Source organism: Bradyrhizobium sp. Pha-3 (genome assembly GCF_042258325.1).
In the GTDB taxonomy this organism is placed as follows: Bacteria; Pseudomonadota; Alphaproteobacteria; order Rhizobiales; family Xanthobacteraceae; genus Bradyrhizobium; species Bradyrhizobium elkanii.
Genome location: NZ_CP170151.1, coordinates 2,093,763 through 2,555,135 on the forward strand (window position 1 = coordinate 2,093,763; position 461,373 = coordinate 2,555,135).

At 59.4% G+C, this 461,373-nt stretch carries 354 protein-coding genes, 38 pseudogenes and 1 riboswitch (2 of these 393 running past the window's edge); of the genes and pseudogenes, 196 read left to right on the plus strand and 196 right to left on the minus strand.

What is annotated here, in order from left to right; translation table 11 throughout:
- Positions 1-273: the 5' portion of a hypothetical protein gene (locus tag ACE10X_RS09975; RefSeq protein WP_129964851.1), read on the minus strand. 33 nt of this gene lie to the left of the window's left edge; the window shows 273 of its 306 coding nt (coding positions 1-273); its start codon is at positions 271-273; the stop codon falls past the left edge of the window.
- A 538-nt stretch (positions 274-811) separates the two neighbouring features.
- Between ACE10X_RS09975 and ACE10X_RS09980 the strand changes: the two genes are divergently transcribed.
- Positions 812-1,941, plus strand: a protein-coding gene (locus tag ACE10X_RS09980; RefSeq protein ID WP_109866565.1) for an IS3-like element ISRj2 family transposase whose coding sequence is annotated in 2 segments (ribosomal slippage) — positions 812-1,064 and positions 1,064-1,941 — 1,131 coding nt in all. Because the reading frame shifts where the segments join, the coding sequence is not laid out codon by codon here.
- 524 nt (positions 1,942-2,465) lie between these two features.
- Here ACE10X_RS09980 and ACE10X_RS09985 read toward each other — a convergent pair.
- The 6 genes and pseudogenes from ACE10X_RS09985 to ACE10X_RS10010 all read right to left on the minus strand — a co-directional run bounded on the left by ACE10X_RS09985 (position 2,466) and on the right by ACE10X_RS10010 (position 8,117).
- Positions 2,466-3,050 (minus strand): UPF0149 family protein, encoded by a 585-nt coding sequence (locus tag ACE10X_RS09985; RefSeq protein ID WP_028344409.1) that lies wholly within the window; start codon positions 3,048-3,050, stop codon positions 2,466-2,468.
- A gap of 29 nt (positions 3,051-3,079) precedes the next feature.
- Positions 3,080-3,232, minus strand: a pseudogene (locus tag ACE10X_RS09990) (transposase domain-containing protein); the annotation flags it as partial.
- A gap of 114 nt (positions 3,233-3,346) precedes the next feature.
- Positions 3,347-4,348, minus strand: a complete 1,002-nt coding sequence (locus ACE10X_RS09995) for a tyrosine-type recombinase/integrase (RefSeq protein WP_018269999.1) — start codon at positions 4,346-4,348, stop codon at positions 3,347-3,349.
- A complete protein-coding gene (locus ACE10X_RS10000) occupies positions 4,345-5,271 on the minus strand; it encodes a tyrosine-type recombinase/integrase (protein ID WP_209943998.1) in 927 nt (308 codons plus the stop codon). Before ACE10X_RS10000 ends, ACE10X_RS09995 begins: the two co-directional genes overlap by 4 nt.
- Complete coding sequence (locus ACE10X_RS10005; RefSeq protein WP_253592551.1) at positions 5,268-6,302, minus strand: site-specific integrase; 1,035 nt, start codon at positions 6,300-6,302, stop codon at positions 5,268-5,270. Before ACE10X_RS10005 ends, ACE10X_RS10000 begins: the two co-directional genes overlap by 4 nt.
- Before the next feature lie 1,380 nt (positions 6,303-7,682).
- Positions 7,683-8,117, minus strand: coding sequence for a Fic family protein (locus ACE10X_RS10010; protein WP_253594817.1), 435 nt, complete (start codon positions 8,115-8,117; stop codon positions 7,683-7,685).
- A gap of 73 nt (positions 8,118-8,190) precedes the next feature.
- Between ACE10X_RS10010 and ACE10X_RS10015 the strand changes: the two genes are divergently transcribed.
- The 14 genes from ACE10X_RS10015 (at position 8,191) to ACE10X_RS10080 (ending at position 23,429) form a co-directional block, all read left to right on the plus strand.
- Entirely contained in the window at positions 8,191-8,457 is a 267-nt protein-coding gene (locus ACE10X_RS10015) for a hypothetical protein (RefSeq protein ID WP_253592550.1), read from the plus strand.
- A 316-nt stretch (positions 8,458-8,773) separates the two neighbouring features.
- Positions 8,774-8,959: a hypothetical protein gene (locus tag ACE10X_RS10020; protein WP_038380113.1), complete on the plus strand. Its 186-nt coding sequence runs from the start codon at positions 8,774-8,776 to the stop codon at positions 8,957-8,959.
- Positions 8,960-9,180: 221 nt separating this feature from the next.
- Positions 9,181-9,744 (plus strand): GNAT family N-acetyltransferase, encoded by a 564-nt coding sequence (locus ACE10X_RS10025; protein WP_244436099.1) that lies wholly within the window; start codon positions 9,181-9,183, stop codon positions 9,742-9,744.
- A 1,374-nt stretch (positions 9,745-11,118) separates the two neighbouring features.
- Positions 11,119-11,286: a hypothetical protein gene (locus ACE10X_RS10030; RefSeq protein ID WP_155258783.1), complete on the plus strand. Its 168-nt coding sequence runs from the start codon at positions 11,119-11,121 to the stop codon at positions 11,284-11,286.
- A gap of 591 nt (positions 11,287-11,877) precedes the next feature.
- A complete protein-coding gene (locus tag ACE10X_RS10035) occupies positions 11,878-13,218 on the plus strand; it encodes an NtaA/DmoA family FMN-dependent monooxygenase (protein WP_016846346.1) in 1,341 nt (446 codons plus the stop codon).
- 100 nt (positions 13,219-13,318) lie between these two features.
- Positions 13,319-14,935, plus strand: coding sequence for an ABC transporter substrate-binding protein (locus tag ACE10X_RS10040; RefSeq protein WP_245163868.1), 1,617 nt, complete (start codon positions 13,319-13,321; stop codon positions 14,933-14,935).
- The gene (locus tag ACE10X_RS10045) at positions 14,907-15,896 is read left to right on the plus strand and encodes an ABC transporter permease (RefSeq protein ID WP_245163867.1); all 990 of its coding nucleotides are present in this window, start codon (positions 14,907-14,909) and stop codon (positions 15,894-15,896) included. The genes ACE10X_RS10040 and ACE10X_RS10045 overlap by 29 nt, the downstream gene beginning before the upstream one ends.
- Complete coding sequence (locus tag ACE10X_RS10050; RefSeq protein ID WP_016846349.1) at positions 15,893-16,756, plus strand: ABC transporter permease; 864 nt, start codon at positions 15,893-15,895, stop codon at positions 16,754-16,756. Before ACE10X_RS10045 ends, ACE10X_RS10050 begins: the two co-directional genes overlap by 4 nt.
- Positions 16,757-18,469: an ABC transporter ATP-binding protein gene (locus ACE10X_RS10055; protein WP_209943992.1), complete on the plus strand. Its 1,713-nt coding sequence runs from the start codon at positions 16,757-16,759 to the stop codon at positions 18,467-18,469.
- Positions 18,470-19,325: 856 nt separating this feature from the next.
- The gene (locus ACE10X_RS10060; protein ID WP_245163866.1) at positions 19,326-20,504 is read left to right on the plus strand and encodes a pentapeptide repeat-containing protein; all 1,179 of its coding nucleotides are present in this window, start codon (positions 19,326-19,328) and stop codon (positions 20,502-20,504) included.
- 76 nt (positions 20,505-20,580) lie between these two features.
- On the plus strand, positions 20,581-21,669 hold the full coding sequence (locus ACE10X_RS10065; protein WP_026192311.1) for an IS5 family transposase: 1,089 nt from the start codon (positions 20,581-20,583) through the stop codon (positions 21,667-21,669).
- Entirely contained in the window at positions 21,669-22,013 is a 345-nt protein-coding gene (locus ACE10X_RS10070; protein ID WP_016848197.1) for a hypothetical protein, read from the plus strand. Before ACE10X_RS10065 ends, ACE10X_RS10070 begins: the two co-directional genes overlap by 1 nt.
- 43 nt (positions 22,014-22,056) lie before the next feature.
- On the plus strand, positions 22,057-22,335 hold the full coding sequence (locus ACE10X_RS10075) for a pentapeptide repeat-containing protein (RefSeq protein ID WP_245164075.1): 279 nt from the start codon (positions 22,057-22,059) through the stop codon (positions 22,333-22,335).
- Between the two features lie 212 nt (positions 22,336-22,547).
- Complete coding sequence (locus ACE10X_RS10080; protein ID WP_209943990.1) at positions 22,548-23,429, plus strand: pantoate--beta-alanine ligase; 882 nt, start codon at positions 22,548-22,550, stop codon at positions 23,427-23,429.
- A gap of 328 nt (positions 23,430-23,757) precedes the next feature.
- On the opposite strand, the gene ACE10X_RS10085 is transcribed toward ACE10X_RS10080, so the two are convergent.
- Both ACE10X_RS10085 and ACE10X_RS10090 read right to left on the minus strand, forming a co-directional pair.
- Positions 23,758-23,967: a hypothetical protein gene (locus ACE10X_RS10085; protein ID WP_097671449.1), complete on the minus strand. Its 210-nt coding sequence runs from the start codon at positions 23,965-23,967 to the stop codon at positions 23,758-23,760.
- A 213-nt stretch (positions 23,968-24,180) separates the two neighbouring features.
- Positions 24,181-24,372: a phospholipase effector Tle1 domain-containing protein gene (locus ACE10X_RS10090; protein WP_240537164.1), complete on the minus strand. Its 192-nt coding sequence runs from the start codon at positions 24,370-24,372 to the stop codon at positions 24,181-24,183.
- Between the two features lie 249 nt (positions 24,373-24,621).
- Between ACE10X_RS10090 and ACE10X_RS10095 the strand changes: the two are divergent.
- The 11 genes and pseudogenes from ACE10X_RS10095 to ACE10X_RS10145 form a co-directional block, all read left to right on the plus strand.
- A pseudogene (locus ACE10X_RS10095) lies at positions 24,622-24,767 on the plus strand (cytochrome); the annotation flags it as partial.
- A 90-nt stretch (positions 24,768-24,857) separates the two neighbouring features.
- Positions 24,858-26,147, plus strand: a complete 1,290-nt coding sequence (locus ACE10X_RS10100) for a cytochrome P450 (RefSeq protein WP_209946082.1) — start codon at positions 24,858-24,860, stop codon at positions 26,145-26,147.
- Between the two features lies 1 nt (position 26,148).
- A pseudogene (locus tag ACE10X_RS10105) lies at positions 26,149-26,437 on the plus strand (ferredoxin); the annotation flags it as partial.
- A 7-nt stretch (positions 26,438-26,444) separates the two neighbouring features.
- A complete protein-coding gene (locus tag ACE10X_RS10110) occupies positions 26,445-27,266 on the plus strand; it encodes an SDR family oxidoreductase (RefSeq protein ID WP_026192342.1) in 822 nt (273 codons plus the stop codon).
- Positions 27,266-28,609, plus strand: a complete 1,344-nt coding sequence (locus ACE10X_RS10115; RefSeq protein WP_209946080.1) for a cytochrome P450 — start codon at positions 27,266-27,268, stop codon at positions 28,607-28,609. The genes ACE10X_RS10110 and ACE10X_RS10115 overlap by 1 nt, the downstream gene beginning before the upstream one ends.
- 132 nt (positions 28,610-28,741) lie before the next feature.
- Entirely contained in the window at positions 28,742-29,740 is a 999-nt protein-coding gene (locus ACE10X_RS10120; RefSeq protein WP_209946078.1) for a polyprenyl synthetase family protein, read from the plus strand.
- A 261-nt stretch (positions 29,741-30,001) separates the two neighbouring features.
- Entirely contained in the window at positions 30,002-31,552 is a 1,551-nt protein-coding gene (locus tag ACE10X_RS10125) for a hypothetical protein (RefSeq protein WP_209946076.1), read from the plus strand.
- Positions 31,549-32,436: a hypothetical protein gene (locus ACE10X_RS10130; RefSeq protein ID WP_253592547.1), complete on the plus strand. Its 888-nt coding sequence runs from the start codon at positions 31,549-31,551 to the stop codon at positions 32,434-32,436. Before ACE10X_RS10125 ends, ACE10X_RS10130 begins: the two co-directional genes overlap by 4 nt.
- A gap of 14 nt (positions 32,437-32,450) precedes the next feature.
- Positions 32,451-32,642: pseudogene (locus ACE10X_RS10135) on the plus strand (transposase); the annotation flags it as partial.
- 397 nt (positions 32,643-33,039) lie between these two features.
- Positions 33,040-37,548, plus strand: coding sequence for a Ulp1 family isopeptidase (locus ACE10X_RS10140; RefSeq protein ID WP_245164072.1), 4,509 nt, complete (start codon positions 33,040-33,042; stop codon positions 37,546-37,548).
- Between the two features lie 65 nt (positions 37,549-37,613).
- Positions 37,614-37,826 (plus strand): hypothetical protein, encoded by a 213-nt coding sequence (locus ACE10X_RS10145; RefSeq protein WP_157183419.1) that lies wholly within the window; start codon positions 37,614-37,616, stop codon positions 37,824-37,826.
- Here ACE10X_RS10145 and ACE10X_RS10150 read toward each other — a convergent pair.
- Both ACE10X_RS10150 and ACE10X_RS10155 read right to left on the minus strand, forming a co-directional pair.
- Positions 37,793-37,959 (minus strand): annotated as a pseudogene (locus ACE10X_RS10150) (IS630 family transposase); the annotation flags it as partial. The gene ACE10X_RS10145 and the pseudogene ACE10X_RS10150 sit on opposite strands and share 34 nt — an antisense overlap.
- 188 nt (positions 37,960-38,147) lie before the next feature.
- A complete protein-coding gene (locus ACE10X_RS10155; RefSeq protein ID WP_028344434.1) occupies positions 38,148-39,341 on the minus strand; it encodes an amino acid aminotransferase in 1,194 nt (397 codons plus the stop codon).
- A gap of 1,716 nt (positions 39,342-41,057) precedes the next feature.
- Here ACE10X_RS10155 and istA (ACE10X_RS10160) point away from each other — a divergent pair.
- Entirely contained in the window at positions 41,058-42,791 is a 1,734-nt protein-coding gene (gene istA / locus ACE10X_RS10160; protein ID WP_209946074.1) for an IS21 family transposase, read from the plus strand.
- Positions 42,769-43,536: an IS21-like element IS1631 family helper ATPase IstB gene (gene istB, locus ACE10X_RS10165; protein ID WP_209946072.1), complete on the plus strand. Its 768-nt coding sequence runs from the start codon at positions 42,769-42,771 to the stop codon at positions 43,534-43,536. The genes istA (ACE10X_RS10160) and istB (ACE10X_RS10165) overlap by 23 nt, the downstream gene beginning before the upstream one ends.
- Positions 43,537-43,771: 235 nt before the next feature.
- Here istB (ACE10X_RS10165) and ACE10X_RS10170 read toward each other — a convergent pair whose 3' ends face one another.
- The 3 genes from ACE10X_RS10170 to ACE10X_RS10180 form a co-directional block, all read right to left on the minus strand.
- Positions 43,772-44,068 (minus strand): hypothetical protein, encoded by a 297-nt coding sequence (locus ACE10X_RS10170; protein WP_209946070.1) that lies wholly within the window; start codon positions 44,066-44,068, stop codon positions 43,772-43,774.
- 345 nt (positions 44,069-44,413) lie between these two features.
- A complete protein-coding gene (locus ACE10X_RS10175) occupies positions 44,414-44,638 on the minus strand; it encodes a hypothetical protein (protein ID WP_026192343.1) in 225 nt (74 codons plus the stop codon).
- Between the two features lie 217 nt (positions 44,639-44,855).
- Entirely contained in the window at positions 44,856-45,275 is a 420-nt protein-coding gene (locus ACE10X_RS10180) for a phasin family protein (RefSeq protein ID WP_240536945.1), read from the minus strand.
- Between the two features lie 438 nt (positions 45,276-45,713).
- Here ACE10X_RS10180 and ACE10X_RS10185 point away from each other — a divergent pair, with 438 nt between their 5' ends.
- A complete protein-coding gene (locus ACE10X_RS10185; RefSeq protein ID WP_018270227.1) occupies positions 45,714-46,151 on the plus strand; it encodes a hypothetical protein in 438 nt (145 codons plus the stop codon).
- Here ACE10X_RS10185 and ACE10X_RS10190 read toward each other — a convergent pair whose 3' ends face one another.
- The 5 genes from ACE10X_RS10190 to ACE10X_RS10210 all read right to left on the minus strand — a co-directional run bounded on the left by ACE10X_RS10190 (position 46,152) and on the right by ACE10X_RS10210 (position 50,849).
- Positions 46,152-47,735, minus strand: a complete 1,584-nt coding sequence (locus ACE10X_RS10190) for an IS66 family transposase (protein WP_018270228.1) — start codon at positions 47,733-47,735, stop codon at positions 46,152-46,154.
- Positions 47,736-47,834: 99 nt separating this feature from the next.
- On the minus strand, positions 47,835-48,185 hold the full coding sequence (tnpB, locus tag ACE10X_RS10195) for an IS66 family insertion sequence element accessory protein TnpB (RefSeq protein WP_026192390.1): 351 nt from the start codon (positions 48,183-48,185) through the stop codon (positions 47,835-47,837).
- Positions 48,182-48,562 (minus strand): transposase, encoded by a 381-nt coding sequence (locus tag ACE10X_RS10200; RefSeq protein WP_157183433.1) that lies wholly within the window; start codon positions 48,560-48,562, stop codon positions 48,182-48,184. The genes tnpB (ACE10X_RS10195) and ACE10X_RS10200 overlap by 4 nt, the downstream gene beginning before the upstream one ends.
- A 262-nt stretch (positions 48,563-48,824) precedes the next feature.
- The gene (gene groL / locus ACE10X_RS10205; protein WP_209946068.1) at positions 48,825-50,465 is read right to left on the minus strand and encodes a chaperonin GroEL; all 1,641 of its coding nucleotides are present in this window, start codon (positions 50,463-50,465) and stop codon (positions 48,825-48,827) included.
- 69 nt (positions 50,466-50,534) lie between these two features.
- Positions 50,535-50,849 (minus strand): co-chaperone GroES, encoded by a 315-nt coding sequence (locus ACE10X_RS10210; protein ID WP_209946066.1) that lies wholly within the window; start codon positions 50,847-50,849, stop codon positions 50,535-50,537.
- A gap of 291 nt (positions 50,850-51,140) precedes the next feature.
- Between ACE10X_RS10210 and ACE10X_RS10215 the strand changes: the two genes are divergently transcribed.
- On the plus strand, positions 51,141-51,437 hold the full coding sequence (locus ACE10X_RS10215; RefSeq protein ID WP_018270022.1) for a hypothetical protein: 297 nt from the start codon (positions 51,141-51,143) through the stop codon (positions 51,435-51,437).
- A 466-nt stretch (positions 51,438-51,903) separates the two neighbouring features.
- Here ACE10X_RS10215 and ACE10X_RS10220 read toward each other — a convergent pair whose 3' ends face one another.
- From ACE10X_RS10220 to ACE10X_RS10270, 11 genes and pseudogenes are all read right to left on the minus strand, one after another.
- The gene (locus tag ACE10X_RS10220; protein ID WP_018270023.1) at positions 51,904-52,854 is read right to left on the minus strand and encodes an oxygenase MpaB family protein; all 951 of its coding nucleotides are present in this window, start codon (positions 52,852-52,854) and stop codon (positions 51,904-51,906) included.
- A 201-nt stretch (positions 52,855-53,055) separates the two neighbouring features.
- The gene (gene istB / locus ACE10X_RS10225) at positions 53,056-53,865 is read right to left on the minus strand and encodes an IS21-like element ISBj11 family helper ATPase IstB (protein ID WP_016842034.1); all 810 of its coding nucleotides are present in this window, start codon (positions 53,863-53,865) and stop codon (positions 53,056-53,058) included.
- A pseudogene (locus ACE10X_RS10230) lies at positions 53,862-54,344 on the minus strand (IS21 family transposase); the annotation flags it as partial. The gene istB (ACE10X_RS10225) and the pseudogene ACE10X_RS10230, both read right to left, overlap by 4 nt.
- Positions 54,345-54,488: 144 nt before the next feature.
- Complete coding sequence (locus ACE10X_RS10235; RefSeq protein WP_011084703.1) at positions 54,489-56,000, minus strand: ISNCY-like element ISBj12 family transposase; 1,512 nt, start codon at positions 55,998-56,000, stop codon at positions 54,489-54,491.
- Between the two features lie 88 nt (positions 56,001-56,088).
- A pseudogene (gene istA, locus ACE10X_RS10240) lies at positions 56,089-57,159 on the minus strand (IS21-like element ISBj11 family transposase); the annotation flags it as partial.
- 429 nt (positions 57,160-57,588) lie between these two features.
- Positions 57,589-57,713: pseudogene (locus tag ACE10X_RS10245) on the minus strand (DUF932 domain-containing protein); the annotation flags it as partial.
- A 449-nt stretch (positions 57,714-58,162) separates the two neighbouring features.
- Positions 58,163-58,390 (minus strand): hypothetical protein, encoded by a 228-nt coding sequence (locus tag ACE10X_RS10250; RefSeq protein ID WP_018270024.1) that lies wholly within the window; start codon positions 58,388-58,390, stop codon positions 58,163-58,165.
- Positions 58,391-58,447: 57 nt separating this feature from the next.
- Complete coding sequence (locus ACE10X_RS10255; RefSeq protein WP_141382003.1) at positions 58,448-58,735, minus strand: hypothetical protein; 288 nt, start codon at positions 58,733-58,735, stop codon at positions 58,448-58,450.
- 148 nt (positions 58,736-58,883) lie between these two features.
- The gene (locus ACE10X_RS10260; protein WP_080586168.1) at positions 58,884-59,507 is read right to left on the minus strand and encodes a protein kinase; all 624 of its coding nucleotides are present in this window, start codon (positions 59,505-59,507) and stop codon (positions 58,884-58,886) included.
- Positions 59,467-60,240 (minus strand): hypothetical protein, encoded by a 774-nt coding sequence (locus ACE10X_RS10265; protein ID WP_375764172.1) that lies wholly within the window; start codon positions 60,238-60,240, stop codon positions 59,467-59,469. The genes ACE10X_RS10260 and ACE10X_RS10265 overlap by 41 nt, the downstream gene beginning before the upstream one ends.
- 59 nt (positions 60,241-60,299) lie before the next feature.
- Positions 60,300-61,454 (minus strand): type IV toxin-antitoxin system AbiEi family antitoxin, encoded by a 1,155-nt coding sequence (locus tag ACE10X_RS10270; RefSeq protein WP_245164070.1) that lies wholly within the window; start codon positions 61,452-61,454, stop codon positions 60,300-60,302.
- 279 nt (positions 61,455-61,733) lie between these two features.
- On the opposite strand from ACE10X_RS10270, the gene ACE10X_RS10275 reads away from it, so the two are divergent.
- Positions 61,734-62,093 (plus strand): hypothetical protein, encoded by a 360-nt coding sequence (locus ACE10X_RS10275; protein WP_209946064.1) that lies wholly within the window; start codon positions 61,734-61,736, stop codon positions 62,091-62,093.
- 49 nt (positions 62,094-62,142) lie between these two features.
- On the opposite strand, the gene ACE10X_RS10280 is transcribed toward ACE10X_RS10275, so the two are convergent.
- Genes ACE10X_RS10280 through ACE10X_RS10290 form a run of 3 tightly spaced genes read right to left on the minus strand, consistent with a single transcriptional unit; the run spans position 62,143 to position 64,190 of the window.
- Positions 62,143-63,456: a DUF2130 domain-containing protein gene (locus ACE10X_RS10280; RefSeq protein ID WP_018270029.1), complete on the minus strand. Its 1,314-nt coding sequence runs from the start codon at positions 63,454-63,456 to the stop codon at positions 62,143-62,145.
- 24 nt (positions 63,457-63,480) lie between these two features.
- Positions 63,481-63,822, minus strand: a complete 342-nt coding sequence (locus ACE10X_RS10285) for a helix-turn-helix transcriptional regulator (RefSeq protein ID WP_018270030.1) — start codon at positions 63,820-63,822, stop codon at positions 63,481-63,483.
- Complete coding sequence (locus ACE10X_RS10290) at positions 63,819-64,190, minus strand: type II toxin-antitoxin system RelE/ParE family toxin (RefSeq protein ID WP_209946062.1); 372 nt, start codon at positions 64,188-64,190, stop codon at positions 63,819-63,821. Before ACE10X_RS10290 ends, ACE10X_RS10285 begins: the two co-directional genes overlap by 4 nt.
- A 311-nt stretch (positions 64,191-64,501) precedes the next feature.
- Here ACE10X_RS10290 and ACE10X_RS10295 point away from each other — a divergent pair, with 311 nt between their 5' ends.
- Positions 64,502-64,717 (plus strand): hypothetical protein, encoded by a 216-nt coding sequence (locus tag ACE10X_RS10295; protein WP_038379230.1) that lies wholly within the window; start codon positions 64,502-64,504, stop codon positions 64,715-64,717.
- Between the two features lie 568 nt (positions 64,718-65,285).
- Here ACE10X_RS10295 and ACE10X_RS10300 read toward each other — a convergent pair.
- The 4 genes from ACE10X_RS10300 to ACE10X_RS10315 are packed head-to-tail and all read right to left on the minus strand — an operon-like array spanning position 65,286 to position 73,512.
- Positions 65,286-66,548, minus strand: a complete 1,263-nt coding sequence (locus tag ACE10X_RS10300; RefSeq protein WP_038379231.1) for a TIGR02679 family protein — start codon at positions 66,546-66,548, stop codon at positions 65,286-65,288.
- Positions 66,545-70,669 (minus strand): TIGR02680 family protein, encoded by a 4,125-nt coding sequence (locus tag ACE10X_RS10305; RefSeq protein WP_375764173.1) that lies wholly within the window; start codon positions 70,667-70,669, stop codon positions 66,545-66,547. The genes ACE10X_RS10300 and ACE10X_RS10305 overlap by 4 nt, the downstream gene beginning before the upstream one ends.
- Positions 70,659-72,005, minus strand: coding sequence for a TIGR02678 family protein (locus tag ACE10X_RS10310; protein ID WP_209946058.1), 1,347 nt, complete (start codon positions 72,003-72,005; stop codon positions 70,659-70,661). Before ACE10X_RS10310 ends, ACE10X_RS10305 begins: the two co-directional genes overlap by 11 nt.
- On the minus strand, positions 71,998-73,512 hold the full coding sequence (locus ACE10X_RS10315) for a TIGR02677 family protein (RefSeq protein WP_304498900.1): 1,515 nt from the start codon (positions 73,510-73,512) through the stop codon (positions 71,998-72,000). The genes ACE10X_RS10310 and ACE10X_RS10315 overlap by 8 nt, the downstream gene beginning before the upstream one ends.
- Before the next feature lie 311 nt (positions 73,513-73,823).
- On the opposite strand from ACE10X_RS10315, the gene ACE10X_RS10320 reads away from it, so the two are divergent.
- Positions 73,824-74,186: a hypothetical protein gene (locus ACE10X_RS10320; RefSeq protein ID WP_369525560.1), complete on the plus strand. Its 363-nt coding sequence runs from the start codon at positions 73,824-73,826 to the stop codon at positions 74,184-74,186.
- 43 nt (positions 74,187-74,229) lie between these two features.
- On the opposite strand, the pseudogene ACE10X_RS10325 reads toward ACE10X_RS10320, so the two are convergent.
- A pseudogene (locus tag ACE10X_RS10325) lies at positions 74,230-74,439 on the minus strand (hypothetical protein); the annotation flags it as partial.
- A gap of 234 nt (positions 74,440-74,673) precedes the next feature.
- On the opposite strand from ACE10X_RS10325, the gene ACE10X_RS10330 reads away from it, so the two are divergent.
- Entirely contained in the window at positions 74,674-74,862 is a 189-nt protein-coding gene (locus ACE10X_RS10330) for a hypothetical protein (RefSeq protein WP_304498901.1), read from the plus strand.
- Positions 74,863-75,344: 482 nt separating this feature from the next.
- On the opposite strand, the gene ACE10X_RS10335 is transcribed toward ACE10X_RS10330, so the two are convergent.
- The 3 genes from ACE10X_RS10335 to ACE10X_RS10345 all read right to left on the minus strand — a co-directional run bounded on the left by ACE10X_RS10335 (position 75,345) and on the right by ACE10X_RS10345 (position 77,793).
- Entirely contained in the window at positions 75,345-75,929 is a 585-nt protein-coding gene (locus ACE10X_RS10335; protein WP_375764174.1) for an anthranilate synthase component II, read from the minus strand.
- A complete protein-coding gene (pabB, locus tag ACE10X_RS10340) occupies positions 75,926-77,320 on the minus strand; it encodes an aminodeoxychorismate synthase component I (RefSeq protein WP_375764175.1) in 1,395 nt (464 codons plus the stop codon). The genes ACE10X_RS10335 and pabB overlap by 4 nt, the downstream gene beginning before the upstream one ends.
- 113 nt (positions 77,321-77,433) lie before the next feature.
- A complete protein-coding gene (locus tag ACE10X_RS10345) occupies positions 77,434-77,793 on the minus strand; it encodes a Dabb family protein (protein ID WP_209946049.1) in 360 nt (119 codons plus the stop codon).
- A 781-nt stretch (positions 77,794-78,574) separates the two neighbouring features.
- Here ACE10X_RS10345 and ACE10X_RS10350 point away from each other — a divergent pair.
- Positions 78,575-79,216, plus strand: a complete 642-nt coding sequence (locus ACE10X_RS10350) for a dethiobiotin synthase (protein ID WP_209946047.1) — start codon at positions 78,575-78,577, stop codon at positions 79,214-79,216.
- Positions 79,217-80,235: 1,019 nt separating this feature from the next.
- On the opposite strand, the gene ACE10X_RS10355 is transcribed toward ACE10X_RS10350, so the two are convergent.
- Entirely contained in the window at positions 80,236-81,183 is a 948-nt protein-coding gene (locus tag ACE10X_RS10355) for a S1/P1 nuclease (RefSeq protein ID WP_304498904.1), read from the minus strand.
- Positions 81,184-81,849: 666 nt separating this feature from the next.
- On the opposite strand from ACE10X_RS10355, the gene ACE10X_RS10360 reads away from it, so the two are divergent.
- Positions 81,850-83,463, plus strand: coding sequence for a tryptophan halogenase family protein (locus ACE10X_RS10360; protein ID WP_304498905.1), 1,614 nt, complete (start codon positions 81,850-81,852; stop codon positions 83,461-83,463).
- A gap of 172 nt (positions 83,464-83,635) precedes the next feature.
- On the opposite strand, the pseudogene ACE10X_RS10365 reads toward ACE10X_RS10360, so the two are convergent.
- Positions 83,636-83,770: pseudogene (locus ACE10X_RS10365) on the minus strand (IS630 family transposase); the annotation flags it as partial.
- A 138-nt stretch (positions 83,771-83,908) separates the two neighbouring features.
- Between ACE10X_RS10365 and ACE10X_RS10370 the strand changes: the two are divergent.
- The gene (locus ACE10X_RS10370; protein WP_018268855.1) at positions 83,909-84,346 is read left to right on the plus strand and encodes a hypothetical protein; all 438 of its coding nucleotides are present in this window, start codon (positions 83,909-83,911) and stop codon (positions 84,344-84,346) included.
- Here ACE10X_RS10370 and ACE10X_RS10375 read toward each other — a convergent pair whose 3' ends face one another.
- The 10 genes and pseudogenes from ACE10X_RS10375 to ACE10X_RS10420 all read right to left on the minus strand — a co-directional run bounded on the left by ACE10X_RS10375 (position 84,347) and on the right by ACE10X_RS10420 (position 99,059).
- Entirely contained in the window at positions 84,347-85,930 is a 1,584-nt protein-coding gene (locus ACE10X_RS10375) for an IS66 family transposase (protein ID WP_018268856.1), read from the minus strand. It abuts the gene before it with no gap.
- A gap of 99 nt (positions 85,931-86,029) precedes the next feature.
- Entirely contained in the window at positions 86,030-86,380 is a 351-nt protein-coding gene (gene tnpB, locus ACE10X_RS10380; RefSeq protein WP_026191835.1) for an IS66 family insertion sequence element accessory protein TnpB, read from the minus strand.
- Positions 86,377-86,544, minus strand: coding sequence for a hypothetical protein (locus tag ACE10X_RS10385; RefSeq protein WP_244436053.1), 168 nt, complete (start codon positions 86,542-86,544; stop codon positions 86,377-86,379). The genes tnpB (ACE10X_RS10380) and ACE10X_RS10385 overlap by 4 nt, the downstream gene beginning before the upstream one ends.
- 93 nt (positions 86,545-86,637) lie before the next feature.
- Positions 86,638-86,841: pseudogene (locus tag ACE10X_RS10390) on the minus strand (hypothetical protein); the annotation flags it as partial.
- A 64-nt stretch (positions 86,842-86,905) separates the two neighbouring features.
- Positions 86,906-87,723: pseudogene (locus tag ACE10X_RS10395) on the minus strand (IS630 family transposase); the annotation flags it as partial.
- Positions 87,724-87,814: 91 nt separating this feature from the next.
- Complete coding sequence (locus ACE10X_RS10400; RefSeq protein ID WP_375764176.1) at positions 87,815-89,182, minus strand: hypothetical protein; 1,368 nt, start codon at positions 89,180-89,182, stop codon at positions 87,815-87,817.
- Positions 89,179-95,448 (minus strand): AAA domain-containing protein, encoded by a 6,270-nt coding sequence (locus ACE10X_RS10405; protein WP_304498908.1) that lies wholly within the window; start codon positions 95,446-95,448, stop codon positions 89,179-89,181. The genes ACE10X_RS10400 and ACE10X_RS10405 overlap by 4 nt, the downstream gene beginning before the upstream one ends.
- Before the next feature lie 6 nt (positions 95,449-95,454).
- On the minus strand, positions 95,455-96,108 hold the full coding sequence (locus ACE10X_RS10410) for a 4Fe-4S single cluster domain-containing protein (protein ID WP_209910139.1): 654 nt from the start codon (positions 96,106-96,108) through the stop codon (positions 95,455-95,457).
- A complete protein-coding gene (locus ACE10X_RS10415) occupies positions 96,105-97,976 on the minus strand; it encodes an AAA family ATPase (RefSeq protein WP_304498909.1) in 1,872 nt (623 codons plus the stop codon). The genes ACE10X_RS10410 and ACE10X_RS10415 overlap by 4 nt, the downstream gene beginning before the upstream one ends.
- Positions 97,977-98,756: 780 nt before the next feature.
- Positions 98,757-99,059, minus strand: coding sequence for a hypothetical protein (locus ACE10X_RS10420; RefSeq protein ID WP_168857689.1), 303 nt, complete (start codon positions 99,057-99,059; stop codon positions 98,757-98,759).
- A gap of 88 nt (positions 99,060-99,147) precedes the next feature.
- Here ACE10X_RS10420 and ACE10X_RS10425 point away from each other — a divergent pair, with 88 nt between their 5' ends.
- The 12 genes from ACE10X_RS10425 (at position 99,148) to ACE10X_RS10480 (ending at position 117,571) form a co-directional block, all read left to right on the plus strand.
- Positions 99,148-99,372, plus strand: coding sequence for a hypothetical protein (locus ACE10X_RS10425; RefSeq protein WP_253592525.1), 225 nt, complete (start codon positions 99,148-99,150; stop codon positions 99,370-99,372).
- 402 nt (positions 99,373-99,774) lie between these two features.
- Complete coding sequence (locus ACE10X_RS10430) at positions 99,775-101,556, plus strand: hypothetical protein (RefSeq protein WP_168857687.1); 1,782 nt, start codon at positions 99,775-99,777, stop codon at positions 101,554-101,556.
- Between the two features lie 459 nt (positions 101,557-102,015).
- Complete coding sequence (locus ACE10X_RS10435) at positions 102,016-103,329, plus strand: Fic family protein (RefSeq protein WP_168857686.1); 1,314 nt, start codon at positions 102,016-102,018, stop codon at positions 103,327-103,329.
- A 547-nt stretch (positions 103,330-103,876) separates the two neighbouring features.
- On the plus strand, positions 103,877-105,418 hold the full coding sequence (locus tag ACE10X_RS10440; RefSeq protein ID WP_304498910.1) for a reverse transcriptase domain-containing protein: 1,542 nt from the start codon (positions 103,877-103,879) through the stop codon (positions 105,416-105,418).
- A 255-nt stretch (positions 105,419-105,673) separates the two neighbouring features.
- Positions 105,674-105,847 carry a hypothetical protein gene (locus tag ACE10X_RS10445; protein ID WP_304498911.1) on the plus strand — a complete coding sequence of 58 codons (174 nt, stop codon included), beginning with the start codon at positions 105,674-105,676 and terminating at the stop codon, positions 105,845-105,847.
- A 791-nt stretch (positions 105,848-106,638) separates the two neighbouring features.
- Positions 106,639-108,183, plus strand: a complete 1,545-nt coding sequence (locus ACE10X_RS10450; RefSeq protein WP_375764177.1) for an FAD-dependent oxidoreductase — start codon at positions 106,639-106,641, stop codon at positions 108,181-108,183.
- The gene (locus tag ACE10X_RS10455) at positions 108,173-108,973 is read left to right on the plus strand and encodes a hypothetical protein (RefSeq protein WP_168857684.1); all 801 of its coding nucleotides are present in this window, start codon (positions 108,173-108,175) and stop codon (positions 108,971-108,973) included. Before ACE10X_RS10450 ends, ACE10X_RS10455 begins: the two co-directional genes overlap by 11 nt.
- A gap of 1,585 nt (positions 108,974-110,558) precedes the next feature.
- A complete protein-coding gene (locus ACE10X_RS10460; RefSeq protein ID WP_304498914.1) occupies positions 110,559-112,832 on the plus strand; it encodes a hypothetical protein in 2,274 nt (757 codons plus the stop codon).
- Between the two features lie 109 nt (positions 112,833-112,941).
- Positions 112,942-114,312 (plus strand): hypothetical protein, encoded by a 1,371-nt coding sequence (locus ACE10X_RS10465; RefSeq protein ID WP_304498915.1) that lies wholly within the window; start codon positions 112,942-112,944, stop codon positions 114,310-114,312.
- Between the two features lie 179 nt (positions 114,313-114,491).
- Positions 114,492-114,761, plus strand: a complete 270-nt coding sequence (locus ACE10X_RS10470) for a hypothetical protein (RefSeq protein ID WP_304498916.1) — start codon at positions 114,492-114,494, stop codon at positions 114,759-114,761.
- A 71-nt stretch (positions 114,762-114,832) separates the two neighbouring features.
- Positions 114,833-115,672: an IS5 family transposase gene (locus ACE10X_RS10475; RefSeq protein ID WP_168859419.1), complete on the plus strand. Its 840-nt coding sequence runs from the start codon at positions 114,833-114,835 to the stop codon at positions 115,670-115,672.
- Between the two features lie 3 nt (positions 115,673-115,675).
- Entirely contained in the window at positions 115,676-117,571 is a 1,896-nt protein-coding gene (locus tag ACE10X_RS10480) for a di-heme-cytochrome C peroxidase (protein ID WP_375764178.1), read from the plus strand.
- Positions 117,572-118,708: 1,137 nt separating this feature from the next.
- On the opposite strand, the gene ACE10X_RS10485 is transcribed toward ACE10X_RS10480, so the two are convergent.
- Both ACE10X_RS10485 and ACE10X_RS10490 read right to left on the minus strand, forming a co-directional pair.
- A complete protein-coding gene (locus ACE10X_RS10485) occupies positions 118,709-118,909 on the minus strand; it encodes a hypothetical protein (protein ID WP_304498918.1) in 201 nt (66 codons plus the stop codon).
- A 224-nt stretch (positions 118,910-119,133) separates the two neighbouring features.
- A pseudogene (locus ACE10X_RS10490) lies at positions 119,134-120,631 on the minus strand (ISNCY family transposase).
- 1,054 nt (positions 120,632-121,685) lie between these two features.
- On the opposite strand from ACE10X_RS10490, the gene ACE10X_RS10495 reads away from it, so the two are divergent.
- The 3 genes from ACE10X_RS10495 to ACE10X_RS10505 are packed head-to-tail and all read left to right on the plus strand — an operon-like array spanning position 121,686 to position 124,137.
- The gene (locus tag ACE10X_RS10495; RefSeq protein WP_375764179.1) at positions 121,686-122,159 is read left to right on the plus strand and encodes a transposase; all 474 of its coding nucleotides are present in this window, start codon (positions 121,686-121,688) and stop codon (positions 122,157-122,159) included.
- On the plus strand, positions 122,156-122,509 hold the full coding sequence (gene tnpB / locus ACE10X_RS10500; RefSeq protein WP_304498919.1) for an IS66 family insertion sequence element accessory protein TnpB: 354 nt from the start codon (positions 122,156-122,158) through the stop codon (positions 122,507-122,509). The genes ACE10X_RS10495 and tnpB (ACE10X_RS10500) overlap by 4 nt, the downstream gene beginning before the upstream one ends.
- A 50-nt stretch (positions 122,510-122,559) precedes the next feature.
- Positions 122,560-124,137, plus strand: coding sequence for an IS66 family transposase (locus ACE10X_RS10505; protein WP_375764180.1), 1,578 nt, complete (start codon positions 122,560-122,562; stop codon positions 124,135-124,137).
- A gap of 29 nt (positions 124,138-124,166) precedes the next feature.
- On the opposite strand, the gene ACE10X_RS10510 is transcribed toward ACE10X_RS10505, so the two are convergent.
- Positions 124,167-124,430: a hypothetical protein gene (locus ACE10X_RS10510; RefSeq protein ID WP_304500465.1), complete on the minus strand. Its 264-nt coding sequence runs from the start codon at positions 124,428-124,430 to the stop codon at positions 124,167-124,169.
- Between ACE10X_RS10510 and ACE10X_RS10515 the strand changes: the two genes are divergently transcribed.
- The 4 genes and pseudogenes from ACE10X_RS10515 to ACE10X_RS10530 form a co-directional block, all read left to right on the plus strand.
- Positions 124,408-124,767: a UPF0149 family protein gene (locus tag ACE10X_RS10515; protein ID WP_369525581.1), complete on the plus strand. Its 360-nt coding sequence runs from the start codon at positions 124,408-124,410 to the stop codon at positions 124,765-124,767. The genes ACE10X_RS10510 and ACE10X_RS10515 overlap by 23 nt on opposite strands.
- A gap of 391 nt (positions 124,768-125,158) precedes the next feature.
- Entirely contained in the window at positions 125,159-125,371 is a 213-nt protein-coding gene (locus ACE10X_RS10520) for a hypothetical protein (RefSeq protein WP_304498920.1), read from the plus strand.
- A gap of 163 nt (positions 125,372-125,534) precedes the next feature.
- Entirely contained in the window at positions 125,535-126,422 is an 888-nt protein-coding gene (locus ACE10X_RS10525; protein WP_304498921.1) for a TauD/TfdA family dioxygenase, read from the plus strand.
- 603 nt (positions 126,423-127,025) lie between these two features.
- Positions 127,026-127,340, plus strand: a pseudogene (locus ACE10X_RS10530) (lysine 2,3-aminomutase); the annotation flags it as partial.
- A gap of 159 nt (positions 127,341-127,499) precedes the next feature.
- Here ACE10X_RS10530 and ACE10X_RS10535 read toward each other — a convergent pair.
- Entirely contained in the window at positions 127,500-128,339 is an 840-nt protein-coding gene (locus ACE10X_RS10535) for an IS5 family transposase (protein WP_168859419.1), read from the minus strand.
- 396 nt (positions 128,340-128,735) lie between these two features.
- Here ACE10X_RS10535 and istA (ACE10X_RS10540) point away from each other — a divergent pair, with 396 nt between their 5' ends.
- The 3 genes and pseudogenes from istA (ACE10X_RS10540) to ACE10X_RS10550 all read left to right on the plus strand — a co-directional run.
- Positions 128,736-130,505, plus strand: coding sequence for an IS21 family transposase (istA, locus tag ACE10X_RS10540; protein WP_375764576.1), 1,770 nt, complete (start codon positions 128,736-128,738; stop codon positions 130,503-130,505).
- Entirely contained in the window at positions 130,483-131,250 is a 768-nt protein-coding gene (gene istB / locus ACE10X_RS10545) for an IS21-like element helper ATPase IstB (RefSeq protein WP_038379283.1), read from the plus strand. Before istA (ACE10X_RS10540) ends, istB (ACE10X_RS10545) begins: the two co-directional genes overlap by 23 nt.
- Before the next feature lie 626 nt (positions 131,251-131,876).
- Positions 131,877-131,960, plus strand: a pseudogene (locus ACE10X_RS10550) (ATP-binding protein); the annotation flags it as partial.
- Positions 131,961-133,091: 1,131 nt separating this feature from the next.
- Here ACE10X_RS10550 and ACE10X_RS10555 read toward each other — a convergent pair.
- The 6 genes and pseudogenes from ACE10X_RS10555 to ACE10X_RS10580 form a co-directional block, all read right to left on the minus strand.
- On the minus strand, positions 133,092-133,562 hold the full coding sequence (locus ACE10X_RS10555) for an IS3 family transposase (protein ID WP_304498922.1): 471 nt from the start codon (positions 133,560-133,562) through the stop codon (positions 133,092-133,094).
- Positions 133,563-133,671: 109 nt separating this feature from the next.
- Positions 133,672-135,201: a group II intron reverse transcriptase/maturase gene (gene ltrA / locus ACE10X_RS10560; RefSeq protein ID WP_369525562.1), complete on the minus strand. Its 1,530-nt coding sequence runs from the start codon at positions 135,199-135,201 to the stop codon at positions 133,672-133,674.
- Between the two features lie 539 nt (positions 135,202-135,740).
- Entirely contained in the window at positions 135,741-136,247 is a 507-nt protein-coding gene (locus ACE10X_RS10565; protein ID WP_304498929.1) for an IS3 family transposase, read from the minus strand.
- Positions 136,244-136,651: a leucine zipper domain-containing protein gene (locus ACE10X_RS10570; protein WP_304498928.1), complete on the minus strand. Its 408-nt coding sequence runs from the start codon at positions 136,649-136,651 to the stop codon at positions 136,244-136,246. Before ACE10X_RS10570 ends, ACE10X_RS10565 begins: the two co-directional genes overlap by 4 nt.
- A 39-nt stretch (positions 136,652-136,690) precedes the next feature.
- A complete protein-coding gene (locus ACE10X_RS10575) occupies positions 136,691-136,939 on the minus strand; it encodes a S1/P1 nuclease (RefSeq protein ID WP_304498927.1) in 249 nt (82 codons plus the stop codon).
- 125 nt (positions 136,940-137,064) lie between these two features.
- Positions 137,065-137,187: pseudogene (locus tag ACE10X_RS10580) on the minus strand (hypothetical protein); the annotation flags it as partial.
- Between ACE10X_RS10580 and ACE10X_RS10585 the strand changes: the two are divergent.
- The 8 genes and pseudogenes from ACE10X_RS10585 to ACE10X_RS10620 all read left to right on the plus strand — a co-directional run bounded on the left by ACE10X_RS10585 (position 137,131) and on the right by ACE10X_RS10620 (position 145,212).
- Positions 137,131-137,307, plus strand: a complete 177-nt coding sequence (locus tag ACE10X_RS10585) for a hypothetical protein (protein WP_304498926.1) — start codon at positions 137,131-137,133, stop codon at positions 137,305-137,307. The pseudogene ACE10X_RS10580 and the gene ACE10X_RS10585 sit on opposite strands and share 57 nt — an antisense overlap.
- Positions 137,308-138,617: 1,310 nt before the next feature.
- Complete coding sequence (locus tag ACE10X_RS10590; RefSeq protein WP_375764577.1) at positions 138,618-138,767, plus strand: hypothetical protein; 150 nt, start codon at positions 138,618-138,620, stop codon at positions 138,765-138,767.
- A gap of 27 nt (positions 138,768-138,794) precedes the next feature.
- The gene (locus tag ACE10X_RS10595; protein WP_304498925.1) at positions 138,795-139,109 is read left to right on the plus strand and encodes a transposase; all 315 of its coding nucleotides are present in this window, start codon (positions 138,795-138,797) and stop codon (positions 139,107-139,109) included.
- 200 nt (positions 139,110-139,309) lie between these two features.
- Positions 139,310-140,677 carry an IS110 family transposase gene (locus ACE10X_RS10600; protein ID WP_018273530.1) on the plus strand — a complete coding sequence of 456 codons (1,368 nt, stop codon included), beginning with the start codon at positions 139,310-139,312 and terminating at the stop codon, positions 140,675-140,677.
- A 33-nt stretch (positions 140,678-140,710) separates the two neighbouring features.
- On the plus strand, positions 140,711-141,238 hold the full coding sequence (locus ACE10X_RS10605; protein WP_304498924.1) for an IS3 family transposase: 528 nt from the start codon (positions 140,711-140,713) through the stop codon (positions 141,236-141,238).
- A 539-nt stretch (positions 141,239-141,777) separates the two neighbouring features.
- Positions 141,778-143,306, plus strand: a pseudogene (ltrA, locus tag ACE10X_RS10610) (group II intron reverse transcriptase/maturase).
- A gap of 64 nt (positions 143,307-143,370) precedes the next feature.
- A pseudogene (locus ACE10X_RS10615) lies at positions 143,371-143,838 on the plus strand (transposase); the annotation flags it as partial.
- 882 nt (positions 143,839-144,720) lie between these two features.
- Positions 144,721-145,212 (plus strand): hypothetical protein, encoded by a 492-nt coding sequence (locus ACE10X_RS10620; RefSeq protein ID WP_375764181.1) that lies wholly within the window; start codon positions 144,721-144,723, stop codon positions 145,210-145,212.
- A gap of 370 nt (positions 145,213-145,582) precedes the next feature.
- Here ACE10X_RS10620 and ACE10X_RS10625 read toward each other — a convergent pair whose 3' ends face one another.
- The 4 genes and pseudogenes from ACE10X_RS10625 to ACE10X_RS10640 form a co-directional block, all read right to left on the minus strand.
- Positions 145,583-147,100 carry a DUF2235 domain-containing protein gene (locus tag ACE10X_RS10625; protein WP_304498932.1) on the minus strand — a complete coding sequence of 506 codons (1,518 nt, stop codon included), beginning with the start codon at positions 147,098-147,100 and terminating at the stop codon, positions 145,583-145,585.
- A 480-nt stretch (positions 147,101-147,580) separates the two neighbouring features.
- Positions 147,581-147,848: pseudogene (locus ACE10X_RS10630) on the minus strand (phosphocholine cytidylyltransferase family protein); the annotation flags it as partial.
- A 69-nt stretch (positions 147,849-147,917) separates the two neighbouring features.
- Positions 147,918-149,108 (minus strand): pyridoxal phosphate-dependent aminotransferase, encoded by a 1,191-nt coding sequence (locus ACE10X_RS10635; RefSeq protein ID WP_304498933.1) that lies wholly within the window; start codon positions 149,106-149,108, stop codon positions 147,918-147,920.
- 228 nt (positions 149,109-149,336) lie between these two features.
- Positions 149,337-150,236: pseudogene (locus ACE10X_RS10640) on the minus strand (isocitrate lyase/phosphoenolpyruvate mutase family protein).
- Between the two features lie 609 nt (positions 150,237-150,845).
- Between ACE10X_RS10640 and ACE10X_RS10645 the strand changes: the two are divergent.
- Together ACE10X_RS10645 and ACE10X_RS10650 are read left to right on the plus strand one after the other, a co-directional pair.
- On the plus strand, positions 150,846-150,983 hold the full coding sequence (locus ACE10X_RS10645; RefSeq protein WP_369525563.1) for a hypothetical protein: 138 nt from the start codon (positions 150,846-150,848) through the stop codon (positions 150,981-150,983).
- A gap of 737 nt (positions 150,984-151,720) precedes the next feature.
- Positions 151,721-151,795 (plus strand): annotated as a pseudogene (locus ACE10X_RS10650) (cytochrome P450); the annotation flags it as partial.
- A gap of 889 nt (positions 151,796-152,684) precedes the next feature.
- Here the strand turns inward: ACE10X_RS10650 and ACE10X_RS10655 are convergent.
- The 3 genes from ACE10X_RS10655 to ACE10X_RS10665 form a co-directional block, all read right to left on the minus strand.
- Positions 152,685-153,449 carry an amidohydrolase gene (locus ACE10X_RS10655; RefSeq protein ID WP_304498935.1) on the minus strand — a complete coding sequence of 255 codons (765 nt, stop codon included), beginning with the start codon at positions 153,447-153,449 and terminating at the stop codon, positions 152,685-152,687.
- A gap of 620 nt (positions 153,450-154,069) precedes the next feature.
- Positions 154,070-154,363 (minus strand): helix-turn-helix domain-containing protein, encoded by a 294-nt coding sequence (locus ACE10X_RS10660; protein ID WP_304498936.1) that lies wholly within the window; start codon positions 154,361-154,363, stop codon positions 154,070-154,072.
- 58 nt (positions 154,364-154,421) lie between these two features.
- Positions 154,422-154,883: a hypothetical protein gene (locus ACE10X_RS10665; protein ID WP_304498937.1), complete on the minus strand. Its 462-nt coding sequence runs from the start codon at positions 154,881-154,883 to the stop codon at positions 154,422-154,424.
- 140 nt (positions 154,884-155,023) lie between these two features.
- Here ACE10X_RS10665 and ACE10X_RS10670 point away from each other — a divergent pair, with 140 nt between their 5' ends.
- Positions 155,024-155,395 carry a DNA -binding domain-containing protein gene (locus ACE10X_RS10670; RefSeq protein WP_375764182.1) on the plus strand — a complete coding sequence of 124 codons (372 nt, stop codon included), beginning with the start codon at positions 155,024-155,026 and terminating at the stop codon, positions 155,393-155,395.
- Positions 155,396-155,785: 390 nt separating this feature from the next.
- Here ACE10X_RS10670 and ACE10X_RS10675 read toward each other — a convergent pair whose 3' ends face one another.
- The 3 genes from ACE10X_RS10675 to ACE10X_RS10685 form a co-directional block, all read right to left on the minus strand.
- Positions 155,786-156,067 (minus strand): helix-turn-helix domain-containing protein, encoded by a 282-nt coding sequence (locus ACE10X_RS10675; RefSeq protein WP_038388629.1) that lies wholly within the window; start codon positions 156,065-156,067, stop codon positions 155,786-155,788.
- Between the two features lie 331 nt (positions 156,068-156,398).
- Positions 156,399-157,310, minus strand: a complete 912-nt coding sequence (locus ACE10X_RS10680; RefSeq protein WP_304498938.1) for a LysR family transcriptional regulator — start codon at positions 157,308-157,310, stop codon at positions 156,399-156,401.
- 388 nt (positions 157,311-157,698) lie between these two features.
- Positions 157,699-158,541: an isocitrate lyase/phosphoenolpyruvate mutase family protein gene (locus ACE10X_RS10685; protein WP_304498939.1), complete on the minus strand. Its 843-nt coding sequence runs from the start codon at positions 158,539-158,541 to the stop codon at positions 157,699-157,701.
- A 1,446-nt stretch (positions 158,542-159,987) separates the two neighbouring features.
- Here ACE10X_RS10685 and ACE10X_RS10690 point away from each other — a divergent pair.
- The 7 genes from ACE10X_RS10690 to ACE10X_RS10720 all read left to right on the plus strand — a co-directional run bounded on the left by ACE10X_RS10690 (position 159,988) and on the right by ACE10X_RS10720 (position 167,567).
- The gene (locus ACE10X_RS10690) at positions 159,988-161,163 is read left to right on the plus strand and encodes an ABC transporter ATP-binding protein (RefSeq protein WP_304498940.1); all 1,176 of its coding nucleotides are present in this window, start codon (positions 159,988-159,990) and stop codon (positions 161,161-161,163) included.
- The gene (locus ACE10X_RS10695) at positions 161,163-162,125 is read left to right on the plus strand and encodes a carbohydrate ABC transporter permease (RefSeq protein WP_304498941.1); all 963 of its coding nucleotides are present in this window, start codon (positions 161,163-161,165) and stop codon (positions 162,123-162,125) included. The genes ACE10X_RS10690 and ACE10X_RS10695 overlap by 1 nt, the downstream gene beginning before the upstream one ends.
- A gap of 209 nt (positions 162,126-162,334) precedes the next feature.
- Positions 162,335-163,600: an extracellular solute-binding protein gene (locus ACE10X_RS10700; RefSeq protein ID WP_304498942.1), complete on the plus strand. Its 1,266-nt coding sequence runs from the start codon at positions 162,335-162,337 to the stop codon at positions 163,598-163,600.
- A gap of 257 nt (positions 163,601-163,857) precedes the next feature.
- On the plus strand, positions 163,858-164,550 hold the full coding sequence (locus tag ACE10X_RS10705) for a cyclase family protein (RefSeq protein ID WP_375764183.1): 693 nt from the start codon (positions 163,858-163,860) through the stop codon (positions 164,548-164,550).
- 321 nt (positions 164,551-164,871) lie between these two features.
- A complete protein-coding gene (locus ACE10X_RS10710; protein WP_038388754.1) occupies positions 164,872-165,075 on the plus strand; it encodes a hypothetical protein in 204 nt (67 codons plus the stop codon).
- Complete coding sequence (locus tag ACE10X_RS10715; protein WP_304498944.1) at positions 165,072-166,481, plus strand: amidase; 1,410 nt, start codon at positions 165,072-165,074, stop codon at positions 166,479-166,481. The genes ACE10X_RS10710 and ACE10X_RS10715 overlap by 4 nt, the downstream gene beginning before the upstream one ends.
- A gap of 6 nt (positions 166,482-166,487) precedes the next feature.
- The gene (locus tag ACE10X_RS10720; protein ID WP_304498945.1) at positions 166,488-167,567 is read left to right on the plus strand and encodes a hypothetical protein; all 1,080 of its coding nucleotides are present in this window, start codon (positions 166,488-166,490) and stop codon (positions 167,565-167,567) included.
- 554 nt (positions 167,568-168,121) lie between these two features.
- Here the strand turns inward: ACE10X_RS10720 and ACE10X_RS10725 are convergent.
- The 5 genes from ACE10X_RS10725 to ACE10X_RS10745 form a co-directional block, all read right to left on the minus strand.
- The gene (locus ACE10X_RS10725; RefSeq protein WP_304498946.1) at positions 168,122-169,762 is read right to left on the minus strand and encodes an AAA family ATPase; all 1,641 of its coding nucleotides are present in this window, start codon (positions 169,760-169,762) and stop codon (positions 168,122-168,124) included.
- Complete coding sequence (locus ACE10X_RS10730; RefSeq protein WP_304498947.1) at positions 169,759-178,869, minus strand: RNaseH domain-containing protein; 9,111 nt, start codon at positions 178,867-178,869, stop codon at positions 169,759-169,761. The genes ACE10X_RS10725 and ACE10X_RS10730 overlap by 4 nt, the downstream gene beginning before the upstream one ends.
- Entirely contained in the window at positions 178,866-182,261 is a 3,396-nt protein-coding gene (locus ACE10X_RS10735; protein ID WP_304498948.1) for a hypothetical protein, read from the minus strand. The genes ACE10X_RS10730 and ACE10X_RS10735 overlap by 4 nt, the downstream gene beginning before the upstream one ends.
- The gene (locus ACE10X_RS10740; RefSeq protein WP_264623350.1) at positions 182,258-182,653 is read right to left on the minus strand and encodes a hypothetical protein; all 396 of its coding nucleotides are present in this window, start codon (positions 182,651-182,653) and stop codon (positions 182,258-182,260) included. Before ACE10X_RS10740 ends, ACE10X_RS10735 begins: the two co-directional genes overlap by 4 nt.
- Before the next feature lie 273 nt (positions 182,654-182,926).
- Positions 182,927-183,355, minus strand: a complete 429-nt coding sequence (locus ACE10X_RS10745) for a hypothetical protein (RefSeq protein WP_369525564.1) — start codon at positions 183,353-183,355, stop codon at positions 182,927-182,929.
- A 927-nt stretch (positions 183,356-184,282) separates the two neighbouring features.
- On the opposite strand from ACE10X_RS10745, the gene ACE10X_RS10750 reads away from it, so the two are divergent.
- The 6 genes from ACE10X_RS10750 (at position 184,283) to ACE10X_RS10775 (ending at position 192,621) form a co-directional block, all read left to right on the plus strand.
- The gene (locus ACE10X_RS10750) at positions 184,283-185,128 is read left to right on the plus strand and encodes a carbohydrate ABC transporter permease (RefSeq protein ID WP_129964964.1); all 846 of its coding nucleotides are present in this window, start codon (positions 184,283-184,285) and stop codon (positions 185,126-185,128) included.
- Between the two features lie 17 nt (positions 185,129-185,145).
- Positions 185,146-186,411: an extracellular solute-binding protein gene (locus ACE10X_RS10755; protein ID WP_375764184.1), complete on the plus strand. Its 1,266-nt coding sequence runs from the start codon at positions 185,146-185,148 to the stop codon at positions 186,409-186,411.
- An 87-nt stretch (positions 186,412-186,498) separates the two neighbouring features.
- On the plus strand, positions 186,499-189,213 hold the full coding sequence (locus ACE10X_RS10760; protein WP_304498952.1) for a CehA/McbA family metallohydrolase: 2,715 nt from the start codon (positions 186,499-186,501) through the stop codon (positions 189,211-189,213).
- Positions 189,214-189,294: 81 nt separating this feature from the next.
- Entirely contained in the window at positions 189,295-190,404 is a 1,110-nt protein-coding gene (locus ACE10X_RS10765; protein ID WP_304498953.1) for a hypothetical protein, read from the plus strand.
- A gap of 86 nt (positions 190,405-190,490) precedes the next feature.
- Complete coding sequence (locus tag ACE10X_RS10770; RefSeq protein WP_304498954.1) at positions 190,491-191,606, plus strand: aminotransferase class I/II-fold pyridoxal phosphate-dependent enzyme; 1,116 nt, start codon at positions 190,491-190,493, stop codon at positions 191,604-191,606.
- A gap of 334 nt (positions 191,607-191,940) precedes the next feature.
- On the plus strand, positions 191,941-192,621 hold the full coding sequence (locus ACE10X_RS10775; protein ID WP_304498955.1) for a hypothetical protein: 681 nt from the start codon (positions 191,941-191,943) through the stop codon (positions 192,619-192,621).
- Here ACE10X_RS10775 and ACE10X_RS10780 read toward each other — a convergent pair.
- Positions 192,593-195,001: a ThiF family adenylyltransferase gene (locus ACE10X_RS10780; RefSeq protein WP_304498956.1), complete on the minus strand. Its 2,409-nt coding sequence runs from the start codon at positions 194,999-195,001 to the stop codon at positions 192,593-192,595. The two genes, ACE10X_RS10775 and ACE10X_RS10780, sit on opposite strands and share 29 nt — an antisense overlap.
- Positions 194,994-196,136: an MBL fold metallo-hydrolase gene (locus tag ACE10X_RS10785; protein ID WP_304498957.1), complete on the minus strand. Its 1,143-nt coding sequence runs from the start codon at positions 196,134-196,136 to the stop codon at positions 194,994-194,996. The genes ACE10X_RS10780 and ACE10X_RS10785 overlap by 8 nt, the downstream gene beginning before the upstream one ends.
- 277 nt (positions 196,137-196,413) lie before the next feature.
- Between ACE10X_RS10785 and ACE10X_RS10790 the strand changes: the two genes are divergently transcribed.
- The 3 genes from ACE10X_RS10790 (at position 196,414) to ACE10X_RS10800 (ending at position 197,939) form a co-directional block, all read left to right on the plus strand.
- Positions 196,414-196,623, plus strand: coding sequence for a phospholipase effector Tle1 domain-containing protein (locus ACE10X_RS10790; RefSeq protein ID WP_369525565.1), 210 nt, complete (start codon positions 196,414-196,416; stop codon positions 196,621-196,623).
- 27 nt (positions 196,624-196,650) lie between these two features.
- On the plus strand, positions 196,651-197,502 hold the full coding sequence (locus ACE10X_RS10795; protein ID WP_375764185.1) for a hypothetical protein: 852 nt from the start codon (positions 196,651-196,653) through the stop codon (positions 197,500-197,502).
- Between the two features lie 257 nt (positions 197,503-197,759).
- Positions 197,760-197,939, plus strand: coding sequence for a hypothetical protein (locus ACE10X_RS10800; RefSeq protein WP_304498959.1), 180 nt, complete (start codon positions 197,760-197,762; stop codon positions 197,937-197,939).
- Between the two features lie 15 nt (positions 197,940-197,954).
- Here ACE10X_RS10800 and ACE10X_RS10805 read toward each other — a convergent pair.
- Positions 197,955-198,630: pseudogene (locus ACE10X_RS10805) on the minus strand (glycine betaine ABC transporter substrate-binding protein); the annotation flags it as partial.
- Positions 198,631-199,138: 508 nt separating this feature from the next.
- Here ACE10X_RS10805 and ACE10X_RS10810 point away from each other — a divergent pair.
- Genes ACE10X_RS10810 through ACE10X_RS10820 form a run of 3 tightly spaced genes read left to right on the plus strand, consistent with a single transcriptional unit; the run spans position 199,139 to position 201,613 of the window.
- Positions 199,139-199,480, plus strand: a complete 342-nt coding sequence (locus ACE10X_RS10810) for a hypothetical protein (RefSeq protein ID WP_375764186.1) — start codon at positions 199,139-199,141, stop codon at positions 199,478-199,480.
- A gap of 49 nt (positions 199,481-199,529) precedes the next feature.
- On the plus strand, positions 199,530-200,036 hold the full coding sequence (locus tag ACE10X_RS10815; RefSeq protein WP_304498961.1) for a DUF2971 domain-containing protein: 507 nt from the start codon (positions 199,530-199,532) through the stop codon (positions 200,034-200,036).
- Between the two features lie 56 nt (positions 200,037-200,092).
- Positions 200,093-201,613 carry an NERD domain-containing protein gene (locus tag ACE10X_RS10820; RefSeq protein ID WP_304498962.1) on the plus strand — a complete coding sequence of 507 codons (1,521 nt, stop codon included), beginning with the start codon at positions 200,093-200,095 and terminating at the stop codon, positions 201,611-201,613.
- A gap of 12 nt (positions 201,614-201,625) precedes the next feature.
- Here ACE10X_RS10820 and ACE10X_RS10825 read toward each other — a convergent pair whose 3' ends face one another.
- Both ACE10X_RS10825 and ACE10X_RS10830 read right to left on the minus strand, forming a co-directional pair.
- Entirely contained in the window at positions 201,626-202,507 is an 882-nt protein-coding gene (locus ACE10X_RS10825) for a hypothetical protein (protein WP_304498963.1), read from the minus strand.
- A 75-nt stretch (positions 202,508-202,582) separates the two neighbouring features.
- Positions 202,583-202,843, minus strand: a complete 261-nt coding sequence (locus ACE10X_RS10830; RefSeq protein ID WP_304498964.1) for a hypothetical protein — start codon at positions 202,841-202,843, stop codon at positions 202,583-202,585.
- A gap of 212 nt (positions 202,844-203,055) precedes the next feature.
- On the opposite strand from ACE10X_RS10830, the gene ACE10X_RS10835 reads away from it, so the two are divergent.
- Together ACE10X_RS10835 and ACE10X_RS10840 are read left to right on the plus strand one after the other, a co-directional pair.
- A protein-coding gene (locus tag ACE10X_RS10835; protein ID WP_304498906.1) for an IS630 family transposase occupies positions 203,056-204,002 on the plus strand; the annotation gives its coding sequence in 2 pieces (ribosomal slippage) (positions 203,056-203,395 and positions 203,395-204,002; 948 coding nt in all).
- 482 nt (positions 204,003-204,484) lie between these two features.
- On the plus strand, positions 204,485-204,838 hold the full coding sequence (locus ACE10X_RS10840; RefSeq protein ID WP_304498966.1) for a hypothetical protein: 354 nt from the start codon (positions 204,485-204,487) through the stop codon (positions 204,836-204,838).
- A gap of 40 nt (positions 204,839-204,878) precedes the next feature.
- Here ACE10X_RS10840 and ACE10X_RS10845 read toward each other — a convergent pair whose 3' ends face one another.
- On the minus strand, positions 204,879-205,163 hold the full coding sequence (locus tag ACE10X_RS10845) for a hypothetical protein (protein ID WP_304498967.1): 285 nt from the start codon (positions 205,161-205,163) through the stop codon (positions 204,879-204,881).
- 93 nt (positions 205,164-205,256) lie between these two features.
- On the opposite strand from ACE10X_RS10845, the gene ACE10X_RS10850 reads away from it, so the two are divergent.
- The 3 genes from ACE10X_RS10850 (at position 205,257) to ACE10X_RS10860 (ending at position 206,370) form a co-directional block, all read left to right on the plus strand.
- Complete coding sequence (locus ACE10X_RS10850; RefSeq protein WP_304498968.1) at positions 205,257-205,538, plus strand: type II toxin-antitoxin system RelE/ParE family toxin; 282 nt, start codon at positions 205,257-205,259, stop codon at positions 205,536-205,538.
- Between the two features lie 19 nt (positions 205,539-205,557).
- Positions 205,558-205,860, plus strand: a complete 303-nt coding sequence (locus ACE10X_RS10855) for a HigA family addiction module antitoxin (RefSeq protein ID WP_304498969.1) — start codon at positions 205,558-205,560, stop codon at positions 205,858-205,860.
- 216 nt (positions 205,861-206,076) lie between these two features.
- Complete coding sequence (locus ACE10X_RS10860; RefSeq protein ID WP_304498970.1) at positions 206,077-206,370, plus strand: hypothetical protein; 294 nt, start codon at positions 206,077-206,079, stop codon at positions 206,368-206,370.
- Between the two features lie 163 nt (positions 206,371-206,533).
- Here ACE10X_RS10860 and ACE10X_RS10865 read toward each other — a convergent pair whose 3' ends face one another.
- Entirely contained in the window at positions 206,534-206,797 is a 264-nt protein-coding gene (locus ACE10X_RS10865) for a DUF6362 family protein (protein ID WP_304498971.1), read from the minus strand.
- 432 nt (positions 206,798-207,229) lie between these two features.
- Here ACE10X_RS10865 and ACE10X_RS10870 point away from each other — a divergent pair, with 432 nt between their 5' ends.
- Complete coding sequence (locus tag ACE10X_RS10870; RefSeq protein ID WP_304498972.1) at positions 207,230-207,394, plus strand: hypothetical protein; 165 nt, start codon at positions 207,230-207,232, stop codon at positions 207,392-207,394.
- Between the two features lie 541 nt (positions 207,395-207,935).
- Here the strand turns inward: ACE10X_RS10870 and ACE10X_RS10875 are convergent.
- Together ACE10X_RS10875 and ACE10X_RS10880 are read right to left on the minus strand one after the other, a co-directional pair.
- Positions 207,936-208,681, minus strand: a pseudogene (locus tag ACE10X_RS10875) (DNA ligase); the annotation flags it as partial.
- A gap of 206 nt (positions 208,682-208,887) precedes the next feature.
- Entirely contained in the window at positions 208,888-210,432 is a 1,545-nt protein-coding gene (locus tag ACE10X_RS10880; protein WP_375764187.1) for a carbohydrate porin, read from the minus strand.
- A gap of 1,213 nt (positions 210,433-211,645) precedes the next feature.
- On the opposite strand from ACE10X_RS10880, the gene ACE10X_RS10885 reads away from it, so the two are divergent.
- Positions 211,646-213,343 carry a carbamoyltransferase N-terminal domain-containing protein gene (locus ACE10X_RS10885; RefSeq protein ID WP_304498974.1) on the plus strand — a complete coding sequence of 566 codons (1,698 nt, stop codon included), beginning with the start codon at positions 211,646-211,648 and terminating at the stop codon, positions 213,341-213,343.
- Between the two features lie 189 nt (positions 213,344-213,532).
- Here the strand turns inward: ACE10X_RS10885 and ACE10X_RS10890 are convergent, their stop codons facing one another.
- On the minus strand, positions 213,533-214,339 hold the full coding sequence (locus ACE10X_RS10890) for a class I SAM-dependent methyltransferase (RefSeq protein WP_281489693.1): 807 nt from the start codon (positions 214,337-214,339) through the stop codon (positions 213,533-213,535).
- Positions 214,340-215,182: 843 nt separating this feature from the next.
- On the opposite strand from ACE10X_RS10890, the gene ACE10X_RS10895 reads away from it, so the two are divergent.
- Entirely contained in the window at positions 215,183-216,541 is a 1,359-nt protein-coding gene (locus ACE10X_RS10895) for an LLM class flavin-dependent oxidoreductase (RefSeq protein WP_038388470.1), read from the plus strand.
- A 65-nt stretch (positions 216,542-216,606) separates the two neighbouring features.
- Here ACE10X_RS10895 and ACE10X_RS10900 read toward each other — a convergent pair whose 3' ends face one another.
- From ACE10X_RS10900 to aepX, 5 genes and pseudogenes are all read right to left on the minus strand, one after another.
- A complete protein-coding gene (locus tag ACE10X_RS10900; protein WP_018270123.1) occupies positions 216,607-217,395 on the minus strand; it encodes a class I SAM-dependent methyltransferase in 789 nt (262 codons plus the stop codon).
- A gap of 131 nt (positions 217,396-217,526) precedes the next feature.
- On the minus strand, positions 217,527-218,663 hold the full coding sequence (locus tag ACE10X_RS10905; RefSeq protein WP_157788177.1) for a PLP-dependent aminotransferase family protein: 1,137 nt from the start codon (positions 218,661-218,663) through the stop codon (positions 217,527-217,529).
- A 30-nt stretch (positions 218,664-218,693) separates the two neighbouring features.
- On the minus strand, positions 218,694-219,308 hold the full coding sequence (locus ACE10X_RS10910) for a CDP-alcohol phosphatidyltransferase family protein (RefSeq protein ID WP_018270125.1): 615 nt from the start codon (positions 219,306-219,308) through the stop codon (positions 218,694-218,696).
- An 18-nt stretch (positions 219,309-219,326) separates the two neighbouring features.
- Positions 219,327-220,126: pseudogene (locus tag ACE10X_RS10915) on the minus strand (phosphocholine cytidylyltransferase family protein).
- 346 nt (positions 220,127-220,472) lie between these two features.
- Positions 220,473-221,384, minus strand: coding sequence for a phosphoenolpyruvate mutase (aepX, locus tag ACE10X_RS10920; protein ID WP_018270127.1), 912 nt, complete (start codon positions 221,382-221,384; stop codon positions 220,473-220,475).
- 513 nt (positions 221,385-221,897) lie between these two features.
- Here aepX and ACE10X_RS10925 point away from each other — a divergent pair.
- The 4 genes from ACE10X_RS10925 (at position 221,898) to ACE10X_RS10940 (ending at position 226,034) form a co-directional block, all read left to right on the plus strand.
- Positions 221,898-222,113, plus strand: coding sequence for a hypothetical protein (locus tag ACE10X_RS10925; protein WP_018270128.1), 216 nt, complete (start codon positions 221,898-221,900; stop codon positions 222,111-222,113).
- 1,266 nt (positions 222,114-223,379) lie between these two features.
- Complete coding sequence (locus tag ACE10X_RS10930; RefSeq protein WP_038379271.1) at positions 223,380-223,568, plus strand: transcriptional regulator domain-containing protein; 189 nt, start codon at positions 223,380-223,382, stop codon at positions 223,566-223,568.
- A gap of 58 nt (positions 223,569-223,626) precedes the next feature.
- A complete protein-coding gene (locus ACE10X_RS10935) occupies positions 223,627-224,160 on the plus strand; it encodes a DUF2285 domain-containing protein (RefSeq protein WP_244436062.1) in 534 nt (177 codons plus the stop codon).
- A gap of 644 nt (positions 224,161-224,804) precedes the next feature.
- Positions 224,805-226,034, plus strand: coding sequence for a glycoside hydrolase family 18 protein (locus ACE10X_RS10940; RefSeq protein WP_080583616.1), 1,230 nt, complete (start codon positions 224,805-224,807; stop codon positions 226,032-226,034).
- Between the two features lie 71 nt (positions 226,035-226,105).
- Here the strand turns inward: ACE10X_RS10940 and ACE10X_RS10945 are convergent, their stop codons facing one another.
- Positions 226,106-226,309, minus strand: coding sequence for a hypothetical protein (locus ACE10X_RS10945; RefSeq protein WP_018270132.1), 204 nt, complete (start codon positions 226,307-226,309; stop codon positions 226,106-226,108).
- Positions 226,310-226,733: 424 nt separating this feature from the next.
- On the opposite strand from ACE10X_RS10945, the gene ACE10X_RS10950 reads away from it, so the two are divergent.
- The 7 genes from ACE10X_RS10950 to ACE10X_RS10980 all read left to right on the plus strand — a co-directional run bounded on the left by ACE10X_RS10950 (position 226,734) and on the right by ACE10X_RS10980 (position 232,650).
- The gene (locus tag ACE10X_RS10950) at positions 226,734-227,537 is read left to right on the plus strand and encodes a glycosyl transferase family 28 (RefSeq protein WP_041482739.1); all 804 of its coding nucleotides are present in this window, start codon (positions 226,734-226,736) and stop codon (positions 227,535-227,537) included.
- A gap of 181 nt (positions 227,538-227,718) precedes the next feature.
- Positions 227,719-228,288 (plus strand): hypothetical protein, encoded by a 570-nt coding sequence (locus tag ACE10X_RS10955; protein ID WP_038388479.1) that lies wholly within the window; start codon positions 227,719-227,721, stop codon positions 228,286-228,288.
- On the plus strand, positions 228,285-228,989 hold the full coding sequence (locus tag ACE10X_RS10960) for a hypothetical protein (RefSeq protein ID WP_038388475.1): 705 nt from the start codon (positions 228,285-228,287) through the stop codon (positions 228,987-228,989). Before ACE10X_RS10955 ends, ACE10X_RS10960 begins: the two co-directional genes overlap by 4 nt.
- A gap of 1 nt (position 228,990) precedes the next feature.
- Complete coding sequence (locus tag ACE10X_RS10965) at positions 228,991-229,422, plus strand: hypothetical protein (protein ID WP_051003347.1); 432 nt, start codon at positions 228,991-228,993, stop codon at positions 229,420-229,422.
- Positions 229,423-229,745: 323 nt separating this feature from the next.
- On the plus strand, positions 229,746-230,639 hold the full coding sequence (locus ACE10X_RS10970; protein ID WP_038388476.1) for a hypothetical protein: 894 nt from the start codon (positions 229,746-229,748) through the stop codon (positions 230,637-230,639).
- Positions 230,640-230,872: 233 nt separating this feature from the next.
- Entirely contained in the window at positions 230,873-231,712 is an 840-nt protein-coding gene (locus ACE10X_RS10975; RefSeq protein WP_259245116.1) for an IS5 family transposase, read from the plus strand.
- 98 nt (positions 231,713-231,810) lie between these two features.
- Positions 231,811-232,650 (plus strand): IS5 family transposase, encoded by an 840-nt coding sequence (locus ACE10X_RS10980; protein ID WP_259245116.1) that lies wholly within the window; start codon positions 231,811-231,813, stop codon positions 232,648-232,650.
- Here ACE10X_RS10980 and ACE10X_RS10985 read toward each other — a convergent pair.
- Both ACE10X_RS10985 and ACE10X_RS10990 read right to left on the minus strand, forming a co-directional pair.
- The gene (locus tag ACE10X_RS10985; protein WP_244436094.1) at positions 232,645-233,013 is read right to left on the minus strand and encodes a nucleotidyl transferase AbiEii/AbiGii toxin family protein; all 369 of its coding nucleotides are present in this window, start codon (positions 233,011-233,013) and stop codon (positions 232,645-232,647) included. The genes ACE10X_RS10980 and ACE10X_RS10985 overlap by 6 nt on opposite strands.
- Before the next feature lie 8 nt (positions 233,014-233,021).
- The gene (locus ACE10X_RS10990; RefSeq protein ID WP_028344355.1) at positions 233,022-233,843 is read right to left on the minus strand and encodes a type IV toxin-antitoxin system AbiEi family antitoxin; all 822 of its coding nucleotides are present in this window, start codon (positions 233,841-233,843) and stop codon (positions 233,022-233,024) included.
- A gap of 696 nt (positions 233,844-234,539) precedes the next feature.
- Between ACE10X_RS10990 and ACE10X_RS10995 the strand changes: the two genes are divergently transcribed.
- From ACE10X_RS10995 to ACE10X_RS11015, 5 genes are all read left to right on the plus strand, one after another.
- Positions 234,540-237,008: an NEL-type E3 ubiquitin ligase domain-containing protein gene (locus ACE10X_RS10995; protein WP_028344356.1), complete on the plus strand. Its 2,469-nt coding sequence runs from the start codon at positions 234,540-234,542 to the stop codon at positions 237,006-237,008.
- Complete coding sequence (locus ACE10X_RS11000; protein ID WP_202948954.1) at positions 237,005-237,949, plus strand: hypothetical protein; 945 nt, start codon at positions 237,005-237,007, stop codon at positions 237,947-237,949. The genes ACE10X_RS10995 and ACE10X_RS11000 overlap by 4 nt, the downstream gene beginning before the upstream one ends.
- Before the next feature lie 11 nt (positions 237,950-237,960).
- Positions 237,961-238,050 (plus strand): hypothetical protein, encoded by a 90-nt coding sequence (locus ACE10X_RS11005; protein ID WP_304498977.1) that lies wholly within the window; start codon positions 237,961-237,963, stop codon positions 238,048-238,050.
- A 167-nt stretch (positions 238,051-238,217) separates the two neighbouring features.
- Positions 238,218-239,564: an IS5 family transposase gene (locus tag ACE10X_RS11010; RefSeq protein WP_026191834.1), complete on the plus strand. Its 1,347-nt coding sequence runs from the start codon at positions 238,218-238,220 to the stop codon at positions 239,562-239,564.
- Positions 239,565-239,594: 30 nt separating this feature from the next.
- A complete protein-coding gene (locus tag ACE10X_RS11015) occupies positions 239,595-239,756 on the plus strand; it encodes a hypothetical protein (protein ID WP_304498978.1) in 162 nt (53 codons plus the stop codon).
- A gap of 27 nt (positions 239,757-239,783) precedes the next feature.
- Here ACE10X_RS11015 and ACE10X_RS11020 read toward each other — a convergent pair whose 3' ends face one another.
- Genes ACE10X_RS11020 through ACE10X_RS11030 form a run of 3 tightly spaced genes read right to left on the minus strand, consistent with a single transcriptional unit; the run spans position 239,784 to position 242,127 of the window.
- Entirely contained in the window at positions 239,784-240,695 is a 912-nt protein-coding gene (locus tag ACE10X_RS11020; protein ID WP_028344357.1) for a nucleotidyl transferase AbiEii/AbiGii toxin family protein, read from the minus strand.
- Positions 240,685-241,524: a type IV toxin-antitoxin system AbiEi family antitoxin domain-containing protein gene (locus ACE10X_RS11025; RefSeq protein WP_028344358.1), complete on the minus strand. Its 840-nt coding sequence runs from the start codon at positions 241,522-241,524 to the stop codon at positions 240,685-240,687. Before ACE10X_RS11025 ends, ACE10X_RS11020 begins: the two co-directional genes overlap by 11 nt.
- A gap of 54 nt (positions 241,525-241,578) precedes the next feature.
- Positions 241,579-242,127 carry a hypothetical protein gene (locus ACE10X_RS11030; RefSeq protein WP_016840790.1) on the minus strand — a complete coding sequence of 183 codons (549 nt, stop codon included), beginning with the start codon at positions 242,125-242,127 and terminating at the stop codon, positions 241,579-241,581.
- Between the two features lie 362 nt (positions 242,128-242,489).
- Here ACE10X_RS11030 and ACE10X_RS11035 point away from each other — a divergent pair, with 362 nt between their 5' ends.
- Positions 242,490-242,810 (plus strand): helix-turn-helix domain-containing protein, encoded by a 321-nt coding sequence (locus ACE10X_RS11035; protein ID WP_016840789.1) that lies wholly within the window; start codon positions 242,490-242,492, stop codon positions 242,808-242,810.
- Positions 242,785-244,062, plus strand: coding sequence for a type II toxin-antitoxin system HipA family toxin (locus ACE10X_RS11040; protein ID WP_051003393.1), 1,278 nt, complete (start codon positions 242,785-242,787; stop codon positions 244,060-244,062). Before ACE10X_RS11035 ends, ACE10X_RS11040 begins: the two co-directional genes overlap by 26 nt.
- Before the next feature lie 829 nt (positions 244,063-244,891).
- Here the strand turns inward: ACE10X_RS11040 and ACE10X_RS11045 are convergent.
- A complete protein-coding gene (locus tag ACE10X_RS11045) occupies positions 244,892-245,179 on the minus strand; it encodes a hypothetical protein (RefSeq protein WP_125459405.1) in 288 nt (95 codons plus the stop codon).
- Positions 245,180-245,440: 261 nt separating this feature from the next.
- Between ACE10X_RS11045 and ACE10X_RS11050 the strand changes: the two genes are divergently transcribed.
- Positions 245,441-246,280 carry an IS5 family transposase gene (locus ACE10X_RS11050; protein ID WP_375764188.1) on the plus strand — a complete coding sequence of 280 codons (840 nt, stop codon included), beginning with the start codon at positions 245,441-245,443 and terminating at the stop codon, positions 246,278-246,280.
- A 99-nt stretch (positions 246,281-246,379) separates the two neighbouring features.
- A pseudogene (locus ACE10X_RS11055) lies at positions 246,380-247,123 on the plus strand (IS5 family transposase); the annotation flags it as partial.
- 31 nt (positions 247,124-247,154) lie between these two features.
- Here the strand turns inward: ACE10X_RS11055 and ACE10X_RS11060 are convergent.
- Both ACE10X_RS11060 and ACE10X_RS11065 read right to left on the minus strand, forming a co-directional pair.
- Complete coding sequence (locus ACE10X_RS11060) at positions 247,155-247,745, minus strand: UPF0149 family protein (protein WP_035633732.1); 591 nt, start codon at positions 247,743-247,745, stop codon at positions 247,155-247,157.
- A 29-nt stretch (positions 247,746-247,774) separates the two neighbouring features.
- Positions 247,775-248,041, minus strand: a pseudogene (locus tag ACE10X_RS11065) (transposase domain-containing protein); the annotation flags it as partial.
- A gap of 510 nt (positions 248,042-248,551) precedes the next feature.
- Here ACE10X_RS11065 and ltrA (ACE10X_RS11070) point away from each other — a divergent pair.
- Entirely contained in the window at positions 248,552-249,880 is a 1,329-nt protein-coding gene (gene ltrA / locus ACE10X_RS11070) for a group II intron reverse transcriptase/maturase (protein ID WP_028344467.1), read from the plus strand.
- On the opposite strand, the gene ACE10X_RS11075 is transcribed toward ltrA (ACE10X_RS11070), so the two are convergent.
- Genes ACE10X_RS11075 through ACE10X_RS11085 form a run of 3 tightly spaced genes read right to left on the minus strand, consistent with a single transcriptional unit; the run spans position 249,808 to position 252,196 of the window.
- Positions 249,808-251,334, minus strand: a complete 1,527-nt coding sequence (locus ACE10X_RS11075) for an IS66 family transposase (protein ID WP_245288927.1) — start codon at positions 251,332-251,334, stop codon at positions 249,808-249,810. The genes ltrA (ACE10X_RS11070) and ACE10X_RS11075 overlap by 73 nt on opposite strands.
- Positions 251,335-251,384: 50 nt before the next feature.
- On the minus strand, positions 251,385-251,738 hold the full coding sequence (tnpB, locus tag ACE10X_RS11080; protein ID WP_038388484.1) for an IS66 family insertion sequence element accessory protein TnpB: 354 nt from the start codon (positions 251,736-251,738) through the stop codon (positions 251,385-251,387).
- The gene (locus ACE10X_RS11085) at positions 251,735-252,196 is read right to left on the minus strand and encodes a transposase (protein WP_063607131.1); all 462 of its coding nucleotides are present in this window, start codon (positions 252,194-252,196) and stop codon (positions 251,735-251,737) included. The genes tnpB (ACE10X_RS11080) and ACE10X_RS11085 overlap by 4 nt, the downstream gene beginning before the upstream one ends.
- A gap of 85 nt (positions 252,197-252,281) precedes the next feature.
- Here ACE10X_RS11085 and ACE10X_RS11090 point away from each other — a divergent pair.
- A pseudogene (locus ACE10X_RS11090) lies at positions 252,282-252,386 on the plus strand (IS5/IS1182 family transposase); the annotation flags it as partial.
- Positions 252,387-252,419: 33 nt separating this feature from the next.
- Here the strand turns inward: ACE10X_RS11090 and ACE10X_RS11095 are convergent.
- Both ACE10X_RS11095 and ACE10X_RS11100 read right to left on the minus strand, forming a co-directional pair.
- Positions 252,420-253,529, minus strand: a complete 1,110-nt coding sequence (locus tag ACE10X_RS11095; protein WP_016840785.1) for a Fic family protein — start codon at positions 253,527-253,529, stop codon at positions 252,420-252,422.
- A gap of 645 nt (positions 253,530-254,174) precedes the next feature.
- Positions 254,175-254,384 (minus strand): hypothetical protein, encoded by a 210-nt coding sequence (locus tag ACE10X_RS11100; RefSeq protein WP_075969274.1) that lies wholly within the window; start codon positions 254,382-254,384, stop codon positions 254,175-254,177.
- Positions 254,385-254,545: 161 nt separating this feature from the next.
- Here ACE10X_RS11100 and ACE10X_RS11105 point away from each other — a divergent pair.
- Positions 254,546-254,892 (plus strand): annotated as a pseudogene (locus ACE10X_RS11105) (HipA domain-containing protein); the annotation flags it as partial.
- Between the two features lie 243 nt (positions 254,893-255,135).
- Positions 255,136-255,405 (plus strand): hypothetical protein, encoded by a 270-nt coding sequence (locus ACE10X_RS11110; protein WP_145972842.1) that lies wholly within the window; start codon positions 255,136-255,138, stop codon positions 255,403-255,405.
- A 220-nt stretch (positions 255,406-255,625) separates the two neighbouring features.
- On the opposite strand, the gene ACE10X_RS11115 is transcribed toward ACE10X_RS11110, so the two are convergent.
- The 4 genes from ACE10X_RS11115 to ACE10X_RS11130 all read right to left on the minus strand — a co-directional run bounded on the left by ACE10X_RS11115 (position 255,626) and on the right by ACE10X_RS11130 (position 260,872).
- Positions 255,626-256,639: a hypothetical protein gene (locus ACE10X_RS11115; RefSeq protein WP_075968327.1), complete on the minus strand. Its 1,014-nt coding sequence runs from the start codon at positions 256,637-256,639 to the stop codon at positions 255,626-255,628.
- A 1,328-nt stretch (positions 256,640-257,967) separates the two neighbouring features.
- Positions 257,968-258,816 (minus strand): glycosyl hydrolase, encoded by an 849-nt coding sequence (locus tag ACE10X_RS11120; RefSeq protein WP_334369633.1) that lies wholly within the window; start codon positions 258,814-258,816, stop codon positions 257,968-257,970.
- Between the two features lie 243 nt (positions 258,817-259,059).
- Complete coding sequence (locus ACE10X_RS11125; protein ID WP_155258791.1) at positions 259,060-259,413, minus strand: hypothetical protein; 354 nt, start codon at positions 259,411-259,413, stop codon at positions 259,060-259,062.
- Between the two features lie 901 nt (positions 259,414-260,314).
- Positions 260,315-260,872, minus strand: a complete 558-nt coding sequence (locus tag ACE10X_RS11130; protein ID WP_233475510.1) for a calcium-binding protein — start codon at positions 260,870-260,872, stop codon at positions 260,315-260,317.
- 1,097 nt (positions 260,873-261,969) lie between these two features.
- Between ACE10X_RS11130 and ACE10X_RS11135 the strand changes: the two genes are divergently transcribed.
- A complete protein-coding gene (locus ACE10X_RS11135; RefSeq protein ID WP_028344337.1) occupies positions 261,970-262,878 on the plus strand; it encodes a hypothetical protein in 909 nt (302 codons plus the stop codon).
- 859 nt (positions 262,879-263,737) lie between these two features.
- Here the strand turns inward: ACE10X_RS11135 and ACE10X_RS11140 are convergent.
- The 4 genes from ACE10X_RS11140 to ACE10X_RS11155 all read right to left on the minus strand — a co-directional run bounded on the left by ACE10X_RS11140 (position 263,738) and on the right by ACE10X_RS11155 (position 267,711).
- Positions 263,738-264,061, minus strand: a complete 324-nt coding sequence (locus ACE10X_RS11140) for a hypothetical protein (RefSeq protein WP_155258790.1) — start codon at positions 264,059-264,061, stop codon at positions 263,738-263,740.
- A 240-nt stretch (positions 264,062-264,301) separates the two neighbouring features.
- Entirely contained in the window at positions 264,302-264,535 is a 234-nt protein-coding gene (locus tag ACE10X_RS11145) for a hypothetical protein (RefSeq protein WP_155258794.1), read from the minus strand.
- Between the two features lie 1,942 nt (positions 264,536-266,477).
- Complete coding sequence (locus tag ACE10X_RS11150) at positions 266,478-266,636, minus strand: DUF2478 domain-containing protein (RefSeq protein WP_157788180.1); 159 nt, start codon at positions 266,634-266,636, stop codon at positions 266,478-266,480.
- 157 nt (positions 266,637-266,793) lie between these two features.
- Positions 266,794-267,711 carry an NAD(P)-binding domain-containing protein gene (locus tag ACE10X_RS11155; protein WP_051448149.1) on the minus strand — a complete coding sequence of 306 codons (918 nt, stop codon included), beginning with the start codon at positions 267,709-267,711 and terminating at the stop codon, positions 266,794-266,796.
- A 506-nt stretch (positions 267,712-268,217) separates the two neighbouring features.
- On the opposite strand from ACE10X_RS11155, the gene ACE10X_RS11160 reads away from it, so the two are divergent.
- The 4 genes from ACE10X_RS11160 (at position 268,218) to nolL (ending at position 275,631) form a co-directional block, all read left to right on the plus strand.
- The gene (locus ACE10X_RS11160) at positions 268,218-269,516 is read left to right on the plus strand and encodes a glycoside hydrolase family 28 protein (RefSeq protein ID WP_028344361.1); all 1,299 of its coding nucleotides are present in this window, start codon (positions 268,218-268,220) and stop codon (positions 269,514-269,516) included.
- 230 nt (positions 269,517-269,746) lie between these two features.
- On the plus strand, positions 269,747-270,739 hold the full coding sequence (locus ACE10X_RS11165) for a pectinesterase family protein (protein ID WP_051003352.1): 993 nt from the start codon (positions 269,747-269,749) through the stop codon (positions 270,737-270,739).
- A 440-nt stretch (positions 270,740-271,179) separates the two neighbouring features.
- Entirely contained in the window at positions 271,180-273,441 is a 2,262-nt protein-coding gene (locus ACE10X_RS11170; protein ID WP_244436065.1) for a hypothetical protein, read from the plus strand.
- A gap of 1,083 nt (positions 273,442-274,524) precedes the next feature.
- Positions 274,525-275,631, plus strand: coding sequence for a nodulation factor fucose acetyltransferase NolL (nolL, locus tag ACE10X_RS11175; RefSeq protein ID WP_050994061.1), 1,107 nt, complete (start codon positions 274,525-274,527; stop codon positions 275,629-275,631).
- A 163-nt stretch (positions 275,632-275,794) separates the two neighbouring features.
- Here the strand turns inward: nolL and ACE10X_RS11180 are convergent, their stop codons facing one another.
- On the minus strand, positions 275,795-277,162 hold the full coding sequence (locus ACE10X_RS11180; protein WP_018270180.1) for a carbohydrate porin: 1,368 nt from the start codon (positions 277,160-277,162) through the stop codon (positions 275,795-275,797).
- A gap of 909 nt (positions 277,163-278,071) precedes the next feature.
- Entirely contained in the window at positions 278,072-279,136 is a 1,065-nt protein-coding gene (locus ACE10X_RS11185; RefSeq protein WP_038380919.1) for an IS630 family transposase, read from the minus strand.
- Between the two features lie 575 nt (positions 279,137-279,711).
- Here ACE10X_RS11185 and ACE10X_RS11190 point away from each other — a divergent pair.
- Positions 279,712-280,233, plus strand: coding sequence for a hypothetical protein (locus tag ACE10X_RS11190; RefSeq protein WP_233475513.1), 522 nt, complete (start codon positions 279,712-279,714; stop codon positions 280,231-280,233).
- A gap of 101 nt (positions 280,234-280,334) precedes the next feature.
- Here ACE10X_RS11190 and ACE10X_RS11195 read toward each other — a convergent pair whose 3' ends face one another.
- On the minus strand, positions 280,335-280,523 hold the full coding sequence (locus ACE10X_RS11195; RefSeq protein ID WP_028343889.1) for a hypothetical protein: 189 nt from the start codon (positions 280,521-280,523) through the stop codon (positions 280,335-280,337).
- 66 nt (positions 280,524-280,589) lie between these two features.
- On the opposite strand from ACE10X_RS11195, the pseudogene ACE10X_RS11200 reads away from it, so the two are divergent.
- Positions 280,590-281,925: pseudogene (locus ACE10X_RS11200) on the plus strand (IS5 family transposase).
- A 94-nt stretch (positions 281,926-282,019) separates the two neighbouring features.
- On the opposite strand, the gene hemN (ACE10X_RS11205) reads toward ACE10X_RS11200, so the two are convergent.
- Complete coding sequence (hemN, locus tag ACE10X_RS11205) at positions 282,020-283,354, minus strand: oxygen-independent coproporphyrinogen III oxidase (RefSeq protein ID WP_375764189.1); 1,335 nt, start codon at positions 283,352-283,354, stop codon at positions 282,020-282,022.
- Positions 283,355-284,162: 808 nt separating this feature from the next.
- Positions 284,163-284,879: a sulfite exporter TauE/SafE family protein gene (locus tag ACE10X_RS11210; protein ID WP_016840024.1), complete on the minus strand. Its 717-nt coding sequence runs from the start codon at positions 284,877-284,879 to the stop codon at positions 284,163-284,165.
- 823 nt (positions 284,880-285,702) lie between these two features.
- Here ACE10X_RS11210 and ACE10X_RS11215 point away from each other — a divergent pair.
- Together ACE10X_RS11215 and ACE10X_RS11220 are read left to right on the plus strand one after the other, a co-directional pair.
- On the plus strand, positions 285,703-285,888 hold the full coding sequence (locus ACE10X_RS11215) for a hypothetical protein (protein WP_016840023.1): 186 nt from the start codon (positions 285,703-285,705) through the stop codon (positions 285,886-285,888).
- Between the two features lie 577 nt (positions 285,889-286,465).
- Positions 286,466-287,191, plus strand: coding sequence for a LuxR family transcriptional regulator (locus tag ACE10X_RS11220; protein WP_016840022.1), 726 nt, complete (start codon positions 286,466-286,468; stop codon positions 287,189-287,191).
- A 271-nt stretch (positions 287,192-287,462) separates the two neighbouring features.
- Here ACE10X_RS11220 and ACE10X_RS11225 read toward each other — a convergent pair whose 3' ends face one another.
- The 11 genes and pseudogenes from ACE10X_RS11225 to nodD1 all read right to left on the minus strand — a co-directional run bounded on the left by ACE10X_RS11225 (position 287,463) and on the right by nodD1 (position 299,419).
- Complete coding sequence (locus tag ACE10X_RS11225; RefSeq protein ID WP_016840021.1) at positions 287,463-288,185, minus strand: outer membrane protein; 723 nt, start codon at positions 288,183-288,185, stop codon at positions 287,463-287,465.
- Positions 288,186-288,803: 618 nt separating this feature from the next.
- The gene (locus tag ACE10X_RS11230; RefSeq protein ID WP_075968984.1) at positions 288,804-289,076 is read right to left on the minus strand and encodes a hypothetical protein; all 273 of its coding nucleotides are present in this window, start codon (positions 289,074-289,076) and stop codon (positions 288,804-288,806) included.
- A gap of 1,048 nt (positions 289,077-290,124) precedes the next feature.
- Positions 290,125-290,499 carry a hypothetical protein gene (locus ACE10X_RS11235; RefSeq protein ID WP_016840019.1) on the minus strand — a complete coding sequence of 125 codons (375 nt, stop codon included), beginning with the start codon at positions 290,497-290,499 and terminating at the stop codon, positions 290,125-290,127.
- A gap of 945 nt (positions 290,500-291,444) precedes the next feature.
- A complete protein-coding gene (locus tag ACE10X_RS11240; RefSeq protein ID WP_026192371.1) occupies positions 291,445-292,470 on the minus strand; it encodes an LLM class flavin-dependent oxidoreductase in 1,026 nt (341 codons plus the stop codon).
- Between the two features lie 169 nt (positions 292,471-292,639).
- Positions 292,640-292,897: pseudogene (locus ACE10X_RS11245) on the minus strand (transposase); the annotation flags it as partial.
- Between the two features lie 60 nt (positions 292,898-292,957).
- A complete protein-coding gene (locus ACE10X_RS11250; RefSeq protein ID WP_225164195.1) occupies positions 292,958-293,167 on the minus strand; it encodes a hypothetical protein in 210 nt (69 codons plus the stop codon).
- 679 nt (positions 293,168-293,846) lie between these two features.
- On the minus strand, positions 293,847-294,959 hold the full coding sequence (locus ACE10X_RS11255; RefSeq protein ID WP_018270189.1) for a branched-chain amino acid ABC transporter substrate-binding protein: 1,113 nt from the start codon (positions 294,957-294,959) through the stop codon (positions 293,847-293,849).
- A gap of 240 nt (positions 294,960-295,199) precedes the next feature.
- On the minus strand, positions 295,200-295,913 hold the full coding sequence (locus ACE10X_RS11260) for a MerR family transcriptional regulator (protein ID WP_026192373.1): 714 nt from the start codon (positions 295,911-295,913) through the stop codon (positions 295,200-295,202).
- A gap of 122 nt (positions 295,914-296,035) precedes the next feature.
- Entirely contained in the window at positions 296,036-296,245 is a 210-nt protein-coding gene (locus ACE10X_RS11265; RefSeq protein WP_075968983.1) for a hypothetical protein, read from the minus strand.
- A 593-nt stretch (positions 296,246-296,838) separates the two neighbouring features.
- Positions 296,839-297,834 (minus strand): transcriptional regulator NodD2, encoded by a 996-nt coding sequence (gene nodD2, locus ACE10X_RS11270; protein WP_016848463.1) that lies wholly within the window; start codon positions 297,832-297,834, stop codon positions 296,839-296,841.
- A 640-nt stretch (positions 297,835-298,474) separates the two neighbouring features.
- Entirely contained in the window at positions 298,475-299,419 is a 945-nt protein-coding gene (gene nodD1, locus ACE10X_RS11275) for a transcriptional regulator NodD1 (RefSeq protein ID WP_016848464.1), read from the minus strand.
- 850 nt (positions 299,420-300,269) lie between these two features.
- Between nodD1 and ACE10X_RS11280 the strand changes: the two genes are divergently transcribed.
- The 13 genes and pseudogenes from ACE10X_RS11280 to ACE10X_RS11340 all read left to right on the plus strand — a co-directional run bounded on the left by ACE10X_RS11280 (position 300,270) and on the right by ACE10X_RS11340 (position 314,929).
- Positions 300,270-300,902: a NodA family N-acyltransferase gene (locus ACE10X_RS11280; protein ID WP_026192374.1), complete on the plus strand. Its 633-nt coding sequence runs from the start codon at positions 300,270-300,272 to the stop codon at positions 300,900-300,902.
- Positions 300,899-301,558: a chitooligosaccharide deacetylase NodB gene (nodB, locus tag ACE10X_RS11285; protein WP_016848466.1), complete on the plus strand. Its 660-nt coding sequence runs from the start codon at positions 300,899-300,901 to the stop codon at positions 301,556-301,558. Before ACE10X_RS11280 ends, nodB begins: the two co-directional genes overlap by 4 nt.
- 16 nt (positions 301,559-301,574) lie before the next feature.
- Positions 301,575-302,948, plus strand: a complete 1,374-nt coding sequence (gene nodC / locus ACE10X_RS11290; protein ID WP_018270192.1) for a chitooligosaccharide synthase NodC — start codon at positions 301,575-301,577, stop codon at positions 302,946-302,948.
- A pseudogene (gene nodS, locus ACE10X_RS11295) lies at positions 302,911-303,590 on the plus strand (nodulation methyltransferase NodS). The gene nodC and the pseudogene nodS overlap by 38 nt, the downstream one beginning before the upstream one ends.
- A 14-nt stretch (positions 303,591-303,604) precedes the next feature.
- The gene (gene nodU, locus ACE10X_RS11300) at positions 303,605-305,314 is read left to right on the plus strand and encodes a nodulation protein NodU (RefSeq protein WP_018270194.1); all 1,710 of its coding nucleotides are present in this window, start codon (positions 303,605-303,607) and stop codon (positions 305,312-305,314) included.
- 1 nt (position 305,315) lies between these two features.
- Positions 305,316-306,236: a nodulation factor ABC transporter ATP-binding protein NodI gene (gene nodI / locus ACE10X_RS11305; protein WP_018270195.1), complete on the plus strand. Its 921-nt coding sequence runs from the start codon at positions 305,316-305,318 to the stop codon at positions 306,234-306,236.
- 3 nt (positions 306,237-306,239) lie between these two features.
- Positions 306,240-307,031, plus strand: coding sequence for an ABC transporter permease (locus ACE10X_RS11310; RefSeq protein WP_016842047.1), 792 nt, complete (start codon positions 306,240-306,242; stop codon positions 307,029-307,031).
- Positions 307,032-307,307: 276 nt separating this feature from the next.
- A complete protein-coding gene (locus ACE10X_RS11315; protein WP_026192376.1) occupies positions 307,308-309,335 on the plus strand; it encodes a carbamoyltransferase in 2,028 nt (675 codons plus the stop codon).
- A gap of 170 nt (positions 309,336-309,505) precedes the next feature.
- Positions 309,506-310,618, plus strand: a complete 1,113-nt coding sequence (locus tag ACE10X_RS11320; protein WP_077231073.1) for a nodulation protein NodZ — start codon at positions 309,506-309,508, stop codon at positions 310,616-310,618.
- A complete protein-coding gene (locus ACE10X_RS11325) occupies positions 310,615-310,821 on the plus strand; it encodes a hypothetical protein (protein ID WP_125459275.1) in 207 nt (68 codons plus the stop codon). Before ACE10X_RS11320 ends, ACE10X_RS11325 begins: the two co-directional genes overlap by 4 nt.
- Before the next feature lie 614 nt (positions 310,822-311,435).
- On the plus strand, positions 311,436-312,272 hold the full coding sequence (locus ACE10X_RS11330; RefSeq protein ID WP_026192378.1) for an SDR family NAD(P)-dependent oxidoreductase: 837 nt from the start codon (positions 311,436-311,438) through the stop codon (positions 312,270-312,272).
- A gap of 254 nt (positions 312,273-312,526) precedes the next feature.
- The gene (gene nifA, locus ACE10X_RS11335) at positions 312,527-314,281 is read left to right on the plus strand and encodes a nif-specific transcriptional activator NifA (RefSeq protein WP_016842042.1); all 1,755 of its coding nucleotides are present in this window, start codon (positions 312,527-312,529) and stop codon (positions 314,279-314,281) included.
- Positions 314,282-314,731: 450 nt separating this feature from the next.
- Positions 314,732-314,929 carry a helix-turn-helix domain-containing protein gene (locus ACE10X_RS11340; RefSeq protein WP_157183431.1) on the plus strand — a complete coding sequence of 66 codons (198 nt, stop codon included), beginning with the start codon at positions 314,732-314,734 and terminating at the stop codon, positions 314,927-314,929.
- 247 nt (positions 314,930-315,176) lie between these two features.
- Here the strand turns inward: ACE10X_RS11340 and ACE10X_RS11345 are convergent, their stop codons facing one another.
- The 3 genes from ACE10X_RS11345 to ACE10X_RS11355 all read right to left on the minus strand — a co-directional run bounded on the left by ACE10X_RS11345 (position 315,177) and on the right by ACE10X_RS11355 (position 321,883).
- Positions 315,177-315,548: a helix-turn-helix domain-containing protein gene (locus tag ACE10X_RS11345; RefSeq protein WP_016842040.1), complete on the minus strand. Its 372-nt coding sequence runs from the start codon at positions 315,546-315,548 to the stop codon at positions 315,177-315,179.
- Between the two features lie 31 nt (positions 315,549-315,579).
- Positions 315,580-316,926, minus strand: a complete 1,347-nt coding sequence (locus ACE10X_RS11350) for an IS5 family transposase (protein ID WP_026191834.1) — start codon at positions 316,924-316,926, stop codon at positions 315,580-315,582.
- 3,046 nt (positions 316,927-319,972) lie between these two features.
- Complete coding sequence (locus tag ACE10X_RS11355; protein ID WP_018270203.1) at positions 319,973-321,883, minus strand: NEL-type E3 ubiquitin ligase domain-containing protein; 1,911 nt, start codon at positions 321,881-321,883, stop codon at positions 319,973-319,975.
- Between the two features lie 1,233 nt (positions 321,884-323,116).
- On the opposite strand from ACE10X_RS11355, the gene ACE10X_RS11360 reads away from it, so the two are divergent.
- Both ACE10X_RS11360 and ACE10X_RS11365 read left to right on the plus strand, forming a co-directional pair.
- Entirely contained in the window at positions 323,117-323,278 is a 162-nt protein-coding gene (locus ACE10X_RS11360; protein ID WP_016842032.1) for a hypothetical protein, read from the plus strand.
- A gap of 150 nt (positions 323,279-323,428) precedes the next feature.
- Positions 323,429-323,674: a hypothetical protein gene (locus ACE10X_RS11365; RefSeq protein WP_129964890.1), complete on the plus strand. Its 246-nt coding sequence runs from the start codon at positions 323,429-323,431 to the stop codon at positions 323,672-323,674.
- Positions 323,675-323,722: 48 nt separating this feature from the next.
- Here ACE10X_RS11365 and ACE10X_RS11370 read toward each other — a convergent pair whose 3' ends face one another.
- The 3 genes and pseudogenes from ACE10X_RS11370 to ACE10X_RS11380 all read right to left on the minus strand — a co-directional run bounded on the left by ACE10X_RS11370 (position 323,723) and on the right by ACE10X_RS11380 (position 324,595).
- Positions 323,723-323,851, minus strand: coding sequence for a hypothetical protein (locus tag ACE10X_RS11370; RefSeq protein WP_256438835.1), 129 nt, complete (start codon positions 323,849-323,851; stop codon positions 323,723-323,725).
- 259 nt (positions 323,852-324,110) lie between these two features.
- Positions 324,111-324,218 (minus strand): annotated as a pseudogene (locus tag ACE10X_RS11375) (IS481 family transposase); the annotation flags it as partial.
- Entirely contained in the window at positions 324,206-324,595 is a 390-nt protein-coding gene (locus ACE10X_RS11380; RefSeq protein ID WP_225163822.1) for a hypothetical protein, read from the minus strand. The pseudogene ACE10X_RS11375 and the gene ACE10X_RS11380, both read right to left, overlap by 13 nt.
- A 254-nt stretch (positions 324,596-324,849) precedes the next feature.
- Here ACE10X_RS11380 and ACE10X_RS11385 point away from each other — a divergent pair, with 254 nt between their 5' ends.
- From ACE10X_RS11385 to ACE10X_RS11395, 3 genes are all read left to right on the plus strand, one after another.
- Positions 324,850-325,128 (plus strand): type II toxin-antitoxin system ParD family antitoxin, encoded by a 279-nt coding sequence (locus ACE10X_RS11385; protein ID WP_075968511.1) that lies wholly within the window; start codon positions 324,850-324,852, stop codon positions 325,126-325,128.
- Positions 325,118-325,294, plus strand: a complete 177-nt coding sequence (locus tag ACE10X_RS11390; protein WP_016842027.1) for a type II toxin-antitoxin system RelE/ParE family toxin — start codon at positions 325,118-325,120, stop codon at positions 325,292-325,294. The genes ACE10X_RS11385 and ACE10X_RS11390 overlap by 11 nt, the downstream gene beginning before the upstream one ends.
- 749 nt (positions 325,295-326,043) lie before the next feature.
- On the plus strand, positions 326,044-326,886 hold the full coding sequence (locus ACE10X_RS11395) for an electron transfer flavoprotein subunit beta/FixA family protein (RefSeq protein WP_026192380.1): 843 nt from the start codon (positions 326,044-326,046) through the stop codon (positions 326,884-326,886).
- Positions 326,887-327,131: 245 nt separating this feature from the next.
- Here the strand turns inward: ACE10X_RS11395 and ACE10X_RS11400 are convergent, their stop codons facing one another.
- Both ACE10X_RS11400 and ACE10X_RS11405 read right to left on the minus strand, forming a co-directional pair.
- The gene (locus ACE10X_RS11400) at positions 327,132-328,448 is read right to left on the minus strand and encodes a DUF3422 domain-containing protein (protein WP_026192381.1); all 1,317 of its coding nucleotides are present in this window, start codon (positions 328,446-328,448) and stop codon (positions 327,132-327,134) included.
- A gap of 1,760 nt (positions 328,449-330,208) precedes the next feature.
- On the minus strand, positions 330,209-331,561 hold the full coding sequence (locus ACE10X_RS11405) for an MFS transporter (protein ID WP_016842022.1): 1,353 nt from the start codon (positions 331,559-331,561) through the stop codon (positions 330,209-330,211).
- Between the two features lie 796 nt (positions 331,562-332,357).
- Here ACE10X_RS11405 and ACE10X_RS11410 point away from each other — a divergent pair.
- Positions 332,358-333,827: a GFA family protein gene (locus ACE10X_RS11410; protein WP_233475859.1), complete on the plus strand. Its 1,470-nt coding sequence runs from the start codon at positions 332,358-332,360 to the stop codon at positions 333,825-333,827.
- Positions 333,828-333,850: 23 nt separating this feature from the next.
- Positions 333,851-334,528, plus strand: a complete 678-nt coding sequence (locus ACE10X_RS11415; RefSeq protein ID WP_016842020.1) for a 2OG-Fe(II) oxygenase — start codon at positions 333,851-333,853, stop codon at positions 334,526-334,528.
- 206 nt (positions 334,529-334,734) lie between these two features.
- Here ACE10X_RS11415 and ACE10X_RS11420 read toward each other — a convergent pair whose 3' ends face one another.
- From ACE10X_RS11420 to ACE10X_RS11430, 3 genes and pseudogenes are all read right to left on the minus strand, one after another.
- Complete coding sequence (locus tag ACE10X_RS11420; protein ID WP_240536980.1) at positions 334,735-336,036, minus strand: peptide ligase PGM1-related protein; 1,302 nt, start codon at positions 336,034-336,036, stop codon at positions 334,735-334,737.
- 184 nt (positions 336,037-336,220) lie between these two features.
- Entirely contained in the window at positions 336,221-337,756 is a 1,536-nt protein-coding gene (locus ACE10X_RS11425) for a class I adenylate-forming enzyme family protein (protein ID WP_026192383.1), read from the minus strand.
- A 1,388-nt stretch (positions 337,757-339,144) separates the two neighbouring features.
- Positions 339,145-339,921: pseudogene (locus tag ACE10X_RS11430) on the minus strand (M20/M25/M40 family metallo-hydrolase); the annotation flags it as partial.
- Positions 339,922-340,067: 146 nt separating this feature from the next.
- Here ACE10X_RS11430 and istA (ACE10X_RS11435) point away from each other — a divergent pair.
- On the plus strand, positions 340,068-341,801 hold the full coding sequence (istA, locus tag ACE10X_RS11435) for an IS21 family transposase (protein WP_209946074.1): 1,734 nt from the start codon (positions 340,068-340,070) through the stop codon (positions 341,799-341,801).
- Positions 341,779-342,546: an IS21-like element IS1631 family helper ATPase IstB gene (gene istB / locus ACE10X_RS11440; RefSeq protein ID WP_209946072.1), complete on the plus strand. Its 768-nt coding sequence runs from the start codon at positions 341,779-341,781 to the stop codon at positions 342,544-342,546. The genes istA (ACE10X_RS11435) and istB (ACE10X_RS11440) overlap by 23 nt, the downstream gene beginning before the upstream one ends.
- Positions 342,547-342,623: 77 nt before the next feature.
- Here the strand turns inward: istB (ACE10X_RS11440) and ACE10X_RS11445 are convergent.
- From ACE10X_RS11445 to ACE10X_RS11480, 8 genes and pseudogenes are all read right to left on the minus strand, one after another.
- Positions 342,624-342,977 (minus strand): annotated as a pseudogene (locus ACE10X_RS11445) (M20 family peptidase); the annotation flags it as partial.
- A gap of 743 nt (positions 342,978-343,720) precedes the next feature.
- Positions 343,721-344,245: a flavin reductase family protein gene (locus tag ACE10X_RS11450; protein WP_085964790.1), complete on the minus strand. Its 525-nt coding sequence runs from the start codon at positions 344,243-344,245 to the stop codon at positions 343,721-343,723.
- Between the two features lie 264 nt (positions 344,246-344,509).
- Positions 344,510-344,692 (minus strand): hypothetical protein, encoded by a 183-nt coding sequence (locus tag ACE10X_RS11455; protein ID WP_075968510.1) that lies wholly within the window; start codon positions 344,690-344,692, stop codon positions 344,510-344,512.
- A gap of 263 nt (positions 344,693-344,955) precedes the next feature.
- Positions 344,956-345,957: an anthranilate phosphoribosyltransferase gene (gene trpD, locus ACE10X_RS11460; RefSeq protein ID WP_016842012.1), complete on the minus strand. Its 1,002-nt coding sequence runs from the start codon at positions 345,955-345,957 to the stop codon at positions 344,956-344,958.
- Between the two features lie 311 nt (positions 345,958-346,268).
- Positions 346,269-346,496, minus strand: coding sequence for a hypothetical protein (locus ACE10X_RS11465; protein ID WP_125459188.1), 228 nt, complete (start codon positions 346,494-346,496; stop codon positions 346,269-346,271).
- Between the two features lie 40 nt (positions 346,497-346,536).
- The gene (locus ACE10X_RS11470) at positions 346,537-348,144 is read right to left on the minus strand and encodes an acyl-CoA carboxylase subunit beta (RefSeq protein ID WP_026192385.1); all 1,608 of its coding nucleotides are present in this window, start codon (positions 348,142-348,144) and stop codon (positions 346,537-346,539) included.
- 1 nt (position 348,145) lies between these two features.
- Entirely contained in the window at positions 348,146-348,709 is a 564-nt protein-coding gene (locus ACE10X_RS11475) for a biotin/lipoyl-containing protein (RefSeq protein ID WP_155258714.1), read from the minus strand.
- Entirely contained in the window at positions 348,651-350,120 is a 1,470-nt protein-coding gene (locus ACE10X_RS11480; RefSeq protein ID WP_016842008.1) for an acetyl/propionyl/methylcrotonyl-CoA carboxylase subunit alpha, read from the minus strand. Before ACE10X_RS11480 ends, ACE10X_RS11475 begins: the two co-directional genes overlap by 59 nt.
- 846 nt (positions 350,121-350,966) lie before the next feature.
- On the opposite strand from ACE10X_RS11480, the gene ACE10X_RS11485 reads away from it, so the two are divergent.
- Positions 350,967-351,185 carry a hypothetical protein gene (locus ACE10X_RS11485; RefSeq protein ID WP_016842006.1) on the plus strand — a complete coding sequence of 73 codons (219 nt, stop codon included), beginning with the start codon at positions 350,967-350,969 and terminating at the stop codon, positions 351,183-351,185.
- 1,646 nt (positions 351,186-352,831) lie between these two features.
- Here ACE10X_RS11485 and ACE10X_RS11490 read toward each other — a convergent pair.
- Positions 352,832-353,002, minus strand: a complete 171-nt coding sequence (locus tag ACE10X_RS11490; protein ID WP_233475768.1) for a hypothetical protein — start codon at positions 353,000-353,002, stop codon at positions 352,832-352,834.
- A gap of 155 nt (positions 353,003-353,157) precedes the next feature.
- Here ACE10X_RS11490 and ACE10X_RS11495 point away from each other — a divergent pair, with 155 nt between their 5' ends.
- From ACE10X_RS11495 to ACE10X_RS11545, 11 genes are all read left to right on the plus strand, one after another.
- The gene (locus ACE10X_RS11495) at positions 353,158-353,328 is read left to right on the plus strand and encodes a hypothetical protein (protein WP_016842003.1); all 171 of its coding nucleotides are present in this window, start codon (positions 353,158-353,160) and stop codon (positions 353,326-353,328) included.
- Positions 353,329-354,578: 1,250 nt separating this feature from the next.
- Entirely contained in the window at positions 354,579-355,115 is a 537-nt protein-coding gene (locus tag ACE10X_RS11500; RefSeq protein WP_233475764.1) for a YopT-type cysteine protease domain-containing protein, read from the plus strand.
- A gap of 1,452 nt (positions 355,116-356,567) precedes the next feature.
- Positions 356,568-356,759: a hypothetical protein gene (locus ACE10X_RS11505; protein ID WP_016841051.1), complete on the plus strand. Its 192-nt coding sequence runs from the start codon at positions 356,568-356,570 to the stop codon at positions 356,757-356,759.
- A gap of 1,656 nt (positions 356,760-358,415) precedes the next feature.
- Entirely contained in the window at positions 358,416-360,074 is a 1,659-nt protein-coding gene (locus tag ACE10X_RS11510; RefSeq protein WP_077231022.1) for a class I tRNA ligase family protein, read from the plus strand.
- Positions 360,071-361,285 carry an MFS transporter gene (locus tag ACE10X_RS11515; RefSeq protein ID WP_240536982.1) on the plus strand — a complete coding sequence of 405 codons (1,215 nt, stop codon included), beginning with the start codon at positions 360,071-360,073 and terminating at the stop codon, positions 361,283-361,285. Before ACE10X_RS11510 ends, ACE10X_RS11515 begins: the two co-directional genes overlap by 4 nt.
- Positions 361,286-361,309: 24 nt before the next feature.
- On the plus strand, positions 361,310-362,620 hold the full coding sequence (locus ACE10X_RS11520) for a lysine N(6)-hydroxylase/L-ornithine N(5)-oxygenase family protein (RefSeq protein ID WP_016841049.1): 1,311 nt from the start codon (positions 361,310-361,312) through the stop codon (positions 362,618-362,620).
- Between the two features lie 46 nt (positions 362,621-362,666).
- Complete coding sequence (locus ACE10X_RS11525) at positions 362,667-363,008, plus strand: cupin domain-containing protein (RefSeq protein WP_016841048.1); 342 nt, start codon at positions 362,667-362,669, stop codon at positions 363,006-363,008.
- The gene (locus tag ACE10X_RS11530) at positions 363,005-364,069 is read left to right on the plus strand and encodes an NAD(P)/FAD-dependent oxidoreductase (RefSeq protein ID WP_375764190.1); all 1,065 of its coding nucleotides are present in this window, start codon (positions 363,005-363,007) and stop codon (positions 364,067-364,069) included. The genes ACE10X_RS11525 and ACE10X_RS11530 overlap by 4 nt, the downstream gene beginning before the upstream one ends.
- Positions 364,070-364,172: 103 nt before the next feature.
- A complete protein-coding gene (gene alr / locus ACE10X_RS11535; RefSeq protein WP_063607118.1) occupies positions 364,173-365,267 on the plus strand; it encodes an alanine racemase in 1,095 nt (364 codons plus the stop codon).
- A 68-nt stretch (positions 365,268-365,335) separates the two neighbouring features.
- On the plus strand, positions 365,336-366,019 hold the full coding sequence (locus ACE10X_RS11540; protein WP_028343553.1) for a hypothetical protein: 684 nt from the start codon (positions 365,336-365,338) through the stop codon (positions 366,017-366,019).
- Positions 366,020-366,333: 314 nt separating this feature from the next.
- Entirely contained in the window at positions 366,334-366,534 is a 201-nt protein-coding gene (locus ACE10X_RS11545; RefSeq protein WP_075968505.1) for a hypothetical protein, read from the plus strand.
- Positions 366,535-366,645: 111 nt separating this feature from the next.
- On the opposite strand, the gene ACE10X_RS11550 is transcribed toward ACE10X_RS11545, so the two are convergent.
- The 8 genes and pseudogenes from ACE10X_RS11550 to groES all read right to left on the minus strand — a co-directional run bounded on the left by ACE10X_RS11550 (position 366,646) and on the right by groES (position 375,778).
- On the minus strand, positions 366,646-367,992 hold the full coding sequence (locus ACE10X_RS11550; protein ID WP_375764191.1) for an IS5 family transposase: 1,347 nt from the start codon (positions 367,990-367,992) through the stop codon (positions 366,646-366,648).
- Positions 367,993-368,160: 168 nt separating this feature from the next.
- Positions 368,161-368,970, minus strand: coding sequence for an IS21-like element ISBj11 family helper ATPase IstB (gene istB, locus ACE10X_RS11555; RefSeq protein WP_016842034.1), 810 nt, complete (start codon positions 368,968-368,970; stop codon positions 368,161-368,163).
- Positions 368,967-370,517, minus strand: coding sequence for an IS21-like element ISBj11 family transposase (gene istA / locus ACE10X_RS11560; RefSeq protein ID WP_080586188.1), 1,551 nt, complete (start codon positions 370,515-370,517; stop codon positions 368,967-368,969). Before istA (ACE10X_RS11560) ends, istB (ACE10X_RS11555) begins: the two co-directional genes overlap by 4 nt.
- A 422-nt stretch (positions 370,518-370,939) precedes the next feature.
- Positions 370,940-372,532, minus strand: coding sequence for an IS66 family transposase (locus ACE10X_RS11565; RefSeq protein ID WP_209945864.1), 1,593 nt, complete (start codon positions 372,530-372,532; stop codon positions 370,940-370,942).
- A 74-nt stretch (positions 372,533-372,606) separates the two neighbouring features.
- The gene (tnpB, locus tag ACE10X_RS11570; RefSeq protein ID WP_016844268.1) at positions 372,607-372,951 is read right to left on the minus strand and encodes an IS66 family insertion sequence element accessory protein TnpB; all 345 of its coding nucleotides are present in this window, start codon (positions 372,949-372,951) and stop codon (positions 372,607-372,609) included.
- Between the two features lie 170 nt (positions 372,952-373,121).
- Positions 373,122-373,295 (minus strand): annotated as a pseudogene (locus tag ACE10X_RS11575) (transposase); the annotation flags it as partial.
- Between the two features lie 439 nt (positions 373,296-373,734).
- On the minus strand, positions 373,735-375,375 hold the full coding sequence (gene groL, locus ACE10X_RS11580; RefSeq protein WP_168858704.1) for a chaperonin GroEL: 1,641 nt from the start codon (positions 375,373-375,375) through the stop codon (positions 373,735-373,737).
- Between the two features lie 88 nt (positions 375,376-375,463).
- Positions 375,464-375,778: a co-chaperone GroES gene (gene groES / locus ACE10X_RS11585; RefSeq protein WP_016845959.1), complete on the minus strand. Its 315-nt coding sequence runs from the start codon at positions 375,776-375,778 to the stop codon at positions 375,464-375,466.
- A 571-nt stretch (positions 375,779-376,349) separates the two neighbouring features.
- On the opposite strand from groES, the gene ACE10X_RS11590 reads away from it, so the two are divergent.
- The gene (locus ACE10X_RS11590) at positions 376,350-376,997 is read left to right on the plus strand and encodes an FkbM family methyltransferase (protein ID WP_016845960.1); all 648 of its coding nucleotides are present in this window, start codon (positions 376,350-376,352) and stop codon (positions 376,995-376,997) included.
- 469 nt (positions 376,998-377,466) lie between these two features.
- Here ACE10X_RS11590 and ACE10X_RS11595 read toward each other — a convergent pair whose 3' ends face one another.
- The 9 genes from ACE10X_RS11595 to ACE10X_RS11635 form a co-directional block, all read right to left on the minus strand.
- Entirely contained in the window at positions 377,467-377,652 is a 186-nt protein-coding gene (locus ACE10X_RS11595) for a hypothetical protein (RefSeq protein ID WP_016845961.1), read from the minus strand.
- A gap of 380 nt (positions 377,653-378,032) precedes the next feature.
- Entirely contained in the window at positions 378,033-379,394 is a 1,362-nt protein-coding gene (locus ACE10X_RS11600; protein WP_233475763.1) for a condensation domain-containing protein, read from the minus strand.
- Between the two features lie 17 nt (positions 379,395-379,411).
- Complete coding sequence (locus ACE10X_RS11605; protein WP_240536984.1) at positions 379,412-380,653, minus strand: MFS transporter; 1,242 nt, start codon at positions 380,651-380,653, stop codon at positions 379,412-379,414.
- Positions 380,650-381,591, minus strand: a complete 942-nt coding sequence (locus ACE10X_RS11610) for a sulfotransferase (RefSeq protein WP_253592503.1) — start codon at positions 381,589-381,591, stop codon at positions 380,650-380,652. The genes ACE10X_RS11605 and ACE10X_RS11610 overlap by 4 nt, the downstream gene beginning before the upstream one ends.
- Before the next feature lie 29 nt (positions 381,592-381,620).
- The gene (locus ACE10X_RS11615; protein WP_196238238.1) at positions 381,621-382,931 is read right to left on the minus strand and encodes an aminotransferase class III-fold pyridoxal phosphate-dependent enzyme; all 1,311 of its coding nucleotides are present in this window, start codon (positions 382,929-382,931) and stop codon (positions 381,621-381,623) included.
- Between the two features lie 28 nt (positions 382,932-382,959).
- Positions 382,960-384,474, minus strand: coding sequence for an FAD-dependent oxidoreductase (locus tag ACE10X_RS11620; RefSeq protein WP_080583617.1), 1,515 nt, complete (start codon positions 384,472-384,474; stop codon positions 382,960-382,962).
- A 1,246-nt stretch (positions 384,475-385,720) separates the two neighbouring features.
- Positions 385,721-385,885, minus strand: a complete 165-nt coding sequence (locus tag ACE10X_RS11625; RefSeq protein ID WP_253592502.1) for a hypothetical protein — start codon at positions 385,883-385,885, stop codon at positions 385,721-385,723.
- 1,147 nt (positions 385,886-387,032) lie between these two features.
- Positions 387,033-388,151: a branched-chain amino acid ABC transporter substrate-binding protein gene (locus ACE10X_RS11630; protein WP_026192388.1), complete on the minus strand. Its 1,119-nt coding sequence runs from the start codon at positions 388,149-388,151 to the stop codon at positions 387,033-387,035.
- 301 nt (positions 388,152-388,452) lie between these two features.
- The gene (locus tag ACE10X_RS11635; RefSeq protein ID WP_038380919.1) at positions 388,453-389,517 is read right to left on the minus strand and encodes an IS630 family transposase; all 1,065 of its coding nucleotides are present in this window, start codon (positions 389,515-389,517) and stop codon (positions 388,453-388,455) included.
- 1,165 nt (positions 389,518-390,682) lie between these two features.
- Between ACE10X_RS11635 and ACE10X_RS11640 the strand changes: the two genes are divergently transcribed.
- Positions 390,683-391,747, plus strand: a complete 1,065-nt coding sequence (locus ACE10X_RS11640; protein ID WP_038380919.1) for an IS630 family transposase — start codon at positions 390,683-390,685, stop codon at positions 391,745-391,747.
- A gap of 10 nt (positions 391,748-391,757) precedes the next feature.
- Here the strand turns inward: ACE10X_RS11640 and ACE10X_RS11645 are convergent.
- Positions 391,758-393,287: pseudogene (locus ACE10X_RS11645) on the minus strand (MFS transporter); the annotation flags it as partial.
- 977 nt (positions 393,288-394,264) lie between these two features.
- On the opposite strand from ACE10X_RS11645, the gene ACE10X_RS11650 reads away from it, so the two are divergent.
- Together ACE10X_RS11650 and ACE10X_RS11655 are read left to right on the plus strand one after the other, a co-directional pair.
- The gene (locus ACE10X_RS11650; protein WP_016842074.1) at positions 394,265-394,528 is read left to right on the plus strand and encodes a Flp family type IVb pilin; all 264 of its coding nucleotides are present in this window, start codon (positions 394,265-394,267) and stop codon (positions 394,526-394,528) included.
- Positions 394,529-394,695: 167 nt separating this feature from the next.
- Entirely contained in the window at positions 394,696-395,277 is a 582-nt protein-coding gene (locus ACE10X_RS11655) for an NYN domain-containing protein (RefSeq protein WP_016842073.1), read from the plus strand.
- 700 nt (positions 395,278-395,977) lie between these two features.
- Here ACE10X_RS11655 and ACE10X_RS11660 read toward each other — a convergent pair.
- Together ACE10X_RS11660 and ACE10X_RS11665 are read right to left on the minus strand one after the other, a co-directional pair.
- Positions 395,978-396,331, minus strand: a complete 354-nt coding sequence (locus ACE10X_RS11660) for a hypothetical protein (protein WP_016842072.1) — start codon at positions 396,329-396,331, stop codon at positions 395,978-395,980.
- Positions 396,332-396,837: 506 nt separating this feature from the next.
- Positions 396,838-396,999, minus strand: a complete 162-nt coding sequence (locus tag ACE10X_RS11665; RefSeq protein ID WP_016842070.1) for a Dabb family protein — start codon at positions 396,997-396,999, stop codon at positions 396,838-396,840.
- A gap of 579 nt (positions 397,000-397,578) precedes the next feature.
- On the opposite strand from ACE10X_RS11665, the gene ACE10X_RS11670 reads away from it, so the two are divergent.
- On the plus strand, positions 397,579-398,721 hold the full coding sequence (locus tag ACE10X_RS11670) for an 8-amino-7-oxononanoate synthase (protein ID WP_016842069.1): 1,143 nt from the start codon (positions 397,579-397,581) through the stop codon (positions 398,719-398,721).
- An 841-nt stretch (positions 398,722-399,562) separates the two neighbouring features.
- On the opposite strand, the gene ACE10X_RS11675 is transcribed toward ACE10X_RS11670, so the two are convergent.
- The 3 genes and pseudogenes from ACE10X_RS11675 to ACE10X_RS11685 all read right to left on the minus strand — a co-directional run bounded on the left by ACE10X_RS11675 (position 399,563) and on the right by ACE10X_RS11685 (position 402,365).
- Positions 399,563-400,312 carry a carbonic anhydrase gene (locus tag ACE10X_RS11675; RefSeq protein ID WP_233475711.1) on the minus strand — a complete coding sequence of 250 codons (750 nt, stop codon included), beginning with the start codon at positions 400,310-400,312 and terminating at the stop codon, positions 399,563-399,565.
- Between the two features lie 8 nt (positions 400,313-400,320).
- Positions 400,321-401,040: a thermonuclease family protein gene (locus ACE10X_RS11680; RefSeq protein ID WP_018270226.1), complete on the minus strand. Its 720-nt coding sequence runs from the start codon at positions 401,038-401,040 to the stop codon at positions 400,321-400,323.
- A 431-nt stretch (positions 401,041-401,471) separates the two neighbouring features.
- A pseudogene (locus ACE10X_RS11685) lies at positions 401,472-402,365 on the minus strand (IS630 family transposase).
- Positions 402,366-402,406: 41 nt separating this feature from the next.
- On the opposite strand from ACE10X_RS11685, the gene ACE10X_RS11690 reads away from it, so the two are divergent.
- Both ACE10X_RS11690 and ACE10X_RS11695 read left to right on the plus strand, forming a co-directional pair.
- Positions 402,407-403,408, plus strand: a complete 1,002-nt coding sequence (locus ACE10X_RS11690) for an effector protein NopP (protein WP_276325455.1) — start codon at positions 402,407-402,409, stop codon at positions 403,406-403,408.
- Positions 403,409-403,553: 145 nt separating this feature from the next.
- Entirely contained in the window at positions 403,554-403,991 is a 438-nt protein-coding gene (locus ACE10X_RS11695) for a hypothetical protein (protein ID WP_018270227.1), read from the plus strand.
- Here ACE10X_RS11695 and ACE10X_RS11700 read toward each other — a convergent pair whose 3' ends face one another.
- From ACE10X_RS11700 to ACE10X_RS11725, 6 genes are all read right to left on the minus strand, one after another.
- Positions 403,992-405,575, minus strand: coding sequence for an IS66 family transposase (locus ACE10X_RS11700; RefSeq protein WP_018270228.1), 1,584 nt, complete (start codon positions 405,573-405,575; stop codon positions 403,992-403,994).
- Between the two features lie 99 nt (positions 405,576-405,674).
- The gene (gene tnpB, locus ACE10X_RS11705) at positions 405,675-406,025 is read right to left on the minus strand and encodes an IS66 family insertion sequence element accessory protein TnpB (RefSeq protein WP_026192390.1); all 351 of its coding nucleotides are present in this window, start codon (positions 406,023-406,025) and stop codon (positions 405,675-405,677) included.
- Positions 406,022-406,402, minus strand: a complete 381-nt coding sequence (locus ACE10X_RS11710) for a transposase (protein ID WP_157183433.1) — start codon at positions 406,400-406,402, stop codon at positions 406,022-406,024. The genes tnpB (ACE10X_RS11705) and ACE10X_RS11710 overlap by 4 nt, the downstream gene beginning before the upstream one ends.
- Before the next feature lie 1,112 nt (positions 406,403-407,514).
- On the minus strand, positions 407,515-407,916 hold the full coding sequence (locus tag ACE10X_RS11715; protein ID WP_016841992.1) for a type II toxin-antitoxin system VapC family toxin: 402 nt from the start codon (positions 407,914-407,916) through the stop codon (positions 407,515-407,517).
- A 44-nt stretch (positions 407,917-407,960) separates the two neighbouring features.
- Positions 407,961-408,155 carry a type II toxin-antitoxin system VapB family antitoxin gene (locus ACE10X_RS11720; RefSeq protein WP_016841991.1) on the minus strand — a complete coding sequence of 65 codons (195 nt, stop codon included), beginning with the start codon at positions 408,153-408,155 and terminating at the stop codon, positions 407,961-407,963.
- Positions 408,156-409,302: 1,147 nt separating this feature from the next.
- On the minus strand, positions 409,303-410,151 hold the full coding sequence (locus tag ACE10X_RS11725) for a hypothetical protein (protein WP_016841977.1): 849 nt from the start codon (positions 410,149-410,151) through the stop codon (positions 409,303-409,305).
- 1,348 nt (positions 410,152-411,499) lie between these two features.
- A riboswitch (cobalamin riboswitch) is annotated at positions 411,500-411,703 on the plus strand.
- A 101-nt stretch (positions 411,704-411,804) separates the two neighbouring features.
- Here ACE10X_RS11725 and metE point away from each other — a divergent pair.
- Complete coding sequence (gene metE / locus ACE10X_RS11730) at positions 411,805-414,150, plus strand: 5-methyltetrahydropteroyltriglutamate--homocysteine S-methyltransferase (protein ID WP_018270234.1); 2,346 nt, start codon at positions 411,805-411,807, stop codon at positions 414,148-414,150.
- A gap of 712 nt (positions 414,151-414,862) precedes the next feature.
- Here metE and hemN (ACE10X_RS11735) read toward each other — a convergent pair.
- From hemN (ACE10X_RS11735) to ACE10X_RS11775, 9 genes are all read right to left on the minus strand, one after another.
- Positions 414,863-416,215, minus strand: a complete 1,353-nt coding sequence (hemN, locus tag ACE10X_RS11735) for an oxygen-independent coproporphyrinogen III oxidase (RefSeq protein WP_026192392.1) — start codon at positions 416,213-416,215, stop codon at positions 414,863-414,865.
- A gap of 485 nt (positions 416,216-416,700) precedes the next feature.
- On the minus strand, positions 416,701-417,327 hold the full coding sequence (locus ACE10X_RS11740; RefSeq protein WP_035632897.1) for a hemerythrin domain-containing protein: 627 nt from the start codon (positions 417,325-417,327) through the stop codon (positions 416,701-416,703).
- A 151-nt stretch (positions 417,328-417,478) separates the two neighbouring features.
- Positions 417,479-418,162 (minus strand): helix-turn-helix domain-containing protein, encoded by a 684-nt coding sequence (locus ACE10X_RS11745; RefSeq protein ID WP_233475709.1) that lies wholly within the window; start codon positions 418,160-418,162, stop codon positions 417,479-417,481.
- Positions 418,163-418,654: 492 nt separating this feature from the next.
- Positions 418,655-419,488, minus strand: coding sequence for a universal stress protein (locus ACE10X_RS11750; RefSeq protein WP_016841970.1), 834 nt, complete (start codon positions 419,486-419,488; stop codon positions 418,655-418,657).
- A gap of 653 nt (positions 419,489-420,141) precedes the next feature.
- Positions 420,142-420,747, minus strand: coding sequence for a response regulator FixJ (gene fixJ / locus ACE10X_RS11755; RefSeq protein WP_016841969.1), 606 nt, complete (start codon positions 420,745-420,747; stop codon positions 420,142-420,144).
- Entirely contained in the window at positions 420,744-422,174 is a 1,431-nt protein-coding gene (locus ACE10X_RS11760; protein WP_016841968.1) for a PAS domain S-box protein, read from the minus strand. Before ACE10X_RS11760 ends, fixJ begins: the two co-directional genes overlap by 4 nt.
- 114 nt (positions 422,175-422,288) lie before the next feature.
- Positions 422,289-422,522, minus strand: a complete 234-nt coding sequence (locus ACE10X_RS11765; protein ID WP_311990172.1) for a hypothetical protein — start codon at positions 422,520-422,522, stop codon at positions 422,289-422,291.
- Between the two features lie 52 nt (positions 422,523-422,574).
- Positions 422,575-422,775 carry a hypothetical protein gene (locus ACE10X_RS11770; RefSeq protein WP_018270235.1) on the minus strand — a complete coding sequence of 67 codons (201 nt, stop codon included), beginning with the start codon at positions 422,773-422,775 and terminating at the stop codon, positions 422,575-422,577.
- A gap of 481 nt (positions 422,776-423,256) precedes the next feature.
- The gene (locus tag ACE10X_RS11775; RefSeq protein ID WP_125459131.1) at positions 423,257-423,547 is read right to left on the minus strand and encodes a hypothetical protein; all 291 of its coding nucleotides are present in this window, start codon (positions 423,545-423,547) and stop codon (positions 423,257-423,259) included.
- Between the two features lie 248 nt (positions 423,548-423,795).
- Here ACE10X_RS11775 and ACE10X_RS11780 point away from each other — a divergent pair, with 248 nt between their 5' ends.
- The 10 genes from ACE10X_RS11780 (at position 423,796) to ccoS (ending at position 432,747) form a co-directional block, all read left to right on the plus strand.
- Positions 423,796-424,023 carry a hypothetical protein gene (locus ACE10X_RS11780; protein WP_075968369.1) on the plus strand — a complete coding sequence of 76 codons (228 nt, stop codon included), beginning with the start codon at positions 423,796-423,798 and terminating at the stop codon, positions 424,021-424,023.
- A gap of 386 nt (positions 424,024-424,409) precedes the next feature.
- The gene (locus tag ACE10X_RS11785; protein ID WP_125459132.1) at positions 424,410-424,742 is read left to right on the plus strand and encodes a hypothetical protein; all 333 of its coding nucleotides are present in this window, start codon (positions 424,410-424,412) and stop codon (positions 424,740-424,742) included.
- 67 nt (positions 424,743-424,809) lie between these two features.
- Complete coding sequence (ccoN, locus tag ACE10X_RS11790) at positions 424,810-426,462, plus strand: cytochrome-c oxidase, cbb3-type subunit I (RefSeq protein WP_026192393.1); 1,653 nt, start codon at positions 424,810-424,812, stop codon at positions 426,460-426,462.
- Positions 426,463-426,470: 8 nt separating this feature from the next.
- Complete coding sequence (ccoO, locus tag ACE10X_RS11795) at positions 426,471-427,205, plus strand: cytochrome-c oxidase, cbb3-type subunit II (RefSeq protein WP_018270237.1); 735 nt, start codon at positions 426,471-426,473, stop codon at positions 427,203-427,205.
- A gap of 11 nt (positions 427,206-427,216) precedes the next feature.
- Positions 427,217-427,381, plus strand: coding sequence for a cbb3-type cytochrome c oxidase subunit 3 (locus ACE10X_RS11800; RefSeq protein ID WP_016841961.1), 165 nt, complete (start codon positions 427,217-427,219; stop codon positions 427,379-427,381).
- 6 nt (positions 427,382-427,387) lie between these two features.
- Complete coding sequence (ccoP, locus tag ACE10X_RS11805; RefSeq protein WP_018270238.1) at positions 427,388-428,260, plus strand: cytochrome-c oxidase, cbb3-type subunit III; 873 nt, start codon at positions 427,388-427,390, stop codon at positions 428,258-428,260.
- A gap of 77 nt (positions 428,261-428,337) precedes the next feature.
- Entirely contained in the window at positions 428,338-429,807 is a 1,470-nt protein-coding gene (ccoG, locus tag ACE10X_RS11810; protein ID WP_026192394.1) for a cytochrome c oxidase accessory protein CcoG, read from the plus strand.
- Positions 429,808-429,829: 22 nt separating this feature from the next.
- Positions 429,830-430,330: a FixH family protein gene (locus tag ACE10X_RS11815; protein ID WP_016841957.1), complete on the plus strand. Its 501-nt coding sequence runs from the start codon at positions 429,830-429,832 to the stop codon at positions 430,328-430,330.
- 12 nt (positions 430,331-430,342) lie between these two features.
- Positions 430,343-432,529, plus strand: a complete 2,187-nt coding sequence (locus tag ACE10X_RS11820; RefSeq protein WP_016841956.1) for a heavy metal translocating P-type ATPase — start codon at positions 430,343-430,345, stop codon at positions 432,527-432,529.
- Complete coding sequence (gene ccoS, locus ACE10X_RS11825) at positions 432,529-432,747, plus strand: cbb3-type cytochrome oxidase assembly protein CcoS (RefSeq protein ID WP_018270241.1); 219 nt, start codon at positions 432,529-432,531, stop codon at positions 432,745-432,747. Before ACE10X_RS11820 ends, ccoS begins: the two co-directional genes overlap by 1 nt.
- A 1,863-nt stretch (positions 432,748-434,610) precedes the next feature.
- On the opposite strand, the gene ACE10X_RS11830 is transcribed toward ccoS, so the two are convergent.
- A complete protein-coding gene (locus ACE10X_RS11830; RefSeq protein WP_018270242.1) occupies positions 434,611-435,162 on the minus strand; it encodes a MarR family winged helix-turn-helix transcriptional regulator in 552 nt (183 codons plus the stop codon).
- 919 nt (positions 435,163-436,081) lie between these two features.
- Between ACE10X_RS11830 and ACE10X_RS11835 the strand changes: the two genes are divergently transcribed.
- The 10 genes and pseudogenes from ACE10X_RS11835 (at position 436,082) to ACE10X_RS11880 (ending at position 450,225) form a co-directional block, all read left to right on the plus strand.
- A complete protein-coding gene (locus tag ACE10X_RS11835) occupies positions 436,082-436,273 on the plus strand; it encodes a sulfotransferase (protein ID WP_259239969.1) in 192 nt (63 codons plus the stop codon).
- Between the two features lie 13 nt (positions 436,274-436,286).
- Complete coding sequence (locus ACE10X_RS11840; protein ID WP_253592501.1) at positions 436,287-437,405, plus strand: sulfotransferase; 1,119 nt, start codon at positions 436,287-436,289, stop codon at positions 437,403-437,405.
- A gap of 271 nt (positions 437,406-437,676) precedes the next feature.
- Complete coding sequence (gene cysD / locus ACE10X_RS11845; protein WP_035632909.1) at positions 437,677-438,576, plus strand: sulfate adenylyltransferase subunit CysD; 900 nt, start codon at positions 437,677-437,679, stop codon at positions 438,574-438,576.
- A pseudogene (gene cysN, locus ACE10X_RS11850) lies at positions 438,576-440,460 on the plus strand (sulfate adenylyltransferase subunit CysN). Before cysD ends, cysN begins: the two are co-directional and overlap by 1 nt.
- A 1,799-nt stretch (positions 440,461-442,259) precedes the next feature.
- Positions 442,260-444,671 (plus strand): 2-aminoethylphosphonate--pyruvate transaminase, encoded by a 2,412-nt coding sequence (locus ACE10X_RS11855; RefSeq protein ID WP_016841945.1) that lies wholly within the window; start codon positions 442,260-442,262, stop codon positions 444,669-444,671.
- Positions 444,672-444,702: 31 nt separating this feature from the next.
- Positions 444,703-445,761 (plus strand): dhydrorhizobitoxine desaturase, encoded by a 1,059-nt coding sequence (gene rtxC, locus ACE10X_RS11860; RefSeq protein WP_016841944.1) that lies wholly within the window; start codon positions 444,703-444,705, stop codon positions 445,759-445,761.
- Positions 445,758-446,576 carry a gamma-glutamyl-gamma-aminobutyrate hydrolase family protein gene (locus ACE10X_RS11865; protein WP_016841943.1) on the plus strand — a complete coding sequence of 273 codons (819 nt, stop codon included), beginning with the start codon at positions 445,758-445,760 and terminating at the stop codon, positions 446,574-446,576. Before rtxC ends, ACE10X_RS11865 begins: the two co-directional genes overlap by 4 nt.
- 129 nt (positions 446,577-446,705) lie before the next feature.
- Complete coding sequence (locus ACE10X_RS11870) at positions 446,706-447,608, plus strand: EamA family transporter (protein ID WP_375764192.1); 903 nt, start codon at positions 446,706-446,708, stop codon at positions 447,606-447,608.
- Complete coding sequence (locus ACE10X_RS11875) at positions 447,605-448,894, plus strand: hypothetical protein (protein WP_016841941.1); 1,290 nt, start codon at positions 447,605-447,607, stop codon at positions 448,892-448,894. Before ACE10X_RS11870 ends, ACE10X_RS11875 begins: the two co-directional genes overlap by 4 nt.
- Positions 448,891-450,225: a glutamine synthetase family protein gene (locus ACE10X_RS11880; RefSeq protein WP_016841940.1), complete on the plus strand. Its 1,335-nt coding sequence runs from the start codon at positions 448,891-448,893 to the stop codon at positions 450,223-450,225. Before ACE10X_RS11875 ends, ACE10X_RS11880 begins: the two co-directional genes overlap by 4 nt.
- Before the next feature lie 379 nt (positions 450,226-450,604).
- Here ACE10X_RS11880 and ACE10X_RS11885 read toward each other — a convergent pair whose 3' ends face one another.
- A complete protein-coding gene (locus ACE10X_RS11885) occupies positions 450,605-450,778 on the minus strand; it encodes a hypothetical protein (protein WP_018270245.1) in 174 nt (57 codons plus the stop codon).
- Between the two features lie 309 nt (positions 450,779-451,087).
- On the opposite strand from ACE10X_RS11885, the gene ACE10X_RS11890 reads away from it, so the two are divergent.
- The 3 genes from ACE10X_RS11890 (at position 451,088) to istB (ACE10X_RS11900) (ending at position 454,220) form a co-directional block, all read left to right on the plus strand.
- Entirely contained in the window at positions 451,088-451,249 is a 162-nt protein-coding gene (locus ACE10X_RS11890; RefSeq protein WP_018270246.1) for a sigma factor-like helix-turn-helix DNA-binding protein, read from the plus strand.
- A 614-nt stretch (positions 451,250-451,863) separates the two neighbouring features.
- Positions 451,864-453,414 carry an IS21-like element ISBj11 family transposase gene (gene istA / locus ACE10X_RS11895; protein ID WP_080586188.1) on the plus strand — a complete coding sequence of 517 codons (1,551 nt, stop codon included), beginning with the start codon at positions 451,864-451,866 and terminating at the stop codon, positions 453,412-453,414.
- Positions 453,411-454,220 carry an IS21-like element ISBj11 family helper ATPase IstB gene (gene istB, locus ACE10X_RS11900; RefSeq protein ID WP_016842034.1) on the plus strand — a complete coding sequence of 270 codons (810 nt, stop codon included), beginning with the start codon at positions 453,411-453,413 and terminating at the stop codon, positions 454,218-454,220. The genes istA (ACE10X_RS11895) and istB (ACE10X_RS11900) overlap by 4 nt, the downstream gene beginning before the upstream one ends.
- 17 nt (positions 454,221-454,237) lie before the next feature.
- Here istB (ACE10X_RS11900) and ACE10X_RS11905 read toward each other — a convergent pair whose 3' ends face one another.
- From ACE10X_RS11905 to istA (ACE10X_RS11920), 4 genes are all read right to left on the minus strand, one after another.
- The gene (locus tag ACE10X_RS11905) at positions 454,238-454,498 is read right to left on the minus strand and encodes a hypothetical protein (RefSeq protein WP_035633761.1); all 261 of its coding nucleotides are present in this window, start codon (positions 454,496-454,498) and stop codon (positions 454,238-454,240) included.
- 2,014 nt (positions 454,499-456,512) lie between these two features.
- The gene (locus tag ACE10X_RS11910; protein ID WP_307724583.1) at positions 456,513-456,716 is read right to left on the minus strand and encodes a hypothetical protein; all 204 of its coding nucleotides are present in this window, start codon (positions 456,714-456,716) and stop codon (positions 456,513-456,515) included.
- 116 nt (positions 456,717-456,832) lie between these two features.
- Positions 456,833-457,600 (minus strand): IS21-like element IS1631 family helper ATPase IstB, encoded by a 768-nt coding sequence (gene istB, locus ACE10X_RS11915; protein WP_209946072.1) that lies wholly within the window; start codon positions 457,598-457,600, stop codon positions 456,833-456,835.
- Positions 457,578-459,311 carry an IS21 family transposase gene (gene istA / locus ACE10X_RS11920; protein ID WP_209946074.1) on the minus strand — a complete coding sequence of 578 codons (1,734 nt, stop codon included), beginning with the start codon at positions 459,309-459,311 and terminating at the stop codon, positions 457,578-457,580. The genes istB (ACE10X_RS11915) and istA (ACE10X_RS11920) overlap by 23 nt, the downstream gene beginning before the upstream one ends.
- Positions 459,312-459,615: 304 nt before the next feature.
- Here istA (ACE10X_RS11920) and ACE10X_RS11925 point away from each other — a divergent pair, with 304 nt between their 5' ends.
- Positions 459,616-460,071: a TspO/MBR family protein gene (locus ACE10X_RS11925; RefSeq protein ID WP_050999403.1), complete on the plus strand. Its 456-nt coding sequence runs from the start codon at positions 459,616-459,618 to the stop codon at positions 460,069-460,071.
- 637 nt (positions 460,072-460,708) lie between these two features.
- Here the strand turns inward: ACE10X_RS11925 and ACE10X_RS11930 are convergent.
- Positions 460,709-461,373, minus strand: partial view of a sensor histidine kinase gene (locus ACE10X_RS11930; protein ID WP_016846830.1) — the 3' portion only. It continues 295 nt past the right edge of the window; only the last 665 of its 960 coding nucleotides appear in the window; its start codon lies off the right edge, out of view; the stop codon is at positions 460,709-460,711.

The window sequence follows — 461,373 nt, forward strand, 5'->3', positions numbered from 1 at the left end:
CGATGCTCCGTAGTCGACAATGATCCATTTGTTCATCGTTACGGTCCGTCCCATCTCCCTTTCGGTGGCGGCGCGAGTTGCTTCCAATGCTGCTTTCGCCGCCTCGATATTCGCGAAGGTGCCTTCAAGAGTGGTGTTCGGTAGGCGATACCAGATGTTGTTGGTGGCGAGTATCCAAAGTTTCCAATTGTGGGCCGCGGCTTGCTTGAGAAACGTGGAATGTGGATCTGGGCTAGTTTCTTTTATATCGTAAGATGCCAGGTATGTTGGCACGCAATGCCCCCTTAGTTAGCTAGCGGTCCGTGTCTAAAATGAAAATTCGTTATCATCGGTGGATGTGCACTGATAGATTAGCAGGTGGCGGAATGGCGGAATCCGCGCCCACGGCTTCGCCCCAATAGCATTTGGAACAGGAGCGCAGCTCTATATCAACTCACATGTTCCGTGCCGCGATTCAATTCACGATTGATGCGATCCTTGACCCGACGAACCGCAAGAAGCTCCAACCTCGTTCGGGTTCGGCCACTGATCGTCTTGCCATCGAGTTGGAAACTGTAGCGCCACTCGCCCGGCAATACTTCTCGAATGCTGAATTGCACACCTCTATGCTGCATAAATAGTTTCAATCCCGATACACCATGGCCCCCCAGCGCCGTCGTCGTCGAGCTCCAGATTGATCTATGATTCCGTCAATGCTGAAAGCGTTGACCCGATACCGAAGTGAGAGCTGGCCCCGCAAATTCGGACAGTAGCTTGAGTGGATTTTCTGCCTGACAGCGGCGAGGATTCTTGCTGCGAATCAGGAGCGAAGATGACGAAGAAGAGCCGCCGGACGCATTCTCCGGCATTCAAGGCGAAGGTTGCTTTGGCTGCGGTCAAAGGAGACAAGACACTGGCGGAGCTGGCGCAACTGTTTGATGTTCATCCGAACCAGATCACGATCTGGAAAAACCAGCTCCTGGAAGGCGCCGCCGGCGTGTTTGGGCATGACAAGACATCGGCCGAGACGCCGGTCGATTTGAAGGCGTTGCATGCCAAGATCGGCGAGCTGGCGTTGGAAAACGATTTTTTGTCCGGCGCGCTCACCAAGGCGGGCCTGCTGAGCGCAAAGCGATGATCGACCGCGGTCATGATCTTTCTATCGTGCGCCAGGCGAAGGTCCTGAAGCTGGCTCGCAGCACGGTCTACTATGAACCTCGGCCAGTTTCGGCCGAGGACCTTGCCTTGATGCGTCGGCTCGATGAGCTGCATCTCGATTATCCCTTCGCGGGAGCGCGTATGCTGCGATCGTTGCTGCGGCGGGAGGGGGTATACGCCGGTCGCCGCCACATCGCGACGCTGATGAAGCGCATGGGGATCGAGGCGGTCTATCGTCGCCCGAACACGAGCAAGCCGGCTCCGGGTCACAAGATCTACCCGTACCTGTTGCGCGGATTGAAGATCGAGCGGCCCGACCATGCGTGGGCAATGGACATCACCTACATTCCGATGCGGCGTGGCTTCGTCTATCTCGCGGCGGTCGTCGATGTGTTCAGCCGACGGGTCCTGGCCCATCGCGTCTCGATCACAATGGAGGCGGCCTTCTGCGTCGAAGCGGTCCAGGAGGCGTTGGCGAAGCACGGCAGGCCCGCGATTTTCAACACGGACCAGGGCAGCCAGTTCACCAGCCTCGAGTTCACCGATGTGCTGCTGGACGCGAAGATCGCCATCAGCATGGATGGCAAGGGCGCCTGGCGCGACAACGTGTTTGTCGAGCGGCTCTGGCGCACGGTCAAATACGAAGAAGTTTATCTCCGCGCCTACGACAGCGTGTCCGAGGCGCGAGCGTCAATTGCCAAGTATCTGGCCTTCTACAATCAGGGACGCCCTCACTCGAGCCTTGACGGGCGCACGCCCGACGAGGCTTACTTCGGCACGCAAGCTATGGTGATGGCCGCATGACCGTCGCCGACGATTTTGTCGTCGCTCTGGTCGGGCTACGCCCTCCCGACGCAACGACAAAATCGTAAAGCCCCGCGTTCAGCATAACCCGGCAGGAATCCACTTAAATCCAGCGGGGCGCTGTCCAAACAACCGGGGCCAGCTCTGTGAGCCGCCGATCCATAGGACCGGCGGCCAAGTCAAGGGAGGAAACGCCCGTTAGGGCAGCGGTAGGAGAGTATACCGCTTAGGCACCGCCAATCTCCTGGCGGATCTCGCAAAACAAATTTGCAATTTGGCTAAAAGATGATCCTGATTCACCGAATGCAGGTGATGCGAAGAGGTCTACGCGTGCTGGCTTCAAGTAATTCAATTCAGCCTGTAGCAAAAGAAAAAGTTGCGTACGTGGCGTACCAACTGAGCTCTTTCCGCTCTTCGGTTACATCTTCAACAAGTCGAAGCTGTTTCGTCGTTTTACAGGGCTAGATTCGAAAGGCGCGCAGCCTGCCATTCGTAACCGGTATGAGCTCCCACGTCGGCGGTGATTAGCGTGCGTAGCGGATCGGCATCCAGTATTGGCGCATGGCCTCGACGGCTGCGGGAATATCGAGGTGGGCGTTGCGCAGAGAGTCTCGGGTCTCGCGGCCGGTCCGTGGCGGTCCGAGCAGCGGACCGGCCTGATCGTCGCGACAGTGAAGCAGAATAGGCAGCAGCAGGCGGTGATTGACGTTGCTGGCGTCCAGCAATGGCGCCCACGCCGACAGCCTGAGCCGCATCGCGGCGTAGAATCCCTGGCACCATGGTCGCGGATCGACGACGCCGTTGGGTTGACGCCGGTGCATCGGGGCGAACTGGTTAGGCGTGGTGGAAAGGATCTGGCTGATCTCGTTATGACGCAGCGCGACGGCGGAGATCGCAGCGAACTCCGGGGTGCCGCCGTGGTTGAAGGCATCGGCATCGATGGCAAGCAGTGGGCATATCCAATCGAGCGGGCTCATCGACACCGGTCCGGCCACGATCGCGGCGACGTAGCCGTCGAGCATGGGGAGACCGGTGGCGGCAGGATGCTGATCGACGCGAGCCTGGAGCCATTGCTCGAGCTCCGCAAGCGGCATGGCGGCGGCCGCCATCGACGATGAAGCTTTAGGGCGACGTGGGCTCATGCTGCAGCCTGTGCGATGCGCTCACGGGCCGCCTTCCAGTTCCAGACGAGCAGCTCGTGGAGCTGGTGGCTCTTGGTTCGCCCGGAGACAATCCGCTCCAGCACGTCCGTCAGATAGATCTGAGGATCGAGTTCATGGAGTTTTGCCGTTTATGCCGACCGCCGAACTATGCCGAATGGTTTTGGGAAGAGCCCGTCGTTCGCGCGGATTTGCCGCTGGTCGAGCGATCGTCGTCCTGCTTCCATTCGGCATAGTCTGGCATCTTACAGCGCCTCAAGGAAGGCGAGCAGGCGGTCGCTCGGCTGGAAGCGGGTTCGCTTGCGGTGTGCGTACGGCTTGAGCTTAGCGAGGGCCGCTTCTTTGAGTGCGAGATGGGCATGCAGGTAGGTCTGCGTCGTTTCGATCGACTCATGACCGAGCCACAGCGCAATTACCGAGCAATCGACGCCCGCTTCCAGCAGCTCCATCGCAGCGCTGTGCCTGAGCACGTGCGGCGATACCCGCTTGGACGCCAGTGACGGACAGCTCTCGCTGGCGACACGCACATGCTTGGCCAGGAGCGATTGGACGCTGTCGGCGCTGAGCCGACCACCGTGCATGTTGGGGAACAGCGCGTTTGCGCCGTGGCGCGCCGGTTCCTTGAGCCATGCCTGGAGGGCGCCGCGCGCGTGCGCGGTTAGTGGCGTGCATCGCTCCTTTCGACCCTTTCCGACGCATCGCACATGCGCGCCGGTGCCGAGGTGGACGGCACCCCTGTCGAGGCTGATCAGCTCGGACGGGCGCAAGCCGGTCTGGGCCGCAAGCAGCAGCAAGGTATAATCGCGACGTCCGAGCCAAGTCGTGCGATTAGGAGCGGCAAGAATCGCCTTGATCTCGGACCGTGCCAGGAAATGCACCTGGCGCTTGTCGTGACGCTTGCTTGGAATCGCCAAGATGCGCTGGATCAGGGCGCTGTGAGCCGGCTCCTCGAAAGACACGAACCGGAAAAAGGAGCGAATCGCTGTCAGACGCAGGTTGCGCGTCCTGACGCTGGCGTCCCGCTTCGTCTCGAGATCAGCGAGAAACGCGCTGATAAAGGGCATGTTTAGATCGTCGAGGGCCAAGGCCGACGGCGGCTTGCGGAGCTGCGCCTGTGCGAACGTGAACAGCAGCCGGAACGTGTCTCGATAGGATGCGATCGTGTTGGCGCTGACATTGCGCTCGTGCATGAGCCGCACGGTGAAGTAACGCTCGATGAGCGCGGCGAGGTTGCTGCTTGGCTTCATGGCTTGACCTCCCAGCGCCGGTCGAGACGGCGGGCGGCCCCTTCCATCAGCTCCGGACAGGCCGAAAGATACCAATAGGTGTCGCGCACGCAGGTGTGGCCGAGATAGGTGGAAAGCGCCGGAAGCTGCTGCTCGACATCGGTCCCGTCGCGATACCAGCCGAGAAGTGTGCGGACGGCGAAGCGATGCCGGAAATCGTGTATGCGTGGCCCGCTATGGTCGCCCGGGCGCCGTAGGCCGATCTCGCGGGACAAGCACAAGAAAACACGGTGAACATACTGGTGCCGCAATCGGCCACCGCGCTCGGCCAAGAAGAAGTGCGTACCGCAGCACGACCCGAGGTGAGCATCTCGCCGTTTGGCGTAGCTGCGGAGAGCTGCACGGGTCGTCGGATGCAAGGGCACGAGGCGTGATTTGCCGAACTTGCTCTCTCGAACTGTGAGCAAGCCTTCCTTGAGATCGACATCGGCACGCTCAAGCCCGATCGCCTCGGACAGACGTATGCCCGTCACTGCGATCAGCCCGAACAGGTAATGATAAGTCCAGCGCCGCAGTCCGTTTGCGGGAGGCAGGGCACGTGCCGCCTTCAATAACGCCTCGATCTCCGCATCGCTGTAGACGTAGGGCTTGGCACGCTTCAGGGGTGGCAAGATCCCGGCGCGTGGCACCTCCGTCCCGGGATCGATGTTCGCGACATGGCGCGCGAAACCGCGTACATCGATCAATCGCAAGACCCAGGATGCGTGACGATCGGGTGGCAGAGTCGCCCAGGCGACGGCGAGCTTCGTGGTGATGGTCACGGCCTTGCGCTCCTCCATGAAGGAGACGAAATTGGCGAGCCGCCGGGCCTGCTGCTGATACTTGTATCCAAGCCCTTGGCGCATGCTCACATATTGCTCGAGTGCGGATCGCAGAGTGGTCATTGCGCGCCTCCCGGCCACGGCAGGCTCAATGTGCGGAGTCTCTGGATATCCACCTTCGCATAGATGCGCGTGGTGTCATGGCTCTCGTGTCGCAGCAACTGGCCGATCTCTGACAAGGTGGCGCCGGATCGGAGAAGCTCGGTAGCAAGGCTGTGTCGGAAGATGTGGGCGCCGTGGTGGGCGTAGCCACGGACGCCGGCGCGCTCCAGGGCGGTCTTGGCGATCACCGTAATCGCGCAACCGGATGCAAAGCCGACGTGAGGCGCCGGCGTGCGCAGAAACAGCCGGCGACACGACGACGTCGAACGGCGATCCCGCAGGTAGGCAACGATGGCCGCACCGACGTCTGGAGGCATCGGCATTCGCGCTCGCTGCCGACCCTTGGCGCGAATCAGCATCTCGCCGGATCGCCAGTCGATATCATCCAGGGTGAGGGTCGCGACCTCGCCAGCCCGTAAACCGAGCTTCGCCAGCAGCATCAGGATGGCATAATCCCGCCGTCCCATCGTGGTGGCCCGATCGCAACCATCGAGGACCTTCTGGACCTGCGCGGCGGACAGATAGGTCGGCAGGCTTGCGAGCTTCCATTGCCTGACCGACGGTACGCAATCCGCCAGTGCAAGCCGAGTCACCCCCTTATGATGGAAGTATCGGAGAAATGCGCGCAGCGACCAGCACATCCGCTTCCCGGATTCCGCGCTCCCATCCCGGGCGTGGCGCTCGATGTAGCGGGTGACGCCCTCCCGGCTGATGTTGCCGAGATCGCGGGCACCAGCAGGGCATACCTCACGCAGGAAGCGGCGAATGGATGGCAGGTGGCAGATGATGGACCTCGGCGCCAGCCCGCGTTCCTGTCGCAGATAATCACTAAACCCCTCGAATATCTGGTGCTCCGGGGTGGTCGGCGGCAGTGGCGCAGGTGCAATCATGCCCGCCTCGCGCAACACCGATAGCAACCGCTTCAGCGCCGCCCGGTCGCCCGCCTGGATGCACAGCTTCCGCGCTCGGTACTTAAGGTACCGTTCGGTCACACGCTCATCGAGATCAGTCAGCTTCAGACCTGACCGGCAGCGCCGTGTTGGGCGCAACGATCGGCAATATACTCGAATTCTACGACTCGGGACTTATAGCTTTTTCGCTATCCAGATCGGTCCACTCGCCGCACGTCCATCTTGATGCGGCCGGTCTGCGCGCCGGTTTTTCACATTGACATGAAGCATGCACGATGAGCCTCATGACAACGTGTGCAATAAAAATGCCCGCCTCTTGCAGCCCCATTCAGGCATTGAACTGATCGCGGCAATCGTCAGCGAAAGATAGAGAAAGACGCCCAATGCGGCAGCGGGGGCGGACGGTCGTTGCACCTTCGCGTGCAATGTCGCGCTTGTGGCAACATCGGCGGGGGCGGAACAAGTTGCGCCTTCTTTCACACAGAAGTGCCGCCGCGCGGGCGGCTTTGTTTTTTATTCGACCTTATCGCGTCTCGGGCTTTCTGCGCCGTGACCATGTTAGCGAACGCCTGTTAATTGGCTACGCTGGCGTCTGGCTTCTGACAACTGCTGTTGGTCAAGGCTTCGCAATCTGCATGCGATTTGTCGTCAGGAGCACTATCAAATGAAGGTATTGTAGATCGCCTTTCTGAAAGCCGCGATGATGCGAGTGTTCGGACACTGGGTTAGGCGAAGCCCTTCAACTCGCCTGATAGTCGTTTTGCCCTGCATTCCTTGATCGCAGTGGCGAACGCATCTGCTGGCGCTTGCAGTGGGTTGGCTTATGCGGGGATGGCTTGTCGATCGGGTTGCGGCCCGGGTCTCACTGCGACAGGCGGCGGCGCGGCCGCGACGTTGCTGGCCCATCAGTAGAGCAGCACAGTGGGCCGGTGATAACGGGGCAGAATTCTCTTGGATCAAGATGTCCACGAAGCTATCGGGGAAGACAAGCTATCTGCCTGCGAACCAGTTTCGCGAAGCGCTCCGCACGGAGACAGCGTACCGTGATGCATATAGATTGCACCCGAAGCCAACTTCGCGACGACGCCCGGCGTCTTTATGTTGTCCCGCTGATCGCTTGCCCCGCAGGATGCTGTCGAACTCCCACATCAGCGATCAATGATCCCGCGCTCAGCGGCCATCCGGCGAGCGCCAGCTTCCAGATACAGACGCGCGGCGCGAATGCGCTTGGTCCTGTCCGGATCACTCTTGCTGAGCAGTCGCTCTAGCCGCACTCTCCGCCACGCTTCGACGCGGCGCAGTCGAAGCACCGTTGATGGCGGCTCAATGTGCCGGCCTACTGTCCTTGCGGCAACGTCTCACTCCCTCATTGGTTGTAAGGCTAGCCAAATTCATGCGCTCCGCCTAGCCGGTCACGATACGGTCTACGTCTCGCGACTGCCACTTCCAGACGTCCGCTTTTCAAGCACGGCCGCGAGAATGGTTTCTGCCCCCTGAAGGCGCGTTCAGGGTGGCCCAGGAACCCTCAAGCCACGGCGTGACGTCCGAGGTCGGTGGTCTCCAGCACGTTGTAGTCGGTCTTTCCCTCACGTCATATCTGAACGGACATGCTGTAGAAGCGCTGCGGAATTCCTTCCGGAGCCGCAAGCGACATGTCGGCAATGGCGCGCGCGATACGTTATTGCCGTCTTCACAGGGATGGATCGTCACGAACCACAGACGCGCGATTGCGGCCTTGATGAGCGGATCGATTTTCCCTTCGGTGTTGTACCAATCGAGAAAGGCAGTTATGTCGGTGTCGATCTTTTCAGCGATCGATGCTTCGTAGTGACGAGTTCTCGCCCGTGGTCGCCGTAGACGACCTGCATCGGTCCTGCTGAGGCATCGCGCGCACACCGCCGAAGGTCGTGAATGTGCTCTCGAGACCGGCAAACCAATGCTCCTGCCTCACGGCCCGGAACGCACGCACATGAAGCCGTCGCGAGTGGCCGAGCGTTGCCACGAACACGAATGCCTTGACTTTCGCCCCTCCGATATCGGCCAGGCGCTCCCCGAAGTCGATCTGCAGCTGTCGGCCCGGCGGGGTCTCAAACCGCGTCGTCGCCAGCACCTCCGCCTTCAGCACCTGGCGATAGGGTTGCACGGCGCGTTGCAGCGTTCGCCGGCTAACTGCCGCGCCTTTCTCGACCAAGAGGTCCTGGCGCACCACGTCGGCATTGCCGCGATGAACGAATGAGCCTCTCGCGCAGCCAACCCTCAAGACCGTCGAGACGCTTCGGCCGCTCAGGCGGCTTGAACGGCTTCACCCCGCCCCCCGCCACGTAGTCCTTCACCGTGTGATGGCTGCAGCCCAGCTGCCGCGCAATCCGCTTCAGACCCCCCCGCACGCTCTCAGGCGCAACATCTCCGCCACGTCATCCGGCGTCTTCATCACTTGCCCCCGTGGATCACTCCACGGCGAGCCTTCAGTGATTCGTTCCTGCTTCATTCACTCTCTCCTCAGCTATCCGAGGAGGGGGCAATTCCTCGTGACGCTGAGGGGGCAGTTTTCCATGGCGCGCGACAACGATGGCGCTGCGGCGCAGTCCGTAGTGCTGATGGATCAGGGCTTGTGGACGCTGGAAGATCTTGCCGCCACGACTTGCCGAAGGAGAGAAATCCATTGTCTTTCTTCTGGCCGGGAGGAGCAAAGCCGAGAGATCCTTTTCCTCAAGTATCATCAAGCGTTTCGTACTTGATCAATTGCCGCCACTTACCTCCGTACCGCGCTTCATACTTGTAGTCTTTCCGGACGAGTCAACGACTCCCGCCGTAACGCGAGCGGGAAACGGTATCTGAACCGGATCACGATTCGGGAGCCGAGCGGCGTGTTGTCCTGCGACGATGGCAGCGATATTCTTCGCTGCGCCCATGGTAGCGACCGAATCGATTGGACGAATGAGAGGGGATGAGGATAGACGTGAGCAAGCCTCGTTGGCGTCCGGCCAGCACGACCGACATTGCTGCGATCATCGCGATCGCAGAGCGCATCCATCCCGATCTTTTTGAGCGGCCTGACGTGTTTGCGGAGAAGATGCGGCTTTGTCCCGACGGCTGCCGCGTGCTCGTCGGGGATGAAGGGATAGTCGGCTACGGCCTTGCCCACCCCTGGAAGCAGTATCAGATTCCGCCGCTCGATTGCTTCCTAGCAAGCTTGCCCGACGATGCGGACTGCCTCTACGTGCACGACGTGGCCGTGTTGCCCTTCGCCCGCGGTGGTGTAGCGGCGGCCTATATCCGGACGCTCGAACAACTCGCACGCTCGTCGGGTGCAGTTCTAGCGTTGGTCTCGGTCTATGCCACGCGGCCGCTATGGGAACAGTTCGGCTTTCGGTCAGTCACGACGAATGCGGAATTGCGCGCAAAGTTAGCGTGCTACGGCGAGGCTGCGACCTATATGCTCTGGGATCTCGCTGCAGCGCAGTCTTCTCGCCCTCCCACGCCAATGACGCCATCAGAATCAGCTGATCAGGCACAGACCTAATCGTGTCGCGAGCAATCGCTTCGCGGACGGATTGTTCGAGTCTTCGAGGGTGGAAGATTTGTTCCTGTATTATGGCAGATAATCTTACGTTGTAAGCGTGCTGAGAAAGCCGCAACGCGTATGTGGGCCCACAAGGTAGAGTTGAATAACTTCGACCGCTGGCTCCAGGAAATCGACAGGATCACCGATAAGCAACGCGTTCTCTACGTTCACACGAAGTAGATAATATCCGACCCGCTGGGCCTGAACCTGGTCATCAGTGTACTGGCTCGGCAAAATTTTTCCGATGCGTCTGCCATCACCAAGGATTAAAGCATTATGGTGATCCAGGCAACGATACCTTGGCGGGCAGTGACCGCGGCGATTTGTGAGATTGTTTTGGCCCTACGCATTTCGTGAGTCCCTGTCGTTCAAGGACAATCAAGCAGCCGCCGCGGCCCTTCTTCGCAAATACCTGATCGAAGGCCGAAGCCAACGAAGCTACCGGGATTGGGGATCCCCGCGGCCGGGAATTCGTGGCAGACCCACTCGGTCGCGGAGGCGTGCATCCATCTTCGAGCCGTCCATCAGGATGAACTGGGTAAACTGGCCACGGCCGGCCAGCTTCAGAACGTCTCTACAGCCGCCATTAGGTTCGCGACGACGTCCAGCGCCTGCTCGCCGTCTTTGTCGTCGGCGACTCCGAAGGTCCACCTCCATTATCCTGTTGAGCGTCAGCAAGGCGTCGGCTTCGTCGCGGTCAGGGCCGCTTGTCCGCCAAGTAAACGATTTGCATGTGCCCTTCGTCCCACCATGCCGGCGGGGATGCTGCGATGCGAACGGGTGGACGCCCGGCCGGGAGCCGAGGCGAAAATGGGAGAAATACCGCTCGTTGTCTGATGGCGATGTCCAATCGCGAATTGCGCCCAGTGCGGCGCGTGCGCATCAAGTTCGATATGCGGGTTAACTGGCATCCCTGATCCCAAGACGGCAGAGATTGAGCCGCGCAGCCGACAGAAGCATCCACGGCAATATCAACTCTGACTTTCTGCACGGCGATGCAGCTCGCGATTAATGCTATCGTTGACCCGACGGACTGCACGAAGCTGCAATCTCGTTCGGGCTTTGCCGCTGGACGTCTTGCCGCCCATCTCAAACTGTAGCGCCATTCGCCTGCCGACGCTTCGTGCTGAATTGCAACGCCTCTGTGTTGCATAATTTCTTTCGACCTCACCACCGGCGTTTGCGCCGGTTCAGCACCGCGTCGGCCGAGTGCAGATTGAGGCTGATTCCTGAGGCAGCTGATCCAGCCCGCCAAGGAATGCGGCCTTCGGGGCGCGCGTGACCAAGTAGCAATCTCAGCTGCCAGGATTGTGTCACCGAGGAATCGAGAATTTGGAATATTTCATCGCATTATTGAATGATGGGCTCGGCTTCACCTCATTGGCTGGCCTTAACTTTCAAACGCGGCAGAAGCGGTTGATCAAAACTGTCGCGCCAAATGTCTTATGTGTCGTCGAACGCATCGATTTATTAGCTGCGAGCCGGGCGGTTGCCGCTTGAAGTCGCGGTAATCATGCATTGACGTTTCGGTGAACATGACCAGAGAGCAGTCTGGTTTAGCGATGGGAAGATCGACATCGAATAGAAGAGGATGCCAACCGAGGATGTAAGATTGAAATACTCAACTATTGCGTTTGGCTGCTCTCGACCTCTAGAGATCGAATAGCTTGAGCTCGCTCGGTCGGTCCAAGCGTTACGATCGCGAATGGGCGCGTCGACAGCACCGTCCTGAGAACGAAGCGAGCCTTTTGATGAATAGTGGAGAGCCGGTGTGAGTGCACTCGTGTGGAATCAAATCGGGAATGCAAACGAGCTGCACATAGTTGGGCGTCATTTGGCAACTATCGTGGTCGTAGGTCTTCTGGGGCGCGCCGGCTCGGAGAACATCGCAGGGCCTAGCCAAGGCCTCTTTGGTGATACCCGCCTGGCATCAATCGGCGCCCTATTATCAGCGCTCTCAAATAGGTTGCTCGGGGGCATTCAGGGCGGCCCTGCGCGAAAGGGCTGGGTGGCCGCCGAAATCGCAGGCGGAGATCGGCTTGTTTACAAAACCCTGCGAGCGGCTCAGAGGCCGTCGCATTCGGAGGTGTGATGTCTTCGGTCAACTCCATGCTTCACCTGGGTTTGAATCTTCATGGCGCTGGTGGGCACTCTGCCGCGTGGCGCTGGCCGGGCACAGATCCAGGCGCCTTTTTCGATATCGAGCACTACGTCCGGGCCGCGAAGCTTGCGGAGCACGGTCTGCTGGATGCCGTATTCCTCGCCGACACGCCCGCGATAAGTTCCGACATTACGCACGAGCCGCCGCTGAACGGGCTCGAGCCTACGTTGGTTCTCTCTGTGATTGCCCGCGAAACGGAGCGGATTGGGCTGATCGCGACCGCGTCGACAACCTACAATGAGCCATACAATCTCGCCCGGCGTTTTCAATCTCTCGATGTCATCAGCGGCGGCCGCGTCGCCTGGAACGCCGTCACGACCTCGAACTCGGCGACGGCTGCGAACTTTGGCGGTCATGAGATCGCACGAGCGGATCGGTACAGACGCGCCGAGGACTTCGTTGAAACCGTCCGTGCTCTCTGGCTGAGCTGGGGCGACGAGATGATCATCGCCGATCAGGCTGCGGGAGTTTACGCAGATCAAAGGCAATTCCGGCTACTCGACCCGGCTACGAATAGCTTCGGTATCCGAGGTCCACTTACGCATCCCGCTTCGTCGCAAGGTCATCCCGTCATCGTTCAGGCAGGCGGTTCGGAGCCCGGATTACGGCTTGGTGCCCGCAGTGCAGATGTCGTGTTTGCGGCAGCCGGGGACTTGGCAACGGCGCTGCAGGAGGCCGCGCGCCTGCGCGCGCTCTCTCGGCAATTCGGACGCTCCGCGGCTCCGCTCATCCTGCCAGGCCTGGTCACCTGCATCGGCGGAACCGAGGAAGAGGCGGCTCGTCGCAAAGAGCAGCTGGACGAGTTGCTCGATCTAGAGCGCGCCGTGGCCGCTCTTGCACGAAGCATGGGCGTGGCAGTCGAGAAGCTTAGCCTCGAAAGGACCATCCCGCAGGAGATTTTGCCCGATGCAGATAAGGTTCCGTTTTCTGTCGGCCACCATCGCACGATTGAAGTCCTCGCACGTCAAGGCCGGACGGTTCGCGAGATCATCAGTGCCGTTCAAGCGTTTGGGCATCGCCTGATCGTGGGCGCACCCGAGCAGATCGCGGATTCGATTGAGGCATGGTTCCGCGCCGGTGCGGTCGATGGTTTCAATATCATTCCGGACGTGCTGACGGATGGCACTCCGGCCTTTGTCGACAATGTGGTGCCCATCCTGCAGAAGCGCGGACTGTTTCGCAGAGAATATCGGGGGCAGACACTGCGGGAGCATTTCGGGATTTCGATTCCTTTCGAGCCGGCAAGAGCCACAGCTGGCTCACCGCTGTGACATTTCCTCAACACCAATGCTCCGGAGCCTGGATATGCTTTTACCGACTGCGCGACCCACGAGGCGCTTCACTGGCCAGTCGAGCCATCTAGCAAGAAAGATGGCGGTTACCCTTGCCATGCTCTCAGGCCTGTCTCAATGGGCACCCAGCGTTCGTGCTCAAGAAGGGGTAGCCGTGAAGCGGGGAGGCGTTATCCGTTATGGGCATTTTCAAGAGCCTGCCTGCCTGTTCGGCGGGTGGGTGCAGCAATGGTACCTGCAACGCCAATACAGCGACAATCTGGTTGCTCGCAGCGACGACGGCAAGATTGCGCCATGGTTGGCCGAGTCCTGGACCATCTCCGACGACAAAAAGGTGTACACATTCGAGATAAAGCCGAATGTGAAGTTCACGGACGGGACTGCTCTCGATGCGCAGGCCATCGCTGACAATATCAACGGGTGGCTCAGCAATGACCCCGATCTTCGCAATCCCACTGCTGCTCCCTATCTTAGCGACAGCTTCGAATCGGCAAAGGCAATCGCTCCTCAGAGGCTGCAGGTAACCTTGAAGACGCCGTTCCAGCCCTTGCTCAATGTGTTCGCCCAATCCTCACAAGGCATTCTGTCGCCATCCGCGCTCAAACGTGCACTTGCGGTGAATTGCGAGAATCCGGTCGGCTCGGGTCCTTTCATCGTCGACAAGTGGCGCCATGGGCGGGAAGTCACCTTCCGCCGCAATCCTGACTACAATTCGGCGCCGGCCACCGCGAAACACCAGGGCCCGGCTTACGTTGACGGAATAAGCTGGAAGTTTCTGCCAGATCAGACTGTCCGATACGGCTCGCTGATCACAGGCGAGACCGATGCCATATACGATATCCCGGCCATTGCATGGAAAGACGCTAATTCCCGCTTTGGAATATTGCGGCATATTACCGGCGGCACTCCTCTACGCCTTGCGTTGTATGCGGCCAGGCCTCCTTTTGACGACGTGCTCGTCCGCAAGGCTTTCGCTTATTCTACTGATCGAAAGGCCGCGGTTGACACATCCTTTCTTGGCTCTTTGCCATTTGAAGGCAACGGTGCGCTAAGTCAAAGCTCGCCGGAATACCTGCACGAGCTCGGGCGGGCGTATACGTACGATATTCGGCAAGCCAATCAGCTGCTTGATCGGGCGGGTTGGACTGAGCGCAACCGTAACGGCATCCGTGTCAAGAACGGCAATTCACTGACGGTGCGCATTTCCTATTCGAACGCTTTTCTGAAGCCCGATGGCGAGCAAGCCTTGCAAGTAATCCAGCAGCAGGCAAGGGTGGCCGGTTTTGACGTACGTCTTCAACCCACTAATCCCGCTGATTTCTTTGCCGGACGAAATCTCGGCCCCGACGATTATGAAATCGTGCTGCTCTATTGGGTTGCACCCGGCGCCGAGATCTTCCGGATTTCATGGAAGCCGGACCAGAATGGTGAACCCAATCGATTCAATCCGTCGCGCTTCCAGGATTCGGCGCTTTGGGAGGTGATCCAAAGGGCGGAGCAGGATTTTAGCAGCGCTGAACGTGCCGGTCTTTATCAGCAGGCGGAACGGAAGATCGTGGATGAGGCTCCTGTGATTGGCTTCACGGTGCTGGACGTGACTTTGGCCACCAGCCCCAATCTGAAAGACGTATGGCTGGACCACGGGTCGGTGGGCGAGCCCGTCTTCTATGACGCTCATTTTGATGAAAGGAAATGAGGCTGTGAAGCTCGTAGCCAAAAATCCGCTTGTTTGGTTCGCGCGCCGCATACTCTCCGGCGTGGTTGTCGTGTGGGCTGCAGCAACGTTTGCGTTCCTCATGCAGTGTTTGCTGCCAGGCGATCGCGCGCAGATCATCATCAATGTACGGAGTGGTAACGTTGGGCCGGCGCCTCCGGCAGAGCTCGCAGCTGTCAATGCGCAATATGGATTTGATCAACCGCTCGTGGTTCAGTATGCGAAATACATATGGCTAATCCTGCACGGAGATCTTGGTGAATCATACCAGCAGCATCGACCCGTCGTAGGAATCATCGCAGAGCAGATTGGTCCGACTATTGTTCTGGCGATCGCCGCGCTGCTGACGGCATGGGCTATTGCCATCTTGGCCACCCTGTTGATCGCCGGCAGAGACAACATATGGTCGAAGCTGCTCAGCGGCGCGCAAATCTTCCTGGCAACCGTACCGCCTTACTGGCTAGCTACAATTCTGCTCGTCGTCTTTGCGGTGAACTTGCGGATCTTTCCCGTTGTTGGGGAAAGTACTGCCATGGGACTCGTTCTCCCAACCCTTGCGCTGGCTCTCGAACTGTCGGGCTTTTTCGGACAAGTCGTTCTGAACGAGTTCACGCGCGTGCTCGAGCAGCCCTTCGTTACGTCCGCGCGAGCTCGAGGTATGAGTGATTTCGGCGTCAGACTTCACCATGTCCTGCGTCATGCCGCATTGCCCGGCATTACGTTGTCAGGTTGGGCTCTTGGCAAGCTTCTGTCGGGGGCGATCTTGATAGAGATCGTTTTCGCCCGCCAAGGCCTGGGTGGAGTTCTCGTCGCAGCGACGTCCTCGCGGGACGTTCCGATTGTCTCGGGAGCTGTTTTGATCTCGGCGGGCCTATTCGTTCTTCTTAGTGTGATTGTCGATCTAGCTTACCGGATGCTCGATCCGAGGATGAAGCTGACATGAGCAGGTTCGCGGAAGTCACGGTGTCTCAGCCGCTCAGAGAAGTCTTGGAATTCATCTGCAATGTTCCCTTCCGGGTTGCTGCCTCGCTTGCCATCATTGGCTTCTTTGTCCTCGCGGCCATCGCGCCAAAGGTGCTGCAGACGCACGACCCACTCGCTATCGATTTGAGCTCGTCATTGCAGTCGCCTTCGACCGTCCATTGGTTGGGTACAGATCAATTGGGCCGGGATCTCTACTCCCGTGTGCTGGAGGGGGCTGGCCAATCGCTTGCCATCGGACTTGGTGCGACCGCGCTGAGCATATCCGTTGCACTCATTCTCGGCGTCGCAGCCGCACTTTTCGCTGGCGTGGTCGACAGCATTCTCACCCGGATTTTCGACGTGCTCTTCGCAATTCCCACGCTCTTGCTCGCCCTGGTGTTCGTCACCGTCTTTGGGCCGTCGGTGCTGACTGAGGTCATAGCCGTCGGAATCGCCACGGCGCCAGGCTATGCGCGCATGATCAGGGGCCAGATGCTTTCTATCAAGGGTACCGGGTACGTGGAGGCAGCCAAGGCGCTCGGACATCCGTTTCCCCGTATCGCCTGGAGGCATATTCTTCCGAACACGATGAACCCCCTGACAGCTATGATGACAATCGGCGTCGGTCAGGCGATTATCTGGGCGTCGGGGCTAGCCTTTCTAGGTCTTGGCGTTGCTCCCCCGGCCCCTGAATGGGGCGCGCTGCTCAATGCCGGGCGCAACTATGTGATCTATTCCTGGTGGCTTGAGGTCATACCCGGACTGGCCGTGACGATCTTTGCCCTTAGCCTCACCATTGTCGGAGGCCACCTGCAGGACCGTCTGGAAGGAAAGGCTTGAATGTTGCAGGCTCCTCCCAGGCCGGTCTCGCAGCAGGCAGACCTCCTCACGGTCGATTCGCTTCGTGTCTCCTTCGGGCGCGACATCGCCACGAAAGTGGTCGTGCGCAATGTATCTTTCTCCTTACAACCGGGGCGGTGCCTTGCGATCGTCGGTGAGTCCGGCTCAGGAAAGAGCGTGACCGCGCGGGCTCTCATAGGCCTAGCCGGTCGCCACGCCAGGGTCCATGCACGCCAACTGAGCTTCGATGGGACGGACCTGATCGGCCTTAACGATCGTGGCTGGCGGCGCATTCGCGGCAGCGGGATTGGCTTCGTACTACAGGATGCACTCGTTTCGTTGGACCCGCTTCGCCGGATCGGCAAAGAGATTGGCGAGGGCTTACGCCTGCATGGTGCCGTATCATCACGCCAGGAACTCGCACAGCGCGTGATTGCTCTCCTCAAGCTCGTCGGCATCCCTGAGCCCGAGATCAAGGCTCAGCAACTGCCGCATCAATTGTCCGGCGGTCAGCGCCAACGGGCTCTCATCGCTGGAGCACTTGCGCTCGAGCCACGCGTCCTCATCGCCGATGAGCCGACCACCGCTCTAGACGTGACAGCGCAAGCTCAGGTGCTGGCACTGCTCGAGGAAACCAAAACCCGGGGTAAAGCTCTGATCCTGATCAGTCATGATCTGGCGGTGGTCTCCCGCGTGGCGGATGAGGTCCTCGTTATGCGTCAAGGCGAGGTCGTCGAACGCGGTACCGCCGCTCAGATATTTGCAGATCCACGACATTCCTATACTCGTCAGCTGCTGGATGCCGTGCCATCAGGCCGGCCGCGCGGCTCACGCCTCTCACCATCGACCATTGGCGGACGAACGCACCCACCCGTGCAATTGCTGCCGAGATCTCGTCCCATCGTGCTCGAAGCCACAAGCCTCGTGAAGCGGTTCAGCGGCCCGGATGGCGCTTTACGGGCGGCCGTCGACGGTGTCTCCTTCGAATTGCGATCCGGCGAGACATTGGGCATCGTGGGTGAGTCCGGGTCGGGAAAGTCCACGATGGCGCGCATGGTCCTGGCCCTCGAGGAACCCGACGAGGGCGCCGTTCAGTTTGAAGGAAAGGCTTGGACCAAGCTTGCCGAACGTGAACGGCGGGCTCGCCGACGGTCGATATCGATCATTTACCAGGATCCGCTTGGCTCGTTTGATCCACGTTGGACGGTCGGCGGCATCTTATCCGATAGCCTTTCGAGCAACGTCGAGACGTCGACCAAGCGTCAGGAGCGCGTCATCGAGCTGCTCGATCTAGTCGGATTATCCCAGAGCCTGCTCGACCGGCGACCGATCGAGCTCTCGGGCGGTCAGCGCCAGCGCGTCGCGATCGCCCGCGCGATTGCACCAAATCCTGCCGTGATCGTCTGCGATGAGCCGGTTTCGGCGCTAGACGTCTCGATCCAGGCCCAAGTCCTGGACTTGCTCGGCGATCTGAAGGCTCACCTCGGCATGAGTCATCTCTTCATCTCCCATGATCTCGGCGTTGTTCGTCATATCAGCGATCGCGTCATCGTGATGCGCCATGGGAGAATTGTCGACTGTGGCGATACTGAAGAGATATTTCTCAATCCACTATCTGAATATACTAGGAGCCTTATCGCCGCCATGCCCCGTCTTGTGCGCGGTCCTGAGATAAGTCGTTCGTCAACGATTCTCGAAAGAGGCATCGCGTGAATGCTGCCGAATTCGACCTTCTGGATCATAAATAGCCGATCTTCGATCGCCGAAGTATTACCATTTTGCGCGCCAGTTTGGTCACGATTGCGCGCTCGTTCATCGCTCCGCCGGCACAGTGTGTGGTACGCGGTGGGTCGGCCGGCGCACGGAGCTGGCCAGTCGCGCTCGTACACTCCCTGTTCGCGAATCGACGGTTGGAACGTGCCGAATCCCTTGACTATGTGCCCCTTCTCGGCCATCGCGCGTCTCGCGAGCGAGCTCGGAACTTGGTTTTTTCGATATCCTTGCGAACCTGGTGCGATCCCCGACAAGAGACGGCTTTTGTCGGGTTCAAAACACTTGGCGTCGATTCGATGATCTCGATTTCATCGCATTTATTCAGCCCCTTATTACAGCTGATCGGCTGGCACGGTCATTGCTCAGGTAATTCCGAGTACGGCGCTACATAAGCGATCACTTTCGGCCCCAAGCCGTGGCTTCATTTTGAGAAAGAAGCAAGAACGAGAACTTCGCGCATTCGGTTGACGGATGCATTTGCCGGGAGAGAGCCGTATCAAGCCAAATCGCGTCTTTGGGCATATTTGCATAGTCGTTGAGCTTGCGTCGTTGACGTTGGCGGGCCCGGTGAATCATCGCAACAAGCAGTGGTGGAGGGGCCATGGCACATTCTGTCGACGCGCGCACCACCGCGGCTGCGAAGGCCCGCCGCACAATTGCTGCGTCATCGACCCATCGATTCGCGGTTTGGCAGACCCCGGTGTGACAATCGCTTAAGCTTACCCGCACTTGCCGAGTGACAAGAGCTTCACAACGAGAAGCCGACTCGCAATCCGGGCAATATGGAATCGTCGACATGTCGCAAACGATCGACGCTAACATCGAGTGCAGCGCAAATGAAGAATCAGAGAACTGGGCCGGGCCGATAAAAAACGTTTCATCCGATGGAGAATTTGTTCGATACTGGAGCCGAGCTTCTGATCGGCCGCGCGCAGTGGCGGCCGTTGCGAGGCGAACTGAGGAGGCTATCAGAAGAACGGGGATTGGCCTGCAGCTATCCTCCGAGAACTTCAGTGGTCTCGACCTATCCGATTTCCCGTTGCGGCGCTGCACCCTCAATCGCGCGCAACTCTACGGAGCAACGTTAGATCGGGCAGACCTTTCAGGGGCGAACCTTATCTGTCCCGGGCTAGAGAGAGCAAGCTTCCGTGGCGCCAAGCTCGATTGTGCGTATATGCACGCGATTGCAGCACAAGTCTGCAACTTCGATGATGCCAGTCTGCGCAATGTAGTTGATGCGACCGGCAGTCTGTTTCACGGTTGCAGCATGAAAAGAACGCGTTTTGATAACGCGATGCTCAGTGGACTTCTCGCCTATCAATGCGACGCGAGTTACGCTGTATTCGATGGGGCGGAACTGCAAGGCTCGACTATTAATGAGTGCTTCCTTTCTTCCGCTTCTTTTCGCTTTGCCAAATTGAGCCAGGTCACGATCACGAAGACGTATCTTGCGGCTTGCTCGTTTTTTCAGTCAAAGGGTGACTGCTTATCGATCGTGCGTCCCACGTCGGTCGACGGCCTTGTCCTGGAAGGCGCTCATCTTCCGTATCTGAGACTCTCAAAGGTGAGCGGCCGGATTACGGCGAGAGCACTGAGCGCCCCATTTGCTGATCTGCATCTGTCAAATCTTTCCAGGATGGAGCTTGAACAGGCAGAATTGACCGATGCACGGCTCCTGTCCGTAAACTTGTCCGACGCGAACCTCGTCGGTGCCGTGTTGAACGGTGCATCTATTCGTTCCTGCCAGCTCGATGGAGCGGACCTGTCCCGGGCATCAGGCGAAAGCATTTCGATAATAGAAAGCACCATGCGAGCCGCCAAGTTTGTGGGCTTTCGTGGCCGCTGTGCGTTTATGCGCGACTGCGATCTTGAGAATGCAGACCTATCTCAGGCTTACCTCTACAGGTCGATACTTACCGGTGACCCCCGCAATCAATGGCATTGGATCGCGCAAATCTCGAAGGATCCAATCTAGCAGGCTGTTGAAAAAGGTACTCGCCGCCAACCGGCGAGCGTGATTCATTGGCTCCGACGAGATTCGGAGACGGGGCGTGCGCGGTGGCGATAATCGAACGGGCGAGTTGTTCAGCTACGTCGACCTGGAGGCACGGGTACGGCGTGATCATCCGCTGCGAGCGATCCGGAGGATTGTGAACGAGGCGCTGTCAGAGCTGGAGCGCGAGTTTGCCGCGCTCTATTCGCCGATTGGGAGGCCGTCGATCCCGCCGGAGAAGCTGCTGCGGGCGATGCTGTTGCAGGCGTTTTATTCGATCCGCTCGGAGCGGCTTCTGATGGAGCGGCTGGAATACGACCTGCTGTTCCGCTGGTTCGTCGGCATCGGCGTCGATGACGCAGCCTGGGACCATTCGGTGTTCTCGAAGAACCGCGACCGGCTGCTGGAAGGCGACATCGCGGCGAAGTTCCTGGCGGCGGTGCTGGCGCAGCCCAGGGTGAAGAAGCTGCTGTCGAGTGATCACTTCTCGGTCGATGGCACGCTGATCGAGGCCTGGGCCTCGATGAAGAGTGTCAAGCCGAAGGACGGCTCCGGCGAGCCGCCGGCGCAAGGCGGCCGCAATGCTGATGCGGACTTCCACGGCCAGAAACGCTCGAATGACACCCATGCTTCGACCACCGATCCAGACGCCAGGCTGTATCGCAAGGGCAAAGGCAAGGAGACGAAGCTGTGCTTCATCGGGCACGGGCTGATGGAGAACCGCCACGGTCTGCTGGTCGATGCCTGCCTGACGCAGGCCGATGGGCATGCCGAGCGGGTGGCCGCGCTGCACATGATCGAGCCTCGTGCTGACCGGCCGACAGCGATCACGCTTGGCGCCGACAAAGCCTACGACGTGGAAGACTTCGTCAACGAACTGCGCTCGATGAACGTGACGCCGCATGTGACACAGAACACCAGCGGCCGCCGCTCTACGATTGACGGGCGAACAACCCGGCACGGCGGCTATGCGGTCAGCCAGCGCATCCGCAAGCGGATCGAGGAGGCATTCGGCTGGATCAAGACGATCGCGGGGCAAGAGAAGACCCGCTTCCGTGGCCGTGATCGGGTCGCATGGGCCTTTACCTTCGCTGCCACCGCCTACAATCTGGTGCGGCTGCCCAAGCTGATCGCGGAGACCGGCTGATGGCCAAGGTGCCCGGTCTCGCCAAGGCCTTTGCAGGCCGCTGGCGCATCGTCGAGATGGACGTCTGGGATAGCGACTTCCTCGATCTTGTCGAGGAGGCGCATCTCACCTTCCAGGGCAAGTCCGATGGCGAAATCGCCTTTGGGGCTCTCAAGGGGTTCCTGGACGTGCGCTACGGCACCCGCGACGGATCGGCGTGCGCGGAGTTCTCATGGGAAGGGCACGATGAGAACGATCCGTCCTGCGGTCGCGGATGGGCTATGGTCGGCACTGCAGACAGGCTCGTCGGCCACTTCTACATCCACAACGGCGACGATTCAGCCTTCGTTTGCGAACGCGGCTGAGTTCTTCAACAGCCTGCTAGTGCAGGCATATCTCGCGGCGGGAATGACCGGCAGTAACCTCGAGGCTGCGCGCTTGGCATACATTCGCATGAATCAATCTTCCTTGCGCGACGCGAACTTGAGTGGAATATCCCCCTTTCAGGCAAGCTTCGTAAAGGTCGATTTTTCGGGCGCAACGATAACCACATTCGAGCCGCCGTTCTTTGCAGATAGATGTCCGGGACTACAGGCCGCTCTGAAGGATGGTCCGCCGCGCGAGCCGGAAACCTATCTGGCTGAGTTGTCGTCGTTGATGAGACGTGGTCGAGCTGGATCGACCTGATTGTTTCAGAGGGCGCGAAATGAAGACCTGGGAAATACAATGTCAGGCAGACTAGGTCGATTGGGACCGAGCCCCTTTGTGAGGTGAGACATGAAACTCTCGTCGATGTTAGCTGACCGTGCGCGGTCGATGCGGCGCTCAGGCCAAGTCTTCCGTAGTCTGAGCGATGGGACAAGGCCGTCCTTGTGTTCAGAAGAACTGGATCAAGACACATGCATCTAGATTCCCTTTCAGCAGGCAGGGCCTTCCTCCGGGAGGTCGCGAGAACAGGCCAGACGATTGGCACGGTGCACACTTTGGGCGCTCTGCACCGCGGCCATGCAGAACTCATCAGAAGGGCGGTAATTGAGAATGACGTTGCAATCGTCACGGTCTACCCGAACAAGAGCCAATTTGAGCCCGGTGTTAGCTACGAGTTCAATCTGGACGACGACATTGGGCTTGCGCTACGCGCGGGAGCAACCGCCGTGCTTTCGTCCAGCGATGCCGAGATGTTTCCGGCGGGCTATCGAACGTTTCTAACGCAAGACGACTATGATCTGCGTCTGGACGGGCCCGAGGAACACTTGAAGGAAGCTGTTACCGGTTCCATCCGCTGGATCTGCTATGCACGCCCCACTCGCAGCTATTTTGGCTTGAAAGATATCGGTCAGGCGATCTTGGTAAAGCGCGCCGTCGCAGACCTGCTTCTTGACTGCGAAATACGATTTGTGCCGACGGTGAGATATAGGAACGGAGTGCCGATTTCGTCGCGGCTACGACGCTTTAGCCGCTCTGAGCTCGATGAGCTTTCGTGCCTCTTCATGGCACTGAACCATTTGAGGAAAGAGATCGCTAAAGGGACGTCCTGCATCAAGGATCTGATAGCATCAGCCGAATCTCTGATCACATTCCGACAGTTTAAACTCGATTTCGTTCGGATCGTAGACGCTGATAGCTTCGAAGATCTGGAGCAGGTCAAGCTCCCTTTCATAATCATTGGTGCGGCAATGGCTCATGGCCTCAGGGTCTTTGATAGCATCTACGTTCCCGATCAGGATACGCTCCTGGAAGGTCCCGCGGATATTTGGATTGATTTGCCTGAGGAGCCGTAGCCGAACGCATCCTGCGTGGAAGCAGCATGCGTCGCCATCGGCGCGTTGCAAATCGACTCAATCGAGGTGATCGAGCCGAATCCGTTCGCTCTCTCCTCTCGGATCCTGGTCATGAACGCGCCGCGACCCACTCGAGCCATGCTGGAGCGCAGGGGGCTGTGTTATGAGTGCGCATCCTGGCTTCGTCGGCGAATTGGCGCCACCAGATGGTGAAAGACGCGCGCTTGAAGTACCACTCGGGTGGAGTAAACGCCTCGTTCTTGGCATTCTAATCGAGTCCGGGTTTCCTTGTATTCGGCCTCGAACACGTCGGATGGCTTGTGAGGGCCTATTGCGGCGAGGTCCCCGAAAAGGTCTCCAGGTTCTTGTATTCACCAGCTAGCCGCACGGCCGTCGGCAGATGCTCATCCAGCTTCAACGCCGCGTAAACCGCCGGCACGATGCCGGCGACCAGCGCCGTGGTGGCCGTGAGGTATTCGTACTTGTTGTCGCCTTTTAAGATTTCCCAACTTGCAAGCGCGCCAAAGATGATCGGCATTACAAGGAACACAATGCGCGTAGCGCCAGCGCGCGCTAGACCATGAGGGTGTTTGGCGTATAGGCACCCTATTCCTAGTGTTTGCTGCACGCCCCACTTCGCGGCGAAGCGCTCAAGTGCCGCCGGACGAAGGACAGCCTAGCTCTGCACTTGACGGAACCCTTCCGTCCACTTGACTTGCCCCCGCAAGCGACCGGGTTCGCACTCGTCGTGCTACGGACCAAGCGGATCCGGATCCAGCGTCAGGAATCTATCGTCGACCTCGATGCCGAAGCCGTCGGGCGTCTTGCCGTCGGTAAAGTTCTCGGCCGCATGCGCCATCCAACCCAACGAGATGTCAAAGAGGCGGGCTTCGTTTTCCGGATAGCTACCGCTGACATCGGAGTGGTTTCCGGCGAACCACACCTGCTGCAGCCAATCCGGATGCTTGAAATGTCGCGCAAGGGCTGCCCCGCACATTCAGTGCGAGAGCGGGCCTTTGTCGGCACTTGCTGCGCCGATTGTCGGTATTGAGACTCAACGCCAGAAACCTGACACTACGCGCCGCTACGGAGTGCCTGCTGGGCCTGCGAATTCACTTCGGCACGCGATTTGCTCTGTTCACGCATCATCACCAATCGCAGTGCGATGGTCTTCGGGACGGACACGGCGCTGGCGCTGGTCAAGCTGGAGCTCAAGGCGGTGTTCGGTTCGATATTCCAGCGCTTTTCCGCGCTCCGTCTGACCGTGGCGCCTGAAGAACTGAAGTTGCGCAAGGAGATCATCCTGGCGGATTCGAGGAGTTGCCGGTGCTCTGGTGATGTGGTGGACGCCCCCGGGAATCGCGATCTTCTCCGCAATTTGCCGGCGCGCATGGCGCGCGCCGATCAGCCAGCCAACAGGTAACCAGGATGGACGTGCAAGAAACCACGGCAACATGCGGGGACGCATTCGCTGAACTAGCGTCGCCAGCGTGCATGCACGACCCGTATCCGTTCATGCGCCGGTTGCGCGAGCACGATCCGGTGCATCGCGCGGCGTCGGGCCTCTTTCTGTTGAGCCGCCACGCCGACATCTATTGGGCGCTCAAGGCCACGGGCGATGCGTTTCGGGCTCCGGCGCCGGACGAACTGGCGCGCTATTTCCCGCGTGCGGCGACCAGCCTGTCGCTCAATCTGCTGGCGTCCTCGCTGGCGATGAAGGACCCACCGACGCATACGCGTCTGCGCCGGCTGATCTCGCGCGATTTCACCATGGGCCAGATCGACAACCTGCGGCCAGGCATCGCGCGCATCGTCGCCGCGCGCCTGGACGGCATGGCGCCCGCGCTGGAGCGCGGGGAGGCGGTGGACCTGCATCGGGAATTCGCACTGGCGTTGCCCATGCTGGTCTTCGCCGAACTGTTTGGCATGCCCCATGACGACATGTTCGGGCTCGCCGCCGGCATCGGCGCCATTCTGGAAGGCCTGCGCCCGCATGCCAGCGATCCCCAGCTCACCGCGGCGGACGCGGCCAGCGCCAGGGTGCAGACCTACTTCGGCTGCCTCATACAGCGTAAGCGCACCGACCCGCGCCACGACATCGTGTCGATGCTGGTCGGCGCACATGACGATGATGCCGACATGCTGTCGGATGCGGAGTTGATCAGCATGCTGTGGGGCATGCTGCTGGGCAGCTTCGCCACCACTGCTGCGACCATCGACCATGCGGTCCTGGCGATGCTCGCGTATCCCGAACAGCGGCACTGGCTACACAAAGACGCCGTGGGGGTGAAGGCATTCGTCGAAGAAGTCCTGCGCTGCGACGCGCCCGTCATGTTCAGCTCCATTCCGCGTATCGCCCAGCGCGACATCGAACTGGGCGGCATGGTGATCCCGAAGAGCGCGGACGTGCGCATGCTGATCGCGGCCGGCAATCGCGACCCCGACGCCTTCGCCGATCCCGACCGCTTCGATCCCGCGCGGTTCTACGGTACCAGTCCTGGCATGTCGACCGACGGGAAGATCATGCTGAGCTTCGGCCACGGCATTCACTTCTGCCTCGGTGCGCAACTGGTCCGGGTGCAGTTAGCCGAGAGCCTGCCGCGAATCCAGGCGCGCTTCCCCACGCTGGCCTTGGCCGAGCAGCCGACCCGGGAGCCCTCCGCGTTCCTTCGGACGTTCCGCGCGCTGCCGGTGCGGCTGCATGCGCGGGGGAGCTGAGATGCGCGTCGTGGTCGACCAGGACCTGTGCGGAACCAGCGGGCAGTGCGTGCTGACGCTGCCGGGCACCTTTCGCCAGCGCGAACCAGACGGCGTGGCCGAAGTGTGCGTGGCGACGGTCCCGCAGGCGCTGCACGCCGCCGTGAGGCTCGCGGCGAGCCAGTGCCCGGTCGCCGCCATTCGGGTCATCGAAAGCGACGCTGGCGATGGCGAGCGCGCCGGTGCCGACCCTGCGCCTTCTCCAGCGGAGGGCCGAGCGCCATGCCGCGAGAGACCAATGCCATCCAGGAGGACACGATGGGACGGTTTGCAGACAAGGTGGCCGTGGTGACCGGCGCAGGCATCGGCAAGGCATGCGCCGTCGCTATCGCGCGCGAGGGAGGCAGAGTGGTGGTCGCCGACATTGATGGCTCGGCGGCCATCGCCTGCACTGCGCAAATTGCATCCGAAGCGGACCGCGCGCTGGCCTCGGCCACAGACATCGCCGATGCGCACGCGGTGGCAGCGCTGTTCGAAACGGCGGAGCGCCACTTCGGTGGGGTCGACCTGCTGGTGCATCTGACTCCGCGCGACCGCGGGATCCTCGACCTGGACCTGGCGGTCTGGGATCAGACAATGGCGACCAATCTGCGCGGCACGTTGCTCTGCTGCCGGCAGGCCATCCCACGGATGATCGGCCGCGGTGGTGGCGCGATCGTCAACACGTCGTCGTGCCAGGGGCTCAGCGGTGACACCGCGCAGACGTCCTACGCCGCGTCGAAGGCGGCGATGAACATGCTGTCCGCCTCGCTCGCCACCCAGTACGGTCATGCGCAGATCCGCTGCAACGCGGTTGCACCGGGTCTCATCATGACCGATCGTCTCCTCGCCAAGTTGGACGAGTGCACGCAACGGCATCTGCGGCGGCACCAGCTCCTGCCGCGCGTCGGCCGCCCCGACGATGTGGCTGCGCTGGTGGCGTTCCTGCTCTCCGACGATGCTGCGTTCATCACCGGCCAGGTCGTGTGCATCGACGGCGGCATGCTGGCGCATGTGCCGACGTACGCCGACGGTGGCAACAGCCGCGCCGCGCGGCCTTCCGGCGAGACCGCCGAAGCGGACACGTCGCCGCGCTGCTGATGGACATGATGCTCAACCCGCTGAACCGTCGGCATCGGCTACGGCACGACATCCCGGTCGTGCCCGGCGCTTTCCCCTTGGTCGGTCATCTTCCCGCCGTCGTCTGCGACCTGCCGCGCCTGCTGCGGCGCGCGGAACGGAGGCTGGGCAGCCACTTCTGGCTGGATTTCGGCCCTGCCGGACACCTGATGACCAGTCTGGATCCGGATGCTCTCGCACTGCTCCGGCACAAGGACGTATCCTCGGCGCTGATCGAAGACATCGCGCCCGAATTGTTTGGCGGAACGTTGGTTACCCAGGACGGCATCGCGCACCGGCAGGCGCGCGATGCGATCCAGGCGGCGCTTCTGCCCAAGGGGCTGACCCAGGCCGGCATCGGCGAGCTGTTCGCGCCCGTCATCCGGGCGCGCGTGCAGAGGTGGCGCGACCGCGGCGACGTAACCATCTTGCGCGAAACCGGCGATCTGATGCTTAAGCTGATCTTCAGTCTCATGGGAATCCCCGCGCAGGACCTGCCGGGATGGCGCCGCAAGTACCAGCAACTGCTGCAGTTGATCGTCGCGCCCCCGGTCGACCTGCCCGGACTGCCCTTGCGGCGCGGCCGCGCCGCCCGTGACTGGATCGATGCGCGGTTGCGCGAGTTCGTCCGCGCCGCGCGCGAACATGCCTCGCGCACCGGGTTGATCAACGACATGGTGAGCGCCTTCGATCGCAGCGACGATGCGCTTTCCGATGACGTCCTGGTCGCCAATATCCGCTTGCTGCTGCTTGGTGGTCACGACACCACCGCCTCGACGATGGCCTGGATGGTGATCGAGCTGGCGCGGCAGCCTGGGCTGTGGGACGCCCTGGTCGAGGAGGCGCAACGCGTGGGCACGGTGCCGACTCGGCACGCGGACCTGGCGCAGTGTCCGGTCGCCGAGGCGATGTTCCGCGAGACGCTGCGCGTGTATCCGGCGACGCCGCTCCTAGTGCGTCGCGCACTGCGTGAATTGAGACTCGGCCAACGGCGCATTCCCGCGGGCACCGATCTGTGCATCCCACTGCTGCATTTCTCCACCTCGGCGCTGCTGCACGAGGCGCCTGATCAGTTTCGGCTGGCGCGGTGGCTGCAACGCACCGAGCCGATCCGGCCGGTGGACATGCTGCAGTTCGGTACCGGCCCACACGTCTGCATGGGCTACCACCTGGCATGGCTGGAACTGGTGCAGTTCTGTATCGCCTTGGCGCTGACCATGCACGAGGCCGGGGTGCGGCCGCGGTTGCTAAGCGGCGTCGAAAAAGGCCGGCGCTATTACCCGACCGCACATCCGTCCATGACGATCCGCATCGGATTCTCATGAGCTGGCATCGCATGCCCCTGTGGCGAGCCAACGGCGCCGGCGACGCGCAGCATTGCTGCACTCGGTGCGACGCCGACAACACCCTGGCGGCGGGGCTCGCCGTGGCGGTCTTCTGTCAAGGACAAAAACAACATGCAGACCGGTTCCATGCCACAGGACGACAGAACTGATGATTCCGCGCCCGGCGGATCGGGCACGCAGGCGCGCGGCGCATCCGGCTTGCTGCTCCCCGAGATCTGGATGCAGGACGGCGCAAAGCGGGTCGAACTGGAGCTGGCGCGTCTTCTCTGCGCCGAACATGACGGTGAGACCGAGCTGATGGCGGCGATGCGCTACGCCACCTTGCATGGCGGGAAACGTACCCGCGCCTTGCTCTGTCTGGCTGCCGGCGCATTGGCCGACACACCGGCGCACATGCTCGAAAACGTCGCCGCCGCCATCGAGATGATGCACGCCTGTACCCTGGTTCACGACGATCTGCCCGCGATGGACGACGACGTGCTTCGCCGCGGCCGTCCGACCGTGCACGTCAAGTTCGGCGAAGCGACTGCGATCCTGGTCGGCGATGCGCTGCAGGCGCACGCCTTCCTGACCCTGGCGAGCCTGGATGCGCCGGGCGACAACCGTATCGCGCTCGTGCGCGAATTGGCGCAGGCGGTGTCCGCCGAGGGTGCCGCAGGCGGGCAGGCCATGGATCTGTCGCTGGTTGGAAAGCACGTCGAGCTGGACAGGATCGTGGCGATGCACCGGATGAAGAGCGGAGCGCTAGTGCGCGCGTCCGTTCGCATGGGCGCGCTATGCGCAGTCGCGGATGATGCCGCGCACGCTGCGCTGTACTGTGCGCTCGATCATTACAGCGCTTGTTTCGGCCTGGCGCTGCAGGTGATCGACGACATTCTCGACGTGACAGCGGATACCGCGGCGCTGGGCAAGACCCCCGGCAAGGACGAGGCGGCGCAGAAGCCGACCTGCGCGTCGTTCATGGGGCTGCAGGCAGCACGCCAGTTCGCGCTGGATCTGTTGCGCGATAGCGGGGAGGCTATCGCGCCGCTGGGGCCGCGTACGGAGCGGTTGGCGCAAATCCTACAGCGGACCAACGCGTATCTGTTCAAGCACGCGCCATCCGCATGAGCGCGCCCGTCCGCATGGAGGCGCCCCCGTGGCGTTGCGATCGGCCGGCGGCAGCGGTGCATGCTGCACTGTGTCCCCGAGTTCGCGCCGCTGATCGCAGCGGTTGGCCAGCATTGCCGCGGCGCACGTGGCGCGCGGCGCGCAAGCCTATGCGGCCGTCCGGCGCTGCTGAGGCGCCGGACCGCGACGGGCCTGCGGCGACGTGCGCGGCGTCTGCCCGATTCTGGTTCCCGTCAATCGTTTGCAGAAGGAACATCCCGCGTGAATGCGCTGTCCGAACAGATTCTTTCCGAATTGCGCCGCCTGCTGAGCGAGATGAGCGATGGTGGCCGCGTCGGTCCGTCCGTCTACGATACGGCGCGAGCGCTGTGGTTCCACGGCAACGTCACCGGTCGGCAGGACGCATACGCGTGGCTCCTCGCGCAGCAACAGGCCGACGGCGGTTGGGGAAGCGCGGACTTCTCGCGGTTCCGCCATGCGCCCACGTGGGCGGCGTTGCTGGCATTGCCGCGCGCCGATTCTCTTCCCGGCGTTCCAGACGCAGTCCAGGCTGCAACCCAGTTCCTCCAGCGCCAGCCCGATCCCTACGCGCATGCGGTGCCGGAAGATGCGCCCATCGGCGCGGAGCTGATCCTGCCGCAGCTTTGCGGCGAGGCCGCATCCTTGCTGGGCGACGTGGCGTTTCCGCGCCACCCGGCGCTGTTGCCGTTGCGGCAAGCGTGCATGGTCAAGCTGGGGACTGTGGCAACGTTGCCGAGCGGCCATCCATTGCTGCACTCCTGGGAAGCCTGGGGGACGTCGCCGACCACCGCATTCCCGGATGACGACGGCAGCATCGGCATCAGTCCGGCGGCCACCGCCGCGTGGCGTGCGTACGCCGTGACACAGGCGAGCACGCCGCAGCTCGGGCGCGCCGATGAGTATTTGCAGATGGCATCGCGGGCGACGCGCAGCGGCATCGAAGGTGTCATTCCCAATGTCTGGCCGATCAATGTGTTCGAGCCATGCTGGTCGCTGTACACCCTGCATCTGGCCGGGCTGTTCGCGCATCCCGCGCTCGCCGAGGCGGTGCGCGTGATCGTCGCGCAGCTCGACGCCCGCCTGGGCGTGCGCGGTCTGGGCCCGGCCTTGCACTTTGCGGCCGATGCGGACGACACCGCCGTTGCGTTGTGCGTCCTGCGCCTTGCAGGCCGCGACCCGGCGGTCGATGCGTTGCGCCAATTCGAAATCGGCGAACTGTTCGTCACCTTCCCCGGCGAGCGCAATGCCTCGGTGTCGACCAACATCCATGCCCTGCATGCGCTGCGACTGTTGGAAAAGCCCGCCGCGGGCATCAGCGCCTACGTCGAGGCCAATCGCAACCCGAACGGTCTGTGGGACAACGAAAAATGGCACGTTTCGTGGCTGTATCCCACCGCGCATGCGGTCGCTGCGCTGGCGCAAGGCAAGGCGCAGTGGCGCGATGAGCGCGCGCTGGCGGCGCTGCTGCTGGCGCAGCGCGAGGACGGCGGCTGGGGCGCGGGTCGCGCGTCAACGTTCGAGGAAACCGCCTATGCGCTGTTCGCGTTGCACGTGATGAACGGGAGCGAAGAGCCGACAGGGCGCCGGCGCATCGCGCAAGCAGTAGCGCGTGCGCTGGAGTGGATGCTCGCCCGCCATGCGGCGCACGCGTTGCCGCAGACGCCGCTGTGGATCGGCAAGGAACTGTATTGTCCAACTCGGGTTGTGCGCGTCGCCGAACTCGCCGGGTTGTGGCTGGCGCTTCGTTGGGGACGGCGCAACCCGGCCGAGGAAGCAGGAGCGACGCCATGATCCAGACCGAACGCGCGCTGCAGCAGGTGCTGGAGTGGGGGCATTCCTTGACCGGGTTCGGCGAGGAGCATGCCGTGGAAGCGGTGAGGGGTGGCCAGTACATCCTGCAGAGCATCCGCCTGAGCCTGCGCGACATCAGCGCCCGCACCGGCCGCGATCCGCAGGACGAAACGCTGATCGTGGCATTCTATCGCGAACTGGCGCTGCTGTTCTGGCTCGACGATTGCAACGATCTTGGCTTGATCGCGCCGGAGCAGCTCGCCGCGGTAGAGCAGGCGCTGGGGCAGGGCGTGCCGTGCGCGCTTCCCGGATTCGAGGGCTGCGCTGTGCTGCGCGCTTCGCTGGCCGCGCTCGCCTACGATCGTCGCGACTATGCTCAGCTTCTCGACGATACCCGGTGCTACTGCGCAGCGCTGCGCGCCGGGCACGCGCAAGCGGCGGGGGCGGAACGCTGGTCTTACACCGAGTACTTGCACAACGGCATCGATTCGATCGCCTACGCGAACGTGCTCTGTTGCCTGTCGTTGCTGTGGGGGCTGGACATGGCGACCTTGCGCGCGCGTCCGGCGTTTCGCCAGGTCCTGCGGCTCATCTCCGCGATAGGGCGCCTGCAGAACGACCTGCATGGACGCGACAAGGACAGGTCGGCCGGCGAGGCCTGCAACGCGGCGATTCTCCTGCTGCAGCGCTATCCGGCTATGCCTGTGGTGGAGTTCCTCAACGACGAGCTGGCCGGCCTTACGCGCATGCTGGACCGGGTGATGGCGAAAGAACGCTTTCCCGCGCCCTGGGGAGCGTTGATCGAGGCCATGGCGGCCATCCGCGCGCAGTACTACCAGACCTCGACCAGCCGCTACCGCAGCGACGCTGCGGGGGGAGGCTAGCGTGCGCCGGCTTCGTCAACGGCGAGATCAAGCGGCGGACCGAAGTGGTCGGCATCTTTCCCAATGAGGACGCCATCACCCGTCTGGTCGGCGCAATCCTGTTCGAGCAGAATGACGGGCGGGGCGTCGAGCGTCGACGCTACATGACACTGGGAACCATCGCCCCGTTGGGCGATGATCCCGCCGTGAGCCTTCCGGCTATCGCCACTGACCGATCCAGGCCCATGCCGGCACCCGCACTCAGCTACACCACGCTGCGGGGCACGATCATACAAGAAGGCTCAAGAACGCCCACAGAACCGTTCTTCGGGAGGTTCCTTATCGATTTCCGGCCATGGGGGCAGTCTGCGTGTCCGCTGCAGGAAGTCGGCGGCTCCGCGTCAGGTTCTCGACAGATATCGCACATAGAGCAGGGTTTCCAGAGGCGATCATAGCTGGCGATCGCTGCAAGAATACTGGAGCGCCCGGTCGGAGTGCTTCGACGCGGCATTTTGGGCGTTCACGATAGTTTTCTGCTGGGTTCGATGCTGCCGAGTCGATTCCGTGGCAAATCACAACCGACCTCAGGCTTCAAATTGGCCTATAGTCCGAAAGTGAGAACGAATGAAGTTCGAATCCACCAACTGGGTGCGTCAACAATCGGGCACTGCGGGCCCGCAAGAGAGCTCACCGGCTCCGTCCACAGATGCGGCGGCCTTTGAGCAGCAGCTGAGCGAGATCGCTGTCCCGTCTGCTCCCGTGCTCATGCAGGTCCGCGCCCATCAAGCGGAGGCATCGCGATCTGAGGCGAATGCCGGAACGGATGAGGCGGTGCTGGGCGCCGCAGCGCTCCAGACCGCTCAGTCAAATTGGGTCTTGGTAGGTCGCAGCAAGGAGCCGCTTTATGCTAAGGATGCGCGCCTTGTTTCCGGCCTTAAGCAGGCGCTCCTGGGAGCTGCCGAGAGCACCGCCACGAGCTACGTCGGTTATCTGCTCAGCTTGAGCCGCTGGCTCTTTGCAAAGGACAAGCCGGGCATTGCTGATCGGCTTCATGACGAGTCGATGGACAAGGATGTCGAGGAGTTCATAACCAAAGGTGGGACGGCGAACGTCCGTTGGGCACTAGCTCGTCTGCGGACCTCTCAATTGACGGGGGGAGTCGTACCGATCGCAGGCCGCCCTGACCTCACTCCTTATCCCAGGGATGGACTTCTCATCAAAGAATACAGACAGCAAGCGGTGGCGGCCGGAACTTCAAGTACCGCCAAAACCTATGCATCCATTCTCACGGATTTCAGCCACTACCTTCGTGCAAACAACAAGCCTGGCATTGCTGCTCGGCTTCAGGACGAGAAATGGAACGAGGACGAACCGCTCAATGAAGAGATCAAGCGCTACAAGGACGCCGGGGGTAACAAAAGTATCGGCGCGGCACTTGATCATCTGCGTAATGGAGCGAGAAAACTCAACGGTCCGCCTTTTCATCCCGAAGACGCGCCCTTGATTTCCGGACTTCAAGAAGCACTCGTTAAGGCTGGGTACGAGGAGATCACCGTTAAGACGAATTATGTTCGTCCTCTTCGCAGATTCAGCCAGTGGCTCTTTGCAAAAAACGAGCCGGGAGTGGCTGCTCGGCTTAACGACGAATCGCTCAGCAGCGACGCTGCGATCTTCGATCAAGGTCGCAGGCACCTCGTTCTTACCGCACTAGATCGTCTCCGCGCCTCTCAGTCGCCGGGCGGAGTCGCGTCAATCATTGCCCGGGCAGGGGGCATTGAGGCCGCGGCTAAGCAGGGCGCGTCGCAGCCCGCCTTCAGTTGGCCAGCGGCACTCGCTGAGGGGGATGATCGAGATTTATTCTATGGGACGGTCGACGAGGCCGGTGCATCGTCGTGTCTTCAGCCACCGCGGCATGGCCCGGCATTGAATCCTACAGAGTCCCCTCATCCCGTGAACTGGCGCCATCAGGACGACGAGCTAACGGATGAGCGTTACCGCAACATCCTCATGCCAGGCGAGCAGATTCCCATCATGCGGTCGAGCGGGCACCCATCTACGCCGCCTCCGCACAGTCAAGGCGGTGGAACGATGCTGAATGCCTCGGCGCTACCGCCCGGCCATGCAAAATTGGTTTTCGCAGGTAGCAGCCTAGATCCTGTTTATTGCGAAGATGCCTCTCTTATTGAGGGGCTGAGGCCGGCACTCATCAAAGCTGGGGCCTCCGAGAGCACGGTCGGTCGCAATCTACGTGGTCTTTTCAGCTTGGGGCATTGGCTCGTGAAGAACGACAAGCCGGGCATTGCTTCCCGGCTTTACGACAAGTCGCTGGACAAGGATGCCCAGGAGTTCGCCGAGAAGGAGGAGCAGGCCATCGCTGCCCCACTGGATTATCTTCGAGCCTCCCAATCGCCGGGCGGCATCACGCCGTTTGCAAGCCGGGTAGAGCAGAATCCCTATCCCCAGGATGCGGATCTCATCAAAAGGTACAAGGAAGAAGCACCCCCGAGCACCGCCAACACCGCCAGGAGCTATGCAACTCTTCTTATCGATTTCAGTGATTACCTCCGTGAAAACGATAAGCCCGGCATTGCTGCTCGGCTTGGCCACGGCTCGCTGGATAAAGATGTCAATCGGTATAAGGAGGTGGACCCCCATAGCCGCAGTAAAGCCGGAGCCGCACTGGCTCATCTCCTGAAGTCGCCGGCGGGTGCTACAGCGATCGAACTCCTGCGTCATATTCGCCCCCTGCCTGATCTCGAAGACGCGGTTCGCGCCGAGATGAAGCCGACCCTCTCCGCGGCTGCGCAGCACAGCGGGTCGAACGGAGCTGTCAGCTGGCCGAAGATTCTGCCTGCGAACCAGCAGGATCTGCCTTTAGAGACGATGGACGGACCCAGCCCCTCGCCGCCTCCGCAGGGCGACGCGGTTGAGCGGCCGCTGATGCAGATCCCATCCCATCAACTGGCGACGTCACCAGCGCAGAGACAAGCTCCGGCGTCGTCGCCGGACGAGCTGATCGGCGAGCAGCTTCCGGCCGAAGACGCGGAACTCTTGACGAGGTTTCGCGTGCACGCCGAGAGGCGCAAGCTTACCCCAGGGGCCATCAACAACAATGTTTCCGGACTTGGGACTTTTGTCCGCTGGGTTAACGCAAGTCATCGGGGCCCTGTAGCTTCTCGGCTGCGAGACGGTTCATCGCTCGATGAGGAAATAGCGAAGTACAGGAGCTTGGGCCGTGACCCCCAGAACCGCATTAGGTCGGCTGTGGACGTTCTCCGGCGGCTGCTGCGTGGGGGGGAAGAAGTCGAAGCACCCGAACCCCGCGTCCTCGGTGCCCCCCGTCGCCTAGTTCCTCATCCAGAAGATGCGCCCCTCATCGAGGGCGCGCTGAGCCAAGCTCTGAAAGATCTTAAAACTCCGACTGCGAAGCTGAGGCAGTCCGCGCAACAGCGGGCGAGGCGTCTTCGTGCGCTGAGTGCGTGGCTGAGAGGAAATGGCAAAGGGAGCATCATCGGGCGGCTAAACGGCTCCAGCAGGCAGCAGGTATCCCTCGACAATGACGTAGTAGCATTCCAATGGACTGGAGGCAGAGTACACGGTCCCGATCTGTCGCATCTTCGCAGCTACTTGAAACTCGTCGAGGCGAACCGAGAGCTGGGGCTGCCAGGCCCTGAGCAGCCGAGCTCGCCGGCCGCGCAGGGCGATCGGTTTTCCGGCTCTTCGCGGGATCTTCCCTCAGCGCCGGCCAGCCTAAGCGCTGGAGCTTGGGTTTGGTTGAGTGAACAGCTGCAAGAACCAGGATCACCATCCAGGCCCGCGTCAAATGCTAAGGGCAGGCTTGAGCCATTTGTTGATCTGAATGCGCCACCGCCGTCCGAGTTGCGCGAGGATGCTCAGTTTGCGCCAGCCGATCCTTCCAGGGTTCGCTCAGACACCTACGCTGGTCTTGAGCCATTTGTTGATCTGAATGCGCCAACGCCCTCCGACTTGCGGGACGATGCTCAGTTTGCGCCAGCCGATCCTTCCAGGGTTTGCTCAGACACCTACGCTGGTCTTGAGCCATTTGTTGATCTGAATGCGCCAACGCCGTCCGAGTTGCGGGACGATGCTCACTTTGCGCCAGCTGATCCTGCCAGGGTTCGCTCAGACACCTACGCTGGTCTTGAGCCATTTGTTGATCTGAATGCGCCAACGCCGTCCGAGTTGCGGGACGATGCTCACTTTGCGCCAGCTGATCCTGCCAAGGTTCGCTCAGACACCTACGCTGGTCTTGAGCCATTTGTTGATCTGAATGCGCCAACGCCGTCCGAGTTGCGCGACGATGCTCACTTTGCGCCAGCTGATCCTGCCAGGGTTCGCTCAGACACCTACGCTGGTTCTGTATCATTTGTTGGTCGGGATGCGCCCAGACCGCAGGTGATTGATCTAAATCCGCCCACGCTGCCGGAGCTGCGTGATGATGCTCGTTCTGCGCCTTTCCCGCGCACATCCGCCGATGCTCAAATCGGGGCTATGGATCCGACAGCCTCCTCCTACGGCCGCAGTAGACTAGAGCTCGGTGCCAAGGAATGGCTGGGCGACAAGCATATCAACAGGGATTACGAGCTCCTAGCGGAGGAGTTGCGGCGGAGCCGTCCGGAACTCGCCGCCCTGACGCAGTTCGTGGACCCCCTGATAGCTCACTATCGACTGCGCTTCGGCGCCGAGCCCGACATGCTCCGCGCGTTGAAGCGCATCGGCTACGATCCAAATGGTAATGGTCCCGACTTCCTGTTCCTGCCAGTGAACGACGCTATGGATCCTAATCGCCCCGGCACGCATTGGTCGCTGCTGCTCCTTGATTGCCACACGCAAGGAGAGCCGGTTGCCTATCACTACGACTCCGTCCGGGGACACAACCACGAGGCGGCAGCGCAGCTCGCACGACGGCTGCGTGCCCGCCTGGAGTCACCCAGCATGGCCCAGCAGCGGAACAGCTATGATTGCGGCGTCTTTGTGGTGGACGGCACGCGGGCGCTGGTTCGACGATTGGCCCAAGGAGAGCGGCCAGCGCACGAGCCGCTGCACCTTGACAACCTCGTCGCCAATCGGCGGTCCCTCCAGATTCGACTGGCTCATCCCGGCTTGGGCTAATGGAGCTGGCTGGAGTGGCTCTCCCGGACACTACACCGGGGGGCTCGCCCAAGCGAGCCGCCTGTTTGGCCGCGGAAGCCGAAGCCCAGGGGGCCTTGCTGATCGAGAAGCTCAAACTCACGATCAAGAAGCTCCGCCACGAGCAGTTCGGACAGTCCTCCGAGCGACGCGCATTGCTGGAGCAGCTCGAGCTAAAGCTCGCCAAGGTGGAGGAGACCGCGGCGCAAGCTAGAGCATTCGCCGATCATGTTGCAGCGTATCCTGCGGCGATGAAGTAGTTGCGGCATTCGGTTGCTGTGAAGCGATCAATGATGCCACCTTCGCGGTCCAGAGGCCTTCGACGGTTCGTTTTGCGCCCTGACGCAAGAGCGCTTTGAGCTTGGCGAAGGCATTCTCGATCGGATTGAAGTCAGACGTACGCATCCGGCGACGGCCCTGGTCAGGTCGCTTTGGGCGGATCGCCGATTGCGATTAGGCGGCGTGAGCGATGCGCGGAGGGCGCCAGTTCCAAGGCAGGAGTTCGTGGATATGCCTGGAGGGATGATCTGGCAGGCGGGCCAGTAGGGAATCGAACCTTTGACGGCGGTCTGAGGCCTCTATCAAGGTCCATCTCCCCGTGCGGAACTCACAGCCGCCTTGATCGCGCTTGCGACACGCGCCACATCGGTGCGCTTCAAGCCGGCGACGTTGATGCGGCCAGATGTCGGCATGTAGATGCCGTGCTTTTCCCTTAGTTTCAGCACCTCGGTCTGTGAGAGGGGCAGAATGGAAAACATGCCCTCTTGCGAGCCGATGGCGACGGCATTCGACCATCTTCCTCCCAATGCGTCGACGAAAGATTTTCGCAACGCGAGGAGGCGATGACGCATCGATTCCAACTCTTCACGCCAGTCCCGGCATAGTTCGGGGGAGCTGAGGATGGTCTTCACGATTGCGGCGCCGTGATCGGGCGGCATTGAGTAGCTGGCGCGGGCGATAGCAACAAGATTGGACCGAGCAGTCTCTGAAGCTGATTGCAAAGACGCGACCGCAAACACCGCACCCGTACGCTCGCGATATAGTCCAAATGATTTCGAGCAGGACACCGCGACAAGCGCCTCTGGAACGGCAGAAATTGTCGAACGAAGCGCGGCGACGTCTCCGTCGAGCCCGGCACCGAAACCCTGATAGGCAAGATCAATCAACGGCGTAAGTCCGCGCGCAGCGATCATCGCGGTGATCCGACGCCAGTCGTCCGCCGTCAGCACAGCGCCGCTCGGGTTGTGACAACAAGCATGGAGCAAAACTGCGTCGCCGGGCTCGGCCTGGTGTAGTGCATTCATCATGCTGTCAACTAGAATGGTCTGCGAGGCAACATCAAAGAATGGATAAGTCTCGACCGAGAGACCGGCACCCGAGAAAATTCCTGCATGATTTGGCCAACTCGGTTGACCTAGCCAGATCTTACCCTGTCCGGTCCCGCGAATCAGATCGGCAGCGAGCCGCAAAGCACCCGAGCCACCGGGTGTCTGCACACCAGAGGCGTGGATGGTTGCCGTATGCCCGCCAACCAACGACCACAGCAAATCAAGGAATGTTTGATCACCCTCCGGCGCCACGTACGCCTTAGTGTTCTGGGTCTCGCAAATCAGGTGCTCCGCAGCCTTTACGGCACGAAAGATCGGCGAATGACCGGCCTCGTCGCGATAGACGCCGACCCCAAGGTCGATCTTGTCTGGTCGGGGATCTGCGTCAAAGAGCCCAATCAGCGCAAGCAGGGGATCGTTGGGTTTACGGCTTAATGTTTCAAACATTGTCGGCTTTCTTGATCGAGCGGAAACCGGCCGCATTTGACCGGATGGTTGGCTGCGTTCAGAAGTCAGAGAGTCGCGGCGCAAAGTCACGCGTCATAGTCGCGCGTACTCCTTGGCGCGACGTCCGTTTTGCAGGACGAAGTTTTCGAGTTCTGGCCGCCCAGCGCCCGCGCACGACAACGGTCCCGGCTTGCGACGGGCTGGGTCGCGATGGCCCACCACGCATCAGTTCGGGTTCAAGGTGTTGCCAAATCGAATCGCTGCCGAAATCGGAAGCTTCCGCAGCTCGGGATGGCTCTGCCCGCGATGGCGCGGGTGCGATCTCCTGCCAAATCCGATCCTGGTCGTAATCGGGGGCTTCGGCCAGCGCCTGCAATGCGCTCGGCTCATGCTCAAAGCCCGCTGAATCGGAGGACCGTGGTGCGTCGGGCCGTGGGCTCGTGTTCGCTGGGTCTGTTGGGTTGAAATCCATGCTGTCTATCCTCTCAAATGACTGAGCCGCGCGAGCCCTCGTTCGACGAAGGTCGTTCGCGTTGCGACCTGCGGAAAACTATTTCAAAGGCTCGCGTTGAGCGCCGGCCTCCGAGTTACGGCCAAATGGTGCCAAGCACGCTTCCGGTCGAGCATCGAGTACCCCGAAAGGTGCACGTCCACTGCGTTCACTGGACGGCATCGCCGTCTAGGCATCCGCGCTTTCATGGTGTGGCGCTCAGCTTTCCAGAAGCTGACGGGCAGATGGATTTAGGCCGATAGGACAAGACTGATTTTCGTCGTAAACTGCGCAGTGCCACGGTGAGTAGGCCGGGGAACTCTTGCCACCGGCACCGGGTCACCGGAGGCGGTCGTCCCGCCCCCGGTTTCCAGAACGTGGCGTATGGATTTACCGTACCGACGCTCTTCGACAGTTGGGTCACAGCACTGCAAGCGCCTGCAGCTCCCCACAAGGGAGGCGTAGCCTTCCGCCACTGGCATGCACGGCGCCGATATCAGTATGTTGCACTCGATCGATTGTAAGAATCGATTTGTTGCACACTTCAATCCCTGATCGCCGCGTAACTAGCCTCGGCATCCTAGAAGAGGTGCCGTTCGCGTTTTAGATTTCATTTCGCGGAGGTTGCGCCTCCTCGTAATCACCGATCTTGCGTAGCCCAGAGTGCCTTCCAAAAGCAAAGCCGGAGTGTCAAACGCCATCCGAAACTGCTCCCTCATATTGCCTTAGATGAGAATGTTACCGAAGCGCACCCTGGTGTCTTCTGGATCGCGTGACGCGAGTCGGAGCAAGCCGCTCGCGAAGCGCGCCCTCCAGATCGCCCGGAGCGAGCGGCTTGCGGTGATTCGGCGAAAGAACCTGTCGGCATTAGATAGTAAGAGACGAAGCTTGGACCGATAGTTTGATCTCTGTGCTGCTGATGAGCTGTCGAGCGGAATTTGATCGCCAGTTCTTCACCAATCGCTGCACCGTACGCCGCTGATGGCGGCCGAACCGACCGGGCGCATGCGCTTGCAGGCGGGTGAGAAGATCGACCGCGGACAAGTGCGGAGCCGCGGTGAGCCATTCCTCAATGATGGCCCCGTGGGTCGGTCAAAATCCCCCGGGTATGGTCACTTGAAACTCCCCCACCTGATGATCGCCGTCAGCGCCGCTGAACAGCGGTAGCGGTCAGGCAGGACGTTTATTTTCGGTCCCTTTAGTCTAGCCAGCAAGGGACCGGGGAGTTGAACGTCTTGAAGCCACACCTGCAAAGCACGGTATTTACGCTACTCGATCGCAACGCCAGCCAGCGCGAGATCCACAGGTTGACGGGGGTCGATCGCAAGACGATCCGGCGTTACCGGGCGCTGCGGGCTGGTGCGGAGGCAAATTCCCCCGGGGAAGTGACCACCGGCCCGGTGAGCGAGGACGGCCAAATTCCTCCACCCCGACCACCGGCTTTTGGGGCATCGGAAGCGACGGTCAGCAGCAGCCTGGCCCGCTCGGCCTGCGAACCGCATCGGACGTGGATCGAAGGACAGGTCCGCCTGAAGCGGAATGCGCAGGCGATTTACCAGGACCTGGTCGATCAATTTGGCTTTCCGTCCAGCTACCAGAGCGTCAAGCGGTTTGTCCGCACGTTGCGCCACAGCGATCCCGAGCAGTTTGATCGACTTGAGTTCCTCCCCGGCGAGGAGGCTCAAGTCGACTATGGCGAGGGCGCTCTGACGATCGATCCCAGGAGCGGCCGGTACCGCCGCCCCCGCCTGTTCGTGATGACGCTGCGCTACTCGCGGCGCAGCTTCCGGCGAGTGGTCTGGCAATCCAGCCAGCAAGTCTGGGCGCAGCTTCACGAAGAAGCGTTCCGGTATTTTGGCGGCGTTGTCAGATATGTCGTGCTCGACAATCTGAAGGAAGGTGTCCTCAAGCCCGATCTGTACGAGCCCGAGCTCAACCCGATTTACAGCGCGATGCTGGCTCATTACGCCGTGGTCGCCGATCCCGCGCGGGTGGCCGACCCCAATCGGAAAGGATGCGTCGAGAATGCGATTCAACATACCCAGGGCACCGCGCTGGCTGGACGGCGCTTCGAGACACTGGAAGCGCAGAACGAGTTCTTGCGGCATTGGGAGGAGAACTGGGCTTCCAGGCGCATCCACGGCAGCACGCGCCGTCAGGTCGAGGCCATGTTCCAGGAGGAGAAGCCGCACCTGCGGCCGCTGCCTGTCGCGCCCCTCCGCATCTTCACCGAGGTCGTTCGGACCGTCTGCGACGACACCACCGTACGCGTCGACAACAGCTATTACGCCGCGCGACCCGCGCCCATCGGCAGCCAGGTCGTTGTGCGGATCTACGCCTCCATGATCGAGATCCGTGATCGCCACACCCGTGCGCTGCTGCGTGTTCATTCCAGGATGACGCACCCCGGTTCTGTCGTCCTGCCAACCAACGAACGGCCGTTCAATCCGTCGCGGCAAACCGCCGTGTTGCTGGCGAGCGCCGAGCGCATCGGGCCGCAGACCAAGGCGTTGTGCCAGCAGGTGTTCGACACCGAGGGACGTCCCGGACAGCGCGCGATGTGGGGCATTGTCGGGCTGAGCCGGAAGTATCCGGCGCGGCTGGTCGAGCAAGCCTGCGCGCACGCCATCGACAACCGCATCTACCGCTACAAGCACGTGCGTGCGACCGTCGAGCGGTTGTTCGAACAGGCGATCGAGCAGGTTGGAGCGACGCCACAACCGGCATCGCCGCTCACCCAGGATCATCCGCTGATCCGTGCCCCGGCCGAATACGGCGATCTCTTCAGCCGTGCCGTGCGGCACGATGCCGGCGACAATGGCCGGCAGGCCGAGGCTCACGACAGCCACGCTCGTGTCGCCTGCGCAACCCCGGCCAGCTCCGGCGCCACGAGCGCTCCCGCTGCATCTTCTCACCTCAAACTGGAGACCCAGCCACATGATGACCATGCCGGAAATTGAGCGTTGCCTGCGACAGCTGCGCCTGTCGGGCGTCCGCGACACGCTGCAGACGCGCGTGCTGCAGGCGCAGGGCGCCAACCAGCCATTCCTCGAGACCTTCTCCCTGATCCTGCAGGACGAACTCGACCGTCGTCAGTCCCGCCTCATCGAGCGCCGCTACCAGCAATCCGGGCTCGACGAAAAGCTGACGCTCGCCGAGTTCGACTGGTCCTTCAATCCCAAATTGCCGCGCCAAACCTGCTTCCAGCTCCACACCCTGGCGTTCATTGCCGCTGGCGAGAACGCGCTGCTTGTCGGCAAACCTGGCACCGGGAAGTCCTACATCGCCAAGGCGATTGCCTATCAGGCAATCCTGCAAAGCCACAAGATCCAGTATCTTGAGACCGACGACTTCTTCCACCGCTACGCCATGAACTCCCCGGCACAACGCGAGGTCCGGCTGCGAACCATCATCGACTGCGATCTCCTCGTGCTGGACGATCTGTTCCTCGCACGCGCCATCCCTGACGACGCCGGCGCATTGCTGCAGACCCTGATCCATCAGCGCTACAAACTGCGCCGCAGCGTCATCGTCACCTCCAATCGCGTCGTGCAAGACTGGGGGACATACCTGGGGGACAACACCATGAGCACGACGATCCTCGATCGCCTGATGCATCATTGCCATCTGCTTGAGTTCGACGGACGCAGCTATCGGCTCAAAGAGGCCGCTGAAGCCCTTGCCCGGGAGACAATGTCAAACTAACAATCACCATGTCCTGCCTCGCGGGTGGAGGAATTTGACTGACCTCACCCGGAGGAATTTGAAGTGACCCGCGGGGATGGGAATGTAGGGGTCGAGCATCGATGGCCGACGTGGCACAGGTTTGCGCCGCACGTAGCGGCGCCGATGAATACCCCGCTGCTCACCCTGTTTCCAACATCGCCGAGCTCGCGGGCAAAGCCCGCCAAGTCGCTTTGCACCGGCGCGACAGCCATCGTTAGCTTTCCAGCCCGTTGATCAACGCGCTTGCGCAGCTCATTTTGAGCATCCCGCGTCTGTGCCAGCAATGCCACCGGATCAGGCGTGCGGTAAATTTCCCGCAGCCGACGTTTGAGTGCCTCATCGAGCCGCGGGTGGACCAATGCTCCCTATGGGAGTCGAATCGGTTGATGTTGGATGACGTCGCCTCTTCAAGACCTCTTACAAATAGAATATCAAAGGCCTTCTCGAATTGCTCTTCTTGCCCGGTGGCTTGCTCGTCATACTGAATGTGAGGTGCGGGTACTTCTTTCATCTTCGCATCATCCGCTTGAAAAGATCGGCCGCGAGACGTCGGAAGATGCTAGATATGCACGAAATACCTCGCGCGAACACGACTTGTATGATGGCTATCAGATCCTGCAGTATCATCTCAAGCAAATGCGGTACAGATCGTACGTAGATCCATCTGGCTCAACGGGACCGAGTCTTCTCTGAGAAGCTCCAACGATACGCCTGCGCTATCAAGATCGACCTTTGAGCTGTCGATTCCGCGTATATTTATTTCTTGCAGGCTAAGTGGACTTCGCAGTGCCATTGCCCTCGGCGCTGCTGCCTTGGCGGCGGCCCTGTCGTGCTCTCTACACAGCAGGCCGCTCGCCTACTCGACGCCGATGCTGAAGGGGCAGATTGGCGGGAAGTTGCGCGCGTTGTTCGCCGCGAGCCTCACAGCGGTGCGCAGCGCCCGCAGGACCGTCGCCACGCACCACTTCGGCCACGTCGTCCGGTTCGCGCTGGCGAAATTCTTCGCGATCACCACGCCACCCAATTCGATGTCGCGCTGGCGATACGCGGAATGGAGCTGAACATCGCGGGCGCGTCGCACGGCTTTTTTGCCGCTGTCGCGCCTGGACGGACTCAAAGAAAACGGCCCCGGCGGGGCGGGCCAGGGCCGTCAACTTGGAAGGTGCGTCAGCCAAGTGGGGTCAAGGAAGACGCGAAAACAGTTGTAGCGATCAACCGACCTCATGTTCAACTATATCAAGGTTTAGAGCTGGTGTAGAGCCGTAAGCCTCCTGTGCCGGCCGGCCTGCCGTCCTTCCTCAGGCGGCGTGATGGAGAGCCCTGTCGACGTGCTTCTTGACTTGCCCGCGCATGTCTGTCGTAACCCTCTGGCCGAGCTCCCACAATTCCTTGTTCTGGTCGAAGGCCTTGCGGGCTCGCTCGGTGGACAAGGTCAAGACCTCGGACGCCGATCCGCTGCCAAGCAGATGGGCGAACAAATCGAACGCGAAGGCGGTATTGGCGTGAGAGATTTCGAGCACCTTGAGCCCGTAATCGGTCGCGACGCCCGCGTTGCGCGAGTACGTTTCGCTCAACGCCTCGGTCATCTGTTCAGAGGCTGTGCGCGCTCGAGCAAAGCTCTCCACAGCTAGATCGCCGACCACTCCGGGCAATGCGATCTTCGAGAAACCCAACAACGGCATTCCGAAGATGTTCGTGCCGTTCACCGTGACTTTCATTTCACTTTCACTCAAGGCGCAGTCCCCTTCTCGCGCGAAAGCATCGCTCGCAACGCTTGCATGCGTCACGACAGCGCTGACGCTCCGTGTTAGATTCTGAGTTTTGGGTGAGCTTCGATCCCGCCCCGACACTATTCTGCGGGACGAAGGCGCCACTGTCGGTTCGGTTTGCGACTCTCGCGGAGAATTTCTTGAAATTGTCAAATCAAGCCAACGTATATTTATGGAGAGTGTTGTGCATAACGTGCGTGCTGTGAGCAGCGGAAGGCTCCTGTATCGGCGTGAGGTTGTGCGAAGTATCGTGAGCGTCACGAGAGGAGCACTGGTGCCCGGGCTTGACTTGCGCGGAATGCTCTGGATAGCCCGGTCGGGATGATTGACGCTGCCGGCGCGCGGTGATGGGGTGATCCCGGTTTGGAGCGGGTAACGGGGATCAGAATGACCAGCGAGTCGCAGCTGCGCGAGAAGCTTCGGAAGATCGAGGCGTTGTTCGCGGGTGCAGGAACTGCTGGTGAGCGCTTGGCAGCGGAAGCCGCGCTGCAGCGGGTGCGTGCCCGGGTCGAGGAGCTCGCTCGCCACGATCCACCGATCGAGCAACAATTATCACTTCCTGACCAATGGTCGCGGCAGCTGTTTCTGGCACTTTGCCGCCGATACGGGCTGCGGCCGTTTCGTTACCGCCGCCAGCGACGCAACACGGTGATGATCCGCGCGTCACGGGGCTTCGTTGACAAGGTTCTGCTGCCGGAGTTCACCGAGCTGGAGAGGGCGCTGCAAGTCTATCTGCACGAGGTGACGCTGCGCGTGATCCGCGAAGAGATTTATGACGACACCAGCGACGCGCAGGAAGTTCCCGACGCCCTCCCGTCAAATTGATCAGGCAGCGAGCTTTGTCTCCAGAGCATCGCGCTCGGCCTTCCATGTCCACGGCAGCAATGTGTGCAGCTGATTGATCTTGGTGCGTCCGGAGACGATGCGCTCGAGAACGTCGGTCAGATAATGCCGTGGGTCGATATCTTGCAGCTTTGCCGAGTTGATGAGCGACGCGAGAATGGCCCATGTCTCGGCGCCGCCTTCGCTGCCCGCGAACAAATGGTTCTTCTTTCCAAGCCCTATCGGCTTGATGGTGCGCTCGACCGTATTGTTGTCTATTTCAATGCGTCCGTCATCGATGAAGCGCGTCAGGCCTTCCCAATGGTTTAGGGTGTAGCGGATGGCCTTGCCAAGGCCAGACTTCTTCGAGACTTCCAGCAGCCGCGCCTCGAGCCAGGGCTTGAAGTCCTCGATCAGCGGTCTGGTGTCAGTTTGCCGAACCGCAGCCCGCTGCGCCGCCGGCAGACCACGGATGCGGTCTTCGACGGCATAGAACATCGCAATCCGTTGCAGCGCTTCCGCGGCAATCGGCGACTTCGTCGCGACGTGAACGTCCCAGAACTTCCGCCGCGCATGCGCAAAGCAGAATGCCAGTTGCACCAGATGGCCGCCGTTCTTGATCAGACCCTTGTAGGCGGCATAGCCGTCAACCTGCAGAATGCCCCGGTAGTCTCCGAACAGCTGTTTGGCGCGGATCGCCTTGCGATCCTCGGCGAACACGTAGACCACCGCCGGCGGTGCCGGGCCGCCCCACGGCCGGTCATCGGTGGCGATCGCCCAGAACTGGCAGATCCTGGTCCTGCCACGGCCGGGATCAAGAACCGGCAGCGGTGTCTCATCGGCAAACAGCCGCGGGAAGGAGATCACCGTGTCGCGCAACAGCGCGTGAAGCGGCCTCAGCCACCAGGCGACGCGGCCCATCCACGAAGCCAGCGTCTGACGGTCGAGCGCGATGCCCTGCGCGGCAAACATCTGTTCCTGGCGATATAACGGCAGCTGGTAACCGTATTTCATCACCGCGATGTGAGCCAGCAAGGCTTCCGTCACCATCCCGCCCTCGACCGCCTGGGCCGGCGCGGCCGCCTGCAGCACACCCTGGCGGCACCCCCGGCAGCCATAGCGTGGGCGCATGATGCGCTTGACCCGGTACTGCATCGGAACGACATCGAAGGCTTCCTTGACGGTCTCCCCGATCCTGTGCAGCCGTTCGCCACAACAAGGACAGATGTCAGTCTCGACGTCGATCACGACATCAATGCGCGGCAGATGCTCCGGAAGCCTCCCCCGGTTGCGTCGCGCCGGTTGCTTTCCACGAGCCTCGGATCTGTCGGGCAGCTTGGCCCCGGGCGCATCATCATTGCCGGCCGCAGAAGCCGCCTGCGCCGCAATGGTGAAGAGAGACTGCTGTCCGGAATCCAGTGTCTCGGAGCGGGGACCGAAGATCGTGCGCTTGTACTGCGACAGGATCACCAGGAGCTTGTCGTTCTCCTGGATCGCAGCATCGCGCTGGGCGATCGCCGCATCACGTTCGGTCGCCAGCGTGCTACATTCCGCCGACAACACCGCAAGCCGTGACGACAACGCCATCACGGTTTGCTGGAGCAATGCTGGATCAGAAGGCAAATCAATCATGCAGCGTGTTTCTACTACAGCTCTGCATGAATGACGAACTACTCTTGACGATGATCAACCAGCTCGTGTTGGTTGATCCACAACCCGCATCGGCACACGCTTCCAATCCGAACCGTCAAGCAGTACCGAGAGCTGAGCATGAGATAGCGGCATGACGCCTTCCTTGATCGGCGGCCAGGTGAACTGCCCCTCGATTCTCTTGTAGTAAAGGACAAGGCCGCTTCCGTCCCAGGTCAGAATCTTCACGCGATCTCGGCGCTTGGAGCGAAACACCCACAGCCCGCCGTCGAACGGATCGGCTCCAAACGCCTCGCTCACCAGCAGCGCCAGCGAGTCCATGCCGCGACGGAAATCGACCGGCTGCGTCGCGATCCAGATCGACAACCCAGGTCGGAGCCCGATCATCGGCCAACCGTCCCGACTGCCGCCAGCACCTCGCAGAGTGCCCGCCGGTCGACCGTTCCCACGACACGGATGCGAACCGCGCCGACCTCGATCTCAATCGCCCCCTGCTCCTCGCATACCGGCAATTTGCCGCCGCAGCCAGTAATCGTGACCGGCACAAAGCCTGGTGCCACGCCTCCATCCCTGCGCGCCGCGACCTTTGCCCGCGTTGCCTGACGACGCCAAAGAAATAACAGGCCCGGGCTGATGTCGTACCGCCGCGCCACCCCGGAAGCGCTTGCACCCGGCGCGAAACTCTCCGCAACAATCGCCGCTTTCGCATCCGTCGACCAGCGCCGTCGGCGGCCAGTCCCCGTGATGATCTCGATGCGCTGCAACGTGTTAGAGCCGTCCTCAAGGATAGCCGTATGCCTATCCTTAGCGCCATCCTTACAACTATCCTTTGACATGGTGACCTCGTGAAAAACCAATCCACGAGGTCTTCCTAGCCGACCAGATCAGCCCTCAGGGCGTGGTCACCGGATGACGCTCACGAAGTATCATCGGCATTGGCTGCGCTACCAGGCAGTTTGCGCGCAAACAAAAACCCTGGCATCGCTGCCGGGGTTTTGCATTTCTTGGATCGCTTGAGCGCGGACTTTAGAAGTCCATGCCGCCCATACCGCCGCCCGGAGGCATCGCGGGGCCGCCGGCGTTCTTCTTCGGCAGTTCGGCAACCATCGCTTCCGTGGTGATCAGGAGCGCGGCAACCGAGGCGGCGTTCTGGATCGCGGTGCGTACGACCTTGGTCGGATCGATGATGCCCTTGCTGACGAGATTGACGTACTCGCCGGTCTGACTGTCGAAGCCGAACGCGTACTGATCCTTCTCCAAGATCTTGCCGACGATGACGGAACCATCCTCGCCCGCGTTGATCGCGATTTGGCGGGCCGGAGCCGACAGCGCCTTGCGCACGATCTCGACGCCGGTCTTCTGGTCGTCGTTCTTGGTGCGGATGCCCTTGAGGTGCTCGGAGGCCCGGAGCAGGGCGACCCCACCGCCCGGCAGGATGCCTTCCTCGACGGCCGCGCGGGTCGCGTGCATCGCGTCATCAACGCGATCCTTGCGCTCCTTCACCTCGACCTCGGTCGCGCCGCCGACGCGGATCACCGCGACACCGCCTGCGAGCTTGGCGAGACGCTCCTGCAGCTTCTCACGGTCATAGTCCGAGGTGGTCTCCTCGATCTGCGCCTTGATCTGGGCAATGCGGGCGTCGATGTCGGCCTTCTTGCCACTTCCGTTGACGATCGTGGTGTTCTCCTTGTCGATCATCACCTTCTTGGCGCGACCGAGCATCTGCAGCGTGACGTTCTCGAGCTTGATGCCGAGGTCTTCCGAGATCGCCTGGCCGCCGGTCAGGATCGCGATGTCCTGCAGCATGGCCTTGCGGCGATCGCCGAAGCCCGGAGCCTTGACGGCTGCGACCTTCAGACCACCGCGGAGACGGTTCACGACCAGCGTGGCCAAAGCCTCGCCTTCGACGTCTTCAGCGACGATGACGAGAGGCTTGCCAGTCTGCACCACGGCCTCGAGCAGCGGCAGCAGCTCGTTCAGCGAGGAGAGCTTCTTCTCGTATACCAAGATGTAGGCGTCGTCCATCTCAGCGCGCATCTTGTCGGCGTTGGTGACGAAGTAGGGCGAGATGTAGCCGCGGTCGAACTGCATGCCCTCGACGACGTCGAGCTCGGTCTCGAGCGACTTGGCTTCCTCGACCGTGATCACCCCCTCGTTGCCGACCTTCTTCATGGCGTCAGCGAGGAACTTGCCGATCTCGGCATCGCCGTTGGCGGAAATGGTCCCGACCTGGGCGATTTCCTCGTTCGAGGTCACCTTCTTGGAGTTTTTTTCTAGATCCGAGACGACGGCCTCGACTGCGAGATCGATACCGCGCTTCAGGTCCATCGGGTTCATGCCGGCGGCAACCGATTTAGCGCCTTCACGGACGATCGCCGCAGCCAGCACGGTCGCCGTGGTGGTGCCGTCGCCGGCAGCATCCGCCGCCTTCGACGCCACCTCCCGCACCATCTGGGCGCCCATGTTCTCGAACTTGTCCTCGAGCTCGATCTCCTTGGCGACCGCAACGCCGTCCTTGGTGATGCGGGGCGCGCCGAACGACTTCTCGAGCACCACGTTGCGGCCCTTCGGACCGAGGGTGACCTTCACCGCATTGGCAAGGATGTCCACGCCACGCAGCATGCGATCGCGGGCATCGACGCCCAGTTTGACCTCTTTAGCTGACATATTTTCCTCCTTGAATTGAGATTCGTCTCTCACCTGCGAGGCAGGGATGAGCGTTTGCGGCGGTCAGCGTTAGGCCGCCTTCTTGGAGCCGGCGACGCCGGTGAGAACGCCCATGATGTCGCTCTCCTTCATGATCAGAAGCTCCTGGCCGTCGATCTTGACCTCGGTGCCCGACCACTTGCCGAACAGGACCCGCTCGCCGACCTTGACGTCGATGGGGATCAGCTTGCCGGCTTCATCGCGGCCGCCCGGGCCAACGGCGATGACTTCGCCCTGCGAGGGCTTTTCCTTGGCACTGTCCGGAATGATGATGCCGCCAGCAGTCTTCTCTTCGGCGTCGATACGCTTGACCACGACGCGGTCGTGAAGCGGACGGAATTTCATGCGATCCTCCTTGGCTTTTGTGATTATTGTTGGATTGGCAGTCGCAATAAGCGAGTGCTCACCGCTTCTCACATAAGTCTGTGACACTCCGGCGCAAGAGCTTGGACCATGTCGCCTGTTCGCCCTTGGTGTCTGAACCGTGCCCCTCACTTTGCCGGGGCTGTTTTGGGCAGGATCGGACGTGGCTGCGGGCATACTAAATCGACGCACCAACGCGGAAGTAGGTCCTAGCCCAGCATAGGCCCAATATGCTTTGATGCGCCGGTTGGGACTGAGACGCATGGGTGGCTGATGTACATCTTCATTCGAACGTACACCAAGGTTCGTTCGGTTGCGGATGCTGCTCGCCGCGCCAAAAGCGGGATCGGTCAGATCCTAAGGGAATCGCACGGATTCAGATCTTATTACGTATTGGATGGGGGCGATGGCGTCGGTGTCGCTGTGATGATATTCGAGGACCGCGAAAGCGCCAATGCTGCGAACGATAAAGTGCTGGATTTCGTTCAAGCAAGCCTGCATGACCTTAATCTTGGAGACCCCGAAATCATCGCCGGGGAAGTTTTGGTGAAGATAGAATCTGATGCGTAAGTCTTTCGCGTTTCGGTTGTCGCGAGAGGACCGGACTTCTCCGTGTGCGGTCCTCTACCGCCGCTCGTGACCCGAGGCGACAGCCGGGAGGCCGATTCATTGGTGCAAACGACGCATTCTTTGAAGCGACGCTCCTCGGTCGTAGGGGAGGCCTAAGAGGCGGCGGGAGTTCACAAACTTGTCGATCGACCGGAGCAAGTGGTCGGCAGGGACGTGTCTTTCGACCAAGAACTCATAAAACAATGCAGCCTGTTCCTCCGTCCCGTCGACGTAAAAGTTGACCCTGAAACGGCGACGTCGACCGGCATGGCCGGTTCTGTTGCGGAAGGTGACAACATAGGCAGGTGGGGCAGCGTCGGCCCGTCCAGCCGCGTTCCGCCGAACTCGAGTTCCTGGTCCGGTCGTGCAGGACCGCGAGCGCGGTATAAAGGGATCGCCGCTACGTCCGCGGTTGTCCCGGACTGCGTCACCTGTTCCAGCGCTCTTCCAACCTAGGGCGTCCTATCCATGCCCTGTTCAGACACCGGGTTGTCCAGCCCAGCTGCGGCGTTCCCTGCAGTCGTGCTCGAGCTTCCTGGTAGGGGCCGACGTAGCGAAGCTGGGTCGGTATTTTGGGATAGATGCGACGTATTCGTGCAACGGCACGCTCTGCGGCCTTCCTGTCGCGCTCGTCACAGGCAAATCCAAAGCCGGTGCGCAACCGGTCCGGTAGCAGCTCGGCACTCAGGGTTTGATACCAGCGCGGCGGCCGCAACCATGGTCGCCCGCCGGCGAAGATCTGTCGGGCCACCTCGCGCGCGGCGGTGCTGACGGACAATGTATCCGATTGCATTATCGCCGCGGTGTAGGCGGCGAACGCGTCCCAATCCGCCGGCAAGTCGCTCGACGTCAGCCCGAACAATGCCCCAAACAGCCGGCTCTCGGCCCAATAGCGCTCGCGCTCTTCGACCGTGAACGGAGGCAGGATCAGGTCATGGACGGCCAGAGCGGTGTCGACGAGGGTCGCGTGAACCCAGCGCAACGCTGCGGCCTCGTTGGCGCGGTAGGGCGAGCCGCTCTCGAACGGACCGATTGCTTCGGGCAGGCGGCCGACGATCATGGTATGGCGGTGGTGCAGGTGCCGGGCTGCGGTAAGGGCCGCATCGAGCGAGCCGAATACCATCGTAAACACTACGTCAAAGGTTCGATGGAAGCGACCGATCGGATCCGCGAAGGTTCGCGAGTGCTCGGCCACGGCGGCGGCGACCCAGGGATGCGCCAGCTGAAGCAGCAAGGCACGACCGGCGCCCAAAAAGGTGATGGCTTCTCGGTCGATCCGCCAGGTCATCGACCCTGGACCAAAAATGCCCTCGACCGGTCCGGCGGCCCGAGCCCGGACGAAATCAAGAGCGAGCTCAAGGTCGCTTTCGGAGACCAAATGCGCACCTTCCGAAGCAGACAGGGGGCATTCCAGCGGTCCGTGCAGTCTATCGCAATTCAGCAAGCCTATAGCGCGACGATCTGGGTCGGAAGAGCGCGGCGATCAGGATGGCGAGTCAGTGTCGCGGCGCGATGATGATCGCCGCGATGATTGTCGCGCGCAAGAGTTTTGTTTGCTTTGATTGTCGCGGAGCGTCAATCAAGCGAGCGTTTTTTGTGTCGCGTGCTCCGGTGGCCGCCCTGGACCACGCTTTCGCTCGAGGGCAGTCCGCCTGCGATAGCTCTCGACGTTCATCTCGACGATGGTGGCGTGGTGAACAAGGCGATCGATCGCCGCGAGGGTCATAGCTGGGTCCGGAAAGACCTTGTTCCATTCTCCAAAGGGCTGATTGGCGGTGATCAGCAAAGAGCGTCGCTCGTAGCGTGCGCTGATGAGCTCGAACAGCACACTGGTCTCGGCCTGGTCCTTGGTGACATAGGCAAGATCGTCAAGGATAACGAGATCGAAGCGATCGAGGCGGTTGATGGCACCCTCGAGGTTGAGTTCGCGGCGCGCCACCTGGAGCTTCTGCACGAGATCGGTGGTGCGGGTGAAGAGGACGCGCCATCCGTTCTCGATGAGAGCCAAGCCGATTGCTGCTGCCAAGTGACTCTTGCCGCCACCGGGCGGACCAAACAGCAGCAGATTGGCGCCCTTGTTCAACCAGCCGTCGCCGGCGGCGAGCGCGGTCATTTGCGCCTTGGAGATCATCGGTACGGCTTCGAAGTCGAAGCTGTCAAAGGTCTTTCCGGTGGGCAGCCGCGCCTCGACGAGATGGCGCTCGATGCGGCGACGGCTGCGTTCAGCGATCTCGTGCTCTGCAATGGTGGCGAGGAAGCGCGCCGCCGGCCAGCCTTCCTTATCGGACTGCTCGGCAAATTGCGGCCACAGCACCTTGATGGCGGGCAGCCGCAGCTCGTTGAGCAACAGATTGAGGCGCGCGGTGTCGACTACGTTGGTTGTGCTCATGCGGCACCTCCGATCTCGGCAGTACCGATGAGGCATTCATAGGTGGCGAGCGGTGCGAGGCGCACCACGACGTTCGGCATCTGGGCGGGATCCGGGGCGAAGTGAGTACGTAGCCGGTTGAGGTCGGGCAGCCGGCCGTCGTTCAGGTCGGCCGTGAGCTGATCGGCGAGTTCGGCCTCGCAACCGCGCTCATGGGCGAGTGCGAGGAGATCGACCATGATCCGGCAGGCCTTCTTGTCCGGTAAGCGTTTGCGCAAGACGTCGAAGGCTCGGCGGTAAGCTTCCCGGGGGAACAGCTGGTCGCGGTAGACCAGGTTGAGGAGCGCCATCGGCTTGCGCCGCAAGGAATGGATCACGTGCCGATAATCGACGACCTGATCGTGCTTGCCATTGGGATGCGGCCGCCCGCGCGGCAAGGTGAGGAGATGCGTGCCGCCGACAAACACGTCGAGGTGATCGTCATACAGGCGCACCCGCAGCCCGTATTGCCTCACATATCGATGCTCCCGGGCGCGATCAGTTGCCTCATTTATTTTGCTCCTGGCCTGAGTTGAGGAGGAGGCCGGGTGCGGAGATGGCCGGGGTTTCGGAGCGCCCGGCCTCCTCCGCTGGCACCTCGCACGTCATTGGGGTGTTGTGACCTCATGCCCTGGCGGCATTTTTTCTGAAGCAAACAGCAGCGCATTCGCTTGCTCGCTGCGCCAGGATTTCAACCGACGTTGAAGGGTTCGAAGAAGCTTGTTCGGATAGTCTCCAGGATATTCCACCTGCAGGCGCGAGAGCAGTTCGCTGCCGGTCCGCCAAGGCTCGGCTTCAAACCATTTTCTCAAATCTGACGTTGCCCGGATAAGCGGATCGGGACGACGCCGGCCCCTTTTAGCCTTCACGATTGGCCGATCCGTCGGGCGCGTGGCGCCGTCCTTCCAGGCCGTTCGCAGGCTTGCCAGGAAGCGATCAATCGATTGTGATGCCGCAGCAGGATGGGCGGATGGTTGGATATCCGCGAGCGCCGCGAGGCGCTCCTGCACGTCGCGGATGTCGCGCAACAACGTGACCGGATCGAGAGCGGTATAGATTTCCTGGAGATGGTGGCGGACCGCATCAGGCGTGCGGGCGTCCGCTGACAGGCGCTGGTGGGGTGTTGCCGGCGCGCTGTATGTCTTACGTACACGAGCACCGTCGCGCTGCTTGGCTAACAGTTTGAACGAAGGTTGGAAGAAGTTTACGAACAGCCGCGCTGACCGATAGAGTTCCGCCAGTAGCTTGGCCGCCTCCAGGCCTTCGAACCTACGATAGCCGACCATCCTGCGCACGACGGCGCCGTTCTTTTGCTCGACGAACGCCTGGTCATTCTTCCGGTAGGGACGGCAACGCGTGAAGACAATGTTGGCCGCCTCGCAGTAGGCCTTCAACGTCTCATTCATGAACACGGTGTCATTGTCCGTGTCGAAGCCGAGCAGCGCAAAAGGCAATTGCTTGCGCAATTCCGTCAGCACCGTGCTCACCAGCGTCTGTTCGCGCACGATCAGAGGTGCGCACTCTGTCCAGCCGGTAGCAATGTCGGTGAGCACGAGGGTCTGGATGAAGCTGCCGCGCGCAGATGGACCGCTATGCGCTACAAGGTCGGCCTCGACGAATCCCGGCGCCGGATCATTCCAATCTGCCGAAGTCCGTATTGGAATACTGCGACGCAGGGAATGCCCCGCGTGCCGCCGGCGCTTGCGACCCAATTTTTCTCGAACCCGCACCAAGGCGCGGTCGATCGTCGCAGCGCTCATCGCCAAAAGTTTGGTGCGAATCTCAGGGGCAAGGTCGAGGTGCCCGTACCGTTCCATCGCCTCAATCAGCGCGGGCATTAATGCTTTCAGTCGCTTCCCGCAGATGCGGTCTGACGCCTCCCAAAGCAGCACGAGTGCGGTGTGTTCTGCTTCATTATATATCCGACGTCGCGCCCGTCGGCCCGGATGTACGCCTTCCTGGTTTCGAAGTAGACGCATCGCATGCTTCCGATGGAATCCGGTGATGTCGACGAACTCGTCCAATATCCGCGCCTTCTTCGCGCGATCCGACCGCCGATAGCGCACGCCTGCCGCCGCCGTCAGTTCCTTCCGCGTTGCCATGCTTAGCCACCCCATCTCCGCCCCTCGCTCGTTCCCGGTCCAGGGGAGCAATTTACGTGAGGCAACGGCTTAGGATCCGGTAACAATTAAGGCGAGGCAATGCGAGCCGATGGCCGATCAAGCGCGACGGCACCGTGTAGAACACCTTGCGCAAGGTGAAGCCGCCGGACGATGTCACGTGGACGATCACCTCTTCATAGTCCGACGTGCGGCGGTCCGGCAGATCCTGAAGTGCGGTACGTTCGCTGTCGATCCGCTTGGCGTTGCGGGCATTGCGGCGGCTGACGATCTCATCGATGAAGCCACGATAGGCAGCGAGATCGTCGAAGTCGGCGGTGCCACGCAGCAACAGCGCGTCGCCGACCGCCCGCTTGAGATGGCCATGCGAACTCTCGATCGCCCCGTTCTCGTGGGCGATGCCACGATTGTTGCGGGAGGGGCGCATGCCGTAATGGGCACAGAGGTCTTCGTATCGCCGCGTCAGATCGTCTTTGGCGTCGCGGTCGAGATTGCAAAAGGCGGCCGACAGGCTGTCGGTGCGATGCTCCCGTGGCGCTCCACCGAGTGACCACAAGGCATTCTGCAGGCCTTCGGCCAGAGCGATGAAGCTCTCACCGCCGAGCACGACATGGGCGTGCTCAAACCCGGAATAGGCCAGCCGGAAGTGATAGAGACGATGGTCGAGCGGCACGCCCGCGATCGTGACACCCAATTCGCCCATGTCGGTGAAGTCGGACAGGCCGCGCTGACCGGGTTCGTGGGTCTGCCGGAAGATGACCTCCTGCTCCTCGCCGTGGATCGCCCGCCAGGCCCGGATCCGGCGCTCCAGCGTGCGACGGATGCCGGCGCCGAGCTCAGGATGGCGTCGGAGCAACTCCTCGAAGATCGTGACCGGCCGCACACCGGGGGCGGCCTTCAGCATCGGCACGATCTCTGTCTCAAATACGCGGGCCAAGGGATCTGGCCGGCGACGGCCGCGAGGAGCCTTCTTCTGCGACGGAAGGCGTCGATCCTGCTCGATCCGGTAAGCGGTCGAGGTGCTGAACGACGCCTTGGCGGCGGCCACGGGCGGGCTATCGGTCTGACGGTACTTCATGTAGAGCCTCATTTGGTGATCGGTAATGTGTCGGCCTGGCACGCGAGTGATTCCTCTTGGCGGAAGAACCACTTGCATAACCAGCCGGCCGCGATCACCAGTCGGCGCGGTCCGCTGTGGATCGCGCCGACGCCGGGCTCGTAACTCCGGTCGGGCTACGCCCTCCCTGCGTCACGAGCCCGGCGTAGCCCTCTCATCATGGTCGACGCTCCACTTCCATCCTGTTCGCCGCGCGGCAGCAAGCCATAGCTCTCTCAACGTTGTCGCATGATGTCCACCCGCGCGGAATACGGGGGCCTGACATTTGGTCGAACCCCATGCGGGTAAGACTGAGCCGGATGCAGCGGCTGCTACGGCTCGTTTGCTGAAGAAACTGCCCCGCCGCCGCCGTCTTTCATACTTCCTCTCGAAAGCGTATTGTTTCGATCGAACGAGCTCACTTGGCAGCGCTGTCGTTCAGAGTATCTTATTCTTACGGGGCGCTCGAGAGCGTTTTTGATCTGCTCGGCGATTGGTCGTCAGGCCATATTGCAGGTTGATGCCTGCGCGTGCTGCGCAGGAAGCTGCCGCAGGTAAGCGGCCGGCGTGCTAACCTGGCTTGCAAGCTGGCCGAAGCTCCAGTGGGGCGGCGCGCTGGCGTGTCCGATAGGTCCCAGGAACGAGCTTTCGTTGTGGACGTAGACCAGCCAGAACATCCGATGCCCTCGTCGATAAAAGGCCTCGCGTGCGTTGCGTTCGTCCTCGCTGATCGAGGTGTGCTGCAGTTCCAGAATAGCGGCCATAGTGGTGCCGCTACCGACTAGTACGTCGGCGCGATGAAGCTCTCCGGTCATCGCATCGCGCAAAGCGATCTCGCGACACGATATATCGAAAAGTTCTTTCCAGCCGAGATGCCAAAGTCCTTCCGGCTCACTCCAGGGGTCACAGTCGCCCGCCTTGTGCCGCCAGTGGGGGTGTTCTCGACCGGCATGACGGCGGTGAGCAGACCGCCGCGGTCGCGGCACGTCGTGCGCTCTCCCTTCGTGATGGGTGCGCGTTTCTGGTCGCCGACCCAGGCATAAAGCATGGCTATCGCTCCCCGTTACGCATCGGCTGCTTGAACCCGAACCGCTTCGAAGCCGCCGTCACAGAAGTCTTCGTTGCCAGCTAAGGCTCGATAGAGCTTGGTGAGCCAGTAGTTCGGACCAGACACTTCCTCGAAGTCTTCTGCTCCCTCGATCAGCTTTTCCGCGACGCGCTCCGCATCTTCACCCGTGCCGTAGGCGCGGCGAAGCGCCGGATATTGGCCTCCCAAATGCTCGAGGCCCACCGGCGCGATCGAAGTCTCGCGATCTCATTTGCGGCATTGGGTGATGCCCACGGAGCATCACCCCGAGCGCGCTTTGTTCGAAATCGTGCTGCCGTTGAACCGCTGACCATTTGCTCCGCCGGTGCATTCGGAATGCGCCTTTTTGACCGTAAAACAGCCATTTCCCTGCATTCTCAAACAAAAATCATACGAGACGCGACGCGCGACAAGGCCAAAACTGCTTGCCGCTGGAGCATCACGGGTGCTTCCTGCAAACCGACCCGATCGGAACGAAGGGGCCGTATCAATCTCTATGCGTATGCTGGGAATGATCCCGTAAATGGCGTCGATCCATTGGGGCTTCATGCGATCTCCCCTGAGAGAATGTCTCATATCAAAGACGGGCACGGGGCCAATACGCCAATCTCAGCGGAACGTCGCCGCAGCCTTTGTGACAAAAAAAGGCAACCTGACCTCCGACGGAGTGTGGACCTATACTGATCCGGCTAACGCCCTAGACATCCCGCTTTCCCATTGGCCGGCCTTGTCGAGGGGGACTGGTCGCGTCGACCTCAGTACGCTGCACAGCGCAAAGGGAATCTGCGACCCAAATCGCGTGCCCCTCGCCTGGAAAGAGGATGTTCTCCGGCCTGACGTCGCGGTGGATGATGCAGGCCGCGGGAGCGGCCTGAAGGCCACGGGCGATCTGGATGGCGACCGTCAGCACGTCGTCGAGCCTGCCCCGGTAGCGGTCCACGGCTTTGGTAACCTTGCCGCCCTTGGCGCGCGGCATGACAAGGTTTTGCTGCGCGTCGTCACCGGGAACGGCATCGAGCGCGGAGTGATCGAGCAGCGGCACGATGTTAGGGTGCGAGAGTATCTTGATCGCGTCGACCTTGTCGCGGAAGCGCTCATGGCGCTCGGCGTTGAACACGCGCTTGAGGGCACAGGGCCCTTGGTATTGTCCCATAAGATCTTCGACGAGAATAACCTGGGTCTGGCCACCCTGATCGAGCGTGTCGCCGCTGTTCCATCGGCCGCCAAGGGCCCTTTGTTTTTCCCATGGGCTTGTTCCCGCTAGACCAGCCCCAAGGCCTTCAGCCAGGCCTGCACCTGTCCGAAAGCGTCCTGTTGCCATTGATCGGGGGACGGTCTCCGAGGAGATTCGTTTCCTCGACGAACTTCCGCACCGACGTTGGGCCGTAGGCATCTTCCTTGACAAACTTTCCGGCGATGTGGGCGTAGCCTTGTTTGCCTTCCGCCAACTCGAGCAGCGGCTTGCAATCCGCGGCGAGCGCCTGCAGCCCGCCGGGGTAATTGCGGATGCAGTAATAGATATCGTAGGCGTCCTTCTGCTTATGCCGGTTTTGGATGGCATAGCCCTTCATGGCCAGAAGAGCCGAGATCGAGGCGATCGCGATCTCGACGCGGTTCTTGCCGCCCGAGGGCATCGAGCCGTCGATCGCCACCATCTGATAAAACTGGAGCGCAAGATCGGCGCCGTCTGCGCGCTGAACGGCCAAATTCTCAATGAGGGCCGGCTTGTTCTTGGTGAGCTCGACATGGCGCGGCATCAGGAAATCGACGATCACGTCGATGGGCGGGCTGCCGTCGTTGGGGACGACCTGTCGCACGAGCTGAAACTTCTTGAGCTCGGTGCGCTGGTCGTAGCCGTTCTCCATTAGGTTTTCGATGAGCGCCTTGTATTCGGCGTCGTCCTTGAGGGCTGCGGCATCGAGCGCGATGTCGATATCGAGCGTGCCGACATGGGCCATGTCCTCGTTCTCAAGCAGGAGCCAGGGCACAGCGCCGCCGATGACCGCGAACTTGCCCTTGAAGCTGCCGAGGATCTGGCCCATTTCGACCAGCACGGATTTCACGGCCGCCGTGGTGCGCTCGTCGTAGTCGGCAGCGGACTGCGGCTCGGGCTTCACTTCTTTTGCCATTGGAGCTTTTCCTCGCGGAGATGCTCGGCGGCTTCCCTTCCGCGCTCTCCGGCTACGTAGAGGTCAAGGTAGGTCTGGACGGGGCTCGTGCACCGGACATACGGCGCGGGCTCGATGGAATCCCGAAAGAGTCCCTCGTCCTCGACTTGCAGGACGCTAACATTCTCACCGCGTGCCGGGGAGGACAAATCAAGGCGCTCTTTGAGTACCGAGAGGCCCTTCTCATCGGCGTAAAAATAGTTGGTACTTATACGGGCGTATGGCGCGAGCCACTGCGCCGCCGAGAAGGAGGCCAGCATGGCCTCACCCTTGCGGCTGGCCTCTTCGAGGACGTTCGGCAGGCGCTGTTGCAAGGCGCTGCCGTGTGAGGTGGTGTAAAAGAGAAGCTGCTGGCCTGGTGGCTTTTCATAGACCGCCCGCCAGCTATCGAGCAGCGCGTCGGGACGAATAAGGCTAAGCCCTTCGCGGTCGGTGCTTGCCCATTCGCGGTCAATCAAGGCATGGCGGACATTGCTGACATGGCCGAGGCTCACATTAGCTTGTTCGGCAAGCTCGGCGACCTTCCAGGCACGTTTGGGATCGCGTAGCAGCAGACGGAGAATCTGGGCGGACTTTGGTGCAAAGATCGATTTGATTTCGCGGCGCTCGGTCGCGGGCTTGAGAGGAACCGCGCGTTCGATGAACACGCCCCCGAAGACCAGACGGCAATTGCCTTCAAAGTCTAGGAAGCCAATATTCTCTTCACGGCAGAGGCCCTGCGCGGCGGGCGACAGGTAGGGCGCGATGACGACGCCGTACGCGCCCTTGTCGAGGCTCTTTACGTAGTGCCGGAGCTGGTCAATCGCGGCCCGCACGATGCGCGGCTGGCCATTGCTCTTGAACTCGCAAACGATCTTCTGGGGGCGTCCATTCGACTTGACTTCAACGAGCAGGTCGAGCTCCCGGCGATGATCAAGGTCAATGACGTTCTGCTTGACGGCCACCACGGAGAGGAACGGGACTTCGGCCAAAACGGCTTGCAGCCGGTGGGCGGCTTCCTTCTCGAATTTCACTGTGGGGTATAGTTTCAGCATTTGCTGAAAATAGCCATACCAGTGAAAATAGTCAAGCAATTTCACTGAAAAGATCGTCTTCAGCATTCGCTGAAATAGCAATTTCGAGTGAAAACTAGTAGTAACCAATTGCTCTGCTCGATTCCATATGCACTCAGACCTCCCCCCGTAGCCCAAAGGTTCGAGACGACGGCTCGCGAGAGCCCGGTCCCCGCTGGCGGGACGCGCCCGAAGGCTGGGAACCCACAGAACCGGCGGAAACGGTTTCCCTTCGGCCCTTCGGGTGCCGGATCGGCAAATCCATCCCGCGCGGCCGCCGCTGCCGGCTTCGCTTCCCTTAGCTGCCTCCCGATAAGGTCGAGGTAGATGTCCGCCAATCAGCGTGCCGTTATCGAGCGAATGCTTGCGAGCGGCGAAAGCTGCAATCAAGCCTCGTCCGGACCCGCTTTTCTTTCGCTAAGCGAAGGCGAATTCGGACACCACCTGAAGGCAATTGATAACAATCTCGGAGAGCAGACGGCCATCGTTGCCGACGCATTTTCCAAGTACCTGAAGATGGGCGAAGTCCCGGCGCCGTACTATCCCTGGCGCATTGCCATCATTCTACGGCGCGAAAAGAGATTTGATTTAGAGAAGCTGTTCCTTGCCGCGTGGTGCGGGCATTTCTCCGACGGAAACGGTGTCCGGTACGCTCAACTAGCCGATCGACTCCGAAAACTGACATAATCGCATCTGCGATTAGCAGTGTGGCTCCGGAGCACCAGCTGCTGCAGTGCTATCCTAGCTTTCGCTCCAGTTCGCTGTCATTTTCCAGCAATGGCACCTCCAAACTCGGAATCTCCGGCATGGCTTTTCCAGCGATGGCCTGAAGGTCGCCGATCATTCCCACCGTGGAATCGATGACGGCCAGTATCTGGGTCTCCCGCTTGGCCCACTGGCGTCCCATAAATTTGCGTTCCTTGTCGAGATCTTCGCGCATGTCGTTGAACTTCTCGACTACGGCGTCGACACGCTGCCGAAATTTCGTTCCCGTCAGGTAGTGGTAGACCTGCTCCATTTTGGTCTGTTGACCTTGTTGGACGAGGCGCGAGGTGCTCACGTCGATCAGCGCTTGGCGGAGCGCAACCGCTACGGGCAATGCGCAACGCGGATGAGCCACCCAGATGCCGTCGACCAGGTCGAACTGCTCGATATGTTTAGGCAAGACATGGGAGATGATCAAGGCGACGTCGGCGCCGGAGCGGCGCTGGTCGTCCCGCAACTTCGCAAGCCAGCCGTCGCTCCACGCCTTGGTACGCTTCGTCTCCCAGAGAATAATGCCAGCAGGCTGGCCAATCGACCCGTTGACCTGCTGGATCACGTCGGCGCCAAGCTCGCCTTTTCCGACCGGCTCAATCGTGTCGGTCGGAAACCGGCCGCGAAGTAATTCCTCCAGCTCAAGCTCCAGCACCTCGCCCTGGGACTGCTGCGATCCTTGTTCAGCCTTGCGTTTCAGCTCCTCGATGGTGCGCGTCATTGATTCAATGGTCTGGTCCTTTTCGGCGACGCGCAGCCGTGCCGCCTCGTCGGCCTCCTGCCTGGCCTTGATCTGGATCGGGTCAATCTGCGCCTGAACGCGTTTCTCAATGGTCAGGTCAAGCTCGCGCTTCTCTTCATCGAGTGCGCGTTGCTTGCGGATGAGTTCGGCCTGCGCCTGCTGCGCCTCCGCCAATTTGGCGTTGTTCGCGTCGAGCATTTGGCGAAGCTCGGCCGCCTCGTTCGTCCGGGCCTGGACTTCGGCCGCGGCTGCCTCGCGCGCCTTTTTCGCTTCTGCGGCGACGAGTTGGCTTCGCTCCGCCGCCAGTCGGCTGGCGACCTGGTCCTCGACCTGTTCACGATCCTTTTGAAGCTTCTCGCGCTCCTGTTGGAGTGCTTCGGTCTTTCGTGCGACCTCGGCGTCCTTGCTGGCGAGTTGTTCCTGGAAACGCTGCCGGGTATCCGCGAGGAGGGGAGCGGCGAGCGATTCGGTGAGCCGAATCTCGTGGTTGCAATTGGGACAGCGAAGGGTAGGTTCATGCGCGGCCCCAGCCGCGGTCGCTTTGAATGTCATGACCCCTCCCGTTCAGCAGTTGTACTAGGCCGGAATGAATGTGATCCGGCCGACCTCGCCACGCTTCCGATGTGGCTTTACCGTTATTTCGACATCCTGATCGAACGCTGTCAGCATCCGCAGCAGCTTTTCCACCGAAACCAGCTTGAAATGCCCCCGAAGCAGTTTGGACAGGTCCGGCTGCTTCATCTCGACGAGTTTGGCGGCTTCGGTCTGGGTAATCTCCCGCTCCGCCATCAACCGCTTCAGCTGGACAACGAGAGCAGCCTTGAGCTGGTGCTCCTCGGCGTTCGGCAGGCCGAGATCGGCGAAAATGTTGCCGGAGCCCCGGCTATGGGCGGGCAGCTTCTTCTTCGTGCTCATCATCGGTCTCCCTTTGTTGCCCTGTGAATGGCCTCGGCGTCGCGTAGGCGCTGCCGGACCAGGTCAATGTGTCTTTGCGGTGTGGCAATGCCGCTGGTGGACTTTTTCTGGAATGCGTGCAGGACGTACAGGACGCCCTCTAAACGCGTTGTGTAGACGGTGCGGTAGGTATCACCGTCGAAATTGTCGCGAATCTCCAAAACCCCGCCAAAGCCCTTTAGAGGCTTCGCGTTGCGCGGGTATTCGCCAAGCTGCGCTTCGAAAAGGGACTGGCCGATCTCGCTTCGGACGGCCGCGGGAAATGCCCGCAGGTCTTTCTTGCTCGAACCCACGAATACGGTGGGTTTGATCGTGCGCAGTAGATCATTCACACAATTATAGTAATATACCTATAGTCGCTTGTCAACATCCGCCTACGAAAGGAGCCATCAGGGGGGCGTGCAATTGCCGTCGCCACTATCGGCACAGCCGGCGTAGCCCAGCCAAGTGGCTGGCATCGACGATCTCCATCATGTTGATCAGCGCTGCTGCAGCTGCCCTGCGCTCTTCCAGCCTCATGGACGAAAACCCGATGAGGTCGTTATGCTAAGGACCATTCAGATGGATATCGATGAGCTGAGAGATGCAGGAATACGGCTACATGGGCTAACCAAAGCCGACAGCGCTTATACATTCTATCACGATGAAAACCGAATATATCCGCAGATTGCATATCGTCGATGATGGTCGCCTGAATGTTGCGGAGCTGAAGGTATTTGTCTTGGGCGGTGCTGTGCAGGAGGGCGAGCCGTGTCCCATCGAGATCCAGTCTCTTCGCGAAGCAATGCGCATTCAGAAATCGGCGCCAGAAATCAAGCTGGAGCAGGTGGCCAGCCGAAACGTCGGCCGGAGCAATTGAGGTCTACGGCAAACCGTGCCTTTGAACCATGCATTCTCACTCTGGACAGGGGTATCCCACGCAAGATCGGTCAACCTGGCGATTTCGTTGAGCAAAAGGCGCCAGACCGCGTCGGTCTCGACAATCCCTTCCATGTGACAGGCCCAAGCAGGTTCGACCGGAACACGCGCGACATCGCGGCGTCACGCAGATCACGCGGCAGTCTCCTGGAGGAAGGAAGAAGTTCCCTTAAGCGGGTCTCGAGCAGCAACAGATCAGCAAAGCGACCGACGTCATGGGGAAGGGATGAAAAGTACGCCACACCGCATCGAGCGCCTGATGAACGGCGCGGGCATCCCCGGCAGGCTTGGGACGTTACCGAGGTCCTGGGAACTTCCGCCGGCCAATGCCGCCTGAATCGCAGGATAGAGAACTCCAGTCGTTACCGGGGCTATAAAACCGCCGGCGAGACGTGCGGCGACAAGTGGAAGGGTAAGGGTTTCACGTCCGATGTTTCCCTGGCGCGCCGCCGCAAGACGCTGCATTCGTGTCGCCAATGGCCCGTGTATGACGAGGGTAGATCGGACGATCATCGAGCCAGATCCTGTAACAAGTCGTCGGTCAGGCTCTCTTCGGCGATCGCAAGACCGTGGGTTCGCATCGATGCTGTCAAAGCATCGTCCCATAAGGCGTGGACCTCGAGGCCGGCTAATGCAAAGCCGGGACGCGGCGCTCGTGCCACTGCCGCCACATATTCCTTGGCGTCGAACCGCCAGGGTACGGCCCCAAACTCACGGATGACGTGATTGGCGATGCGCAAGCCTGGCCAATCAAAATCTCCATGATAGTGCAGGCGGGCGCCCGCGATTGCGAGTTGCTGCAATATGGCGCGTTGGGCGGCGGCAGGCATTCCCTCAGTGCACACCATGGGCGCACAGTTCACGCCAAGTTCGTCGGCTGCGATCGCGAGAACATTCGGGTTTTCACAAACGTAGATGTCTTGTCCTTTGACCATCCAGAGGGGATCGGACCGCAACAAAAAGCGCAGTGAGGCGTAAGTTGGCTCGCCTGACGGCAGCGGCAACAAGCGGCCGCTGCTGATCTGGAGGTTCAAAAACAGGGCAGGCCGCGCGAGTTCATTGACCAGAATTCCTGCCTTGGCCCAAATGTCACGAATCCGCTCCTCGCCATTGTCGCGAACCCTGGCGCTCTCAAGCGCTGGCGCGTCGTCGCAAATGTCCCGGTCGAGATTCACCTTGCGCCAAATCGCGAGTACCAACGTCGCTACGGCTTGTCCCGTGTCGAGCGCGTGCGCGTCGCCAAGGCTTTTCGCCGCCAGCTGTGCCCGGGTCATACCCTTGGCTGGTAGAAGCTTGAGCACAATATCTGCCTGCGAGCAAAGTCGGGTGGCGACGTCTGTGTCACCATTCGAGAGCCGCTTCACCAGGCCCATCCCGAAGGGCGTTTGGAGAAAGCTCGAAAGATCCTGATGGGTTGCGCCAGACAGCGCCTTCGACCATCCTGCTCTCAACTCGGCCCGAGCCGTCTCTGCGTGAATGATCGGACCGTCTATTGATTCCAGCGCGTCGCGTAGTGATGGTGCGACACCTGCTCGGCTCAGGGCGGCGTCGATCATTTGCACATCGACCTGCATGGAACTTGAGAAACGAGCCGGTCGACCCATCAGCCCGGCAAGTGCCGCATGCTCGGCGCTGCTGAGATTCGAAAGCCGAAGCCCCTGTATCTTTCCATCCACGGGGCCTCGCTCGAAGCGCTGTCGAAGACGCTTTCTAAGTGGAGCCAGCGCATCGCCGCCGAGCAGACGCTGGAGACGGCCGTCCCCGTCAATCATGCGCCTGCAAACCTTCGATTTGGATCATTTTCACGCTGCTTGGCGCGGCCATCCCAGGTCCAACGGGAGACGTGTACTGCATCGATATTCTCAATTCTCTGAAGGTGGCAGATCGAGACGCCGGGTAGTTCAGCATAGCACCCCCACTCGCGTTCGCTTGTTACGACGAAGTCGAGGTCGAACTCACGAATCAATGCCATGCAGTGGGCCCGCGCAGAATCGTCAATGCCGGCAAAAACCTCGTCGAGCAACACGAGGCGCGGAGAGTGGGGCGAGCCGCTCTGGCTATAAAAGCTGGCGACCGCCGCGAACAACGGGACCGTCAGGCCAAGCGCGCGTTCGCCGCTCGATGCAGGCCCGGACAGCTTGCGCCACTGCTTGTCCTGCCAACGTTGGACCGTGAACCGGTGCCAATGACGATAGTCGAGAGCTCGGCTCAATTGATCGAGAAGGCTACCGCCCGTCGTCGAATCCGCGTTCGCCCGCTCGATATCGATTCGATCCTGCAACATGGCTCCGACCACGCTGCGGTCCTCGGGACTCCAAAGATCCGTGCTTGTGTTCAACAGCCGCTTTCGGGCAGCATCCAATCCAACGGGCGCCCCCTCGGCCCCCTCGGCCAGCGGAAGCCATTGCAGCCTGAAGCGGACTCCGGTCGACGTTGGTCGCTTGTACAGCTCCTCGTTGATGGCATCGACTTTCCGAGCTGCATCCTGCATCAATCGCTGGATCGCCGCGGCAATCTCGGCCTGGAGGTGATTTTCCAGTATCTCTCGCTCGCGTGCCGTCAGCAGCTCTCGACGCTGAGCAATTTCATACTTGAGCCGTTCCGTAAGCCGATCCGGCCTTTCCGGCCGATTTTGATAGACGACAGTGACCACCAGTCCATAGTCGGCCGTTTGGTCCATTTGCGCCTGGTGACCGAGCGCGCTAAGGGCGCGGCTGAGTTCGGTGTAATCCACAGAGAGATGACTTTGGATCCGCTTCCACGCCTCATCATCATGCGGAACGTCTGATAGGGCCTGTTCGGCTCGGCGCGCGAGCGTCAGCGCCGGCTCAATCGTCCACGCTGCTCGAGAGTCAGGTAGGTCAATTTCAGGAAGGGCGATCGGCAGAAGGTCGGTTGCAGCAAATCCCTGCAATCGAGCAACGGCTTGTTGACGCCCTGCAATCCGCTCCTGCAATAGCTCGTCGGCTGAGGTCACTTTTTGCTCCGCCCGCGCCCGTTCCTCACTCGCGCTTCGGGCAATTGCTCCCTTTCTCTTCAAATCAGCTTCGCTGAGCTCGAGCGCGGTTCGGGCGGTCTCAAGCTTGGCTTGTAATTCGGCAACCTTCGCGCCTACGGTTTCTTGCAGCGTCTCCAGCCGTATCCTCGCCTCGCTGGCATTGCGCCCCTGCTCGATTGCGTGCGCAATATTTGCGTCCGCTTCTTGTTTGGCATCTCGTTCACGGTTCTGTTGTTTCAGCAATTCCGATTGAGCCTGGCGCAACTCACGAGCCGCATGAGCGAGCGCAAATACCTTTTCCGTCAGCTGCGCAAGCGTGGTGTCGACGGCGTTCAATTGAGCGTAGTCGTCGGGAAGATGCAGGTCCTGAGCGTCTTTATGCAGGATCGAGCGCGCACTCTTTCGGCGCTCGACAGATTCCGCCAGTCTTTGCGCGGCTTGCTCGAGCCGACCGGAAGCCGAGGTAAATTCACGGGCAGCCGATGTTACTTCGGCGTGGCAGGCTCGCAATGAATCGTCCCCAGGGGCACCACGCCACTCCTCCGCGGCACGCTCTTGGTCGCGCGCTTGCTCCGAAAAGCGATCTTCCAGAGCAGCTCGTGCTTGAGCGAGCTCCTCAAGCCTGACCGAGATAGCCTCAAGCCGGCGCGCGCGAGCCGCGGCGCGGGCGGCATAACCTATATAGATTGCAACGGGTTTTGACCAGGCGCCGGAGAGCGCGCCAATTCGGAAGCATCCGGTCGGCGATAGCCAGGTCTCCGCCTCGCCGCTATCTTGCTCCGTGCAGCTCATGCCAAGTAGCAGGCTCGTGACAATGTCCGCCGAGACTTGATCTCCCGCAGGCTGCAGCCAGTGCGCCAACGTTTCCACCTGACGCGGCCGTCCTACCAGTTCCGTATCATGGAGCCGTCGCGGCCCACTCGGAATGTGCACAGTTCCGTCAGGCTCGACCCATGCATCGAGAAGTCCCGATGCCTCAAGTGCGGCTTCGAGGCCGGCGCGCTCCGAGGCATCAAGACGCTCGTGGAAATCAACCAGCTGCCACAGAGGCGCGCCACTGCGGTCAACTCGAACCCCCGCCGCGCGAAATGGCGGAATGGACGGTACAGCGTCCACGCCTTTTTCAAGGCGCTCACGCTCGGCCGTTAGATCCGCCTCTTCGTTCTCGATTGCCCGTCGTTCAGCGATGAGCGCCGAACGGCGCGTGGCGAGGCGCTCGCTGGCGACCTGCTGAGCTTCTTGCAACGAACCGCGCGCCGGGTTCTCCCCCTCCAGGGTAACAACCCACGTCGCGAGCAAATTCAGCGATCCTTGTGCGTCTCGCAACGTCAATTGCTGCAGCGTACCAAAGTGCGTCGCCCAGGCATCAAGATGTGCACGTCCCTCACTTTCCACGGCCTGATCCGCTGCATCACGTCGGGCCTGGGCTGCCTTCGCTTCCTCCTGCCGCTCCTGATGTGACCGATCCTTCGCGTCATGATCCCGCTCGGCCTCGTCGACGGCTCCCCGTAGACTCCTCACATGCGCAACCTGTCCACGACGTCGCTCAATGATTTGCTGCAGATCGCTTTTTGCAGCTTCGCAAGCCAGCTCGTTCAATTCAGCGAGCTCGGCGATATCCGACCCGGTCAGAAGTCCCTGGTTCCACTGTTGGTCGGTGCCACTGAGCTGAGCGAGCGGCAAGGCGGCTTTTCTAACCTCAAGTACCTGGCCGCCTATGCTGGCGAGGCGTTCGCCCCTTTCAAATGTAGCGCTTTGTTCGCTGACAAAGCGGCTCTTCGATGCCGTTGACCTTGCGTCAGCCTGTTCGGCCTCACGTTTGCGATCGCTCGCCTCTCTTGCGGCAGAATCCAGTCGATTTGCGTCCTTGTTCGCCGGGTCAGATAGCAGCACTTCCCAGCGCGTTCGGTTTGTGGCCACGGTCTCTTCTGCAGCGCTATGGGCGCCATTAGCCTCTTCCTCCGCCGCTTCTAGAGCTGCGAGCTCAGAGCGAGCCTCATTAGCTGCACGACTGGCATTGTCGAAGCCTGTTTGCGCGCTCCGCAAGCCTCGCGCCTGTCGTCGTGTTTGCGTCCTGGCGTAAGTCCGATACCGATCCGTGAATTGACCGACGTGACGAGCGAGCGCCTGGTAGTCCTGCAGCTGGCGACGGTCTTCCTCAAGTTGATTGAACGCATCGGCCACGTCGGTCAAAAGATCGGTGGACATGGGAGGGAGTGCTTCCGTCAACGCGGCCGACAAACTGCCTTCATCCGGCTTCTTCGATAGCTGCGGTTGCCGAAGCTGGATCAGCGTGTCCATCAACGCCGAATAGCGCGCATGACCCAATTGGAAGAGATGTTCGTCTACCGCACGGCGATAGCTGGCCGCTGTGTCGTAGACTTGCCCATGATCGGCCAGCGTCTCTCGAAGCTTCTCCTTGGTCAGCACAACGCGCTGCGGGCTCGTGAGCCAAACGTCCTCACCAATGCGCTGACCGTCAAGAATGAAGAACCAGCTATCGACGTTCGGCCGTGCCGCGACCGCCAACAAACCACCGCCCAGAGTGAGGTACCGTGGCTGTCCGTCCTCTGACAAGCGCCCGAATTCAATCCAGGTGTAACCCATCCGGCGCTCGTGCTTGCCGAGCAGCAGATTCCAGGCCATCTTCTTCGTCGCGTCGCCGTCCGGTTCAACTCTGGACGATTTCAGCTGGGCATCAAACAGAAATGGAAGCGACAAGGAGAGCACCTTGGACTTTCCGGTCCCGTTGTTCCCACGAAGCAGCAGGTGTCCATCGCGAAACCAGAACTCCTCGCTGTCGTAGTGAAAGAGATCGACCAATCCGAGGCGAAGCGGCTGCCACCGCTCGCGGGCGGGAGCGGGCAGGTCCGGCTGGGCTCCGTTATTGCGCATCGTGATCTTGCTGACCGGCTGATTTGCGCGCCGTGCCGGCTTCCCGAATCTCCGCCTGTCCGACGGCGAAGCGACTTATTGCAGGCAACGGACGGACACCGTTCGCCGACACTGAGATCAGACGAAGCTTGCGCAACCGCTCCAATGCGATACGCGCCAGTTCACGTTGCGTGCCTGGCTCCCGTGCGGATTTTCGCCAATAACGACCATAGCGTTCTCGCGCCTTCTCTATGAAATCCGTGATGTCGACTTCAGTTGAGATCTGATGTTCACGCTCGCCTCCATCGCGGAGCGTACCCGCAAGATGTTCGGCTACCAGGAGCGTGACGTGCGCCTCGGTGCCTTCCGCCGGCATGGAAAGATCGGTGAGCGTTCCGGTTTCGTCAGCAAGCGCCAATCCCTCCGCGCGCTGTTCGGGAACGAGACCAGCAGCTTCCGCAAGGCGAGCTCCCATCGGGCCACGCTGATTCAAGAAGTACGCGCGCGTCACTGGATCGAGCGAGTCGGTGTACACGACCGGATCGTCGAGGAGGCGTCGCGACAGGTCACGCCGTGTAGCGGTCCTGCGGCCGTCGTCGCTGTCCGGCACATGTTCAGCGGTAAGGGCTTGCAACCGCTGTTCTACATCCTGCGGCGCTTCTTCTGCGGCCCATGTTGAAGGACCGCGTACTGCGGCAAGAATCCCGGCGAGGACGCGACGCTGGATGTCATAGAGCGCATCATGCAGATGTTCGGAAGTCTCGGAAACGTGATGCACGAAGCCCTCTTCCTCACCCGCGACGCGAACGAGAACACCAATGTCTAAAAGATGGCGACAGACGGCCACAAGTTCGCGTCGTTCGTGGTGCGTCTGCAGCGTGAAACTGAAGGCAAGGGCATTCAGTGAAGGCTCCGCGGCGAATGCAAGCAGCCGATCGCCAAGAACGCGTAGCGTGATCTGCGGATCAGCGCGCTCAAGGACGGCGCACGCCAAGCAGAACAGGATATAGCGGCGTCTATCGTAATCCGGGAAGCCACGCGTGGAATCGAGAAGATCAGCAGGACGCTTGAAGAGACGAGCGCAGTCGCGCTCGACATTCAGTATCCATCCCGTTTCGCGCGCGAACCATTCTCTGAGGGTTTCGGAATGTCGACGTACAGCCGCGAAATCAGGATGCGCTGACGTCATCAGCGGTGTCATTAAGAGAGCGCGAAGCGCGGTTGAAATCTCCTCTCGCACGTAGCGTGCTTGATGCAGTCCAATGTGCTGGCTCTGGACGCGGGTCGCCTTGCCATCCGGGCGTCCGGCGTCGCCACGCCGGATTTGACCGTCCTGCTGTTCCGTCACGCTACTCATGTCGCGCTTCCATCGACGTCACGGTGAGAAGGTGGTCGCGACCGGTGAACAGCCCTGTTTCGGTTGCGATCTCTGCAGTCGAGTCTGCGTCGAGCGGCTCCAGGCGGACCCGCAACAGGCCGTCGCCAGTTTGTCGTTCGACAACCTCGTCGGGGTGTGTCTGCGCTGGAAGCGTTTCACCTAGCAGGGTGAGAAACAGGTGGAACCCGTGACGATCGAGCTCGCCGAGCTCGGACAGACGCGTGGGCTCGCCGCTCGCGAGCCGCGAGCGCGCCTCCTGGATTTCACGATCTTCTTCCGTCAATTGCGCCTGGAGTCGTTCTCGCTCGGCTTGACGATCCTGCACGCGCGGGAGCGGGCCACGCGGAGCCATCTCGCCATATTCGCGCAAGCGCGGGTGTATGCGCACGGGCGGAGCATCATTCCAAGGCGTCGTAGCCGGCAGATCGCTTGTTTCCGCGCCGATCAGGAAGTGCCGGGCCGGATTGAGTGCGAACGCAGCGCGGGCAAGCCGATGTGCCTCGTCCTCGCTGGCGCAATCCGCAAACCAATGGGCAAGGACACGAAAGTCCGCGGATCGATCGCTGCGACCGCTGCGGCGTTCGTTCAATGCAGCGATGACCGCGAGCAGATGCGGGATAGCAGATCGAGCCCTCGATCTTAACACTTCGCCTTGCGGCGGATCATTTCCCGCGCTGACAAACCATCCTCGCAGTCCCTTCCATCGCTCTGTCCAAGCATCAAGCGACTGCGTTGAAGGCTTTTCCTGTTCGTTTTCTTGTACAGGAGCCGCGTCTCGCGATTCGCGTTGTGACGCCTGCTGCAGAAGGGGGCTAATGACTGGGTCAAGCGCGACAAGATGCTGCGCAATACCACCCGAGCGGCTGACAAGGTCACCGATGAATCGATCAAGATAGTCAATCAATCTCTTCTTGTAGGCGATAATTGCGTTTATATCCGAATGTTGAAGCTCGATGCTGCGTCCGATGCTAACCATGAACGCTTGGGCGTTTTCGGCGAGACTTTCGAAGACTCGAACCAAATCACGCAGCGTCTCATGAATTTTCGCGGCGTCGAACACCGATTCTTGCGCGAGGTTTCGTAGAACCTGCAGCTGCTTTGCGATGTCTTCGAGCGCAACGCTCTGCAGCTCGGCTCGCCGCCTTAGTGCTTGGCTGAATACAGCAAGGGCTGACTCGACCGCCTCCCCGCCTTCAGAAAGACGATAGAGGAAACGCGCACGATAGAAATCGCTGATGCTAGCGACACGGGCCGTGTCAGGCTGCGACTCGAGATTGCCCCATTCGGTTAGTTGCGCCAATGCGCCCTGAAGATCTTCGATCCTGGGAGGTGCGGCATTCCACTGCGCTTCACCAAGAACTTCGTCGGGTCTGAGATGGAGACGGAACTGTCGCTTGGCCGCGGCGAACGCATCCATGATCTTCCGATAGAGTTCGGACTTTTCGGCGGTGACATGTTTGAATAGCTCACGTGCATCAACTCTCATGGAATGCCGCTGCAAACAGAGGGGGGACTTAGTGGTGATTTAATCAGCGAGGAACAATAAGTGAACGGCTGTGTAGGTCAACCGGGAGAGACGGAGGGTTGAACAAGTCTAGCACCGCAATTTCTTGTGCGGTGCGGCAAAAGCCGACGACATCGCTGTTTTTGAGACCTGTTCTGTCGGAACCGGGTTTAGATAGCCGTCTTGAATTTTAGACCCGCCCCGAAACGGAGTATCGAGTTCATGGCGCCCCGTGCCAACTGGAAAGGCTTTCTGCGTCCGTCTCCTGTCAAGTGTCCCGCCGCGCTTTAGGCATGGCTAGGAAGCTGAAGATTTACCCAACCTCGCTCGGCTTCTTCGACTTGGCGATCGCGGCTCCGTCGATGAAGGCTGGCTCTGAAAGCCTGGGGCGTGGACAGCAATCTTTCCATCAGGGCGCGGCGAAGGAAAGCGAGGATCGAGACGTCATCGCAGCGACCACGGCGGCACCGGGCGTCGTTCTGAAGCGTCCCGTCGGCTCAAGCGGGAAGTTCAAAGAGCACGAGCTGCCTGCTGGTCTCACCATAGACGACAGTTGGAAGAAGGCATCCGATATTGCTGGGCCGAAAGCATCATCCCGCAGTCTGAGCATCCCGGTGCTTCGAGACGTGGACAAACGCGCGATCGTCGAGACGTAAATGTACGAGAAGATGCGACCCTACGTTTCGGTTCCGAGCTCATTCAGGGCCGGGACGACAACTTCAGCCAGGGAAAAGTCGATAAGATCGAACGCGCAGCCCCTGGCGAAGACGAGAAGATCGAGTTCTTGCCCCTCGTACGAAGCAATTCAGGAAATCGGCGCTGCAGCGCCTTCGCTTCGTCCCAAGACGCGCGCGTCCAGACCTCACCTTCCTCCTCAGTCGTCAATATCACGGGCATCGCCTTCGGATGCTTCGAGCAGATTTGTTGCCGGCATGCGCGTTACTCGCAGCTTCGGCCCGCCACTTTTTGTTCCATCTAGTTAGCTCAGCCGTCACCGACCGCCCGTTGCCGGGAACCCAAGCAATTGGTTCAATATAGGTGCGTTTAACGCACCAAATAGTGGTTTTGCCTGGACTGCGGAAGAGTGGATCCGCCCCCTCAGCTTCGCATCTCGTCAATGGCATTGGACAGGAGAGCACCCCTATGTCAACTCGCCGTGCTGCGATTCAATTCACGATTGATGCGATCCTTGACCCGACGAACCGCAAGAAGCTCCAACCTCGTTCGGGTTCGGCCACCGATCGTCTTGCCATCGAGTTGGAAACTATAGCGCCACTCGCCCGGCAATACTTCTCGAATGCTGAATTGCACACCTCTATGCTGCATAAATAGTTTCAATCCCGATACACAATGGCCCCCCAGCGCCGTCGTCGTCGAGCTCCAGATTGATCTATGATTCCCTGAAAGCGTTGACCTCCCGATACCGAAGTGAGCCGCCGATCCATAGGACCGGCGGCCAAGTCAAGGGAGGAAACGCCCGTTAGGGCAGCGGTAGGAGAGTATACCGCTTAGGCACCGCCAATCTCCCGGCGGATCTCGCAAAACAAATTTGCAATTTGGCTAAAGGATGATCCTGATTCACCGAATGAAGGTGATGCGAAGAGGTCTACGCGTGCTGGCTTCAAGTAATTCAATTCAGCCTGTAGCAAAAGAAAAAGTTGCGTACGCGGCGTACCAACTGAGCTCTTCTTTTCGGTTACACCTTCAACAGGTCGAAGCTGTTTCGTCGTTTTACAGGGCTAGATTCGAAAGGCGCGCAGCCTGCCATTCGTTCTTGCGGAGTAGGCGCCACTTGCGCGATAAACTCTCCGGCTTCACGCTCGGAAGCTCTCTGCTAAGCGCAAGAAATTCATAAGTAGCGCGTCGCCTTGATCGGTAAGTACTGACTCCGGGTGGAACTGCAGGCCATGGGTTGGGTGATGGCGATGGGACAGAGCCATGATTTCACCTTCATTTGAACGGGCTGTCACCACGAGAGGCGAGGCGTCCGACTCACCGAGTTCAATCGCCAGAGAATGGTAGCGTCCAACAGAAAGTGGAGACGGGAGCTCTTTGAATAATCCTCGGCCATCGTGAGCTATGTCGGAAGCCCGGCCGTGCATCGGACAACGGGCGCGCGCAACCCGGCCGCCAAAAACGCTCCCAATACACTGGTGCCCGAGACAGATGCCGAGAATAGGGATGCGGCCCGAAAGTTCGCGGACAACCGCTGTGGATATCCCGGCCTCCATTGGTGTGCAGGGGCCGGGGGAGATGACGATCGCCCGTGCCCTGAACGCAACAAGATCGATGCAGCGGATCGCGTCATTCCGGACAACTTCCGTTTTTGCGCCAAGCTTGCGGAAGTAGCGCGCAATATTGAAAACGAAGGAGTCGTAATTGTCGATGATGAAGATCAAAATACACCGGACGGATCGGCATTAAAGGCATCGAACAGTCGCTCGGCCTTGGCAAGCGTCTCTTCATATTCGGCTTCCGGATCCGACATCGCCGTTATTCCGCCTCCTGCATGGAACACAGCCTGGTCGTCGTCAATCATCACGGTGCGGATCGCAATGTTGGTATCCATCTGTCCATTGAATCCGATGAAGCCAATCGCCCCGCAATAGACCTCTCGTGCCACTTTCTCAATGTCCGCAATGATTTGCATTGCTCGCACTTTCGGAGCTCCGGTCACGGAGCCGCCTGGAAAGCAGGCGCGAAGTAGACTGGCGGCGTCTTGATCTGCAGCAAGTGCGCCCCTGACGACCGAGACCAGGTGGTGCACTGAAGCATAGGATTCGAGGTTGCACAGTGCTGCAACCTCGACCGAATTGTCTGTACAAACGCGTGACAGATCGTTGCGCAACAGGTCGACGATCATGATGTTCTCGGCGCGGTCCTTTTCGGATGCAAGGAGGATTTCGGCGCGGCGCCGATCTTCCTCTGGATCCACGAAGCGCGCGATTGTTCCCTTGATGGGGCGAGTTTCGACCTGTCGTCCGTCAAGTCTTAGAAATCGCTCGGGAGAGCTCGATGCAATCGTCATCTTGTCGTAGCGCAAGAGGGCAGCGAATGGTGCCGGGTTCGATAACCGCAGCTGGCAATAGAAGGTGAGGGGATCGAACAGGGGCGATACCTTGGCGCTGAAGCGTTGTGCGATGTTCGCTTGGAATATATCCCCGGCCAGAATCAACTCGACGACGCGCTGGACCGCCGCGATGAAGCCTTCTCGGCCAAAGTTCGAATGCCATGCGCCCGCCGTGCTGGGAATCGTGAGCGGCGGCAACCTTGGCCTGGCTAGCAGCGCCGCAAACTCGTCGGCGCGACAGCGCGCACGCTCAATTCGCCGAGCGGAGTCCTGCTCCGGCCATCCGGTTGAGACGATCCAGCACTTGCGGTCCCGGTGATCGAAGCTGATCACCACGTCATAGAAATTTAGTACCGCTTGAGGCAATTGCAGACCGACAATCAACGGCCGCGGCAGTCGCTCCAGCGTTCGGTTCAGATCGTAACCAAGGAAGCCGGCAGCGCCGCCCTGGAACGGCGGGAGATCGGGGCGATGCGCCTCTCGATATCTGGCTAGAAGGTTGCGGAGGACGACCCATGGATCACCTGCAACGATCTTTCCGTTCCAACTAGCCTGTCCATCCGACACAAAATATGTGCTGAACGGCTCGCAGGCCAGATAGGAGTAGCGCCCAAGCACCTCATGCTCTGCCGCACTATCGAGAAAGGTAAGGTGCGGCCGCTGCGCAAAGCATCGCAACGCCTTGACTGGATCAATCCACGGCATCTCCAGGACGTGCATGAGGTTATCTGTTACCGAAGGGCAGCACGTTGTGAAGCCCGCACTAAAGGTGATGCCGTCCTGAAAATGAGCAGTTTTGTCCCGTCGGCGGCGCGCTTAGACTACTCATCGGGTTATCCGCGGCCAGGTGGTCGCCTGGGCCGTGCTATCTGGCCTACCCCTGACGTCCCGGCGAAATGCACATCTGTTGATGGCTCGTAGTCAGCGGCAAGCCGCAGCTCCCGAAGCGGTCGTACGCGCCGGATCGCTTCCCGATACAAATCGTGCGATTTGTATGCAGCCAGATCGCTCTCGCTGTCGAACTCACCATACACAACGACGTCGATATCGTTGCCGAGTTGATCGCTCTTGCGGTTGAGCGCAATCTCGAGCCGGCGCGCATAAGGTATTGAGGTGAGTATCGACAGACCTTCGACGATCTGGTCGATACCGGCCTCATCCTTGGCTGTGAAGAAGACGATGTGACGAATCATGATGATCGATAAGCGTGACGCAGTAGCCTCGGGGCGTTCCTATATCGAGATCAAGCCCCACGCAATGCTGTGAAGGCGACAGAAAGTTTGCCTTGGCGTCGCGCCCCGTCTTCTTTTGGGCGCAGGCGAGTAGTTCCGGGGATCACCGCGGCAGTTGATTCGGGGAACCAGCGAGCCGGCTCGGCCTCTTCATGGGACAGTCGTTGCGCAGAAGCTGAGAACGAGCAACAAATCCCTTCGTTGAGCCCGTGCGAACTTGTAAATGTCAGGGCCATGCAGCACGTCTTCGCTATTAAAGCAGGCGAACTCAGCCATTTTCGTGCGGGACGTCTGTCCGAATCGTACTGTTCTGCGTCTGTGAGGACACATCCTGCCTGACGTGGATGTCTTGGTGCGATCCGGACAATATTTGCGGGCCGATAGCAATCTTAACCTGACACAACACAGAAAGCTCAACTCTGGGAAGAGGCGGTGCTACGCGCGACAAATTTCGAAGCTCAACCTCTGTCATACGGGGAGGCCCCTTTTGGCCCAGCGCGATGGCCCTAACACCTGGCCGGTGTGCGAATTGGCGGAGGCGAGGTGTAAGGCGACTGACCCACCTGTGCTTCATTGGGATCGGATCACCGTACCGCGATTGCGGGCTCTCGGAACGTCACAAACGACAGGCGGCCTTCTCGACTGGCCATATTTTTGAGTTTCACCGACGCTGAATGTCATGGGGAGGAGACGTGAGGACCATACTGGATATTCTGGGCAAAGGGATAAGAGGTCAGGCTCGATGAGCCCGCAGCGGATTGTGGTGGCGGGTACGGGCGCCGGGGTTGGAAAGACGGTTTTCTGCGCAGGGCTCGTTAATCTCCTCGGTGCGAAGTTTTGGAAACCGATTGAGGCTCGCCTAGAAGGAGAGACCGATACTGAGCGCGTCGCTCGGCTCGGTGGTCTTTCAGCCGAACGAATCTTGCCAGAGCGTTATCGCCTGCAGGCGGCCGTTTCGTCCGACCGTTTCTCAGAGGTCGACGAGGTTCGCATCGACACGGATTCGCTCGACGTGCCGGCCTCCGGTGAGCAGCCGCTGGTGATCGAGGGGACCGGCGGACTGATGGAGCCGCTGAACTGCGGCACCCTTTACATTGACATCTTCGAGCGTTGGCGGCTCCCTGTTGTGCTGTGCGCTAGCACGGCGCTCGGGACGACCAATTCCGCACTCCTATCCATAGAGGCTCTCCGAAGACGTCAGATCGATGTGCTCGGAATTGCCTTTGTTGGGGAAAAGAATCCGGATGCTCTGCGAGCAATTTGCGAGGTTGGCCGGGTGCGTTGGTTAGGGAGACTGCCCTGGATTTCTCCTCTGTCGGCAGAGACGCTGCAAGCTGCGTTCGCGGCTTCCTTCCGCCGCGATGATTTCATGCCACGACGCTAAGAGGAAGTCGTCGCTCTGGCGTCTGCACGCGACGCTCTTTCAAGTCGAGGTGACAAGGGGACGCAAGGCCGAGGTCGGCGCAGCTACCGGCAGCTGCGCCAAACGCGAGGCCGCGAAGCCGGGTCGGCTGCACCATGTTGGCTCATCGGACGAAGGATCCCTATCGCTCGAATACGAACGTTTATGATGCAAGTGCCACCGTTGCGCAGAACGCGAGCGATACAAGAGTCTGCCTGCCGATGGCCTCGATCACGGTATGCTGGCAGAATGAACCTTTCTGGCTGCCTTTGCGTGAATAATGTAGGCGAGCCGATTTGAGTTCAGGACCAAGAAATCGCCATCTTCGGTGCTGTCGTCGTCGCAAACCACCAACGAACCGACTGGCCTTAACGCCTAAACCTTCCCCATTTGCGGTCACTCAGCCGCTGTGTGCGCAAACTGATTTGATGAGGCCAAAAGAAGCTTTTCCGGCCGCGCCGCTGCATCTGGAGCGTACAGGATAGAAGTCCGGCTCTCGTCGGACTCCATCTTGAACGATCATTTCGGTTGATGGTCTGCGTAAACAAGCAATCGCCATCGGATCGATCCTTGCGCCGCTGAGTGCGCATGATGTCCTTGTGGGGGCAAGACGTGTCCTGCTGCAATGCCGATCTCTCGATGACAGCCCATACATCGATAGATTCCGGCGTAGGGAGCTGCGACTCCGGGGCCGTGATCTTGGTCAAAAGCCTCGCTGTTAGATTGCTCTAGATAGCTTCCGTATTTGTAGTTCGCCATTCTTCTTTCTCAAATCGTTGATTTGTGTCGCCAGATGGGCACGCATCCGCGTGCGCAGTTCTGTACGAAACGGACAAAAACTGTAACGCCAGTCAAAGTGCGTAATTACAGCTCAACGCTTCAACGCCGCGGTGAAACTAAACATGTGACGCAGTTGGCTTCGCACGTTTTTGCAATTGCGACGCAGTTTTTGTGCGCCTCGCCTGGTCCTTCAAATTATAGCCTGCTGGGGAGCAAGAAATCTACTTAAACGCCGTCTCGATCAGATTGGCCAGTCGGGCGGCGGCAAGCGCCGCCCGGGCGCGCGCGACGTTTTTGGCGCTCGTCTCGTAGTCGCGCGTCAGAAGCACGGGATTCTTTCCAGTGCTTATCGGCGGAGCGTAGGCGTATTGCTTGGCCAGCTCGGCGCTTTCCTGAGCCCAGACGGCGGGGTCTTCGATCTGGGCCTCGGACGAGTTGATGCCGACGCTCGACAGCCCGTCCTTGTCGTCGACGTCGAAGATGGCGCCGTAGGGCGAGGAGTAACCGCCGAAGATCGCGTCCCAGTAGGCGTGCAGGGCCATGCTGGATCCGCTCGCCGGGATGACGGATTCCGCATTGCCGCCGCTGTCCCCGTTGGGGATCTGCTGCGCGTAGCGGGCGGCAGCGTGCAGCGGCTGATGGGCGTCGCCGACGAGATGGAGGATCCAGACGAGATCATACGAGCGCACATCGTCGGAGGCGCCCGAGGATGCCGGCAGCGCAGCGATCATCAGCTTGAGCTGCGTGACGAAGTCGACCGGGGCCGCGGCGGGCAGGGGCGTGCCGTCGGGTGTGAAGTCGATGTCCTTGAAGTGCCAGTAGGCATGTTGGTTGTGATCTGAATAGCCGATGTTCTGGCCGGCCGTTGGGCTGGTGACGGCGTCGCGAATATAGCCGTACTCCTTGGTCTTGATGTCGTCGGCCCAAGTCGCGGCGTGGACGAAAGCGTACATCTTCGCCGTCTTGTCGTCGGCGACGCCGGAGGTCCATTTCTCGTAATCCTTGTTGAGCTTCAGCAAGGCGTCGGCCTTGTCGCGGACAGGATCGGAGAGGCGCTTGTACGCCAGATAAGCGATCTGCATGTGCCCCTCGTCCCACCACGCGTGGGCTGGGGATGCCGCGATGCCGAGAGCCAATAGCAGAAAGCCGATCAAAACCATGCGGCGCATAGGTGGGTCTCCACTTTGTTGACGCCTGAGGTTGCATCAACTCCGTTCAGTTTAGCAGAGCTCTGTGACGTGATGGATGCAGGTCATGGAGAAAAGCGCTCCGCAACCTCGACTATCTGACGCACCGCCCGTCGTCCGATCGGCGATCCAGGTAACGCTTGCAGGTCAGTAACGCTTGCGACGTCAGTCAACTACCTAATTCAGTAGTTGATGGAGAAGAGGGACCAATGGCAATCGTCGTCAAGAATTAAGTTCGAAACTCGGCCGCGAATGGAGAAAACCCTGCTACGTACCCTTATCCACCTGGCCGCTCCGGCGTCCGCCGAACGTCAAGGTTCTCCCGATGCTGTTCCGATCTACTCTAGCGGCGGCTTCTACGCCGTCTCGTGTGGCAGAGACCCCGGTATGAGCGCCGGGATATGATCGTCGCTCCATTCCATCGAACGCAGAGGGTCACCGGCTCACGCGCCAACGGCAGGTCGGGCGCCTGGCCGAGGCTCACAATCTCTTTGAGGGGATCGGCTAGCCTTCGGCCATCGGCAGCCCTTGCGGCACATACACCTTCTGCTGGCACAAAGCGCCTTTGCGACGAGTCCGGTCGGGACAGACCTTGAGCTCTCCGTTCGGCGGACACCATCAATATACAACTGGACGAGAATGCAAGCCATGATGACGGGTGAATCCATCGTAATCTTGGGTGGCGGGTCAGCAGGATGGATGACTGCTTCCTATCTCAAGAAGGCCTTGAGGGGCGTCGATATCGTACTCATAGAGTCTGCCAATGTTGGAACTATTGGGGTAGGCGAAGCCAGCTTCAGCACACTCAAATTGTTCTTTGATTATCTTGGCATTGATGAAGCGGAATGGATGCCCCAATGTAACGCTACTTATAAGCTCGCGATCAAATTCAATAATTGGACTGCCGGTGGCGGCTCTTTTTATCATCCGTTTCAACGCTATGACGTCATAGACGGAAACAATCTCGGTGAATGGTGGTTGCACCTAAAGCCTAACGATGCGGCATTCGATTCCGTCTGCTTTAGCACCCCCTCCCTGTGTGAGAACAACAGGTCTCCAAAATATCTGGACGGCACAGTCTTCGATCACAACGTAAAAGCCACGTTCGATCCCGCGAACAAGACCCGGCCAAATGCTTTCCTGTCCAACCACCGGGCGCAGTACCCTTATGGATATCACTTTGAAGCCAATCTTCTCGCGAGCTTTCTCAAGAAGTACGCGACGGAGATTGGCGTTCGCTGTATCGAAGACGACGTCGACGACGTGCTTCTGTCGATAGATGGGTCGATCGATTGTCTTAGGACGCGCAGAAACGGCGCGGTGAAAGGATCGCTTTACGTAGATTGTACCGGTTTTCGCGGTTTGCTCATTAATCAAGCGCTCCAGGAACCGTTCGTTTCCTTCCAGGACGTCTTGCTGAACGATCGCGCGGTCGCGTTGCAGGTTCCTTATCCTGCCGACAGATCCGACATCGAGCCCTTTACCTCTGCCACTACGCTACCGTCTGGTTGGGTCTGGAACATTCCGCTCTATACCCGTGTAGGGACCGGCTACGTCTATTGCAGTCAGTTCATCTCTTCCGAACAAGCCGAATCTGCGCTTCGCGCACACATAGGTCCACGCGCAAGAGATTGCGTCGCGAATCACATCAAGATGCGAATCGGCCGTTGCCGTAATTCTTGGGTCAAGAACTGCGTCGCTATTGGTTTGTCCTCCGGTTTCGTCGAGCCACTAGAGTCGACCGGGATCTTCTTCATTCAGCTCGGCATTGAGGAACTCCTGCGCCATTATGCAGGTGTCGCGACGGAGCCGGAAGTTGTAGCCGACTACAATAGAGTCATGGCCGATTGCATCGACGCGGTGCGCGACTTTCTTGTCCTTCACTATCGCGCCTCCGATAGGGCCGACACGCCGTTTTGGCGGGCAACGAAGGAAATCCCTGTGCCTCCATCCATGGACCAACGTCTTCAGCTTTGGAAGAAGCGGCTTCCGAACGAAAGGAGCATCAACCCGTGCTACCACGGCTTCGAATTCTACTCTTACTCCGTAATGCTGCTTGGGTTGAACTATTGGCCCCTCTGCAGCCTACCTACTCTGCGGCACGCTGACGCAAGTGCTGCCCTCGCGGTATTTCAAGAAGTAGAACATCGCACGCGCGAGCTCGTCAGCAGATTGCCCGGCCATCTGGAATATCTTCAGCATCTTCGACGAACGAGGAACCCTTCTGCAATGGCAGAACAAAGCGGTGAGACCGCCGCGTGAGCCAATGCGCGCATATGGTTGCCTAGAGAGCCTAACAAGACGTGGCTGAAGGAGTTCCGCGACAGGTCTCAACGGCGCAAAGCATATACGTCGGGCAGTGTGATCTTCGCGGACATTCGGATCTCCGTCAGAATGCAGCTGCTTTTTTACAAATTGCTAGAGCATTTTCCGATCACGTTGCGTCGTAACCAGCCGCGACGAGATAATTTTGACATTCCTCGGGTGAGAAGCGTTTGAGAGCGTCGGCGATTGCTTGCCAGAGATCGGGCATGGTGCGCGCTGCCGCGGCCCGCAACAGCGCCTTCAATGTGAGCGTCACGAGAGGATCACCGGTTCCCGGGCTTGACCTGCGCGGAATGCTCTGGATAGCGCGGTCGGGATGATTGACGCCGCCGGCGCACGATGATGGGTTGATCCCGGTTCGGAGTGGGCGACGGGGATCAGAATGACCAGCGAGTCGCAGCTGCGCGAGAAGCTTCGGAAGATCGAGGCGTTGTTCGTGGGTGCCGGAACTGCTGGCGAGCGCCTTGCAGCGGAAGCCGCACTGCAGCGGGTGCGGGCCCGGGTCGAGGAACTTGCTCGCCACGATCCACCGATCGAACAGCAATTCTCACTTCCCGACCAGTGGTCTCGGCACCTGTTTCTGGCACTTTGCCGCCGATATGGGCTGCGGCCGTTTCGTTATCGCCGGCAGCGACGCAACACGGTGATGGTCCGTGCGTCACGGGGCTTCGTTGATCGAGTCCTGCTGCCGGAGTTCACAGAGCTTGAGGGTGCGCTACAAGTGTATCTGCACGAGGTGACGCTGCGCGTGATCCGCGAAGAGATTTACGACGACGCCAGCGATGCGCAGGAAGTTCCCGACGCCTTGCCGTCGAACTGATCAAGCGGCGAGCTTTGCCTCGGAACCGTCGCGCGCGGCTTTCCAATGCCACGGCAACAGCGTGTTCAGCTGATTGATCTTGGTGCGTCCGGAGACGATGCGCTCGAGAACGTCAGTAAGATAGTGCCGCGGGTCGATGTCGTGAAGTTTTGCCGTGTTGATGAGCGACGCGAGAATGGCCCACGTCTCGGCCCCGCCTTCACTACCGGCGAACAGATAGTTTTTCTTTCCCAACCCGATCGGCTTGATGCTGCGCTCGACCGTATTGCTGTCAATCTCGATGCGCCCATCATCGATGAATCGCGTCAGGCCTTCCCAATGGTTGAGGGTGTAGCGGATTGCCTTGCCAAGGCCGGATTTCTTCGAGACTTCCAGCAGTCGCGCTTCGAGCCAGGGCTTGAAGTCCTCGATCAGCGGTCTGGTGTCGGATTGTCGCACCGCAGCTCGCTGCGTCGCCGGCAAACCGCGAATGCGATCCTCAACGGCGTAGAACATCGCGATCCGCTGCAGCGCTTCCGCGGCAATCGGCGACTTCGTCGCGACGTGAACGTCCCAGAACTTCCGCCGCGCATGCGCGAAGCAGAACGCCAGCTGCATCAGACGGCTGCCGCTCTTGATCAAGCCCTTGTAGGCGGCATAGCCATCAACCTGCAGGATGCCGCGATAGTCCCCGAACAGCCGCTTGGCGCGGATCGCCTTGCGATCCTCGGCGAACACGTAGACCACCGCCGGCGGCGCCGGGCCGCCCCATGGGCGGTCATCGGTGGCGATCGCCCAGAACTGGCAGATTTTGGTTCTGCCACGGCCGGGATCGAGAACTGGCAGCGGCGTCTCGTCGGCAAACAGCCGCGGATAGGACATCACCGCGTGGTGCAACAGCGCGTGAAGCGGCTTCAGCCACCAGGCGACGCGGCCCATCCACGAGGCCAGTGTTTGCCGGTCGAGCGTGATGCCTTGGGCGGCAAACATCTGTTCCTGGCGATACAGCGGCAGCTGGTAGCCGTATTTCATCACCGCGACGTGGGCCAGCAAGGCTTCCGTCACCATTCCACCGTCGATCGCCTGGGCCGACGCGGGTGCCTGTACCACACCCTGGCGGCAGCGCCGGCAGCCGTACCGCGGACGCACGATGCGCTTGATCCGGTACTGCATCGGAATGACGTCGAAGGCTTCCTTGACGGTCTCCCCGATCTTGTGCAGCTGCTCGCCGCAGCAGGGGCAGCTGTGGCTCTCGATATCGATCACGACATCGATGCGCGGCAAATGCTCCGGAAGCTTCCCGCGGTTGCGTCGCGCCGGTCGCTTTCCACGGCCCTCCGCTCCGTCAGGCAGCCTGCCTCCGGCCACATCGTCGTTGGCAGCGGCACGAGCCGCCTGTGCGCTGATGGTGAAGAGAGACAGCTGTCCGATATCCAGTGTCTCGGAGCGCGGACCGAAGATCATGCGCTTGTACTGGGACAGGATCATCAGGAGCTTGTCGTTCTCCTGGATCGCAGCGTCGCGGTGAGCGATCGCTGCATCACGCTCGGTCGCCAGTGTGCTGCATTCCTCCGACAACGCCGCAAGCCGTGACGATAGCGCCATCACGGTTTGTCGGAGCAATGCTGGATCGGAAGGCAAATCACTCATGCAGAGTAATTCTACAACAACTCCGCATGAGTGACGAACGCCTCTTGATAATGATCAACCAGCTCGTACCGGCTGATCCACAGGTCGCATCGGCACACGCTTCCAGTCCGAGCCATCGAGCAGCACCGAGAGCTGAGCATGAGATAGCGACATGACGCCTTCCTTGATCGGCGGCCAGGTGAACTGCCCCTCGATTCTTTTGTAGTAAAGGACAAGGCCGCTTCCATCCCAGGTCAGGATCTTCACGCGATCTCGGCGCTTGGAGCGGAAGACATAAAGTCCGCCGTCGAACGGATCGGCTCCAAAGGCCTCGCTCACCAGCATCGCCAGCGAGTCCATGCCGCGGCGGAAATCGACCGGCTGCGTCGCAATCCAGATCGACAACCCAGCTCGAAGCCCGATCATCGACCAACCGTCCCGACCGCCGCCAGCACCTCGCACAGTGCCTGCCGGTCGACTGTCCCCCTAACACGGATGCGAACCGCGCCGACCTCGATCTCGATCGTCGCCTGCTCCTCACTCGGGCCGCTACGGCCGGTGATCGCGACCGGCACAAAGCCAACTGGCATGCCTCTGTCCCCGTGCTCCGCGACCTGCGACCGCGTGGCCTGGCGACGCCACAGGAACAACAAGCTTGGACTGATGTCGTGTCGCCGAGCCACCGCGGACACGCTTGCACCCGGCGCAAAACTCTCCGCGACAATCGTCGCCTTTGCATCGGTCGACCAGCGCCGACGCCGGCCCGTCCCGGTGATGATCTCGACACGCTGCAGCGTGTCAGCGCCGTGTTCGAGGATAGGTATATGCCTATCCTTATCGCTATCCTTACGACTATCCTTGGACATTGTGACCTCGCGACAAACCATTCCGCGAGATCTTCCTAGCCGACCAGATCAACCCTCAGTGCGTGGTCTCTGCATGACGCTCACCCTTCAATTTAGAGAAGGCCATTTCGATGGGGTTGAAGTCTGGACTGTAGGGCGGAAGATAGAGCAGGCTTGCTCCGACCGCCTGGATGGCCTCCCGAACGCCATGGACCTTGTGAGCGGGCAAGTTGTCCATGATAACGGTGTCGCCCGGCCGCAGCGATGGGGCGAGCAATTGCTCGACGTAGGCCAGGAAAGCGTCGCCATCCATTGGACCGTCCAGAACAAGCGGCGCGATCAGACCGTCGGAGCGCAATCCAGCGGTGAATGTCGTCGTCTTCCAATGTCCGTGTGGGATAGCTGCACGACATCGCTCGCCGCGTGGCGAGCGCCCGTAAAGCCGCGCCATTTTGGTGTTGGCGCTGGTTTCGTCGATGAAGACGAGACGCTCAGGGTCAAGATCGATTTGCCCTTCGAACCACTCCTCACGCGCGGCATTTATATCGCCGCGCCGTTGCTCGGCGGCGTGCGCTGTCTTTTTTTAAGTGTGATCTTTCTGCGCTGGAAAAAACGCCAGAGCGACGCGATGCCAGTCGATATTCCACGACGCTTCAACAGTTCTCGTAACTCGGCGAGCGTGATATCCGGCTTCGCTGTCACCGCCTCCAAAATCAATTGCGAATGCGCTTCGATGCGCTGCGATTTGCGGTCACCGCCCTGGCGTTTAGGAACGATGTCGCCAACTTCCTTGAGGCGACCGCGCCAGCGGATCGCGCTTGCCGCGCTGACACCAAAGCGCTCAGCAGCCTGTCGACAGGACATGCCACCGTCTATCGCGGCTACCACCCTTTGGCGAAGATCAACCGAAAGCGCCCTGGCCATACATGCTGACCTCCCTCGCCAGCATGCAGCTTGAATCTGACTCGCGCCGTTTTGGGAATCCCCACCCGATTCATTCCGGTCGGAAAATGCTCTAGTTCGGCCGGTTCACTGGTAGTGACAGATAGGATCTTTCGATAGCCGTCGCCTCGTGGCTTGCATCCGGATCTGACACGATCTTCAGAGGAAATTGACCGGCCGGCCTCGCGAATTCCATCGCAAGGTTCCCGCCTGCTTTAGCGACCAACGCCTTCAGGCGATCGAACTCGCCGCACCAGATCGTTTCCATGTCGCGGTCACGATTCGCATCGCGAGCTTCGGCCGAACTGCCGATACCGACGGCTCGGACCTGGAGGAGATCAGATCTCGATCCGCCCAACAGCTCTACCCCGTAGCCAGCATTGGCCGCCTTACGCAGGACGATGTGGCCGTTTTGGACCCAGGCGGTCGCCATTCCCTCCGATACCTCGTATCCCAGGCTGGCAAGACCTTCGAGCACCGCACGCCTGCGTTCCTCGGCGGCCATCGCCTTGAATTCTTCCTCGATGAGAAGGTCTGCACGCTTGACGAGTTCTTGCCCGTTGCTGCTAGCTGGCGAGGTGAGGGTCTGGTCGATTTCGCTCAGCAGCAAGGCCGCCTGCGGTGACTTCATCACAGAAAGTTCGGCGCGTCGCGCACGAAGCTCGTCTGCTAGTTTCGTACGGGCGCGGCCATCCTTCACGGCCGCTGCCAGGTCCAGCAAAAGGCTATCCGCGACAAGCGATCTTCTCGCCGGCGGCTCTGCTTCCAGGAGCGCGACACGGTCTGCGAACAGGGAAGAATCGATGCCAAGGCCGCGCAACTCGCCCAGGACCGCACCGACGCGCGCCAAAGCGGGATCCTCCATCTCCTCAGGTTGTCGAGAAATCCATTCTTGCAACGTATCACGACGTTCGCCGGCGCCAAGCTGACTGGCAAGCTCGCGTTGGCGGTCTGTCGCGGTATCCGGCGCCGCCTGAGAAGGCAGCAGCAACAACGCTCTTGCCATAGCCGCTTCCAGGCGCTCGGAAGATGCACTCGAGCCACTGAGCTCGCTTCGAATGTCGGCGGGAATCTCGACTTTCAGAGCCTGCAGCCTCTGCAGCAGCGCCTCGGCTGCCGCTCTCGAGCGTCTCAAATCACGCTTCGAGCGCGCCGCTATTTCAGCAGCTCTTTCGACGCGGCGCTCGGAGTCCACCTGAAGGAAGCCGATCTCAGCTGCGACCTGCTTCTGTAGTTCGACGAAACGATCGGCCTCGAGCAGGCGGCGAAGCTCGTCTCGCCGGGCTATGACCTTTTCGATATCGCTCTGCTCAATCGTCCCGTTGCGTCTACCGGCGGAGGTCCAGCTTTCGACCGCTGCGTCGAGCCGCGCCAGGTTGCGACGACAGATGGCGATGATCTCGGCCCGGGTGACGATCCTGAATGCTTTGGGCCCGCTCATTGTAATCCTCCCCCACGGAGCGCGTATTCTACAGCGTTCTTGAGCCGCAGGCGTTCGGCGTCTCCGGCATGAGTCCAAGCGTATGACGAAACTCTGTGAACGTATGGGACGGCCCTCCCTAATACCTTCGGACGCCAGATCTCGCGAGCACGCGCTCTTTGAAGCAATCGATGTCGGGGCGCGTCGCATTCGACGCCGATCGCGTAGAGGCCGGTCCGGGGATCGGTTACGGCGAAATCAAGGCTGAATGCGCCGCCATCGCGAGCCCGGCTGGCCTTGTAGCCATTCGCCTCCAGGAAGGCTTCGACGGATCTGGTGAAGCCGTCGTCCTCATGATGTCCGGCTTCGTTGTGGGGACGCTGTTGGGTGACCATCCGCTCCAACAGAGTCCTGCCGGAGTCTGCAAGGCCGTCGGATACCGTCCTGGCATATTCAAGGTAGCCTTGCAGATAGTCGCGCGGCACCCTGGGACCGCTCCGTCTCGTCAGCAGGTCCGATATCTCAGCCGTCGGCATGGATGTGGCGATGACCACCTTTTCTCTTGCGCGCGTCACCGCGACGTTCAGGCGGCGCTCGCCGCCAGCGTGTCCGAGCGCGCCGAAGCTCTTGCGGAAGACACCGTGCTCATTGCGGCCAAAGGTCGTAGAGAAAACGATGATGTCACGCTCATCGCCTTGTACGTTCTCGACGTTTTTGACGAAAAAGCCCATATCCTCGCCATGCTCCATACGTTCGCGCTCGCGCATCAGTGCCTCACGGAATGCTGCATCGTTTTCGGCGCGGTCTTCCAGAGCATCCTCTATGGCGTCGGCCTGCTTGCGGTTGAACGTGACGACACCGACCGACGGCGGCGATGAATCCTCCCAAAGCTCGGATAGGTATGCCACGACATCGCTGGCTTCCTTTTGGTTCGTCTGGGCCTTGTAAGTGCCGTCCGAGCGCACCACTTCGATTGGTTTGAGTCTGCGGATTGTTTCTTCGGGATGGCGAACGGGGACGCTAAGACCGTTGCTGTAGAACGAGGCGTTCGAGAATGAAATCAGTTCCCGATACTTCGAACGATAGTGCACCTGCAAAGTACGGGTGCGGAGTGCGGAGCGGGCGAGTTGGAGGAGGTCGGGACAATCCTTGATCTCTCGGCGGTTCCATGTCTCTGCGAAGGCCTCGCGCTCCTCCTCGCTCGCTCCTTCTTCTGGTTCTTCACCGTCGAATATCGCCGCTTCATCGTTCTCGACCTTGCTCGCAAAGAATGAGGTCGGCGGCATCTGCTTTTCGTCGCCGCTGACGACAACGAGCCTGCTTCGGAATAGAGAGGGCAAGGCATATTCAACGGGCATCTGCGAAGCCTCGTCAAAGATGACAGTATCGAACAGTCCGGCGCGAGGTTGCAGCACGCGGCTGGCGACATCGGGTGTCATGAGCCAGACGGGGCGGAGCGCGAACAGACCGAGCGGAGCGGCGCGATCGATGAATTCGCGCAATCTGAGTGCTCTCGGGCCGCGCAGCTTGGTAATCGCATCCCACTCGGCCGTCGGACGCACTTTGCTAGCGTCGATACCCTGGACGAGAAGATCCCTATTGTATTGCCGGATCTGCGTGTCGGCTTCCGCAAGCGATTTGACCTTGGCTTCGACCTCATCGCCATCGAACAACACGTCAGGACTCGTACCCTCCATGCCCGCCTTCCATGCCAAATGCGCCTCGCGGCGTATGGTGGCGCGAACGCAGCCGTCGAGATCTTCGGAAGCCAGTTTCGACAGCTCGGACTCCGTGGACCTGAGTGTTGCGAAGATGGCCCGCTCCTTGTCACTAAGCCGCGAAGATCGAAGTCGATATTCCTGGTAACTGCTTAGCATCGGCAGAGCCTGCACGATCTGGTCAACGGCATTCGTATTGGAGCGACCATTCTCGATCGCCGAGCGTCTCAATCCGAGCCACAGTTCGTCGAAATAGGTCCTGAGCCGGTCCAATGCGGCGCGGCTCTCCTCTCTCATGTCATGCCTTTTGAGCGCGAGACCAGCCCGCTCAAAGAACGATCCGAGCTCTTCGGTGTTTCCGGCCGAGAGCGCCTTATCGAGCTCGAGCCGGCTCGGGCACCGATCGATGAGCGAATTGTGGCCCCCCAGACCATTGAGGAACGAGCCAAGGCGCTCGGCGAAATCGGCAAGCTTACCGGGCGACAGATCCAGATTGGGGGCTCGCCCGAACAGGGTCGTGAAATAGTGATCGAGTTCGTGCCTCGGCTGGCGCATGGCCAATTCGAGCTCGACCGCATAATACAGTGAGCTGATAGCGTCGTTATCCTGCGGGAGTTGCAACGACGCAAGAAACTGGCGTACACGACGCGTTCGCAGCCAATGTAGCGGGTTGATCCATTGTAGGGCACTTGCCGGTAGGCGAACCTGGCCCGCGAGCTCTCCAGCGGAGCGCAGCTCATCCTCATTCAAGGCGATCAGCTTGGAGCAAAAGTTCGGCTTGTAGGCTGGGCCATTGAGCGATGAGAAGATTTCCTTAATCGCCGATAGGCCCTCGAGAATACGCGTAGCTTCCGATGCCCCATCCTCGACCTTGCGAAACAGCGGCCGCAATCGAGCGAGATTTGCGCACACCGAATCGCTGATCGAACGGAGCTCGCCCGCTTCGACAAGCCAGGACCTAAATTCCGCCGCATCCGATATTGTCAGGCAGTTCGACGTCTCAGCATCGGCCTGTTCGCGCCGGGCGTCCGCTTGCAAAAATGCTTGCAGAAGCGAGGCGAGTGCAGCCGCGGTTCCTCGGTCGGGATTGAACGGCTTGAGGGCGGACAGGGGATTGTCTTCGAATTTCGATGACAGCCAGAACTTCGCGAGCGGACCGCAATTCTCCTCGATCGTTGCCACGTCTGCGGGATGTAGATCCGACAGCAAAGGCCGGAGTTCAGGAGCCTCGATCGGCTTGGCTCTGCCTTCTTCGATCGCGAGCAGTTCGCCGAGCAGCGCTCGATAGGACAATCCGGTCCGATCATCGATGGAATGGAGCGCGATTTGCCGACGGTCCAGCTCCATCTCGAGCGTCTCGATGCGCGCCGCGAGGCGCTCTCGCTCTCGCTTCCAGGCCGGAGACCCTCCGGGGGGCAGATTGTGCAACGCCTGGACCTGCGAACGGACTGCACCCACGATCGCCTCGCGGTCGCGATTGGCGTCGGTGATCATGACGAAGCGATCGCTCAGGCGCTCCTTGTCCAAACGCTTGCGCACGACTTCGAGAGCGGCTTGCTTCTGACAGATTACAAGGAGTGATTTTCCCGTGCCTATAGCGTCTGCGACCATATTGACGATGGTTTGGCTCTTGCCAGTTCCGGGAGGTCCTTCGATGACCAGTCCCGGGGCCTGACGCGCTTCCAAGACGGCCGCCTCCTGCGAAGGATCGCTGTCGGCCGTGAAGTATCGCTCGACCTCCTTCACTTGCGGCGATGCAGAAGGCTCCGCCTGCTGTTCGTTCAGACGGAGCGCGGCCTCGAGCGCTGTCGCCGTCGGAGGTAGGCCCCGGAGGGTCTCGAGATCCTTCATGACGGCCTGACCCATGAAGGCCAGATGGAAGAGCACGGCTGCAGGTACCAATTGGCGTTCCTGCGCTGTGACCTCGACGTCCTTGCCCGGAAGCGCCGTCAATTCGTTGCCGACTGGCTGGGCCAATCGGCTGAAGGCGTCCATCACCGCCTGGACGGACAAGCTTGCATGGGTAAGAAGCTCGTTGGCCGCTTCTTGCCAACGTCTCGCCTCCGGGATGCCAACCATTCCTTCGAGAGCCGGATTGACGAGAACGTGCTCGATCTCCGTGTCTGGGTTTCTCTCACGTCCGTATCCCAACGTGACATGACCGCGATTTCCGACCTCGGGACTGACGCGCACCGGCCACAGCAGCACCGGCGCAATCCGCGGTCTCGCGTTCGGCCGATGATCGCGCATGATCAGGAATGGAAATCCCAGATACAGGCCATCGATGCCGGTATCGCGCTTGTAGAGCAGCGCGTGGGAGTGCAACGAGCGCAATCGTCGCTCAAGGCCGTCATCATCGGCAAAAGCCGCTGGATCGAGGTTCACGGTCCGGTTCGTGCGGCCAAGCAGCTGATCGAGAATCTCGCCCGCCGGCACCCTGGACGTATCGAGTTCGGTGAGATCGATCCTGGCCGATTTGCCAATCAGCATCCGCGTCAGCGGCCCGCGCAATACTCCGCCCGAAATCCGCTTGGCGAAAAAGTCCAAGATCGTCGAGACGTAGCCTTGCTTTGGAAGCGGCTTCCACGTCTCGGAGGGCACACAGAGAAGGGCGAGCGCGCGCCCAAGAGGCATCCGTCTGTCCAGGCGGAACTGGTCCGCCCACTCGTCGACTTCCTTGATGCCGCATCTGGCAAAGTTCTGTATGCGCTCGTCGATCGCCTGATAGATCTCGCGACGTGGCCGGCCAAGGAGGGTCGTCGTTTCCTCGGCGGAAAAGTCGCTAAGACCGGCCGCCGACGCTTCCTTTTCGGCTTCTTCGATGACCTCGGCAACCGAGCGGAACTGGTTCGAGGTCGCGCTGAGCAGGATGAGGAGATCTTCTTCCGCCGAAATGCGGCGCTCAGTGAGCGCGGCCACGCCGGCGTGATCGGTGTCGGGGAAAAGCTTTCGCCGTTCTTCCCACAGCGCGGCCAGGCGGGCCATAGAGGTCGACAGAAGGTGGACGCGCAGAGCATCTTCGTCGACCGCGATTTCCAGCTGGTCCAACCGCTTTCGAACCATGTCGGAGCGGACCTTCAGGCGCCAGAGCCAATCGTCCGGATCAATTTTCCGGAGCAGATCGGGTGCCGGGCCGGTGATCAGACTGTAGCCGTCGCCCGGGTGATCGAGCAGCCAACCCGGCGTGACGATATTACCTCTGACGATCAGAGGCATCGACGGGTTGAGCGTCTTAAGAGAGATGGAAAGCTTCAAATCCTCCTGAAGATCTTCGGTGCGCAGGATTTGCCGAAGGTCCGCCGCTATCGCCGCTTCGAAGCCGGCTTCGGCAGCCCAACTTGCAACCCCGCCTCTGAGGACGAGGGCCTTGGCTTGGTCCCAGTTCGCAGCTTCAGCCGCTGCCAATGCGAACGTGTTTGCAGATCGATATTGCTTGCCACCCAGCGAAATCGAGGCGTGGCCTTCTGTGTCGCCCGCTCGGTCGGCCGCTGGAGCTGAGATGGTCTCTCCGCGCAGCCACGCCTGAATTTCCTTCCACTGCCAGCGCTGGCGCCTGTCACGGGCCAACAAGCCGCGAAGCAAGGTGTTGATCCGCTCATCCAGACGTTCGGGCAGGTGTACGCCGTTGGTCAAAACGTGGATCAGAAAGGCCTGCTCGTTGATACCTTCGAAACACGCGCCTTGGGTGATCTTTTCCAGCAAGATCATCCCCATGCTCCACCAGTCGGAAGCCGGCGCGACGCCGCCGGCTATCGCCTCGGGCGCCATATAGCGGGTGGTTTCGAGCGGAGACACGATATCGAGATCGAATTCGGAGAGCCGTGCCGATCCGAAGCCACTGATGACGAGGTCAAGCGGGTCCCTTGAGCGCACGAAGATGACGGAAGGGCGGAGATCCCTGTGTCGCAATCCAGCTTCAGTGAGGGCGTGAACGGCCTGCGCTAGCTCGCCGACCAGCTTCGCTACGGCAGCCGGATCCGCGGGATCGACGGCGAGATCCGTCAGCGTGCCGCCCTTAAATTCCTCCGCGACCTCATAGGCGCGCTCTTGCCAGCGACCGGTGGCGAAGAATTCCGGGACGTGATCTCGAGGGAGCTTTAAGAGCAAATCATAGATCGCTTGATCCGGCTCCGCGCCTATAGCGTAAAGCGTGAGTATTCCCCGTTGACCGTCCGAGTCGCGCGTGGCGACGAAGCGTTCGCGGACTGCGCTGGATGAGGCGATCCGATCCTGCAGGCGCCAGCCGTCCACGATCGTTTCGCCCTCGGGCGCGAGTTCCGGCCCTGGCATGGGTTCCGCCGGTGAGGGCGCTTCTTGCCTTTCGATGATCGGCTCGCCGCAGACGCTGCAGATCAGGTCGCCGGGAGAGCCCTGATGACCGTTTCGGCAGATCGGAATGCTCGCAGAGGGATTTACAGGTGGATTCGGCTTCGGTCTCGTCGCACTACGCGGCGTGATATCGACCGTCGAGAGGTCCCAGCCGCAGGTTTGGCCATTCAACGTGCCTTCGCAGAAGATCTCGGTGACGGGACGTTCGGTGGTGCAGTTCGGACAAAGTCTGATCATCATTAAATTCTAAAGAGAGGGGAAACGGGTATCTTCCGAAATTCCAAGCGTCGATCCGCTGCCTTCGAGAATATGTTGCAGGCGCCGGAAGTCGCCGCGCGCGGGAATGCCCGCAAGCCAGACGTCTCCGTTATCGTCGAACATCACGTCGAGCGCGCGATCTTTTTCGCCGATGGGGCGGTCGAAGCTCTCGAACCGAGCGCGGCCCAAGGGCGTCAATAGATGGAGCTCCTGATTGTCGCTGCCACGAAGCGCCATGGTCTGCGCCTCTTCGATATTGAACGGTCCGGAAACGATCGCGTCGATGAGCGATGGTGAAGCCGCGAGCGCATCGCAGATCGTGGGCCAAGAATACCCGGTAAAGACCAGGATATCCGCGTCCGTTCGACTTCGCAGGCCTGCCAAAAGATCGAACAAGGCCTCGCGCTGGTCGAAAGGCTCTCCGCCCGAAATCGTGATGCCGTCGGCCATCGAAAGCCATGGGGAAACCGCCTCGACGACCTCGTCTACGGCCGTCGTTCCGCGTCCGTGCACCCAAGTGTCCATGGAGATGCACCCTGGGCAGCGGATCGAACAGCCTTGAAACCAGATCCCGATCCGTTGGCCGGGCCCCAAGGTCGTGACCGGGAAATGGATGCGCGACAGATTGACCATCCTTTTCATGGGGACGGCTCGCTTACGAGCTCGATCGTCGTCGATGGACCAGGGCGGACGCTTTCGATCCTGTATCTGCGTCCGGCTCCTGCTCCGTTATCGAATAGAGCCCGCGAGAGCGGGTTGATGAGGTGAGATTCCACCTGGTTGCGGATGCCTCGGCCGCCGTTCGAAAGATCAGCCAGGCACAAGCCGCGAAGAGGCTCACGGGCAGCGCCACTCAAAGTCACGTCATAGCCCAGCGAATTGACGTCCTTGAGCAAATTGTCGACCATCTGATCGAATATCTCGTTTGCGACCTCGGGACGGATGAAGTCGAAAACGATGACGTTCTCTCCGATGCGGTTCAATATCTCGGGCCGGTTGAGGACCTGTTTGAAGTGCCTTTCGATCTCGCCTCGGACCTTGCTGCGCACCGCTTCGAACGTCTCGTCGGGCGTGACGTTGGCAATTCTCTCGCCGGTCGGTCCCGGTACGTAGATGCCTAAATTAGACGTGAAGACAATGAATGCTTCTGAAAAATAGACGCGATCGCCTCGTCCGGAGGTGAGGACGCCGTCATCGAGGACCTGGAGGAATTTGTCGAGAATCCTCGGATGAGCCTTCTCGATCTCGTCGAACAGGACGACGCTGAAGGGCTTTTCACGGATCGCGTTCGTGAGCTCGCCTCCGACGTCATATCCGATATAGCCGGGCGGTGCGCCGATCAGCCGCTGATCGGAGTGCTCGGCGCTAAACTCCGACATATCGAACCGGATATATGCAGATTCATCGCCGAACAGCAGGCTCGTGATCGTTTTCGCCAGTTCCGTCTTGCCGACGCCGGTGGGCCCAGCAAGGAAGACTACGCCTCTTGGTCGGCCGCCCCGCGGCGATTGGCCGATCCCGGTCACCGCGCGCTTGACGATATCAAGCATATGCGTGACTGCGTGAGACTGTCCCTTGACGCGTCGCCTGACGAATTCTTCGCCCGAGCTGATCTTATCGCGGCTGATCTTGCGCCATGGATCCTCGGTCACGCCCACTTTGAAGCGCCGGACGGCATCGCCGATCCGATCGAACTGGACGCCTTCGCTGCGGGCGAGCTGCGCGACCGCGCTCACGTCCAGTAACAGAAGGCCTTCCGTCTCGTCCACGAATGCTTGAGTGCACTTCTCTAATTCCGATTGTTCCGCGTCCTGCGCACCCGGAAGACCGCGGACAAGAGAGCGGATCATGCTTTTTCTCGCAAGATGATCCGGTCGTCCGATAGGGATGTGTCTGATCTTTGGGTTTCCGATCAGGAACCAGTCGGGCAGATCGCCCTCCTTGTCGACGATCCAGACCACCGTATTGAAGAAGGGCAGGCGCTTGTCGCCCGCCGGACGCGCGCGCGCCGCATGAGAGAGGATCAGCGCCCGGGAGAAAAGCTGGTGCTCGGCAGGTGATAAGGCGTCGTTTCGGGCGACCAGTCTGGAGGCAAAGTCGACGATCAGGGCCGAGGGTTGTCCTTCAGCGGTGACGTGCCGCTCAAGCGTCGTCGACAGAAGGTCGATCCCGCCTGCCGCAGCGCCACCCGTCGGCATCAGACCCAATCGCGTGAGGCAGCTTCCGTCCCCCGGCTCGATATCCCTAAACCCGTTCAGAACATCGAACCATGCGATCTGGGCGTAACCAGCTGCCTTCAAGACGTCCGGCAAGACCCTGGATAAGGGCGTTGCGGTCACCTCGCCCGGAACGATTTCGTGCATCTGAAGGTCGCGGGTATTGCCCGAGAGCACGAATTGGCTGCGCAGAGGCAGAAAGCGCCGCAAATCGCGGAGCCATCTGGCTCTTTCCATCGAATTGTCGTGCACCGGAAAAGCCCCCTTTACGCGTATCGCGCGATTATACGGCATCTCACTCGCCGATTTCGAGAGTAATTCCCAAGAGTCCATAGGGAATTGGGATAAGCCGGTAAGAGGAAATAGGCAGAGCGGCCGAGATCCCGCGGCTCGTAAATGGGGAGCATCGAAGCGGAGCATTCGTCAGATGCCGGCGATTTGGCCAAGTGATTTAAACATCTATACTCGGCAAAACGCGATTTAAATGTCGTTGCTGCCGACCTCGAAGATCATTCAAGGAGATCTGGCTCCATTCGATGCGCGCTGACTGCTGTGAGGCAGCATCGCTGGCGACGGCGAACGACCGATCGGTGGGAGCTGAGGACACAGATTTTCGGCCCAAGATGCAGGTTTCGCAGGCATCGGCTCGATCGCGAACTGATCGCACCTGTCGATCATCTTGAAGTCACCTAGCGCGCGCAAATGACCGAACCGGCTATGGCTCCGCGGCGGAAAGAATTCGCGACGGCAGGCAGCACATCGTTACCCTCAGAAGAGATGAGGGACGCGCTGCGGTACGGCTGAGGAGATGCGCCCGACGGTCCAGCGCGTCCAAGTTCGTTTCGACCTGACCTTGAAATACGCTTAAGGGATCTTCAGGCGTTCATGAACAGCAAAAAGAAGCGCGCTCCGGCACGCAAGAGGTGTGGCTACTTTGGCATGTGACTACTTTGGCATTCTTCCATCGAACGGAACGTATTCGAGGCGGCTCGAACCAAACCTCCGACATTGTCTCACAGATTAAGAACGAAAGAAATGTAGGTCGGCTTTCGATCGAACCTGATTGATACGGCTTCACGCAAGAGCGCGAGCTGCAAATCGCTCGGCGCTCCAGGTGACAGCAGAAAATGTTTCTGGGACGGCCTTGATCGCCTCTTTCAAAGCCTCGTTGATTGCTGTGATCAGTTCGAGATCGTGTGCTTCCGACAAGCTATGAGCGTTACGGCGGCAGACGTTCGGGTTCGAATGCCCAAAGTCTTGCAGTCTGGAAAGCAATTCATCTCGCTTTTGCGCGGTTCGGATGTCGCTTCCCTTTACATTATTCCATTTCCGATAGGTGAACTCGTCCGCAACACTTCGTGGACGGCAGGCGAGCATCGACGCCTTTCGATGCTCCTATAGTTTGAGCCACTGCGACTTCAACGCGGACAGCAAGGACAGTCAGGGCGTAACGACGGCGGCGGGCATGCTTGCTGCCATCAAGGAGGACCTCAAGCACACGTCCTCAAGTCAGCCGCGGCTGCTGTTTCATGTCGTCGAGACGACCGCCAAGGCGCTGCCCGACGTATTGGATGGCTCGTCCACGCAGGACATGTATTCGTCGACTTTGCGCAGAGCGTATGAAGTTGGACAGCAACGGCATCTGATCCAAGTGGTGTTAGTCTATCCTCGCCGCTGCCTGGTTTTGTAGCTCGTCGTCTGTCGCACGCGCTGCTTCGTCGAGGTTGTAGGTGAGTGACACATCTAGCCAGCGTCCGGTCCGTACGGAAATAATTTCGAGCTGAGTAATATCGGACCTGCGATGCCGCTCCAACAATTCGCCGCGGTGTGCTACAACTTAAAGGTATATTTTGAAGGATTGCTGGCGGCTCCAAGTGTTGTCAATAACGTCGCGTGTGACAATGTCCTGCGCCGAATTTTTCCGACCAAAGGAGACTGTCCTTGCTTAGCCTTTCGAGACCAGGTCCGCACAGAGTCTGAGCAATGCTGCGGCTGAGCTTGAAGGAATTCGCCTGGATAGGAAGGGGTCTCATTGACGCGCCGGCAGAAGTTCAAAGTCAATAGAGCGGCCTGCCGAGCGGAGGAGACGGATTTGAGCGTTTCAACTCGTCTGCGGGAATTCTCGCAGCTGTTTGTTCTTCCAGTGATATTGATCCCCGCTTGGCTTGCGTTTGTTGCGGGTTTTTCCTTCGTCGGATTGTTGCCGTTGGGGGTATTGATCGTCTCGGCTATCTCCGTGTTTGCGATCCGCTCGGTCTGCCGAAGGCACAGCGGCAACGCGATTCTCGCCGAGGTCGGTTCGAAACTCACCACTTACTGCGTGGTCACCGGCGCCGTTTCGACATGTTTCCTGTTGCTGCAGATCGGATTCTACCTTTTCCTGACGGAGTTCTCACCGCGGCTGAGCACCGTTCTTGCTTGGTACAATAGCCTCGAGGCTGGACACATCATTGAACGCGTTGAATCCTTCGCTCTGAAGGCGCGCCTTGCGATCATACTCGTTCTTGGTTTCAACCTGCTCTTCTTCCCGCTTCTCTCCTCAAGGGTGGCTCGACTTTCGAAGATGGCATCGAAGGGCATAGACGTCGTCGGCGCCTTCTTCGTCGCGGTCCTGCTGTTCTCCTTCTACGGTTCTGCGCCTAGCGGCTTGAACGCCCTGCGGGTCGAACTTCGGTCAGCTCACGATGCTATCGACAATTCATACAAACGAGCCGTTGTCCGCGTGTCCATACAGTTCGCGAAGGTCATGCTGGATAGGGCGACCCAGCAGGACGACCATCTTTTCCGGACTTCGCCGCCGCCCGGGGATTGGGGTGGGCCGCGACCCGCAGGCGCTCCCGCGGGACCACGCCCGCCGGCCCCGCCTGCCGGTTCGGGTATCTGGGACGCCGAACTCAAGGCCAGGGTCCTGAATTCCGATGAGCGGCTGAACGAGCGCATAGCGGTAAGAACGGCCGTGAACGCAGCCAAGTTCGAGGGGCACGTTCAGTCGGGCGACATGCTGAACGTGCCGCCGGCGGCAAGTTCGTCCAAGTTGGCCGAGCTCGGATCCGCTCTTGAGGCACCTCGGGGGCGGCAACGCGGAATGGCCCCTCCAGAGGACGACCTCAAACGACCACGCGACGGCTCATCGCGGCAGCGTGCGATCCGAGAGTTGCTCTCGACTGCACTCGACGCCGCGAAGGTCCCCGAGGTCATCGAACCAGCAATATCGGAGCTAGTGAAAGAAACTGTCTCCGGCAAGGTGATCGACGAAATATTGAAGGCGATGAGCGACGATTTCCTGACTGACGGCATAAGAGCGGCCGCGGTCGAATTCGTCGACGACTTCCTCAAGGGGGTGGTGTCGTCGTCGGACGCCAGGTCCGAGCTCGTAAGAAGATCGTCGGCTTTGCTCGATACGAAATTGGGTGCGTCTTTGAAAAGTTCCCTGAGTCGGATCCAAGGATACGGATCGATGCTGTTTGACCGTTTCCAAAGTCTACGCGGAGGAAGGAGCGATCCGGTGATTTCCCCGCTGGAGGATGGCATGATCGCGGAGGCCAAGTCGAAGGCGTCCAGCCTTTCCGATGCCGGCGGAAGGAGCAGGATTGGCTCCGATCTCATCGAAAGGTCGAGGTTCGAAACCTCGAAGATCATCGATATTCTTTCGGTGCAAGCGAGGACCGACGATTTAGCCGCGAGGTCGCTGCTAAATGTCGGATCGAACATTTCGGATGTGGAATCCAAAGCCAGGCAGTTGGGCGAACTCGTAAGACTGGCGCAACACCATGGCTACAGGACGGAGGTCGGAGTTTGCATCGTGACAATCAGGGGCGTCGTCGTAGCAACGTTCATCTCAACTCGACAGGAGTGCGAGGGTGCGAGACGATAAACTCGCGCGAGACGTTCGCTCCCCTGGCGGCGTAGCTTCGACCGCACTGCCGGCGGCGTCGCCAAGGCCCCTTCCGCTTTCGCCTTGGTGGGCGGCTGGCCGATAGAACGGCGGTCAGACCGCAGAGTAGGTTGATTGTGGCTTCTGTCACAACCAAGGGTGCCTTAACTGCAGAAGGGCTGCCTGTCCACGCGACGAAAAGCCCTCTCTATTCAGTGTTCCATTCGTAAGGGTTGAAGTCCCATCGTTAATCAATTCACTTTCCATGCAGGATTGCCTTCGAGAGACTTTGACCTCTCAGCTCGTAAAATAGAAAATAAGAGAAGTTTCAGGGGCTTGATTGGATTGATCTTAAGCGTTTCTATTCGCATATCTATTCAAGCGCTGCTTTAGCGCTCGTCCGCCCTTCGAAATTGCCCTTAGGCCCAACTCCAATCAATTCAGCATTGTATTCAGGCCATGACCCTAAACGAGACAGATAAGGCCATCCTTGATGCCATCGAAACCGGAGCAAACACTGCCTCCGGAATTCTCGCTGCCCTGGAGCGGAACGGAATATCGATAAGCCAGCCAACCCTCTCCAGGCGCCTATCTGCCCTTCAGGCAGATCGATATGTGCTGGTCGAGGGGAAGGGGCGAAATACCCGATACAAGGCGGACAACTACAATCAATATTTCAGCATTCCGCCGGAGCGCCGAAAGGCCGTCAGCTACGACCGGTCCATCCTTGAGAACTATGTCCCAAATCAAACGCGCTGGTTGGACCCTGAAGTCTCGCAGCAACTCTTGGCCGCTGGCGGGGGAGTGAGAGCTGATGCGAGTACCTATTCGCGCGCTATCGTGCAAAAACTCCTTGTCGATCTGTCCTACGCTTCGTCCAGCCTGGAAGGAAACACCTACTCATACTTGGATACGCAGGTGCTCATCGAGTACGGCCAAGCCGCTGAAGGAAAGGCCGCCGATGAAACTCAGATGATCCTTAATCACAAGGAGGCGATTACCTATCTCGTCGACAACATCGGTGACATTGAATTGGATGTTCGTGAAATAAGAAACGTCCATTCTTTGCTTTCTCGTGGCCTTATCGATCCGGCGGCGCGCGGAACGGTGAGAAGGCGAATCGTTGGACTGGGCAACTCCGCTTACATGCCCTTGGCGATTCCGCAAATCCTCGAGGATCAACTCACCCTCATCGTGCAGAAGCAGGCTCTCATTGACGATCCCTTTGAGCGAAGCCTCTTTCTGATGGTGATGATTAGCTACCTCCAGTACTTCGAGGATGTGAACAAGCGCACCGGACGTGTCATCTGCAACGTACCGCTGCTCAAAGCAGGCTTGGCGCCCTTGTCATTTATGAATGTCGACAAAACCAAATACACTAAAGGCCTGCTCGCATTTTATGAACTGGGCCGCCACGACCTGATCGCTGAAGCGTATGCGGAGGGCTATGCCGCATCCGCGAGCCGTTACGATGCTTATGTCGGAAGAGACCGTGAAGAAGCGGAGTTGGAATTCAAGCGACGTGCCGAAATCTACGAAGCCGTCAAACAGTACGTCCTGAAATCGATCGAGCAAGGAGCCAGGCTAGACGCTCAAGAGTTTCTTTCCGCCCAGTTCGAAAAGGACGTAGGCAAGACAAAGCAGACCCTAATGCGCCGGACAAAAGACATCGTCGAAAGTCTAAACGAGGGAAATCACGTCGCCTACGGCATCGGGCGGAAGACATTCGACACCTACGATAAATTAGGTGCAGCCCGGAAATCCACGCCTTAAACCCCAGGATGACCTCTTGCAGGGCGCAAGCCGGATGTCTGAACTCCTCGATATCTGGGAATGTCATGGAGCGCGCGTTTATCCTCACGCCGGCGGTCGCTGAAATCCGCAAGACCACCCCGCGATGTCCGAAGAGACCGTGACGACAATCACGCGCCGGCACCACGTCTCGTTCGGCGAGCATCGAAACCTCGTCCGCGGCAATGGAATCGGCGTCCGGGCCATGCCAATGGAACGCTGCAAATATCTATGTGAATTTCCGGGACTGACGCGTGGCGTTCCCGGAACGCTCTGCTATTGATGAATTACGAGGTCTCCCCTCGCATACGCGCTGTCGTAACTGCGGCGTAAGAGCGAAAGTCTGATCAAGGATCGTGCGCGCCACGTTACTGCCTGAATACCTGGCGTGATTGGAAGGGAGACCTCGTGCCTGGCCCCGCGTCGTTCTTCGTCACTCCGATCCAGGTTCAGTTCCGAACGAGCTTACCAGCGAAGCCGAACTATTGAAGTTCCTTGCCGTATCGGCAGCCGAACTCAAGAAGATCTGGTGGTTTCGCAGCCGGATGTATTCGAGATTTCGAAAGGCAAAGGAAAGAAGCGCCTCATAAGCGCGCCGGACCATCGGCTGAAGATGCTACAGACCAAGATCGCGTCCTCGCTCGCGCCGTTGTACAGACCGAGGAATCCCGTTCACGGCTTTGTGGACAATCGTTCGGTCAAGACGAGCGCTACGGCGCATCTCCGGAGCAAGTTCATATTGAACTTGGATATCGAAGGCTTCTTTTCGGCCATTACGGAAGGACGTGTTTCCGGATTGATGAGCGCGCTCGGCATCGACGGTCGAGTCGCTGAGATATTGGCGCGGATCTGCTGCAACGAGGGTGTTCTGCCGCAAGGCGCACCTAGCAGTCCCATAATCTCCAACATGATCTGTTTCCGGATGGACAAGCAATTGCAGAGGATCGCCAAGGAGAGCCGCTGCATCTACACCCGGTACGCCGACGACGTCACGTTTTCCAGCTACCAGCCGTTGACCTTGTTGTTCGAAGGCCCTCCGCCGCCGGCCGGAAATTTCTCGCCCGATCTGCTCAAGGATGGGCTTCGCGGAGCATTCCGGTCCAACGGTTTCGCGATCAATCCACAGAAGGTCCACTACGCCGACAAGCATTCGCGGCGAACGGTGACCGGCTTGAAGATCAATGAAATCGTCAATGTCGACCGAATATTCGTTCGAAACATCCGGGCAGCATTATTCGTGGTCGAAAAGCAGGGCGCTGCGGTCGCTCAGAAGACCCTCAAGGACAAGTATGGTCGCGAAGCGGCCTTCGCGTCGCATCTTCGCGGCCGGATATCCTGGGTAGGGCACATCAAGGGACCTTCGGATCCGATTTTCCGCAGTCTGGCCTCGCGCTACAACAAGCTCTTCCCATCCGAGAAACTCGAAATTCTGCCCACGATTGTCGAGATCAGGGAGCGTGCGGTGTGGGTGGTCGAGCATTGGGGCGGTGACGCAACGGAAGGCAGCGTGCAGGGCACGGCCTTCTTCCTGAAGTCGGTGGGTCTCGTTACGGCATGGCACTGCGTGGACGGCGCGACCGAGATCGCGGTCTATCACCCCAGCAAGCCTTCGAATAAATTCAAGGTGACGGTTGCCAAAAATGACGCGCATCGCGATCTTGCCGTTCTCGCGCACGAAATACCTGCCACCGAGTACTACGAGTTCGATATATCGAAGCGCACATTCAAAGCTGGCGACAACACGACGGCGCTCGGATTTCCCGGCTTTGGCCCCGGCGACAAGATCAACGTCCGATCCGGATTGATAACGTCGTTGCCCATCAAGAGCGCCGTTCCGATGATCGAGGTCGCGCAAAAGCTCTCGCAGGGCATGTCCGGCGGTCCGCTGCTCGATGAGGACGGCGCGGTCGCCGGAATCAACTACAAAGGCGGACCGAGCGAGGCCAGAGATTTCGCCGTGCACGTCAAAGCGCTGACCGACTGGCTGAGCGTAGCGCAGCTAAGCCCCTGTGGTCTGTTGCGGACCTCTGCAGCCGGTCGAAGGCGTTACGTATCGCGAACGATAGGTTGACATCGACGAGTATCACCGCGTGTCGACGGCCGCTCATGTATTCGTCTTCCGGCAAGCACATCCTTTGCCGCGCGCGCGGGGCGATGCCGAAAACCGTCGCGTCGCCTTCCATAGGGATGGGGACGATCTGTGCCGCCGCCCAACGTCGGACTATGCGATAAAGGCATATACGGGGAGGCCTTGTCCGAAGCCGGTGAGTTCCTCTTGATCGCCATGCCGTGAAGCTATCGTTAAACGTTACGTGCAGGCCACCGAATGGAGCATGAGGCGCTTCCTTTGCGGATCCATCGCTTTGCGAAATCGGTGGAGGAGCCGGCCGTGCAGATATCGGACGTGGTCGCAGATTTGCTCGGAAAGTTCTTCGCGACAATTGTTGAGGATGACGCGGACGAGCTGCGTGACATCCGGAAATCTCTTTATGAGCCGTAACTACGCGGCCTCGCTTGCCTGAAGGGGTTGCTCGATCGCTCGAGGGCGACGCGGCCTTTGTTCATTGCGTACTGAGATTGGATGATCAGCGGAAGTTCTGACCGGTGTCTTGAGCGCTAGATCCGGGCCGGCGGTGTACGTCGACGTGCCCGGTGATACGGGCTTGCGATGTCCCGCTTTCAGGCCTGAATCCGCTATTCGGAAGCGCTGGGCGGTTTGGAACGATTTGAGCCACCTGGCGACGAGGGGTAATCTGGTGTGGGTATTGACTGGTGGCGCGCAACGTCTCGACTTGGGTTATTTGCCGTGGTCAGAAATGCCATCCAAGATCAGCTAGCACAAGGAATGGCTCGAGCCGCTGACGATCCCTGCCGTCTTAAATTCTCCGGTTCGGGCACCCGAGGGGCGCGATCATGTCGGAGCCGAAGGAGGTGCCGGCCCCCGACGGCGGCAAGCTCGGCGAACTCTGTAAGCACAGGAATTGGCGGTGAGGCGCGGGACGCATTAATTCCACGTATACGAGCCATCGATTGTGCGTATCGTACCAACCTTGTTTTTAGCCGTAGTCCAACAAATCGCTTTACGCAACTATCAGTTGTTACTATTTTGTCTTGGGCCGATTGAACGGGGATGGGTCGCGTGTCTTCGGGGGGACGAAGAAGGCCATCATTGTTTTTGCGGACGCGGCATACTCGCATGTCGTGGCACATACTTCCTGACTTTTGAAAACTCCTTTTCACGAGCCGTCGCGTCCTGAGCGATGGCGGAGCTAATACGAACGTAAAAGACGCATGCCGATCGATGCAGAACGCAGCGCGCACGTTTATGAGGCGTGCAAGCTCACAGACAACCTTTTCGTATTCAATCCATTTCTTCCGCAGCAGAACTTCTATTCCCAACAGCTACGAGCGCTTGCTCTGGCAGCGGAGATTTCCGATCGGCATCTCGCGCCGGGGCATCGAAGCGTGTGCATAGTCGGGGCTGGTGTGGCCGGGAGGACCATCGCTGCTGCCTTTCGCAGCCTGGGGGCCGGCGTCACTATCGTGGACAAGGAAAAGGTGGATTTCACCTCTTACCGTAATGCGATCCATCGGGAGCTCCATCCGAACATCATCTTCTGGCCGTTCCAGGAGCCGACACCCGCGACCGAACTGCCTTTCCTGAATTGGGCTCAAGCGCCGGTCACCGAAGTCGTCGACGCGATGATGAAGGAATGGGAAGAGAGCTTCGCAAAGCACGTCGCGTTCATCCACGCCGAAGTGGATGAGATCGAGCGCGCCGCGACGCCACTTACGATCAAGCTTGCCGACGCCCAGAAAACCGAGCTGAAGGCCGATGTCTGCGTGATCGCCACGGGCTTTGGGGCCGAAAGGCAGTTCGGCAATCTGCAGACCCCTGCCTACTGGTCTCCGTCATCGATCATCGAATCCGGCGACGAGGTCATGGTCAGCGGATCGGGCGACGGCGGTCTGATCGACGCGCTTTCTCCGATCCTCGGGAAGGACGTGACGAAAGCGGCGCACATTTTGGCGGCGCGATTGTCGAAGAAGCCGATGAAGACGGATGTAAGGGCGATCGAGGAAGAACGGCGCGCACGGGTCACGGCCGGGAACAAAGACAGCGAGGATCCTTGCCCATTCTATTCCACCGTACATCTTGAAGACGAAGATACGGAGGAGATCGAGCCTTTCATCAAAAGAGATCCGGTGCCGTCCGTCACGCTGCTGCACGAGAGCAAGAGTGCCTATTCCTTTTCGGCCGCGCCCATCAACAAGCTCCTCCTTTCCCATTTCAGCAATGGTCCGGCGCGGTGCGTGACGCATGTGAAAGGTAGCCTTAAGACCGTGGACAATCAGGCGACGATGGTCCCGGAGAACGGCACGCCCGAATGTATCGAGCCTCCGACGACGCGGTTCGCGAAAGTTATGGTGCGTCATGGCGCCCCACCGGCCGCGAAAGAGATCCTTGATGAGCCGGACCTGGTTCGTCTTGGGGAACTTTCCTTCGAGCATCTCGATGCGGCCATACTGCCCGGATACGACTCCTCGAAATATGCGTGGACCCGTAAGGGAGTAGGGAATGCCGCCATCAGCATGAAAGTGCTGGCGGATTCCCTCGAGCGTTCACTCGATCTGATATCCAGGGCCTACGATCTGGACTTCTCGAATATCCGCATGCTGCGAACCAACATCGAGGGCGAGCCGATCAAAGTAAATTTACCTACGGCTGATACCAGACGAGCCGAAAGGTTCGATCTATTCCCGTTGATGGTCGGACCTGTTCTGGTGGAGCTGGGCGAGCCCGACACGACGAGAGACATCGACTATGAAGACTGAGCTGAAAGGTCTCCGCGAACCGTCGAGTGTCAGCTCCAATGCCTTGCGGATAGGCACCCTGGTCAGGGTCAAGATCGACGGCAAGAAGGGCGCGAAGATGATGCTGTCGGCCCTGGTCCGAAAGGGGCCTGCCGTCTTTGCGCTGATGACGCCGCATTCCCGGGTGGGCAAGGTGGATTCTGGCCTTTGCGAACTGGTTCGCGGTCCCGGGCGGTCGAATGTCCGGGTCGGCCACTTCGTTCCGGTTGCCGACGTCCTGGGCGCCAAGTCGCCCCACGTCGGCTTCCAAGCGGTCCAGCTCGAGGCATCCCCGCTTTTCAACGATCCGGTCCAGTCGTCCGAAAAGATGGTTACCGTACGGGACTTCCGAAGCAACCTCTGGGATCGACCGAACTTCCGGGTTCGACGCGTCAACGCGGAAGAGGTTTCTCCAGCGTCCTCAGGCTCGCGTCGCAATCAGCAGTCCAGGGCCAAGAACAACAAGCTTGGTCGCTTGACCGGCGAATTGTTCAAGGTGCGGATCAAGGACGGCAAGGAAGCGGACCTTTGCCTGCCGTATTGCGGCCTAGCCACGTCGCGTGGTCGTCCATTCGCGAACAAGCAAAGCGTCGGCGCTCCGGTCATATCGAAATCTGGAGCTTTGTCCGGATTCATAGTCGGACGAAACAGCCGCGAGAATCTAATCCTTCCCGTCGAGGAATTGACGAAAGAGCAGTCGCTTTCGTTCGTCACCTTCGGAGAAGACTGGCCCATGGTGCGCATCGCGGCCGAGAAGAACCGCACGAAGTGATGCGGCCGCCGGGCGCCGCGCCTTAGTCGTCGAACAGCTCCGTCCGGCTGGCCTTCGGGTCTTTGGCCGCACGTCCGGGACCAAGCTATCGCCGGCCAGGCGCCCGAGGCACCAAAGATAAACTCCCGAGTCCGGCTTCCGGCCCGAGTCACGTTTGCGGGTGCACCACGAGACTGAGCCTTTGCCGTTGCGATGGAGCGGAACGGAGTTCTAGTCTTGACGCGTTGTTTAAGCGAACCAGTAGGTGCCCGGTGCCCGTAAGCCTTGAGGCATACATCGATTGATGATGATCCACGGTTAGAATCGAATATGGAGGAGAGTGGCGACGCTGCCGATTTCTTGCGTTCTGAACGAGTGAGTGAAGAAAAAGCGCGCAAGTTGGTGAATCCCAGGTGCGAAACATCGACACCATTGATTTAGTCATTTGTGTCGAAAATCTCTTGACCGTCCAGCAGATTGAATCGATAAATCGCTCCACTACTGCAGGTTAAGTTATCAATTCTCGACGCGCGTTACGATAATTTGTCAGTCGTCATTATTGCAGGCGCCCCTAATCTCCGGCGTCATGTTTTCGATGAGAACCGGTACGAGTGTTTTCGGAATTTAGGTCGATTTTGCTCGCTCGGGCTATCCCGTTAGGCAGTGTTCGGAGGTGGCGCGATGACTGTGCGCGAGCAGCTTTTTACATTGTTGCGCAATCTTCGGTGGATTGTTGTTCTGTCGGTGGCCATTTCAGTTTTGCTTTACCTGCCGGATCAGATTCAGGAGCTCTACCGGATCGCCGCTGACGACATTGGGTGGGTTACGGTCGGGGAGTTTATCGCCCTTGGCGTGATCGCGATAACGGTTTGGGCGTCCGCGTTTCAGCTTACCACCGCGACCCTTCCTCTGATCCCGCGCGCTACGGGCCGGCTGGCTCTCTATATAAAACTTGCGCCTGTTGTGCTTGGAGCGTTGCCGATCGTCGCTGCGGCCGCAGGTCAACTCGCCTCGCGCCCGGCTGAAAAGATCGGTGAGGTCGAGGAGGTCGGGAGTATCTTCCGCATTCAGGACCAGGCGCTCGCCTTCGAGCGGAACATGCTGCTCATCCTCGCCTTCGCCATGTTGGTCCTGCTCGCCTGCTTTGTCATGTTCGCCTGGCGGATGGGATCAAGAGATCGCTCGACTGAGCTCGCCAGCCGGGCCAACAACGCCTATTTCATCCGCTACAGATTTCTCGCGCTCACGATCGGCGCCATCGCCATGCTGACGGCGGGGTTCGTATTGCTTCCCGATCGCCTTGCGCAATTCGTCGGATCATTCGGCGTGATCGCTCTTTTTACGATGTGCGTGGTGGCTCTCACCACGCACTTTGCGCTACTGACGATCAGATTCAATTTCCCATTCATACCGGTTGTCTTTGGCGGCTTGTTCCTGGTTGCCTCCTTGTTTGGAAGTGACGACCATGGGCTGCGCACCGTAGCCCAAGCCGCTGGCAAGGCCGAAGAGAAGGCGCGCATTTCTGCAGTCGAAGCATTTCGCCAGTGGCTTCTGCAAAAATCGCGGGTGGCCGAGGCCAACCGGCTCGGAGAATCTCGTACTCATTGTGGCTGCCCAGGGTGGCGGTATCTACGCAGCCAACAACGCAGCGCGTTTTCTCGCCAGAATGCAGGATCTCTGTCCGGCATTTCGGCAGCATCTGTTTGCGATAAGCGGCGTCTCCGGCGGAAGCGTCGGTTCGGCAATCTTCGCGGCTGCGCTTCATGCTGACAATGCGCCACTTGATGCGATCGCTTCCGACGCAAAGACCTGCCCGAAAATCGCGGACTTTCTCGCAGGCGTTGGCCGCGCCGAGGATATCGATGCATCTGGACCGGTGGAACAACGCGTTGCAAGCGTCCTGGATACGGACTTTCTCTCGCCATTGGTTGCGGGCTTTCTATTTACCGATTTCACCCAGTTGTTTTCGCCGGTTGCGATTCCAAGTTTCGATCGCGCACGGTTTCTGGAATACACGCTGGAGAATGCGACAGACAGAATGCTCAAGACCCACAGGGGCATCAACGATCAATCCAATCTGCTAAAGGCCGAGTTTCAGTCGCATTGGACGCCAGGCAACAATATGCCGGCGCTATTGTTGAATACGACAGATGCCGGTAGCGGAAAGCGGGTCGTGATCTCGCCCTTCGATATCGATCCGCTACACTCCAAAGACAGAGACCTCTGTATTCTCGCAACGCTTGATCGCGCCGGGAGTGGGATCGGTCAAACCGTCGCAAGCCACTCCCTGCCGATTCGGCTGAGCACAGCGGCGTTTACGAGCGCGCGATTTCCGTGGGTGACACCGGCAGCAACGGTTCCCTTGCGAAATGACTGCATTACCGCCAATCCACAGGTACGCTTGGTGGACGGCGGATATGTCGAGAATTCCGGAATCGAGACCGCGCTTGATTTGATTGAGCGGCTCAACAGCATCAAGGGGACCTCTGACGCGCCAAAGTTCCGGATTTATCTGTTGTCGCTGGTGAGCGGTCAATTCGGAGATCACGGTTCCTTCATGTTCGGTGAACTCATGGAGCCAGTGCGCGCGCTTTTGAGCACGCGCACCTCTCGAACCTATGTGGCGCTTAATCACGCGACCAATATCGATCGCCGGCCGGAGAACGATGTAACGTCCAGCGTGCAACGCTTTCCAACGTTTGGCCGCACGGACATAACAGGCTTGTTCTACAGCCTGCCGCTTGGCTGGACGCTATCTCAGAAGACCGCAGACATCATCTCGCTGAGCAGCGGCCGCTTCTGGGATTGCGTGCCCAAGGATGATTTCGATCAATCCCGCGAGAGGCAAAGCAACGCTGATTGCTTGCAAGTGAAATTGTTTCATCTCTTGAACGGGTCTGTCGCGTCCGCATTTGAAACGCTCAAAGATGCAAAACTTGCCCAGGCGGCCTACGCCGACGAACTGGACAAGGAATATCGACCGACGCCAAAGATCAAACCGCAGCCGCTGCTTGCTTGTTATGAGAGCAAGTGGTTGCAGGAGCATGGCTATCAAAGATACCAGGACAAAGTTGCTGCGTACGAGCACCAGCTGGCGGTGTCACTCAAGAACGATTTGCCGGCTCCGCCATCCATGCCGCCATATCGAAAGAGCTATATGGCGTATTTTCAGGCCGAGCAGGTGAAAGCCTTGTTGCAGGAATGGGACCGCGTAGAGGAGACCGACCCGCGCATCCTGGCCTACATCCTCGGGTCAATCTCCTACGACAGTGCCGATTTTACACGCAGCAGCGAAAACTTCTCTTATAGCGCGGTCTTGCAACTCCCACGCAAATGGCGCGAGCGAATAGCCAAGAACAACGCTGACCTGGCGGCCGCGAGCAAGCCGCCGGTCGCCATGGACGCATTGCTTAACCATCCCAAGGAACTCGCGAACTTTGTTCTCGGCTACGAGGGTAACCCGTTCGCAAACCAGCCCGGAACGGATGACGGTTGGCTGTTTCGTCCGCGAGGAATGTACCAACTGGTCGGACGCGAGCAATATCAGGAAGCCCAGAACCACATGCTCCAGGTTGGAGACTTGGCGGGACTTGATCTCCTCACACTTCCCGACGCACTGCGAGATGCCAAGATCTCAGCCAAAGTTGCCTTCGCTCATTTCCGTCTCCATCCCTACCAAGACCGAACATTGTTCGAGTTGCTTAAGGATCCTTCGAAGGACTGGATCGCCGTGCGCTCGCTGCAAACGGACATGGATCATGGCCCGGCTGACGGTGAGCGTGTCAAAGCTCGAAGCGAGATGTTCCTTGGCTGCATTGAAGAGGCGTTACATCCGACTCAGCTCAAGACCTTGCAAGGCAAACTTTACGGTAGCGATTGAGAAGGCTGATCCACTGCTAGGGGGCCCTATGCGACGGAGCGAAGCTAGAAAGCTGCGCTTTCTTCATCTGACATTGGAAACGTTGAGTTTTAGAGGAGAATTGCCGAAGATGGCAAAAGGTGAAAGATGCCGGTCGAAGCTTCGTCGACTGTTTGAAGGGCTGTCTGTCGCCGGGCTGATGTTTGCCGTTGCTTCGGGAGCCGCAGCAGGCCAGGCTCAGACGGCATCGAAGCCGCTTTCAGCCAACGACGTATCTATCCTGTTTCCTGCACCCAGATCGCCGGCTGACCTCGTCAATCTGATCGCGGTGTCCGATCTTGTCGGTCCAGCGACGGCTCCGCAGCGGCTTTTTTCGGATGAGGATTTCGCGCGCTTTGTCGCAAACGCCGAAAATCCCGAACGCCCAGGCGCGCCGGACGCCGGCACGCGCCGCATTGCCCTGCCCAATGTCGTGAAAAAGATTGATGCCTGGTTTGTCGCCGGCATCCGAATCGATCCGGGAGCACCGGGATTATCTGCAGACGTCATCGCCCAGTTTGGCCGGCAGCCGCAAATCCGCCTGATCATTCAGCCCGTGACCAATGGACCCGACGGATTTAAGGTCCATGACACGGCAGGCCACCTCATCTTCAGCTTCAACCTCGATCCCGATCCGCCCCTCGATGGCTGTGCGCCATTCCCGCGATTCAAGCCCGATGACGAGGCCTTCAAGGCAATCGTTCGCGACGTTGCGTCTTTGCGTGACCAACTTGCTGCAGGAAAGTTCGGCAATGTCAAAGTCTCGACTGCAGGTAGCATGAACGTGCATCCAGGCCTTGTCGGGGCGTCCGCGAAGCCGTTTCGTGATGCGGTGAAAGCCCTGCTGGAACAGCATCTCTCGCCGCAGCGCCTCAACACCATGGCTATCATGGGTATTTCACCGCCCGAACCCTGGGTGTTTGTCTCGATGCTTAGGGTTCCACAGGCCGGGTTGATAGCGGTGCCTGGTCCGACGCTCGATGGCCTGCATGCCGCACAGATGTTCAGCATCCTCAGTGGCACACACGTCGTCCCGCGGCCTGTCACGAACAACCAAAATCCAATGACATGTCGCCACGCAGCGCTGCAGACACCGCCCCTGCCGCCCGCCAATCGTAAGGGCGTTTCGACGGCCGATTTTATCGATGCCAACGTCGCCAATAACCGCGTACTCGAGATCGTCAATATCATTGCGGATCCGAAGAAGAGCCATTTCTTCAATACCGACTGCGTAAGCTGTCACACTGAGACGGCGCAGCCACTCGCCAGGAAAGTACAGAATTTTGCTGTGCCAGGCGTGAACCCAGCGGTGCTGCCGAAGGAAAACTGGAATGTTCGCAATTTCGGGTGGTTTCCGTCGTTTTTGCATGGTGGCGCGGCGGCCGCGACCATAACCCGGCGTGCCGCAGCAGAGACGGCTGACGTGGTCGCCTTCATCAATAGCCAGTTGCTGAACAAGTAGTCAGCGCCATTTCGGCCGGTGCGCTCGCGCGGCAGAAGGCGCGACTTGAGATAGAGATATGGAGGGGTACTATGGGGGCGCGTTCTTTCCGCTCTTGGGTCGCTGGGCTGGTGAGGCGGTGGCCTCATGTCATCGCTCTACTAGTTGTGATCGTGTTGGTCGCGGTGGCGTCAGTAGGCATGGCGTATTTCGTGCCGGAGAAGCTCCGCGATGCGGCTCTCAAGATCAAGAACGACGCAAATCTGGTTGCTCAGCTGCTGCCTGCTACACTGCCCGCGCCGTCAAAGATCGAAAGCGCGTATTGGCTGCCGCAGAATTGGACTTCACGGCAGCGCTACTGGTTTCACCATACATCGCAGGGCACGGCGACCATTCCGATCCCGTATCGATGGTTCCTGGCCCTGGAACGTCCCGAGTTGTCGATCCATTACACGAGCCTCAGAGGCTGACCGGAAATTAAAGTTGGGTGATTTCAGCAGGTTGTGATTCTTCGAGGTGTTCGAAGCCATCGGAGAAGCAGATGACCTGGACCGAAATCACCCGCTGTCAGCATGACAGACGAGCGCTGCGCTATGCAAGCGATTGTACGGATGCGGAATGGGCCTTGATCGAGCTGTTGATGCCAGGGCGGAGCAAGGTGGGTCGACCGCGCAAGACCTGCATGCGATCGGTATGGGATGCGATCCAGTACATTGCGACGACGGGATGCCAATGGGCGCTTTTGCCGAAGGATTTTCCTCCCTTTACGACGGTCCAGTACTATTTTTATGGCCTGCGCGACAGCGGGGTGTTGGACTTGATCAATGACGCCTTGGTTGAAATCGCGCGCAGGCTTGCTGGACGGGAGCCGCAACCAACGGCGGCGATCATCGACAGTCAATCGGTCAAGACGACCGAGAGCGGTGGGCCGCGCGGCTTTGATGCGGGCAAGAAGATCAAAGGTCGCAAGCGTCATATCGTCACCGACACACAAGGAAATTTGCTGAGCGCCATCGTGCACCCGGCCAATGTTCAGGATCGGGACGGTGCGCCGACCGTCGTCACTTTGGCGTGTGCGAGCTACCCGACTATTGCGCACTTGTTTGCTGACGGCGGCTACGCCGGCGAAAAGCTTGAGAACGCGCTCCGGAGAATCGACGGGCCCACTATTCAAATTGTCAAACGCCCGGATGAGGCAAAAGGCTTCGTTGTTGTTGCCCGACGCTGGGTCGTCGAACGAACGTTGGCATGGCTTAACCGCTGCCGACGTCTTGCCAAGGATTGGGAGGCCTCCGTCACCTCGGCTGAAGCATGGCTCCTTATTGCGTCAACTCGACAACTGGTCCGCCGCATCGCCAGATCGGCCAACGTCAAGTCATGAATTTTGAGTCAGACTCTAACGGACGACGACTATCTGCGACGTCTTGGTTTCATCTCAAGTCCGAGCTCAAAGGACTTTGCCCGGAAGGCGCCCGCCTACGGCTATCACGATGATGCGTCAAAGGACGGGAGCTCAACTTGGACGCCGAGCACGCCTGACAATCCAGAGGGTTTGCCTGTCGGCTTTGCAATCCTGAGGGGGGGCATCGATCCGACGACGGGAGCCATCTATGAAGATCAGATCGGGCTGACCTGCGCCGCCTGTCATACCGGTCATGTCGAGTACAAGAATGTCAGTATCCGCTACGATGGTGGACCGGCGATGGTCAATCTCGGCGAGGTCGAACGGGTCATCGGGCTGTCGATCGGCTACACGTTGATCTTGCCGTGGCGCTTCGAACGCTTCGCCAGCCGCCTTGAAAAGATCGAAGGTCGAAGCATCGACCACAAGAAGCTTCGAAGCGACCTGGAACTCGCACTTCAGAAGATCAAGAAGCAAAAAACCGCAAGCGACAACCTTTTGACGGGGCAAGGCGTCAGCAATCTCGACGAGGGTTTTGGCCGCCTGGACGCGTTGAACCGGATCGGCAACCAGGTTTTCTATACCAATTTCCTCGATCCCGTGACCGGAGAACTCCCCGATCCTCTCCTCAAGGGCAACTTCGCGCGCAATGACGCCCCGGTGAGCTTTCCGCCCATCTGGGACACGCCGTACTTCCTTTGGGCGCAGTATGACGCCTCTGTTCTCAACGAGCTTGTTCGCAATTCCGGCGAGGCGCTCGGCGTCAGCGCGAAAATCAATATGAGGGCGTCCGCGCCCGGGCGGCCGCTTTTTGAATCGTCCATCCATCTGTCGGACATCGCGCGCTTCGAGGAGCTCTTGCGTGGAACCGATCCCTTTTCGTCAGGCGAGGCAAGCGGCAGAAAATTCAGCGGGCTTGTCGCGCCGCGATGGAAGGACGCGCAGGAAAGATTCCGAGGCGATCCGGCCTGGACCATTGACGAAACCCTCGTGGAAAAAGGTCGCGATCTCTATCGCTCGCATTGCTTTGAATGCCACCGAGGACCGGTCAATGATGGCGCATTCGACGCAAAGTGGCCGGAAGATTCGTTTTGGAAGGCGGAGAATCCGGATCGCTCTGCCAAGGGCGAGAAGAACTGGGTCGAGATCGGTGGACGCCACTATTTCAATGTCGTTCAGCTGCCAGTGAACGCAATCGGCACCGATCGTCAGCAATCCAATGTCCTAACGACGCGGCGGGTTCACTTACCCCAGTCGCTCGCTCTCAATCCAGTCGACGATCTGAACAAGGCCTGGGGCTGCGGTCTTCCAGCCGACCGGTCGGCAGATCCGCTATTTGTGCTCGCACTGATGGACGTGGTTGGCAAGACGATCGATCAATGGAACCTGGCGAACGACTCTTCCGAAAAAGCCAAGCAGCAGATGTGGGGGCCGCGGAAGAACTGTCAAAACCAACGGGTATATGTCGGAGCGCGGGCGAGCCGTAACGGCAAGGAGGAAGATCTCCTTGCTCTTGAACCGCAATACCGGGCACGTCCGCTCGACGGTGTTTGGGCAACGGCCCCGTATCTGCACAACGGATCGGTGCCGACGCTGAAGGACATGTTATTGCCTCAAGGCCAGCGGCCGAGCTCATTCTGCGTCGGTGGCCGCAAGTTCGATCCTGTTAACGTCGGGCTTGTTACGAAACTGCGAGCGAATGACGCCTGCGCCGCCGGCCTGACAGACTTCAACGTGTCGCTGCTTGGGAACAGCAATCGCGGGCATTCTTTTGAGGGCAAGAAAGCCGATATAACGAAGCTGCCGCCCGGGATCATCGGTCCGGAATTGACCGACGCCGAACGGCGGGCACTGCTTGAGTATTTGAAGACGCTGTAGGGAATCTTTGGTCTGGACACTAAGGCGTGTAATCAGGATACAGGGCAGGCCGAAGTTTGGGAGGAATACTCTCGACGTGGACTCATGCATGTATTGAGGATCTCACTCAGTGTCCCGCAAGGGAACTGCTGAACTTCATTCTGCAGATCAGATAACGGCGCCGGCTCCGATTGGATCGCCAGGAAAGTCCGCAAGGGGCTTGGCTTGACCGTTCAATCAAGGAAGGCTGGCCTGTGGCCGCCGGGCGTAGAGCCTTGATGCTTCTTCCGTGCGGCTAACGCGGCAAGTGCTTCAGCTTAGCGCAGAATGCGCTGACATGTAACGTGAACTGATCGCGCACGCCGAGCATTTGCGCATGGAGAAAGCTTTAGGGGCTCACGACGTAGTATAGCTGGACGATAACGTGCTGCGAGCGGACATCTTAAATCGCGAAGACCTGCTTGGTACCAGGAGGAGACCCTGTTAGCCTGTCGAACAACTTCTCCGAAATGCCGGCAGCCCTGCTAGAGACATCAGCGGGTGATGACACGCGGCGTTGTCTGCTGTATGATCGCGCAACCTTAAGTGAGTTGGAAAGCCACCTCTTTCGCGGTTCACATCGCCGGCTGATAATGTTCGTGTCGTGAAAGTCGCGCTTGCAGCGTAGTCATTGCGCCGCTCCAGTGAAGGCCGTGTATGCTCGACTCCGAAACAACTGCCCGTCTCCGTCGAGTTCTGGATGAGGTTTGCAAAGGGCTGTCTCCTCACGAGACCGGCACTCGAACGCACGTCGCTTCCAAAATTCTGGAAGCCGCCACTCGAGGCGAGAAGTCCGTCGAAGTTCTCCGGCAAGTCGGACAGAACGCGTTGATCAGCGTCCCGACAATGTGGGTTCAGCAAGGGTCTCCCCGGTATTCGGCCGAAAGTGGCGGCGCCGCCGAACCTGCCGGCTCCGCCAAACAGGATTAAGCACGTCGATCCGGATCCATCGGCAACGTGCCTGGAAACTGGAAGCATTCAGCGAGCGCGCCGTTATGGACGCGAATCCGAAACAGCTGAGCTTGCGGCGAAATGGCGTGGCATCCCCGTAAGGGGAGTCATAACGCTACAACATGCCGGCCTCCTGAAACGGCACGGCGTACATCGGCAATTGACCAGTCAAGCCCGCGAAGAGCGTGGGCGGCTTGCAAGCAGATAGACGACCAGCTCCAGTGCGAGCATGACTATTTTGGCCCGATTGAGATAGCACGGATGCACGCCAGGAGGCTCAAAAGCGACAAGATCTGCCCTGACGATCGGATCGATATCAATGCGGTCGCAAACTGTCACATCGACCGAAATCGGGATCTTGGCACTCACTGCGCCAGCGCTGTGGTGGCTCGAAACCAAATTACGCGGATTTCCGGACACCTGGTGCGCGGCGGCGATCAGGGTGAGACTCCGTATTGCCTCACATATTGATGCTCCCGGGTGCGATCGGTCGCCTCATTTATTTTGCTCCTGGCTTGGGTTGAGGAGGAGGCCGGGTGCGGAGATGGCCGGGGTTTCGGAGCGCCCGGCCTCCTCCGCTGGCACCTCGCACGTCATTGGGGTGTTGTGACCTCATACCCTGGCAGCAGTTTTTCGCTAGGAGCGAACAGCAGCGCATTCGCTTGCTCGCTGCGCCAGGATTTCAGCCGACGTTGAAGGGTTCGAAGAAGCTTGTTCGGATAGACTCCAGGATATTCCACCTGCAAGCGCGAGAGGAGTTCGCTGCCAGTTCGCCAGGGCTCGGCTTCAAACCATTTTCGCAAATCTGGCGTTGCCCGGAGGAGCGGGTCGGGACGACGTCGGCCTCTTTTCGCCTTCACGATTGGCCGATCCGTCGGTCGCATGGGTCCATCCTTCCAGGCCGTGCGCAGGCTTGCCAGGAAGCGATCGATCGATTGCGATGCCGCCGCAGGATGGGTGATTGGTTGGATATCCGCGAGAGCCGCGAGGCGCTCCTGCGCGTCGCGGATGTCGCGCAACAACGCGACCGGATCGAGAGCGGCATAGATTTCTTTGAGATGCTGGCGGACCGCATCAGGCGTGCGGAGTCCGCGGTCAGGCGCTGGTGAGGTGTTGCCGGCGCGCTGTATGTCTTGCGCACACGAGCACCGTCGCGTTGCTTGGCTATCAGTTTGAAGGAGGGTTGGAAGAAGTTTACGAACAGCCGCGCTGATCGATAGAGTTCGGCCAGCAGCTCGGCCGCTTCCAGGCCTTCGAACCGACGATAGCCAACCATCCTGCGCACGACGCGCCGTTCTTCTGCTCGACGAACGCCTGGTCATTCTTCCGGTAGGGACGGCAACGCGTGAAGACAATGTTGCCCGCCTCGCAGTAGGCTTTCAGCGTCTCGTTCATGAACACGGTATCATTGTCGGTATCGAGGCCGAGCAGCGCAAAAGGCAAATGTTTGCGCAATTCCGTCAGCACCGTGCTCAACAGCATCTGTTCGCGCACGATCAGAGGAGCGCACTCTGTCCAGCCGGTAGCAATGTCCGTGAGCACCAGGGTCTGGATGAAGCTGCCGCGCGCAGATGGACCGCTATGCGCTACAAGGTCAGCCTCGACGAACCCCGGCGCAGGATCATTCCAATCTGCCGACGTCCGTATTGGAACACTGCGACGCAGGGAATGCGCTGTGTGCCGTCGGCACTTGCGACCTAATTGTTCTCGGACCCGCACCAATGCGCGATCGATCGTCGCAGCGCTCATCGCCAAAAGTTTGTCGCGGATCTCAGGGGCAAGGTCGAGGTGGCCGTGCCGTTCCATCGCCTCAATCAGCGCAGGCATTAACGCCTTCAACCGCTTCCCGCAGATCCGGTCTGACGCTTCCCAAAGGAGCAAGAGCGCGTTGTGTTCTGCCTCATTATAGATCCGACGTCGCGCCCGTCGGCCTGGGCATACGTCTTCCTGGCCTCGAAGTAGACGCATCGCATGCTGGCGATGGAATCCGGTGATGTCGACGAACTCGTCCAATATCCGCACTTTCTTGGCGCGATCCGAACGTCGATAGCGCACGCCTGCCGCCGCCGCCAGTTCCTTCCGCGTTGCCATGCTCAGCAACACCCCATCTGCGCCCCCGCTCGTTCCCGATCCAGGGGAGCAATTTACGTGAGGCAACGGCTCAGCATCCGGTAACAATTAAGGCGAGGCAATGCGCGCTCTCATCCTGATTGTCGCGCTATAACCTGGCGAAAAATGCTCCACCGTCGTCGCAGCCATCCACGAATGGGCGCCACTCAATTTTATGAGGGACTTTACGAACGCTCTCGAACGAATTGTGTTTCGACGCCTGCTATTCTGCTTAGCGAGGTGGTTTCATTATGCTCCCCATGAGAAGGGCTCATCGCCTGGCGCGGTTACGAGATCAGGGCCTGTGCGACGAGGAGGGGCGGGACAAGCACTGCGCGGTGCTTACAAGCGCCTTCGTCCGCACATGTAAGCTTGTCGTTCTGCCTTGTGACGAACCCTCGTCTGTTAGGGGACTCTGTTGTGCGTGACGCATCTTGCGCCATAGCTCAGCCGTCTGGGCCGCGTTGTTGCGCCGCGGGTGCATTCTTTCCTCATCTTCTCGGAAAACATGCATCCATTTCACATGTGTGACATGCTCACGCGCGCTGCAGTTTTAGATCGAGAGAAGGCGACACGTCGATTAAGAATAACGGGTCCTAGCTTGTGATCCTATCTGGCTTTCTTGAGCATTCGAACCTGCCAATGGGGCGGAGAGGACAAAAAGAGCGCAGCCAATTCGCGGTTTTCAATCCTGACTGACCCAGCGCTGCATTGTTTTGGTCCCACTCGATAAAGTCGGAGAGCTCGGCCGCACATTCGCTCCACACGGCGAGAATTGGACGACGCTGAGTCTCGTCAGGTGAAGGACCAGTTCCGTCCCAGCTTAACCGTGATCCCGAAGCGAATACCGCGGCGAGTCCGGTTTGACGCTCGTTGGGGCACACGGTGTTCCTGCGTAGCCTTATCGTTCTAGCCCCAGCGGTAATCCGCGGCGAAGCCATTCGGATAGAGCGTAACCGGCATGAGCCCGCCACCTGGGCATCGCGCGACTGAACTGCGATAGATCCTGGCATGAACTGTTTTTTGGAGGTGGGCTATGGCAGATGCCATGCATGAAGCCATGCTTGATGCCAGGCAGGAAGGCGGCTCCTATCGTCGGATCGAGGTGATCACGGGGCAGCGTCGGCGACGGCAGTGGACGGCGGAGGAGAAGGCTCGGATCGTGGCGGAGAGCTTCGAGGAAGGGGTCAATATTTCCGAGGTCGCCCGGCGCCATGGCGTTGTCCGTGGGCTGCTGACGGTGTGGCGGCGCAAGTTCGCGACGGCAGCGAGCTTTCGGGCGCCAGGCTTCGTGCCGGTCCGGATCACTTCCGAGAGCGGTCCGGCGACGGCAGACGAGCCGGACCGGCTGGCGTCTGCGCATGAAGTGCCGCCGCAGATGACGCCGCCCCCAGGCAAGCCTGGCGGGATGATCGAGATCGAGGTGAGAGGGGCATGTATCCGGGTCGAGCCCGGAGTTGAGTTGGCGACACTTTCGACGGTGTTATCGGCGCTTTGGAGCGTTCGTTGATTGCATTACGGTCTGACCTCAAGGTGGTGCTGGCAGCACAGCCGGTCGACTTTCGCAAATCGGTGCACACGCTGTCGGCGCTGGTGAGCGAAGCATTGCGCGCAAACCCATATTGCGGCGACGTCTTCGTGTTCCGCAGCAAACGCGCGGACCGAGTGAAGCTTTTGGCGTGGGACGGCAGCGGCATGGTGCTGGTGACGAAGTGGTTGCACCAGGGACACTTCACCTGGCCGCCGGTCCGCGACGGCGTCGTGTATCTGAGTGCCACACAACTCGCGATGCTGCTCGACGGCCTTCAGTGGACGCGTGTTTCACCTGAGCCTGTGAAGCGGCCGACCGTTGTCGGCTGAGAAGCGAAGATTTTGCTGGAGCCTATGATGCGTGGATGTATCGTTCGATCATGGCGATTCGCTCCGAAGCTCTTCCGACCGACGCAGCGGCTCTGACCGACGCAGCGGCTCTGACCGAGATGGTGCTCGCGCTTGATGCCGAGAACGAGAAGCTGCGTGTGGCGATGCAGACGCTGAAGGAGATGATCTTCGGCAAGCGCTCGGAGCGGTTGGCGGCGATCGTGGACGAACAGCTCGCGCTCGAACTGGATGATCTCGCGACCGGCGTCACACCGCCTGCGCCGGCCAATGACCATGTGCCTGCGACGAAGCCGGCTGGCAAGCCGCGCAAGAAGGCAAGGCGCAACATCGGCGCGCTGCCTACGCATTTGCCGCGCTGCGAGCAGGTGCTCGAGCCGGACGCGACGGCGTGCCCGTGCTGCCAGGGCGTTCTGCACCGGATCGGCGAAGACATCAGCGAAGTGCTGGACGTCATCCCGGCGATCCTGCGGGTACTGCGTACGATCCGCCCCAAATACGCCTGCCGCGGCTGCACCGACGGCGTGGTCCAGGCCAAGGTGCTGCCGCGCCTGATCGAGGGTGGCATGGCATCGACGGCACTCGTGGCGCACGTGGTGGTCTCGAAGTTCGCCTGGTATCTGCCGCTGTACCGCCAGGTGCAGATCGTGGCCGGCCAGGGCATTCATCTCGACCGCGCGACGCTCGCCGGCTGGGTGAAGCGTGCAGCATGGTGGCTCAAAAGCCTTTATGAGCTCCAACTGCGGACGATCCAGGCTTCGCCGCGGCTGTTCTGCGATGAGACGCCGATGCCGGTGCTCGATCCCGGACGACATCGCACCCGTATCTGCCAGTTCTGGGCGCATGCGATGGATGATCGCCCATGGGGCGGCCCATCCCCGCCGGCGGTTGCCTACGTATTTGCCGATGGCCGCGGCACCAAAGAGATCGCCGGGCAGCTGACCGGCTTCTCGGGCATCCTGCAGGTGGATGGCTATGCCGCCTACAAGGCGCTTGCCCGCGGTCATGGCGGCGTGATCCAGCTGGCTTTTTGTCTCGCCCATGCCCGACGCAAATTCGTCGAGGTGTACAAGACAATGCAGTCGCCGTTCGCCCGCGAGGTGATCGAGCGCCTGCAGGTGGTCTACGCCATCGAGGCCGAGATCCGCGGCTCGAGTGCCGAACAACGGCTTGCCGTCCGCCGCACCAGGACCGCTCCGTTGATGGAGGAGCTGAAGGCGCGGCTGGCCTCGATGCTCGACCAGCTGTTCTCCCAGTCGAAGCTGACGGAGGCCATCAACTATACGCTCAATCATTGGGACGGACTGACGCTGTTTCTTCGCGACGGCCGCGTCGAGGTCGACAGCAACACCGTCGAGCGTTCGATGCGCCCGATTGCAATGGGAAGGCGGAACTCATTGTTCAGCGGCAGCGAGGGCGGCGCCGAGAGCTGGGCAATTCTTTCATCCCTGGTCAATACGGCAAAGCTCCACGAAGTCGATCCGCAGACCTATCTGGTCGATGTGCTGGAGCGCATCGTCTCCGGTCAGACCAGGAGCCACCAGTTGCACGAACTTCTCGCCTGGAACTGGAAGGCGGCCCGCGAGCTCAGCGCACAGGCCGCTGCATGAGCCGGCGGCGCCGTTCGTCTTCGTCCTCTTCACCATCGATGGCGGCAGCCGCGATGCCGCTCGACGAACTCGAGCATTGGCTGCAGGCTCGCGCCGAGCAGAATCCCGTCGCTACAAGTCTTGCCGTGCTCGACGGCTACGTCGCCGCGATCGTGGCCGGACCGGTGTCGATCGGGCCCGCCGGACTGGATCTGCCCGCTACTCGCCATCGGCGCCGACGCATTCAACCACGGCGGCACGCCGGAGTTCGCCGCGATTTCGGCCGTCGCGCTGCGCCACAACGACATCAGCAACGTTCTTTCCACCGCTCCACATCGGTTCGCACCGACCCATGCCCGCAAGCCGAATGGCGACGTTGATGCGCGGCCGTGGTGCCTGGGATTCCATGCCGCCATGCGGCTGAGACTATCGGCCTGGGCCCCGCTGCTCGACATCCGCAACATAAACCACGGCTTGCTCCTGCCCATCCTGCTGCATTGCGTCGACGATCAAGGCCGTCCACTGCTTGGACCGCCAAGGAAAGGCCGCGAGACCGAGGAGTTCCTGCGCAACGCCCACGCCGACATCCCAGCCGTCGTCGAGGCCATGCGCCAGTATTGGATGCCGACACGCTACGCTCGCGCGCGCTGATCACCGCCGACGTGGATGCTCATTCCGGTTACGATAGAGCTAAGGCGTAAGTCACGGCCGGTCTGCCCAAGCCTCGGTCGAGCAACGCAGATTGCAAATGGTGGGATTGAGCCCGTTGTTAAACCGCGATGGCGGTTGCACCGTTCGAGTTTCGCGCACCTTGGGCAAAGAGCTTGACCTGACAAGCTGGTGAAAAGCGCGTGTTTTGAACAATTCAAAGCGGTGAACAATGGCTTGTATACTCGCCCAAGCTGTCCTATAGATATATGCAATGTGAGGTCGTGAGTGCCTTGGCGAGTGCAGAGCCAAATAGTTGCGGTTCGTTCATTCGTCATGCAGCCGCATGAGGATCGCTTGGGTGGGCTTATCACACCATCATGAAAGATCTTCCATGGCCACGTTTGGCGGTGAGCAAGGGTTGCTCAAGATCAGTAAAGAAAGCTGGTTTCGTTTCATGGACTGGACATGGATTGGCTTTATGATCTGCGGTGTTAAAGCCAGGTCGATGATCAATCGGAAAATCGATCCGATGGCGTTGATATGTTCTTCGATCGAATCCGCACTGGATGCCTCCGCGCGCTCAAGAAGTCAGACCATAAGATGATGGTGCATATCCGAAATCCTGCTTGGCTCGTTGGGCGGCGTGGATCAGGCAATTCGGATGCGAGCCATCAAGATGGCTCGTCACGTTGCTCGTCCGGCATCATCACCAATCGGGGGCTTTGTTTTCGACATCCACAGAGAGAGGCGCCGTCATGAGTAGCACAATGATTGTTGATAACGTCATTCCGCGAGCAGACATCGTCAGGCATGCGGACCGGCTTGGCGCCGAGATCAAGAACATTGTGCTATCGGACGGTTTGTCAGACGAGGTCGTCACCGTCATTAAGCAGCTTCTGCTCGAGCATAAGGTCATCTTCTTCCGTAATCAGGGGCATCTCGATGATGCCGAGCAACAGCGTTTTGCTTTCCGGCTTGGCTCGCTGATACCGCATCCTAGAATGGTGAACACAAGGGGAGGCTCGACGATCCGGGAAACGCTCGCTGATCGCGCCTGCCGCCACCTCGACCAGATGAACGACGACGATGTCTTCAATGCCGGCCACCCGAAAATCTCAGTGCTGCGAGGTGCAGCGATCCCGCCTTTTGGCGGTGACATCGCCTGGTCGAGCACTGCGGCGGCTTATCTTGACCTTCCGGAGGCTCTGCGGATGCTTGCCGATAGCCTCTGGGCTGTGCGCTGCGCCGCATTCGACTACACTATGGCGGAAGGCGGCACGCAAACCGACAACAGGGCGCTGGACGACGTATTCACCGGAACGATCTACGAAACGACACATCCGATCGTTCGCGTTCATCCCGAGACCGGCGAACGCATGCTCGCGCTTGGTCGTTCCGTGCAGAGCTTTGTCGGCCTGCAGCGCTATCCCAGCCAAAGATTGTTCGAACTCCTGCAATCCTACCTCACTGCGCCGGAGAACACTCTGTGCTGGAACTGGAAATCAAGCGACGTTGCAATCTGGGACAATCGCGCGACCGAGCGGTATCCCATCAATGAAATCGGCAATCCTCATTGGGCCATCGACCGGCTTACGGTTGACGCGGGCTTACCGCACACAAGAAGGCTGAAATCACGGGCCGCTGAGGCTGCCTAGCAAAGGCGGTAGGTCGGATTTCGTAAAGACCCTCGCAGTTCAAGGCCAAATGGGCCCATCTGGTGTCGGTCAGTAGCGAACCTTTCAGGTTTGTTGCAATCCTGCCAGAATTGCGCGGTCGGCGCGGGCGATCTGGTTGCTTAGATTACCGAGAAGGCGCGAGCAGCTCCGCCATTCTCGTGTCAGAGAACGCCGCACAGTGCGAGCCGACTGTTCCGAGGCTATCTGTGCTGGGCAGTGAAAAGATGGAGCGGTCGAGCCTGGCGGCGGCGCGAGGCGCTTCCCAAAAGCGCCCTGGCACACTGAAGAACCTCATGAATGTGGGGCCCGCAAGAACCGTGCTCTGATCATCGATGAGCGCGTCTCAAAAAGTGTCCTTCGCAATCGGGGATGGGTTCACCTCACCTGGCGGCGATCGTGTTTGTACGCGCAGCAAAGCTTGCGCGCGCTTGTCGCATACCTTCGGCGTGCTGCGCGGTCAACTAATGGCAACGATTTAGCTCCGCCACCGCGCCGCGATCCTCGGCGCGCCGGTATCTGGCGGCTAGGAGAGTGCCTCTCTCAACTCTCCAGTCTGGTAGTCCTCATCACACCAGATAGGTATGCCACGACATCGAAGTGCGCCCTTACTACCTCTTTCAAGCGAGGTCGGTGAAGGGCGCATCCCATTTCCAGGTTGCGCTCCGACGGGGAATAGAGATTGCGCGCAGTGTCAACCAGCGCCTTAGTGGCATCGAGAAGACGTTCAAATACATCATGTCTCATTACACAGGAAGTATCGAAATACTGCGTTTGGGAGACGACGGCCGCGTGTACATGCAATACCACCAAAGCAAAGTTCCCAAGAAGATCGCGCAGATCGTTTCGCGGCCTTACGTCGAGGCTGCCCGTTGGTTGGACGATTTGCCAAAACACTGATATCTAACACCGTGCAATGCTGATTACAAACTCGCGCGATTGCAGCGCGCCGGCGGCGGTCATCGGAGCGGCGATGCCCCAGGCGAACCTCGGTCGCGCAGTGCAGGGCGAGCCACCTCACTACTCGAAGAGACTTAACATGAGAGTCTGACTCAAAATTCATGACTTGACGTTGGCCGATCTGGCGATGCGGCGGACCAGTTGTCGAGTTGACGCAATAAGGAGCCATGCTTCAGCCGAGGTGACGGAGGCCTCCCAATCCTTGGCAAGACGTCGGCAGCGGTTAAGCCATGCCAACGTTCGTTCGACGACCCAGCGTCGGGCAACAACAACGAAGCCTTTTGCCTCATCCGGGCGTTTGACAATTTGAATAGTGGGCCCGTCGATTCTCCGGAGCGCGTTCTCAAGCTTTTCGCCGGCGTAGCCGCCGTCAGCAAACAAGTGCGCAATAGTCGGGTAGCTCGCACACGCCAAAGTGACGACGGTCGGCGCACCGTCCCGATCCTGAACATTGGCCGGGTGCACGATGGCGCTCAGCAAATTTCCTTGTGTGTCGGTGACGATATGACGCTTGCGACCTTTGATCTTCTTGCCCGCATCAAAGCCGCGCGGCCCACCGCTCTCGGTCGTCTTGACCGATTGACTGTCGATGATCGCCGCCGTTGGTTGCGGCTCCCGTCCAGCAAGCCTGCGCGCGATTTCAACCAAGGCGTCATTGATCAAGTCCAACACCCCGCTGTCGCGCAGGCCATAAAAATAGTACTGGACCGTCGTAAAGGGAGGAAAATCCTTCGGCAAAAGCGCCCATTGGCATCCCGTCGTCGCAATGTACTGGATCGCATCCCATACCGATCGCATGCAGGTCTTGCGCGGTCGACCCACCTTGCTCCGCCCTGGCATCAACAGCTCGATCAAGGCCCATTCCGCATCCGTACAATCGCTTGCATAGCGCAGCGCTCGTCTGTCATGCTGACAGCGGGTGATTTCGGTCCAGGTCATCTGCTTCTCCGATGGCTTCGAACACCTCGAAGAATCACAACCTGCTGAAATCACCCAACTTTAATTTCCGGTCAGCCTCTGAGGCCTTGATTGGCCTCTATCCCCATGGTCAGAGAACGACGCTAGAAGTCTGGACGTCTCGTGCTCTGGACGACATTACATCGGTCGCTGCCGAAGAGGTGCGCCGCCGAGCGCAGAACGGAAGCGCTCCTCAAGCAACTGCAGTGCTTTATAGGAACTGCTTCCAGGCGCCGACTGAGGGGGCGTTGCTAAATGTCACAAAACCGCAAAGCCCCGCGGGTCGGTCAAAATCCCCCGGGTATGGTCACCTGAAACTCCCCCACCTGATGATCGCCGTCAGCGCTGAACAGCGGTAGCCGGTCAGGCAGGACGTTTATTTTCGGTCCCTTTAGCCAGCAAGGGACCGGGGAGTTGAACGTCTTGAAGCCACACCTGCAAAGCACGGCATTTACACTACTCGATCGCAACGCCAGCCAGCGCGAGATCCACAGACTGACGGGGGTCGATCGCAAGACGATCCGGCGTTACCGGGCGCTGCGGGCTGGTGCGGAGGCAAATTCCCCCGGGGAAGTGACCACCGGCCCGGTGAGCGTGGACGGCCAAATTCCTCCACCCCGACCACCGGCTTTTGGGGCATCGGAAGCGACGGTCACCAGCAGCCTGGCCCGTTCGGCTTGCGAAGCGCATCGGACGTGGATCGAAGAACAGGTCCGCCTGAAGCGGAATGCGCAGGCGATTTACCAGGACCTGGTCGATCAATTTGGCTTTCCGTCCAGCTACCAGAGCGTCAAGCGGTTTGTGCGCCGGTTGCGGCACAGCGACCCCGAGCAGTTTGATCGCCTTGAGTTCCTCCCCGGCGAGGAGGCCCAGGTCGACTATGGTGAGGGCGCGCCGACGGTTGATCCGAAGAGCGGCCGCTACCGCCGTCCCCGCCTGTTCGTGATGACGCTGCGCTACTCGCGGCGCAGCTTCCGGCGGGTGGTTTGGCAATCCAGCCAGCGAGTCTGGGCGCAGCTTCACGAAGAGGCGTTCCGGTATTTTGGCGGGGTCCCCAGCTATGTCGTGCTCGACAACCTGAAGGAAGGCGTTCTCAAGCCGGATTTGTACGAGCCCCAGCTCAACCCCATTTACAGCGCGATGCTGGCTCATTACGCCGTGGTCGCCGATCCCGCGCGGGTGGCCGATCCCAATCGGAAAGGATGCGTCGAGAACGCGATTCAGCATACCCAGAGCACCGCGCTGGCCGGACGGCGCTTCGAGACACTGGAAGCCCAGAACGAGTTCTTGAGGCACTGGGAGGAGAATTGGGCCTCCAAGCGCATCCACGGCAGCACGCGTCGTCAGGTCGAGGCGATGTTCCAGGAGGAGAAGCCACACCTACGGCCGTTGCCAGTGGCTGCCTTCCGCATCTTCACCGAGGTCGTTCGGACCGTCTGCGACGATACCACCGTGCGTGTTGATAGCAGCTATTACGCCGCGCGGCCTGCGCCCATCGGCAGTCAGGTCGTGGTGCGGATCTACGCCTCCACGATCGAGATCCGTGATCGTCACACCCATGCGCTGCTGCGTGTTCATCCCCGGATGACGCACTCCGGTTCTGTCGTCCTGCCGACCAGCGAACGGCCGTTCAATCCGTCGCGGCAAACCGCCGTGCTGCTGGCGAGCGCCGAGCGCATCGGGCCGCAGACCAGGGCGCTGTGCCAGCAGATGTTCGACACCGAAGGGCGCCCCGGACAGCGCGCGATGTGGGGCATTGTCGGGCTGAGCCGGAAGTATCCGGCGCGGTTGGTCGAGCAGGCCTGCGCGCACGCCATCGACAACCGCATCTACCGCTACAAGCACGTGCGTGCGACCGTCGAGCGGCTGTTCGAACAGGCGATCGAGCTGGTTGGAGCGACGCCACGACCGGCATCGCCGCTCACCCAGGATCATCCGCTGATCCGTTCCCCGGCCGAATACGGCGATCTCTTCAGCCGTGCTGCGCGGCACGACGCCGACGACAATCCCCGGCAGGCCGGTGCTCACGACAGCCGCGCTCGTGTCGCCTGCGCAACCCCGGCCAGCTCCGGCGCCACGAGCGCTCCCACTGCATCTTCTCACCTCAAACTGGAGACCCGACCACATGATGACCATGCCGGAAATTGAGCGTTGCCTGCGACAGCTGCGTCTGTCGGGCGTCCGCGACACGCTGCAGACGCGTGTGCTGCAGGCGCAGGGTGCCAACCAATCCTTCCTCGAGACCTTCTCCCTGATCTTGCAGGACGAACTGGATCGCCGCCAATCCCGCCTGATCGAGCGCCGATACCAGCAATCCGGGCTCGACGAAAAGCTGACGCTCGCCGAGTTCGACTGGTCCTTCAATCCCAAATTGCCGCGCCAAACTTGCTTCCAGCTCAACACCCTGGCGTTCATTGCCGCCGGCGAGAACGCGCTGCTCGTCGGCAAACCTGGCACCGGGAAATCCCACATCGCCAAGGCGATTGCCTATCAAGCGATCCTGCAAAGCCACAAGGTCCAGTATCTCGAGTCCGATGACTTCTTCCACCGCCACGCCCTGAGTCCCATCGCGCAGCGCGAGACCCGCTTACGAAACATCATCGACTGCGATCTCCTCGTGCTGGACGATCTGTTCCTCGCCCGCGCCATCCCTGACGACGCCGGCGCCTTGCTGCAGACCATGGTCCATCAGCGCTACAAACTGCGCCGCAGCGTCATCGTCACCTCCAATCGCGTCGTGCAGGACTGGGGGACATATCTGGGCGACAACACCATGAGCTCGACGATCCTCGATCGCCTGATGCACCACTGCCACCTGCTCGAGTTCGATGGACGAAGCTATCGCCTCAAAGAGGCCGCCGAAGCCCTTGCCCGAGAAACAATGTCAAACTAACAATCCACTTCTGTCCTGCCTTGGGGTGGAGGAGTTTGACTGACCCCACCCGGGGGAATTTGAAGTGACCCGCGGGGCAAAGTAGCTTTGCCATAACCTTCGGCATAGCTGCGGCCTACTTCAGTTAAGAGGCATTTCAAGTGGCTAACCGCGCCCGCTGCAACCGTGATTGCCGCTACTGCAGCCTCTGCTCCGCCCGACAAACCACCGCGCCCCTGTCGGTTCGGCGCACGCCGATCTTCCGCAGCCCGAAAACGACTTCGTTTGCCTTGGTCCACAACGCGAAATACGTCATCGGAAGGCGTGCGGGGACCGGAATGGCGTGGCGCTCAAGCGCATTTTGCGTATGCTTGGCAAGCAGATCTTGAATGCAGCGAAAGACGCGTCCGGCGGTCGCCCCTGCGGGCCGTACCATTTCGCAATTCCTTGATGATGTTCGACAATGTCGGCCTTTGTGGTCAACATCGCTCCGTGTCATACGCGGTTGAAGTCATTTCTCAGCGCCTCGAATACGTCGCAAGGCGGGAATAAATGGTAGTGTCGTCGGCAATTGACGGGAGGCGCACAACGGCTGCGCTAGAGGCGAGCTACCCAACCGACAGCATCTTACAGAGCCCAACTGCTGGCTCCTGCACCACAGCCACGTGCTGACCATCCGCGGCGACAGCTATCGGCTCCGCGCCAAGCGAAAGAGCGGCCTCATCCAGCAGCCCGCCGGTGACGGCCCTCCAGTCGGCTCCGCCTCCCTCCGTCCCATCCTCGGCGGGGCCCACCTTCAACCGATCATGAACCCGAGGGTGGGGGCAGTTCGTCATGACGCAAAAGTGATCTTTAGGCTCGACGTGCTCGCTGAGATCGAGCCGACTGAAATTAAGTGCATCGAACATTATCGGATAAAGAGCACGGTCCTCTAAACCAACCATATCGTGGTCGAGCGTGGTCGCGGGCTGCTCGGCCTCATCTCGCGGCTCCTCTTTCGCGCTATAAACATCTCGATCTCGGTCGGCGACCTGGTGCATGGCAAACGGGTGGAGTGCCGCAGCATAATCGATATGCTAGCCGTAGAGGACCAAGTTCGGAAAACCGCGGCGCCTGGCCGACCAATACGGAGTGACGTTCCATCTAGGATCAGTGCGGGCTGCGCCTTTAGCCACTCCGCATACTGACTCTCGTTCAAATCCGCGGGCGGCCTCCTTAGAACGTCCGGCGGAAACTCCGAGAGAGACGTCTGGGGCCACGCAGAACGAACTCTTTATCCTCTGCCCGCGCAGGGCGCTCGAAGGCCAAAAACAAAGAGCGATAGCAACAAACCATTTTGCAAAGGGCACTGAATTCCCTTCAACAGAAGTCACACATCTTGCGCGTAACCAATCGCCGCATACAGATTCCCGGCACGGCGCAAAGCAAAGAGATCAAAAATATTATCCGGGAAATCCGCGTCCAGGCGGATTGTGGGCAGATTTCGGCCCAGTTGAGCGCGTCTGCATTCGGCGAATCCCCGCCACCTGCCCACCTCGGGCACTCCTATGGTTTGCGCAGTGCTTGGTTCAGGATCATCGCTAGCCGCACACCGGCCTTACTCAGCTGGATTGCGACGTCATTTGTTGCCGTTGTCACGTAGTCATCTGTCAACCGAAAGCTTCCACGCGCGTTGGGCATTGGAAGCTGGCCATACACGTCATCCTTTTGACAGTGCGAACGCTTCTTTGGCCCAATCGTCAGGCTTTCCAGCTTGCCATTGCGCTTGCTGTTCCTTCGTGATGTGGCCGATGAGATCGGAGGCGATGGTTCGAGAATCGGGGCCCAGCTGGTGGAACGCACCCCTGATGTGAGACAAGGAATCAGGGACCGGTTGCGATGACCGTCACGGGCGGCTGCTGCGCGGCAGCCGCCCGTGACGGCAAGTTTGCCTCGAACTCGGCCGGTGGTCGATAGGCCAGTGCCGAGTGTAGTCGTTGCTGGTTGTAGACCTGCTCGATGAAGGTGCCGATCGCTCGGCGAGCGTGACTTGCATTTCGGTAGATGCCCCCATCGACCTCCTCACGCTTGAGCGTCTTCATAAAGCTCTCCGCCCGGGCATTGTCGTAAGGGTTGCCGATACGGCTCATGCTGAGCTGGATATCATGGACGTCCAGCAGTTTGGTGTAGTCATCGCACGCGTATTGGATGCCCCGATCGGAGTGGTGGATCAGGCTGCCGGGAGCAGGCCTGCGTTCCCGAAGTGCCATGACCAGCGCGGCAATGGCCAAGCTTGCCTGCAGATGGGTGTCCAGAGCCCAGCCAACCACGCGCCGGCTGAAGGCATCGAGCACGATCGCCAGATACGCGAACTCCTCCTGAAGCCGGAGTGGAGTAAGAAGCGCGAGCGCGCTTCTCCTCCCCGAACCGTACGTGCACCTTTCAGCGCATACGGCTCTCTGTTCAAGCTTGGCCCATGGCCATAGCAACATCATGATAGTGCGAGGTGACAGTGCTGCGGGTTTCTTTTCGGAAGATGTAGGGATTTTCCTCCGGATTGCGCCACCGGAACTGCGCCTTCGGGCTTGAAACAAGCCGGTAAAGTGCTTTTCCGTGCGGCGCGCCGCGTTCATGCCGACCAAACACGAGCCAGGTTTTCGCCTTGCCCGGTTCCGGGGGTCGGTACCATTTCCGCATCAAAGGTTTGATGCGAGATCGGTATTTGTGCCCCAGCCAATGCGCCATTTTCCAGAATACGACATGGTCGATGCGCCGGAATACGTACGCGGTGAAGTCGGTGAACTTGTAGAACGCTGCCCATCCCGCCAGTTGACGGTTCAGGCCAGCGATCATGTCGACCGTGCTGACACTATGATTGCCGGAAAGGGCTTCAGTGAGCCTGCGAACAAACCCCTTCGCCTTTTCCTTGGGTATCGTTGTGACGACGGACATGCGCCCGTGCGACCCTCGCTTGCGAATGATCCTATGCCCCAGAAAGACGAAGCCGTCATTGACGTGGGTGATATGGGTTTTCTCCATATTCAGCGTCAATTTCAGCTTGCCTTCCAGAAAGGCGCGGCATTCTTCGCGGATTTCCTCTGCTTGAGCTTTGGTCCCTTTTACGATGACGACAAAGTCGTCAGCGTATCGGCAATATGCAACCGCCGGCTTCCATTGCCGGTTCTCTCGAACCGTAATAGGGCGGCCCAGCTTGATGCCGAAGTTCCATGCCCAGCGGTCCTTGCGAGCCTTGTCGCTCAGGTATTTTGCCTCCAGCCACGCATCAAACTCATGGAGCATGATGTTGGACAAGAGCGGTGACAGCACGCCACCTTGCGGAACACCCTCGCTGGAGGCTGTAAACAGGTCACGGTCAATGTGACCTGCCTTCAGGAACCGCCAGAGAAGATCAACAAACCGCCCATCCTGCACTCGTCGCCGCACACATTTGATAAGCAGCCGGTGATGGACCGTGTCGAAGTAGCTTGCCAGATCACCTTCGATGATCCAGCGGCCCCTCGTCATGTCGGCTCCATCCTGGAGCTGTATCTTCACGGTGCGGACGGCATGGTGCACGCTCCGTTCAGGCCGGAAGCCATAGGATAGGCGATGGAAGTCGCTTTCCCAGATTGGCTCCATGGCCATGAGCATGGCTCGTTGGACGATGCGATCCGTCAGAGTCGGAATACCCAGTGGGCGTAGCTTGCCATTGGTTTTCGGGATATAGATTCGCTTCACCGGCTGGGGGCGATAACTCTCGTCCAGCAGGCTTTTCCGCAGGTCATCCAGATGCTGATCCAATCTGACCTGCAATCGTTGCTTATCTATTCCGTCAATGCCCGGTGTTCGTGCGCCACTTGACGCCAGAACAATCCGAGCGGCCTCGGCAAGCCATTCCCGGTTGGCAATCAGCCGAAGGAAGCGATCGAACCTTCGGTTCGGATCGCTCTCGGCCCATGTCGCGATCTTGTGCTGCATTTCACTGATTATCAAAGGTCTTCACCTCATTCGGTCAGGTAGTTTGCACTCCAAGCAGTTCGAACTGTTCCCCTTCGCCATGTGGCAGGCTTTCCCTACCGCGGACTACTACGGAAACTCCGCCAGCATGGTGGACATCAGGGTCAACTCCCTTGCGACGCTAAGCATCGTGGGCATTCCATCATGCCTTCCCTCGTTCATATGCTGGACGTCGTTGTATTGGTGAGGCTGCCGGTCGCAGTCTTTTCCCTTGCTTTCCGCAAGTCGATGCCGATGCCATGGTCTGGCTGCGTTCTCCCCATGACCCCTCGCGAGCGTCCTTACATCTGGGCTCGCGTTCGGATGCCGGCCGTCATATCTGTCCGGCGACATCATCAGCATTCCACCTATTAAGCCGTGTAGGCGGAGGCGACATTTCAGCCCTCAGATGCGGGTGAACCGGTTCGTGTTTCTCAACCTTCCAATACTTCAGCCTCGGGGACCATCTCGGCTTAACGGCTTCGCCTCAATCCCCTTTACCTGCGGGCTACGTCACCCTGCCAGTTGACGACAGGTCACCGCCGCTTGGGCTCATGTCCCCTCACAGCAGGGAACAAGTCACTTTTTTTCAGTCCTCCTTTCTCTTTTGCATTCCAGTCATACGCTTCCCCAACTGTGGGGCGAGGCGCACTATAGGTAATATCCGCGACCCACAGCTGGTCCGGGCCGCTCGGCGCCATGTTGCGTGCCAGGTTCGCCACCACCCGCCAACCATGGCGCGAGTCCGTCGTGACGGGAGCAAACGATTGCTTCCGCAGGCACAGCAGATTGTCCTCGCGCATCAGACGGAGCACGCGCTTGTGGTTCACGTTCCATCCTTCACGGCGCATTTGCGCGGCGATCCGGCGATAGCCGTAGTGCTTGTTCATCAGCGCCAGACGCTGGATCGCATCTCGAACCCCAGCCTCTTCCGCCCGCGGTGCCGAGGCTCGCCAATGACGGTAGTAACCGGCTCGGCTGACGCCAGCGAGGGCACACATCCGCTCGATCGTGAGTTCGCCTTGCGACAGTGCGGGCGTCATCGCCTGGATGACCGTGTAGACCCCGTCACGCCAGGCCCGGCGTTCCGCCGGCGTGCTCCCTTGACCTGCCGCAAGGCTTGCCGAAAAAAATCGAGTTCGACCTGCTGTTGGCCGATCTTGCGCTCAAGCTCGGCCGTCCGGGCGCGGGCACGATCAAGTTCGGCCGCTGGCACATCCGGTTGCAGCTCCCCAGGCTGGTCAACCGCTGCCGACGCCTTCGGTGGTCGGCCGCAACCCCGCAAAGCCTGCGCACCGCCAGACCGGAAGCGATCGCGCCAAATGTAGAGATCCTTGCGCAGGACCTTCACTTCTCGCGCCAACGCCGCCACATTTTCGCCCACCAGCATTCGGCGGACGACCATCAGCTTAAATCCTCGACTGAACACACGGGCCTTCTTGGACATACGTTCTCCCCTAGAGAACTGTCCCTAATTTCCCGTGTCTCACTTTTGGGGGGCATTCCACTGGTCCACAAACTCGGTGTCCCAGAAATGGTGAAGATTGCCGGCGCTAAGTCCGGTCGCCGAAACCCGCTTGGCGTTGCCGCCGCGATCATGATCGTCAGAGCTGTGTAGCGGTTGGTGCACGTCGCCGACGAAGTGAAGCAAGAATTTGAGCGCGGCGACCTGCTCCTCGACATCTGTCGCGGGATTGGCAAGTTCCGCCGCAAACTGCTGACTCTTGTCGACCACACACAATCGGCCGCCGCCCCATCAGAAGCGGGTGTGCCGTTGGGCACCGGCGGATGATTGAAACAGGCTTCGTCAAAATTTGGGGCGGTGATCTCAATATCGACAAAGTGCCACTGCCGCGTCCGCTCGCGTGAATTGTTCACATTCGCATCCCGGTACTTGGCCGCCCACGTAGCTGCCGACGCAATGTCATGAGCGGTGAGCGGATCGGTATCGACGGCCAGAAGGGCATTCACCCGCTTGCGCACATCCTCATCCAGAAAAGACTGCGCCACCAGAGCTACCACCTCATGGCCTTCGTCGCCCCAAGCGAGTGCGCGACTTACGTTCAAACAGTTGAAAACTGCGCCACAGGCGATGATGGCTAAGCTCGTCGCCACTCGTATCATAATTAATTCCTCAAATTGCTGGCAGAACAATGAAGATTGGAAATTCGAGAGACCCTGAGAAGTGCTCACAGCGCAATCAAACTCTCGCAAAGATTGCGTGAATGTCAATCCGCAGCCTTCCGGATTAGCTGGTCGATCAGCACATTTCGAGCAGGCTCAATGTACGGACCGTACGAAGAGCCGTATTCCAATTAAAACTGCAATTCGGTTGTAAAATCTCAAATTCAACGTCCTCGGGGAAGAACGCCGCGTTGGGGGCCAGTGCATTCCGCGCGGCACTACGTCCGAGGAATTCTGCCCGGGTGATCTGATGCGGAAGAACGATGTAACGTGCCCTAGCTGCGGGGCCGGATTCCGGCGCATCGAACTGATATCAGAGCCCGGGACCAGGGGTGAATATCGCTGCCCTGTTTGCGACACCACACTTGAACACTTCTGCGGCGACAAGTTCATTGCATACCGCCTAGCGGTGCAGCCGGAGTACTCGCGGGTCCTGAAGTAACGGGGCCGCCATTCGCGCAAAATGACGGCCCCTTATGTATACACCTAAATTATACACCTAAATCCCGAGTTCATCTGTGATGAATACCGGCGGTATTTCGACGAATTGCACTTGGCCGCGCTATTGACGCACTCGACTTGAATTCGGCCTGCCGGTCCGCCGGACGAATCCAGGGCCTGTCCGGATCGAGGTATAGATGCGGCCAGACCAGGGGCCAGCGCTTTCAGTGTTGTCGATCGGGTAACGCAACGGATGCCTGACGATGAGCTTGCGTCAAGTGCTGACGACGCGTTCATCCCGATGACATCCGGCAGTACGTCGCAGCTCACAACGGTTCCTCTGACCCATGCGAGCGTCTGCGTGTCGGCTTATAATATTGGCGTCGCATTGGAGCTTGAGGCTCACGACCGATTGCAGCGGCGAAAGCGCGGTTCAGTCGGCCGACCGGCCCCGAGATCGCGATACTGGACAGGGCCGTCGCTTGCCATCCGGCGAACGTGAAGAGGTCGCGCTGCGATGCCTCAATAACGAGGGGGTAAGACAATGACGCCGCCCTACCGCGTCCGCATTTCAGGACGGCTGGTTCCGCGCCGGCGACCTCGGATACCTGGACGCGGACGGGTATCCCTTCATCGCCGGGCGCATCAAGGAGATCATCCACAAGGGCGGGCGGAAGGTCGCCCCGGCCGAGTAGAGGGCGCCTTGCTGAGCTACCCGGCTGTTGATTGAAGCCGCTGTTTTCCCTATCCCCCACGAGCGACTAGGCGCTGACGTCGTCGCAGCTATTGTGCGGCATCAGGACGCAAAGGTGAACCTACAAAGTGTCCGAGACTTTGCCCGAGGACGCCTGGCCGGGTTTAAAGTCCCCGGCCTCATCCTGATTGAGCCGGAGATCCGAAAGGCGCTGAACCTCCTCCGAATGAGTGGACACCTGTAGTAGGCTCGGAGAGCCAGGAGGTGTCGAATGCAAGGTCGTGAACGTCGGTCATTCACGGAGGACTATAAGCGCCAAGCCGTTGAGCTCGTGATGTCGAGCGGTCGCTCGGTCCCGTCGGTGGCCAAGGAACTCGGTCTGCGCGATTCGGTGCTGCGACGCTGGGTAGACAAGGTCCGGCAGGAGCCGACATCGGCGGCGTGGCGCCCCACCACGCAGGCGACGCCGATGTCGGCGGACCAGGCTGCGGAGATCGCCCGGCTGCGCCAGGAGAACGAACGGCTACGCATGGAGCGCGACATTTTAAAAAACTGTCACGGGCCGTTGCCCGCCTGCGCGCGGTAGAAACAGCCCGTGCTATCCTCGTATCTCGGAGGGTAGCGGCCGTCAGCTTATTGGAGGCACTAGTCCCCGTTAAAAAACGTGGTCCATGGGTGCATGCGAACTTGAGAGTGGTGACGCCGTTCCTGCGGCGATCCCGATTAGGAAGATGACGATTGGCATAGCCCAGACCCTCCTGCCCACAATCGGATGGAGGATTTGCGATGCCCAAGAGGACGACCGGTGACCGCCCGGAATTGAATCCCGTCAATGTTGGCGCAGCCGCCATCGACATTGGATCAAAAATACACATGGCAGCGGTCGACCCGATCTGCACCGACACTCCGGTACGTGCGTTCGGCACATTTACGCAGGACCTGCATGATTTGGCAGACTGGTTCAAAGCCTGCGGCGTGACTAGCGTCGCGATGGAATCCACCGGGGTCTATTGGATCCCAGCCTACGAGATTCTCGAGCAGCGCGGGTTCGAGGTCATTTTGGTCAATGCGCGTTACGCCAAGAACGTGCCTGGGCGCAAGACAGACGTCAGCGATGCCGCATGGCTGCGCCAGCTCCATTCCTATGGTCTGTTGCGCGGGAGCTTCCGCCCTGATGCCGAGATCGCAACCCTGCGGGCTTATCTGCGTCAGCGCGAGCGGCTAGTGGAATACGCAGCCGCTCACATCCAGCACATGCAAAAGGCCCTGATGGAGATGAATCTGCAACTTCATCACGTTGTCTCTGACATCACCGGTGCGACCGGGATGCGGATTATCCGAGCGATTGTCGCGGGCGAACGCAATCCCGACGTGTTGGCGACCTACCGTGATGTACGCTGCCATTCCTCAATTGAGACGATCCGCGCCGCACTGGTGGGCAATGATCGGGATGAACACGTCTTCGCGCTCACCCAGTCGCTGGAACTCTATGACACCTACCAGGCCAAGATGCTCGACTGCGATCGCAAGCTGGAATCCTTGATAACGGCGCTGACGGACAAAGGGGCCAAGCCAGTCGGCAAGCTCCCCAGACCGCGGGTGAAGACCAAGCAGGTCAATACGCCATCGTTCGATGTGAGGGCCGCTCTATACGGCGTCCTCGGCGTCGATCTGACCGAGATCCATGGGCTAGGTCCATCACTTGCATTGAAGCTCATTGGCGAGTGCGGCACCGATTTGAGGGCTTGGCCGACCGCCAAGCACTTCACCTCCTGGCTGTGCCTGGCACCGGGCAACAAAATCTCGGGCGGCAAGGTGCTCTCTTCGCGTACTCGGAGATCATCCAGTCGGGCAGCTGCGCTGTTGCGGCTGGCGGCCACCACCATCGGACGGAGCGATACGGCGCTCGGCGCATTTTATCGTCGGTTGTCCTCTCGTGCGGGTAAAGCGAAGGCCGTGACGGCGACCGCCCGCAAAATTGCGGTCCTGTTCTACAACACCCTCCGGCACGGCATATCCTACAAAGATCCGGGTGCCGACCACTATGAGGAACAATATCGTAGCCGCGTCCTCGCCAATCTGAAGCGGCGCGCCAAATCGCTGGGCTTCGTTTTGCAAGCTGTTCCCTGCGGCCCTGAGGTGGCTGTTTCTTAGGAAGTCGATCGCGATCTTTGCCGGAACCCGGACATGAGCTTCCGCTTCATCGAGGATCACCGCAACATGTATCCGGTTCGTCTGATGTGTGAGGTGCTCGAGGTCTCGCCGGCCGGCTATTACGCTTGGCGCACGCGCCCGGTGAGTGAACGGACACAAGCCAATGCCACGCTGCTGGCTGAGGTCCGGCAGGTCTATCAGAACAGTGGCGGGCGCTATGGCAGTCCGCGAATCCATGCCGCTCTGACGTCGCAGGGACGCGGCACCAGCCGTGGCCGGATCGAGCGGATGATGCAGCGGCATGGCATCCGAGCCATCATGGCGCCACCACGCCGGGTTCGCACCACCGACAGCCGTCATGACCTGCCGATCGCACCGAACCTGATCATGCGCGACTTCACGGCGCCTGCTCCGAATCGGGTCTGGCTCGCCGACATCACCTACAGTGCGCCTCGCCCCACAGTTGGGGAAGCGTATGACTGGAATGCAAAAGAGAAAGGAGGACTGAAAAAAAGTGACTTGTTCCCTGCTGTGAGGGGACATGAGCCCAAGCGGCGGTGACCTGTCGTCAACTGGCAGGGTGACGTAGCCCGCAGGTAAAGGGGATTGAGGCGAAGCCGTTAAGCCGAGATGGTCCCCGAGGCTGAAGTATTGGAAGGTTGAGAAACACGAACCGGTTCACCCGCATCTGAGGGCTGAAATGTCGCCTCCGCCTACACGGCTTAATAGGTGGAATGCTGATGATGTCGCCGGACAGATATGACGGCCGGCATCCGAACGCGAGCCCAGATGTAAGGACGCTCGCGAGGGGTCATGGGGAGAACGCAGCCAGACCATGGCATCGGCATCGACTTGCGGAAAGCAAGGGAAAAGACTGCGACCGGCAGCCTCACCAATACAACGACGTCCAGCATATGAACGAGGGAAGGCATGATGGAATGCCCACGATGCTTAGCGTCGCAAGGGAGTTGACCCTGATGTCCACCATGCTGGCGGAGTTTCCGTAGTAGTCCGCGGTAGGGAAAGCCTGCCACATGGCGAAGGGGAACAGTTCGAACTGCTTGGAGTGCAAACTACCTGACCGAATGAGGTGAAGACCTTTGATAATCAGTGAAATGCAGCACAAGATCGCGACATGGGCCGAGAGCGATCCGAACCGAAGGTTCGATCGCTTCCTTCGGCTGATTGCCAACCGGGAATGGCTTGCCGAGGCCGCTCGGATTGTTCTGGCGTCAAGTGGCGCACGAACACCGGGCATTGACGGAATAGATAAGCAACGATTGCAGGTCAGATTGGATCAGCATCTGGATGACCTGCGGAAAAGCCTGCTGGACGAGAGTTATCGCCCCCAGCCGGTGAAGCGAATCTATATCCCGAAAACCAATGGCAAGCTACGCCCACTGGGTATTCCGACTCTGACGGATCGCATCGTCCAACGAGCCATGCTCATGGCCATGGAGCCAATCTGGGAAAGCGACTTCCATCGCCTATCCTATGGCTTCCGGCCTGAACGGAGCGTGCACCATGCCGTCCGCACCGTGAAGATACAGCTCCAGGATGGAGCCGACATGACGAGGGGCCGCTGGATCATCGAAGGTGATCTGGCAAGCTACTTCGACACGGTCCATCACCGGCTGCTTATCAAATGTGTGCGGCGACGAGTGCAGGATGGGCGGTTTGTTGATCTTCTCTGGCGGTTCCTGAAGGCAGGTCACATTGACCGTGACCTGTTTACAGCCTCCAGCGAGGGTGTTCCGCAAGGTGGCGTGCTGTCACCGCTCTTGTCCAACATCATGCTCCATGAGTTTGATGCGTGGCTGGAGGCAAAATACCTGAGCGACAAGGCTCGCAAGGACCGCTGGGCATGGAACTTCGGCATCAAGCTGGGCCGCCCTATTACGGTTCGAGAGAACCGGCAATGGAAGCCGGCGGTTGCATATTGCCGATACGCTGACGACTTTGTCGTCATCGTAAAAGGGACCAAAGCTCAAGCAGAGGAAATCCGCGAAGAATGCCGCGCCTTTCTGGAAGGCAAGCTGAAATTGACGCTGAATATGGAGAAAACCCATATCACCCACGTCAATGACGGCTTCGTCTTTCTGGGGCATAGGATCATTCGCAAGCGAGGGTCGCACGGGCGCATGTCCGTCGTCACAACGATACCCAAGGAAAAGGCGAAGGGGTTTGTTCGCAGGCTCACTGAAGCCCTTTCCGGCAATCATAGTGTCAGCACGGTCGACATGATCGCTGGCCTGAACCGTCAACTGGCGGGATGGGCAGCGTTCTACAAGTTCACCGACTTCACCGCGTACGTATTCCGGCGCATCGACCATGTCGTATTCTGGAAAATGGCGCATTGGCTGGGGCACAAATACCGATCTCGCATCAAACCTTTGATGCGGAAATGGTACCGACCCCCGGAACCGGGCAAGGCGAAAACCTGGCTCGTGTTTGGTCGGCATGAACGCGGCGCGCCGCACGGAAAAGCACTTACCGGCTTGTTTCAAGCCCGAAGGCGCAGTTCCGGTGGCGCAATCCGGAGGAAAATCCCTACATCTTCCGAAAAGAAACCCGCAGCACTGTCACCTCGCACTATCATGATGTTGCTATGGCCATGGGCCAAGCTTGAACAGAGAGCCGTATGCGCTGAAAGGTGCACGTACGGTTCGGGGAGGAGAAGCGCGCTCGCGCTTCTTACTCCACTCCCGATGGCGCGCGGCTTCGTCTATTTGGCGGTTGTGCTCGACTGGTTCAGCCGCCGCGTGCTGTCGTGGCGTATATCGATCACCATGGAGGCGGCGTTCTGTGTCGAGACGCTTCAGAATGCCCTGGCTCGTCACGGCAAGCCGGACGTCTTCAACACTGATCAGGGCTCGCAGTTCAGCGGACAGGCTTTTACCGGCGTGCTCGCCGACAACGGCATTGCGATCAGCATGGACGGCAAGGGAGCCTGGCGGGACAACGTGTTTGTCGAACGGCTATGGCGCAGCGTCAAATACGAGGAGGTGTATCTGCGGGCCTATGACAGCGTCAGCGAGGCGCGCAACTCGATCGGCCGATATCTCGGCTTTTAGAACAGCAGACGTCCCCATTCGAGTCTTGACGGCCGCACGCCGGATCAAGCCTACTTCACCCCGCTGCCACTCCGCCTGGCGGCCTAACCCCGGCAGACGCTCCACTTATGGACGCGGAGATTCTGTTCAGACAATCGGGACCAGCTCAGTCTGCCGCCAGACGCCCATGCGAGCAGAATTTGCAACCTCGGGCAACGACATCTCCAATAAAGAAAAGAAAATGCAACAGTGAAACTACCTTAAATAGTATTGATATCCGTCTGCACGAGCGAGCAGGACCGGCCGTGACGTTTGAGTTATGCACAAAATCCTGGCGCGATCCGTGTTGATCGTGTCAACGCCGAAGCTCAGTGGCGCGGTGGTGCGCAAAACCGACGTAAAAAAGCACGGGAGATGGACGCCCCCGGCCTTGCAATGAAATCGCGCGCTCGCAGCCTAGTTTCCTCGGCTCCTATTCGCATGTGGAGGTCACGGAAATATTCGCACTGCCGGGCAACGGGCAAGCGCCGCTCAACGTCGTCTCAATTCTCGTCGCTGAAGAACAGCGTTCCCGAGATGCTTGGTATCAAGCGATACACCAGCGGCTTACACCGGGATCGTCGGAGGATGCTCAGACGAAAATGAACTCCGGCATTGCGTCTTCCTGACAGCACGGGAGAATCGCACACGACGTCGATCTGCGGGGCTCGCGGTCAACGCCGGACGGCGCCTACCCGCGCACTCCCTCCCATTGTACCGCTGCTTCGCACTTTTGGCCGCTTCGCTCGAAGCGCTTCGAGATGATGGTTTCGGCGAAAGAAGGCCGACACGGCACGCGTGTTCAGACGTTTTCGAAGTTGTCTTGCGAGGAACGAACCCATCCTGTCCAACCGGCCCGGCGCGACCGTACCTGGCGAATAGGCGAACGACCGAATTGAATTCATATGCTCGGATGTACTCCCAAAGCGCGGCACGATCCGCATTTGAGAGATGATTGATCCTGTCGCAGGGTCGCGGAATTTCGCCGAGCAGGACCAGCCAATACGAGAAGAGCTCGCCGAAACCGACGGCTCCAATGACATCGTGGCGTATGAGATGCTCGACCCGTTCCAACCAGAGCAGAAAGTTGTCGAAGGCGGAGCGGACGGCAAGAGTTCGGTCCGTGAATACATTCGTTTCAGTTTGCTCGGATTGCTGCCGTTTCCAGTGGACGGCCAGCGCTATGGGCAGCTCACGCACGTCGAAGATCTGGCCCTTCAGCGTTTCCTCCTTCCAAAATGGGGCGTTCCCATAATCCAACAGACGCATGACAAAACGTACATCAGCGTCTTCAAAGAAATCCTTGGTTTGCTCGGATGCTGCCAACGCGCGCTCGCGCTGTCGGGTCAAGTTCGCCTGCGCGCTGTTCATGTAATACCGATAGAGGCCGAAGATCGAACCGGCCGCGGTCAAGGTCAAGCCGATCAGTGCCTCCGAATTTGAGTCGGGCATTGCAATCTTCTTTGCACACTAGGGAGCTGTGTCGTTCGCGGGTGTTGCCACGGCTGTGCCGCAAGTGAAGCCTGGCTCTAAGCAGGACTGGATCACCCGCAACTTATTGACGTCGCCGGCGCCCCATCAACGCCGCTGCCCAACACCTGGAGGCATGGACGAGTCAATGCGTTGAAATTACTGCAGCGAGGCATCGGCCGCTTGTTGATCGGAACGCGAAGCGGCCAAATAGAGCCGCTCCACCCGAACGGCGCTGAAGACATGCTTATGACAACTGCCGCTCATGGTCGATCGAATTGGCCGGTCCTCTACATTCGTGAACTTGAAGGCCCGTGACGGCAGGTGAGCATGAAGGTGCAGTCTACAGGCGGCCAACATGGTTGGCCTTCTCCCATTTGGTTTCGAGATCGTCAGCGACGTACTTGGGCGGCTGCGCCATGCTTTGATCGAAGTAGTGCCCGAAGTCCACGTGGGCCCTCATATTGTCCGGGCGATAGTCTCCTATCCGGTCGTATAGCAGGACCGGACCGGCCGCAAAGCGAGCGTAGACGGACTTGTGCATCGGTGAGGCGGATTGGCCTGTTTTCGAGTCCACCGGGAGGTAACGCACGCCGGCCCTTAGCAATCCATTCGCCTGTTCGTTGTGCTGGCGACCAGCGGGATCAGGCGAGAGCCGTAATACGCTGCCGTCATGCTTGAGCCCATGTGGAATCAGGGATGCGCCCGCAACCATCCAGTTCAGGGCAACATCCGACAGACGAGCTTCGTTTTCCAGGTAGCCGCCGCCGATATCGGCATGGACGCCGGGAAACCATACCTGCTCAAAGTAAAGGTTGCCCAGGGCGTCGCGTTCGTCCGCCTTACCTGCCGTCGGCGACCAAGGCACTCTCTTGAAATCCGCCCGCTTCTCGTCGATCGAAATCGCATGCTTGGCGTAGCGGACATTCCTGTTGAGCGTGGTGTCATAGAATTTGTGTTTGGGAGGTGCCAAGTGCAGCGTCAGCATCCGCTTCCAGAAGCTATAACCCGGCAGAGGCAGCGCAATCTTCAGATAATTGATGATAAAGGCGATTACCGCCGCGGCGAGCCCGAGGTAACTCAGGATTCGGACGGCGAGCCCCGCCCAAGGGAAAACGGGTTCGAGCAGGCTGCCGACCCAATGCAGACCGAACAAGAGCGCGATGGCGAAGACCACCAGCGCTGGCCCAAGATACTTGTGCCCGAGAGCCGCCACCGTATCGAACACGCCGATGAAGTATGGGAATACGTTCGCTTGCTCGGTGCGTCCTGCTGTCTGCGAGCTCCCATGTTCCTTCCTGAACTTCGCAGCGATCGCGTCGCGGGTTTCAAGCAGGAATTGACGGTAGCCCTTCGTATCCTTGCGGCTATAAGACGGGCAAAATTGATAGACGTTCTTGACCGCGTGCTCCGCGAGCTTGTGGATGCTCTTGGGATCGCGTCGTAACGGGGAGCCGTCGGGTAGGTTGCGTGGGATACCGCACGATGACATGACGCCCGCAACCGAGCGCACTGTATATGCGCCGCGACTGAACCCGATCAAATAGATGCGATCACCTTCTTCGTACAGGCTGATAATTGCCGCATAGCAGTCGACAATGTTCCGGGTGATGCCGAGCCCCGTTGCCATGCTGGCGAGATTGTACAGCCAACGCATCCAGCCGATCTTGAAGTGACCACCATCGGATGCTGAGCCAAGTCCGGGATCGTAAAAGGCAACCTGTTCGACTGGTGCGACCTGTGTGTCCGGGCCTACGCGGCACGCCCTATAGAGCTTGTAGACGTTCGTCCGTGCTTCGTCGAATTTGATGCCGCCGGCCTGGCCTGTGCCGTCGGAGAAGATCACGATATTCTTGGGCATCGCACCCCATTCCCCCAAAATCGCGCCGATAAACCATCTATATCATGGACGCGTGCGAAAAAATGCGCGTCTTGACCAATGAAAGGGTGAAATCCTGCGCATCAGGCGACTACGTGCATGCGACATTCGAGTTTCTGTCTGCAGAAGCGATAGTCAATACCAACTCGTCGACGGGGCACCCGAGCGCCAGAGCCGATCAGCGCTCTGAAAGCCGAACGATTGCCACTAGCAAGAGAGGGATCTGGGGGCGGATCTGAGCGAATGGTGCCTGTAACTTCACCCGCCGAAGCAGTCCGCTCCCCACTGTGCGTCAGCGTCTTAGTTCTGGTAGAATACTGATTCGATGCGACCGTTGGTGCTCTATGACATGCCTGCTGGGCCTCGCTCGCGCGTCGGCCTCAGGAGCGGTTGGTCTGAACGCATTCTATAGCAAGGCATTTTAACTTTCGTCCGGTTTCCACGATCCCACGATCGTGGCACCAGCCACAGGGAATAAGCGCTCCCGGTGCGATCGAAAACCGTCGGTTCGACGTAGTTGATCTCGACCCCGACGAAGCGGCTGCCGCAGGCATACTGGATGGCGTCCTTGCGGTAGCCCACGACAACCCGTCACCTCACCGACACCGGTGACCTCCAGATTCCGCAGGGCGTCGCACAGGATCGGCACGCCGTTAACCCCGACTTGTGCTTTTGGCCGCAGATCCGTCAACGGCCGCGGGCGCGGGCCGAGGCCGGCTGCAAGCCCGATAGCGCGGCGAGGAAATTCAGCCTGGTGCTAACCTTCCGCAATGCTAAGCACGTCGAACCCAGCAGGACTTCAGTTCCACGAGTTCAAAGTTGCGGACAAACGCCGCAAGGCCTTGTCGAGCGAGCCAAAATCAATCCCATACGAGAGCCGGACCCCGTCTGAATCGCCAAAGATCGTGCCCGAAACCGTCGCGACACCAGCGTCCATCAGCAATACGTTAACGACGTCATCGGCGGTGAATTCGGGGCCCGGGCCCTTAGTGCTTTGCCGCCATCCTTTGAGATCTAGATAAAAGTGGAATCCGCCTTGAGCTGCGGGTTGGGGGATCGACTTCAGGGTCGAAAGAATCGAGAGCCCAAGCGTTCGCGCCTCGCTGACTTGCCGTTGAAGTTTTTGTTGGAATACGTCATCACCGGAGTCCAAATGATGGAACAGTGCATGCTGGCAAATGACATCTGGATTGCAGGCCGTATCGCGTTGTAGCGCCAGCGCGGCGTCTATAACGGATTCTGGGCCGGCGAGATAGCCGATCTGCCAGCCGGTCAGGGCGAGGGATTTGGAGAACGAATTGACGATTAGAGTGCGGTGACGCGCCGCAGGAGCAATCGACAGGATTGGATGATGGGTGTGTGGAGCATGGGCGAAGGCCCCATAGCATTCATCGAACACAATCCAGAGGTCCCGTTCGGCCGCAAGCCGCGCAATTTCGGTAAGAGTTTCGCAGTCGTAAATCGTGCCTGTCGGATTGTTCGGGGTGTTGACAACGATCGCTTTTGTCTTTGACGTAACTGCCGCAGCTAGATCCGAAGGCTTTGGAACGTAATTGTTGTCCCTTGTCTCGATGAAGATCGGCACTCCGCCTGCCAAGAGGACCTGCGCGGGGAAGGAAGTCCAATGCGGAACGGGGATGAGCACCTCATCTCCCGGATTCAGAAGCACCATCGCCGCGCTGAACAGAGCATGCTTGGAGCCGCTCGTAACTGCGACTTCGTCCGTCGACCAAGGTTGACCAGTCTCGGAGGAAATTCTGCGAGCGATCGCCTCCCGGAGCTTCGTCGTGGGGCCTGTCTCGGTGTCGCGGTTGATGCTGCGATTGATCGCGATGATCGTGCCCTCGCGCACCATCGGCGCTAGATCACTCCGGATCTCTTCGGCGGTCAGATCAATGATATGCTCGGCGCTCGCCGCAGCTGCTTTGGCCGCGGTCCACGCCGCAGCAGTGTCCAAGCGTTTAAATAGGGCCGTCCGCTCCGCCAGCATGTGCGCTCTCCATTAGCCCGGCATGTCACGATTGGTGCTGCGAGGCGAACCTGGTCGCCCCCCAAAGGGACAACCTGCTCATACTGAAGCCGACGGCGGTCATCTACTTAACTTTGTCGTTGTTCGATCGCCGCTGAAAGGCCGAGGAATTGCGACCGAAGCATGCCGTCAACTTTGATGGCCGAAGAGCTGCCGAGCCGATCGTGAGTCCGTGCGCCAAAAACGGTTTCATGTCGGCTGTCCTACAAAATCGGTGCCGCCGTCTGAGTGAAAAGCCCCGCATTGCTGCCCAGAAAAATATCGAGCTTCCGCTGGTGCCAGTTCGTCATATCTTAGCAATTCGAAGACCCCATGACGCATCGCGATAATAGGCTCAATGCTCGCAGTGTTCTCCTCGGTCATAATACGACGACAGACTTGCCGCATTGCCGCTATTGCCGCTCGCGCCGGGTGATTGGCCCAGATCACTGTGGAGATGCGAGCTTTACGATACACAGAAGATGATGTTCGATAATATTTCGTAGGAACGATCGCGATGGGCAATTTGTTCTGCCAAGCGCGCGCGAACGCAACGATCTTTGCGGCACACCTTCGCGAGTGAACGAGGATCGCGTCGGCTCCGGCATCCGGGTAAGCGTGGGCGCGCATAATTGCCTAATCCATCCCTTTACCGCCCATCAATGCCTCGATCCGGGTCACAAGAATGAAGTCTTCGGCCAATGCATCCTTCACCGCGCGCAGACGGCCGGAGAATTCGTCGACTTCGGCGAGCGGATGGCGAACGCCAACAAACGAGTTCGTCTTGGGGAAGCTGCTATCCTCCAGCGCGACACCGGCTGCGCCCGGTTGATGGAGTTTGCGTGCCAGCAGACGAGCGTTGTTGAAGTTACCCAAGTCGCCATCACCGTCGACGAGGACAGGCAGTCGGGTCGTGTCCACGATCCGCTCGGCGAGTTGGCTCCAGGACGCTTCGTTCGCGTCACGGTAACCGAGCGAGCAGGCGATCGACAGGCCAGATGCCCAAAGCCCTTTGAAGCCTGCGCGCTCGGCGATTGCGGCGGAGAGGCCGTCATGTGCGTCCATAAGAAACGATAGTTGACTGCTGGAGCAGACCTCGGCCCGCAACATGTCTGCAACTGGCGAATCAGGGGAATGATCGGACGATTGGCGAGAACAGATTGGGATTGATCTTGCATGCCAATTCCTCGCTTGATCGGCTGACTTTCATGCGGTGAAGTGCCATCCATCGGTCATGTGAATCAATTGCGAGTTTGGGTAGTTGACTGGCCCCTAGATTGTTGTGTCAAGGTGCGCAGGAACATGGCTGAGACCGAGGGTGACATGTTTCCGCCGCTCAGACCGGTCAAGTGCACGTGCAGACTCCTCGGCGATATATCGACGTTCATCCCTCGACAAGTGATGTGCTTTTGTCAATCTCGATCAATTGCCCGAAATGGTAGGTGACACAAAGAGAAAAACGGGGGATCTCGGGAGCGGGACTTGAGCCGGCGAAGCCGATCTGCGCGTTAGCTCGACACCGCTTTAGCTCGACATCGTGCTCGCGTAAGAGGTTCGAGAGCAAAGCATCAGCGCCGTCCTGGAACGTCTCTTCTGATAATACTATACGAGTTCGCCCGTAGCGAGCGCATGAGGCCGCGGACCGTCCTGCTATTGTGGCGTTGGATTGGTCCGAAAATCGAGTTCAAGTTTACGCTTTACCTCGATGATGCGCTCTGGATGACCGCCGTTCTCGAAGAGAGCATATCTCAGCGCTTGGGCGCGGCTGATAAAAAAACCACCAAAGGCGCCCCGGCGTTCGCGGGCAACCCAATTGCCGGCACGATCTCGGCCAACGAGAACAATCCGTGGGGGTGAGATACGCGAACGAGGCTCGACGGGCGACTTATGCTGCGCATGATGGAATGACATCAAGGATCATCTTCGTCGCGGCCCGCATAGGCTATTAGGGTTAAGTCGTGGCAGGCACAGAGCTGGTAGAGTACTTCAATCGCGAACCGGGTTCTCCTATCAGTTCTAGCAAGTGGGAGAGGCGCGCGTTGCCGGAGCGGGCTGGTGGCCAAAAGTGCGCGATGGTCTACTGTTGGTCCGTAGGATGTTGTTGTCGCAACGGAATGAGCCACCACCGCGGCCCGAAACGCGGACGGTGGCCTCTTGCGGCGGATGATGGAGGACGAGCCGGAGTGGGAGACAAACGCCACGGCTCGCGAGCGTCTGCCTGATCGCACGATAGATCTGGTGGTCGTCGCTTATGAAACAACCGCTACCACGTTGAACTGCCCCTGCTTGCCTCATCTCCGGACGTCCAGGAAACCCTCCGCGAGCAGATCAACAAAGGCGTCTACGGCGATGAGACCGTGCCTGCAGCCTTCGATCCGACCACGTTACTGCGCCAGGTGATCTGGGAGGCTATACAGCGTACTCTGGTTCAACATTTGCTACGTGACCAATGATGTTACGATTGAAAATTATCGTTTCGTAAAGGGCTCGGGCGTGATGCTTCTTCCTTCCTGATCAATCGGCATTCCTCATGATATTCGGAGCCGGACCGATTCCAGCCCGATCGTTACTCGAGGGGCGAAGCTGGGTCGCTTTTTCCATTCAGCAACGGCCCGCGGGTCTGCATCGGCCGCACGCTTGCGAAGCTGGAGATGCAGGCTTTTGTCTAAGGGCTGTTTCGTCGATTTAGCTTGAAGCGGCGTGCACTCCTTGCCCGATCGGGAGAGTCCTGTTGTAGCCTGATCGGGACGTGATGGTGAAGCTGACGCCGCGGAGTACTTAAGCATCCTGTTTCCGGTTCAGGTCTGCCTTGATTGAACAAGGCAGCGGCCTGCATTCTTGCGCCGCCAGCCAGCCAGAGTGGCCAATTGGTCTGCAAGAACCCCGTCATCAACAAAATAGGACGATCTTCCACGAGTTGATCACTCCTTCCGGGACACGAAGGCAAGACGTTTCGGACCGGGTGGATAACAGGCAAGTCCGCTTCGCCATGACCGTAGACTATTGATCAGCGCGCAGGCGACCGAATCAAAGTGAGCCAACAGAATCGCTGCGCGTCCTCGCGCGTAGTTTGCTGGGGCGGCTTCCTCTCGTGCACCAGCGTGTCAGATGCTCGCCGCTCGGATTGCTGCGGCTGTAGACTTTTACGCAGGACGATAGCATCCATAGAGGCCGGAGGAGGGAGCGCTGCGAGGCGATCTTTTTGGCACGAGAATTGAGATCGTCGCCGAGGGCCTCCGGGCCAGGATTGATGCTGAACCGCCTTGATCAGTTGCGGCCAGTTGTCAGGGGCTGATCCCGGATCGGCGTCGATGACTTCCAGCAAGCCAGCGTGGAGAAGTGTGCGAACACTCGATCGATCATACGGAACGGGGATAGAGGTTCGCTACGCAATCCAGAAAGAAGATCCTTCACAGGTGCTTCCGAAGAGGTTCTGACTTCTGAAGGGGCCGCTTCACTCGCCGCTAGAGTGGGCGGCGATACACTACGATGGGTTGATAGCGAAGCGCGCGGGTCTGGACCTCGGGTCGCAGCGCAAAATGCGTCCGTATGCGGGTCTTAGTTGCGGAAACCGTACAGGGCCGCTGGAGTCTCGTTCAGGATCCGTCCTCTCGCGTGCTCATCTGGAATGAGCTCCTCAAGCCAGTCCAACGTCTGCGCATAGCATGGCGCGTAGGCGTGGGCGGCTGTCACGTTTGGCCACTCCGATCCCCAGAGCAGCTGTTTCGGCCCGAGCCCCTCCAGCAGCCGCCCCGCTGCTGCCCTGGCCCAGGCATCCGGGACGCGTCCTAGTCCCGACAGCTTCACCCATACCTCGGCGCCTTCGGCGAGCGCCAAAAGCCGCTGCAGGCGCGGATCCCAAGCGGGATCGCGGGTGCTGTCCGCGAGCCCGAAGTCCCGTAACACCAGACGATGGCCGTCGGCCAGGAGCAGCTCTGCGAGGTGCTCTCGTCCTTCGAGCCCGCCGGACACCTCCAGGTGGAAGCCCAGTTGGAGGGCAGCCTCAAAGCATTCTGCCAGTTCGTCAGGATCGTCCAGGGTTAGCGCCAAGCCCGCCGCGCCCGATCGGCCCCACGCCTCCAGGACCTCAGGCGCCGGCGGTTTCAGGATGGGCGGAATGATCCTCACGGGCATTCGGGTCTGGCTCGCCTGAACGAAGAGTTCTGTCGGATCGTCGCGCAGGAAAGCGGGTTGGACCAGAACCAGCCCTGTGATCGCGCAGCCGCGCGCCGCGCTTTCCAGTCGTTCCACGGAGCCGTCGATGACGGGTGCTACCAAACGGCTCTCCTGGCGGAAGGCGTGAACCTCGCAGTCGATCCTCATTGTGCACGCCCGCCGCAGGCCGCAATCGCCAGAGCGCCAGCCAGACCGTCATACGCTCGAAACCTCAGCTCGTCGACGCTTGCCGGGCGTGCGTAGAGACACGCAAACGTCTGCTTGGGCGCGTTACGCATGACGTCCTGCCTCGTGTCCGGATCGTGGCGCTCGATCATCCGTGATCTCGCCGATAGAGCCGCGTTTCCGGGCGGAATGCTCGCGGCCATTACAGTACGGGCTCGCCGTAGATGCTGCCTTGGTTATGAACGCAGGATTTCCATCGCGAGCTTGTGGTCCTTAGCGCGAACTGGAAATGGGGACAATGGCGAGGGCGGAGGCAGATCAAATCGTTCAGTACGTTTCGGACAAAGCGGCGCGAGTTCTGCACGTCGCGGCGGGTTCACGCCTAGAATGAGACGAGTTTGAGCGGTTGACGATGTCCAACAACATTCCGCCAACCGATGCGCATCTGGCGCCAGCATTTCCGGGCGGCTCCCTCAAGCCTGACCCCATTGGGCAGAGAGCTTCGGAGAGTTTGTTCTACGTGAGCTTTCCCTGGGTCCTCGCTTGGTAAGCTTGCGACCTGCAACCAGTGCAGTTGCGGGTCCGTTGCCACAAGGTGACCCTTATCCCGGGGGCTGCTTCGTCTTACGGGATGGACGCTTCGGCTTGCGGCCTTTAGGCAAGGTCCTGGGCGGCCTCGCACCCTCCGGAGGCTCAACAAAGAATTCAGACATATGGACGCCGAGCGTTTTTGCCATTCGTTCAAGAAGATCAATTGTCGGGTTCTTCTTCTGCAGCTCGATTCCGTTCATATAGGAACGGTCAACGTCGGCGTCGTAAGCCAGCTGGTCTTGCGGAACACCGCGTTCTTCGCGGATCCGAAGCACATTCCAAGCCACCAGCGCACGAGCATTCATGCGCTCAGGCAGCCATTTGATTGTCTATCAAACCACTGGCTATAACCCTCGTATTACGTTAGCTTCGCCGGAACGAGTTGAGCCGTCTCTGCGCGTAAGCTTCAACGAGAAAGCCGGCTAGCCGGATGTCGCCGGCGGGCCAGATGAGGCGGTCCTGGCGAGCTATGGCAAGCGCATTTGATGATCTCCTGGCGACTTCCTGATGTGAAAGCCGACCGCGCCGACTGCAGGAAAGTTGCGCGGATCGTCCGGCACGTTGTTCCAGATTGCCGGCTAGCGAGCTCGCGCGGCGCTCAATCATCTGGCGCGTGCAAAATGGATCATCGACGGCGGCCGCGTGCTCGCCGTCGGCAACCAGTAGCAGGGGTCGCCGGAGTTCGTCATTGAAAAGAAAGCTTCCCCGCCCGGCTGGACGGCGCAGCCGGAACACCGACCACCAATCGGCACGTGTTTGCTGGGCCAGGCGGTACAGGGCGATCTTTTTGTTGGCAACGGGCAGCGAAGCTGACGAGCGCTGCACGGGAAGTCCGATTTCGCTTTTGAGCAACCCGGGACGGAAATCAAATGCACACCGAGGAGTGAGCGAAATGGAGGCAAACGGGACGAGACGCCTTGCCAGGGGGCTCCGCTGCCGGCTGACATCCGGCAGGAAGAATATTTTTGTCGACTGCGACCATCGGTTCCCTACGAAGCGCCTCTGAATACCGCTACAGTCGCCTGGTTCAAGGCTTTCGCATTTTGCAGGATTTTCAGGCCGTGTCGTTCGATCCCAAGGTTGCAGATCTGGCACCAAGCGCGCCCGGGCTCACGGACTACGATGAGCAACACGCTGTCACCTATATGCGTATCCTCGACGCCGAAGCCGACAACGCAGACTGGCGCGAGGTTGCACGCATCGTGCTTTGTATTGATCCCGCCCTTGAGCCTGATCGCGCCCGTCGCGCTTTCGACAGTCATCTGGCTCGTGCCAGATGGGTGGCGCGCCACGGCTACCGTCATCTGCTGCGTCGCGATCGGCCGACGAGTGAATAATCAATCAATTTCAAATGGACGCGAGGTCTTCCGAAGGTCCAGTCTCGAAGTCCGATCTCAAAAGCAGGCCGTCCCGTCAAGTGATTGGATCGATCTGGAATCTGGCGTAGCCAGAAATGGTTCCGACTGTCGCGCCTGCAATTTCCTTGCGCGAACGCGCGCGGGCACGTTCACCAGACTGCGTGCCAGACCGGATATGTGAAGGCTTTGCCTGCCGCGGGTCTGAATGACCGGTGTGTCGGGGCGCGGCTCCAGCCCCCCGGGTCCAGGCGGGCGGGATGATTGCTATTGGACCGAAACCAGCAAACGTCGTCCAGACGGGCGAGATTGTCGTTCCCGGCCAACAGGGCGGTGCCTGTCGCCGCAGCCTCGAGTATCACGCGAGCAGTGCTACCTCTTCCTGCGATGACGGCGGACCGGCTTTCGCCCCTTGCGCAAGGTCGCGGGAGCCGTCGCGCCTTTTGGTGGCTGAACGAACAACTCGGACAGATGAACATCCAGTGTTTCCGCGATACGATCGAGAAGATCGATTGTCGGGTTCGCCGATTGCCGCTCGAGACCGCTCATATAGGAACGATCGACCCCGGCATCGTACGCCAGTTGCTCCTGCGGGATACCGCGATCTACGCGGATCCGGCGGACATTCCAGGCCACGAGCGCACGAGCTTTCATGCGCCAAGGCAGCCATTCGGATGGCCATCAAACCACGGGCTATAACCGAACTAATAAAACGAGCACCGACAATGCTGATGGGTAGGGGCCGTACCCAAACAATACGATGTCCCACTGGCTCCGGATATCGCCACATCATGCCCGCCGGGCGGCGCTCACGGCATGATCAACGGTATCCGATGACGCAACTACGTCTTCTTGCCTGGAGAAACCTGCTATAAGAAGCCGGCAGCTGGCTTGCACACTCCTCTTCAACGACGGGGAGCTTTACGGCGCTAAACTATCGCGCCTGAACCCGGTCCATCAACCGGGCTTCCGGTTCTCCAAACAACTAGCAGCTCGCCTCTGGAATCGCGGCCTTTTTACAGAGCCGGGCAACCCATCGGCAAAAGGCACGGGCGATTTCGGGATTGTCACTGCGGTCGACTGCATAGGCGCGATATTGCATACCACTGGGCGTACGCGATCCCGGGATCACATGCAGCGCCCCTTCGCGCACGAGATCGCTGACGATGATTTCTGGCGCGACCAGCAGGCATTTTCCTGTCAGGACAGCCGGCAGGGCAAGGTAATTGTGGTCGTATCGCGCCCCCGACGTCATGTCGCTTGCGGTCAGATTCATTGCCCTCAGCCATGTCGGCAGGATGTCGGGCCGGGAGGTCACGTTCAGAATTGGCATTGAACGGACGATCGAGAGCGTCTTTCCCATAACATGGTTTGGGGAGCCCACGCATACGAGCGTCTCATTGTGGATCTCCCAGTCGTCGGCTGGCTCGATGACGGTCAGATCGCGGGTGATCAGGATGTCGAAATTGTCGGATGAATTCGGCGGCGACAATGAACTGATCACGTCCACGATGACGCCGTCCATCTCGGCGGAAAATGCCTGCAGATTTGGAATCAGAAACGAGTAGGCAAAGGTCGAAAGCGATGTGCGGACCACAATGCGGTTCGTGTCCGACCGGTTGCGCCGTCGCATTCTCTTCGTGGTGAAACACACCGTATCAAGGGGTTCGGCAACGGTGTTGGCAAACAGCCTTCCGAACTCCGTCAACTGGCTTCCCCGGCCTCGCCGTTCCACGAGGTCTGTACCGAGATAGTCCTGCAACACGGCCAGATAACGGCTGACGGAGCTCTGGGTTGCGCCCAATGCGCTGGCCGCACGCGTTACGCTTCCTTCCCGCGCGATGGCCACAAATACCCGGATTGCATTGAGGGGCACTTCATCCTGCTCGACGGCCATCTTCTGCTCCGGTAGCATCTGCAATGGGCTGGGTTGCCACGGATGGCCTTTGCGAAAGCGAATACTCCATCACATTATTCGATGGGTATGGTCGGAGTTCTGCTTATCAATGCTGTCGCGCGCGTGAAAGCGGCTTCTTCGTACGCTTCGTGCAGTTTGGCGCGGTATCACAATCGCGGAGGCCGTATTTCCGATGCGTATGCTGGCGCGCTGGAAAGTGTGATCCCGGTCATCGCTGTTCCGGGAATCGACAGCGCAACCAGTTTCAGGAGAGCAAAACGGCTTACCTGCATTTTCCCGCTGGCGCGGAGTGTAGGGCCCTGAGTGAAGCCGGAGCCTGGTACTGTTTCAGGATCTTGCTGTTCGGCGATGATTTCAAGTCAAATGCTCAACGAAGGAAGCGGGCTTCAGCTGCCTTGATCCCTTCGGTCCGCTGAAGTCTGAAAATCTCCTCCACAGGCAGAATATCCTTGTGCACGTTCTGGACGCCGCCATCGGCGATGATCCGGCGGAACGTTTCCTGCATGCAGGTTGCCGCGGCGCGGATGCCGTAATTGCCGTAGATCATCATGCGGATATTGCCCAGCGCCCTGGCGCGTCGGGCATCCAGATCCGGGTAGGCATTCGGTACAACCACCAGCGGCACCGCTCCGGTCCAGGCGCGCGAGAAGCTCTCGATCTCGCAGGCATCCTTCTTTTTCGAATGGATCAGAATCATGTCGGCGCCGGCTTCTGTGTAGGCCAGTGCCCGGCGCAGGGCTTCCGTCTCGCCCAGACCTGCAATCAATGCCTCGGTGCGGGCAATGACGAGAAAATCCGGGTTCCGTCTTGTTGCGGCCGCAGCCTCGAGCTTGCCCTGGAATTCTTCGATCCGCAGCAGCTCCTGCCGACCACCCGCAACAAGGCTCGTGACCTTCGGAAAGGTCTTGTCTTCGATGACAACCGCGCTGGCGCCAGCCCGCTCGTATTCACCAATTGCATGGATGACATTGATCGCATTGCCGTATCCCGTATCGATGTCGGCAACGATCGGCAGCGTCGTACGTCCGGCAATCGACCGCAGCATATCGAGATGCTGCGCCATCGAGATCAGACTCATGTCCGCGAGCCCGTAAAGCGCTGCAAGTTCGAAGCCGGAGGCCCACAGGCCATCGAATCCGGCTTCTTCGGCTAAAATCGCGGAAAGAGGGCTGTGGGCGGCCATGATGTGGACAAGGCCGATCTCGGCCATGAGGGCGCGGAGGCGTCTGGCTGGGGACATGATGAAATCTTTCATAGCTGGGAGACGGAGACGGTGATGCTGCGCTCGCACGCGGGGCGATCGTCCGGACGACGAGGCGCGAGCAAGCCGGATACGGGGTGAAGCCGCGAACCTTGCGATCCAGGACCGCGGTGCCGGTTTCCATCGCGCTTGCCGTGCGAGGCGAGGGCTTTTCGATGAAACCTGTGCAGTGAGTGGAATGCCGCAAAACCTGATCCGGCACACGGCACGAAAGCTGCCCGCCCGGATTCAGCCAGCCGGGCGCGACACCACGGCATTGCCGCGATGCGATCGTAAGGCGCGGCATGAAAACATACGATTCATCGCGGGCCGCCTCGATCGCAACCCCGTCCGGGTGGGGGCACGGTGTTGATCTCTCCACCTCCTCGGACGGATCGAGGCTGGCGACGAATTCATTCAGGACGAGGTGTCCGGCGTCACGGCTGGCTGCGATCCGGTAGTTGTTCCAACCGCGTGCAAGGTCGTTGGCACTCTTGATCGCCACGGACAGCCACGTCGTCCTGACGGAGGATCTGCCGCGCTCATGCCGGATAATCCGGATGCCTGCCTCACCGGCGAAGGTGCCGGTCCCCAAACCGGCGGCCCCCCGACTGAAGGCGAGCGGACCGGTGCTTCGGGCGCGCGGCAACTGCGTCCATGCTCCGGCATCAGGAGGCCGGACGGCATCGAGCTGGGCTGCAGCGGGCGACAAGACAGGATTCCTGAAAGAAGACATGATGATTGTTCATCTCTATCCGCGCCCGGACGCGAAGACCAATCGGGCTATCGCATTTTTTGGATCAACCAATCGAAAGTTGCGGTAACTGAGGATCGGATCTCCGCTCGGCCCTCGCGCTGACCGGCGCCAGCAGCCGAGGCAAGTGAGTACGACGAACGGCTGCTGCCATCTCGCGACATCATCGCGTGTGATGCCGCAAGCCTTGCGAGCCCGGCGGAGCCGGGCAGACGCATGAGCGGATGACAGTGCCGGTGCGATGGGCGGTGATTTGATGATATCCGGCACGCCAGGCAAGATGACGCCCAAGGTGTGCCTTGTCCGCTTCGCCGCCGTCACACTGGTATGGTGGCCGAACGGCCAACGAAAATACAGTTGTTGTCTGGACCGGCCATTCGGATCGGTCTGCCACGTTCAGATGTCCGGCGCGGCGTCGGATGCGGCCGATCGAAAACCGGACAGCAGTTCGCCTCCACCACGACGTCCGCGCGCGAGAGCCCGTACCATCGAAACGGCTCAGTCTTCCGGCGACATCGGCTGACCGGGTTGCATGTCATCGCATGATTGCAAGTTCCTATTGAGTTATTCGATGGGTGTCATCCAGCCTTAGCAATGGAGGTCTTGAAGTCGTCACGGGCTGGCGAACACGTCAGCTTTCACGATGGTCTGGAAGTGAAGTTATGGCATCCGTGCAGATTGACGGCATCCGGAAGAACTATGGCCCGACGGCGGTCTTACGCGGTGTGTCGCTGTCGATTGCGGACGGCGAGTTTCTGACCCTGTTGGGACCATCGGGATGCGGAAAGTCGACGCTGCTGCGGATTCTGGCAGGCCTCGATGTACAGGACGCAGGCTCGATTTCGATCGGCGAGCGGGCAGTGGATGGGCTGCGGCCGAAGCTGCGTGATGTCGCGATGGTGTTTCAGTCCTACGCGCTCTATCCCCATATGACGGTCGCCTCCAACATGGCGTTGCCGCTGCGGATGCGGCGCCTCTCGGCCATGCAGCGGTTGCCTGTTCTCGGCCGCCTGATGCCAGGAAGAGCGCGGATCTCTGCCGAAATCGAGGCCGAAGTAACCCGGACAGCCGGCTTGCTCGGGATCGGTCACCTCTTGGAACGCAAACCTGGACAGCTCTCCGGAGGCCAGCGGCAACGCGTCGCGGTTGGCCGCGCCATGGTGCGCCATCCCGCCGTATTCCTGATGGATGAGCCGCTGTCCAACCTCGACGCCAAATTGCGGGTGCAAATGCGCGCCGGGATCAAGGAACTGCACCAGAGGATCGGCGCCACGTTCGTCTATGTCACGCATGATCAGGCCGAGGCCATGACGCTGTCGGACCGGGTCGCGGTGATGCTCGACGGCGAGTTGCTGCAGGTCGCGCCGCCGCAGGACATCTATGCCGATCCCGATGACCGACGTGTTGCCGAATTCATCGGCTCGCCCAGGATCAACATCCTCGACGGCGTGGTGCGCGAGCGTGGCCTGATCGATGTAGCCGGATCGACGCTTCCGATCGAGGCCGATGCGCTTTCGGGCGTGGCTCTCACCCTCGGTGTTCGTCCGGAGGCTTTTCAACTCGCCGAACATCGCGGTCCGGACACATTGACCGGTTCTGTGCGCCTGATCGAGCATATGGGATCCGATCTCTTCGTGCATCTCGACCTGCCGGGCATCGATCATCCCCTGATCGCAAGGCTGCTCGCCGAACGGGCGCCCCGGATCGCGCCGGGGCAGACCTTGCATCTCGGCGTCCGGGCGGATCGCGTGCTGCTCTTTACCCGTGACGGACGTCGTTTGCGCCGCGAGGCCGGGCAGGGCCCGGGATCGGTCGCCCCGCTCCGGGAGATTGCCTGATGGGCAAAGCCGTTGCGCTTTCCGGTGCTGCCGACGGGGCGTGCCCGGCCGGTGGCGAGCCGACGTCGTCCCTTGCGGCGCGAAGACGGGTTGCTGCAGAGGTGCTGGCGGGCTGGACGCTGGTCGGGCCTGCCGCATTCCTCCTGGTCATCCTGTTCTTTCTGCCGGCGACGGGCATCTTCGTCATCGCGCTCACGGATTGGCAGTTCGGGGCGCGTTCGCTTTCCTTCGTCGGCCTCGCCAACTTCCGCGAGGTCTTTGCCGACGCCGGTTTCAGGACTTCGCTCCTCAATACGGTCTTCTACGTTTTGATGGTCGTGCCGGGCACCGTTGTGCTCGGCCTTCTGGTTGCGCTTCTTGTCGAAAGCGGCAGATCCTGCCGGTCCTTTTACCGGGCCGTTCACTTTCTGCCCTTCATGGCGACGATCACCGCCACGGCGATCGCCTGGGACGCGCTGCTGCATCCGGCGATCGGCCTCGTCAACCAGATACTCGCGGCGCTCGGCCTGCCCGTTGCCAACTGGCTGCGCGACGAGAATACCGCGCTGCCGGTGCTCGCCGTCATCGGGGTCTGGCAGAACCTCGGCTACGCCATGGTGCTGTTCCTCGCCGGCCTCAAGAGCATTCCTCAGGACCTTTATGATGCGGCCGATATAGACGGTGCGGATCGTGCGCTCGACCGGCTGCGTACCGTGACACTTCCCATGCTCGGTCCGGTCTCGATGTTCGTCGTCATCGTCGTGGCGCTGAGAGCGTTCGAGACGTTCGACACCGTGAAAGTGCTGACACAGGGCGGTCCCGGCCACGCCTCGGAAGTCCTGCTCTATACACTGTACCGGGAGAGCTTCGAATATCTGCACACCGGATATGGTGCCGCCGTTGCCGTCGTCTTTCTCGCCATCGTCGTGACGCTCACGCTCGTTCAGGCCCGCGCCATGGACAGGACGGTGCACTACCAATGAGCGCTATCACGTCTGCCAGGTGGCTCTCGCCGGTTGCCGCCATTTTTCGGGATGCCGTGCTGCCCATCACCGCGGCGGGTGGCTTCGTCGATCTGCGTCAACGGTATCGCCGCCCGCCGCGCCAGCCTGCGAAATCTTCCCGTTGCCCGGCGACATTGCGTCGGGGGAGGGGGCGGAGCTGTCAGACAACACGCCAACGGAGGCAATCGATGTTTCCTTCACGCAGGACCTTCCTGTCGATGGCAAGCGCTGCGGCCGCAACGCCGGTCCTGAGGGCCCGTGCGCATCAGCAGACGACGATCCGGGTCTGCTATTCTCCGGCCTCTCTGAGGGGACTCTATGAGGCGCTTGCGCGACGTTTCATGGAGACCCGTCCCGATATCAAGGTCGTTCTCGACAGCCCAGCCGTCGACTATGACGGCCTCGTCCAGCAGACCTTGCGGCAGAACATAACGAAGCAGCTGCCTGACATTTCCCACCAGGGCCTGAACCAGATCCGGCCCCTGGCTGATCGCCGGATAGCGGTGCCGCTTGATCGCTTCATCGCAGGCGATCCGGCGTGGAACACGATCGGCGTTCCGCAAGAAGTGACATCGTTTGCGTCATACGGCGGCAAAACCTGCGCCCTGCCGTTCGCAATTTCCGTTCCCGTGCTCTTCTACAACATGGATCTCGTGAAGCAGGCCGGCGGTGACCCTGACAACCTGCCTGACGACTGGGATGGCGTGATCGCGCTCGGCAGGAAAATCGGCGCCCTCGGCGAGGGGACCGGCGGCCTCTATGTCGAATACACCAATAACGGCTGGTCGTTCCAGACGCTGGTGGGCGCCTTCGGCGGCCGGATGATGAGCGAGGACGAAACAAGGATCAGCTTCGACGGCCCGGCCGGCCTTCAGGCGCTGCAGCTGTTGCAACGTCTCGGAAAGGAAGGCCAGCCAGGCTTTGAACGGGACCAGGCGCGGCAGGCATTCCGGGCGGGAAAGCTCGGTATCCTGTTCGGCGCAAGCAGTGCGCTCAACGGCTATCAGCAGTCGGCGGCCGGCAATTTCCGGCTGAAGGTCGGATCATTGCCGGTCTCATCGGCAAACGACAGGCTTCCGGCCGCAGGCAACGGCATTGTCATGCTGACTGATGATCCCAACAAGCAGAAGGCTTGCTGGGACTACATCAAATTCGCAGTCGGAACGGCCGGCCAGACCATCATGGTCGAGGCCACCGGCTACGTGCCGGTAAATCTTGCCGCGATCAGCGATCCTGCTGGGCTCGGCAAGTTCTTCGACGCCCACCCGGAGCATCGCATCGCCAGTCAGCGGATTGCGATGATGACAGGCTGGTTCGCCTTTCCGGGCGAGAACAACTCCAGGATCATCAAGGCCATCGAGGATCACTGCTATCTCGTGGTCTCGCAGAAGCAGGATCCGGCCGCGGCGCTCTCAAGCCTCGGGAAGGACGTCGATGCGCTGCTGCCGCACTGAGGAAGGCCGGCACGGGAGCGCCGGCGAGCCATCGTCCATGGTTGCCGATATCGCGAGATCTTTCGCGCGCCGGCAATCCTGATGTCCTGTCCGGAAATGAACGGCAGGCGATTGAGGTCTGAAGAGGTGCCAACGATCCGCGGGTTGCAGCGAGACCGGGCTCGCGCGCGGGATCTGCCTGATCCGTCGAGGGGCTCGTGTCGCGGCCAGCCACGCGGGGGGCCTCGCAAAGATACATTTACCAGGAGATGCCAGAGATGCAGCTGATCGATCTGAGCCGGGAACTTCACCATCGCGCGCCGGCGCCCCAGATGCATCCACCGATCATCATGGGCGTCTGGAACGATCACAGCGAAATCAAACAATCCGGCGCGACGCGCTTCAGCTCGAAATCCTGGGCGCTGTCGCTCAGCGACCACTCGGGAACCCATGTGGACGCACCCTGTCATTTCAATCCGGATCCTGATGCTCCCTCGATCGACCGGATTCCACTGGAGGATTTCTATACCGGGGCGATCTGCCTCGATCTGGCGCATGTACCCTTGCGACACGAGATCACGGCCTCCGAGATGGAAGAGGCGCTCATACGATCAGGCCAGCAGATCAGGCCGCGTGACACGGTGCTCATCGACATGGGCGTCAACAGGCGTCTATGGGGTACGCCCGGCTATCTGCATGACTTCCCAGGGCTGCATGTCGATGCCGTGCACTGGCTCGCCGACCGCAAGATCCTGATGTTCGGCGTCGAGGCCATCAGCCCGGCACCGGAAGGCGAGGCCAACTACAAGGCGCACCTTGCCTGCGCGGCCCGCGGCATCACCCACATCGAGTGCATGTGGAATCTCGACAGGCTCGTCGGCAAGGGCCGGTTCCGCTTCATCGGATTTCCGCTCAGGATCCGCGGCGGTACTGCAAGCCCGATCCGTGCGGTCGCTGTCCTGGACGAATAAGGTCCGGTCCCTTGCTGCTCTTCTTGCACAGATACGATCGCACTTCGCAGGTCATGGCGGCCCTGCAGAACTCCCGTGCTCACGGCCGTATGCGAGCGCAGCGTTGCTTCCGAGGCCGTCCTGTCGCCGGTCTCTTACGCCAGGATTATGCACCGCGCCCGGCGCATTGCAGTCTGTCCCGGCCGAAGGCGGAGGAAGTTGCGCCAGGCTATGCGCATGAACGCATCGAAGAATTCCGCGCTGGTTGCAGCAAGCATCATCGCGACAGGCGTCGCCTGATTGTGGACGGCTACCCGCCATGGACGGTGTGAGCGCATTGGCATGCTGAAGAAGGAAACAATAGCGGATCTGGCGAACGAGTTGCACGGCTTGCCGCTGGATGACGGGCGGGCGGCGGCCCTGGCCGATCATGTTGCCCGGCTGAATTCGCTTGTCCGGGCGAGCGCATCGCAGCTCGCGAGAGGTGATGAGCCGGCGCAGTTCGCCCGGATGCTGGCTCTGTTGAAGCGTCCGGCGGGAACATGATGCAGCATATCACGTCCCTGAGTCTGTGCGAGCTCGCTGATGCGATCAGGCAAGGCCGCATATCCTCCTGCCAGGCGGTCACGGCATGTCTCGAGCGGATCGATGCCTGGCAGCCGCGGATAAACGCGTTCGTTGCGATCGATCGGGAAGGAGCACTGGCATCGGCCCGGCGCGCCGACCACAGCCTTGCTGAAGGTCGCATCCTTGGGCCCTTGCATGGTGTGCCGCTTGCGCACAAGGACATGTTCGCAAGAGCCGGACGGACCGCAAGCTGCGGCTCCCGGATTTTTTCGGGCGAGGTCGCGAAAGAGACAGCGACCGTGCTGGAGCGGCTGGACGGCGCGGGCGCCGTCGAGATCGGCACTCTCAACATGACCGAGCTGGCGGGCTCCGATACGCCGGGCGAAGAACCGCTCGGCGCCTGCCATAACCCCTGGAATACGCAACGTTTCAATCCCGGCTCATCATATGGTCCGGCTGCTGCGCTTGCCGCCCGCCTGATCTACGGCTCCCTTGGATCCTGCACCGGTGGATCGATCCGGATTCCCGCTGCCGTATGTGGTGTCACCGGACTGAAGCCGACCTGCGGCCGGATCAGTCGGCACGGCGCGCTGACCCGCTCCTGGTCGCTCGATACGATCGGGCCGATGGCGCGAACGGCCCGTGACGTGGCCAGATTGCTGGGCTGCATCGGCGGCTTTGATGCGCGCGATCCAGCCTCCAGCGATGAGCCGGTCCCCGACTATGAGCGAGGCCTCTCCATAAGGCTCGCCGACATCCGGATTGCCGTGCAGCGGCGGTTCTGGTCCGTGGTCGATCCCGATGTGGCCGATGCGCTGGCCTGCTTCCAGGAGATCCTGGCGCGCCAAGGCGCCACGATCAGGCCGGCGGATCTTCCCGACGGGCACCTGCTCTGGGACCTCGCCTCGGTGCTCAGCGATTGTGAAACCGCAACCGTGTTCGGCCGCGATCTGCGCGAGCGCGGCGCCGACATCACAGAAGCCAACCGCAACCAGCTGCAGCGCGGCAACTTTATCCCGGCGCCGCGTTACCTTGAGGCGCTGGCGCTGCGCGGCCGCTACCTGCGTGAATTCTGCGAGGGGGTGTTCGCGGATGCCGATGTCCTGCTGACGCCGGCCCTGCCTCTTCCGCCGCCGGCAATCGAGAAGATGCGCGACGAACGCTTCGCCGACGATTTCAATCGCAGCCGCGTCATCAACATCTACACGAGGCCGTTCAACTATCTGGGCCTTCCCGCGCTGAGCGTACCTTGCGGTTTCACGGCGGATGGCATGCCGGTCGCCTGCCAGCTCGTCGGCCGGCCGTTCGACGAAGCGACCCTGCTGGCCGTTGCCCATGCCTATCAGGACCTCACCGACTGGCACCACCGCTCGCCACAGATTTAACTGAACATGCTTGAAAACAGGGAAGACGATTTCATGAGAAGACCGCAAACCGGGATGTTGTTCGCCGGGGAAGAGCTTGTGGAGCATTCCGGTGTGCGGGGCCTGAGGTACTTCAGAGCAGGAAAGAGTGATTGCCCGCTTGTCGTATTCCTGCCGGGCGGGGTGCATCTGGCGCGCATCAGTTACGGCGATCCGTTTTCCCACCGTGCCGATTTCCTGGATCACTGGCTGGAGCAAAAGGGTATCGGGCTGCTTGCCCTGTCGTATCCGACCGATCATCCGTCCATTGGCGCGATCGTGCCTGACCTGACCATTGCAGGCTGGGCGAACTGGATCGCGTCCGTTACCTCAGATGTATTGCGCGAAACGCCGGATCGTCCCGTCGCGGTCGCCATGTGGAGCATGGCCGGTCGCTCGGTTGCCGCTGTCAACACGGCCCTGAAGGCCCGCGGTATCGATGCAGTCTGCTTTCTGTCGCTGGCCGCCTCGCCACCGATTGCCGGGCTCAATCTTGTGCAACAAGGTGGCGATCCATTGACACCGGACGGCCTTTGGACAGGAGGCGTGTATATCGACGGCTTTCTGCCGAGTCTTTCACACCAGAACCAGATCAACGGACGCAGGATTCTCGACGAACAGCTTTATCTGGAACACTATCTGTGCAACACGCCTGTCATGCTTCGAGGCACGTCCCAGCGCTTCTCGGATCAGGGGACATTCTGGAATTTCGAGGAGGCTCATGACGATATGAGGGCCTCTTCTTTTTCCGAGTTTCCGTTGGCCGCAACGATCAGTCCCACAGACAGGTCCGACGACGGGCACGCACTGGCTGACCCAATCAACTGGAATTTCTTCAACATACAGATGATCCGCTCACAGGCCCGGGCGCTCGATTTCGATGCCGGGCGATGGAAGGAGTTACGTGCCCTGACCCGGACGCTTCCCTCGCGTTTATCCCGAGATGTCGCCGGCGGGCATTTCTTTTTTGTAGGCGCACGCGGGGCTGAGCAAACAGCTCACCACATCACGGAACTATATTCCGAAGTGCGCAGCCTTCGCGCCGAAATCAGGGCGCTACTGGAGTGAAAGTCGCCGCATACCGGAAGTTCTGAACAAAAGGGCCTGCGGGGAGCCTTCGCGAGATCGCCCCGATGCCGGAGTCTCCATTGCCGTCAATCCGGAATGTCGCGCGAGAGACCATCCGTTTGGTCGGCAGAGCGCAGTGCCATTTAGGTTTGAGACGAACCGCGCCCCGTCGGATTGCAGATCCTGGCCAACCACTACGATCTGCGGTGCCTTCGTCTGTTGAACAAGTGGTGCGGACGGCCGGACTCAAACCGGGACGGGCAATGCCCAACGGATTTTTGTACCAGCTACGGCTTTGCCGCGGCCAAGGTGGCGTTTGATCCGTCTGTGCTGTCATCCTGTCGCTCCAGGTTATCGTCTGCGCCCTTTGCGCATATGCGCCCGCCAAGCTTAGCTTTGGCGGCCGCGACCTGTTGTTCGGAATAGTGATGATTCGTCTGCTCCTGCCGCAACAGGTGCTGTAACTGCGTCTCAACCCATTCCAGATTGAAGCGCTGCACGGGGGGCAAGGTTGGACGGCGATGGGAGCAAGAAGCCCCGGTACGCCCAAGGCTTCATTGGTTGCCCGCGCTATTTTCGCGAAGATCAATCAACCGCACATTGGGCAATCCATCACCATCGAGGCATTCCGTGATCGACGCACCGAAAGTCTGGTGATGCTCTTCGATCAGGCCTGCGGCACGTTCCCCGCGTGTCTTCATTTTTTCCGAGAGAGGACGGTCAATGACCACGTACTCAATGCTGCAATCAGGCGGAACGCTCGTTGCGATGCGTTTGCGGTCCGTCGTCTTGATATTTGTAGCGTCGAGGATGACATCCTCGCCTGACTTGAGCACCATCGCCATCCTCTGACGCGCCATTCGGAATACATGGCCTTGATTGCGCGGAGTATCGTTGGTGCCAAATATCTCTTCACGAATACTGTCCGACGAGACAACCCTTGCCGCCTGCCGGTTAGCCCATGCGCTCTTCCCGGCTCCGGACGGCCCAACCGTCATACGCAAGGTCTGACCCGTTCGTGGCCAGTCCCAGCCGTTCACGGGGGCCGCCATTAGATCGAGGACGTGCTCCTCCCACACCTCGCACAGGTTCTTGATGTTGTCCTTGTCAATTGTCTTGCCGTGAGACAGCGAGTCGCGAACCCACTTGAGGTCCTTCATGATCCGGAGGTGTGAAAGGGGCACCGCGCCGTCAAGGAGCGTGATCATCTCGAACCACTCAAAGCTCCACGGATCGGTGATCTTTATCGTTCGGTCATACACCTTCTTGGTGTAGGGAGAGGATGGGCTCGCGTGCTTCGACAGTTCGTCGAGGTAGGCGCGGATGATGCCCCTGCGGGCGCTGTCGATCATCGGCAGCAGGACCTTGGATTGAGCGACCCAAATCCGGCGTTCGATGTCGCTCCAGAGCCCGTGAGCGACAGCGGCGAGAGCATGAGGAGTGGGGATGTCGTCCCACGCGTCCACGAGGCCGTTTTCCCAGCATGGATAGGGCCATGCCCTCCGCGCGGAGAGGAGTTCGAGCGATCCCGTCGGCGATATCTGATCGTCCAGATTGAACCTCGTCATCTGATCGAGAAGACTCGGCGACCATGCGGCGACCTCGATCGAGGTCGCCAACGCCAGCCGCTCGTCGATGCCCGATCCGACCCGTATGCCGTTGGCTGCGATCCATCCGAACGAGTCCACTGACGACATATATCCGCGCCAGAACCTGCTGCCTATCTGGCCGAGAAGCCGCTTCTCAGCGTCCGCCTTCCATCCGGTCGGCAGAAGCAGAAGGAGGTAGGGACCAGCAGCCGGAGGACTCTCGGCCCGCTCGGACATGACGGCACGCAGCAAATAGCTCCACGTCTGGATATGGTCCGCGGAAATGCCCTCGACGATGAACGCCACGTCTGCCAGATCGGGATTTTCGAGGAAGTCCGCCACGGTGCCGATCGAGGCTCCTGAAACCCGGCGCAACGTCGCCATCTCGTGCAGGGGCGATTGCGTCGCCTTCAGGTTCGAAGCGTCAAAGACCACCGTCTCGACGACGTATTCGTCGGCAAGCTTCTTACGGATCGCATCGTGCAATCCCTCCGGCAGTGGCCGCGGACATTTCGCGGCGGCGACGCCTTTAGTGATCAAGTCCCTGGCAAGAGCCGTCGTGAAGCCGTTCGGCCCTGGAAGGGTCCACCAATCCTGCGGCGTCACTTGCTCTCTCCCGAAAGAAGGACACGGCGGACGAAGTCATCCATCACGATGATCTGCTGGTCGGCCGGAGCTGACGGGTTGCTCAGCGACGCCACGCCGATGGTCGCGGCGAACCTGACGATATAGTCGGGATCGATCCCGTCGGGTTTTCCTTCCACGACGAGAGCGTCCTTACCGTAGGATGCCTTGATACCGGTTTCGCCGCACCATTGCGCCAGCGTGACGAACGCAGGGGCAAGCCGTTCACCGATCCCGATCGCCTCTGCACCGTCCTTGACCGCCGCGGCCAGCGCATGGTCCATGGCGACATTGACCCTCATGCCGCGTTGAAGGTTGGCAAGAACAGCCTGCGTTGGCTCGCTCCAGCCTTCCGTTCCGCGGAGAACGTCTTCGATCGAGCCGATCAGGTGCAGCGCGTCGAGCCGTGTGGCCAGGAACGAGCGCGCCCAAGGTCGCAGGGTTTCGACCTTGATACGGGAGAGCGACGGACTCTTCCGGAAGGCCTCGACCCATGCTTCGGCATGGCTCGGCGCGCCGACGAAAATCGGCCTGACGTCCTGACGCAGAACGCTGGGTAGGCGCGAAACCGCCGTCACCCAGTCGTGCCGCCACGCGGTTTGCGGCGGAACGACGACAATCCGCTTCTTCGCGACAGGATTCCGCCGAATATCAGAGACGAAGCCGTCGCGGTCGCTCCAGCCACGAATGTCGAGCGTGGCGCTCCGCTGCTCGCCACCAGGGTACGTTCCGGACGCCTCGATCGCGGACACCACGTCGCCGATGCCAGACGCAGCCGATCCAAAGATCACCATGACTTTCGCATCATCCTGTCCTGGTGCGAAAATTTGCGACAACTGACCGTCGGTCAAAGGCGACGTCTTGCTGGCGGACTGTTTCCCCCTCGACATGACCTCGATGGTCCGGCGAGCGTTCTTCGGATCGAACTGCTGCTCGATCTTCTTGCCGCCAAAGCTCAGAAGGCGTTCGGTCAAATCCTCCTCGCTCGAAACAAGAAGGTCGAGAAGCATGCGGGAGCGCAACGTCCACTTTTTCGACGTAGTGCGCCGGAGAATCCCGAACCCTTCCATCTCGTCCAGAAGGTATTCGATTTCCGACGGATCGCTTCCCTTCGGGAATGCCTGCGGCCAGTACCGGATCGCACTCTCGGTGACCTCGATCGCGCTCAAACCGTCCGCCTCCAGGCCCTGTCCGGACGAGAAGTAGGCGTCGTAGGCGATGATGTAAGTCAGAAGTCCGTAACGTTGCTCGATGCCCGTGATCGTCTTGTCGAACGCGTCGTAGAGCACCTTCCTGATCTGCGGGTTTCTCAGCGCGTCGTCGACCATGGCGCCGTCGATCACCTTGACTTCCCGGCCATCACGGATCTGGTCCTCGAGAATATCCAACAGACCTCTGCAGAACACCTGGATGAGAACCGGGTAATAATTGGTGAAACTGAGAATGCGCCAGACGTCCTCGCGGTTCTCGAACTCGAAGCCGAGAGCAGACATCGGGCCGCGCATCAGGATTTCCGCGTCTCCGACGTCCTCCTGCAGCAAGGGCCCGATCCGGATCGGATCGTTGGAGATTTGCGCCAGCGGCGAGTTTTCCGACTTGATGATGCGGGAAACGTTGTGCAACCCGGCTAGCACAAACTTGAAGCGATGATCGGTCTCCGCCATCAGGTTCAGGAGCTTCACGACATTGCGATAGTCCCGCGACGCCTCGTGCTTGATGAAGTTGTCCGCTTCGTCGAGCAACAGCAGAATCCTGCGGCGATTGTCGGCCTGCAGATATTCCTTCACTCCGGCGACGAAGTCCTCGGGAGCGCTGACCGGTTTGGCGAACACTTCCTTCAACGCTCCCGAAGAATATTGCCAGAAGAGGTCGAGCGGGAAACTGTTCAGATCGAGGAACTTGAACAGCGCGTGTTCCGGGGCATTTCTTGATATGTGGCGCAAAAGAGCGGTCTTGCCGAGCCGTCGCCCGCCATAGACGATATAGGAACCGTACGATTCCAGAATCTTGGCTTTTTCCCGTGCGCGCCCCTTGAACATTTCGTTCGGGACCGGCGAGCGAACGTAGTCCTGGTATGGTGTCGCGGTTGTGTAGGCCTGCGCGATCTCGAACATCCGCAACGGCGTGGCATCCGGCGTCGCCAGATAATCCAGCAGAAGAGCCTCGTCAATCACGAGCACCTTGCGCCTGTTCTTTACACAGTCGCGCTTCAGCTGCTTGCGTTTGTCGGCCGACATCAAGCCGAACATCAGCACCAGGGTCCCGCGCGGTTCGGCTCCTTCCGCCAGCGCCATGATTTCGGCGGACGTCGTCGTGGGACCGACGGCCGCGACCCGCCAGCCACCCTTCGTGAGGCTGCCGAACTCCGGAAGCATCAAGGACGTAGGGGCCGACGGCAGGTTCATCTGCGCGTCAACCACGAAGATTTGTCTGCCCACGTTGCTGCGATCCCCATTCACGTCGACGAATTCCGTCCCGTAGGCGATGGAGGTCAGCAAAACCGCAATGTGCGACATACCCTGCGAAAGCATGACCTGCGAGTTCTTCATCCTCCTCTTGAACTCAATCCAGTCCTCGAGCGTCTTGGCGGCCTCCTGGCGCCGCGCCTCGTCAAGCCGGGAGAAATCGAACAAGCCGTAGGCCGCGTTGCCTTCGATGCAACGTTTGGCCTCGGAAAGATCGATCTGGGAAGTCTCTTTCAGTACATGGTTGAACTGGTCCAACGGCTCGTTCATCACCTTTCCGGTCAGCGTCGGACGCCTCTCGCCGGAGTTGAAAGTCTGGATCCAGTCGGTGACGGTGGCGAGATCGTCACTATCGAGAAGCTTGAGAAGCCGGATCTTCTCTTCGCCCGTGATCCGCGACGTCTCGCCCAGACGGTCAATCTCCGAAGCCAGCGCAGCCTTCGCGTCGTCCAGAAGACGGCGCGCGGAGCCTTCGACATCGTTCAGGCGCGACAACGCGGCATTGACATCGAGAACGCGGAACCCGTCGATTTCCTCTGGCATGAAATCGGGAATGTCTTGTGAGGGAACGTCCACCTTGATCTCGTCGAGGTCGTCATTGAGACGGGTCGATTCCTCCAGCCCGCCGAGCGCCATGCGGCGCACCTTGGCAATCAGCCTCGAGACATCGGCGTGCCGGGCCTTGACCTGCGCCTTTCGGGTGACCTCGTTGGTCTCAATCACCGCGCGGAGGTGTTCCTCGCGAACCGCATCGATTCCGAAATGAGGCGCGAAGGTCAGGAGCATCTTGGCCGGAACGAACGCATCCTCACTCCGCCTCGCTTCAATGGCGGCTTCGGCGGCCTCGGCGAGGTTGCCCGAGACGCGGGGACCGTCGAATTCACGGATCGCCGAGATCAACCGGACAGCATCCTTTGGACTTGGCGTCCAGGCTCCGCTCCACGCCATGCCTGGAAGCCACAGAAGGGGTGCGTGCAGTTCGAGATTGACGATCTTGCGATCGACTTCCGGCATCGCTTCGCCGCGGATCACCGCCGCGAGGCTTTTGAACACGCTGCGTGCATGGGCGTAGGCCGCATCAAGCAACGCACTTCCCGTCGGCGCAGCCGTCGCAACCTCGAAGTTCTGGATGCCGACCTTCATGTTGTCCGCCAGATCGCGTACCTGATCCAACCGCTTGCCGACAACCGGAATCTCGTTGGCCGGTCCCGCCGCTTCTGCGAAAGCTCCGCAGCCGGCGGCGAGGTCGATGATGTAGGCGACCAGGCGCTCGCGCGCCCCGCCGTCGATAGTCTGCACGGCTCCCATGCGCCGGACCTCGCTGTCCAGCAGGTTCGTGACCTCGTTACGGTCAGAATATTTCCTGGAGAATTCCCGGACGGCGTTGATCTCGTGCTGGTTGACCGCGCTCTCCATCACACTGACGATTCCGCTCTTTGCGGTGATGGATCGCAGGACCTTCTGTCCGAGGACGAACCTGAACTGTGCATTCCTGATTGACTTGATCTGATCCAGGACCGCGTTGCGCCGTTCGTTGGCAATCGATTTGTCGGCGTTGGCGCTGGAAGCTGCGCGCAGGCTTGCTGCCGTCACTGGAGATCCGAGGCTGCGGTTCTCCTTCACGAGACCTACGAGATAGAAGAAGCTCGAGCACCTTTCGTGCGTCTTTATGGCGTCTATGATATTGAACGCATTACCGGCCTCGGTTACCTGAAGCAGGGCGGTGGGAAGAACGGAGGCCATCAACAAGATCCGCCGCGCATCGGCTCTCTCGTCGATGCCGAGGTTGGCAGCAATCGCCACACAGGCCTCGATCGCCTGGTGATAGCCGTCGGGCGCAATGCGGGAGACGCCCGGGATTCTTGCTCCAAGCGCGTAGAGGCGCATTTCCTCGGCACTGTAGGGGAGGGCCGAAGCATCACCGAGAACGGTACTCGCAGCGTTGACGAGGTGATAACCGAGACCAAATTCGCCGCGAATGAAGAGTTCGTCCGCCTTCTTCTCGATGTCCTCAAGAAGGTGGTCCGGCTCTTCGTTGGCATCGTTTAGGGCCGGAGCCAGCGCCTCGTGAACGGGCTCGATTTTCCGCTTTTCGTCGATTTCGACAAAGTCATCCTCGTCGATGGTGATTTCGACCGGAGGGCGGGAGCCACTCCCTTGCACTCCTGTCGTTCGTTCGACGGCCGGGGAGGGCGGCGCGGCGCCAGGATCAGCGCTTCCTGCGGCGACAGGATCCACCTCTACCGTTGAGGGACTTGCGGGAGAGATGCGGGTGACGGAAGTTGGCATCTTGATGGCGCTGATGGCCTTCGAAACGTTCTCCAGACCGGAATTCACGATGGTCTCGAGCCTGTTCATCGCCTCCTGGCCGAGGGTGACCAGCTCGAACATGGGAAGCTTCTTCTGCTGAAGCTCATCCGCGTCTTTACGGGCCTCTTGCGCCCTGACGAGCTCGGCGTCAGCCCGTTCGGCCAACGCGTCCGCTTCCCGCAGGCTTTCCTCCGAGGCGAGCTGCGGCGCTGACGCGGAAATCGCCTCGATCTCCGTCAGCCTCGTGGAGACGTCCCTGATGTACCCCTCGGAAACGTCGGAAAACGCTTTTGCGATCTTCGCCAGGCGGGAGATGACGGCTTCGCTGGCGGCACCGTCTGGCTTGAGCCGCTCAAATTCCTCGATATGTTCCCGCAAGTGGCTCGCGATAGCCGCGATCTCCTGCTGCGTCGCTGCGTTGGGGCCGACATTCAGGGCTTTCCTGGCCGTATCAATGAGATCGAGAAGGTCATTCTCCCACCGGATCACGAGGTCGTCGATGGAAGCGGTCGGAAGCGGAGGCTCGATCCCGGCTTCTTGAGACCGCTGGATCTCAGGCTCCGTTTCAATAGTTTCGCTCGCCAGCCGGAGTTTCGGGTTTTGCCCTCTCTCACGCTTCTCGCCGCTCAGTTCGCCAATGCGCGCCTCGTATCCGGCTGGATCGCATTCCATCAAATCGTGCAGGTAGTCTGAAATCTCGGGGACCAAAGATGCGAGGCGCTGTCCACTCGTTCCGAACGCCATGCTGGCGGACCAGTCCAGGATAACGATTGCGGTCGCCAGATCATGCGACGCGCCCGCGACCACCATCTCGACCAGCGCGTCCGGGCCGGACTCGGCATTTTCGACTTCCGGGACGTTCTTGAAACGCGCTTTTTCGGCCCAATACTGCTGCATGACCGGCTTGATCAGGTAATCGTCCCGGATCAGGCGCATCGTCTTGAAGAAGCACCGGAAGAACAGCGGATAGCGAGCCGCTTCCGGCAGAAATTCAAAGAATTGATCAAGGTTCGGGCGCTCTTCCGGCCATGGAAAGCCGGTTACCATCCTGAGTAGATCGCCGTGCGTGTCGTGGAGCTCCCGCAAGTCACGCCGCGTAATGTTCATGCGGGATCTGAACCATTCGGGGGTCGTCACTTTTGGGACGCGCAAGCGTGGTTTGATGAGTTCGTGGAGATCGCTCACCAGGCTGACGGCTTCCAACGGAAAGTCCCCCGACGGGGAGGCCGTCGATGCCCGTGCAATAATTGAAGTCGAGCCAACACTGGTTGATGCGAGCTTGACGTTATCCATGAAACTGAAATCCTTTGTGCCGACCGTAAGTACCGAATTGAAATTGCCTGCGCGAAACTGGTCGCGAACTTCTCCGAACGTCGGCAGTCTTGCCGCCGGAGTCTGAACGTCGCCGACAGCCTCCGGGGCAAGAGGCCCATCGTCGCTCGCGGCGGCGTCGGAAGCCGTCGTCGCCTCGTCCTCGACGTCTTCGTCCTCCTCGAGACCGTGCCGCGACATGTAGTCTTCAAACTTTGATCGAAACGACAGCGGAGCGGGCAACGTCGTGTCCATTGCGGTATGGGCGTATCCAGACCACAACGACGCAACGAGCGCGGCGATGGAATCCGGCTGTGCTCCGGCCGCCGTGCGCACGACCGTGATGCTGACCGACTCCGGAACCACCGCGTCATTCGTTTCCGGCGTATGCACGATCCGCCTGTACAGCGTCGTTCCGTCGTCCGCCTTTTCCGAACGACGGAACCCCGGCAACGAGCGATACGCGCTCGTGCCGCGAACGACCTTTTGCGTCCGCTGCCATTTCCGCGCCGTGACGTAGTCGCCGCGATCTTCTCCCGTTACGACGCGAACGGTCACGTTCGACGTGCTGGCGTGGCAATCCCTGATGATCTCCTCCCCATTAACGGACGCGTTTTCCTGATACATGAGGCGGAGAAGCCGAGGCGTGGATTTCGTCCTCACCCTGACGACGGACAGGTCCTCCCAAACGGCCTTGTCCGGTACCTGTTCGCGACCGAAGGTGGGAAGTCCGGTTAACTTCCTGTTGCTGAGCCATGGCCACAGTCCCTGCGCGCTGGTGGCGTCGAACAGGACGAGCGGCCGGCGGCCATCAGAGACCACTTCCTTGACAACGCTGGAAACGAAGCTCTGGAAGAGCGTCGCTTCATTCGCGCTTCCGTCGCCGATGCCGGTCGCCCCGAGGGAGGCGGCATGAACCAGGGCGTCTCCGAATTCCATCCACGCCGAATTCCCGGACGTGGTCGCGATTTTCGCGCACACCGCTCCGCTTTCGGCGTCCAGCAACGATGCCGTGATCAGGGCAACAGACACCCCGCCACGACGTTGCCTCGTCTTTCGGATCACCGAGAAGCCGAGGATCGAATCCGGACGCATCCCGCCATCAGGGAACGCACGGTTTATCGCGGGACCGATCGCCGGGGCCATCCCGGAATGTCCGAACAAGAGATCATAGAGGGCAGCCTGAAGCCGGATCAGGTACGCGGATGCCTCTCCAGTTTTCATCGGAAGCAGGTACTGGACATTGGCGCCGGCGTACCGGGCCAACGCATAGCGTCCCGCAGGCTTGTTGACGGCGTCCTCCTCGCGCTTCCGCATTGCGCCGTCCTCTCCGTACTCCTTGTCGACCTGAACGATGATCCGTGCGCGCGGATGAGATCGGGCGATCGTCTCGGCCAGTGCTTTCCACGCGCTGACGCGGTCCTCGAATTTCTCTTTGAAACGCTTGCGGTCCTTGTCCGCTTCGAGAACGCCGTGGACGTTCGGAGGAAGGCTGTACCGCTCGACATCGACGGTCGAGAACATGGATCGGGTCGCGGCTGTGAAAAGATCGGCCTCCGCAGATGTTCTCGAAATGAAAATGACCTTTACGCGCTCGCTGAACATGCGGGAAAGCCGCTCGTCGTTGGCGCTCCTGACCGTCGCGATCAGACTTCCCGTCGCCATGACCTCATCGGACCTGATTTTCCTGCCGGGCTTCTCGCCGATCACCTCCTCGAAAAGCGCGGTGACGCGGTCGTCGGAAATGTCGTTTAGCCGAAGATCGCGTGCCGCATGATGCAGCAGCATCTCGGATTTAAGAGCCTTGTGGTACTCCTCATGATCGCCGATACCGGAAACGGGCTCGAACGGCAGTCTCGAAAAGCCGAACCTTTCCGTCAGGCTCGCGACCCGGGCGACCAGATCTACATGATCCTGCGCGGTGGCGCCGCGCGGCACTCTGGTCCGCCCAAACTTCGTGCTGTAGGGAACTGCCAGGAATGCATTGCCGTCCGCACTCATGCGACCCGCAACCTCCGGGATGCCACTCCCGAGATCGACACCGTTCTGGAGGACCGCCGCCAGCAACGCCGGATCCTCGATGCCGTCACTGTCCGGAATTCCGGCCTTGAGGCCCATCTCGTACGCGATCGAGAGCCTGCGGTCGCCTCGCACCATCATGCGGGTCGTGACGCGCTTCCTTCCGAATAGCTCGCCCGGCCGCGGGAAACGATCCATCCAGATGCGCTTTCCCGCGTTGACGATGACGTAGGGTTCGACCGACCACGGCAGCGTCTCCACGGTGATCGTGCACGTCATTGAGAACGAGCCGTTGCGGGCCGCGACAGGCCAGGTCTCGAACTCGACGGCATTGCCGTTCATACCGGACGCGATCACGCGGTGCACCGGGCCGAGACCCTCGAACAGTTCCTGGCCCTCGAGTGCAGCGATCAGGAGCGAAATCACAGCGTCCCGGACATCCGCGAAGTTCTCGTGTGCGTTCACCGTTCCGGGAGGGATCGACAGAAGGTTTGCCTCCGAAGGTTCGACGATCCGCCCTTCAAGACTGAGTGTGCGGATTCGATCGATCCTTTCGGTACCTATGTCCAGCCTGTCAGCCCACCCGAACAGGACGTCACTGGTCCATTGGGCAACGGCACCCGACACGCTGCGCACGACGTCGGAGCCGTCTTCCTTTTGACCGAATGCCCGCAAGAAGGGCCGGGGTTCAACATCCGTCCACGGTTTTCCGAGGTCGGACCGCACCGCCGAAATCCCAGGAACGCGGGCCTCGATGACCGAGCGCAGGGATGCATAGGGCAGGTTCTTTCCGTTGTCCTTCCCGCTTCCGATGCCGTCCTGCAGCACGCCCGACAATAGCCCGCTTGCGGACTTGGTCCATTTCAGCGAGATCGAACGGGCTTCGTCGCCTTCGTGGCCGCGCCAGGAAAGGCCTGTAATGAACGTTTCCTGTCTGACGCGTCGGCGGCGCCAGTTAGTGTCGTTGATATTTTCTGACGTCATTTCTTCGTTTTTTCGGTCGGGAAAATCAGGTTGGTGCAACGAGAAAGCGGCTGCAAAAATGGTTCGTAAAGCAGTCGGTAAGTTTCTCTTCGAACCGGGTCGGCATCGTCAAAGCATTTCCGCAGGACATCCCGCATGCACACGAGCATGCTGCTGTAACGATTGTCCGGCTTACCCTTCGCCGACATCGGAGCCCAGGCTTCATCAACGAAGATCACCCGCGTCCGGCAGCCGTTGCGCATGGCTCGGCCGATGGTCTGCAGAACATCCACCATGATGTCCGCGGTAAATGGATTGATCAGAAACTTTCCAAGTCTTCCGACCTGAACGGGGTAGCGCAGCAATCGCCTCATGAGGTCGAGCGAATTGCTTCTGCTTGCGCGCCACGCCCCGATGACGTCATCTATCCCGCCCTGTCGGTCGATGGTCGCCATGTCGAAATCCAGCGCATTGCGCCCGGCAAGGCCCGCGGTAAATCCGAGGCTGTCGATCGACGGGTGAGGGCGCATCAGGAAGACGACGGTTCCGATGACCGCGTCGCGTTTTCGCGGGCCGTCGGGGTAGACGATGTTCACCCCTCGACCGATAGCCCTCATCGGAAAGACCACGGCGTCCCAATCGTCCCGCGCCCCCAACGCCTCGACTTGGGATGCGGTCACCCATTCCCCGAGTTCAGATCCGGGAATGTCTTCAGCCTGGTCCATGACCCCGATGAGGCGACGGGCGAAGGGACCATGGTTCTTGCGAACATGCTCCTTGATCATCCGCACCTGGTCATAGGAATTGACCACCAGGGCGACCCTGCGCCCCGGATCGAAATCCTCGCGCATACGGGACACCAACGGCGTGTCCCCGGAAAAGTAATGATCAATGATGGCTTTGATGCCGCGATCACGATCCTCGAAGGCACCGCTCAGGCGGATGTTCTTGCGCGGGTCGAGCGGGTCGGGCACCGGCGAAAAGATGTATTCGCTCCGGTTCCAAGCGCCCATTTCGTTTTCGCGGCGAAGGACGAAATGCGGACCGACCGGAATGTGGTAACTCGGACTGTCATGAAGAAAGCTCGTTGCCGACGCCAACAGCACGGCCGGGCCTTTACCGCCTTCATCCTCGAGCAGCGTCGCAAGTCGGTAAAGCAAAAGGCGGGGCGCAGAGGCGAACGACACGTATTTCAGTTTAAGGGTCCAGCCCTTAGACCCCTGCTGGAAGTACACCTTGATGCCCGATAGACGTCCGACCAACGCCTCCGGCACGAACTTGGCAAGATCGTTCGAGACCCCGGACCCGAATATCCGACGCGAGTGCACGCCTTCGGCGATCATCGCCTGTTGCATCGGAATGAGAGTTAGGAATTGGAATACGACGGCCGTGACCTCGAGCAGGAACCCGAAATACGCCCGCGCGGTTTCGGGATCGAGCGTCTCCACGGGCGGAAAGAGCTGGAAGAAGGCCTTGTTCACCCGTTCGGCCGCTTCTTCCCGCATGAGGACGGCCGTAGCCCCAAACCATCGGTTCATGCCCGACATGATTTCGTGAAGAAGGCGGTCGACGTCGGCTTCCGGCTTTCCTGCCGAACGCGCGATCGCTGCGACGTTTATTCCGTCAAGCTCGACGATTTCGTTCTCATCGTCATCCTCAGCGGTCGCGTTGTAGCCGCCGCGCTCGGCCATGACGCGCCGCACGAGACCGTCCCAAAGCGGGCGGATGGTCTCAAAGGGAGATTGCGCGTCATCGTTCTCCGGTTCGTAGAGCGCCGCCAGAACGGTGTTGCCCGTAACGAATGTGTCCTGGAATTTGTGGAGATGCTGCGGACCGCGGCGATCCTCCAGCAAATGACTGACCACGGCCCGGTTGAGCTTGGTGAATTCTTGGCTCGCATAGGCGTAGTTCTGCACCGACGAATTGCCACCCTGGTTTCGTCCGGTGGCCACCGGAACCATAAGGTCACGCAGCAGCGCGGCTTCGTAAGATTCTGCGCTTCCGGTGAGGTCCAGTTCCGCCAGCGCGTGACCGTCGAGTGCGGCCTGCGCCCCGTCCGCCTCGTCCACGATCACGAGATCGGCGGAACGCGCGATGGCCTCGAAGTACCGAATCTGTTCGTTGGCGAAATGAGGGGACGTCTGCACGTCGGTTGAAATCACGTGCCCGATCCAGACGTTGTGATCGGGGTCGGAAAGATCACGGGCGGATTTTTGGCGGCCGCAAACCGATGCGAGAGCGCAGAGTTTGCTGCTGTCGCCATGGGCTTCGCTGCCGTCCTTCTTCAGGCGTCGTTGCCTCAGATCACGGCACGGCGGTCTCATGTGGGGAAACTGAACGTGCGGATCGGGATCAGAGAGAAAACCCGCGAGCGCGCAATTCACCGACAGAAGCTCTGCTCCTGGAGCGGTCCGACCCATACCCCCAGTATCGTCTCCCGCAGCGATGCGTTCGGCGAGCTTTCTGGCATGTCGCTGGCGCGAGTCCGCCGACTGACCGACGACGAGCGCCGGTTCGATGCCGTATCGCTCGAGTTCGGCAACATAGTTGAGCGACGCCTCGATCGATGGCAGCAGGAGGACGATGCGCAATCCGCGCCGCGCCAGCGCGACGACCATGAGCAGGATCAGCGTCGATTTTCCCGCTCCAGGAAGACCGATCATGTGCTTCACGCCTGACAGTTCCACCTGGTCCGTTGCGGACAACGAGCCGCCCTTCGGCGAAAGGAGCGTGAAGATGGGATTCCCGGCGTCGTCGCGAAGGCGCGCCCGGAAATTCCCGGGAATTCGCTCTGGGGATGCCGTATCGATGTCATCCAGTTCTTCGGCGATGCGCTCGATCTCGACGAACGAGATCGCGATCCCGCCGTCGCGGTCGCGCACGAAATCACGGCGCGGCGTGTCAGGAAGCTTACCATCGAGGTCGGTGGCATCGACGACAAGGGGTTCGCCGAGTCCTGAGATGTCCATCGGCACCCGGAAAGGACGCGAAACGTCGACCTGGGGGATGTTCCACAACTTGTCGGGCAGAGGCCTCGTCAGGGCCTTCACCATCGCGACGTATCCCGGATCGTCAGTCCGCACGCGCAGATGAAACGACATTCGTGCGTCGAGATCGATCTTGAACGGCGGCTCGACGTAGTCGCCCTTTCCGCGATTCTCGACCTCCCAGTTCGACCAGTCCGTGATCGCGTCGCGCAACGCTGCGTCCGAAACGAGGCTCACGCCCATTTGCCGCAATTGGAATGCGGCCTGCGCGATCCGAGCGACCGCTGGATGCCTCAGGACGGATCGGTACCCCGATAACAGCGCGGGCGCCCCGGCCAGTTCATGCTTCCCGAGAAAGGCATGTAGCGCTGCGCAAACCCACTGGACGCGAAGCGCGTGATCGAAATCGTCGGGCGGCTTCCTCATGCGGAAAGCGCCTTGAGCGTCTCGGAGATCGTACGGAATTCGACGTCCTGCTCTCCCCGGTAATGGGTGCGAAGGTCCGAAAGGTATCCTGCGTGACGCCTGACCTTCGCATCGGGAACTGCAACGATGCGGCGGTCGAACTGGGCCAAGCCACCGATCGAGCGGGTCAGCCGCTCACCGAGCGTGACCGGACACGAATAGGATTTGACGTCGATCCCGAGTTCATATGGGATGCCGACGTCAACGGCGTCCTGGCCCGGATAAAGCCGAACAGGAATTCCGCTCCCCTTGAGTTCGTCATGCAGCCGGATCTCCGGCAGGCCGGGACCGACCCAACTCGCGAGGATGTCTCCTGCCGCGACCCGCCATTCCTGCGGATCGTCGATGACCATGCCTTCGAGAGGCGTCGGCCGGACTTCCGTGCAGGCGCGAATCCTGCACCGTCCGACGGGAAACCTCCGGGTGTCCCGCGTCGGATAAAGAAGTGAACCGCATCCCGCGCAAGTCCTGGTCTTTCCATCCGGAAACCGCGATGAGAGGGGAATCGGCCGCATCCATCCGCGGAAGACGTCGGCCATCTTCGCGAGCCCACTATCGAGAAGGAACGCCATCAAGTGCTTCTGATTATCGACCGGATTTCGCACGAGGCGCTCGCGGACCAACGTTTAGACCTCGTCGGCTCGCTTGCCGTGGGACCGGACGGCTTCGCGCAACTGGCGGTGATGGATATCCTCATAGGCGTCCTCAGCAGTCGAGATGGAGCCTATCTCGAAGCAATCGCTGCTCGGGATACCGAGGTCACGGTCGATAAGGACTGCTCGAACATAGGGGAAATCCCCCGAAAGGCATGGTATGCCCCATTCGCCGATCGGGATTGTGGCCAGGTCCATCAAGACGTGGACATTCGCGCCATGGTCGGCAATGCCTTCCACAAGGCAGTGCCGTGATAGACGCTCAAGCCCGGATCGCAGCGAGTTCGGCATATCGTCTTGCCGAACGATGGCACCATCGTTGATCCGCCGAGCTATCTCGACGATCCCCTTAGCCAAGAGCCGGATGGTGACGACTGCGTCTTCTTGTTGCCCAGTGCCCATAAAATCTTATAGTAGTCATTCAATGCTACATCAACTATTACGCGAATACGGCAATGCCGAAAACGTTGATTATTCCACAATCCACAGTGAGCACGTCAATACTTTGTTCGACGTCAAAGTAGACCAGAGCCCCGATGAGGCAGGCCGACACGATTGTTCGTCCAATGACGCCATCGAGCGGCGCAGATTCCAATAGATCAGTGCGGCACAGGTAGCCATCCCGACCTTCGTCGTGGACTTGAATGCGGACGGCATCGAATTTCTGTTCGATACCGTCGCCGCAATGAGAAGCCAAATTACTCCAGTCGCGGTGGCGCCAGAGCTACGGCGCGCGACCGACCTCGCGCCGGCGAGTTTTCTCACTTCACGATTTGAACTGTGCGCTCGACACGCGCATTCCAATTATGCGGGAGCAAGTCGCGGAAGATACGTCCATCTCGCAAAGACCACATCGTGTTCGTTACTTTACCCCGGATACGATTCTCTCGATGTGCGACCTTATGGGGCACAGCAATCCATTTGCCGCAGCCATTCGGCGTTTTGTGGTCCTGACGGGAGATCCTACCATAATCCGAGCGTTCTCTGTCGCCAAGACGAATGCCTGATCTGTGCATCTGAATCCATTGCTGAAAGTCGAGGGTCAGCCCGCGAAGCATCGCATTTGCGCGACGATTGATCGACTTATTCGATGTCAGTCATCCGCCTGTAGCAATTCAGGTGTGTGTGCTCACGCACAACGGCGACGCGTTCAACGGAAGAGGGAACGCAAGACCGTGCTCTGCAAGCGCTTGACGATCGGGTAATGGCGATGGCCACACATGTATCGAGGGTATCAGAACGGGCTACGGCTGCCGTTGTCCTTCCTGCCCGGCTCGTGACGCTCGCCATGGGCAAGGCCAGCGCCATGGACGGCGCGGTATCCTGTCAATGAGCGGCGTCACATCCACCAGCCACCTGTCGCCGGGTGCCGCGGCTCTTCGACATGCCGTGCTGCTTGTCACCGGAGCGGTGATGATCGCTCCTTTTGTCTGGATGGTATCGCTGTCGATCAAGCCGCCGGGCGAAATCTTCCGCGCATCGTTCTGGCCGGCACAATTTTATGGCGTCGAGAATTACACGAGGGCACTCACCGAGGCGCCGCTGCCGCGCTACATGGGCAATGGCCTGATCGTCTGCGCCTTCATCCTGTCGCTCCAGATTATCGTATGCGCCCCTTGCGCATATGCGCTCGCCAAGCTTCGCTTTCCCGGCCGCGATCTGCTGTTCGGCATGGTGATGATCGGCCTGCTCCTGCCGCAACAGGTGCTCTCGCTGCCGCTTTTCGTCCTCGCCTACCAGCTCGGCATCCTCAACACCTACGCGGCGCTCGTCTTCCCATACATGGTCTCGCCCTTCGGCATCTTCCTGCTCCGGCAGTTCTTCAGGACCGTTCCTGATGACGTGGTCCACGCCGCGCGGCTCGATGGTCTTTCTGAACTTGCCATCGTCTGGAGGATCATGGTGCCGATGGCGCTGCCGGCAATCATCGCCTTCTCGATCTTTTCGGTGGTCGGTCACTGGAACGATCTCTTCTGGCCGCTGATCGCAGTGCGCGACCAGTCGCTGATGCCGCCGCCGCTCGGCATTGTGGCCTTCCGGAACGGGGAGGCCGGCAATGACTACGGTCCTCTCATGGCCGCATCCACTCTCGTCGTGTTGCCCCTCGTCATCGCCTTTCTTGCCGCGCAGCGCTGGTTCGTCGAGGGGCTGACCGGCGGGGCCGTCAAACAATAGGCCAACGGAGACGATCGATGCTTCTTTCACGCAGGACGTTCCTGTCGACGGCAAGCGCTGCGGCCGCAACGCCGATCCTTGGCGCCGCCGCGCTTCCGCAGACGACGATCCGCCTTTCCTATGCGTCCGCCCCTGCCAGGGGTCTGTATCAGTCGCTTGCGCAGCGTTTCATGGAGACCCGTCCCGATATCAGGGTCGTTCTCGACAGCCCAGCCGTCGACTATGACGGCCTCGTCCAGCAGACCTTGCGGCAGAACATAACGAAGCAGCTGCCCGACATTTCCCACCAGGGCCTGAACCAGATCCGGCCCCTGGCTGATCGCGGGATAACGGTGCCACTTGATCGCTTCATCGCAGGCGATCCGGCGTGGAACACGATCGGCGTTCCGCAAGAAGTGACATCGTTTGCGTCATACGGCGGCAAAACCTGTGCCCTGCCGTTCGCAATTTCCGTTCCCGTGCTCTTCTACAACATGGATCTCGTGAAGCAGGCCGGCGGGGATCCTGACAACCTGCCTGACGACTGGGATGGCGTGATCGCGCTCGGCAGGAAGATCGGTGCTCTCGGCGAGGGGACCGGCGGCCTCTATGTCGAATACACCAACAACGGCTGGTCGTTCCAGACGCTGGTGGGCGCCTTCGGCGGCCGGATGATGAGCGAGGACGAAACAAGGATCACCTTCGACGGCCCGGCCGGCCTTCAGGCGCTGCAGCTGTTGCAACGTCTCGGAAAGGAGGGCCAGCCGGCGCTCAATACAGAGCAGGCCCGGCAGGCGTTCCGGGCGGGAAAGGTTGGTATCCTGTTCACCGCAAGCAGTTTGTTGACCGGCTTCCAGCAGTCAGCCGCCGGCAATTTCCGGCTGAAGGTTGGATCATTGCCGGTCTCTTCGACGGCAGACAGACTTCCGGCCGGCGGCAACGGCATTGTCATGCTGACTGACGATCCCGACAGGCAGAAGGCGTGCTGGGACTACATCAAATTCGCAGTCGGACCGGCCGGTCAGACCATCATGGTCGAGGCCACCGGCTACGTGCCGGTGAATCTTGCCGCGATCAGCGATCCTGCCGGGCTCGGCAGGTTCTTCGATGCCCACCCGGAGCATCGCATCGCCAGTCAGCGAATTGCGATGATGACAGGCTGGTTCTCGTTCCCAGGCGAGAACAATTCCAGGATCATCAAGGCCATCGAGGATCACTGCTATCTCGTGGTCTCGCAGAAGCAGGATCCGGCCGCGGCGCTCTCAAGCCTTGGGAAGGACGTCGATGCGCTGCTGCCACACTGAGAATGGCCGGTGCGGTTGTCCGCGACTCTACCGTTCATGCGTGCCCCAATGCGACGGCCTCTTTTGCCGGCAATCGATCCTGGCGAAATGAAGCCTGTTCAGCCTGACCTTGAGATTTCCGCAACGGGCGCTCGCCGCTTTATTCCGGTCGATCTGGGCCCGCGTGCGAATGCCGGACCGCAACAGGCCGCGGACGGCCGGTGGTGCTGGAGCGAGAGGGGACCCGCGGTGCGGCAATGGCCGTCCGGTGGCGGCGCCGACCTCGAAGGCTTCCTGACGGGCCATCAGTACTTTTATGGCATTCCGTTTGACCTCGTCGATCCCGCGCTCAACGGCGGGTGCCGCTGGCTTGCATTGACTGACCAGGCTGGTCTCCTCGCGCAGCAGGCGACAATCCACTTGCACCAGCCGCAGCGCGCTGCCGGCATTCTGGTTGCCCATTTTACTGACCTCGAGCAGTCGGATGCAAAGACCGGAGACCTGCTGGCGACTTATACGATCCTGTTCGCCGATGGCGGACGCGCAGAAATTCCCGTGCGACGAGGATTTGAAATCGCGGGGCGGCAGGGGACACTCGGCACGCAAGCCTATGCCGCACTGCCTCATACCGCCTACCAGCCGGTGCACCGGGGCACGGAGCGTCAGGACGGACCGCTCGACAGCCGCGCCCGCTTCACCGGCATCACGACCGGGCCAGCAGACAGCCGCCAGACCTGCTGGTTGATGGCGCTCGAAAACCCTTCGCCGATGAAAGAGATCGTTGCGATCGGCTTGACGGCCCGACATGCCGATGTGGTTTTCGTTGCAGGCATCACACTCTCGATCGATTCAGCCAATCCGCTGCGCCGCGGGCCGCGGGAAGGCGTGATCATCGACCTTGCCGCCCTGCCTGGTACGAAGCTCAGCGAGGCTTGTGCGGACGACTGCACGCCGGGTCTCCGGTTTGTCCCGGTCGATGGTTTTGCCCCGCAAGAGCTGGCTCTGGCCGTTGATCTGGGGACGATTACCCGATGCTCGGCCTTGCCGCCGCAATCGCTCGACGAGTGGCTGGCGGCTCCGGTCAAGGGCTGGGGAGCTCCGGTGACGAAGCAGCCTGCCTCGCTGGTCCATGCCGAAATTACAGCAGCGCAGCAGGCTCGCCTGCTCCTGCGCAAGGGGAGTTCGCTGCTCAGCTTTCGCTGGCAGGATATTCTCGAGAACAACTCACCCGTCAGGCTGGCCGCTCACGACCGGGTACGGCTCAAGGTGAGGGTCGTGGACGCCAGCGACGGCCAGGACCTGCCCTCACGCGTTCACTTCCGCGGCGCCGCCGGCGAGTATTTGCCACCGCTCGCTCATACCGCGTTTGTCGACGATGCCTGGGGCCAGCACGTCGGTGGCGATCTCGAACTGGGCAGCATGAGTTACGCCTACGTTCCGGGCCGTTTCGAAATCGTGCTGCCCGTTGGAAAGGTCGCCGCAGAAATCGTTCACGGCTTTGAATACAAGGTCATACGCACAGCTCTCGAGATCCGGCAAGGCCAAACCGAACTGCTCTTCGAGCTCGAGCGGTGGAGCGATATCCGCCGGCGCGGCTGGTATTGCGGCGATGTCCACGTCCACTTTCTTGACCCGGTCACGGCGACGCTGGAGAGCGCGGCGGAAGACGTCAACGTCACCAACCTTCTGGCCGCTCAATGGGGGCGCGCTTTCACAGGTGTCGGGCACGGCATCGCGCGCGAATACAACAGCGGCTTGTCCGATCGAATCGTGCGCATCGACAGCGAAAATCGCCATCACATGATGGGCGACGTTTTCTTGCTGAACCTGAAGGAACCTGTCCTGCCGCTGTCGAGCGGCGGGGCGGAGCGGGATGATATCGGCGGTTGGGAAGACGTCAGCCTTGTCGACTGGTGTGCGGCCTGCAAGATGCAGGGCGGCCTCGTGTTCAACCAGCTGATCCCTACGCCGCATGCGGAGGCGACCGCGGCCATTGCGCTCGGGTTGATCGACGCTGTGGAAGTCAGATGGTTCAACTTCGACTTCACCGCCCATCTCCACATCGACGGCCATTGGGGAGAGACGCCGTTTGACTGTCCCGGCGTCCGGCAATGGTACGCCTACCTCAATGCGGGCTACCGCCTGCCAGCCGTCGGAGGTACCGACAAGATGTCCAGTGGTACCGCGCTGGGCGCGCTGCGCACCTATGCTTTTCTTGGCGATAGGGCGCAATTCGATTATGCAAGGTGGTGCAGCGCCATTGCACATGGACATACTTTTGTCTCCACCGGCCCGATGCTGGAACTGGACGTCGACGGCAGGATGCCGGGCGAAGAGATTCAGCTGGCCGAGGGGGGCGGACAGGTACGTATCACGGCGCAGGCCCGTTCGGCCCAGCCATTTGAAGTCATCGACCTCGTACAGAACGGCGAGGTCGTCGCCAGCGCGAAAGCAGGTGCTGACGGACTTTCGGCTACCCTTGATGCAACAGTTACCATCGACCGCAGCTCATGGATTGCGGCGCGTTGCTTCGGTCGCGGCAGGTTGCATACGCAACATCCCATCGACATCGGTGCCCATACTTCACCTGTCTACGTCCGCGTCGGTAACCGGCGTCAGACTTCGACAAAAGATGCGAGCTATCTGCTCACCCTGCTCGAAGGAGGCGCAGCCTACCTGGAGAAGCTCGCCGTCTGGCGCAGCGAGCGCCAGCGCCGGCGTCATCTGGCGCGCCTCGATGAAGGTCGGCAGGCGATCCTGCGCGATCATCCACTGGCCCGCCCGCACTGGATCGCTCTGACCGGCGAGAGCTCCGATGACTGATGCCTGCGCGAGCGATCGCAACATCGCCAGCAAGGTCGGGCTGGCGCCAGAGCATGCGACTGCATCCCGGGAGGACCTTTCATGACCTTGTCCGGGCTCGAACGAAGGGCAGGGGAGCGATCGCGGCCCTTCGACCGGGAACAGCTCGTCGCGAATGAAGCAGGCGAGTTCCTGGTGCATGCCCGCCTCGAAACCGGTGGGCCCGTCGTGCTGTTCCTGCCAGGAGGAGCGCACCTGGCACGCGTGGCCTATGGTCATCCCGGAGCGCGGCGAGAGGATTTTCTGGACCACCATCTCGAAGCCTGTGGACTGGCGCTGCTCGCCATTTCCTACCCGACCAGCCACCCGGTGTTTTCAAGGCCGGATCCCTTGATGACGCTATCGCGATGGGCGGCAGGTGTCGCGGAAATCACGGCGAATATGGTTGGCCGGCGCCCGGTGCTGCTCGCCGGCTGGAGCATGGCTGGCAAGGGCGTGCTGCGTCTCAACCGTGCCCTGATGGAGCGCGGTGTCCCCGTGACCGGCTTTGTGTCGCTTTGCGCGCGCCCGCCATGGCCCGGCCTTTCGCCCCGTCTGGCGCAGGACGAGCCGGTTCGGGCAGACGGTCTGTGGGATTCCAGCCTGTACCATTACAGCACGATCGCCGGCCTTGAAGAGGTCAACCGGCTGGCCGGCCGCACGATCATCTGCGCGGAAACGCACAGCATCCACTATCACGGCGAGGGCCCGCTCATGCTTCGCGGCGAGGTCGATCGCCTCGGTGTGGATGGACGGTTCACGAGCGTTGAAGCGGCCCTCGCAGACTCGCAGGCCTTCGCCTTCGAGCAGGCGCCGCTATGCGCAACGATCTCGCCGACGGCTTCGAGCGATGCGGAACACGCTTTGGCGGACGCTGCGATATGGAGCGCCATTGGTCTGATGGGCCTGTTGCGCAACCATCTGGCAGGAGCTGACCTGAACCGGTTGCCGTGCGAGAGCTGGACCAGGCTGCGCGCGCTGGCCGGGGAGTGGCCGAGGGGCATGAACCGTACCGTCGACGGAGGGCACTTTTTCTTTGTCGGTGAGATGGGCGCCGGCGCCACGGCCAGGGCACTGGCCGATCTCAACCGGCAACTGGCAGCCCTGAAGGACGCACTGCAGGCTATCAGGGACGGCGTACCGCCGCGACCGGCGGAGGGTTCGCATCGCTGAATCTCGACTGAAACAGCCGGGGCGAGACCGCTCCGGCAGATACCTGATGCCGCCATCGTTCCGGTCGCAACCGAGGCGCGGGAAACATGAACATGATTGATCTTAGGCGTATTACCTCTCCCAGCGTAGCGGGGGCGGACGAGTACCTGCGAAGGACATTACTGTCGCTGGCAAAAAGTTGGGACGGTGCAGACGAGATGCGTCATCATCGGCGGCTCGGCAGCCGCGACGATCTGCTTGCGGCGCAAAGATACCTTGCCAGGGGCAATAGGGGCCTGATCCCGACCGACAGGTTATTCCTGGCGAACGGCACCTGGAACGTGTTGCTGATCCTTCTCGAGACGCTGGTCGGGCGGGGCAACTCGATTGCGGTTGAAGCGTCTACCTACTCCCAGGTACGCGACGCGGCGAACATCCTTGGAATTCGCCTCGTGCCGGTTTCACTCGACGCCGACGGGCTGATTCCTGAAGCGTTTGACACGGCGTGTCATGTTCACCGGCCCAAACTCCTTTACTGTGTGCCGAACGCGCAAAATCCGACCGCATGCACAATTCCATTGCGCAGGCGGGCGCAGATCGCGCAAATCGCGCGTCACCATGACGTGGTGATCCTTGAGGACGACCCGCAGGGCCTCGTTCGCGAAGATTTTCCGCCAGGCTTTACCGACATTGCTCCGGATATTTCATGGACCGTGATGGGATTGTCGAAATGCTTTTTCGTCGGTGCGCGGATCGCGTACGTCGTCGCACCTAACAGGGCTGCAATCGAGCAGGTCATGTCGCGATTTGGAGCGATGGCAATGTGGTACGCGTCCGTTCCTTCCGCCGCCATGACCACCCGCGCCATTCTGGAGGGCGCAGCCGACGATCTGCTTCAGGCAATACGCCTCGAAGCAGGACGACGACGCGAACTTGTGGTGAAGTTGATGCCCGGGATCTCCGCTTCCTGCATTGGCGCGTTGCATGTCTGGTTGAAGAGCAATGTCCTTTCAGGCGATGAACTTGTCGATCGGGCTCGAATGGCGGGCGTACTGGTACGAAGTGGCTCTGAATTCGCAGTCGAAAAGGCGAATGGTCTGGACGGAATTCGGGTTTCTCTTGCCGACGTTTCGCCCGGATCCTTGGAGGAAGGCCTTGCCCGCCTTGCACGAATAATTGGCCCGGGCCGGTGTGGCGGCGCGATGCAGGCTGTGAAGCCATGAATCTGCCGGGCGGATGGCCTACCAAAAGCGCTGCCCAATATGCGGGCGGCAAGTCATCGGCCGGGCCAGCAGCATCCGCCGGAGGGGCGTTTTCGCCGACGGCAGGGGTGGTGGTCAGCTTCTGGAACTGTTTCGTGGGTGGAAAGCGCCAAAGGCGGGTCGATCACTCATCTATTGATTAGAACATATCAGGAACAATGAGGCGAGTCCGACTTCGGTAGTGGAGGGATTTCGCATATTGCCGGCATTCCCGATGAACGATCGTTGCGTGCATCCGCGACCCGCGCCACTACGTGGTGTTCGAGCAAGATGCTCAATAGGGGACGGAAAATTTATGGCGAAGAAGGGCAGCTCGCAGAAGCTAAAGGAGCAGAACCGACGGCAGCTTTGGCTGATCATCGCTGCGAACGCCGTCGTATTCTACGTGGCGTGTCAGTGGGCGACGTTCGAGTTATCGGGGATCAAGGCGGCTCTTACGGGGGCTGCGAACCTCCTGCCTGTCGGTCTCGCTGTCGTGGTGACCACCATCGCGAACGGTCTCCTCGATTCGGCGACGAAGGAGCGTTTGGTGTTTCTACGCTGGAACGATGTTCTGCCTGGGCATCGAGCGTTTAGCGTTTACGCGAAGGCCGATCCTCGGATAGACTTCACGCGGCTGCAGCGCGCGTGCGGCAACAAGGTTCCGAGCGATCCCAAGGAGCAGAATAGCCTGTGGTACCGCTTCTATCTCGAGGTACAGGACGTCCCCGCCGTTATGCAGGTGCACCGCGACTATCTGCTGCTGCGAGACTACACGGGTCTGGCCGCGCTGTTCCTGATTGGGTTCGGGATGGCCGCGCTGTTCCTCGTCGCGCCATGGAAGGCGTGCGGTGTGTATCTCGGCATTCTCTTGCTTCAATTGATCGTCGTCAGGCACGCCGCCGCGACCTACGGCGTCAGGTTCGTGTGCACGGTGTTGGCCCAGAAGGCGGGAAAGCCCACGACCTCTACCGCCAACCGAGGATCACTCGGATGATGCCGAACCTTCGGCGCGGCGGATCGACGATGATCGGCGGGCTCGTCGGTTCGAAGAGGTGGGGCTTGATCTCGTCCGGCGTCACGATCGTCACCAGGGTCGGCAGGCCGACGTTGTCCAGTATCGATCTCAAGCTGATCACCGCGCCCTTGTCGGTGTCGCTCAGATCGGAGCCGCCCATCGGGTGAGTGTGCCACTCACCGACGTAGGTGAGCAGTCCGCCGGTTCTCCTGCCGATGTGCTCCAGCGCTTCGGGAAGCTTCTCGGTACCGCGCGTGAAAACCCACGGCGTGCCCCGGCTGTCGGGCGGTGCAGGCACAAGCCGAGTCACGAAGATCGTCTTCCTCGGGGCGGCGATGCGGCCGACGAGAATTCCGCCAGTCTCGCTCGGACTGTGTTTCCGCGTCAGCATCGACATCGTCTCGGCGACGCCGGCCGCGATCCGTATCTGCCAACCAGAATCGGCGTCGAGCACGACGGTCGGAGCGAACGACCGAGTGGAAGCCTTGCTGTCCCCGTCATCGCCGAGGAAGCTTCGGTAGACGGCCCCGTCGGTTCGGGACGGGCCCTCCTTTGCCAGATAGGGGCGGAGCCGCCGCGTCACCGCGGCGGCGTGGAACGATACGACTTCGTCGGCCAGACGCATCGTCGCGGAACTGCAACTCAGCCCGATCTGGATGTCTTCGAGGCCGCCCGAGCCAACGCGGTCGTCCCGCGTGGCCTTCACTTCTCCGAGCCAGGCGGCGACCGCGTCGTCCTCGATCGCGGAATCATAGATCAGCGTCTGCAGGTCGTCGATCCGCGGATTGCGTCCCGCGCCTTCGATGGAGAGCAGCCCCAGCTTTCCGCGATGCGCGATCTCCGCGCGGTGGACGCGGACCGTCGCCGGGAGATCGGCATCGCGCAGCGCGTTGAACACGATGTTCGAGGCCGTCATGTCGATTAGATTGGAGTACCCGTCGAAGAAGTCCGCATTGCGCAGTCGGGAAAGCGCCGAACCCTTGACGGCTTCGATCGGGAGATCGCGCTGACCCGGGTAGAGCTTGACCAGATCGTCCTTGAGCGCCTCTGCTTTCGCCAAGCCGATAGCTCGCCCGCCCAGCGCGTGCCGGACGAGGTTGTGGGGCGCGATTTTCGCGTTGTCGACGATTTTGAGCGCGACGCTGCCGCTCCGGGCGAGATGGGTGGTGACCTTCGAACCGAGTGCGCCGGCGCCGAAGACGACCGTCGGTCGAGCCACTCCATCCGCGGGTAGAGCCGAGATCTGTCTCGCGAAGTCGGGGGTCAGGGGCGTGCGGTGGTCGGACAGGAAGACGGTCGCGGCGGGGTCCCACCGGCCGTCCGTCGGCCAATGTCCGCCGCCCGCGGAGACCAGAAAGTTGAGCAACTCCACGTCGGATTCGGTGCCGAGCACTTGTTGCGGCCGCCTGATCGCCAACACGATCGGCACGCCCGCCATGATCTGCAGGTCGTGCGACAGATAGTCGGCGAGGGCCTGCGTGAGCGGCAGTCCGAGGTCCTGGGCCCAGGTCTCGAGTTCACCGAGAGTTTGAGGAAGTTCGCCAAAATGTTTCCTCGATACCACGCCCTCCTCGGCCCACACCAGCAGGCCGAACAGCCGGCGCTGAAGGAAGCTTTTGAACTCCGGCTTCTCCTGCAGCACGTTGATCGCAACAGCCAGCGACTTCTGGTCGGCGTAGGACTCCGGCGCAACGAACGCGTCCTGCCGCACCGCGTACCCGGTCGCGCCGATTTCGGCCATGCTCTCGTCGTCGAGCAGATCGAAGGACGTCACGACGTGACCGGCGGCGCCCCCGTTGGCCTTCCAGTGAAAGAGAATCCGTTCGAGGTTGCTGCCGGGCGGATAATAGAACGTGCCCAGCGTTTCAACGGCGCGGGTTGGCTCGAAGCCGTCGCCCTCCGGTACAAGGCGATTGCGGGCAGCGTCGCGAAACCAGCCGCGGGCGCGTTCCACCAGATCGACGACGGTGTGCTCGGCGAACCAGGTGTCGATCGAACCACGATGCAGGCACAGCCATGCCGGTGTGCCCGGTGCGGTGATGTTGACGTGCGGGAACGCGGTCTTCGGGAAGTCGGTTCGGTCCGAATAGACGTAGGGCGCCAGGTACGGAAACGATTTCCTGCTGAACAGCAGAACGATCGGCTCGCGCCTGCGGATGTCGACACCGGCAACCGGACCCCGGCTCGGAAGTTCGACGTCGACCGTGAGGGGCACGGCGACGTAGTTGGCGTTCCAATGCAGCACCGAAACCGTCTGACCGGCGAACTTGGCCCGCAGTTCCGCGATCGCCGACCTTATCGCCGGAGATAGCTCTTCTTCGTCCTGCGCCGGCTGCGATGAGGAATGCAATTCACCCATAGGTCTGTGGAGTGCTCGCGACCTTCTTGACCACGTCGTCCACGTAGCCGACGTCTTCCGGATCGAGCAGGACGGGGCCGCCCTCGCTCATCTCGAAGGTCGTCGGCAGGGGGCGCTTCGGATCGCCGACTTCCGAGAGGCTGAAGAAATTGTCGTCCCCGACGGCCTTTTCGTACTCCTCCTTCGCCGCGAAGTGCGGAGGATTGTCGTCGTCGTCCTTGATCGGCTTACACGACGCGATCACGCGCGCCCCGTCGAGACCCTTGCCGAGGATGGCGAGGGAATCCTTGGCCGGAACCTTGTTGTGCTTGTATTCCTGCTCGCTGAAGAACGTCCACGAACAGTGGTGGGGGGCAAGGAAAAGATCGAACGCCAGAGTCTCGTCATCGCTGAGTTCCAGGATCTTCGACCAGATCGCCGCGCCGGCGTCGCCGCCGAACATGGCGAGACCGGCGTGCTTCGTCGCGCCGACGTCGAAGCAGGCCTGCAGCACCACGCTGGTGTCGTTGCGGTCGGCCAGTTTGTCGTCGACTTCCTTGCGGAAAGGCGCGTGGACGAAGAAGCGGAAATCCTTCTTCGTCTTTCGGTCGATGACGTCGATGTAGTTGCCCGGCGTCACGACCAGGTCGCCGAGACCCTTGTAGGCCGGGTTGTTGCTGTGGCCGACGACGCGGATGCGGTTGCCGGCCTTGTTGCGCTCGGAAGACTCCGCGAGGTGGAGGTCGATGCGGCGCTGCGCTTCCTTCTTGAAGGCCTTGGCCCACTTCGACAGTTCGCCCTCATGGTTCGCGAAGATACGGTGGGTAAACCAGAGTTCGTCGATCAGGATCAGGTCTTCCTTCGAGTGTTTGACAGTGTATTTGGCGGGGTCGCCTGTGTAGAACATGGTGTTGAAACCACGGCAGTGATCCTGATCGGCGTGGGTGAGGATGAATACATCGACGTGAGGAATCTCACCGCCGAGCTTCTTGCCGAAATCGAGCAGGTGCTGGTGCACGTCGTAGCGGCTGGGGTCATCCTCATCGCTCGCTTCCTCAGTGGTGTTGCAGTCGATGATGATCTGGGTGTTGTCGCTTAGGGTGATCAGCGAGCAATCGCCGTTACCGACCGGAAAATAGGTGATGCGCGGGTCCATTGCACCTTCTCGAATCTTGGAGGAATAAATAAAACTGACGGTTGAGCACATGGCGGTGAGGCGTCGGTTCGGCAAGGTTCGGTACGCCTACTTTTCCGGTAGGGTTTGAAATTTTTTCTGTTGACTTGGTCTGTTTGATCGCCGGAGCCGACTCGATTCGCTGGACGGCAGCCTGCTGGGAGCTTTGTCCGTCCATTTCGGACGATGCGCTCATACTACAAACCATGATGACGCCACGCCGGCGCGCGATTTCGTAGGTCGTTATTGGAGATATCCAATGAAGCGTCTCGCGATTTTTTGGGACGGTACCTGGAATACGCTGAACAACAATACGAACGTTTGGCGCCTGAGATCGCTGACCGCTGAGACTGCCGACCAGCGTGTCTACTATTCGCAGGGCGTCGGCACCCGGTGCGGCGCAGGCCACGATCTCCCGCATCAGCGAGACCGTCGACGGTTCGGTCTTCGACCGATGGCGTACCGATGAGTCCTACCGTCCGGAAAACTTGGCATCGTGGGCGAAGGCGAGGGGCGTCGATCCCGCCGGGTTCGCCGGCGCGGCCCTCGCAGACGATCCGAAGCTAGGTGTGCCTTGATGCTCGACATCCTGCGAATGGACGTCTCGAAGGAGCTGCTGCGCCAGATGGCGAAGGAGGAGCGCTGCCTCTTCCTCGCGCTCGGCCATGCTTCGAACCAGGTGAACGCGCTGTGGAAGCTGGTGATCGTCTTGACCAATGGCGACGAGAACGATCCCGCGAAGCAACGTCTGGAGGGCGCGCAGACCCAGATCTTCGTTAGGCTGATGATAGTCTCGATGTGGGAGGCATGGCGGTTGGTCGACGACCGTTTCCTGAGACGTCCGCTCGGCAACGAGTTCCTGACGACACTCGATCGCCCGGCGGCCGATGCGCTGGACCGGTTGAAGAAACGCTTCGGCCAAGGGAGCGGTCTCTCGACGATTCGTAACAATTACGCTTTCCATCATCCGGGAATCGACGATATCGACGCGGCGTTCGAAAAGGCGGTGAGCGAAAGCGAGAGTGAGCAGGCGGACTGGGCGGCCTATTTCAACAAGGCTTTGCTGAACACATTCTTCTTCGTTTCCGACTACGTGTTCGCCCATGGCATGTCCGACGCGTTGTCCGAACCGGACGTGAATGAGGCGCATCGCCAGCTTCTCGGCGAGATGGCGCCGGTCGCGAACGATCTGTCGGAATTCACGTTAGGTTTCGCTTCCGCGATCTTCCGGCGCTATGTTGGCGACGAATTGACGATGACTCTGGTGGCGAAGGTCGAGAATGCCCAGGACATCGACGATCTGAGATTTCCGTTCCTTGTCGAAACACCGGGTCTGCGGAACGGTTGATATCGCCGGTGCAAAGACCGAACTGCAAGAGACTGTTGGTCGACGCAGGAGCGTCTCGTCTTCTCATTCCTCGAGGAAACGGAAGCGCCCATCCGGAAAATCGAAGATGTCGCCAGGCTTGAGATTGAGAGTGGTCATGAAACCTCCTGTCGGGCTGGTCCCTAGCGCCGTCCCATGCGTTGTGGCTTCGTCGCTGCGCTGTCGCGCGTGATCTTCCTGGTGATGTCGATACCTGCCGAACGCGTGCAGATGAGCGCGTGCAGCACCTTCCGAGCGCGGTCGTCCGGGAAGCCTCCCGCGGCGGCGATCGTCTCAATCGCTTCGCCGACAAGTTCACCTACATCGGCACGCGCGAGCGGCTCGCTATGGAGGAAACATTCGAAGCGAAGGGTGCGATCGCATATGCCGAGGCGTGGCACAACTGTTTGACACCATGAGCCCGTGCGTACTGCTCACCGATCCTCTGCCAGCCAACGCGCCACCACGGCGGGCGAGGAGTTCGCATTGCTGCCACTGGCGCGCACTTCGCGCATCGTCGCGATGTCGATCCGGCCAAGCAGCGGCTTCAGCGACTCCTGCAACGCCGCTTCATGCGCGCGCCGCGGCGCCAGCAGCACCACCGCATCATAGGGCGGGATCGCTTGCTTGGGATCGGCCAGCGTCACCAGGACGTATTCCTTGATCCGCCCCTCGCTGGCATAGCCCGCGATGACGTCGACCTCGCCGCTAGCCCACTGCCGCATACATGAAATCCGGCTGCATCTGTCGTTGCGTGCGGAATGAGAGGCCGTAAGCCTTTTGCAGGGCGGCCCATTCGGGGCGTGAGAAGAACTCGTAGTCGCCGGCAATCGACAGCATCGGCGCGTGTGCAGCCAGGTCAGTGATCGAATGAATACCCAGTGCATCGGCGCGCTGCCGCGGCATCACCAGCGCATAGGCGTTCTCGAAACCGAGCGCGCCGAGCAGAGTGATGTCCTGCTTTGTCAAGGTCTCCTTCAACTCGGCGAGCAATGCTTCGCGCGGCGGCATATCGGCGCGGTGAAACTGGTTGACCCACAGCGTGCCGGAATAATCCACATAGACGTCGATGTTGTTGGCTGCGAGCGCCTGGAAAATCACGCGCCGACCGGGAGGAAGTCTATGGGCTCGACCGAGTTCTGAACGTGCTGAACGAAGAATTGGCGGGTAAGGCGCCCCTTCCATCTTTTCGATCCGCGACATGATGCTGCTGGTCGGCTTCTGTCGTCTGACGAACTCCTGCAGTCCGCGGTCTTGGCACCTCGGATCGACGTCAACCGTCGCGACCGAGGTTTTGCCCCGGTCGCACATGCCAAGGAACCGCGGCTCGAGTATCGCATTTCTTGTCTAATATCATGACAAGCGGACAGGGGCGAGGCGAACGCACGCGATGGAGGGGGGTCCCTAACGGCGCGTCTGCGCGCCTAATCCTTGGGCACGGCGATCGTTACCCGAACGGCCGAGACGCCAAAGGCGGCTCGGTGAGCGAAGCGAATAGAGCCCGTTTCCGCCGTAGGCGGATGCCCCCTCAATTTATGGCTGCATTGCTCTTTCGGATGCACATGAGGGGTGGCAGATTAGTCCCATACTGTATGTCGCTATATTTTGCGGGTGATCGATGTCTCTGCCGCCGCTTTATAAATACATGGGCGTCGATGGCGCTAAACTGACGCTTGGCAAGCAATGCTTCAAGTTCGCGAAGCCGTCTGAATATGACGACCTTGAAGATATGACGGCCCAGAGCCTCTTTCCGGACAAGTTGGAGAAGGCGCTGGCGACCATGCCGGACGGCGTTGTTGATGCCATCGTGGCAAACCTTTACGCGCCTCCGACCTGCGCTCCGGGACAACGGGCGACGGTGGTAAAGTTGCAAACGATGTTTAGGGCCGACCCGAAACTCGGCGCGATTGTGAAAGCCGGGCTGAAGAAAGATCCTGAGAAGGCCGGGCTCGGGCATTGAGGCCTGGAAGACGCGGTCTGAAGCGTTCGTAAACGAGACGAATGGCTTCATGCAAAACTATCGTGTGTTCTGCGTGACGACCGATAAGGCATCCCCGCGCATGTGGAAGGAGTATGCCAAGGAACACCAGGGCATCGCCTTGCGGATCACGCCGAGCGTTGAGAAGGACTCGAAATATCTGAAGTTTGCCCCCGTGACCTATCAGGAGAAGCGGCCCCCGGTTTTCGCAAGAACGGCTGATTTTGCTGCGGAGTCACTGTTCGGCAATCAGACGGAACGGGCACGCTTGGTTCTCGAAGGCATCATCTACGCAAAGACAAACGAATATAGGTTTGAGAGCGAATACCGGCTTGCGATCCCGCTTGGCGAAGGCGAAAAGGACTACCGCGCCCAGCCTTTCCATCCCGAAGAGATAACCGAACTCTATCTCGGAGCCGCCATGACGGATGCTGACAAGCAGGAGATCGTCGCTACGGCCAGGTCACTCAACCCCGAGATTGCGGTGTTTCAGGCCAAGCAAGACCAAGAGGGAAGGATCAGCTTCGACGGGGTATGACGAGGACTCGCGCCGATTTTGCCGTATCCAGCTTACCCAGTATTGCGGAGCCCTCGTTGGCATCTATAGAGATATTCATTGGTGCGCCGATTGAGCATGCTTCCGAGCGGGCCACTCTGGCGCGCGCATATGAATTTCTATCGGCGCAGGGCATTCCGGCCGTCATCCTTGCAAATTTAAGTCTTGACGAACGGCAGATCGATCTCGTCATGGCGATCGACCGTGCCGCGCTCGTCGCCGAGTCAAAGGGATTTACTTCAGGCGTTCGTGGCGGCCACAACGGCGATTGGGAAGTACGCCTCGCGTCGAGTATCTGGAAGAAATTCGAAAAACCGTATCTGCAAGCTATGAATGAGAAGCTGGCGTTGCGCGATGCGATGCGAAGCTTTGCCGGGGCCGAGGTTCCGTACCCAGATGCTGCTCTGATCTTCGTTCCTGCCATTCCAGCCGAATCGACGGTTCCGCCGGGTGATTTCAAGGTGTCGATTGGCGGCCTCGACGACCTTCCGGGGCTAATCGCATCGATGAAGCGCGATGGGTGGTCGCTGGATCAGTGGCGTGCTTTCGCGGCTTACCATCGATTGGTGCCAGCCCCGTCGATCGACGCGGCCTTGAGCCCGGAACTGATCGATGCCGGGCAGCTGCTGAAGACCTACTGCGAAGCCTTCATCCGGACCTACGGTGGACCGGCATCTGCCATGGTTCCTACGTCTTGCGTCTACGAAGATCAGGCGCTGTCGTCGGATGACGTGTTGAAACGATCTGCACAGGACGACAATACCTTGCTGACGGGGCCTTCAGGGTGTGGGAAGAGCCTGCTCGGCTACGCTATCGGGCTTGCGGGCCTGGCGCGCGGCGACGTACCGATCATCATCCCGGCGAAGGACTTCGAGGGAAACCTGCGCGATGTGGTGACATACCCAATCTCGGCGAGGATCGCCAAGGTTTCGCTGGCCGGCGACGAGGCCATTCCCATCGTGCGGAGCTTGGTCCGAAAGATGATGGCTGCCGTCCGGCGCTATGACATATACGCATACGATCAGGACGACTTGATGACTGGGCTTCTTCAGGTTCGTCCGACCGTCGTGCTGGATGAAGCGTTTTCGGGCGACGCCAAGGCCAGAGACAACGCAGTGCAGGTCTTCTCCGACTTTCAACGCTTTCAGAAGAATCCGATGGGCGTAGTGTCCCACGACGTTCTTCTTGCCTGGTGCGACGCGGATCCTGCAATCCGCTACCCGATGATGGCGGCATCAGCAACCTTGTTTAAGCGTCCGGCGAATGGCGAGCCGCATGAATGGCTTCCGTTGGCTGCGAAACTCCTTGCCAAGGCACCTGATCCGCCGGCTGTGCTCAAGGAGATTGTGCGGCGCCTTCATCCCACGAGCTGGAGCGGTTCGCTTGCAACAAAGCTTGAGGGACGGCTAAGGCTCCTTGAGCAACTTCCAATCAATCAAATCTCGACGCTTGTCGGTGCGCTCAACGCTGCCAAAGCGGTGTTGCAAGAACGGTTCGCAACCGAGCGGAAGCGCGAGGCAACAGAGAGCAGGTCTCGTAACCGCCGGTTTGAAGATTAGGCAGACCACCGCCTACAAGCCCCGGCAGTGCATACACTCCGGGTTTGGCACGCGATACTTGCTGCGATGCTCCAAGGGATCAGTCAGTTCTTTTGGATGGGAATGACCGACAACCCATTCCGGCGGAATGTTCGTTCGCAACATAAACGTAAAATCAATAGGCGCTGACCAATCGGGCTGATTGCAGGACAAGCGCGTCCACTCGCGCAGCATCTTGACGGCCAACTCCTCGCGCGTGGCAAGACTGCTCATACGCAGCGGCAAGTCGATCTCAAGCAGGGTCGGCGCGCCATACGTCTTCAAAACATGTCGATAAGAATGACCGAGAACCGCTGAAATCCATTCGCTGCCATAGATGAGATAGTGCGCAGCGTGCTTGATCAGCGATTGATCATCCGCAACGACATAAAGGCAACCGATATCGAGCGTATTGTCGATATCCGCAATCGCCTCCGGCAGGCGTGCCTTTAGATATTTTAGTTCGGGGTGTGCGTCGACGATTGCTTGCAATTGCCCCGTCATCTCAGCTCGGTCATGCGTGCGCAAGCCTTCCCGGTGATAGACGCTGGCATCGGCGGTGCGGCAACCGTGATAAGCGCGTATCGCTGCGGATTCGATGGCCTCGGCCAGCTTCCCTGTGTGATACTCGATATCGGCGGTGAGGCACTTTGCCAGCACGCGCGACCAGTCGGGATCATCCCAGCAGAGATCGCGGAATTCGCCAGGTTTCAACCGCCGCATGCCATCCGCACGAAAGCGCGGACTGAGCCAGGCCGTGAGTTGGGGCATCCAGCTTGCGGGTTGCTTCCAGATAAAATGACGGCCGTCCCAGACACTATCATCTTTTACCAGTAGCCGGGCCGGTCTCAGTAATTCCTCGATTGCTTGGCTCATCGGTGTGCTTATTAAGGTCTGATCGAATCGCTCTGACGCATCATTATACGCCCTCTAGATTCGTCGCCTCACCCCCTAGAGAACGCCAAATACTGAACCTACGGCGCTAAGAACCGTGGCAACCCCCGTTAGGACGGCAGCACGGCTGTTTAGCTGCGAGGATTCATAGAACGCAACCTGCCCGCTCATGATGTGCTGTTCGGATACGTCCGAAATCGAAGCTGCCGGATGCTGGATCGGGACGCGGCTTGCTTTCCACCAATAGATGGCAGCAACAACGGAGATCCCTAGACCCGCAGGGGCAAAGATGATGGCCAGGCAAAGGGAAATGTTCATGCGGCAACCTCGGCTTCTTTGCTTTATCCCTGCGGTTACTTCCAAAAAGGAAGAAGGTCGATCACCGCGCGCTCAAGTGCAGCATTCTCGTCCGTGTATTTCTAGATGCGATCCACTCTAGAGCATTTTCCGACCGGAATGAATCGGGTGGGGATTCCCAAAACGGCGCGAGTCAGATTCAAGCTGCATGCTGGCGAGGGAGGTCAGCATGTATGGCCAGGGCGCTTTCGGTTGATCTTCGCCAAAGGGTGGTAGCCGCGATAGACGGTGGCATGTCCTGTCGACAGGCTGCTGAGCGCTTTGGTGTCAGCGCGGCAAGCGCGATCCGCTGGCGCGGTCGCCTCAAGGAAGTTGGCGACATCGTTCCTAAACGCCAGGGCGGTGACCGCAAATCGCAGCGCATCGAAGCGCATTCGCAATTGATTTTGGAGGCGGTGACAGCGAAGCCGGATATCACGCTCGCCGAGTTACGAGAACTGTTGAAGCGTCGTGGAATATCGACTGGCATCGCGTCGCTCTGGCGTTTTTTCCAGCGCAGAAAGATCACACTTAAAAAAAGACAGCGCACGCCGCCGAGCAACGGCGCGGCGATATAAATGCCGCGCGTGAGGAGTGGTTCGAAGGGCAAATCGATCTTGACCCTGAGCGTCTCGTCTTCATCGACGAAACCAGCGCCAACACCAAAATGGCGCGGCTTTACGGGCGCTCGCCACGCGGCGAGCGATGTCGTGCAGCTATCCCACACGGACATTGGAAGACGACGACATTCACCGCTGGATTGCGCTCCGACGGTCTGATCGCGCCGCTTGTTCTGGACGGTCCAATGGATGGCGACGCTTTCCTGGCCTACGTCGAGCAATTGCTCGCCCCATCGCTGCGGCCGGGCGACACCGTTATCATGGACAACTTGCCCGCTCACAAGGTCCATGGCGTTCGGGAGGCCATCCAGGCGGTCGGAGCAAGCCTGCTCTATCTTCCGCCCTACAGTCCAGACTTCAACCCCATCGAAATGGCCTTCTCTAAATTGAAGGCGCTGTTGCGGGCCGCGGCAGCGCGCACCATGCCCGATCTCTGGCAAGCAATCGCCGACGCTCTCAAACGCTTCTCACCCGAGGAATGTCAAAATTATCTCGTCGCGGCTGGTTACGACGCAACGTGATCGGAAAATGCTCTAGCGCAATGCTTCAGCCCAAATAGGTCTGCCGGGAGTGCGCTTAAAGGTAGGTTGCCGGAGCGTAGCGGAGGCCCACTGAAGAGGCACCCGATTTCGGGACAGTGATAGCGACGCCGGCATGAAATGACTGCGGGGTCCGAAAGCGAGTGCAGTCGCGAGACCGGTTAACAAGGTCGCGTGATGGGTAGTGATAGCGGTGCCGCGAAGCGGCAATCCATCGCGCGAGTGCCTCCGGCGAGCGACACCTTGGATTGCCCGATCAGGTTTTATCTCGCGACAAGGCTCACTCCAATTTCTGCCCGTGCATATAGACCCGCTCGAGCCCGCTCACTGCATCCCTGAACACACGGAAGCCCATGGGAGCAGGATCAATATATCGCGCCTTGACCCATTGATGTCCTGGACCGCCCGGATTGCCGGTTGCCCTAAATCCAACAGGGACGCCCGCACCGCTTCTGAGAGTGGCCATGAGCTTGAGGACTGGCCGGTCACTGGGAAAGTTTCCGATCTCCTCAACGTACAGCCTTGTTATAGCTGTGGCCTTGATACGCCTCCGCGTCAGCGTCGCGCTCAAGATACGCGAACCGAAGCCGAGCCCCATCAGGCGCTCGCCACATCTTGTCCTGCTCGTGATACTGCCAGCCGAGCGGCCCATAAATCTGCTCCGATCGCTCGATGGTCTCGATCAGTTCGGTACGCTGCCGGCGGAGCATCAACCCAATAGCGTGCTGCCCGTAGGCGTCGGCATGCTCCAGGAAATCCCCAAGAACGCCGTCCGTCTTCCCTCCGCCGCGCGCGCCGCCGAAGCAAAGATTGGGTAGGATATCAGCGCTGTTTGCGGACCTGCTTGGGCCTGCCAGATTACTGAAGCGTGCTCTGCGGCGCGTGCTGCTTCTGCCATTCGTCCGTGGTTCCGGCCTTCTCAGGCAGGCGCGCGACATAGCGGTGAACAACTTCGGTCTTGTTCTCGGCCGCCGAAAGGTCAGGAATCGTCTTGCGCAAAAGGCCGAGCGCAGCCGTTACCTGCGTCGGTTTCATGTCGACCTTTCCAAGCACATGATCAGAAAGCCGATTTATGAGCTGACTGGTTTTGATTTTCGCCCGGGTTTCCTCATCATGGCGAATTTTTACCGAACGAGCGGCCATCACCTCATCCCAAAGTCAAAGCGCATCAAAAATGTATCTCGCCATGATACGGCCCCCTTGCAATCCGTATCGCGACATGATACAAGATGGCTCATGATCAAGAGCTTCAAAGACGAACTGACCGAAGCGGCCTTCAACGGCAAAGCCAAGAAAGGCTTCCCGGCCGATCTGCTCAAGGTAGCTCGCCGTAAGCTCCAGTATCTGCACGCAGCTGTGAACCTAGACGACCTATTGGCTCCTCCCGGCAATCGCCTCGAAGCCCTGAAGGGCGACCGCAAGGGCCAACATTCCATCCGCGTGAACGATCAGTTCCGCATCTGCTTCACATGGACCGCTGAAGGTCCCAAGGAGGTCGAGTTCGTTGACTACCATTAGCCAGACCAAGGAGGGTCATATGGCAAAGAAACTGCCCCCGATGCACCCCGGTGAGGTGCTACGCGAGGAATTTCTCATCCCGCTCGACATTTCGGCCGGTGCACTCGCCAAGGTTTGCGGCGTTCCCCGTACCAGGATTGAGCGCATCGCGAACGAGGAGACCTCGATTACCGCGGACACTGCTCTTCGCCTGTCCAAGGCTCTGAAAACCTCTGCTCAGCTTTGGCTGAACCTGCAGAATGCCTATGACGTGCAGATGGCCGAACAAGAACTTGGCAGCGACCTGGACAAGATTAAGCCAATCGAAGCGAAAGCTGCCTGAAACGAACGCCCGGCGAGGATTTCTCCTGCCGGGTGCAAATCACCACCCTAGTTGATTTGATGGCCAGAACTGCCACAGATGCCACACAAGTCAAGCGACAGATTTAAGAGCCTGTGAATTGGCGGAGGTCCGAAAGCGCGCACCGGCGTCCCTTGCCGAGCCTAGGACTAAAGCATTATGCCTGAACATCGCGGAAGGTTAACGCGGAGGACACTCATGGCTCTGTTTCAGAATAAACAATGGGCGGTAATGGATGACGGAATCAACTCCGTTGAACCTGGCGCGCCATATTTGTACGAGATCGAAGCATCAGGCCTTCTGAATTCCGCTGATGAATATTATGCGTGGCCCTTGCAAGTTGCAGGGAAGACTTGGGTTGACGTAAGTTCTTTCGAGCAAGCATTTCGCAAGGCGATCGAGCTGTTGGCGGGAAAGTACAAAGGGCAAGTAGACCAAGCGCTACTGGATGCAACTTTTCGTGAAGCTCACAAACATGCCCGCATGCGCTGAGCCCCAACTATCCCCGACCGATTGCTCTCGATGCAGGCATAAGCGTACGAATATCGGTCTGCGCGTTGGCCCAGATCTTCAGCATCACGTCCTTGTAGTAGCGGCGGGCGGTTTCGTCGCTGCGCCCGATTTTCCGTCCGATTTGACCAAATGACAGATCGAATTAGCGCGACCAGGCAAGCCGGAATTCATTCGGCTGCAATCCTCGAGCCCAAGCCAACGCCGTGAGCATGTCGCTTACATCGAACGGCGATGGGCGAAACCGAGGCATCGCCACATCCGAATAGCTATAGGCTTCGGTGGTATCGCGCACCACATCGGGCCAGCCTGTTTCGACCTTGTGAAACCGCTTCTCTCGATCCGGGAGCGCTCTGCACGTCTTGCAGCCGCGAAGAAACCGCTTCTCCACATCCAGGATATCGATCACTGCCCCGCGCATAATTCCTTACCCGGCCGTAGATGGTCCAATGCCGCGCTTGAGTTGCGCGACGAGATCGTTGAGGCCCTTCGATACCCGCGCCTGCATCTCGGGATCGGGCGTCGGTTGCGGGAGCCGCTGCCGGTTCATCCGCTCTGCCGCTTCACGTTCTCCCAGTGCTCGTCAGCCCATTCGTCCAAATGCTTCTTGAACTTAGCCAGGTTCGGATAACCGCGTATGGTCGCGCAAACGCCTTTCTATTTGTCAAGTTTGAATTTGAAAGCCTAGGGAACTGTCCCGCTATATCTCGCGCTCCATTTCAGACAAAGCGGGAGGTACCTGATGAAGACAATAGTGGAATTCGGCGGTTGTGCATCGCTGGCGGCGGCAAACAGCAACGTGTTCGGTCGTTGAGCAGACTGGCTCAGCAAGAAAGGCGCGATGGCGCTTGCTAAACACCTTGAAGGGTACTGGCACCGCCGCGGTTATCCCGCCGCCCGCTTCTGGGCCGAACCTATCGATGAGCGTTTTGCCAAGATCGACACCTATGAGATTTACCGGATCATGTGCAATCTCCTGAACGGTCTGCTGCCCTCCTATCAATAAGGGGCTTGGCTCACGCACAAATGCGTAGCTAGCGACACTCGGTGCAATAGCTGCTCGACCGCTGTCCGCGAAAGACAGTTTCCGACCCATACGGCTCAATTTCCGGCCCTTGGTATGCTCCTTGAGGCCATCGGTCCACTATTATGGTTTTGTTGTTTTCGCATCGAACTTCGACGACGTTAGGGGCCGCTAGAACTGCCTCAAGCTCCTCCGGCCGCGCGGATCGGCGCGCATCAGCCAGTTTCGCTGCAAACTCTGCGAGAACCACGCCCCACATGCTGTGGAAGCTGCGGCCTCGCCGCCGACGTGGTCGCATGGGGATAACGCGTATCGCGTTCTCCGGATGCATGCTTGCCGCCTGCACGCGGACAAGAGACCTGGCATCGGACCGGGAAACCGGAACACAAGGTTCGAAATATGGCCGACCAGCACTTCTTCGTCTTTTCTCTTGCTGTTGTTGTTGGTTGTTGTCTTGTTGTTGGCTGGTCTTGATGGTTTGTCGCAAACCCAGCCCGTATCATCGCAAAGAATGCACGAGGTCTTATAAATCGTCACGCACGCCCCGGAAGAACGGATGCCGCACCTTGCCCTTCGGTGGATTTGGCGCGGTATTCGATTTCAGCCAGCACCTTCGGCTCGACCCAGAACGCCTTCTTAACGCGCTTGGTATAGGGCTGGGTCTTGCGGATAAACGGCGTCAGGCGCTCCCGAAAATCGGCGGCCGAGGCCCTGTCGAAACCGTGGTCGACCTTGCCGGCATAGACTAGGTCGTCGCCTTCGCGCCGGCCGACGTAGATGCCGTCCCATTCGTTACAGTCGAGCTCGAAGCCGGCGATAGTCAGCGTCTCGCGCTGGGCGCAGCTCTTCTTGACCCAGTCCCGGCTGCGGGTGCCGGTCGAATAGACGTTGTCTGCCACCTTAGACACGACGCCCCCATAGCCGAGCTTGCAGGCAGGCTTGAATATCTCGGGGTCCTCCCCCTCGAAGCTTTCACTGAACTGGATGTCGGTACCGGGATTGTTTTCAGCGCGGCCTTACGTTCCTTCAGCGGCGGCTTACGGAGATCACGGCCGTTGAGATAGAGCAGATCGAAAGCGACCAGCACGATCCTGATCGAGTTGCCGCGCAGCTCGTTCTGCCGCACACTGAAAAGTCGGTGGTCCCGTCGGCCGACGGCACCACGATCTCACCGTCGATGATCGCCGCCGCGGCGGTGATGTGCTAGGCGTCGTGCGCGACTTTCTTGAAGTGCTTGGTCCAGTCGTTGCCACGACGGGTGTAGAGCTTCGGTTGCGAACGAGACGGCGGAAATCGCAATGAGGGATGTCGTGCTGCAACTCGTCGCTGCTTGAGCTTCTCGTCTCCATTCCGGCATAGCTGCGGGGTCCTTCGTGTTCGCGCCCTCACAACAACGACCCGGCAGCACATTGCTGAAGAAGGCGCTGCCGTCCGATCGCCTCCTGATCGGCAGCGCCCGTTCGACAAGTACCCGCCTAGAAGAAGATGTTCGTTGACACGGAGAAATTCAGGGCATGTCCGATCTGCGGGGTGTACGTGATGCTGGTTGGATTGTTGATGTAGGTCAGTCCTACGCTTGTATAGACTCCCGGTGCGAGATGGGCGGTGTAAGTGGCCGCGATTGCCTGACTGTCCCGATGAACGAGCTTTCCTTTCGCCAGCGCGGCGTCGACCGCCAGCTTGCTCCACACCGTGTCAGTCGCGACGATGGAAATCTGGTCGGTCGGCCGCCAGTCGAAAGGTCCGTTCACATAAAAGCGTAGCTCATAGTACTGGCTGACCGTATTCAGATCAGGAGGAGCTCCCATGACCGAGAATCCGCCGTAGATGCCACGAGATGCCGAATCCTGAACATTCGTCTGCAGGAACTGCCTGTCCGCGGCGATGTAATAGAAGGTGTTCGGATCGGTTCTCTGTTGATTTGGAAGCGCCAGACTTTTGTAGCTGCTGGTGTTGTAACCTGCGCCCGCCCTCAGCCAGGTCTGCGGCGAGCCTGGAGCAGCCTTGTTCAGATAGCCGGTTTCATCAAGGTAGAGAACGCCGGCATGAGTCGTGCTCCAGTTCAGGCCCGTGGGGTTCTCGGTGATCTGAGTAAAGAGCCCATCCGGACTGTCAGCACGCTGGAAGGACACCTTGGTGTACAGGTGATCATCGAAGTTATGCTTCAGGTTGAGAGCGGGCGTTGGTGCCGGGGCGGCGCTCAGGCCTCCCTGGAAAAGTATGCTCGACGAGGGACCGAAAACATTTGATCCCGCATTTCCGCCAACCACCGTGCCGGCGAATTCATGTGAATTCCTGAGATAGCCGACCTTGAGTTCGAGCTTCCTGTCCCAGAAAGTCTGATAGTACGAAATCGTGTTGATGCCCAGTCGATCCGGCCCGCCAGGTTGCCATGTCCAGGATTGCTCCTCGGCCCCCACGACGATCTGGCCGTCTGGAATACCAAATCGACTGAGATCATAGGTCACCCACATGTAGTTTACGGTGTTGAACGTCGGATTTTGCCCGTTGTAGAGCTGGTTCGCGATGGTGCTTCTGGCCGAATTCGGCAGAAGATTGTTTGTGTAGGTGACCTGTGACCACAACAGATAACCGATGCCGACTTCGGCCAGCGCAGATCTCACGCCACCGGCATCCTGAACCACTGTATCGGCTGGCCCGGGTATGCTGACGACCAGTCCCTTTTCGCGGAGGTTCTGGAATTTTGCGAACGGATCGGGCTTCTTTTCAATCGTGTAACTGTCCGCAACTTGATTCGCCTTGCGCCGTTGAACGCCGGTCTGCAATCGCGAGGTCGACGCGGCGCCTGCTTTCTTCCGGTGATGATCTGCTCCCCGGGCCGACCCTGTTTTCGCGGACGCTTGCTTGCCGGCCTCATCCAGCGGATCGCTTTTCTGGTCCTGAACGCTGGCTGCCTGTGCCGGCAGCGGGTTGCAGACAAGCCATGCTGCTGTCGACAGCGCAATGGCGAGGCCGCCCTGTTTCGTGACTGGTCGAAACCGGACTTTGTCTGCAGCCACGTACAATGGCTCACTGTGATGCACGTGCCGAACGTTTGCGCCCGTAGCACGGTCTTTGATGTTGACTCGCATAATACCCCCGAACAAATAGGACCCTTGGCGCGTGATCCATCGCATCCGGAGCGCTACAAATGGATGACTATAATCGACTAATTCGATGCGAACTCAGGAAGATGCGATGGTTCGGGGAGCCTGCAACAAGCGACATCATGCCAGGCGGGACGATCCTGTCCCGGCGCCGGCAGATCTGCTCCTGCCGCGTTGTCTCCATGCAATCCGGATTATGCAGATCGTGGCCGTGAGCTTCTGTCACGTCCGGTCTGACGGGTGAAGTTGAGTCCAGCATGCAGGGGATAGGGCGAGACGCTCCACTTGATCTTTATTGAGTCGGCCGGTGCGCGACTGGTGTTCTCACGGAGCCGGCGTCAGTTCATCAGCGCTTGCCCGGACCGGCGCTCCTGATCTTCCGGCAACCGGCCGGATAGTTGGCGCAGCTCACAGTTGCATGTGGGCCGAGCCGCGGTGCGAGCGACAGAAAACCCTGCACCTGAGAGGTGCCGGCGAGGCGCGGAACGAGCAACGGGTCACACGCCCTGTTTGCCAGCTACGGACCTCAGCGGAAGAGGGAAGAGCAGAGGTGGCCCGATGGCGAGCCGTGTTACAGATCGCCTTCTGTTGCGCGCTTCTGCGATGGCGCGCGCAGGCTCCAATGCGCCAAAGTCTGCCGCCAGGCGGATGGCCGCTCGCCGGGCCGCAGTGATCAACGTTGTTCGTGAACGCGCGCAATCGGCGAAGACCGCTTCGGCAGCCAGTACTGATTTGTGATGCGTGCACCGAACAGCAGTCCGAAAACAGGCTTTGGCCGACCTCGCCCACCGCTGTTGGTAATCGACCTTTCCCGATGTGCGGAATCCGCCACGCGATCTTGCCGCGGTGGCATCGGGTCTCCTGCGTCAAGCGATTTCGACAGCCCGCACCTGGCCTGCATACTGCATCGCTCCAGATCCGAAATGCGACAACGCAAACGCAACGTGCGTCTGTAGCGGCCGGTGCAACGCGTGTGTCGAACTACGATGGCAAACGAGGCCGGACGCATTTCCGGAACAAGGACGGTCATGCGAGTGGTCCGGAGCTCGCAAACTTTGGAGCGGCAGTCCCGACGGCTTCGATCCTTGAACCCGGGGCGCGACGCAGCAACCAGGATGGAGGCACGATGCGCATCTGCGGTATCAAATTGACACATGATGGAGCAATCGCCCTCGTCGAGGACGGGCGTCTTGTCTTCTGTATTGAGCAGGAAAAGCGGGATAACAATCCGCGCTACCTGCATATTGGCAATCTGGATGACATTGTGGTCGCCCTGGCCGCGCAGGGTCTTGGTCCAAAGGACATCGATGCGTACGTCATCGACGGTTGGCCCGGTGACCCGCAGACGCGGTTCGATGTCGTCAGCGGTAGCAAGCCTGTCACTCTCAAGGCGGCGCCCTACCTTGAGCCGTACGCCAGCGGTCTGCTGGCCGCGTGCGAAAGCTCGGGCCTCATGCTCGGTCGCGAAGTCCTGCCTTACAGGAGCTACCCGCACGTGACAGGGCATCTTGCGTCGGCTTACTGCACCAGCCCGTTTGCGCAGACAGGAGAACCCGCTGTCTGTCTTGTGTGGGACGGCGGCATACCTCCGCGTCTTTATCATGTAGAGCGCCACAAGGCCTGCTTTGTTGGATCGCTGTTTCCGGTGATCGGACATGCCTATGTACTGGCGGGCCACAAGTTTGGCCCCTACAAAAGACCGAACCGCTCCGGAGGTGGAGACCGGAGCATTGCCGGCAAGGTAATGGCCTATATCGCGCTCGGGTCCTTTGATGAAGCGATCGTGGCGATATTTCAGGAGCTCTACGAGGAGCGTGTTGCGGCGGACGACAGGCTCGGTCGCAATTACCGCGGAGAGGTCGGAAGCATAGATTACGCGCTTGCAGCGTGGCACGACCTCCTCGAGGTCAGCATCGCAAGACTGGGGGATCACTCGCCCGAAAATGTGCTTGCGTCATTTCATTGTCTTCTCGAGCGTATGCTCGTCCGGGAAATGACGGCTGCCTTGCAGCGCCATTCGTACCTGCCAGGGATCCGAAATCTTTGTATTGCCGGCGGTTGCGGTCTCAACATCAAATGGAATACGACGCTGCGTGCGTCAGGCCTGTTCGATGCTGTCTGGGTGCCGCCGTTTCCCAACGACAGCGGCTCGGCAATCGGTGCCGCCTGCTCCGCGCTGGCGGCAGACAGGGGTTTCATGCCGCTGGAGTGGTCCGTCTATAGCGGTCCGGCCCTGCAGCGCGCCGATGTACCAAGCGAATGGGAGGCGTCGCCCTGCAGCATGCAGGAACTTGCCACTATCCTGGCAGACAACCACCCTGTGGTCTTCCTTGACGGTCGAGCGGAACTCGGACCGAGAGCTCTGGGGGGCAGGAGCATTCTTGCTGCCGCGACCTCTGCAGCGATGAAGAACCATCTCAACGGCATCAAACGCCGGGAGCATTTCCGACCCGTGGCGCCGATTTGCCTTGAGGATCGGGCACCGGAATTTTTCAGCCCCGGAACGCCCGACCGCTACATGCTTTTCGAGCACCAGACGCTGGCTGAACTGCGAAACAGGATTCCTGCCGTGGTGCACCTCGACGGGTCCGCGCGATTGCAGACAGTCCCCCGCGAATCCCGGCACGCGATCGCCCGGCTTCTCGTCGAGTATGAAAGGCTTACGGGGCTTCCGCTGCTCTGCAATACGAGCGCCAATCACCATGGATGTGGCTTCTTTCCCGACGTTGCTGCTGCCTGCCGGTGGGGACGTGTCGGACACATATGGAGCGAGGGCCTGCTCTGGACCAGAGCTCGGGCGATCGAAACGCGCCATTCCGGGTAGGGCGATCGCGTATTCCTCGCCCGGCGGGCTCAATCAGAACGCGTCATCAATGACTGTGATCTCGATTGATCGCCCTGATGCTGTCTGGCCAGCGCAACAATCGCGGTTTTCGAACCTGTATGGAAAGTTGCCGACGGAGCTCCGTCGGCATGTCTGCAGGACGTACACCGGAAATCAGCCAGCGCTCGCTCAAAGGCTTTTGCTTCGGGATCGGTATCCGATCAAGGTCGTGATGTGACCGCGGTCCATAAAAGAGCCCGACGGCGAGTGCGACAGCAAAAGCTGACGGACGCGCGTCAAAAACCCTTCGCGACGGGGGCCCAAAGTGCCTGGTGCACCCATTGCGGTCGAGGACAGCCAGCCAAGAAGGTCATCAATGATCCATTGATACTGGTAGTCGTGACGAAGTTCCGTGATTTCGTTGAAATCGGAAGCGCCAAGGACTTCCCGATGCGATCCTGTCAGCCTTGACCGTACGCCTCCGGGACCGGCGGGCAGGCTGCCGCCCCAGAAGTCGGTAATGTCGTTCACCATTGCATTGTACCATTCTCCAGGTTCGGAATGCTCCCGCACGCGATCGATGATCGCGACGCATCCATCAGGTTTCACGATTTGTGACAGCTTTGCCAGTGTCGCGGCCCGATCCATCCAGTGGAAGGAGAGGGCAATGGTTGCGAGGTCAAATGATGAGGCGGGCAATTGCAGGTTCTCGGACGTCGACACGAGGAAGTCCAGATTGTTGACTCCACGCGTGCTTGCCATTCGCCTCCCTTCCTCGACCATTTCGCTGCTTGGATCGACGGAAAACACGTTCCCTACGGATTGCGCCAGGGGAAGGCCGATCTGTCCCGTGCCGGCACCAAGATCGAGTACACGAGTACTCGTGGTGAGGCGGCAAAGCCGGATCAACGATCTGAAGACATCCTCCGGATAAGGTACGGCGTGCCGCGCGTAGTAGGGCGCAGCACCACTGAATATCTCACTCGCTGCAAACATGACTGCCTCCGGACATCTGCTCAGGTCCCCGTATACTCCGCTGCCCTCTGGGCAATCGGGCAGCAACCCGCCGGCCGTGGACCGAAATGTTAAGTGTTGCAATTTGCCATTATCGCTATCAGTCGCCGGAAGCGCGGCTTTCCGGGAAGAAGGCTCCTGTTGGTCCGGAGCCCCGACCGGACTGGCACGCGCAGGATCGCTTCTTCCGGGAGCCCCCTGCGACCTTGACGCTGCGCGCTGAAGTGGCTCCGGGCGCCAGCTAACTTCTGCAGGTTACATCCGGCGGATCGCGTGTGTGAACCGACGGTGGTCAAGGCGGTGCGGAGGTCGTGTCCTGGCTTCCTTTCGACCGATGCCATGCTTCGCCGGCTGCATCAATTGCCCAACGCGGTAGTTGACTGCAGCGTAATCCTCGTCGCTTCGGCAGACGCTACATTCGTTCGCAATCGCTACCCGGTTTCGTCAACTGCCTGCAATGGTGCAATCTTTAGCTGCGCTTTCCGCTGGGCGACACGCGATCAGGTTGTCAGGTGAACAAGTCTTCGCCTGCTCCGGTGAGCGGTGTGGCCGAAACGGATCTGCGGGCCTACCAGTGTTCAGCGGTGACGATTTCACAGTTTGTCTTTCAACTGGAGTAATCAGACCGGCAGTGGTTCGACATTTCGATGCACTTGATCGAGGACATATCCCTCCAGCATTTCTGCTCGCCTTGTCAGGGGAGCGGCTCTCGCCGACCAAAGTGAATCCGGACGACCTGAGCCTGCCGGCGGGCGCGGCCCCCTGGCTCGAATGAACAGCTGACGGGCACCGCGCCGGCGGATTTTCTTCGAACTGGAGACAGGCATGCCAAACAGGGGCGACATGAAGCTGGGGCTGTTTCTCAACCAGGCGGGATATCACGAAGGCGCCTGGCGGGATCCGGACGTACCCGCAAATGGCGGAATCAATATCGATCATTATGCATCTCTGGCACGGCTCGCCGAAGATGCCGCATTTCACTTCATCTTCCTGGCCGATACGCCAAGCGTAATGGAACCAGATCCGGCGGCAATAGCTCGTGCGGGCCGGAACGACGGCTTCGAGCCAATCACACTTCTGTCGTCGCTCTCGTCAAGAACCACAAGCATCGGCCTTGTTGCGACCGCGACAACGACTTACCAGCAGCCTTATCATCTCGCACGCATGCTCGCCTCGCTCGACCACATGTCAGGCGGCCGCGCGGCATGGAACGTTGTTACCTCGGGTCATAAGTTCGAGGCCGGCAATTTCGGCCAGGAGGAGCTGCCGGATCACGACGCCCGCTATGCGCGCGCGAGAGAGTTCGTCCAGGTCGTCAGAGGACTTTGGGATACATGGGAAGATGATGCTTTCATTCGCAACAAGAAGACGGGCATTTTCGTTGATACGACCAAGCTGCACCCGTTGAATTACCGCGGGCAATTTCTGTCAGTCAGAGGTCCCTTGAACGTCGCAAGGCCGCCGCAGGGGCATCCCGTGCTGGTCCAGGCCGGCGCATCGGAAGCTGGAATGTCGTTCGCTGCAGAATTCGCCGAGGTCGTATTTACCGCCCAGCCGTTTCTGGAGGGTGGCAAGAGGTTCTACGCAACGATCAGAAAGAAAGCGCACGCCCTCGGGCGGGAAGAGGACGAGGTGCTGATCATGCCGGGCCTTGTCCCGATCGTCGGGAGAACGAGGCAGGAGGCCTCCGGGATCCTCCGAAGACTGCAAGATTATACGCACATCGATGCCCGGATTGGATTGGCAGATCGCGTGCTGGGCTCCGTTGCGGATCTGCGCGCGATCGATCTTGACGCCAGGGTCCCCGCGGCCCTGCCGCAGACAAATCTCGTCCAGAGTCGACAGAAACTGCTCCTCGAGGTGGCGGCAAGGCAGAACATGACCTGGCGACAGCTGATCGACTTCATATCGGACAGCAAAGGCCACCTGATGATCGTGGGGACACCGGACGAAATCGCAGATGTCATGATAGAGTTCCTTGATCAGGGTGCAGCCGATGGCTTCAACGTAATGCCGGCGACCGTTCCCGGCGGACTCAAGGACTTTATCGGGCTTGTGGTCCCCGAATTGCGCAGACGGGGACGATTCAGATCCGCGTACTGCGGACAAACCCTGAGAGAGAACATCGGTTTGAAGCGGCCGCCCAACGGGTTCTTGCGCGCAGGCGGAAGCGGACGTCCATGAAGAGGCGACTGCTATTCCAGGGCGTGGGAATAAGCGCGACAGGCGGGCGTACGGGCCTGCGACGATCAGGGTCTGTATCCGAGCAATGTCGTGATGTAGCCCTGTTCTACAAAGGAGCCGGAGGGTGAACAGGACAGCAGCAGGCGGCGCATGCGCCTCGCAAACTCGTCACGACGAGGACCCAGAGTACCCGGAGCACCTGCAGACGTGGAATAAAGGTAACCCAGAAGATCATCGATGTTCCATTTGTGCTCGTAGTAGTGACGTAGTTCTGTTACTTCATTGAAGGCGGAAGCCTGGAGCATCTCAAGGTGCGACACGGTCATTTGCCGGACGGTCCCAGGACCCGCCGGAAAGCTCCCTCCCCAGAAATCTCTCATTTCGTTCCACATCGCTGTGGTCCATCCGTCGGGCTGCGAACCGCGCCGCTCGCGATCGATGATCGCAACGCACCCGTCCGGCTCCAGCATCCGGCACAGCTTTGAAAGTACCCTGTCTCGCTCCATCCAGTGAAATGAGCTCGCAATCGTCGCAATGTGAAACAAGGGCGCAGGTTCGGGAAGATCTTCAGATCGCGATACCACAAACCGGATGTTCGCAAGTCCTTTTTCCCTCGCCCTTCGCCTGCCTTCCTCGATCATTTCATCATTGGGATCGACGGACAGCACATCCGCAATCGAATGGGCAAGGGGAATGCTGATCTGTCCGGTCCCCGCACCGAGGTCGATCGCGCGGCTCCTGTCTGCGAGCCGGCAGACGCGAAGTAATGATCGGAACAGATCTTCGGGATAGCCGAGCCTGTGTCGTGTGTAGTAGCGCGCCGCTCCGCGAAACAGTTCGCTTGCTTCCGTCATTCGGCCTTCTCCTCGTCCTCATCCTGCAACAGCTGCCGTGAAGTGAGCCTGCCGGGGTGGTAATCTCCGCCCGACGGGCGCCTGTCAGTCGCGATCTCGCAAACGGTTATGGCCGGACCGCCGCACAGCGATCAATGACCGGAGGTAGCCGCAGTATCCGGCCAGGCGTCCCGGGCCGAAATGATCTTTGCCAAGATCGCCAGACCGCGTCGCAGATCGTCCTCGTTACGTGTTTCGCAATATGACACCCGAAGTCCCTGCATCGCTCCGGTCGGTACCGGTTCAGCTGCAAACTGAAAACCTGGACGCACAAGTACACCTGCCGCCAGAGCCTCGCTCGCCAGGCTCCTGGCGTCCGGTCGGGTCGGGACCCAGACGTGAAGTCCCAGCGGCCCGCCGGCAAGATCAGGCCTTTGCAGGACGTCTGCGGCAATCCGGCGCCGTGAGGCGGCGATCTTCCGGATGCTTGTTGTTGCCTCATGTGCGGTCCTGTTCGCAACGAAGGCCTGGGCAAGTTCGGCGTGCAGTGCAGCCACAAACCACATCGACATCTTGCCGAATTTTTCCATCAATGCGGTGGCATCCCCTGCTCGCGGAGCCATCAGGAACGCCACGCGCATTCCCATCACGACCGTCTTGGCCAGCCCCATCACATACCAGGTAAGCTCCGGAGCGAGCGTTGCAATCGGAGCTCCCGCGTCCTCGACCATCAGTGCCTGTGCGTCATCCTCGATGATGAGAACGTTGTATCTTCGCGCTATCGTAGCTATCTCGACGCGTCTTCCGGATGACATGACGGCCGCCGTGGGGTTCTGCACAGTAGGAATCGTGTAGAGAACCTTGGACGTGTTGGTCTTGCGGCAAACATCCTCGAACGCGTCCGGTTTCAACCCTTCACGATCCATCGGTATTCCCCTGATATTGAAGCCGAGAATGCCGGACAGCGCCTGCATGTTGGGATACGTCATCTCTTCGGTGAGCAATGTGCCGCTTCTGCCCACGAGGTGATTGAGCAGCAGGAACAGGACATTCAGGGTGCCATTGGTGACAATCATGCGGTCGATGTCCGGCGTGAATCCGAGGCGCTGGGAGATCCATTCCGCCCCGGTTCTTCGATCCTCCTCTGTTCCGCGCGGCCGGTTTGTTCTCAGAAGCCCTCCGGCGTCAGGACGGTAAACTCGTGCCTCGATGCTCTTTGCGAGCGCGGCCTCCAGGGCCGGAACGACCGGTGGTACCGCTCGTGACAAGTCGATAACGTCCTTGCGCATTGGTGCCTCCTGGCGCATGAGGGGATCCGGCTAGGCAAAAAACAGCGCACGGATCGACAGAGCGGCTGAAGCCGCGACGCTGAACAGAACAATTGCGATGTACATCGATCGGGTCGGGGCCGGAACCCGAATGGATGAAACGTGCAACGCGGCGAGTGTGGCAAAGGTGCCGGGAAGCAGCCATGAGAACAATGGCTGTTGCACAAAGGGCTCTGCCAGCACGAGGAGTGCAAGGATCGGAACGTCATAGGATAACGGCAGACCCGTAAAGCAACGATCCGTCGACAGGCCAGTGATTCCAAAGTAGCTCAGACGGAGGGCACCTGCGACGAGCAGCGTGGTGCCCACAGCGGCAGACAGCAGGGTGACGCCGTGCAACTGCAGCAACGCGATCGAGGGAAATACCGCGCCGTAAATGAGATCAGAGAAGCCGTCGAGACTCTTGCCCATCGTTGCGGCTGCTTCTGAACGGTTCCGGATCCGGCGTGCGACAATCCCGTCGAGATGGTCTGCAAGCATTGCCCAGAGTGCGACTGCAACGGCAAGTTCGATGCGGCCGTCCGTCACGAGAGACAAGGCGACCCCGGACAATATCATGCCCGATGCTGTGATCGCGTTAGCCGGATCGAGCAGATACCGGAGCATGGCACTCACTTGTCGCAATCAATCATTTCGGGGGCCGGCCTGCCGCCGTGTTATGCTCTCGTCGGCGAACAGGCTGCTTGCGATGCGAAGATCGTCGGCCGTGTCGATCTCCCACCAGCGCAGATGATCGCATCGCGCTGCCGCGAGCCGCAGGCCGCGCCGTTCGATCAGAAACGCCAGCAGTTCTTCGGTATAAGCTTGATTAGCTCCTGAACCGATAATGTCCTTGAGCGCAGGCACAATCGTCGTCCGCAGGGTCGATTCCGAGAGTCGAACAGATTGAGTGTCTTGAAAAGCATCGGCCCGCCAGCCGGCAGGTCGGCGCCGGACTGTTTCATGCGAAAGCTCGAGATGAACCCGCACTCGGAGAGCAGGACTGCAGATCCTTGCATTGTTGCCCGAAATGGCGCGACGGCTGCTGCGTCAGGAGATGTGCCGCGGGCAAGACAGTGCAGCGCGTCCTCCTCGAAAAAGACGTCACCCTCGAGGAGGTAGATGTCGCCGCGCAGGAGCGCGTCGCGCGCCAGCCAAAGCGAGTATGCGCTGCCCGTGCGATCGAAAACCGAAGACTCGACGTAGTCGATTTTCAGCTTGCCGAAGCGCTTGCCGCACGCATATTGAATTGCGTCCTTTCGGTAACCGATGACGATCGTCACTTCCTGCACGCCGACCGCCTCCAGACGTCGCAGGGCGTTGTGGAGTATCGGCGTTCCATTGACCTCGACCAATGGCTTTGGCCGCAGATCGGTCAGAGGTCGCAAGCGGGAACCGGCGCCGGCGGCAAGAATGACGGCATGTCTGGGAGCGGTGCTTGCCATTCGGTTCGCTTTCGTTGTCCCGGGCCACGGGTCAATTCGAGTCGCAGACTTGGATGAGACAGCCGGGCGTTGCGCCAGGCCTCTGACGCCTCGTTCAGCGCGTTGGCTGTGTTTGTTGCTGTGGCGCGAAGCGCAGCTGATCACCATTCCACATCGGGAGGGCCGTTCATCCTGCAGAGCAGCCGCTCCGGGTGGACGGCAAGCCCTTCAAACGGTGAAACGATTGAGAGAATTAGGGATGCCGGTAAGGCGCGGCGGTACGACGAGACAGGCTGTCTGTCGTTCGACGTCATGCCGGTCGAAAAGAACCTTGAGTCGCTTGCTCCGGACCGGATGCCAGACGACTTCATGACAGCAATCCTTCAAAATCATTGCTGCTTTGTTCATGGCGCTCCGGGCGTCGTCGCTGAGGCAGATATCGTGCTTCTGCATCAGCGAGTTCATCGTATCTGAACAGTTCGAAGATCTCATCGAGCGTCGCAATTGCAGGCTCAATGCCGGCAGTACTCTCCTCGGCGACAATGCGACTGCAGACCTGCCGCATTGCCGCTGTTGCAGCGCGCATGGAGTGATTGGCCCAGATCACCGTGGAAATACCGGCCTTGCGATATGCCGAAACCGGCGTTCGATAGTACTTCGTTGGAACGATCACGACCGGTAACTTGTTCTGCCAGGCCTTGGTGAATGCGAAGATCTCGTCCGCGGCGGTTCTTCGCGAGTGAATAAGGATCGCATCAGCTCCTGCCTCGGCATAGGCGTGGGCGCGGGAGATTGCATCGTCGATTTCGTGGCCGGCGATCAGCGATTCGATACGAGCCACGAGAATCAGATCGTCCGCGACCGTGTCCTTTACGGCGCGCAGGCGGCCTGAGAACTCATCGACGTCGGCAAGGGGATGCCGGTCGCCAAGGAGCGAGTTCGTCTTCGGAAAGCAGCTGTCTTCCAGTGCGACGCCGGCAGCACCACACTGGCGGAGTTTGCGGGCCAGCAAACGGGCGTTGTTGAAGTTCCCGAAGCCGCCGTCCCCGTCGACCAGAACCGGTAGCTGGCCCGAGTCCACGATTCGCTCGACGACCCCGGCGAGCTGGCTCCAGGATGCTTCACTGGCGTCGCGATATCCGAGCGAGGAGGCAATCGACAGGCCCGATGCCCAGAGGCCCTTGAAACCTGCGCGTCCGGCGATTGCGGCGGAGAGCCCATCATGCGCTTCCATGAGGAACGAAATTTCGCTGCTGCAGCAGACCTGCGCGCGCAGCATCTCGGCAAATGACCGGGTGGTGGACCGGATACGGCCGTTGGCGAGGACAGTAGGTGATAGAGCCCGCATGCCAATCCTTGTGCGCTTAGCCGGCCGATGTTCGTCAGTGAAGGTGACATGTGGCTGTCATCTGGATCAATGATCAGCGTTGGTAGTTGACCGCCTGCCCAATTCCGGCCACCGCTCGAGATCCAGGAGTTCTGGCGTGTGGTCTTCAGCTGCACGCGCGAGCCGTCAGTTCACTCGCAGCCCGCGCCCGTCGGGCTGTCGCGCAGGCGGGGCTAACTGGGCTTGTGGAGGCGCATAGCGCCGGAGCCGGGCGGGAGGGCTCCCGTTGATCGGCCTCGCGTCCAGGCAGCGACAGCGTGGTCGTCAGCGGCCGGCTTCCGCTGCCCGCTCCGCAAGTCTTCAGCCGCAATCCCTGTAGATGCGCGGGCAGGGGCGGTCGACTGGCTCCTTCACCTCGTCCCGCCGCTGGCCGGGAACGAGCCGCCCGAAGCCGATGCTTCAGCCGTGATTGCCGCATATGATGCGCTCGATGGTTTCGCTGGCGAACTCGGCGCCAAGCTGGTCAACCGGCAGGTCACTCTGGATGTCTTGTTCCGGTCGCTGCAATCGTACTACGAACGGGCAACCAGCGCTGTAGGCGCGGCGGCTGAACATGCGGCCGGGGCGATGCAAGCCGGGCCGGGCCAAGACCGCATCGGGGGAACGCGCGTCTCGGGCTGAAGCTGCTCAACCAGCAGCATGAAATATAGCGCTACACGAGCCGGTACTGGTATTTCGCTGCCTGCATGGACCGCCCGATATATGTCGCGGCAAGCTGCGGTCTTCCCGCACCCTCGAAGCCCGTGCGGCTTCGGACAGTCCGGATACGTTGCACGTATGGAGGCCGCAGTAACCGGCTGCGCCCAAAGCGCCCGTCACTTCCGGATCCGGCATGGTATAAAGCGTTGCTGGCCAACTCTGCTGCCGGAAGGGCATCCCTGTGCGGAAGAATCCAGACGATCTGTCGCGCCAAACCCGCCGGCTTGCGATCTCTGGTCGAACAACGCATCCAGCTCGCGCGCCATGCCGGCCAGGCACGGCATCGCGGTGCGTTTCCGGCCGAAGCGCCGGCGCGCTGCGCGCCTGCTGCGCCAATGCCGTTTCCTGGAGCGTTGCTTCCCCGGGCGCGCCGGTGCGTGGTCGGGTCCGGTTTTTGCTCTTTGCCGTGCCGGGCTTCGTCGTTACGGGGTTCGTCTTGCAAGTCGTGGCCGGCGCCGGATCTGCCCGGTGGCGGGTCCATCACATGTTCGGCACTTCGTCCTGGAACTACAGGATCCTCGAACACCATCTCGGCATCGAGCGGGCAGGATCCGCAACGCGGGTTGGTGGTGCTCAAAATGATCGAAGACCGTGCTGTTCCGGTCTGCGCTCTCATGCGCTCCGGTGTTTCGCTGCCCGTCTCGCCCTATGCCTGACAGGCAACATGGCGCGACAAAAAAAACTTACCGACGTTTGTCATTCCGGGTATCCAGCCGACGGTGCGGGAGCAGTCCCTGGAAACGTGATCAGCGATCATGTGCGCAATCAGATTGAATATCCTCGCCGACCCGTCAGGAAAAAGACCGCATGCGGTCGGCGACATCGCCTGATCTGCGCTGCACGGACGACGTAGTGACCCACAATCGTAATAAAATCCGGAGAAGCCGGCTGCGTCGGGCGCCGATTGCCGCCCGCCGCCACGAGGCGCGAAAGCCGCACATGGTCCTTTCGGTGTGTCAGGCCGGGGATGGTGTGCCGGATCCGTCCTGACTTCCCGCGCCGGCCTGCAACAAAAGTGAGGTGTGACGGTATCTGAAGCGGAAGCCGGAGCCTTCAGATCGCAAAAGTTGATCATTCCATCGCAAAAGTGCGTGGAACGTTGAATGATTATACGACTGCAACCATAAATCGTCACAGGCCTGCAGTTTCCTTGCGCGTGCATTCACAAGATGCGGGGAAATAGTGCAAATGTCAGGTGCGGACTGGAGATCAGAGCGCGCATATCACGATATCAGGAAAGCCGAGGCGGACGACATAGCCTGGGAGTGGCTACGCCGCGATCGTGAGTATCAAGCAGACTTCAAGGCCCTCGGGAGCAAACAATCCAGCGCGACGGATCACTTCCGACGGAAGTGGGGGCTGACGTTTCGCGGCTGATCCGGAACAGGCGTTCGACCAACAAGCTGTTTTCTGGTCGCCCGAGGCATTGTCGACCGTGCTGACGATCCGCACGGCGATCTGCCCGACTGCGTCCAGGCCGTACGAACTCGATTTCGCCGACCTGGCGGGCTGCGAGCTTCGTGAGGCGCCGGATGGATGGCACGCCATCGTGCCCCTCGGAGGCGCGAGGCATCGGCTTTGGCTGAAAGAACTTCCCGGGCGCGGATCAATGGTTGCCGTTGACTTGCCGCTCGACCGCGACTTCGATCTCCGCTTGCTGGCCGCGCACCGGTTCTGGCTGGCGCTCGAACAGCGTCCTCTTGGGCGGGCCCCTCTCGCTCAATCGACCGGGACCCGGCATCGGCATATCCTCGCTTTGCGTGCAATGGACGGGTGGCTGGAAGGCAACAGCTATCGCAAGATCGCGCAAGGCCTGTTTGGTCATCCCCGCATTCCCGATCGAGGCTGGAAAACGCACGATCTGCGCAGCCGGACCATTCGCCTTGTCCAGACTGGATTGCGTCTCATGCGAGGCGGCTATCGTGACTTGCTCCGTCACAAGCGCCGGGACAGGGACGATACCTCCTGAGCACGCTGACAGGCTGGCTGCTCTGCGCGGCAGCGATGGCGTGGTCGGTCTTCGACCAGCGTCTGCATGGCGTGATCAATTGGCGAGCGATTATGGACGCCGATTTGACACGGTATCGTGGTTACTGGTGCAAAGTCGTCCCTTCTTTCGGGCAAAGCGGTTTTCGTAGGGCGTCTAGGATGCTGACCACAGCTCAATGAACGGGGGGCGAAGCCAGAATGAGACAGCATCGGCCGCCCGCAATGTCACGCGGCAACCAGCCAGGTTTGTCGGACAGTCGAACAACTCCGCGTGCCTGCTGTGCGAAAAGCTATGTCAAGCGAAGATCAAGGCACGTTTCGAGACCTTGCAGCCATGCTATGCTCTCGTCCCATTGAACGGTTCGCGTGTATCCGAATTCTTGCCAACTCCTTGCGCGCTGGCTCCAGTTCAATCAGCTTCAGACCGGAATGCGGCAGGCCGTGTGGGGCAATCAACCTGGAGCGCGCGCTCGGGATCGATGGATCAATCGGCCGTCTGGCGAGGTGAAATTCGGGCTGATCATTCTGAGCCGACAGGTGCGCGGAAGCAGGACTGTTCATCCGTCGCGCAGACCACCTTGTCGTTTGAAGCAGGATACAATCTGAGAGGAAGGGTCGTAGGCCGTGGCAGTTGATCGTCGAACCTTCGCTCTGGGCGGGTTTTCTGCGCTTGTGGGCGGATATGCGCTGGTTCAACAGGGACGGACCGCGCCGGCCCGGAGCGCCGTCATCGCAGGCTATGTCGCCCCGTGGAAGGCCCGGGCAGGCGGTCCAGGCATCAGGACGATTCCGGTTCGCGAGCTGACCCACTTGATGTATGCGTTCGGTACCGTTTCGACGGAGGGACTGGCCGAACTTGCGGATCGTTGCCTTGACGCGGGAGCCTGCGATGGAATCTCGCTCTCGAGTCCGCTCGGCGGTAACTTCGCCCAACTCGCCGAATTGAAGCGGGACAATCCGCAGCTTCGGATTCTGATCTCGCTGGGCGGTTGGAATGGATCGAAGTATTTCTCGGCCGCCGCTGCCATGCCGCTCTCTCGCGAGCGGTTCGCACGATCCGTGATCGATGCGTTCTTTCGGCCCTATCCTGGCCTGTTCGATGGTGTGGACATTGATTGGGAGTTTCCCGTCTCGGGAGGACGTGCGGAAAACCTGGTGCACCCTGAGGATCGTCCGAATTTCACACTCTTGATAGCGGAATTGCGCCGACAGCTTGACGAGTTTTCTGCATCGGAGCACAGGGAGTTGGAGCTTACCATCGCTGTGTCGGCCGTTCCCGACAAGATTGTCAATCTGGAGGCGGCCGCCCTGGCCCGGCTGGTCGACCGGCTTCATCTGATGGCCTATGACTATCGCGCCGGCTCGGCCTTTGCCGGCTTCAACGCTCCGCTGTTCGCCTGCGCCGGCGATCCAGATCCTGATCTCAATGTCGATGCAAGTGTGAATGCCTTGATCCGGGCCGGCGTACCGCCTGCCAAGGTAGCGCTCGGGGTAGCTTTCTATGGCCGGGCTGTTGCGGACGTTCCGCAGGAGAACGGGGGGCTGTTCCAGAAGGGCGCGGCGGCGAGCGAGGAGTGGGGAGGGAGCGACGGCATCGATTATCGGGATATCGTTGCCAGGCGACCGGAAGAGTTGGGCTTTCGCCGGTATTGGAGCGATGAGGCCCAGGTGCCTTGGCTCTATGACGCCGAACGGCGCATATGGATCAGCTACGACGATCCGCTCTCCATCGCACGAAAGACGATGTACGCGGCGGGCCGTGGACTCGCCGGGATCATGATCTGGGACCTGTTCGCTGATGACGGTTCGCTGCTCGCGGCACTCCGCGTCCTTCCCGGAGGAACGCCCGAATAGCATTGTGGTCATCGCGTCACGCTGAAGCACGTTATCGAACGAAGTCAGCCGCGGAATAAAGGGCTGTGAGATCAGGGCCACGCCGGTTGAAACCAGCAATGTCGGAATCCGGCAACAGGCGGCATCGTTTCGAGAGGCACGCTGGCGGCAATGCGCGTCGTCTTCTGCCGGGATGCGACATAGGCACAGAATTGCGGACCGGTGTGGCCCTGGGCGGCGAAGTTGTAGATCCCGGCGGGCTGCGTCAGGCGGATCAGATGACGGTACCAGTGCATTTGGCAGCTTGCTTCTCTCCCCCGAAAATCAGGAGTGCGCGGAGGCGCACTTCGCCGGCGACAGATTGGAATGAGGACTGCGAGACCGGAAAAAGACAGCTTGAATCTCACGTGGCGTGAGCCTGTAGGCTTTGAGGCTATGAGAGAAAACGACACGCGGCGCAATGAATCATCTGAAAATAACGAGCTTCACGCTTCTCTTTTTCGACGCACCACGCGTGAGGACATCGTCGCGGTGCGCCGCTCGAGTTCTCTTTGAGAGGCTGCGCCCGTCGCTCAAGCGCGTCGGAAGTCCGAGGCGTTTGTGTTTGCGGGCAACACGTTTCTGTCTTCCACTTGCTGAACTGCTCGCATGCGGCGTCCCAGGCCGGCGCACGCGCGAGTTCGAGTTGTGCCTGCATGACGAGGGGCGGAGAGTTTTCGAATGCGCGACTGCGAAGGGGGATCGGTGACTTCTTACAATTTTCTCTTCGCCTCGTGGGGCACGTTGGGAAATCTCAGTCCGCTGCTTACGGCGGCTCGCCGATTGCGCCGTCATGGTCATCATGTCCGGGTGATCGCCGATCCGGCGATGCGGACAGAAGTCGAGGCCGCTGATTTCGAATTCGTGACATGGCGTCGCGCCCCGAAGGGGCGGGCCGCGGATCCAACGGATGTCTCGGACCTGCGAGATCGCATGCGCAGGGTCGTCTTCGAGCCTTGCTCTGCATACGCGGCCGATATTCGCGACGAGGTTGGCCGCGTGCCAACAGATGCGGTCCTCGGTCTCGACCTCCTATTTGGCGCGGCGGTCGGGGCGCAGGCATGTGGCGTGCCTTTCGCGTTTCTTTCGCCTCACGTCAGCATCCGGATTCTTCCGGGAATGCCGCCTGCGACTTCCGGATTGGGGCAACCGAAAACGCCCGCAGAGCGCGCCAAAGTCCGAGCAGCCTCCGCCGCGCTCGCTGCGGCGATGAATGCGTCCCTTCCTATCCTCAATAGAGCTCGCGTCGATTTCGGCCTTCCTGTTCTTTCGGACGCTATGGACTTGTTCGACCAGGCTGATCGAGTTCTGCTGGCAATCAGCCAGGCCTTCGACTTCGAGGCAGACGCCCTTCCGGGCAGTTTCCGTTATATCGGTCCCTTGCTCGATGTACCGAGCTGGTCAAGGTCGTGGCAGGCTCCCTGGTCTACGCGACCCGATTGTCCCCGCGCGGTGATCACCGCGGACGTGGAACCGGTAGATTAAATGCTTTCAAGTGTTTCGTTGCAATTTTGTACAAAAGTACATATTTTTCATCAACTTACGGCAATTCAAGATTATGACTCAGGGTAGATAATGTAATCAAGACAACCTTTCCTTTGACGCGGGGCGGCCAATTTGGTGTACTGTCCTCAGTCCCAGGACAGAGGACGGCTGGATGGACGGGATGAAGAGTCAGGATTTGGTCGTTCTTTTGAAGCTCGTCAGCCTTCAGGAAGGGGAAAACGAGCCCACGCCGGGACAGCCTCAGCTGCGCTTTCAGGGCGATGATCCGTATTCAGTTCGCAACTTGGAAGCGCTTCTGGGAATCAGCAAGACGGAAATAAACGCCTCAATCAAACGAAGCCTCTCATCGGGACTTGCGATCAAGGACCGGAATACGGGGCGGGCAAATCCCAATCGCCGCGATCTGAATAATTTTATCATCCATGGCATGAAATTCGTTTTTCCGGCAAAGCCCGGCGCCATGACGCGCGGCATACCGACGGCCTTTGCAGCACCTATGCTTAAAAGCCTCTTGGTCAGCGGAGGAGAATACATCTACGTGTGGCCGTTCGCGGACGGACACAACATCGGGCAATCGGTTACGCCATTGTTTAAGAGCGTGCCGGAAGCTGTTCAAAAAGATGATCGGCTGTACGAATATCTGTCACTCATCGATGCGATCCGGCTCGGCAATCAGAGAGAGGCAGGCCTGGCCGGGGAACGTCTTTCCGAAAGCCTTCTGAAAAAATGACTACCGTCAAAGGTCAATTGCTTCAAATGCTCCAAACGGTCGCTACGGCGCTGGGCAGCGCACTTCGCGAACGGTTGGTGTTTGTGGGGGGATCCACGACTGCTCTCTTTATCACCGACGACATCACCCTTGAGGGTGTCAGAGCGACGGACGATGTCGACCTCATCGTCGATCTCGTAGGGTTTGCAGAATGGACGAAATTGCAGGACGAGTTGCGACAGAAGGGATTTGCGGAGTCGCAGGACGATACGGTCATCTGCCGGATGCGCCTTGGGGATCTCAAAGTCGATTTCATGCCCGACGACGAGGATATTCTCGGATTCAGCAACCGCTGGTATGCGAAAGGGATAGAGACGGCGGTTACGGTGCCCCTTACCGATGAGCTGAATATCAAGCGTCTCAGCCCGGAATTGTTTGTAGCCACAAAGCTGGAAGCCTATCTCGGGCGTGGTCAGAGTGATTTGCTCGCGAGCCGCGACCTCGAAGACATCCTTCTCGTCATCGACGGCCGGAACGAGGTGGTGGCGGAAATCCAGCAAGCCGATGCCGACATACGCCAGTTCATTGCCGAGCAATTCGCGCCGCTACTCGAGCATCCCGACTTTGATCATTTTCTTGCCGGCAACATCCGCGGCCCGGAAGGGCGTATCGACATCGTCCGTGAGCGCTTCGTAATCGTAAGCCAATGCGCTGGTGACTGAGATGGGAATCGACGTCAGTTGGCTCAGCCAAGCCGGTACCAGGACCAAGTACAATCGAGATTGTGGAGGGGTCGGCATACGTGCTGAGGAGGCTTTATGCGTGGTTATGGATGGTTCAACAAGCGGTCACAATAGCGGAGAGTTCGCCCAGCAGATTACGCAGGAGCTGATAAATTGGTATATCGCCGCCGATGGGAAGTTGACGGCGGAAACGCTTACTGCGCGCTTGCGACAGATTCATGAGATCGTGGCCGAAGCATACCCTCAAGCTTCTGCCAGCTATATGATCGTGAATATCCGGCCCGACGCGACTCTTGCTCTGTACGCCGGCGACTGTTTGCTGGGACGGCGTAACGCGAAAAGGGGCATTGAGTGGCTGAGCCGGCCACACACGCTTGCCAGCGTAACCGGCGAACATCCATTGCGTCAATAGCCGACCGTCCCGCGCGTCATCTCCTGACACGTAGTTTTCGCGCCAGGGAATTTTGCTTCCCGAGGCCATGATGCCCAAAGGCGAAGGCGAGTTGCTGATAGCTACCGACGGATTCTGGGCAGACCTAGGTCCCGGCGAACAAATCCGCTTCATGGATGAGCAAGACGTTCCCGTGGCAGCCGAAGGTGACGACCGAAGTCTCCTCCAATTCCGCCTCACAGGCAGCCCGCGAGATAGTGATATTCGCGGTCACCATGACAATTTTTACGTGAGAAGTACCTAAGCAGAGCATCTGACTTGCTGATTCGTGCGGAAGTTCAGGCATGACAAACAAAATAGTGCGCCGAAATCTAAAGAGCGGGCTGTTTGCTTTTATTGACCTCCTTGGCTTTTCGGCTCGCGTGGAAGCAATAATCAACGAGGAGCAGCTGCGCGCCCTCGATGACGAAGTTGTACACGTTCAAAACGAGTTCGAGCATAAATCTACTGACAGATTCATCCGGGAAGAACACAAGATCGTCGGCAAGACGGTTCTCGCGTTTTCCGATTGCCTTGTTATTTCTGTCCCTCTGCACTCCAAGGTCGCCGATTCTGAAGGGACTTTCGACCTACTAATGAGCGAGCTGACTAGCTACGCCTGGGCCCAAGGCACTTGCGTGCTTCGCGGCATCTTCCTTCGTGGAGGCGTTGACCTGGGGTTTTGGTACCGGCGAAAGGACACCCTCATCAGCCCGGCGCTGGTTCGTGCCTACCGGCTTGAGCATGCCGCGTGCGTTCCCATGATTGCCATCACGCCCGATCTCCAGACTTATCTCTCCGATCACCCGCATCGCAAATACTACAGCGATGATGTCGATCCGACCCCGAAAACGCTGATGCAGTATAGCAACCTTCCGAATGGCCAGACCCAATGGTTCATCAACTACCTTCGAATCTGCTTGGACACGATTGAGCCTACGATCAGCGGTGAGGACCGAGATCGATATCAGGCGGAAGACCAAGACGGTCGGGATCGTATGCGCACCGAAGCTTGGCAGAACGCGTGTCGAGACTGGGCGAGGCAGCACCGCAATGCAATTTTGAGCGCCTATGCGTCTGCAGGGAATGACGAATCCGTGCGCGCCAAATATGCTTGGCTTTTTCGCTACCATAATGAAGAAATTGGACGCTTCTTTGGAGAAGAGGCGCAGGCGCTCTCAATAAGCCAAGATGAGTAAGCTAGATTGTGAGCCTGCCCCTGAATTAAAGTCATCGAAGGCTAACATGACATAAGCATAGCAATGCTCGGCATTCTGGCCGGTCCACGCTACCAGCTCTGCTGGTTTAGGATGTGACGATTCAAGCGGAATGGCAGCCCGTTCTGACACCTTAGAGGCTGACCGGAAATTAAAGTTGGGTGATTTCAGCAGGTTGTGATTCTTCGAGGTGTTCGAAGCCATCGGAGAAGCAGATGACCTGGACCGAAATCACCCGCTGTCAGCATGACAGACGAGCGCTGCGCTATGCAAGCGATTGTACGGATGCGGAATGGGCCTTGATCGAGCTGTTGATGCCAGGGCGGAGCAAGGTGGGTCGACCGCGCAAGACCTGCATGCGATCGGTATGGGATGCGATCCAGTACATTGCGACGACGGGATGCCAATGGGCGCTTTTGCCGAAGGATTTTCCTCCCTTTACGACGGTCCAGTACTATTTTTATGGCCTGCGCGACAGCGGGGTGTTGGACTTGATCAATGACGCCTTGGTTGAAATCGCGCGCAGGCTTGCTGGACGGGAGCCGCAACCAACGGCGGCGATCATCGACAGTCAATCGGTCAAGATGACCGAGAGCGGTGGGCCGCGCGGCTTTGATGCGGGCAAGAAGATCAAAGGTCGCAAGCGTCATATCGTCACCGACACACAAGGAAATTTGCTGAGCGCCATCGTGCACCCGGCCAATGTTCAGGATCGGGACGGTGCGCCGACCGTCGTCACTTTGGCGTGTGCGAGCTACCCGACTATTGCGCACTTGTTTGCTGACGGCGGCTACGCCGGCGAAAAGCTTGAGAACGCGCTCCGGAGAATCGACGGGCCCACTATTCAAATTGTCAAACGCCCGGATGAGGCAAAAGGCTTCGTTGTTGTTGCCCGACGCTGGGTCGTCGAACGAACGTTGGCATGGCTTAACCGCTGCCGACGTCTTGCCAAGGATTGGGAGGCCTCCGTCACCTCGGCTGAAGCATGGCTCCTTATTGCGTCAACTCGACAACTGGTCCGCCGCATCGCCAGATCGGCCAACGTCAAGTCATGAATTTTGAGTCAGACTCTTAGAGGCTGACCGGAAATTAAAGTTGGGTGATTTCAGCAGGTTGTGATTCTTCGAGGTGTTCGAAGCCATCGGAGAAGCAGATGACCTGGACCGAAATCACCCGCTGTCAGCATGACAGACGAGCGCTGCGCTATGCAAGCGATTGTACGGATGCGGAATGGGCCTTGATCGAGCTGTTGATGCCAGGGCGGAGCAAGGTGGGTCGACCGCGCAAGACCTGCATGCGATCGGTATGGGATGCGATCCAGTACATTGCGACGACGGGATGCCAATGGGCGCTTTTGCCGAAGGATTTTCCTCCCTTTACGACGGTCCAGTACTATTTTTATGGCCTGCGCGACAGCGGGGTGTTGGACTTGATCAATGACGCCTTGGTTGAAATCGCGCGCAGGCTTGCTGGACGGGAGCCGCAACCAACGGCGGCGATCATCGACAGTCAATCGGTCAAGATGACCGAGAGCGGTGGGCCGCGCGGCTTTGATGCGGGCAAGAAGATCAAAGGTCGCAAGCGTCATATCGTCACCGACACACAAGGAAATTTGCTGAGCGCCATCGTGCACCCGGCCAATGTTCAGGATCGGGACGGTGCGCCGACCGTCGTCACTTTGGCGTGTGCGAGCTACCCGACTATTGCGCACTTGTTTGCTGACGGCGGCTACGCCGGCGAAAAGCTTGAGAACGCGCTCCGGAGAATCGACGGGCCCACTATTCAAATTGTCAAACGCCCGGATGAGGCAAAAGGCTTCGTTGTTGTTGCCCGACGCTGGGTCGTCGAACGAACGTTGGCATGGCTTAACCGCTGCCGACGTCTTGCCAAGGATTGGGAGGCCTCCGTCACCTCGGCTGAAGCATGGCTCCTTATTGCGTCAACTCGACAACTGGTCCGCCGCATCGCCAGATCGGCCAACGTCAAGTCATGAATTTTGAGTCAGACTCTGAGAGGCGTTTTCATCTTCGGGCTTGATAGTGAAAGTAAGCCGAGGCCCTATCTCTCCGAGGTCGTAATGCGCCCGCCCCATCCATGGCTCCAGGACAGCCCGGAGATGGTCCAGAATTGGGCCCACGGGGCCTTCCGTCGTGCGCGTGAGATCTATGTCTTCCGAGTACCGATAGGCGCTTGGGAAGTGCAGCTTGTTTAGAGCGGTGCCTCCGCGGAACCGCAGCTCTTTCTTCAGATAATCATCCTTGAAGATTTCAACGAGTGCCCTGGATATGATGAGGTCTTGCTCGACCTGTCGATCTTCGGGCCATGGAGCTTTTTGACTCCATGCAACGATGTTCATGGCTGGAATCATTGATCGAGCTCCGGACGGCGATGGACCAGCACGTTCCAGCGTGTGTCACGTTCCGGCGGCTTGCGGGTCTTGCTACTACGCTTGGAAGGATCGAGTTCGACCCAGGGCAGCAGTTTTTCGTTTTGCAGGTAGGCGTGAAGTGACTCGGCTGCCTGGCTGTGTTTGACGTAGTCGAGCAGGTATCCGAGGCGCTGGATAACGGACCGCTCAAAGGCGGGTGCCAATTTCTGGAGTTCGTGCGCCTTCATTTTAGCCCCGAGATCAGAAAGGACAGTGGCAATGCTGTCTATCGTTCCGGTCACATGCATATAGCGCAAAAGGTCGAGCCCAGTGAGTTCGGGCGACGATAGCTTGAAGCGGCCAGTATCGGTCTTGTGGTCAACGATCGCTCCCGAAAGAGCGCCTATTTCCTTTCGATAGAAGAAGGAAAGGATCGAGCGGCCGGCGCGGATTTTGGGCATCCGTTTGTCGGTTACGATTTGGAATTGCATGACCGCCTGGTGGGACGCGCCGTGTATCTCAGCCGCCTTGAGCAATCCGACATAATATGGGTGCCCCTCGTGTTCCATGAGATCGTCGATATACCACTGCGGCGGTGGAGCACCGCGCACCAGGTACTGTGGAGGGACGACGACGTAAAAGCCGTGCCGCGGATTAAGAAGCTGCCCTTTCTTCTGCAGGCGTTTGGCGGCGGCCAGGAAGCCCCGCGAAGTTACCTCCAGTTCGGCGATCGCTTCGTCCCGCGTAAACGAGATCCGTCCACCGGCGAGCAGATCCGTTAGATAGGAAGCGAGAGTTCGGCGGCTTCGAAGCATCATGTATAAATATACCCAGAACGTAGGTATTTTTCAACACAAAGCTATGTTATAAAATCCATAGAAAGTGGTGTTTTTCATACATGGGACTGTACCGATTCCGGTGCCTTACAGTCGTTCCTTCGCAGGACCAAGCCTGTCCCGGCCCAACAAAAATCTCCCGGAAGGCCTGTTATCCGCGTGCCCCGAGTTGGCGGCCACCGGGAGACCGCAATGAGCATTATAACTGGTGACTTCGTTACAGTGCGCGCTTAGATTGAGCAGGAAAATATTCGTAGTTTCGGAAACGATTTGGAATGCCGCTTTCGCTAAAGCCGTCCAGTGCTACCGAATGCAATTTTTCTGGATGGTCGATTAACAAGAAAAGCCGTGCCAAGCTGTTGAAGTTATCGCCTACCCGTATTTGCGACAGGAAGAAAACGCTCAGCGCGTGATCAATGCCTTGTAGCCGCGCCGACGGGCTTCAAAAGGCAAGCGCGGACGTTCTTGAGAGAGCCTCAGAAATCTGCTTCTCGAAGTTCCGACATGGTCCGGCATCGGCATGTTGAACTCCAGCGCGGGCAATCAAGCGCTAAGCGTCCCGCAGGACAGTTACGCTCATTCTGATTCCTCGTCAGCTTCTCGAAAGCCAAGCCTTGTAGCGAGAACGTGTTTATCCAGCTCCGGCATTAGCTAATCGTATCTGTCAAAGGAGATGGGATGGATCCGTTCAACAAGCTCAACCCATTCGAGGCCCCAGATGTCGATCGGGCGTACTATCATGGGCTGGAAGAGCAGCAGGCGGACGAAGCGGGGTTTCCGCAGCACCTGAACGAGTTGCATCCGCACGAGCGCCCGCCCTCCAGTTCAAATAGGCTCGGCGACGCGGACGTTGTGTCGAACAGAGATGCGGATCCTTTGGGAATGCCGCATGAGGGTCGCGTCGGACAGGGCACCTCGCGGTTGCCATCGGATCCGCCAGCCTTCTCTGGACAAGGGATCAATCAACATGTGCTTTTTACGGCCGCGGATCGCGGTGGCCAGTTGCCAGCCGGCAGTTTCAGTCTGCCGGATTATTGGCACGGCATGGATGCGGCTGCCGATTGGCCGACGCATAGTGTCGGTCAGGAGGAGCATTCGTGGGCGGAGGCCAGTGACGTGGCGCCGGAGTGGGCAACGACCCCAGCAAATCCTTGGCAGCAAAATCTCGGGGCAGCAATTCTCGGCCGACGGCCCCTGCGAGGTGATGGCAATACCTCAACAGGAGGCGGCCGGCTCACCCCGGCCGCAGCGCAGTGGACCGAAGCATTGCATGACACACGGGCCTCTGGCCCTGCAGGCGGTGCGGCGGACTTCGAAGGCTCCGTCCTCAGGGAATCGCGGCTCGACCAGATCTTGGACAAATGGGCCTGCGATGAGCGGCAGGCGGAAGGCGAGGATCGGCAAGAGGCGGTAAGACGAATAATAGCCTGGGGCGAAACTGGCGACGTCTATGCAGGGCTGGAGCTGCAATACTTAGGCCTGACGACATTGCCCGACACCCTTCCGCCCGGGCTCCAATCGCTCAACGTGAGCGACAACGAGCTTGTGCACTTGCCTGACACTCTCCCGTCTGGACTTCGGACGCTCGGCGCCAGCAACAACCGATTGACTCGCCTGCCCGACGCCCTCCCGACGGGACTCCAGTCACTCGTCATCGGCAGCAACCAACTGACCGGGCTGCCCGACACCCTCCCGGAGGGGCTTTCGACACTCGCCGTCAGCAGCAACCGGCTGACCAGCCTGCCCGACACCCTGCCGGTCGGGCTCCAGGACCTCGATGTCCGCGGCAACCTGCTGACCAGCCTGCCCGACGCCCTCCCGAGCGGACTTCAGTTGCTTGCCGTCGGCGGCAACCGGCTGACCAGCCTGCCTGATACCCTCCCGCCCGACCTCCAAGAGCTCGAAGCCGATGGCAACAGGCTGACCAGCCTGCCCGATGCTCTCCCCGCCGAGCTCCAGTTGCTCTTCGCCCGCGATAACCACCTGAATAGTCTGCCCGAGACACTCCCGCCCGAGCTCCAGAGACTCCACGTCAGCGGCAACAGGCTGACGAGCCTGGCCGAGACCCTCCCGGCCGAGCTCCAGGTGCTCGAGGCACGCGACAACCGGTTGATCGGCTTGCCGGAGACCCTGCTAACCCAGCTAGGTTCTGGGTGCATGGTTTATGTGGATGACAATCCGCTGCCCGAGCAGGTGCGGACGAATTTGGCGGGAGCTCTGAATGCCCCGAACTATGCTGGCCCGCGGGTCTTCTTCTCGATGGGCGGGGGAACGGCGGTGGATCAGGAACGGCCACTAGCCGAGGCGGTAGCGGACTGGTTGAAGGGCGAGCCGGAGGCGATCGCCGCCTGGCAGAACTTCGCCGACGAGGCGGGTGCCCCAGCATACGCGCTCTTCCTCGACAAGCTGCAGAAGACTGTGAATTATGATAATCCCGAGTTCAGACAGGCGGTGGCCGAGGACCTGCGGCAGGCAGCGACCAGGCCGCCATTGCGCCAGCAGTTTTTTCAGCTGGCTTTCGGGGCGAGCGAGACCTGCCAGGATCGCATCACCCTGACCTGGAACGGCATGCAGACCGCACGTCTGAAGGCTGATGTCGAGGATGGGGCCTATGACGATCGGCTCGGTGAACTCATCCAGCAGGCGCGGGTCCTGTTCCGCCTGAACGCGCTCGATCCGATCGCCCGTCAGAAGGTCAACTCGCTCCGGTTCGTCGACGAGATCGAGGTCTATCTCGCCTATCAGGTCAAGCTACGTGATCGGCTGGACCTGCAGCTCATCGCGCCGGACATGCGGTTCTATGAAGTCTCCTACGTCACTGAGCACGATCTCACCGCAGCCGAGACGCAGGTGCGCAATCAAGAGGAGGCGGGGTTCGCCGACTATCTGGCAACTCACTGGCAACCTTGGGAGACGGTGGTGAGCCGGATCGCCCCCGAAGCCCATGCACAGATGCAGGTCCGGCTCAGGGAGGCGATGGACGAGGAGTTTCCGAGCCGCCTTGAGCAACGGCTCGCAGATCATCACCTAACCGGAGACAGCGAGGCCGAGGTGCAGTTCGGAGCCCAGATCCGCGAGGAGATCGCCCGCGAAATTAAGGGCGCGCTGATGCGCCAGGTGCTTGGGGACCGCGGGCTTGAACTGTGAGCGGCCATCCGATTGCGAGGGGCGTCGATCTTGTTTCCACCCGCCTCTCGCTACGTCATGTTGTTTTCGGATGCCGTCGCACCGACGGCGCGGCTCCCGAGAGAGACCAGTGTGGTTTCACACACCTTAAGGACGAGTGGAAGAAGATCACGGGGCCATTGGAGCGCAACAAGGAAAAGCCGCTGCGCTTCCTGCGCTATTTCATCATGGCGAATTACAAGGTGAAGAACGAGCGCCGGGACGGTGTGGTGCGCGAAGACGAGATTTACGACTGGCTGATCGACAAAGACAATGCCGAGCTGTGCGGCTACCGCAGCGATTCGTTCGGCTTCGTCCGTAAGATCATTCGCAGCGTCGAGCGCTACATTGGCGTCACCGAAGGCCGTGGTAATGACGGCGCGTCCAGCACCGCCATGGACACGCTTCAGCAGCTTTGCGGCGCGGCATTCAGCTTGCACTATGTGCTGCTGGCAGCCGCGAACTTTCCCAAAGCGCTGTTCGATCACTTCGTGCGGCAGCTTGAAAGTTTCCTATTCTATTACATCTTCACCAAGACTCCGACAAAGGATCTGGAGCGCAATTTCTCGATATGGGCGGACGAACTGCGCGAGATCGCGGAAATCGCCGATGCGAAGGCGCAAAAAGCCAAGCTCAACGGGTTCGTGGCAGAACGGCTACAAAAGAACATGGTCGGCAAGGATGCCGAGCTGGGCGATACGCTCAAACGATACACACTTGGTTCGATGCAGCAGTACCGCACGCGCTATTTGCTGGCCAAGCTGGCGCAGCATGTTGAAATTGCCTTCAAGGGCATGAGGGGGCCCGGCGGCCTTGGCGAATTCACCGCGCTCGAGATCGAGCACATTCTGCCCGACACGCCGGAGGCCGATCTCCGCCAGTCCTTCACCGCCGCCAATCCCGGCAAGCGCTACACAAAGTAAAGCTTGGGAACGTGACGCTCTTGGAAAAGCCGATCAACATCGTGGCGAGCAACGGATTCTTCGAGAAGAAGAAGCCCGAATACGCGAAGTCGGGTAATTAGTCGTCCGTGAAGATCGGCTAAGCGATTGAGGCAGAATCGCATTTGCTGGTGTGGACTGTTTTTGGATTGCAAGGTTTTGATGTTTCGAGCCTCGGAACCTTGCAATTTCATTTTCAGGATTCAGTCGAATCGCCAGTCATGATTCCGTGGTCGCGTCGGAGGTGACGATGCGACCGAAGAAGCAAAGGACGACGGGATCTGGCGATCTGTTCCGGGCCAGGCTGGACCAGATCATCAACATGAAGCACGAGCTGGTTCAGCTCGCCGGCAAGGTCGATTGGGACTGGATCGACGGCGAGATCGCGCCGCTCTACAGCGAGAACGGTCGGCCGGGGATCGCGACCCGCTTCGTGATCGGGCTGCTGCTGCTCAAGCAGATTTACGGCCTGTCCGATGAGGGGGTGTGCGAGCGCTGGGTCCACGACCCGTATTTCCAGTACTTCACCGGCGAAGAGTTCTTTCAGCACGCGTTTCCGCACGAGCGCTCGGACCTGAGCCACTGGCGCAAGCGGCTCGGCGACAAGCTGGAGCTGTTGCTGGCCGAGAGCCTGCGGGTGGCGCACGAGGCCGGCGCGTTACGCAGCCAGGACCTCAAGCGGGTCACGGTCGATACCACCGTGCAGCCGAAGGCCATCGCCTTCCCGACCGATGCCAAGCTGCTGCACGCGGCGATCAGGGGGCTCAACCGCCTGGCGAGGAAGCACGGGGTCAGGCTGCGGCAGTCCTATCTTCGCATTGCCAAGACCGCGGCCATGATGGCGGGACGCTACGCCCATGCCAAGCAATTCAAGCGGCATCAGCGGCAGTTGCGTATCCTGCGCAGCCGGCTGGGCCGGATCATCCGCGATATCCGCCGCAAGATCGAAGGTCAGGCCGTGCTCGAGAACGCGTTCGCCCTCCCGCTCGGCCGGGCCTCGCAGATCCGCTCGCAGCAGCAGCGCCAGCGCGGCTGGAAGCTCTATTCCTTCCACGCCCCGGAGGTGGAGTGCATCGGCAAGGGCAAAGCAGCCGCGCCTTACGAGTTCGGTGTCAAAGCCTCCATCGTCACCAACAACCGCCGTGCTCCCGGTGGCCTGTTCGTGCTGCACGCCAGGGCGCTGCCCGATAACCCCTACGACGGTCATACCTTGCGCGACGTCATCGACCGCACCGAGACACTCACCGGCTGCGCGATCGAGCGGGCCTATGCCGACAAGGGATATCGCGGCCACGACGCACAGAACCCGCGCCGTGTCTTCATCTCCGGCCAGAAGCGCGGGGTCTTCGGTATCATCAGGCGCGAGCTGCGCCGCCGCTCCGCCATCGAACCCATCATCGGACACCTGAAGACCGATGGTCACCTCGGCCGCTGCTACCTCAAAGGCCGCGCCGGAGACGCCGCCAACGTCATCCTCTCAGCCGTCGGCCACAACTTCCGCCGCATCCTCGCCTGGCTGAGGGGTCTTTGGCGCCTCTTCCTGGCCACCCTCATCGCAGCCATCAGCGACCGTTCACCGCTGCAATCGGCTTCTTAACGGACGACTAATTATCTCACGCGCAGCATCGTGGCCTTGAGCCCGGTCGGGAGGAATTCGTCGATCACGCGCATCAACGAAAAGTTGCAAGCCTTTGAGAACTGTTCGGCGAACGATATCGAACAACGGCGGGACATGCTGATCGCGCTTGGCAAAGACGTATGGCGCACGTCGCCGATCGACGTCAGCTAAAAAGCGTCAGGGGCGGCTGCGAGCCGCCTAGACGCCGAGCGCTTTCTTCAGTGCGGCCGTCAGCACCGCGCGCTTTTCTTTGGGCAGCTTGTCGAGATTGAGCTGGCGCCATTTGACGGCCGGAAGATCGGGCACCCCGGGCAGCCCCAGCAGATCCCACTCCGGCGCGCCTTGTTCGAAGCTGACCAGAAATTTCCGGTGCGCGTCCGGCATGTCGGCCACGATCGCCTTGATCATCTCCTCACGCGTTGCTTCCAGTTCGGTAAGCGGGACGGGCTCTTCTGTCATCCCGACGAAACCGTGTTCATAATCCTCCTTCATAGCTCGGCGCGGCGGATCGAGGACTTCCGCCATCGGCCTATGGTGGCTGAGCATGTACACGACGAAGGCCTTTCGCAGATCGTCGGTGATGCCCTCGTTGGCGAGCAAATCACGCAGGTCGAAAAAGTCGCGCGGATGCTGGCGGTCCAGCGCGGCGACCAGCTTTCCAGCATAGAGGTCCGCGTGCGAGACAACCTGGATCTCGGCGAAGCCGAATTCGTCCTCGACGGTATCGGTCACGGATTGCTTTTTCGCGGGATAGACGCAGCCGCGAAGGACCGGCGTCACCTCGATTTTGACGGTTGCGGCGCCGAGCTGGACGAATAGCTTGTTGACGCGCCCTTCGGTCAAGCCCTCTGTGACTTGGCACCCGCCGATTTGTGCCTTGATGCGGCCGGCGATGCGCGTGAGCGCGGTCTCGATCTCCTTGAGCGATTGGTCGCGCGGCTGCACCGGCAGATAGGTGAGGTCGATATCGACCGACAGGCGGGGCAGGTCGCGAACGAAGAGATTGATCGCGGTCCCGCCCTTGAGCGCAAAGCAGTCTTCCTGCGCGACCACGGGGACGACGCGGATCAGCAGGGTAGCCTGTCTGCGGTATTGGTCGCTAAACGGCATCGAGCCCTTTCGGCACGGTGATTTGATAGGTCCGGTCGAGCACGCCGCCTTTGACCAGCATGCGCTTGCCGCTTCCGAGATCGACGTGATCCTTATTTATCTTGTTTTTCCAGGCATGCGAATGGCGATCGGCAAAGAAGAAGAGCAGCCGCTTGGCTTTCACGCTTTGGCAGGCTTGTAGCAATGTCTGCATGCGCCTGGGGCTTAGGGTCGAAAGGCTCTCGACCAGTTTGTCCACGGTCTCGAAGCTCTCGTGATCGGGAAGCTCGTCGAGTACTTCGAGCAGCGCCCGCTCCGGCGATGAAACCACCAGCGGCCAGCGCCATTGCCCCCATGACTGGATGACGAAGCCCTTTTCGGCCGCTTCCTTCTCGGCCGCGGCGTTGGCGCGGTCGAGATCGCCTTTGGGCGGCAGGCCCGCTTCCGGCGAGAAGAGCTTAGCGCTGTTGTGGAAGACGAAACGGATGGAGAGGGGAAGCTTCGAGAGCCAACCGGGCGGCGCGGAAGGTCCGTAGAGATGAACCTGCTGCGTGGCGCGAGGCAGGTAATGCTCGTAGCCTTGAAGCGCGAGCGCTGTTCGGCCGCCGACGGCCAGCGGCGTGCGGTAAAGAAGCGTCTGAAGGGATATGACGGCCTGCTCCCAGCTTAGGGCGCCGCGCGGCTTTCGGTACACGCGGCCGGCCGGTCGTTCGAGGTAGCCGGCCGCGACATACTTGCTGACGAGGCTGGTGGTGTAGCCGTGCTTGCTCAGCCAGGCAGCGTCAACGAGCAGCCCCTCCGGAAGATCCCGGCGGAGCTGGTTTAGTTTTCCTGGCAATTGCGTCGTCATGCTACGCAAAATGGCATACCTTCAAACCAAGAGCTAGTTTAAGTTTCGCTCGATTTAAGTAGCCGTAGTACGTAAAATTGACATCTTGTAAACCGATCGCCGGCCCGCCCGCTGGAGACAGAAAATTAGGCTACGGTCTAAGGCCGCGCGCCTTCGCCACACAGGGCGGCGACCTTCGAGCGCACACAGCGCTTCGCCGCAGAACTTCAGGCCCGCCTGGGACCGCAAGCGCGGCATCGCGAACACGAGACCGAGCTGCACGTTGTAGCGGTTCCATTGCTGGCCGCCGGGATGCAAGATGCCGTCTAGAATACGCGCGTCATCGATGCGTCCGGCCGCCGCGAGATATTCGAGCGCGCGCACCGCATTCGGCCCGAACGGCACAAGCCAAGCCTTGGGCAGCACGGCGAGTTCATCCGCTAGGGTCTCCTCGATCACGCGGCTGGCTCCGGCATAGTTACCGAACCTCTTCAGGACCGGATAGCGCAGGACGGACGTGTAATGCGCGCGGTGCGCGGCGGATCCGAAGAGATCAAGCGTGGACGTAAGTCCGAAAAGCCGATGCAAGCCGAAGTGGTCCATCAACCACGCGTCGAGGCGCATGCCCCCCTTGAACGAGGCCGCATTCTTGGCGCGCTGCGCCGCCTCATCGAGCGAGGCGCGCCGGTAAGCGCCATGCGGAAGCTGAGTAGGGCTTCCAGAGCCGGCTGCTTGCCGGGCGTGACGCCGATGATGACGATGTCGGCCTTGTCGTTGAGCCCATGGAGTCCATGCGCACGCGGTAGTTCGCCCCGCGCTGGTCGAGATTGCCTTAGGCATTGGGGAACCGCCCCTGGCCAGTAAGATACGTTCGCGGATCATTTTATTAGCCAATGATACCTAAACGGATCTATGGGCCTTGGCAGAAGCGATAAGCAATGATATGTTCACGCATCATTTAGAAGAAAAAGATACGTAAACGGATCATGGAGCGGAACTCAGAAGCAACCCAACAGCTAGGACGCCTCCTCCGGGATGCAAGAAAGCAAGCGGGCCTGACTCAAGAGCAGGTGGCCGAACGCGCGGGCATTTCCCGGCCGCGTTACCGCGATATCGAGCAGGGCAACGCCGCCGCGCGGGCGACAACGCTGATTAACGTCGCGCGCGCTCTCGGCATGGAGCTAATGCTGATCCCACAGGCCATGGTAGCCGGCGTCAACGCACTCCTTCGGCCCTCCGAAGGCGAGGATCGACCAGCGTTCACCACCGATATGGATGATGATGAGCACCCGGGTCCGCGCCCCTAATACCGTTCAGTCGCTGGAGGTGTTCCTTCAAGACCTCAGGGTCGGAACGCTCGTGCGTACGCCAGGCGATTTCAACGCCTTCAGCCTTGATCCGGCCTATCGCGCCATGTCGCGGCCCCCGATATTGAGTCTCTCGTTCCGCTCCGCCGATGGTGGGCTTCGCAAGGATCCGAAGCCCGCGGCACACGTGCTGCCCGCGTTCTTCGCGAATCTGTTGCCCGAGGACAAGCTTCGCGAGGCGATGGAAAAGCACCACGCCGGAGCAGTGAGGCAAGGAAACGATTTCGACCTCCTGGCGGCGCTTGGCGAAGATCTGCCAGGTGCAGTGCGCGTGGTGCCAAGCGACGGCAGCACCGTGATAGCCATTCAAGATAATCCTCGTGACATCAAAGCGCGGTTTTCCTTGGCGGGAGTTCAGATGAAGCTCTCCGTGATGAAAAATACGGGAAAGGGTGTCGGACTGACTTTGCCCAGCGGCGACGAGCAAGGTCAGTACATCGCAAAATTCCCCTCGGCCAATCTTGTCGGATTGTCGGAAAACGAGTTCGCCGTTCTGGCGCTGTCCGAAATCCTGGGAATGGATGTGCCGGAACGCGAGCTTGTCGAAAAATCCGATTTCGAAGGAATTCCCGAAGAATTCAACACATTGTCGACCGGCAAGGTCTTGCTAGTGAAGCGTTTCGACCGTGGACCCAAAGGTACCCGAATTCACATCGAAGATTTCGCTCAGATCTTTGGCCGCCAGCCATCCAAAAAGTACGATGACGCATCATACCACGACATAGCCTCCGCGCTGAACGTAGCGGTTTCGACCGACGCCGCGCTCGAATTCGTTCGTCGACTGGCACTTGCCGCGCTCGTGGGCAACGGCGACATGCACTTGAAGAATTGGTCGACAATATACCCAGGTGAGGGGTGCACTCCGGCCATCGCCCCCGTGTACGACGTCCTATCGACCACCGCTTATTTTCCGAAGGACGATATGGCACTCTCTTTGGGAGGAGAGAAATCCTTCAAAGCGCTTACTCCGGACCGCTGGCGAAAGTTCGCCAACCGCGCGCGGCTACCCGAACCGGCGGTCATCTCGGCTGTCGTGGAGGTCGTATCGTCGGTGAACGACCATTGGTGGCAGCTCCCCGAACGGGATGTCGTGCCGGCCGCTGTTCTCAGTAAGATCGATGCCAAGATCGAGGAGATGAGCCCGGTTCTGGATCCCGGCTACGTTCCGAAGTCGTCCCTGGCTACCCCCTGAGCTTTTGCCGCGGTGATCGGAGGTCCGCTCCTGCCAGAACTTCATGAGCTGGAGATTACGATGTGGATGTCATCGAGGTGGTCGGTCACACCGACGAGCAGCCGCTCGGTCCGCGCCAGTCCAATCTCGATTGAAATCTGGCTTCCGTCCTAAGGAGTTCAACAAATGTGGCTAGCCTCGTTCCAGCAGTAATGCCGGGTTGGGATTGGCTCGTGCGGTGTCAGTTGTGAGCGTGCTGAGGCAAAGTCCGCTTGTACAAGCTAATTCTTCACGGCCTGCCTAAATCGGTCATGATCCTCCTGTGTTTGGACGTTTCCCGTTCGGGACCCGGGCGAACCCGCACCGCTTATCCGATTGGCCTACCACAGCGTCTCCTATCTGTTTTGAGAACAAAGTCTCCTGCATACCCGCCGCGAAGTAGCCTAGCTTCTGGCCGATTCAGTCGCAGGCGGCATCGAGACCAGGAGGCTAGGCTCGAATGCTAGGGCGGTTGGCTTTCGAGAAGCTGACGAGCTCGAGGGGAAAAGTGCCCCGTCGGGGCAGTTGCGCCGGCACGCGAACAACGGTTGCGGGACAAGCATGTTCCACGAATGTTGAAGCGATTGCGATTTCGTCACCGATTGCCAACGCGCAAAAGGCCTTCTTGACCGCTAGCCCAGCTCATTCCATTTCAAACGCATTTAATCGTTGCGGTCTCCGGCCATAATCGGCATCAGGAGCCGCATCTTCAGACAATCGCCAAAAAGCTTTTCGATCCGCTTGAATCGTTCGTCGGCCAATTTCTTTGTCTCTTCCAAACTCGCTTCGGCTTTGCTCGGATAAATTACGTCTACTGGGCCGGGGCATCCGAAATGCTCGCATGAGGATCGGCACAGAGGTTAGCTATCGCGGGCGTATTTGTTGTGGAACAGAATGTATTTTTTTCGGAGCTCTTGAAGATTGCTGATTTTTCTTTTGCAACGCGACTGAAATCAGCTTTGATCGCGCCGCTACCCCGCTCCTGGTCGGTCAATTTCTCCGCGACAATCAAATGAACTTCTCGGAGATGGCCGCAAATGTAAACGTCTGCATTCTCCGCGCTTAGCTGAAAATCCAGTGCATGATGTATCGCTGTCATCTTTGCGTCGAAAGTTCTGAAAGCCATTCGGTTGACCAAACCGGGGCTTTAAAGCGCGGACTGCGAGGGTTTCGCGTATACGTTCATTGGAACCTCTTGCTAGCGGACAGAGCTCGGCCATCTCAGCTCGGGTGCTGGCGCGCCACGTTTCCGCTTTTCAGGCCGCCATGAACATCCTCTTAGAGGCTGACCGAAAATTAAAGTTGGGTGATTTCAGCAGGTTGTGATTCTTCGAGGTGTTCGAAGCCATCGGAGAAGCAGATGACCTGGACTGAAATCACCCGCTGTCAGCATGACAGACGAGGGCTGCGCTATGCAAGCGATTGTACGGATGCGGAATGGGCCTTGATCGAGCTGTTGATGCCAGGGCGGAGCAAGGTGGGTCGACAGCGCAAGACCTGCATGCGATCGGTATGGGATGCGATCCAGTACATTGCGACGACGGGATGCCAATGGGCGCTTTTGCCGAAGGATTTTCCTCCCTTCACGACGGTCCAGTACTATTTTTATGGCCTGCGCGACAGCGGGGTGTTGGACTTGATCAATGACGCCTTGGTTGAAATCGCGCGCAGGCTTGCTGGACGGGAGCCGCAACCAACGGCGGCGATCATCGACAGTCAATCGGTCAAGACGACCGAGAGCGGTGGGCCGCGCGGCTTTGATGCGGGCAAGAAGATCAAAGGTCGCAAGCGCCACATCGTCACCGATACACAAGGAAATTTGCTGAGCGCCATCGTGCACCCGGCCAATGTTCAGGATCGGGACGGTGCGCCGACCGCCGTCTCTTTGGCGTGTGCGAGCTACCCGACTATCGCGCACTTGTTTGCTGACGGCGGCTACGCCGGCGAAAAGCTTGAAAACGCGCTCCGGAGACTCGACGGGCCCACGATTGAAATCGTCAAACGCCCGGATGAGGCAAAAGGCTTCGTTGTTGTTGCCCGACGCTGGGTCGTCGAACGAACGTTGGCATGGCTTAACCGCTGCCGACGTCTCGCCAAAGATTGGGAGGCCTCCGTCACCTCGGCTGAAGCATGGCTCCTTATTGCGTCAACTCGACAACTGGTCCGCCGCATCGCCAGATCGGCCAACGTCAAGTCATGAATTTTGAGTCAGACTCTAAGAGGCTGACCGAAAATTAAAGTTGGGTGATTTCAGCAGGTTGTGATTCTTCGAAGGTGTTCGAAGCCATCGGAGAAGCAGATGACCTGGACTGAAATCACCCGCTGTCAGCATGACAGACGAGGGCTGCGCTATGCAAGCGATTGTACGGATGCGGAATGGGCCTTGATCGAGCTGTTGATGCCAGGGCGGAGCAAGGTGGGTCGACCGCGCAAGACCTGCATGCGATCGGTATGGGATGCGATCCAGTACATTGCGACGACGGGATGCCAATGGGCGCTTTTGCCGAAGGATTTTCCTCCCTTCACGACGGTCCAGTACTATTTTTATGGCCTGCGCGACAGCGGGGTGTTGGACTTGATCAATGACGCCTTGGTTGAAATCGCGCGCAGGCTTGCTGGACGGGAGCCGCAACCAACGGCAGCGATCATCGACAGTCAATCGGTCAAGACGACCGAGAGCGGAGGGCCGCGCGGCTTTGATGCGGGCAAGAAGATCAAAGGTCGCAAGCGCCACATCGTCACCGATACACAAGGAAATTTGCTGAGCGCCATCGTGCACCCGGCCAATGTTCAGGATCGGGACGGTGCGCCGACCGCCGTCTCTTTGGCGTGTGCGAGCTACCCGACTATCGCGCACTTGTTTGCTGACGGCGGCTACGCCGGCGAAAAGCTTGAAAACGCGCTCCGGAGACTCGACGGGCCCACGATTGAAATCGTCAAACGCCCGGATGAGGCAAAAGGCTTCGTTGTTGTTGCCCGACGCTGGGTCGTCGAACGAACGTTGGCATGGCTTAACCGCTGCCGACGTCTCGCCAAAGATTGGTAACCGGTATGAGCTCCCACGTCTGCGGTGATCAGTTGGCGCGTGGATAGCGGATCGGCATCCAGTATTGGCGCATCGCCTCGACGACTGCTGGGATGTCGAGGTGCGCAGTACGGAGAAAGTCCCCAGTCTCTCGGCCGCCTCGTGGCGGTCCGAGCATCGGCCGGCCCTGATCGTCGCAACAGTGTAGCAGGATAGGCAGAAGCAGGCCGTGATCGATCTTGCTGGTGTCCAGCAATGGCGCCCACGCCGACAGCTTGAGCCGCATCGCGGCATAGAAACCTTGGCACCAGGGACGCGGATCGACGTCGCCATTGGGTTTGCGCCTGTGTAGCGGCGCGAACCGGTCGGGCGCGGTCGAAAGGGTGTTGCTGATGTCGTTGTGGCGCATCGCGACGGCGGAAATTGCGGCGAACTCCGGGGTGCCGCCGTGGTTGAAAGCATCGGCATCGATGGCGAGCAGCGGGCAGATCCAGTCGAGCGGGCTCATCGACACTGGTCCGGCCACAATCGCGGCGACGTAACCGTCGAGCATGGGGAGATTGGTGGCGGCAGGATGCTGATCGACGCGAGCCTGGAGCCATCGCTCGAGGTCCGCAAGCGGCATCGCGGCGGCGGCCATCGACGACGAAGCTTTATGGCGACGTGGGCTCACGCGGCGGCCTGCGCAGTGCGCTGGCGGGCCGCCTTCCAGTTCCAGGCGAGCAGCTCGTGCAGCTGATGGTTCTTGGTTCGCCCGGAGGCGATGCGCTCCAGCACGTCGGTCAGGTAGGCCTGCGGATCAAGATCGTGGAGCTTTGCTGTGTTCACGATCGACGCCAGGATCGCCCAGCTCTCGGCGCCACCTTCGCTGCCGCTGAACAATGAGTTGCGTCTTCCCATGGCAATCGGGCGCATGGAACGCTCGACCGTATTGCTGTGTGTGCCTTGACAAGGCGCACTGTTCTCCCTGGTGGAAATCCAGGCCGGCCAACTCTCGCTCCAGCCGGAAGTACTCGGGGCGGGTCAGGAGGCGACGAATGGCCTGAAGCACTCTGAGAAACGGCCCCTTTTGGGGGTCATCGGTCCGCGCGGGCCGCAACTTGCGAGTGAACACCGAGCAGGCTCCGAAAGCGTCATCGTGGGAGCCGACCCGCCACAGTAACGGGGAAGGCCGGCGTCCTGGGGGAAGCGAGTGAGAAAAGCACCCCAGGATCCCACCGGGGTAGTGGTGGCAGCACGCGCGGGACATGGACAGTGGGCAACAAGGGAAGTCTGCCGTCGAGGAAGGATGCAAATCCGGACAACGACGAACCCGTGAGGGCCAGCGTCGGCGGCGGCAGATGGCGGATGGGTCCGTAATACCTATGACACCGGGTAACGCCGGAAGAGGGAAGGGGCCCTGACTTGTCTCAAGCGAGAACGAAGCAGAGAACACGGCGATTGACGATGAGTCTAGCAACACCGGATATACGCGTTCAGAAGCTGCAGAGCTCGCTACAGGCGAAAGCTAAGACCGAACCGACATACCGCTTCTACTCTCTGTGGGACAAAATCTGCCGACCGGATGTCATGGAAGAAGCTTACCAAAGGTGCCGTGAAAACGACGGCGCTCCCGGGGTGGACGGCATAACATTCGAACAGATCGAAGCAGAGGGACAGCAGCAATGGTTGGAAAGTGTCAGGCAGGAGCTGAAGGACGGCACTTACCGTCCCAAGCCCCTTCTGAGAGTATGGATACCAAAGAGCAATGGCGGACGCCGACCACTCGGAATCCCCTGCATTCATGACAGAATCGTTATGATGGCAGCGGTCTTAGTGATCGGTCCCATCTTCGACGCGGACCTGCTGGACAATCAGTATGGATTTCGTCCGAAGCTGGACGCCAAGATGGCCGTGCGCCGCGTGTTCTGGCACATCAAGGACCGGGGGCGCCGCGAGGTAGTCGATGCAGATTTACGCGACTATTTCACGTCGATTCCACACGGGCCGCTGATGCGAAGCCTGACACGGCGGATCGCCGACGGACGACTTCTCTCGACTATCAAAGGCTGGTTGACGGCTCCGGTGGTCGAACGAAGCGGAAGACGGACGATACGGACGGCAGATGCGCGAAAGTTTAAGAAAGGGACCCCGCAGGGCTCTCCTCTGAGTCCATTGCTGGCGAACATTTACTTCCGACGCTTTCTGCTGGCTTGGCGCGACCACGGGCACCAGGAACAACTCGATGCCTACGTCGTCAACTATGCCGACGATTTCGTGATCTGCTGCCGCCCCGGGCAAGCCGAGGCGGCGATGAAGCGAATGACGGTACTGATGAATAGGATCGGGTTGGAGGTGAACGAGACCAAGACCCGCATCGCACGGTTGCCGACGGAGCGATTCACGTTCCTCGGCTACACGATCGGGCGGTTCTACGGAAAGGGCGGACAAGCCTTCATCGGCACGCGTCCGTCCAAGAAAGCGGTCTTGAGATTGCTCCGACGAATCCACGAACGCACGACGCCACAGTGGTACCCGGACACACCGGAGAACACCGTCATCGTTATCAGCCGCCTTCTTCGCGGCTGGTGCGGCTACTTCGACCAAGGACCTGTCATGAAGACGTATGACTTCATCAGGCAATACGTCGATCGGCGTCTGCGGCACTGGTTAATGCGACGAGCCGGAGGACGTGGCAGGGGCTTCGAGCAGTATCCGCAGGATTACCTGCACAATACGCTCAAGCTCTTCCGCATCCCGAGCCGTCGTACTGACCGATCGAGCGCGAAGGTCTGAGGAGATAAGTGAAAGCCGGGTGCGGCAAATCTGCATGCCCGGTTTGATGAGCGACGACTGGAAACGGAACTATGGTGCGAACTGCGACACCGGCGAAGGCGAAAGCCGCCGGAAACAGTAAAGCCTCGCGACCTACGGTCACCGCGCCAGTCGTCGACTCTACCGACCTCGATGCGGCCGTCGCGGAGAAACAGCGTCAACCCGTCCCAGTGGTTGAGCGCGTAGTTGATGGCCTCCGTCAGCTTCGACTGGGAGAAGAGCTGGTCGACTATGGCGGTCAGCCGCGCCCTGAGCGCCTCCATCAACGGAGCGGCCCTGGTGCGGCGGGCGGCCAGCCGCTGCTCGGCGCTGCTGCCGCGGATCTCGGCCTCGATCGCATAGACCGCTTGGAGCCGTTCGATCGCCTCGCGAGCGAATGGCGATTGGGTCGTCTTGTAGACCTCCACGAATTTGCGCCGGGCATGGGCCAGACAAAAGGCGAGCCGGATCGCGCCGCCATGACCGCGGGCGAGCGCCTTGTAGGCGGCATAACCGTCCACCTGCAGAATGCCGGAAAAGCCCGTCAATTGTCCGGCGATCTCCTCCGTGCCGCGGCCGTCGGCGAACACATAGGCAACCGCCGGCGGCGAGGGGCCGCCCCATGGCCGGTCATCCATCGCATGCGCCCAGAACTGGCAGATGCGGGTGCGATGTCGTCCGGGATCGAGCACCGGCATCGGCGTCTCGTCGCAGAACAGGCGCGGCGCGGCCTGGATCGTGCGCAGCTGGAGGTCATAGAGGCTCCTGAGCCACCAGGCCGCACGCTTCACCCAGCCGGCGAGCGTCGCCCGGTCGAGATGGATACCCTGGCCGGCCAGAATCTGCACCTGTCGGTACAGCGGCAGATACCAGGCGAACTTCGAGACCACGACGTGGCTCACGAGTGCGGTCGAGGCCATGCCGCTCTCGATCAGGCGCGGCAGCACCTTCGCTTGGACCACACCATCGGTGCAGCTGCGGCAGCCATATTTGGGACGGATCGTGCGCAGCACCCGCAGGATCGCCGGGATGATGTCCAGCACCTCGCTGACGTCTTCGCCGATCTTGTGGAGCTGACCTTGGCAGCATGGACACGCGGTTGCCTCCGGCTCCAGCACCTGCTCGCAGCGCGGCAGGTGCTTTGGAAGCGCGCCAATGTTGCGGCGCGCCTTCTTGCGCGGTTTGCCGGATGGCTTCGCCACAGCCACATCGTCGTTGGCGTGCGCAGGCAGCGTAGCGTCCGCCTCAAGATCATCCAGCTCGAGCGCAAGCTGTTCGTCCACGAGCACCGCAAGCCGCTCCGAGCGCTTCCCGAAGATCATCTCCTTGAGCGTCTGCATTGCTACGCGCAGCTTCTCGTTCTCAGCGTCAAGCGCGAGCACCATCTCGGTCAGAGCCGCCGGATCGGTCGGGAGAGCGTCGGGACGAATCGCCATGCTCAGACGATACATCCGCGCGACCCGTGCTCCAGCGAAATCCTCATCCCTCAGCCGACAACGGTCGGCTGCTTCACAGGTTTGGGCGACACACGCGTCCACTCGAGCCCGTCGAGCAGCATCGCAAGCTGCGTCGCACTGAGATGCACGACGCCGTCGCGGATCGGCGGCCAGGTGAAACGTCCTTGGTGCAACCACTTCGTTACCAGCACCATGCCGCTGCCGTCCCACGCCAGAAGCTTCACTCGGTCCATGCGCTTGCTGCGGAACACGAAGACGTCGCCGCAATACGGGCTCGCGCGCAGTGCTTCGCTCACCAGTGCCGACAGCGTGTGCACCGACTTGCGAAAGTCGACCGGCTGGGCCGCCAGCACCACCTTGAGGTCTGACCGTAGCGCAATCACCGGATCCCTCGAAGCGCCGACAGCACCGTCGCAAGCGTCGCCAGCTCCACGCCCGGCTCGACGCGGATGCGCGCCCCGTTCACCTCGATCTCGATCACTCCGCAGGCCTTGACCGGCGGCGCGGTGATCTCCAAAGGCCTCGTCTGTGCCGACGAAATACACCCGGACTCGTCAGCCGTTCCGCCGCCGCTCTCAGCACCAATTTGGATCGGCACGAAGTTCTGGGCTTTGCCGGCCACCGCCGCCGCTACCTGGCGTCTCCACACCGTGAGCAGTCCGCGGGAAACGCCATTGCGCCGCGCCACCTCGGAGATGTTCGCACCCTCCTCAAAGCTCTCCGCCGCGATCCGGGCCTTCTCCTCGTTCGTCCACCGTCGCCGCCGGCGCTCCCCAGTGATCACCTCGACGCGACGATAAGAGTCACCTTCCTGCCTGGCATCAAGCATGGCATTTGCCATCGTTCCACCTCCATCGATCCGCTCATACCAGGCTGTATCGCGCGCAAGCCGAGGGATGACTAGGTGGGGGCCTCATGCCGGTTACAAAGATTGGGAGGCCTCCGTCACCTCGGCTGAAGCATGGCTCCTTATTGCGTCAACTCGACAACTGGTCCGCCGCGTCGCCAGATCGGCCAACGTCAAGTCATGAATTTTGAGTCAGACTCTTAGGTCGCTGATGTGTTCAGACTTCGTCAATCAATGAATAGCTCGTGCTACGCCCGCCGGGCGCGTCTTTCACCAAAACGCCCCTGGCAACGAGATCATCGATGTCCCGCAGGGCTGTATCCTGCGATGATTTGGTAAGCTGTGCCCATTTCGAAGATGTGAGCTTGCCTTCAAAGCCCTCGAACAAACGCTCAATCATCGCCCGCTGTCGGTCGTTAAATTTCTGGTTCGCTTGCTTCTTCCAGAAGTGGGCTTTCCGTAGAACCGAGGCGAGGATGGTGTCGGCGCGATCAAAGGCCCGGTCAAGACAGTCCAGAAACCACTCCAGCCATACCGTGATGTCGAGATCGCCTTTCTGCGTGGCTTCGAGGAGATCGTAATAGGCGTTCCGCTCCTGCCGGATCTGCGCTGACATGCTGTAGAAGCGCTGTGAACTGTTCTCTGATCGCGCCAGCGCCATGTCGGAAATCGCGCGGGCGATACGACCATTGCCATCTTCGAGCGGATGGATGGTAACGAACCACAGATGCGCCACGGCAGCCTTGATAACTGGATCGATGTCCTGCGTACCGTTGAACCAGCCGATGAAGGCTTTCATCTCGTCAGGAAGCAAACCAGCTTTGGGAGCTTCATAGTGAACGCGCTCGCGTCCGATTGGCCCCGAGACAACCTGCATCGGCCCCGTATCCTCCGTGCGCCAGTTCCCGACGGCGATCTTCGTCATGCCGCTGCGGCCCGTCGGAAACAAGGCGGCATGCCAGCCAAAGAGACGGTCAGAGGTGAGGGGAGCCTCATATCTGCCGGTGGCGTCCAGCATCATCTCAACGATGCCCTCGACATTGCGCTCGACGGGCGTAAAGGCGCCGATATCGACACCCAGGCGGCGCGCAAGCGATGATCGCACCTGATCGCGGCTCAGAACCTCGCCCTCGATCTCGCTCGACTTGGTGACTTCCTCGGTAAGGGCCTCAAGATTGGCTTCGGTTCGCAGCCGAAAGCCGAGCTCTTCCATGCGACCGGTGAGACGACCCTGCCGGTTACGGACAGCTCCCAGCTTCTGGGCCAGCTTTGAGCTGTTCCAGGTAAATTTCGGCCAGTCTTTCAGTTCGTGGATATAAGTCGCCATTCACCGCACTCATGCGGAGAATATGCACCTTGTTCCTGACAACGCAATAACATTCTACGCATAAAATGCGGAGAATAAGGGTAATATTCTCCGCAATATCAATAAAATCAAAGACTTGCGCCTGAACCTAAAAGATGATCCTTGGCAAGTCATTGCTCCACAAACACTGAAATGGAACGATTTTATTCCACATTAGTGGATGGAGGTCTTATCAGGCAGTCTTAGGTTGAGTTGGGTCATTCCCGAGGCGCCGCAATAAATCCACGGGATTTTCATGAACGATGATACCTCGCGAGCGGGCTCGGGCTGTCCTGGACAAGCGTAATACCACCAAGCTTCGGCGTGGTCCAAGAGACTTTCCCTTCTCAGGGCTTATAATTGCGGACACTGCGGCTGTGTCTTCGTCGGTGAGCCCCACAAGGGGCGCTACATCTATTTTCACTGCACCGGCTACAAAGGTAAATGCAGCGAGTCCTATGTTCGCACGGAGGTCAATCGCCGCGAGATTCCCCGAACTGATGGGCCGGCTGCATTTTTCGGAGAAGGTCCATCAGTGGATCGTTGCGGGGCTTCATCAGCAGTCCGGCCTTGTCTTGAAGGGTAGGGGTGGGCCAAGCGTATGCGCTTTCTTAACTAAGCTCTCGCTCAATTGACGTTGCCTGAGGGCTGGGCGGGTATCGGAGAGTCTTGGGCATCAAAGTATTCTTCGATCTCACTAACCGCTCTCTGCTCCCATTCGTCGGCCTGCGTCAGCAATGAGACTCGCTGGAGTGGGCGGAATGCTGCGGCTTGACGGCACAGCGAAGCTATTGCGCGGTAGCGACGCACGTTTTCCAGAATTGCCGATCCTGTCATGTTTGATTTGCCCATTCAGCTTACAGCGCGAACATGAGGCGGATCGATTTTCGATTGGTTAGCGGCCGGCCCTGAAAGCATCCATGGTTGGCAAATCCTTGCGATTTCTGACCCCTCAACGCAGGACGTCTGATTTCCTAGCCGTTCAAGACAGTCCACGTGAGATAAAAGCGCGGTCTTCCTTGGCGGGAGTTCAGATGAAGCTCTCCGTGATGAAAAATACGGGCAGGGGTGGCGGACTGAGTTTGCCCATCGGCGACGAGCAAGGTCAGTACATCGCAAAATTCCCTTCGCCCAATCTTGTCGGATTGTCGGAAAACGAGTTCGCCGTTCTGGCGCTGTCCGAAATCCTCGGAATGGACGTGCCGGAACGCGAGCTTGTCGAAAATCCGATTTCGAAGGAATTCCCGAAGAATTCAACACATTGTCGACCGGCAAGTCTTGCTGGTGAAGCGATTTCGACCGTGGACCCAAAGGTACCCGAATTCACATCGAAGATTTCGCTCAGGATCTTTGGACGGCAGCCACTGGCCGCGACAATTACGACCCTGAGCTTAGCTCAGGTGTTTCCGCATGACTGACGCGGAAGCCGAGACGGCTTTCAAGGCTATCCGCGGGCCGATATCGTGGGCGGCGAAGGTAAGGTTGCTGAGGTGGACGGCGGCGGCTGAATACTTCTCAGCCTGATTGTGCAAGCGCTGTCGAGGCTGTACGCCTCCTGATGATTGATCCGGCGCATGTCGGAGCGTTCATGCAGGCCAACCAAGAGGCGGCTCGCTATTTCGGCAACGTGAAGCCCGCCAACCTCAAGAGGATCGCGTTGACCGCCGCGTTACCCGCAACCAGAACGGCAAGGGCAAGATCGCCATCCGCGAGCGCGGCGGCAATTCGGTCCCGCCCGTTCGGTTCCGAGAGGCAGGCCGCCGCTTTCATCAAGGCCGGGATCGCCAAAGGCACGGTCGTCAACGCCGACGAAGGGCGCCAGGCTGAGATCAATAGGCGTCGCGATGGTCCTCGATAGAGCGGAAGCTCACGTCCGGCTTCCGGCAAAAATCGCAATCAACCTCTTAAAATGTCTCGCTCCATGCGCAGCCGTTCGTTCTCCTTGCGCAGCAGAGCGCCATTTCTGCCGTCACTTTCGCAATGAAAGCAGGTGGTCGGGGATGTTGGTCGTGGAGACGATTGCGCCGAGAGGGAGTGCCGCGAGCAGCCGGAATGCCCGCCGAGGGCAGTCGCAGACCTCATCGTGACTGCGTGACCAGCTCGAGCTGGAGCGCGGCCAGAACGCTGATGTCGTGGCGGTGTTCGACGGCCTCGCCCGCAGCCTGCGCGGCCTGTACTAGGGCGGCCTCTTTGCGTTCGGTCATCAGTTTGTCGGCTTCGATTTGGGCCAGCTGCTTTTCACGCTCATCCGCGGGGAGCGCGGCGGTATCGTCACTGTTCGTCTCGATCAGTTCGTTCACCTTTTCGGTCAGAGTGTCACGAAGGGCCCAACAAAGCAGCCCAATCACATCGGGAACCTGCCCAGATGCAGTGCCCACAACCCGCGTGTTCGCATCGGGGACGACAGCAATCAGATTGTGTTTCTGGAGGGTGTAAGGCCATGCGATCTCGCTCGCGTTGTCATCAATCATGGCCGATATAGATGGCGCCCCACGTTCCGCCAGTCGTGCGATCAGCGCCGCGGCGTCTCGCTTCTTCGCCTCACTGGGAAATGGCGCACTGCGGATCTGGTGGGCGTGGGCTTCGAGCTCGCGGATGCGCAGGCGCAGACGCTCGAGTGCGTCAATGGTCCGCTCGCCTCGCTCTAGAATCTCCGACAGCGCGATTGGAGAGACGGAGGCAAGGCGCGCGGGCGACGGCAGGCCACCGGGAGCCAGAAAGGCCCGGCAGCGGGATGCCAGGATCCCGCAGTTCCGCATGCGGGCAGCAGCGGTCGCCTCTCGAGCGATGAGGCGACGCAACTTTTCGGTCAGCTCGCTGGCTTGCTTGTCGAGGTCACGGCCTTGCTTGTCCTCCTTGTCCGCGCCGGGACGATGGGCGCTGCGAGTCAATATCAGCTGTTGGCGGTGGCTCTCGACGCGATGAAGCTCGGCACGAGTTGCGCGCATCTGCTCCTCAACCGGCAACCACGTTGAACGCGCATCCGCTGCACGATCCACGATCGCCTCAAAACGATGCCGAGCGCCCTCATCGGGCAGCAGGTCGGCGGCGTCGTTATGCAAGGAACTCTGGAAACCTATGTGATCATTCACTTGTCGTCTCTCGCCGTTCCGTATCAGATGTCCCATTTTCGGGGCAATGACTCGCCGTGCATATTTCTATCCCGCTTTCTTCCTCCCGATTGTCATCGGTGTGACGTCGATTTACAGATCGAACCAACGTCAAGGAATTTGCGCTCGTTGAACACGATGACGTAATTGCGGTCGACTCTCGGGGGGAGGGTGCTCTCGCTATTGTCAAGCTCTGTCAATCAAACGACGCCAATTGACCGCCGCCGACGACGAAACGTGCTGCTGCCCGGCTTGGCAAGAAACACCTTGCGCTGGGGCCTGAAGCGAGTTGATCTCTGATGGATGTACAATCGGCTTGATCTCGACGAGGGCCCGATCTGGCGGCGGGCTCGGCGACTGTGGGTCCATGTTGCTATGGCCTAGGTGGAGGAGGCAGCCCCGGTTAGGAATCGGTTGGTCGTCACCTCCCGATGGCATCATTCCACACCAGTCGTTCAGCAAGCTCTTTGACCGACGAGGATAAGCGCGGCCTCGGGCTTGGCTGTCCTGCGGAGGTAACGGGATTAAGTCCAGGGGCAGCTTCATCGCGAATTCCTCACCGATGTAGTTTGAACAATGCAAGGCAAGCCAGCCACGGCTCGGTGACCAAGTTCTGGCCGCTGCTCAATGTGATGCATAGGCAATGACAGCCTGCGCCTAGTGCAGAGGTGGCCGGCTTCACCAGCGGGCACCATATACCTTCGTATCATTCCATGCCCCCTTTAGATGCCCGGCGTTTCCCTACGTTCAATTGAGCCGCCGATACGATGGTCTTATTTTCAGGATGCGCGGTAGCACCCCGCTATCGCTGCCCTCCTTGGGCGTTCCTCCCTAGACTTGGGTCGCTTGCGGCAACGTGGGCGACCCTTCTTTTGTAAGCGGTGAGAAGACGCCACCAGGCAGCGTGGTTCCAGCGCATGAGCGCGTCCCGCTGCCCTGCGAGCCATAAGCGATACGCTGAAGCGTTACAGCTAACCAAGCGATGGATCGACATTCTGCATCTTCGTTGTCCGCAGCAGTGTTGCGGGCTCGCCCAGGCTCGTCGCCGCCGAAGTCTATGTCGGACCTTTGTTTGGCTACGGCATTGAAGTTTGGCCCCAATGTCGTGCCGCTGGTGCTGCTCTTGGTGCAGCTGTTGGGGCAGAAGCTCGTTGACCGATGTGGCAACTGTGCCAGAGTCTGTTCCGTTCTGGCATCTCTGGTGGATGTGTCACTGGAGTCGGACCTTTCAAAAGTAAGCGGCAAGCTGAGCCCGTCAGTCGGCGCGGCTCAATGGCATGACTGCAGGCCAGCTCACAGCTCGTGGGCATTCACTTCGAGGTCACCGCCCAGTTGTTGAAATTGAAGTTCATTCCTCCTGGGGACGAGGTAATCTCGACACCATATTGGACGCTACCAACCTTTATGTCGCCAAAGTAGCCCTTCGACTTGATCCACTCCAGGGCACTCTTGATGTCCACCGTGCCGTTGTTGGTCTTCGAGGTGGGTAGCAGTGAGATGACCTTGTGACCGTTGAAGCCTTCAAACACGTTCCAGGTCGCTCCACCTATTTTGACATTGCTGTAGACCGGGATCGCGGCCCCCGAAGGGGCGTAATGATACGAGATTGGCTTGACGTTGCCGCCACCGTCGGGATTTCCGGTGTAGTTTGTCCAGAGCATGATCTCGTGCTCGTTTGAGGCGTCCCAAATATCATAGGCGGTGTCCCAAGCGCCGCCGCCAGGCACTTGCTGGTTGAAGCTCGAGGTCAAACTCTTGATGGAGCTGAGCGGCTTTCCGACGTTGAAAGTCTCGTGCGGATAGCTCTTGATGCCAGGAGTGTTCGGCTGGTTCGACCACACGTCCCACTGATTGGCGGCGCTCACTGAAATCGTCTGAGGCCCAGCGCCCGCCCCCCATACGTCGTTGTTCCAAGAGTGGATGCCGAGTGAAAAGCTCCCATATGGAGCGCTCGACTTCCAAATCGGAGCTTTCGCCGACCCTGGCGCGGCAGCAGATGGCCTGGCTTCATTCAAGATCTGCGTAAATCGGTCATGATCCGCCTGTGTTTGGATCTTTCCCGTTGGGGTCCCTGGCGACCCCGCAGCACTTATCCGATTGGTCTCCACAGCGTCTCCTATCTGTTTTGAGAACAAAGTCTCCCGCCATTGGCTGAACACGTACCCTAGGTTCTGGCCGGTTCAGTCGCAGGCGGCATCGATATCAAGAGGCTAGGCTCGAATGCTAGGAGGGTTGGCTTTCGAGAAGCTGACGAGCCTGAGACGAAAAAGTTAACTTCGTCCCGGTTTTTCGTCTCGGATGCCAGCCGCCGGACTGAGACAGAGAGAACGCTCCATTCGAGTGACCAGCCTCGTCCGAACATACTTGGAGCGAACGTCAAACAAGGAGTGGCAGCACGCATTTCATTTGCCGGAGCTTGCAAATTTGGTGGCTGCTTCCAATTTAAATAACCGGTCGACATCCTTATGGTTCTCAGTCTTCATTCGACCGAAAGGGATAATCGAGGCGGGGTAGCTACCGGCGCAAATGTAGCGGTAAGCCGAAGGTGGAAAGAGCGCGGCGCAGAAGCAACTTTCGAATCGGAATGCGATGCGAAGTCGTCGGGCTGCATGGGGAAAGTCTTGAGTTAGCCGCGCCTTTTCGGCAATCAGCCGAACTCGTTCGGAGAAAAGAGCAAGGAACGGGTAACCCGCGGCAATGCCTCCCCAGAAGCGCAATCTATCCGTTCCACTCTCGTAGTCGAGCTGGCTAATCATGATTGGCTCGCCGCCGGCGATCAGGCTGAGATAGCCGCTCGCGCCGAACGAAATGAACCCGCGGGGGGGCAAACAGATTGAACATATCGTCTTTAGAAGCGAGTGTTCGGCCGTGAACCCACGATACGTGACGCCGCAATTTTGGTGGGGCCAGGATCACACATCCGCTAAAAGCAGAAGCCCTGGCTCCGTTCATGCGCTCGATGATCTGGCGAAAATCTGGTGCCTCAAACAGATTATCGGTGTCGCTCCGGCGAAGGCCGCCTTGCAGGCTGTGATGGAGGGTGAAGACATTAGGCGTATGCTGTGCCGCGCGCTACTGTTGAAGGGCTTTGCATTGCCACAGTCGCTCTCGTCCGGTGCCAATGCGTTCGTGATCGACATTCACAGTAAGGTGCGGAGCGGGCAGTCCAGATCAAGCCCGCTGGCGTGCCACTCGCGCGGTTCTGCCATGACGCAAGCTCTGAGCAGTCGGCTTGTACGATTCGCCCTTAGTGTTCTCGACACTGCGCAATTCCGCGAGGCCTGAACGGGATAGCGATCATGTGCAACAACGAAAGAGATCCAGCCCTGCGTAGCGGCTTTGCTGAGCGGCAGACGTTGCCCGCCGGCGAGCGCCACCTTGGGTCAAACCGTTCGCATGGCCACGAGATGTCGCTTGGTTCCAGCGCCACTGCATTGATCCGGTGCCGGAACGCTATCGGCGCACTCGATAGGGTCTACTGTCTACATGCTACTCTGCGGATTCGTGGCGATCAGCCCGGATCGCCGTATTTCTGCTCATTGGGAAATGTTTGACCGTCTGGCCGAGGGCGACGGCGGTCGCCGCCGGCGGGATGGTGTGCCAACGCGATCGCCGTGCCTGTGCGCCATGTTCGGCCGACAAGGACAGCCGCGAGGATCAGGTGGGCTGATCGGTGATATGCGTGATTGAGAAATAATTGTCCGGGTGATGCAGAACATCGTCGGCATTCACATGTGAGAGCGTGATCGAATTGCCCTCTCCGAGATCAACGACCGTGGTATCAGGGCCAGCCGCCTTGATGTGACTGGCAAGATCGGCAAGCGTATGAATGCCGGTGTGATTGATCCCGTCCTCAATATTCAGTTTATCTCCCACCGTGAAGTCCATCACGAAATCCTTGCCGTTCCCACTCGTGAACATGAAGTTGTCGTTGCCCTGATTGCCGAACAGAACATCGTTGCCCTGACCGCCGTACAGAAAATCGTCGCCTGCACCACCATGGATTGTGTCGGCTCCCTGATTTCCTTCCAGCTCATCATCGCCCCCACCGCCGGAGATCAAATCGTTCCCGCCTAGACCCTGAATAAAGTCGCTATCAGCAGTCCCAACGATGTGATCGTTGGTGTTCGTACCACGGAATGCCATGTCATATTCCTTCGTCGTGTTTGCCAGGGGAGCCGTCGCGGAAGTGATCAGGCTCGCGCTGATGGACATACACATCGGATCTGACGAAAACCTGACTTGGCCATGCCGTTGCAACACGTCATGCAATGGCGAGCCGTTGTGCAAGTGGTTTCGATAGCCTAGCGGCTCACACTTCTAATGCCGCATGAACAGATTAATACGCGAAATAGCGAGGTCGGTCCAGGCAGGTGTACAGGACAACACCGGTCCTATCCGGGTAAGCGGCGAAGGCTTGATCACGTAGACCGGCACTATTGGCAAACAGGCAAGTTCATGCTTGGGCGCTGTTCTCTCCACGTGGCAGACTGGACTTTTGCGAGGATGGTTTCTGTTGGCGGTCCAGCGCACCAAATCATTCTAGCGGCAGCACCGGAAGTGCCGCAATTCCAGACCATCAAAGATCGAGAAGTTCTGGTGCTTTGATTGTCCGTTTTTGTAATGCCGTTCGCCATGCGGCGCACGCTTCCATGAGTCGCACCTAGCAGTGAGGGGGCGCGTCAGCTTCTCGACAGCTAAATCGGCTAGACGGGAAACGTGGAAGTATTTTGTCCCTGCAAAGCGACGTCAAACTGACGGATTGGGATGGTCCGACCTGAAGACAAAACCGTTGGATGGTCCAGACGTCTCGCGGACGCACTACGCTATGCACCCGGGAGCATTCGAGCTTCGAGCAGCGCCTGATAGATTGCAACCGCACGTGGCGAGAATGCCGCGCCGTCAGACCGCAGACACGCCTTGCTCGATCGCGCGCGGCCATGATTATGAAAGTAGCCTCCGAGAACGAATTCCAGGTGCGTCCGCTCGGCATTATATCTCGGCGGCTGCATTTACGAGAGCGCGCACCTTCCCGGAAACAGCACGTTTGCTGCTACCCTAACTCCGCCCGGCCAGCGGGAGTGGGTTTAACTTTCGACCATACCGATGCAAACCGGCCGAAACTCCACAGCGCGATGGTGCAGCTGAAGAGAATTGGCAGAAAGAGAACACAAGCATTCGTAACTTGCCGCGATGTTCTCTGCTCAATCGCGTCCTGCGCGATCAGATCTGAGCACCAGCCGGGTGTTCCCGCAATTATAGCGTAGGGACAGTTTGCGTATTTGGCGGTAAGGCTGTCAAGGGAGAATGAAATGGATCCATCTAACAATATCAACCCATCCGCCGCTCGCACGTGCTTCGTCGAGCCGCAGCACGAAGAGGCAGGGCAAGCAGACTTTCAGCAGCAACTTGGACAGATTGAGCCAATTCACCAAACAGCAGCTCCACTGGAGGCTGGATCATCCGGGATTGTGACGGACGGCAATAAGCGAGCGCGGGCTATCCAAGGTAGCGAAAGGTGCGCGGCCGAATCCTTTGTCAGAACGCGCGCTCAACTAGCCGCAACGCTGACCTGTGCAAACGTCGGGGCGCTCGGACGGGAGATCGAACTGGCTGCGCAACAAGCGGCGAAGTGGCCAACTACGACTGGGCCGTCAGCCGGCAGTGTCGATCGCAGCCGCATTTTCGATGACAGGGTGGCATCGTCGTATGCGCAGCTGCAACGTTTTCAAGACGACGCCGCCCATTGCAAGCCGCATGCGTTGGAGCATCAGAGCGCGACGGACCATTTGCGTTTCATGGCGTCTTTGCGTTACGAGCACGCCCCTTGGAACATTTGGGGAGGGCAACGACTTGATCTGGGTCGCACGGCGGCAGGGCACATGAGGGGAGACACAAATTTTTCGCCCTTTGTGTCACTGTCCGAGGACGCTTCGCGACTGCTGCTTTCGCCGGACGATGCCAACGAGTATGGCGCGAAAGCGATCGCGGAAAATGCGAACGAGTTGCACACCTACACGGTGCCGAGGGCCGCTACCTGGACGTCCGAACAGATCGTCGAGATACTTGAGGACGGGACTGAGAATGATGAACCCGATCTGGCATGGGTGAGCGATACGCCAATCGAGGAGCGCGAGGTACTGTTCCTGGGCGGCAATCTGGATGACTATCGGACCGCTAGCGAACCGAATCCATACAAGAAGCCGGAGACGGAAGGATGAGTGGGGAGGATCCGGCAGGAACATTTGTCCTGCCGATCTCGAAAGAGATGATGTCGGCCTGGTCCTTGGCGCGCGGGGGGGCGCGTCTGCACGATGTAATAGTCGGCCTGGCCCGGAGCTCGTGGTGAACGACTTCTCGGCGTGACGCGATAGTCGTCGCCGTCGCGCGAGGCTTTCGACACATTGTACCATCAGTGCCCGCCGGTGGCGTGTTCGCTGGTGGAGTTAGTCCCGAGTAGGCCGCCATTGCTCTCGGCGGATAGCGGTTCGGCGATCGGGCTCGGCCCCGGCATCACATCTACACCTGTGGGCCATCCAGTTCGAGGCAAGAGACACAGAACACGTACCCTCTTGTTATGGGCTCCGATCGGCCGGATGCACTAGTTCCAGCCCGAAGTTGGTGGGAAAAAGAGTGAATTCGCGACTACACCTAAGGCTGCCAACAGTAGTTTGGACGCGCCGGCGGCCTGCTGTATCCGCTCGTGACGATCGATCAACGTTTCTGTCCTTCGCCCACGCACCGAGGCCCGGCGGGCGATAAGCTTCCGCGTCAAGCCAATCGAATAATGAGCCGTCGATCATCTCGTTGATGCGCGATGTTGTCGCCGCTGTTCCTTTCTCCGGCGCAGCGCTCTCGGAGCGAAAGGGCTAAAGCTTCCACGAGTAACGGTCTCAACTGGACGAAGGGTTCTCGCTCATCGCCCCGGCGTTCGACGTTCCCGGCCAGGCCATCGTTGATGGCGAAGTAGCGGTCGTCCATGAGGGGCGGACTAATTGCAGCGATTTGCAGGCCGTAGCTCGCCCGGGGCAGCCAAGATCGTTTACTCTACTCCGACTTCGGCCTCCTGTGGCTGCACGCCTAGGACTTGCGGAAGACGCGCAGATCGAGCGCAAGGCCATGTTGCAGGGGCTCTTCGACACCTGCCAGCTCGAACCGCCGGTTTCTTTTCAGTGAGATGTCGAGGGGTGATGGACAGAAGCTGTTCGAACACGCGGCGAAGTTCAATAAGCGGGCATTATCTCGAAGAAGATGGACGCGCCGTACCGCTCCGACCGCAAGGAAGCCTGGCTGACGGCGAAGGCCGTCCGGCGAGGCGAGTTTCCGGTTATCGGGTTTATCAAAGGCCCCACGAGTGTCGTCGCGCCAAATCTCGGAAAACAGGAGGGCAATGAACTGGTCCACATGGGCAAAGTCGCGCCCGGTTGAAATCAGACGACGTCAAGCAAGATTCGCAAGGCGCTGGACAGTGTAATTAGTTCAAAAAGTAAATTGAGTAAGCCGCTCAAGAAACCCAAAGCGACCTGGGTTGAGCTTGTTGTTACAGGCGGAATCGAATGCCGCGGACATGACCTCCGAAGTCTTCTTCGCGCGAGTTCGCTCAAAGGATTATCGCGGTCGTAACCTAGGTTGTGGAAACGATCATCATAACTTCATACGCTCATCGCAAAGGTGAGCCTTCAACGCTCCCGAGAAAATACGGAGCACCTTATGAAGAAAACCAGAAATAGAGCGAAGCAAACCACATCGCTGCAGGACCGGCTCAATGCGTTTGCCGACGATATCTTCCACAAGGCAGCGCGGCTTCCGCCAGGCGTCGAGCGCGACCAGCTGCTGAAGCGTGCGCGGAGGGCGGAGATCGCAGCTGACATCGATCAATGGGTATCGTCTTCAGGTTTGCAGTCGCCAACATAGGGCTTGGAGTCTTCTCCTCCTCCAAGTTCTGTAAGGGCCCTCGTATCCGGCGGGGGCCCTTCGTTTGGGAACGATCCGCGGTGTCTTAGGACCATGAGTGCACACGTCCTTGTAGAAAATGCTGGCGGTTGGGCACTTCGCACTGGCCGGCGTCGACATCTGTCTGCCTCCATGTGTATCAGATGGCAGATCTGAAAATCGACCCGATCGACCGGAGGATCAACAAAAGCGCAGATGCTCTGCTGGATAAGCTCCATGCGAAGCTGAGCGGTGGCCTTGTCAGCGAACCAGGTTGAGCGGGTGGCATATCGCGCGTGACGCGCTCACGTATATCTAGAGTGGGCTCTGCCTCGAAAGAACGGGTTACTCTGCCTGAAGATGCTGGGGTATCTGCGGCATCCTCCGGCAGAGCGAACCGGGAGAAAGCATGCTCCCTGACGCAACACGTGGCCTTGGTCGCATGTCCCCCGAAGTGAAGCCGAGATCTGACGGCCCACTCGTCGCAACGACGCCGATTCAAACGGCGTCGATGACACGGCACGAAGCCTAGCCTTCATCCGGTCTGAATTTGCTGAAAAAGCGCTTGCGCAATCGATGATCTCTCGGCGGCACATGAAGTTGCCACGAATGGTCCATGAGTGGAAAGAAACAAGACGGGCCCGAGTCGCAAAGCGAACAAAGCGGACCCAACGAATACGAATCGCGGACTGTTACCGTGGCACGAAGAATGCAGGCCCCCGAAATGCACAGGGCGCCCTCTCGTGGGCACGGCCACGATCGCAAGTTGAGGCGATGGCTGGCTACTGAAGTTGGTGATCCCTGGAACTTAGGCGGGAGAGGGAGCCTGCTGGTGTAGCTCCCGGCGGGCCCGTATCACGCCGCCGAAGAGCCAATAGCGGGGCGCGCTAGGAAGGACATGAAGGGCCTCGGCAAATGAACGCAGAGAATAACTTCGCGGCGCGGCTCATTGACGCCGGACGCCTCGCAGCAATAGCACGTACATGCGGCCTGAAAGCTGACGTCTCATATTACGTCAACGAGGCGCTCAAGGAGCTTTGGCGAACCAGGTCTTCTGAAGAGGCAAAAAAGATTGCAGCGCGGTGGGTCTTGTGGGACGCAGATGGAAGGCCATGGCCGCGCATGCCCCCGCTGGAAAACGTGGTCTCGTTCCACCGCACCGCTGCGGCACCGGTCGTGAATTCGCCGGCGACGCCATTACAGCTAATCCGGGATTGGTTCGAAAAGCAGGATGAAGAGATACGACGCGAAATCGCTGGCATGGCGATGCTTTTGGTCTTGGAATTTCGCGGTCCTCCCGAAAATGGCAGCCGAGAGCGGTGTGGGTATCTCCGGCGGTGGCTGAGCCAAGCGGGACTACCAAACCATACGGTCATTGGCCGCGCTTTGACGTTCCGCACGTGTTTCGAGTATTTCGCGGAGAGTAGGTTCACCGAGTCGGGTTGGACGCGGTCCGAAAGGGCCGCTTTTAAGATTCTTGAAGATGCCAAGCGAGACCCGAACTCCGAAACTGCGCACCTGGCTCCGATTGCCAAAAAAATGCTTGATGCCTTGCCCGCTCGAAAAAGCCGCTGGATCGAGGTGCGGAAGTCCTGGAAACAACTTGCCGGTACTAGCCTCACACCGCGAGCCCTCAGGATTTGGAGCGCCTTGCACATGGAGAGGGGGAGGAGGGACTCCAGTCGGGAAGTGTAGCGGTACAGCCGAACGATTTTAGCGAGGCACCAAGGGCGGTCCGTGGGTAGGCGGAAGTTTATCAATCGAGAAGTACGATTTCGGTATTACTCCTGCGGTCAATCTCGCGCATGGCGCGTTCCGGTCGGATTTACCCAAGATGAATCGGGCGTATCTCATTGGTTGGACGCGGCGCTAAGGAATCGGCTACACGCTAGACACGTGGAGACGCGTCGCACAACCAATGCTTCACGACTTGATAAACGTAAGGCAATAGGGTGCAGAAATGTCCTGTGAAGGTCTGCCCGGCGGTAAGACACCTAACCGAAATCACGGTCAGCAGTGGTGCGCCACGGACGACCGCGTACGTCAAATCGCCGCGCAGGCCGCCGCCAGCTGCACCGGCGAAGTTTGCTGATCACTGAAAGAAAGCGCTCGGGAAACGAAAAGAGAAGGCTACGCTGCTGAGTTGCCCGGAAATCGAGATTTCTTTCCCTGTCGGAACGTCAATCATACCTATATCTTCAATCTCAATCACTCCGCGCAGGGCGGCATTCGCCGGAGCGATAATCGTGTTCGCTCATCTCTAGAGGGAAAATCGGGCACGCAAATAGGCGCTCGCAGGTCTTGGCGGCCGGTTTTAGACGTGGCGCGAGATCCCTCCACTCGCAGCGAAGGTGATCTAGGACTTCCTGGCCGCCCGCGCTTAGCCTCTCGAGTTCCGCGATCAGACGCAAGCGGACTGTCGCCGCAAAAGGATTCTCCGTCTGAATCTCAGCAAACGTCTCGGGGTTGCCGCACAACATGCGCCCGACTCCCGCCAGGAGAAGGTGATAGGGAGGCGGACCGACCTCTAACGGAAATTCAGTGTTCTCGTCGCGAAGGATGCTTGCAAGCGACAGGAGCAGCGCATGCGCAGCCAGCTGACGCTGCGCAAGAAGTCGGTCGTGAGCTTCAGCATCGAGCGCGACAAGGCTTGCATTCGTGCGTCGTAAAAGCTGCAGAAAGACTTCGAGCCGCGGCCCTGATCGATACGCGATCACCGCAACCGGACGATTTGCCCAACCGAGCTCCGGGCTAAACAGGGGATTGAGGCCAAGATATTCCACCTCGCGAGGTAAGTTGGCCGCCCAGGAGGCCGGTCTCGTCTTGACCGAAAGCGTCTCGATCAACAATGCGCCGCCTTTGAGCCGCCGACAGGCGGATCCGAACGCGGCTCCTGCTACCGTGAACGGCAAAGAAAGAACGACAATATCGGACTCCGCAATAGCGGATTCGGCCTCCAGCGTCAGGTGGATCGCATCGCTCACGATCAGGTTCTGATCTATTCCAGCCACCGGCCTGTGATCCACGAAGCGTACTCGTCCGCCAGACGCTGTGAGAAGTTCGGCTAGCTTTAACCCGACGCGTCCGGCGCCAATGATCGTTGCTTGTGAACCTTGTGTCATCTGTCCCCGCCTAATCGTTATTAGAGTGGTTGCGTTGCGTCACCGGTCTCGCGCGCTCAGCCATCAATTTTGGACCACGCGCTCACTCGCAAGATCAATCACAATGCATGCCACATCTGAATTGCAGCCCAGGCGGACAGCCACCGCCTTGTGGGAACAGAAAGCAATAAATCCGGAATTGGCGTGGATTAGGATAATCAGAGCCGCTCACCATCTCTACGCCGTTGGTGTGCAGGCCGTGTAAAGGTGGTGGGCCGCCTCACCGAGTGTCGCACGCCAATTGAAGACGCGCCCTCGCACCTGCCGCTCAAGTGCATGTGGTCACAAGGTGTGATCTCTTGCGGAACGCTCATTCTTCATCGCGTGAACTCGCAAGGCCTAGGCCTTTTTTGCGTCTTATAAATGTCATCTTGCGTTGGCCTGTGAGGTGAGCTGCGGCTGGTTGGTCAGCGCTCAGCTCAGGACAACGAAGCGGCGATGATGCTCGCGGCAAAGAGACGAGGCTAATGACAAAGCATTTTCGCGAATGGACGCTGATGTCCATCGTTGCCACCATGGTTGTCTGCCCCAGCGCAAAAGCGCAAGATCGCCGCATTGTCGCAGAGCCCGTTGCACCTCATACGGTCTGCGACCGCCCGGTGCCGTCTGGCAGCAACGATACGGCTCGGCTACAGGATGCCATCGACCATTGCCCCGCCGGTGCTGCGGTCTATCTCGGACGTGGCGAGTTCCGGTCGCATCCACTCGAGATGAAATCAGGTGTAACCTTATGGATTGGACGCGGTGCAACGCTTTTGGCTATCCCGGAACCAGTTGCGTACGACAAGGGCCGCGGACAATGCGGCCGCATCGCAGGTAAGGGCGACGGTTGCCGGCCGTTCATCAGCTTCTCCAAAACGCGCGGCGGCGGCATTTATGGCGACGGCATCATCGATGGCCAGGGCGGTGCGCCGATGGTCGGCAGCGCCGAGACCTGGTGGCAGCTGGCCCGCCGCGCGCAAGCCGAGGGCGGTAGTCAGAACGCTCCGCGTTTGATTCAGATCGATCATGCGCAGGACATCACGCTTTCTGGTGTCACCTTGCGCAATGCACCCAATTTCCATGTCGCGATGAACCGGGTCGAAGGTGCCACTGTCTGGGGTCTGACGATCGATACACCGGCCGATGCCCGCAATACCGACGGCATCGACCCAGGCGCCAGCCAGGATGTGACCATCATCCACAGCTTCATCCGCACTGGAGATGATAACGTAGCGATCAAAGCCGGCGATAATGGTTCAACTCGCCATATCTCCATCACCGATAATTATTTCGGGTGGGGACATGGGATGTCGATCGGCAGCGAGGTGAACTCCGGCGCCAGCGACATACTCGTGAGCAACCTGACCTTGGACGGCACGACGTCTGGCCTGCGCATCAAGAGCGATGTCAGCCGAGGCGGCCTGGTCGAACGCGTGACTTATGAGAATGTTTGTCTGCGTGGCAACCGATGGCCGGTCGCGTTCGATACAAAGTACGATCCCCATGCCCAAGGCAGTAGGATTCCAGTCTATCGCCAGATCGTTCTGCGCCATGTGCGCGGCGACAATGGTGCGCTGCTGATGCGCGGGGTTGACGAGGGCCATGCGCTTGACGTGACGCTAGAGGATGTTCGATTTGCCGATTCCGCGACTTGGCAGCTCGAACATGCGAATGTGACAGCCGATCATTCTGACGTGTCTCCGCCGCTACCCGGGCAAGTGAGGAAACCGGTGCCACGCGATTGGGAGGGGTGCGCCAGGGCATTCCGCGACGGTAACCAGTAAGCACAACAACTCGGTGCCGAACCTTCAGACCGGTCGCGTCTGCCTGATACGGTTTTGATTCGCTGGCCTTGCGAATGGGGACAGGCGTTACCGCGATCGGACGTTCGCCTATGGGCGCGTAAGTTCCGGTTCGGTAGGAAACGTTGTTTGACACTAGGCTGCCAGGTCGCGGGGGCACATTCCACCGATTGCATCAAGCGTGCAGCGAACCCGATAACAGGTGAGATCACATGCGGATTTTCGCGCTATTCGCTGCGGTTCTGGCCGGATGTTTCGGCATCTCGGCAGCCCGTGCTCAACCCCTTTTGGTCTCGCATGCCGAGAGGGCAGCTTATCACTCCCTGCAGGCCGCCATCGACGCATTACCGGCCCAAGGTGGGGATATTCAGATCGCGCCGGGCATCTATCGCGAGAAGGTCAAAGTCTTCAAATCCGGTGTTCATATCAAAGGCTCCGGCAGGATGCCGGATGATACAGTCATTGTGTACGGCGACGGCGCGATCAACGTCGGAGGAACCATCCGTTCTGCTACGCTGGACGCCTCAGGCGATGACTTCCGGCTCGACAACCTGACGATCCAAAACGATTACGCGCTCAATTCGGCAAATCCAGCTTCGCAGGCCGTCGCACTGTCCGTTACCGGAGACAGAGACATTATCAGCCGCGTCCGCCTGCTCGGCGCCCAGGACACATTGTTCGCCGGTAAGGGGCAGAACGGCCGAATGTCGCGACAATACTTCTCGGATTGCTATATCGAGGGACACGTCGATTTCATATTCGGCAATGCCAAGGCCTATTTCCGACACTGTGAGTTGCACGGTATCGCCAATCAGGCGGTCGTCTATACCGCGCAGAGCAAGGCAGCGCCGGACGAGGACAGTGCCTATGTGTTCGAGCATTGCATACTGACTGCCGACTCCGCCGCGCGGGATGTTGCGCTTGGCCGACCCTGGCGCCCCTATGCAACGGTGGTGTTCCTATCGACGAAGTTGGATGCACCGGTGGTCGCGGAAGGCTGGCGCGAATGGGCGCCGGGCAAGACCAATTCGCTGAGGACGGCCTACTATGCTGAATACAAATCCACCGGTGTCGGGGCCAATCCCGCAGGTCGCGAGCCTTATTCTCACCAATTGACCGATGGCGAAGCCGCGAAATGGTCGCTAAAAACGTTCTTCGCAGGTGCCACAAATTGGCTATCCGCTGGACCTTCCAGATCGGAATAGAGGAACGCTTACGGGCTGTCTTCTCATCTTTAAGCGGCTCTCGGGTCAATAGCGGGGACGAGATCGTCCTTGCGCTGGGGCGTCCCGTCGACAGCAACTGAAATTGGGGCAGGGCCCGGCCGTCGCGCCACGCCGGCTTCTTGCTGCCCCTTCAGAGGAGATCATCGCAAGCGCCATTGCCCGCTGTGAATTCTTCTCGTCAGCTTTTCGAAAGCTAGGTCCCATAAAAATCCAAAATCTGACCTCGCTTCACAGCTGCCGCTTAGCGGCCGTGCAAGCGTGTGGATTGCGCAGGGCCAATACATCACAAGGAGAGCAGGATGGATCCAGTCGACCCATTCTTCGATTCAGGCGCTTGGATGGAGGCCTACGCCGCCCGACAGGGGCGAGCGGGGCAGCAAGGGGGCAGCGCAAGCCAGCAAGGCGATTTTGAGCGGCGGATGGAAGATTTGCAGCTCGATTCGCCTGATGAGAGTTCCGCAAAGTCGAGTTCGCCGGACCAGACTCCCGCAGGAGCGGGAGGGGCAGTTCGACGGGACGAGCTCGGCGGTTCGATGCGGGTGCCGCCACGCTCGGATTTTAGGGACAGCGCGCGGGGCGATGCGCGGCGGAGCGTAGACATTCCCCGCTTTCAGCTTGATGCTCCGGCCCAAGTGCCGCAGTCCAGTTTGCGCGATGATCTATTCAGCAGCGCGCGCTACAGCTTGCCGGACGCGGAGCCTGGGGTTCAGGCCAGGAGCGGTAAAAGCCGCGGACTGTGGTCGCGCTTCAAGTCGGGGGTCGGCAAGGCCTTTGGAGGGAGTAGCAAGTCCTCGCGGGAGACCGCGCAGTCGGATGCTTCCTCGACGAGTTTTCGCGTCGATTACGCCAGACAGCCGGGCCGGACGCGCGGGGTCGATCCGGAAGACGAGGCGCTCATCAAAGAGTTTAGACAAAGAGCAGTCCGCAACCGCACCGACGGCACCGCAGCCGGCAACCTCACCGACGGCACCATCAGAAATGCGGCAGCCGACCTGCGCATTTTGAGCGCGCGCCTGAATGACAACGATAGGCCCTCAATTGCGGATCGCATTCGCCTCGAGATGGAAAATGCGCAACTGGAAGATCCGGAGGTGGAAAACCACCAGCTCGAAGCTGAGCTCGACCAAGATGTCGACACCTATGCAGCGGACCGCGCAAGGCGTATCAAAGCTGCCTTGAAAAAGCTTCGTGAGGTCGGCGCCGGAAACACCTTGTCAGCCGATCTCCGTCGCCTGGCTCCCCATTCCGCGGACGCGACCCTCATCGGCATGTGGGCCGCGGCGGAAAAGGCGACACGCAGGGTTGAGCCGAAGACGATCGACAGGCAGGCTCGCCGAATGTCGAGGCTGAGTGAATGGCTGCAAAAGCACGATAAGCAGGCCATCGCCGGCCGGCTCTTCACCTCCGGGCTCGACCAGGATGTCGCGGAGTATAGGCAAGAAACCGAAGACGGCAAAATCAAAGCTGATTTGCTCAGGCTTGGCCGCTACCAGCAAATCCTTGAGGCGAACAGGGCCCTCGGCTTGCACCCTGCCGAGGATGCGGGGCAGCCCGTCGCCGAAGGCGCCCGACAGGCGCACTCGCCGCAGGAGGTCCCGGCAACGCCAGCCACGCCGAGTGCGGGAGCGTGGGATTGGCTTGGTGAGCAGATCCACGGACCCACCTCATCACTGGCAGTGCCGCACCACGGTTGGCAGGCCAGCTCGTCGCAGCAGCTTCCCGCAACATCGGCCAGCCCGAGCGCCGGGGCTTGGGATCGGTCCAGCGAGCAGATTCTCCAACCCGCCGCACCTGTGCAAGCGCCCTATTGGCTCCCGCAACCCAATCTGCCGCACGGGCTTCCTGCGACTCCAGCCAGCCTAAGCCAAGGGGCCTGGGATTGGCTCGGGCAACAGATGCAGGAACCCGCCTCACCATCGTCGGTGAGGCCTCGGTCATCAAACATCTACAGCGGTCTGGATCCCTTGGTTGATTTGGATCCGTCCACACCGCACGACTTGCACGACGATGCACGCTCTGCGCCCGCACCTGAATTTCGCAGAGCGCCGTCATTCGCTGGACCGTCCGGGGGCGCCCAGGAACTGCGGGATATTGGGGCCGTCGTTGGCTCGGATTGGCGTCACGGCTCCCAAGCGGCCTCGGACGTGTTGGTTGACGTCCTCGGCAACATCAATCTGCTGCCAAACCAGTTCGGGCCAAGTCAGTTTATGATCAACGGTGAGCGCTACTCGGCCACATTCGGACCAGGAGGGCGCACGGATGTCCGCCTGATCCATCATCCGCGCCCGAGCTACCTTGATGAAGCTGGGCCATCCCAGCCGCTTCATCATCCACCGCAGATCGTCCAAGCCGAGCAACCCCGTGAGGGCCTACGGGACCTTGGGTATCTGATCCGCGGCGGATGGGAGCACCGCGAGCGGTTCCTTCCGCCTTACCTTGTCCGCGTCCTGCAGGGGGAACGCATCATGCCGCAGGCTGGGCGTCCAACCTATTTCCAGATCCGCGGTGTGCCCTACAGGGGCGAGTTGGATGAAAGCGAGGGGCGCAGCGCGTTCGCATCTATCCTGAACGTGGCTGAAGAGCGCAGGCGGACGGCAATCTCAGGCGCTCGGCGGGGCAGCTCGCGCGAGGCGTTCTACAGCCCGGCCCTTGACAGCCGATGTATCCATTCGAAGTACTGAGATGGGCACGCCTGAGCGGTCTAGCCTCCTGTTTGTTGGCGCAGCTTGAACGCGGCCTTCTCTATCCCTCAGGCTTTCACAAATCTTCCGCCGATCATCTTGCCTTAGAAGCCGTTGCTCAGTAAGCGCAACTGTTCGAACCACTTCGACCGCCCACAGCCCGGAGTGCGGACGACGCGAGCGTCTGGTGGATGTAGGAACGCTCGCCAACAAACGTCGGTTTGCTGACGCTGGCTAATCGTGATGGCAAGGTCGAATACTTTCGGAAGGAGGCCCTGCTGCGCAACCTACATATATTTAGGCCTTCATGCTCGAGTTGGGTATTGCCGCTGTTCAAAATTCTCGTAGTGCGTTGCAAACACTCTTTCCGGACGGGACACCCAGCAAGGTGACTGCTCGGTCTGGCAGCCGATCGAAGTGAGGTAGCACCACTTTAAATCGGTAAACCGTCGTATAGCTCGTTCCCGCTTTCTTTATAACGATCGCCCACATCCATATAATTGAACATTGGCGCGCAGCCAGCTATCGGAGCGTAGAGTTGCGATGGCAATTGCCTCCACGATCATCGGTCGGATCGATTTCCATGGAGCAAAAGCTGCAGCAGTTGCTTTTCATACTAAGTGGTTGGCCGCCGGATCCCGATGTTCGGCTGCTCAGCCTATCTCTTTCTTGGACCAGGCATCCCGTGCTCCGGTATAACGCGGCATCTCATGAAACTTGGCTTTAAGAACAGTCGTCATGATGTGGTGTCTTCTCGGGCGCCGCCAGGCCACGGCCGACCTTCGCACGCCTGGTTCACCAGCACCCGATATTCCAGCTGACCTGAACGGCTAGCTTCAAAGCAGCGTTCCGGAGAGTGGCCCTGTGACATCCGGCAGGGATGTCTTTGATGTCGGCTCGGAACTCCAAATTGATGCGCATGATGGACCGACGTATAGCGCGACAATCTGGCTGGGAAGCACTTCCATCCTGATTGCCGCGCGGCACCGACGACCTGATGATGCAGCTTCCGGCCAGTACTTGGTCGCGGCAGCTACCCAACGTCAGACGGATCTCCAGCTCGTTGGATTAAGGGATGTCGAGATGATGCGAAATGTAACTGGGTCGACTTTGCCTGGTACGCCAGAGGAAAACGATCGCGATCTAGCTTTGGATTTCGACAAAGCAGTGCTCATCATTTTGGTGATCGTCGGTCACTTGATCCAATATCTCCTCTACCGAGATGAAGGATTCTGGGATTCGCCATTCTTCAAATGGATCTACATGTTCGACATGCCTCTCTTCATGGCGATAAGCGGATATCTTTCTTGCCGAGCGCTGTTGCGAAAGTCGTTGATGCAAGCCGTCGGTGATCGGGCGATGCAGCTCTTGGTGTCCATGCTGTTTTGGTGCGCTCTCCTGGAGACAGCAAAGTTAGCCGTGCTTCCCCGCGCCCCTGACGCATCAGGCAACATTTTACAGCTTCTAAACGATGTCGCCGGCACATACTGGTTCATCTGGGCCGCGCTCGTTTGTTTTCTTTTCGTCAAAATTCTTTCGATCTTCAATCGTTGGTCGCCCTGGATCCTATTCTTATCGGTCATCCAGGTCGCACTTGCACCTCTGACATTCTCCATATTTCCTCTCATAAAGTACACTTACCCGTTCTTCTGCTTGGGATTCTCATTTGCGCAGTCAAGAGACTGGTGGACGAGCATAACGGGCGCTTACAAGCCGCTCTTGATCATGTCTGCCTCAATAGCCGCACTGGTGTGCTTTCTGGCCTGGCGCAAAGACTCCTACGTCTACAACAATCTCGCCCTGGTCAAAGATATGCAGTCGGCAAAAGACGTGCTTCTGATGCTTTTTGGCTCAGCAGCGGCCTCAGCGATCATGAGTGAGCTCTTCCGGCAATGCTGGAGAGTTGGCCGCTCCAATCGAGTGGTCCGCTTTATCGCCGTGGAAATAGGACAGAGCACGCTGGTGCTGTACCTGATTCAGGGCATGGCATTTCGTCTCATGGATTCGATACCGTACGCAGAGCCGTTGGATCTCACATCCAAGTTGGCTGTGGCGGGAATTCTAGGGGCTGCGATTGTCCTCGTCGCGCTAATGGTGCGCCGAACCGTGCATGACATTCCCTATCTGTCTCAGCTCATTCTTGGAACTTCACCCCCGCGCCCTATGTCGAGCGGGGCAGCCTGCGGATAAGTAGCTGTAGCCGAAATCCGGCCAGGAGGCTCTTAGATCATGAGATAGCAGGCCCCCTGGTTCGTCTCCTCTCACAGCGTCTCGCCGGCGCGCTGGCAGAACTTTGCGCGCAATTGTTTCGAACCGAGAGTTTGGTAGCAGAATTGGTGGCATCCTCACTGATCTAGAAAAATATCAGCGTAGACACCAACAGATTGAGGGCGTGCTCTGTTTGAGGCGTGTGGATGACGCTTATCGGGTTGTGAATGTAGGACAGTCCGAGGCTTGCATATATCCCCGGAGCGAGATGCGCGGTATAGGTCCCCGTGATGGCTGTGGTATCGTGATGCGCAAGCTGCCCTTTGGCCAAGGCAGCATCCACTGCAAACCTGCTCCAGGTCGTGTTGTTGGCAACCAGAGCAATCAAATCACTGGGCCGGCTGTCAAACAGTCCCTTTGCATAAAGACGAAGCTCGTAATACTGGCCGATCCTGTTTAGGTCAGGTGAAGCTCCCATGATGGAGAATCCGCCATAGATGCCGCGAGATGGCGTCCCCTCAACGTCACTCTGCCAGAGCTGCCTGTCAGCAGCTATGTAATGAAAGTTATTCCCGCTCTCCCTTTGTTGATCCGGATCTGCCAAATTCCTGTAGCGGCTGCTGTTCAAAGCAATGCCGGCCCGCAGCCACGTGTCGGGAACGCCAGGAGCGGCCTTGCTCTTGTAGCCAAGTTCATCAATGAACAGAATGCCGGCATTGGCTGTGCTCCAGTTTAAACCCGAAGGATTTTCGGTTATCTGCGCATAGGGACCATCTGGACTGATTGACCGCTGCACGGAAACTTTGTTGTACAAGTGATCATCAAAATTGTACTTCAGGTTGGCGGCGGGCGTTGGCGCGGCGTTGGTGCTCATCCCTGCTTGGAAAAGGGCAAACATGTTTGATCCTGAAATTCCTCCGAATAATGTGCCGGTGAACTCATTCGCATTTCTGAGATAGCCAAGCTTGAGTTCGAATTTTCTGTCGAAGAACGTTTGATAGTAGGCGAATGTATTCAATCCTACTCGATCCGGTCCCGGTCGTTTCCATGTCCAGTATTGCTGCTCGGCTCCAACGACAATCTGTCCATCGGGAATACCAAACCGGCTGAGATCATAAGTGACGATCACGAAGTTCGTCGTAGCAAACGTCGGATTCTGCCCCATATAGAGTTGGTTGGCGATGCTGCTTCTGGTCGCATTCGGCAGCTGGTTGTTTGCAAAGGTGTTGTGCGTCCAGCCGATATAGCCAATGCCGACGTCTGCCAGTACGGATCTAACGCCATGCTTGTCCTGATCAATTGTATCAGCAGGGCCGGGTATGTTGAGCCAAATCCCTTTTTCTCGGAAAGCATCAAAGCGTGCGAAGGGGGCGATCGTCTTTCGCGTTTGCGTCTGAGCAACCCGACCGGCGCTGCCGGGCTTTATGAGAGGTAGGTTGGGGGCTGACGCCGACGCCGAGGCATGAAGTCGAATCGGCTGATTGACCACGCCGATCCGGAGCTTTGTAGCCATATCCGGGGGCGTTAACGTTCTTCTCTTGGTGGCTTGGTCCGCAGCGTTGCTCCTGGGGACAGGCTCGTCGGCAGTTTGTGCCGAAACGGGGGCGCCGACCAAACAAGCCGCGAGCGAAAGCGCAACGGCAAGTCGCCGTTGCGGCTCGCTTGATCGCAAACTGCAGGCAAATGCTGCGATAGCCGAAGATGTCCGAGGCGTCGTCGCCGCAACAAAGCAATCACGCACAGTCTACTTCGCATCCTTGTTTTGCGAGCCATGAATGGATTGAAAGTCGGCCTCTCTAGTCCAGAACGGACCTCCCGAGCCGTGGCGTCTGGGGACAAGAGGACGACGCCTCATGGGCAGGACGTCTATCCCAGCGAGATTCACTAGACCTGGCGACTTGGTCACCCGTAAGCGCGAGCATGATCTGGTCTGCACCTTGCGTGTGCGTCAGGCCGGATTTGCCGAGAGTGAGCAACGCTTGCTGGCTGAGCGAGAACCGTTGGCCGCGAGCGCGCGGAGCCGCAGCTGTCCAAGCCGCCAAGACATTTCGAACCTCGACCTTGCTCCACTATGAGGTAGAGGATTGCGGCCGTGCCGAGCATCTTGCTCGAAGTGCCTTTCTCGACGAAGTGGCAGCCACGGGGATGCAATGCCTGCCAAAGCGGAGCCGTGGCTTCGTGAAGCTGTCCTGGTATCGTGGTCCGCCAAGGACGAAGCGATCGTCGACGACCGCGATTTCCACAGAGCCTTGGAATTTGTTCGCGCAGCGATCGCGTCACAACGTCCACGATGGTGGCCCAGAACAGCGGGGGAAGCAGGTTTCGAGCTGCTTTAAGGGCTGTGGGCGAGAAGTTGCTAATTCCGTCCGCTGCATTGGCACGGACAAATCTGCGGTGCATTTCGAGTGCCTAGTACCCGGAATCAGAGCTGAGTGATACGGCGGCCTTTGAAACGGCGTTGACGGACCTTTTTCTTGGTCCAGACGAAGGGCTCGGCTTTGTCGTTGTACGCGTTGACGTAGGCATCGATGTGGTCCTGAAGCTGCTTGAGGCTTGTGAAGGAGGTGCCGCTGAGCGACTGCCCCTGCAAGATCGAAAACCATACCTCGACCTGATTGAGCCAGGACGCACTTGTCGGCGTGAAATGAAATTGCACGTTGGGGTGGGCCTTGAGCCAGTCCTCGTTCTTCTTGTGGGTGTTAAGGTTGTCGAGGATGACGTGAAGCTGGCGGCTCGGAAAGGCCGCGGTGAGGCTGTTCATGAAATCGAGAAACTCGACGCGGCGACGGCGTTTTGAATGCGTTGCGATGATCTTTCCGGTGGCGACTTCGAGCGCCGCAAACAATGTTGTGGTGCCATGCCGCTTGTAATCGTGGCTCTGGCCGGTCAAGGCGCGGCCATTGGGCAACTTCAGATAACCCTGCGCTCGCTCCAAAGCCTGGATCGAAGGCTTCTCGTCCACGCATAGCACAATGGCCTTCGCCGGCGGGGCGACGTAGAGGCCGACAACATCGGCGGCCTTGGCCGTAAAGTTCGGGTCGTTGCTCTCGCACCAGGACTTGCGAGCCGCGAGGTCAATCTTGTGGCTGCGCAGGAACCGCCAGACATATTGGACGTCAACATCGCCCAGCGCTCCGGCCAGCAGAGGACCGGTCCAGCGCGCAAACCCGTGCGGCGGCGGCTTATCCAACAGCTTCAGAATCCGCTTGTCGGTCGTCTTCGTATAGATCGGCTGCTTGCCCGGTCGCGGCTTGTCTTGCAGCCCTTCAAGGCCATGGTCGGCATAGCGATGCCGCCAAAGGCTGACAATCCGCGGCTGGACCCCAACTTCCTTGGCGATCGACCGGGTGCTGCGCCCGTCCGCCGCCAACAAGACTATCCGCGCCCGCTTCAAATCGCGCTGCAATGTCATCGGTGAGCGACAACACGCCTCTAGCACCTTGCGATCTTGCCTCGAAAGGCGGACTTCTCTTGCTTCGGGTATCATCCCGACCTTGAATCACGACTCACGTTCCAAGAAAAGTGGGTACTAGCTATGATCCCGTAACGTTCGTGGGCCACGCTTGCCATGCGTCCGTCGTCTCGATCAACCTGCCAGGATTGGTAGTTGGCCATGCTCAACACTTGCCGCTCCAATGGCATGGTGGCTCGAGCGCCAGCTGTGGCGCCTTTTTCGTAGCGCCTGGCCGCGAAGTTGCCAGCCTCGGCAGCACGGAAACCGAGAGTCCGACTTTGAAGGAAATAGCGGCCGGCTCGCATCAGGCGTCGGCAGGGTGCAGAATCTGCAACGTTATCCTGAATGATGCGAAAATGCTGCACCATGGCCGAGGAAGATGAGAACTAGTGCTACCGCCAGCCCTATAATGCAGGAGTTCCCCGTAGGGTGTTCGCTTTGCCTTGGTCAAGACGGGCCGCTTCATTGGAGCCAAGGGAGCAAATGGTCGGCGAGTTGAAGAATGTTTTTGGGGCGGCCGCGGCTCGCTGGGATGCGTGAGCATCGCGAGCTCTCGCGTCAACCAAGAAGTCTATCGAAACGGGGAAGTCGGGCAAGGAACGATGGAGATGGTTGACCAGGCGGCCGCCTCAGACTTGCGGCCGCTCTTATACGGCTCGTCAGGGCGAATTCGCTGCGGTTTGGTGTTTCTCGTCCTCGTCGGCTTGTGTGCGGCAGCAGCCCATTTTGGCGGCAGCCTCGCGGGGTTTGTCGAGACGTCGGCAGCCGGGCACGCAGATGCGGCGGTGGGCCTGTCGGCGCAGGACAGAATATCCCTAACCGAGATACGTTGGGCGCAGGAGAAGGTGAGCGAGGATATCGCAGAGCTTAACCGGTACATCGATGCGCAGCGGAAGGACCTCAAGGGGATCTTAGATCAGATCACGGTGCTGGCTTCGCGGATTGATTCCTTGCAGAATCCAGCAGCTGTCACTTCTGCTCCCTCCGCCATTTCTTCGTCGCCCCCACAAGCTGCTTCGAGCCCGACCAAGAAGCGCGCCGAGAAGCGCGTAGAGCGGTCCAACCCACAAGGCCCCGTTTCCGTCGGAGGTGCGCCAGTGATCACAGGACAGAAGAGGGGCAGGCCTTGATATGTTAAGGCTGTTACAGGCGTGGCCGAGGCCTTTAGCCGCACTCACTGAGGTCAGCCGTACGTTTCGCAAAGTGGCTTGTTGCGATAGATAGCCGAAGCCTACGAACGCAACGTCGTCACCAAGGTCACGCTCGCCGAGGTGATCCGCATCAAGGCAGCCGACAGCATTCCGGCCGCTTGTTTGTCGTCCGTGAAGAATGCAGATCGGCCTGAGAGATAGGCAGAAGTTGTCTCGATAAAGTATTCGATTTGCAGGAAAGCGGGGTGTTGGGCCGCGGTTTCTTGCATTTTTGGATTTTGCTTTCGAGCGATTCGTGATTCCCTGACGGCTGGTCATCGGCATTGGGGACGGCGATGAGCAAACCGCGAGATGATCGCCAAAAAGACCTGTTGCTTCCGGCGCTCGATCAAATCATCGACATGGGCCACCCGCTGGTGCGGTTGGCCCGGCGCTGATCGACTGGAAGTTTCTGGATGACCGCTTTGGTTCGGTGTGCCAAACCGGCCCAGGGCAGCCTGGCCTGCCGACGCGGCTTGTCGCCGGCCTGTTCATCCTGAAGCACATGCACAATCTCTCGGATGAGGTGCTGTGCGGCCGCTGGATCGAGAACCCCTATTATCAATACTTCTGCGGCGAGTTGAGCTTCTGCCACCGGCTGCCGTTCGATCGATCGTCGATGACGCGCTGGCGCCAGCGGCTCGGCGAGGAGCAGCTCGTCGCGCTGATCCAGGAAAGTCTGTCGGTGGCACACAAGACTGGCGCCATCGGTCCCCAGGATCTGGAGCGGGTGGTGGTCGGTACCACGGTGCAGCCCAAGGCCGTTGCGCATCCGACCGACGCGCGGCTGATGCATCGGGCCATCACCAAGCTCGTCGGGCTTGCCAAGCGCAACCGTGTGCCGCTGCGCCAGAGCTATCTGCGCCTGGCGAAGCGCGCCGCCATCATGGTCGGCCGCTATACCACGCGCATCAGTTCAAGCGCGCCCGGCGCCAACTCAGGTTCCTGCGGACGCGGCTTGGCCGGATCATCCGCGATATCCGCCGCAAGATTGATGGCGATGCGGCGCTGGAAGCGCGCTTCGGCCCGCTGCTCGATCTGGCGCAGCGGGTGCGCAGCCAGGATCAGCATCAGCGCGGCCCCAAGGTCTATGCGTTGCATGCGCCGGAGGTCGAGTGCATCGGCAAGGGCAAAGCCCGCGCGCCTTACGAGTTCGGCTGCAAGGTCAGTATCGCCACCCCCGTGACGTCCCCGAAGGGTGGACAGTTCGTGCTCCATGCCAAGGCGCTGCACGGCAATCCCTTCGACGGCCACACGCTCGGCCCCGTGGTCGCCGACATGGAGAAGTTCACCGGCGTGGAGGCTCGCCGCATCCATGTCGACAAAGGGTACCGCGGCCACAACCACCCGCACCGGCTCAGGGTCTGGATCTCAGGTCAGGTTCGCCGCGTCACGGCTTCCATCCGGCGCGAGATGAAGCGTCGTGCGGCTGTCGAGCCCGTCATCGGTCACGTCAAGGCCGAGCACCGCATGGACCGCAACTATCTCAAAGGCCGCGTCGGCGACCGTATCAACGCCGTCCTCGCAGCGGCCGGCTACAACTTCGGCCTGCTCCTGCGATGGCTCGCAGAACTCTTGCGGGCCATCATCCGGGCCTTCGCCGAAACTGTCCCGGCTCAAAACATCGCTTAAATCAGCGCTCGTCGGCGTTCTTCACGGCGGACTTGTTTCGATCATTCGTCCGCAAGCAGCGTTGATGCATCGAAACCGTGCTCGGATCCGTGGCTTAGTAGGGTGTGCGGTCGAGATGAGCGTCGAATGCCGCAGCGACAGCGCGCACGACAAAACGGTGCTCGTGCTTGACGCGGATGAAGCCGTTCTGGATCTCCACTATGCCGTCCTCGGAGAGCATTTCCAAGCGGTCGGCTGAATCGAGAAACCCAATCGGATCAACTCCATGGGCAGCACAGAGTGCCGGCACGTCGGCCTCCAGATCGCACATCAGGCGCTCGATAATCGCAGCCCGCAGCCGATCTTCCTCAGTGAGACAGCAGCCCTTCGATGTTGCCAGACGGCCAGCTCTGATATGCCGGCTATAAGTAGCGGTTTCGGCCGCGTTCTGGACGTACCCGTCACCGAGACGGCCGATGGCTGACGGACCAAGGCCGATCACGGTCTTGCAGGTATCTGCCGAATAACCCAGCGAGTTGCGGCGTAGCCGTCCAGCTTCTTGTGCCAGCGTGAGTTCGTCGTCCGGCAAGGCGAAATGGTCGAGCCCGATTTGGCGGTAGCCGGCAGACACCAGCGTGTTCGCCATGGCCGCAGCTTGCTCGACGCGGGCAACATTGTCCGGCAGTGCCGTCTCATCGATCTGGCGCTGACGTTTCATATAGGAGGGCACATGGGCATAACCGAAGACCGCAAGCCGGTCGGGTCGCATGGCCGCGGCCGTCCTTGCCGAGTTCACACAGGACTGCACCGTCTGGTGCGGCAGTCCAAAAAGCAGGTCAAAGTTGATGCGGCTTATTCCCTGCTGGCGAAGACTTTCGACAGCAGAAGCCGTCTGCGTTTCGCTCTGAATGCGGTTGACCGCCCTTTGAACCTTGGTGTCGAAGCTTTGCACACCAATGCTCGCGCGGCTGACCCCGGCTGCCGGTAAGCTTTGCGCCATCTCGGTCGTGAGCGCGCGCGGGTCGATCTCGATGGCGACGCTAGCGGACGTGCTGAAGGCAAAATAGCGGCGTAATAGCTCCATCAGAGCTAGGAAATCGACCGCCGCAATGCTGGTTGGCGTTCCGCCGCCGAAATGCACGTCGTTGACGGGCAAGGCGCGCGGCAGTCGCTCCGCAACCAAACGAATCTCTTCCCGCAGCGACGTCAAGTAATTGCGAATCGGCCGTTCGCTGCGCGTGAGGCTTGTAGGAAACCCGCAGTACCAGCAGATCGACCGGCAGAACGGAACGTGGATATAGAGCGATACGGGTTCGTCGGGCGGCAGCCGGTTCAACCAAGTCTGACAGGTCCTGGCGCCGATTGTCGTGGAGAAATCCGGTACAGTTGGGTAGATGGTGTACCAAGGCAGGCGAGCATCGCAATATTTGTTCAGGAGTGCGGTCTGCAAGGCTTGGCTTCCCATGCTTATACAGCCGCGAAGCTGGCCGATGCGCCCTCCTGTGTCTTTGAGTTATGTCAACTGGTCCGAACTAAGTCGAAATCGGAATTCCGTTCTCGATATCACGGCCTAGGGACTGACGTGGCGAGAGGTATCCAGGGCCGAAGGCTGCGCTGCGAGCGTGGATGTGATCCACCATCTCGACCCATCACCGCGAGGCAAGCGACATCCCGCGCAGGTCCGGGTGGAGCGGCTTCTCATCGCTCACCTTCCTTCGCTATAGGCGGCAGCTCTCGGATAGATGCCATGAGCAGGACGTGTCCGTTGGAGATACCATGGATAAGAAGTTGCTCATTAGATGAGGCGCGACAAGCGCGAGATCATACAACCTGACGCTACGTGAGATTCAAGGCTCTTGGAGCCACGCAGAAAGCATTTTAGACGCCACGCCCAAAAAAATGGACAGGCCTCATTTCCGCCACGCTGCTTGTCTCATTGCCGCAAGCATCGTCACGGATGTACTGATGATGTTGGGGCGGACCCGGCGCACTTCCAACCCCGGCAAAGTGCGTCGGGGCGCCTTGGCTCGGCGACGTCCCATCGCCAATACAGGCAGCTCACCAATTCACAACCAAGTGTCAGGTTTTGCTAATCCCGGATCCGAGTCCGACCAACTTCTCACGCGATCGCTATCTGACGATGCGTTTCTGTCCGCCTAGCGCTTTATGTCGCTTGCTTTTGCGCTTGCTTTTACAGTTATCAATCTTCGTAAGATTATCCAGTTCAGGTCTTCATTGGTCGCGCTTCAGCTGCGCGATCATGCGCAAACCAATTGGATACCGGCAACGAATAGAACCGCCACGAGAATGAACCTGGCAGTTGTCTGGCTCATCCATTTCAGGCCGATCATCGTGCCTGCGACGGCACCCCCCAGCGCGGCGACTGCGTAAAGCCAGAAATACGAAGACGGAAATTGACCAGCGAGAAGAGCTCCAACGAAGCCGATTGTGGAATTAGCCAGAATAAATGGGGGCGACAGCGCGGCGCTCTGCTTCGGCGACGCCCAATTCAGGGCGATGAGCGTCGGGGCGAGGAACACCCCGCCGCCGACGCCGGTCAGGCCGGAAACCAGGCCAATCGCCGCTCCAATGCCCACCGTTCCCCAGATCGGATTTTCGCAAATGCGATCGGCGGCGCCTCCACGCCGCACGATCATCACGGCTCCTGCCAGTAGAATGACGACCCCGGTCAGCGTCTTATAAATGTCTTCTCCGAGCACCATAAGGCCACCGGCAAACGCCGCCGGCATCGATGAGAGCAGAAGCGGACGCAGCATTATCCAGTCGACGACTTTGTTGCGGTTGAAGACCCATGTAGCGTAAGTCGCGACAACAATGTTGAGACCAAGCGCCGTCGGGCGCATCTCTGTCGATGGCAGAGCAGCAAAAGCCATTAGCGCCAGAAATGCAGTACCACCCGCCTGGCCAACGGTCGTATAGAGCAGTGAGATGATCGCCAGGACCAGAGAAAACATACTTCACCGGTTTTGGCGACGCGCTTCGCCTTGGTTGCGAACCGCATCAAGGATGCCCTCCCGAGGCGAGGTGCAATTGTCTTTCCCGCGGGGTTGTTGCTTTGAATTCCGAGTTTAGTCAGAATGCGCTGCCGGACCGATCCTCAACCCAAATTGCATGACGATTGCCATGTGTCGATCGTCTCCATCAATTGTCAAGTTGGGTAGTTGACTGGACTGCCCAAGACTCTTGCAGGTGGATGGACAACGCATGTCGGGTAGGCAGTACTCCCGACCTCGCCTGACGTCCACGGGCATTCCGAGCCGTTACACATGCAAGGTCGGTTGCCGGTGATCGGACCCGTGTTTGTCGTCGATCTCTGATCGGCCAGCCTCCGTGCTTTCAGGCCAGAAGTTCGCTGCGCTTGGGATATCGACGCGTTGGAGGGGCTGCCGTCGCGAAAACGGCATTCTTTTTTTGATCTGGATCAATTGGTGCCGCGGCTCGCGCAAATGGTGCTGTCGCGTTTCCTTCCGATGTCACGATTGCTTCAATACGCCATGTACTGGAACCGCCCGTTTGCCAAGCCCTTGCTTCCACGAATGATTGTGCAAACACAAAAACTGGTATGACACTTGCTGGTCCGATCCCAAGTCCTCTCCCTTCTGGAGATGCACATGCAACGTGTCCTCTGCGTCAAGGAGCTCTCGCGACATCGCGTGTCTCTCGTTGCATCGTTGGCGCCACTTCTATTCGCCCCTTCGATTTATTCGCGCCGGACCTGCACGCCCCTCAGAGACCACGCATTAATGCTAGGTCGTTACCTCTTGGGGTTTCTGCTGCATGTTGCTTATCGATCGCGTCCTCGACGCCGCGGAGGGGCCCAGGATCGGCCAAGGGCTGGCGATGCGAATTCGCAAGAGGGGGAGGAAAAATGACGCCACTATCACCTTCGCCGGCAAGCAGAGCATCGACGGTGACACCACGCAGTGGGGAGCCGGCGCCCGCCAGCGGGTCGGCGTACCCTAGCTCACCTCGTTCGGGAAGCTCAGTGCCTATAGTCTGCTCGTGCTCGACCTTGACATGCAGCGAAGCTTCATTCGCACCGGACCTGGGTTTCGCACGAGCCAATCTGACCTATGCTGACGCCGCAACCGGTCGTGCTGTTTGGTTCGTATCGCCGGCTGAACCGTTAGGACAGTCGGATTTCCTCAAATCCGCGCGCTCCGCATGTGCGTCAGAGATCGAGAGCGCGGACCAATCAAGGTGGCCGGCCCAGCGGCGATTCCTAGATTACCAGCGCGTCACAGGGGAGCCGGTTAGATCACATTGGATGGGCATCGGCGCTACGGTTGCGTCGCGTTGTTCGGCTTAAGACACAGGATAGCAGCGGCGCCTCGGTTGTTTGACGAAGACGATCACGCCGCCGCAGTGGCCGGCAGAGCCCCGAATTCGGAAATGGCGTCTGGCAGCATGCGGGCGCTCCAGACTTCTCGTAGAGCAAACCCGGGAGGTTCAGGCCGTGGAATCCAACTTGGCTCCGCCTGAAACAAGCGCAATCGAACGCAGCGACACCGACCATGATCGGCGTCCTCAGCCGCCGATCATGGATCGTTTTAGCTTCACTGAATGCGCAAAACAGACGCATTCGCTCAGAGCGCTGTTCGAGCTCCTCGTAAACTGCGCCACCGAAGAGGGGTTCGGTGAGGTTGCTTATGGCGCCCTCAACTTCGTTGAGCCACTTCGCCTGGCGGAATATCCACCCCCAACCGTGGCCGTGAAGTGGCCACCAGATTGGTGCGAGCGATACTTCAAACACAAGTATCACACCATCGATCCGGTGGTTCGGCGGACGCCGATGCTGTTGCGGCCGTTTTTGTGGGATCAACTCGCGAACCACTATGAACTTCAGCCAGACGAGAGACGCGTACTGGACGAGGCCAGGGAGGCCGGCTTGAAGCATGGTATGAGCGTGCCGTTGTTTGGGCCGCTGGGCCGTGTATCGGTGGTGTCGTTTGCATCTCCATCCGACGATGTTGATCCTCAGGACCGCATCGGCCATCTCAACGCATTGGCTTCGCTCTTTCATACCGCCCATGGCGAGATCGCACGTCCTTGCAATAATGGCGGAGAGAAGAAAGTGACCCTGTCGCAGCGGGAGATCACTTGCATGCGGTGGGTGGCGGAGGGAAAATCGTCATGGGAAATTGGGGTGATCTTGGAAATCAGCTTGAATACCGTCAATTTTCATATCAAAAACGCGATGCGAAAGTTGGGTGCGACCACCCGGATCCAGGCAGTCGCTATTGCGATTCGCCTCAATGTTTTTTGAATTGCTCACTCGAATTGGAGCTGGCGCCAACGGTTAATTGTTGCTCGCGCTTCCGTTGAGGCAAGCGATTGCAACCCCTCGTCGCGTCGGATCGGAGCTCCTCAACGAGTGTTGGAGCACGGCGATGCGTTTTATCCAGCCTATGAGCCAGCTGGGACGACTGGTGTTTGGAAAAGGCCGGCAGGGGGTGCTTGTTGGTCAAAGGAACTTGAAGAAAGAACCCCGACCGACGGTCGGGGATCTCGATTCGACGCCGCTGGCGTGGATATCACTATCTGCCAAACGCCGGGCTGAACTTGTAATTGAGCCGTGCCGAGATGAGATCGACGTCCTGGTGGACGCGATCGCCGCCGGATGTTGGGAAGAGCACGCTGCTGCCCTGCATGAACAAATGGTCATACTCAACGCCAGCCGACCAACTCGGCGTGAGGCTGACTTCGACCCCTGCGCCCAGCGCACCACCCCAACGCACATCGTCGTTCCTGGAAATCCCGGCTCCGGTAGTCACTGAATTGATGTGATAGGTGTTGCTGGTCACCGCAGCACCGCCCTTAGCGTACAACAGAACGGCATTGAACGCGTAACCGATGTGACCGGTTAGCAAGCCGAACGCATCCGTCTTGGTGCCAATGACGTCTGCCGGGAAGGCGGTGCTGACATTGGAGCCGTTGAAATCGGCCCAGTTGCCCTGACCTTCGATGCCATAGACTGTATTGAAGATCTGCCAACGATAGCCAATCTGACCACCGACGGTGGCTCCAGCCGAATTATGGCAGCCCTCGGGAGTGACGCCATTGAAATCCCAGCAATTATGGCTCGATCCCCAGCCCCCATTGATACCGATATAGTAGCCGGTCCAGTCGGTAACTGGGGGGGCAACCGGCAGCGGAGGCGCTTTGACGTTGAGGGGCTGCCCGGCGAAGTCCGCGCCAAATGCGGGAGCGGCCGCACCGAGTGCGCCGATGCATGCAGTCAGAATCAGCAAATTCTTCATTCGAGTGTTGTTCCTTTCGATGCCCCCCGGCGCTGTGCGTCTTAACAACATCGCCGCGAATTGCTGTAACTGCAGCACAACATTGTTTTGCAAGAAACGGGTCGAATCGAACGCTGCGTCAGATTGTTGGGCGCGCATTCATCGCCATGCACAGCCCGACCAAGATGCTCTTAGCCGATAGGCACGCACCATGAGCGAAGGTCAATACCGCCGATAGTAACTCTTGCACGCTTCTCAACGGTCTCTGTGCGCCCGCGGAGGAGCCAAAAAGGTCGATGCGGCTTGCCTGCTTCTAGTAGCTAATTTGCTTCGCGCTTGCGGATGCGGCAGCGCCTAACGAGGCATTACGCTGAAGTTGTCCAAGCGCGTCCCGAGTTTAGGGCATGAGTAGAATCTTCGTATGCACAGTGTCACGTTAAGGGGTAACGAGCTTATCCTGCCTCGTCGTCGCTTACTCTGACCCTTAGCTGACTTGCCCAGCGCTTGGCGCTTTGTACCCGCTGCATTAGTTCAGAAGCGGTTCGGGCAAAATAGTGGTGGAAAAATAATGCGACAACCATGTATCGAGAATGCTAATCTGCGACTTAAGATTGCGGAGAGCAGTGACATAGCTGATCGTTATTGCCGCGGAAGTGTGAGTAATCTTGCTGCCTTGGTCGAGGCTGTCAATTCTGCGCGTAATTTTCGTATCGCCTCGTTCGCCAGATGCAAGGTATTCCGTTCGCCGTTCCTTATCGAAGATTCCAGGGAAGCTCGCAATCGGCTATGAAGTACTGTCTTGTGATTATGTGCCAGCAGCGGATCCTTCTCGACAAAGCGCCACGCCTTGTCAAACGCGGCGCTCACGAGAATTTCGGGCGCCTGCATCTGCTCGGATGAGATCTGATCCATCTCAAACTCCAATCGATATCTTGAATACGAAGAGGTCGCGTTGTCGAAGCATCGAGTGCCGGTGGCCTATCAAGCAAGCAAGAGATCGGGTCCGTAGGCGCGCTCACGCATCGAGCCACTGTCGACGCTACGATCAGATTTATACAGACGCTTATTGAAGCGCGGATGACCGAACGTCGTAGTATCAAATTCAGTTCAATGATTCTGTATCACTCGAAGGCGGGCGTGCGTTATCGCGCGCTTTCATGCCGAATTGCCCAAATTGCTTGCGGTCGGTGGTGGTGGCTAATCCAAGAAACTAGAAGAGCGGGCCAGATTGGGTCGGCGCGACGGTGCTAGCGGACGAGCTGACCTTTCACCACATTCGTAACCTCGAAATACGAAGCGTTTGAACCCCAGTATTGACCGTTTTGTACGATTCACCGCCTAAGCGCGTGACGCAGTCTGGACAGTGTTTGTCGGCGTTCTAACATGATCGACGGCGCGCCCGTCTTTCTGTTGTTTGACCCGTTCGCATGGCCGCGTGGTGTGACGTTTTGCGTCAAGTGGGAGTGCAGTAGAGAAGGCGGTGACGAGATGCGGGGTAATTGCGATGATCTGGTTGGTGTTGTCCTGCAAGGAGCCGTGGAATGTAGTGCGTTGCGGGATGTAAGAGGTGCTGCCGCAACACAAGCGCCGAACCATTGAGGAAAACGTACCGAACGAGACAACCATGCCTCTGCGTCGCCACATACGTTGCTTCGCATTCATTCGCTTAGCTGCGGAATATAAGTCATTATAGATACGATGTACTTGATACAAGAAAGTCCAGCTGAGATGAGAGTCGATGATGACCTCCCCGGCGCGATGGCGTCCTTTCAAACCCCGCTGTGATGCCGGAGGTTGCAATATGACAGGGCAACGGAAGCGGCTCGCTCGCGAGACATAAGCCCATTGAATCTTGAGCCTTGCTGCGGTGCTGGGCGCGCAAAACCGCAGCGCGGCGTAAGCCCAGCTATGAATGGCGTTTCATCGCGTCCTCAACGGCCGGAGTACACCGAATCGAACGTCACTCCGCTGCACGCGACAGAATCAGTTTGGCGATCTTAATTCGGTTGGCAGGCGTACGCAGAGCCTCAGGTAAAGCTGCCACTGTTTGATCGAAAAGCCGGCCCAAGGCCTGAAGGTCTTCTGGATGATAGATGCCGCGGTCCGCCGACATTCGCGCTGTTTGCCCGTCGCTAGTGTAGCCGTTGGTCCTCGCATCGCCGAGCTGACCGAGCGCAAGCTCCGCATTTATCATTTCGTTTGTGAGTGCGTTAAGCAGCCGGACCGCTTCGAGTTCGTTGCCTTCTTCACCGATGAGGGCGGCAACGATGCCCAGTTGCAGGTCGATGCGGTGCTTCAGGTCCTGTATACGCGAATTGGAAGGATCGAGTTCCACGGTGTTTCTCCAGAGTAATTAAGAGCAGGCCTAGGCTAAGTAAAGAGGTGCGTCGTTTGTCGCGTTCGCGGGGCTGCAGGCGCGTGACGAGAACGAATTGCCGCTGCAGAAGGCTGTGCACACGCGCAGTCAGTCGCGAACAGCGCATAGAATGAGATGACCGCGGTGCAAGTTTGCAGAAAGCAGGTGAAGGCGGCCAGCGCCGAGTAGCGCTGAGGGTGTGAGCGAGTGAGAATCGCCGACCACGATGATGTGGGGGTCCGGTTCGCCTTGGCCGAGGGCCCAGTTCGCTTGTCAGAGGCCTAGCCGGCGCACGCATGGACCCCAGCCGATAAGAGTGCGTGAGAGCCAATCTCCTGGAACGCCTTTAGCATGACGACAATTAGGTCGGCGACTACGCGGTAGATGGCGCGTGGGACGTTGCGATGCGCCATCCGACTATGGGTGCGCAGCACGTGCCGCGATTTGCAGGATGGGGTAGTCTCATTGGTGATGCAGGCACGCGCGGCTGGAGATGCCCGGCGACGACGCTCAAAGCAAACTGGGTTCATTGTCACACGTGGTTCGTGAAGGGCTGCTTTCCGAAAATCGGCGATTGACTATGGGGTATTTGGTTAAGAACGGTAAAATCGAAAGTTTTGATGGGATGCATCCAGCTCGCGGATAGCGCGCGCGATCGGGGGATCCGCTCTGGAAGACGCATGAGGCCAGCAGCATATGAACAACGTTGGCTTGACATGCCGCCGCTCTCCAAATCAGTTCACGTCACCGCCGACGACGTCGGCCGAGAGGCCTGCACGATGGTCATCGGGGCGAGTCAGTCCTCATCGGTCTTTGGACCTCCTGCTGAATAAGGCAGGAGGTCCTAGATAAGCGACTTCGGGACATCCAATCATAGATGGAGGTCGCGACGCGCTGCCTCTCTGAGGTGCCAAAATCGGATAGTCATTGTCTGGCGATGATCTCGGATCTGATTGTGGTTGCGGTGTATAGAGAAGTTTCCAGCGGGAGGTTCCCGAATGCAAGCTGGCAAAGTAGGTAGTTGGCGCCCGCTTCCTCCATCTGGTTAAGAAGGAGCTGTCGGGCGGAAGCTGGTGTTCCGACGACGCACAATTCGTTCTCGAGCGCTGCATCGAAGGTCAGCGGCAGGGTAGGTGGTGTCGGAATGGCGTTCAGCTCGTATACGAATCTAAAGCTCTCGAGCCATCGCTGATAAGCGGTTTCCGCTGCTGCATGGGCGTCTCGGTCAGACTGCGCAATCACGACCATGCGGAGCAGACCAAGAAACGGCTCCCGATCGTCCGCGTCCGTCATGCCCGCCCGATGCGAGCGGAACGCATTCGTAATGTTTCGGACAGCTGAGGAGCGGCCTTGGCACGCCAGATTGGCGCCATTTTCAGCGGCCCATTCCGCCGACTCGGTCCGGCTGCTCGTGATCCAGGTCGGCGGACATGGATGCTGATGAGGCTTCATGGTCAAAGGTATCTCGCTCAGCTCAAAAAATCGTCCGTGATAGGATAGCGTATGCCCCTTAAGCGCGGCATTTAGGATTTCGCTGGCTTCCTCATAACGCTCTGGCGCCGCGTCCGCGCTGACGCCGAAATAGCCCCATTCGGTCGGCAGGGAGCCACGTCCGATACCGAGCTCGAGCCTGCCGCCGCTCAATTGGTCAAGCATGCAGATCTCTTCGAACGCGCGCAAAGGATGATAGAGGTTGAGCAACAGGACCAGCGGACCAACGCGCAGTCTCTGGGTACGCTGCGCGACGCTCGATAAAAACAGATTCGGCGACGGCCCTCTGCCATGTGGTGTGCAGTGATGCTCGGCTAGGTGATAAGCGTAAAATCCCAGAGAATCACACACTTCCGCCAACTTGAGGCGATCTTCGTATTGTCGCGCGACATCGCGACCGTCGTCGTCCAAATGGTCGAAAATGCCGCACGTTAGTCTTGGAGGAGGGCTGTTTTTCACTTGATCATCTCCGTTTGTGGAACAGAAGTCCCGGTTGCCCGATGTCGTCTGTCTCAAAGACGGCTCGTTCGCTATTTGACCGCTTTTGACTTCTCTCGTTGGGTGCAGGCACCGAGCTTGCACGATGCGATTGGGTCATGAGAATCTGCAAATGGCGGTCTGATCACTACTTTGACAGGAGCTCGCGAAGGGCCGTCACACCGAGCATGTGCTCCACCAGAAGCATCTTTAGCTTCACGTTCTCCTCTTCCAGGGCCCTCAATCGCTTGGCCGCAGGAACGTCCATGCCGCCAAACTTGGCTTTCCAATTGTAGATTGCCGCCTCAGAGATCCTGTGCCTACGAGCTAGATCGGCCGCTTTCGCGCCGGCCTCATGCTCCCTCAATATCGCGATAATGTGCTCTTCCGTGAATCTCGGTCGCTTCATCTGTCCGCCCTTCTTGGGGGAGGACTTGCACTCCGGCCAGAGCAAATTGCCAATAGGAGGTCAGCTGCCGCGCGCCAGCACGACGCTTGGGTCGGAGGGTACTCCAGAAGGGTCAAGTTCAGCGAAGTCGGCTGCAACTTCCTGCCTTTCAGGCCCGACAGGCCGAAGGTTGTTCGCGAAGGCATAACGGCGCCCAAAGATGCGCACGCCGATGGCATGGCCGATCACATTGATGTCGAGAATGTTCTGGCTCGTGTGTAGCCAGCCCATTGGCATGTCGCGGCGGCCGGCCTGACGGCGGTTCGCTCCAAGGTGGAGCTTTTCCTCGCATGTCGGCATTGCCGTGCCAGGACGGTAACGAGCCTTCCAGTAAGGCGGCGGACAGCGGGAATGGGGGCCCATTGATGGCAACGCAAGTCACGAGGAGAGCTGTTCGGTCGGAACGCCAATTGGCCGTCTTGCCGTGTGCTGTTCGCAGGACCTCGCACGGGGCGCGCCTGCTCATAGAGTGCAGCGCGCATGTGCATCTGTCGGTATGCCGGCTCGATGACGCAAATTGCTGATGCAAATTGAGTTCCATGGCTACGTTGTGGGAAGAAACCACCGGCACTTCGTGATGTCGCCGAGCCGTTGCAGACGGCATAGAGGCCTACTTGAGGAGGAGCCGGTGAACCAAAAAGAGCGACCATCGGTCTGATCAAGACATGCCTGCCAAGGTGGTCGTGCGATACTGAGGGTTTGCACAAGCACTACTTGTTTATCATCGGACGCAACTCATCCCCCAGTGGATCGACGTCAGGCAGCTCTGCCAGCGCTGCAGCGAACGCCAAAAATGCTCCGAAAACCGCGAGTATAAGAGTGCACGCCAGTAGGGCCGCACCAAGGTCGTGAGGGCGTTTCATTCTCTGTATCACTGGCTGAATTGTGGGAGGTTGCTCGTCGTCCCCGATCAGTTCTGCTTGACGGCTTCAACATGCCCGTCACGCCAGCGGTAAACGAGAAATCCAGGAGCCGCGTTGTCTCCTTTAAAATCAAACAGTATTGGGCCTATCACGGTATCGATCGGCCACGAACGAAGTGCGCTGGCCACTCGTCGAGCATCGAAAGAGCTGGCCCGCTTTACCGCCTCTGCCCATGCTTGGACTGCTGCATAGGCGTAAAGCGTGTATCCTTCGGCAGACAGATTGGCAGCGCTGAGTCTGGCCACGATGCCGGCCGCTTTGGCATTCTTGACGGGGTCGGCCATGAAGGTGAACAATGTGCCATTTCCTGCACTGCTGGTAATGGCCCAGAATTCAGAGGTCATCAGTGGATCGTTTGCCATGACGATGAGGCCGGCACCTGCTTCTGACGCCTGGCGTACGATCAGTCCAATTTCGGTATGATAGCCGCCGATATAGGCGACCCGCACGCCGTCCTTCTTCATTCTTGAGACCAGTGCTGCGTAATCCTTTTCACCGGCTATGTAGCTTTTTCGAATGACGTGCTCGCCGGATTTCTGCAGCTGTGCCGCAACCACGTCGGCAATGCCCTTACCCGCCGTGCTCTTGTCGTCGAGCACTGCGATCGTCTCGTTATGGTGATTTGCGTGAATGTACTCAGCTGCAACGAGACCCTGTTGGTCGTCACGGCCGCAAATCCGAAACACCGTCTTAAGGCCACGTTCTGTCAGTTGAGGACTTGTCGAGCCAGGTGACATTTGAATGATGCCTGCTTCATCGTAGACGTCAGAGGCCGGAATCGACGAAGAAGAACAAAAGTGACCAACGACTAGCCGGACGCGCTCGGTTGTGAGTTTATTCGCAACTGCGACGGCTTGCTTGGGGTCGCAAGCGTCATCGACGACGGTCAATATCAGCTTGGTATCGGGAAGTATGCCCGACGCGTTCAAAGCCTCGACGGCGGCCGCCGCTCCATTGCGCATTTGTGCGCCAAACGCCGCGCTGCTTCCGCTCATAGGACCAGCTACGGCAATATTGACGTCGGAGGCGCGCGTAGTCGAGCCGACGGCGCAGAAGAGCAGTGCTGCACTGGCAGCTAAAACGTAACGCCGACCCAACATTGTAGGGCTCCAATGCTCACCTGAAGTGAACCGCCAGCGCCGGCGGCTCGATTTGCTTCCAAGCCTGATGTGGTCGCTTCTGCCAAGCGAAGTCGTGCGCGTCAGCTTGGCTACGCCGCGACCATGATAGAGCCTACAATTTGACGTTACGTGCGGTTCAAGTCCCTTTGTGAGAAACTAATAAACCGTGGTCTCGGCGGAATGATCAGCGAGATCCTGCGCATCCCTGCGCCCAGGCCGTCAGTACGGCTGATCCTCCAGCCCCGCAAGGGCGAGGTCGAGATACTGCATAAGAGTAGGATCCCAACCGGCCAGACTGCGAGGGGCACTCAACCGCGCAAGGACCTTCAGGATCGTTGAAACGCGCGAATCGGCTCCGGCGATTTCGCTGATCAGCAGCCGCGCTGCAACCGCCACAGCTTTCGCTCGCTCACCGCAAGGGTGTTCGCCCCGATCCATGCAATCACGCAGTTCGTCGCGGATTCGCCTCCACCGCTCCTCGCGCTCTATAGCCAATTTGCACGTACATCGGGACGTCTGACTACGCGTCTGGACCTTAGACATCGCATCCAAGGTTGCAGGCAGCTCATCTACACTTACCTGGATCTCACTGCCTGTCGTCATGTCGCGTAAACGATCTCGCAACAGGGTCGCTCGAGCGACTTGAAGTTCGATCCGCTCCAAATGTTTGCGCAGCAGGTCAATGAGTGAGGTAGTGCCCTCCATTGCCTTACGTATCTCGTGAAGGGAGAAGCCAAGCTCACGTAACGCGCGAATCTGATGAACTCGTTGGACGCTTTCACGATCGTACATCCGGTGACCGCCGTCTGTGCGCTCCGATGCGGCCAAGAGCCCGGTATGTTCATAATGATGCAGCGTGCGTACCGTCACTCCGGTCGCCTCTGCAAGTTCGCCAATGCGCCATCGACGCCTTCGTGGTGTAGCTTTGCTCATGTTGTTCAATTTCAAAGCCTACAACCTGACGTCACGTATGATTCAAGCTATTTCAAAGCTCTAGCTGGATCGTCTTCCATTCCAGCGTAAGAGATGGTGACTATCCTCAGAATGGTTGGCGATCAACCCTTAGGTGAAATGATGATCAACAAGTTCATCAGGCATGCCAGCCTGGACGCGCCGCTCTCTGTACTATCCAAGATGAGTTTGGCGACTGCGGTCCGATTTTCAGGCGTTCGCATCGACGGCGGTAACGCATTGATTGCGCCATCAAACAGGCTTCCTAAGACAGATAGTTCTTCCGGATCGAATACGCCGCTGTACTGTTCCAACGGTCGGCTCCTTGTTTGTCATTGCGCCAAGGCGGCGCACGTCGTCAAGACGTTTGGCCGCGATAGGGCCAAAAGAAGTCAGATCAGCGGCGCGGAGCGAGGAAGATGCATGGCGCCTTAAGGTGATGCGACAAGGCAACACAGGCGCGCGGTGTCTTGCAAAATAGCACGAGCGATTCCCGTCATCTGTACAATCGCTCGGCGGGCTGGCCGCGCGTCATGTGCGGCTCGGCGGAGGAATCGACTCCGCGCATTCGGAGCACGACTGGTTCTGAGCGCGGATGGCGCGAGCCCCGAGTTGATCTTGCTCATGCCGCTACGTGAGGCCGCGCTCAAGGGCGGGGCCTGGCCCGCGCGATGTATCGAGCGCTTGGTGCGGCGCTTCTGACGTGTGGCCCCTCTGAAACAACTCAATAGGTGACTTGAACTGCCACCTGACGTCGGGCGGCATGCCAATTTGCAAATCCCGCGGCAACGTCATGATAGCCGTCGGCAGCGAAGACGCTGGACGTGAGTTAGAGCAGGAGAAGTCTAAAGTGTGGCTGTAGAGACATGCAGCGGGATATAGGAGGCGTGCACGTCCTTGAGAGGAGTCACGATAGTCGCGAGGCAACGCTCGTCAGGCGTCCTTCAGTGTCCGCTTGCTCCGAAGCGTAGCTCATGGAGCAATCATCACTCGTAGAGGTCATGCGAGCCGCCTCCTGCAACAATATCTCTCGCATCCAGATGCTTTCCGGATCGCTGTTCTGAAGGACAGGCCATTGGACCGCTTCGGTAAATGTTGGGAACGGCCGCGGAAGCTCGGCGATCCGAAGGGGCATCGTTGTTTCGAAATGCTTAACGAGCCTTAAAGGCATGGTTCCTATCCGGCTCGTGCCCATCAGCATGGGCGGGATCATGCCGTAGCTGTGCACGAGGATGTCGATGCGTCGGTTCAGGCCGCGATCAAGTAGAAACGACTCCTCGATGGGAGGCATGCGCGCAACTCCGAGCTTAACCGCAACATGGCCCATCGTCATGTATCGATCAAATGTAAGCCGTCGCCGTAGCTCGCCGTTCGTGCCGCAGCCTACACACACGAGCCTTTCCTCGAACAGGGCTATCCGCGGGTGCGCGCTGGACATGAATGGTTCCGGGAGGATAATGAAATCAAGCTCGCCGCGCCGGAGAAGTTCATCGTGCTCATCGGCGAGCGCTACCAGTTCGAAGCTGACGGCAGGAGCTTCGCGCGCGACACGCTCGGCGACATGTCGGAAGAATACGATCGTTATAAAATCGCAAAGGCCGATCCTGAACCGCCGATTCGATTGCGCCGGGTCGAATGCGTCGCGCGCGATAATGGAGAGCTCGATGTGCATCAGAGCCTCACGAACGGGTGCCGCCAGCCCCTCCGCGCGTGACGTCGGGACAAGTTTCCGGCCTCTCATCGCAAACAGCTCATCACGGAAATAGGAACGCAGCCGGGCAACGGCTGCGCTCATGGCCGGCTGACTGAGGTTAATCTTGCGTGCAGCTGCGGTAAGGCTGCGCTCAGTCATTAGGGCGTCAAGGGCGACGAGAAGATTCAGATCAAGGCCGTTGAAACGCATATCTCATTATCCGACGCGCTCGTCTTTTACAGTGCATACCATGAGCGACAACGGCTGCATCTGAAGCGGTGTCATTGGCTCGCGCGAATCAACTCAGTTCCTCTCGTGCGATTGCGAAGAAGCTCGCGGAGCATCGCAGAATGGCACGCAGTGCGCTCGGGGACGACGACCTGCGGCTCGAGCCGTCGGGAGCGCCAACCTGATCGATCTCGTCGATTCCCGGCACTCTCGCAACTCGACTTAGTCGAGCCGCCATTGGCAAACCAGCCTTAGTGCCTATCCTGCCATAGCCAGGAGTTCACGCGATGTGACCCGTTGACGTCCGCCTGCGCAGCATTGGTCAGGAGGCAAATTACAACCTGACGCAGTGTCAGGTTCAAGCGATTTAATTCGCTTCGCCAAATACCATCGTACTCGAAAGCTCGCGTCCTTCCGCGATGGCGTCGGACCTCGCGTGCAGTACAGGCGCACTACACGGTTTGCGGGATCGTTAGGCGCACGGGCCGGCAATCGTTCACAATCCCGGGCCGGCTCGCGCGTGCGTTTTGCAGCATGGCCGTCCGGGAAGCTAAAATGACAAGGCAGACACGTCGAATGATGAGTGGGATATTTGCATCTGCCGGAGCAGCTTGTGGTGGACCTAGCAGCGCCTGCGCGTTGGTAGTTTCCGATCTGCAGATCCCATGTTGGACGCCTCCTCCAACAATATCCGCCGCATCCAAATGCTCGCCGGATCGGTATTGTGGAACGCAGGCCACTGCACGGCCTCGGTAAAAGTGGGCAGTGGGAGTGGTGGCTCGACGATCCGCAGGGGCATCCACTTTTCGAAGTGTCTGGCTAGACGTAAGGGCATTGTTCCTATGCGGCCCGTGTCGAACAATATGGGCGGAATCAGGCTAAAGCCCTGCACAACGACCTCGATGCGCCTTTTCAAGCCGTGCTCGAGCAAGAACCACTCCTCGAGGTTGGGCCTCAGCGCCCGTCCGAACTTGGCGGTGACGTGCCCCATTGAATTGTATTTCTCGAATGTAAGTGGTCGCAATAGCTGCTTGTTCGTGCGGCATCCCACGCATACGAGGGTCTCATCGAATAGCGTCGCCTTAGGATGCGCGCTCGACATGAACAATTCCGGCAAAATGAGAAAATCCACTTCGCCGCGGCGAAGCAGCTCACCGGGTTCATCGGAAAATGGCAGCAATTCGAAGCGCACCGCAGGCGCCTCCTGTGCGATACGATCAACAATTCTCCGAAAAAACACGATTGTCATGAAATCGGAGAGAATGACCCTGAAGCGTCGGCTCGACAGGGTCGGGTCGAACGCATCCCGAGAAATGATCGAGAGTTGGATGTGCAGCAGGGCCTCGCGAACCGGACCCGCAAGCGCCTCCGCGCCGGGTGTCGGGACGAGCTCGCGACCTCTCATCGTAAACAATTCATCGCGAAAGTAGCTGCGCAGCCGCGCGATCGCAGCGCTCATGGCGGGCTGGCTCAGGTTAATTTGGCGCGCCGCCGCTGTGAGGTTGCGCTCCGTCATTAGAGCATCGAGCGCAACGAGAAGGTTTAGATCAAGTCCCTTGAACCGCATGTCGTGAGTCTATCCATCGTGTGGATGTGTTCTATCGAAACAATCGATTTTACCAAACTGCGGATTGTTGGATAGCAAACATCAGTTTGGAAAATGAATTAGGTATGCCACGATGGCTATTGGTCGTACGCGGGCTCCGAGAAGAAATCCTGGACGTGCGAGGATCTGCCGAATCCGTGTGCGAAGTGGCTATCTCTGCCGCACGCGCGTTGCGCCTGTTATAGGTGCGACTCTCACGCGATGCGACGCTAGGCAGGCCTCGATAAACCTTCGTATGCGCGTTCCATCCCTTTCCATATCGGCGGTTTACCCGCGTACACTTGAGGGCGTGCTCAGCCTCACCTTAGTGTCGCGACCAAGCAGCGTGCGCAGATCGCAGATGCCGAATACTTCCGGCGACTGGCCAAATGGCGCGCCTGTCCATCGCAATACAAGGCGAGTCGAAGATGCATAAGACCGAAGTTGATCTAGTGCCCGCCGCGTGTGTCCTCGATGAGCTTTCACACACCGATGGGCAGCCCTCAGAGAGGGTAATGCCGATCGCGATCTTGGGCGCGACGGAGCTCTCCCAGGATGCAGATGGAGTCTGCACAACCCGATCGCCTCATTGGGATGTCCGGGCATATGTCGACCATGGCATTGCTGGAACGACACGTGCGAGCTGCGCCATCGTCTCGCCGCCAACGATGGCGCCACTCCGATTCAGTCAACTCTCGGGCGACCTGGCGAGAATAGTCGAGCGCGGATGCCGCATGCCAACACATTCCAGATTGATCAGCGGTTCGGCGAATAGCGAGTGTCTTACGTGACTATATCCGCTCTCATCCCTACTGGCGCAGGGAAGTCCGCCATGAATATTGCCGTGTCGCCGTCTGCGGAAGAGCCTTCCGCGCGCACTCAGGTCCAGTGGAGCCTTCGCTGGGAAAGCGAGCTGCAGCTCGCCGATCATGCCGAGCTCGCCGATTTCTTTCGTAAGAGCTATGGGCCGACTGGTGCATTCAATGCACAGCCATTCGAGGGTATTCGAAGTTGGGCCGGCGCAAGACCTGAAATGCGCGTAATCGGTTACGACGCGCACGGCGTCGCTGCTCATATTGGCTTACTGCGCCGCTTCATCAAGATTGGCGGCGTTGATCTTCTCGTGGCCGAACTGGGATTGTATGCCGTCCGTCCAGATCTTGAGGGGCTTGGAATTAGCCACTCAATGCGCGTGATGTATCCTGCGCTGCAGGAGCTTGGGGTGCCGTTCGGCTTTGGTACGGTCCGGCCCGCACTTGAGAAGCATCTGACCAGACTGGTCGGAAGGCGAGGGTTGGCAACCCTCATGCCAGGCATTCGCGTCCGCTCCACCCAGGCAGATGTCTACCCCAATTTGTCGCCGATCCGCATCGAAGACGTGCTCGTGGTGGTGTTCCCAGTTGGACGCTCAATGGGCGAGTGGCCGGCGGGAACAATTATCGATCGGAACGGGCCCGAGCTGTGAATGAACTCATCCCCCTATCTGCGGTGCGGTGCAACTACGGCGACGTTAGCGGAAGTCGTTCGGTCTACTTGACCTTCGATGATGGGCCCAATCCATTTTGCACGCCGCTCGTCCTCGATGTCCTGACGCAACATCGGGTCCCCGCGACTTTCTTCGTTATCGGCACGTACGCGGCCGACCAACCTGAACTCATTCGACGAATGATCGCCGAGGGGCACGAGGTTGCGAACCACACGATGACGCATCCCGATCTGTCCAGATGCGAAGCAGCGGAGATACATGATGAGGTGCTAACGGCGAGCAGGGCAATCCGATTGGCATGCCCACAAGCGTTGCCCCGGCACATGCGGGCACCCTACGGCATATGGACCGAAGACGTGCTTGCTACGTCGGCCAAGGCTGGCCTCGCTGCTGTGCACTGGTCGGTCGATCCGAGAGATTGGTCGCGTCCTGGGGTTGATAGCATCGTGAAGTCAGTGCTGGCGGCTGTTCGCCCGGGAGCAATTGTGCTCCTGCACGACGGATATCCGCCCGGCGAGGAGGCGTCGTGCATCGACAGTACCTCGCGTGAACAGACGGTGAGGGCGCTGGCATATCTGATTCCGGCACTGCAACTGCGCGGGTTCGAAATCCATCCGCTTCCTCAACTTCACTGAACAAAACTGGCACCCCATGGATCTGCTCGCTACAACCAGCGCTGTCGCCGTTTCGTCTTATGCGCTGCTCTCGACCATCTACAAGAGCGCGCAGGCGCTTTACGCTCAGCCGACCAATCCCTCATCGCTGCAGAACGATCTCGAGCAAGCCGGGGTGGTTCTGCCCAGCGTGGATGTAATCGTGCCCTGTTTCAATGAGGACCCAAACACACTCTCCGAATGCCTCGCGTCGATTGCAAGTCAAGACTACGCCGGAAAACTGAGAGTCATTGTGGTCGACGATGGATCCGCAAATCGCGATCTGTTGGGACCCGTACACAAAATCTATGCGAGCGATCCGAGGTTTCGCATCATCTTGATGGCCAAGAACGTCGGAAAGCGCAAGGCGCAGATTGCTGCGATACGCAGCTCTTCCGGCGATCTGGTCCTGAACGTCGACTCGGATACGATCCTTGCCGTCGACGTGGTCACGAAGCTTGTATCGAAGATGCAGGACCCCGACGTCGGCGCGGCCATGGGGCAGTTGGTAGCGAGCAATCGCAACGAGACCTGGCTGACCAAGCTGATCGATATGGAATACTGGTTGGCTTGCAACGAAGAGCGCGCGGCGCAGGCACGCTTCGGCGCCGTGATGTGCTGCTGCGGGCCGTGTGCCATGTATCGTCGCTCTGCGCTCGCCTTGCTGCTTGATCAATACGAAACGCAATTTTTTCGTGGAAAGCCAAGTGATTTCGGCGAAGATCGTCATCTAACGATCCTTATGCTCAAGGCGGGGTTTCGAACCGAGTATGTCCCCGACGCGATCGCAGCAACAGTGGTGCCGGACAGCCTTGGACCATATCTGCGACAGCAACTACGCTGGGCGCGCAGTACCTTTCGAGACACATTTCTTGCGTTGCGCTTGCTGCCCGAGTTGGATCGCTATCTGACGCTCGACGTTGTCGGACAAAATCTCGGCCCCTTGCTTCTCGCCCTCTCATCACTGGCTGCGCTCGCGCAGTTCGTCATCGGCGGGTCAGTGGCCTGGTGGACGGTGCTGACGATTGCGGCCATGACGATGGTCCGGTGCAGTGTGGCAGCGTTCCGTGCTCGCGATATGCGGTTTCTCGGCTTCTCGCTTCACACACCCATCAATATCTTTCTCTTGCTGCCGATGAAAGCCTACGCGCTTTGTACATTGAGCAATAGCGATTGGCTGTCGCGTAAAGTCATGGTGGCAAGCGACGGAGAGAATAAAGCTGTCATTCCGCATGCGGCCACCGGAATAAGCTCCGCGAGAAGTGGTGTGAGCTCTGCCGCAATTTGTAAGCCCGGGCTTTCGCACCGTGCATCGAGCGTGGCGGCGACCGAGAGTGTTTGCGGTCCCGAGCGATCGAGCGCCTACAAATAGGTTGGATGCCCCCGTGACATCGGACAAGAACTATCAGCTATTGGAGCGCGAATTGGCTGTCGATGATCCATGGCGGCTCGACAGCAATTCGTTCGAGCAGGAGCGATACGCGCAGATGCTGCGGATGTCGCGTTGCAACGGTGACGTTGTGCATGCCCTCGAGGTCGGATGTGCAGCCGGTGCGTTCACCGAAATGCTGGCGCCGCACTGCCAAAGGCTCACCGTGGTCGATGTCATGCCTCAGGCGATCGAGCGTGCGCGCCAGCGGACCAAGAGGTGGTCACATATCACATGGATAACATGCGACATTCAGCAGTTCTCGACGGCTGAGCAGTTCGATCTGATCGTCGTGGCCGAGTTCTTTACTACCTCAAGGACATCGCCGAGATGCACACAGCCATCCTCAATCTGGTCGGTATGCTTGCACCAAATGGCGCTCTGGTGTTCGGGTCCGCGCGTGATGCTCCGTGTCGACGCTGTGGGCACGCTGCCGGTGCGGAAACAGTGATTTCTCTCTTCAATGAGAACCTATCCGAGATCGAGCGTCTTCATTGCCATACTGAGTCGGTCAATGAAGACTGTTTGCTCGTGCTGTTCCGGAAGCCGATTAACTCGTCAGAACAACCAAATTACGGTCATTAGGGCCAGGGGGTCGTATGCGCATCTGTGGCATCAAGTTAACACATGATGGGGCAATCGCTGTCGTCGAGGACGGACAGCTTGTCTTTTGCACCGAACAAGAGAAGCGCGGCAACAATCCACGGTATCAATCTGTCGATAACCTCGATGCAGTCGTGCTCGCGTTGGCTGAGCATGGCCTGGATCCACGAGATATTGATCAGTTCGTCATCGACGGCTGGGATGGAGAGATCGAGTCGCAGTTCCAGGTTCTCAGTGGGGCGGTTCCAATCGCGTTGAAGGGGGCGCCATATGTCGAGCGCCATGCCGAGGGCCTTCTAGATTCAGTCGATGGCTATGGCCTGATCCTTGGCGGCAAGGTGTTTCCCTATAAGAGTTACCCGCACGTCACCGGCCACGTCGCCTCGGCATACAGCACCAGCCCGTTTGCCAGCGCCGGAAAGCCCGCGTTCTGTCTGGTATGGGATGGCTGCATCTTTCCACGTCTCTACTATGTCGAACCTCGAGGCGCCCGACTCATTGCCAGTCTGTTTCCAATGATCGGTCATTCCTATGCTGCCGCGGGCCTTCATTTTGGCCCTTACAGGCAGCCGAATCGCACCAATTGGGACTTGGGCATCGCCGGCAAGCTGATGGCTTATATTGCGCTTGGCTCTTTCGACGAAACCATCGTGGCTGTGTTTCAGGAGCTTTACGAAAAGCGCTTCGCTGCGGATACGGAGCAGGCCCGTCGCTACCGCGCCGACATCAACAATGCTGAGGCATCGCTTGCCGCTGTACACGACTTTTTTGAGGCGAGCGCGCTGCGCTTGACGGCCAAGCGAGCCGAAGACGTCCTTGCGTCGTTTCATGTGTTCCTGGAACGTCTTCTTGTCCGGGAAATTGCGATGGTTTTGCTGCGACACTCGTCGCTTCCGGGCGCGAGAAACCTATGTGTAGCCGGGGGGTGCGGGCTCAATATCAAGTGGAACAGTGCGCTTCGGGCGACGGGACTGTTCGATGAGGTCTGGGTGCCGCCGTTTCCAAATGACAGCGGCTCGGCAATTGGCGCCGCTTGCAGCGCGATGGCGGCACAAAAGGGGTTCGGGCCACTAGAATGGTCAGTCTATAGCGGTCCGGCGCTGCAGGCCAGCGAAAGTCCGTCAGAATGGGAGCCTGCACCATGCACTCTCCGCGAGCTTGCGGCCATTCTTGCTGACAACAAACCCGTAATCTTCCTATCGGGACGCGCCGAGCTTGGGCCACGGGCGTTGGGTGGCAGAAGCATTCTTGCAGCAGCGACCTTGCCGGCAATGAAAGATCACCTCAACGACATCAAGCGCCGCGAGCATTTCCGGCCAGTAGCGCCGATTTGCCTGGAGGATCGGGCGCCGGAGATCTTCAGTCCCGGGACGCCAGATCCTTATATGCTGTTCGATCACCAGACCCGGGAGGAGTGGCGCGATAAGGTCCCCGCTATCGTCCATCTGGATGGCTCCGCGCGGTTGCAGACAGTCGCCCGCAACTCTCCACACAAAATCGCCGAGCTGCTCGTCGAGTTCGAACAGCTCACCGGCATTCCGCTGCTCTGCAATACGAGTGCCAACCTCCATGGACGAGGATTCTTCCCGGACGTGGCCGCCGCCTGCCAGTGGGGGCGCGTAGAGCATGTGTGGTGCGACGGCCTGCTCTGGACCAAAACCGTCGTAAGCAAGCCAACTTCGGCTGAACGCCTTTTGTCAGCCTAAGATGAACATGTCCACCGCAGCAATCGACCTTGCCGGCGTCAGAAAATCATTTGGCGACAAAATCATCGTCGATGAGCTGTCGTTCTCGGTTGCGCGCGGAGAATGCTTTGGTCTGCTCGGGCCAAATGGAGCCGGCAAGAGCACGATTGCGCGTATGCTGCTCGGGATGATCTCGCCGGATGCGGGCAAGATTACAATCCTCAACGAGCCTGTGCCTGCGCGCGCGCGTGTAGCACGTATGCGCGTTGGCGTTGTGCCGCAGTTCGATAACCTCGAGCTCGAATTCACCGTACGCGAAAACCTGCTGGTATTTGGCCGTTATTTCGGCTTGAGTGCTCGCAAGGTTGAGACGATCGTACCCTCGTTGCTCGAGTTTGCACGGCTGGAAAGCAAGGCGAACGTCCGCGTCGCGCATCTGTCGGGCGGCATGAAGCGTCGGCTGACACTGGCGCGGGCCCTGATCAATGATCCGCATCTGCTGGTGATGGACGAGCCCACGACCGGCCTCGATCCGCACGCGCGGCACCTGATATGGGAGCGTCTGCGCGTTCTGCTTGCGCGTGGCAAGACAATCCTGCTCACCACCCACTTCATGGAAGAAGCCGAACGCCTATGCGATCGGCTTTGCGTGCTCAAGAGTGGACGCAAGATAGCCGAAGGAAAGCCGAACGCCTTGATCGACGAGCATATCGGATGCGACGTGATCGAGATCTATGGCGGTGATCCACATGAGCTCGGTGAATGGCTCAAGCCTTATACTCGGAATATCGAAGTGAGTGGAGAGACGCTGTTTTGCTATGCGCCGTATCCGGAGCAAGTACGTGTTCAACTGCGCGGCCGAGCGGGCCTTCGCATTCTGCAGCGGCCGCCGAATCTCGAAGACGTGTTCTTGCGGCTGACCGGACGCGAGATGGAGAAGTGAGGGATGGGTGAAAGCTATGCGGCGCTAATGCCCGCTAATGCGTACAACTGGATTGCAGTATGGCGTCGAAACTTCCTGGCATGGAGGAAAGTCGCGCTTGCATCGGTTCTCGGCAACCTCGCAGATCCCATAACCAACCTGTTTGGCCTTGGCTTTGGGCTCGGGCTAATCGTGGGTCGTGTTGAAGGGACCTCCTACATCTCGTTCCTGGCAGCAGGCATGGTCGCGACCAGCGCCATGACGTCCGCGACCTTTGAAACCATGTATGCAACCTTTGCTCGGATGGATGCCAAGCGTACCTGGGAAGCAATCCTGTCCACACAACTCACGCTTGGCGACGTCGTTCTGGGCGAATTGGTGTGGGCAGCCAGTAAGTCCGTTCTGGCCGGAACCGCAATCGGAATTGTCGCTGCGACGCTGGGTTATGCGTCCTGGGCGTCCATTTTGTATGCGATGCCGACGGTGGCCTTGACCGGCCTTGTCTTTGCAAGTTTGGCGATGGTCGTCATATCTCTTGCGCCGAGCTACGACTACTTCGTGTTTTACCAGACGCTAATCCTGACACCCATGGTGTTTCTGTGTGGCGCAGTCTTTCCGATGAGCCAACTGCCGAGCTCCTTTCAGCACATCGCCGGCTTGTTGCCGCTGGCGCATTCGGTCGATCTCATCCGCCCGGCGATGCTGGACCGTGCGGCCAGCGGCGGGGCTGCCTTCCATGTCGGTGCGCTCTGCATGTACGCGGTATTACCTTTCTTTGTGTCGACGGTATTGTTTCGGCGCCGTCTGCTGCGTTGACGGAATTCGCGATGCGCTGTCTTGGTTGAGGTAGCGTGAGCTGCGACAGGGGCAGTCGCAATGGCTTTATAACAAGCCGGGCGCACGGCGCCGGATCGGTCGGACGGTGCGGGAACGCCCAGCACCCAAATAGGCTGAGCCGGCTCGGCGCCGGGCCGGACTTCGCAAAGCATTGGTTGTGCTTCCTGGCCCGCGTGGCCGAGGGAGCGTGACAGTACAGACGAACTAGTTGGGGAGGGCGGTTCGCCTTCCTGTCATGACCAAATGGAGAGCGAGATGTTGTGTCTCGGAGTGAGTGGCGGTCTGGACAGAATCTATCAAAACTCGGCCGAGCTGCCCAATACATTTCTGCACGATGGCGCTGCAGTGCTCGTGCGGGATGGCCGCGTGCTTGCTGCTGTCGAAGAAGAGCGCCTCAATCGAGTCAAGCACTCCAACAAGTTGCCAAGCAACTCGATCCGATACTGCCTTTCAGCTGCAGGAGTGGAGCTTGGCGAGATCGACCGCATCGCGTTCTACGCGACTGAATCCTACTGCAATACCATGCTGGAGCGGCTATTTCTTTCTCAGGCCGTGCCGTTAGACGCCAAACTGTTGCTACGTCAGCTGCTGGCGCGGGAGTTCCGCACCGAAGTCGATGCGTCGCGCGTGTTCTTCGTAAATCACCATGAAGCGCATGCCGCGAGCGCATTTGCCATGTCTGGATTCGAGCAAAGCCTGATCTTTACGGTCGACGGTGGCGGAGACTTTCTCTCAGGTCTGCTGGCAGTAGGGTCTGGCACCGAAATTTCGCAACTCGCAAGCTTTCCAGAACATAACTCTCTGGGGCTGTTCTATCTCGAGGCGATCCGTTATCTCGGCTACGGGTTGTTCGACGAGTACAAAGTGATGGGGCTTGCCCCCTATGGGGACCCTGCGCCCTATCGCGAGCTCTTCGCGCAGTTCTATGAATTGTTGGACAATGGCGGTTATCGGGTCCATCTGGATCGAATCGGCCCGGCCTTGATCCGCAGCATCCAGGTCCGGCGAAAGGGAATGGCATTCACACAGCAGCATCGAGACGTCAGCGCTTCGCTGCAGGAAGCGCTGGAGCGGATCATCTTTCATATCCTGCGGCATCATCGCGAAGCGACGGGCATGAAGCGCTTGTGCCTGGCGGGAGGCGTAGCCCACAATTGCACGATGAACGGTAAGCTGCTCTATTCCGGCCTTTTCGACGACATCTTCGTCCAGCCCGCGGCGCATGACGCCGGTTGCGCACTCGGCGCCGCATTGATGATGTCAAACGAGCTGGGCCGGCCCGCGCCGCGCGAGCGATTGTCGGACGTCTATTGGGGACCCGATCTCGGGACCGAGCAAGCCATAGAACACGAGCTCAATGCATGGTCCAGCCACCTCGATTTTCAACGTAGTGATGACATCGCAGCGAGTGCAGCGGACTGGATGGCAAATGGCGCTGTCATCGGCTGGGTTCAGGGCCGTTCTGAGTTCGGGCCACGTGCGCTTGGCAACCGCAGCATTCTCGCCGACCCGCGGCCAGCGGAAAACAAGAACCGGATAAACGCGATGGTCAAAAAGCGCGAGGGCTATCGTCCGTTTGCGCCGTCAGTGCTGGAGGAGGATGCAAGCGAGTTCTTTGAGCTCCCAGGCGGCAAGCGGGAGTTTCCCTTCATGAACTTCGTGGTTCGTGTGCGGGCGGCCCACCATAGCGTGCTTGGTGCGGTCACGCACGTTGATGGAACTGCTCGGCTGCAAACGGTCTCGCGCAACACAAATCCTGCCTATTGGGATGTCATTAATGCATTCAAGAAGCGAACCGGCATCCCGGTTCTTCTAAACACGTCCTTTAACAACAATGCCGAGCCGATCGTCGATTCCGTTTCAGACGCCATCGTCACCTTCTTGACGACCGACCTGGACGGACTTGTAGTTAAGCCATTCCTCGTCGAGAAGCGGCCGGCAACACTGCCGGATTGGTGTACACTGGGCGTTTCATTGCCTCCGTATGCATCCCTTCATCGTATTCGCTCTTACACAGCGGAAGATCGTCAGGAAACGGTTTCCGAGATCCGTATGGGACATTCGGGGCGCGAGAGCATGCGTATCTCGCATGAGCTCTTCGACCTGTTGATGCGGATCGAGGGGGAGGCCTCGCTCGGCTGGCTTCTCGACACAACTATGTTGGACCAGCCCCGGCGCGAAGATCTCGTCAAGGAACTTCGGCTCTTGTGGGAACAGCGGGGCGTTCGGCTGCATCCGCCACGCGCCGCTTGCGTCCGCATTAAAGCGCTGGGCGAAGCATAACCGGCGATCATATGTAAGACCAAGACTGCGCCTCCATGTACAGGAGGCTAGGCCGAGGTGGAATAGGGCACCAATAGGCATCCAGTTGAAATCGGGTATATCGGCGCAACAACTCTAGTGGAAGAAAAGAGGGAGGCGTTGAGAGAACCCACTACGAGGATAGCGCTGCTATGAAGTTCTACCGACGCAACGCGCGAGCAGCACAAGCGCCGACCATAACATCGGCCAAGACCATATGTGAGGTGTCTCCAATGACGTCTCTTGTTCAACCAGGAGTCCGGAAGGAGGCAATGCAGATGCCTGGCGGTTCGAAAAATGATCAGTTCGTTGTTTCCCGACGACGTACGGGCTTGGGCGACTGCCTGTGGTCGCTGGCTGCAGCGTGGCGTTTTGCCGAGCGGACCGGACGGAAGCTGGTCATCGATTGGCGGGGGTCCTGTTATCTCGATCAACCATTCACCAACGCCTTTCCCGTCTTCTTCGAACCGGTTCAAGATATTGCCGGCGTACAGGTGATCTGCGACGACCGGATCAACCAGCACTCATTTCCTGGACCATTTTTCCCGGCATGGTGGAATAGGCCAGCTATTGATTGCGCCTATCGCCCGGATGAGCAGATTTTCCGGGAACGCGATGAACTCGATCAGCTGTTCCAAAGCGGGCAAGATAGCGATGCAAATACAGTTGTGTGTGACGCCTGCCTGATGTGGCGCTGCGATGAGGAGGCTGAACGAGAGATCTTTCGGAGCATCAAGCCGCGATCCGAAGTGCAGGCACGGATTGATGCCATCTTCCGTGAGCACCTTGCGTCGTTCAGCGTGATCGGCATTCATGTTCGGCACGGCAACGGAGAGGATGTTATGGGGCATGCGCCCTACTGGGCTGATCCCGAGCGGGCTTTGCAACAGGTCTGTAACGCCATCGACAAGGCCAAGGCGTTACCGCATGCAAAACCGGTCAGGGCGTTCCTGTGCACAGACAGCGCGCACGTCCTTGAGAGGGTGTCAGCTATGTTTCCTGACGTTTTCACCATCCCAAAGCGCTTCCAGGCAGCTCAGGCCGGGCCGTTGCACAGCGCGGCGCTCGGAGCTGAGGGCGGCTTTTCCGCTCTCATCGAGATGTATCTTCTTGCGCGATGCGATACCGTGATCCGTTTCCCCCCGACGAGCGCTTTCACGCGCTATGCGCGCCTCTTTGCGCCGCGCGTTATAGAATTCGATTTGAACGATCCGAGCCGATTGATCTTGATTGAAGAAGCATCAAAAGAACTCGTGGCTTCATGAAAGTCGTAACCCGTCTCATCGATCTGATCGCCGCTTTTTGCATCGAGCAGCACTGCCACTACGTTTCCGGACGACAATTGATCGCCCAAACCGACGTTCCAACGGACCCTTGCCCTGGAGAACAGCAAGATGCGGCGGCCGAATGCCGTCCGCTGAAGCTCGATCTTGACAAGAGCGGCGTTACCGTACCGCCACCACGCTGACCAGATGGACATCGTCCTCGGCCTTGCCTCGCGACGACCCGCAAGTGAAAGCTTCTCGGCGGTTCGTCGCGGATCAAGTTTTCGAAGGAGGTTACGTTGGGCCGGTGAGTTCCGTTGCCGCGGCCGCCACTCGCTCGCGCGGACGGACCCTTCGGGTTCGAGCATTGAGTTGGACATTCAGTGCGCCCGCTCGTGATCGCGCAACCAATCAGCGCGGCGATGTGCTGCGATGAGCTCGGTATCAGTTGCGAGAAAACCTAACGTATGGAGTTGGTGCGTCAGGTTCTGTTTCGTACCGACACGGTTACTGGGTGTCTCCACCATCGTGACCGATCGTTGCCTCGACGAGGAGCGTTCCTTATCCGCTCGCTGCTTCGGATCTCGATCACGAGAGCGCAGTGTGGTGTCTGGTCCTAGCAGTGACCGAGTGTGCTCCAGGCATTGTGTGGGTGATGCACCATCGATGTTGCAAAGCACACGCACCATGTCGCGAATCCGCCAAGCTTTTGGCGTGCGCGACATTAGGACGCAAAACCGGAGCGTCTTTGCGTGCATCGGAGTGGCCCAAATCCTGCTACGTGTTCGCCAGCGGCGCTACAGGAGAGGAGGCGGGCGTGGGTCTCGATCTGCCAAATGACGATCTGATCGCAGGTCCGCTGCCCGAGACACATTTGGGCTGTCCCTTTCGCGCCGATGAAGCCCGCCTCCATCAGGGAGAGCAGAAGGCGATGTTGCTGACTGGGGCATCGCGCGGAATTGGGCATGCCACTGCCAAGCTGTTTTCGGAGGCAGGTTGGCGCATCATTTCTTGCGCGCGCCAGCCATTCGATGGCGCGCGGTGCCCGTGGGACTCCGGGCGCGAGGATCATGTCCAGGTCGACCTTAGCGATTATCAAATGCTGCCGCGCTTGATCGCGCAGGTCAAGGAACGCTTGGCGGGCGCACCCTTGCACGCATTAGTGAACAACGCCGGCATCTCGCCGAAGACGTCTGATGGTGACCGGCTGACCTCGTTGACGACGTCAACTGAAACCTGGATGAGAGTGTTCCATCTGAATCTCGTGGCCCCGATCCTGCTGGCGAGGGGTTTATTTGACGAGCTAAGGGCCGCGTCAGGATCGATTGTCAACGTGACGTCGATCGCTGGTTCGCGGGTGCACCCGTTTGCCGGCAGCGCCTACGCGACGTCGAAGGCCGCGCTTGCGAGTCTCACACGCGAAATGGCCCACGATTATGCGCCCTATGGCGTTCGTGTGAACGCGATCGCGCCAGGCGAGATCAGAACGGACATGTTGTCGCCCGACACGGAAGCGCGTCTCGTGCCAAACATCCCGTTGCGCAGAGTGGGAACACCCGACGAAGTGGCCAAGGTCATCTTCTTCCTATGCTCGGATGCCGCAAGCTATGTTACGGGGGCCGAGGTGCCGATCAATGGTGGGCAACATCTGTGAATCGACCAAGCCTGGCAACGCGGCTGACTTAAGCCTCAGCGTTGAAGTTCGTGTTCTACGCTGACGTCGCGCACCTATTCCGAAAAAAGATGAAATCAAACCACTGTAAGGTTACCGTCGTGCCATGAAAAGGTGTTACGCTTCTATGTCATCTCGTTAATTCGTAACGCTAGATCGAGCATGACATGCAAAACGAAGCTCGCAAATCCGAACAAGGTGCTAGGGAGGATGATCAAAATAACGGAGACCGCCTCATGCTGCATATCGCTTCCGCACGCGAGATACCTGCCTCTCATCCAGAGACGGAGCGCGAGCTCTCGGGCGAGCCGCTGCGCGAGAGCGCGCTGACCGGTATCTTCGAAATATCGAAAATACTCACCGCTCCCTGCCGGCTCGAGGTCACGCTGGCCAACGTCGTAGGCCTTCTGCAATCGTTTGTGCAGATGCGACACGGTATCGTCTCACTGTTCGACGATGACGGGATGCCGGACATTACCGTGGGTGCTGGCTGGAGCGAAGGCAGCGACGACCGCTTCCGGATGCGCCTGCCACGGAAGGCAATCGACCAGATCGTTGCGACCGACAGGCCTCTTGTCGCCGAGAACGTGGCAGCGGAGCCGGCGTTCAGCGCAGCTGACCTTGAGGTGCTCGGTGCCTCGGATAACATGCCGGTGTCGTTCATCGGAGTTCCGATCCGCATCGATCCGAAAGTCGTGGGTACACTGACGCTCGACCGTGTCTGTGACGAAAGGTCGAGTCTCCGGCTCGATTATGATGCGCGGCTGCTCACCATGATCGCCAACCTGGTGGGACAGACAGTAAGGCTTCATCGCTTGTTCGCCTGCGATCGCGAGCGGCTGATGGTGGAGAAGGACCGTCTGCAAAAGCAATTATTCGAGTTTAGGCAGCCTGTACGGGAGCGTAAGAAGGTACCTGTTCATGGGATCATCGGCGACAGTCCGGCGCTGCGCGGCTTGCTCGAAAAGATCGCGGTCGTGGCCAAATCGAACAGCACGGTTCTGCTGCGCGGCGAATCCGGTACCGGAAAGGAACTTGTAGCCAAGGCTATTCACGAATCATCGTCCCGCGCCAAGCGGCCCTTCATTAAGCTAAATTGCGCGGCACTACCTGAGACAGTGCTGGAATCCGAATTGTTCGGTCATGAGAAAGGTGCCTTTACTGGCGCCTTCAGCTCGCGCAAGGGGCGCTTCGAGCTTGCTGACAAAGGCACACTGTTCCTTGACGAGATCGGCGAGATTTCGGCCCCGTTCCAGGCGAAGTTGCTGCGTGTCCTGCAGGAGCAGGAGTTCGAGCGGGTCGGCAGCAACCAGACCATAAAGGTCGATGTTCGAGTCATAGCCGCAACCAACAAGAACCTTGAAGAGGCTGTGGCAAGGAGCGAGTTTCGCGCAGACCTCTACTATCGCATCAGCGTTGTTCCCTTGCTGCTGCCGCCGCTGCGCGAAAGACGCAGCGATATTCCGCTGCTTGCCGGTGAGTTCCTGAGGAATTTCAATAGCGTGAACGGCCGTACGCTGACCTTGGAAGCGAGCGCGATCGATGTGCTGATGAACTGCGGCTTTCCGGGAAATGTCCGCGAGCTCGAAAACTGCATCGAGCGCACAGCGACCCTGTCGGCCGGGCCATCGATCGTGAGAAATGATTTTGCATGTTGCCACGGCCAGTGCCTTTCCGCGATGCTGTGGAAAAGTACGTCCGAGGAGGCGACAGTCCAAACGGCACCGGTCGTCCCAGTGCCCGCCAAGCCGATCAGTTTGCCGTCTGAAGCGACCGCGCCGGCCCCACTTGTCGGCAGCGAACTGGCCTCACTGGCACCCCCTGGCACAGTCCTCGTAAGTGGCGCGAAGATGGCCGATCGCGAGCGGGTCATTGCAGCCATGGAAAAATCTGGTTGGGTACAGGCAAAAGCTGCACGCTTGCTCGGACTAACGCCGCGCCAGATTGGCTACGCGCTGAGGAAGTACGGAATCGAGATCAAGCGGTTCTGAACGTGCGCGGACCATGAGAGGACTGGGTTTTTGCGGGCGCATCCAATGCCACCAAAATCTGAAAAAGGGCGGCCCGCCTCGGCGGCAGGTTGACCACGCATGCGAGGAACCGCCCGTCTGCCGCCCTGGCAAGGCGACTTCGCTTGGAGCGCAGCGAGAACTGGGCTGAGCGGCGCGGTGGTGAACCCGCCGGCATGTTACGGGTTGAAACCATTTTGCCGCCCCTGACGGACGCCGTGCGTCGCCGACCAGCGGTAGACAACAGCTCCGACCTCGAACAAGTTCACCGCTCTTCCCGTCAGTTTGTCGCTGGATCATGGCGCCTAAGCCACCTTCTCTTTCCCAGAAGACTAATTGAATGGACAAACTAGCCTAGGGTGGATGAATGGAGGAGCGAACATAAGGTGGGCGGCGCAAAAGGCGGTGCGTCTGGGACGGCCGCCGACGGACTTGGCCGCCGAAGTGGACCTGCGGATCTCGACCGCGGCATGCGAGTTGTTCCTGGCTCGTGAACTCGCCGGCGTCAGCGTCGAGGAGATCGCATGCCGTACTAGCAAGGCAACGGTCTATACCCGTTTCCCGACCAAAGAGGCGCTGTTTGCCGCGATCTTCCATAGCAAGCCGCGCGGCTTCGCCTTTCGCACGTAGGACGGCGCTCCTCACCATGAGGGAGATGTCAATGGCGGAGTTGGCGAGCTCGAAGATCAGATTGTCGCTCGATCCGTCAACCAGAATCGTGTCGACATCGGGGATGCGGTGCCGTGATCGAGGAGAGTAGCCCTGAGATTACCGGCTGAAAGTGAGGCGTGTACAAGTCAATCGACCGCTCTCGCCGCGGGAGTGGGTCCTGAGACGAGGTCGCGTCCATGTGCCGCGATCTGACGTCGAGTACCGGTCAATCCTCGTCGGCGGCGATCGACTCCATCAGCGACACCAGCTGACGCTGGACGGTCTGATCCTTGATCTTACTGTAGGCGCGCAGCAACCGCAGACTGAAGGCGCTGTCCAGGAACAGGAGGCTCTCAACCTCGCGCGCCTTGTTGTCACCGCCGTAAAAGAAGGTGACGGGGACGTCGAGCGTAGTGGCGATCTGCTGAAGACGGGCAGCGCCGACACGGTTGACGCCCTTCTCGTACTTCTGGACCTGCTGGAAGCTGACGCCGAGCTTATCGCCGAGTTCGGCCTGCGAAATCTTCTGCTCCACACGCCGCAGGCGGATCCGCTTGCCCAACTCAATGTCAGGCTTGCCGGCACTGCGCTGCTGCATCTTCTTTGCTGCTGATCTATTCAGTCGTCCGTTAAGAAGCCGATTGCAGCGGTGAACGGTCGCTGATGGCTGCGATGAGGGTGGCCAGGAAGAGGCGCCAAAGACCCCTCAGCCAGGCGAGGATGCGGCGGAAGTTGTGGCCGACGGCTGAGAGGATGACGTTGGCGGCGTCTCCGGCGCGGCCTTTGAGGTAGCAGCGGCCGAGGTGACCATCGGTCTTCAGGTGTCCGATGATGGGTTCGATGGCGGAGCGGCGGCGCAGCTCGCGCCTGATGATACCGAAGACCCCGCGCTTCTGGCCGGAGATGAAGACACGGCGCGGGTTCTGTGCGTCGTGGCCGCGATATCCCTTGTCGGCATAGGCCCGCTCGATCGCGCAGCCGGTGAGTGTCTCGGTGCGGTCGATGACGTCGCGCAAGGTATGACCGTCGTAGGGGTTATCGGGCAGCGCCCTGGCGTGCAGCACGAACAGGCCACCGGGAGCACGGCGGTTGTTGGTGACGATGGAGGCTTTGACACCGAACTCGTAAGGCGCGGCTGCTTTGCCCTTGCCGATGCACTCCACCTCCGGGGCGTGGAAGGAATAGAGCTTCCAGCCGCGCTGGCGCTGCTGCTGCGAGCGGATCTGCGAGGCCCGGCCGAGCGGGAGGGCGAACGCGTTCTCGAGCACGGCCTGACCTTCGATCTTGCGGCGGATATCGCGGATGATCCGGCCCAGCCGGCTGCGCAGGATACGCAACTGCCGCTGATGCCGCTTGAATTGCTTGGCATGGGCGTAGCGTCCCGCCATCATGGCCGCGGTCTTGGCAATGCGAAGATAGGACTGCCGCAGCCTGACCCCGTGCTTCCTCGCCAGGCGGTTGAGCCCCCTGATCGCCGCGTGCAGCAGCTTGGCATCGGTCGGGAAGGCGATGGCCTTCGGCTGCACGGTGGTATCGACCGTGACCCGCTTGAGGTCCTGGCTGCGTAACGCGCCGGCCTCGTGCGCCACCCGCAGGCTCTCGGCCAGCAACAGCTCCAGCTTGTCGCCGAGCCGCTTGCGCCAGTGGCTCAGGTCCGAGCGCTCGTGCGGAAACGCGTGCTGAAAGAACTCTTCGCCGGTGAAGTACTGGAAATACGGGTCGTGGACCCAGCGCTCGCACACCCCCTCATCGGACAGGCCGTAAATCTGCTTGAGCAGCAGCAGCCCGATCACGAAGCGGGTCGCGATCCCCGGCCGACCGTTCTCGCTGTAGAGCGGCGCGATCTCGCCGTCGATCCAGTCCCAATCGACCTTGCCGGCGAGCTGAACCAGCTCGTGCTTCATGTTGATGATCTGGTCCAGCCTGGCCCGGAACAGATCGCCAGATCCCGTCGTCCTTTGCTTCTTCGGTCGCATCGTCACCTCCGACGCGACCACGGAATCATGACTGGCGATTCGACTGAATCCTGAAAATGAAATTGCAAGGTTCCGAGGCTCGAAACATCAAAACCTTGCAATCCAAAAACAGTCCACACCAGCAAATGCGATTCTGCCTCAATCGCTTAGCCGATCTTCACGGACGACTATTCATTCTGGCGACCCGTCCTTACGATCGAGAGGTCCCTGCCTTCTAGGTCAGGGATCCGTCACTCCGACAGTTACGCTTGGCAGAATATCGACCGAACCACAACTAGCGCGAGTTCAATTGTCATGGATTTTGTGAGCATGCTTACCGCCGGCGCAGCTTCATTCCCGTATTTCTACCGGAGCTCCAACATGATTGCGTACCGTGTTCATCGCGCAAGGGCGCCCAAATTCTCGATAAATTTGCAGCTCACAAGGTTGTTCTTGCGAAAGGCAACGACGATTGCCTCTTCCTCAATCGAGCGGACGGTCTTGCAACCCGTCGGTGCATCGTGCACGACGCCGCCTTACGCTGCTTGGTGATGGTCTTCTGATTAGGACCGTGCTGGCTAATTCTTTAATTCTTTGAGCGAGCTTTCGATCGCTGTATCGCCGCTCGTGGCGCGCGTGGCCGTGCGCTGTCATAGAGTGTTTGGCCACAGGTCCTCCCGCATGATGGATCAGACGTCGTTCGCCCTGTTTTCCCTCGCTTCGAGGCATCTGAGAGCCCGTTGGTATTCGAACTCGCACCACGCAAGCTCGAATGGTTCCATCAGTATCTCTATCCACGTCTCGGCAAATGCTGTCATTCCGACGAAAAATAGAATTCGCGACCTCCCGATTCGCTATCAGTTGACGAAGCCGGCGAAGACGAATGAGATGTCGCTGTGGCCAGCCGCGCATGCAGCTAAGAGGATCGTGATCAGCGGCTCAATTGAACCTTGGTAAAAATTGGGCACCTCAAGGGGGTCACTTAACGATACGAAAGTTTATGGCGGTCGTTCGCCTGGCTCGCACACTTCATCCAACGGCTGCCCGAGCAGCAAAATAATCCCCTGCGCCATCTTCCGCAGCTAGTAGCACGCATCCATTGCAAAAAACCGCGTCCGCGACGCTACGCCAGTACACCAGCGCACGTCGTCGAGTTAGCGGTGGCAGAAAGCTGACCGAGTTGCCGTGGGCGATGCAGTCAATGAGGATGTCGGCTAGACGCTCCAAACGCTTATCCACTTCGTCGGGCGCCGATGCGCCGTACCTGAATATCGTCCGTCATCTGATTTCGGACAGAGCGAGCCGATTGCCCCGGGCTGGCTCGGACGGTGGGTTAATTGCCAACACCACGGAAATAGCGAGTTTCCATCGGAGCGACATGCTCTTGAATTGCCATAAGGTGGTCACGTGCCGTGTCGCCTAACCCAACCGAAGCTGGCAAATCACCATAGAAGATTGCTCCGCCAAGGCTGCAATGCTTAGCTGCCCGCTCGAAGCGCCCGGACAAGGCACGCTCCGTATTACGAACCGAATTTTGCGCATAGCTCCGCAGCACGAAACAAATTTAACGCGGAGATGAGATTCTTGTCGCGTGGGAACAGCCTCCGAGCGGACTTGATCCGCGAGTCGTGGTCCAGTCCAGATATCGTCTGGCTCTCAAGAATAAGTGCCTCGGAGAATCTGCGAAGAGCAGGGTGATACTGGTCAAGGGCGGCCTCGCTGCGTCTATCGGCACGAGTCATCATTTTAAAGAAACTTTCGTCGTCCTCTGAGGGGGGCTGGGCGGAATCGCACTGCGAGTAGCTGGCTCGCAGCAAACGCGAAGATTGCTCAACGGCGCCTCATCGTTCGATTAGTAGAATTCGTTGACGTGAGCGATAGGATTGCTGATTTGCTTAGATCAAACGCTTGACGCCGAAAGCGGAGAACATGCCCGTAATCGGCGAAGTTCGGTGGTACTGCTTTAATGTGCACCTTTGATTCCGAGCCATAGCATTACCAGTCGCGTCATCAATGCGGCGCTGGTCTTCTTCAGACTGATGAGGACAGGTACCGGTACTGGCTGGGAGCGCCGTCGCCAAGGACGGCTCAAACGTCTATTGCCTCGCCGGCCCCTCTTGCTGCTCTTCCGAAGTGGCATGCTGCAGCTGCGACCAAACTGTTACATTGGATGGGGTCACGATTGTGCGGGTCCACCCAGCCTCACGTCCAAGATCACCTGAGCAGACATCCTACCAGAGCAAGCTTTCGAGAAGCTGACGAAGCCGCAGCGTAGCTGCTCGCGCTCGGGCGGGGCGAAGTTGGCTCCGATCTCTTCCGTCACGCTTACGTCATCGGCTTCCCTCGGGCATGGTGTCGGGCCGAGAGCGCCGAAGTGACTTTGGATCGTCGACATTCAGAAGGTGAGCCGCGCGCCGCCCTATCGGATGGTCAGCAGTGGCAGCCTTCCGGCCCGGTAGCTCTGCGGCGAGCGCCCTGGTTTATCGTCGCCATTACTTCCTACCGGAAATGATCGGATATAGCGTTTGGTTGTATTTCCGGTTTCCCTTGAGCTTGCGCATTGTCGACGAATGCAGGGGGCGCTGGGCGTCGAGTGAGCTATGAAATCTTGCGCCGATGGGAACGGAGATTCGGCAAGGCGTTCTGCGCTGCCACCAGCGCGCTCCGCTCGCGGTCACAAACGGGATCCGGATGGAGTCTGATCCGGTGGCGGAGAGCGACATCGGCTACGACGCGAGCGAATCATGAAGCGGCATTGGCCGCGCTGTCGAAGTATCCTGCGCGTGATCAAGTTCAACCCAGGCTATGCCAGTCGTGACCTGACACAGCCTTGCACGGACGAACGTGGTCTGTTCGTCGTAATCCAGGCGAGCAATGACCTTGAACTCTGGCATCGCTTGCTAGTTTAGAATCGCGGGTTTCCCAGGTACGGCCGGCGAGCGAACAACACGCCGAGGTGGTCGGAGGTGGTCATCAGACGGCAACTGCATCATCCATGCGACCTGAACAATCGCTCGTCCCGTAACGACCAAACGAGACTGCAGGATCGGAGCGGCTATCGCATCGATCAGAGCTCGAGGCCCTGCTCCCGGAGAACCTTATGCATCAGCTCGCCCTTGATCTCGCAGGCGATTTCGCTGAGGATCTGGGCTCCGACCACCCGCCGGGCATCGACATCATCCGTCAGGCCAGGCTCCGCGAGTCGTTCGTTCAAGCGCGTCGGAAACTCATCTTCCATTGCATCGGCAAGCCGGTCCCGCATCGCGGCATGATCATCGGGGGCGATCCGCTTCACCACCGTATCCCAAGGCTCCCAGCGCGTTGCCAGAAAATCCGCGAAACCCGCCGCTTCCTGTTCCCGCACCGACGTCTCAGCCCGGGCAACGTCGTCCGCCGTGACGTCAGAGAGATTCAAGAAGCGCATATCAGGGGCGATGTGGCGCAATTCCAGCCGATCCCGTAGCTGGGTCTGATAGGCAAGATAGACCTCGATCTCGTCGATATTGGCGTCCGGGTCGGCACGACGGAGCGAGCGGACCGTCTCGCGTGCGATATCGTCAAGCGCCTCCAAACGAAACATGACACGGCCGTGTTGGAGCAGTTGGTCGAGCTGACTGTCATAAAGCCCATCCTTGACATCAGCGTTCAGGCGTGCGGTCTGCATACCGTTCCAAGTCAAAGTGACGCGGTCCTCGCAGGACGCAGTCGCTCCACTGGCCAGCTCGAAATACTGCTCGCGCAGCCGCGGCCTCATCGCGGCCTGTAGCAGATTCTCGGCCACCTGGTCGCGGAACGCCTGATGACCATAGTTCACGGTGCCCGCGAGCCTTTCGAGAAAGAGTGCGAAGTCCTGCGCACCCGGCTCTTCGGCGAAGCCCTGCCAGGCGGCCACTGCGCCGGGCTCGTCCGCGAGCCAATCCGCAACAACCTCGTGCAAGAGTGGCGGCTGATGTTCCACCGGTTGTAGGGGCATCGACAGCAAGACCTGCGGGCCGGCATAATCCGGGCCGCGCGTGGCTGACGCCAAATCGGCCAGCACTGGGCCCGGTATCGGATTAGATCGCACATCGATGCTGGACGCGCTGCCGAGCTGCGTCAGCACGGTCGCGGGCAGGCCGGTGAGCTGATTGTTGCTGGCGCCGAGCATTTCAAGGCCGACCGGGAGTGTCTCTGGCAGATTGGTCAGCTGATTTTCGCTGACGTCCAGGTATCGAAGTCTGGCCGGAACGCCAGGCAAGCTTGTCAGCTGGTTGTCGCCTGCGTCCAGGTACCGCAGCCTTGCTGGAAGATCGGGCAGACTGGTCAGCTGATTTTCGCTGACGTCCAGGCGGCGGAGCCTGGCTGGAAGATCGGGCAGGCTGGTCAGCTGGTTATTGCTGGCAGACAACTCCTCGATCGTTGCCGGAAGGGCGGGCAGATCGGTCAGCTGGTTGCTATCGACAGTCAAGCTGCGGAGCCTAAATGGCAGCTCTGCCGGCAGGCTGGAAAGCTCGTTGGCCATGAGGTGGAGGTGCCGGAGCCTGCTCGGAAGGGCGGGCAGACTGGTCAGCCGGTTGTCAGAGGCGTAGAGGTCCCGGAGTCCGCCCGGAAGCCGGGCCGGCAGGCTGCTCAACTGGTTGCCGATGACATTGAGGGTCCGGAGCCTGGGCAAGAGTGAGGCTGGCAAGGCGGTCAGGGACAATGACGACAAATTCAGCTCGTCTCCGACATCACCTTCGTCCCGCCATGCCCTCGTCCGGTTGACCCCCTCTTGCCGATTCTCGTCTTCGCCCTGCCCCTCTTCCGCTGCCCAGGTCGCCAGGACGCGGTCCTGCGACGAGACGAGGTCGGCGGCGGCCGCTCCTGTCGCCCACCGCGTCAGGGCTGACGCCCACTGGGTCAGGCACGAAGGGGACTGCCCGGCGGCCCTAGACGTTGGCTCGGTGCTTTCGGATTCGAAAGGTATGCCGGCGCGAGGCTGGGCCCGTTCTGTATTCATCGAACTCCATGGCATGTCTTGTCTCAGCCGACTAGGCGGCTCAAGCTTTTTGCGCCACCTGAACAGCTAGCTCACATGAAGGCCGGCCATGCGAGCCACCTCGGAAACAGTCGCTCCCGGCTCGAGCGATGCTGCAACTAGCTTTCCTTCTCATCTCGCGACCACCGAGGCTCGACCGATGTGATCACCTCTGCCCGCGAAATCGTCATAGCCCTTCTCCCAGGATGCCCCCTAGGACCTGCAGCGCTTGCCTCCGTCAAACAAGGCGGCCGTCAACGGAGGCGTACGCTAGGAAGCTCAGCTGTCGATAAGCTGACGAGCGTCAGGTTATCCGCCATGTTCAAAGACTAGCGCGCGCCAATCGGGAGCAACTTCAAATACGGTCTGAGCAGTGGGCAAGGGGCAGGTTGCGGCGGATCGACCCGGGCCCCCAACACAATTTGTCGACCCAGAGTCGTGGGACTCAAAGCTGGGTGCGAGATTTGCCGACGCCGTTTTGGCATGAAGGGGATCAAGCAGGTCTGCCTCCCCCCGATAGCTGGAATATGGCGAATTCTCCCCGCGACCAACCTATCCGCCAGTGGAAAGCCATCCACTATCATTTGTGGAAAGCCTCGGGGATATCGATCTTCGGTGCATCACAGTACATGCGCAAGTGGTCACCGCGTCGGCGTTGTCTGCCGTATCCATCGCCTTACTCCTTTCTTGCGCGGCCTTCCGTTGGTCCGCAGTCGCCGTCCATATGCATTCACTATGCTTCCATCTGCGATTCCACTCGATCGTGCCGCGGACTAGAACCGCTCAAACAGTTAATCGTGGGCGACGGCATGCTGGAAAGCAGAGCTTCATCCGAATGCTTATGACGGGCTCAGCGGTATCTGGCCGTGGCAAACGAGTGACCCCAAGGTTCTGCAGCGACACCCGTCAGCTGATCGGCCTGTAGGCCTGCTAACGGCAGAACGCTTCCCCGGGAACGGTCCTGGGTGCTCCCGCTCGAACAGGCTTTTGGCGCTGGAGAACACGGACGGGCGTCACCCTTGCCCAAACATCTCGAGCCGAACTGATCGAGCAAGGACGCAGCTTCGTGGAAATATCGTGCCTCCTCGATGCCGCCAGCGAGGAGACTCTCCGGCTTTACCAGATCGGTGTTGACGATACCGCGGCCGAAGAAGCCTTTGAGGACGCCATGAATCAGCTGCGAATGGTTACAATCGCGCCACGACCATCGAGGGGATGCGGGCGACGGCCTCAGCGGTCCTCCATTTCGAATGGGACGCAAACGTCGAGTTCACTGAAGAGGCCATCGAAGGAGCGGCCTTCGGCGTGCTTGTCGCCGGCCTGCTCGACAGCCCGCTTCCGGATCGTCTGCCCGACTGGGCCGCGGCCAGGATCTGAATCAACGAAAATTGGCCCGCCGGCCCTGAACTGGCATCGGCGGTCCGACCTCGGCATCAACTGCCCGTGAAATGTGAGGCGGTTCACACTCGATCATCGCGAGTTGGCCTAATGCACGAGCGGGTGGCAGCTCGGTGTCGGAGAATCGTGATGCCGTTTTTCAGCAGCCAAAGCTTGGCGTCGGCAGCCGCCGCTTCAGTACTCAGTATTCTCATCGTGGGAGCGGTTGCCTTTTCGGCTGTTGGTTATGTGGAGTGGTCATCGGGCGTTAATCTGACCCATTTCATGGGCCGGACTGCCGCGGATGCCTCAACGCCAGTTCTACTGCTCAAGGGGCGAACAGGTTGCGAGCAGGGCAATAGGCCGCTGCCGGCGCTTTCTCTACCGCTCGAATGACGCCGACCTAAAGCGACCGCGCCCAATCCTCCCAAGCCCCGTAGGGCCTCATCGCCTGGTGGCGACGTGCAACGGCGAATTTGTGCCCGGCTCGGGCGCTCCCGTGGTTGCCCATACCGCAATGCCGATGGCCAGCGCGAGCAGCACGGTCTTTACAGCAATCTTGTCGTCAGACATCTCGAGACGCCTCTCGCGCGTCAGCGCGGTAAATCTCAAAAATTACGCCGCCGGGCCCGAAATGGTTTGTCCCGGCGGCGCCCTGTCATTCCCAGCGCTAGGGCCCTGAAATTCCCAACGTCATTTCTTTAGCAGGTACGCCGAGGGACGACTGTTGCCTAACTCACACAAGGTCCAAAAGAGGAGCCGACGCTCAGGGTCGGCGCGCCAGCTCCTCCGAAACGTGACCGTGCTGTCTCCCCAACGGTCCCGTCCCTTAGGCCTCGAAAGGCTGCTTGGCAGGCTTGGCACCGACGACCTCGGGCGGGCGGCTGATTCCATGGCGCTGCAGGCGACGGTGCAAGGATGACCGCGTCAGATGGGGGATAACCGTAGCCACCAGTGCTCACCGAACGACCGCTGAATGCTGGTCAAACCCAGGGCATCCAGATCGAAAGCGGCTTTCTCGACGTCCTTTGGATCGACTTGCGGTAGGAGCTTGCACAGATCGTTAATGGTAAGGCTTCGCCCTGCCATGCCATCGCCACTCGCGCGTGCGAGAGCCACGGCCAAATCGAAGCGAGGACCGACCAGCGTTGTAGTTGGCGCCAGCATTTGCGCATGTCGGTCCGGCCGTTCGGAATGCTCGTTGGTGCGTTCTGAGATTGCACCTTCCCAATGAGGGCGGGCTTTCTGAGCCTGGCTAGGGATCAATTCGCCAGCCAGTTTGACCACCACGTCGCCAAGTGGGACTTCGCCGGCCACGGCCTAAAGCTTCGCACATTGTCGTCCTGATGGTTTTTCTCCTGATCGGCTTGCGATCCTCTTGATCGTAGTTCATGGCTCAATCACATGAAGTTGGTCGACGCTAGCAAAACCGCCTCAGATAGACTGAGCCAAGAGATTTCGTCACCTACCCACCGTTTGCCTCCGTCCCTCCACAACCTCACGTTGCTGGCGGATCAAAGCGCGGTATTTAGAGCATAAAGTAATATATTATGAGGCGAGGAGGCGTGCCTATGGCCACGAGTTATACCGTCGGCAAACACTACGAGAGCTTTATCAAGGATCTCGTCGATAGCGGACGCTATGCAGCCGCTAGCGAGGTAATGCGGGAGGGACTGCGCCTTGTTGAAGAACGCGAGGAGCGTCGCAAGGCGAAGCTTGAGGCATTGCGTACCGCTATCCAGGAAGGCTTGGAAAGCGGTCCGGCAGAACCGTTTGAGCCCGGCGAACTGGTTGAACAAATTAAGGCCCGCGGACGCGAACGGCTGAAAGCCGGGAAGCATGGCGGGTAATCTCACCAGGCGGCCCCAGGCCGAGACCGACCTGGAGGAGATCTGGCTCTTGATCGCATCGGACAACACTGCGGCTGCGGATCGCTTGCTCGATCGTATCGGCAATGCCTTTCAGATGCTTGCCAAGAATCCACGGCGGGCCGCCAGCGGCCCGAGCTGGGGATGAAAATTCGGAGCTTTACTGTCGGCAACTGCGTACTGTTCTACGAAGCATTTTCCAACGGTGTCGAGATCGGGTGCTGCATGGTGCTCGCGATATCACGCCGGAGGATTTCGACCGAGGACTTTGCTTTGTCAGCCATCCACAATCGCATTTACGATTTTACGATGGAATCTCGGCAGGCACTCAAGAGCGACTGAGGGCTGATCCAAGCTTGGGCTGATGGTCTTTCCCGGGAGCGGCTCCCGCCAACATCAAAGGCTGTGGGGGCGCCTGAATCAGCAGATCGAGGCTCATGGGGAGCAGTTAGGCAGGTGGCTCCCGTTGGCGCGATCGGGATCTGCATAAGCAACCTCATCGTTCGTTTGGCTGTGCTCGGTCCTTAGGATCTCCTGTGCTGCCTTGAACCCCTCAAGAGCTGCAGGAATGCCGCAATATGCCGTCGCGCGAAGCAGGCCGCCTTGATCTCGTCGATACTGGCGCCGTTCCGGAGCGCGACCGGACCTGCAGCTTGAATTGCGCAGGAGTCGCGATGTGGGCCTTGCAAGCTCACGGCTCCGCGCCGTGGTCGGACGGAACGGAATGGCGCTGTCGCAGTTGCGACGGGTGTCGATATTCGTTCGTCCAGAACACCGGGCCGGAGGGGCGATCTACCCATCTAAACCTCTGTGGCAGCTAACAGATTCCAAAATCGGGCGCTGTGGTACAACACTTGCTGTTCTCTTCGCAGCTACCGCAACCTTTGGAGCAACTCAGTGCACATTGTCGTCTGCATTAAACAGGTTCCGGACTCTGCGCAGATCCGCGTGCACCCCGTGACCAATACGATCATGCGTCAGGGTGTGCCGACGATCATTAACCCATATGACCTCTTCGCGCTCGAGGCCGCTCTCGAGCTGCGCGAGCGGTTCGGCGGCGAAATAACCGTGCTGACGATGGGGCCGCAATCGGCGGAAGATTCCTTGCGGAAAGCGCTGACCTTCGGCGCCGATCGCGCCGTACTGCTCACCGATCGCTGCTTTGCCGGCTCCGACACCTTGGCCACAACGTATGCACTGGCAACCGCCATCCGAAAAATTGGCAAGGAATATGGTCCGCCAGACCTCATCTTTACCGGCAAGCAGACCATCGACGGCGATACCGCGCAGGTTGGTCCCGGCGTCGCAAAACGGCTGGGTGTGCTGCAGCTGACCTACGTCGCCAAGGTCAAAACCCTCGACCTCGCTGCCCGTACAATTGAAGCGGAGCGACGCTCCGAAGGTGGTGTCCAGGTGCTGCACACGAGGCTGCCTTGTCTCATCACCATGCTGGAGGGGACCTGCCAGATTCGGCGCGGCGCGATGGCCGATGCCTTGCGTGCTGCGCGTGCACCAATCGTGAAATGGAGCGCGCACGATGCCGGCGTCGAGGACGTCTCCAAATGCGGCCTTAAGGGCTCGCCGACCGTCGTCAAGCGAGTCTTCGCTCCCTCTGCACGGGCTGAGAAAGCGGCGCTGGTTGAGGCTGCCGAGCAACCAGCGCAGGCGCTGATTGATGCTATTTTTAAGCATCAACCGAAGCTCGAAACTGATCTTGCGGCGCTAGCCCGCGATGCTTGACCTGGGAGTCTTGGCGACGATAAGCGTTACGGTCCTGAACGCGTCAAGGTTTGCCTCTCATCCGGTCACATCGACATTGCACGGAGACGTGTAGAGCCTGGCGCCGACCGATCAGCGGAGCTGAAGCGCAATCCTCCCGTCGGCGATCACCTCTATCTGGGCCGCCGACGACTTGGTGAAAACTGTTGCCACGTGGGTCGGGCATGTCTGCCGTCAAGCTCTGTTGTCAATCAGCTAAATGATGCTTACCTGTCCGTTACGGACGGCCCGTCGCGATGCTTGAGGTGTCGCTTTCGTGCATTGTAACTAACCAGCCAGATCACCCCGACTGCGACCGGCACGCACGCCGCGGTTAGATAAGAGGGTTCTACATGGAGACCAACATCGTGCGCTCCCTTGGCAAGGTAGCCAAACAAACTGACCACGTAATATCCTATCGCCGCGACCGACAATCCCTCCACCGTGCACTGCAGCCGAAGCTGTTGTCCGGTGCGTTCATTGATAGCGTGCAATAGGTCGCGGTTCTGCTGTTCGATTTCAACGTCGACACGGGTTCGCAACAGATCGGCGGCGCGCGCCAACTTGACCGACAGAGTTACCTCACGATCCTTGGTCGTCTCGCAAGTTCGCATCGCAGGCGCCATCCGGCGCGCCAGGAACGACGACCATGTGGGATAGTCCGTGATCTCACTGCCTTCGATGATGGACAGTCGGGATTGAACTAGCTCGTAATAAGCTCTGCTGGCGCCGAAGCGAAACAGGCTTCCGGTCGCGCCTCGCTCGAAAGAGGCGGCCAACGCGGTCAGTTCGGCAAGGAGATGGTTGTTGAGCTTCAATCCCTCCGCGCCTTGCATTTCTTCGAGCACCTCGCCGAGACGTCTGTCAATGCGATCGACAAATGGACCAAGCTCAAGAGCGGCCGACAGACCAAGCAGCGCCAACGGACGATAGGTCTCAACTTCAAGCAGCCGCTGCACCAGTGCACCAAGATTGTGCGGCGTCAGCCCGAGGTCGCAGACAAGAATTTTGGTGAAACCGTTTTCGTCGACTCGAAAATCCGAGGCCATAACACTTGCTCCGCCCTTTATGCGGGCCATGGCGAGGCTGCTCTTGTCAAAAAGTTGTTCGGCGCGCCTCAATGGGGCGGCGTGCTGCTCGACATCCAGCTTGATTGCGACCAGCAATTGCCCTTCCTGCCGCAAGTTGCGCATCAAGGAGTGAACCGCACTTTGGGAGTCGCCGCTCTGTCGAGCGAACGGGCCATTCGCTATCCAGGTAAAGATTGCGAATTCGGCATGCTGCTCCCAGCGAAGCACAACGGGCCCGATGTCGATTTGGTGATGTTTCGCTGAGAGCTGCGGAGCTGGAAGGTCACGCTCTCGACAAAACGTGACGAAGGCGCGGCGATCGCTTGCGGCCGCATCGCCCTGCGAAAGAAATGCGAAGTGTGTCACCTTAAATGGAGGAATAAGCTGCATAAACGGGCGCGCATGCACTTCATTGAGCACGGCATCGCGTTGCGAATGTAGCTTGAAACTTCGAAGATCCAGTTTGTCGGGCACGTCTAAGCACCTCGTGTCAGAATTGGCGCGCATTCATCTGTCAGCACGCGAGTGGCATTGGTTTCGACTCTAAGGGTCTGTTCGCGCGATAGAGTGGTGGCGCGGGTTGATCCGAAGCCGCTCAAAGCTGCGAAACCAGCGCCAAACGTGTTGGTTGCCACCGGACGCGCACGAACATCGCTCGACATCGATGTGCTGGCGCACATAAACGCGTGATGCGCAGGCCAGAACGAAATCAAGAGCGGCGGGGCCAACGCACGCAAGAGCTACACGCTTTCGTCTCCACGAGGTTGCTAATCGTCGTCGCCGGCTCTACACCGGCTGCTGTATCGTCGATTGACGGCAAAGGCGCAAACGTAACTCTCATCTTCGGTGCTCTCTTGTCTCACATTTGCACGCGATGCAGGATATGGGCCAGCACGGAAGTAGCGGAAAGGTTGTGTTTCTCGCGTAATGTGATTGTCGAAACTGCCAGCGGAGGATCTCCGGCAAGGAAAGCGCTTGCATTCGGACAGCCATCCTCACAAGGGACTTTGGAACTGTATGGCCATCAGATGGAATCCCGGTCTCATTGCGACCGGGTAGCTTGCGCTCTTTGAGCCCGGCCTTCGTAACAACCGCGACATCAGAAGATGCTGATTTCGGAATGCTGACATGGCTGTCGTACTTGATTGAGCAGCGTCATCGAAGACTGCCGATTAGCGGTTGCGGCCTTCGGTACAGAGATATTCCCCTGCGGTGACGACTATCGCATATGGCGGAGCAGAAGCGGGATCCGACACAGGGCGGTCCTGCAGGCCGGTCAACTCCAGCCTAGAGAATTGATGGCGGTGAACGTCGCGCGTTCCATGCGTCCGATTACAAGACGCATTGCCTTGTTCAGCGGCAGCAAAGGCGGTCGAGAACTGAGCGGCCCGACGTCGCTCCTGGACATGGCAAAATCCGTGAGTCGACCTGCAGTCCGCTGACCGATGTGCGGGAGCGCATCGTGTCCGAGCAAACCACGAGGCTGCGGCGGCGCAAACTGCCCCGCCTGAATAGTGCAAGATGGTGCACCATCGGACCGCACAGGTCGCCGGATAGTACGGCGTCATAAGGCTGCATCTCGATGACGTCAGCGGCGATGCCGCTTGAAGACCATCAAGCGATCGCGTCAGGCTCGCGTCAATCGGCATCCCGCCGCCATAAGCGCTCCCATGCTCACCGGCTATTCTGCCGCGTTACCAGCGCGCGCGTGCGCCGCAACGACATCAGTAACACCCTCGAGGGGGCGCCCGATCGGTCCGGGCCGACGACGGCGCGACGTCGAGGACGATATCGATCCGAGCACACGGTGCCGGGGTTCTATACCACGATACAGCTCGGACTGTCGCGCGGGCACGGATTCCGGACGGCGACAACGTCCATCACGGCCTGCTGCTGCTACCCAACCTGCTGCACATCCGCGATGATGGAACCGTCCGCTGTCCACAAGGCGGTCTCCAGGCCTGGACTTTCCAACGTTCACAGCCGACATCCAGCGCCCGCCGAGGCCTGGTGTCAATGTTGGATGGTGATTTGCCGTGTACGCGGATCACCGAGGACGTGGCACTCTAACAGCTTACTTTTAAAGTGTCAGATATGCAGTCATCGCTCGTGTCTGGCTTCCGACAATGTCGGACATGCGATACGGCTCCTAGCCCCGCGTCGATACGCTGAGCGAACTCTGGCTCTGCGCATCGATCGAGGCCGTATGACACGTCAGTGGTTAGGATCACGTGCTAGCGAGATGCTGTTTGCACGCCCAAAGCGCTCTCGGGCGATTTCCGAAGCGAAGGCTTCTCAGCTCTCGATGGCTTGGGGGTTCCCCTATAGATGGTGAGTACCGCGATGATACCGAGAGCAGCTGCAAACATCAGCCAGAATCCGGGTGAAGCCTTGTCATTAGTTCGCTCAATGAGCCAAGTAGAGGCGAGTGGCGTAAACGTACCAAACAGGGCCGCCGCGAAAGCGAAGGCCAGGGAGAAGCAGGTTGTGCGCACATGCGCAGGCACGATCTCGACGAGAGCACCCAGCATAGTCCCGCTGTAGGTGCCAAAGTAGAACGAGAACATCATCGCCACCGCAAGCAGCTTGCCGAAACTGGGGGCGCTTACCAACCAACTCAAAGCCGGATAGGCGGTCATCAACGCAAGGCCGGCAATGGCCAGCAGGACTGGCTTGCGGCCGATACGGTCGGAAACGGTACCGCCAATTGGATTCCAGATGAAGTTGGTCACCGCGACCAGGAGGGTCACCAAGAGCGCATCCTGGGTGGACAGCTTCAAGACGGTCTTGCCGAACGTCGGTGCGTAGACGGTGACGAAATAGAAAGTCGTCGTGGTCAGGATCGCCATCATCATCCCGAGAACGACCGTGTGCCAATGGACGAGCGCCGAGGCAAAGACCTCGCGCGCCGTGGGATGCTTCTTCATCGCCAAAAATTCTGGGGTCTCCTCCAGCGTCCGACGAAGGAAAAAGATAAGAGGAATGATAAGGCAACCGAGAAAAAACGGAATGCGCCAACCCCAGGAGGCGACGGCTTCGAGCGGCATCGATTCATTCAGTAGGTAGCCCACGATCGCTGCGACAAAAATCGCGACCTGCTGGCTGGACGATTGAAAAGAGGTATAGAAACCGCGATTGCCTGGGGTCGCGATCTCCGCCAAATAGACCGAAACGCCGCCAACCTCGACGCCGGCGGAGAATCCCTGCAACAGTCGTCCTGCTAGAACAATGATGGGGGCGGCAATGCCGATTGTCGCATAACTGGGACAGAAGGCGATAATCACGGTGCCGACCGCCATGATCGATAACGTGATGATCAGGCCTTGGCGACGGCCGATCCTGTCGATATAGGCTCCCAGTACGATCGCCCCCACGGGACGCATTAAGGCACCCAACCAGAACACGCCAAAGGTGTTGAGCAATGAGGCGGTTTCGTTGTCCGAGGGGAAGAAAGCTTTCCCAATGGCGCTGGCGTAAAAGCCAAATAAGAAAAAGTCGAACTGCTCGAGAAAATTGCCGCTGGTTGCACGAAGAATGGCGTTGATCCGCGATTTGACTGTCGCTTGCTGAACGAGCGTTTGTGACACAGCGAGTTTCCTTCCCGTCTGAAATGGCCGGTTGCGGAAAACCTCACGCCAGCCCAATTGCAATCAGGCCGTGATTTTCTCTTAGAGAGATTACCGACCAACCGGAAGGCGCCTGATCTTTTCGGCTTATTTTCGGCGACGCTCCATTGGTGCACAAATTTTGAATTCGTTCCTGGAGACGCAAGCGCTCCCGACATCAATCGCCAGAAGTCCCGCCTGCTCGAGACGAAATCAAGGCATGAGGTTCCGCTCGGTCACCTACGAGGTAGCTGTGCGCGCAATCTTTGGCGTTTCACTAGCTCTGTGTCCACCGCGGATGGTATCGGCTGATTCGGTAACGCGCCTTCACTGTTCGGCTTCTAACTGCGCGTAAATTCCCGCCAGATTCAAAACACTACCATTGAGTTACCGGTTCGTACTCAGACATTGACCCGCGTAGTGCAAGGTTGGCATAGCAATTGCTACAAGCGTGCAGGAACACAGGATATTGGACGAGTGCACGCAGAACGGGCGAATGGCAGCGGCGGTCCCTTTGCCTTGAGACAATCGTTCTCGGCCGGCAGCCGCAATGTCACGTAGATTGTAGCTGCAGGCCTCGAAGAGCCCGCTGGATGTGGTTCGTCTCGGCAATGCCAAATCAAGTCCGCAGGGGATGCGATGAGCAGGCAGTGAATAGCAACCGTGGATGCTTGATCCGTCCACGACAGGTCGCAGGTGAAAGCGTCGAGCTGGCCGGATGTGCCGCCTGCGCATGTCAGGCGAGGCTTCCTTGGCCTGGCGGACGCCGATATTCAGCATGAGTCAGCAAATGATGGATGGCGCGTTTGGTCATTCGCGGGATTGGATTGCTCGTGGAGGGAAATCCAACGCGAGAGGGTGGTGGCTTCAATCTACCGACATGTTCCTATCGACGCGCTCATGTACAGGACTGATCCCTGATGGCCCTGCCTGGGACCGCAAAGATGGTTGGGAGCAGTTCGCCTGTATGACGAACGCGACCGCAAACCCGTCGGACCAAGTTGGTGGCCTTCGAAAGTGCTCCTCAAACATCATTCTCTCCACGGTTAGGATTCAAATGAGGCCTTCTCAAGCGTCGCAAGTTCAACTGGATCGACCTTCGCAGATAGTCTGCGAGTACTTGACTGAGCAAGCGCGAAATCTGTTTGGCCTGCATCCGTTCGCTGCGGAGATGTCTAAACGCCAAGTTGCGAGCTTGCTGCCGGAATACTTGGCGATGTCACAGGCGTTCCCTTACCTGCAGGCAGGCTCGCAAAAGGATCTCATATTTGATGCGATGCGTCGCAACCGAGACCTTCCTAGGGATGTTGAACTAACCAGCGTGGTCGCAAATTTCATCTGTTGGGATGAGACGGGCGGTTATGGCCGGGTTCTGCGAGGCGGCAAGACGGCGCTACCCGATATTCTGGCGACTGAAGATTTCCACTCAAACCTGCTGAGAAAGGATGCATCGCGACTACTCGGTAGAACGATACAGCCGAATTATAGCGCCACAACGAAGCGGTACCTGCATTCCCTCTATGCCGGATTGTCAGCGAAAGATCCGGTCGTGCGCTGCGCCTACATGGTCGCTTTTGAGCTGCATGCTGCGGAAATGATCCAGTCACTGTGGACCACTCTGGTCAAAACCTTTGATGCGCAGTCTGACGATCTGGAGTACTTCCGCACTCATGTCGGCGGCGTGGATCCCGCCGAGAAGTATCACGGAGAAATGACAACCCGGCTCATTCGCGAAGTTGTGCCTGCTGACGGCAATCGTCGTTTTTTGGATGAATTCGATCGAGCCTATCGGCTCAGCTTACAGTGGTGCCGCGATCTGCTGCAAACTGTCTCAATTGAGGAAGATGGTCTTGCGGAGATCGAACATCACGGCGGTTGTCATTGTGGTGCCGTCAAGTTCTACGTCCGAGCGCCGCGAGAGCTCTCCGCAGTTCGATGCAACTGCTCCATCTGCCAAATGTCCGGGTTTCTGCACCTGCTTGTATCCGGCGATAAGCTCAGAATTGAGTGTGGCGAAGAGTTTCTCAATACATATCAATTTAACAAGAATATCGCTCGTCACACGTTTTGCCGGATTTGCGGCGTAAAGCCATTCTATCGACCGCGATCGAACCCCACGGGTTTCAGCGTAAACATTCGGTGCTTGGATAAGAGAACGATCGAAAACATAACAATAGAAGAGTTCGATGGCGAGCATTGGGAGGAAGCGTTCCGCCCGACGCGCGAGGATTGGGAAGCCACCAGTTAAGATCAAACTTGGAGTGAAGTCGCATGGCGCGCGCAATGAACGATAGATCTCGTCTGCTTTCAGAAGAGGCTCTCACCAAATACCGTATAGAGCTATTGGTGAAGGGTACGGTCGTAATCGCCCCTCAGACATTGTTCACCCAAGATGATTTGGCGAGGATCGATCAGCTCCAGATGGAGATTCCCGAAGAAGAGGTGCGGGTGGGAGATGCCGGCGACTCGCACAATGTCTTCGTGAAGCGGGTGAGGGTAGATCCGCCGGGCCGCCCTCCGACCAATGTGCATGGCAAAGCTCCGGGGCAGATCATCGAATTGCTTGAGAGGAAAGACCGCAGCTTTGCGCTGAAGAAGATCTTGGGGGCATCGTCAGATTACGTGATTCGCCGATGCCAAATGCATCGATTGCCTCCCGGTTCGTTCGTTGGCATCCACTTAGACGCTGAGAGCGACCCTGACTTCGAGTACTCCGTGATTGTGCAACTCGCGAGGGATTTTGAGGGGGGTGAGTTCGTGGTCTATCCGAACGCGTACGAACAGCAGGTATTTCGACCGCCGTTTGGGGCCGTGGTTGTCACCACATGTAGGATCCGACATGAGGTGAAGCCTGTGCACGCTGGCGAGCGCCGATCGCTGGTGTACTTCTGTTCAAAACGCGGCGGCGCGAATCGCCGGATCATCGAAAACACTGCTGACGGCCTGTGAGGACCGTTAGCGGAAACGGCTTTCGAACGGGTTGAGGACGCGGGCCAGCTTCTGGCAGACGCTGCCTAATTCGGAAGTTCACGGTTGGTCTACTTCGAGCGAAAAAGGCAACCACTCCCCTGACGTTCCCAGCAGCGGGTGTCAAGCACAGGTTTCGGATACGGGGGGGCTTCGAACGAATGGAGGAGTTTAAGAGGTCTGTGATTTCAGTTGGCCATTGCCAATAACCGGTGCTGCAGATCGCGGGCAGTTGACCTATCGCGCGCGATCACCAGGCACTCCACGGTGCCTGCCTCTTGATCGACGGCAAGCGGGATCACGCCCTCCTTGCGTGTGCCATCGAATAGAAATCCATACCTGACGAAGCGATCAAGCGCGGCCTGGAGAGAACATAATGGAACGTTTCTTACGGAAGAAATGACGTGGCGACTGGAATAATCGATGCCCAGCAGCCGGACGGCAATACTATGTAACACTGACCCTCCGCCCCACCGGCCGTTCGCTTCGTTAAAGAAAAGCCGGCCGTCGCTCGCGAAAATGCCATCAATGTTGATCATTCCGCGATACCCCAAGGTTCGCGCCAGCTCGACAAATCGGTAGGCGTGCGCCTGTGCAGCCAACCATTGCTCATTCGTCAGGTCGCTTGGAAGCTCGAGCCCTGTCCAGATGAGCGCTCGTTCGGATCGGTCTTCGCTGCGACGTAGACGGATGCTTCCACTGTTGATGAAAACGATGGAACCATCCTCCTCTATCTCATACTCAAGATAGAACGGAGCGCGAGCCAAGTGGTACGATTCAATGACCAATGTCTTGCAGGATGCTGTGATCATCTCAGACCAAAGTGCTTGAGGATCAAACGATGGCCAAGCAACCGTTCGGGTATCTCTCGCCCCAGGAAGTGCTCCACTTTCGTTGCCGGTCAGGATAACATTGCCGACTCCGCCCGCTCCATTATCCAACTTGACGATCACGTTGCCGGTCTCTGACCTTAAGGAGGTGACCGCCCTGAATAGTTCGTTTGGGTTTGTGGTCGCGCATCCACTGGGCAGTGGGAGCGCGACACTTGTCGCCAATTGACGGAAGTGGCTCTTGCGGTTCAAGAGATCCGGCCCTCGCTGCAAAGCGAATTCGTCCCCGCTCTGCGGGATGCCAAGCAGCTCCGCCAAGCGCGCTACGCCTTCACTAGAGTAGCAGGCAGATATTCTCCAAGTTGATTTCTGGCGAATATGGCTGTTGAGTCGCTCGACGAAAGCATTGGATAGCAGGGTGCAATCGTTGAGAATCAGCGATTCACGGGCGTCGTCAGGCACAAGCGTCGAGAGACTCGAGGCATCGAAATTGAGCGTCGCGCCGATGAAGGATAGCAGGTCTGCCGGGATTGCTACCGGAGAGACTATTAGGTCACCCTCCTGTGCAAACCAGGCAGACCGGCATGCGGAGTTGGCGGAAAGGGACAGTTGAGTTGCTGTTAGATCGCCACCGGACATTTGAGCTGTCCCGGCATTCATGATTAAGATCCGAGGCAACGACAATCTCCCAGACGCCTGGCGTGATTAAGCATAGACCACCATGCCAGCGACGATGAGTTCGCCGCGACGCATCGTATGGAGGTACCGACCGGAAGGCGGTGTTGCGCTGCCTCGATATCTCCTGTGGTGTAGTCGGGAACTACGGCCAACCAATCCGCGGTTCTCAATCGCTGTCTCCTTCCGGGCTTGACTGCGTATCGAGCTCCTTCAGCATGAAATGCTGGACCTTGCCCAACGCCGTTTTTGGCAGTTCGTGCGTAAATATGATTTCGCGCGGTACCTTAAAACGGGCGAGCTGCGATTGAACATGCGTCAGCAGCGCTTCGGCTGCGATCCGGGACCCGGGTCGCCTGACCACATAGGCGATCGGGACTTCATCCCAGCGTGGGTCCCGTCGACCGACGACGGCGCATTCGGCGACATCCGGATGGCCCATGAGCACACGTTCCACTTCCGCCGGATAGATATTCTCTCCGCCGGAGATAATCAGGTTCTTCTTGCGGTCACGGACCCAAAAATATCCGTCGGCATCGCAGCGGCCGATGTCACCAGTGCGATACCAACCATCACTAAAGGCCTCACGCGTTGCCTGTTGATCGCCCCAATATCCGCAGAAGACGTTGGGTCCACGTATTACGATCTCGCCTGGGGTCCCGGGCGGCAACTTGGTGCCCACATCATCGATGATGGCTGCTTCGCAGCAAAGGCCAGGCAGGCCGCTTGCGCCGTCAGGTGCGAGATCTGCGCCGAGCTTGGTATAGACCGCGATGGGAGAGGTCTCGGTCGCACCATAAACCTGTAAGACTGGCACTCCGCGCCTCGCAAAGCGCTCGACAAGGCGCTGAGGTACCATCGTCGATCCGGTACAGATTGCTTTGAGCGCGGATAAATCCGCGCTTGCCCATCGCGGATGGTCCGTGAGCGCTTGCATCATGGCAGGGACCAGGGCTGCAAGTGTGGGTCGGTCATGCTCGAATGCATCAAACGTTGCCTCTGGCGAAAAGCGGCTTTGGATAGTTACCGTCGCGCCATGATGCAAACCGGGCGTCGTTTGGATATTGAGGCCGCCGACGTGGAAGAGCGGCAAAACAGTCAGGGCGTGATCAGTCGAGGTTAGGTCATGCATGTGCTGACTCATAACCCCGTTCCACAGCAACGCGTCCTGACGCAGCACAGCGCCTTTAGGTCGCCCTGTCGTGCCAGAAGTATAGACGATCAGAACCGGGCAGGACAGATCCGCATCTGGAGTGGGTTCGTCACCACAGCATTCGTCCAGAACGTCGTCCAACTTGCTTCCGCCGGGCGGCGCGAAGTCCAGGCCGACGAGGCAGGTATCGGGAAGTTGCCGCGTCAGAGCCGGCAAGACGGCGTTAAATGCCTGTTCAAGCACGAGCACTTTTGCTCCGGAGTCGGAAAGAATGAAAAGCTGCTCTGCGGCCGCAAGGCGCCAATTCAATGGAACGAGGATTGCGCCGAGCCGCGCGCAGGCATAGAGCAATGTCAGATAATCAGGCCGGTTGAGGCTGAGGATCGCGATCCGGTCACCCCTCTTGATGCCGAGTTGGCGCTTGAGGGCGTAAGAGACACGCCCGATCCGTCGATTGAAGCCCGAGTAGCTCAGAGCGTGTCCCTCGAAACGGAGCGCGGCTTTGTCGGGGGCATACGCAGCGTTGCGCTCAATCAATGTGCAGAGATCCAAACTCATCCTCCGTGAGCTTCGCAAGAGACGCTGGTTCCGATGTAGTTCAGCCGGAGTTCGGATCTACTTCGCCAGACCTCGATTGAGTGCTTCGGGTACCCATTACCCAGGTTACGATCCCGCGGCCCGAGCAGGACGGAGCGGTTCTTGATGGCTGTCATGGGGAGCGAACGATCGACACTGTTCGAGGTATCAGGCACTTGATCCACTTGCTCTGTTTTGCTCGGAAGCAGTCGTGTGCATCTGCCCGTAGTGATAGGTGCACCATGACGACTGTTTCTTGCCTGGTCTTTGACATACAGGCTCGCCGCACATATATGCCGACCTTGGATCTCCATCTTTGAAGCCGACAATGGCTCGGCATTGGCCTTCAATGTGGTCGATCAGCAGGACCTTCCTGACGCCGTCCGGCTCTTTCAACTTGCTGCTCCGCGATATCGCGCCATCTCTTCCGATGCCGCGCCAGTCACGCCGAGCGACACTTGCAGCTCAAGTTTCTTGAAAAGATACGCAGTCGCATGGGCCGTCGCACACTTGCGCGAGGATAAGCTTCCACCAGCATCGGGAAAGTGGTGTGAATCGAACCAAATGCTGGCTCTCCGAGGTGAGTTCGGTGCGGTCGTCTTGCCGTTCGGTTGCAAATGCGGGAAGCGGCGGCGCCCTGCGAGGGCTCGGGATCGAGGTGTACGCCGATCCCTTCCGGCATCACCGTCTCGCTGGCGCCTCGCTTTGGGGCAGCCGCACAGTATTGGTTCTGGAATGCCGGGGCGTTCACAACTACCTGCGAGCCGCGGTACTGCGATCAAGACTCGCTGCATAGCATCTCGACCGATTTGCTGGCGGGAATGAGGATCATGACCAACACTCAGCGTATGTTCTGACGAGGTGAGACATTCGTAATCCTTCACGATTCTGACGGCAGACGAGACACGCGGCGATTTAGGGATCGTACAACTTAACGTTACGTGCGATTCAAGCTCTTTTGGGCAACCCGCGGAGCATGCCAAAGCTCTCAGGTTTGCCGGTAAGGCGCTGCCAAGCGGTGTCGTGTCGACCGCAATTCTGCGCCAGGGTCTGCGTCAGAAAGTCGCTTGAGACGAGGTTCGCAAGCGACGAGGCTGTTGTCGAAAAGCCCGCGCGTTCGCGATCGGGCATCCGTCGTCTTCGCAGCCATAGCGGATGTAACGTCCGCTGTGCCTTATTGAATGCTTCACTGCGCATCTGTCGGGCGCTGACGCGGCAAGCCCAGGGCGAGATCCGACGATTGTGTTCGACAAGCCGGCCTGATGGTAGCTGACCCCTTTGCGCCGTTCGAGCGAGCCGCGCGATTGTGCGAGCGTGCCGTCATCTGGTGCACGTCGCGGTCGTCGGCTCCACTGGAGCGAAGATCATTGCAGCGTCTGATAGAGGCGATAGAGGAGCCGGGCGCGCGGCTCGATCGACGAAATGTAGAGTTGCTCATAATGCGTATGGGCGCCCTTGCCGTCGACGCCGAGACCGTCGAGGGTTGCGGTATGCGGCGCGGTGAAATTGCCGTCAGAGCCGCCACCGCTGAATACATCGAGCAGCTTGAAGCCGAGCTCGGCAGCAAGGCTTCTGGCGTGTTCGTAAAGTGCGGCGCCGGCGTTGCGCTTTTCGTACGGTGGCCGGTTCAATCCGCCGATAACCTTCACGGTGACACCATGGGTACGTGAGGTGACGCCGAGGATCTTCGGAACCAACTCGTCGGCGTCAGCCATGGTCGGCACCCGCATATCGACTTCCGCATAGGCTTCCTCGGCGATCACGTTGGACTTGCTGCCGCCACGGACGACGCCGACATTGACGGTGACGCCACGCTTAAAATCGTTCATCGCCTCCAGTGTCTGGATCACATTGCCAAGTTCCCGGATCGCGCTGCAGCCATCTTCGGGGCGCGCACCGGCGTGGGCCGGCGTGCCCTTGACGAAGACCTCAAAGCGCGCAACGCCTTTGCGTCCGGTGACGATCTTGCCGCCCTCGCGCGCGGGTTCGGTCACCAGCACATACTTGGCCTTGCGGCCCTCGGCCTCGATCAATGCCCGCGAGGTCGGGCTACCGATTTCTTCGTCCGATACGTAAAGTTGGGTGACGCCGAGCGGAGGGCGGACATCATCGGCGCAAACCTGCCGGAACGCGTGATACGCCCCGTGGGTCGGTCAAAATCCCCCGGGTATGGTCACTTGAAACTCCCCCACCTGATGATCGCCGTCAGCGCCGCTGAACAGCGGTAGCGGTCAGGCAGGACGTTTATTTTCGGTCCCTTTAGTCTAGCCAGCAAGGGACCGGGGAGTTGAACGTCTTGAAGCCACACCTGCAAAGCACGGTATTTACGCTACTCGATCGCAACGCCAGCCAGCGCGAGATCCACAGGTTGACGGGGGTCGATCGCAAGACGATCCGGCGTTACCGGGCGCTGCGGGCTGGTGCGGAGGCAAATTCCCCCGGGGAAGTGACCACCGGCCCGGTGAGCGAGGACGGCCAAATTCCTCCACCCCGACCACCGGCTTTTGGGGCATCGGAAGCGACGGTCAGCAGCAGCCTGGCCCGCTCGGCCTGCGAACCGCATCGGACGTGGATCGAAGGACAGGTCCGCCTGAAGCGGAATGCGCAGGCGATTTACCAGGACCTGGTCGATCAATTTGGCTTTCCGTCCAGCTACCAGAGCGTCAAGCGGTTTGTCCGCACGTTGCGCCACAGCGATCCCGAGCAGTTTGATCGACTTGAGTTCCTCCCCGGCGAGGAGGCTCAAGTCGACTATGGCGAGGGCGCTCTGACGATCGATCCCAGGAGCGGCCGGTACCGCCGCCCCCGCCTGTTCGTGATGACGCTGCGCTACTCGCGGCGCAGCTTCCGGCGAGTGGTCTGGCAATCCAGCCAGCAAGTCTGGGCGCAGCTTCACGAAGAAGCGTTCCGGTATTTTGGCGGCGTTGTCAGATATGTCGTGCTCGACAATCTGAAGGAAGGTGTCCTCAAGCCCGATCTGTACGAGCCCGAGCTCAACCCGATTTACAGCGCGATGCTGGCTCATTACGCCGTGGTCGCCGATCCCGCGCGGGTGGCCGACCCCAATCGGAAAGGATGCGTCGAGAATGCGATTCAACATACCCAGGGCACCGCGCTGGCTGGACGGCGCTTCGAGACACTGGAAGCGCAGAACGAGTTCTTGCGGCATTGGGAGGAGAACTGGGCTTCCAGGCGCATCCACGGCAGCACGCGCCGTCAGGTCGAGGCCATGTTCCAGGAGGAGAAGCCGCACCTGCGGCCGCTGCCTGTCGCGCCCCTCCGCATCTTCACCGAGGTCGTTCGGACCGTCTGCGACGACACCACCGTACGCGTCGACAACAGCTATTACGCCGCGCGACCCGCGCCCATCGGCAGCCAGGTCGTTGTGCGGATCTACGCCTCCATGATCGAGATCCGTGATCGCCACACCCGTGCGCTGCTGCGTGTTCATTCCAGGATGACGCACCCCGGTTCTGTCGTCCTGCCAACCAACGAACGGCCGTTCAATCCGTCGCGGCAAACCGCCGTGTTGCTGGCGAGCGCCGAGCGCATCGGGCCGCAGACCAAGGCGTTGTGCCAGCAGGTGTTCGACACCGAGGGACGTCCCGGACAGCGCGCGATGTGGGGCATTGTCGGGCTGAGCCGGAAGTATCCGGCGCGGCTGGTCGAGCAAGCCTGCGCGCACGCCATCGACAACCGCATCTACCGCTACAAGCACGTGCGTGCGACCGTCGAGCGGTTGTTCGAACAGGCGATCGAGCAGGTTGGAGCGACGCCACAACCGGCATCGCCGCTCACCCAGGATCATCCGCTGATCCGTGCCCCGGCCGAATACGGCGATCTCTTCAGCCGTGCCGTGCGGCACGATGCCGGCGACAATGGCCGGCAGGCCGAGGCTCACGACAGCCACGCTCGTGTCGCCTGCGCAACCCCGGCCAGCTCCGGCGCCACGAGCGCTCCCGCTGCATCTTCTCACCTCAAACTGGAGACCCAGCCACATGATGACCATGCCGGAAATTGAGCGTTGCCTGCGACAGCTGCGCCTGTCGGGCGTCCGCGACACGCTGCAGACGCGCGTGCTGCAGGCGCAGGGCGCCAACCAGCCATTCCTCGAGACCTTCTCCCTGATCCTGCAGGACGAACTCGACCGTCGTCAGTCCCGCCTCATCGAGCGCCGCTACCAGCAATCCGGGCTCGACGAAAAGCTGACGCTCGCCGAGTTCGACTGGTCCTTCAATCCCAAATTGCCGCGCCAAACCTGCTTCCAGCTCCACACCCTGGCGTTCATTGCCGCTGGCGAGAACGCGCTGCTTGTCGGCAAACCTGGCACCGGGAAGTCCTACATCGCCAAGGCGATTGCCTATCAGGCAATCCTGCAAAGCCACAAGATCCAGTATCTTGAGACCGACGACTTCTTCCACCGCTACGCCATGAACTCCCCGGCACAACGCGAGGTCCGGCTGCGAACCATCATCGACTGCGATCTCCTCGTGCTGGACGATCTGTTCCTCGCACGCGCCATCCCTGACGACGCCGGCGCATTGCTGCAGACCCTGATCCATCAGCGCTACAAACTGCGCCGCAGCGTCATCGTCACCTCCAATCGCGTCGTGCAAGACTGGGGGACATACCTGGGGGACAACACCATGAGCACGACGATCCTCGATCGCCTGATGCATCATTGCCATCTGCTTGAGTTCGACGGACGCAGCTATCGGCTCAAAGAGGCCGCTGAAGCCCTTGCCCGGGAGACAATGTCAAACTAACAATCACCATGTCCTGCCTCGCGGGTGGAGGAATTTGACTGACCTCACCCGGAGGAATTTGAAGTGACCCGCGGGGGATACGCGAGATAGGCACCACCCTTCATGTCATAAATGCCGGGGCCGAATGCCCTGTTGCCCTCGACTTTGAACGGCAGGCGCTCGATGAACCCCATCGGATGAACTGTGTCGAGATGGCTCAGCACGAGAATGCCCGGTACGCCTTGGCCCCAGGACGAGCGTGTGACCAAATGATCGCCGCAGCCGTCGCGTCCCGCAACGCGGTCGACGCTGACTGACAAGTCACGATAGCCCGACGCGACGAGATCAGCCAGTTTATTGACCTGGTCCGGCCGTTCCGTTGGTGACTCGATCTCGACCCAGCGGCGGATGCCGTCGAGAATCACCGCGGCTTCGAATGGGTTGCTGGACATAGATCTGACGCCCTTTGAGTTCGACCTTCATCGTTCGCAGAAAATCGTGATAGGATCCATTTGATCGCATCATGATCTAACGCGAAGACCTTCAGAGTCGCCAACGTTGTGGGTCAGCTGGGCCTCTGAAGTCTAAGTCTTGCCGCAGGCAATGATGCTACGCGGGTTGAAATAAACAGCTACCAAACTTGGTAGGCTCCAACATGCAAGCTCGAGAGCCGTTGCTGTCTCGTGAACTGTAGCTGTTCTGATCAATTCCTCCGATAGCTGCGCAGCTTGCATTCCCAATACTCTTCCGCGAGGATGTCTGCGCGCACTGGCCTTGAACACGTCGATGCCAAGGCCGGCGACAAGATCAGTGGCGTCTTCCGGCGCGCATGCCGACGCAAAATAGCGGCTCGGTTCGCCATCGAGCAATCTCGTGAGTTCGTGCTCGAGGTGGAACCCGGCGTCGAGCGTTTTTATACTCACTTCGCAAGATGAGTATAATCCCGGTTAACCTCGGCTTGGGGGGCGAATCAGCGCGCCCGATTCCGACCTCTTGTGCCAAGCCTGCCTCGGGCGCGTTGTTCGCATCAATAGGTCGTCCAGCTTGAGCGGGTAGCTCACCTTTTGTGCTGGCGCGGGGATCGCGGCTCGCGGGAAAATACGATAGGTGCCTTCGTGACGCAGATCATGAAAATGCAGGTCATCGATTTTTAACACGTGCAGGCGCGCGTGAACGCCGCAAAGGGAAATCGCACTCAATCAAGCAGCAGGGTTCGAAGCGCGCCCCGGAAGTTGATCAATGGATTGCCGTGGCCGACCCGGGTCGCGACAATTCGTCCGATAAAGATGGTATGTGTGCCAATCACCTTGTGGTCGTACAGGACGCATTCGAGCGCACAAAACGCGTTTGGCAATAGCGGTACATCGAAGATGCCCTGTTTCCAGGGCGCGGTATCGAAGCGATGAACACCTTTCGCACCCTCCTGACCGCCAAAACGTAGCGCAAGGTCCTCCTGGTTGCTGCGCAGAAGACTGACTCCAAATCTGCGACTGGCGAGTATCCCGTCATGCGTCTCGGAGCCGACTTTTATGCCAACGAGTAGGCACGGGGGCTCCATGCAAATGGAGGTCACCGAACTAACCGTCAGTCCACGTCGTTCGGCGGCCTTTCCGGTCGCCACGATGGCGACACCGCTCGCCAGATTTCGCATGGCCTGACGGAACTCGGTCGCTTGGACAGATGGAATATCACGAATCCTAGGAGGGGACGGGTAGCTCATGACCTGCCTCTGGAGTTTTACTCCAATTCTGGTGTCTCCGTTACGCGCGGATGACCTTGATTCCTTTGCGCCTGCTATCGGGCGCACGGTGTCGCATTGCGCAACCAATGGCTGCCCCTCTCACCGAGCATCTCAGCGCGAGGAAGTTTCCTGCTTGGGAGTGCCCTGTTGATGGACGTGTCAGCGGCGATCCTGCCCGCTGCGTCGATCGCGACGGGGAACAGTCCGGCCGGAGTTTTTTTCGCATGTAGCAGCATAGGCACGCTAATTTACTCTCAACAGAGCACGCTTTTTCGCATCGAGAAGATGCCCATCGAGCGTCGCGTGCAGCGCACCTCGTAGCTCCGGCGGAATCGAGCCGTCTGTGTCGATCAATTCCCGAAACTTTCGAATGATGTGTTCTATCGTTGCAATAGATCCGAGTGTTTCCATATCCTGTGAGGACATTTCCCGATGATCTCCTTTTGCGCAGCGCACGAGCGCTTCGTCGCGGTCCCCGACTTCAACTGTGTGCCGCAACAGGCTCTTGCCGATAAAGAAGGGGACTCTCGCGCCGTGTGGTTAAGGCGAATTGTTTGATCAGTACGCGGATAGATGGCAACAACGTCTTCGAAAGCTCGCAGAAGCAGCGCGCGTTTGCGCCTGCTGTCCCTTCGCACTTGTGAGCATTGGTCTTGATCAGAATGTTGGAACATCGACCAACTCGGCTGTCACGCATTGGAAACCGTGATCAGTCGCTTCAGTCGGGCGGCCGCGGCGCCGCGATGAAGCGAATCTCTCCCAAGTGCAACGCCTTCCTGCAGCGTCGAGGCCCGGCCGGCTACAATAAAAGCCGCCGCCGCATTCAAAAGCGCGGCGTCGCGAAATCGACTTGGTGCACCATCGAGCATGCCCTGGAGCGCGTCGGCATCGCCGCCGTCCAGCGCCTCTTTGCGGCAGCGGCGGAGACCGGCTTCTTCCGGCGTCACTTCGAAGGTGCGGATTGTACCCGCCTCTAGGGCTGCAACAAAGGTTTGGCCGGTAAGGGTAATTTCGTCGAGTCCGTCCGAGCCATGAACCACCCATACCGATTCCGCACCAAGATTCTTCAATACATACGCCAAAGGCTGGACCCATTCGCGAGAGAATACTCCGATCATCTGCCGCTTGACTCTGGCCGGATTGGACAGAGGTCCGATTAGATTGAAAATCGTGTGGGTCCCAAGTGCGGTCCGAATCTGGCCAACGCGCTGCATCGCCGGATAATGGGGCGCCGCAAACATGAAGCCGATGCCAGCTTCGTGCACGCAACGCGCAACCGCCTCAGGCTCAAGGTCGATCTTCACGCCGAGGCGCGCCAACACGTCTGCGGCACACGAACCTGAGGACACATCGCGGTTGGCGGTCTTGACAACAGGAACGCCGGCCCCGGCAACAATAAAGGAGGCGCATGTCGACACGTTAACCGACCACATGGGGCCTTCGCTCGTGCCAGTGATATCGATGGGATCGCATGCCGCCTCGACCCGCGGCATTCTATCCCGAATCGCCGAGGCTGCACCGGTAACTTCTTCGACCGTTTCGCCGCGAACCCGCATTCCCATCAACAAGCCGCCGATCTGCGATGGGGTCGCGTGTCCCGACATCATGCTGTCGAAGGCTAACGCGGTTTCCTCACGCGTCAGAGTGGCGCCGCTGGCAACTTTGCCAATGATCGATTTGAGCGCTTCCATCGAACTTTCCACGATCCCTGTCCAAAGCTGAGGCTCGTCCGTTCAACGGGGGGCGTTGAAGAGACGTGACATTGGTGCATCGAAGCAGCTGCCTGCCTCCTGGGCGGCTGATACTTCATTGGCCCGTGCGTATCGGTTGGTTGGGCGCGGGCCCCTGGGTGAGGCTACAACCTGACGCTACGTGAGGGTCAAGCTCTCCATCTTATGGTGCTGTCAGGACAGCTCATCGGCCGATCAGAATAGTGCAGGCGCGTGGACGCCAGCGCCAACGTAAATGTCTCGCGCCGGTGGTTGCCGCGGCTGTCTCTTGATCACGGTGTTCCGATCCGGTCCACGGAAGCGTTCGGCCTGCGCGCGCCGCGTCGTCGAGCGTTGAAGCCGGCTTCCATTACCTGTTTGGGGTCGAAGCCCGATCTTATGGCTACCAGAAGGTAGCCGGCCAGATTGCAGGTGAAGGTGCACAGAACGTCACGTACACCATGCTCTACTGCTTTCACGGATTGGCTGTCATCGAACTCTACCTGCTGACGGTTGCGCAAGGTGGTTTATCTCAAGCTGCATCTCGTGTTCGGTCCTGCGTTACAGCCGGAACACGCCATACTGCGGCGCATCGATCGGCGCATTGAGCGAAGCGCTCAATGCAATTGCGAGGGCGGTTCTGGTGTCGACAGGATCCAGGATGCCGTCGTCCCAGATTTCGGAGGTCGCATAATAGGCGCTCGATCGTTCGTGATATTCTTCAAGAATTGGCTCTCGAATGGCTGCCAGTTCCTGCTCGGAGAGGCGTCCGCCCGCGCGAGCCAACTGTCGTGCCTTGACGTGGGTGAGAACGCCTGCGGCCTGCTCAGCGCCCATCGCGGATATCTGAGAATTAGGCCAGCTGAACACAAATCGAGGATCAAACGCGCGTCCCGACATAGCGTAAGTGCCCGCGCCGTGCGAGCTATTGCAAACAATCGTAAACTTTGGAACGGACGCTCCGGACACAGCCATGATCAGCTTAGCGCCGTCCTTGGTGATCCCACGCCGCTCATATTCGCGGCCAACCATGAAGCCCGTGACATTCTGCAGGAAGAGCAGGGGCGTCCGATTCTTGTCGCATAATTGGATGAAATGAGCACCCTTCAGCGAGCTATCGCTGAACAGCACGCCATTGTTGGCAAGGATCCCGACTTGATATCCATGAAGCCGCGCAAAGCCACACACAAGTGACGTGCCATAACGCGGCTGATACTCATGAAATCGGCTGCCATCGACCAGACGAGCGATGATCTCTCGCATGTCGAACTGCGCTCGGGCATCCTTTGGAATGATACCGTAGAGTTCGCAAGCACTGTAAGCGGGCGGCTCAGGAGCCACTCGATCGATCCAAGTTTTCGCCGGTTGGCGGAACCGAGCGACGACGTCGCGGGCAATCGCAATTGCATGCATCTCAGAGCTTGCGACGTAATCACTGGTGCCCGACACGTTGGTATGCATGAGGGCGCCGCCCAAATCTTCGGCCGACACGTGTTCCCCGGTGGCAGCCTTTACGACCGGGGGGCCGCCGAGAAAAATCGCCCCCGTACCTTCGACCATAATGTTGTATTCACTAAGCGCGGGGACGTAGGCCCCTGCCGCGGTGCAGTGGCCCATGACGATGGCGACCTGCGGCACTCCCATCTTCGAGAGAATGGATTGATTCCGGAGTATTCGACCAGCGTGGTAGCGATCCGCAAAGAATTCTGCCTGCAAAGGCAGGAACCCGCCCGCGCAGTCGCACAGATGAACCACCGGCAGACGGTTTTCGATGGCGATATCCAGGGCCCGCACAATCTTCTTGACTGAGAGCGGATACCATGCACCGCTTTTCACGCTGGCATCGTCGGCATGAACAATCACCTCCCGACCCGCTACAATGCCGATGCCGACGACCTGCGCGGCGCTGGGCACCTCGCCATCATACGCCTTGTTGGCGGCCAGCGTGGAAAGCTCTAGGAACGGAGTTTCCGGGTCGAGCAAGGCTGCGAGCCGTTCGCGAACAAACAGTTTGTTCTGTCGACGCAGTCGCTCGAAATCCCGTTCTGGCCGATGGAAGCGGGCAGCGCGTTGCCGTTCCTTCAATTCGGCCGCAAGCTGTCTGTTGTGGCAATCGTTGCGGCGAAACGCTTGCGAGTTAACGTCCGCTACGGAACCGATCCGCTGCATTTCAGCGCCCTTCTTCGGAGAGCGTGACCAGCTCAGCGTCATGCTCGAAGCTTTCGCCTTCCTTGACGTGAATTCGATCGACGATGCCGTCCTGCGGTGAGCGTATGATCGTCTGCAGCTTCATGCTCTCAATCATCATCAGTGCCATTCCCGCCGAGACTGATTGGCCAGGCGAAACGGTAGTCGCAACAACTACGCCAGGCATCGGCGCACGGGCGATTAGCAGGCGTGTTTCGTCATTCGCGGAAGTGAGCGCTCGCAATGGGTCATTGTAGCGCACAATGCGGCTTCTGCCGCGTATATGCAGATGAATCAGGTCGCCATCGATAGCAAACCTGACCGGTTCGCTTTCCCCGGCAATGGTCAGGATGCCACTACTCTCACCGTGATGCGTGAACGCGACGGGGGCAATCACTTGGTCGCGCAAATGAAGCCGGTAACCCTGCTGGCTGGTTGAAAGCCATAGCCTATGGTCTACGCGGTCGACCTCGAATGAGTGATACACGTCAATTTCTCCAGCTGCCAAATGCTGCGTGAAGCTCGGGCACGGCGTCAGCGGAAGCACGCACCGGTCTCGTCAGGAGAGCGGCGGATGCCAGGAACGCAGACAATCCGGTAGCAAAATTGTCGGTTGCAAGATGCGGGTTTTCTTCAAGGTATCCCGTATGGAACTGACCGCCGAGAAATGCCTCGTCAGCTAGGATCCGGGCGAGCAAGCTGGCATTGGTCTCACACCCAAGTAGAACAAGTTCTCGAACCGCACGATGGGCTTTCATAGCAGCCTCTATGCGGCTTGGGGCATGCACGATAATCTTTGCAAGCATCGGATCGAACGCCGCCGTGATGTGCTGACCTCGCATGATGCCGCTGTCGATCCGTACGCCGTCCGGATACTCGAGAAGAAGTACTTTGCCAGTGGTTGGAACGTATCCGCGTTCGGGGGCCTCCGCGTACAGCCTGAGCTCGATCGCATGCCCGTTCGAAGCAATATCGGATTGCGCAAGCGCAAGTTCGCGGCCGGCTGCGGCATAAACCTGTTCGGCGATCAGGTCGACACCAGTGACCATCTCGGTCACTGGATGCTCGACTTGAAGGCGGGTATTCATTTCGAGAAAGTAGAAGTCGCCTTCGCTGAGGATGAACTCGACCGTTCCAGCATTTTGATATTGCGCCGCACGGGCGATGCCGACCGCGGCTTCGCAAATCCGTGTCCGCAATTGTGGTGATAACGCGGGCGAGGGCGTCTCTTCTATGATCTTCTGGAAGCGGCGCTGCACTGAACACTCGCGCTCGAAGAGATGGACTAGGTTACCGAAGGCGTCACCCAACACCTGTACTTCGATGTGCCGCGGGATTTCGAGATATCGTTCGACATAAAGTCGGCCATTTCCAAAGTAGCAACGCGCTTCACTGCGCGCCTGCTCGATGGCTGCTTCCAATGCATTTGGGTCGCGGACAATTCGCATGCCCTTGCCCCCACCGCCCCCCGTCGGCTTAACCAGCAAAGGAAATCCAACAGCTTGCGCTCTCGAAACGAATGTCGTCGGATCATCTTCTTCGATGGCGCAGGGAAGGACTGGAAAGCCGTTGCGCTGAACGAAGTTGCGGGCCCGGATCTTGTCCCCCATGAGTTCGATGGCTTCCGGAGCAGGCCCGATGAAGGTAATGCCTGCCTTGATCACCTCCCTGGCGAACTCCGCACTCTCGGAAAGCAATCCATATCCTGGATGCAGCGCCCCGGCGTTCGCCTTGCGAGCGGCAGCTATGATCTGCGCAATGTCCAAATAGCTCGCCACCGGCGTGCGGCCACTGATCGGAATTGCCAAGTCGGCCATGGAGACGGCCGGGGTCAGGGCGTCTACCTCGTGGTAGGCAATTGCAGAACGGAGTCCAAGCTTCCGCAGCGTTTTGATGATTCGTGCAGCTATCTCGCCCCTATTGGCGATTAGAACCGTATCGAAGTGTAATTTGTGCATTCGCCTATCCGGACAAGCACTGTGGGCCAGAGCTTCTGTCAGTTGTGACCGATTGGTACCACTCTCGACGGCCCGCGCTTGATCGCTTGCCTTGGTGGAAGAACAGGCTTGATCCATTTTTGAATGTGAACTGGCACGCTCACGGCCGGCGATCCCTCACTTTGAGTCACTGTTCTTCTTGCCAGTATCTCGAACGGAGATCACGTAGCGACACTGCTGGCTGAGGCTCGCTTGCTTTGATCGGAGACAAGACATAATGGCGGCACGATCAGGTATGTGGCTGCTGCACAGGCGGAACACGTCCTCCATGCAAGCCTCCTTCTCCTCCGCGGTCGGCGCTTGGTCGCGCGCATTCACCTGTCCGGGGATTGCGGCTGTCATTGCGACAGCAAGAGCGATAGCGCGGTAGTTGGCATTGAGAAGCGAAGCCAAACGGAGTCGTTGGTTTTGACTCATGATATCCTTTCAAGCCGGTGGTGCAGTGGTTGTTATTTGGCGCCAAACGCAAGATGACCTGACGACCGGAAAATGGGCCCGGGCGCGCAGTTCGCATTATCTGTCAGGAAGCGTCGAGATTGTCGAAGGTGGCCCTCACTTGTCTAGGATCGTACAATCTGACGCAACGAGCGATTCAAGCCCCTTTGTGGGCCCAATCGCCTGTAGATGTTTGGAATGTGCATATTCCGTCTTAGCGACGCCTGCGCGAGGGAGTTCGGATGGACCAGTGCACACAGTATTGCTGTGCGGCGGCTGCGAATGGTACCGTGGCGTAGCTAACGAGATGAGCCTCGCTGTTACGTAATTGTACGTAGCGCGGTTGTCGCATTTCTTTGATCTGAGAATTGCATGCTCACCGCCATGAATCCAAAAAGTAAACTCTACGAGCCCAATCACTGGCGAGGCCGTGCGGAAGCAACGCGAAAGAAGGCGGAAGCACTCGCTTACGGCAAATTAAGAGATAGGCTTCTTAAGATTGCCATCGAATACGACAAGCTGGCTCTGCGTGCCCAAGATTGGCAGGCGAGCCAAAACGAGAACGATGCGTTGTCCGACTATGAGTTGTGAGGGCTGGCCGCGCTTCGGCAAAGCGCGCGCGCACATTCCGGCTCGCAGTTTCTTTTGTGGAGCAAAGGTCGCTCAGTGCGCTCGGCGCGGCCAAGTCTATTGCAAGTCTGTATACGGGGTGAGCCGCGCCGTTCGGCGGGGCGATGGATCTCGGGGGAGAGGGACGAGGTGGCCGCGCGCAATATGGTGGTATGACGGCCTGCTCCTGTTGCGATGGGGTCGGGGCGCTGGCGAGGCTGGCGACGCGATCCCTGTCGCCATCCTTGCGCAAGCGTCACAAAGCACGTTTCCGGCCTTAGTTGCGCATCTGGGCGCGGGTAGTAGTCGATGTCAGTCGGCATGTTGGCGGGTCATGTCAGTCCGCCGATTCGCGGCGTTGTCCTGTTATCCCCGCCTGTTTCGTTTGCGTCGCGAGAGAGCCGCATGTCGTGTCTAGGTAGTCCGCCAGTTGTTGACTTGAACCAAGTCAAAGAAAGAGATCGCCACTGCCAGACTGGCGGTGGTGCGCCTGCTTCATCCTCAGCACGATTCGATCGGAACAGTCGCGGCATACGAGTGGTCGAGAAGCGCTCGTGTGCCGCACTATTTGTCAAGACATCGCCGTCGATTCTGTATCGCTCATAGGAGCGATGCGACGATCCAGCAAATGCCGGCCCAGAGCAGCGCGTTTAGGAACAACCCAAGCAGTGGCCACAGGTTCCATTTCGTTTGCGTCGGCCAAGATCCGCAATCAGCGCCGTAATGCTTGATCATGGGGTGCTTTGGTGTGCGCCAGTGCATCATTCATCCCACGATGCGCTGGCCCACGGAAGCGGGCGCGCGTTTGGGTGTCTCGTATCACTCATGAGTTTCGCGGTCTTCCTTCAAGGCTTGAGTGTCAGAATTCCGTTCGTATCGTCGCTCAGCCGAAAGCCCTGCGAATTGCCGGCCTGCTTAGCGCTGCAGCGTTCCGGGCAGCCGAAACGGCCATCGTGGATTATGGCGCGTCCTGTTCGCTTCGTTTTCTTGACCGCTGCAATCAGCATGCCACGAACGGAGATGTACCGGCGCCGCTTTGACAAAGGAAAAATGCGATTTGTCGAGTTCAGCGCCGTGGTCTAGCTGCCCTTAGTCGAATTCGCGACACCGATGTCTGAAAGCCAACGCCAGTAGGTGCGTCGTCAGCGACACAGGCGACAAGCGGTCCGAAAGATCGCCGTTGATCGCGATTGAGTCTGAGGCAGTAAGCCAAGCTAGCCTCCTTCCCTGACCGCTAGCTGACGAAGAGCTGCTGAGATGGAAGAAGAATGATGAGATGTTGGCAGCTCACTCAATGACATGTTGGCTCAGCTGCGGCTCCGATGCGAGCTAGTTCGAGTTTACGCTCTTACAGCCTGATCATGGTCACATAGATGACGCATTGGCACTGTTTCAAACCACGAGAAGCGAGTGCTGCGAGCTATCGAAGACCCACATGACGGCGCGGACCGAGGCGCCGTCCCTTTCGAATCATAGTGGCGGCAGCGCTCGCGGTTTTCGCGCCATAATGGAATCTACAAGCAGGTATCACATGCGATCAAATGGAGCCGCCGGGATGACGATCGGTCCATCGTCGATGAGTTGATGGGCCATGATCGGGCTCGACCCATTTCATATGGTCAAGCACATCACCAGCTGATCTGCACGGGCAGGGCAATGAATACTTGTTTGGACGTGCTAAGGCTCAAGAGCTGATCTGCCTGCAGGTCGGCGCTGTTCGGCGATGAGAGTCCAAGCCTGCCAGCATAGATGAGCAAGATGGCCCACGCGAGGATCGACGTGGTGACGAAGTCGTCCACCGGGTCCGCCCGTCGGGTCAACCATGGGTGTGTAACTGGCCGATTCGTATCGAGCGGATCGTGCGCGCCTTGCGATCAAGGGGGCGATGAGCGTGTCCGTCGTGTCCTCAAACACGATGTGAGCGTTCGAAAACCAAGAATTAGGAGAGCAAGTGATGATGGACATCAGCGTATTTCTCAGCAGATGGTTCGCTGAAGAGTGGTTTTGGAATGCCGGGGTGAGGACCGAGCTGGCGCCGATTGATCAGTTGCCCGACAACGTCATCTACGTCGACTTCAAAGCGATCCGCGAGGCAAAGGAGGGGACGTGCGAGCGCAGATCATAGAGAAGCTTGAGGCTGGCCGGGTAAAATACGGCCAGTTCGCCAGCGTTCCTGGATCAGGCCCTTGCGGCCTGTTTCTTGTGCAGGGTCCCTGCGGGTGTGAACTCAAGATCAGTGGATTAGTTCGTCCTAGCTGGGAGCACGTCGCTGTCTCGACGGCGCGGCGTTGTCCAAACTGGGAAGAGATGTGCTTCGTAAAAGACCTGTTTTGGGATGAAGAGGAATGCGTGATGCAATTGCATCCGCCTCTTTCGCAATATGTGAATAACAGCCGGTATTGCCTGCATCTATGGAGACCCACTGATCGAGACATCCCGACGCCACCGCCGAGCTTCGTGGGCATTGTTGGGCTAAGACCGTCCGACGCGGCAATGTTGTTTGCACGGATGAGTGCGACAGCATGACGAGTTGCATCAACAATGTCCGCGCAGAAGCGGGCGCTTGGTTAGCGCAGAAACGTCGTTCTGCGCCGCCGGAAGGCAGCGCGATTGCCGAACATGTCGGGCTTTTCTGCCAGTTGCAACGTGCCGGGGGGCAGCCGGAAATCCTGCTGCCGCACAGGTGGTCATTAAAGTGTACTGAATCGGCAAGATTTGCCTCATATGCATCACCGCAGCTACTTTCATCGTGGGCGTGTTGGGATTCGAATTAGTTTTTGGGGGTGTTCAAGCCAGTGCTTGTGGAAAGGCGCGTTGAACCTAGGGGTACGAGCAACAGCGGAAGTCGTATCGAGGGCGGGCACCACTTCAAGCGGAACCACGTGCTCTGCAGTCCCAGCCACCCGCCCGGAACAGAGCTGGCGATCAAAACGGTGTGCCTCCAATAGGGGACATGAACGATAACGATTCCAAGCTTGTCGGCTCGACAGCTCGCCGTCAGCTTGCGGCAATATCCTTCAGAGGCAGAGCATGAGCATCCCGCACTCGCTCTGAGGAAACGTGCGCTTAAGAGGCAGGTGAGCCATCATGTATAATCGAGTGAGCGGACAATCCATAGCTTCCAATCGGGCTGATCAATCGGGGCAGTCGATGGACAGTGGCAGCTTTGCGCAAGCACTTACGGAATGCGCGCAACAGGAGAGCCTGTCAGATGGTGAGTCGTTCGACCAAATGGGGGGCTGCTGCAGCAGGCCAGACGCAAACGGTTACAGTCCAGAGCCCTCCGACTCCAGCACATCCTCTCTGTCCTCCGATTCCAATCCATCCTCTCCAGCAAGGCCGATCCGTGCCCTGTTCGATTACAGGACTGCTGAATTGCCTGAGGCCAATGTTAACGGTATCTGCCTTGGGTTGGCCGCGGAGTGGCTGCTCGATCTCAATAGTAGCCCCTCATCCCGAATGAGTGCGCTGCAGCCGGGTGCTCAAAACCATGCCTCGGCGGCCGTGCGGCAGAAGCAGTATGAAGATGCCAAGACTGAGTTACGAAACGCTGGGGCAGGAGGTTCTCATGACTTTCAGGCAAGAGGCAAAATGTTGAGTGATGCGGGTTTGCATCCATCCAACGAACAGACACGATATAGGTTTGGCTCATCTTCGCGCATTAACAAGATAGTGAACGAAATCACGGCCGATCCATCGGTGTACGTGCTCAGCTTGCGTTTCGCAGCAGGTGGCAGACACTCAATCGCGACGTCGACATCGAATGGAATGACGACCCTCTTTGATCCTAATTATGGGGAGTTTACTGTTCGCTCAGATCAGATGGGTGAGGTGTTCAAAAGTCTTGCCGAGCGCTACAGGAACCCGAACCAACGTGATATATCGACCGTTGTCACGCAAAGGGTCGCCTGAGCGTTCGGGGCTTTCACCAACTCTGCCGAGATCTCCGTCTTTCCCGGCGCGGAAACGATGGAGACCTGAGAATCAGGACGTCGCGATTAGGGGTAACCGGATGTGGGCTCCGAGTCTGCCGCTTCAGCATACGGCAACGTGCTGAGATGAAGCCACGCTGACGGTGTGGAGATGTTAGAGGTTCGCTTGATGAGGGGCCGATCTCGTCGAGCGAGAACTTGTGCATTCTTTGCGTGCGGGCGTTGATAGCGGCAATGCGGGCGGAATGTGAGGAGCTTTGCGACAGCGTCATATGCTGGCGCGGGTGCGGTTGACCCGCGATCTGGATTGTCCATCAGCGCTGCATGCCAGCATTTGTCTGAGCGTGTTGAGCACCAGATTGCGAACGAACCCCGCCCTAGATCATCTGCAGTTTCATTACGTCCATGTGAAGGGGCTGGCGAGCGTCATCATCGAGAATTCGTGCTCCGGCACGCCGTGAAGCATTCGGATAGTTTTACGACCTGGAGCCGCGGACGTCTTCGGCAGCAACCGTCAGGTCGCCGTGGCCTCTGGTGTGAAGGCGCATTCCGTTTTGAGAAACCATAGATGGCCTGGCACTCCGCCTCGTGTGTCAGGTGCCGATCGACGAAAGTCAGAGACTTCTCTAACCCGTGCCGGATGCAGCTGGCACTGTCTTGCTTGCTTATCCATAGCGGCCATTTGCCAAGCGTGACCAATCTGCCTCTGTTCGCAGGCGCAGCAACCAGTGGCTGTCCCAGCCCCTTGGCGGGGCGCATCGAGGTCGGACTCTATCGTCCATCACTCGGTTTAGCGCTCGGCGGTCGACCGGCAGGAGGCTTCCCTAAACGGCTAAGTGCTGCCGGGAGAAGGCGCGCGACCTGCAGCGGCCGGCCGAAAAGGCTGACGCGCGGAACATTCAGAAGAGTCGATTTGCCAGAACGATGTCGCGGAGGATAGCGGCAAATCGAGCGGCGGTCGCTTTGCCCCGCAGTCCAATAGACAGACTGAGCGTCAGATCGGCGTCCCAGCCTCGTCAGAAGCCAAGTGTACCGTCGAGGGAAAATCGATCTGCTTCAAGCTCGGCTGATTGGTCCAGATATATCGTCGCCAAAGCTCCGTTCCGAGCATTCTCGGCGACGGGGTGGACAACATCTCAGGGTCAGTAGCGGCTAGCGGCGCTGCGCTTGTTCGGAAAGGGAGGCCTCGCGAGATGCCGCTCAGAACCGGCTTGCTGCGCCCTGGGCGTTTCGCGATGATGGCAACCCAGGCACGCATCAACATCTTTCGACGGGCCTTCTCAATCGTACAACGGCCGGCTAAGCGGTGTATCCAGTGATCCTTTACAGACCAGCGCCTGGCACTCGTTCCGTTCGGAAGGTGTGGGCTGTGGCTCGTTTGCACTAGGCGCGGATCTGTAGGAACGTTAGAGATCTTCGTCAGCGAGGCGCGATGGGTGGCGTTGGATATCAGGTTTATTCGAAAAGCGGCAACGGTGCTATCCGGGTCGTCGTTTCCTCCGCAAAGCAAGCTCTCGCCAAGGCAAATGAACTCGCCGAATCTGGAAACGAGATCTTGATCAAGGACCTTGCCGGCAGGGTCCTCGACACGGCGACGATCGTTGAACTCGCCGCGTGCGAATAGATTGCTTGTCCCGGCATCGGTGGTTCGGCGGCTATGAGACAAAGCTGTTCGTTCCACCAATTCGTGGGAACGCCTGTGGACCGGAAGGATCGGAACCTCTTCGCCAACGCTTCAATCTCGGGCCGATTGGTCAATGACGGCAGCTCGGTCTGGAAATCGAGAACCGCTCAATCCGCCAGCCGGGTGGAACCAGACTGTTGACAACAGAAGCTTGCTCCGCCGTATCTCGCGAGCCGTCCGAAATTGGCGACGCCCGGGCGCACGGATTGAAGAGGTTCTTGAGCGATCGGCCTTGAGCCATCGTTCACGACGACGAGACGACCGTTTGACGGGCCCCAGCCTTCCTGTCGTCGTGCGGCGACTCAGAACGTCCAATCACGACATGGCTTTCCTGTGCAGCGGCAGAGTGAATTGAAGCGTCGCAGCCGGCTCCGACTTGCGGGCAAATGACAGACGCCCTCCGTGAGCCTCCATGATTGAACGGCAGATCCAAAGTCCCATTCCAGACCGCTTGATTTAGTGGTGAAGAAGGGATCCAAGACACGGTCCGTATCATCCTCAGCGATTCCGACGCCACAATCAGCCACACTAAGCTGCACGTATTCTGTACTGTGGCTGAATGAGCGAATGACGGGATAGATCAGATCGCGAAACGGAAGATGTGCAGCTAACGTTGCTCGATGCTGCTGCCATTTCTGGGGTTCTGCCTCGACATCGCACGCAACGTCCCAACGAGCCAGGCCAATGAGCTCGGCCGCCCAGAGGCCTGCAGCGCTCGCGTGTTCCGAAAGACGGGTGCACAGGTGATCCGGCCCGGTATCCCGAGCCAGTCCGAGGCCGTTTCGGCGTAGTAGCGAACTCGCTGCTCGCTTTCCTGCAGTGCTGCAAGAGTGTTTTCCAACCGCTGCCTGGCCGCGTATTGTTCGGTGACATCCACATCCGTTCCAATGATCTCGCTGACCTCTCGGTCGCTACCAACCACGGCATATGCAACAGAATGTATGCGCCTCAGCGCTATCGATCCCGGATCAAGGCCCCCGCCTAAACCAGGGATTGCGCGGAATGTTTAGGATGGCACCTCGGCCCGTTGTGCAGGCGTACCCCAGGTTAATTTAATGGTGAGCGATTAGCTGTGACGCGTTGATCCGCGGAAACAAGCTATGTCCGGACTGGTCGCCACCCCAAGTCGTCGGCATCACCAGCTGGCTGCAATGGTCGCAAAAAATGAAACTTATCTGCCTACGACCGCTCTCATCCGGCTTTACCGGCCCACTTGTGAGATTCGTGACCAATGTCGGAAAGTTGACGAACGGGAGGCTCTGACAAGCCCAAGAAGCACGCATTTTCAGTTGGCGCGCCGTTTGCTTCGTTCACGGCGTCAGAACTGATCGCATCCAAGCAGCGGTTGGTCAGGAGGTTACCTATGTTGCGAGCTGAGGTAGAGCGATACGTCGAGTATCCCGCGAAACAGCGTCGTCTGCTCTAAAATCTCAAACAGTACGCTGCAGGTCTTCGACGTATGGAGCCCAGTTTGAAATACGCAGCCGGACTGCGTCCATAACCCCTAAGCCGCATGCGTTTTCGCGCCCTAGCGGCGATGTCTGGCACCTGTTTGGATGTTTCCAGAAATGTGTTCATAGAAGTCACTGTGCAGCTATGAAAAAAAGTCCAACGATCTCGCGGATAAATGTAGCGAATACGCATCCCGTTGATGTGTATATATCTCCCGTCAACTTGACCGCCAATGGCAGAGCACATCTGGGGCATGCCGCTGGGCCATATCTCAGAATGGATGTTGTACAGAAGCACCTGAAGAGGGCGGGGCATCATGTCCGTTCTGGACTGACGACTGACGGTTTCGAGAACCATGTCCTGGTCCGAGCGGCTCTTGAGAACATTGACCCGTCAGCCTTGGCACATGGCTTCCATATCAGAATTGTTGAAGATCTCGCCTCCGTCGGTGTCGTTTTCGATCATTTCGATGACCCAGCGTATGGCGGCAATCTGCAGCGCTTTTCGAAGGTCGGCAACGCGCTGATGGGCGCCTTATCTGCAGCGGGCTCGCTTCGTTTCCTCGCAGGTCGCTTACCAGTGGACGATGCAGGTTCTACTGCCACGCCAGAAGAGCGTTTCTGCATTGGAGGCTGGTTTGGTGCAACCTGTCCGGTTTGCCTGGCATCTGCGGGGAGCTTCTTCTGCGAACAGTGTGGACATCATTTTGAGCCCGAGGAAGCGCTGAATCCAGTATCCAGGCGCGGGCGGATTGTCGAATGGTTGGAAAACGTTTCAGCATTCCTTTCAATTTCGGGAAAGGACCGACTTCTACGGGAGTGGGACGATACGGCCATCGAATCCAGCTTTCTGGAGATAGGGAAACGGTACGTCGCACGTAAAGGGCAGCAAATGAGGCTGACCGTACCGGGACTACACGGGCTGGCTTGGAATTCACGACATTTCAACAGCCAGCAGATATTGTTTAGCTACTCCTCCTTACTCTACGCTCATTCTCTCTATTGCGGTTACAAGGACACGGAGGGCACCCACAAGCCCAATCCTTTTGCGCGCGAGTCCAATGCGTTCCTCATTGGCGGTACCGGTATCGATAACACAATCCCGATGCTTGTCGGAGTTACGGGATGCGCTTTGGGTCAGAACTCGTTCCGCCCATTTGATCGAATTTTTTTCAATCACTTCATTCGGCTGAGCGGTTCGAAGTTCTCTACGAGTCGCGGCCACGTGATCTGGGCAGGCGAAATCGCTCGAATTCCAAATATATCGGTCGACGTCCTCAGAGTGTACCTGTCGGAAATCTGCCCGGAAGAAACCGAGACCGACTTGGTACCAGAGCGCTTGGTCGATCGCTATAACGCGGTTCTCGACAAGATATCTGCGGCAATCGATCGCTGCACGGAGTCCCTAAACTCGATGCCTTCTCTCGCTGGATGTCACGTTGATGGTGCGATGATGGTTACGTTGGATCGACTCTACGAAAAGCAGTGCGCCGCGCTTTCGCTCGACCGTCTACGGGTATCGCAATCGTCGCGGCCGCTTATCGAATGGGTTGATCATCTTGATGGCTCGCCGAACCATAAGACCGCCTACGCCTGGCTTATGGGGCTCTGCATACTGGCTTGGCCGCTGATGCCCAAGATAACAGAAGCTTTATGGCGTTGGCTCGGTCATAGCGGCCATCCCGTTGCCGCACGCGCTTCGACGCCTTCACCTCACCGAAATGGAGCGGCACCGAAGATCGATGGGCGCAGGTTGGCGGTTTCAGATATTGAACGATGCCTTCCCGGAAGGATTGCAGCGTGACAGTCGCGAACATCGTTCCTGCCGAGAAGCTGCCCAGTGCAATGCCGTTAGAAGTCTCCATTCCTTTCATGCTTGGTAGTATTAGCTTGGCCGCATCCTATGGCTCGAGCTTCTTTCTCGTGGACGCCCTGCGGTCCATTCAGCAAAGCGCCACGACCGCCGGAGCCGTTATCTCGACCGGTACGATCGCAACGATACTGTGTTCGCTAATGGTCGGCCGGATCGCAGATTCACTTGGCTTAATGCGAACTATCACCGTGGCCGCAGTGATGATGGCGGCCGCGATGATATCTTTCGCATTAGCGTCAACTTTAACGCTCTTCGCGTACGTCGGAGGACTTCTTCTCGGCATTGGGTGGTCTGGCTTCTATATGCTGGCGCCGCTTCAAGTCCTGGGTCACGTGCGGGCTGAAGCCCGTATCAAGTATTTGACCTTGCTTTCCGGGTCTCAAATGCTGGGTATCGGGCTTGCTTCTCCTCTCGCGCGCACCGTCGCGGTGACTGCGGGATCCTACATTGCGGTGTACGCCCTATTTGCGGCTGCATGTCTCGTTGGCGCGACGTTCTTGGAGTTCGCCGGTAGGGGGCTGGCGCACGCTCCTCAGACCAAACTGCCAACTGTACGTCTCAACGTGGAAGGCGTGCTAAAAGCCCTCAAATCGAACACGCGATATCCGATCATCATGATCGGCCTTGGGGCATGCGTCTTCGCCGGTCTTTTCACATTCCAAACGCTCTATGCTGCATCGCGATCGCAGTCTGCCGACACATTCTTTCTTGTTTTCACGCTGACAGCCGTCTTCATGCGGTTCGCTGTGGCGCCGATAATTGGAAAGTTTCGCCTTGAGCGCGTAGCCGCGGTTCTCAGCATATGCACTATCGGAGGGCTATTCATCCTCTTCGTGAATGTAGGCAGTACGGCGAACTACATCATCGGAACAATGATGTTCGCGCTGGGATACGGTCTCAGCTATTCGACCCTGAACAGTATGGTCGTGTACATTGCTGACACGGAAGGCACGTCGTTGGCTATTGCCTCTCAAGTCTTCACGCTCTCCTACTTCATTGGCCTATTCGGATTTCCATGCATCGCAGGGCAAATCGTGAAGGCCGGCGGCTTCGATAATCTGCTTATAACCATGATGGTGCTTATCGTCGCGAATGCAGTCCTTCTTGCAACTCAAGTTTTCTCGGGCAGCCGAGAACATTGACTGGCTCCTTGTAGGGATCATGGGATGCTGAAGCACGCCGACAGCTATAACGTCATCGCGATCGGTGCGGGGCCGGCTAATCTGAGTCTGGCAGCGCTTGCGGCTCCGATTCTGGACATTTCGTTGAACGTCCTTGAGAGCTCAGAGAAGGTAAAGTGGCATCCCGGTCTGCTTTTGGCAGGTGCCGTCATGCAAACCAGCCCGCTAAAGGACTTGGTCACACCGGCTGATCCGACGAGTGCATACAGTTTCCTCGCCTACTTGCATGATAAGAAGCGACTTTATCAAGCTATTGTTCGGGGGCTGGCGTCTGTTACTCGTAGTGAATTTGAGGACTATTTGCGCTGGGCAGCGGCGAAGCTGGCGAACATCCAATTCGGCGAGCACGTGAGCGCAGTCGAACTGCGCGGCGAGGCCTTTAATATCATAACGAATTGCCGCAAGTACCAAACCGGTACGATTGTGCTTGGCGTGGGCAGGGTACCGTCTGTTCCTGAGTGGGGCAGGAATGCGCCGCCAAACGAGGTGTTTCACGGGAGTACCCTTCTCCTGCGGCGACGTGAGCTTTCCGGCAAGCGTGTCGTGGTCGTAGGCGGCGGCCAAAGCGGGGCTGAGATATTCCTTCATCTCCTCAGTGGTGCATGCGGTCCATTGGGAACCCTGACCTGGGTGACGCGCCGCGCAAGCATATTTGCGCTCGAAGACAGTCCTTTCGTCAATGAATGGTTCTTTCCGCAACATGGTGACTGGTTCTTTGACCAGAGTGAAGCCGCCCGGAAGCAAACTCTTGAGCGACAATCGTTGGCGAGCGATGGCGTGAACTGCTCGACGCTGCGCGCTATCTACAATACGCTGTACGACCGCGAGGTTCATAGACAGTCCTACCCCGCGCACGTAAAGGTATACGTGGACACCACGGCCGAAGACTTGCGGGGCATGTCTCCCTTTCGCTTGGATTTGCGTCAGCGGAAGACAGGCACTTCTTCACAACATGTCGCAGACATTGTCGTCTTAGCCACAGGCTACCGCACCGAAATCCCATCGTTTCTTGAGCCGATCGCAGGTCGGCTCAAGGTCTTGAATGCTCCGGGTGGCTCTCAAGAAATCGTAGTCGACAAGGAGTTCTCGGCTCGTTTTGACGGTCCCGAAAAGTGCCGTTTGTACGTCCAGAATGGCGCACGCCTTCAACGTGGCATTGCCGATACAAATCTAAGCCTGGTTCCTTGGCGCGCTTCGCAAATCCTCAATTCAATCATCGGCCGCGTCGCCTACGATTGCGCGCCGGGAACCGGCGTCATCGAGTGGAGTAGCGTTGGCTTCGAGAGGGCCTGCTGACCGGCGAACAAGTCTGCCACGACAACTGGATCTTTCGGAGTTTGCCATGAAGAATGCACGGTTGATGGCCCTGGGCGACATGACGATCTATAGCCCCGGTGTCGTCTTGCAGCACGTTGAAGAAATCGGCGAATCCCGGACCCCTTGTCCCGTCGAGCTCATCGAATTTCGGCTAGATCCGTTCGCTGTGTCGACGCCTCATTCCCATTCTTCCTGCGAGATCTGGCGCATCACGAGCGGCCAAGGTCGTGTGATAACTGACGATGGAGAATTGGCCATCAAGGCCGGCGATCTGGTGTTTCTGCAGCCCCATCGAACCCATTATTTGGAGAATCGCGGCAGCGAAATTCTGGGCGCTTTGTCTATCGCCTGGGAGGGAGCTCGATGACCGACAGCATTTACGACCTGGCGGTCATGGGCGCGGGCGTCATGGGCCTGAGTGCCGCCTTCATTGCAGCGAATAGCCGGCCCCGGGATAGAATCGTGATCTTCGATCGAGAGACCGTTGGGTCTGGTGCCAGTGGGTTTGCCCCGGGAATCCAAATCAACATCGGTCGTAATGAAAAGGAAAGAAGCCTCCTCAATCGTGGTTCAAAGATTTGGCGAGAGATCTATCCCCATGGGTGGCCCAGCGGTCGAGACTGCGACGTATTGTGGTTGACGCGCGATCCGGAAGAACTCACGCGAATGAGCTGTGTGGTCGGCACCGCCCCATCGACTTCTTTTGCGCTGAGGGAGAGGCTTTTATCGCTGCCGCAATTTTTGATTCCCGGCGATATGGTCGTGGCGCTGGATCGGGGGTCTTACTGCCCAGTCAATTCCATTGTTCGGGATCTGGCCCAACGGCTCAAGGCTGTCGGAACTTCGATACGGGAGCGCACATCGATTGCACGGATACGGCAAAGACCGAGCCATATTAGTCTTCAGACATCTGATGATAGCGAACTCTCGGCGAGGCGGGCCGTTCTGGCAATCGGTCCATGGCTGCCAGAGTCACCGTTGCGCGCGCATTTAGCGGAGGGGCCGCGATTGCGAGTTAAAAAGGTCGTCGCGCTTCACTTGGCGGCGCGCCCTACAACGAACTGTCCAATGGTCGGCTTGTTCGATGACTATGCGTTCCTGATCCCTATGATCGAAGAGGGGTATTGGTTGTTCAGTTTCACCTCGCACGAATGGGATGTGAGACCTGACACCGGCGGGCTGCACGTCAGTTCGGATGATCTCGCACGCGCCAACGCAATCCTGACAAAATGGTGTTCTCCTGACATTCCCGCGATCGCATCAGCGCGTGTGTTTTGCGACTGCTATTCTGACGATGGTGTCCCGTTCTCTCGCCCAGCTCAAGATGTCGCCGGCCTGTATGTCGTTGGCGGCGGTGGAGGTAACGGGTTTCGTTTTGGGCCCGCGTGCGCGGAAGAGGCAATTCGATCACTGTATTCTCACCATTGATTGTCGTCGGCGTGGCGTGATGAGATGACATATGCCGATTGGTCTCGAAGCCTATCCCTATCATAAACCTGTAGAGTCCGTTCGCGAGACGTCGAGATCGACCATGATTGTTGATCTCAGCGCCATTGAAGCCAACTATCGGAAGTGCCAGGGGCTTGCGCCTCGCAGCGCTTGCGGCGCCGTCCTCAAGGCTGATGCCTACGGTCTTGGCGCGACACGTATAGCGCCCTTCCTGGCTTCCCTCGGCTGCGCGCATTTTTTCGTCGCTGATGTGGAGGAGGGCGTCGCCCTGCGCGATGTGCTGCCATCATCGGCAAGGATCTATATGCTCTACGGCGCTTTGCCGGGCATGGAGCTGGCGGCCGAGCAGCACAATTTGCTGCCGATCCTCAACAGCAGGGAACAATTGGAGGCCTGGCTTCGGCATTGCCGACTTCGCAATCGCGCGCTGCCCGCAGGAATTCATGTCGACACTGGCCTGTCTCGATTGGGGTTTTCCATTGATGAGTTGCGCGCAATCGCCGAAAATAGAAGCGGATTATCTGAATTGCCTGTCGTGCTGTTCATGAGTCAGCTCGCCTGTGCAGAGTGGCGAGACGAGATTTGTCTCCAACAACTGAATCGGTTTCGCAGACTTTCCCACTTATTCCCGAATGCGCATCTTTCCCTATCGAATTCGGCCGGATTGTTCGCCGGACGTGAGTTTCATTTTGACCTCGTAAGATCGGGTGGAGGAATTTTCGGCTTCTCGACGTCCGAGGATCCCGATTTCAAGCCAATGCAAGTTGTTCATCTGCGAACGCAAATTATTCAATGCCGTAAAGTCGAGCATGGGGAAGCGATCGGATACTTCAGGTCCTACACAGTAAAGAAGCGGATGCGGGTCGCGACCGCCGCGATTGGTTATGCAGATGGATTTCCGCGTACTCTGGGTAATCGAGGGCATGTCTTCATATATCGTCGTCGTGCGCCTATCGTCGGCTTCGTTTCGATGGACCTTATTACCATTGACGTAACCGACCTGCCCGAGAGTTGGACGCCGCCCGGTACAGTGGTGGACCTCATCTGCCCCGAGCAGACGGTCGGGGATATGGCATCAGCCGCGAAAATGCTGAGCGACGAATTGACTACGGCGATGGGACGACGATGCCGTAGGCTTTACGTCTCATCCGCAAGAGATGATATGAGGCACCGGTGAACTCCTCCGCGCTCCGATCCCAGCAAGTCAATCGAGCGATCTACCTAGGCGATGAAGGCGTACGTCTCATGCGTCCGAGCTACTTCACTGCCGAGGTGCGGCAATTTCATCGTCGTGAGAGACTATTTTACCTCGATCTCCTGTGCAAGACCCACTACAAGCTGATCATAGAAGTAGGTTGTAGTGGCTACCGCCTTATCGGCATTAAGAACGATGACAATGATTATCTTGGCATTGAAATAAATCCACCTCGTATGCGTCGGTTAAAAAATCGGAGAGGAGCGGTTATCCGCTGCGAAGCCAGAAAATTCTTCGAAAGAACGCGGTTAATCGACGAGATAATGCGCCGATATGATGGAAAGGTGCTCTGCATACTGCCATTTAATTTCATTGGCACGATGGATGCGCCGATGGAATTTCTGTCGCTGGTCTGTAAAGCGCCTTTTGATCTAGCTTTCTCGCTCTTTTCGACGAGCGAGACGGCAACGGTGGCTCGCCATGAATACTATGACCTTTGTGGCATCACCGTTAAGGGGGTGGCGCGCACGGATGACTATGTTCGATTAGATTGTTCCAACGGGTTCAAGGCGTTCGCTTTCGATCCGGTCTTTCTGGTGAACCACATATCGTCGTATGGCTTCCGCTTGAATGACGTAGAATGTTATGATGTCTGTAACTTCCTTCATTTCAAAAAGGGGTCTCCCGAAATGAGGGGCAGGATAATGCCAACTGAGCCCAGAAACAGATATTAGGTTATAGACGCCAGCCGGATCACTAGAAAGCAAGCAGCACGGAAAGCCACGGCTAGTTGCATAGGTCGGCACCATTAGGAACGACGAGCTTAAAACAACCCAAGCCGAGGCCTCCGACTCCCGCCGATCGAGACGGTGCCTAGTCTGAAGTGTTTTTCAGCTTCGTCCCTGTTGCCTAGATGAAGCAGAATTCGTCCCTGCCAGCCTAGGCGTTCCGAGAGCAAAGCACCCTGTTCGGCTTTCTTGAGACTGTGTCGTCCAAGTCACCAAAGGTCTGGGGCTTCGGCTTATGTTGACCTGGAGCGAGGACTTCAATGTACGATGTCTACTTGAACGAACGGAACGATCTTCTTGTCGTTCCTCGAGGCAATTCCATTCCGATCGATCTCAACAGGAACTGGCGGAAGAAACGTATCGTGCGCTCGGTCAGCGAGCAGATCCGCGAAGATGTTCGGATCTACGGCTACCATCGGCGAAAGTTGCCGTTAAGTCGTTCGATGAACAAGTTAGCTTGATCTACAAACAACGAGCGATCGGCAAGTAAAATGCGAACGGTCGTAAATTCTAGGCGTTTGATTTTCGGACCGATTGGCGCGCCGAGAGCACTGAACCTCTTTAGTCGTCCGTTAAGAAGCCGATTGCAGCGGTGAACGGTCGCTGATGGCTGCGATGAGGGTGGCCAGGAAGAGGCGCCAAAGACCCCTCAGCCAGGCGAGGATGCGGCGGAAGTTGTGGCCGACGGCTGAGAGGATGACGTTGGCGGCGTCTCCGGCGCGGCCTTTGAGGTAGCAGCGGCCGAGGTGACCATCGGTCTTCAGGTGTCCGATGATGGGTTCGATGGCGGAGCGGCGGCGCAGCTCGCGCCTGATGATACCGAAGACCCCGCGCTTCTGGCCGGAGATGAAGACACGGCGCGGGTTCTGTGCGTCGTGGCCGCGATATCCCTTGTCGGCATAGGCCCGCTCGATCGCGCAGCCGGTGAGTGTCTCGGTGCGGTCGATGACGTCGCGCAAGGTATGACCGTCGTAGGGGTTATCGGGCAGCGCCCTGGCGTGCAGCACGAACAGGCCACCGGGAGCACGGCGGTTGTTGGTGACGATGGAGGCTTTGACACCGAACTCGTAAGGCGCGGCTGCTTTGCCCTTGCCGATGCACTCCACCTCCGGGGCGTGGAAGGAATAGAGCTTCCAGCCGCGCTGGCGCTGCTGCTGCGAGCGGATCTGCGAGGCCCGGCCGAGCGGGAGGGCGAACGCGTTCTCGAGCACGGCCTGACCTTCGATCTTGCGGCGGATATCGCGGATGATCCGGCCCAGCCGGCTGCGCAGGATACGCAACTGCCGCTGATGCCGCTTGAATTGCTTGGCATGGGCGTAGCGTCCCGCCATCATGGCCGCGGTCTTGGCAATGCGAAGATAGGACTGCCGCAGCCTGACCCCGTGCTTCCTCGCCAGGCGGTTGAGCCCCCTGATCGCCGCGTGCAGCAGCTTGGCATCGGTCGGGAAGGCGATGGCCTTCGGCTGCACGGTGGTATCGACCGTGACCCGCTTGAGGTCCTGGCTGCGTAACGCGCCGGCCTCGTGCGCCACCCGCAGGCTCTCGGCCAGCAACAGCTCCAGCTTGTCGCCGAGCCGCTTGCGCCAGTGGCTCAGGCCCGAGCGCTCGTGCGGAAACGCGTGCTGAAAGAACTCTTCGCCGGTGAAGTACTGGAAATACGGGTCGTGGACCCAGCGCTCGCACACCCCCTCATCGGACAGGCCGTAAATCTGCTTGAGCAGCAGCAGCCCGATCACGAAGCGGGTCGCGATCCCCGGCCGACCGTTCTCGCTGTAGAGCGGCGCGATCTCGCCGTCGATCCAGTCCCAATCGACCTTGCCGGCGAGCTGAACCAGCTCGTGCTTCATGTTGATGATCTGGTCCAGCCTGGCCCGGAACAGATCGCCAGATCCCGTCGTCCTTTGCTTCTTCGGTCGCATCGTCACCTCCGACGCGACCACGGAATCATGACTGGCTATAGCGCGACGATCTGGGTCGGAAGAGCGCGGCGATCAGGATGGCGAGTCAGTGTCGCGGCGCGATGATGATCGCCGCGATGATTGTCGCGCGCAAGAGTTTTGTTTGCTTTGATTGTCGCGGAGCGTCAATCAAGCGAGCGTTTTTTGTGTCGCGTGCTCCGGTGGCCGCCCTGGACCACGCTTTCGCTCGAGGGCAGTCCGCCTGCGATAGCTCTCGACGTTCATCTCGACGATGGTGGCGTGGTGAACAAGGCGATCGATCGCCGCGAGGGTCATAGCTGGGTCCGGAAAGACCTTGTTCCATTCTCCAAAGGGCTGATTGGCGGTGATCAGCAAAGAGCGTCGCTCGTAGCGTGCGCTGATGAGCTCGAACAGCACACTGGTCTCGGCCTGGTCCTTGGTGACATAGGCAAGATCGTCAAGGATAACGAGATCGAAGCGATCGAGGCGGTTGATGGCACCCTCGAGGTTGAGTTCGCGGCGCGCCACCTGGAGCTTCTGCACGAGATCGGTGGTGCGGGTGAAGAGGACGCGCCATCCGTTCTCGATGAGAGCCAAGCCGATTGCTGCTGCCAAGTGACTCTTGCCGCCACCGGGCGGACCAAACAGCAGCAGATTGGCGCCCTTGTTCAACCAGCCGTCGCCGGCGGCGAGCGCGGTCATTTGCGCCTTGGAGATCATCGGTACGGCTTCGAAGTCGAAGCTGTCAAAGGTCTTTCCGGTGGGCAGCCGCGCCTCGACGAGATGGCGCTCGATGCGGCGACGGCTGCGTTCAGCGATCTCGTGCTCTGCAATGGTGGCGAGGAAGCGCGCCGCCGGCCAGCCTTCCTTATCGGACTGCTCGGCAAATTGCGGCCACAGCACCTTGATGGCGGGCAGCCGCAGCTCGTTGAGCAACAGATTGAGGCGCGCGGTGTCGACTACGTTGGTTGTGCTCATGCGGCACCTCCGATCTCGGCAGTACCGATGAGGCATTCATAGGTGGCGAGCGGTGCGAGGCGCACCACGACGTTCGGCATCTGGGCGGGATCCGGGGCGAAGTGAGTACGTAGCCGGTTGAGGTCGGGCAGCCGGCCGTCGTTCAGGTCGGCCGTGAGCTGATCGGCGAGTTCGGCCTCGCAACCGCGCTCATGGGCGAGTGCGAGGAGATCGACCATGATCCGGCAGGCCTTCTTGTCCGGTAAGCGTTTGCGCAAGACGTCGAAGGCTCGGCGGTAAGCTTCCCGGGGGAACAGCTGGTCGCGGTAGACCAGGTTGAGGAGCGCCATCGGCTTGCGCCGCAAGGAATGGATCACGTGCCGATAATCGACGACCTGATCGTGCTTGCCATTGGGATGCGGCCGCCCGCGCGGCAAGGTGAGGAGATGCGTGCCGCCGACAAACACGTCGAGGTGATCGTCATACAGGCGCACCCGCAGCCGATGGCCGATCAAGCGCGACGGCACCGTGTAGAACACCTTGCGCAAGGTGAAGCCGCCGGACGATGTCACGTGGACGATCACCTCTTCATAGTCCGACGTGCGGCGGTCCGGCAGATCCTGAAGTGCGGTACGTTCGCTGTCGATCCGCTTGGCGTTGCGGGCATTGCGGCGGCTGACGATCTCATCGATGAAGCCACGATAGGCAGCGAGATCGTCGAAGTCGGCGGTGCCACGCAGCAACAGCGCGTCGCCGACCGCCCGCTTGAGATGGCCATGCGAACTCTCGATCGCCCCGTTCTCGTGGGCGATGCCACGATTGTTGCGGGAGGGGCGCATGCCGTAATGGGCACAGAGGTCTTCGTATCGCCGCGTCAGATCGTCTTTGGCGTCGCGGTCGAGATTGCAAAAGGCGGCCGACAGGCTGTCGGTGCGATGCTCCCGTGGCGCTCCACCGAGTGACCACAAGGCATTCTGCAGGCCTTCGGCCAGAGCGATGAAGCTCTCACCGCCGAGCACGACATGGGCGTGCTCAAACCCGGAATAGGCCAGCCGGAAGTGATAGAGACGATGGTCGAGCGGCACGCCCGCGATCGTGACACCCAATTCGCCCATGTCGGTGAAGTCGGACAGGCCGCGCTGACCGGGTTCGTGGGTCTGCCGGAAGATGACCTCCTGCTCCTCGCCGTGGATCGCCCGCCAGGCCCGGATCCGGCGCTCCAGCGTGCGACGGATGCCGGCGCCGAGCTCAGGATGGCGTCGGAGCAACTCCTCGAAGATCGTGACCGGCCGCACACCGGGGGCGGCCTTCAGCATCGGCACGATCTCTGTCTCAAATACGCGGGCCAAGGGATCTGGCCGGCGACGGCCGCGAGGAGCCTTCTTCTGCGACGGAAGGCGTCGATCCTGCTCGATCCGGTAAGCGGTCGAGGTGCTGAACGACGCCTTGGCGGCGGCCACGGGCGGGCTATCGGTCTGACGGTACTTCATGTAGAGCCTCATTTGGTGATCGGTAATGTGTCGGCCTGGCACGCGAGTGATTCCTCTTGGCGGAAGAACCACTTGCATAACCAGCCGGCCGCGATCACCAGTCGGCGCGGTCCGCTGTGGATCGCGCCGACGCCGGGCTCGTAACTCCGGTCGGGCTACGCCCTCCCTGCGTCACGAGCCCGGCGTAGCCCTCTCATCATGGTCGACGCTCCACTTCCATCCTGTTCGCCGCGCGGCAAATGGCGATTCGACTGAATCCTGAAAATGAAATTGCAAGGTTCCGAGGCTCGAAACATCAAAACCTTGCAATCCAAAAACAGTCCACACCAGCAAATGCGATTCTGCCTCAATCGCTTAGCCGATCTTCACGGACGACTCTTTATGGGCCGGAACGCGACCGCCTACCACACGCGGGACTTGACTTCATTCCGAGCGGCTTCTGCGCCCAGTGGTTCGCACGGTATCTCCGTGTTTGGAACGTAAGCGGCAAGCTGAGGCCGTCAGGCGGCGTGGTTCCATGGCATAAGCGCGTCGAGTTCGCTGCTCGGCCAACCGTTGGCGATACGCTGAAGCGTTACGGCGAGCCAGGCGAACGGATCGATGTTGTTCATCTTCGCCGTCTGCAGCAGTGTTGCGATAGTCGCCCAGGTTTGTCCGCCGCCGTCGCTGCCAGCGAAGAGACTATTCTTTCTCGTAATTGTTTGTGGCCTGATGGCGCGTTCGACGATGTTGGAGTCGAGCTCGATGCGGCCGTCGGCCAGGAAGCGCTCGAAGATGGCGCGGCGCGAGACGGCATAGCGGATCGCCTCAGCCAGTTTTGATTTGCCGGAGATCCGCCGCAAGGTCTGCTGCCAGAGGTCGAAGAGATCTGCGACGATCGCCGCGGAGGCTTGCTGGCGCGCGGCGACGCGTGCGTCGGGGCTTTGACCGCGCACGGTCTTCTCGACCTGCCAAAGCTTCGCCATCCGCTCGACCGTCGCCGTTGCCACTTCTGAGCTCCCTGCAACATGTAACTCGTAGAACTTGCGCCGGCAGTGTGACCAGCAGCCAGCCAATGTGATGCCATCATTGCCGCGATCGGATCGCGCGAGCTTGTTATAGGCGGCATAGCCATCCACCTGCAGGATGCCGCGATAACCATTGAGGTGCCGGACCGCGCATTCGCCGGAGCGGCTGTCTTCGAAGCGATAAGCCACCATCGGGGGACCGTCGCGGCCAAACGTTCGGTCATCCCTGGCATAGGCCCACAAATAGGCCGTTTTCGTCGATCCGGAGCCCGGAGCGAGCGTCGGCAAAGTGGTTTCGTCGGCAAAGACCCGTTCGGCCTTCTTGACCTCGCTGAAGATGTAGTCGGCCAGGATCTCCAGCTCGAAGCCGAGCTTGCCCATCCATTGCGCCATCAACTGGCGGTCTAGCTCGACCTTGTCGCGGGCGTAGATCGCCTCCTGCCGGTAGAGCGGCAGGCCGTCGGCATATTTGGCGACGGCGATCTGGGCCAAAAGCGCTTCCGTCGGAATGCCTCCTTCGATGATATGGGCCGGGGCCGGCGCCTGGATCACGCCGTCCGCGTTCTTGAACGCATACTTGGGACGGCGCGTGACGATCACACGGAACTTTACCGGCACCACATCCAGACGCTCCGACACGTCCTCGCCGATCAGCACTTTCTGCTTGCCGGCATGCTCAGCCAGCTCTTCCGGCTCAATGACAGTTTCGATCCGTTCCAGATGGGGCGCAAAGCCCTTGCGCCGACGCGGTGCACGCTTGCTATCCGCTTGCGCACGGCCCTTGCTGACCTGGGCCTTGATCGCAGCGATGCCGGTCTCGATCTCCTCGAAGACAAAGGCTTGCTGTTCGACGTCGCCATTCGCAGAGCCGAGCTTTTCCGATCGTCGGCCGAACCGGGCGCGGTCGAAGGCCTTCAGGATCTGTGTCAGTCGCTCGATGCGCGCATCGGCATCGGCGTTGCAGGCCTTGAGATCGGCGACCTCACTCTCCAGAGCATCGGCGCGGGCCGCTTTCTCGGCCATGGCAAGCACCATGGCCTTTAGCATCTCCACGTCATTTGGGAGGTTGAGATCGGGCGGCATCATTGGGCCTACCAGAGCACATTTTGCCCCTGTTCTCTTGCCCTTTCAGCTCACTGATTCACTTCGCCGCAGTGCTTTTACCCAACAATCTCCGGCGGCTTGACCGCCGCGGTCCGGACCCGCTTCCAGTCCATCCCATCGACCAGGGCCATCAACTGCGCAGCATTCAGCTGCACCCGATGATGTCCGATCCGCGGCCAGCAGAACCTCGCCTTCTCAAGCCGTTTTAAATAAAGGCACACGCCAGAGCCATCCCACCATACGATCTTTATTCGGTCGGCTCTTTTGGCGCGGAACACATAAAGCGAACCATCGAACGGATCTGAGCCGGCATCGCGTACCAGCGCAACAAGGCCATCGATACCCTTGCGGAAGTCGACTGGATGGCTAGCCAGGAACACCTTCACGCCGGAGGGGATCATGCCGAACGCACCGCCCGGATCACCCGCTGCAACTGCGCCTCGTCGACGTCCACGCCGGCGCGCACGATCACCTCGCCAATGGCAATTTCGATCACTGCGCCTGCCGCAGACACCACCACACCCTCGCAACTCGAGTGCCGCGCGGGACAATGTCGCTCTGCCCGAGCATCACGGCGCCAGGCGAACAGCTGCGACGGGTGAATGCCAATCCGGCGGGCGATCGCCGAGACACTCGCGCCAGGCTCCAGCGCCTCTGTCACAACTTGCGCCTTAAACTCGTCCGACCAGCGTCGGCGAAGCTGCCGCGGCGCTCCCTCAAGACGCTCGGCAACCGCTTCGATCATATGGAAGGTTCTAGTTCCAGAACTAGGCGCAGACATAGAAGCTCACATCGGCTCACAAACTCAGCAGCCGATAGCCGATCGCTTACCCACTCCGCCAGACGGGGTCTCTTTGCCGCTTACTTTGGAACCATGCCGCGAAGGGAGCCAATTTGGGAACAGCGGTTGCGGATTCCGGTTCAGCAGCCCCGGAAATCCATGTGGGAGCCCGATTCATTTTCAAGCCGAGCGGCGCCGGGAGAAAAGTCAGACTAGCCATCTTGGGCTGGGTCGGAGCGTCGCTGATATAAACGGCTGGATGGCTTCGGCCGTTGTGCTTCTCGGGGCCAACTGCCGATCCAACTCAGCCTGACAATGGCGGTGTGGTTGCAAGTTTGCCCGAAGTTGAAAACCCTGGCATTGCTGCCAGGGTTCTGCCTGTCGATCCTTTTGAGAGGAGGGATCAGAAGTCCATGCCGCCCATGCCTCCGCCCGGAGGCATCGCGGGACCGGGCGCGATCTTCTTCGGCAGCTCGGCAACCATCGCTTCCGTCGTGATCAGCAACGCCGCCACCGAGGAGGCGTTCTGGACCGCGATGCGCACGACCTTGGTCGGGTCAATGATGCCCTTGGAGACAAGGTTGCTGTACTCGCCAGTCTGCGCGTCGAAGCCGTAAGGGTATTGATCCTTCTCCAGGACTTTACCGACCACGACCGAGCCATCTTCACCGGCGTTGATCGCGATCTGCCGGGCCGGCCAGGACAGCGCCTTGCGCACGATCTCGACGCCGGTCTTCTGGTCGTCGTTCGTGGTGCGCAGGCCCTTGAGCTGCTCGGAGGCCCGGAGCAGGGCGACGCCGCCGCCCGGGAGAATGCCTTCCTCGACAGCCGCGCGGGTCGCGTGCATCGCGTCATCAACGCGATCCTTGCGCTCCTTCACCTCGACCTCGGTCGCGCCGCCGACGCGGATCACCGCGACGCCGCCTGCGAGCTTGGCGAGGCGCTCCTGCAGCTTCTCACGGTCGTAGTCCGAGGTGGTCTCCTCGATCTGCGCCTTGATCTGGGCTATGCGGGCGTCGATGTCGGCCTTCTTGCCACTTCCGTTGACGATCGTGGTGTTCTCCTTGTCGATCATCACCTTCTTGGCGCGACCGAGCATCTGCAGCGTGACGTTCTCGAGCTTGATGCCGAGGTCTTCCGAGATGGCCTGGCCGCCGGTCAGGATCGCGATGTCCTGCAGCATGGCCTTGCGGCGATCGCCGAAGCCCGGAGCCTTGACGGCCGCGACCTTCAGGCCGCCACGCAGGCGGTTCACGACGAGCGTGGCCAAGGCCTCGCCTTCGACGTCCTCGGCGACGATGACCAGCGGCTTGCCGGTCTGCACCACGGCCTCGAGCAGCGGCAGCAGCTCGTTCAGCGAGGAGAGCTTCTTCTCGTTGATCAGGATGTAGGCGTCCTCCATCTCAACGCGCATCTTGTCGGCGTTGGTGACGAAGTAGGGCGAGATGTAGCCGCGGTCGAACTGCATGCCCTCGACGACGTCGAGCTCGGTCTCGAGCGACTTGGCTTCCTCGACCGTGATGACGCCCTCGTTGCCGACCTTCTTCATGGCGTCGGCGAGGAACTTGCCGATCTCGGCGTCGCCGTTGGCGGAGATGGTGCCGACCTGGGCGATCTCCTCGTTCGAGGTGACCTTCTTCGAGTTCTTCTGGAGGTCCGCAACGACGGCTTCGACCGCGAGGTCGATACCGCGCTTCAGATCCATCGGGTTCATGCCGGCGGCGACCGACTTGGCGCCCTCGCGCACGATGGCAGCCGCAAGCACGGTCGCGGTGGTGGTGCCGTCACCGGCGGCGTCCGCTGCCTTGGCCGCGACCTCGCGCACCATCTGGGCACCCATGTTCTCGAACTTCTCCTCGAGCTCCACCTCCTTGGCGACGGCGACGCCGTCCTTGGTGATGCGGGGAGCGCCAAACGACTTCTCGAGCACCACGTTGCGGCCCTTCGGACCGAGGGTGACCTGCACGGCGTTGGCGAGAATGTCGACACCGCGCAACATGCGGTCTCGCGCTTCTACGCCGAACTTGACTTCCTTGGCTGACATAATCGAATTTCCTCAGTTCAGTTTCTCATCCTTCGACGCGCCCGGGCAAGGCGTTTGTCAAGGGCGGAGTGGATGTGGAGGGCTGGGACTAGGCGGCTTTTTTCTTGGAAAACACATCGGTGAGAACGCCCATAATGTCGCTCTCCTTCATGATCAACAGCTCCTGACCGTCGACCTTCACCTCGGTCCCTGACCACTTTCCGAACAGCACGCGATCGCCGACCTCTACGTCGATCGGAATCAACTTGCCGGTCTCGTCACGGCCGCCTGGGCCAACCGCGACGACTTCGCCCTGCGAGGGCTTTTCCTTGGCTGTGTCGGGAATGATGATGCCGCCAGCTGTCTTCTCTTCAGCGTCGATGCGCTTGACCACGACGCGGTCGTGAAGCGGACGGAAATTCATGTAGGCCTCCTGAGCATTTGAACGAGTTGACAATGGGCGCCTTTTGAGCAGCCTCATTGTTGCAAGAGCCAGGCCAAAGATGAGCCGAGCGATCTGCCTGCAATCGTGCTGAATCTCTCGCTTGGCCCGCTCGTGCATTCGTCGGGAAGCAAACGTTTTTGTGTACACAGCTCGCCAAGCTGTTGCCAACCTGACATTGCTTCTCGTCAAAATATGAGTTTACCGTCACGCGCATGGATCAAGGTCGTGCACGCTCGGCGCAACAAGATCAGGCCGATCACGGCCCACGAATGGGATAGCAATCAAGCGCCGACAGTCTCCTTCCCTATCTTTTTCACGGCTCTTCCTTGTCGGCCCTGCGAGCAAAGCTGCTCGTACGAACTGGCTAAAGGAAAACTATACGGCCGGGCTGTTTTGCGTCGACGGCGCTGCATAGCGCTGATGGATCAAGGCGATTGGGACCGGCATATGGATTATATACGTTGATATACGTTGTGCCGAAGCGTCTGGCGTGTGATTGCGAAGTTGATGGCGAATCCAACCGATCTCCGCGCCAATAGGAAAACAACCTGTGTCGTCTGTAGAAGTACATCAGCATATCGTTTCACTTCTTCAGAAGCCCGATCCGGTCATCTTGGATATCGGCTGCAATGACGGAACCGATACGCAACAGTTTCTTACCCTGTGCCCACAAGCTCAGCTTTACTGCTTCGAGCCGGACCCTCGGGCGATCGCGCGCTTCAAGAAGAAGTTGGGCCTTTCCCTCGATAAGGTGCAGCTGCTTGAAATCGCGATCAGTGATAGAAACGGGACGATCGATTTCCATCCAAGCAATGCAGATGGAGAAGCAAAAGAATGGGATCTCTCCGGCTCGATACGCCGACCGAAAAACCATCTTACCGAGTATGATTGGGTTCGGTTCGATCGCCCGTTCTCGGTTGAAACCCGGCGGCTGGACGATTGGTGCAGCGAGGCTAAGCTGAACACGGTTGACTTCATTTGGATGGATGTCCAAGGCGCGGAGGCCGACGTCATTGCAGGCGGCATGCAGACCTTGAGCAATACGCGCTTCGTGTACACGGAGTATAGCGACCGAGAGCTCTACGAAGGTCAGCTGTCGCTGCAGGCTATTCTTGATCTATTGCCGTCATTCGAAGTGGCGGCTCATTATCCCCGCGCTGTGGAAGGTGATGTATTGCTTAAGAATACACGCTTCTAGCGCCTATCACATCCGGCCCTGGTCGTCATTCCCCGGAAGACCTGCCTCGGATTCTCTGCGGCGCAGCGCCGCAGGACGGCCGATCACCGCGCGAATGGATGCTGCAAGCCTCACGTTCCCGTCTCGGTCGCTATGCAGGCCTTGGCGATAGCGCACTTAGGTACCTTCGATAAATACTATTATCGTTTGACGATCATTTGTTTGGCGGGGCGGCACGGCTCGCGACTCCGGGGCGAGCAGCTCGAGCTTTCTCAGATGCCTGAACCAATACTGCCAGCCGACGCTCAAAGCGCTTAATCGTCCGAACTGCTGCTGTATGCTCTGGCCCCCTCGGAAGGCGGTTCACTGCTTCGAACAAATGCCAAAGCAGCTGCATCAGTTCTCGTAGATCCTTAAGATGCGCCACTTCAATTACGCGCTTTCCACCGCTATTGTTCCGTCATGCCGAAACATTCGTCTCCAGCCCAAGTCAATCGCCAGTGGGGCGTTGGATAGCGAGTTCGTCGCCGCTCATCGGCTGCAGCTTGTATTCCGTGATACGTCGCTGGCACAAAGCATCGTCGATGAGCCTCTGCGCCTTCATGCACGAATATGCCTGCATCAGCGCATGATCCCGTAAAATCAACGCCTGCCGTGTGGGGGCGAATCCATTCATTGAACGAAGACTTGCAATGACCGTGCCATCGCTAGCTCAATGCAAGAAAGGCATGGATGTGAGGATGCTAACTCGCAATTGATCGCAATATCTGGCTGGTGGTAGACCCGAAATCCTGGTCGGCACTACGCACGTTGCTGTCCGGAGCAAGAATTGTGTCGACTTGGCCTCTGGCGAGGATCATCTTGATCGCTCGCAAAGCCACGCGCGAGAAAGTCGCCCGAACCAAAAGATAGAGCAGATAGGGCCTATGCTTGCGCCCGCCTCGGAGCAGATGGCGCTCTCGGCTCCTTAATTTAGCTCCCTTCCGGTCACCCGAATGATCGTGATCGTAACGCGAGCGGTTCTTGGTCAAGAACGCTAACCTCTCGGCCATCCTGTCAGTCGATTGAGAGCCGCGGTAGCGGACGGGCGCCGCTGATCAGATGGGCCTGCGCGGCCACCTCAGCAAGATAGTTGTCCATCGCACTTCGCGCGGTGGCTGTACCAGGGTGGCGGAAGTTCACGGAAATTCCGTCCTGCCAGCGACTGATCCATAGGTATGTCTCGCACGCATCGGAGCTACGGCTAATCAGAAATCGCGTCCGCCAATGGGGCCAGCGGTCCGATCCGGGCACCGTCCGATTGTCCATATAGGATACCATGAAACGGTCGCGCAGTGTGGTGCCGAGCAGCTCCATGGCCTTTGAAAATGGCACCTGAGCCGTTTTCTTGGCGCGTTTGAGTTCGAACCGGGCGGCGTTCAGGATTTCCGGCAACGTATCGGCCACCCGGAAGCTCACCGGGCTCATCCCGACATACCATCCAACCGAACGCATCGATCGCAGATCGTACCTGGTGTGAAAGGGTGCAACGGCGTGGAATTGTCGTTGGTTCGCCAGTGTCTTTCCTGCCAGCGCCAGACAGGCGAAAATTCCCGTCGCCGCGTTTCCGCCCTGGGACCTGCAGCCGCGATCGAATTCGCATGCGCCAGCCGCATCGAGCAGCCACATTTTTCCGCTCCGCTGCAAGGATTTCTCCGGCGTATCGAATGATAGCGGAAAGTCCGGCAATTGACCGCCGTTCGCCGCGATCAGCTCGCGCCAATGGCAGATAGCAGGATGGTCATCGGTTAGATCGGTCAATCGCTCTCGTTCGGCCTCGGCGTGATCCAGATAGCTGTGCACCGCCGCCAGCTGGGGTTCCACTCGACGGATCGCGGCTGTGTACAGTTCGTGGATCTCATACGGTACCAAGGCCATCGAGTAGGCATCGCTAACAGAGTGGTCGGAGGCGAGCAGGAGGCTCGTGGATGTCGGCCGGCTGATCGTCACGAAGACGTACGCCGGCCAGCGCAGCGGGTTGGTCTCCGCGTCAAACAGTTTTTCGAGCAGCTGAGCAGTTTCGCCGCTATCGGCGCAGTCACTCACCACGGTTTGCTCAAGCGCTGCAGCGCCTGGATCAATCGTGGCGCGACGCATTGCCGATCCATCCTTGGCCAATCGGCTGCGTAATACCTCGTGCCGATCGACCCAGCCAAGGATCGCTTTGGTCAGCGCAGCGGCATTGAGCTCGCCTGGCAACTCGAATGCTGCGCCGAGCCAGCCCGGTCGGCCATCGTCCGCAGAGCGAAGATGTTCCTCTTGCACATAGGACGGGCGGCGCGGGTCAGCCCGCCAGCTGATCGGCTCGGTGACGTTGATCCGCCAAACCATTAGCCGCCCAGGCTGCCGATCAAGATCGCCAAATTCTTTGATGTCCATGAGCCAGTCCGTCGCGGTCATAGACGCAAGCTGCGCGCCTGGCGCAGCGGCCAAATCCACACTATGGAGGCCATGCCAAGCACGCTGCTCGCGAGCAACGTGGTGCGCAGGCTCGTCGCAGCAGCGACCGCGCCGCCGGCGAGCGCCCCCAATGAGGCCAGTCCCCACACCACGCTGCGGATACTCGCATTGATCCGGCCCTGTAAGTGCGGCGGGGCCAACGCATATCGAATGGGAACCTGCTGCACGTTGTAGATCCCTTGGCCGATCCACAGCATGAATTGAGAGAGGGTCACGCATGCCACTGCGGCCCACCAGGGCTGGGTGAGCAGGGCCGCCAAGCTCATTCCGCCGGCGCTCACCGCCAAACCGATCATTAAAGTTGGGCCGAGGCCGATCGCCCGGCCCACCCGCGGTGAGCTAGCCGCACCGACCACACCGCCAAGCGCACCGATGCCGAGCGCCATGCCGACGAGCCGGCTGTCAAACCCGAGATCCTTGGTCAAATGCAGCAGAAACGCCGCAGAATACGCGTTGTGCCAAAAGATGAATGTGCCGCTCGCCAACGTGACTGCCCGCAAAACCGGATTGCCGAACAGGCTTACCAAACCCTCGGCGACTTGGCCGAGCACTGCTCTCGGCGCGGCCTCCGAGCACCCAGCGTTACGCAGGGGCACCAGAGACAGCAACGCGGCGGCAAGCAAAAATGAAATCGAGTCCGCCAGTATTGCGGTCGGGGCAGAGAATTCGTTGACGAGCCAACCGGCCAGGAACGGACCTGCTGCCATCGCGCCCGCTTGGCTGAGCTCCAATGAACTCTGTGCCCGAACCAGCTGTGAGCGATCTAGCAGGGTGGGTATGCACGCCAGATAAGCCACGTCAGCGATCACTGCGGCAACCCCAACCAGCATGCTCGTCGTGTACAACTGAACCAGTCCAAGATGTCCAAGGTTGGCGAACAAGGGAATTGTGGCCAGCGTCGCCGCCATCACCAGATTGGCGGTCAAAAGGATCCGCCGATGCGGGAGGCGGTCCACGACGACCCCGGCGAACAGACTCACCACCAGGTACGGCGCTCGACCGCAGGCCAACAGCAGCCCCGTTTGCGCCGGTCCCGCGTCCAGCAACGTGATTGCGGTTAGCGGCAGCGCCAGCAAGGTTACATTAGAGCCCAGCAGCGAAATGGTCTGGCCGACGAGCAGCGCAAGATAGCTTCGTGGCAGTCCACGAGGCGCGGCGGAACAGCGCGGGCGGCTCACGCGTCGCCAGACAGGCGGGGAGCCGACAGATACCCAAGTCGGCTCAGCTCACTTTCGGCGATCTGCTCGAATTCCTCGATCTGGGCTCGCGTCAGATCTTGGACGTAACGACCGATCCTGCCTCGGTGCAGCGGCTTCCCCGCAGCCTCGGCGGCCGGATGGCCGTGCGGTTGTTCGAACAATACGTGCTCGTATTCAGCGTGACGCAGCACGGCCTCATCCCAAGGCAAGCCGAGGTGATCCAGGATTCGGGCCAGGGTGGGACGGGGACTGCCTACAAGATCCTCGTAACGCACCTCGAGATAGCGGCCAGGCGGCGCGATTTTATGTGGCTGGGATACCACTTCCAGCCAACCGCGCGCGGCGTCGGCAACAGTTCGGTATCCCCAATCAGGGACGGTTTTCAGATGAGAGGCGGCAACGTCGCGGCCGTCCCGCACGATATGCACGAAATGTGCGCGCGGCCACTGCCGGGCGAAGGCGTCGGTGTGGGCAATCTTGCGCTGCAGTTTCAAGCCCCAGCGCCGGGCCCCACTACGAGCTCGGCGCAACTCGCCCATCTCGTTGATAAGGCGGCATCGGGCGGCGAACGAAACAATGTCGTCCCCCATCTCGACCATCACCTTGCTGACCAACCCACGCATATCATCGAAGTCGAGGCCGAACCGGCGGCACTGGACCACAAAATGCACCCCGTCATACCAAAACGGATCGACCGTGTTTTTGGTCATGCCCACGACACGGGAATCGCCGGCCGCCAGCAGGTCGATCGCGCTCAAGATGTGCGGACCGAGATTGGGCGGTTCGAGGAAGTCGATCTCCGGACCGGCTACCAGATCCAGATGCGAATCGAGCACGATGCTCAGCAATGTGGTGCCAGAGCGGTTCTCGCCGCCGAGCAGCACCGGCGATGTGGAAAATGGATTGGGCAGCGGCATGGGTGTGTTCTCGGTTGGAAAATGCCTGCTCATCCGCAGACGGGTCCGGTGAACCAGCGCCTGACCGCTCCCGGGGTGGCCACGAAATGATCCCTGGCGAACCGTACAGCGGCGGCGACTGGATCCCCGTCGCCGCCGGTGCTCTCCATACGGGACAGAGCCGCCGGCAGGGCCTCTCCAGCGGCCTCGACAGCCGCCTGCACATCGGCGTCGGATACCGCCGCCGATGGCATGAAGCGGCCACCGTACTGCATGAGGAAACCCCGGGCCCACATCTCCTGGAAAAAGGCGTGGCCAAGTTCGGGGTTGGCAAATACGACATCGAACATAGTCGGCCAGGCGAATGCCCATGCCGCGACCTGCTGTCTGACGAAGACCTCGTTGAGCCCCTTGATCAGTTGCTTGCCAACCTCGCGCATCCGAGCCAGCAAGATCCCGTCGCGCAGCGCGTGTAGGGTGCTCAGTGCGGCCGCAAACGGGGTAACCTCGCGCTGGTAGGTATTGCCCAGGTATGTCTTCTCGGCGGCGGCTAGTACGTCCGCGCGACCCGCGACTGCGGATAACGCCATTCCATTGGCCAGTCCTTTGCTCAGCGTGATCAGATCGGGCGTGAGGCCGACCGCTACGTGGTAGCCGCCAATGCCATAGCGGAATCCGGTCATCACCTCATCAAGGATGAGCAAGGCGCCGTGCCGATGCACCAGCCTCTGTAGTTCCTGATGGTATTCGGGCGGGAAGAAGTTGACCTCGGGGGTGACGATCACCGCGGCGACGCGCTGGACGCTTGCCAACTCGTCGAGCAAGTCCAGGTTGTAGCGGAAATCCACGCTGTCTCGGTCCCGATTGGGTAGCCCCATCTCTGGTCGGTCCTGCAACTGCCAATCGTGCCAGCCATGATATCCGCTGGTAAGCACATGGTTCAGCCCTGTGAATGCGCGGGCAAGGCGGACGGCGGCGGTAGTCGCACACGATCCCGTGCGGAAGAAAATTGAGCGTTCCGCCACCGGGAAGATCTCCGCCAACCGTTCGGCCAGTTCAACCCGGTGCACGGATAGCGGCCCGGGCAATACGCCGCCGGTGCGGCGCATCTCGGCGACGGCGTGCGCCAAGACCGGCTCGTATCCGGCTCCGAGCGGCGCGGCACCACTACAGGAAGTGAAATCGACATATTGCCGTCCATTGATGTCCCATGCATGCGCACCCGAAGCGCGCGTCATGACGACCGGAAAGCGCCTGTTGAGATCCCATTTTTCCGACGCGGTGACGCGCAATGCGCGGCGCAGTGCTGATCTGTGCGCGTCGGTCGCGGCCACGGTTGCAGTCGGGGTGGCGATCGACATCAGCCGTCTCCGTTTGATAATCATGCCCTTAGGTGAGCTGCGTGATTATTCTTCGAGCGATCCGCAGGGCGTTCGCCTGAATGGTGAATGTCGGATTGACGCCTCCGGAATAGGGAAAGAAGCCGCCATCCGCGACATAGAGATTGTCGATGTCATGCACCCGGCCCCAGCGGTCGACCACGGATTGTGTCGGGTCGACGCCGGCACGGCAGCCGCCATGCAGATGTCCGCTGCCGAACTGATAGTTGGAATCCTGAAAATCGACTTGTTTCACGCCGGCCTCCGCCAGCAAGTTCGACGCGCGTCGGCACAAATAGCCTAATCGGCGTTTGTCCAGCGGATGGGTACAGTAATCGAGAATGATCTTCGGCAAACCCAGCCGATCCAGGCTGGTAGCCAGTCGGACCGCATTGCTGTGCATGGGTTGGTCGGCCGCCAGGAAATGCAACCGTAGTGTTATCTTTCCGTCGTGGTCCGTGCGCTCAACCCGACTTGCTTCGTAGATCATTCCGCCGAGCCCCGAAGGAGCCTCCTCGTCCAGGTAGTGATCAGAGATCGCAACGGTGGAGAATGGGCCACCGGGCGGGCGCGCGGACATCGGATCTATTGCGATGCTACCGGACACGTAGCCGCTGATTTTGAACGAGATGCCACTGCCGACCATGCCGGAGGCGTTGCCGATGCCGTTGGGCGCTGCCCGCTGAGCCGATCTTAGCAGTAGCGCGGCAGACTGCACTGCATTTCCGGCGAGTACCACGCAGCGGGTGCGGACCCGCGCACGTTGTCGGCTGAGGGTGTCCAGCCATTCCACCGAATCCGCGCGGCTGACGTTGGCCAGATCGATGCGTACAGCCTTGCTGCCGACTGCAACCGTCAGCGCGCCGGGCGGCAGGGCGACATCTGTGAACGGCGAACGTGCGTCGGCCCTCGCGCCGGTAGGACACGAGTGTTCGTTGCAAGGTCCGTCGCAATCACAGGCTGGCCGGCCGCGATAGGGTACGGAGTTGATTGCCAACGGGGTGGGAAAAGGCAGCTGGCCTAAGCGTCCGCCGGCATCGGCGATCAACCGCCCCTTCGCGCTGTAATCATGCGGGGGCAGAACGGGAGGATCGCTCGGTGGTTCGAATGGGTCCGCTCCGGCTAGGCGGGCCACTCCCATGCGCCGTTCTAGCTCCTCGTAAAACGGGCGTAGTTCGGCGTAGTTGATCGGCCAGGTAGGGTCAAGCGCGTCTCCGGCTACATGCGCTCGCGCATCGAAATCGATGGTCCGATAGCGGAAGGCTATTCCGGCATACAAAGTCATTCCGCCGCCGAGCGCGCGCACAGTCCAGGGACGTCCAAACGACGTCAACGTACCTGCCGCAGACCTTACTAGGGCGGTATCCATACCATCTTGGACGCTCGCCAGCGAGGCGCCGGGGGGAAGCGCCCGACCTTCCTCGAGAAGGAGCACTCGCAAACCGTGTTGGGCGATCTCGTAGGCCACGGTCGAGCCGCTGGCACCACTCCCGACAACGCATACATCAACGATATCGGCCGTCACTATCCCACCTCTGGCAACAAATATCGACGATGCGCAATCAGAGCCCTATTGATCAGTGACCGGCTGTCCCAGATAACTGCCATAGCCAACGATGAACGCACGGCATTGCACGATTGCCCCAGACTATACAGTGCGGCTTGGCTCGGTTGCCAATGATCATCTGCCGGGTATCATCTGCCAAGTATCATCGCGAACGACCGAGAGATCGTACAATGTGACGCTACGTACGATTCAAGGCCGTCCAAGCCACTACCGCGTAAATATTACAGATGGTTAGGTCGGGCGGTTGTCCGATCCACCTAACCTGTGTAGCTGACGTGGGTGAGCAAACGTGTCTGCACGATTTGCGGGCGCTCGCGAGCTACTTGGGTTAAGCGTCACAAAGGCCATGCGGGCAGCATTTCGAAGGCCACCAGGACTGTTGTCTCCTAAACTTCTAGCAATCATCAGACGGGGGTTAGCTGGAACAGCAAAGCTGCGCATTTATCGGAAAAAAGCCCGGCCTCATTCGAGGGCCGGGCGGAAGTCAGTCTGGGCGAACGAGGCTGCTAAGCGTCGCGCCAGCTCGCGTCGACAGAGGGAGGGCTGCCGACGGTTATTTGCGGTGATGCATTCACCGCAAATTTCTAATCACAAAAGGATTGATGTCGGTCTGGCGTTGTTTCCTTTTTTACCAAGGCGATACTCACCAATGCGCCGACAGCCCGGGATCATCTATCCTCGACGCCACTCATCTTATCGATATGTTCTTGACGATCCTCGTAAAGCAAAGTCGACCGCTTAGGTGTCGTTGTCGCGCCTCTGGCGGAGGAGCCCCGCTGGCTTGTCCGAGGCCCCTCGCGTCCTGCTTTGAGATGCTACAACGTGACGCTAGGTACGAATCAAGTTGTTTGAGCTGCGGCGCGCGCCATTAAAATCTGAACTCCGATTTCTAACAGGCAGCTAATCAATCCGCGAGCTGCCGCAACAGTGCATGCCATATTCTGCTTATGTGCCTGTGCTTGTACCACGTGAGCGCTTGGAGATTTTACCAGCGCGGTTTGTGGAGTCTCCGCACAGATCACTGCAGCGACGAAGCTTTGCGACCGCAGGTTAGGTCGCGCACGCTGTAATCACGCTCAAGTGGTTCCAGAAAGCACAGCCGAGCGAACGCGGCTGCAGGTCGAATAGCGTCGGTACGGATCGGAACTGGCGTGCGCTTGTTGATTTGCTTGTACGAAGAATACGAAGCGGCGGCCAAAGAAATTCAGCGCAGGAAGCATGAGCGCGGAATTCCCCCAGTAATTCGATCTCGCAGAAAATCAACAGCATGACCGTTCCATTCAATGAGCTCCCTACGCCTAAGCTCCGGGATCGTCCGATTCGCTTGCGCAGTCGAGAGGCCGCATGCATCGGCGACGTCTTGCTGCATGACGGGGACATGAAGACGACCATTGTCCAGCAGCCCACGAGCTCAAGCCGCGCAGATAAGAAAGGGAGGCGGCGCTTCTGCTCGATCGTGTTGGCCGTCATGCCCGCCAAGATTCTGTACGGAATGCTCGGATCTGTGACCGCAATGGCACACTGAGCCGAGGTAGCGAGATCGTCCGACCGCAGCGTACCGTGTTTAACGGCGTAAAAATACGGGACTCCAGTACAATCCAAGCGAAGGATGTGCTTGAGCCGTCGCTCGTGATCACCTACTCGAAATGAGGTCCAGCATGAGCCATGCGGCCGGGGACCGCTCCGAAGTGTCGATAGTGACAGAAAAAGAACGAGAGTTGGCGCGGTGCAGGCAGGAAATAGCGCGTCTCAAGAATCTGGTAGTGCAGCTTTCTCAGCTCGTCTTGCGGCACGTCGCGGAAAGTAGCGAGGACCGGAAGCCGCAATCCAGGTGAATCGCTTGGGCGTGTGATCATATGTGACAGAGGACGGCAACTAGACGATTTCCGCTGTGATCCGCAGCGCGGCGGCCCCAGGGGGAGGGGGAGCGGCCCCGCCTTGTTTCCCCGAGGCGGGGCCGCTCAATTTCCGGTCGAACTTTTTCGTGGAACGAAGCGCCCGAGCTAATGCGCGTCGCGTGGCCTGATAGCCGAAACTCTCCATAAGCCGAAACCGGTGACTACAGTCCGGCGAAGGGACGCCTTATTCGTGCCGCCGCTAAACGTCTGCGTTGGGCCAAGTCATCAGCTTCAATTGAGTCCGGCCCGTGAGGCGTCGAACCGGTGCAGGTTGTGCATCGATCGGAAACTAGATCCAAACTGCGCATATGCGCGGCGCTCGCTTTAGACCGATGGCGGTTTGCGGACACCGAGCTGCTCGATGACGCGCTTTGATATGTCTGCTGGATCGCCAACCCCGCTTGTGCCAATCTCGATGACCTTCTTTGCGACGATTTCGGCGATAGGGTCGTCTCGATCAACCAAGCGGAGCGAGCGCATTGTCCGAGCATACGCTGACCGCAGACATTCAATTTGTTCCGGCGGCAGCTTGCTGCCTTGGAGCAATCGATCGATCGAGATTGATCCCCGTCCTACCTCCATGGGGACGCTAACTTTGATATCTTGCACTAAGATACGTCAGAACGCGGTCGGGTTAGTCTCGCTATAGCCACCTTTGTCGTCCCACCTATAAACGACGTAGTCGAGCTGCTTGATGTCGCCCTTGGCGTCGTATTGCAGTGTGCCGATCACAGTGTCCCAAGAGCCCGCTTTAATCGTGTCCATCACCTGTTTCGGATCTACGGTGCCAACTTTCGTTGCGGCTTGCGTCCAGACCTGCACCGCAGCGTAGGTATATAGCGTGTAGCCCTCGGGGTCGATATTCTTGGCTCTGAACTTATCGACGATCGCAGCCGCCGTCGTCTTCTTGCGTGGGTCGGGCCCGAAAGTGAAGAGCGTACCTGCTCCAGCTGCGCCGGTAATCGAAGCATATTCCTTATCAGCCAACGCGTCACCCGACATCAGGACGGTCTTGAGGCCCTGATCGCGCATCTGGCGCAAGATAAGGCCCGCTTCTTGGTGATAGCCGCCGACATAGACGAGGTCGATATTGTCACGCTTCAGTCGCGAGACAATCGCATTGAAATCCTTGTCGCCCTTATTGTAGGACTCGTACATCTTTTCAATGACACCGGCCTTATTGAGTGCCTTCTTCGTCTCGTCGGCAAGTCCCTTTCCATACGTTGTCTTGTCATTCAGAATCGCGATGTTCTTGCCGTTGAATTGCTTCGCGATATACTGGGCGGCAACCTGGCCCTGCTGGTCGTCACGGCCGCAGACGCGCGCCACGTTCCATAGCTTGCGTTCGGTGAATAGCGGGTTGGTCGAAGCCGGCGTGATCTGCAGCACACCGCCATCCGCATAGGCTTCCGAGGCCGGGATCGATGACGAAGAGCAAAAGTGCCCAGCAACGAACGGGATCCTGGCGGCAGCGACCTTTTCCGCTACCGATCGCGCCTGCTTGGGATCGCAGGCATCGTCCTCGATGTCGAGGGCTAGCTTCTTGCCGAGTACGCCGCCGGAAGCGTTGATCTGCTCCACCGCCATCTCGGCGCCGTTCTTCATTTGCCGACCGAAGGCGGACTCGCCCCCGGTTATCGGTCCAGCGACGGCGATGGTGATTTCCTCAGCCAATGCCGCGGTGAATAGCACAATCGATGCTCCAAGTGCAAAGCCGATTAGCTTAAGTGATTTCATGGGGAGTCCTCACAGGGGTGAACGCGGCGGCGAGCAAGCTTGAGCAGAGCAAGGCGACCGCGCGGCGGTCAGTGGCAGGAAGCAGCCCGAGATAAAGTGACGGTCGCGCATCGAACCGTTCGATTGCGCCGCTATGTGAGAGCAGGAGTCTACCTTGACTTGATGAGACAACGGTTCGTACTGCAGGAATATACAACGGTTCGGGAGCTATCGGCAGACAGCCCATCGCTGCGCGTCCAATCTCATACCGCCCGCTAGCTCAACGAACAGGGCTATCTTAGTTGGAGACTAGTACCCGGAATCAGAGCTGAGTGATACGGCGGCCTTTGAAACGGCGTTGACGGACCTTTTTCTTGGTCCAGACGAAGGGCTCGGCTTTGTCGTTGTACGCGTTGACGTAGGCATCGATGTGGTCCTGAAGCTGCTTGAGGCTTGTGAAGGAGGTGCCGCTGAGCGACTGCCCCTGCAAGATCGAAAACCATACCTCGACCTGATTGAGCCAGGACGCACTTGTCGGCGTGAAATGAAATTGCACGTTGGGGTGGGCCTTGAGCCAGTCCTCGTTCTTCTTGTGGGTGTTAAGGTTGTCGAGGATGACGTGAAGCTGGCGGCTCGGAAAGGCCGCGGTGAGGCTGTTCATGAAATCGAGAAACTCGACGCGGCGACGGCGTTTTGAATGCGTTGCGATGATCTTTCCGGTGGCGACTTCGAGCGCCGCAAACAATGTTGTGGTGCCATGCCGCTTGTAATCGTGGCTCTGGCCGGTCAAGGCGCGGCCATTGGGCAACTTCAGATAACCCTGCGCTCGCTCCAAAGCCTGGATCGAAGGCTTCTCGTCCACGCATAGCACAATGGCCTTCGCCGGCGGGGCGACGTAGAGGCCGACAACATCGGCGGCCTTGGCCGTAAAGTTCGGGTCGTTGCTCTCGCACCAGGACTTGCGAGCCGCGAGGTCAATCTTGTGGCTGCGCAGGAACCGCCAGACATATTGGACGTCAACATCGCCCAGCGCTCCGGCCAGCAGAGGACCGGTCCAGCGCGCAAACCCGTGCGGCGGCGGCTTATCCAACAGCTTCAGAATCCGCTTGTCGGTCGTCTTCGTATAGATCGGCTGCTTGCCCGGTCGCGGCTTGTCTTGCAGCCCTTCAAGGCCATGGTCGGCATAGCGATGCCGCCAAAGGCTGACAATCCGCGGCTGGACCCCAACTTCCTTGGCGATCGACCGGGTGCTGCGCCCGTCCGCCGCCAACAAGACTATCCGCGCCCGCTTCAAATCGCGCTGCAATGTCATCGGTGAGCGACAACACGCCTCTAGCACCTTGCGATCTTGCCTCGAAAGGCGGACTTCTCTTGCTTCGGGTATCATCCCGACCTTGAATCACGACTCACGTTCCAAGAAAAGTGGGTACTAGCTGAATCGGGTGTTTATGAAAGAGATAGATCGGTCCGTAACGTACAGGCTCGTCGCGTCAGAAGCGTCGTCGCTTGAGCCACGCGGTCGATCGAGCCGAAACGAGAGACGGTCGTTCAGCTCGTGCGCGATCATCGTCTTTCGAGACGCAGAAACACTTGATGCTCGACGGCGTGATCGCCTTGATAACACGCGCAAGGCAACCAGCGCGGTTTCAAATGAAGGCAAAGACGAGCAGGCTCGAGCAGAGTAGTGCGAAGCTGGTCGCGGTCAGCACAAGGAGGCTACCGGAGACAAGATCATGATTGCCCATGAAGCGCACCCTCGATTGCAGCTAAGGAGAGACGCGCAGCAGCAGCTCGTCTCTTTGAGCTTCGACAGCAAATTATGCGATTCTGGTTGCGCTATTTCCGCGTCGTCCGGGTGAATGCTGCATTTTTGCGGCATCATTCAGCGGTATTCTGTTGAAGTTCGGCGTAAGAAGTGGGGCGGATGGAGGCTCGAAACGTCAGAAATAGACAGCTCTTATGCGGCGAGCGTCGAATGGTGATTTGGCGCCCGGGGCGAAGCTGAGGGCCCACCATCCAAGGAAGCGCCGCCGACGGCAGGCGAGCACAACGTATTGCTAGACTAGCTTGGTGACGCGACCATCGGGAGATGTACGGCTGGCCAACAGCAAAGCCACCGTACGCGAGTAGGCGCGTCGAACAAGAGCTTACAAAGCCCGAGCGTTTCATTGCGCTTGACGGAAATCGTCGCGCGATTATCGCTTAGTCGGCCTGACGCCTTCGTCGATTTTCGCGAGGGCAAGGCAAGGAGCGTCCAGCTAGGCGCCTTTCGTGTGATGAAGTGTTGATTGCTGCGTTCCGGCCCCTGCCAGCAGGCTGGGTCACTTGATTGGGCGGAGTGGCCGGCTACGTAATGCCTTCGTCGGGGTTGCGATCTCCCCTCGCATTTCGCCAGCTGCGTACTCGGTCGCATCGTCGTTCGAGTGTACCGAGCCGAACGGCCTTTCCAGCATACGACGGACCCGTATCGGCGCGGGGCCGACGTGGAAATGAATTGCCCGCTGCTCTAGTACCCACTTTTCTTGGAACGTGAGTCGTGATTCAAGGTCGGGATGATACCCGAAGCAAGAGAAGTCCGCCTTTCGAGGCAAGATCGCAAGGTGCTAGAGGCGTGTTGTCGCTCACCGATGACATTGCAGCGCGATTTGAAGCGGGCGCGGATAGTCTTGTTGGCGGCGGACGGGCGCAGCACCCGGTCGATCGCCAAGGAAGTTGGGGTCCAGCCGCGGATTGTCAGCCTTTGGCGGCATCGCTATGCCGACCATGGCCTTGAAGGGCTGCAAGACAAGCCGCGACCGGGCAAGCAGCCGATCTATACGAAGACGACCGACAAGCGGATTCTGAAGCTGTTGGATAAGCCGCCGCCGCACGGGTTTGCGCGCTGGACCGGTCCTCTGCTGGCCGGAGCGCTGGGCGATGTTGACGTCCAATATGTCTGGCGGTTCCTGCGCAGCCACAAGATTGACCTCGCGGCTCGCAAGTCCTGGTGCGAGAGCAACGACCCGAACTTTACGGCCAAGGCCGCCGATGTTGTCGGCCTCTACGTCGCCCCGCCGGCGAAGGCCATTGTGCTATGCGTGGACGAGAAGCCTTCGATCCAGGCTTTGGAGCGAGCGCAGGGTTATCTGAAGTTGCCCAATGGCCGCGCCTTGACCGGCCAGAGCCACGATTACAAGCGGCATGGCACCACAACATTGTTTGCGGCGCTCGAAGTCGCCACCGGAAAGATCATCGCAACGCATTCAAAACGCCGTCGCCGCGTCGAGTTTCTCGATTTCATGAACAGCCTCACCGCGGCCTTTCCGAGCCGCCAGCTTCACGTCATCCTCGACAACCTTAACACCCACAAGAAGAACGAGGACTGGCTCAAGGCCCACCCCAACGTGCAATTTCATTTCACGCCGACAAGTGCGTCCTGGCTCAATCAGGTCGAGGTATGGTTTTCGATCTTGCAGGGGCAGTCGCTCAGCGGCACCTCCTTCACAAGCCTCAAGCAGCTTCAGGACCACATCGATGCCTACGTCAACGCGTACAACGACAAAGCCGAGCCCTTCGTCTGGACCAAGAAAAAGGTCCGTCAACGCCGTTTCAAAGGCCGCCGTATCACTCAGCTCTGATTCCGGGTACTAGTATACGTTCCGACCGCGTCGAGCGGTTCCGCCAACGCAAGTAGTCGAGCCAGGTCGGGCAATGATAGCGCTCGGTCCACATTTCCGGATCGGCAATGTCGCGCGCGATCGACCAGCCGTAGGCGCCGTTGCGCTGGCGAGACAATTGCACATCTTGCATAACACTATGAAACGCTCTGGCATTCTCCTGTGCAACGCGGTATTCGATCTCCACGACGAGCGGGCCGCTGCGTCCGGTCAAGGCGAGCCGTACCTCGGGGTCGGCGAGCGGCTCAGGCTCCTCACCCCGCGCTCCGATGCGGGGCATGGGCAGCCAGCGGCCGATGAGTGGTGAGGCAAGCATTAGGGCGGCCGATACCAGCAGCGCCGTTTCGACGCCGGCCGCGTCGGTCAGACGGCCCCAACCCCAGCTGCCGACGGCAATCCCGCCTGAGCTCGCCGCCTGATAGGCTGCAAGCGAGCGTCCGGCCACCCAGCGCGGCGCCGACAGCTGCACCCCAATGTTGAATACCGCCCACACCATCATCCATACGGCTCCCGCCAGGACGAGCGCCGCCGCGGTCAATACGGGCTCGTGACTGAGCGCAACCGCGGCCATCGCCGCGCCCATGGACAGCGCACAGGCGCGGATCGCGGCCTCGCCGCTCAATCGCTTGCGCAGCTCGGTGATATTCAGTGCACCGACCACCGCACCCAGGCCAAAAGCGCCAAGCATGATGCCGTAGGTCTGCGCGTCGCCATGCAAGAGATCGCGCGCCACCAGCGGCATCAGAGCGGTGATCGCACCGCCAATGATGCCGGTTACCAGGCTACGGATCAGCACAATCTTGATCGACGGCGAATTGCTGATATAGCGTACGCCAGAAACCATCGCGCGGCTCAATCTTTCAGGCGGCAGGCGTGAGGGTGCGCTGATGCGTTTCCAAAGCAACAAAGCGATAATCAGCGGCACATACAGCAACGTGTTGAGCGCGAAAGCGGCCACTGCACCCGCGGTTGCCACCACGACTCCGCCGATTGCCGGACCTATGCTCCGCGCGATATTGTAGCTGATGCCGTTCAGAGCGATCGCCGCAGGCAGCTGTGCTTCCAGGGGAACTTGTTCGCTAACCGACGATTGCCAGGCCGGTCCCATCAACGCCATGCCACTGCCGACAACGAGGCATAGCATGAGCAAGAGGTTTGGGGTGGCCAAGCCAAGCCAGGCAATCACCGTCAACCCGGTCGCTCCGGCGAGCGCCAATCCAATGGAGACCAGCGCCACGATGCGGCGGTCATACATATCCGCGATCGCCCCGGCTGGCATCGAAATCAGCATCACTGGCAGTAACAGCGCGGTCTGCACCAACGCGACTTTGTCGGCCGACGACGTCATCTGCGTCATGGCCCAGGCTGCGCCAACACCTTGAATCAGGATACCGACATTGGACAGGAGGCTCGCGAGCCAGATGCGCCTGAAGGTCGCGTGCCGCAGCGGCGCCGTGATGCCGTCGGCGCTACGTGTCTGGGCTTGAGGTGAATCGGTCATATCAGCTCGTGATAATCTACCATGATTTGATCTTGCTAGGGATCACAAGGGTGTTCCTGGCGCGATATCGCGTCAGATCCTGGCATGGTCGTGAAATGAGATGCTTCGATCGCGTTTGGTTGACAGTGATCTACTGCTTCTGTCGCCTTGCGCCTGATAGCAAAGGCAGCGGCGCAGAAAACAGGAACAGTCACCATCGCCGGTGCTGCAATCTCCTATCGCAGTAGGATCGCTTTCTAATCGTGATCGGATGACTTAAAGCCTGCCTCATACCTATTCGCTCCAGCACGCTGGTTGTATGCTCTTGTTGAGAGGTTGTGCTCGCTGGCAGATGCCCAGTTTTGTACGAGGCGGACAATGCGCGAGACCTCTAAGCGGGACACGGTCTGCATTGCGAGAAGCTGAACTAGCTCCCAGGAACCGCATCTCCATCTCGCGGGATTCTTTTGGGGCGGCGCATCAGTCAGCCTCTAAGAGAGGTCCGCCCGGATGATTTAGACGCGAAATGCCGAGTTCATTGCTGCAGCTGCATCCGCTTTTCGCGAGGGGCTGATGACCGCATTGCTGCGCTAGTGTGCCACGGCGGCATTTAGACCAGGCGCGGGATCTTAGGCTGGGTCATGATGTCAAAACCTGCTCGGGATGGTCAATTCTCGGGTGAAGGTGCACGTGAGACGCTCGGGGGATAGGAAACGAGCTGGTTCGTCCCTTGCGTACTGAGTTCGTTCGAGCGCAGCCGAAGGGAATCGAGGTATTCATTGCCGGCATGGCAGACGGACATGGCAGAGCCGCTCTAGATCATCGGGGACGACAGATGAGCAGTGGAAGAGCGATGCGCAAGCAGGAGACTGTGCGCCTCAAAGCGCATGTCGTGAAGATTTAAGATAACGTCACGTGACATAGCAATAAGGGCTGGGAGTGACCGGAATTGCTACAGCAGAATTCCAGGCCCGGAGGGCGCCAGAAATGACATTGTCATGAGATCATTCGCTTTTCAGCGGTTTTGGCCGAACAAGACTGGGGCGACCTCCATCGAGTACGGTCTGATCGCGGTGGCGGTCTCCGTTGCACTTATCCTTGCGCTCAACGGTCTTCGTGCAAACTATAACGCTGATTGCAGTGCTGTGCCTGCGCGCAGCGTTTCGACCGGCGAGTTCGACAAGATGGATCTCGCACGCGAACCCGGCACAGGCAAGCAACAGAACTTCGAAAAGGCCTCCGCTGGATCCTTGGGCCGATGATGTGAAGTCGATGGAATAAGAAACGCGACCGGTGTTATGAGCTCGATAGAAATCTCGTCCCATGCCATTGGAAGAGGCCCCTTCGCCGCCGACCCTCCAGCTCCTCGTAAGTGGCTAGTTCACAGCCTGCGCGGCCCCGCGCAACCATTCTGCAAGCCGGAGCAGTGATGTCCCGATTCGAAAAGCTTGCCATCTTTATCGACGGTCCCAACCTCCACGCTACCTGCAAGGCGCTTGGTTTCGAGATCGACTACAAGCGCCTGCTTGAGGAGTATCGGAGGGCGGGCCGGTTGCTGCGGGCATTCTACTACACGGCGACTGCCGAGGATCAGGAGTATTCGTCGATCCGTCCGCTCATCGATTGGCTCGACTATAATGGCTACACCGTCGTCACGAAGGCAACCAAGGAATTCCTTGACGCCAGCGGTCGGCGTAAAGTGAAGGGTAACATGAACATCGAGCTTGCGGTCGATGCCATGGAACTCGCGGGGCATATCGACCAGATGATCCTGTTCTCTGGTGACGGCGACCTCCGTTCCTTGGTCGAGGCCGTGCAGCGCCGCGGCGTCAGTGTCACCGTCATCTCCACCAATACGATCCAGCCGCCGATGATCGAAGACGAGCTTCGGCGGCAGGCAGACGACTTTATTGAACTAGCACAGTTGAAGCCGAAATTGGGCCGCGATCCGACCGAACGGCTCGGGCCCGCGACGGGGGCTGGCAAGCGAGAGTCAGCCAGCGCGGAATAGCGCATATGGTGATGCGGGGACGACAAGTGGCCATGATACCCGGCAGTCCCGCCGGCGCCATCCGACAGCACGACCATCACATGATGGCTTGCTCCTGCCAGGGGCGTCTCGCGCCTGTTATGGTGTTCTAGACGCCGATGCCATCCTCTCTCGCAACGGTCGGCTCCAACAGCGCTTGTTGCTTGTAACGCGGTGCGCTCTCGGCAGCGCGACGTCCGGCGTCCTCAGGTGGGTCTGACGATAGCTTCGGCCGCATCTCGCACCGGCTGACACGGTGCGCTGGACCGGTGGTTGGATTGTCGTAGTTCGCTCCCAAGCCGCATCAGGCTGCACCGCAGCCACAGCCCTTCCTGCTTCTCGTGCGTGCTACGCCGAAACAATGTTTCAGCATATGCCCGCATGCGGAATCGGTAAAGCAGTCGGTAGAAATGACTGGCCATATCCTGCTCTTGGTCCATTTCGCCAACGAGAAGCTTTTCATGCCATCATTGTCTTCAGTTAGCGCGATGTTTGAATGCAATTTTGGCCCAGCTCACGCATGAAACCGGCCTTGAAGTGCCTCTCTTGATGAATTTTCATCGCCCGGATCGTGGTTCACGAGATAAAGCCGCAGTGAGCAAATTTGATCTCCGCCATTCAAACTTGGCTATGAGTGAGTCTTGACGACGAAGATCAAGTCGATGTCGTGCAGCACTTAGCGTCATCTACGATCAAATCGCCGTGCTAGGATGCCGCGAGAATTCGTGCAAGCCGCCATAAAAGCATCTAGCAGGATGTGAAGACTTTCAACGTCTGCTAACAACCTATCCGATTCTTCGCGCTCTGTTGTGCCGAGCGCATAAGATGCGCAAAGTCGCCTGGCGTGGTTGACCCTTTCGCGGCCGTTTGCGGCTCGCTTTTCGGCAAACTCAAGCTGCGTGGGATCATGACGGAGCTTGTCCAACTCGCCGAGCAGCAACTTCGTGACCGTTTGTCGCTCATAGTTGGTGATATCCGCGCTGTAGAGCACGCTGAGATAGCGATCGATGTTGGCGCGTGCGACGTACCGGTACATGTCGCCGGTCCCCTGTGTCCGGGGCGGTCCCTAGGTAAGAGCCCATTGTACCGTCCAACGGCATCGAGCACTAGCAATTGTCACTGCTTGCGCCCGCCATTGCGGCACGGCTCGACCGTTGCGTTCGATTATCATGGCGCGGATGGTTCAGAACGTGCCCTTGTGGTGCGCGTCGACGATGATAGCGCGCACGCCCGTTTCGCACGAAACCCGTGCCGGTTTTGAGGTCGATGCACTCCCGGCACCGGCGCGCTTTCTAGCCGTGATCGGCAACCGGGAAGCGGGGCAAAAACAAACACCGCCAGACATCAGGTATCGAATTGCGCCGCTCCGTTGGGTGGCGCAGACTCTTGGCGTCGACCGTCGGGTTAACATCCGCACGTAGGCCATGCGCGGCGGCCAAGCTGGCTCATTCCTTCTTCCGCGGCTAAGCGCGTATCTGTGCGCACATCGTAGTCGGCCGCAAATCGTTTCTCCCGGAGTGGTCGTACCAGCCTGATCGCCTCCTAGCATAGGCCATGCGCTTTACGAGCTCCGACTTCCGTCTCGTTGTCGAATTCGGCATAGACCACGACGTCGATATCGTTGTCGAACTGGTCGATCTTGCGATTGCGAGCGATCTCGAGCCGACGTGCATGTGGGATTGTTGTGAAAACCGGCAGGAGCATGATGGTCCGAAGCTTGTTTGCAAGTCGGTTAGACAATTATCGTTAGGTTGTCACGCCGCAGCGCGTCATGAAGGTCCATGGTTTGAAGCGCTGGAATTGACAATGGTGTCGCGAGTGCTCCGGTACGGAACGTGCGCTCCTGATACGATCAGATCATGCTCCCTGAGCAAACGCGCTCCGATTGTCCGTTTTGTACAAAGTTTGCGCGCGCATGAGGAAGCACAATCTGCCACATAGCTAGATGAGGGCGGAATGGCCCGCACCGCCACTGGTTCACTCTCTCGGCGGACGTTGGGTGAGGGAGCCTGCTTGCAAGTCAAAGATGTACGATTAGTCGCGCCGCTGAGCGATCTTGGTGCGTTTGGTCGCGACGGCCAAAAGCGGGATTCGGCCGAGCAGGAGGCTTGTTCGCCGGAGGGCAGTCCATTACCGATGGACTTTAGGTGCCGTGCTTCTCGGCCAGCGGCGCTTCGATTTGCTTGCAAATTGTCGTGCGTCGATGACATGACTCAAGCTGAGATCCGTGCCACGAAGACTCGGTCGGTAGCGCGCTGCCGCGGGCGGTAGGAAATTCGATCAATGAATACGCCGCTTGATGGCTATGTCTCGGCCCTAAAAGCCTTGAATGAAGACGATCGGCTCCGTGGCCTGAAGCCGCGCAAAGGGACCGATTTTGCTTCAAACGACTATCTGGCGCTGGCGAGTGCGCCCCGTATGAAGAAGGCGTTGTTCACCGCGCTCGATGCCGGAACGCCGATCGGAGCCGGTGGGTCACGGCTCCTGCGCGGAAATTGTGAGGAGCACGAAGCTCTCGAAGCGGATGCGGCGCGGTTCTTCCGAACGGAGACAGCACTGTTCTTCGGCGGCGGTTACATCGCAAATTTTGCCGTTCTGACAACGCTGCCGCAGGAAGGCGATTTGCTTGTTCTCGACGCGCTCGTGCATGCTAGCATTCATGAAGGCGCACGAGCGAGCCGAGCCGAGTTCCGGATAAGCGCCCATAATGACCCCCAGTCGATCGAAGACACGATTGGCGACTGGCGCGCCAGGGGCGGAAAGGGACGCGTCTGGATCGTGGTAGAAAGCCTCTACAGTATGGACGGAGACTTCGCACCGCTTACAGATCTGGTCGCAATCGCCGAGCGCCATGAAGCGTTTCTGGTCGTGGATGAGGCACATGCCACAGGTGTTTACGGCGAGCAGGGACGGGGCCTTACTGCGCCCTATGAAGGGCGCGAAAATCTCTTAGTGATCCACACCTGCGGCAAGGCGCTGGGCGCGGCGGGTGCCCTTGTCACGGCTTCCGGCGTATTGCGCGACTTCATGGTCAATCGGTGCCGTCCATTCATTTTCGCTACCGCTCCGTCACCCCTAATGGCCGTCGCGGTGCGAGAGGCAATCTTAATCCTGCAGGAGGAACCCGACCGGCAACGGCATCTGATCGATTTGATCGACTTTGCACATCGGCAGTTCGCTGTGTGCGGTCGCGCGAGCTCTTCGAATTCACAAATCGTTCCTTATGTTGTGGGCGACAACGCCCGTGCGATGCGGCTCGCTTCTGCGCTACAGGCGCGCGGCTTTGATATCCGCGGGATACGGCCGCCAACGGTGCCTGTGGGAACGGCACGGTTGCGGATCTCGCTGACACTTAACGTCGGGCAAGATGATGTATCCGACATGATCGATGCGTTGGTCGAGGAGACCTGGGGCGACGTGCAGTGAGGCCGCGCAGGATGACCAGGCTGATGTCGGGATCGGCAAAACGGTCTTCACAGGTGCTTGCCGACGCACCCGCTTCGGAATTCAAATTGGCAAGGCGCACCCGCGCAGAGCTACTACAGCTCGTTGGACAAGTTCTCAGGACGTCCATCAATCCTTGAGTGCCAGGCTCGACGGATGTAGGCGACGCGCAGAAGAATATTCTGCGTTCCAGCCCGTGATCGCAACTGTCGCGCGCGCGAAAATTGCCGGTTTATTGCGGATCCAAAGTATGGTCTTACAGTTTCAGCGATGCTGCGTTTCCGAGATTGGCGGTCGCTTCGTTGGCTGATGCAGGAGAGACCGTCAGATGCCGTCGCGAGCAACAGTGTTCCTCACATCAGCAGGCTGGACCGCCGTCGTGATCCTAATTCTGCTGTATGTGATCTTCAGCCCGATCTGAGTCGGGGGGCTTAACGGAACGATCTCTATCGGTTCCAAAACGGATGATCGGGCGAGGATATGAAATTTGTCCGGTGTCGCCGAGCCCCGCTTCGATCCCGACATCCATCGCAGCGTATTTCTGCGGCTTCAGCCAACTGTGTTGACCAGTGCATTGACGGAAGGCATTGACCCTGTTCGGTCGCGGCATGAATTGTGTGGGTGCTGGCCGCGCGTTGCCAACACAAGTACGTAAAGTAAGAGGAGGATAAAGAGCCCGCGCATACAAAGTGGTGTCCTGTCCCGAAGCTGTATGTCAATTGTGCAGCGGATCACATCCGGTGCATCTACCGATGGACGGGTGAGTTTTGCGGAACGCAACCGAAGCCGTGCTGGGCGGTTCAAACGACTGCGAAAGTGCAGGTCAGTTCAGTAGATCGACCCTGCCGGTGTCGAGCCGGTACAGACCCCCGACGACCTCTAGTCTGTTCTGCTCAACTGCCGCGTTCAGAACCGGGCCCGCCGATTTAAGTTTCTCGACGTTATCGATTACGTTTTGCCGGGTGGCATTGGCGAACGCATCACCGGGTTGCTGGCGCGATTTCCGAACGGCAGGCGCAAGCGCAGTGACGAGGGATGGAATATGCCCCGGCGCCGGCTTGTCGTCGTTGAGCGACTTGATCGTGGCGTCTATCGCGCCACAATGATCGTGACCGAGTACTAAAATCAACGGTGTATTTAGCACAGCGACCGCGTATTCCATGCTCGCGATCGTGACATCGTTGGCAAAATTGCCGGCGAGGCGGCAGACAAACAGGTCACCAAGTCCGCTGTCAAAAGCAAGTTCAGGCGCTATGCGAGAATCGGCGCAGCTCAGAACCGCCGCATATGGATTTTGTCCATCGACTAAAACCTGACGCGCGCGCTTGAAATCGTCGCCTCGTGATGCGCCCTGGACAAATCGGTCATTACCTTCGATCAGCCGCCTGAGCGCAGCATCCGGCGAGAGCAGATTGTCCGGCTTGGGCAGCTGTTTTGCTTCCTTCGCATTAACGATGTTGTCGCCGAGCCGCATGCCAACCGCCGAAAACGCGAACAGCGACAGCAATAGCGACCGGCGCGACGGCTTGATCATCGGCGAGCAAGACATATTAGGGGAACGGTCTGCGTGCATGTGTCGCCTCATCGCGCCGCTTTACGCCATCCATTGGCTTCAGCCTCCGCTTCGCTGCAGAACCATCGATCACCCAGCTTCTTCGTCATATCGATTTGTCCGTAACCAAGTTGCCCGGGCATGTGATAAATGCGCTCGCCCCCGCGGCCCAGCGTGCCCTTTATCAGACATTCGGGTGAGGGCGGGTCGGATAGCAAAGCGGATCCGAGCAGGAGTTCCTGAGTGTCGATCGGTATCGAGCTCGCGCCGACAACGATCGTCCCCTTGTTGCGGCGACGCCAGTCCCAAGGAGCGATGAACGCCCCCGACCATAGGCCCGCATAGGCATTGCTCGCTACAACCTCATAGATAATGTAGGTGTGAGGATCGGATGATAGTGCCCAGCCCGAGCTTATCATCCATGCGTTCACGTCCTCGCCCGCGATAAAGCAGCTGCCGAGTGACCGGCCGTACTTATCCACCCCTGTGGTATGACAATCCCACGTTCGTCCATTCGAATGCCTGATAAGCTCATCGCGAGCAGCTATGCCGCAAGCCCATTTCTGGCCGTGGGCGTCGAGGCAGATCTGATCCGTCTCTGGCGCCTCGATACCCGAAAGCCGAATTTTGGTTTGCTCGATCTCAATGGTATTGCCATCGACGATGCGCGGAGGGCCGCTGAGTTTCGCTGCGCAAGCCGGAGACGTGATGATGGCGAGCAATGCGGTTATCATCGCGCGACGTTTCATCCCGACAGCCTTTCGCTCTTGGTCCGTGCGCTCAGAAACACGTGCAATCCGGCGTCGCCGCATTCGACTGCTTGATCGCACCATGTCGGTTACTTGGCCTGTGCTGCATCATTCGATGTTTGGTTGGTGGAAGCTCGATTGTGATTGCCAACCTACGGCCTGACGTAACGTGAGATTCAAGCGATTTCTTGTGTGAGTTGCGATGGGCTTCCGGCCTCGATCGTCTCTCTCAGTTGGCGCACACCGCACCGTGCTTAAGATCATCGGGCACAGCGTCGAACTCGGTGCATAAAAAAGCAACTGAGTGCTCCCGGAAAGAGAAAGCAATCAAAGTAAATGAACATGGCTTGCAACGCGTTCGCGAGCGCCATCGTACGGCGCACGATCGTTCGATGTAGATTCGTCGATGTGCCAGACATCGGGCGCGACCGTTAGAGCATGCTGTCTTTACACAGAGCGTAGCCCGAAGTTTTGAGGTAGTTGGTGCACTCTTCCTCGGAAGAGATTGAGGAGTTCACCAACCTTTCGCCAGGCGGCCTCGACATCACGAGGCGCAGCTCGCATGAGGTGTTTGAGTTTGGTGAAGACCTGCTCGATCGGATTGAGGTCAGGGCTATAGGGCGGCAGGAAGATGCGGTGGGCGCCTCTGGCGCCGATAGCTTGGCAAGTCGCTTTTCCTTTGTGGCTGCCATAGTTGTCGAGAACAAAGATCTAGCCAGGTGCGAGGGTAGGGGCCAACACGTTCTCGACGTACAGCGTGAAGAGCTCACCATTGATGGGGCCAGCGCGCTGATCCGATCGTGACGCAGCGTCGCGATGAAGGTCATGGTCTTCCAATGGCCGAAACGTGCAGATGCTTGGAGGCGCTGCCCACAAGGCCTCCAGCCGCGTAGCGGCGCCATATTGGTCTTGATCCACGTCTTGTCGATGAAAACCAGCCGCGCGACATTGATCCTGCCTTGGTGCGCTTTCCAGCAGGTCCGCTTACGGGCGACGTCTGGGCGATCCTGCTCGGCTGGCAGAAGCGTTTTTTTGAAGCTGAGCTCCTCGGCGAGAACAACAGTCCACACCGCCCGCACGCCTGTTTTGATCCCCGTGCAGTCAGCTCCCAGCTTGCGCAAGGTGAATGGCCCCGAGCGAATGCGTTCGCGCAGCCAGTAGGCGTTGGTATCCGACAGAACCCGCTTCTTATGACGGCCGATCTAACCGGGGCCAGGCCCCCGATATCCCGTCTCAGATTCTTCCAATTCGTCACGCAGGGACGGGCTGATCTGTAGCGCCTCCGCAATCGAACGAACCGTCTCGCCCGCGTCAGCCCGCGCCATGGCTCATTCGCGGATGTCTTCCGAATGGGGGCGCGTCATCCATGCTGGCCTCCGCCTCCAGCATGGAGGTCGAATCAGAAATCCCACCCGAGGGGAATCCCGATTCCAGAAAACAACAAGCTCCTAGTCAGCTTACGGTCAGTTTCGCCTGGCTACTTTGGCGCGGCCCAAAGCGCCTCAAATCAATAAGAAACCCTCTTGCCTTAGGAGTACGGATCCTCATGTACGGTCGAATTGGTGGGTATTATGAAGCAGTTACGTGGGCATCCCACGACGAACACGCGGATGACAGAGATTTCGAGGGCAGGTTCGCTAACATGCACCTGTCCGCAGCGGAGCCGACCTCCTCTTCTGCAGCGCCAACGTATTCCCTCGTGACCAAGCCTCCGATAGAGCCGATCGACAAGGATACGTTTCGCAGAGAAGCAAAGATCTTCCAAAATGATCATGAAATAATGCGCATCGCCGAGAATCCGCGGGAGTACTCGCGTTTCGTATCGACACGAGCCAAGAACGTCAGAGAGGCTGCGGAGGACTACGGCTCGACCAGAGATTCGGAGGAAGCGCGATACTACAGCTATAATCTTGGAAACAAAACTGTCGCACTGCTGCGGACGGAAGGCGGATACAGCATGAACGAATTCCACGACGACAGGTGGCGAGAACTGTTTCCCGGGCGAGAACACATCACCTCCGTCGTCGATCTTCAGCTTGCCCATCCCTTGGTGGAGAACGCAGGCGATATTCTACTCGAATATCAGCTTCGGCGAGATGCGCGAGAAGGCGAGCAACCGTTGCTTAAATGGTATCCACTTAACGAAGAATCGAAAGCTCGCGCGGCGAAGTTAGGTTTCGTAGAGGTCGACGATTGCAATATGGTACTTGATCCTACTCAGCATCCTGACAAATGGACAACGAATAGCGCAGGTGAATGGCAGCGCGCCAACAAACCTGAACGATATCTCGCTAAAGTAGACGACGGCGAGCGTCGTAATACCCATGTAGCAAGCTCCGGATACGCGTACGAGGATGACTTTATGTGACTTTAACCGTGAGCGTCACGAGAGGAGCACTGGTGCCCGGGCTTGACTTGCGCGGAATGCTCTGGATAGCCCGGTCGGGATGATTGACGCTGCCGGCGCGCGGTGATGGGGTGATCCCGGTTTGGAGCGGGTAACGGGGATCAGAATGACCAGCGAGTCGCAGCTGCGCGAGAAGCTTCGGAAGATCGAGGCGTTGTTCGCGGGTGCAGGAACTGCTGGTGAGCGCTTGGCAGCGGAAGCCGCGCTGCAGCGGGTGCGTGCCCGGGTCGAGGAGCTCGCTCGCCACGATCCACCGATCGAGCAACAATTATCACTTCCTGACCAATGGTCGCGGCAGCTGTTTCTGGCACTTTGCCGCCGATACGGGCTGCGGCCGTTTCGTTACCGCCGCCAGCGACGCAACACGGTGATGATCCGCGCGTCACGGGGCTTCGTTGACAAGGTTCTGCTGCCGGAGTTCACCGAGCTGGAGAGGGCGCTGCAAGTCTATCTGCACGAGGTGACGCTGCGCGTGATCCGCGAAGAGATTTATGACGACACCAGCGACGCGCAGGAAGTTCCCGACGCCCTCCCGTCAAATTGATCAGGCAGCGAGCTTTGTCTCCAGAGCATCGCGCTCGGCCTTCCATGTCCACGGCAGCAATGTGTGCAGCTGATTGATCTTGGTGCGTCCGGAGACGATGCGCTCGAGAACGTCGGTCAGATAATGCCGTGGGTCGATATCTTGCAGCTTTGCCGAGTTGATGAGCGACGCGAGAATGGCCCATGTCTCGGCGCCGCCTTCGCTGCCCGCGAACAAATGGTTCTTCTTTCCAAGCCCTATCGGCTTGATGGTGCGCTCGACCGTATTGTTGTCTATTTCAATGCGTCCGTCATCGATGAAGCGCGTCAGGCCTTCCCAATGGTTTAGGGTGTAGCGGATGGCCTTGCCAAGGCCAGACTTCTTCGAGACTTCCAGCAGCCGCGCCTCGAGCCAGGGCTTGAAGTCCTCGATCAGCGGTCTGGTGTCAGTTTGCCGAACCGCAGCCCGCTGCGCCGCCGGCAGACCACGGATGCGGTCTTCGACGGCATAGAACATCGCAATCCGTTGCAGCGCTTCCGCGGCAATCGGCGACTTCGTCGCGACGTGAACGTCCCAGAACTTCCGCCGCGCATGCGCAAAGCAGAATGCCAGTTGCACCAGATGGCCGCCGTTCTTGATCAGACCCTTGTAGGCGGCATAGCCGTCAACCTGCAGAATGCCCCGGTAGTCTCCGAACAGCTGTTTGGCGCGGATCGCCTTGCGATCCTCGGCGAACACGTAGACCACCGCCGGCGGTGCCGGGCCGCCCCACGGCCGGTCATCGGTGGCGATCGCCCAGAACTGGCAGATCCTGGTCCTGCCACGGCCGGGATCAAGAACCGGCAGCGGTGTCTCATCGGCAAACAGCCGCGGGAAGGAGATCACCGTGTCGCGCAACAGCGCGTGAAGCGGCCTCAGCCACCAGGCGACGCGGCCCATCCACGAAGCCAGCGTCTGACGGTCGAGCGCGATGCCCTGCGCGGCAAACATCTGTTCCTGGCGATATAACGGCAGCTGGTAACCGTATTTCATCACCGCGATGTGAGCCAGCAAGGCTTCCGTCACCATCCCGCCCTCGACCGCCTGGGCCGGCGCGGCCGCCTGCAGCACACCCTGGCGGCACCCCCGGCAGCCATAGCGTGGGCGCATGATGCGCTTGACCCGGTACTGCATCGGAACGACATCGAAGGCTTCCTTGACGGTCTCCCCGATCCTGTGCAGCCGTTCGCCACAACAAGGACAGATGTCAGTCTCGACGTCGATCACGACATCAATGCGCGGCAGATGCTCCGGAAGCCTCCCCCGGTTGCGTCGCGCCGGTTGCTTTCCACGAGCCTCGGATCTGTCGGGCAGCTTGGCCCCGGGCGCATCATCATTGCCGGCCGCAGAAGCCGCCTGCGCCGCAATGGTGAAGAGAGACTGCTGTCCGGAATCCAGTGTCTCGGAGCGGGGACCGAAGATCGTGCGCTTGTACTGCGACAGGATCACCAGGAGCTTGTCGTTCTCCTGGATCGCAGCATCGCGCTGGGCGATCGCCGCATCACGTTCGGTCGCCAGCGTGCTACATTCCGCCGACAACACCGCAAGCCGTGACGACAACGCCATCACGGTTTGCTGGAGCAATGCTGGATCAGAAGGCAAATCAATCATGCAGCGTGTTTCTACTACAGCTCTGCATGAATGACGAACTACTCTTGACGATGATCAACCAGCTCGTGTTGGTTGATCCACAACCCGCATCGGCACACGCTTCCAATCCGAACCGTCAAGCAGTACCGAGAGCTGAGCATGAGATAGCGGCATGACGCCTTCCTTGATCGGCGGCCAGGTGAACTGCCCCTCGATTCTCTTGTAGTAAAGGACAAGGCCGCTTCCGTCCCAGGTCAGAATCTTCACGCGATCTCGGCGCTTGGAGCGAAACACCCACAGCCCGCCGTCGAACGGATCGGCTCCAAACGCCTCGCTCACCAGCAGCGCCAGCGAGTCCATGCCGCGACGGAAATCGACCGGCTGCGTCGCGATCCAGATCGACAACCCAGGTCGGAGCCCGATCATCGGCCAACCGTCCCGACTGCCGCCAGCACCTCGCAGAGTGCCCGCCGGTCGACCGTTCCCACGACACGGATGCGAACCGCGCCGACCTCGATCTCAATCGCCCCCTGCTCCTCGCATACCGGCAATTTGCCGCCGCAGCCAGTAATCGTGACCGGCACAAAGCCTGGTGCCACGCCTCCATCCCTGCGCGCCGCGACCTTTGCCCGCGTTGCCTGACGACGCCAAAGAAATAACAGGCCCGGGCTGATGTCGTACCGCCGCGCCACCCCGGAAGCGCTTGCACCCGGCGCGAAACTCTCCGCAACAATCGCCGCTTTCGCATCCGTCGACCAGCGCCGTCGGCGGCCAGTCCCCGTGATGATCTCGATGCGCTGCAACGTGTTAGAGCCGTCCTCAAGGATAGCCGTATGCCTATCCTTAGCGCCATCCTTACAACTATCCTTTGACATGGTGACCTCGTGAAAAACCAATCCACGAGGTCTTCCTAGCCGACCAGATCAGCCCTCAGGGCGTGGTCACCGGATGACGCTCACCTTTAACCGGTGAGGACACGTTGACACACTTCGTCTATCTTCCCTGATTCTCGCGAACGATGGTCGTAGACTGCAGTGCGCGCCTGGGGTGCGCCTGCCTCATTTGCCGCATCCCGTGGGCTCAATCCAGCTTGAAGTGCGCTCTGGCCACACGACGAGGGCCAGAGCATGAAGCGCAATTGTTTTACGGAAGAGAAGGGGTATTCGGTGCCTACGGATTGCGCCACCGGAATTCCGCCTTCGGACTTGAGACAAGCCAGTGAAGTGCATTTCCGTGCGGCCCGCCGCGCTCATTCCGACTGAACACGAGCCAGGTTTCAACTTGCCCGGTTCCGGGGGGGGGCCATTTCCGCATCAAAGGTTTGATGCGAGATCGGTATTTGTGCGCCCTCCAATGCGCTATCTTTCAGAATACGACATGGTCGATGCGCCGGAATTGGTACGTGGTGAATCGGTGAACTTGTAGAACGCTGCCCATCCCGCCAGTTGACGGTTGGCCGGCGATCATGTCGACCGTGCTGACACTTTGATTGCCGGAAAGGCTACTGTGAGCCCGCGAACAAACACCTTCGCCTTTTCCTGGGTATCGTTGTGACGACGGACAAGCGCCCGTGCGCCCCTCGCTTGCGAATGAGGTTCCCGGGTGGCGTCAGCATGAACGTGTCCGTCGGACCGCAATGAACACATCACTCAACGCAGCGAAGCCAGGCGTCCCGCGCACCTCCACGCGGGCGCCCTGGAACTCAACCGTCACGACGGCTGCATCCCCTGATCTGGAAGGCCACGCGGCGGCCGGTAGCGCCGACTCCGACACTACCGGCACGAACGATCTGCGTGCGATCCAGCCGTCGCGGATCGGAGTTTTCCGAAAGCCGCTCGTCGGCCGCTGGCATCAGCGCCGCGAATTTGGGGCAGGGCAGGGACCTCGGGGTAATCGTGCAGACGTTGCCAGCGGTCTATCCTTTATAGACCAGCTCGAGATCGGTTCGCGGAAAGTCGTCACCCTTGTGCAGCAGTGGCGCGCGATAGGTCTTGGCGCAGGCAGAGGCGAAACAGTCGCCAAGATTGAGCTGAGCCGGATGTCGCGCGTTTCCGAACCGATCGAATGCCATGGCGGCGGTCGATATCATGCCGTCGGCAATCGCGCACACGCGGATGGATCCGGCGTCGAGAACTTTCGCACTGCCGCCTCCGCTTCCGGCGCACCCCATGCGTTGACGCGCATGAGAGCACAGATCGTTCGTATACCGCGATGGTGAGGTAAACGGCGCTTTGGCGTCCGCAATTGCCATGACGACCTCAGCCGCGTCTGGCTCGCGTAGCAAGATTACGACCAGGGCTGAGGCATCGATCATCATCAGGCATCACCGGACAGATCGTCGAAAAAATGCCTTATCGGCGGTCAGGCCGGTTTTGGGAGCGCGGGTGCGATGCGGTCGAGCAGCGGTTGCACCTCCCAGAGCGGCGTCTTTAGGCGTTCACGCTGAATTTCATGTTCGCAAGCCTCGCGAATGCAATCGAGGATCGGCTTGCCTTTGAGGGTGGCAAGTTCACGAATGATCCGGTCAGTGTCGCGGTCTTTAATGTTGTAGGCCATGGGTACCTCTGCTCAGGTATATAGGTGTCCATACTTAGGTACCTTAGCAAGGGCGCGTTTCCACGCTCTAATTGATATTACAATTATATTTGTCGCAAAATGGGTCGCGAGAGAGACGAGCCACCAATTTGCAGGTCCGGTTTCATGCAGCAACGACGAGCTCTGCGGTCGGGCCTAAATCGGGATCTGGCACCGAAGGACTGCAGGCCGTGTTCGGTCCGATCTATGCGGTCAGCCCGGTCTTCAAAAGTCTTGATGCATAGGGACCAGGCGGCGCCTCCGCACGATAGCGAGTGGCTCAGCTGCGCGAACTTTGTGGTCAGACGATCGGGTACGCCGGCGAAAGGCAGAGCGATCCAGGCTTAGCGAATTTGACAACATCGAGCGCTCCGTCGGCGCGGAGAAGGCGTCCGACCTTCGGAAGGCCATCGCGATCCAGGGGCGCAGTGGGCAGCCGTGAACTGCCGAGCTCTTGTTACAGGCTTGAAGCGGACGGCCGACTCAAAGCCGAATTTGTAACGAGAGACGGCGCCCGGCGGGTGGGGAAGAGCGAAAGAAGCATGCTTCAGATCAGGATTTACGACGCGCAAACGATCCGCGTGAGGAAATCTAGATCTTCCGTCCCAATTCTGCAGTCGATCCGACGCAGCATGGCTGCAGAACTCCTCGCCGGGGGTACTCGGGAAAGGGCCCGCCGCCATGAGGTATGCCGGCGTCGCTATCACTGCCCCGTTCCCGGGTACCCTTTTAACCGGTCTCGTCGCTGCACTCGCTCCCGCGTGCCGCCTTCGGCGTCACGCTCCTGCGGGTGCCATTGTCCGTTGAAGCGATGCGCTGCGCGCACGCCTGGTCAGAGCAGGGGCCGCAAGCATCGCTAGGCCAACTCCCCCGAAGAATGGATCTAGAGCTGGCCGCGTCGCAGATTGGCGTCCGCTCGCTGCATGTGAGCGGGGAGGGCTAACCGGCTCTCGTAAGCTGGCACGTGCGCGCCTGGTCAAGGCATCGCTTGCTTCGCGGAATGGGCCGAGAGCAACGGTACTGCCCTATGACGAGCTGCGAGAGGCTGGCGGTTTGTCGCAAAAACGTTACAGGACAAGTCAGCGCTTCCGAACGCGTGTGCTTTGCTGCTACTCCGAGGCGCTCAGCGTCAAGGAGCTGCGCCGCGATCTTGCTTTGTGTGACCATTGGCCGAGGCCTTTCGCGCCCTCTCTATTGCTTCCCGTTCACTTGGCTCTATCCGATCGAACCAGGAGCCTGGAGGATAGGCCGCGATACGCTTAGCGAAGGAAGATTGCGGCTCCCAATCTTGTCCCTCGCTCTTCTCGAAAGTGATGACGCCGTTGTGGGTAAAATAATGGGGGCCTGGGATGTTACAGTTCACCAAAAGCAGAACGCGCCACAGATCGCCCTTCTCGGTCGGCTTGGCATTGGGTTTCGACACGTAATCCACTACAACGGGTTCAATGATATGGCAGCGGCCGTGCCGCAGAAGATTGCCGAGCTTGCCTTGCGCAGTCGTCACGAAGTTGAAGTTGGCCGGATCATGCAGAAAGTGAAGATTCGCGTCCCTTTCGCCATCTGTAACCTCACTGGCGATCAACGAGAGCGCCAAGGCGCGCCAGCCCAATTCAATCGGCTTTGCATATGTCGATGCAAGTTTAATCGTCCCGTCAGTCGCGATCTTCCAAGTGATAGCGTACTGTTCGTCTGATCTGTTGTCCGGGTGCCTGGTCCATGAAAAATAAACGTACTCTGTTCGGTCAATTCCTTCAGCGACTCCCCACGATCGAGGCACAAAGTGAGCCACCTTCGAGACCTTGGAAATGATTTGTTCTATAGTCTCACCATCTTGCGCTCGCCACGTTGACTTGACCCTTTCGACAAGCGTGTGGTCGTTGGCGCGAACATTGTTGCTCGTCGCCGCCAGCCCGGCCAGGCAGATCAGCGACCGAGCGATACAGAACCAAAGCACGCGCTTTCCAGACTTTTTCTTCATTGCTTCCGGCTCATCTGGTTATCATCCACACGTCAATCCAAAGCGGCACGTCTTCCTCAGCGTGCTTTGCGCAGATCGCAAGAAGTTAGCGGCAACGTGACGCAGGCGCCTGCCGATGTCCCGCGCGAGCAGGCGCCGTCCCTCGATGTCACGCGCCGCTAACTTCAGTGGTCAGCCAAAGCCTCAATTTGCAATGCTGGACCTGCCCAGGAGGAGAAGCCTGGACATGATGAGGACTTGCATTGTTCGTGCCAGGCAATAACCGGCAGTTCGCGGCAGATTTGTGCTGTCTTTGTCGACTTACCGACCTACGCACGTTCTAATGTTACCATTCAGCCTATTCGCCACGACTTCCGTGAATGATTCTTGTCACGCACTGAATCTTCGACAGCGGGCGAATGCCTCGCTGCCAGAGTCTTGACGACAATTGGGAGCAGGTATGCCGCCATCGATCCGTGTGATCCGGGGGCGTTGCCGCTACTACGAATGTCGAGGGCGCCCCAGCCTGTTGTGCTTGGCACTTTGCGGCCTACACCAACGCGGAGCCGCCCTTCAGCGGCGGGCGATTTGGAATCGATGTTAAGGAACTTCACGGATCAAGCAGGGGACGAGACGTGGCATTCTCCGCTCGCGCAACGTTAGGGGCCGTCGTCTACCTGCTCGTCATTGCAGTCAACATTCAAGGAGCTGCGCTTCCACGCAGCCGTGTCGACCGGCAAGAGGGAAGCCTCAGGTCTTGCTAGCTTCGGCTCGAACTACTCAACACTTCCGAGAGCATCTGTCTGACGGGGCGGCTCATAAAAGGCCTTGCCATCCAGCCGAACAGACCGACAGTAAAGACGGCAGCAGCAAAGACGCCGAGGGCGCTCCAAACAGCCATTTTCATTGCGAGGGTCTCTTTTGGTTGTGGTGATTCAATATGCTTGCTTTGGCCAGTATCACCAAAACGTCGGCGTGACGCCTACCAGGATTGGCTGGTCGCACATCGACACGTCCGCTGAGCACGCTGCTGGATTAAGCGAATACCTCTTGCGCGTATTCGCCACTGATCCATGGTTATTAATGGAGAAGGGAGGGCGCATCGAAGCGTGCTCGATGAATCGTTCAAAAGCCGGGCCGCATGACAAGCGTCTTGCGCGGCGCCGTGAGCTTCTTCGTGCTGGGCGCATTCGTCTCGTGCACAGATCTGACCCGCCGCCCGACGCCAATGCGTCTCCGAGATGGTCATTCCGATATCCTATGACTGGAGATGGCTTCTACGTCGCGATCAAGCGTGGCCTCGGAGGAGCATTCGCGTAAGAGAGGTCGCAGCACCAATTTGAGAGGTTGACGGCCGAGTTCTCTTGCCGATAATCCAAGTCGTCGAGGTTCTCCGGTTTCCGTTTGATCCGGAGCTAAGAGGGAAGCCGGTGCCAATGCCGGCGCTGCCCCCGCAACTGTGAGCGGTGAGCCACTGTCCAACAAAGTCACTGAAGCCCGCGCGGCTTCGGGAAGGCCGGACGGCGGCAATGACCCGCGAGCCAGGAGACCTGCCCCGACAAAATATTCATCCACGGGCGGGGTGTCCCGGTGGTGCGCCAAGCAGCCGTCGCTCGGGCGACTTCTCCTGCCTGCGTCCGCCATGGCCTTTGCCCCCAACATGGGGTTAGCGCTATGTCTCTTCTCTCCCTTCCGGTTGCCACGCTCGGAACGCCGCGCATCGGTCCAAGACGCGAGCTCAAAGTCGCACTCGAAGGCTATTGGGCCGGAAGAATTAGTGAACAGCAGTTGCTTGAGGACGCAGCCGGCCTACGTGCCGCGAACTGGGCGCGCCAGAAGTCCCTCGGTGTCACCGTGATTCCGTCGAACGACTTCTCGTTGTACGATCAGGTGCTCGACACCAGTGTCATGGTCGGCGCCATCCCGGAAGTCTACGCCTCGAAAGCCGAGCCCGTTTCCCTCAAGACGTATTTCGCCATGGCACGCGGTTCACAATACGACGGCCGGGGTGCGAGTTGCGGCCACGGATCTCGCGGCGATGGCGCACCCGCGCAGGAGATGACCAAGTGGTTCGACACCAACTACCATTACATGGTCCCGGAATTTCATCGCGGACAGACTTTCAGGCTGTCCTCTCGCAAGCCTATCGACGAGTATGAGGAAGCCAAGGCCCTTGGCTTTCAGACTCGCCCTGTCCTGATCGGCCCGGTCACATTCCTAAAGCTAGGCAAGAGTGCTGATCCTGCGTTCCAGCCACTGTCACTCCTGGATGACCTGATACAGGTCTATATCGAGGTTCTGCAGGAATTGGCCAAACGCGGGGCAAATTGGGTTCAGTTCGACGAGCCCTGCTTGGTTCTTGATCTGGATGAGGAATCAAGACAATCCTTGCTACATGCCTATGACCGGCTCGCCAAGGAAGGGCCGGCCATCAAGATCATGGTCGCCAGCTATTTCGGTGGCCTCGGCGACAATCTTCCCACCGCCTTGCGCCTACCTGTCGCCGGGCTGCACGTCGACCTGGTTCGGGCGCCAGCGTTATTGGACCAGATCATTACCGCCAAGCGAAGTGATCTCGTCGTGTCACTCGGCGCGATAGACGGCCGCAATGTGTGGCGGACGAATTTGTCGGCACTGCGCCAACGGCTCGATCCCGCTATCGCGAAGCTGGGCAAAGATCGCATACAAATCGCTCCATCCTGTTCGCTGCTTCACGTGCCGGTCGATGTTGAACTCGAGACGGAGCTCGCTTCAGACATCAAGGGTTGGCTAGCATTCTCCGTTCAGAAGATTCGCGAGCTTGCGACCTTGGCGCGCGCTCTTGCAGGCGATCAGGATGTTGCTGGCGCTCTTGCGCAGTCGGAGCGCGTCACCACCGATCGTGGGACTTCGCCAAAGATCCGAGATGCCGATGTCGCCATCCGGATGAGAGCGATCAACCAGGCCACGCGCCGGCGCGCCAGTCCATTTGCCAGCCGTGCCGAGATCCAGCGCAAGCGCTTCAAACTACCGGCGTTTCCGACAACGACGATCGGATCGTTTCCGCAGACTGCAGAGGTTCGTAATGCCCGCGCAGCGCACGCGCGAGGCACGATGAACGACGGACAATACGACGAGTTCCTCAAGGAAGAGACTGCGCGTGCCGTACGTTGGCAGGAGGACATTGGCCTCGACGTGCTTGTGCACGGCGAGTTTGAGCGCAATGACATGGTGCAGTACTTCGGCGAACAACTCGCCGGCTTCGCATTTACCAAAAATGGCTGGGTACAATCCTATGGCTCGCGCTGTGTCCGGCCGCCGATCTTGTTTGGCGATGTCTCACGGCCGAAGCCGATCACCGTGGGGTGGTGGCGGTACGCGCAATCGCTAACCAAGAAGCCGATGAAGGCGATGTTGACCGGACCAGTGACGATCTTGAACTGGTCGTTTGTTCGCGATGATATTCCCCGAGCCGAGGTCTGTCGTCAAATTGCGCTCGCGATCCGAGACGAAGTCGGCGATCTCGAAAATGCTGGTGCAGCCATGATCCAGATCGACGAGGCTGCGCTGCGCGAAGGATTGCCGCCGCGCCGATCGGAGTGGACGGCTTATCTCGAGTGGGCCGGGGATTGCTTCCGCATCTGCTCATCGGGCGTCGCCGATCAAACCCAGATCCATACCCACATGTGCTACTCGGAATTCAACGACATCATCGATGCGATTGCTGCAATGGACGCGGATGTCATCTCGATCGAGACTTCGCGGTCGAAAATGGAGCTGCTCGACGCGTTTCGGAACTACAAATATCCAAATCAAATCGGGCCGGGTGTGTACGATATCCATTCTCCGCGCGTGCCCGAGTCGAGCGAGATGAAAGAGCTCGTGGCTTTGGCTCGAAAGCGGCTGCAGGATTCGCAACTTTGGATCAATCCGGATTGCGGTCTGAAGACGCGCAAATGGGAGGAGGTTCGCCCGGCGCTGGTGAACATGGTCTCCGCCGCCCGCGAACTACGCGCTGCATCCACTCCAGCCGACCGTTGACCTGGTCTGGTCTTTCGTCGAGAAGGCCGGTCGCCTGTCAACGATTTGCGGGCTCGATAATTGTGGGAGGCATTGGTGAGCAGAAAAAGGCCCGGCCGCCTTTAGCGGCCGGGCGGAAGTGTGTCCGGGAGGAGCGACGCTGCTAGGCAACGTGCTGACTTCCATCGGCGGAAGGAGGGCGCCGATGGTTCGATTACGGCGGGGACATCCGCCGAAATCTGACCCCAGTTAAGGCGCAAGCTCAGCGTAGCTCAATCATGCCCTGGTATGCGGCCGATATAGCCTAGATTTGAAATCTACACCAAGGTTTGTCACTTATGAGTAGTTTCGCAACGCTCTGCAGGGCCGAGAAATGTGGGGCGGTCGTGCCGGGCGATCATGGACGGGCACCAAGCGCACGTTGGTACGCTTTTCTGCCGGAAACGATGGGCTCGATCAACGGGACCATACGATAACGCGCACAGCAAGGATCTTATCGTGGTGACCAATGCAATCTGCGGCTTGCTATTGATCCCGCTTCAGCTAGTCATTGGTCTAGTCAAGTTTTTATACCAACCTCTGTTGGAAATCTTGTGCGGCTCGACGAAGAGCCGGCGAACGGGATGCCGATCAGCGTGCTCTTGATCGCCGCGACTGCTCGCGATCCAGAGCATAAACCGGTTTGGTGATGTCGAACTCGGATCTGAAACGGCTCGGTTCGGCTTCGTCTGGTTTAGACCGCCAGACTATGTGTAGCCCCGCTCCGAGTAAGGTGAGCGTCGAAGATCGATGCGACGCTCCGGGCCAGGAACTCTGCGCCACCGGCTATCGAAAGCCGGCTATCATCCATCACCACGACGCCATCGGCGATAAGGCCGTCGAGGCGAGAACGATCAACGACGGCCAAGCTTGGATCCCGGCCGTAACGACGGGATGTCTCGGAAAGATCGACTGTCAAATCGCACATGATTCGTTCGATAATCTCGGCGTGGAAGCGATCGTCGTCAGTCAGTAAATAGCCCTTTGCGATGGCCAGCCGATCCTCGCTGATGCGAGCGAGGTAGTCCTTCGTCGGGACGGCGTTCGCGACAAAGCCCTGTTGCATACGGCCGATGGCGCTGGCGCCCAGACCAATCAAGGTGTCCGCGCTATCGTCAGTGTAGCCCTGGAAATTGCGCCTCAACCTGCCTTCCTGGCTCGCCAGGGCGAGATTGTCGTCCGGTAGGGCGAAGTGATCGATTCCGACGCGGACATATCCCGCATCAACCAAAGCTTCCGTGATCGTTTCGGATTGGACGTGGCGCGCAATGCTGTCGGGCAGGGTGGACGCATCGATCAGACGTTGATGCTTCTTGAAGGAAGGAATATGCGCGTAGCCAAAGGCCGAAAACCGGTCCGGATGAAGCTCGAGGCATCTGGCGACGGTATCCAGGCACGAAGCGACCGTCTGCCGGGGCAGGCCATAGAGCAGGTCGAAATTGATACGTTCGACGCCGGCACGGCGCAACCGATCGACCGAGGTCGCGGTCTGTCCGAAGCTCTGCAGACGGTTGATGCCCTGCTGAACAACTGGATCGAAGCTCTGGACACCAAGGCTCGCCCGGTTGACCCCGCAATAGCCAAGAGCCTCGGCCATCGGCTCGCTCAACATGCGTGGATCGATCTCTACGGCGATCTCGGCATCAGGCAGGACCGCGAATGAATGGCGCAACGAACCGACCAGATCAGCGAACGTTTCAGGTGTCATGATCGTCGGGGTGCCGCCCCCGAAGTGGATATGAGTGATCGGTTGCCGTCGGCCAAGGGTTTCTGCAACGAGGTAAGCTTCGGTCCGCAGTCCCGCTGCATAGAACGAGATCGGCTCCTGGCGCTTCGTGACAGAAGTGTGGCAGCCACAATACCAGCACGTGCGTCGACAAAACGGCACGTGCACGTAGATCGATGCGGATTGCTGCGCGCCCAACGACTTGAGCCACATTTGATAGTCGGATTCGCAAATCGAAGCTGAGAAATGGGGGGCCGTCGGATAGCTGGTGTAGCGCGGCAGCCGTTGCTGCCCGTAGGCTTGTGCCAAGTCCGGTCGCATTCAGAGTGCCTTTCTTCCCTGGCCAACCGATTACCGGACACGCGGCGGATAGGCTTTGCGCTGGCTCAAAATATCCGCGTTGTTGATGGCGATAGCGGCCCTAAAGCCAAGATTGGTAGGGCATGCCGGCAACGTACGCATCGCACTTTGGATCGCGATGAAGGTCCTGCCCTCTTCCGGGCAAGAAGAGGTCCAGCAGTGCCGCAACGATCGATCGCGGTCGGTCGGTGGACGTAAGGGGCACTCATATTACGTAATATCACTGGGGCGCTGGTCGAGCGGTATTGCCAATTGCCCCGCGACGTTCACGTCACGGGACCAGCCGGACCCCGGCCGTGCTGTTTGCGAAGGGACCGGCTGCAAGTGATCATCGGGCGCGGATGTCGCGCTGGCCGCGCGCGGCGTACGCGCCAGAAGGACTGTCACCTTCATTTCAATGAGATGAGCATGACCTGCACGGCCCGGCGTGCAGAGTCAGTGATCAATTACGGTCCATCGGCTTTGGCGCCATCTGGCGGCTTGCCGGCCATTGCGGACGAAAACGCCACCGAACTCCGTTCGGCTTCAGCTTCTTGCTCTAATTGTAGAATATGCGCTCTTAGTGCATCGGAAGTCGCTTCCGCCGTCTCGCTGAACAGCAGATCCCCATGATCAGTGCGGGCGGAAGCGATTTCCGTCCAATCCTCAGCCGATAGAGCCTTGACGGCGGCGGGGAAGAAATCTCGCTCTTCCCACATCATGTGGTGCCGCTCCCGCAATATAAAGTCGCGTACGATGTTACCGACGTCTTGTCGAAGGATTTCACGATCCGCGAGGATAGCATCGATAGCTTGAGCAAAATGGTGCAGGCGGTCGATGACTTCCTGGTGTTCATGCGCGAGATCGCCGACGATTGCAGCCGCATCCGGATCGCGAGTTCTAAGCTTGGAGAAAATCAAATCTTCCTGAGGATGATGGTACACCTCCGGGTAAACCTCGAAGTAGCTGATAATCGCGCGAATGACCTCATAGTCAGGACGGGCCCCATGCTCAAAGATCTCCAATTCACGTTGGAGGGCGACCAGAAGTAGGTCAATATTGCGATGCTCTCGAAGCAAAAAATCGATGATCATTGCGGTGCTCCAGGGCGGAACAATGTAAGCGAGCGATCCTGCCATCTGTGCGCGATCGCCCAAGCCGATGTTCGGGTGTCGTTCACGTGCTGCGATCCGTCGGCGCTGATCGGTGCAAGGAAGTCCGCGCATTTCACAGCGCTTCTTGAGCTTAGCCCAAGTTCTGTGCAACGTGGCTCGGCAGTTTGTCGTTACGTAACTCGATTCGGCGCAAGGTCGGCAAGGCAATCACGCCATTCTGCTCGAGTTGAGTGAGGGTGCGCGAGACCGTTTCGATCGTCAAGCCAAGATAGTCGGCAACATCCTGCCGTGACATCGGCAGCTCGATCGCAGCGTTCTTCGTAGTACGACGAGACATATCGAGCAGAAATGCCACGACCCGCTGTTCAGCGCTGCTGATCAAAAGCATCAGATGCTCCTGAAAGCGGCGGAGCTCAAGCGCCATCGCGTCCCAGAGCTGCCTTGTGAGCTCGCAATCTTGGCTGGCGCGAACGATGAGGGCGCTGCGCTTCACCATCAAAAGGTGCGTCTCACAGACCGTCTCCGCCGAAGCGATATGGCTGTCTCCGGCCTCAAAGCCGAAGATGTCACCGGGCAGATAAAACGCACCAATCTGACGACGCCCATCTTCCATAATCTTGTAGGTTCGTACAGCACCCGATACCACCTGGTATAGGTGTTCGGCTGCTTCGTCCTCGCCGTAGATCTCGCTATTGCGAGCGAACCGCATCGGGGTCGCAACCATACCAAACGGTCCATAGGTACGAGATTGCCTGCACAAGACGCTGCTCGGATGATGGCTGATCTCGTGAATACTTGTGGCCTGAGCGTACATGGCGGACTCGATCTTCGAAACGTCAATGGAGCGGAGATTGGCCGCTTCTGATGAACTGGAAAATTTCGATGTTTCCCCTAAGTAGAACCCACTAAGTATTTATACGTATGCCGTGAGAAGAATTCTCGATGGGGGCGACGCAGCCTTTCGGTATCTCGAATGCGGCTCAAAGCCGACCAGCCGCGTTTGAATGAGGAAGCTGCATTCTGACTTGGCCGTTCGGCTTGAAGTTGAGCTCGGGCATCCTCGGGTGGGCGGTGACCAGATTGTCCCGCTCCTCTAGACCGGCAGCCTACGTGCAACGTTCGAAAACCGCGGCGCATGTTCAGCGGTTTCGCCCCGCCTCGTCGATGGAGCGACGGCGGGCCCGCGAAAGCCGGGACAAACGGCGCTCCTGTTCTCCAGATCGGCGGGCGGCTGGTGCCTTGCCCCGCGCCCATCGACTGGGTCCGGGGCGCATCTGGCGGCATATCGCATCTATATTTCTTGCCTTCAGTGCGACATCAAAACCGGAATGACGTTTGCACGAAGCAGATTTCCCGAAATGCCACCGAGCAGCCTTTCCTGCAGCCGAGAGCGGACGTATCCGCCCATCACCAGCAGGTCGAGGCTTTCGTCCGCCACAAGCGACAGGAGGGCGCGGTGTACCGACTGGGGTGCTGGGAGCGACACGATCTTTGCAGGAAGGCCCGACCTTTCAAGATACCGTCCCAAATGGTCGGCGGAGCTCTCCGCCGGGACCTTGTGCGCATCAGTCATCGCGATGATGGTCAGCGCGTCCGCTTCGCGCAGCAGCGGCATCGCGTCGTGCAACGCGCGGGCCGCAAGGCGGCTGCCGTCCCAGCAAATCCCAATTCGTCTGGCCGAAAAAGAGCCGTGGATGACGCTTGGCAGATACAGAACTGGCTTGCCGGCCTGGAGCAGGACGTCCTTGGGGATAACGTTGTCATAGCTCTCGTAGCCGCTCTGGGGCTGCGTGACGATAGTCATGTCGTGCACTCGCGCGCTGGCGCAGATGCTTCGACGCGCCTCCGCTGGAACCGCACTGAGCGCGCGGCTCGCATAGGATATGCCGGAGCTCCTTGCCCGCAGATCAAAGACACGGAGTGCCGCTTCGGCTCTCTCCAACGCACGCGCCTGCTCGATTTCAAAGACCGAAGTGACGGCCACCCCGCTGAGTGCGGCGAGCGGAATAATGGTCCTCTCATAACCGATGGCCACAACGTCAAGATGCGCGCCCGTGCTCAGTGCGAAGGAAATCGAACCGTTCACCGCGGCCCGCACCGGGAGCTCCGTGGGAAGATGGACCAATATGTTCCCGAACATTGCCGTTCTCCGGGCGTGAAAGGATTGCTGCCGATCGGAGCACAAATCTGGGCCGGACAATTGATCTGCTTCATACGCTCGCCGATTTAGTTAGGCAGGATCAAACCGGCCACGGACAGTTCGCGCAGAGTCCGATGCCAAGTAGAAGCAGCATGGCATGTGTTGCATCGCTCATGTCAACTGCGAATCCTGCACGATTCGTGCACAGCGATTTTTGCTGCACAGATTAGGGGGCGGCCCGAGATCGCGGATGCCGTCGATTCTCCCCGTTGCCTGCTCGACATTCACCCTCATCGACAACAGGTACACTGAGAGGATCGCCAGTACGGAAGATGATGTGCGGCTGGTTAGTCCGCGGTCAAGCCGAATACGCCAATGCTCAAGCCTCTCCAACGGCTGCCGGGGGATCAATCAGCAACATGAGAGGACATTGTCGCAGACGGAGAGCGGGCGCAGCGCGACGTGCGGGTGCATCGTTCGCTGGGCTCGTCTTGATTTTCTCCATTGCCGGTCTGTGGCCTATGCTCAAGGCTCCGCTGGACAATGCGTTTTTAAGGCGCGCCATGCTCGCGATTGAGGATCATTCCTGGACGAATTCTCCAAGATCTTTCGAGCCCTTGTTCGTCGCCTGGACCGTGCCGCTCGCGCCCCTGCTAGAATCCTGCGGCGATGGCAATCCGCATCAACTCAGACATGCTGCGTACATTGGTCTTGGCCATCAGGTTGGCGCGATAAACCTCGACCGTCCGGGGGCTGATGCCAAGATCATGGGCGATTACCTTGTTGATCTTGCCGGCTAATAGTCCCTGCAGGACGTCACGTTCGCGCGACGAGAGGTCGGCAAGGCGCCCTTCTGCCTGCAGTTTCGCTGCGTCATCGTCTGGCTTCGTTGGCCGCGCTTCCAAAGCAGCGTTGATGGCACGCAACAGCACCTCATCCTCGAACGGCTTCTCGATGAAATCGACCGCACCCGCTTTCATCGCTTCAACTGCGAGTGATACATCACCATGACCGGTTATCAGGACGACCGGACAGTCGAGGCGATCGGCCTTCAGCTTGCGGACCAGTTCGAGGCCGCTCATTCCTGGCATGCGGATGTCTGATACAACGCAGTCGATCGGACCGCTTGCAATGTCATTGAGAAACTCGGTCGCGGTCTCGTAGGTTGCTACCCAGAAACCACTAATATCAAGCAGAAACGCCAGCGAATCCCGCATCGCGGCTTCATCGTCGATCACAAGAATGCGCCGCCCGGTCATGCTTCTTCACCGACGTCCGCAAATGGCAGCGTGAACTGAAAGATCGTGCCGCCACCCGGATTTGCTTCCGCCACGATGTGGCCGCCATGGGATTCCACGATTGTCCGGCAGATTGATAGTCCAACACCCATGCCGTGTTCCTTCGTCGTGACAAAGGGTTGGAACAGGCGGTCGGCGACATCAGGGCTGATACCGGAACCCGTATCAGCAACGGTAAACCTGGCGAGACCATCGACCTTGCTGACTCCGACGGTCAATTCGCGGCGCGGACAGGAAGCCATCGCCTCGATCGCGTTGCGTATCAGGTTCAGAGCGACTTGCTGGATCTGGATCTTATCTACGATCATTGACGGCAGATCGCGGTCGCTGCGCATTGTCACCCGCACGCCTTGCTCCTTGGCGCCGAGCAGGGCCAGCGCTACAGCCTCTTCAAGTAGCGTGAGCGGATTTTCCACAGAATGCTGCGTCTCGCCTTTGGCAACGAACTCCCGCAAGCGCTTGATGATATCGCCGGCGCGCAGAGCCTGTTGGACGGCGTGTTCGAGTGCATCACCAATGCGATTGGCGTTCGGCTTGTCTGACGCCAGCAGAGCCTTTGCGCCGCGCATATAGTTTGTGATGGCGGAGAGCGGCTGGTTGATTTCATGGGCAATAGACGATGCCATCTCACCCATGGCTGTTAGCCGCGACACATGGACGAGTTCGGACTGCAGCTCCTGCAGCCGCCGTTCCTGCGCCCGCCGTTCGGTTAAGTCTCGGATAAAGCCGGTGAAGAAGCGTTCGCCGCGCACTTTGGCCTCGCCGACGGCAAGCTCCATCGGAAAGGTCGAGCCGTCGCTCCGCTCGCCCACCACGATGCGACCGATGCCAATGATGCGCCGCTCGCCGGTGGTCAGATAACGTTCAATGTAGCGGTCATGCTCGGCCCGGTAGGGCTGCGGCATCAACTTGGATACAGTCTTTCCAACCACTTCGTCCGGCAACCAGCCAAATAAACGCACTGCCGCGGCGCTGAACGAGCGAATGATACCCTTCTCGTCAATGACGATCATGGCTTCCGGTACGGTGTCCAGGATCGACTGCAGATGAGCTTGCCGATACCGCGCCTGCTCCGATTCCTGCCGCAGCCGGTCGCCCATGAAGCCAAGCATGGGACCTAGTACCGCAAATGCGGCAATATCGATCATGTTTGCGGAAACGGTGATGAGGCTTTTCCCAAGAAATGCCGCGCTGATGACGAGGCAGAGCAGGGTCGCGAAGCTCGCTGGTCCGCGGCCGCCGGCGAAAGCGGCAAAAACGATCGCCGGAAGGTAGATGATCGTAAATGAGCGGTCATCGAGATACGGATTGAGCGCCGCGCGGAGCACGAGGGCGAGCGCGGCGGCTGCCGCGGCAGTACCATAGCGATACCAGATGTGGTCGGACATATTTGCCGGCAGACCCTCTTATGAGATCGATCCTACATCGTTTGGCCGCGGGAGGGCCACCGGAGGCAGATGCGCGTCAATTCGCGCCGTTATATTGTTGCAGGATAGCCATCGCTATTTGAACCAAATGCGCCAGTGCGTGGGCTGCACAGCGACGTGTTCTCCGGTCTTCGCCTTGATCCAGCCGCCAAAGATGCGGCGGCAAGGGAAGACCAGCCGATGAATGGTATTACCCTCGATCACGCCAATCTCAAGGTCGCGATCGAAGGGCGCCGTCTCGATCCGCTCCCACGTCACGTTGCCATTAGATCCTGGACGGTGTTCATCGCCGCCGACTGACAAATTCAAGTAACCTTTCAGACAGTACGAACCACATCGCTTGTCCGCCCCGCGACCTGGTTCAGCCCAATATTGCGCAGGCGGCGCGCGGTTCGATCGCAGCAGTCGCCGCCTCGGGTCTGTCGGCGGAGGCATCGTCGAACCCATCGTGCTGGGTCATGGCCCTCTTGCCGATCCAAATATCGGGATTGATGCTACGAAGCACCTTGCCACCTTCGGTCGAACTGATTCGAACCTGCTCAAGCCTTCCCCGGTTGGTCATGATCGGGTGTTTGCAGAAACTGGACTGGACCGCGGCCCACAATTGAGCCCCTCGCCGAGCGAGTTTCGCCGTGGCCTGTCATATCGAACATCCTTTGTTGGTGGGACATCTCCTTGCTACGGCGTCGGTCGTGGGACGGATCGGCTAGCTGCGCTCGGCCCCGCGCGTCGGGCCGGTCCGCGGGTCGATGACGTGGACACCATCGCAGGCGATGCAGGTTACCGGGTGCAGGTCGTTGGCGCTTGGCTCGACTGCGTCGTTCGGCAGCAGTGCTTGAACACGGTCGCCCGTATTTGAGCACGAAAAGATGATGGGGCGCCAAGTCTTTCTGTGAGCCATATGTCTGACCTTGACTGGAGATCGTTTCTATCGCTCGGCCGCCGCTGAAGTATTGATCCAGGTCAAAAAAAGCGATGCGCGTCTAGAACGACCGACGGCGTATGGCTGCCGCGAGCAGGACAGGGGCCAAACATGTTCCCGTTCAGATGATTTGCTCGCCTCGCGCCTTGATCCCGACAAGCCCTGGAACGGCCGGATTGATGGAAATCAAAATAGAGGCGATGCAATCATGCGAATGTTGAAGCGCACTGGACGCGCATCGGACCATGACACACGTGTCATCAATGATGCGAGAGGCGCAAAGGAGACCCTTAGTGATTGCTCGCCTCGCATTGTCGGTGGTCTTGCCGGCGCTGATCGCAGCCATAGGCTTTGGCGCGGAAGCCCTGAACCTTGGCCTTATCGAAACCTTGGCTGCGGCGAGCTTGGTCATCGGCTTTGCCATTGCGGCGGCAGGGTGGGTCGTCAGGCGCGAGATAGGGGCGGTTCGCCCCATTTGCTCACGATCACGGGGACGCAGGTCTGGCTAACGACATGCCGGGCCGCCAGCACGCGTCAGAACAGTCTCTGTCACGGTAAGTGACCGATTACTTTGGATGCTGCTTGAGACAAATCAAATACTCTCCGCGCGCTAATGGCAGAATAGGCACGGATAAGCAAACCCACCGCAAGAGGGTAGTCATGCCTTCATTTAACGTTCGCTTCATTAAGACCGTCTGTGACGATACCGGCCACGAGCATCGTGCCTGTCAGGCAGCGTTCAAGGTCGATGCCGCATCGCTGAGTGCTGCTGCACAGCAAGCGGAGAGCGACTTTTGCAAGCAAAAAGGTGTCCGCGATTGGACCATTTTCGCGGATGCGATGGAGCTTCGAACCCCGCCTGCGTTGCCCCCGGCATGGGGCGGCTAGCCTGAGTTCGGCTAGCGCAGGTCCTTGCGAATTTCATGGCGATGGTCAATCCGCGAGTTCAAGCGCGATCTTTTAAAACATCGCGCCGAGTCGATTCGAAGGAGCTCGCGATGCTGTCGCTAATGCGGCAGGCGGGCTGTTGCCCGCAACACGAAATGGGCCTCGGCGCAGTCTCGCAGGCGCCCCGGGGTAGAGCGATCCGGATCGAACGATTTGCTCTTACATTTGATGCAGGTCAAAAACAAACCTGCCTCCAGCAGCTATGGCTGCTTCGAGGGACATGACACATGGTCAGCCAACCTGCACATATCGGTAGTCCTTGGCGGTTTAGGAATTTGCTCAGCCGATTGCGAGCGAGCCTGTCTCGGACGTCCGAGCTGGCTTGCTTGAGCCCGCAGGACATCGATGCGATCGCGCGCGAGCTTAATCTGTCTACATCCGCTTTTCGAACCCTGGCACAAAGTCCGGGCTCTCCCGAACTCTTGAGCAAGCGCCTCGCACTTGCCGGTTTTTCCGAGCATGCGCTTGCCGCCCGCCATGGCGACGTACTGCGCGATCTGCAGCGAGTATGCGGCCTATGTCAGGCCAAAGCCCGTTGCGTCGCCAACCTCCAAACAGGGAACTATCGAAATCCGCTGAAAGACTGCCCCAACGAACAAACCCTGCGCGCGCTCGGTCGTGAGGTCGACGACGGCCTCCCGCAGCGCTTTTGCGATTGATGAACCCAATCGCTTAGCTCGCCGGAAATAATTCCCCAAGCATCCCGCTTTCAAAGAAGGCCAAGCCATGACAAGCCCATCCTTTGCCTCGAAATCCACGACGATGGGTGAAGCAGGCCTGATGTCGGTATTTGCAGTTTCTGCCTACGTCTTCTTTTTCGCCGGAGCGATGGGGCACGATTCTGCGTTTACCTTCCACGCATTGCTGGCTTCCGCCGCCAGTCTGACCGCAACGGGCGTCATCCTCAATCGCTACTACGAACGGCCGGCGCAATTACCGCCGGCGCAGATCAATGGCCGACCGAACTACAATCTCGGTCCGATCAAATTCGCCTCGGTGCTGGCGATGTTCTGGGGCATTGCAGGCTTTTCCATCGGTCTGCTGATCGCCTCGCAACTTGCCTGGCCTGCACTGAATTTTGATTTGCCCTGGGCGAGCTTCGGTCGGCTCCGGCCCTTGCACACATCGGCTGTGATCTTTGCGTTCGGCGGAAACGTGCTCATCGCGACCTCGTTCTACGTCGTGCAAAAGACCTGCCGCACCCGCTTGGCTGGCGATCTGGCGCCATGGTTTGTGGTCGTTGGCTATAATTTCTTCATTCTGATCGCAGGCACTGGCTATCTGTTCGGTGTCACCCAGTCGAAGGAATATGCCGAGCCGGAGTGGTACGCCGATCTCTGGCTCACCATTGTCTGGATCACTTATCTCATTGTGTTCGTGGCGACACTGTTGAAGCGGAAGGAGCCGCATATCTTCGTCGCCAACTGGTTCTATCTCGCCTTTATCGTCACCATTGCGGTGCTCCACCTTGGCAACAATCCCGCATTGCCGGTATCGGTGTTCGGTTCGAAATCCTACATTGCCTGGGGCGGCGTGCAGGATGCCATGTTTCAGTGGTGGTACGGCCATAACGCGGTCGGCTTCTTCCTGACCGCCGGCTTCCTGGCGATCATGTACTACTTCATTCCGAAAAGAGCCGAACGGCCGGTCTATTCTTACCGTCTCTCAATCATCCATTTCTGGGCGCTAATCTTCCTCTACATCTGGGCCGGACCGCACCATCTGCACTACACCGCCCTGCCGGACTGGACGCAGACGCTGGGCATGACGTTCTCGATCATGCTGTGGATGCCCTCATGGGGCGGCATGATCAACGGCATGATGACGCTCTCGGGCGCCTGGGACAAGCTCCGCACCGACCCGGTACTTCGTATGCTCGTGGTCTCGGTTGCCTTTTACGGCATGGCGACATTTGAAGGTCCCACCATGGCAATCAAGGTCGTCAACTCGCTTAGCCATTACACGGACTGGACGGTCGGCCATGTGCATTCGGGCGCACTGGGCTGGGTTGGCTTCGTATCATTCGGCGCGCTGTATTGTCTGATTCCCTGGCTTTGGAATCGACAGCTGTATAGCCTCAAGCTCGTCAACTGGCACTTCTGGATCGCCACGATCGGGATCGTGCTCTACATCTCCGCGATGTGGGTGTCCGGCATCCTGCAGGGGCTGATGTGGCGCGCCTATACTTCGCTCGGTTTCCTCGAGTACTCGTTCATCGAGTCGGTCGAGGCCATGCATCCCTTCTACATCATCCGTGCCGCGGGTGGCGCACTGTTCCTGATCGGCGCGCTGATCATGGCCGCCAATCTCTGGATGACGGTGAATGCGCGGGAAGCTGATCAAATCCAGGACGCTCGAGCGCTCCAGGTCGCGGAATAGGTCATCGCATGTCGCTCTGGAACCGACACAAGATCTTTGAGAAGAACTCGATCATCTTAATCGCTGGCATCCTTGCCGTGATAGCGATCGGTGGCCTGGTCGAGATCACGCCGTTGTTCTACCTCAAGAGCACGATCGAGGCGGTGGACGGCGTGCGGCCGTATACGCCGCTCGAGCTTGCCGGCCGCAACATCTACGTACGCGAGGGATGCTATGTCTGTCACTCGCAGATGATCAGGCCGTTACGCGACGAGGTCGAGCGCTACGGGCATTACTCGCTGGCCGCTGAGAGCATGTATGACCATCCGTTTCAATGGGGCTCGAAGCGGACTGGCCCGGACCTCGCACGTATTGGCGGGAAATATTCCGATGAATGGCACGTCACGCATTTGACCAATCCGCGCGCGATCGTGCCGCAATCGGTGATGCCGGGCTATCCGTCGCTGGCGAACACCGAGGTCGACCTGACCGACATGGTCGCACATCTGCGCACCAATCGGGCGATCGGCGTCCCCTATAGCGAGGACCAGATCAAGAACGCTGTCGCCGACATGAAGACGCAACTCGATCCTGACAGCGCGAACGTCGAATCGTTCCAGAAGCGTTACCCGAAGGCCGCTGTGCGCAATTTCGACGGCAGGGCCGGCAATCCGACTGAACTCGATGCGCTCGTCGCCTACCTGCAGATGCTCGGCACGTTGATCGATTTCAAGCTCTACGACGAAAAAGCCAATCTGCGCTGAAGGATCCTCTGATGAAAGCGGTTATTTCCATCGAGAATCTGGCATCGAGCTTCGTTGTGACGCTCTGGACGCCGCTGTTCGTCGGCATCTTCATAGCCATCGTCGTTTACGCGCTGTGGCCTCGCAACAAGAGGCGTTTTGATTCTGCGGCGCGCATGCCGCTGCGCCGGGACTGACAGATCATGACCGAGCACAACGACATCGATCACATCTCCGGCCGCTCCACGACGGGGCACGAATGGGATGGTATAAAGGAACTCAACACGCCGCTGCCACGCTGGTGGATTCTGAGCTTCTACGCCACAATCCTTTGGGCGATAGGCTACTGGGTCGTTTATCCGGCATGGCCGCTCCTCTCAAGCTACACGACAGGCGTGTTTGATTATTCGACCCGCGCCAGCGTCGTCAACGACCTCGCAAGTCTTGAGGAGCTGCGCGGCGAGAAGATGGCCGTGCTGGGCAAAGCGTCTCTTACCGAGATCGAGAAGGATCCGGCCCTGCTGGGATTGGCTCGCGCGCGCGGCAAGACGGTGTTCGCGGACAATTGCGCGCCATGCCACGGGAGCGGTGGCGCGGGTGCCAAGGGGTATCCGAATCTCAATGACGATGACTGGTTGTGGGGCGGATCGCTCGACCAGATCCTGCAGACCATCCAGTTCGGCGCACGTTCCGGGCATGCCCAGGCGCATGAGGGACAAATGCTGGCCTTTGGCCGCGACGGCATTCTCACGAAAACCGAGATTGTCACCGTAGCAAACTACGTGCGATCGCTGTCAGGCCTGACCACGGCAGCCAAGTTCGATGCTGCGGCCGGCACCAAGATCTTTGCCGAGAATTGCGCGGTCTGTCATGGCGAGAACGCCAAAGGCAATCAGGCGCTCGGCGCACCGAATCTGACTGACCGGATTTGGCTGTACGGCTCGGACGAGGACACGCTGGTCGAGACCATCAGCTATGGCCGCGCCGGCATCATGCCGGCTTGGAGCGGGCGGCTCGATCCCATCACAGTCAGGGCACTTGCCGTCTATGTCCATTCGCTCGGCGGCGGACAATAGGCGAGATGCGCCGCAAAACCTGCGCGCCGGTGACCCAGGATCAACGCGAGCCATCCGCGCCCGATGTCAGGTCGGTCATGAAGCCCACCGTAAACAAGACCGTTTCGCTCGATGAGCCAGTGAGTGACGAGGATGGACCCCTCTATACAGCCCATAGGAAGGTCTATCCGCAGAGCGTCCGCGGTACTTTCCGCACGATCAAATGGCGGCTGATGGTCGTGTGTCTGGGGATCTACTATCTGCTGCCCTTCGTGCGTTGGCATCGCGGCCTCGGCGCTCCCGACCAGGCGGTGTTGCTCGATTTTCCAAACCGGCGGTTCTACTTCTTCTTCATCGAACTGTGGCCCCAAGAGCTCTATTACTTCACCGGTTTGCTCGTGCTTGCTGCCATCGTGCTGTTCCTGATGAACGCACTGGGCGGGCGGATTTGGTGCGGTTATCTGTGCCCGCAGACGGTCTGGACCGACCTGTTCTATGCGGTCGAGCGCTGGGTCGAGGGCGACCGTCGCGAGCGGCTGAAGGCCGCCGCGCGCCCGATGACAGCAGGGCGCGCGGCAAAGCGCGTGCTGAAGCACGCAATCTGGTTGATGATTGCCTGGTGGACCGGCGGCGCCTGGGTGCTCTACTTCGCCGACGCGCCGACCTTGGTGCACGATCTGGCAACGTTCCAAGCGCCCGCAACCGCCTATATCTGGATTGGGATCCTGACCGCTTTGACATATCTGCTGGCTGGCTACATGCGCGAGCAGGTTTGCGTTTATATGTGCCCGTGGCCGCGCATCCAGGCCGCGCTCACCGACGAATGGGCCCTCAATGTCGCCTACAAATACGACCGCGGCGAGCAGCGCTGCTCATTGAAGAAATCATTCGATCTGCGCGCACGCGGCGAAAGGGTCGGAGACTGCATCGATTGTAATCAATGCGCGGCGGTCTGTCCGACCGGGATCGATATACGAAATGGCGCCCAGCTGGGCTGCATCCAGTGCGGGCTGTGCATCGATGCCTGCGATGCCGTCATGAAGAAGATCGGGCGCAAAAGCGGCCTGATCGGTTACGACAACGACATCAATATCCGCCGGCGGATGGACGGCAAGCCGGAGCTGTTCAAGCCGGTGCGCCCGCGCACGCTCGTTTATGCCTTTTTGATCACGATCATCTGCGCGGTGATGGTTTATGAGTTGTTGTCGAGAACGATGCTCGATCTCAGCGTTCTGCATGATCGTAATCCCATGGCTGTCAGACTCAGCGATGGATCGGTTCGCAACGCCTATACCGTGCGTTTGCTCAACAGGCGCGACTTCGATCGGGTAATCGCGATCGACATCGATGGGCCGCCCAAGACGTCCGTCCACGTCGTCGGCGCCGATTCGGTGACCGTGGATCGGCCGATGATCGTCCTGGCTCGCGATACGACGACAGAACTGCGTGTGCTGTTGACGGCGCCGGTTGACGGCATGGCGGAACGCTCGATGCCGGTGAGGTTTCGGGTCACCGACCTTGGCCTCGGCGAGGTCGCCTCCGCATCGGATCATTTTGTTCTCCCCTGACGATCACTGACGGGATGTGACCATGACCGCATCAAATCAAGTCACGTGGCCCATTACCGGGCGCTTCGTCCTGATCGCGATCCTTGCGTTCTTTTCGGTCGTGATCGGCGCCAATCTGGTCATGATGCGCTTTGCCATCGTTACGCTGCCGGGGACGGAGGTTGACAGCGCCTATCGTGCGAGCCTCGCCTATCAGCGCGAGATCATCGCGGCACGGCAGCAGAACGAGCGAAACTGGCAGGTGCAGGTATACATCCACCGGCAGTCGGATGGTGAAGCTGAGCTTGCGATCGAGGCGCGCGACCGCCTAGGTGCGCCTCTCGCCGGAATGAATTTCGTGGCCCGCCTCGAGCGCCCGGTCGACCGCCGGGCCGATCGGGCGATTGATGTCTCGCAGGCCAATGCTGGGATCTACCGCGGCAGCGCCTCGGGCGTCGCTGTCGGACAGTGGGATCTCGTGATCGAGGGCGACGATGACGACCGCCGCATGTTTCTGTCGAAGAACCGCATCGTCCTGAATTGAGAGCGTGTGCACATGCAGTCCGACATCGACTTTTCTCACTTTCTGAAGAGGACAGGCGCGGGCCGTCTCCAGCTTGACCTTGCGGTGGAGGGGATCAGTTGCGTGGGCTGCATGGGCAAGATCGAGCGCAATCTGTCGAGCATTCCGGATGTGACCTCGGCACGCGTGAACCTCACCGATAATCGGCTGGCGCTCGAATGGAAGGCCGGAGCCCTCGATCCAGCTCTATTTGTCAAGCGGCTCGCCGAATTAGGCTATAGGGCATATCCGTTCCAGCGGGACAATGCGGAGACGCTGGAGGCGGAGAGAGCGCAGGAATTGCTGCGGCGGCTGGGCGTCGCCGCCTTTGCCGCGATGAACGTGATGATGCTGTCGATCCCGGTATGGTCCGGAAATGTCTCGGATATGCTGCCGGAACAGCGCGACTTCTTTCATTGGCTCTCCGCGCTGATCGTCCTGCCGGCCGCGGCTTATTGTGCGCAACCATTCTTCTCTTCCGCTTTTGCCGTGCTGCGGGCGCGCGGAACCAATATGGACGTTCCGATCAGCATCGGCATTCTGCTCGCCCTGGCGACATCGCTGATCGAGACCATCGCTCATGCCGAGCACGCCTATTTCGATGCGGCGATCATGTTGATCGCCTTTCTGCTCGCAGGTCGCTATCTTGACCAGAACATGAGGCGACGCACCCGCGCCTTCGCCAGCAACCTTGCAGCACTCAAGGCGGAGACTGCGGCGAAGTTCATTAGCCCGACCGAGATCAGAACCGTTCCGGTGGCGGCGATCAAGCCGGGGGACATCGTGCTGGTGCGCCCCGGCGAATGCTGTACAGTCGACGGCAACGTGATCGAGGGAAGCTCCGAGATCGATCAAAGCCTTATTACCGGCGAGACTTTGCCGGCGATCGCGACGCCCGGCAGCGCGGTGTTCGCCGGCACATTGGTACGGTCCGGCACCCTGCGCGTCCGTGCAGCGGCGACCTCGGACGGCACACTGCTTGCTGAGATTTCCAGGCTGCTCGATCATGCCCTGCAAGCGCGCTCGCGCTATCTGCGCCTCGCCGAACGCGCGTCGCGACTCTATGCGCCGATCGTTCACATCACGGCCTTCCTGACCATGCTGGGTTGGCTTGCCTCTGGCGCCACCTTTCATAATTCGGTGGTCACGGCGATCGCAGTCTTGATCATCACCTGCCCCTGCGCGCTGGGTCTGGCTATCCCCGCGGTGCAGACGGTGGCCGCCGGCGCACTGTTCCGTTCCGGCGTGCTGCTCAATGCCGGGGATGCAATCGAGCGTATCGCCGAGGTGGATCGGGTGATCTTCGACAAAACCGGGACGCTGACGCTGCCTGAACTCGATGTCGCCAATCTCGCTGGCATTCCCGAGGATGTCGTCAAATTGGCGGGCCGGCTGGCGCTGTCGAGCCGCCATCCGGTCGCCGCCGCCCTGGCGCGTGCTGCCGGCGCAAACGAGCCGTTGGCCGATATCGAAGAGGAGCCGGGACGGGGCGTCCGCGGTTACTATGAGGGCGCGCCGATCCGGCTGGGCCGCCCCTTGTTCTGCGGCGCTGACAGCCTCGCTGACGAGATCCTGTGCCATGATCCCGAGGCCTCCGTCGTCGCGTTCAGCCACGGCGAGGCGAGGCATGTCTTTGCCATCAGGCAAAGGATGCGGCCGGACGCGGTCGAGGTCGTCACAAGCCTCGCACGCCTTGGCATCATGGTGGAGATCGTTTCCGGGGATCGCGAGCCGGCTGTTCGGCGGGCGGCCGAGACGCTTGGCATTCACAAGTGGCGGGCCAACGTCTCGCCGACGGACAAGGTCGCCCGGGTCGAAGATCTGACGAGCAGGGGATACAAGGTGTTGATGGTCGGCGATGGCTTGAACGACGCGCCCGCGCTCGCAGCAGCCCATGCCTCGATGTCGCCTGTCACCGCTACCCATATGAGCCAGGCGGTCGCTGATGCGATCTTCCTCGGTGCGCATCTTGGGCCCGTGATAAAGGCGGTCATTGCCTCGCGCGGGGCGCTGCGGCTGATGCGGCAGAATCTCTGTCTTGCTGTCGTCTACAACGTCCTGGCTGTGCCCGTTGCGATCGCCGGCTTGGTGACGCCGCTGATTGCCGCCGCGGCAATGTCATGCTCGTCGGTGCTGGTCATGCTTAACGCGCTGCGGGCGCGAAGAGGCGAGGCCCTCTGATGGAAGTGCTGATCTATCTGGTTCCGCTCGCCCTTTCACTCGGCTTCCTCGGTCTGCTTGGCTTTCTGTGGTCGCTGAAGAGCGGCCAATATGACGATCTCGACGGCGCGGCCTGGCGCGCCATCGCCGATGAGGAGCCCGATCAGCCTCCAGTGCCGGTCCAAATAGTGCCAACGGACCAGCGCATTTGTGGAAGCGGGCGTCGACGCGAGTACTAACTCGCCCGTCCAGGCGGTCCACCGCCGCAACTGTGGGACAGGCGAAGGTCGGACGGTTAGCAGCCTGTTGATGGCGGCAGGGCGCCGTGATCAGCAGCGGCTGCTCAGTGGCCCACTCGCTATCGATGACCATAGTATGAGAGCGCGATGGTGTCTGCCGGATTCAATGCCTGATCCCCTCTGAGCTGGATACAAATCTCGACCCTACCTGAAGTTCTCTGGCTAATCGCAATTCCCTTTCTCATGGTGTTTCAAAGACTTGTAACAACCTGCTAGGTTCCAACAACGATGTGTCAATTAGGAGACTGGATACGCCAATTCATGGCCAAATTTCTCGATACGAAAACCTCCACGAAACTAACAACTGGGAAGGCGCTGTAGCTATTGCTTCTGAACACATGACAGAGCCTTGCACCTTTGCGCGAGGTCTATGCTTGCCTCCTTTTTACGGTCGTCGCTGTGAAAAAACTATGTTAGAAGCCGCTCCTCTCAAAAGGAGCATTCATTGTGAAAAAAGCAACCAAGAAACGCGTTAAGCGGCGCGAGTGGACTAAGGCAGATATCAAAGAACTCAAGGTCCATTCAAAGGCTCGGACCCCGGTCACGAAAATATCAAAAATGACCAAACGCTCTGTCGGTGCGCTACGCCAGAAGGCCTTACATCTCGGAATCGGACTGGGACATCAGCGGTAGCTAATTGGGCTGCGCTGTTGATTGCTACAGTAGGGCGGCTCCCGGGCCGCCCTTATTGGCTGTTGGATTGTGTCGCAACAGCTGGTTCCGCCCAACCGTTGATCAACCAGCTTCGAGCCCGGGTAATTTCCTATCGATTTCAGCGCCGCGATTGTTGCTGCTGTCCGAGAACGTAGCATTGTCGGAGCTTTATAAAGTGAGGTGATCGAATCCAGCGAACTCAGTGAGTACAGTCTGCATTCCTGCTACGACGAACGTCTGGTCTGCTTCTCGGCGTGTACCTGCCAGAGGACTGGCCGCTTGGTTCTGCAGCCGATCAGCTTTGACGAGGTCCCGGAGTCCTCAGCTGGCTGATGAGAGGAGAGCTTCTCACCTACGACGTTAGGGGCGGTTACCTCAACAAGGAGCTTCTCCAACACAGGGCAGGGCGTGTGTGTCCACGATCGGCGGCGCGTCAAAGATCTTCGTGGCTTCGACCGACGATCGATTTGCAGATGAAGATGGGCTTTTCACACCACGTGCTGGGCGGAGCCTGGCGATGGCGGAGCGGCCTCGAGCGTCCGGCATCTTCGATGAGATTTTTGGAAAGCGCTTTGTGGCAATATCTCGGCAAAAAGCTGGTGACACGCTAAGTCACATGAGCCCGCAGATCTAAGCCAGCTCTGCGCGATTTGCTTAAGCGCGAGATTCAGCTCCCGCCACATCGAGGTCTGTACAGACGACGCGCCCGAAACCGCTCAAGAATGTTCAGCTTTCATCAGGGGTCGGCTCGTAGCTACCTCGTTGTTACTGCGACGGTCCCCTTTGGCTGACCACAGTTGAGAAGGTCGTCGTTATGGCCTAAGAGTGGATTCTGCAAAAATTGGGACGCGGCGCAGTCATGGGCCCACGGGTTAGCCGATAGAAACAACCTTGCGAGTGGGGCGTTCCTCGAAGATCATTTGGGCGCAAGAGTGCCCCGCCCAGCCTGCTGGTGAGCTCGAGCTTCGGAACGATACGGCGCGCTCAGCAGCAATAAAAACAGCGCTCGGTTGGCTTGATATCTGGCGGCCGAGCGGCTGCGCCCTGAGCCCGTCATCATCTGCTTGCCCTCGTCGGTATGCACGGACCACAACCACCTTCGTCGGCGCTGCTTCAAGGAAAACTCGAAGACTGGAAGCGTTGACATGGCTACGTGGCATCATTTCTGACGGACGTGCGTTTGGTCTTCGGAAGGCCAGAACCGCTCTCGCGGTAGACCTTCTCCAGACGACGCCTGACTGCAGCCAGCTTGGCAATGAACTCGCTTGATCCGTTAACCCCGAATTCATCAGAAGCGAGCTCATCCAGTGCTTCCTGCCCTGCCAAAGATGCCAGACGTTTACGAGTTTTGGCTGTCAGCGTCATCTGCACGACCCGAGCGTCGCTTGCGCAGTGCTTGCGCCGCAGGAATCCATTTTTCTCGAGCAGCTTTGAATGGGTCGTGACGAAGGAAGGATCGACGTGCATCAACTTTGAAACCATGTTGACGGGGACACCATTCTCTTTCCCCAAATAGGCCACGGCCATCAGGATCATCCACTGTGGCCCGGTGATGCCAAGGACATCGGCTCGGGATCTCGCAAGCTCTTCGAGCCACGCACTGATCGATCTGATCTCCCACATGAACGGCCGGATCGTCTCCAGTTCGTCAGTAGAGGTACTGCCAAGCGCGTTTGCTGGGCCAGGCAAATCCGGCGGCATCGAAGCTCTGGTTCCATCTTTTACCAGCTTGCCTTAGCGCGAATGAGAAGTGGCGACAACGCCGTAAGAGCAGGCAAATCAAATGCTTGGTACGGTACGGACGAAAGGGGAGTGTGCCAATCATGAACTGGCCGGAGCAGTTGCGGCAACAGAGCGCTCATTGTCTTGACGAACCGGCGGCATCCACTTGTCGGGTCGATCCCACACGCCGGTAAGATTGATGCCCCTACCAACGAGACGTCCATGGTCTGCTTCATTGGTTACTCGCCGGCTTGCTCACTCCTTTGCCGGATCATCGAGCGGTCAAAGTCTCGAGCGAGGAACGTTAGAACATCTGCGCCGCGTGTCGCGAAATCTCGACGCGCCATCTTTCCCTCTGATTAAAGGATACGACTTGCTCTTCCCACGCGGTCGGACTGCAATGTCCAGCACCGCGAGCCGTTGGGCGCAGACCATCAGCCTCGATGAGATCGGGCCGATTATGCAGAAAGCGATCGATAAGCGACAAGGCAAGTTCAACGACGAGGTCCGCCGGTGGGCTATCATCGAAGCCAATGCAAATTGCTTCCGAAGCCGAGACGATACGTCTTGACGCTCGGTTGCCTGGGGCTAGTGTCGTCGCTTCACGCCTTCGCCAACAGTGTTGTGTGGTGGTTGCCCGATAAACCGCAGTATAGTCTTCTCATCCGATTCCATATCGGCGGCTTGCCTTCGTATAGTTGAGCGGGCTTTTGGTCACAACTAGCCTTGCGAGTAGGCGGCAGGCTGCCGATTGCAATTGCCAAAAACGCTTGCGCGATTCATCAATTCGACGGATTCAGACCATGAATTGCAGGCGCCTCCCTCCTCGTATGGCAAAGTGTCGCGAGCGATCGGCCGATGGGAAATTGCGCGGCCGCCGTCGCCCTCGAGCGAACAAGTGTGTGGTCCGGGGGGCGCTTTCCTCGAGCGCATCAGGAGCGGTATTTTGAGCCAGGATGCAAACCGCGGGGCCACGGTCTGCTTTCTGCTCGGCCTTCCACGGTCCGGAACGACGCTGTTGGCGCATTTGCTCCAACAGCATCCGGAAATTACAGCTCCACCAGAGCCTTGGCTCATGCTGGCTCTTTGAGGCGTTTGGCAGGGTGGACCATCGTCACCCGGCCGGAACATCTCTGATCGAAACGGCAACTTCCGAGTTCTTGGGCAGGATCGATCGCGCTGCCGTCAGCCGTGCCTTTGCGGATGCGGCGTACGGTGCGTATCTGTCCTCGGCGGGCAAGCGCATCATCGTGGACAAGACACCACGCTACTGGATGGTGCTCGACTATTTGGATCTTCTTTATCCTGAGGCGCCGCATATTCTTCTGATGCGCAATCCCTACGCCATTGCCGCATCCCTGAAGTCGACTTGGGGAGTCCCCCTTCAGGCGAAAAGCTCCCGTTCGGTCAGCTTGTCCTCGCTTGCTGATCTCATGCTCCGCCTGCCTGACGTTATTGCCTCTTCGCTTGCTGATCTGGTTCTCGGCCTGCCCAAACTCGCTGCGCACCGCGATCGCCGGCAGACGATGGTGGTGCAGTACGAACGCCTGGCGGCGTGTCCGGAGGAGGAAATCCAGCGTCTCATCGCTGGCCTTGGCTGTGATCCAAAAGACACCGCAGCTACGTCGACGGCTCGGGCCGATTATCTTCACTCCAGCAGCTTTGGAGATCGGAAAATCCTTGAAAGAAGGACCGTCGATGAGAAGTCTGTCGACGCGTGGCAGGTCCAATTGAGCGTCGAAGAGATGCAAACGATAACCGATCTGATCGGCGTCGAGCTGATGATACAGCTCGGATATGAAGCGGAATTGCGGCACGCACAACAAGCCGGAGTGGTTGATAAAGGGCGCGAGGTCACCGAGCTATATCGTCAGATATTTCGAATGTGGTGGGATCTGCGCCTCAGCAAGGAACGGGCATGGTCGAGCATTTCAGCCAACCCCGGTAAGCTGACCCCTGGCATTCGGCGGCCAATCGAGAACTCATGCTCCACACCAAATGCGTCCACAGGGCACGATGCGCAGCATCTATCCGGAACCGACTTCGACCAAAATCAGGAGCTGACGAGTTCGATGGAGGCGCAGTTGCGCATGGCACTCTTGGCTTCGGAATCGGATCGAGGTGCACTGCAAGAGGCCGTTCGGCATCGCGACGCCGTTATCGAGGCGCTGCGGGGCGAGATTGTGCGGCTCAAGGAGGGGAGCAACAATCACGAGCGATGATCCTCCCAGGACTATGGTCAAAATGTGCTGCCTGCCTTATCGAGCTCGTTGTCTAGCTGGCAAGCGGAAGTAAGTCCGCCGGCTCGCGTGTCCAGCCGCGCTTCGATTGGTTGCTGGCAGACGCCGAACGAAGGATGGACGCTATCCGCTGTTTGACCCGGTGGACGCCGATGCGCTATGGCAGGCAGCCGATCGCTGCAACGCCTATCGGGCCTATCGCAAGGCAAACGCGGTACTGAACGAACTAAAGATCCCGCATCGTAGAAGACACATGCTGCCGAAACATCTGCGCCGTCTCGAAGCTGAATCGATCGAAATCATGCGTGACGTGGTCGCCGAGTTCAAAAAGCCGGTCATGCTCTACTCGATCGGAAAAGACTCGAGCGTGATGCTGCATATTGCGATCAAGGCCTTCTATCCCGCAAAGCTCCCGTTTCCCCTGCTTCACGTCGACACGACCTGGAAGTTTCGTGAGATGATCAGCTTCCGGGACGCGACAGCCAAGCGCCTCGGCCTCGACCTGATCGTCCATGTAAACGAGGAGGGCATCGCGCGCGGGATCAATCCGATCGACTCCGGCTCCGCGCTTCATACCCGGGTGATGAAGACCGACGCCCTGAAGCAGGCGCTCGACCTCCACGAATTCGATGCCGCCTTTGGCGGCGCCCGGCGTGATGAGGAGAAGAGCCGCGCAAAAGAACGGATACTCTCCTTCCGTTCGTCCGGGCACGTCTGGGACCCCCGCAATCAGCGGCCGGAGCTCTGGAACCTGTTCAATACGCGGATTCGCCAGGGCGAAACCATGCGCGTTTTTGCGATGTCAAACTGGACTGAGCTCGACGTGTGGGAATACATTATGTGCGAGAAGATCCCGGTCGTCCCGCTCTACTTCGCCAAGCAAAGACCGATCGTGCGTCGAAATGGCGCGACGATCATGATCGACGACAAGCGATTGCCGCTTCGGTCTGGCGAGACGCCACAAATGCGGATGATCCGTTTCCGCACGCTGGGCTGCTATCCGTTGAGCGGGGCTATTGAATCCGACGCGACGACGATCGAAGACATCGTCGCAGAGATGCAGACTGCGACGGTGTCGGAGCGCCAGGGGCGCTTGATTGATGCCGATGAAGCCGCTTCGATGGAGAAAAAGAAGCGGGAAGGCTACTTTTGATGCTTGTCAAGGCGATAACGGAGTCTGTCCAGGCCAAGCCAAAGGATCAGCTGCGATTCATCACGTGCGGTTCGGTGGATGACGGGAAGTCGACACTGATGGGCCGGCTGCTGCACGACAGCAAGATGATCTACCATGATCAGATGACGGCGCTGGAACGGGACAGCGCCAAGCACGGCACGACCGGCCGTGAGATCGATTTCGCGCTGCTCGTCGACGGGCTTGAAGCCGAGCGAGAGCAAGGCATCACGATCGATGTGGCTTATCGTTTCTTTGCGACGGAACGGCGCTCTTTTATGGTGGCAGATACGCCCGGCCACGAGCAGTATACTCGCAACATGGCAACGGGCGCCTCAAACGCCCAGCTCGCTATCATCCTCATCGATGCCCGCAAGGGCGTGCTGGTTCAAACCAAGCGCCACTCGTTCATCTGTTCGCTCCTTTGGTATCCGCCATCTCGTCCTGGCAGTGAACAAGATCGACCTCGTCCACTACAGCAAAGAGAGCTTTGATCGGATCGTCGCCGACTATGTGGCCTTTGCCAGCGATCTTGGCTTCGAATCGATCGTTCCGATCCCGATCTCTGCCAGGTACGGCGACAATGTCGTCGACCGCTCCGGCAACACTCACTGGTACGATGGTCCCTGCCTGCTCGGCCAGTTGGAGAGTATTGATATCCGGTGCGACAGCTCCGGGCAGGCCTTCCGCTTTCCAGTACAGTGGGTGAACCGGCCGGACCTGGATTTCCGCGGCTACGCCGGGTCCGTGGCTTCGGGAAGCATCTCGGTGGGCGACGACATCGTCGTCGCAGCGTCTGGACGGACCACGCGCGTCAGGCGGATTGTGACGCAGGGCGGCGGTCTGTCCTGCGCCGAGGCCGGCGATGCAATCACGATCACCATTGAAGACGAAATCGATATCGGCCGTGGCGATCTCCTGGCACGTCCGACCGAGCGGCCGGAGCTCGCCGACCAATTCGCCGCTCATCTGATCTGGATGGATGAGGACCAGCTCGTTGTCGGGCGCAATTACATTCTGCGCATTGGATCGCAGACCATAGCCGGCAGCATTACCGCGATCAATCATCGGATCGACGTCAATACACGGGAGCACCTGTCAGCCGGGACGCTTGGCCTTAACGAGATCGGCTTTTGCAATATATCAACCACCCGGCCTGCGGCGTTCGATCCTTACGAGGCCAATCGCAAGACCGGATCATTTATCGTCATCGACCGGTATACAAACCGTACGGTCGCGGCCGGGATGATCGCATGTCCACTGCGGCGGGCGACCAACGTCGCTTGGCAACCCGTTGCAGTGGGACGGAAGGAGCGGGCCGACCTCAAGAACCAGAAGCCCTGCATCATTTGGTTCACCGGCCTGTCCGGCGCAGGAAAATCGACGATTGCCAACATCGTCGATCAAAAGCTGTTCGCAATGTCCCGGCATGCCATGCTGCTGGATGGGGACAACCTGCGGCACGGATTAAATGCGGACCTCGGCTTCTCCGAGGTCGACCGCATGGAAAACATTCGGCGCGCCGGGGAGGCTGCCAAGCTGATGGCGGACAGTGGCTTGATCGTAATTTGTTCGTTCATCTCGCCCCACAGGAGCGAACGAGACATGGTGCGCAGTCTGGTCAGCAAGGAGGAGTTTGTCGAAGTCTTTGTCGATACGCCGATCGAAGAATGCGCGCGTCGCGATCCCAAAGGTCTTTATTCAAAGGCGAAGTCCGGTAAGATCAAGAACTTCACCGGCATCGATGCGTCCTATGAAGCGCCGATAAGACCCGAAATTCATCTCAGGACCATGGAGCAGACACCTGAGCAAATGGCCCAGGCCGTGATCGATGTGTTGATGGCTCGCGCAATTCTTGGCCGTTAGTGTTCGTCAAACCTGTCACCTCGCATCGCACCATCGATAGCAGGAGATGCCCCCCACTAACCTGCTGGCCCGGCCACGGCGACTCAGGTTAAGCAAAGGCATCAATCAGACTCAGGCTCCAAAGGAACAAAATGGTTGCGTCCACACGTCGATTGCCCGCTTCTGGTTATGTGCTCGAAATCGACGGTCAATTGAAAACCGAATTCGCAACCAGGGATGGGGCCTTCGCAGGAGCCCAGGAGCTCAAGAAGCGCCGTCCCATGCTCCAGGTCAGAATCTATGACGCCAGGACAAAGGCCAGAGAGGAAGTCCGACTTCCAGTAGCTTGAAGTTTCGCTTGATGCCGTTTCCCGCGCGTCCGACTAGCGTCATGCCTAGGCTCTCGTAACCGAGCTGCCGGCGTCTCGGACATCCAGCTTCGATCTCTCGCGCACGATGAAGAAGGGCAACTCGTTCCTCCGGGTCTAGCCGCATCCGGCGCAATTGTTTGCCAGTACATTGACTTGGGAAGCAGGAGCAGCCTGTCCCGACGCTCGGGCGCTAGGCCTACCCTCCGGCGCGCTGTCTTCAGTTTGGGCCGTATCCCTCACCTGCGCGCGAGCTTCAAAGGGCCGTCTGCGGGGCTGGCTGTGAACATGTCTGCACGAGGCGGGCCGGCAGGGGACAATGCGAAAGCCGCGGGACAGGCTCGCGACGCGGGTCGCCCCCCACACTCAATTCATGCCGGACCGCTCACCTCCTCAATGAGCCTGCAGCTTGCTGGCGTCAGTTCTCGTGGGGAAAAACTCGACCCAAGGCCGCTAACGGCCCCAGCGAGGGGGTAGACGCTAAGGGCGAGGCTATCGCTGGCTCGATTTCCGGCATTTTCGACGCTCTGTCTTGAGCTTGAGCGACACCGGCCTCGAGCCGGACGCCGGATCGAGAGTGCGCTCGACATTTGGCAGATCTAGCAGAGGAGCCAACCGAGCAGAACGGCTCGAAGGAGCTAGCCGTCGAGGTCAAACGCCTCATGACTGCGGGCAGGCTCATCGGTCCGCAAGCCGTTGAGCTGCTCCGCGATCGAGTTGAGCATTCGAGCTCCACGACGGCGCACTCCCCGCGGCGACACTCTGGATCAGCCGTCAACCACGACACGCCCACCGCCGTGATGATGGACTGCGGGACGATCCTGACGTCGAACTATGAAAACTCCGAGCTCGCTTGCCGCAAATCACATCGTTCAGCCGCTCGAGTTGGCTTATCGCTCCTTTTGGAGGTGCACGTCAGAAAAAATTCACACTTCGGGAGAGGGTTGAAACGCACCTAACGTCAAGTTGTACGATCTGAAAATGGACGGCAAAGGTCGTCAACGTCCCGAATTCTCCAACGAGTGACAGTATGCGAATGTCCCAAGTCTCAGGCTCACGCAGGATCAGGCTCATCAGCAACGGAACGCATCATGTCCGTCAGGCGCGGATCGATATCCGCACGCGATGGACCCGATGTGCACGTTCGTCCGAACCTCAACGTTCGCCTGAATGCACGGTTTGGCGTAAACCGATCGACGCCTAGCTAGCAATGCGATGGCGCTCAAATCCTTGCATGCATGATGTGGTGGGCTGCTGGCGATGCTTGCCCGCGCCTATGGTGTTTCTCCCAGCAGCAGATGAATCGAGAAAGCCTGCGCCCAAGGGGGTGAGGTCGCATCATCGCGCTTCAGATCCATCGACGAATACGGTTTAAGGGGAATTGGTGTGACTAGACAACGCTCTCTGCTGACGCCTGGTCCATTGTCGCTGTCGCTGGCGGTCAGGAGCCAGATGCTGCTCGACCTCGCATCGCGCGATGGTGAGTTCAAGGAAGTGACCGCCCGCATGAGGCGGCTGATGCTCAATCTGCTGGGAGGTGCCAAGGACTATTCGGTGGTCCCCATTCAGGGGGGCGGGTCCTTTGCAATGGAAGCCGCGCTCTCTTCATTCGTGTCCAGGAACGACAAGCCGCTCGTTTGCATAAACGGCATCTATGGCGAGCGCATTTTCAAGATTCTGCGGCTGTGGGGCGTCGAAGCGCTGAAGCTTGTCAAGCGAGCGACCGAGCCCCTGGACCCCCAGGAAGTTGCCGAGCAGCTGAGCCGAAATCCCGGCGTTACTCACCTATGTCTTGTGCATTGCGAGACAACAACCGGAATCGTCAATCCGCTTGACGCGATCATAGAGGAGGCGAGGCGGCGTGGTGTGAAGACGATCGTCGACGGCATGAGCTCTTTTGGCGCGATTGACATCGACCTAAGCCGTGGTGGACCGGATGTCCTGGTCACATCGAGCAATAAGTGCATCGAAGGGCCGCCAGGAGTAGCTTTTGTCATCGCGTCTCGCGAGCTGCTGGAAAAAGCGGTTCAAGAACCAAGGTCATTTGTGCTCGACGTGAGAGACCAATGGCTCTCGCTCGAGCGTACCGGAGAGTGGCGATCGACCCCACCCACCCACATCGTTCAGGCAACAACGAAGGCTTTGGAGATTCTGGAGGGGGAGGGCATTGATGCCAGGCGCCGCAGGTATGAGAAGGTCAGAGACGATCTCGTCCAAGAACTCGAAGGGGTAGTGTCTCCGCTGCTATCCGCCGAATTGCAGTCTCCGGTCTGCGTCGCGTTCAGCGCGCCGTCCGGAATCGCGGATCAGGCAGGCTTCGATGGGCTATATCGTCACTTGGCGGCCCACAATCTTTATATCTACTCGAAGCTGCATCTTGCGACGCGGAGTTTTCGGGTCGGCTGCATTGGCGAGATCCAGCCCAGTTGGATCGAGCAGTTGGGGTGCGCCTTTCGTACATATTTTCGGTCCGGCCCGGCTTCATCCATGGGGACGCCGTCAACCCGCCAGGCCTGCGAGCGTGGGGTCGAGATGTCATCGTCCTTCGCAAAGGACTCGCAGCTGCCGTTCTCTGCCGAAACTGCTGTTCTGCACGCCGGCTACCGACGCGATCCGGTGACGAAAGCTGTCGCAGTGCCGATCTATCAGAACACGGCTTACGAACTTGATGGCGATCTGAATCACATTGCGGACGTCTATAACGTCAAGGCTGATGGATTCACCTATACGAGGATCATCAACCCGACGACCCGCGCGCTGGAAAAAAGGTATGCCGCGGTCGACATGGGAAGCGACTCGCTCGCCGTCGCATCAGGTCAAGCGGCAACCTTCCTTGCCATCGTCAACCTGTCAAGCGGCGAGGTGGGGGACAATATCGTCGCCTCACCGTATCTCTATGGCAACACGTGGAATCTGCTCCATAACACGCTGAAGCGTCTTGGTATCAGCGTCAGAACGGCAGACCCCCGAAGGCCCGAGACCTTCGAACGTGCCATCGATGATCGCACGATCTGCCTGTTCGGAGAGGTGATTTCAAATCCTTGCCTGATTCCGCTTCCGGTCAAACAGCTGGCTGAGATCGGCCGAAAGCACGGCGTTCCGTTGGTGGTGGATAATACGACGACCCCGCTGGTATGTCGGCCGTCAGATCTCGGTGCTGCGATTACGACCTACTCCGCTACGAAATACATATGCGGCCATGGCACAACGCTGGGCGGTCTGATCGTTGACAACGGCAAGTTCAGCTACCGCGGCGCCTCTCGCTTTCCCTTGTTCAACAGTCCTGACGAGGCGCATGGCGGGATCATCTGGCGCAACGCGCTGCAAGATGTCGACGATCTCGGAAAAAGCGAGGTTCTCTTGAAGGCTCGCATGACCTGGTTGCGCGATACTGGCGCGGCCATTGCCCCCTTTGCGAGCTTTCAGCTGATCCAAGGCCTTGAAACGCTGCCCCTTCGCATGAAGCAGCACTGCGCAAACGCCAGGATCGTGGCCGACGTTCTTAAGGAGCATCCAAAAGTGCGCCGCGTCTTCTACCCGGGGCTGTTCGAGGGAGCCGATCGGGAAACTGTCGACCAGACACTCAATCCCGCATACGGACACGGCGCGATGGTCATGTTCGAAGTTGAGGACGAGCAGGCCGGGCGGAAATTCATCCAGAATGTCGACCTGATGTATCACGTCTCGAATGTCGGGGACGCCCGTACGCTCGTAACGCATCCTGTTTCGACCACCCACACCACTGTTCCGCGGGAGAAGCGCGAAGCCGCCGGCATATTTGGCGGCTCGATCCGACTTTGCGTGGGCATCGAAGATGTCGACGACATCGTGCGCGATCTGGACAGGGCGCTTTCCGCAATCTGACAACTTGTAAGGCGATCAGGAGGAGGTTCTCATGAATCAGGCAGACGCTTGGAAACTGAGGTCGTCTCGTTATGAGGCTGTTCAGTTCAGCCGGGAGATCAATAAGCAATTGTCCGAGCTGAGGCCGGACAATGTGATGGGAGCGATCTACATCGCCAAGGATTACGCTGTAATTGCCGCTTGCACGCTCGCGACGCTCTGCGTCTCCTGGTGGCTGTACCCGCTCGCCGTTCTTCTGATCGGTGCCTACCAGCGCGGCCTGACGACGATCGCTCATGATGCGGCTCACCGTACGCTCGCGAAGAACACGACCTGGAACTACGTCCTCGGCATTCTGTTCGCGGCCTATCCCCTGTTCCAGCGCCACTGGGCCTACCGGATCTCGCACGTCTATCTGCATCATCCGTATCTCGGCGACCCGGAGAAGGATCCCGACCTGAAGTTCTTCATGGCCAATGGTGTTTACGACGTCCAGCCTCCCAAGCGGTACGCCTTCAATATCATCTGGAAGCCGATATTTGGTGGCGCGACACTGGCCTACCTGAAGTATCTCTGGACCAACCGGTTTTCGATCACAGATTCCGAGGACCAGAGCCGGTCAAGCATACTTGTCGACAAGTATGGCTTTTACCTCTTCTGGATCGGCATCCTGGCCGGATCATACGCTCTTGGGCTGCTCCACATCGTGATCCTGTTTTGGATCGTCCCCTATCTCACAACGTTTCAGGTTCTTGGCTGGTTTGTCGAGCTCGCCGAGCACTCGCCGATGTGCGAGAGCGAAACGAAGAACGTCTATCTAACCAGGAATCGGAAAGGCAATTTCCTGGAGCGGGCGATCCTTGGACAAAACCTGGACGAGTATCACCTCGAGCATCACCTCTCGCCGGGTATCCCATTCTGGCTGTTGCACAAGGCCCAGAAGATCCGGATGCAGGATCCGGGTTACGCAAAGGTTGCCGCGAGCTGGGGAGGGCTCTTCGTCAAGGGGCCGCAAGGTCAACCCAGTGTCATAACTCAGTTGAAGGAGCGAAATCGACGCTTGTATGAGCAATCGCTTGCTGATGCCCATGCGAAGGGGCACGTGGCGTGACATTGCAACGCTCAGACAACGCTCGCGCCGTGGTCGGCGTCACCTCGAACCGTCTTTTGGTCGATGGTGTGCATCGCGACTGGCTACGGCAAAAATACCTCAAGGCCCTCCTTCATCATGCGGGCGTGGCATGCGTCATATTGCCGACGATCGACGCGGAAGATGTGAGGCTAGAGGTCGGCCTGGCGATCATGGGCGCGCTCGACGGTCTGGTTTTGACAGGGGATGAATCGAATATTGACCCTGCCGTCTTGAAGGCACCTGCATCACTTCCGCCGGCTGACCAACAGGACGTTGATGGTGGAATTCGTGACCGCCCGCGGGATAGGCTCTCTGCGGTAGCCATTGGGAGCGCCATCGCGCTCGGAATGCCGATCTTGGGCATCTGCCGCGGGCTTCAGGAGCTCAACGTCTATTTTGGCGGCACTCTCCATCCATCGCTTGCTGAGTGGAGACTGGGAAGTGGCCTGATGCATGCCGAGAAACCAGATCGTCCAAGAGACCGTCAGTACGATGCCGCGCACAGCGTGAGGATATCTCCTGATGGTGCGCTCTTTCCGATCGTGCGCGCCATCGAAGCGCAAGTGAACTCCCTGCATAATCAAGGCATCGAGCTGCTTGCCGCCGCACTGAGGCGCGAGGCATGGGCGCCTGACGGACTGGTCGAAGCGGCTTCGGTCATCGGCGCGCCGACGTTGCAAATCGGTGTGCAATGGCACCCCGAATGGCACGCCTCAACTGATCTCCTGAGCCAGCGACTGTTCACGGCTTTTGGAGAGGCGTGTGTTGCGTACTACCAAACAAAGAAACATTAGAGGCGGATTGTGACGTTTCAAACCAAGCGCGGTCCGCCCAGGTCGAAAGGTGAGTCTTCCGGAACTGGTGGACAAGCGTGGTCCGGGGGGCGGGCCGCGCCGCCCCGCCCGCAGAGGACGGGTGGGCGATTGACAAGACGCTTCGCTCTGGGAGTTCTCTTTGTAGCGCTCTATGTCGTCCTGAGCGCGGCAGGCGAAGTTTATGCGGCATCGTATTTTCAGCGGGCGGATGCGTTCGTCGCTCTCCTCGTGTCCTTTGCCGCGATCTGTCTGACATTTAATCTGCTGGCAGGTCACGAGAGAGAAACGGCACGGGTTGCGAAGTCGGCGCTCCTGGTGTTCGTGTCGCTCAATGTCGTGACCGCGATCAGTTGGATCGGGTTGTTTATCGGCCTGAAATACACCGAACCGGCGATCGTCGTCGCGTTCATGGTGGCGCTAGGACCCGCTGCGACGGTGTGGTTAAACGCGCTGATCAGGCGCCAGGGCGTTCCTCCAGCATCCGATATCGTCGTGAGCGTGACGATCGCGGCAGTTGGAAGTTACATGATATGGATCTCGGCAACCGGCAACGCTGGCGTGGAGTGGGGAGCTCGATCGTCCTTCGGCATCGTCTTGGCAATCGTGGCCGGCCTATCGCTCGCTCTTACAAATATACTCGTCAAGCTGCTATTCGACCGCGGATTTTCGGGTCGACAGGTGTTGGCGCATCGTTTTTACGGAACGATCCTTTTGCTGCTGGGACTGGTCGACCATTCCTCCATCGTGCTCGAGATCTCGCAACATTGGCTTGCGATCGCAACGATTGGGCTATCCACGATCATCGTTCCATTGCTCTTGTTCCAGGAGGGTATTCGCCGCGTCGAGCCCTTCACGGTCAACATGGTCCTGTCCACCGCTCCTGTCATCACGTTTCTGTTCCAGTACTTCGATTCTCGTATCGTGCCTTCGCCGCATACGTTCGTTGGAAATGTTCTCATCACGGCTGTTGCCGTCGGCAACGTCTGTTTGCAGTACCGGAGGTCCGCATGAACGAGCGAAACTGTGTAATCGTCGACGCATATTCGACCGGCCGCTTCTTGCCGGAAGAGTTCAAGCGGTATGGAATTTCAACAGTGCATGTGATGTCGGCTGCACAGATTCCGTCGATCTTTCAATCGCATTTCAATGCTAATCTGTATGATGAAGTCATTCGCCCGCCCGAGCGCATGGGGTACGACGAGATCGTTGAATATCATCTTCGGGCTCTCCAGGGCAGGGAGCTGGAGTTCGTCATAGCGGGGTGCGAGACAGGAGTTGAGCTGGCCGATTCGATCTCGGAGCGGCTGGGCTTGCCTTCAAATGGCACCGCCCTTTCGGCCGCCCGACGGGACAAATCGCGCCTGTCTGAAGCGTTGGCCTCAGCAGGCGTGCGATCGATCAGACAAGTGGTGTCCGACAATGCTGAAGTGATCGCAAGATGGAAGCGTCAAGAGACCTTCGATGAGCTTGTGATCAAGCCGCTGAACAGCACAGGCACGGAGGACGTGTTCTTTTGCTCGACGGATGCCGATATTCAGCGCGCTGTAACCGCGATCGTCGGTAAGACGAACCGTGTCGGAACGCTCAATCAATTGGCGCTTGGACAGGAGAAAATCAACGGCCAGCAATATACCGTAAATGCCGTCTCGATCGACGGCGAGACCTTCGTCACGGAGGCCTGGACCTATGACACTGTTCCTATTGAGGGCGCGTCTTCGGTCTGCTCACTCGAGCGGTTATTGGGAGGTAAGGAGCCAATCGTTCTTGAACTATCCGACTACCTTGAACGTGCGCTGCGGGCGCTTCGGATCACCGACGGACCTGCTCATGCCGAGATCATCGTCGATGATCGGGGACCGGTTCTGGTCGACTTCGGAGCGAGGCTGCAAGGAACCATGTCGGCAAAAGCCAGGACGATGGCGTTGGGCCATAACCATTTGACGCTCACCGCGTGGCGTTACGCAGATCCCAAAGGCTTTGCTGGGTATATGAGGCGACGCGGGGTTTACAAGCGGCAGGCTCATGCACTGTGCGTCTCGCTGATCTCCGACATGGGCGGTGTTGTTGCCGGCTATCCCGGACTCGATGCGATCGGCAAGCTGCCGAGCTTCGCGGATGCCATTGCGTTCGTTCCGATAGGGCAAAACCTGGTTCCGACGATCGACTTGGCGTCGACGCCAGGCATTGTGTATCTCGTGAACAACGACCTGATACAGCTTGAGGAAGATTATCGCCAACTGCGTGCGATGCGGATGGACCAGGTGTTCGATTTGGTGCCGCAGGAAGCGAACCAATGACCGGCATCTGCGACAGTTGCACGAATTCAGCCGCTGCGGCGATGATCGGTGTGAGCGACTTCGATGGCATCCTTCGAGGCAAACACGTCCTGGGTGAAGATCTTTCCGTCGGGAATAAGGTCATCAAGTTCTCTGAAGCGGTGCTCGCGTGGGATTGTTCGGACCGCGTCATTCCGGCGGGCTTCACGCAAGAGCCGCAGTCAGTATTTGGGGACGCCGATCTGCGCGTTCTGTCCGGCACCGGCCGTTCGGTGTCTTATGCCGGCGATCAATATCTCTATCTGGCTGAGTTTGCGGGCGCACATGAGAGCGTCTGCCCGCGCGGTATTCTGCGTAAAGTCCTGCAAAGGGTTGCCGACCGCGGATACAGCTGCAGCGCCGGGTTCGAGTTTGAGTTTATGCTGTTCAAGGAGAACGCCGACATAATTGAAGACAAGCCGTTCGGCCAATGGGCTCCTTTGACGCGGGGCCCATTCGGCTACTCGATTGCGCGGTCTGTCGCGCACAGGGAGCTGTTCGGTGAGATCCTGGCGCTTTGTGAGAAGTCCAGAATCCCTCTCAGCGGGCTGCACTTTGAAACGGGACCAGGCGTGATTGAAGCGTCACTTCGTCATTGTGATGCCCTGGAAGCCGCCGATCGAGCAATCATATTCAAGTCGATGATAAAGGCCTGGGCGCAGACGCGCGGCATGATGGCTACATTCATGGCCAAGGTTTCAGAGAATTGGCCGGGCCAGTCCGGCCATATTCACGTCTCGATGTCCGCAGATGGTCAGAATGTGTTTTACGATAGTGAGGCGTTTCGCAACGTCTCGAAGCTCATGAGGCAATTCATCGGCGGACAATTGAAATACATGAATGATTTCTGTGTGCTCGCTGTGCCGAATTTCAATAGCTACAAGAGATTGGTACCTGGTTGTTGGGCACCAATCTATCCGAGCTGGGGAATCGACAACCGATCCTGCGCGGTACGCGTCATTCCGGGAGACCCGTCTGCACATCGTCTCGAATACAGGCTGCCCGGTGCAGACCTGAACCCATATCTTGCCCTCGCATGTGCCATCGGTTCCGGCATATTGGGTATCGAGACAAACGCGGCGCTCCCGGCTTCGATCGTCGGTGATGCAAGCGCGGAGGCCTGCCTTCCGTCTGGGAGGCTGCCTCAAAGCTTGGCAGAGGCAACATATCGGTTTGCACAGTCTCCGGCAGCCAATGATGTCTTCGGTGAAAGGTTTGTTGAAGCGTTTTCTTGCTCCCGCCGTTGGGAATGGGAGGCCGTTCAACATCGGGTCACAGACTTTGAACGCCGGCGGTATTTCGAGATCATTTAGCCAGCTTGAGCTGTACAGACCGGCGCCTTCCAAGCATCAACTGATCGGCCGGTTTCAATAAGTCATCCATGCTCTCATTTAGCAGCAGGCGGACGAGCGCTCCAATTGGTGAGTTGCTCCTCCTCCTTGGAGGGAAGGCTCCCGCGTCTTGCGGCCGATGAAGGCGTCCGGCCTGGCACTCTAAGTAATTCCGCAGCCCGCGAGATCAGCTCACAAACGCGCCCTACGTAATCTTGGAAAGCCTCATGGTGCACGCGCGAAGCGCGATCGGTGTCGGCCATGGCCGCGCTTATTGCTTCGGCAGCGGGCGCGCGCTCGGTCTCCCAGCCGACAGCGTGACGCAGACAATGCGCCGATGCATCCTATGTTGTTAAGGGAACTAAGGCTTTGTTGCTCTTATCGTCCGCTCGACCTCATCGGTCAGTGTCCGATGATGAGCTGCCAGCTTGGCGAATAGCTCTTTCTTAGTCGGACTGGTCGCCAGCTTGCTGATTAGCTCACACTCTTCCGCCTCGATCCGAAGTTTTTCCAAGCGCGCCTGCATGTTCTTCATGGAAGGCCTCCCCGCAAGAGGCGGGGATCATCTCATGGGGAACCTGACGGGAACAAGCTATGACAACAGACGGCGACCGATGGAAAAGATGGGCTGAGCACATCCCGTTCGTCTAATCCGAACTAGGACACGCCACGAATCAAATCAGGACACGGGGCCTGGATACGGATAGCGCTCTACTCGTGCTCGTTGTGGCAAGGACACGCCCTGCGACAGATTAGAGCCCGGTGAAAAACCGGACAGACAGGCTAGCCAATATCTGCGATCCTCTCCGACATTTCAGGACGGAACAATTTTGGGGAGTTTCCAATGCCCGCGTGGTCCGCAGCGGACGAACAGCGACTACTGCAATTGGTTCGAGAAACAGGCCTCACGCAGCGCGAGATCGCTCAGAAGCTCGGGCGGACTGAGGCAGCGGTGAGCGGGCGATTGATCCTTATTAGGAAGCGCGCCGCGGAGAGGGCGGATTAACCCCAAGTGCGGAGCCAATTTTTGTAAGGATTCAACGCAACGCCGCCCGCTTAAAATACATGCGAGCGGCGCTTGCTCTAGCCCCAGGAAGGTTGTTGGCAAAATCCTGATACGTACACTTTGGCACAAAATGCAAATCGCGCGCATACCTAAGAATGGTTAACGCGTCCGTAAGAATACGGGAAAAAGTGGCAAAGCTCGGTTCCCTTGCTCGGCCCGCCTCTTGTGCGCCAATTAGCATACGCTCACAGAGAGCCAGCTCATCCTGCGAACACGGTCAGGCTCGACCATATCGACCAGGTGGCGTGAGGCTTTCTCAGCTTCGCTGCAAATCGTTCGTCGTTCCCCGTCGTCGGCCTTCTTCTCATCCAATAAGGCGATCCTTTGGCTTAACGTCGACTCGGCCTCGGCGGGTAATCCCCTTGCTGGGTACGCCGCAGGCTCGTGGATCATTTGCCGCGCGGCGAACAGGATGGAAGTGGAGCGTCGACCATGATGAGAGGGCTACGCCGGGCTCGTGACGCAGGGAGGGCGTAGCCCGACCGGAGTTACGAGCCCGGCGTCGGCGCGATCCACAGCGGACCGCGCCGACTGGTGATCGCGGCCGGCTGGTTATGCAAGTGGTTCTTCCGCCAAGAGGAATCACTCGCGTGCCAGGCCGACACATTACCGATCACCAAATGAGGCTCTACATGAAGTACCGTCAGACCGATAGCCCGCCCGTGGCCGCCGCCAAGGCGTCGTTCAGCACCTCGACCGCTTACCGGATCGAGCAGGATCGACGCCTTCCGTCGCAGAAGAAGGCTCCTCGCGGCCGTCGCCGGCCAGATCCCTTGGCCCGCGTATTTGAGACAGAGATCGTGCCGATGCTGAAGGCCGCCCCCGGTGTGCGGCCGGTCACGATCTTCGAGGAGTTGCTCCGACGCCATCCTGAGCTCGGCGCCGGCATCCGTCGCACGCTGGAGCGCCGGATCCGGGCCTGGCGGGCGATCCACGGCGAGGAGCAGGAGGTCATCTTCCGGCAGACCCACGAACCCGGTCAGCGCGGCCTGTCCGACTTCACCGACATGGGCGAATTGGGTGTCACGATCGCGGGCGTGCCGCTCGACCATCGTCTCTATCACTTCCGGCTGGCCTATTCCGGGTTTGAGCACGCCCATGTCGTGCTCGGCGGTGAGAGCTTCATCGCTCTGGCCGAAGGCCTGCAGAATGCCTTGTGGTCACTCGGTGGAGCGCCACGGGAGCATCGCACCGACAGCCTGTCGGCCGCCTTTTGCAATCTCGACCGCGACGCCAAAGACGATCTGACGCGGCGATACGAAGACCTCTGTGCCCATTACGGCATGCGCCCCTCCCGCAACAATCGTGGCATCGCCCACGAGAACGGGGCGATCGAGAGTTCGCATGGCCATCTCAAGCGGGCGGTCGGCGACGCGCTGTTGCTGCGTGGCACCGCCGACTTCGACGATCTCGCTGCCTATCGTGGCTTCATCGATGAGATCGTCAGCCGCCGCAATGCCCGCAACGCCAAGCGGATCGACAGCGAACGTACCGCACTTCAGGATCTGCCGGACCGCCGCACGTCGGACTATGAAGAGGTGATCGTCCACGTGACATCGTCCGGCGGCTTCACCTTGCGCAAGGTGTTCTACACGGTGCCGTCGCGCTTGATCGGCCATCGGCTGCGGGTGCGCCTGTATGACGATCACCTCGACGTGTTTGTCGGCGGCACGCATCTCCTCACCTTGCCGCGCGGGCGGCCGCATCCCAATGGCAAGCACGATCAGGTCGTCGATTATCGGCACGTGATCCATTCCTTGCGGCGCAAGCCGATGGCGCTCCTCAACCTGGTCTACCGCGACCAGCTGTTCCCCCGGGAAGCTTACCGCCGAGCCTTCGACGTCTTGCGCAAACGCTTACCGGACAAGAAGGCCTGCCGGATCATGGTCGATCTCCTCGCACTCGCCCATGAGCGCGGTTGCGAGGCCGAACTCGCCGATCAGCTCACGGCCGACCTGAACGACGGCCGGCTGCCCGACCTCAACCGGCTACGTACTCACTTCGCCCCGGATCCCGCCCAGATGCCGAACGTCGTGGTGCGCCTCGCACCGCTCGCCACCTATGAATGCCTCATCGGTACTGCCGAGATCGGAGGTGCCGCATGAGCACAACCAACGTAGTCGACACCGCGCGCCTCAATCTGTTGCTCAACGAGCTGCGGCTGCCCGCCATCAAGGTGCTGTGGCCGCAATTTGCCGAGCAGTCCGATAAGGAAGGCTGGCCGGCGGCGCGCTTCCTCGCCACCATTGCAGAGCACGAGATCGCTGAACGCAGCCGTCGCCGCATCGAGCGCCATCTCGTCGAGGCGCGGCTGCCCACCGGAAAGACCTTTGACAGCTTCGACTTCGAAGCCGTACCGATGATCTCCAAGGCGCAAATGACCGCGCTCGCCGCCGGCGACGGCTGGTTGAACAAGGGCGCCAATCTGCTGCTGTTTGGTCCGCCCGGTGGCGGCAAGAGTCACTTGGCAGCAGCAATCGGCTTGGCTCTCATCGAGAACGGATGGCGCGTCCTCTTCACCCGCACCACCGATCTCGTGCAGAAGCTCCAGGTGGCGCGCCGCGAACTCAACCTCGAGGGTGCCATCAACCGCCTCGATCGCTTCGATCTCGTTATCCTTGACGATCTTGCCTATGTCACCAAGGACCAGGCCGAGACCAGTGTGCTGTTCGAGCTCATCAGCGCACGCTACGAGCGACGCTCTTTGCTGATCACCGCCAATCAGCCCTTTGGAGAATGGAACAAGGTCTTTCCGGACCCAGCTATGACCCTCGCGGCGATCGATCGCCTTGTTCACCACGCCACCATCGTCGAGATGAACGTCGAGAGCTATCGCAGGCGGACTGCCCTCGAGCGAAAGCGTGGTCCAGGGCGGCCACCGGAGCACGCGACACAAAAAACGCTCGCTTGATTGACGCTCCGCGACAATCAAAGCAAACAAAACTCTTGCGCGCGACAATCATCGCGGCGATCATCATCGCGCCGCGACACTGACTCGCCATCCTGATCGCCGCGCTCTTCCGACCCAGATCGTCGCGCTATAATCATTCCCGTTGCGAGCGCGTGAGCAGCTTGGGGTTTTCCTTGTAACCCGACGAACTCCAGGTTTTCGATGCCGAAGTCGGTGAACGCCTGAACGCCATCTTCGCCGACGCCATAGACCCAGATCAAGCCGTCCTCGATCTGCATTTCGATGGCAATGTCGCTAACCCAGTCTTCGTCTTCACCAAGAGGCCTTCGCCGGTGAGATATACTTCGTCAAACGATAGGCAGCTTCACCGGCACCCACAATACAGTTTCACACCCATTCGTGAGGACCGGCACACGGCTCATCAAGCTGCTTGAGGCCAAAAGAAGAGGCCGTCAAGCGGCCTGCGTTGGTTCTACATGAATAGGGCAATAGCCATGATTGCGATGGGGCTCAGCCCGAGCGCCACGATGAGCGCACTAAAAGGTATATCACTGCCCATGACACAACCCTCGCGATTAAGGTTGAAATCCTATGCCCGGATGCTGGGTGGCCGCTAGTGCAATTTGTGCCACGGCAATTTCAAGACACGAAGCTTCTCCGGAGCGATAAGTGCTCGATGCAGCCGTGAGGCGCCGGAACTAAGTCGAAGTCTCGACTTGCGTCAGCGCCGAACCCCCTGGAGAGCGGCCAGCCTTTACCTTCGATATCGGGATTGAGCGAAATCCCTCGCCGGGATCAAAACGCCCGTCAGTGCCCCAAGGATCGCTCGGCGGATAGCAGTTGCCGATCCGCCTTGGCTAGATCCCTTGCTCCGATTGGCGAAAACGAACGCAAAAGGGCGGTACCGGTCGGAAGCAGATTGAGCGTCGGCTCGGAGCAGCAATGAAGAGGTCGCTAGGAATGATGCTCGCGCGTTGAGCGTTGGTCGTCGCTCATAAGAAGAGCGGCATCGGCGGATGAACGTGCCCCGGCTCTTGCTCCCAAAAGGGCTGGGGCGCATTCTGGCTCGTTGACAAGCGCTTTTCCATTACGTGGGCTAGAGCGCCCTGTTGATCTATCGAAAGATGGGTTAAAGGGTTTGTGAAGCTTTCGTCCTCGATGCTGCGGGCGTTTTTCGGGCTACTATGGGTTCACTAGCCAAGGTGATGACGAGGCAAAAAGGCGGGCTAATATCTGAATGTCCACGAGTTCATCGAGCGTTGGACTGACCATCGGCCAGTCGTTCGTATGAAACGCGGGTCCGAGTGAGCTAGCCAGCCGGAGGCCTGATTGGACTGGCCTTCCGTCCTTGGCGACGGCAATCCCATTTCCTGAGTTCACTTTCATGCGTAGCCGTTCGCTCGAACTCGTGCGCGCGCTGGATACTCGGCAACCATTTTCATCGGATGGCTCCGCAAACACCAAGTCCAGCGGGTGCTGTCTCTTACCTGTCGCCCTGGCTCTGCAAGATTTGCTTCATGAACTCAGCGCGCTCCTTTGTAAGTTTCTCAGCTCGATCACCATTCTGTAGCAGTGCTGGACCCTTGCGTTCTCGATCGTAGACCATCCAGCCCGTCCTTCCCATTCGAACAAGGAATCTGGATTGCGTAGGGTGTTCGGCGTAATTCACTGGCGCCCCCAATAGGCAGGTGCAATCCCACAATTGGGCTTTCCGCCAGCTAAGCGGTCATTGAACTATGTGAATTTTGGCAATCGACTTTAGACGAATAGGTTTACCAGGCACATTTCCATTAGGACCGTTGCTGTGGACGGGAAGAGCAGCAATTTTTCCGCCAAGGTTAGACTGAGAAACTTGGCTCCGAGCCGTACCGCGGCTTCGCTGCGGTTCATCTCAGCGGCACGGTCGACAGCGTAGCGGCCGATGATCTTTTGCAGAGCGCCGTAGCCCTCGACAAGAATGGCCCACGCAAAGCCAGCCCAAAGTACAAATGCCGTTTGCGCTAGCCCTAAACCGACACGGAATCTAGGCGGCTTCGAACGCTGGCGCGAGGGTATCTCGCTCAACCTATCACCCTACAACGGCTGCAACAACACCGCGAGCTGCTGGTTCGTGGCGAGCGGCTCTCCTCGAACGGCCCGCTCACATTGGGCTTCTCCACGCCTTGGTCAATATCGTCGGAACGGTTGCACACCTCGTTGCTGCACTACACTGCAAGTCGCGCGGGTCTCGTCAGATGCGAATGGTTTTCACGGAGCCAGCCCAGCCGCCGCAGAACGGACAATTGGAGTTGATCATGCCGCAAGCAGACGCTTGTAGCGGCGATAAGCGTCGATCGCATTGTTCGCAAGCATGAGCTGCCGATGCTCTCCAGCCCGCACCATGTCATCGATATTTCTGAGAAGAAAGCGGCTCACATCGCCAGGATCTGTGATCTCGCCGGAGCGTTCGAGCAAGTCCCAGGCGATCTGGATCGACCTCTCCACGAGGACTGGCAACGATTCACTCATACGAGACAAAACAGACGTCGATATCGATCCCCGCGGGTCACTTCAAATTCCTCCGGGTGAGGTCAGTCAAATTCCTCCACCCGCGAGGCAGGACATGGTGATTGTTAGTTTGACATTGTCTCCCGGGCAAGGGCTTCAGCGGCCTCTTTGAGCCGATAGCTGCGTCCGTCGAACTCAAGCAGATGGCAATGATGCATCAGGCGATCGAGGATCGTCGTGCTCATGGTGTTGTCCCCCAGGTATGTCCCCCAGTCTTGCACGACGCGATTGGAGGTGACGATGACGCTGCGGCGCAGTTTGTAGCGCTGATGGATCAGGGTCTGCAGCAATGCGCCGGCGTCGTCAGGGATGGCGCGTGCGAGGAACAGATCGTCCAGCACGAGGAGATCGCAGTCGATGATGGTTCGCAGCCGGACCTCGCGTTGTGCCGGGGAGTTCATGGCGTAGCGGTGGAAGAAGTCGTCGGTCTCAAGATACTGGATCTTGTGGCTTTGCAGGATTGCCTGATAGGCAATCGCCTTGGCGATGTAGGACTTCCCGGTGCCAGGTTTGCCGACAAGCAGCGCGTTCTCGCCAGCGGCAATGAACGCCAGGGTGTGGAGCTGGAAGCAGGTTTGGCGCGGCAATTTGGGATTGAAGGACCAGTCGAACTCGGCGAGCGTCAGCTTTTCGTCGAGCCCGGATTGCTGGTAGCGGCGCTCGATGAGGCGGGACTGACGACGGTCGAGTTCGTCCTGCAGGATCAGGGAGAAGGTCTCGAGGAATGGCTGGTTGGCGCCCTGCGCCTGCAGCACGCGCGTCTGCAGCGTGTCGCGGACGCCCGACAGGCGCAGCTGTCGCAGGCAACGCTCAATTTCCGGCATGGTCATCATGTGGCTGGGTCTCCAGTTTGAGGTGAGAAGATGCAGCGGGAGCGCTCGTGGCGCCGGAGCTGGCCGGGGTTGCGCAGGCGACACGAGCGTGGCTGTCGTGAGCCTCGGCCTGCCGGCCATTGTCGCCGGCATCGTGCCGCACGGCACGGCTGAAGAGATCGCCGTATTCGGCCGGGGCACGGATCAGCGGATGATCCTGGGTGAGCGGCGATGCCGGTTGTGGCGTCGCTCCAACCTGCTCGATCGCCTGTTCGAACAACCGCTCGACGGTCGCACGCACGTGCTTGTAGCGGTAGATGCGGTTGTCGATGGCGTGCGCGCAGGCTTGCTCGACCAGCCGCGCCGGATACTTCCGGCTCAGCCCGACAATGCCCCACATCGCGCGCTGTCCGGGACGTCCCTCGGTGTCGAACACCTGCTGGCACAACGCCTTGGTCTGCGGCCCGATGCGCTCGGCGCTCGCCAGCAACACGGCGGTTTGCCGCGACGGATTGAACGGCCGTTCGTTGGTTGGCAGGACGACAGAACCGGGGTGCGTCATCCTGGAATGAACACGCAGCAGCGCACGGGTGTGGCGATCACGGATCTCGATCATGGAGGCGTAGATCCGCACAACGACCTGGCTGCCGATGGGCGCGGGTCGCGCGGCGTAATAGCTGTTGTCGACGCGTACGGTGGTGTCGTCGCAGACGGTCCGAACGACCTCGGTGAAGATGCGGAGGGGCGCGACAGGCAGCGGCCGCAGGTGCGGCTTCTCCTCCTGGAACATGGCCTCGACCTGACGGCGCGTGCTGCCGTGGATGCGCCTGGAAGCCCAGTTCTCCTCCCAATGCCGCAAGAACTCGTTCTGCGCTTCCAGTGTCTCGAAGCGCCGTCCAGCCAGCGCGGTGCCCTGGGTATGTTGAATCGCATTCTCGACGCATCCTTTCCGATTGGGGTCGGCCACCCGCGCGGGATCGGCGACCACGGCGTAATGAGCCAGCATCGCGCTGTAAATCGGGTTGAGCTCGGGCTCGTACAGATCGGGCTTGAGGACACCTTCCTTCAGATTGTCGAGCACGACATATCTGACAACGCCGCCAAAATACCGGAACGCTTCTTCGTGAAGCTGCGCCCAGACTTGCTGGCTGGATTGCCAGACCACTCGCCGGAAGCTGCGCCGCGAGTAGCGCAGCGTCATCACGAACAGGCGGGGGCGGCGGTACCGGCCGCTCCTGGGATCGATCGTCAGAGCGCCCTCGCCATAGTCGACTTGAGCCTCCTCGCCGGGGAGGAACTCAAGTCGATCAAACTGCTCGGGATCGCTGTGGCGCAACGTGCGGACAAACCGCTTGACGCTCTGGTAGCTGGACGGAAAGCCAAATTGATCGACCAGGTCCTGGTAAATCGCCTGCGCATTCCGCTTCAGGCGGACCTGTCCTTCGATCCACGTCCGATGCGGTTCGCAGGCCGAGCGGGCCAGGCTGCTGCTGACCGTCGCTTCCGATGCCCCAAAAGCCGGTGGTCGGGGTGGAGGAATTTGGCCGTCCTCGCTCACCGGGCCGGTGGTCACTTCCCCGGGGGAATTTGCCTCCGCACCAGCCCGCAGCGCCCGGTAACGCCGGATCGTCTTGCGATCGACCCCCGTCAACCTGTGGATCTCGCGCTGGCTGGCGTTGCGATCGAGTAGCGTAAATACCGTGCTTTGCAGGTGTGGCTTCAAGACGTTCAACTCCCCGGTCCCTTGCTGGCTAGACTAAAGGGACCGAAAATAAACGTCCTGCCTGACCGCTACCGCTGTTCAGCGGCGCTGACGGCGATCATCAGGTGGGGGAGTTTCAAGTGACCATACCCGGGGGATTTTGACCGACCCACGGGGTCGATGGTTCCTGTTGTAAATGCCGGCGGATCGCGGCTCCAGCCGGACAACATAGCTTACCGTCGGGCAAGACGCCGCGAGGGGCGCCTCAGGACTATTGGCCCGCCGATGTCTGGACTGCCTATTCCCGCCTCTGCTGAACGTGCAATATTGGATCATGAAAGCACGAAATCGAAGTCTGCTCATCTTTCTTGTTGCCGTCGTGGGTATTGGTTGGCTAATTGGCGCAACCAACTTGCCTGGTGCATGGTATGCCGCACTGCAGAAGCCGACATTCAATCCTCCGAATTGGGTGTTCGCGCCAACTTGGACAATTCTGTATGTGATGATCGCAATCGCGGGCTGGCGCACCTACCTGCAGGAGGTCAATGGCCTGGCCTTGCAGGTTTGGCTCGGACAGATGGCGCTTAATTTTCTTTGGTCTCCTATTGTTTTCCGCTTGCACAACTTGGCCATGGGGCTCTCGGTCATCATTCTGCTGCTGGGCCTGATTCTGTTATTTATAGGCCTGCAATGGCGGGCCAATCGGCTTGCTGCGCTCTTATTTATCCCGTATGCGGGCTGGGTAGCGTTTGCATCGCTTTTAAACTTTGCTTTGTACCGCCTTAATTGAATTCCTGATGGACCTGCTAAACGCGAGTTAAGAGCCGCCGGCGGGCGGGCTCGGCGCTTTGAGCGATCCAGCCCGGCACCCGGCACGCCCGGTTGGGGGCGACGGCTTCGAAATTTTTCGGGTCCCTCTTGAAACCAAAATCCGCTTTGCTTTTTTGTCGCCTTCAAAGGATGGCGTCGAGGCTTGGTCAGGTGAGACGGGCACCGGTCCTGCCCGCTGCCGCTCGTAACCATCGTGCTCTTTGGAGGATTTGGCTTGCGCAGTCACAACTTTTCGTCTCTCCGGCGCTCGACCATCGGTTTCGATCTTGACCTCGCGGAAATGGCCAGCGGGCGGGCGAGGACAATTACCCGCCTTACAACATCGAGCGGATGACGACCGTTACCAGATTTCGCTGGCCGTGGCGGGCTTCGCGCCTGAGAACATCTCGATCACGCCGATCAGTCACCATCGAGGGCAGTAAGCCTGAAAAAGGCGAGCGCCAGTTCCTCCATCGCAGCATTTCAACCCGCAATTTCAAGCGCCAATTCAGCCTTGCGGACTATGTGCAGAAGCTCGAAGCCAAGGCGGCTTCTCGCATGTTGAGAGTCGGATGCATCAGCGATTGAATTCCCCAACTTCGGGTAGGCGTTCGTGATCAGCTTTCGATGACGACCACGACTTCCACCTCGCAGCCTTGCGCCATCGGCGCCCTGGTCATGCCTCCCTGCATCTGGGCCACCATCAGATTGATCAGGCGGGTTCCCAAACCGCTCTTCGCCTCGGTGGGGCATCCGATTCCATCGTCCCTCACCGTGATCACGACCTTTTCGTTTCTCTTCCGGACGTCGACTTCCACGACGCCCGGGCGCCCCTCCGGAAACGCGTACTTGAACGCGTTTGTCACCAGCTCGTTGACGATCAAACCGACGGATGCGGCCTGCGAGCTCTTGACGGCGATTTCGTCGCAGGACACCCGTATCGCGATCGGGCGCACTCCCCGGTGCAGATCCGAAAGGCTCCCGCACAACGCCTCAAGATAAGCGGGGAGGTCGACCGAGCTGTTGACCGGCGTGTCGCGCAGGCGATCATGAACCTTCGCGACAACCTCAATCCGCGCCAGCGCGGAGGTGATCGCTGCCTGCACGGCGGGATTAGGGTCCGATCGCGCCTGCAGACGGAGGATCGACATGATCGTCGCGAGGTCGTTCCTGGTCCGGTGCGCCAACTCCATCATGAGAACGTCCGCGTAGGCCTTTGCCTCCGAGTGCTTCTGGAGTGCCGTGCGCAGGGCTTCCGTTACCCCTGCAAGACATAGCCCGC

Bases quoted from the DNA above. Each gene is read 5' to 3' on its own strand.
- groL (WP_168858704.1), bottom strand. From the start codon at position 375,375: ATGTCAGCCAAGGAAGTCAAGTTCGGCGTAGAAGCGCGAGACCGCATG.
- ACE10X_RS10870 (WP_304498972.1), top strand. From the start codon at position 207,230: ATGGCGCTTGCTAAACACCTTGAAGGGTACTGGCACCGCCGCGGTTAT.
- ACE10X_RS11050 (WP_375764188.1), top strand. From the start codon at position 245,441: ATGACCTGGACTGAAATCACCCGCTGTCAGCATGACAGACGAGGGCTG.
- ACE10X_RS11360 (WP_016842032.1), top strand. From the start codon at position 323,117: ATGCGGGCGACGGCCTCAGCGGTCCTCCATTTCGAATGGGACGCAAAC.
- ACE10X_RS10465 (WP_304498915.1), top strand. From the start codon at position 112,942: ATGGCAAAAGGTGAAAGATGCCGGTCGAAGCTTCGTCGACTGTTTGAA.
- ACE10X_RS11095 (WP_016840785.1), bottom strand. From the start codon at position 253,529: ATGGCGACTTATATCCACGAACTGAAAGACTGGCCGAAATTTACCTGG.
- ACE10X_RS11320 (WP_077231073.1), top strand. From the start codon at position 309,506: ATGAAGTTCTACCGACGCAACGCGCGAGCAGCACAAGCGCCGACCATA.
- ACE10X_RS10115 (WP_209946080.1), top strand. From the start codon at position 27,266: ATGGACATGATGCTCAACCCGCTGAACCGTCGGCATCGGCTACGGCAC.
- ACE10X_RS10050 (WP_016846349.1), top strand. From the start codon at position 15,893: ATGAGCAGGTTCGCGGAAGTCACGGTGTCTCAGCCGCTCAGAGAAGTC.
- ACE10X_RS11355 (WP_018270203.1), bottom strand. From the start codon at position 321,883: ATGAATACAGAACGGGCCCAGCCTCGCGCCGGCATACCTTTCGAATCC.
- ACE10X_RS11725 (WP_016841977.1), bottom strand. From the start codon at position 410,151: ATGAAGAAAAAGTCTGGAAAGCGCGTGCTTTGGTTCTGTATCGCTCGG.
- nodD1 (WP_016848464.1), bottom strand. From the start codon at position 299,419: ATGCGGTTCAAGGGACTTGATCTAAACCTTCTCGTTGCGCTCGATGCT.
- ACE10X_RS11885 (WP_018270245.1), bottom strand. From the start codon at position 450,778: ATGAAGAACATGCAGGCGCGCTTGGAAAAACTTCGGATCGAGGCGGAA.
- ACE10X_RS10765 (WP_304498953.1), top strand. From the start codon at position 189,295: ATGACCTTGTCCGGGCTCGAACGAAGGGCAGGGGAGCGATCGCGGCCC.
- ACE10X_RS11875 (WP_016841941.1), top strand. From the start codon at position 447,605: ATGAACGAGCGAAACTGTGTAATCGTCGACGCATATTCGACCGGCCGC.
- ACE10X_RS10655 (WP_304498935.1), bottom strand. From the start codon at position 153,449: ATGAGGATCGACTGCGAGGTTCACGCCTTCCGCCAGGAGAGCCGTTTG.
- ACE10X_RS10690 (WP_304498940.1), top strand. From the start codon at position 159,988: ATGGCATCCGTGCAGATTGACGGCATCCGGAAGAACTATGGCCCGACG.
- ACE10X_RS11640 (WP_038380919.1), top strand. From the start codon at position 390,683: ATGATACCCGAAGCAAGAGAAGTCCGCCTTTCGAGGCAAGATCGCAAG.
- ACE10X_RS11450 (WP_085964790.1), bottom strand. From the start codon at position 344,245: ATGAGCTACCCGTCCCCTCCTAGGATTCGTGATATTCCATCTGTCCAA.
- ACE10X_RS10185 (WP_018270227.1), top strand. From the start codon at position 45,714: ATGACCAGCGAGTCGCAGCTGCGCGAGAAGCTTCGGAAGATCGAGGCG.
- nifA (WP_016842042.1), top strand. From the start codon at position 312,527: ATGCTGCATATCGCTTCCGCACGCGAGATACCTGCCTCTCATCCAGAG.
- ACE10X_RS10950 (WP_041482739.1), top strand. From the start codon at position 226,734: ATGCGCGACTGCGAAGGGGGATCGGTGACTTCTTACAATTTTCTCTTC.
- ACE10X_RS10405 (WP_304498908.1), bottom strand. From the start codon at position 95,448: ATGATGATCAGACTTTGTCCGAACTGCACCACCGAACGTCCCGTCACC.
- ACE10X_RS09985 (WP_028344409.1), bottom strand. From the start codon at position 3,050: ATGGCGGCCGCCGCCATGCCGCTTGCGGAGCTCGAGCAATGGCTCCAG.
- ACE10X_RS10965 (WP_051003347.1), top strand. From the start codon at position 228,991: ATGGGAATCGACGTCAGTTGGCTCAGCCAAGCCGGTACCAGGACCAAG.
- ACE10X_RS10300 (WP_038379231.1), bottom strand. From the start codon at position 66,548: ATGATTGACGGGGACGGCCGTCTCCAGCGTCTGCTCGGCGGCGATGCG.
- ACE10X_RS11595 (WP_016845961.1), bottom strand. From the start codon at position 377,652: ATGAATGGATTCGCCCCCACACGGCAGGCGTTGATTTTACGGGATCAT.
- ACE10X_RS11225 (WP_016840021.1), bottom strand. From the start codon at position 288,185: ATGAAGAATTTGCTGATTCTGACTGCATGCATCGGCGCACTCGGTGCG.
- ACE10X_RS11680 (WP_018270226.1), bottom strand. From the start codon at position 401,040: ATGAAACGTCGCGCGATGATAACCGCATTGCTCGCCATCATCACGTCT.
- ACE10X_RS10295 (WP_038379230.1), top strand. From the start codon at position 64,502: ATGAAAACCGAATATATCCGCAGATTGCATATCGTCGATGATGGTCGC.
- ACE10X_RS11480 (WP_016842008.1), bottom strand. From the start codon at position 350,120: ATGCACAAATTACACTTCGATACGGTTCTAATCGCCAATAGGGGCGAG.
- nodD2 (WP_016848463.1), bottom strand. From the start codon at position 297,834: ATGCGTTTCAACGGCCTTGATCTGAATCTTCTCGTCGCCCTTGACGCC.
- ACE10X_RS10910 (WP_018270125.1), bottom strand. From the start codon at position 219,308: ATGCTCCGGTATCTGCTCGATCCGGCTAACGCGATCACAGCATCGGGC.
- ACE10X_RS10900 (WP_018270123.1), bottom strand. From the start codon at position 217,395: ATGACGGAAGCAAGCGAACTGTTTCGCGGAGCGGCGCGCTACTACACA.
- tnpB (WP_026192390.1), bottom strand. From the start codon at position 48,185: ATGATCGGGCTCCGACCTGGGTTGTCGATCTGGATCGCGACGCAGCCG.
- ACE10X_RS11670 (WP_016842069.1), top strand. From the start codon at position 397,579: ATGAATACGCCGCTTGATGGCTATGTCTCGGCCCTAAAAGCCTTGAAT.
- ACE10X_RS10270 (WP_245164070.1), bottom strand. From the start codon at position 61,454: ATGCTGAAGACGATCTTTTCAGTGAAATTGCTTGACTATTTTCACTGG.
- ACE10X_RS10995 (WP_028344356.1), top strand. From the start codon at position 234,540: ATGGATCCGTTCAACAAGCTCAACCCATTCGAGGCCCCAGATGTCGAT.
- ACE10X_RS11390 (WP_016842027.1), top strand. From the start codon at position 325,118: ATGGCGGGTAATCTCACCAGGCGGCCCCAGGCCGAGACCGACCTGGAG.
- ACE10X_RS10960 (WP_038388475.1), top strand. From the start codon at position 228,285: ATGACTACCGTCAAAGGTCAATTGCTTCAAATGCTCCAAACGGTCGCT.
- ACE10X_RS11530 (WP_375764190.1), top strand. From the start codon at position 363,005: ATGACCGACAGCATTTACGACCTGGCGGTCATGGGCGCGGGCGTCATG.
- ACE10X_RS11135 (WP_028344337.1), top strand. From the start codon at position 261,970: ATGGATCCATCTAACAATATCAACCCATCCGCCGCTCGCACGTGCTTC.
- ACE10X_RS10455 (WP_168857684.1), top strand. From the start codon at position 108,173: ATGAAGACTGAGCTGAAAGGTCTCCGCGAACCGTCGAGTGTCAGCTCC.
- ACE10X_RS10680 (WP_304498938.1), bottom strand. From the start codon at position 157,310: ATGGCCGTCGAGCAGGATGAAGTGCCCCTCAATGCAATCCGGGTATTT.
- ACE10X_RS10895 (WP_038388470.1), top strand. From the start codon at position 215,183: ATGCCAAACAGGGGCGACATGAAGCTGGGGCTGTTTCTCAACCAGGCG.
- ACE10X_RS10275 (WP_209946064.1), top strand. From the start codon at position 61,734: ATGTCCGCCAATCAGCGTGCCGTTATCGAGCGAATGCTTGCGAGCGGC.
- ACE10X_RS11495 (WP_016842003.1), top strand. From the start codon at position 353,158: ATGATGGACATCAGCGTATTTCTCAGCAGATGGTTCGCTGAAGAGTGG.
- ACE10X_RS11770 (WP_018270235.1), bottom strand. From the start codon at position 422,775: ATGACCAACCGGGGAAGGCTTGAGCAGGTTCGAATCAGTTCGACCGAA.
- aepX (WP_018270127.1), bottom strand. From the start codon at position 221,384: ATGCTGCGCGCGCAGGTCTGCTGCAGCAGCGAAATTTCGTTCCTCATG.
- ACE10X_RS10855 (WP_304498969.1), top strand. From the start codon at position 205,558: ATGGCAAAGAAACTGCCCCCGATGCACCCCGGTGAGGTGCTACGCGAG.
- istB (WP_209946072.1), top strand. From the start codon at position 341,779: ATGATGACCATGCCGGAAATTGAGCGTTGCCTGCGACAGCTGCGCCTG.
- ACE10X_RS11740 (WP_035632897.1), bottom strand. From the start codon at position 417,327: ATGATCATCGATTTTTTGCTTCGAGAGCATCGCAATATTGACCTACTT.
- ACE10X_RS10085 (WP_097671449.1), bottom strand. From the start codon at position 23,967: ATGCCGATCATCTTTGGCGCGCTTGCAAGTTGGGAAATCTTAAAAGGC.
- ACE10X_RS10980 (WP_259245116.1), top strand. From the start codon at position 231,811: ATGACCTGGACCGAAATCACCCGCTGTCAGCATGACAGACGAGCGCTG.
- ACE10X_RS11215 (WP_016840023.1), top strand. From the start codon at position 285,703: ATGTTGCTTATCGATCGCGTCCTCGACGCCGCGGAGGGGCCCAGGATC.
- ACE10X_RS11195 (WP_028343889.1), bottom strand. From the start codon at position 280,523: ATGCAAGAAACCGCGGCCCAACACCCCGCTTTCCTGCAAATCGAATAC.
- ACE10X_RS10625 (WP_304498932.1), bottom strand. From the start codon at position 147,100: ATGCCCAAGAATATCGTGATCTTCTCCGACGGCACAGGCCAGGCCGGC.
- ACE10X_RS10285 (WP_018270030.1), bottom strand. From the start codon at position 63,822: ATGATGAGCACGAAGAAGAAGCTGCCCGCCCATAGCCGGGGCTCCGGC.
- fixJ (WP_016841969.1), bottom strand. From the start codon at position 420,747: ATGACCGGGCGGCGCATTCTTGTGATCGACGATGAAGCCGCGATGCGG.
- ACE10X_RS10315 (WP_304498900.1), bottom strand. From the start codon at position 73,512: ATGAGAGTTGATGCACGTGAGCTATTCAAACATGTCACCGCCGAAAAG.
- ACE10X_RS10905 (WP_157788177.1), bottom strand. From the start codon at position 218,663: ATGCGCAAGGACGTTATCGACTTGTCACGAGCGGTACCACCGGTCGTT.
- ACE10X_RS10000 (WP_209943998.1), bottom strand. From the start codon at position 5,271: ATGACCACTCTGCGATCCGCACTCGAGCAATATGTGAGCATGCGCCAA.
- ACE10X_RS11420 (WP_240536980.1), bottom strand. From the start codon at position 336,036: ATGAATGCCGGGACAGCTCAAATGTCCGGTGGCGATCTAACAGCAACT.
- ACE10X_RS10705 (WP_375764183.1), top strand. From the start codon at position 163,858: ATGCAGCTGATCGATCTGAGCCGGGAACTTCACCATCGCGCGCCGGCG.
- ACE10X_RS11800 (WP_016841961.1), top strand. From the start codon at position 427,217: ATGAAAGCGGTTATTTCCATCGAGAATCTGGCATCGAGCTTCGTTGTG.
- ACE10X_RS11155 (WP_051448149.1), bottom strand. From the start codon at position 267,711: ATGACACAAGGTTCACAAGCAACGATCATTGGCGCCGGACGCGTCGGG.
- groL (WP_209946068.1), bottom strand. From the start codon at position 50,465: ATGTCAGCTAAAGAGGTCAAACTGGGCGTCGATGCCCGCGATCGCATG.
- ccoG (WP_026192394.1), top strand. From the start codon at position 428,338: ATGAAGCCCACCGTAAACAAGACCGTTTCGCTCGATGAGCCAGTGAGT.
- ACE10X_RS10860 (WP_304498970.1), top strand. From the start codon at position 206,077: ATGGCTCTGTTTCAGAATAAACAATGGGCGGTAATGGATGACGGAATC.
- ACE10X_RS10100 (WP_209946082.1), top strand. From the start codon at position 24,858: ATGGACGTGCAAGAAACCACGGCAACATGCGGGGACGCATTCGCTGAA.
- ACE10X_RS11855 (WP_016841945.1), top strand. From the start codon at position 442,260: ATGCTGCTCGACCTCGCATCGCGCGATGGTGAGTTCAAGGAAGTGACC.
- ACE10X_RS10385 (WP_244436053.1), bottom strand. From the start codon at position 86,544: ATGCCAGTTGGCTTTGTGCCGGTCGCGATCACCGGCCGTAGCGGCCCG.
- ACE10X_RS10735 (WP_304498948.1), bottom strand. From the start codon at position 182,261: ATGAGGAAGCCGCCCGACGATTTCGATCACGCGCTTCGCGTCCAGTGG.
- ACE10X_RS10720 (WP_304498945.1), top strand. From the start codon at position 166,488: ATGCTTGAAAACAGGGAAGACGATTTCATGAGAAGACCGCAAACCGGG.
- ACE10X_RS11315 (WP_026192376.1), top strand. From the start codon at position 307,308: ATGTTGTGTCTCGGAGTGAGTGGCGGTCTGGACAGAATCTATCAAAAC.
- ACE10X_RS10415 (WP_304498909.1), bottom strand. From the start codon at position 97,976: ATGCCGTATAATCGCGCGATACGCGTAAAGGGGGCTTTTCCGGTGCAC.
- ACE10X_RS11760 (WP_016841968.1), bottom strand. From the start codon at position 422,174: ATGTCCGACCACATCTGGTATCGCTATGGTACTGCCGCGGCAGCCGCC.
- ACE10X_RS11600 (WP_233475763.1), bottom strand. From the start codon at position 379,394: ATGGACATCAAAGAATTTGGCGATCTTGATCGGCAGCCTGGGCGGCTA.
- ACE10X_RS10410 (WP_209910139.1), bottom strand. From the start codon at position 96,108: ATGAAAAGGATGGTCAATCTGTCGCGCATCCATTTCCCGGTCACGACC.
- ACE10X_RS11280 (WP_026192374.1), top strand. From the start codon at position 300,270: ATGAATATTGCCGTGTCGCCGTCTGCGGAAGAGCCTTCCGCGCGCACT.
- ACE10X_RS10310 (WP_209946058.1), bottom strand. From the start codon at position 72,005: ATGAGTAGCGTGACGGAACAGCAGGACGGTCAAATCCGGCGTGGCGAC.
- ACE10X_RS10845 (WP_304498967.1), bottom strand. From the start codon at position 205,163: ATGGCCGCTCGTTCGGTAAAAATTCGCCATGATGAGGAAACCCGGGCG.
- pabB (WP_375764175.1), bottom strand. From the start codon at position 77,320: ATGCACGTCCTGGAGATGCCGTGGATTGATCCAGTCAAGGCGTTGCGA.
- ACE10X_RS11505 (WP_016841051.1), top strand. From the start codon at position 356,568: ATGGGTGGCGTTGGATATCAGGTTTATTCGAAAAGCGGCAACGGTGCT.
- ACE10X_RS11040 (WP_051003393.1), top strand. From the start codon at position 242,785: ATGAGCACCCGGGTCCGCGCCCCTAATACCGTTCAGTCGCTGGAGGTG.
- ACE10X_RS10885 (WP_304498974.1), top strand. From the start codon at position 211,646: ATGCGCATCTGCGGTATCAAATTGACACATGATGGAGCAATCGCCCTC.
- ACE10X_RS11550 (WP_375764191.1), bottom strand. From the start codon at position 367,992: ATGCGACCGAAGAAGCAAAGGACGACGGGATCTGGCGATCTGTTCCGG.
- ACE10X_RS11045 (WP_125459405.1), bottom strand. From the start codon at position 245,179: ATGACAGCGATACATCATGCACTGGATTTTCAGCTAAGCGCGGAGAAT.
- ACE10X_RS10320 (WP_369525560.1), top strand. From the start codon at position 73,824: ATGGCTAGGAAGCTGAAGATTTACCCAACCTCGCTCGGCTTCTTCGAC.
- ACE10X_RS10715 (WP_304498944.1), top strand. From the start codon at position 165,072: ATGATGCAGCATATCACGTCCCTGAGTCTGTGCGAGCTCGCTGATGCG.
- ACE10X_RS10700 (WP_304498942.1), top strand. From the start codon at position 162,335: ATGTTTCCTTCACGCAGGACCTTCCTGTCGATGGCAAGCGCTGCGGCC.
- ACE10X_RS10840 (WP_304498966.1), top strand. From the start codon at position 204,485: ATGAGCTTGAGGACTGGCCGGTCACTGGGAAAGTTTCCGATCTCCTCA.
- ACE10X_RS10055 (WP_209943992.1), top strand. From the start codon at position 16,757: ATGTTGCAGGCTCCTCCCAGGCCGGTCTCGCAGCAGGCAGACCTCCTC.
- ACE10X_RS11880 (WP_016841940.1), top strand. From the start codon at position 448,891: ATGACCGGCATCTGCGACAGTTGCACGAATTCAGCCGCTGCGGCGATG.
- ACE10X_RS11545 (WP_075968505.1), top strand. From the start codon at position 366,334: ATGTACGATGTCTACTTGAACGAACGGAACGATCTTCTTGTCGTTCCT.
- ACE10X_RS10375 (WP_018268856.1), bottom strand. From the start codon at position 85,930: ATGGCGCTATCGTCACGGCTTGCGGCGTTGTCGGAGGAATGCAGCACA.
- ACE10X_RS10075 (WP_245164075.1), top strand. From the start codon at position 22,057: ATGACCGGCAGTAACCTCGAGGCTGCGCGCTTGGCATACATTCGCATG.
- ACE10X_RS11485 (WP_016842006.1), top strand. From the start codon at position 350,967: ATGCTCACCGCCATGAATCCAAAAAGTAAACTCTACGAGCCCAATCAC.
- ACE10X_RS10605 (WP_304498924.1), top strand. From the start codon at position 140,711: ATGAGCTTCCGCTTCATCGAGGATCACCGCAACATGTATCCGGTTCGT.
- tnpB (WP_026192390.1), bottom strand. From the start codon at position 406,025: ATGATCGGGCTCCGACCTGGGTTGTCGATCTGGATCGCGACGCAGCCG.
- ACE10X_RS10975 (WP_259245116.1), top strand. From the start codon at position 230,873: ATGACCTGGACCGAAATCACCCGCTGTCAGCATGACAGACGAGCGCTG.
- ACE10X_RS11815 (WP_016841957.1), top strand. From the start codon at position 429,830: ATGACCGCATCAAATCAAGTCACGTGGCCCATTACCGGGCGCTTCGTC.
- istA (WP_080586188.1), top strand. From the start codon at position 451,864: ATGCAAGTGGTTCTTCCGCCAAGAGGAATCACTCGCGTGCCAGGCCGA.
- ACE10X_RS10140 (WP_245164072.1), top strand. From the start codon at position 33,040: ATGAAGTTCGAATCCACCAACTGGGTGCGTCAACAATCGGGCACTGCG.
- ACE10X_RS10015 (WP_253592550.1), top strand. From the start codon at position 8,191: ATGAAGCCGTCGCGAGTGGCCGAGCGTTGCCACGAACACGAATGCCTT.
- ccoP (WP_018270238.1), top strand. From the start codon at position 427,388: ATGACCGAGCACAACGACATCGATCACATCTCCGGCCGCTCCACGACG.
- ACE10X_RS11325 (WP_125459275.1), top strand. From the start codon at position 310,615: ATGAAAGTCGTAACCCGTCTCATCGATCTGATCGCCGCTTTTTGCATC.
- ACE10X_RS10035 (WP_016846346.1), top strand. From the start codon at position 11,878: ATGTCTTCGGTCAACTCCATGCTTCACCTGGGTTTGAATCTTCATGGC.
- ACE10X_RS10890 (WP_281489693.1), bottom strand. From the start codon at position 214,339: ATGTTTGCAGCGAGTGAGATATTCAGTGGTGCTGCGCCCTACTACGCG.
- ACE10X_RS10955 (WP_038388479.1), top strand. From the start codon at position 227,719: ATGAAGAGTCAGGATTTGGTCGTTCTTTTGAAGCTCGTCAGCCTTCAG.
- ACE10X_RS11750 (WP_016841970.1), bottom strand. From the start codon at position 419,488: ATGTTCGGGAACATATTGGTCCATCTTCCCACGGAGCTCCCGGTGCGG.
- ACE10X_RS11020 (WP_028344357.1), bottom strand. From the start codon at position 240,695: ATGCCGTTTAGCGACCAATACCGCAGACAGGCTACCCTGCTGATCCGC.
- ACE10X_RS10970 (WP_038388476.1), top strand. From the start codon at position 229,746: ATGACAAACAAAATAGTGCGCCGAAATCTAAAGAGCGGGCTGTTTGCT.
- ACE10X_RS10450 (WP_375764177.1), top strand. From the start codon at position 106,639: ATGCCGATCGATGCAGAACGCAGCGCGCACGTTTATGAGGCGTGCAAG.
- ACE10X_RS11165 (WP_051003352.1), top strand. From the start codon at position 269,747: ATGCGGATTTTCGCGCTATTCGCTGCGGTTCTGGCCGGATGTTTCGGC.
- ACE10X_RS11905 (WP_035633761.1), bottom strand. From the start codon at position 454,498: ATGCAGATCGAGGACGGCTTGATCTGGGTCTATGGCGTCGGCGAAGAT.
- ACE10X_RS09995 (WP_018269999.1), bottom strand. From the start codon at position 4,348: ATGAAGCCAAGCAGCAACCTCGCCGCGCTCATCGAGCGTTACTTCACC.
- ACE10X_RS10520 (WP_304498920.1), top strand. From the start codon at position 125,159: ATGGCCACGTTTGGCGGTGAGCAAGGGTTGCTCAAGATCAGTAAAGAA.
- nodI (WP_018270195.1), top strand. From the start codon at position 305,316: ATGAACATGTCCACCGCAGCAATCGACCTTGCCGGCGTCAGAAAATCA.
- trpD (WP_016842012.1), bottom strand. From the start codon at position 345,957: ATGGAAGCGCTCAAATCGATCATTGGCAAAGTTGCCAGCGGCGCCACT.
- nodU (WP_018270194.1), top strand. From the start codon at position 303,605: ATGCGCATCTGTGGCATCAAGTTAACACATGATGGGGCAATCGCTGTC.
- ccoO (WP_018270237.1), top strand. From the start codon at position 426,471: ATGTCGCTCTGGAACCGACACAAGATCTTTGAGAAGAACTCGATCATC.
- ACE10X_RS10710 (WP_038388754.1), top strand. From the start codon at position 164,872: ATGCTGAAGAAGGAAACAATAGCGGATCTGGCGAACGAGTTGCACGGC.
- ACE10X_RS11110 (WP_145972842.1), top strand. From the start codon at position 255,136: ATGCAGGCCAACCAAGAGGCGGCTCGCTATTTCGGCAACGTGAAGCCC.
- ACE10X_RS10770 (WP_304498954.1), top strand. From the start codon at position 190,491: ATGAACATGATTGATCTTAGGCGTATTACCTCTCCCAGCGTAGCGGGG.
- ACE10X_RS11190 (WP_233475513.1), top strand. From the start codon at position 279,712: ATGGTTGACCAGGCGGCCGCCTCAGACTTGCGGCCGCTCTTATACGGC.
- ACE10X_RS10260 (WP_080586168.1), bottom strand. From the start codon at position 59,507: ATGGCAACAGGACGCTTTCGGACAGGTGCAGGCCTGGCTGAAGGCCTT.
- ACE10X_RS11525 (WP_016841048.1), top strand. From the start codon at position 362,667: ATGAAGAATGCACGGTTGATGGCCCTGGGCGACATGACGATCTATAGC.
- ACE10X_RS11185 (WP_038380919.1), bottom strand. From the start codon at position 279,136: ATGATACCCGAAGCAAGAGAAGTCCGCCTTTCGAGGCAAGATCGCAAG.
- ACE10X_RS11470 (WP_026192385.1), bottom strand. From the start codon at position 348,144: ATGCAGCGGATCGGTTCCGTAGCGGACGTTAACTCGCAAGCGTTTCGC.
- ACE10X_RS10180 (WP_240536945.1), bottom strand. From the start codon at position 45,275: ATGAAAGTCACGGTGAACGGCACGAACATCTTCGGAATGCCGTTGTTG.
- istB (WP_016842034.1), top strand. From the start codon at position 453,411: ATGAGCACAACCAACGTAGTCGACACCGCGCGCCTCAATCTGTTGCTC.
- ACE10X_RS10635 (WP_304498933.1), bottom strand. From the start codon at position 149,108: ATGCTGGCGGAGCGGACGGCCCTATTTAAACGCTTGGACACTGCTGCG.
- ACE10X_RS10470 (WP_304498916.1), top strand. From the start codon at position 114,492: ATGGCGTATTTCGTGCCGGAGAAGCTCCGCGATGCGGCTCTCAAGATC.
- ACE10X_RS11540 (WP_028343553.1), top strand. From the start codon at position 365,336: ATGCGTCCGAGCTACTTCACTGCCGAGGTGCGGCAATTTCATCGTCGT.
- ACE10X_RS10990 (WP_028344355.1), bottom strand. From the start codon at position 233,843: ATGATGCTTCGAAGCCGCCGAACTCTCGCTTCCTATCTAACGGATCTG.
- istB (WP_209946072.1), bottom strand. From the start codon at position 457,600: ATGATGACCATGCCGGAAATTGAGCGTTGCCTGCGACAGCTGCGCCTG.
- ACE10X_RS11130 (WP_233475510.1), bottom strand. From the start codon at position 260,872: ATGTCCATCAGCGCGAGCCTGATCACTTCCGCGACGGCTCCCCTGGCA.
- ACE10X_RS11780 (WP_075968369.1), top strand. From the start codon at position 423,796: ATGCCTTCATTTAACGTTCGCTTCATTAAGACCGTCTGTGACGATACC.
- ACE10X_RS11085 (WP_063607131.1), bottom strand. From the start codon at position 252,196: ATGGCAAATGCCATGCTTGATGCCAGGCAGGAAGGTGACTCTTATCGT.
- rtxC (WP_016841944.1), top strand. From the start codon at position 444,703: ATGAATCAGGCAGACGCTTGGAAACTGAGGTCGTCTCGTTATGAGGCT.
- ACE10X_RS10570 (WP_304498928.1), bottom strand. From the start codon at position 136,651: ATGTCCAAGAAGGCCCGTGTGTTCAGTCGAGGATTTAAGCTGATGGTC.
- ACE10X_RS11890 (WP_018270246.1), top strand. From the start codon at position 451,088: ATGCCCGCGTGGTCCGCAGCGGACGAACAGCGACTACTGCAATTGGTT.
- ACE10X_RS10495 (WP_375764179.1), top strand. From the start codon at position 121,686: ATGGCAGATGCCATGCATGAAGCCATGCTTGATGCCAGGCAGGAAGGC.
- ACE10X_RS11565 (WP_209945864.1), bottom strand. From the start codon at position 372,532: ATGATGCCGCCCGATCTCAACCTCCCAAATGACGTGGAGATGCTAAAG.
- ACE10X_RS10330 (WP_304498901.1), top strand. From the start codon at position 74,674: ATGTCAACTCGCCGTGCTGCGATTCAATTCACGATTGATGCGATCCTT.
- ACE10X_RS11925 (WP_050999403.1), top strand. From the start codon at position 459,616: ATGAAAGCACGAAATCGAAGTCTGCTCATCTTTCTTGTTGCCGTCGTG.
- ACE10X_RS11630 (WP_026192388.1), bottom strand. From the start codon at position 388,151: ATGAAATCACTTAAGCTAATCGGCTTTGCACTTGGAGCATCGATTGTG.
- istA (WP_080586188.1), bottom strand. From the start codon at position 370,517: ATGCAAGTGGTTCTTCCGCCAAGAGGAATCACTCGCGTGCCAGGCCGA.
- ACE10X_RS10400 (WP_375764176.1), bottom strand. From the start codon at position 89,182: ATGAGCGGGCCCAAAGCATTCAGGATCGTCACCCGGGCCGAGATCATC.
- ACE10X_RS11345 (WP_016842040.1), bottom strand. From the start codon at position 315,548: ATGCAGCAGCGCAGTGCCGGCAAGCCTGACATTGAGTTGGGCAAGCGG.
- ACE10X_RS11675 (WP_233475711.1), bottom strand. From the start codon at position 400,312: ATGCACGCAGACCGTTCCCCTAATATGTCTTGCTCGCCGATGATCAAG.
- ACE10X_RS10190 (WP_018270228.1), bottom strand. From the start codon at position 47,735: ATGGCGTTGTCGTCACGGCTTGCGGTGTTGTCGGCGGAATGTAGCACG.
- ACE10X_RS10280 (WP_018270029.1), bottom strand. From the start codon at position 63,456: ATGACATTCAAAGCGACCGCGGCTGGGGCCGCGCATGAACCTACCCTT.
- ACE10X_RS11830 (WP_018270242.1), bottom strand. From the start codon at position 435,162: ATGCCGCCGGATTTGCCTGGCCCAGCAAACGCGCTTGGCAGTACCTCT.
- ACE10X_RS10360 (WP_304498905.1), top strand. From the start codon at position 81,850: ATGATGACGGGTGAATCCATCGTAATCTTGGGTGGCGGGTCAGCAGGA.
- istB (WP_016842034.1), bottom strand. From the start codon at position 368,970: ATGAGCACAACCAACGTAGTCGACACCGCGCGCCTCAATCTGTTGCTC.
- ACE10X_RS10110 (WP_026192342.1), top strand. From the start codon at position 26,445: ATGGGACGGTTTGCAGACAAGGTGGCCGTGGTGACCGGCGCAGGCATC.
- ACE10X_RS11180 (WP_018270180.1), bottom strand. From the start codon at position 277,162: ATGGCTACAAAGCTCCGGATCGGCGTGGTCAATCAGCCGATTCGACTT.
- ACE10X_RS11220 (WP_016840022.1), top strand. From the start codon at position 286,466: ATGGATCGTTTTAGCTTCACTGAATGCGCAAAACAGACGCATTCGCTC.
- ACE10X_RS10020 (WP_038380113.1), top strand. From the start codon at position 8,774: ATGGCGCGCGACAACGATGGCGCTGCGGCGCAGTCCGTAGTGCTGATG.
- ACE10X_RS11820 (WP_016841956.1), top strand. From the start codon at position 430,343: ATGCAGTCCGACATCGACTTTTCTCACTTTCTGAAGAGGACAGGCGCG.
- ACE10X_RS10600 (WP_018273530.1), top strand. From the start codon at position 139,310: ATGCCCAAGAGGACGACCGGTGACCGCCCGGAATTGAATCCCGTCAAT.
- ACE10X_RS11060 (WP_035633732.1), bottom strand. From the start codon at position 247,745: ATGGCCGCCGCCGCGATGCCGCTTGCGGACCTCGAGCGATGGCTCCAG.
- ACE10X_RS10810 (WP_375764186.1), top strand. From the start codon at position 199,139: ATGTCTCTGCCGCCGCTTTATAAATACATGGGCGTCGATGGCGCTAAA.
- ACE10X_RS11255 (WP_018270189.1), bottom strand. From the start codon at position 294,959: ATGTTGGGTCGGCGTTACGTTTTAGCTGCCAGTGCAGCACTGCTCTTC.
- ACE10X_RS10595 (WP_304498925.1), top strand. From the start codon at position 138,795: ATGCAAGGTCGTGAACGTCGGTCATTCACGGAGGACTATAAGCGCCAA.
- ACE10X_RS11520 (WP_016841049.1), top strand. From the start codon at position 361,310: ATGCTGAAGCACGCCGACAGCTATAACGTCATCGCGATCGGTGCGGGG.
- nodC (WP_018270192.1), top strand. From the start codon at position 301,575: ATGGATCTGCTCGCTACAACCAGCGCTGTCGCCGTTTCGTCTTATGCG.
- ACE10X_RS10790 (WP_369525565.1), top strand. From the start codon at position 196,414: ATGAAGCGTCTCGCGATTTTTTGGGACGGTACCTGGAATACGCTGAAC.
- groES (WP_016845959.1), bottom strand. From the start codon at position 375,778: ATGAATTTCCGTCCGCTTCACGACCGCGTCGTGGTCAAGCGCATCGAC.
- ACE10X_RS11625 (WP_253592502.1), bottom strand. From the start codon at position 385,885: ATGCAGCAAGACGTCGCCGATGCATGCGGCCTCTCGACTGCGCAAGCG.
- ACE10X_RS10930 (WP_038379271.1), top strand. From the start codon at position 223,380: ATGTCAGGTGCGGACTGGAGATCAGAGCGCGCATATCACGATATCAGG.
- cysD (WP_035632909.1), top strand. From the start codon at position 437,677: ATGCTGCCGAAACATCTGCGCCGTCTCGAAGCTGAATCGATCGAAATC.
- ACE10X_RS11635 (WP_038380919.1), bottom strand. From the start codon at position 389,517: ATGATACCCGAAGCAAGAGAAGTCCGCCTTTCGAGGCAAGATCGCAAG.
- ACE10X_RS10350 (WP_209946047.1), top strand. From the start codon at position 78,575: ATGAGCCCGCAGCGGATTGTGGTGGCGGGTACGGGCGCCGGGGTTGGA.
- ACE10X_RS11610 (WP_253592503.1), bottom strand. From the start codon at position 381,591: ATGCCGCTGCCCAATCCATTTTCCACATCGCCGGTGCTGCTCGGCGGC.
- ACE10X_RS11350 (WP_026191834.1), bottom strand. From the start codon at position 316,926: ATGCGACCGAAGAAGCAAAGGACGACGGGATCTGGCGATCTGTTCCGG.
- ACE10X_RS11210 (WP_016840024.1), bottom strand. From the start codon at position 284,879: ATGTTTTCTCTGGTCCTGGCGATCATCTCACTGCTCTATACGACCGTT.
- ACE10X_RS11030 (WP_016840790.1), bottom strand. From the start codon at position 242,127: ATGCGCCTCGACGCGTGGTTGATGGACCACTTCGGCTTGCATCGGCTT.
- ACE10X_RS10445 (WP_304498911.1), top strand. From the start codon at position 105,674: ATGGAGCATGAGGCGCTTCCTTTGCGGATCCATCGCTTTGCGAAATCG.
- ACE10X_RS11370 (WP_256438835.1), bottom strand. From the start codon at position 323,851: ATGTCTGACGACAAGATTGCTGTAAAGACCGTGCTGCTCGCGCTGGCC.
- ACE10X_RS11615 (WP_196238238.1), bottom strand. From the start codon at position 382,931: ATGTCGATCGCCACCCCGACTGCAACCGTGGCCGCGACCGACGCGCAC.
- metE (WP_018270234.1), top strand. From the start codon at position 411,805: ATGTCTCTTCTCTCCCTTCCGGTTGCCACGCTCGGAACGCCGCGCATC.
- ACE10X_RS10815 (WP_304498961.1), top strand. From the start codon at position 199,530: ATGCAAAACTATCGTGTGTTCTGCGTGACGACCGATAAGGCATCCCCG.
- ACE10X_RS10620 (WP_375764181.1), top strand. From the start codon at position 144,721: ATGATTGATCCTGTCGCAGGGTCGCGGAATTTCGCCGAGCAGGACCAG.
- ACE10X_RS11745 (WP_233475709.1), bottom strand. From the start codon at position 418,162: ATGTACGCTCAGGCCACAAGTATTCACGAGATCAGCCATCATCCGAGC.
- ACE10X_RS10730 (WP_304498947.1), bottom strand. From the start codon at position 178,869: ATGACGTCAGAAAATATCAACGACACTAACTGGCGCCGCCGACGCGTC.
- ACE10X_RS10155 (WP_028344434.1), bottom strand. From the start codon at position 39,341: ATGTTTGAAACATTAAGCCGTAAACCCAACGATCCCCTGCTTGCGCTG.
- ACE10X_RS10585 (WP_304498926.1), top strand. From the start codon at position 137,131: ATGAGCGGTGAGCGGATCGGTATCGACGGCCAGAAGGGCATTCACCCG.
- ACE10X_RS11125 (WP_155258791.1), bottom strand. From the start codon at position 259,413: ATGATTAGCCAGCTCGACTACGAGAGTGGAACGGATAGATTGCGCTTC.
- ACE10X_RS11510 (WP_077231022.1), top strand. From the start codon at position 358,416: ATGAAAAAAAGTCCAACGATCTCGCGGATAAATGTAGCGAATACGCAT.
- ACE10X_RS11310 (WP_016842047.1), top strand. From the start codon at position 306,240: ATGGGTGAAAGCTATGCGGCGCTAATGCCCGCTAATGCGTACAACTGG.
- ACE10X_RS10535 (WP_168859419.1), bottom strand. From the start codon at position 128,339: ATGACCTGGACCGAAATCACCCGCTGTCAGCATGACAGACGAGCGCTG.
- ACE10X_RS10750 (WP_129964964.1), top strand. From the start codon at position 184,283: ATGAGCGGCGTCACATCCACCAGCCACCTGTCGCCGGGTGCCGCGGCT.
- ACE10X_RS10565 (WP_304498929.1), bottom strand. From the start codon at position 136,247: ATGACGCCCGCACTGTCGCAAGGCGAACTCACGATCGAGCGGATGTGT.
- ACE10X_RS10825 (WP_304498963.1), bottom strand. From the start codon at position 202,507: ATGAGCCAAGCAATCGAGGAATTACTGAGACCGGCCCGGCTACTGGTA.
- ACE10X_RS10420 (WP_168857689.1), bottom strand. From the start codon at position 99,059: ATGCTCGCCTGCCGTCCACGAAGTGTTGCGGACGAGTTCACCTATCGG.
- ACE10X_RS11660 (WP_016842072.1), bottom strand. From the start codon at position 396,331: ATGTACCGGTACGTCGCACGCGCCAACATCGATCGCTATCTCAGCGTG.
- ACE10X_RS11690 (WP_276325455.1), top strand. From the start codon at position 402,407: ATGCTGGCCTCCGCCTCCAGCATGGAGGTCGAATCAGAAATCCCACCC.
- nolL (WP_050994061.1), top strand. From the start codon at position 274,525: ATGATGCGAAATGTAACTGGGTCGACTTTGCCTGGTACGCCAGAGGAA.
- ACE10X_RS11160 (WP_028344361.1), top strand. From the start codon at position 268,218: ATGACAAAGCATTTTCGCGAATGGACGCTGATGTCCATCGTTGCCACC.
- ACE10X_RS10830 (WP_304498964.1), bottom strand. From the start codon at position 202,843: ATGAACATTTCCCTTTGCCTGGCCATCATCTTTGCCCCTGCGGGTCTA.
- hemN (WP_026192392.1), bottom strand. From the start codon at position 416,215: ATGCGACCGGACTTGGCACAAGCCTACGGGCAGCAACGGCTGCCGCGC.
- ACE10X_RS10685 (WP_304498939.1), bottom strand. From the start codon at position 158,541: ATGGCCGAGATCGGCCTTGTCCACATCATGGCCGCCCACAGCCCTCTT.
- ACE10X_RS10850 (WP_304498968.1), top strand. From the start codon at position 205,257: ATGATCAAGAGCTTCAAAGACGAACTGACCGAAGCGGCCTTCAACGGC.
- tnpB (WP_016844268.1), bottom strand. From the start codon at position 372,951: ATGATCCCCTCCGGCGTGAAGGTGTTCCTGGCTAGCCATCCAGTCGAC.
- ACE10X_RS10345 (WP_209946049.1), bottom strand. From the start codon at position 77,793: ATGATTCGTCACATCGTCTTCTTCACAGCCAAGGATGAGGCCGGTATC.
- ACE10X_RS10675 (WP_038388629.1), bottom strand. From the start codon at position 156,067: ATGAAAGCTCGTGCGCTCGTGGCCTGGAATGTCCGCCGGATCCGCGTA.
- ACE10X_RS10210 (WP_209946066.1), bottom strand. From the start codon at position 50,849: ATGAAATTCCGTCCGCTTCACGACCGCGTCGTGGTCAAGCGTATCGAC.
- ACE10X_RS10060 (WP_245163866.1), top strand. From the start codon at position 19,326: ATGTCGCAAACGATCGACGCTAACATCGAGTGCAGCGCAAATGAAGAA.
- ACE10X_RS10780 (WP_304498956.1), bottom strand. From the start codon at position 195,001: ATGGGTGAATTGCATTCCTCATCGCAGCCGGCGCAGGACGAAGAAGAG.
- ACE10X_RS10775 (WP_304498955.1), top strand. From the start codon at position 191,941: ATGGCGAAGAAGGGCAGCTCGCAGAAGCTAAAGGAGCAGAACCGACGG.
- ACE10X_RS10740 (WP_264623350.1), bottom strand. From the start codon at position 182,653: ATGGTCATCGACGATCCGCAGGAATGGCGGGTCGCGGCAGGAGACATC.
- ACE10X_RS10985 (WP_244436094.1), bottom strand. From the start codon at position 233,013: ATGAACATCGTTGCATGGAGTCAAAAAGCTCCATGGCCCGAAGATCGA.
- ccoS (WP_018270241.1), top strand. From the start codon at position 432,529: ATGGAAGTGCTGATCTATCTGGTTCCGCTCGCCCTTTCACTCGGCTTC.
- ACE10X_RS10745 (WP_369525564.1), bottom strand. From the start codon at position 183,355: ATGGGCACTGGGCAACAAGAAGACGCAGTCGTCACCATCCGGCTCTTG.
- ACE10X_RS10070 (WP_016848197.1), top strand. From the start codon at position 21,669: ATGGCCAAGGTGCCCGGTCTCGCCAAGGCCTTTGCAGGCCGCTGGCGC.
- ACE10X_RS10215 (WP_018270022.1), top strand. From the start codon at position 51,141: ATGTACATCTTCATTCGAACGTACACCAAGGTTCGTTCGGTTGCGGAT.
- ACE10X_RS11035 (WP_016840789.1), top strand. From the start codon at position 242,490: ATGGAGCGGAACTCAGAAGCAACCCAACAGCTAGGACGCCTCCTCCGG.
- ltrA (WP_028344467.1), top strand. From the start codon at position 248,552: ATGAGTCTAGCAACACCGGATATACGCGTTCAGAAGCTGCAGAGCTCG.
- ACE10X_RS10785 (WP_304498957.1), bottom strand. From the start codon at position 196,136: ATGGACCCGCGCATCACCTATTTTCCGGTCGGTAACGGCGATTGCTCG.
- ACE10X_RS10370 (WP_018268855.1), top strand. From the start codon at position 83,909: ATGACCAGCGAGTCGCAGCTGCGCGAGAAGCTTCGGAAGATCGAGGCG.
- ACE10X_RS10435 (WP_168857686.1), top strand. From the start codon at position 102,016: ATGACCCTAAACGAGACAGATAAGGCCATCCTTGATGCCATCGAAACC.
- ACE10X_RS11665 (WP_016842070.1), bottom strand. From the start codon at position 396,999: ATGCTCCTGCCGGTTTTCACAACAATCCCACATGCACGTCGGCTCGAG.
- ACE10X_RS10045 (WP_245163867.1), top strand. From the start codon at position 14,907: ATGACGCTCATTTTGATGAAAGGAAATGAGGCTGTGAAGCTCGTAGCC.
- ACE10X_RS10080 (WP_209943990.1), top strand. From the start codon at position 22,548: ATGCATCTAGATTCCCTTTCAGCAGGCAGGGCCTTCCTCCGGGAGGTC.
- istB (WP_209946072.1), top strand. From the start codon at position 42,769: ATGATGACCATGCCGGAAATTGAGCGTTGCCTGCGACAGCTGCGCCTG.
- ACE10X_RS11250 (WP_225164195.1), bottom strand. From the start codon at position 293,167: ATGGGCTGGCTACACACGAGCCAGAACATTCTCGACATCAATGTGATC.
- ACE10X_RS10425 (WP_253592525.1), top strand. From the start codon at position 99,148: ATGCTTGCTGCCATCAAGGAGGACCTCAAGCACACGTCCTCAAGTCAG.
- ACE10X_RS11695 (WP_018270227.1), top strand. From the start codon at position 403,554: ATGACCAGCGAGTCGCAGCTGCGCGAGAAGCTTCGGAAGATCGAGGCG.
- ACE10X_RS11700 (WP_018270228.1), bottom strand. From the start codon at position 405,575: ATGGCGTTGTCGTCACGGCTTGCGGTGTTGTCGGCGGAATGTAGCACG.
- ACE10X_RS10040 (WP_245163868.1), top strand. From the start codon at position 13,319: ATGGCGGTTACCCTTGCCATGCTCTCAGGCCTGTCTCAATGGGCACCC.
- ccoN (WP_026192393.1), top strand. From the start codon at position 424,810: ATGACAAGCCCATCCTTTGCCTCGAAATCCACGACGATGGGTGAAGCA.
- ACE10X_RS11455 (WP_075968510.1), bottom strand. From the start codon at position 344,692: ATGTCCTCACAGGATATGGAAACACTCGGATCTATTGCAACGATAGAA.
- ACE10X_RS10660 (WP_304498936.1), bottom strand. From the start codon at position 154,363: ATGAATGCTCGTGCGCTGGTGGCTTGGAATGTGCTTCGGATCCGCGAA.
- ACE10X_RS11410 (WP_233475859.1), top strand. From the start codon at position 332,358: ATGAGTCAGCAAATGATGGATGGCGCGTTTGGTCATTCGCGGGATTGG.
- alr (WP_063607118.1), top strand. From the start codon at position 364,173: ATGATTGTTGATCTCAGCGCCATTGAAGCCAACTATCGGAAGTGCCAG.
- ACE10X_RS11075 (WP_245288927.1), bottom strand. From the start codon at position 251,334: ATGGCGATTCGTCCCGACGCTCTCCCGACCGATCCGGCGGCTCTGACC.
- ACE10X_RS11025 (WP_028344358.1), bottom strand. From the start codon at position 241,524: ATGACGACGCAATTGCCAGGAAAACTAAACCAGCTCCGCCGGGATCTT.
- istB (WP_038379283.1), top strand. From the start codon at position 130,483: ATGATGACCATGCCGGAAATTGAGCGTTGCCTGCGACAGCTGCGTCTG.
- ACE10X_RS11365 (WP_129964890.1), top strand. From the start codon at position 323,429: ATGCCGTTTTTCAGCAGCCAAAGCTTGGCGTCGGCAGCCGCCGCTTCA.
- ACE10X_RS11775 (WP_125459131.1), bottom strand. From the start codon at position 423,547: ATGACCAAGCTCGCCGCAGCCAAGGTTTCGATAAGGCCAAGGTTCAGG.
- ACE10X_RS10695 (WP_304498941.1), top strand. From the start codon at position 161,163: ATGGGCAAAGCCGTTGCGCTTTCCGGTGCTGCCGACGGGGCGTGCCCG.
- ACE10X_RS11260 (WP_026192373.1), bottom strand. From the start codon at position 295,913: ATGAGCAAAGCTACACCACGAAGGCGTCGATGGCGCATTGGCGAACTT.
- ACE10X_RS10505 (WP_375764180.1), top strand. From the start codon at position 122,560: ATGGCGATTCGCTCCGAAGCTCTTCCGACCGACGCAGCGGCTCTGACC.
- ACE10X_RS10170 (WP_209946070.1), bottom strand. From the start codon at position 44,068: ATGAAAGAAGTACCCGCACCTCACATTCAGTATGACGAGCAAGCCACC.
- tnpB (WP_026191835.1), bottom strand. From the start codon at position 86,380: ATGATCGGGCTTCGAGCTGGGTTGTCGATCTGGATTGCGACGCAGCCG.
- ACE10X_RS10130 (WP_253592547.1), top strand. From the start codon at position 31,549: ATGATCCAGACCGAACGCGCGCTGCAGCAGGTGCTGGAGTGGGGGCAT.
- ACE10X_RS10255 (WP_141382003.1), bottom strand. From the start codon at position 58,735: ATGAAGCCCCAATGGATCGACGCCATTTACGGGATCATTCCCAGCATA.
- ACE10X_RS10305 (WP_375764173.1), bottom strand. From the start codon at position 70,669: ATGCGCAATAACGGAGCCCAGCCGGACCTGCCCGCTCCCGCCCGCGAG.
- ACE10X_RS10645 (WP_369525563.1), top strand. From the start codon at position 150,846: ATGACCGCCGTTCTCGAAGAGAGCATATCTCAGCGCTTGGGCGCGGCT.
- ACE10X_RS10355 (WP_304498904.1), bottom strand. From the start codon at position 81,183: ATGCGCCGCATGGTTTTGATCGGCTTTCTGCTATTGGCTCTCGGCATC.
- ACE10X_RS10525 (WP_304498921.1), top strand. From the start codon at position 125,535: ATGATTGTTGATAACGTCATTCCGCGAGCAGACATCGTCAGGCATGCG.
- ACE10X_RS10475 (WP_168859419.1), top strand. From the start codon at position 114,833: ATGACCTGGACCGAAATCACCCGCTGTCAGCATGACAGACGAGCGCTG.
- ACE10X_RS11720 (WP_016841991.1), bottom strand. From the start codon at position 408,155: ATGGCCTACAACATTAAAGACCGCGACACTGACCGGATCATTCGTGAA.
- ACE10X_RS11230 (WP_075968984.1), bottom strand. From the start codon at position 289,076: ATGGATCAGATCTCATCCGAGCAGATGCAGGCGCCCGAAATTCTCGTG.
- ACE10X_RS11100 (WP_075969274.1), bottom strand. From the start codon at position 254,384: ATGACAGGATCGGCAATTCTGGAAAACGTGCGTCGCTACCGCGCAATA.
- ACE10X_RS10760 (WP_304498952.1), top strand. From the start codon at position 186,499: ATGAAGCCTGTTCAGCCTGACCTTGAGATTTCCGCAACGGGCGCTCGC.
- ACE10X_RS10235 (WP_011084703.1), bottom strand. From the start codon at position 56,000: ATGGGGTGGCTAAGCATGGCAACGCGGAAGGAACTGACGGCGGCGGCA.
- ACE10X_RS11650 (WP_016842074.1), top strand. From the start codon at position 394,265: ATGAGATCATTCGCTTTTCAGCGGTTTTGGCCGAACAAGACTGGGGCG.
- istB (WP_016842034.1), bottom strand. From the start codon at position 53,865: ATGAGCACAACCAACGTAGTCGACACCGCGCGCCTCAATCTGTTGCTC.
- ACE10X_RS10120 (WP_209946078.1), top strand. From the start codon at position 28,742: ATGCAGACCGGTTCCATGCCACAGGACGACAGAACTGATGATTCCGCG.
- ACE10X_RS11715 (WP_016841992.1), bottom strand. From the start codon at position 407,916: ATGATGATCGATGCCTCAGCCCTGGTCGTAATCTTGCTACGCGAGCCA.
- ACE10X_RS11655 (WP_016842073.1), top strand. From the start codon at position 394,696: ATGTCCCGATTCGAAAAGCTTGCCATCTTTATCGACGGTCCCAACCTC.
- ACE10X_RS10945 (WP_018270132.1), bottom strand. From the start codon at position 226,309: ATGCACTGGTACCGTCATCTGATCCGCCTGACGCAGCCCGCCGGGATC.
- ACE10X_RS11415 (WP_016842020.1), top strand. From the start codon at position 333,851: ATGGCGCGCGCAATGAACGATAGATCTCGTCTGCTTTCAGAAGAGGCT.
- ACE10X_RS11010 (WP_026191834.1), top strand. From the start codon at position 238,218: ATGCGACCGAAGAAGCAAAGGACGACGGGATCTGGCGATCTGTTCCGG.
- ACE10X_RS10755 (WP_375764184.1), top strand. From the start codon at position 185,146: ATGCTTCTTTCACGCAGGACGTTCCTGTCGACGGCAAGCGCTGCGGCC.
- ACE10X_RS11385 (WP_075968511.1), top strand. From the start codon at position 324,850: ATGGCCACGAGTTATACCGTCGGCAAACACTACGAGAGCTTTATCAAG.
- ACE10X_RS11170 (WP_244436065.1), top strand. From the start codon at position 271,180: ATGGAAGATTTGCAGCTCGATTCGCCTGATGAGAGTTCCGCAAAGTCG.